This is a genomic window from Nocardia grenadensis (genome assembly GCF_050942415.1).
GTDB lineage: Bacteria > Actinomycetota > Actinomycetes > Mycobacteriales > Mycobacteriaceae > Nocardia > Nocardia grenadensis.
In genome coordinates, this window is the sequence record NZ_CP192054.1 from 5840133 (window position 1) to 6295352 (window position 455220).

At 68.0% G+C, this 455220-nt stretch carries 429 protein-coding genes, 1 tRNA gene, 12 pseudogenes and 1 riboswitch (2 of these 443 running past the window's edge); of the genes and pseudogenes, 193 read left to right on the top strand and 249 right to left on the bottom strand.

The genetic code is table 11. The features are described from left to right. Both ACQPYS_RS26570 and ACQPYS_RS26575 read left to right on the top strand, forming a co-directional pair. A protein-coding gene (locus ACQPYS_RS26570; protein ID WP_433491141.1) for a demethylmenaquinone methyltransferase crosses the window boundary here: on the top strand, nt 1-355 show its 3' portion. It extends 353 nt beyond the left edge of the window; the window shows 355 of its 708 coding nt (coding positions 354-708); its start codon lies beyond the left edge, outside the window; its stop codon occupies nt 353-355. 123 nt (nt 356-478) lie between these two features. Next, complete coding sequence (locus tag ACQPYS_RS26575) at nt 479-4753, top strand: molybdopterin-dependent oxidoreductase (RefSeq protein WP_433491142.1); 4275 nt, start codon at nt 479-481, stop codon at nt 4751-4753. Between the two features lie 9 nt (nt 4754-4762). Here the strand turns inward: ACQPYS_RS26575 and ACQPYS_RS26580 are convergent, their stop codons facing one another. Then, nucleotides 4763-4978, bottom strand: coding sequence for an aldo/keto reductase (locus tag ACQPYS_RS26580; RefSeq protein ID WP_433491143.1), 216 nt, complete (start codon nt 4976-4978; stop codon nt 4763-4765). A 21-nt stretch (nt 4979-4999) separates the two neighbouring features. On the opposite strand from ACQPYS_RS26580, the pseudogene ACQPYS_RS26585 reads away from it, so the two are divergent. Beyond that, nucleotides 5000-5323, top strand: a pseudogene (locus ACQPYS_RS26585) (TetR/AcrR family transcriptional regulator C-terminal ligand-binding domain-containing protein); the annotation flags it as partial. Then, the gene (locus ACQPYS_RS26590; protein ID WP_433491144.1) at nt 5320-5526 is read left to right on the top strand and encodes a hypothetical protein; all 207 of its coding nucleotides are present in this window, start codon (nt 5320-5322) and stop codon (nt 5524-5526) included. The pseudogene ACQPYS_RS26585 and the gene ACQPYS_RS26590, both read left to right, overlap by 4 nt. Nucleotides 5527-5551: 25 nt before the next feature. Here ACQPYS_RS26590 and ACQPYS_RS26595 read toward each other — a convergent pair whose 3' ends face one another. From ACQPYS_RS26595 to ACQPYS_RS26610, 4 genes are all read right to left on the bottom strand, one after another. After that, entirely contained in the window at nt 5552-6136 is a 585-nt protein-coding gene (locus ACQPYS_RS26595) for a TIGR03086 family metal-binding protein (protein WP_063038133.1), read from the bottom strand. A gap of 98 nt (nt 6137-6234) precedes the next feature. Continuing rightward, nucleotides 6235-7872: a 2-succinyl-5-enolpyruvyl-6-hydroxy-3-cyclohexene-1-carboxylic-acid synthase gene (gene menD / locus ACQPYS_RS26600; RefSeq protein WP_433491145.1), complete on the bottom strand. Its 1638-nt coding sequence runs from the start codon at nt 7870-7872 to the stop codon at nt 6235-6237. A 206-nt stretch (nt 7873-8078) separates the two neighbouring features. Continuing rightward, a complete protein-coding gene (locus tag ACQPYS_RS26605) occupies nt 8079-8525 on the bottom strand; it encodes a DUF6918 family protein (protein ID WP_039826921.1) in 447 nt (148 codons plus the stop codon). Nucleotides 8526-8800: 275 nt separating this feature from the next. Beyond that, nucleotides 8801-9457 (bottom strand): PaaI family thioesterase, encoded by a 657-nt coding sequence (locus tag ACQPYS_RS26610; protein WP_063038137.1) that lies wholly within the window; start codon nt 9455-9457, stop codon nt 8801-8803. A 105-nt stretch (nt 9458-9562) separates the two neighbouring features. Here ACQPYS_RS26610 and ACQPYS_RS26615 point away from each other — a divergent pair, with 105 nt between their 5' ends. The 3 genes from ACQPYS_RS26615 to menE all read left to right on the top strand — a co-directional run bounded on the left by ACQPYS_RS26615 (nt 9563) and on the right by menE (nt 12959). Beyond that, a complete protein-coding gene (locus tag ACQPYS_RS26615; protein ID WP_433491146.1) occupies nt 9563-10456 on the top strand; it encodes a 1,4-dihydroxy-2-naphthoyl-CoA synthase in 894 nt (297 codons plus the stop codon). Nucleotides 10457-11115: 659 nt separating this feature from the next. Further along, nucleotides 11116-11499 (top strand): VOC family protein, encoded by a 384-nt coding sequence (locus ACQPYS_RS26620; RefSeq protein WP_433491147.1) that lies wholly within the window; start codon nt 11116-11118, stop codon nt 11497-11499. Between the two features lie 296 nt (nt 11500-11795). Next, the gene (gene menE / locus ACQPYS_RS26625; protein WP_433491148.1) at nt 11796-12959 is read left to right on the top strand and encodes an o-succinylbenzoate--CoA ligase; all 1164 of its coding nucleotides are present in this window, start codon (nt 11796-11798) and stop codon (nt 12957-12959) included. A gap of 43 nt (nt 12960-13002) precedes the next feature. Here menE and ACQPYS_RS26630 read toward each other — a convergent pair whose 3' ends face one another. Next, entirely contained in the window at nt 13003-13290 is a 288-nt protein-coding gene (locus ACQPYS_RS26630; protein ID WP_433491149.1) for a hypothetical protein, read from the bottom strand. 300 nt (nt 13291-13590) lie between these two features. On the opposite strand from ACQPYS_RS26630, the gene ACQPYS_RS26635 reads away from it, so the two are divergent. After that, the gene (locus ACQPYS_RS26635) at nt 13591-14463 is read left to right on the top strand and encodes a 1,4-dihydroxy-2-naphthoate polyprenyltransferase (protein ID WP_063038148.1); all 873 of its coding nucleotides are present in this window, start codon (nt 13591-13593) and stop codon (nt 14461-14463) included. A 4-nt stretch (nt 14464-14467) separates the two neighbouring features. On the opposite strand, the gene ACQPYS_RS26640 is transcribed toward ACQPYS_RS26635, so the two are convergent. The 3 genes from ACQPYS_RS26640 to ACQPYS_RS26650 all read right to left on the bottom strand — a co-directional run bounded on the left by ACQPYS_RS26640 (nt 14468) and on the right by ACQPYS_RS26650 (nt 15762). Beyond that, nucleotides 14468-14851: a phage holin family protein gene (locus tag ACQPYS_RS26640; protein WP_063038150.1), complete on the bottom strand. Its 384-nt coding sequence runs from the start codon at nt 14849-14851 to the stop codon at nt 14468-14470. A gap of 113 nt (nt 14852-14964) precedes the next feature. After that, the gene (locus tag ACQPYS_RS26645) at nt 14965-15540 is read right to left on the bottom strand and encodes a Clp protease N-terminal domain-containing protein (RefSeq protein ID WP_431941737.1); all 576 of its coding nucleotides are present in this window, start codon (nt 15538-15540) and stop codon (nt 14965-14967) included. Next, nucleotides 15541-15762: a hypothetical protein gene (locus ACQPYS_RS26650; protein ID WP_039826929.1), complete on the bottom strand. Its 222-nt coding sequence runs from the start codon at nt 15760-15762 to the stop codon at nt 15541-15543. 84 nt (nt 15763-15846) lie between these two features. Here ACQPYS_RS26650 and ACQPYS_RS26655 point away from each other — a divergent pair. Next, nucleotides 15847-16035 (top strand): annotated as a pseudogene (locus tag ACQPYS_RS26655) (daunorubicin/doxorubicin resistance ABC transporter ATP-binding protein DrrA); the annotation flags it as partial. A 19-nt stretch (nt 16036-16054) separates the two neighbouring features. On the opposite strand, the gene ACQPYS_RS26660 reads toward ACQPYS_RS26655, so the two are convergent. The 3 genes from ACQPYS_RS26660 to ACQPYS_RS26670 form a co-directional block, all read right to left on the bottom strand. After that, nucleotides 16055-16591: a hypothetical protein gene (locus ACQPYS_RS26660; RefSeq protein ID WP_433491150.1), complete on the bottom strand. Its 537-nt coding sequence runs from the start codon at nt 16589-16591 to the stop codon at nt 16055-16057. A gap of 335 nt (nt 16592-16926) precedes the next feature. Further along, nucleotides 16927-18012 (bottom strand): PLP-dependent cysteine synthase family protein, encoded by a 1086-nt coding sequence (locus tag ACQPYS_RS26665; protein WP_063038162.1) that lies wholly within the window; start codon nt 18010-18012, stop codon nt 16927-16929. Then, nucleotides 18009-18452, bottom strand: a complete 444-nt coding sequence (locus ACQPYS_RS26670) for a DUF4229 domain-containing protein (RefSeq protein ID WP_307718774.1) — start codon at nt 18450-18452, stop codon at nt 18009-18011. Before ACQPYS_RS26670 ends, ACQPYS_RS26665 begins: the two co-directional genes overlap by 4 nt. A 159-nt stretch (nt 18453-18611) precedes the next feature. On the opposite strand from ACQPYS_RS26670, the gene ACQPYS_RS26675 reads away from it, so the two are divergent. Both ACQPYS_RS26675 and ACQPYS_RS26680 read left to right on the top strand, forming a co-directional pair. After that, nucleotides 18612-18824, top strand: a complete 213-nt coding sequence (locus ACQPYS_RS26675; protein WP_063038164.1) for a BldC family transcriptional regulator — start codon at nt 18612-18614, stop codon at nt 18822-18824. Between the two features lie 235 nt (nt 18825-19059). Next, nucleotides 19060-19260, top strand: a complete 201-nt coding sequence (locus ACQPYS_RS26680) for a hypothetical protein (protein WP_063038514.1) — start codon at nt 19060-19062, stop codon at nt 19258-19260. Between the two features lie 57 nt (nt 19261-19317). Here the strand turns inward: ACQPYS_RS26680 and ACQPYS_RS26685 are convergent, their stop codons facing one another. The 7 genes from ACQPYS_RS26685 to hemL all read right to left on the bottom strand — a co-directional run bounded on the left by ACQPYS_RS26685 (nt 19318) and on the right by hemL (nt 26338). Next, nucleotides 19318-19542, bottom strand: a complete 225-nt coding sequence (locus ACQPYS_RS26685) for a hypothetical protein (protein WP_157107305.1) — start codon at nt 19540-19542, stop codon at nt 19318-19320. Between the two features lie 167 nt (nt 19543-19709). Further along, nucleotides 19710-20678: a c-type cytochrome biogenesis protein CcsB gene (gene ccsB / locus ACQPYS_RS26690; RefSeq protein ID WP_063038166.1), complete on the bottom strand. Its 969-nt coding sequence runs from the start codon at nt 20676-20678 to the stop codon at nt 19710-19712. Nucleotides 20679-20769: 91 nt separating this feature from the next. Further along, the gene (gene resB, locus ACQPYS_RS26695) at nt 20770-22389 is read right to left on the bottom strand and encodes a cytochrome c biogenesis protein ResB (protein WP_433491151.1); all 1620 of its coding nucleotides are present in this window, start codon (nt 22387-22389) and stop codon (nt 20770-20772) included. Then, on the bottom strand, nt 22386-23270 hold the full coding sequence (locus tag ACQPYS_RS26700; RefSeq protein WP_433491152.1) for a cytochrome c biogenesis CcdA family protein: 885 nt from the start codon (nt 23268-23270) through the stop codon (nt 22386-22388). Before ACQPYS_RS26700 ends, resB begins: the two co-directional genes overlap by 4 nt. Nucleotides 23271-23517: 247 nt before the next feature. Then, nucleotides 23518-24138, bottom strand: coding sequence for a TlpA disulfide reductase family protein (locus ACQPYS_RS26705; protein WP_433491153.1), 621 nt, complete (start codon nt 24136-24138; stop codon nt 23518-23520). 74 nt (nt 24139-24212) lie between these two features. Then, nucleotides 24213-24884: a histidine phosphatase family protein gene (locus tag ACQPYS_RS26710; protein ID WP_433493139.1), complete on the bottom strand. Its 672-nt coding sequence runs from the start codon at nt 24882-24884 to the stop codon at nt 24213-24215. 119 nt (nt 24885-25003) lie between these two features. Further along, the gene (gene hemL, locus ACQPYS_RS26715; protein ID WP_063038518.1) at nt 25004-26338 is read right to left on the bottom strand and encodes a glutamate-1-semialdehyde 2,1-aminomutase; all 1335 of its coding nucleotides are present in this window, start codon (nt 26336-26338) and stop codon (nt 25004-25006) included. Nucleotides 26339-26508: 170 nt separating this feature from the next. On the opposite strand from hemL, the gene ACQPYS_RS26720 reads away from it, so the two are divergent. Then, a complete protein-coding gene (locus ACQPYS_RS26720; RefSeq protein WP_433491154.1) occupies nt 26509-26904 on the top strand; it encodes a hypothetical protein in 396 nt (131 codons plus the stop codon). A 9-nt stretch (nt 26905-26913) separates the two neighbouring features. Here the strand turns inward: ACQPYS_RS26720 and ACQPYS_RS26725 are convergent, their stop codons facing one another. The 9 genes from ACQPYS_RS26725 to ACQPYS_RS26765 form a co-directional block, all read right to left on the bottom strand. Continuing rightward, the gene (locus ACQPYS_RS26725) at nt 26914-27162 is read right to left on the bottom strand and encodes a hypothetical protein (protein WP_063038174.1); all 249 of its coding nucleotides are present in this window, start codon (nt 27160-27162) and stop codon (nt 26914-26916) included. A 63-nt stretch (nt 27163-27225) separates the two neighbouring features. Then, complete coding sequence (locus ACQPYS_RS26730) at nt 27226-27741, bottom strand: hypothetical protein (RefSeq protein WP_063038176.1); 516 nt, start codon at nt 27739-27741, stop codon at nt 27226-27228. A gap of 350 nt (nt 27742-28091) precedes the next feature. Continuing rightward, complete coding sequence (locus ACQPYS_RS26735; protein ID WP_433491155.1) at nt 28092-28583, bottom strand: hypothetical protein; 492 nt, start codon at nt 28581-28583, stop codon at nt 28092-28094. Nucleotides 28584-28591: 8 nt separating this feature from the next. Then, nucleotides 28592-29569 carry a porphobilinogen synthase gene (gene hemB, locus ACQPYS_RS26740; RefSeq protein WP_063038184.1) on the bottom strand — a complete coding sequence of 326 codons (978 nt, stop codon included), beginning with the start codon at nt 29567-29569 and terminating at the stop codon, nt 28592-28594. 530 nt (nt 29570-30099) lie between these two features. Continuing rightward, nucleotides 30100-31662 (bottom strand): uroporphyrinogen-III synthase, encoded by a 1563-nt coding sequence (locus ACQPYS_RS26745; RefSeq protein WP_039826942.1) that lies wholly within the window; start codon nt 31660-31662, stop codon nt 30100-30102. After that, on the bottom strand, nt 31659-32825 hold the full coding sequence (gene hemC, locus ACQPYS_RS26750; RefSeq protein ID WP_433491156.1) for a hydroxymethylbilane synthase: 1167 nt from the start codon (nt 32823-32825) through the stop codon (nt 31659-31661). The genes ACQPYS_RS26745 and hemC overlap by 4 nt, the downstream gene beginning before the upstream one ends. After that, a complete protein-coding gene (locus tag ACQPYS_RS26755) occupies nt 32822-34249 on the bottom strand; it encodes a glutamyl-tRNA reductase (protein ID WP_433491157.1) in 1428 nt (475 codons plus the stop codon). Before ACQPYS_RS26755 ends, hemC begins: the two co-directional genes overlap by 4 nt. Then, nucleotides 34246-35217: a redox-sensing transcriptional repressor Rex gene (locus ACQPYS_RS26760; protein ID WP_063038188.1), complete on the bottom strand. Its 972-nt coding sequence runs from the start codon at nt 35215-35217 to the stop codon at nt 34246-34248. Before ACQPYS_RS26760 ends, ACQPYS_RS26755 begins: the two co-directional genes overlap by 4 nt. 248 nt (nt 35218-35465) lie before the next feature. Continuing rightward, nucleotides 35466-35729, bottom strand: a complete 264-nt coding sequence (locus tag ACQPYS_RS26765; protein WP_063038190.1) for a glutaredoxin family protein — start codon at nt 35727-35729, stop codon at nt 35466-35468. 107 nt (nt 35730-35836) lie between these two features. On the opposite strand from ACQPYS_RS26765, the gene ACQPYS_RS26770 reads away from it, so the two are divergent. Then, nucleotides 35837-36859, top strand: a complete 1023-nt coding sequence (locus ACQPYS_RS26770; protein ID WP_373861433.1) for an HAD family hydrolase — start codon at nt 35837-35839, stop codon at nt 36857-36859. 34 nt (nt 36860-36893) lie between these two features. Here the strand turns inward: ACQPYS_RS26770 and ACQPYS_RS26775 are convergent, their stop codons facing one another. The 9 genes from ACQPYS_RS26775 to ACQPYS_RS26815 form a co-directional block, all read right to left on the bottom strand. Beyond that, the gene (locus ACQPYS_RS26775) at nt 36894-37907 is read right to left on the bottom strand and encodes a lysophospholipid acyltransferase family protein (RefSeq protein ID WP_063038192.1); all 1014 of its coding nucleotides are present in this window, start codon (nt 37905-37907) and stop codon (nt 36894-36896) included. After that, nucleotides 37904-38977: an NAD-dependent epimerase/dehydratase family protein gene (locus ACQPYS_RS26780; RefSeq protein ID WP_063038524.1), complete on the bottom strand. Its 1074-nt coding sequence runs from the start codon at nt 38975-38977 to the stop codon at nt 37904-37906. Before ACQPYS_RS26780 ends, ACQPYS_RS26775 begins: the two co-directional genes overlap by 4 nt. Nucleotides 38978-39163: 186 nt before the next feature. Next, on the bottom strand, nt 39164-39265 hold the full coding sequence (locus ACQPYS_RS26785; protein WP_003402602.1) for a 30S ribosomal protein bS22: 102 nt from the start codon (nt 39263-39265) through the stop codon (nt 39164-39166). 201 nt (nt 39266-39466) lie between these two features. Then, a complete protein-coding gene (locus ACQPYS_RS26790) occupies nt 39467-39715 on the bottom strand; it encodes a helix-turn-helix domain-containing protein (RefSeq protein ID WP_030525584.1) in 249 nt (82 codons plus the stop codon). A 145-nt stretch (nt 39716-39860) separates the two neighbouring features. After that, nucleotides 39861-40679: a pyrroline-5-carboxylate reductase gene (gene proC / locus ACQPYS_RS26795; protein ID WP_431941751.1), complete on the bottom strand. Its 819-nt coding sequence runs from the start codon at nt 40677-40679 to the stop codon at nt 39861-39863. Between the two features lie 120 nt (nt 40680-40799). Then, entirely contained in the window at nt 40800-41702 is a 903-nt protein-coding gene (locus ACQPYS_RS26800; protein ID WP_431941752.1) for a thioesterase family protein, read from the bottom strand. A gap of 463 nt (nt 41703-42165) precedes the next feature. Next, a complete protein-coding gene (locus tag ACQPYS_RS26805; RefSeq protein WP_433491158.1) occupies nt 42166-43092 on the bottom strand; it encodes a sugar phosphate isomerase/epimerase family protein in 927 nt (308 codons plus the stop codon). 11 nt (nt 43093-43103) lie between these two features. Continuing rightward, nucleotides 43104-44828: a hypothetical protein gene (locus tag ACQPYS_RS26810; RefSeq protein ID WP_433491159.1), complete on the bottom strand. Its 1725-nt coding sequence runs from the start codon at nt 44826-44828 to the stop codon at nt 43104-43106. Further along, on the bottom strand, nt 44825-45853 hold the full coding sequence (locus ACQPYS_RS26815; protein ID WP_063038204.1) for a Ppx/GppA phosphatase family protein: 1029 nt from the start codon (nt 45851-45853) through the stop codon (nt 44825-44827). Before ACQPYS_RS26815 ends, ACQPYS_RS26810 begins: the two co-directional genes overlap by 4 nt. Nucleotides 45854-45981: 128 nt before the next feature. On the opposite strand from ACQPYS_RS26815, the gene ACQPYS_RS26820 reads away from it, so the two are divergent. Together ACQPYS_RS26820 and ACQPYS_RS26825 are read left to right on the top strand one after the other, a co-directional pair. Then, nucleotides 45982-46848: a hypothetical protein gene (locus tag ACQPYS_RS26820; RefSeq protein WP_431941764.1), complete on the top strand. Its 867-nt coding sequence runs from the start codon at nt 45982-45984 to the stop codon at nt 46846-46848. A gap of 12 nt (nt 46849-46860) precedes the next feature. Beyond that, nucleotides 46861-47214: a hypothetical protein gene (locus ACQPYS_RS26825; protein WP_063038206.1), complete on the top strand. Its 354-nt coding sequence runs from the start codon at nt 46861-46863 to the stop codon at nt 47212-47214. 9 nt (nt 47215-47223) lie between these two features. Here ACQPYS_RS26825 and ACQPYS_RS26830 read toward each other — a convergent pair whose 3' ends face one another. The 8 genes from ACQPYS_RS26830 to ACQPYS_RS26865 all read right to left on the bottom strand — a co-directional run bounded on the left by ACQPYS_RS26830 (nt 47224) and on the right by ACQPYS_RS26865 (nt 56541). Continuing rightward, nucleotides 47224-47913, bottom strand: coding sequence for a response regulator transcription factor (locus tag ACQPYS_RS26830; RefSeq protein WP_039826973.1), 690 nt, complete (start codon nt 47911-47913; stop codon nt 47224-47226). Then, on the bottom strand, nt 47910-49145 hold the full coding sequence (locus ACQPYS_RS26835; protein ID WP_063038207.1) for a sensor histidine kinase: 1236 nt from the start codon (nt 49143-49145) through the stop codon (nt 47910-47912). Before ACQPYS_RS26835 ends, ACQPYS_RS26830 begins: the two co-directional genes overlap by 4 nt. A gap of 222 nt (nt 49146-49367) precedes the next feature. After that, nucleotides 49368-51419: a CocE/NonD family hydrolase gene (locus tag ACQPYS_RS26840; protein ID WP_433491160.1), complete on the bottom strand. Its 2052-nt coding sequence runs from the start codon at nt 51417-51419 to the stop codon at nt 49368-49370. Nucleotides 51420-51665: 246 nt separating this feature from the next. Beyond that, a complete protein-coding gene (locus tag ACQPYS_RS26845) occupies nt 51666-52403 on the bottom strand; it encodes a phosphoglyceromutase (protein WP_063038528.1) in 738 nt (245 codons plus the stop codon). A gap of 70 nt (nt 52404-52473) precedes the next feature. Next, nucleotides 52474-53370 carry an ROK family protein gene (locus tag ACQPYS_RS26850; protein WP_433493140.1) on the bottom strand — a complete coding sequence of 299 codons (897 nt, stop codon included), beginning with the start codon at nt 53368-53370 and terminating at the stop codon, nt 52474-52476. 341 nt (nt 53371-53711) lie between these two features. Continuing rightward, nucleotides 53712-54215, bottom strand: a complete 504-nt coding sequence (locus ACQPYS_RS26855) for a YbjN domain-containing protein (RefSeq protein ID WP_433491161.1) — start codon at nt 54213-54215, stop codon at nt 53712-53714. Next, a complete protein-coding gene (gene mshA / locus ACQPYS_RS26860; protein ID WP_063038212.1) occupies nt 54212-55552 on the bottom strand; it encodes a D-inositol-3-phosphate glycosyltransferase in 1341 nt (446 codons plus the stop codon). Before mshA ends, ACQPYS_RS26855 begins: the two co-directional genes overlap by 4 nt. A 155-nt stretch (nt 55553-55707) precedes the next feature. Continuing rightward, nucleotides 55708-56541, bottom strand: coding sequence for an alpha/beta fold hydrolase (locus ACQPYS_RS26865; protein ID WP_063038214.1), 834 nt, complete (start codon nt 56539-56541; stop codon nt 55708-55710). Between the two features lie 23 nt (nt 56542-56564). Here ACQPYS_RS26865 and ACQPYS_RS26870 point away from each other — a divergent pair, with 23 nt between their 5' ends. After that, complete coding sequence (locus tag ACQPYS_RS26870; protein ID WP_433491162.1) at nt 56565-57299, top strand: SDR family NAD(P)-dependent oxidoreductase; 735 nt, start codon at nt 56565-56567, stop codon at nt 57297-57299. Between the two features lie 22 nt (nt 57300-57321). On the opposite strand, the gene ACQPYS_RS26875 is transcribed toward ACQPYS_RS26870, so the two are convergent. After that, nucleotides 57322-58386, bottom strand: a complete 1065-nt coding sequence (locus tag ACQPYS_RS26875; protein ID WP_433493141.1) for a UDP-N-acetylmuramate dehydrogenase — start codon at nt 58384-58386, stop codon at nt 57322-57324. Nucleotides 58387-58452: 66 nt separating this feature from the next. Between ACQPYS_RS26875 and ACQPYS_RS26880 the strand changes: the two genes are divergently transcribed. The 4 genes from ACQPYS_RS26880 to ACQPYS_RS26895 all read left to right on the top strand — a co-directional run bounded on the left by ACQPYS_RS26880 (nt 58453) and on the right by ACQPYS_RS26895 (nt 61166). Then, on the top strand, nt 58453-58941 hold the full coding sequence (locus tag ACQPYS_RS26880) for a DUF2505 domain-containing protein (RefSeq protein ID WP_063038220.1): 489 nt from the start codon (nt 58453-58455) through the stop codon (nt 58939-58941). A gap of 90 nt (nt 58942-59031) precedes the next feature. Next, entirely contained in the window at nt 59032-59547 is a 516-nt protein-coding gene (locus ACQPYS_RS26885) for a DUF2505 domain-containing protein (protein ID WP_063038222.1), read from the top strand. After that, nucleotides 59517-60335 (top strand): hypothetical protein, encoded by an 819-nt coding sequence (locus ACQPYS_RS26890; protein WP_063038224.1) that lies wholly within the window; start codon nt 59517-59519, stop codon nt 60333-60335. Before ACQPYS_RS26885 ends, ACQPYS_RS26890 begins: the two co-directional genes overlap by 31 nt. A 108-nt stretch (nt 60336-60443) precedes the next feature. Next, complete coding sequence (locus ACQPYS_RS26895; RefSeq protein ID WP_431941759.1) at nt 60444-61166, top strand: LmeA family phospholipid-binding protein; 723 nt, start codon at nt 60444-60446, stop codon at nt 61164-61166. 13 nt (nt 61167-61179) lie between these two features. Here the strand turns inward: ACQPYS_RS26895 and deoC are convergent, their stop codons facing one another. Further along, complete coding sequence (deoC, locus tag ACQPYS_RS26900; RefSeq protein WP_063038228.1) at nt 61180-61848, bottom strand: deoxyribose-phosphate aldolase; 669 nt, start codon at nt 61846-61848, stop codon at nt 61180-61182. A gap of 92 nt (nt 61849-61940) precedes the next feature. Here deoC and ACQPYS_RS26905 point away from each other — a divergent pair, with 92 nt between their 5' ends. Then, nucleotides 61941-62486, top strand: a complete 546-nt coding sequence (locus tag ACQPYS_RS26905; protein ID WP_063038535.1) for a GNAT family N-acetyltransferase — start codon at nt 61941-61943, stop codon at nt 62484-62486. A gap of 102 nt (nt 62487-62588) precedes the next feature. Next, the gene (gene purU / locus ACQPYS_RS26910) at nt 62589-63479 is read left to right on the top strand and encodes a formyltetrahydrofolate deformylase (RefSeq protein ID WP_063038231.1); all 891 of its coding nucleotides are present in this window, start codon (nt 62589-62591) and stop codon (nt 63477-63479) included. Nucleotides 63480-63485: 6 nt separating this feature from the next. On the opposite strand, the gene ACQPYS_RS26915 is transcribed toward purU, so the two are convergent. From ACQPYS_RS26915 to ACQPYS_RS26935, 5 genes are all read right to left on the bottom strand, one after another. Further along, the gene (locus tag ACQPYS_RS26915; RefSeq protein WP_431941761.1) at nt 63486-64529 is read right to left on the bottom strand and encodes an alpha/beta fold hydrolase; all 1044 of its coding nucleotides are present in this window, start codon (nt 64527-64529) and stop codon (nt 63486-63488) included. 61 nt (nt 64530-64590) lie between these two features. Then, on the bottom strand, nt 64591-64887 hold the full coding sequence (locus ACQPYS_RS26920; protein WP_039826991.1) for a DUF2516 family protein: 297 nt from the start codon (nt 64885-64887) through the stop codon (nt 64591-64593). A 69-nt stretch (nt 64888-64956) separates the two neighbouring features. Continuing rightward, on the bottom strand, nt 64957-65688 hold the full coding sequence (locus ACQPYS_RS26925; protein WP_433491163.1) for a heparin-binding hemagglutinin: 732 nt from the start codon (nt 65686-65688) through the stop codon (nt 64957-64959). Then, the gene (locus ACQPYS_RS26930) at nt 65685-66176 is read right to left on the bottom strand and encodes a helix-turn-helix domain-containing protein (protein ID WP_063038239.1); all 492 of its coding nucleotides are present in this window, start codon (nt 66174-66176) and stop codon (nt 65685-65687) included. Before ACQPYS_RS26930 ends, ACQPYS_RS26925 begins: the two co-directional genes overlap by 4 nt. A 499-nt stretch (nt 66177-66675) precedes the next feature. Then, the gene (locus ACQPYS_RS26935; protein ID WP_245664664.1) at nt 66676-67893 is read right to left on the bottom strand and encodes a DUF445 domain-containing protein; all 1218 of its coding nucleotides are present in this window, start codon (nt 67891-67893) and stop codon (nt 66676-66678) included. Between the two features lie 792 nt (nt 67894-68685). Between ACQPYS_RS26935 and ACQPYS_RS26940 the strand changes: the two genes are divergently transcribed. The 10 genes from ACQPYS_RS26940 to ACQPYS_RS26985 all read left to right on the top strand — a co-directional run bounded on the left by ACQPYS_RS26940 (nt 68686) and on the right by ACQPYS_RS26985 (nt 77068). Further along, entirely contained in the window at nt 68686-69372 is a 687-nt protein-coding gene (locus ACQPYS_RS26940; protein WP_084481297.1) for a TetR/AcrR family transcriptional regulator, read from the top strand. A 127-nt stretch (nt 69373-69499) separates the two neighbouring features. After that, complete coding sequence (locus tag ACQPYS_RS26945) at nt 69500-70903, top strand: ABC1 kinase family protein (protein WP_063038243.1); 1404 nt, start codon at nt 69500-69502, stop codon at nt 70901-70903. Nucleotides 70904-70937: 34 nt separating this feature from the next. Further along, a complete protein-coding gene (locus ACQPYS_RS26950; protein ID WP_433491164.1) occupies nt 70938-72179 on the top strand; it encodes a saccharopine dehydrogenase family protein in 1242 nt (413 codons plus the stop codon). Beyond that, a complete protein-coding gene (locus ACQPYS_RS26955; protein ID WP_433491165.1) occupies nt 72176-72853 on the top strand; it encodes a class I SAM-dependent methyltransferase in 678 nt (225 codons plus the stop codon). The genes ACQPYS_RS26950 and ACQPYS_RS26955 overlap by 4 nt, the downstream gene beginning before the upstream one ends. Before the next feature lie 181 nt (nt 72854-73034). Next, nucleotides 73035-73454 carry a hypothetical protein gene (locus ACQPYS_RS26960; protein WP_063038247.1) on the top strand — a complete coding sequence of 140 codons (420 nt, stop codon included), beginning with the start codon at nt 73035-73037 and terminating at the stop codon, nt 73452-73454. Continuing rightward, nucleotides 73447-74022 carry a hypothetical protein gene (locus ACQPYS_RS26965; protein ID WP_433491166.1) on the top strand — a complete coding sequence of 192 codons (576 nt, stop codon included), beginning with the start codon at nt 73447-73449 and terminating at the stop codon, nt 74020-74022. The genes ACQPYS_RS26960 and ACQPYS_RS26965 overlap by 8 nt, the downstream gene beginning before the upstream one ends. Beyond that, on the top strand, nt 74019-74759 hold the full coding sequence (locus tag ACQPYS_RS26970; protein WP_063038251.1) for an ESX secretion-associated protein EspG: 741 nt from the start codon (nt 74019-74021) through the stop codon (nt 74757-74759). The genes ACQPYS_RS26965 and ACQPYS_RS26970 overlap by 4 nt, the downstream gene beginning before the upstream one ends. Nucleotides 74760-74771: 12 nt before the next feature. Further along, nucleotides 74772-75617, top strand: coding sequence for a polyphosphate kinase 2 family protein (locus ACQPYS_RS26975; RefSeq protein ID WP_433491167.1), 846 nt, complete (start codon nt 74772-74774; stop codon nt 75615-75617). A gap of 141 nt (nt 75618-75758) precedes the next feature. Beyond that, on the top strand, nt 75759-76505 hold the full coding sequence (locus tag ACQPYS_RS26980) for a DsbA family protein (protein WP_433491168.1): 747 nt from the start codon (nt 75759-75761) through the stop codon (nt 76503-76505). A 29-nt stretch (nt 76506-76534) separates the two neighbouring features. Continuing rightward, a complete protein-coding gene (locus tag ACQPYS_RS26985; protein ID WP_157107327.1) occupies nt 76535-77068 on the top strand; it encodes a vitamin K epoxide reductase family protein in 534 nt (177 codons plus the stop codon). 18 nt (nt 77069-77086) lie between these two features. Here ACQPYS_RS26985 and ACQPYS_RS26990 read toward each other — a convergent pair whose 3' ends face one another. From ACQPYS_RS26990 to aceA, 5 genes are all read right to left on the bottom strand, one after another. Next, nucleotides 77087-78211 carry a S1C family serine protease gene (locus ACQPYS_RS26990; protein WP_063038257.1) on the bottom strand — a complete coding sequence of 375 codons (1125 nt, stop codon included), beginning with the start codon at nt 78209-78211 and terminating at the stop codon, nt 77087-77089. Between the two features lie 545 nt (nt 78212-78756). Continuing rightward, the gene (locus ACQPYS_RS26995; protein ID WP_433491169.1) at nt 78757-79809 is read right to left on the bottom strand and encodes an NAD(P)-dependent alcohol dehydrogenase; all 1053 of its coding nucleotides are present in this window, start codon (nt 79807-79809) and stop codon (nt 78757-78759) included. Between the two features lie 532 nt (nt 79810-80341). After that, on the bottom strand, nt 80342-82669 hold the full coding sequence (metE, locus tag ACQPYS_RS27000) for a 5-methyltetrahydropteroyltriglutamate--homocysteine S-methyltransferase (protein WP_433491170.1): 2328 nt from the start codon (nt 82667-82669) through the stop codon (nt 80342-80344). A 103-nt stretch (nt 82670-82772) separates the two neighbouring features. After that, nucleotides 82773-83642, bottom strand: coding sequence for a 3-hydroxybutyryl-CoA dehydrogenase (locus ACQPYS_RS27005; protein ID WP_433491171.1), 870 nt, complete (start codon nt 83640-83642; stop codon nt 82773-82775). Nucleotides 83643-84249: 607 nt separating this feature from the next. Then, nucleotides 84250-85539 (bottom strand): isocitrate lyase, encoded by a 1290-nt coding sequence (gene aceA / locus ACQPYS_RS27010; RefSeq protein ID WP_063038263.1) that lies wholly within the window; start codon nt 85537-85539, stop codon nt 84250-84252. 660 nt (nt 85540-86199) lie between these two features. On the opposite strand from aceA, the gene ACQPYS_RS27015 reads away from it, so the two are divergent. After that, on the top strand, nt 86200-87189 hold the full coding sequence (locus ACQPYS_RS27015) for an XdhC family protein (protein ID WP_433491172.1): 990 nt from the start codon (nt 86200-86202) through the stop codon (nt 87187-87189). Nucleotides 87190-87286: 97 nt separating this feature from the next. Then, on the top strand, nt 87287-88243 hold the full coding sequence (locus tag ACQPYS_RS27020) for a hexose kinase (RefSeq protein ID WP_433491173.1): 957 nt from the start codon (nt 87287-87289) through the stop codon (nt 88241-88243). Between the two features lie 22 nt (nt 88244-88265). Here ACQPYS_RS27020 and ramB read toward each other — a convergent pair whose 3' ends face one another. From ramB to ACQPYS_RS27045, 5 genes are all read right to left on the bottom strand, one after another. Then, nucleotides 88266-89672 (bottom strand): acetate metabolism transcriptional regulator RamB, encoded by a 1407-nt coding sequence (ramB, locus tag ACQPYS_RS27025; RefSeq protein WP_063038265.1) that lies wholly within the window; start codon nt 89670-89672, stop codon nt 88266-88268. Between the two features lie 136 nt (nt 89673-89808). After that, a complete protein-coding gene (locus tag ACQPYS_RS27030; RefSeq protein WP_063038267.1) occupies nt 89809-90162 on the bottom strand; it encodes a DUF3349 domain-containing protein in 354 nt (117 codons plus the stop codon). After that, nucleotides 90162-90434, bottom strand: a complete 273-nt coding sequence (locus tag ACQPYS_RS27035) for a hypothetical protein (RefSeq protein WP_431939141.1) — start codon at nt 90432-90434, stop codon at nt 90162-90164. The genes ACQPYS_RS27030 and ACQPYS_RS27035 overlap by 1 nt, the downstream gene beginning before the upstream one ends. Continuing rightward, nucleotides 90434-91639, bottom strand: a complete 1206-nt coding sequence (locus ACQPYS_RS27040; RefSeq protein WP_063038547.1) for an inorganic phosphate transporter — start codon at nt 91637-91639, stop codon at nt 90434-90436. The genes ACQPYS_RS27035 and ACQPYS_RS27040 overlap by 1 nt, the downstream gene beginning before the upstream one ends. A 100-nt stretch (nt 91640-91739) precedes the next feature. Further along, entirely contained in the window at nt 91740-92966 is a 1227-nt protein-coding gene (locus ACQPYS_RS27045; RefSeq protein WP_433491174.1) for a multidrug effflux MFS transporter, read from the bottom strand. A 51-nt stretch (nt 92967-93017) separates the two neighbouring features. On the opposite strand from ACQPYS_RS27045, the gene ACQPYS_RS27050 reads away from it, so the two are divergent. Beyond that, nucleotides 93018-93500, top strand: coding sequence for a MarR family winged helix-turn-helix transcriptional regulator (locus ACQPYS_RS27050; protein WP_063038271.1), 483 nt, complete (start codon nt 93018-93020; stop codon nt 93498-93500). Nucleotides 93501-93561: 61 nt separating this feature from the next. Here the strand turns inward: ACQPYS_RS27050 and ACQPYS_RS27055 are convergent, their stop codons facing one another. The 3 genes from ACQPYS_RS27055 to ACQPYS_RS27065 form a co-directional block, all read right to left on the bottom strand. Continuing rightward, nucleotides 93562-95385 (bottom strand): acyl-CoA dehydrogenase, encoded by a 1824-nt coding sequence (locus ACQPYS_RS27055; RefSeq protein WP_433491175.1) that lies wholly within the window; start codon nt 95383-95385, stop codon nt 93562-93564. Between the two features lie 169 nt (nt 95386-95554). Continuing rightward, entirely contained in the window at nt 95555-96424 is an 870-nt protein-coding gene (locus ACQPYS_RS27060; RefSeq protein WP_433491176.1) for a nuclease-related domain-containing protein, read from the bottom strand. A 173-nt stretch (nt 96425-96597) separates the two neighbouring features. Beyond that, entirely contained in the window at nt 96598-96975 is a 378-nt protein-coding gene (locus tag ACQPYS_RS27065) for a VOC family protein (protein ID WP_063038277.1), read from the bottom strand. Nucleotides 96976-97151: 176 nt separating this feature from the next. On the opposite strand from ACQPYS_RS27065, the gene ACQPYS_RS27070 reads away from it, so the two are divergent. Continuing rightward, complete coding sequence (locus ACQPYS_RS27070) at nt 97152-98033, top strand: patatin-like phospholipase family protein (RefSeq protein WP_063038279.1); 882 nt, start codon at nt 97152-97154, stop codon at nt 98031-98033. Here the strand turns inward: ACQPYS_RS27070 and ACQPYS_RS27075 are convergent. Together ACQPYS_RS27075 and ACQPYS_RS27080 are read right to left on the bottom strand one after the other, a co-directional pair. After that, nucleotides 98001-99272: a helix-turn-helix domain-containing protein gene (locus ACQPYS_RS27075; protein WP_084481305.1), complete on the bottom strand. Its 1272-nt coding sequence runs from the start codon at nt 99270-99272 to the stop codon at nt 98001-98003. The two genes, ACQPYS_RS27070 and ACQPYS_RS27075, sit on opposite strands and share 33 nt — an antisense overlap. Further along, entirely contained in the window at nt 99269-99415 is a 147-nt protein-coding gene (locus ACQPYS_RS27080; protein WP_431939147.1) for a hypothetical protein, read from the bottom strand. The genes ACQPYS_RS27075 and ACQPYS_RS27080 overlap by 4 nt, the downstream gene beginning before the upstream one ends. Nucleotides 99416-99801: 386 nt before the next feature. On the opposite strand from ACQPYS_RS27080, the gene ACQPYS_RS27085 reads away from it, so the two are divergent. The 4 genes from ACQPYS_RS27085 (at nt 99802) to ACQPYS_RS27100 (ending at nt 102287) form a co-directional block, all read left to right on the top strand. Beyond that, complete coding sequence (locus tag ACQPYS_RS27085; protein ID WP_063038281.1) at nt 99802-100458, top strand: SRPBCC family protein; 657 nt, start codon at nt 99802-99804, stop codon at nt 100456-100458. Beyond that, entirely contained in the window at nt 100458-100856 is a 399-nt protein-coding gene (locus ACQPYS_RS27090; protein WP_433491177.1) for an ArsR/SmtB family transcription factor, read from the top strand. The genes ACQPYS_RS27085 and ACQPYS_RS27090 overlap by 1 nt, the downstream gene beginning before the upstream one ends. Nucleotides 100857-100905: 49 nt before the next feature. Beyond that, nucleotides 100906-101622 carry a polysaccharide deacetylase family protein gene (locus ACQPYS_RS27095; RefSeq protein WP_433491178.1) on the top strand — a complete coding sequence of 239 codons (717 nt, stop codon included), beginning with the start codon at nt 100906-100908 and terminating at the stop codon, nt 101620-101622. A 119-nt stretch (nt 101623-101741) separates the two neighbouring features. Further along, entirely contained in the window at nt 101742-102287 is a 546-nt protein-coding gene (locus ACQPYS_RS27100; protein ID WP_431939369.1) for a carboxymuconolactone decarboxylase family protein, read from the top strand. 12 nt (nt 102288-102299) lie between these two features. Here the strand turns inward: ACQPYS_RS27100 and ACQPYS_RS27105 are convergent, their stop codons facing one another. The 5 genes and pseudogenes from ACQPYS_RS27105 to ACQPYS_RS27125 all read right to left on the bottom strand — a co-directional run bounded on the left by ACQPYS_RS27105 (nt 102300) and on the right by ACQPYS_RS27125 (nt 105859). Then, nucleotides 102300-102725, bottom strand: a complete 426-nt coding sequence (locus ACQPYS_RS27105; protein WP_433491179.1) for a hypothetical protein — start codon at nt 102723-102725, stop codon at nt 102300-102302. 63 nt (nt 102726-102788) lie between these two features. After that, nucleotides 102789-103595: an ADP-ribosyltransferase gene (locus ACQPYS_RS27110; protein WP_433491180.1), complete on the bottom strand. Its 807-nt coding sequence runs from the start codon at nt 103593-103595 to the stop codon at nt 102789-102791. A gap of 169 nt (nt 103596-103764) precedes the next feature. Next, nucleotides 103765-105168 (bottom strand): dihydrolipoyl dehydrogenase, encoded by a 1404-nt coding sequence (lpdA, locus tag ACQPYS_RS27115; RefSeq protein WP_063038290.1) that lies wholly within the window; start codon nt 105166-105168, stop codon nt 103765-103767. A 114-nt stretch (nt 105169-105282) separates the two neighbouring features. Next, nucleotides 105283-105480, bottom strand: a complete 198-nt coding sequence (locus ACQPYS_RS27120; RefSeq protein WP_433491181.1) for a hypothetical protein — start codon at nt 105478-105480, stop codon at nt 105283-105285. Continuing rightward, nucleotides 105477-105859, bottom strand: a pseudogene (locus ACQPYS_RS27125) (hypothetical protein). Before ACQPYS_RS27125 ends, ACQPYS_RS27120 begins: the two are co-directional and overlap by 4 nt. 245 nt (nt 105860-106104) lie before the next feature. Here ACQPYS_RS27125 and ACQPYS_RS27130 point away from each other — a divergent pair. Further along, entirely contained in the window at nt 106105-106737 is a 633-nt protein-coding gene (locus ACQPYS_RS27130; protein WP_063038296.1) for a TetR/AcrR family transcriptional regulator, read from the top strand. A gap of 43 nt (nt 106738-106780) precedes the next feature. Next, entirely contained in the window at nt 106781-107641 is an 861-nt protein-coding gene (locus tag ACQPYS_RS27135) for an alpha/beta hydrolase family protein (protein ID WP_063038298.1), read from the top strand. A gap of 11 nt (nt 107642-107652) precedes the next feature. Here ACQPYS_RS27135 and ACQPYS_RS27140 read toward each other — a convergent pair whose 3' ends face one another. Further along, complete coding sequence (locus tag ACQPYS_RS27140; protein ID WP_431939155.1) at nt 107653-109725, bottom strand: prolyl oligopeptidase family serine peptidase; 2073 nt, start codon at nt 109723-109725, stop codon at nt 107653-107655. A 79-nt stretch (nt 109726-109804) separates the two neighbouring features. Here ACQPYS_RS27140 and ACQPYS_RS27145 point away from each other — a divergent pair, with 79 nt between their 5' ends. Next, nucleotides 109805-110638, top strand: a complete 834-nt coding sequence (locus ACQPYS_RS27145) for a siderophore-interacting protein (RefSeq protein WP_063038300.1) — start codon at nt 109805-109807, stop codon at nt 110636-110638. A 141-nt stretch (nt 110639-110779) separates the two neighbouring features. On the opposite strand, the gene ACQPYS_RS27150 is transcribed toward ACQPYS_RS27145, so the two are convergent. After that, nucleotides 110780-111796, bottom strand: coding sequence for an ABC transporter substrate-binding protein (locus tag ACQPYS_RS27150; RefSeq protein ID WP_433491182.1), 1017 nt, complete (start codon nt 111794-111796; stop codon nt 110780-110782). Between the two features lie 122 nt (nt 111797-111918). On the opposite strand from ACQPYS_RS27150, the gene ACQPYS_RS27155 reads away from it, so the two are divergent. From ACQPYS_RS27155 to ACQPYS_RS27165, 3 genes are read left to right on the top strand one after another with little or no spacing between them, the layout of a single operon-like run. Next, entirely contained in the window at nt 111919-112992 is a 1074-nt protein-coding gene (locus ACQPYS_RS27155; RefSeq protein ID WP_218020788.1) for a FecCD family ABC transporter permease, read from the top strand. Beyond that, nucleotides 112989-114071: a FecCD family ABC transporter permease gene (locus tag ACQPYS_RS27160; protein ID WP_433491183.1), complete on the top strand. Its 1083-nt coding sequence runs from the start codon at nt 112989-112991 to the stop codon at nt 114069-114071. Before ACQPYS_RS27155 ends, ACQPYS_RS27160 begins: the two co-directional genes overlap by 4 nt. Then, nucleotides 114068-114859: an ABC transporter ATP-binding protein gene (locus ACQPYS_RS27165; protein ID WP_431939160.1), complete on the top strand. Its 792-nt coding sequence runs from the start codon at nt 114068-114070 to the stop codon at nt 114857-114859. The genes ACQPYS_RS27160 and ACQPYS_RS27165 overlap by 4 nt, the downstream gene beginning before the upstream one ends. Before the next feature lie 27 nt (nt 114860-114886). On the opposite strand, the gene ACQPYS_RS27170 is transcribed toward ACQPYS_RS27165, so the two are convergent. The 7 genes from ACQPYS_RS27170 to ACQPYS_RS27200 form a co-directional block, all read right to left on the bottom strand. After that, nucleotides 114887-115759 carry a hypothetical protein gene (locus ACQPYS_RS27170; protein ID WP_433491184.1) on the bottom strand — a complete coding sequence of 291 codons (873 nt, stop codon included), beginning with the start codon at nt 115757-115759 and terminating at the stop codon, nt 114887-114889. A gap of 187 nt (nt 115760-115946) precedes the next feature. Continuing rightward, nucleotides 115947-117572, bottom strand: a complete 1626-nt coding sequence (gene groL, locus ACQPYS_RS27175; protein ID WP_063038309.1) for a chaperonin GroEL — start codon at nt 117570-117572, stop codon at nt 115947-115949. A 412-nt stretch (nt 117573-117984) separates the two neighbouring features. Next, nucleotides 117985-118278 carry a DUF222 domain-containing protein gene (locus tag ACQPYS_RS27180; RefSeq protein WP_063038311.1) on the bottom strand — a complete coding sequence of 98 codons (294 nt, stop codon included), beginning with the start codon at nt 118276-118278 and terminating at the stop codon, nt 117985-117987. A gap of 171 nt (nt 118279-118449) precedes the next feature. Next, nucleotides 118450-119208, bottom strand: a complete 759-nt coding sequence (locus ACQPYS_RS27185) for a Clp protease N-terminal domain-containing protein (protein ID WP_063038313.1) — start codon at nt 119206-119208, stop codon at nt 118450-118452. Between the two features lie 59 nt (nt 119209-119267). Next, nucleotides 119268-120191 (bottom strand): CDP-alcohol phosphatidyltransferase family protein, encoded by a 924-nt coding sequence (locus ACQPYS_RS27190; RefSeq protein WP_063038315.1) that lies wholly within the window; start codon nt 120189-120191, stop codon nt 119268-119270. Next, nucleotides 120191-120916: a phosphatidylserine decarboxylase gene (locus ACQPYS_RS27195; protein WP_433493142.1), complete on the bottom strand. Its 726-nt coding sequence runs from the start codon at nt 120914-120916 to the stop codon at nt 120191-120193. Before ACQPYS_RS27195 ends, ACQPYS_RS27190 begins: the two co-directional genes overlap by 1 nt. A 143-nt stretch (nt 120917-121059) precedes the next feature. Further along, nucleotides 121060-121320, bottom strand: coding sequence for a GlsB/YeaQ/YmgE family stress response membrane protein (locus ACQPYS_RS27200; protein ID WP_063038317.1), 261 nt, complete (start codon nt 121318-121320; stop codon nt 121060-121062). A 259-nt stretch (nt 121321-121579) separates the two neighbouring features. Here ACQPYS_RS27200 and ACQPYS_RS27205 point away from each other — a divergent pair, with 259 nt between their 5' ends. Further along, nucleotides 121580-122626: a beta-ketoacyl-ACP synthase III gene (locus ACQPYS_RS27205; protein ID WP_433491185.1), complete on the top strand. Its 1047-nt coding sequence runs from the start codon at nt 121580-121582 to the stop codon at nt 122624-122626. On the opposite strand, the gene ACQPYS_RS27210 is transcribed toward ACQPYS_RS27205, so the two are convergent. Continuing rightward, a complete protein-coding gene (locus tag ACQPYS_RS27210; protein WP_157107328.1) occupies nt 122601-123053 on the bottom strand; it encodes an SRPBCC family protein in 453 nt (150 codons plus the stop codon). The two genes, ACQPYS_RS27205 and ACQPYS_RS27210, sit on opposite strands and share 26 nt — an antisense overlap. A gap of 190 nt (nt 123054-123243) precedes the next feature. Here ACQPYS_RS27210 and ACQPYS_RS27215 point away from each other — a divergent pair, with 190 nt between their 5' ends. The 9 genes from ACQPYS_RS27215 (at nt 123244) to mnhG (ending at nt 132619) form a co-directional block, all read left to right on the top strand. After that, a complete protein-coding gene (locus tag ACQPYS_RS27215) occupies nt 123244-123405 on the top strand; it encodes a hypothetical protein (RefSeq protein WP_157107309.1) in 162 nt (53 codons plus the stop codon). Between the two features lie 108 nt (nt 123406-123513). Then, nucleotides 123514-123978 (top strand): hypothetical protein, encoded by a 465-nt coding sequence (locus tag ACQPYS_RS27220; protein ID WP_433491186.1) that lies wholly within the window; start codon nt 123514-123516, stop codon nt 123976-123978. 313 nt (nt 123979-124291) lie between these two features. Further along, on the top strand, nt 124292-126544 hold the full coding sequence (locus ACQPYS_RS27225) for an AAA family ATPase (RefSeq protein ID WP_433491187.1): 2253 nt from the start codon (nt 124292-124294) through the stop codon (nt 126542-126544). A 161-nt stretch (nt 126545-126705) separates the two neighbouring features. Then, the gene (locus ACQPYS_RS27230; protein WP_433491188.1) at nt 126706-129498 is read left to right on the top strand and encodes a Na+/H+ antiporter subunit A; all 2793 of its coding nucleotides are present in this window, start codon (nt 126706-126708) and stop codon (nt 129496-129498) included. After that, nucleotides 129495-129875: a Na(+)/H(+) antiporter subunit C gene (locus ACQPYS_RS27235; protein ID WP_063038329.1), complete on the top strand. Its 381-nt coding sequence runs from the start codon at nt 129495-129497 to the stop codon at nt 129873-129875. The genes ACQPYS_RS27230 and ACQPYS_RS27235 overlap by 4 nt, the downstream gene beginning before the upstream one ends. Further along, nucleotides 129872-131467, top strand: a complete 1596-nt coding sequence (locus ACQPYS_RS27240; RefSeq protein ID WP_063038331.1) for a Na+/H+ antiporter subunit D — start codon at nt 129872-129874, stop codon at nt 131465-131467. The genes ACQPYS_RS27235 and ACQPYS_RS27240 overlap by 4 nt, the downstream gene beginning before the upstream one ends. Before the next feature lie 8 nt (nt 131468-131475). Next, the gene (locus ACQPYS_RS27245) at nt 131476-132018 is read left to right on the top strand and encodes a Na+/H+ antiporter subunit E (protein WP_063038561.1); all 543 of its coding nucleotides are present in this window, start codon (nt 131476-131478) and stop codon (nt 132016-132018) included. After that, the gene (locus ACQPYS_RS27250) at nt 132015-132275 is read left to right on the top strand and encodes a monovalent cation/H+ antiporter complex subunit F (RefSeq protein ID WP_063038333.1); all 261 of its coding nucleotides are present in this window, start codon (nt 132015-132017) and stop codon (nt 132273-132275) included. The genes ACQPYS_RS27245 and ACQPYS_RS27250 overlap by 4 nt, the downstream gene beginning before the upstream one ends. Beyond that, nucleotides 132272-132619, top strand: a complete 348-nt coding sequence (gene mnhG / locus ACQPYS_RS27255; RefSeq protein WP_063038335.1) for a monovalent cation/H(+) antiporter subunit G — start codon at nt 132272-132274, stop codon at nt 132617-132619. The genes ACQPYS_RS27250 and mnhG overlap by 4 nt, the downstream gene beginning before the upstream one ends. On the opposite strand, the gene ACQPYS_RS27260 is transcribed toward mnhG, so the two are convergent. From ACQPYS_RS27260 to ACQPYS_RS27280, 5 genes are all read right to left on the bottom strand, one after another. Then, entirely contained in the window at nt 132579-134024 is a 1446-nt protein-coding gene (locus ACQPYS_RS27260) for a DUF5933 domain-containing protein (protein ID WP_433491189.1), read from the bottom strand. The genes mnhG and ACQPYS_RS27260 overlap by 41 nt on opposite strands. A gap of 88 nt (nt 134025-134112) precedes the next feature. Next, the gene (locus tag ACQPYS_RS27265) at nt 134113-135258 is read right to left on the bottom strand and encodes a glutamate--cysteine ligase (RefSeq protein WP_433491190.1); all 1146 of its coding nucleotides are present in this window, start codon (nt 135256-135258) and stop codon (nt 134113-134115) included. Between the two features lie 21 nt (nt 135259-135279). After that, entirely contained in the window at nt 135280-135972 is a 693-nt protein-coding gene (sodC, locus tag ACQPYS_RS27270) for a superoxide dismutase[Cu-Zn] (RefSeq protein ID WP_063038340.1), read from the bottom strand. Between the two features lie 125 nt (nt 135973-136097). Beyond that, entirely contained in the window at nt 136098-136658 is a 561-nt protein-coding gene (locus ACQPYS_RS27275; RefSeq protein WP_433491191.1) for a LytR C-terminal domain-containing protein, read from the bottom strand. Between the two features lie 438 nt (nt 136659-137096). Further along, on the bottom strand, nt 137097-137444 hold the full coding sequence (locus ACQPYS_RS27280) for a DUF3263 domain-containing protein (RefSeq protein ID WP_063038344.1): 348 nt from the start codon (nt 137442-137444) through the stop codon (nt 137097-137099). Nucleotides 137445-137690: 246 nt separating this feature from the next. Between ACQPYS_RS27280 and ACQPYS_RS27285 the strand changes: the two genes are divergently transcribed. The 3 genes from ACQPYS_RS27285 to ACQPYS_RS27295 are packed head-to-tail and all read left to right on the top strand — an operon-like array spanning nt 137691 to nt 140148. Next, complete coding sequence (locus ACQPYS_RS27285) at nt 137691-138281, top strand: peptide deformylase (protein ID WP_433491192.1); 591 nt, start codon at nt 137691-137693, stop codon at nt 138279-138281. Then, nucleotides 138271-139281: an N-acetylglutamate synthase, CG3035 family gene (locus tag ACQPYS_RS27290; RefSeq protein WP_433491193.1), complete on the top strand. Its 1011-nt coding sequence runs from the start codon at nt 138271-138273 to the stop codon at nt 139279-139281. Before ACQPYS_RS27285 ends, ACQPYS_RS27290 begins: the two co-directional genes overlap by 11 nt. Before the next feature lie 51 nt (nt 139282-139332). After that, complete coding sequence (locus tag ACQPYS_RS27295) at nt 139333-140148, top strand: exodeoxyribonuclease III (RefSeq protein ID WP_063038350.1); 816 nt, start codon at nt 139333-139335, stop codon at nt 140146-140148. 5 nt (nt 140149-140153) lie between these two features. On the opposite strand, the gene ACQPYS_RS27300 is transcribed toward ACQPYS_RS27295, so the two are convergent. Continuing rightward, nucleotides 140154-140732, bottom strand: a complete 579-nt coding sequence (locus ACQPYS_RS27300) for a Uma2 family endonuclease (RefSeq protein WP_245664652.1) — start codon at nt 140730-140732, stop codon at nt 140154-140156. A 282-nt stretch (nt 140733-141014) separates the two neighbouring features. Between ACQPYS_RS27300 and thiC the strand changes: the two genes are divergently transcribed. Next, the gene (gene thiC / locus ACQPYS_RS27305) at nt 141015-142643 is read left to right on the top strand and encodes a phosphomethylpyrimidine synthase ThiC (protein ID WP_433491194.1); all 1629 of its coding nucleotides are present in this window, start codon (nt 141015-141017) and stop codon (nt 142641-142643) included. A 223-nt stretch (nt 142644-142866) separates the two neighbouring features. Here the strand turns inward: thiC and ACQPYS_RS27310 are convergent, their stop codons facing one another. Beyond that, complete coding sequence (locus tag ACQPYS_RS27310) at nt 142867-143490, bottom strand: NAD(P)-dependent oxidoreductase (protein ID WP_433491195.1); 624 nt, start codon at nt 143488-143490, stop codon at nt 142867-142869. A 115-nt stretch (nt 143491-143605) separates the two neighbouring features. Beyond that, nucleotides 143606-144373, bottom strand: coding sequence for a helix-turn-helix domain-containing protein (locus ACQPYS_RS27315; RefSeq protein WP_433493143.1), 768 nt, complete (start codon nt 144371-144373; stop codon nt 143606-143608). Between the two features lie 126 nt (nt 144374-144499). Between ACQPYS_RS27315 and ACQPYS_RS27320 the strand changes: the two genes are divergently transcribed. Beyond that, the gene (locus tag ACQPYS_RS27320) at nt 144500-144853 is read left to right on the top strand and encodes a nuclear transport factor 2 family protein (protein WP_063038358.1); all 354 of its coding nucleotides are present in this window, start codon (nt 144500-144502) and stop codon (nt 144851-144853) included. A gap of 166 nt (nt 144854-145019) precedes the next feature. On the opposite strand, the gene ACQPYS_RS27325 is transcribed toward ACQPYS_RS27320, so the two are convergent. Continuing rightward, the gene (locus ACQPYS_RS27325; RefSeq protein ID WP_063038360.1) at nt 145020-146264 is read right to left on the bottom strand and encodes a KasA/KasB family beta-ketoacyl-ACP synthase; all 1245 of its coding nucleotides are present in this window, start codon (nt 146262-146264) and stop codon (nt 145020-145022) included. Nucleotides 146265-146303: 39 nt separating this feature from the next. Here ACQPYS_RS27325 and ACQPYS_RS27330 point away from each other — a divergent pair, with 39 nt between their 5' ends. The 4 genes and pseudogenes from ACQPYS_RS27330 (at nt 146304) to ACQPYS_RS27345 (ending at nt 150230) form a co-directional block, all read left to right on the top strand. Beyond that, nucleotides 146304-146861, top strand: coding sequence for a TetR/AcrR family transcriptional regulator (locus tag ACQPYS_RS27330; RefSeq protein ID WP_063038362.1), 558 nt, complete (start codon nt 146304-146306; stop codon nt 146859-146861). A gap of 93 nt (nt 146862-146954) precedes the next feature. Further along, a complete protein-coding gene (gene thiD / locus ACQPYS_RS27335; protein ID WP_431939175.1) occupies nt 146955-147794 on the top strand; it encodes a bifunctional hydroxymethylpyrimidine kinase/phosphomethylpyrimidine kinase in 840 nt (279 codons plus the stop codon). Nucleotides 147795-147978: 184 nt separating this feature from the next. Further along, nucleotides 147979-148152: pseudogene (locus ACQPYS_RS27340) on the top strand (glycosyltransferase family 2 protein); the annotation flags it as partial. Between the two features lie 641 nt (nt 148153-148793). Then, on the top strand, nt 148794-150230 hold the full coding sequence (locus ACQPYS_RS27345; protein WP_433491196.1) for a wax ester/triacylglycerol synthase family O-acyltransferase: 1437 nt from the start codon (nt 148794-148796) through the stop codon (nt 150228-150230). A gap of 55 nt (nt 150231-150285) precedes the next feature. Here ACQPYS_RS27345 and ACQPYS_RS27350 read toward each other — a convergent pair whose 3' ends face one another. The 4 genes from ACQPYS_RS27350 to ACQPYS_RS27365 all read right to left on the bottom strand — a co-directional run bounded on the left by ACQPYS_RS27350 (nt 150286) and on the right by ACQPYS_RS27365 (nt 154474). Next, complete coding sequence (locus ACQPYS_RS27350; protein ID WP_433493144.1) at nt 150286-151305, bottom strand: alpha/beta hydrolase; 1020 nt, start codon at nt 151303-151305, stop codon at nt 150286-150288. Between the two features lie 1039 nt (nt 151306-152344). After that, complete coding sequence (locus ACQPYS_RS27355; RefSeq protein WP_084481322.1) at nt 152345-152728, bottom strand: nuclear transport factor 2 family protein; 384 nt, start codon at nt 152726-152728, stop codon at nt 152345-152347. Between the two features lie 162 nt (nt 152729-152890). Beyond that, nucleotides 152891-154012: a class II histone deacetylase gene (locus tag ACQPYS_RS27360; protein WP_433491197.1), complete on the bottom strand. Its 1122-nt coding sequence runs from the start codon at nt 154010-154012 to the stop codon at nt 152891-152893. 273 nt (nt 154013-154285) lie between these two features. After that, complete coding sequence (locus tag ACQPYS_RS27365; protein WP_433491198.1) at nt 154286-154474, bottom strand: hypothetical protein; 189 nt, start codon at nt 154472-154474, stop codon at nt 154286-154288. 286 nt (nt 154475-154760) lie between these two features. On the opposite strand from ACQPYS_RS27365, the gene ACQPYS_RS27370 reads away from it, so the two are divergent. Further along, nucleotides 154761-155264: a hypothetical protein gene (locus ACQPYS_RS27370; RefSeq protein WP_433491199.1), complete on the top strand. Its 504-nt coding sequence runs from the start codon at nt 154761-154763 to the stop codon at nt 155262-155264. A gap of 262 nt (nt 155265-155526) precedes the next feature. Here ACQPYS_RS27370 and ACQPYS_RS27375 read toward each other — a convergent pair whose 3' ends face one another. Together ACQPYS_RS27375 and ACQPYS_RS27380 are read right to left on the bottom strand one after the other, a co-directional pair. Beyond that, nucleotides 155527-155931, bottom strand: coding sequence for a VOC family protein (locus tag ACQPYS_RS27375; protein WP_157107312.1), 405 nt, complete (start codon nt 155929-155931; stop codon nt 155527-155529). 972 nt (nt 155932-156903) lie between these two features. Continuing rightward, nucleotides 156904-157884, bottom strand: coding sequence for a GlxA family transcriptional regulator (locus ACQPYS_RS27380; protein WP_433491200.1), 981 nt, complete (start codon nt 157882-157884; stop codon nt 156904-156906). Between the two features lie 160 nt (nt 157885-158044). On the opposite strand from ACQPYS_RS27380, the gene ACQPYS_RS27385 reads away from it, so the two are divergent. Then, on the top strand, nt 158045-158635 hold the full coding sequence (locus ACQPYS_RS27385) for an HD domain-containing protein (protein WP_433491201.1): 591 nt from the start codon (nt 158045-158047) through the stop codon (nt 158633-158635). Here ACQPYS_RS27385 and ACQPYS_RS27390 read toward each other — a convergent pair. The 3 genes from ACQPYS_RS27390 to ACQPYS_RS27400 all read right to left on the bottom strand — a co-directional run bounded on the left by ACQPYS_RS27390 (nt 158619) and on the right by ACQPYS_RS27400 (nt 161129). Then, nucleotides 158619-159416, bottom strand: a complete 798-nt coding sequence (locus ACQPYS_RS27390; RefSeq protein WP_433491202.1) for a hypothetical protein — start codon at nt 159414-159416, stop codon at nt 158619-158621. The genes ACQPYS_RS27385 and ACQPYS_RS27390 overlap by 17 nt on opposite strands. Before the next feature lie 477 nt (nt 159417-159893). Beyond that, nucleotides 159894-160091, bottom strand: coding sequence for a hypothetical protein (locus tag ACQPYS_RS27395; protein WP_433491203.1), 198 nt, complete (start codon nt 160089-160091; stop codon nt 159894-159896). A gap of 3 nt (nt 160092-160094) precedes the next feature. Beyond that, a complete protein-coding gene (locus tag ACQPYS_RS27400) occupies nt 160095-161129 on the bottom strand; it encodes a hypothetical protein (RefSeq protein ID WP_433491204.1) in 1035 nt (344 codons plus the stop codon). Between the two features lie 336 nt (nt 161130-161465). On the opposite strand from ACQPYS_RS27400, the gene ACQPYS_RS27405 reads away from it, so the two are divergent. After that, nucleotides 161466-162509, top strand: a complete 1044-nt coding sequence (locus ACQPYS_RS27405; RefSeq protein ID WP_433491205.1) for a fused (3R)-hydroxyacyl-ACP dehydratase subunits HadA/HadB — start codon at nt 161466-161468, stop codon at nt 162507-162509. A gap of 531 nt (nt 162510-163040) precedes the next feature. On the opposite strand, the gene ACQPYS_RS27410 is transcribed toward ACQPYS_RS27405, so the two are convergent. Then, a complete protein-coding gene (locus tag ACQPYS_RS27410; protein ID WP_433491206.1) occupies nt 163041-163685 on the bottom strand; it encodes a class I SAM-dependent methyltransferase in 645 nt (214 codons plus the stop codon). A 230-nt stretch (nt 163686-163915) separates the two neighbouring features. On the opposite strand from ACQPYS_RS27410, the pseudogene ACQPYS_RS27415 reads away from it, so the two are divergent. Beyond that, nucleotides 163916-164203: pseudogene (locus ACQPYS_RS27415) on the top strand (FAD-binding protein); the annotation flags it as partial. A gap of 165 nt (nt 164204-164368) precedes the next feature. Here ACQPYS_RS27415 and ACQPYS_RS27420 read toward each other — a convergent pair. The 3 genes from ACQPYS_RS27420 to ACQPYS_RS27430 all read right to left on the bottom strand — a co-directional run bounded on the left by ACQPYS_RS27420 (nt 164369) and on the right by ACQPYS_RS27430 (nt 166582). Further along, nucleotides 164369-164635, bottom strand: a complete 267-nt coding sequence (locus ACQPYS_RS27420) for a DUF1214 domain-containing protein (RefSeq protein ID WP_433491207.1) — start codon at nt 164633-164635, stop codon at nt 164369-164371. Between the two features lie 38 nt (nt 164636-164673). Further along, nucleotides 164674-165024, bottom strand: a complete 351-nt coding sequence (locus ACQPYS_RS27425; protein ID WP_433491208.1) for a hypothetical protein — start codon at nt 165022-165024, stop codon at nt 164674-164676. An 835-nt stretch (nt 165025-165859) separates the two neighbouring features. Continuing rightward, nucleotides 165860-166582 carry a GNAT family N-acetyltransferase gene (locus ACQPYS_RS27430; protein ID WP_433491209.1) on the bottom strand — a complete coding sequence of 241 codons (723 nt, stop codon included), beginning with the start codon at nt 166580-166582 and terminating at the stop codon, nt 165860-165862. Nucleotides 166583-166656: 74 nt separating this feature from the next. On the opposite strand from ACQPYS_RS27430, the pseudogene ACQPYS_RS27435 reads away from it, so the two are divergent. Continuing rightward, nucleotides 166657-167748 (top strand): annotated as a pseudogene (locus tag ACQPYS_RS27435) (IS630 family transposase). Between the two features lie 195 nt (nt 167749-167943). On the opposite strand, the gene ACQPYS_RS27440 reads toward ACQPYS_RS27435, so the two are convergent. Next, the gene (locus ACQPYS_RS27440; protein ID WP_433491210.1) at nt 167944-168381 is read right to left on the bottom strand and encodes a MarR family winged helix-turn-helix transcriptional regulator; all 438 of its coding nucleotides are present in this window, start codon (nt 168379-168381) and stop codon (nt 167944-167946) included. A gap of 25 nt (nt 168382-168406) precedes the next feature. Further along, on the bottom strand, nt 168407-168691 hold the full coding sequence (locus ACQPYS_RS27445) for a hypothetical protein (RefSeq protein WP_433491211.1): 285 nt from the start codon (nt 168689-168691) through the stop codon (nt 168407-168409). 99 nt (nt 168692-168790) lie between these two features. On the opposite strand from ACQPYS_RS27445, the gene ACQPYS_RS27450 reads away from it, so the two are divergent. After that, nucleotides 168791-169207 (top strand): RidA family protein, encoded by a 417-nt coding sequence (locus tag ACQPYS_RS27450; protein ID WP_433493145.1) that lies wholly within the window; start codon nt 168791-168793, stop codon nt 169205-169207. A gap of 60 nt (nt 169208-169267) precedes the next feature. Here ACQPYS_RS27450 and ACQPYS_RS27455 read toward each other — a convergent pair. Beyond that, nucleotides 169268-169636, bottom strand: a pseudogene (locus ACQPYS_RS27455) (PhnD/SsuA/transferrin family substrate-binding protein); the annotation flags it as partial. Nucleotides 169637-169844: 208 nt separating this feature from the next. Between ACQPYS_RS27455 and ACQPYS_RS27460 the strand changes: the two are divergent. Further along, a complete protein-coding gene (locus tag ACQPYS_RS27460; protein WP_433491212.1) occupies nt 169845-170492 on the top strand; it encodes a hypothetical protein in 648 nt (215 codons plus the stop codon). Between the two features lies 1 nt (nt 170493). Here ACQPYS_RS27460 and ACQPYS_RS27465 read toward each other — a convergent pair whose 3' ends face one another. After that, nucleotides 170494-171132 (bottom strand): TetR/AcrR family transcriptional regulator, encoded by a 639-nt coding sequence (locus ACQPYS_RS27465; protein ID WP_433491213.1) that lies wholly within the window; start codon nt 171130-171132, stop codon nt 170494-170496. A gap of 76 nt (nt 171133-171208) precedes the next feature. On the opposite strand from ACQPYS_RS27465, the gene ACQPYS_RS27470 reads away from it, so the two are divergent. Then, nucleotides 171209-172108 carry an alpha/beta hydrolase gene (locus ACQPYS_RS27470; RefSeq protein WP_433491214.1) on the top strand — a complete coding sequence of 300 codons (900 nt, stop codon included), beginning with the start codon at nt 171209-171211 and terminating at the stop codon, nt 172106-172108. Between the two features lie 78 nt (nt 172109-172186). Here the strand turns inward: ACQPYS_RS27470 and ACQPYS_RS27475 are convergent, their stop codons facing one another. From ACQPYS_RS27475 to ACQPYS_RS27485, 3 genes are all read right to left on the bottom strand, one after another. Then, complete coding sequence (locus tag ACQPYS_RS27475; protein WP_433491215.1) at nt 172187-173230, bottom strand: endonuclease/exonuclease/phosphatase family protein; 1044 nt, start codon at nt 173228-173230, stop codon at nt 172187-172189. A gap of 96 nt (nt 173231-173326) precedes the next feature. Then, a complete protein-coding gene (locus ACQPYS_RS27480) occupies nt 173327-173650 on the bottom strand; it encodes a hypothetical protein (protein WP_157107314.1) in 324 nt (107 codons plus the stop codon). A 105-nt stretch (nt 173651-173755) separates the two neighbouring features. Beyond that, nucleotides 173756-174163, bottom strand: coding sequence for a hypothetical protein (locus tag ACQPYS_RS27485; protein WP_157107315.1), 408 nt, complete (start codon nt 174161-174163; stop codon nt 173756-173758). Between the two features lie 272 nt (nt 174164-174435). Here ACQPYS_RS27485 and ACQPYS_RS27490 point away from each other — a divergent pair, with 272 nt between their 5' ends. Then, a complete protein-coding gene (locus tag ACQPYS_RS27490; protein WP_433493146.1) occupies nt 174436-175329 on the top strand; it encodes an oxidoreductase in 894 nt (297 codons plus the stop codon). Nucleotides 175330-175415: 86 nt separating this feature from the next. Here the strand turns inward: ACQPYS_RS27490 and ACQPYS_RS27495 are convergent, their stop codons facing one another. From ACQPYS_RS27495 to ACQPYS_RS27505, 3 genes are all read right to left on the bottom strand, one after another. Further along, nucleotides 175416-175943: a DUF1990 family protein gene (locus ACQPYS_RS27495; protein ID WP_433491216.1), complete on the bottom strand. Its 528-nt coding sequence runs from the start codon at nt 175941-175943 to the stop codon at nt 175416-175418. Between the two features lie 262 nt (nt 175944-176205). Then, the gene (locus ACQPYS_RS27500; protein ID WP_433491217.1) at nt 176206-176505 is read right to left on the bottom strand and encodes a VOC family protein; all 300 of its coding nucleotides are present in this window, start codon (nt 176503-176505) and stop codon (nt 176206-176208) included. A 56-nt stretch (nt 176506-176561) separates the two neighbouring features. Beyond that, nucleotides 176562-177485 carry an alpha/beta hydrolase gene (locus tag ACQPYS_RS27505; protein WP_433491218.1) on the bottom strand — a complete coding sequence of 308 codons (924 nt, stop codon included), beginning with the start codon at nt 177483-177485 and terminating at the stop codon, nt 176562-176564. A 52-nt stretch (nt 177486-177537) separates the two neighbouring features. On the opposite strand from ACQPYS_RS27505, the gene ACQPYS_RS27510 reads away from it, so the two are divergent. Further along, nucleotides 177538-178323, top strand: coding sequence for a TetR/AcrR family transcriptional regulator (locus ACQPYS_RS27510; RefSeq protein WP_433491219.1), 786 nt, complete (start codon nt 177538-177540; stop codon nt 178321-178323). On the opposite strand, the gene ACQPYS_RS27515 is transcribed toward ACQPYS_RS27510, so the two are convergent. The 6 genes from ACQPYS_RS27515 to ACQPYS_RS27540 form a co-directional block, all read right to left on the bottom strand. Further along, nucleotides 178308-179117 carry an ESX secretion-associated protein EspG gene (locus ACQPYS_RS27515; protein ID WP_433491220.1) on the bottom strand — a complete coding sequence of 270 codons (810 nt, stop codon included), beginning with the start codon at nt 179115-179117 and terminating at the stop codon, nt 178308-178310. The two genes, ACQPYS_RS27510 and ACQPYS_RS27515, sit on opposite strands and share 16 nt — an antisense overlap. A 3-nt stretch (nt 179118-179120) precedes the next feature. Then, complete coding sequence (locus tag ACQPYS_RS27520; protein ID WP_433491221.1) at nt 179121-180482, bottom strand: hypothetical protein; 1362 nt, start codon at nt 180480-180482, stop codon at nt 179121-179123. Between the two features lie 11 nt (nt 180483-180493). Further along, nucleotides 180494-180829 carry a hypothetical protein gene (locus ACQPYS_RS27525; protein WP_431939207.1) on the bottom strand — a complete coding sequence of 112 codons (336 nt, stop codon included), beginning with the start codon at nt 180827-180829 and terminating at the stop codon, nt 180494-180496. A 60-nt stretch (nt 180830-180889) separates the two neighbouring features. Next, nucleotides 180890-181411, bottom strand: coding sequence for a DUF3558 domain-containing protein (locus ACQPYS_RS27530; protein WP_433491222.1), 522 nt, complete (start codon nt 181409-181411; stop codon nt 180890-180892). A 236-nt stretch (nt 181412-181647) separates the two neighbouring features. Next, complete coding sequence (locus tag ACQPYS_RS27535) at nt 181648-181857, bottom strand: DUF397 domain-containing protein (protein ID WP_431939209.1); 210 nt, start codon at nt 181855-181857, stop codon at nt 181648-181650. Further along, nucleotides 181854-182750, bottom strand: a complete 897-nt coding sequence (locus tag ACQPYS_RS27540) for a helix-turn-helix domain-containing protein (RefSeq protein WP_433491223.1) — start codon at nt 182748-182750, stop codon at nt 181854-181856. The genes ACQPYS_RS27535 and ACQPYS_RS27540 overlap by 4 nt, the downstream gene beginning before the upstream one ends. A gap of 317 nt (nt 182751-183067) precedes the next feature. Here ACQPYS_RS27540 and ACQPYS_RS27545 point away from each other — a divergent pair, with 317 nt between their 5' ends. The 3 genes from ACQPYS_RS27545 to ACQPYS_RS27555 are packed head-to-tail and all read left to right on the top strand — an operon-like array spanning nt 183068 to nt 184691. Beyond that, complete coding sequence (locus ACQPYS_RS27545) at nt 183068-183433, top strand: hypothetical protein (protein WP_431939211.1); 366 nt, start codon at nt 183068-183070, stop codon at nt 183431-183433. After that, complete coding sequence (locus tag ACQPYS_RS27550) at nt 183430-183771, top strand: hypothetical protein (protein ID WP_433491224.1); 342 nt, start codon at nt 183430-183432, stop codon at nt 183769-183771. The genes ACQPYS_RS27545 and ACQPYS_RS27550 overlap by 4 nt, the downstream gene beginning before the upstream one ends. Further along, nucleotides 183768-184691, top strand: a complete 924-nt coding sequence (locus ACQPYS_RS27555; protein ID WP_433491225.1) for an NAD-dependent epimerase/dehydratase family protein — start codon at nt 183768-183770, stop codon at nt 184689-184691. Before ACQPYS_RS27550 ends, ACQPYS_RS27555 begins: the two co-directional genes overlap by 4 nt. 672 nt (nt 184692-185363) lie before the next feature. Here ACQPYS_RS27555 and ACQPYS_RS27560 read toward each other — a convergent pair. From ACQPYS_RS27560 to ACQPYS_RS27595, 8 genes are all read right to left on the bottom strand, one after another. Then, on the bottom strand, nt 185364-186179 hold the full coding sequence (locus tag ACQPYS_RS27560; RefSeq protein ID WP_433491226.1) for a tryptophan-rich sensory protein: 816 nt from the start codon (nt 186177-186179) through the stop codon (nt 185364-185366). 117 nt (nt 186180-186296) lie between these two features. Continuing rightward, nucleotides 186297-186917: a TetR/AcrR family transcriptional regulator gene (locus tag ACQPYS_RS27565; RefSeq protein ID WP_431939215.1), complete on the bottom strand. Its 621-nt coding sequence runs from the start codon at nt 186915-186917 to the stop codon at nt 186297-186299. Between the two features lie 6 nt (nt 186918-186923). Beyond that, a complete protein-coding gene (locus tag ACQPYS_RS27570; protein ID WP_431939216.1) occupies nt 186924-187730 on the bottom strand; it encodes an enoyl-CoA hydratase family protein in 807 nt (268 codons plus the stop codon). 52 nt (nt 187731-187782) lie between these two features. Further along, nucleotides 187783-188943: an acyl-CoA dehydrogenase family protein gene (locus ACQPYS_RS27575; protein WP_433491227.1), complete on the bottom strand. Its 1161-nt coding sequence runs from the start codon at nt 188941-188943 to the stop codon at nt 187783-187785. A 3-nt stretch (nt 188944-188946) separates the two neighbouring features. Continuing rightward, nucleotides 188947-190983 (bottom strand): acetyl/propionyl/methylcrotonyl-CoA carboxylase subunit alpha, encoded by a 2037-nt coding sequence (locus ACQPYS_RS27580; RefSeq protein WP_433491228.1) that lies wholly within the window; start codon nt 190981-190983, stop codon nt 188947-188949. Between the two features lie 8 nt (nt 190984-190991). Beyond that, on the bottom strand, nt 190992-192590 hold the full coding sequence (locus ACQPYS_RS27585; protein ID WP_063038450.1) for an acyl-CoA carboxylase subunit beta: 1599 nt from the start codon (nt 192588-192590) through the stop codon (nt 190992-190994). Continuing rightward, on the bottom strand, nt 192587-193729 hold the full coding sequence (locus tag ACQPYS_RS27590; protein ID WP_373861437.1) for an acyl-CoA dehydrogenase family protein: 1143 nt from the start codon (nt 193727-193729) through the stop codon (nt 192587-192589). Before ACQPYS_RS27590 ends, ACQPYS_RS27585 begins: the two co-directional genes overlap by 4 nt. A gap of 5 nt (nt 193730-193734) precedes the next feature. Continuing rightward, the gene (locus ACQPYS_RS27595; protein ID WP_431939219.1) at nt 193735-195450 is read right to left on the bottom strand and encodes an acyclic terpene utilization AtuA family protein; all 1716 of its coding nucleotides are present in this window, start codon (nt 195448-195450) and stop codon (nt 193735-193737) included. Between the two features lie 178 nt (nt 195451-195628). Between ACQPYS_RS27595 and ACQPYS_RS27600 the strand changes: the two genes are divergently transcribed. Beyond that, nucleotides 195629-195784 (top strand): hypothetical protein, encoded by a 156-nt coding sequence (locus tag ACQPYS_RS27600; RefSeq protein ID WP_431939220.1) that lies wholly within the window; start codon nt 195629-195631, stop codon nt 195782-195784. A 332-nt stretch (nt 195785-196116) separates the two neighbouring features. Here the strand turns inward: ACQPYS_RS27600 and ACQPYS_RS27605 are convergent, their stop codons facing one another. From ACQPYS_RS27605 to thiE, 6 genes are all read right to left on the bottom strand, one after another. Continuing rightward, nucleotides 196117-196842 carry an ADP-ribosyltransferase gene (locus ACQPYS_RS27605; RefSeq protein WP_433491229.1) on the bottom strand — a complete coding sequence of 242 codons (726 nt, stop codon included), beginning with the start codon at nt 196840-196842 and terminating at the stop codon, nt 196117-196119. 509 nt (nt 196843-197351) lie between these two features. After that, complete coding sequence (locus ACQPYS_RS27610; protein ID WP_431939222.1) at nt 197352-198020, bottom strand: HEAT repeat domain-containing protein; 669 nt, start codon at nt 198018-198020, stop codon at nt 197352-197354. Continuing rightward, a complete protein-coding gene (locus ACQPYS_RS27615) occupies nt 198017-198379 on the bottom strand; it encodes a hypothetical protein (RefSeq protein WP_433491230.1) in 363 nt (120 codons plus the stop codon). Before ACQPYS_RS27615 ends, ACQPYS_RS27610 begins: the two co-directional genes overlap by 4 nt. A 382-nt stretch (nt 198380-198761) precedes the next feature. Continuing rightward, nucleotides 198762-199100, bottom strand: coding sequence for a hypothetical protein (locus tag ACQPYS_RS27620; RefSeq protein ID WP_433491231.1), 339 nt, complete (start codon nt 199098-199100; stop codon nt 198762-198764). Continuing rightward, nucleotides 199064-199375: a helix-turn-helix domain-containing protein gene (locus ACQPYS_RS27625; RefSeq protein WP_433491232.1), complete on the bottom strand. Its 312-nt coding sequence runs from the start codon at nt 199373-199375 to the stop codon at nt 199064-199066. Before ACQPYS_RS27625 ends, ACQPYS_RS27620 begins: the two co-directional genes overlap by 37 nt. Before the next feature lie 115 nt (nt 199376-199490). Further along, nucleotides 199491-200189 (bottom strand): thiamine phosphate synthase, encoded by a 699-nt coding sequence (gene thiE / locus ACQPYS_RS27630; RefSeq protein ID WP_433493147.1) that lies wholly within the window; start codon nt 200187-200189, stop codon nt 199491-199493. Nucleotides 200190-200375: 186 nt separating this feature from the next. Between thiE and thiO the strand changes: the two genes are divergently transcribed. From thiO to ACQPYS_RS27665, 7 genes are all read left to right on the top strand, one after another. Beyond that, nucleotides 200376-201473, top strand: a complete 1098-nt coding sequence (gene thiO, locus ACQPYS_RS27635; RefSeq protein WP_433491233.1) for a glycine oxidase ThiO — start codon at nt 200376-200378, stop codon at nt 201471-201473. Then, nucleotides 201470-201718, top strand: a complete 249-nt coding sequence (thiS, locus tag ACQPYS_RS27640; RefSeq protein ID WP_063038459.1) for a sulfur carrier protein ThiS — start codon at nt 201470-201472, stop codon at nt 201716-201718. Before thiO ends, thiS begins: the two co-directional genes overlap by 4 nt. Further along, complete coding sequence (locus tag ACQPYS_RS27645) at nt 201690-202469, top strand: thiazole synthase (RefSeq protein ID WP_433491234.1); 780 nt, start codon at nt 201690-201692, stop codon at nt 202467-202469. The genes thiS and ACQPYS_RS27645 overlap by 29 nt, the downstream gene beginning before the upstream one ends. A 460-nt stretch (nt 202470-202929) precedes the next feature. Then, a complete protein-coding gene (locus ACQPYS_RS27650; RefSeq protein WP_433491235.1) occupies nt 202930-203931 on the top strand; it encodes an ABC transporter ATP-binding protein in 1002 nt (333 codons plus the stop codon). After that, nucleotides 203931-204698, top strand: a complete 768-nt coding sequence (locus ACQPYS_RS27655; protein ID WP_063038465.1) for an ABC transporter permease — start codon at nt 203931-203933, stop codon at nt 204696-204698. The genes ACQPYS_RS27650 and ACQPYS_RS27655 overlap by 1 nt, the downstream gene beginning before the upstream one ends. Nucleotides 204699-205262: 564 nt before the next feature. After that, nucleotides 205263-206027 carry an adenylate/guanylate cyclase domain-containing protein gene (locus tag ACQPYS_RS27660; protein WP_063038577.1) on the top strand — a complete coding sequence of 255 codons (765 nt, stop codon included), beginning with the start codon at nt 205263-205265 and terminating at the stop codon, nt 206025-206027. A gap of 192 nt (nt 206028-206219) precedes the next feature. Continuing rightward, nucleotides 206220-207077: a hypothetical protein gene (locus ACQPYS_RS27665; RefSeq protein WP_433491236.1), complete on the top strand. Its 858-nt coding sequence runs from the start codon at nt 206220-206222 to the stop codon at nt 207075-207077. 60 nt (nt 207078-207137) lie between these two features. On the opposite strand, the gene ACQPYS_RS27670 is transcribed toward ACQPYS_RS27665, so the two are convergent. Next, nucleotides 207138-207398, bottom strand: coding sequence for a hypothetical protein (locus ACQPYS_RS27670; RefSeq protein ID WP_433491237.1), 261 nt, complete (start codon nt 207396-207398; stop codon nt 207138-207140). A gap of 16 nt (nt 207399-207414) precedes the next feature. Between ACQPYS_RS27670 and dnaE the strand changes: the two are divergent. Beyond that, a pseudogene (dnaE, locus tag ACQPYS_RS27675) lies at nt 207415-209844 on the top strand (DNA polymerase III subunit alpha); the annotation flags it as partial. Between the two features lie 7 nt (nt 209845-209851). Here dnaE and ACQPYS_RS27680 read toward each other — a convergent pair. Genes ACQPYS_RS27680 through ACQPYS_RS27690 form a run of 3 tightly spaced genes read right to left on the bottom strand, consistent with a single transcriptional unit; the run spans nt 209852 to nt 211769 of the window. Then, the gene (locus ACQPYS_RS27680; RefSeq protein WP_433491238.1) at nt 209852-210307 is read right to left on the bottom strand and encodes a deaminase; all 456 of its coding nucleotides are present in this window, start codon (nt 210305-210307) and stop codon (nt 209852-209854) included. Between the two features lie 9 nt (nt 210308-210316). Then, on the bottom strand, nt 210317-211000 hold the full coding sequence (locus ACQPYS_RS27685) for a RibD family protein (protein ID WP_281179769.1): 684 nt from the start codon (nt 210998-211000) through the stop codon (nt 210317-210319). Nucleotides 211001-211013: 13 nt separating this feature from the next. Next, entirely contained in the window at nt 211014-211769 is a 756-nt protein-coding gene (locus tag ACQPYS_RS27690; RefSeq protein ID WP_084481348.1) for an NUDIX hydrolase, read from the bottom strand. A 185-nt stretch (nt 211770-211954) separates the two neighbouring features. Here ACQPYS_RS27690 and ACQPYS_RS27695 point away from each other — a divergent pair, with 185 nt between their 5' ends. From ACQPYS_RS27695 to ACQPYS_RS27705, 3 genes are all read left to right on the top strand, one after another. Next, a complete protein-coding gene (locus ACQPYS_RS27695) occupies nt 211955-213313 on the top strand; it encodes a hypothetical protein (protein WP_433491239.1) in 1359 nt (452 codons plus the stop codon). Further along, nucleotides 213310-214332, top strand: a complete 1023-nt coding sequence (locus tag ACQPYS_RS27700; protein WP_433491240.1) for a transporter substrate-binding domain-containing protein — start codon at nt 213310-213312, stop codon at nt 214330-214332. Before ACQPYS_RS27695 ends, ACQPYS_RS27700 begins: the two co-directional genes overlap by 4 nt. 290 nt (nt 214333-214622) lie before the next feature. Next, entirely contained in the window at nt 214623-217286 is a 2664-nt protein-coding gene (locus ACQPYS_RS27705; RefSeq protein ID WP_433491241.1) for a tetratricopeptide repeat protein, read from the top strand. Between the two features lie 144 nt (nt 217287-217430). On the opposite strand, the gene ACQPYS_RS27710 is transcribed toward ACQPYS_RS27705, so the two are convergent. Beyond that, nucleotides 217431-218531 carry a CaiB/BaiF CoA transferase family protein gene (locus ACQPYS_RS27710; RefSeq protein WP_063038476.1) on the bottom strand — a complete coding sequence of 367 codons (1101 nt, stop codon included), beginning with the start codon at nt 218529-218531 and terminating at the stop codon, nt 217431-217433. Between the two features lie 142 nt (nt 218532-218673). On the opposite strand from ACQPYS_RS27710, the gene ACQPYS_RS27715 reads away from it, so the two are divergent. Beyond that, entirely contained in the window at nt 218674-219222 is a 549-nt protein-coding gene (locus tag ACQPYS_RS27715; protein ID WP_433491242.1) for a methylated-DNA--[protein]-cysteine S-methyltransferase, read from the top strand. A gap of 31 nt (nt 219223-219253) precedes the next feature. Here the strand turns inward: ACQPYS_RS27715 and ACQPYS_RS27720 are convergent, their stop codons facing one another. After that, on the bottom strand, nt 219254-219646 hold the full coding sequence (locus tag ACQPYS_RS27720) for a VOC family protein (protein ID WP_063038480.1): 393 nt from the start codon (nt 219644-219646) through the stop codon (nt 219254-219256). A 94-nt stretch (nt 219647-219740) separates the two neighbouring features. Between ACQPYS_RS27720 and ACQPYS_RS27725 the strand changes: the two genes are divergently transcribed. After that, complete coding sequence (locus tag ACQPYS_RS27725) at nt 219741-220694, top strand: helix-turn-helix transcriptional regulator (RefSeq protein ID WP_431939234.1); 954 nt, start codon at nt 219741-219743, stop codon at nt 220692-220694. Between the two features lie 74 nt (nt 220695-220768). Continuing rightward, nucleotides 220769-221143 carry a YdeI/OmpD-associated family protein gene (locus ACQPYS_RS27730; protein ID WP_063038484.1) on the top strand — a complete coding sequence of 125 codons (375 nt, stop codon included), beginning with the start codon at nt 220769-220771 and terminating at the stop codon, nt 221141-221143. On the opposite strand, the gene ACQPYS_RS27735 is transcribed toward ACQPYS_RS27730, so the two are convergent. Beyond that, nucleotides 221140-222990 (bottom strand): cutinase family protein, encoded by a 1851-nt coding sequence (locus tag ACQPYS_RS27735; RefSeq protein WP_433491243.1) that lies wholly within the window; start codon nt 222988-222990, stop codon nt 221140-221142. The two genes, ACQPYS_RS27730 and ACQPYS_RS27735, sit on opposite strands and share 4 nt — an antisense overlap. Nucleotides 222991-223993: 1003 nt before the next feature. Then, nucleotides 223994-224359 (bottom strand): DUF4345 family protein, encoded by a 366-nt coding sequence (locus tag ACQPYS_RS27740; protein ID WP_063038490.1) that lies wholly within the window; start codon nt 224357-224359, stop codon nt 223994-223996. 293 nt (nt 224360-224652) lie between these two features. Between ACQPYS_RS27740 and ACQPYS_RS27745 the strand changes: the two genes are divergently transcribed. The 3 genes from ACQPYS_RS27745 to ACQPYS_RS27755 all read left to right on the top strand — a co-directional run bounded on the left by ACQPYS_RS27745 (nt 224653) and on the right by ACQPYS_RS27755 (nt 225670). Then, nucleotides 224653-224793 carry a hypothetical protein gene (locus ACQPYS_RS27745; protein WP_157107320.1) on the top strand — a complete coding sequence of 47 codons (141 nt, stop codon included), beginning with the start codon at nt 224653-224655 and terminating at the stop codon, nt 224791-224793. Between the two features lie 69 nt (nt 224794-224862). Further along, nucleotides 224863-225063 carry a hypothetical protein gene (locus ACQPYS_RS27750; RefSeq protein ID WP_433491244.1) on the top strand — a complete coding sequence of 67 codons (201 nt, stop codon included), beginning with the start codon at nt 224863-224865 and terminating at the stop codon, nt 225061-225063. A gap of 124 nt (nt 225064-225187) precedes the next feature. Beyond that, nucleotides 225188-225670, top strand: coding sequence for a DUF456 domain-containing protein (locus tag ACQPYS_RS27755; protein WP_433491245.1), 483 nt, complete (start codon nt 225188-225190; stop codon nt 225668-225670). Between the two features lie 292 nt (nt 225671-225962). Here the strand turns inward: ACQPYS_RS27755 and ACQPYS_RS27760 are convergent, their stop codons facing one another. Further along, on the bottom strand, nt 225963-226829 hold the full coding sequence (locus ACQPYS_RS27760) for an amidohydrolase family protein (RefSeq protein WP_063038498.1): 867 nt from the start codon (nt 226827-226829) through the stop codon (nt 225963-225965). A gap of 72 nt (nt 226830-226901) precedes the next feature. Beyond that, entirely contained in the window at nt 226902-228290 is a 1389-nt protein-coding gene (locus tag ACQPYS_RS27765) for an FAD-dependent oxidoreductase (RefSeq protein ID WP_433491246.1), read from the bottom strand. 228 nt (nt 228291-228518) lie between these two features. Here ACQPYS_RS27765 and ACQPYS_RS27770 point away from each other — a divergent pair, with 228 nt between their 5' ends. From ACQPYS_RS27770 to ACQPYS_RS27780, 3 genes are all read left to right on the top strand, one after another. Next, entirely contained in the window at nt 228519-228989 is a 471-nt protein-coding gene (locus ACQPYS_RS27770; protein WP_431939239.1) for an Rv0361 family membrane protein, read from the top strand. A 64-nt stretch (nt 228990-229053) separates the two neighbouring features. Further along, nucleotides 229054-229166: riboswitch (SAM riboswitch) on the top strand. A gap of 17 nt (nt 229167-229183) precedes the next feature. After that, nucleotides 229184-229600, top strand: coding sequence for a rhodanese-like domain-containing protein (locus ACQPYS_RS27775; RefSeq protein ID WP_433491247.1), 417 nt, complete (start codon nt 229184-229186; stop codon nt 229598-229600). Beyond that, nucleotides 229597-230811 carry an O-succinylhomoserine sulfhydrylase gene (locus ACQPYS_RS27780; RefSeq protein WP_433491248.1) on the top strand — a complete coding sequence of 405 codons (1215 nt, stop codon included), beginning with the start codon at nt 229597-229599 and terminating at the stop codon, nt 230809-230811. Before ACQPYS_RS27775 ends, ACQPYS_RS27780 begins: the two co-directional genes overlap by 4 nt. A 344-nt stretch (nt 230812-231155) precedes the next feature. On the opposite strand, the gene ACQPYS_RS27785 is transcribed toward ACQPYS_RS27780, so the two are convergent. Continuing rightward, nucleotides 231156-231935, bottom strand: a complete 780-nt coding sequence (locus tag ACQPYS_RS27785) for an HAD-IIA family hydrolase (protein WP_084481379.1) — start codon at nt 231933-231935, stop codon at nt 231156-231158. 292 nt (nt 231936-232227) lie between these two features. Here ACQPYS_RS27785 and fgd point away from each other — a divergent pair, with 292 nt between their 5' ends. The 3 genes from fgd (at nt 232228) to ACQPYS_RS27800 (ending at nt 236868) form a co-directional block, all read left to right on the top strand. Continuing rightward, complete coding sequence (gene fgd / locus ACQPYS_RS27790) at nt 232228-233238, top strand: glucose-6-phosphate dehydrogenase (coenzyme-F420) (protein ID WP_431939242.1); 1011 nt, start codon at nt 232228-232230, stop codon at nt 233236-233238. A 322-nt stretch (nt 233239-233560) separates the two neighbouring features. Beyond that, nucleotides 233561-235633, top strand: a complete 2073-nt coding sequence (gene pta, locus ACQPYS_RS27795) for a phosphate acetyltransferase (protein WP_431939243.1) — start codon at nt 233561-233563, stop codon at nt 235631-235633. Nucleotides 235634-235647: 14 nt separating this feature from the next. After that, complete coding sequence (locus tag ACQPYS_RS27800) at nt 235648-236868, top strand: acetate kinase (protein ID WP_433491249.1); 1221 nt, start codon at nt 235648-235650, stop codon at nt 236866-236868. Between the two features lie 12 nt (nt 236869-236880). On the opposite strand, the gene ACQPYS_RS27805 is transcribed toward ACQPYS_RS27800, so the two are convergent. Beyond that, complete coding sequence (locus tag ACQPYS_RS27805; RefSeq protein ID WP_433491250.1) at nt 236881-238383, bottom strand: PLP-dependent aminotransferase family protein; 1503 nt, start codon at nt 238381-238383, stop codon at nt 236881-236883. Between the two features lie 61 nt (nt 238384-238444). Here ACQPYS_RS27805 and ACQPYS_RS27810 point away from each other — a divergent pair, with 61 nt between their 5' ends. Further along, nucleotides 238445-238654 carry a hypothetical protein gene (locus ACQPYS_RS27810; protein ID WP_063040739.1) on the top strand — a complete coding sequence of 70 codons (210 nt, stop codon included), beginning with the start codon at nt 238445-238447 and terminating at the stop codon, nt 238652-238654. Nucleotides 238655-238721: 67 nt separating this feature from the next. On the opposite strand, the gene ACQPYS_RS27815 is transcribed toward ACQPYS_RS27810, so the two are convergent. From ACQPYS_RS27815 to ACQPYS_RS27825, 3 genes are all read right to left on the bottom strand, one after another. Beyond that, nucleotides 238722-239006 (bottom strand): hypothetical protein, encoded by a 285-nt coding sequence (locus ACQPYS_RS27815; RefSeq protein ID WP_433491251.1) that lies wholly within the window; start codon nt 239004-239006, stop codon nt 238722-238724. A gap of 454 nt (nt 239007-239460) precedes the next feature. Then, the gene (locus ACQPYS_RS27820; RefSeq protein ID WP_433491252.1) at nt 239461-239757 is read right to left on the bottom strand and encodes an excalibur calcium-binding domain-containing protein; all 297 of its coding nucleotides are present in this window, start codon (nt 239755-239757) and stop codon (nt 239461-239463) included. Nucleotides 239758-239948: 191 nt separating this feature from the next. Beyond that, entirely contained in the window at nt 239949-242309 is a 2361-nt protein-coding gene (locus tag ACQPYS_RS27825; RefSeq protein WP_433491253.1) for an Rv0361 family membrane protein, read from the bottom strand. Nucleotides 242310-242395: 86 nt separating this feature from the next. On the opposite strand from ACQPYS_RS27825, the gene ACQPYS_RS27830 reads away from it, so the two are divergent. Beyond that, nucleotides 242396-242839 carry a DUF3151 domain-containing protein gene (locus ACQPYS_RS27830; protein WP_063040747.1) on the top strand — a complete coding sequence of 148 codons (444 nt, stop codon included), beginning with the start codon at nt 242396-242398 and terminating at the stop codon, nt 242837-242839. 68 nt (nt 242840-242907) lie between these two features. Continuing rightward, a complete protein-coding gene (locus ACQPYS_RS27835; protein ID WP_431939375.1) occupies nt 242908-244023 on the top strand; it encodes an FUSC family protein in 1116 nt (371 codons plus the stop codon). A 315-nt stretch (nt 244024-244338) separates the two neighbouring features. Here the strand turns inward: ACQPYS_RS27835 and ACQPYS_RS27840 are convergent, their stop codons facing one another. Beyond that, nucleotides 244339-245118: a site-2 protease family protein gene (locus tag ACQPYS_RS27840; protein WP_063040749.1), complete on the bottom strand. Its 780-nt coding sequence runs from the start codon at nt 245116-245118 to the stop codon at nt 244339-244341. A gap of 124 nt (nt 245119-245242) precedes the next feature. Continuing rightward, the gene (locus tag ACQPYS_RS27845) at nt 245243-245902 is read right to left on the bottom strand and encodes a hypothetical protein (protein WP_431939249.1); all 660 of its coding nucleotides are present in this window, start codon (nt 245900-245902) and stop codon (nt 245243-245245) included. 199 nt (nt 245903-246101) lie between these two features. Here ACQPYS_RS27845 and ACQPYS_RS27850 point away from each other — a divergent pair, with 199 nt between their 5' ends. After that, the gene (locus ACQPYS_RS27850) at nt 246102-247391 is read left to right on the top strand and encodes an adenylosuccinate synthase (RefSeq protein ID WP_063040753.1); all 1290 of its coding nucleotides are present in this window, start codon (nt 246102-246104) and stop codon (nt 247389-247391) included. A gap of 4 nt (nt 247392-247395) precedes the next feature. On the opposite strand, the gene ACQPYS_RS27855 is transcribed toward ACQPYS_RS27850, so the two are convergent. Both ACQPYS_RS27855 and fbaA read right to left on the bottom strand, forming a co-directional pair. After that, nucleotides 247396-248511 carry a BTAD domain-containing putative transcriptional regulator gene (locus tag ACQPYS_RS27855; RefSeq protein WP_433491254.1) on the bottom strand — a complete coding sequence of 372 codons (1116 nt, stop codon included), beginning with the start codon at nt 248509-248511 and terminating at the stop codon, nt 247396-247398. A gap of 24 nt (nt 248512-248535) precedes the next feature. After that, on the bottom strand, nt 248536-249570 hold the full coding sequence (fbaA, locus tag ACQPYS_RS27860; protein ID WP_063041011.1) for a class II fructose-bisphosphate aldolase: 1035 nt from the start codon (nt 249568-249570) through the stop codon (nt 248536-248538). A 210-nt stretch (nt 249571-249780) separates the two neighbouring features. On the opposite strand from fbaA, the pseudogene ACQPYS_RS27865 reads away from it, so the two are divergent. After that, nucleotides 249781-250374, top strand: a pseudogene (locus ACQPYS_RS27865) (VTT domain-containing protein); the annotation flags it as partial. Nucleotides 250375-250551: 177 nt separating this feature from the next. Next, nucleotides 250552-251187, top strand: a pseudogene (locus tag ACQPYS_RS27870) (DedA family protein); the annotation flags it as partial. 87 nt (nt 251188-251274) lie between these two features. Here the strand turns inward: ACQPYS_RS27870 and ACQPYS_RS27875 are convergent. Continuing rightward, entirely contained in the window at nt 251275-252465 is a 1191-nt protein-coding gene (locus ACQPYS_RS27875; RefSeq protein ID WP_433491255.1) for a glycoside hydrolase family 76 protein, read from the bottom strand. A gap of 302 nt (nt 252466-252767) precedes the next feature. On the opposite strand from ACQPYS_RS27875, the gene ACQPYS_RS27880 reads away from it, so the two are divergent. Then, nucleotides 252768-253529: a TrmH family RNA methyltransferase gene (locus ACQPYS_RS27880; RefSeq protein ID WP_063040757.1), complete on the top strand. Its 762-nt coding sequence runs from the start codon at nt 252768-252770 to the stop codon at nt 253527-253529. Between the two features lie 27 nt (nt 253530-253556). On the opposite strand, the gene ACQPYS_RS27885 is transcribed toward ACQPYS_RS27880, so the two are convergent. The 7 genes from ACQPYS_RS27885 to clpB form a co-directional block, all read right to left on the bottom strand. Beyond that, nucleotides 253557-253874: a hypothetical protein gene (locus tag ACQPYS_RS27885; RefSeq protein ID WP_063040759.1), complete on the bottom strand. Its 318-nt coding sequence runs from the start codon at nt 253872-253874 to the stop codon at nt 253557-253559. 54 nt (nt 253875-253928) lie between these two features. Next, on the bottom strand, nt 253929-254633 hold the full coding sequence (locus ACQPYS_RS27890) for a lysoplasmalogenase (RefSeq protein WP_431939252.1): 705 nt from the start codon (nt 254631-254633) through the stop codon (nt 253929-253931). A 1-nt stretch (nt 254634) separates the two neighbouring features. Next, the gene (locus ACQPYS_RS27895; protein WP_431939376.1) at nt 254635-255693 is read right to left on the bottom strand and encodes a beta-ketoacyl-ACP synthase 3; all 1059 of its coding nucleotides are present in this window, start codon (nt 255691-255693) and stop codon (nt 254635-254637) included. Between the two features lie 94 nt (nt 255694-255787). Next, entirely contained in the window at nt 255788-256336 is a 549-nt protein-coding gene (pyrE, locus tag ACQPYS_RS27900; RefSeq protein ID WP_063040765.1) for an orotate phosphoribosyltransferase, read from the bottom strand. A 135-nt stretch (nt 256337-256471) separates the two neighbouring features. After that, nucleotides 256472-257488, bottom strand: coding sequence for a hypothetical protein (locus tag ACQPYS_RS27905; RefSeq protein WP_245664753.1), 1017 nt, complete (start codon nt 257486-257488; stop codon nt 256472-256474). Between the two features lie 65 nt (nt 257489-257553). After that, nucleotides 257554-258327, bottom strand: coding sequence for a DUF5666 domain-containing protein (locus tag ACQPYS_RS27910; RefSeq protein ID WP_063040769.1), 774 nt, complete (start codon nt 258325-258327; stop codon nt 257554-257556). A 334-nt stretch (nt 258328-258661) separates the two neighbouring features. After that, nucleotides 258662-261253: an ATP-dependent chaperone ClpB gene (clpB, locus tag ACQPYS_RS27915; RefSeq protein WP_433491256.1), complete on the bottom strand. Its 2592-nt coding sequence runs from the start codon at nt 261251-261253 to the stop codon at nt 258662-258664. A 334-nt stretch (nt 261254-261587) separates the two neighbouring features. Here clpB and ACQPYS_RS27920 point away from each other — a divergent pair, with 334 nt between their 5' ends. Both ACQPYS_RS27920 and ACQPYS_RS27925 read left to right on the top strand, forming a co-directional pair. Next, a complete protein-coding gene (locus ACQPYS_RS27920; protein WP_063040773.1) occupies nt 261588-262745 on the top strand; it encodes a globin domain-containing protein in 1158 nt (385 codons plus the stop codon). A gap of 65 nt (nt 262746-262810) precedes the next feature. Further along, the gene (locus tag ACQPYS_RS27925; protein WP_063040775.1) at nt 262811-263593 is read left to right on the top strand and encodes an FAD-binding oxidoreductase; all 783 of its coding nucleotides are present in this window, start codon (nt 262811-262813) and stop codon (nt 263591-263593) included. A 430-nt stretch (nt 263594-264023) separates the two neighbouring features. Here the strand turns inward: ACQPYS_RS27925 and ACQPYS_RS27930 are convergent, their stop codons facing one another. From ACQPYS_RS27930 to dnaK, 4 genes are all read right to left on the bottom strand, one after another. Continuing rightward, nucleotides 264024-264458 carry a heat shock protein transcriptional repressor HspR gene (locus ACQPYS_RS27930; RefSeq protein ID WP_174551748.1) on the bottom strand — a complete coding sequence of 145 codons (435 nt, stop codon included), beginning with the start codon at nt 264456-264458 and terminating at the stop codon, nt 264024-264026. A gap of 53 nt (nt 264459-264511) precedes the next feature. Next, nucleotides 264512-265681, bottom strand: a complete 1170-nt coding sequence (dnaJ, locus tag ACQPYS_RS27935) for a molecular chaperone DnaJ (RefSeq protein WP_063040779.1) — start codon at nt 265679-265681, stop codon at nt 264512-264514. Between the two features lie 171 nt (nt 265682-265852). After that, entirely contained in the window at nt 265853-266563 is a 711-nt protein-coding gene (grpE, locus tag ACQPYS_RS27940; protein WP_063040781.1) for a nucleotide exchange factor GrpE, read from the bottom strand. Then, nucleotides 266560-268410: a molecular chaperone DnaK gene (gene dnaK, locus ACQPYS_RS27945; RefSeq protein ID WP_063040783.1), complete on the bottom strand. Its 1851-nt coding sequence runs from the start codon at nt 268408-268410 to the stop codon at nt 266560-266562. The genes grpE and dnaK overlap by 4 nt, the downstream gene beginning before the upstream one ends. Nucleotides 268411-268906: 496 nt before the next feature. Between dnaK and ACQPYS_RS27950 the strand changes: the two genes are divergently transcribed. The 3 genes from ACQPYS_RS27950 (at nt 268907) to ACQPYS_RS27960 (ending at nt 273083) form a co-directional block, all read left to right on the top strand. Continuing rightward, complete coding sequence (locus ACQPYS_RS27950) at nt 268907-270247, top strand: hypothetical protein (protein ID WP_433491257.1); 1341 nt, start codon at nt 268907-268909, stop codon at nt 270245-270247. A 145-nt stretch (nt 270248-270392) separates the two neighbouring features. Beyond that, nucleotides 270393-271748: a S1 family peptidase gene (locus tag ACQPYS_RS27955; RefSeq protein ID WP_063040787.1), complete on the top strand. Its 1356-nt coding sequence runs from the start codon at nt 270393-270395 to the stop codon at nt 271746-271748. 69 nt (nt 271749-271817) lie between these two features. Further along, nucleotides 271818-273083 (top strand): S1 family peptidase, encoded by a 1266-nt coding sequence (locus tag ACQPYS_RS27960; protein WP_084481675.1) that lies wholly within the window; start codon nt 271818-271820, stop codon nt 273081-273083. 477 nt (nt 273084-273560) lie between these two features. Here the strand turns inward: ACQPYS_RS27960 and ACQPYS_RS27965 are convergent, their stop codons facing one another. Continuing rightward, entirely contained in the window at nt 273561-274319 is a 759-nt protein-coding gene (locus tag ACQPYS_RS27965; protein ID WP_063040789.1) for a hypothetical protein, read from the bottom strand. Between the two features lie 452 nt (nt 274320-274771). Here ACQPYS_RS27965 and ACQPYS_RS27970 point away from each other — a divergent pair, with 452 nt between their 5' ends. Then, the gene (locus ACQPYS_RS27970) at nt 274772-278077 is read left to right on the top strand and encodes a (Fe-S)-binding protein (RefSeq protein ID WP_433491258.1); all 3306 of its coding nucleotides are present in this window, start codon (nt 274772-274774) and stop codon (nt 278075-278077) included. A 132-nt stretch (nt 278078-278209) separates the two neighbouring features. Here ACQPYS_RS27970 and ACQPYS_RS27975 read toward each other — a convergent pair whose 3' ends face one another. Continuing rightward, nucleotides 278210-278641 (bottom strand): PPOX class F420-dependent oxidoreductase, encoded by a 432-nt coding sequence (locus tag ACQPYS_RS27975; RefSeq protein ID WP_433491259.1) that lies wholly within the window; start codon nt 278639-278641, stop codon nt 278210-278212. Nucleotides 278642-278812: 171 nt separating this feature from the next. Between ACQPYS_RS27975 and ACQPYS_RS27980 the strand changes: the two genes are divergently transcribed. Together ACQPYS_RS27980 and ACQPYS_RS27985 are read left to right on the top strand one after the other, a co-directional pair. Then, nucleotides 278813-279589: a phytanoyl-CoA dioxygenase family protein gene (locus tag ACQPYS_RS27980; protein ID WP_433491260.1), complete on the top strand. Its 777-nt coding sequence runs from the start codon at nt 278813-278815 to the stop codon at nt 279587-279589. Nucleotides 279590-279642: 53 nt separating this feature from the next. Beyond that, a complete protein-coding gene (locus tag ACQPYS_RS27985; RefSeq protein WP_431939264.1) occupies nt 279643-280296 on the top strand; it encodes a Uma2 family endonuclease in 654 nt (217 codons plus the stop codon). Nucleotides 280297-280397: 101 nt separating this feature from the next. Here ACQPYS_RS27985 and ACQPYS_RS27990 read toward each other — a convergent pair whose 3' ends face one another. The 3 genes from ACQPYS_RS27990 to ACQPYS_RS28000 form a co-directional block, all read right to left on the bottom strand. After that, on the bottom strand, nt 280398-281543 hold the full coding sequence (locus ACQPYS_RS27990; protein ID WP_433491261.1) for an acyl-CoA dehydrogenase family protein: 1146 nt from the start codon (nt 281541-281543) through the stop codon (nt 280398-280400). Then, nucleotides 281543-282775, bottom strand: coding sequence for an acyl-CoA dehydrogenase family protein (locus tag ACQPYS_RS27995; protein ID WP_433491262.1), 1233 nt, complete (start codon nt 282773-282775; stop codon nt 281543-281545). Before ACQPYS_RS27995 ends, ACQPYS_RS27990 begins: the two co-directional genes overlap by 1 nt. A 133-nt stretch (nt 282776-282908) precedes the next feature. Next, a complete protein-coding gene (locus ACQPYS_RS28000) occupies nt 282909-283463 on the bottom strand; it encodes a YdcF family protein (RefSeq protein ID WP_433491263.1) in 555 nt (184 codons plus the stop codon). 344 nt (nt 283464-283807) lie between these two features. Here ACQPYS_RS28000 and ACQPYS_RS28005 point away from each other — a divergent pair, with 344 nt between their 5' ends. Further along, nucleotides 283808-285130, top strand: a complete 1323-nt coding sequence (locus ACQPYS_RS28005; protein ID WP_431939268.1) for a UDP-glucose dehydrogenase family protein — start codon at nt 283808-283810, stop codon at nt 285128-285130. A gap of 156 nt (nt 285131-285286) precedes the next feature. Continuing rightward, nucleotides 285287-286978: an Hsp70 family protein gene (locus ACQPYS_RS28010; protein ID WP_433491264.1), complete on the top strand. Its 1692-nt coding sequence runs from the start codon at nt 285287-285289 to the stop codon at nt 286976-286978. A 402-nt stretch (nt 286979-287380) separates the two neighbouring features. Here the strand turns inward: ACQPYS_RS28010 and ACQPYS_RS28015 are convergent. The 3 genes and pseudogenes from ACQPYS_RS28015 to ACQPYS_RS28025 form a co-directional block, all read right to left on the bottom strand. Further along, nucleotides 287381-288649, bottom strand: a pseudogene (locus tag ACQPYS_RS28015) (YibE/F family protein); the annotation flags it as partial. A 323-nt stretch (nt 288650-288972) separates the two neighbouring features. Continuing rightward, nucleotides 288973-290226, bottom strand: a complete 1254-nt coding sequence (locus ACQPYS_RS28020) for a pyridoxal phosphate-dependent aminotransferase (RefSeq protein WP_063040806.1) — start codon at nt 290224-290226, stop codon at nt 288973-288975. A 163-nt stretch (nt 290227-290389) separates the two neighbouring features. Then, on the bottom strand, nt 290390-291712 hold the full coding sequence (locus tag ACQPYS_RS28025; protein ID WP_433491265.1) for a helix-turn-helix domain-containing protein: 1323 nt from the start codon (nt 291710-291712) through the stop codon (nt 290390-290392). Between the two features lie 290 nt (nt 291713-292002). Here ACQPYS_RS28025 and ACQPYS_RS28030 point away from each other — a divergent pair, with 290 nt between their 5' ends. After that, a complete protein-coding gene (locus ACQPYS_RS28030) occupies nt 292003-292449 on the top strand; it encodes a hypothetical protein (RefSeq protein ID WP_063040815.1) in 447 nt (148 codons plus the stop codon). Nucleotides 292450-292557: 108 nt separating this feature from the next. Here ACQPYS_RS28030 and ACQPYS_RS28035 read toward each other — a convergent pair whose 3' ends face one another. After that, nucleotides 292558-293058: a hypothetical protein gene (locus ACQPYS_RS28035; protein ID WP_433491266.1), complete on the bottom strand. Its 501-nt coding sequence runs from the start codon at nt 293056-293058 to the stop codon at nt 292558-292560. Nucleotides 293059-293151: 93 nt separating this feature from the next. Here ACQPYS_RS28035 and ACQPYS_RS28040 point away from each other — a divergent pair, with 93 nt between their 5' ends. Beyond that, nucleotides 293152-293721: a TetR/AcrR family transcriptional regulator gene (locus ACQPYS_RS28040; protein WP_433491267.1), complete on the top strand. Its 570-nt coding sequence runs from the start codon at nt 293152-293154 to the stop codon at nt 293719-293721. Nucleotides 293722-293731: 10 nt separating this feature from the next. On the opposite strand, the gene ACQPYS_RS28045 is transcribed toward ACQPYS_RS28040, so the two are convergent. Both ACQPYS_RS28045 and dcd read right to left on the bottom strand, forming a co-directional pair. After that, nucleotides 293732-294025, bottom strand: a complete 294-nt coding sequence (locus tag ACQPYS_RS28045; RefSeq protein ID WP_433491268.1) for a hypothetical protein — start codon at nt 294023-294025, stop codon at nt 293732-293734. A 10-nt stretch (nt 294026-294035) separates the two neighbouring features. Then, on the bottom strand, nt 294036-294611 hold the full coding sequence (dcd, locus tag ACQPYS_RS28050; protein WP_063040823.1) for a dCTP deaminase: 576 nt from the start codon (nt 294609-294611) through the stop codon (nt 294036-294038). 142 nt (nt 294612-294753) lie between these two features. Here dcd and ACQPYS_RS28055 point away from each other — a divergent pair, with 142 nt between their 5' ends. Continuing rightward, a complete protein-coding gene (locus ACQPYS_RS28055; RefSeq protein WP_431939274.1) occupies nt 294754-295128 on the top strand; it encodes a VOC family protein in 375 nt (124 codons plus the stop codon). A gap of 89 nt (nt 295129-295217) precedes the next feature. Next, nucleotides 295218-295291: transfer RNA gene (locus ACQPYS_RS28060), tRNA-Gly, on the top strand. Between the two features lie 328 nt (nt 295292-295619). On the opposite strand, the gene ACQPYS_RS28065 is transcribed toward ACQPYS_RS28060, so the two are convergent. After that, nucleotides 295620-296102 (bottom strand): GbsR/MarR family transcriptional regulator, encoded by a 483-nt coding sequence (locus tag ACQPYS_RS28065; RefSeq protein WP_431939275.1) that lies wholly within the window; start codon nt 296100-296102, stop codon nt 295620-295622. Nucleotides 296103-296187: 85 nt separating this feature from the next. Between ACQPYS_RS28065 and ACQPYS_RS28070 the strand changes: the two genes are divergently transcribed. Next, nucleotides 296188-297003 carry a class I SAM-dependent methyltransferase gene (locus ACQPYS_RS28070; protein WP_433491269.1) on the top strand — a complete coding sequence of 272 codons (816 nt, stop codon included), beginning with the start codon at nt 296188-296190 and terminating at the stop codon, nt 297001-297003. 65 nt (nt 297004-297068) lie between these two features. Here the strand turns inward: ACQPYS_RS28070 and ACQPYS_RS28075 are convergent, their stop codons facing one another. The 5 genes from ACQPYS_RS28075 to ACQPYS_RS28095 all read right to left on the bottom strand — a co-directional run bounded on the left by ACQPYS_RS28075 (nt 297069) and on the right by ACQPYS_RS28095 (nt 300146). After that, nucleotides 297069-297872, bottom strand: coding sequence for an alpha/beta fold hydrolase (locus ACQPYS_RS28075; RefSeq protein WP_433491270.1), 804 nt, complete (start codon nt 297870-297872; stop codon nt 297069-297071). 221 nt (nt 297873-298093) lie between these two features. Beyond that, complete coding sequence (locus ACQPYS_RS28080; RefSeq protein WP_063040833.1) at nt 298094-298591, bottom strand: flavin reductase family protein; 498 nt, start codon at nt 298589-298591, stop codon at nt 298094-298096. A 10-nt stretch (nt 298592-298601) separates the two neighbouring features. After that, nucleotides 298602-299111: an NADPH-dependent FMN reductase gene (locus ACQPYS_RS28085; RefSeq protein ID WP_433491271.1), complete on the bottom strand. Its 510-nt coding sequence runs from the start codon at nt 299109-299111 to the stop codon at nt 298602-298604. Nucleotides 299112-299163: 52 nt separating this feature from the next. Then, a complete protein-coding gene (locus ACQPYS_RS28090; RefSeq protein ID WP_433491272.1) occupies nt 299164-299739 on the bottom strand; it encodes a hypothetical protein in 576 nt (191 codons plus the stop codon). A 71-nt stretch (nt 299740-299810) separates the two neighbouring features. Further along, on the bottom strand, nt 299811-300146 hold the full coding sequence (locus ACQPYS_RS28095; RefSeq protein WP_063040839.1) for a hypothetical protein: 336 nt from the start codon (nt 300144-300146) through the stop codon (nt 299811-299813). 278 nt (nt 300147-300424) lie between these two features. On the opposite strand from ACQPYS_RS28095, the gene ACQPYS_RS28100 reads away from it, so the two are divergent. Further along, nucleotides 300425-301222, top strand: a complete 798-nt coding sequence (locus ACQPYS_RS28100) for an alpha/beta fold hydrolase (RefSeq protein WP_063040841.1) — start codon at nt 300425-300427, stop codon at nt 301220-301222. A 78-nt stretch (nt 301223-301300) separates the two neighbouring features. Here ACQPYS_RS28100 and ACQPYS_RS28105 read toward each other — a convergent pair whose 3' ends face one another. The 3 genes from ACQPYS_RS28105 to ACQPYS_RS28115 all read right to left on the bottom strand — a co-directional run bounded on the left by ACQPYS_RS28105 (nt 301301) and on the right by ACQPYS_RS28115 (nt 304013). Continuing rightward, the gene (locus tag ACQPYS_RS28105) at nt 301301-302065 is read right to left on the bottom strand and encodes a crotonase/enoyl-CoA hydratase family protein (protein ID WP_030524845.1); all 765 of its coding nucleotides are present in this window, start codon (nt 302063-302065) and stop codon (nt 301301-301303) included. After that, a complete protein-coding gene (locus ACQPYS_RS28110; RefSeq protein ID WP_433491273.1) occupies nt 302065-303585 on the bottom strand; it encodes a thiolase C-terminal domain-containing protein in 1521 nt (506 codons plus the stop codon). The genes ACQPYS_RS28105 and ACQPYS_RS28110 overlap by 1 nt, the downstream gene beginning before the upstream one ends. A 188-nt stretch (nt 303586-303773) precedes the next feature. After that, the gene (locus tag ACQPYS_RS28115) at nt 303774-304013 is read right to left on the bottom strand and encodes a hypothetical protein (RefSeq protein ID WP_245664756.1); all 240 of its coding nucleotides are present in this window, start codon (nt 304011-304013) and stop codon (nt 303774-303776) included. 55 nt (nt 304014-304068) lie between these two features. Between ACQPYS_RS28115 and ACQPYS_RS28120 the strand changes: the two genes are divergently transcribed. Genes ACQPYS_RS28120 through ACQPYS_RS28130 form a run of 3 tightly spaced genes read left to right on the top strand, consistent with a single transcriptional unit; the run spans nt 304069 to nt 305964 of the window. Then, a complete protein-coding gene (locus tag ACQPYS_RS28120; RefSeq protein WP_433491274.1) occupies nt 304069-304992 on the top strand; it encodes a DUF4185 domain-containing protein in 924 nt (307 codons plus the stop codon). Then, nucleotides 304989-305258: a hypothetical protein gene (locus ACQPYS_RS28125; RefSeq protein WP_433491275.1), complete on the top strand. Its 270-nt coding sequence runs from the start codon at nt 304989-304991 to the stop codon at nt 305256-305258. Before ACQPYS_RS28120 ends, ACQPYS_RS28125 begins: the two co-directional genes overlap by 4 nt. A gap of 40 nt (nt 305259-305298) precedes the next feature. After that, the gene (locus ACQPYS_RS28130; protein WP_063040855.1) at nt 305299-305964 is read left to right on the top strand and encodes a class I SAM-dependent methyltransferase; all 666 of its coding nucleotides are present in this window, start codon (nt 305299-305301) and stop codon (nt 305962-305964) included. Between the two features lie 12 nt (nt 305965-305976). Here the strand turns inward: ACQPYS_RS28130 and ACQPYS_RS28135 are convergent, their stop codons facing one another. Continuing rightward, entirely contained in the window at nt 305977-306576 is a 600-nt protein-coding gene (locus ACQPYS_RS28135; RefSeq protein ID WP_063040857.1) for an alpha/beta hydrolase family protein, read from the bottom strand. A 318-nt stretch (nt 306577-306894) separates the two neighbouring features. Between ACQPYS_RS28135 and ACQPYS_RS28140 the strand changes: the two genes are divergently transcribed. The 3 genes from ACQPYS_RS28140 to ACQPYS_RS28150 all read left to right on the top strand — a co-directional run bounded on the left by ACQPYS_RS28140 (nt 306895) and on the right by ACQPYS_RS28150 (nt 310350). Continuing rightward, on the top strand, nt 306895-308730 hold the full coding sequence (locus tag ACQPYS_RS28140) for an acyl-CoA dehydrogenase (RefSeq protein WP_063040859.1): 1836 nt from the start codon (nt 306895-306897) through the stop codon (nt 308728-308730). Between the two features lie 482 nt (nt 308731-309212). Continuing rightward, the gene (locus ACQPYS_RS28145; protein ID WP_433491276.1) at nt 309213-309740 is read left to right on the top strand and encodes a CAP family protein; all 528 of its coding nucleotides are present in this window, start codon (nt 309213-309215) and stop codon (nt 309738-309740) included. A gap of 247 nt (nt 309741-309987) precedes the next feature. Then, the gene (locus tag ACQPYS_RS28150) at nt 309988-310350 is read left to right on the top strand and encodes a nuclear transport factor 2 family protein (protein WP_063041019.1); all 363 of its coding nucleotides are present in this window, start codon (nt 309988-309990) and stop codon (nt 310348-310350) included. Between the two features lie 335 nt (nt 310351-310685). Here ACQPYS_RS28150 and ACQPYS_RS28155 read toward each other — a convergent pair whose 3' ends face one another. Beyond that, nucleotides 310686-311474 (bottom strand): glucose 1-dehydrogenase, encoded by a 789-nt coding sequence (locus ACQPYS_RS28155; RefSeq protein ID WP_063040863.1) that lies wholly within the window; start codon nt 311472-311474, stop codon nt 310686-310688. A gap of 110 nt (nt 311475-311584) precedes the next feature. On the opposite strand from ACQPYS_RS28155, the gene ACQPYS_RS28160 reads away from it, so the two are divergent. Continuing rightward, nucleotides 311585-312223: a TetR/AcrR family transcriptional regulator gene (locus tag ACQPYS_RS28160; RefSeq protein WP_431939287.1), complete on the top strand. Its 639-nt coding sequence runs from the start codon at nt 311585-311587 to the stop codon at nt 312221-312223. 193 nt (nt 312224-312416) lie between these two features. Further along, nucleotides 312417-313508: a DUF4185 domain-containing protein gene (locus tag ACQPYS_RS28165; RefSeq protein ID WP_063040865.1), complete on the top strand. Its 1092-nt coding sequence runs from the start codon at nt 312417-312419 to the stop codon at nt 313506-313508. A 55-nt stretch (nt 313509-313563) separates the two neighbouring features. Here the strand turns inward: ACQPYS_RS28165 and ACQPYS_RS28170 are convergent, their stop codons facing one another. After that, nucleotides 313564-316269, bottom strand: coding sequence for a VanW family protein (locus ACQPYS_RS28170; protein ID WP_433491277.1), 2706 nt, complete (start codon nt 316267-316269; stop codon nt 313564-313566). 339 nt (nt 316270-316608) lie between these two features. Here ACQPYS_RS28170 and gnd point away from each other — a divergent pair, with 339 nt between their 5' ends. Next, the gene (gene gnd, locus ACQPYS_RS28175) at nt 316609-317640 is read left to right on the top strand and encodes a phosphogluconate dehydrogenase (NAD(+)-dependent, decarboxylating) (protein WP_431939290.1); all 1032 of its coding nucleotides are present in this window, start codon (nt 316609-316611) and stop codon (nt 317638-317640) included. Here the strand turns inward: gnd and ACQPYS_RS28180 are convergent. Then, nucleotides 317616-318677 (bottom strand): LysR family transcriptional regulator, encoded by a 1062-nt coding sequence (locus ACQPYS_RS28180; RefSeq protein ID WP_084481680.1) that lies wholly within the window; start codon nt 318675-318677, stop codon nt 317616-317618. The two genes, gnd and ACQPYS_RS28180, sit on opposite strands and share 25 nt — an antisense overlap. A gap of 113 nt (nt 318678-318790) precedes the next feature. Here ACQPYS_RS28180 and ACQPYS_RS28185 point away from each other — a divergent pair, with 113 nt between their 5' ends. Together ACQPYS_RS28185 and ACQPYS_RS28190 are read left to right on the top strand one after the other, a co-directional pair. Then, nucleotides 318791-319543, top strand: coding sequence for an SDR family oxidoreductase (locus tag ACQPYS_RS28185; RefSeq protein WP_063040871.1), 753 nt, complete (start codon nt 318791-318793; stop codon nt 319541-319543). 153 nt (nt 319544-319696) lie between these two features. After that, the gene (locus tag ACQPYS_RS28190) at nt 319697-320044 is read left to right on the top strand and encodes a nuclear transport factor 2 family protein (RefSeq protein WP_063040873.1); all 348 of its coding nucleotides are present in this window, start codon (nt 319697-319699) and stop codon (nt 320042-320044) included. Between the two features lie 200 nt (nt 320045-320244). Here ACQPYS_RS28190 and ACQPYS_RS28195 read toward each other — a convergent pair whose 3' ends face one another. Next, the gene (locus ACQPYS_RS28195) at nt 320245-321537 is read right to left on the bottom strand and encodes an acetyl-CoA C-acetyltransferase (RefSeq protein WP_063040875.1); all 1293 of its coding nucleotides are present in this window, start codon (nt 321535-321537) and stop codon (nt 320245-320247) included. A 276-nt stretch (nt 321538-321813) separates the two neighbouring features. On the opposite strand from ACQPYS_RS28195, the gene ACQPYS_RS28200 reads away from it, so the two are divergent. Both ACQPYS_RS28200 and ACQPYS_RS28205 read left to right on the top strand, forming a co-directional pair. Beyond that, the gene (locus tag ACQPYS_RS28200) at nt 321814-323172 is read left to right on the top strand and encodes a 3-oxoacyl-ACP reductase (protein ID WP_433491278.1); all 1359 of its coding nucleotides are present in this window, start codon (nt 321814-321816) and stop codon (nt 323170-323172) included. After that, complete coding sequence (locus ACQPYS_RS28205; RefSeq protein ID WP_433491279.1) at nt 323169-324032, top strand: MaoC family dehydratase; 864 nt, start codon at nt 323169-323171, stop codon at nt 324030-324032. The genes ACQPYS_RS28200 and ACQPYS_RS28205 overlap by 4 nt, the downstream gene beginning before the upstream one ends. Before the next feature lie 59 nt (nt 324033-324091). On the opposite strand, the gene ACQPYS_RS28210 is transcribed toward ACQPYS_RS28205, so the two are convergent. The 3 genes from ACQPYS_RS28210 to ACQPYS_RS28220 form a co-directional block, all read right to left on the bottom strand. Continuing rightward, entirely contained in the window at nt 324092-325513 is a 1422-nt protein-coding gene (locus ACQPYS_RS28210) for an ATP-binding protein (RefSeq protein WP_433491280.1), read from the bottom strand. A gap of 253 nt (nt 325514-325766) precedes the next feature. Then, nucleotides 325767-326009 carry a hypothetical protein gene (locus ACQPYS_RS28215; RefSeq protein WP_433491281.1) on the bottom strand — a complete coding sequence of 81 codons (243 nt, stop codon included), beginning with the start codon at nt 326007-326009 and terminating at the stop codon, nt 325767-325769. Between the two features lie 929 nt (nt 326010-326938). Next, complete coding sequence (locus ACQPYS_RS28220) at nt 326939-328111, bottom strand: DUF3068 domain-containing protein (RefSeq protein WP_063040891.1); 1173 nt, start codon at nt 328109-328111, stop codon at nt 326939-326941. A 352-nt stretch (nt 328112-328463) separates the two neighbouring features. On the opposite strand from ACQPYS_RS28220, the gene ACQPYS_RS28225 reads away from it, so the two are divergent. Beyond that, the gene (locus ACQPYS_RS28225; RefSeq protein ID WP_433493148.1) at nt 328464-329549 is read left to right on the top strand and encodes an acyltransferase family protein; all 1086 of its coding nucleotides are present in this window, start codon (nt 328464-328466) and stop codon (nt 329547-329549) included. Between the two features lie 57 nt (nt 329550-329606). On the opposite strand, the gene ACQPYS_RS28230 is transcribed toward ACQPYS_RS28225, so the two are convergent. Further along, nucleotides 329607-330239 (bottom strand): TetR/AcrR family transcriptional regulator, encoded by a 633-nt coding sequence (locus ACQPYS_RS28230; RefSeq protein WP_431939300.1) that lies wholly within the window; start codon nt 330237-330239, stop codon nt 329607-329609. 161 nt (nt 330240-330400) lie between these two features. Then, entirely contained in the window at nt 330401-331579 is a 1179-nt protein-coding gene (locus ACQPYS_RS28235; protein ID WP_433491282.1) for a glycoside hydrolase family 3 N-terminal domain-containing protein, read from the bottom strand. Between the two features lie 106 nt (nt 331580-331685). On the opposite strand from ACQPYS_RS28235, the gene ACQPYS_RS28240 reads away from it, so the two are divergent. The 4 genes from ACQPYS_RS28240 (at nt 331686) to ACQPYS_RS28255 (ending at nt 337990) form a co-directional block, all read left to right on the top strand. Then, nucleotides 331686-332198: a universal stress protein gene (locus ACQPYS_RS28240; protein WP_063040897.1), complete on the top strand. Its 513-nt coding sequence runs from the start codon at nt 331686-331688 to the stop codon at nt 332196-332198. A gap of 30 nt (nt 332199-332228) precedes the next feature. Continuing rightward, nucleotides 332229-333329, top strand: coding sequence for an isochorismate synthase (locus ACQPYS_RS28245; protein WP_063040899.1), 1101 nt, complete (start codon nt 332229-332231; stop codon nt 333327-333329). Nucleotides 333330-333473: 144 nt separating this feature from the next. Further along, nucleotides 333474-333644, top strand: a complete 171-nt coding sequence (locus ACQPYS_RS28250; RefSeq protein WP_084481682.1) for a DUF2613 domain-containing protein — start codon at nt 333474-333476, stop codon at nt 333642-333644. Nucleotides 333645-333712: 68 nt separating this feature from the next. Beyond that, the gene (locus tag ACQPYS_RS28255) at nt 333713-337990 is read left to right on the top strand and encodes an alpha-(1->3)-arabinofuranosyltransferase (RefSeq protein ID WP_433491283.1); all 4278 of its coding nucleotides are present in this window, start codon (nt 333713-333715) and stop codon (nt 337988-337990) included. Here the strand turns inward: ACQPYS_RS28255 and ACQPYS_RS28260 are convergent. Next, a complete protein-coding gene (locus ACQPYS_RS28260; RefSeq protein ID WP_433493149.1) occupies nt 337947-339137 on the bottom strand; it encodes a polysaccharide biosynthesis protein in 1191 nt (396 codons plus the stop codon). The two genes, ACQPYS_RS28255 and ACQPYS_RS28260, sit on opposite strands and share 44 nt — an antisense overlap. 137 nt (nt 339138-339274) lie before the next feature. Between ACQPYS_RS28260 and ACQPYS_RS28265 the strand changes: the two genes are divergently transcribed. Next, nucleotides 339275-341068, top strand: coding sequence for a hypothetical protein (locus ACQPYS_RS28265; protein ID WP_433491284.1), 1794 nt, complete (start codon nt 339275-339277; stop codon nt 341066-341068). A 352-nt stretch (nt 341069-341420) separates the two neighbouring features. Here the strand turns inward: ACQPYS_RS28265 and ACQPYS_RS28270 are convergent, their stop codons facing one another. Further along, on the bottom strand, nt 341421-342629 hold the full coding sequence (locus ACQPYS_RS28270) for a glycosyltransferase family 4 protein (RefSeq protein WP_431939381.1): 1209 nt from the start codon (nt 342627-342629) through the stop codon (nt 341421-341423). A 247-nt stretch (nt 342630-342876) separates the two neighbouring features. Between ACQPYS_RS28270 and ACQPYS_RS28275 the strand changes: the two genes are divergently transcribed. Next, nucleotides 342877-343677, top strand: coding sequence for a class I SAM-dependent methyltransferase (locus tag ACQPYS_RS28275; RefSeq protein WP_433493150.1), 801 nt, complete (start codon nt 342877-342879; stop codon nt 343675-343677). 3 nt (nt 343678-343680) lie between these two features. On the opposite strand, the gene ACQPYS_RS28280 is transcribed toward ACQPYS_RS28275, so the two are convergent. The 5 genes from ACQPYS_RS28280 to ACQPYS_RS28300 form a co-directional block, all read right to left on the bottom strand. Next, on the bottom strand, nt 343681-343995 hold the full coding sequence (locus tag ACQPYS_RS28280; RefSeq protein WP_063040905.1) for a hypothetical protein: 315 nt from the start codon (nt 343993-343995) through the stop codon (nt 343681-343683). Between the two features lie 340 nt (nt 343996-344335). Further along, the gene (locus tag ACQPYS_RS28285; protein WP_063040907.1) at nt 344336-344518 is read right to left on the bottom strand and encodes a hypothetical protein; all 183 of its coding nucleotides are present in this window, start codon (nt 344516-344518) and stop codon (nt 344336-344338) included. 272 nt (nt 344519-344790) lie between these two features. Beyond that, the gene (locus tag ACQPYS_RS28290) at nt 344791-346623 is read right to left on the bottom strand and encodes a phosphoenolpyruvate carboxykinase (GTP) (RefSeq protein ID WP_431939304.1); all 1833 of its coding nucleotides are present in this window, start codon (nt 346621-346623) and stop codon (nt 344791-344793) included. 225 nt (nt 346624-346848) lie between these two features. Next, the gene (locus ACQPYS_RS28295; protein ID WP_433491285.1) at nt 346849-348441 is read right to left on the bottom strand and encodes a hypothetical protein; all 1593 of its coding nucleotides are present in this window, start codon (nt 348439-348441) and stop codon (nt 346849-346851) included. Next, entirely contained in the window at nt 348428-349546 is a 1119-nt protein-coding gene (locus ACQPYS_RS28300) for a hypothetical protein (protein ID WP_245664759.1), read from the bottom strand. The genes ACQPYS_RS28295 and ACQPYS_RS28300 overlap by 14 nt, the downstream gene beginning before the upstream one ends. A gap of 126 nt (nt 349547-349672) precedes the next feature. Between ACQPYS_RS28300 and trmB the strand changes: the two genes are divergently transcribed. The 3 genes from trmB to ACQPYS_RS28315 are packed head-to-tail and all read left to right on the top strand — an operon-like array spanning nt 349673 to nt 354864. Beyond that, on the top strand, nt 349673-350491 hold the full coding sequence (trmB, locus tag ACQPYS_RS28305) for a tRNA (guanosine(46)-N7)-methyltransferase TrmB (RefSeq protein WP_063040913.1): 819 nt from the start codon (nt 349673-349675) through the stop codon (nt 350489-350491). Beyond that, nucleotides 350491-351219: an NYN domain-containing protein gene (locus ACQPYS_RS28310; protein WP_063040915.1), complete on the top strand. Its 729-nt coding sequence runs from the start codon at nt 350491-350493 to the stop codon at nt 351217-351219. The genes trmB and ACQPYS_RS28310 overlap by 1 nt, the downstream gene beginning before the upstream one ends. Next, entirely contained in the window at nt 351220-354864 is a 3645-nt protein-coding gene (locus ACQPYS_RS28315; protein WP_433491286.1) for an MMPL family transporter, read from the top strand. It abuts the gene before it with no gap. An 18-nt stretch (nt 354865-354882) separates the two neighbouring features. Here the strand turns inward: ACQPYS_RS28315 and ACQPYS_RS28320 are convergent, their stop codons facing one another. Together ACQPYS_RS28320 and ACQPYS_RS28325 are read right to left on the bottom strand one after the other, a co-directional pair. Continuing rightward, the gene (locus ACQPYS_RS28320) at nt 354883-355533 is read right to left on the bottom strand and encodes a DUF1707 SHOCT-like domain-containing protein (RefSeq protein WP_431939383.1); all 651 of its coding nucleotides are present in this window, start codon (nt 355531-355533) and stop codon (nt 354883-354885) included. 122 nt (nt 355534-355655) lie between these two features. Beyond that, nucleotides 355656-356972, bottom strand: coding sequence for an AI-2E family transporter (locus ACQPYS_RS28325; RefSeq protein WP_433491287.1), 1317 nt, complete (start codon nt 356970-356972; stop codon nt 355656-355658). Nucleotides 356973-357307: 335 nt separating this feature from the next. Between ACQPYS_RS28325 and ACQPYS_RS28330 the strand changes: the two genes are divergently transcribed. The 3 genes from ACQPYS_RS28330 to ACQPYS_RS28340 all read left to right on the top strand — a co-directional run bounded on the left by ACQPYS_RS28330 (nt 357308) and on the right by ACQPYS_RS28340 (nt 360456). Continuing rightward, nucleotides 357308-358786: an adenylate/guanylate cyclase domain-containing protein gene (locus tag ACQPYS_RS28330; protein ID WP_063041033.1), complete on the top strand. Its 1479-nt coding sequence runs from the start codon at nt 357308-357310 to the stop codon at nt 358784-358786. A gap of 143 nt (nt 358787-358929) precedes the next feature. Next, on the top strand, nt 358930-360033 hold the full coding sequence (locus ACQPYS_RS28335; protein WP_433491288.1) for a lysylphosphatidylglycerol synthase transmembrane domain-containing protein: 1104 nt from the start codon (nt 358930-358932) through the stop codon (nt 360031-360033). 54 nt (nt 360034-360087) lie between these two features. Beyond that, nucleotides 360088-360456, top strand: a complete 369-nt coding sequence (locus ACQPYS_RS28340) for a DUF3054 domain-containing protein (RefSeq protein WP_433491289.1) — start codon at nt 360088-360090, stop codon at nt 360454-360456. A gap of 15 nt (nt 360457-360471) precedes the next feature. On the opposite strand, the gene ACQPYS_RS28345 is transcribed toward ACQPYS_RS28340, so the two are convergent. Next, a complete protein-coding gene (locus ACQPYS_RS28345; protein ID WP_433491290.1) occupies nt 360472-362067 on the bottom strand; it encodes an NTF2-like N-terminal transpeptidase domain-containing protein in 1596 nt (531 codons plus the stop codon). 388 nt (nt 362068-362455) lie between these two features. On the opposite strand from ACQPYS_RS28345, the gene aroQ reads away from it, so the two are divergent. Continuing rightward, a complete protein-coding gene (gene aroQ, locus ACQPYS_RS28350; RefSeq protein ID WP_433491291.1) occupies nt 362456-362920 on the top strand; it encodes a type II 3-dehydroquinate dehydratase in 465 nt (154 codons plus the stop codon). Nucleotides 362921-362942: 22 nt separating this feature from the next. Here aroQ and ACQPYS_RS28355 read toward each other — a convergent pair whose 3' ends face one another. After that, on the bottom strand, nt 362943-363398 hold the full coding sequence (locus ACQPYS_RS28355) for a nitroreductase/quinone reductase family protein (protein WP_431939313.1): 456 nt from the start codon (nt 363396-363398) through the stop codon (nt 362943-362945). A gap of 264 nt (nt 363399-363662) precedes the next feature. Between ACQPYS_RS28355 and ACQPYS_RS28360 the strand changes: the two genes are divergently transcribed. Continuing rightward, the gene (locus tag ACQPYS_RS28360; RefSeq protein WP_433491292.1) at nt 363663-364760 is read left to right on the top strand and encodes a zinc-binding dehydrogenase; all 1098 of its coding nucleotides are present in this window, start codon (nt 363663-363665) and stop codon (nt 364758-364760) included. Between the two features lie 53 nt (nt 364761-364813). Continuing rightward, complete coding sequence (locus tag ACQPYS_RS28365; RefSeq protein WP_433491293.1) at nt 364814-365125, top strand: GNAT family N-acetyltransferase; 312 nt, start codon at nt 364814-364816, stop codon at nt 365123-365125. Nucleotides 365126-366030: 905 nt separating this feature from the next. On the opposite strand, the gene ACQPYS_RS28370 is transcribed toward ACQPYS_RS28365, so the two are convergent. Further along, nucleotides 366031-366810, bottom strand: a complete 780-nt coding sequence (locus ACQPYS_RS28370) for a lysophospholipid acyltransferase family protein (RefSeq protein ID WP_433491294.1) — start codon at nt 366808-366810, stop codon at nt 366031-366033. A 127-nt stretch (nt 366811-366937) separates the two neighbouring features. On the opposite strand from ACQPYS_RS28370, the gene ACQPYS_RS28375 reads away from it, so the two are divergent. Continuing rightward, nucleotides 366938-367597 (top strand): YqgE/AlgH family protein, encoded by a 660-nt coding sequence (locus ACQPYS_RS28375; protein WP_431939317.1) that lies wholly within the window; start codon nt 366938-366940, stop codon nt 367595-367597. A 35-nt stretch (nt 367598-367632) separates the two neighbouring features. On the opposite strand, the gene ACQPYS_RS28380 is transcribed toward ACQPYS_RS28375, so the two are convergent. From ACQPYS_RS28380 to ACQPYS_RS28390, 3 genes are all read right to left on the bottom strand, one after another. Then, a complete protein-coding gene (locus ACQPYS_RS28380; RefSeq protein ID WP_433491295.1) occupies nt 367633-368094 on the bottom strand; it encodes a nuclear transport factor 2 family protein in 462 nt (153 codons plus the stop codon). A gap of 103 nt (nt 368095-368197) precedes the next feature. Then, a complete protein-coding gene (locus ACQPYS_RS28385) occupies nt 368198-368806 on the bottom strand; it encodes a pyridoxamine 5'-phosphate oxidase family protein (RefSeq protein WP_431939319.1) in 609 nt (202 codons plus the stop codon). A 2-nt stretch (nt 368807-368808) separates the two neighbouring features. Continuing rightward, complete coding sequence (locus ACQPYS_RS28390; protein ID WP_433491296.1) at nt 368809-369198, bottom strand: hypothetical protein; 390 nt, start codon at nt 369196-369198, stop codon at nt 368809-368811. Between the two features lie 176 nt (nt 369199-369374). On the opposite strand from ACQPYS_RS28390, the gene ACQPYS_RS28395 reads away from it, so the two are divergent. Beyond that, a complete protein-coding gene (locus tag ACQPYS_RS28395) occupies nt 369375-369944 on the top strand; it encodes a TetR/AcrR family transcriptional regulator (protein ID WP_433491297.1) in 570 nt (189 codons plus the stop codon). 241 nt (nt 369945-370185) lie between these two features. On the opposite strand, the gene ACQPYS_RS28400 is transcribed toward ACQPYS_RS28395, so the two are convergent. Both ACQPYS_RS28400 and ACQPYS_RS28405 read right to left on the bottom strand, forming a co-directional pair. After that, entirely contained in the window at nt 370186-370347 is a 162-nt protein-coding gene (locus ACQPYS_RS28400) for a hypothetical protein (protein WP_431939322.1), read from the bottom strand. Further along, a complete protein-coding gene (locus tag ACQPYS_RS28405) occupies nt 370280-370483 on the bottom strand; it encodes a hypothetical protein (RefSeq protein ID WP_431939387.1) in 204 nt (67 codons plus the stop codon). The genes ACQPYS_RS28400 and ACQPYS_RS28405 overlap by 68 nt, the downstream gene beginning before the upstream one ends. A gap of 150 nt (nt 370484-370633) precedes the next feature. On the opposite strand from ACQPYS_RS28405, the gene ACQPYS_RS28410 reads away from it, so the two are divergent. Both ACQPYS_RS28410 and ACQPYS_RS28415 read left to right on the top strand, forming a co-directional pair. Continuing rightward, a complete protein-coding gene (locus ACQPYS_RS28410) occupies nt 370634-371131 on the top strand; it encodes a hypothetical protein (RefSeq protein WP_063040941.1) in 498 nt (165 codons plus the stop codon). A 596-nt stretch (nt 371132-371727) separates the two neighbouring features. Continuing rightward, entirely contained in the window at nt 371728-372573 is an 846-nt protein-coding gene (locus tag ACQPYS_RS28415; protein WP_433491298.1) for a DMT family transporter, read from the top strand. Nucleotides 372574-373171: 598 nt separating this feature from the next. Here the strand turns inward: ACQPYS_RS28415 and ACQPYS_RS28420 are convergent. The 6 genes from ACQPYS_RS28420 to ACQPYS_RS28445 form a co-directional block, all read right to left on the bottom strand. Continuing rightward, the gene (locus ACQPYS_RS28420; RefSeq protein WP_431939324.1) at nt 373172-373531 is read right to left on the bottom strand and encodes a hypothetical protein; all 360 of its coding nucleotides are present in this window, start codon (nt 373529-373531) and stop codon (nt 373172-373174) included. 19 nt (nt 373532-373550) lie between these two features. After that, nucleotides 373551-373916: a hypothetical protein gene (locus ACQPYS_RS28425; protein WP_433491299.1), complete on the bottom strand. Its 366-nt coding sequence runs from the start codon at nt 373914-373916 to the stop codon at nt 373551-373553. Between the two features lie 179 nt (nt 373917-374095). Next, complete coding sequence (locus tag ACQPYS_RS28430) at nt 374096-374776, bottom strand: recombinase family protein (RefSeq protein WP_433491300.1); 681 nt, start codon at nt 374774-374776, stop codon at nt 374096-374098. A gap of 257 nt (nt 374777-375033) precedes the next feature. Beyond that, entirely contained in the window at nt 375034-376068 is a 1035-nt protein-coding gene (locus ACQPYS_RS28435) for a hypothetical protein (RefSeq protein ID WP_433491301.1), read from the bottom strand. A 497-nt stretch (nt 376069-376565) separates the two neighbouring features. After that, the gene (locus tag ACQPYS_RS28440; RefSeq protein ID WP_433491302.1) at nt 376566-377117 is read right to left on the bottom strand and encodes a hypothetical protein; all 552 of its coding nucleotides are present in this window, start codon (nt 377115-377117) and stop codon (nt 376566-376568) included. Further along, entirely contained in the window at nt 377114-377683 is a 570-nt protein-coding gene (locus tag ACQPYS_RS28445; RefSeq protein ID WP_433491303.1) for a TetR/AcrR family transcriptional regulator, read from the bottom strand. The genes ACQPYS_RS28440 and ACQPYS_RS28445 overlap by 4 nt, the downstream gene beginning before the upstream one ends. Before the next feature lie 607 nt (nt 377684-378290). Between ACQPYS_RS28445 and ACQPYS_RS28450 the strand changes: the two genes are divergently transcribed. Next, nucleotides 378291-379334, top strand: a complete 1044-nt coding sequence (locus ACQPYS_RS28450) for a fused (3R)-hydroxyacyl-ACP dehydratase subunits HadA/HadB (RefSeq protein ID WP_433491304.1) — start codon at nt 378291-378293, stop codon at nt 379332-379334. A gap of 164 nt (nt 379335-379498) precedes the next feature. Beyond that, complete coding sequence (locus ACQPYS_RS28455) at nt 379499-379957, top strand: GNAT family N-acetyltransferase (protein WP_433491305.1); 459 nt, start codon at nt 379499-379501, stop codon at nt 379955-379957. Between the two features lie 422 nt (nt 379958-380379). On the opposite strand, the gene ACQPYS_RS28460 is transcribed toward ACQPYS_RS28455, so the two are convergent. After that, nucleotides 380380-380733, bottom strand: a complete 354-nt coding sequence (locus ACQPYS_RS28460; protein WP_433491306.1) for a winged helix-turn-helix transcriptional regulator — start codon at nt 380731-380733, stop codon at nt 380380-380382. Between the two features lie 59 nt (nt 380734-380792). Here ACQPYS_RS28460 and ACQPYS_RS28465 point away from each other — a divergent pair, with 59 nt between their 5' ends. Next, nucleotides 380793-381557 carry an SDR family oxidoreductase gene (locus tag ACQPYS_RS28465; RefSeq protein ID WP_433491307.1) on the top strand — a complete coding sequence of 255 codons (765 nt, stop codon included), beginning with the start codon at nt 380793-380795 and terminating at the stop codon, nt 381555-381557. 156 nt (nt 381558-381713) lie between these two features. On the opposite strand, the gene ACQPYS_RS28470 is transcribed toward ACQPYS_RS28465, so the two are convergent. Genes ACQPYS_RS28470 through ACQPYS_RS28480 form a run of 3 tightly spaced genes read right to left on the bottom strand, consistent with a single transcriptional unit; the run spans nt 381714 to nt 383836 of the window. Beyond that, nucleotides 381714-382061: a hypothetical protein gene (locus ACQPYS_RS28470; protein ID WP_433491308.1), complete on the bottom strand. Its 348-nt coding sequence runs from the start codon at nt 382059-382061 to the stop codon at nt 381714-381716. Next, complete coding sequence (locus tag ACQPYS_RS28475) at nt 382058-382918, bottom strand: DUF692 domain-containing protein (RefSeq protein WP_431939327.1); 861 nt, start codon at nt 382916-382918, stop codon at nt 382058-382060. The genes ACQPYS_RS28470 and ACQPYS_RS28475 overlap by 4 nt, the downstream gene beginning before the upstream one ends. 3 nt (nt 382919-382921) lie before the next feature. Continuing rightward, nucleotides 382922-383836 (bottom strand): TIGR04222 domain-containing membrane protein, encoded by a 915-nt coding sequence (locus tag ACQPYS_RS28480; RefSeq protein WP_433491309.1) that lies wholly within the window; start codon nt 383834-383836, stop codon nt 382922-382924. 400 nt (nt 383837-384236) lie between these two features. Between ACQPYS_RS28480 and ACQPYS_RS28485 the strand changes: the two genes are divergently transcribed. Then, on the top strand, nt 384237-384941 hold the full coding sequence (locus ACQPYS_RS28485) for a glycoside hydrolase family 25 protein (RefSeq protein ID WP_063041041.1): 705 nt from the start codon (nt 384237-384239) through the stop codon (nt 384939-384941). Between the two features lie 20 nt (nt 384942-384961). On the opposite strand, the gene ACQPYS_RS28490 is transcribed toward ACQPYS_RS28485, so the two are convergent. Both ACQPYS_RS28490 and leuS read right to left on the bottom strand, forming a co-directional pair. Further along, on the bottom strand, nt 384962-387001 hold the full coding sequence (locus tag ACQPYS_RS28490) for a PhoX family protein (protein WP_433491310.1): 2040 nt from the start codon (nt 386999-387001) through the stop codon (nt 384962-384964). 130 nt (nt 387002-387131) lie between these two features. After that, the gene (gene leuS / locus ACQPYS_RS28495) at nt 387132-390026 is read right to left on the bottom strand and encodes a leucine--tRNA ligase (protein ID WP_433491311.1); all 2895 of its coding nucleotides are present in this window, start codon (nt 390024-390026) and stop codon (nt 387132-387134) included. A gap of 375 nt (nt 390027-390401) precedes the next feature. Here leuS and ACQPYS_RS28500 point away from each other — a divergent pair, with 375 nt between their 5' ends. Beyond that, complete coding sequence (locus ACQPYS_RS28500) at nt 390402-390827, top strand: SdpI family protein (RefSeq protein WP_364585944.1); 426 nt, start codon at nt 390402-390404, stop codon at nt 390825-390827. A 5-nt stretch (nt 390828-390832) separates the two neighbouring features. On the opposite strand, the gene ggh is transcribed toward ACQPYS_RS28500, so the two are convergent. Continuing rightward, nucleotides 390833-392170 (bottom strand): glucosylglycerate hydrolase, encoded by a 1338-nt coding sequence (ggh, locus tag ACQPYS_RS28505; RefSeq protein ID WP_063040953.1) that lies wholly within the window; start codon nt 392168-392170, stop codon nt 390833-390835. A 231-nt stretch (nt 392171-392401) separates the two neighbouring features. Here ggh and ACQPYS_RS28510 point away from each other — a divergent pair, with 231 nt between their 5' ends. After that, on the top strand, nt 392402-393103 hold the full coding sequence (locus tag ACQPYS_RS28510; RefSeq protein WP_433491312.1) for an SDR family oxidoreductase: 702 nt from the start codon (nt 392402-392404) through the stop codon (nt 393101-393103). A gap of 203 nt (nt 393104-393306) precedes the next feature. Here the strand turns inward: ACQPYS_RS28510 and ACQPYS_RS28515 are convergent, their stop codons facing one another. After that, nucleotides 393307-393603 (bottom strand): hypothetical protein, encoded by a 297-nt coding sequence (locus ACQPYS_RS28515; RefSeq protein ID WP_063040957.1) that lies wholly within the window; start codon nt 393601-393603, stop codon nt 393307-393309. A gap of 378 nt (nt 393604-393981) precedes the next feature. Here ACQPYS_RS28515 and ACQPYS_RS28520 point away from each other — a divergent pair, with 378 nt between their 5' ends. Further along, complete coding sequence (locus ACQPYS_RS28520) at nt 393982-394632, top strand: ammonium transporter (RefSeq protein ID WP_433491313.1); 651 nt, start codon at nt 393982-393984, stop codon at nt 394630-394632. Nucleotides 394633-394748: 116 nt separating this feature from the next. Here the strand turns inward: ACQPYS_RS28520 and ACQPYS_RS28525 are convergent, their stop codons facing one another. Beyond that, a complete protein-coding gene (locus ACQPYS_RS28525; RefSeq protein ID WP_431939334.1) occupies nt 394749-395543 on the bottom strand; it encodes an LLM class F420-dependent oxidoreductase in 795 nt (264 codons plus the stop codon). Nucleotides 395544-395805: 262 nt separating this feature from the next. On the opposite strand from ACQPYS_RS28525, the gene ACQPYS_RS28530 reads away from it, so the two are divergent. Continuing rightward, the gene (locus tag ACQPYS_RS28530) at nt 395806-396633 is read left to right on the top strand and encodes an alpha/beta fold hydrolase (RefSeq protein ID WP_433491314.1); all 828 of its coding nucleotides are present in this window, start codon (nt 395806-395808) and stop codon (nt 396631-396633) included. 71 nt (nt 396634-396704) lie between these two features. Next, nucleotides 396705-397679 (top strand): hypothetical protein, encoded by a 975-nt coding sequence (locus ACQPYS_RS28535; RefSeq protein WP_433491315.1) that lies wholly within the window; start codon nt 396705-396707, stop codon nt 397677-397679. Nucleotides 397680-397911: 232 nt separating this feature from the next. Here ACQPYS_RS28535 and ACQPYS_RS28540 read toward each other — a convergent pair whose 3' ends face one another. The 4 genes from ACQPYS_RS28540 to ACQPYS_RS28555 are packed head-to-tail and all read right to left on the bottom strand — an operon-like array spanning nt 397912 to nt 401814. Beyond that, complete coding sequence (locus ACQPYS_RS28540; protein WP_063040968.1) at nt 397912-399348, bottom strand: MmgE/PrpD family protein; 1437 nt, start codon at nt 399346-399348, stop codon at nt 397912-397914. Beyond that, the gene (locus tag ACQPYS_RS28545) at nt 399345-400184 is read right to left on the bottom strand and encodes a cyclase family protein (RefSeq protein ID WP_433491316.1); all 840 of its coding nucleotides are present in this window, start codon (nt 400182-400184) and stop codon (nt 399345-399347) included. The genes ACQPYS_RS28540 and ACQPYS_RS28545 overlap by 4 nt, the downstream gene beginning before the upstream one ends. Next, nucleotides 400181-401023, bottom strand: a complete 843-nt coding sequence (locus ACQPYS_RS28550; RefSeq protein WP_063040972.1) for an HpcH/HpaI aldolase/citrate lyase family protein — start codon at nt 401021-401023, stop codon at nt 400181-400183. Before ACQPYS_RS28550 ends, ACQPYS_RS28545 begins: the two co-directional genes overlap by 4 nt. Further along, the gene (locus ACQPYS_RS28555) at nt 401020-401814 is read right to left on the bottom strand and encodes an IclR family transcriptional regulator (protein ID WP_433491317.1); all 795 of its coding nucleotides are present in this window, start codon (nt 401812-401814) and stop codon (nt 401020-401022) included. Before ACQPYS_RS28555 ends, ACQPYS_RS28550 begins: the two co-directional genes overlap by 4 nt. Before the next feature lie 243 nt (nt 401815-402057). Here ACQPYS_RS28555 and ACQPYS_RS28560 point away from each other — a divergent pair, with 243 nt between their 5' ends. Genes ACQPYS_RS28560 through ACQPYS_RS28575 form a run of 4 tightly spaced genes read left to right on the top strand, consistent with a single transcriptional unit; the run spans nt 402058 to nt 407480 of the window. Beyond that, nucleotides 402058-403425 (top strand): FAD-dependent oxidoreductase, encoded by a 1368-nt coding sequence (locus ACQPYS_RS28560; RefSeq protein WP_433491318.1) that lies wholly within the window; start codon nt 402058-402060, stop codon nt 403423-403425. Between the two features lie 38 nt (nt 403426-403463). Beyond that, the gene (locus ACQPYS_RS28565) at nt 403464-404924 is read left to right on the top strand and encodes a dihydroorotase (protein ID WP_433491319.1); all 1461 of its coding nucleotides are present in this window, start codon (nt 403464-403466) and stop codon (nt 404922-404924) included. 11 nt (nt 404925-404935) lie between these two features. Beyond that, on the top strand, nt 404936-406144 hold the full coding sequence (locus tag ACQPYS_RS28570) for a CaiB/BaiF CoA transferase family protein (protein ID WP_063040979.1): 1209 nt from the start codon (nt 404936-404938) through the stop codon (nt 406142-406144). A 31-nt stretch (nt 406145-406175) separates the two neighbouring features. Further along, the gene (locus ACQPYS_RS28575) at nt 406176-407480 is read left to right on the top strand and encodes an MFS transporter (protein ID WP_433491320.1); all 1305 of its coding nucleotides are present in this window, start codon (nt 406176-406178) and stop codon (nt 407478-407480) included. A gap of 117 nt (nt 407481-407597) precedes the next feature. On the opposite strand, the gene ACQPYS_RS28580 is transcribed toward ACQPYS_RS28575, so the two are convergent. Next, the gene (locus ACQPYS_RS28580) at nt 407598-408449 is read right to left on the bottom strand and encodes a hypothetical protein (RefSeq protein WP_433491321.1); all 852 of its coding nucleotides are present in this window, start codon (nt 408447-408449) and stop codon (nt 407598-407600) included. Nucleotides 408450-408943: 494 nt separating this feature from the next. After that, entirely contained in the window at nt 408944-409687 is a 744-nt protein-coding gene (locus ACQPYS_RS28585; protein ID WP_063040985.1) for a MerR family transcriptional regulator, read from the bottom strand. 564 nt (nt 409688-410251) lie between these two features. On the opposite strand from ACQPYS_RS28585, the gene ACQPYS_RS28590 reads away from it, so the two are divergent. From ACQPYS_RS28590 to ACQPYS_RS28610, 5 genes and pseudogenes are all read left to right on the top strand, one after another. Beyond that, nucleotides 410252-411325: an ABC transporter ATP-binding protein gene (locus tag ACQPYS_RS28590; protein WP_063040986.1), complete on the top strand. Its 1074-nt coding sequence runs from the start codon at nt 410252-410254 to the stop codon at nt 411323-411325. A gap of 147 nt (nt 411326-411472) precedes the next feature. Further along, nucleotides 411473-411529, top strand: a pseudogene (locus ACQPYS_RS28595) (hypothetical protein); the annotation flags it as partial. Between the two features lie 198 nt (nt 411530-411727). Continuing rightward, nucleotides 411728-412705: an o-succinylbenzoate synthase gene (locus ACQPYS_RS28600; RefSeq protein WP_373861462.1), complete on the top strand. Its 978-nt coding sequence runs from the start codon at nt 411728-411730 to the stop codon at nt 412703-412705. 204 nt (nt 412706-412909) lie between these two features. Then, the gene (locus ACQPYS_RS28605) at nt 412910-413149 is read left to right on the top strand and encodes a hypothetical protein (protein WP_433491322.1); all 240 of its coding nucleotides are present in this window, start codon (nt 412910-412912) and stop codon (nt 413147-413149) included. Nucleotides 413150-413495: 346 nt separating this feature from the next. After that, a complete protein-coding gene (locus ACQPYS_RS28610; RefSeq protein WP_433491323.1) occupies nt 413496-414731 on the top strand; it encodes an epoxide hydrolase family protein in 1236 nt (411 codons plus the stop codon). A 112-nt stretch (nt 414732-414843) separates the two neighbouring features. Here the strand turns inward: ACQPYS_RS28610 and ACQPYS_RS28615 are convergent, their stop codons facing one another. Both ACQPYS_RS28615 and ACQPYS_RS28620 read right to left on the bottom strand, forming a co-directional pair. Next, nucleotides 414844-415365, bottom strand: a complete 522-nt coding sequence (locus ACQPYS_RS28615; RefSeq protein WP_063040990.1) for a TIGR04338 family metallohydrolase — start codon at nt 415363-415365, stop codon at nt 414844-414846. A gap of 6 nt (nt 415366-415371) precedes the next feature. Then, nucleotides 415372-416232: a DUF2786 domain-containing protein gene (locus ACQPYS_RS28620; protein WP_063040992.1), complete on the bottom strand. Its 861-nt coding sequence runs from the start codon at nt 416230-416232 to the stop codon at nt 415372-415374. A 264-nt stretch (nt 416233-416496) separates the two neighbouring features. Between ACQPYS_RS28620 and ACQPYS_RS28625 the strand changes: the two genes are divergently transcribed. The 6 genes from ACQPYS_RS28625 to ACQPYS_RS28650 all read left to right on the top strand — a co-directional run bounded on the left by ACQPYS_RS28625 (nt 416497) and on the right by ACQPYS_RS28650 (nt 423243). Continuing rightward, nucleotides 416497-417780, top strand: coding sequence for an ABC transporter substrate-binding protein (locus tag ACQPYS_RS28625; RefSeq protein WP_063040994.1), 1284 nt, complete (start codon nt 416497-416499; stop codon nt 417778-417780). A gap of 44 nt (nt 417781-417824) precedes the next feature. Next, nucleotides 417825-418859, top strand: a complete 1035-nt coding sequence (locus ACQPYS_RS28630) for a carbohydrate ABC transporter permease (protein WP_373861463.1) — start codon at nt 417825-417827, stop codon at nt 418857-418859. After that, nucleotides 418859-419743, top strand: a complete 885-nt coding sequence (locus ACQPYS_RS28635) for a carbohydrate ABC transporter permease (protein WP_084481689.1) — start codon at nt 418859-418861, stop codon at nt 419741-419743. Before ACQPYS_RS28630 ends, ACQPYS_RS28635 begins: the two co-directional genes overlap by 1 nt. A gap of 62 nt (nt 419744-419805) precedes the next feature. Beyond that, nucleotides 419806-422169 carry a transglycosylase domain-containing protein gene (locus ACQPYS_RS28640; protein WP_433491324.1) on the top strand — a complete coding sequence of 788 codons (2364 nt, stop codon included), beginning with the start codon at nt 419806-419808 and terminating at the stop codon, nt 422167-422169. A 177-nt stretch (nt 422170-422346) separates the two neighbouring features. Next, nucleotides 422347-422808: a GyrI-like domain-containing protein gene (locus ACQPYS_RS28645; RefSeq protein ID WP_063040998.1), complete on the top strand. Its 462-nt coding sequence runs from the start codon at nt 422347-422349 to the stop codon at nt 422806-422808. A 9-nt stretch (nt 422809-422817) separates the two neighbouring features. Then, nucleotides 422818-423243, top strand: a complete 426-nt coding sequence (locus ACQPYS_RS28650) for a GyrI-like domain-containing protein (protein WP_433491325.1) — start codon at nt 422818-422820, stop codon at nt 423241-423243. 566 nt (nt 423244-423809) lie between these two features. Here the strand turns inward: ACQPYS_RS28650 and ACQPYS_RS28655 are convergent. Further along, nucleotides 423810-424904: an inositol-3-phosphate synthase gene (locus ACQPYS_RS28655; protein ID WP_063041003.1), complete on the bottom strand. Its 1095-nt coding sequence runs from the start codon at nt 424902-424904 to the stop codon at nt 423810-423812. Then, nucleotides 424897-425457 carry a PadR family transcriptional regulator gene (locus ACQPYS_RS28660; RefSeq protein ID WP_063041005.1) on the bottom strand — a complete coding sequence of 187 codons (561 nt, stop codon included), beginning with the start codon at nt 425455-425457 and terminating at the stop codon, nt 424897-424899. Before ACQPYS_RS28660 ends, ACQPYS_RS28655 begins: the two co-directional genes overlap by 8 nt. A gap of 699 nt (nt 425458-426156) precedes the next feature. Between ACQPYS_RS28660 and ACQPYS_RS28665 the strand changes: the two genes are divergently transcribed. The 4 genes from ACQPYS_RS28665 (at nt 426157) to ACQPYS_RS28680 (ending at nt 432308) form a co-directional block, all read left to right on the top strand. After that, nucleotides 426157-426570 carry a DUF5318 domain-containing protein gene (locus ACQPYS_RS28665; RefSeq protein ID WP_174372459.1) on the top strand — a complete coding sequence of 138 codons (414 nt, stop codon included), beginning with the start codon at nt 426157-426159 and terminating at the stop codon, nt 426568-426570. 445 nt (nt 426571-427015) lie between these two features. Next, a complete protein-coding gene (locus ACQPYS_RS28670; protein ID WP_431939350.1) occupies nt 427016-429637 on the top strand; it encodes a transglycosylase domain-containing protein in 2622 nt (873 codons plus the stop codon). A 185-nt stretch (nt 429638-429822) separates the two neighbouring features. Then, nucleotides 429823-431550 (top strand): glycosyltransferase family 87 protein, encoded by a 1728-nt coding sequence (locus ACQPYS_RS28675; RefSeq protein WP_431939384.1) that lies wholly within the window; start codon nt 429823-429825, stop codon nt 431548-431550. Between the two features lie 119 nt (nt 431551-431669). After that, nucleotides 431670-432308, top strand: coding sequence for a DUF2510 domain-containing protein (locus tag ACQPYS_RS28680; protein WP_433491326.1), 639 nt, complete (start codon nt 431670-431672; stop codon nt 432306-432308). A gap of 74 nt (nt 432309-432382) precedes the next feature. Here ACQPYS_RS28680 and ACQPYS_RS28685 read toward each other — a convergent pair whose 3' ends face one another. Together ACQPYS_RS28685 and ACQPYS_RS28690 are read right to left on the bottom strand one after the other, a co-directional pair. Beyond that, nucleotides 432383-433945 (bottom strand): TerD family protein, encoded by a 1563-nt coding sequence (locus ACQPYS_RS28685; RefSeq protein WP_433491327.1) that lies wholly within the window; start codon nt 433943-433945, stop codon nt 432383-432385. 20 nt (nt 433946-433965) lie between these two features. Further along, nucleotides 433966-435315: a TerD family protein gene (locus tag ACQPYS_RS28690; RefSeq protein WP_063042580.1), complete on the bottom strand. Its 1350-nt coding sequence runs from the start codon at nt 435313-435315 to the stop codon at nt 433966-433968. A 492-nt stretch (nt 435316-435807) separates the two neighbouring features. Here ACQPYS_RS28690 and ACQPYS_RS28695 point away from each other — a divergent pair, with 492 nt between their 5' ends. The 4 genes from ACQPYS_RS28695 to ACQPYS_RS28710 all read left to right on the top strand — a co-directional run bounded on the left by ACQPYS_RS28695 (nt 435808) and on the right by ACQPYS_RS28710 (nt 438928). Continuing rightward, on the top strand, nt 435808-436431 hold the full coding sequence (locus tag ACQPYS_RS28695; RefSeq protein ID WP_063042578.1) for an AIM24 family protein: 624 nt from the start codon (nt 435808-435810) through the stop codon (nt 436429-436431). Nucleotides 436432-436434: 3 nt separating this feature from the next. Beyond that, entirely contained in the window at nt 436435-437127 is a 693-nt protein-coding gene (locus tag ACQPYS_RS28700) for an AIM24 family protein (RefSeq protein ID WP_063042576.1), read from the top strand. Continuing rightward, complete coding sequence (locus tag ACQPYS_RS28705) at nt 437124-437888, top strand: AIM24 family protein (RefSeq protein ID WP_431939354.1); 765 nt, start codon at nt 437124-437126, stop codon at nt 437886-437888. Before ACQPYS_RS28700 ends, ACQPYS_RS28705 begins: the two co-directional genes overlap by 4 nt. A 74-nt stretch (nt 437889-437962) precedes the next feature. After that, nucleotides 437963-438928: a DUF389 domain-containing protein gene (locus ACQPYS_RS28710; protein WP_433491328.1), complete on the top strand. Its 966-nt coding sequence runs from the start codon at nt 437963-437965 to the stop codon at nt 438926-438928. Here the strand turns inward: ACQPYS_RS28710 and ACQPYS_RS28715 are convergent. From ACQPYS_RS28715 to ACQPYS_RS28730, 4 genes are read right to left on the bottom strand one after another with little or no spacing between them, the layout of a single operon-like run. After that, nucleotides 438925-439773, bottom strand: coding sequence for an HAD family hydrolase (locus ACQPYS_RS28715; protein WP_433491329.1), 849 nt, complete (start codon nt 439771-439773; stop codon nt 438925-438927). The two genes, ACQPYS_RS28710 and ACQPYS_RS28715, sit on opposite strands and share 4 nt — an antisense overlap. Beyond that, complete coding sequence (locus ACQPYS_RS28720) at nt 439774-442218, bottom strand: phosphoribosyltransferase (protein ID WP_433491330.1); 2445 nt, start codon at nt 442216-442218, stop codon at nt 439774-439776. It lies immediately after the preceding gene. Further along, nucleotides 442215-443426, bottom strand: a complete 1212-nt coding sequence (locus ACQPYS_RS28725; RefSeq protein WP_431939358.1) for an HpcH/HpaI aldolase/citrate lyase family protein — start codon at nt 443424-443426, stop codon at nt 442215-442217. Before ACQPYS_RS28725 ends, ACQPYS_RS28720 begins: the two co-directional genes overlap by 4 nt. 12 nt (nt 443427-443438) lie before the next feature. Then, a complete protein-coding gene (locus ACQPYS_RS28730) occupies nt 443439-444656 on the bottom strand; it encodes a hypothetical protein (protein ID WP_433491331.1) in 1218 nt (405 codons plus the stop codon). A gap of 282 nt (nt 444657-444938) precedes the next feature. On the opposite strand from ACQPYS_RS28730, the gene ACQPYS_RS28735 reads away from it, so the two are divergent. Then, the gene (locus tag ACQPYS_RS28735; protein ID WP_063042584.1) at nt 444939-445514 is read left to right on the top strand and encodes a TerD family protein; all 576 of its coding nucleotides are present in this window, start codon (nt 444939-444941) and stop codon (nt 445512-445514) included. A gap of 201 nt (nt 445515-445715) precedes the next feature. Then, the gene (locus ACQPYS_RS28740; protein WP_063042560.1) at nt 445716-446828 is read left to right on the top strand and encodes a DUF475 domain-containing protein; all 1113 of its coding nucleotides are present in this window, start codon (nt 445716-445718) and stop codon (nt 446826-446828) included. A gap of 132 nt (nt 446829-446960) precedes the next feature. Here the strand turns inward: ACQPYS_RS28740 and ACQPYS_RS28745 are convergent, their stop codons facing one another. Continuing rightward, nucleotides 446961-447683 (bottom strand): hypothetical protein, encoded by a 723-nt coding sequence (locus ACQPYS_RS28745; RefSeq protein ID WP_063042558.1) that lies wholly within the window; start codon nt 447681-447683, stop codon nt 446961-446963. 251 nt (nt 447684-447934) lie between these two features. Here ACQPYS_RS28745 and ACQPYS_RS28750 point away from each other — a divergent pair, with 251 nt between their 5' ends. Next, nucleotides 447935-448492, top strand: coding sequence for a sugar O-acetyltransferase (locus tag ACQPYS_RS28750; RefSeq protein ID WP_433491332.1), 558 nt, complete (start codon nt 447935-447937; stop codon nt 448490-448492). A 180-nt stretch (nt 448493-448672) separates the two neighbouring features. Here ACQPYS_RS28750 and ACQPYS_RS28755 read toward each other — a convergent pair whose 3' ends face one another. The 5 genes from ACQPYS_RS28755 to ACQPYS_RS28775 form a co-directional block, all read right to left on the bottom strand. Beyond that, nucleotides 448673-449584 carry a nucleoside hydrolase gene (locus ACQPYS_RS28755; RefSeq protein WP_433491333.1) on the bottom strand — a complete coding sequence of 304 codons (912 nt, stop codon included), beginning with the start codon at nt 449582-449584 and terminating at the stop codon, nt 448673-448675. A 103-nt stretch (nt 449585-449687) separates the two neighbouring features. Beyond that, on the bottom strand, nt 449688-453596 hold the full coding sequence (locus ACQPYS_RS28760) for a replicative DNA helicase (RefSeq protein ID WP_433491334.1): 3909 nt from the start codon (nt 453594-453596) through the stop codon (nt 449688-449690). A 675-nt stretch (nt 453597-454271) separates the two neighbouring features. Further along, a complete protein-coding gene (gene rplI / locus ACQPYS_RS28765; RefSeq protein ID WP_357977320.1) occupies nt 454272-454727 on the bottom strand; it encodes a 50S ribosomal protein L9 in 456 nt (151 codons plus the stop codon). An 18-nt stretch (nt 454728-454745) separates the two neighbouring features. After that, nucleotides 454746-454997 (bottom strand): 30S ribosomal protein S18, encoded by a 252-nt coding sequence (gene rpsR / locus ACQPYS_RS28770; RefSeq protein WP_030524534.1) that lies wholly within the window; start codon nt 454995-454997, stop codon nt 454746-454748. Between the two features lie 55 nt (nt 454998-455052). Then, nucleotides 455053-455220, bottom strand: the 3' end of a protein-coding gene (locus tag ACQPYS_RS28775; protein ID WP_431939365.1) for a single-stranded DNA-binding protein. 372 nt of this gene lie beyond the right edge of the window; the window shows 168 of its 540 coding nt (coding positions 373-540); its start codon lies off the right edge, out of view; the stop codon is at nt 455053-455055.

The window sequence follows — 455220 nt, forward strand, 5'->3', positions numbered from 1 at the left end:
GGTGACCATCTCGTTCGGGCTGCGCAATGTGGCCGATACCGATCTGGCGCTGCGGGAGATGCTGCGGGTGACCAAACCCGGCGGCCGGTTGGTCATCTGTGAGTTCTCCACGCCGATCATCCCGGGGTTCAAAACCCTCTACATGGAATACCTGATGAAGGCGCTACCGAAGGTGGCCAGGGCGGTGAGCAGTAACCCGGACGCCTACGTCTACCTGGCCGAATCCATCCGGGCCTGGCCGAACCAGCGACAGCTGGGCCGCCGGATCGCCGACGCCGGGTGGTCCGGGGTGAAATGGCGGAACCTGACCGGCGGCGTGGTCGCACTGCACCGGGGATACAAGCTCGGCGGCTGAAACCGTCCGGTATAGCCGGCTTCATCTACCTCACAGATGTGATTTCCGCCGATGAAGTGGAATGTCATCCGGCGATAACATCGGGCAAACCCGAGGAAATCGGCCGCGGGGACGATCGGATGCATGTCCGAGGTGAGCGGCAGGAGCGAGTCAGGCCCGAAGGCGGCAGCGCAGCGTGACCACGCAGGGCCCTCGCTCCTGCCCGACCGGCACAGCGATCGGCGGCCGGGCACGACCAGGACCGCGTGCTCCTACTGCGGGGTCGGGTGCGGTATCGAGATCACCACCACGGCCGACGACACCGGCGCACCGGTGATCGCCAAGGTGAGCGGAGACAAACTGCATCCGTCGAATACCGGGCGGTTGTGCACCAAGGGGGCCACCCACCTCGAGTTGATGCGGGCACCGGGCCGGATGTCGACCGCTTTTCTGCGACCCGAACGTGGCATCCGGCCACAGTCGGTCGGCGTCGACGAGGCGGTACGCGAGGCCGCTGCGCGGTTGCGGCGGATCCTGGCCGAGCACGGCCCCGACGCCATAGCGCTCTATGTTTCCGGGCAGATGTCCCTGGAGGCCCAATATTTGGCCACGAAGCTCGCCAAAGGTCACCTGCGCACTATTCATATGGAGGCGAATTCCCGGCTGTGCATGGCCGGTGCGGGTACCGGTTACAAACAGTCGCTGGGCGCGGACGGACCGCCGGGTTCCTATGACGATTTCGAGCACGCCGATCTGTTCTTCGTGATCGGCGCGAATATGGCCGACTGCCATCCCATCCTGTTCCTGCGCATGGCGGACCGGCTCAAAGCGGGCGCGAAACTGATCGTGGTGGATCCGCGGCGCACCGATACCGCCGCCCGCGCGGATCTGTTCCTGCAGATCGCCCCCGGCACAGATCTGGCCCTGCTCAACGGTCTGCTGTACCTGCTCGTCGAAGCCGGCGATATCGATACCGAATTCATCGCCGAGCACACCGAGGGCTGGGATGCCATGCCGGAGTTCCTCGCCGGCTATCCACCGGAGAGAGTGGCGGAGCTGACCGGTCTGGCCGAATCGGATATCCGTACCGCCGCGCGTTGGATCGGGACGGCCGGGGAATGGATGAGCCTGTGGACCATGGGACTCAACCAGTCGACCCACGGGACCTGGAACACGAACGCGCTGTGCAATCTGCATCTGGCCACCGGCGCCATCTGCCGTCCCGGCAGCGGACCGTTCTCGCTCACCGGGCAGCCGAACGCCATGGGCGGACGCGAGATGGGCTATATGGGTCCTGGTCTGCCCGGCCAGCGGAGTCTGCTGAACCCCGCCGACCGCGCGTTCGTCGAGGACGCCTGGGGGCTGCCGCCGGGAACACTGCGCGCCGAGGCGGGCCCCGGCACCATCGAGATGTTCCGCGAACTCGCCGCGGGCACGATCAAGGCAGCCTGGATCATCTGCACCAATCCGGTGGCGACCGTCGCGAATCGGAAGACGGTGATCGCCGGCCTGGAAGCGGCGGAACTGGTGATCACACAGGACGCCTACACCGAGACCGCTACCAACACCTACGCCGATATCCTGCTGCCGGCCACCCTGTGGGCCGAATCGGACGCGGTGATGGTGAACTCCGAACGCAGTGTCACGCTGCTGCGGGGAGCGGTCGAACCGGCCGGTGACGCCCGGCCGGACTGGCAGTTGATCGCCCAGGTGGCCACCGCCATGGGGTTCCCTGGCTTCGAGTACGCCTCGAGTGCCGAGGTGTTCGACGAACTGCGCCGCTTCGCCAACCCCGCCACCGGCTACGACCTGAGCGGGATGAGTTACGAGACGCTGAGCGAGGGTCCGATGCAGTGGCCGTGCCCCGACCCCGCACAACGCCGCAACCCGATTCGCTATCTGAACGACGGCGTGAGCGGTCCACGCTACCGCGATCCCGAAGGCAACGAGCCCCGGCCGGCGTTCGCCACCCCGAGCCGCCGCGCCGTCTTCTGGCCGCGGCCGCATATGCTGCCCGACGAAATGCCCGACGACGACTACCCGTTCCTGCTCAATACGGGCCGGCTGCCGCATCAGTGGCATTCGATGACCAAGACCGGCCGCGTCGGCAAACTCACCAGGCTGAACGGCGAACCGTTCGTGGAAGTCCATCCCGAAGATGCCCGCACTCTCGGGCTGGAGCCGGGGGACGAACTGGAGATCGCCTCGCGGCGCGGGCGCGCGGTGCTGCCCGCCCGGATCAGTGACCGGGTGCGGCCCGGTGGCTGTTTCGCGCCCTTCCACTGGAACGACGAACAGGGCGAATACCTGACCATCAACGCGGTGACCCACGACGCGGTCGATTCCGATTCACTACAGCCGGAATTCAAGGCCTGTGCGGTCGCCCTGCGCCGGGTCGCGCCGATGCGGCGGGCGGATAGGCCGGAAACAGTGGGCAGCGCACCGGAATCCGCCGCGGCCGGTCCGCACCCCCTCGCCACGCTACTCGGCCTGAATACCGCGGCCACACCGACGCTGAGCGAAACCGAGCGGATCTATCTGGGTGGCTATCTCGCCGCGCTGCAGTCGTTGCCGGTCTCCGGGCAGCCGGTCCTGCCCACGTCGGCACCGCTGTCGGATCGGAGCCGGCTGTGGGTGGACGGGTTGCTCGCCGGTATGTATTCGCGCGAAGTGCCCGCGGACCCGGAGGCCGGCGACCCGACCGCGGCCCCGGCCCGGACCGTGACCGTGCTGTGGGCCTCCCAGACCGGCAATGCCGAGGATTTCGCCGCGACCGCCGCCGCGCGGCTCACCGAGTCCGGACTCCGGCCGCGGCTACTCGATATGGACTCTTGCGAACTCGAGGGGCTGACCGGCGACGTCCTGGTCGTCACCAGTACTTTCGGTGACGGCGGCCCACCGGACAACGGGGCCGATTTCTGGACCCGGCTCACGGCGAGCGCGGTCCGGCTCACCGGTATGCGGTATGCGGTGTTCGCGCTCGGCGACTCCTCCTACGACGATTTCTGCGGCCACGGTCGCAAACTCGACACCCTGTTCGCCGACCGCGGCGCGATCCGGCTGCTACCACGCCAGGACTGTGAGCCCGATTTCGACGAACCGGGGGCGCACTGGCTGGACGCGGTGATCACCGCACTGTCCGAAGCGGGTGGACCCGAGCCGTCCGCCGGCCCCGGCGGTGGAACTCCGCGCCGAACCGCCGACGCGCCGGCCGGTGGTGCTACCGCGGTCGGTGTCCTGGAACGGACCGCGCCCGCCCCGCTCTCGATGCGGGCAGCGGCAGCCACCGCGTTCGCCCGCACCGCACCGGTCGCCGCGCCTCTCCTCGACAACGAGGTGCTGACCGCCCCGGACGCGGCGAAGGAGGTCCGGCGGATCAGTTTCGACCTGACCGGGCTCGACGCTCGGTACGAGGTAGGCGATTCGCTCGGGGTCTGGCCGGCCAACTGTCCGTCGCTGGTCGGGGAATGGCTGGCGGTGACCGGCCTGGACGGTCGTCGCTCCGTCGCCGCCGGCCAGCGCGAGATACCGCTGGAGCAGGCCCTGCGCACCAGCTACGACATCACCCGGGTCTCGCGCGATCTGCTGGAATTCGTCGCCGGGCACAACCCGAGCAACCGGCTCGCCAAATTGCTGCGCCGCGACAACCGCAACGAACTCGCCTCCTATCTGTGGGACCGCCAGCTGGTGGATGTGCTGCGGGACTTCCCGGTCCGCGCCGACCTGGTGGAATGGCTCGATGTGCTGAAGAAACTGCAGCCGCGCCGGTATTCGATCTCGTCGAGCCCGCTGACGAGCCCCGACCGGGTGGAGCTGACCGTGGGCATCGTGCGCTACGGCGACCCGGCGGCCGCGGGCTCGGCGGCCCGGCGCGGCGGCGTCTGCTCCACTTTCCTGGCCGACCGGGCCACCAACGCCCCGGTGCCGATATTCCTGCAGCGCGCACCGCATTTCCGGCCACCGCTGGACCCCGGCGTGCCGATGATCATGGTCGGCCCGGGCACCGGTATCGCGCCATTCCGCGGTTTCCTGCACGAACGGCGCGCGCTCGGGGCGACGGGACGCAACTGGTTGTTCTTCGGCGATCAGCACGCCGCGCAGAACTTCTACTATCGGGCCGAGCTGGAGGACATGTTCCGCACCGGCCACCTGGCGCGACTGGATCTGGCCTTCTCCCGGGATCAGCGGGAGCGGATATACGTGCAGCACCGCATGATCGAGCACGGTGCCGAACTGTGGTCGTGGCTGCGCGACGGCGCCCATTTCTATGTGTGTGGTGATGCCGCGCGGATGGCCGCGGATGTGGACGACGCGCTGCTGCGGATCGCCCGCGTCCACGGCAAACTCGACGAGGACGGCGCCCTGGCCTTCAGAAAGCAGCTCACCGCCGAGAAACGCTATGTCCGAGATGTGTACTGACGACCCGGCTCAGGCAGCGGGGGCATTGAGCCGGGCGAAGTCGGCCAGGCGGTAGTACGGGTAATAGGGGGAGGGCGGGGTGAGCGCGCTCGCCTTGTCCAGCCGGGCCAGCTGGTCGGCGGTGAGTGCCCAGCCGACGGCCCCGAGGTTCTGGCGCAACTGTTCCTCGTTACGCGCACCGACGATGACGGTGCCGACGGTGGGCCGGGTGAGCAGCCAGTTCAATGCGATTGCGCCGGCGACCTACTGGCCGAACACGGTTTCGCCCGGCTCGACCTCACCGAGGTCGCCGCACGCGCCGAGGTCGGCAAAACGACCGTCTACCGTCGCTGGCGCACCCCGACCGGACTCATCGCCGACCTCCTGGTGGATATGGCCGAACAGTCACTACCGCGCGCCGATACCGGCTCCCTGCTCGGCGATCTCACCGCCAATGCCCGGCTGGTCGCGGAAACCCTCGCCGACCCCCGGCAGGGCCGCCTGTTCCGCGCCGTGATCGCCGCCGCGACCTGTGACGAGAGCACCGCTACGGCGCTGCGCCGGTTCTACGACGTCCGGCTCACCGAATGGTCGCGGTGTATCACCGACGCCGTCGCCCGCGGGGAGGTGCCGGCCGGAACCGACCCCGCGCGGTCCTCACCGCGGTCTCCGGCCCGCTCTATTACCGGCTGCTGGCCAGCGGTGACCTCATCGACGACGCGGCCGCCCGGACGGCGGCCGAAACCGCGGCACACGCGGCCGCGGCCGGGATACTCGGCCGTACCGGCCCATGACCCCATCGGATCACCGGGTGGCCGTTCACCGAGCCTTGGGAATCCAGAACGGATCACGCCCGGTGAGCCCCAGCACCCGGTGCAGGGCCGGAGCTCCGGGGCCGACCGGCACCACGGGGCCGAAGAGGCCGGGTGTGCCCTCCGGCGGTGTGTCCTTCAGGAACCGCAACAACACCGCGAGATCGGTTTCGGCCACCTCGACGTCGCGGCCGGTGGCCCGCGCCAGATCCCAGGAGTGGATGATCAACTCGTCCAGCGCGACGCGCGCCGTGACCGCCGCGGGCATGGTCACACCGCCGGCCTCCGTCTCGCCCTCCCATGCCTCCGGTTCCTGCCACGCTGCGGCGAGAGCCTTCAACTGCGCGGGAATCCGGGCCCGCCAATCCGGCGCCAGGGCCGCGCCGCTGTCGAATTGCGGCGCCGCCGACGCCCCGACCGCCTCCTTGGTGGCGGCCGCGCGAAACGCCTCGGCCAGTCCGCCGACATGTTCCAGAATCGCGCGGACCGGAAGATCGGCGGGAGTGCGGGCATCGAGCTGCTCGTCGCCGATCGCGGCGACGATATCGGCGAGTGCGGCGGCCGCCTGCGACATATCGAATTCGGGTTGCATCGGGGCTCCTCGGGGTCGGTGGATCCACCTGTACCGACGAACCCGGCCGATGGAATTCACCGGCCGTTCGGCAAAAGGTACCGAGCGACCGCCGGAGGTTACGCCGGGGCCCCCACACTCGAGCGGACCGCCGCGTGCAGATCACGCAACCCGGCCCGGCTGGTGACCACCTCCAGCACCCGGAACCCGCTCGTGGTCCCGGTAAGCTCGGTCGCCAGCTCCTCCAGTCCGACCTGCCGGTGCGGAATCCGGTAGGCCGCGCACAGCGCCGACAGGTCCATCCCGTGCGGGGTGCCGAACACCCGCTCGAAAACACCGGCGTACTGCGGGTCGCCCTGTTCGAGGAGTTCGAAGATCCCGCCCCCGTCGTCATTGGCGACCACGATGGTCAGATCCTCCGGGCGTGGTTCACCGCGCCCGATCAGCAGGCCGGAGGCATCGTGCAGGAAGGTGAGATCCCCGATCAACGCGACAGTGCGACCCGGATGGTGCAGGGCCGCGCCCACCGCCGCGGACACCGTGCCGTCGATACCGGCCACGCCCCGGTTCGACAGCACCCGGACGCCGGGGCGCGGCGTCGACACCAGCGCGGCGTCGCGTACCGGATTCGACGCCCCCAACAGCAATTGATCACCCTCGCGCAGCGCGTCCATCACCACCGCGGCCACGTGCAGGCCGGTGGGCTTCATATTCCTGGACAGTTCCTCGCGGACCACCGAGTGGGCCCGTTGGTCCAGCTCGCTACAGCGGGTCAGCCACGCCGGATCGGGCGTGCCGGTCGTCGTCGCCCGGGTCCCCGTGCCGACGACATTGCCCGAGACATCGGGCCAACGCGGGCCGGTGGTGAGCGCGTACACCCTGACCTCGGGGTCGGCCAGTACCCGGGAAACCTGCCGGTGCAGTGTCGGCCGCCCGGTGATGATCGCCTGGCGGGGCTTCAGCAACGGCAGTGCCAGCGGATGCAGGGCCGGACCGTGCACCGATGCGGTGGGTTCGGCGACCGTCGGCAATGCCGCCAGTTCGGTGTGCAGACCGGCGCCGTGACCGGATATCACCACGGTATCGGGAGTGAGGTCGATATTCAGCGGGACATCGAGAGTGGCGTACTGGGTGGCCGTCCAGGGCTGTCCGATGCCACGCCCGGCCGGGATGTTCTCGTCCTCCAGTGAATCCGGCACCAGCGGTTCGCGTAGCGGAATATCGAAGTGCACCGGACCGGCGTTGCCCGAGCGGATCCCGCGGGCGGCCGCCAGTACTCGGCACACCGCGGAACGCCAGACGCTGTTCTGCTTCGGATAATCGGCGGCCGGCTCGGCCTCGGCGAGTCCCAGATTGATGGTCGTACGCACCTGGCTGCCGAACAGACCGAGCTGTTCGACGGTCTGGTTGGCGCCGGTGCCCAGCATCTCGTACGGACGATTGGCGCTGAGTACGATCAGCGGGACCCGCGCGTAATTGGCCTCCAATACCGCGGGCCCCAGATTGGCCACCGCGGTGCCCGAGGTCATCACCACCGGAACCGGGGCGCCCGAGGCTATGGCCAGGCCGATCGCCAGGAATCCGGCGGTCCGCTCGTCGACTCGCATATGCAAGCGGAGTCGTCCGGCGGCATCGGCGGCCTGGAGGGCGAACGCCAGTGGAGCGTTACGCGAGCCGGGACACAGCACGACTTCCCGAACCCCACCGCGTGCGAGTTCGTCGACGACTACCCGCGCCTGCGCTGTTGACGGATTCACGCCTCTAGATTGTCAGACCACGGGCGCCGTGTCGGCGTCGCCCTGCTCACACAACTCGGCCGTGACCGTTCCGCGTCGGAACCCGGCGGCTCCGCGCCGCTCGGGGCAGGCCGGATATCGATACCCCCGAGAATTCCCCCCGTTGGGGACCTCGCCGTCGAGGCCCCCCAGGTGCCGCGCGCACGCGCGGTCTTGTCACACGTCGCTCAGCCGGCGTGCTTCTGCACCAGGTCGCCGACCCGGGGCAGCGCCTCGATAACGTTCTTCTTCGCCGAGGAACGCATCGAGTTGTACACCTTCTGCAGGGCCGGGCGGCTGGAGCTCGCGGCACGTGCGTCGGTGACGGTCAGCAGGGACTCGGCGACCTCGTCACCCTTGGCGCTCAGCAGCTCACCGAAGGTGCCGGTGCCACCGGCCTGGAACTCGCTCCAGTACGGCTGGAGCTGCTCGAGCAGCTTGGGCGCCAGCGATTCCAGGGCGTCGGGCACGATGGACGGGCTGATCTTCTTCACCGCCGCGTACCCACCCTTCACGGCCAGACCCGACGCACCACCCTTATCGGAGACCTCGGCGTCCAGAACCTGGACGGCGTCGGCGAGAAAGGCCGGGCGCGTGGCCTCGTCAAGCAGTGATTCAGACAGTGCTGCAACCAATTTAAGGATCCTCCGGATCAGTACTCGTATGGACGGGCAACGCAACTATACGCACCACCCGCAGGAGTACTTTCCGCCCCGCATGGGTAAGCAACAGACGGAGATGACGCCTCCGCAACCACGGAAGCGTTACGGCGCCACGTGATTCGGCCCGGCCCGCCCCGCCGCACCGGGCCCGACCAGCAAGATCGGCCGGGCGACCCGTCACACGCGGGAACCGGGAGCCCCTGCCCCGACCCGGATACCGTCGTGGCGATACCGCCGGGACGCCCCGATCACGGCTGCCAGGGCAGAAGTTGAACCATCAGTCCTTCACTGTCGGCCAGCACGGTGCCCTCTTCGTCGACGAGTTCGGCGCTGATGAAGGTTTTGCGGCCCTCGATGCGCTCGACCCGGCCGCGCACCGTCAGTGGCGTATCGAGCGGCGTCACCTTGCGGTAGTTCACGTGCAGGAAGGCGGTGCGGCTGATCGGACGCCCGGCGTAGTGCACGGTCATCCCGAACAGGTCGTCGAACAGCAGCGGGAGGACACCGCCGTGCGCGGCGGCGTTCCCGCCGAGATGGAATCGCCGGAACACACCCTGCATCACGATGCCGTCTGGTCCGGCCGAGACCGTCCGCCAGGGCAGCAGCAGCAGACTGCCGCGCCCGGGCAGTTCGACGGCCCGGCCGGCCGGGCCCTGCTGCTCCGGAGCCCGGTAGGGTCCGAGCAGATCGATGAGCGCGTTCACCTGATCGCGGGCCGCCCCGTACACCTCGGCGGGGGCGTCCGCGGAGACGGCGAGATCCTGGAGCGTGCGCATGGCCTCGACGAATTCACCGAATTCCGGGCCCACCCGGGCCGGGGTGACCTTGGGGAACCCGCCGTGCCGCTCGTACCGATCCTCGTCGACGGCGCTGTCGTCGATCGTCGGTTGGGTCTGCTCGCTCATATACGCACCGTAACTCCGGGTTATACAGCGTCCAAACATTTCGGCTCAGATGTGGTGAACTCAACGGCCCGCCGACGGCCCCGCCGAGCCTGGTGTAATCACCCCATGACGTTCAATCCGACGCTGTGGCGCGAAGTGGCCGGGTTCGAGAACCTGACCGACATCACCTACCACCGCCACATCGAACAGGGCACGGTCCGGATCGCATTCGACCGCCCCGAAGTGCGCAACGCCTTCCGCCCGCACACGGTCGACGAACTCTTCGGCGTCCTCGAACACGCCCGGACGACCGCCGATGTCGGCGCCGTCCTGCTCACCGGCAACGGACCCAGCCCCAAGGACGGCGGCTGGGCGTTCTGCTCCGGCGGCGACCAGCGCATCCGCGGCCGCAGCGGCTACCAGTACGCCAGCGGTGACACCTCCGACACCGTGGACAAGGCACGTGCGGGCCGGCTGCACATCCTGGAGGTCCAGCGCCTCATCCGGTTCATGCCCAAGATCGTGATCGCCCTGGTCAACGGCTGGGCCGCCGGCGGCGGCCACAGCCTGCACGTCGTCTGCGACCTCACCCTCGCCAGCCGCGAGCACGCGCGCTTCAAACAGACCGACGCCGACGTCGGCAGCTTCGACGGCGGCTACGGCAGCGCCTACCTCGCCAAGCTGGTCGGCCAGAAATTCGCCCGCGAGATCTTCTTCCTCGGCCGCACATACACCGCCGAGGACATGCATGCCATGGGCGCGGTCAACGAAGTGGTCGACCACGCCGAACTGGAGAACGTCGCCCTGGAATGGGCGGAAGCCATCAACGGCAAGTCACCCCAGGCCCAGCGCATGCTCAAATACGCCTTCAACCTGGCCGACGACGGCCTGGTCGGACAGCAGTTGTTCGCCGGGGAGGCCACGCGGCTGGCGTACATGACCGACGAGGCCGTCGAGGGCCGCGACTCCTTCCTGGAAAAGCGCGCCCCCGACTGGACCCCCTACCCCTGGTACTTCTGAGTTTTTTGGCGCGCCTTCGGCGCGCAGGGTCGAGGCCCCCGAAGGTCCCGTCGTTCAGGCCTCGAGACTCGCGCCTGCGGCGCATGCACTTCGAGGCCTGAACGACGGGACGGGCCTCGACCCTTTCAGGGCCTCGTAAAACTCGGCACCGCGCGGGCGCTGATGTTCGTGAAAGCGATCAGATGCGAGGCCGGCGGGGTGGTCGAGTCGGCATCCGATTCGAACGAGTCGGCATCCGATCCGACCATCGAATGCCGACGCAACCCGCATGTGTCGAGTCTTGCGAGACACCACAAAGGGTTGAGGCCCGTCTCGCCGTTTCGGCCTCGAAGCGCATGCGGCGAAGCCGCGAGTCTCGAGGCCGAAACGGCGAGACCAAGGGGGCCTCAACCCCGCGCCGCCGAAGGCGGCGCAAATAAACACAGCACCTTCGCGAGCAGGCCCGCATCCCCCACCTTCACGCGCAAGCCCACCTTCACGCGCAAGCCCCAGTCCCACTTCCACGAGCAAGCCCCACCCCCACCTCCACTGCCCGCCCCTCGCTCACCACATCCCAACTGCGCAGTCGGGCCCACACCGTCTACGAGCACCACGCCCCGCAATCCCACGCGCCGCAAATCGGACACAACATCACCGTCACACCCCTAGACTTTTCGACGATGGACATCCTCAGCAGCCGCATCATCCTGCGCCCGCGGGACTACGCGACCACACTGGCCTTCTATCGGGACTCCCTCGGCCTGGCGATCTACCGCGAATACCCGGGGGGAACGGTTTTCTTCGCCGGGCAGTCGCTCATCGAGGTGGCGGGGCACGGCGGTTCCGACGCCGCTCCGCGTGGCTTCGCGGGCGCGATCTGGCTGCAGGTGCGCGATGTCGGCGCGGTGGCGGTCGAACTGACGCTGAGCGGGGTGGCGATCGACCGGGCGCCGGTGACCGAGCCGTGGGGCCTGGTGGAGATGTGGGTGACCGATCCGGACGGGGTACCGATCGTGCTGGTCGAGGTGCCGGAGGAGCACCCGCTCCGACGGGACACCCGCTGACCCGGTACGGGTCGGAGTTTTCTGCCGGGTTGCCAACCCCCGGTCTCCCGGGCGACGATACGATCGGATGGCCGCCCGATCACCGATGCCCGGTGCGACCGCTTTCGTACCGTCCGACGAGTGAATCGCAGTCCCATGCCTGGCCCAGCCCAATCCGATCAGCCGGCTCCGGCACCCTGTCCCGGCAGCATCGAACCCTGCTGTCCGCTTTCCGGCGGACAGGAAACCATCGCTGCCGTGCGCGAGCGCAGCGCGCGAGTCACGGCCTACCGACAAGCCGGAGACAGGGCGCGGCCGTGACGAAAACCTTGCGTACTCTGCCCATACCTACCGGCAGCGGCGTCAGCGATGTGCTGCCGCATCTGCGGCAGGTGCTGGACGATAGCGGTTCGGCGGCCTGGCTACCGGTACCCGCCAGCGACCGGCGCGAAGCCCGCCGGCTGGGTGACGCGCTCGCCCCGGGCGAGCCGATCGCCGAGGATATCGCGCTGGTGGTCACCACCTCCGGTACGACGGGGGTCCCGAAGGGTGCCATGCTCACCGCGGCGGCGTTGCGAGCCAGCGGTGATGCCACCCACGAACGGCTCGGCGGCCCCGGTAGCTGGCTGCTCGCCCTGCCCACTCATCACATCGCCGGACTGCAGGTGCTGCTGCGGTCGTTGCTGGCCGGGACCGAGCCGACGGTGGTGGATGTCTCGGGCGGTTTCCTGCCCGAGGCGCTGGCCGGCGCGATCGCGGGTATGCGCGGGGAACGCCGGTACACCTCGCTGGTGCCCACCCAGTTGATCAAGGTCCTGGAGACACCCGCCGCGACCGCCGCGCTGGCCGAGTTGGACGCGGTGCTGATCGGCGGCGCCGCGACCCCGTCGCCGGTGTACGAGCGGGCTCGGGACGCCGGGATCAATGTCGTGCGCACCTATGGCATGAGTGAGACCTGCGGCGGCTGCGTCTACGACGGTGTCCCGCTGACCGGGGCCCGGGTGCGGATCGAGAACGACCGCATCCTGCTCGGCGGCGAAATGCTCGCCGCCGGCTACCGCAATATGCCCGACCATCCGGCGTTCGCCGAAACGGGCTGGTTCCGCACCGACGACGCGGGCGCTCTCCAGGACGGCGTACTGCGCGTCCTGGGCCGGTTGGACGAAGCGATCAGCACGGGCGGCCTGCTGGTGATCCCGCAGGTGGTGGAGGCGGTACTCGCCACTCATCCGGCCGTATCGGAATGTGTGGTGCTCGGCCTACCCGACGACAGGCTGGGTCAGCGGGTGGCGCTCGCGGTGGTGCCGGCGCCCGGATCCACGCCCACTCTCGACCAGCTGCGTGACCATGTGCTGGCCGAACTGGATGCCGTGGCCGCCCCGCGCGAACTCACCCTCGTCGACGAGATTCCGTTGCTGGGACCGGGCAAACCCGATCGCGGCGCGCTGCGCAAGCATCTGCTGGCCGGGTCGGCGTCCTGAGCGAGCGGTCCGTGGCGGTTCCCGCCGCGGACCGCTCGACGGTTCAGGACTCGTCGTCGCCGTACTCGCCTTCGTAATCGTCCCCCAGCGGGACCGCGATGGACTGTTCGGCGATATCGACCGGGTTCGCCTGCCACTCGTCGGGACGCCCGCCGACCAGCGCGGGCTCGTCGGGTACCGGCATATCCTCGGGCACCGACCGGGGATCGATATCGCTGTCGGGGACATCGTCGGGGTAGGCCGGTACGTCCTGTTCGGCGCGGTCGGCCTCGGGCACTGCTTCGAAGGTGCCCGGATCGATCGTCCGGGGCAGCTTGTCGCGCTGGGCCATGATGGGCTCCTCTCCTCCGTATACGCCTCGCCGGGCGACTACCCGCCGAGAGGAAGATCAGTCCAACTTTGTCGAGAATGCCCCGAATGATCCGATCGGGCAAGTAACCGGTATCCCGCGTCACAGTTCCTGTGCACAGCCGCCGCGGCATACCCGGGCCCGGTTCCACCAGGCCACACTCCTGGACCGCGGCGGTCCGGGGAGAGGTACCGTCGACTACCCCGGCGGCCCGGCGCCTCGCTGCCGCCGTACGCGGTCCGTGGCCGAGCCGCGCTCCACCCCGCGCATTAGGCTGCGGAGATGGCTACCGCAGCACAATGGATCGAGGGCGCCCGGCCCAGAACTCTGCCGAACGCGATCGCCCCCGTCGTGGCCGGTACCGGCGCCGCGGCCGCCATCGATGGTGCGGTGTGGTGGAAAGCGCTGCTGGCCTTGGGTGTTTCGCTGGCGCTGATCATCGGGGTCAACTATGCCAACGACTATTCCGACGGGATCCGCGGCACCGACGACGAACGCGTCGGCCCGCTGCGGCTGGTCGGCTCCGGGCTGGCCTCTCCCGCAGCGGTCCGGGGCGCGGCCCTCGCGTGCCTCGCGACCGCCGCGGTACTCGGGCTGATCCTGGCGGTGCTGTCGGCCCCCTGGCTGCTGTTGGTCGGCGCGGTATGCCTGGCGGGTGCCTGGTTCTACACCGGCGGAAGCAAGCCCTATGGCTATAGCGGTTTCGGCGAGATCGCCGTTTTCGTATTCTTCGGCCTGGTGGCCGTGCTGGGGACGCAGTACGTCCAAGCGCTCCGGATCGACTGGGCCGGAGCGGCGCTGGCGGTCGGGGTCGGGGCGTTCTCCAGCGCGGTTCTGGTGGCCAACAACCTGCGCGATATCCCGACCGACAGCGAAACCGGTAAGACGACGCTGGCGGTGAAGATGGGTGACACCCGCACCCGCACCGTGCATCTGGTTCTGCTGGTGGTCCCGTTCGTACTGACCCTGGCGCTGGTGGCCCGCACCCCCTGGGCCCTGGCGGGTATGCTGGCCCTCCCCCTGGCCGTCCGCGCGAACGCGCCCGTCCGGGCGAACCGCGCCGGCCTGGAGCTGATCCCCGCCCTGCGCGATTCCGGCCTCGCCCTCCTCGCCTGGTCCGTACTGTCCGCCGTCGCCCTCTGGCTCGGCACCTGAACTCTCAGTCGTTGTCCGGGATCAGGATGCCGATGGCCCAGTTGACGATCGTGACGATGATGGCACCCAGGAACGCCGCCCAGAATCCGTCGATCCGCAGGCCGTAGTCGGTGACTTCGGTGATCCAGGCCGTGAGCCACAGCATCAGGGCGTTGATCACCAGCAGGAACAGGCCGAGGGTCAGGATGACCAGTGGTAGCGACAGTAGTTTCACCAGCGGTTTGACGAAGGCGTTCACCACGGTGAACACCGCCGCTACCGCGAGCAGGACCACGATCTTCGCGCCGTTGCCCTGGTCGGGCGGGGAGACGATTTCGATATTGCCGACCCATAGCGCGGCCAGCCAGATGGCGAAGGCGGTGCCGATCAACCGGAGCACAAGCTGCATATCTCATGCTAAGCACACCGGAGCGTCGCGCGCCGGATACGGCGGGATTCCGGCCCGGCCGCAGGCGTGATCCGAGGAGTCGGGGACGCCGAGCGCGGCCGGGCCGGGTGCGCTCATGCCGCCTTGTCGAGAAGGGTGTTGATCTCGCCACGCAGGCGGGCGATCCCGTCGGGGCCGCCGAGCAGTTCGGTGGCGACCGGACCGGGTGTGCGCAGGATGCCGAGCAGGACATGGCCGGATTCGATGGATTTGTCCTTGCGCGCCAAGGCTTCGCGCAGCGACAGTTCCAGGGCTTTCTTTGCGTCGCGCGTGAACGGGATATGCCCGAACCGCCCGCCGCGGCGACGGCCGCGGGATTCCGCCGCGGGAATCGCCCGGTCCAGCGCGTCGGCACCGAACCCGGCTTCCAGGCTTTCGCGTACCGCGTCCAGGTCGATGCCGATGGAGCGCAGCGCCTCGGCGTCGCCGGACCCGAGTGGATCGTCGGTGGTCGTGGCGCTCAGCGATTGCTGTGCGCCGTGCAGCGTGCATCCGCTCTGTTCCAGTAGCGAGCGCAATTGCGGTTCCCCCACTTCCAGCACTCCGAGCAGGAGGTGTTCGACCCGGATCTCCGGGGATCCCAGTTCGCGCGCCTGTTCTTGGGCCGCGACAACCGCGCTTCTGGCGTTCCTGCTGAATCGTTCGAACATCTATCGACCCCTGTCTCTCCGGTTGTGTTTCTGGTGGACCGCCTGTTTGCTGACCTCGAGCGCGTCGGCGATGGCCTGCCAGGACCAGCCCTGGTCGCGGGCATTGCCCACTTGGATCGCTTCGAGCCGTTCGAGGAGTCTGCGCAGCGCCAGCACGGCCCGTAGACCCACCGCGGGGTCCGGGCTGCCCGCCGCCGCGGCCAGTGTGGTTGCTTCCGTCATACGTCAATTTTTATTGACACCCGCGTCCGATGTCAACAAAAATTGACGACAGGTGCGCGCAATCGCGACGCAAGAGCCGTGCAAGACCGGAATCTGACCGCCACCGAGAACCTGATGGTCTTCTCCCGGCTGCTCGGACTGAGCCGAGCGGCGGCCAGACGCCGGACCGCCGGACTACTGGAAGAATTCGAGCTCACCGACGCGGCGAACAAATCACTGAAGAACTTCTCCGGCGGTATGCGCCGCCTCCGCTACGGCATCGCGTCGGCGCTGACCGTGGTGACGGGGTTCCTCATGGGCTACCGGCGGCCATATTCCTGCGCAACCGGCGCGCGGCCGCCAGCGCCGCATCCAGCCGCGGCGCACCGATCCGGTCCCGCCACAGCGCGCAGTGCCGCTCCCACCGGATCACCGGGTAGTCCTGCCGACCCGACACCACCTGCGCCAGCGCGAGCAGTTCGACCGCGGCCTCGGTCCGCTCGTCCAGAGCCAGCAATCCCGATCCCAGCGCACAGGCCACCGCCCCGATCTGCGGCAGATCCGGGACACTGTCGAGTCGGTCCAGTGCCATACCCGCGAGTTCGGGTACCAGCACCGCGACCGTCTCGGCCCGCCCGGCGAGCACATGCGCGGCGACCGTTGTCGCACACATCAGCAGCGCCCCGGGGCCCGGCGTGAATTCACCCTCCTGCCAGGCCAGCAGATCCAGCGCGCGCCGGAAATGGGCCAGTCCGGCCTCGATATGGCCTTCGGCGAGTTCGACCTCGGCCAGACCCGCCGCGATCGTGGACAGCCGATGGTTACGGCGGATAGTCGGGTCGTCGACCACTTCCAGTCCGGCCGGACCGGAATCGGACAGACCCGCCCCCCGGGTCGGTACCGAGTTCGGTGGCCAGAATCGTCCGCAGCGCGGCGAAGACGTCCAGCGCCTCGTTATCGCGGCGCGGCGGCGAGCAAACGCATCAGGGTCCGGGCGCGGGCCTCGTCCGCGGGCCGCTGTCGTGCTTGCGCACGGGCGATTTCGACAGCGCCGTCCAGATCGCCGCATGCCTCGGGCCGCCCGCTCGATATCGTCGAGTTCTCCGGCGTATTCCGCGGCCAGGCCGGCGAGTTCGGTGGCCGGTTCGCTCGGCGGCAGCTCGGCGTCACCACCGGGTTGTGCCGTCAGGCCCGCCACCGTCCGGTGGCCAGGAACTCATCCAGGACCGCTGTGGGCTCGGTCAGGTCCCAGCCCTGGCCCGCGACCCATTCGTCGCTGTAATAGGTGCCTGCGTAGCGTTCACCGCCGTCGCACAGCAGGGTGACCACGCTGCCGCTGCGCCCGGCCGCCAGCATCTGCGCGATCAGCGCGCACGCGCCCCAGAAGTTGGTTCCGGTGGAACCGCCCACCATCCGGCCGAGCCCTTGGCTCGCGAACCGGGCCGCGGCGATCGAGGCCGCGTCGGGGACGTGGATCATCCGGTCCACCACCTCCGGGACGAACGAGGGTTCCATCCGGGGTCGTCCGATCCCCTCGATCCGCGACGGCATCCCGGTCGCGTAGTCGCGCAGGCCGGTCTCGTAGGCGCCGTAGAACGCGGAGTTGTCCGGATCCACTACGGCCAGCCGGGTCGAATACCGGCGGTAGCGAATATACCGGCCGATGGTCGCGCTGGTACCGCCGGTGCCGGCGCCGACCACGATCCACTCGGGCACCGGGTGGGTCTCCAGGGCCAGCTGGTTGAAGACGGACTCGGCGATATTGTTGTTCCCGCGCCAGTCCGTCGCGCGTTCGGCATTGGTGAACTGGTCCAGGTAGTGCCCGCCGCATTCGGCGGCCAGCCGGGCCGCCTCGGTGTACATATCGGGTGCGCGCTGGACGTAGTGGCAACGCCCGCCCTGGGCTTCGATGAGCGCGATCTTCTGCGGTGAAGTATTGGCCGGGACCACCGCCACGAAATCCAGGTCGAGCAGTTGGGCGAAATACGCCTCGCTTACCGCGGTCGAGCCCGACGATGCCTCGACGATCGTGGTGCCCTCGGTGATCCAGCCGTTGCACAGGGCGTAGAGGAACAGGGACCGGGCCAGCCGGTGCTTCAGGCTGCCGGTGATATGGGTGGATTCGTCCTTGAGGTAGAGCTGCACATTCCAGCCGGCCGGCAGCGGATACCGCAGCAGATGGGTGTCGGCACTGCGCTGGGCGTCGGCGTCGATGAGCCGGATCGCCTCATCGGCCCAGTCGCGCGGGTTGCCGCGCGCGCAGGACTTCACGCCGGGCCGCCGGAGCTACCCTTTTCCCCGCGTTCCGGATCCGTCTCCGGCGTGCTCTCGGCCGTGCTGCCGGACCCCGGCGCGGCGGGCTTCTCCGGTACCGCGGTCCCGGGCTCCCCGCGCAGCCGGGCCCGCAGCTGTGCCTTGTCCCGGCGGCGGCGTTCGTCGACCGCCGCGATATCGGAGTTCACCTTGGTGCGCAGGCCCTTGAACAGGGTCAGCGAGAGCGGGAGCGCGATGACGATCGCGAAGAGAATCGCCACGACCAGCGGAATCTGCACCCCGATCACCGCGGTCACGGCCATGATGACAGCGGTGAGTACCGCGACCAGTACCAATCGGGCCAGGGTGTAGAGCGCCAGGTTGCGTGCCAGCCGCCGGCCCGGCGACGTACCGGGCCGGGGGGCGTTCGGTTCCTCGGATAGGTTCACGTCACTCACCTGACCAGCGTAAGCGACGCACCGAACGCCCTCGTACCGCGTATCCGTTTTGTCCATTACCTCCGCTTTACCAACAGTAGGTGGTTCGAACACCCGGGGGTCGCGGTGCCACTATGTCGGAATCCGATGAGAAAACGTGACGAAACAGAAAGGTTTGCCATGACCGCGATCGCCATGGGGGCACAGGAGAACCTGTTGACCCCGGGCCAGGTTGCCGCCCTGTTCCACGTAGACCCCAAGACCGTCACCCGCTGGGCACATGCGGGACGGCTCGGTTCGCTGCGCACCCCGGGTGGCCATCGCCGGTTCCGTGAATCGGAGGTGATGCGATTGCTCGAATCGCTCACCACCGAGGCGACCGTACGCGGCTGAGGCCGCGTACGCACGGACGGCACCACTATGCGGACAGCTCGGCCGCTCCCTCGACGCGGCTGAGCTGGCCCCCGCCCGGCGGGCGGCCCGGCAGGCACCGTGGGGCGGACCCGTCCGCGGCTCGCGGGCGGCGCGCACGAAAGCGTAGGTACCGACGTAGAGCTACCCCGGCCCCACGACCGCACTTACCCCGTAGCGGCTCGTGGAGTTAACCTCGTTGGAGGAGGTGAGCCACGTGATGTACCTGTTGGCACTCATCGCGATCGTTGCGATCGTGGTGCTGTGCTGGAAGGCATTCGGCCCCGGACACAGCACGTCCGCGCCGGGACCGACCCGAAAGCGTGTTCTCGGCCCGGATGACGATCCCGAATTCCTCTGGCGTATCTCGCGTCAGCAGAAACATCGGGACGGCGATCCGGGGCCCGCCGAACACTGACGCCCGCGTCCCGACAAAGCCCGGCCGCGGGTATTACCCGCGGCCCGGAGGGCAAGTTCAATCGCTGGTGCTGTCCACTTGGGGCAACCCTTCGACCGCCCGCAATTTATCCGCGACCACGGCCAGGCGGTCGAGCGCGTCGGCCGGCAGGCCGACCGCGGTGCGCACCAATCTGACCAGGGAGTCCGGCTCGAGACCACAGATGAGCGCGTTGTTCGCGGCCACCGACGCGCAACAATCGGCATCGCCGCTGTTATCCGAACTGAAATTCTCCGAATCCACTGCCGCTCTCCTCATTGCTCGCCGCGCTATGGAGGGGAAATGACCGGTCACGCCCGATAAATCGCAGGCCGGGCCTCGTACAGTTCAGCAAATAACTCGCCCGAACAATAGCAACCGTGCATTGCGGCGGAGTAACGATCATTACGGCCGGAGAAATAGCCGTCCGATCAGGTCAGGCCGGAGTAACTGTGCAGACCGGAAACGACCAGGTTGATGATGAAAAGGTTGAACAGCATCGCCACGAAGCCCGCCACATTGATCCACGCGGCTTTCGTGTCCCGCCACCCGGAGGTGGCCCGCGCGTGCAGGTACGCGGCGTAGAGCACCCAGGCGATGAACGAGCAGGTCTCCTTCGGGTCCCAGCCCCAGAACCGTCCCCAGGCCGCCTCGGCCCAGATCGCCCCGAGGATGACCCCGGCGCCGAAGAGCGGGAACCCGATGATGGTGGTGCGGTAGGCCAGCCGGTCGAGCGTACGGGCATCGGGCAGGCGACGCGCGATCATACCCAGCACATTCGAGGATTCCGCGCCCTCGGGCTGACGCATCCGGTACAGGAACAGCAGACTCGCCACACCCGACACCAGGAACACGCCACTGCCCACACTCACGATCGTGACGTGCAGCGGCAGCCAGAACGAGCGCAGCGCGGGTACCACCGGCGCCGCGTCCGAGTAGAGCACCGTCCCGGCGAGGAACATCAGGATCAGCATCGGTACGAGCAGGAACACCCACATCGCGCGGAAGCGGGCGTCCCGCATGAGCACCAGGCCGACCACCGCCGCGGCCGCGGTCGCCATGGATACGAACTCGTACATATTGCCGAGCGGGAACCGCCCGGTGGAGAATCCGCGCAACACGATCGAGCCCACATGCAGGGCCACCGCCACGAACAGCACCGAGAAGGCCATATTGCCCAGTCGCTCGGACAGCGGCCGGGTCGGCGTCTCGGCGATCCGGCCCGGGGTCGCACTGCCCGCGGCGACGCCGCCGGCGGGAACCATCTCCCGCTCGCTCACCTGCCGGACCCGCGCCGAGGCGTACTGCACGATCAATAGCAGCAGCACCAGCGCGTACACGACGATCGACGTCTTGTAGGCGAGGTCGCTGTAGCCGGCGAGCGTATCGTCGATCGGCATCGTTATATCTCCCGTGTTCGTACCGCGGTGCTCGGTGGACAGCACTGCTGCCCGTGCGTGGTCGCCCACGCGGGTGCTCAGGGGCCGGCGATCAATCGCCGGACGCGTCCAGCAGCCGGTGCCGCAGGCGATCGAACTCCCCGCCCCAGCCGGCCTGATCGGTACGGGCCAGTCCGCCCATCTCTACTACGACGCGTCGTTGCTCTACGGTACCCTCCGGGGTCACCCGCAACCAGACCCGCCTCCGCGAAACCAGCAGCGAGACCAGCAGCCCGCCCATCATCACCAGCGCACTCACCAGCACCCACTCCTGGGCCGGATCGTGCGACACCTGGAGATTCACGAACTCCTCGGCCCCGTCGAAGCGCACCTCCGTACCACCCGGCAGCTTCGTGGTCTCGCCCGGCCGCAGGTTCACCCGGGCTTCCTTGGTGAGCCGGCCCTGCGCGACCATCTCCTGATCGAGCGCGAAGATCGACTGCGGGCGGCCGGTGTCCAGGCCGGTATCACCGCGGTAGACATCCACCGCCACCGCCGGATCGGTCATCTCCGGATACACCGAGGTGAGCAGCGACCCGTGGAAACTGGCGGTCGGCGCGAAGAGCCCCTCGATCGCGATCTGATTCTGCCGCCGCTCGGCCTCGGTGGCGAACATCCCACCCGGCGGATCGATCCGCAGCACCCCGCTGGAGAGGAAGGTCTGCAGATCGGAGGGCTGCCACTGTATGGTCTCGGTGCGCTTCTGGCCGTTCGGGAAGGTTACGGTGAACGTCGGCGCGTAACCGTGCCCCTGCAGGTAGACCCGGTCCCCGCCGACCCGCAGCGGATGGTTCACCCGGATGGTCGTATCCCGCCAGGTACCGGCAGCCAGATCCGCACCCTCCTGATACGAGATATCGGAGGTGAACATCTCGGCCTGACCGTTGTCGAGATAGTCGGCCCGGAAGTTCTTCACCTTCACACACATCGGGGTCATGCCGGTGCCGTCGTTCACATTCCCGGCCCGGAACGAGTCGAAAACCGCCGGCGAGGTGGTGCAGAAACCGGGTCCGTTGTTCGCGACGACGATGACGTTGCCCTCGTAACCGAACAGCTTCCCGGCCGCGATGGCCACCAGCAGACCCACCAGGGCCAGGTGGAACACGAGATTGCCCAGTTCGCGGGTGTAGCCCTTCTCCGCCGACAGCGTGACCTCGCCGTCGCGCTCCCCCGGCCGGGTCTCGATACGCCAGCCCCGCAGCCGCGTCCGGGCCCGCTCGGCGATCTCGTCCGCGCTGCCGTCGAGCACCACTCGATGGTGGTGCGGCAGCCGGGCCAGATTACGCGGTACCCGCACCGGCGGGGTCCGCAGCGCGCGATAGTGGTCCACCGTACGCGGCAGGATGCAACCCACGAGGGAGATGAACAGCAGCACATAGACCGCGGTGAACCAAAAGCTGGAGAACACGTCGAACAGTTCGAACCGGTCCATCCACGCACCGAGCACCGGCCGGTTGGCGATATAGGTCGCCACCTTCTGTTCGTTCAGGCTGCGCTGCGGCAGCAGCGCACCCGGAATCGCGGCCAAAGCCAGCAGGAACAGCAGCACCAGCGCGGTCCGCATACTGGTGAGCCCACGCCAGGCGTTACGCACCAGCGCGCGGGCACGGCCCAGCGGGGATTGCCGGGGCGGTTGGACCGGGGGGGCCTCGGGGCGTTCTGTCACGGTCATATCGGCAGCGTCACCTCGGCGACGAAGCCGTCGCGGACCCAGCCGACGAACTGATCCCAGGCTCCGGTGACCAACGCCGCCCCCACCGCGACCAGCAGGATTCCGCCGACGATCTGAATCCGGCGGGAATTACGCCGCAACCACCCCACACCGCGCAACGCGCTCGCCGACCCGAAGGCCAGAATCACGAACGGCAGGCCGAGGCCCAGGCAGTAGGCGACGATGAGGGCCACGCCACGCACCGCGGTGGCGCCCTCGGTACCGGCGGCCACCGCCATCACGCCCGACAGCGTGGGACCCAAACACGGGGTCCAGCCGAGCGCGAACACGGCGCCGAGTAGCGGGGCCCCGGCGATCCCGCCGAACCGCCGAGGTTCCATCCGGGTATCGCGCTGCAATGCCGGGATGAGACCCAGAAACGCCAGACCCATCACGATGGTGACCACGCCGCCCAGGCGCTGCAGCAGTTCCCGGTTCACATTGAGTGTCTGGATGAGACCGAAGACGGTGGCGGTGGCCAGCACGAACACCACTGTGAAACCGGCGACGAACAGTCCCGCCGCGCCCGCGACCCGCAGCCGCCCCGAACCAGGGGCGGGCGCGGTCTTCGCCCCGGCGGGGGTTTCGGTGAGCACCGCCGTGGCGGTACCACCGGCGGGCGCCGCGCTCCGGTTGCGCCGGGCCTGGTCCACAGTCGCCGGCGGCGCCTGCGCGCCGACCAAACCGGCCAGGTAGGACAGATACCCCGGCACCAGCGGCACCACGCACGGCGAAGCGAACGACACCAGACCGGCCAGCAGGCAGGCTCCGAGGGCGAGCAGCAACGGCCCGGTGGCCGCTGTCTGCTGAAACGATTCCCCCACTCCTGCCAACACCGTCAACGCGAACTACGCTCCGATTCGCCTTCGGCGGTATTCACACGCCGCTCGTCACCGCGCCCACCCGGCGCGGTCGAACCCCGGCCACCCGACGGGCGTGAACTCGACACCCGCCGATCACTGCCTGGCTGCTGGGTCGCGGGCTGTAGCTCCCACGAACCGAGCGAGGACTTCACCAGTACTTCGGCCCGGACTCCGCGCGGTGGCCGGGTGGCCCCGTAGCGGCGTACGCCTCGGGATCGAAGACTTCTCATGATGCTCCCTCCGCGGCGATGTTCTGCACCACCGGTAAAAGATCTTCTGTGAGTAGGGCGCGCAGGAAAACCGCCGCTACCCGGTGGTCCCGATCCAGTACCAGAGTTGTGGGAATAACACTGGTCGGGAAATTTCCACCGAGCGCCAGCAGCGTGCGCATCGACGGGTCATAGATCGACGGATAACCGACGTGGTTATCGATGACGAAATCTCGTGCTTTGTCCCGCTGGAAATCACGGACATTGATCCCGAGGAAAGCGACCCCGAGATCTTTGGTCTGTTCGTAGACCTGTTCGAGCGCGGGGGCTTCACCGCGGCAGGGCCCACACCACTGCCCCCACAGATTGATGACCACCACCTGGCCGGGGAAATCCTCCACCGAGACGTTCTCCCCGGTATCGGACATCAGCTCCGGCCCCGCCAGCTTGCCGATCGTGCCACGCGCGGACGGCGGATCGTAGAAGATATCGGTCTGCCCGCCCGGCGAGACGAATTCGAAGGTGCCGCCCGTGGCCACCGCATCGGTGCCGGTCGAACATGCCGACGCGGTCAAGCACAGCAGTGCGGCGAGCGCCGGCAGCAGCCGGAAACGGAAAGCCGCGGCGCCCTTTCTCATGCGCTCTGCCTTCTCGCGCACGACCGGGCGCCCTGCGTGGTCACGCTGCGCTACCGCCTCCGGGCGCTGACCGTTCATGCGCCGTGCACCGTCGGGTCCGAACCGCCCGCGGGCTCCGAGTAGACGATATCGACGAGGGTGTCGCCCCGATACACCAGCGAGGTGAGCGAGGCCAGGCCGCACTGCCGGGCGCGCGGATCGTGCCAGAGGCGCTGGCCCTGCAGGAACCGGCGCAGCGTCCACACCGGCAACTGATGGGAGACCAGCACCGCCTCGCGACCCGCCGACTCCACCCGGGCCTTGTTCACCGCGGCCAGCATGCGGTGCGCGATCTGCAGGTAGGGCTCGCCCCAGGAGGGGGTGAACGGGTCGCGCAGTTTCCACCAGTGCCGGGGCTTGCGCAGGGCACCGTCGCCGACCGACACCCGCAGCCCCTCGAAGGTGTTACCGGCCTCGATGAGGTTCTCGTCGGTGCGCACGATCAGCTCGTGCCGACCCGCGATGGGTTCGGCGGTCTCCTGCGCGCGCTGCAGCGGTGACGCGATGACCAGGGCGATATCGTGATCGGCCAGCGCCCGTGCGACCGCGCCGGCCTGCGCCCGCCCGGTCACCGACAGACCGAAACCGGGCAGCCTGCCGTAGAGGATCCCGCGCGGATTGTGCACTTCGCCGTGCCGCAGCACGTGGACGATGGTTTCGACCGATTCGGCATCGGCGGCACCGGTCGACGGCGCGGCGGCGGCCACCTCACCCGGCGGGCCGGCATCGGTGCCGGTCTCCGCTGGGGGGACGGTCGCGCCGGCGCTGGAGATCGGGTCGTCCCGGTCTGCCGGGGCGGCGGATACGCGCTCGGGGTCGGGCTTGCTCACGCGCGCTTTCCTTCGGGTGTGGCGCTCGCGGCCGCTTCGGCGGCGGCAGGCAGGGCTGCGGCGATTCGATCGAACGCGGCGTCGTCGAGCGCGGCCGAGACGAACCAGGCCTCGAACGCGCTGGGCGGCGCGTACACCCCGCCGTCGAGCAATGCGTGGAAGAAGCCCGGATAACGCCAGGTCGCGCTCGCCTTGGCGGCGGCGTAGTCGAGTACCGGTTCATCGGCGAAGAACACGCTGACCATATTGCCCGCGAACTGCACCCGGTGCGGGACCCCCGCGCCGGTGAGGGCATCGGTGAGCAGAATCCCGAGCCGTTCGCTGTTGCGGTCCAGCGTGGCGTACACCGCGTCGTCGGCGGCGCGCAGGGTCGCGAGCCCGGCCGCCACGGCCACCGGGTTCCCCGACAGGGTGCCCGCCTGATAAACGGGGCCCAGCGGGGCCAGCCGGTCCATCACCTCGGCCCGGCCGCCGAACGCGGCCGCGGGCAGCCCGCCGCTCATCACCTTGCCGAAGGTGTAGAGGTCGGCGGCCACCGGATCGAGTCCGTACCAGCCGGCCGCGCTCACCCGGAAACCGGTCATCACCTCGTCCATGATGAGCAGCGCCCCGTGATCGGAGGTGATCCGGCGCAGCCCGGCATTGAAATCGGGCAGCGGCGCCACCGCGCCCATGTTCCCGGCGGCGGCCTCGGTGATCACCGCGGCGATCTCGCCCGCGTTCGCCTCGAAGGCGGCGCGCACGGCGTCCAGATCGTTGTACGGCACCACGATGGTGTCGGCGGCCTGCGCCCCGGTGACACCGGGCGAGGTCGGCAAGGCGAATGTCGCGACGCCGGAACCGGCTTCGGCCAGCAGCGCATCGACGTGACCGTGATAACAACCGGCGAATTTGATGATCTTGGTGCGCCCGGTGTACCCACGCGCCAGCCGGACCGCGCTCATGGTCGCCTCGGTCCCGGAATTCACCAGCCGCACCTTCTGCACCGGAGCGACCCGCTCGACGATGAGTTCGGCCAGTTCCACCTCGCCCGGTGTCGGCGCCCCGAAGGACAACCCCGAGCCGGCGACCTCACGGACCGCCTCGACCACCGCCGGATGAGCGTGCCCGAGGATCATCGGCCCCCACGAGCACACCAGGTCGACGTAATCGTTACCGTCGGCGTCGGTCAGCCGGCAGCCCCGGGCGGATGTGATGAACCTCGGCGTGCCGCCCACCGAGCCGAAGGCACGCACCGGGGAATTGACACCACCGGGAACAACCGCTTCGGCTCGCTGGAAAAGCTGACTGGAGGTCGGCACCGCCGTACCGGCCACGCGCAGAGAACTCACGGCCTCCAGTTTGGCAGCCGCCTCCGGCGGCGTCGACGACAGGGTGCGCATACGTGACATACACCGCCACGGCGACACCGGCAAAGCCAAATACAGCCGGGTCCGGATTCGAGTGCGTAGTCTCTGTCTGCATCGGAACTAACAGTGGATCACCGGCCGGGGAGGTCGTTTTGCGAATTGCCAGGAGTACTGCGGCTCTTTCTCTGGTCTCGGTCGCCCTCGGAGCCCTGGCCACCGGACTCGGCGCGGGTGCGGCGGCGGCCGCCGAACCGGTCGTGGACCCCGACAACGCGCGTGCCGGATTCCGGCTGAACCAGCCCGAAACCGCGGCGCTGGCCGCAGGCCCGATCCCGGCCCTGGTCGACCACGTGGTCCCGCCCTCCCAGATCGGTGCCGGTCTCGACAGCGACACCCGCCTCTACCGCGACGAGAACGGTGGCGTCCACGCCTCACTGCGCCAGGTGATCCTGGAATCGGCCGACAACGGTGGTTCGGTACTGGTGTTCTTCCACGTCCCCGGCGCACCGCACGGCCGAGTGTTCGATATCTACCAGCAGTGGCGCTGACCGGCCGGTTCAGGCCCGCCGCGGCGCCCGGACCAGCCGGGCGACGGCATCGATGACGGCGCTACCGGCACCCGCCACCAGCAGCATCGCCAGAAACAACCACGGCCCCGCGTACCGGGTCGCGGTGTAGGCCGGCACGTCTCCGGTCGCCGGGAAATCGGTGTTCTGGACGCCCAGGTTCCAGCAGAGCGCGGCCGCCGCCAGCGCGAGAACCGCCAGCAGGATATCGGCAGCCGGTAGGACGAGCGAACGGTTCACAGGTCTCCTCGGGTCGGCGGCTGGGACGCGATCACCCGATCGTGCCCGCGCGCGACCCGATAATCAATCGTCGCGACCGGGATCCGGCGCGCGATTCTCCTCGACGGAAGGCGCGCCCACCACCCGGGTCAGCGCCGACCGCAGCGCGCGATGATCCTTGGCCCAGGTGCGCACCAGTTCGCCGTCGGTGCGGCGCAACCCGATCGCGGTACGCCGCCGCGGGATCCCGGTCAATTCGCCGAGCGCCCGGCCGCTCTCCCAGGGCTCGTCGGCATCCACCGGCAGCACCGCGGCGATGGACCGGACCGGTGTCGTCTCGGCGCCGTTGCGCAGAAACCCGTCGGTGAGTTCGACGCCGACATGGGTGCGTGCGGCATACACCTGCAATACCGCGAACCCACCGATCAGCACGGCGCAGAAGATGAGGGCGAACCAGTGCGGTGTGACACCCACCGCGATCTCCACGGCCAGCAGTAGCGCACACACCAGCGGGCCGTACGCGACCGCCCGCCAGCGGGCTCCGGGCTCGGAGAAAAGAACCGCCCCGGCCTCCGGGGCGGTATCCACTCGATCAGGCATGGGTGAATCGGCCGGAAACCAGGGCCACCCGTATCAGCCGATAACGCCGGGGATCAGCAGAACCGCGACGGTGAGAACCCCGAACAGGACCAGGAGAGTCAGTACGAGCATATCCCGCCGAATACTCTGTGGCTGTTGGATCACCACTCGCATCATTGCCTCCGATCCCCGGACGGTCAGGTCTCCGTCCTACTGACCGGGTACCCGAGGCCGCCGGTTGGCATGTCCTCTGTGACAGCCCTCACCATACATGGCGGAATACCGGGAACAAACTCCACGTTCGTTATCTGAATCGGCCACCGACTCGGCGTAGACAACGATGCCCAGGTCAGCGATCCGGGTTTCGGTTATCAGCGATTTCCGGGCGCGCCGGGTCCACGCGGCGGCAGGAACCATTTCGCCGCTTCCGGGCGCTGGCAGAGGAAGATCGCCCCGCCGGCCAGTACCGCCTGCACGATGGACGCCGCCCCGGACAGCACCGGCCAGATACCCTCCACCACGCCGATGGAGAACAGCGCGATCACCCCGGAGACCACCAACCAGACCCCGGCGAAGGTGAGCAGGGTCCGCGCCCACACCTTCCCTCTGCCGAGCTGATGCACGACCAGCACACCCAGCGCGGCGACCGCCAGGCCCAGGATCACGCCCAGCACCGCCCCCACCGTGACCAGCAGGTCGACCATGGCCGGTGTGATCTGCGGGTCCGCCGCTTGTATACGTTCCCGGAAATCCGCGCTGAACCGCTCGCGGTTCGTCAGGGTGTCGGCCAGGGATACGAACAGCCGGCCCACACCCAGACCGATTACGCCCCACCACAGTTGCCGCGCGGTGACAATATCCACCGGCGGAGTCATGACAGCCAGAGCGCCGCCTCCGTCGCCCAATAGGTGAGCACGATATCCGCGCCCGCGCGCCGGATACCGGTCAGCGATTCCAGCACGGCGCCGCGGCGATCGATCCACCCGCGTTCGGCCGCCGCCGTGATCATCGAATACTCCCCGGAGATCTGATACGCCGCGACGGGAACCGGGGAGCGGTCGGCCACCTCGCGCAGAATATCCAGGTACGACATGGCCGGTTTCACCATGACGATATCGGCGCCCTGCTCCAGATCCAGCTCCAGCTCCCGGATCGACTCCCGGCGGTTGGCCGCGTCCTGCTGATAGGTCCGGCGATCGCCCTGCAGCGACGACGCCACCGCCTCCCGGAAGGGGCCGTAGAACGCCGACGCGTACTTGGCCGCATAGGCGAGGATCGCGGTATCGGTCCGGCCCGCCTCGTCCAGCCCGTCGCGGATCGCGCCGACCTGACCGTCCATCATCCCGCTCGTACCGAGCAGATCAGCACCCGCCTCGGCCTGCGCCAGCGCCATCTCCACGTACCGCCGCACCGTGGCATCGTTGTCGACCGCGCCCGAGCCGTCCAGCACCCCGCAATGGCCGTGATCGGTGAACTCGTCGAGACAGGTATCGGCCATGACCACGGTGGCATCCCCCACCTCGGCGGCCAGCGCCCGCAACCCCCGGTTCAAGATGCCCTCCGGATCGGTCGCGCCGCTCCCCACCGGATCCTTGTCCTCCGGCTTCGGCACCCCGAACAACATCAAACCACCCACCCCGGCGGCGACGGCCTCGGCGGCGGCCGCGCGCAGGGAATCCAGCGAATGCTGGAACACCCCGGGCATCGAACCGATCTCCCGGGGCTCGGACAACCCATCCGCCACGAACATCGGCAACACCAGATGCCGCGGCTCCAGACTGGTCTCGGCCACCAGCCGCCGCAACGCCGGCGTACGCCGCAGGCGCCGCGGACGCTCGATACCGCTCATGGGAGGAAGTCTAGGGGTGCCGGTTGCAGCGGGTTCGACGCCCCTGACCGGGGAGCCGGAGACGAGGTCCGGCGCGAACCCCTCGCGAAGGTGAGATGTGGGCTTACTCACGAAGGTGCTGTGTTTTGGCGGCGCCTGCGGCGCCACGGGGTCGAGGCCCCCTTGGTCTCGCCGTTTCGGCCTCGGGACTCGCGCTTCGCGCATGCGATGTGCGGTGGGCCGTCCATAGAGTGCGACCGTTGAGCACCTTCGGCCAAGGGGCGAGACGGGCCCCAACCCTTCGAGGTGTCTCGTAAAACGACTGAGGATGGTGGCGGCCCCGCAGTTGGCTTGTCCTGACCCATCGCAAAACTCGACGCATGCGGGCTGCGTCGGCATTCGATGTTCGGGTCGGATGCCGACTCGACCGCTCAATCGGCCTGGCGTCTGATGCCTTTCACAAGCAGCAGAGCCCTTTCGGCGCCGAGTTCAGCGAGGCCCTGAAAATGTCGAGGCCCCGCAGGCGCCGCAAATGAACCCGGCGCCGGCAATTACCTGCTGCGGCGGCTCTTCTTACGCGGGGGCGGCAGTAGCCCCTCCGCCCGCAGCCGGGCTGCGTGTTCGGCGAGGGCTTCCACCAGCGGGCCCACCTGCGCGACCTCCGGCTGCACATCGACGCGCAGGCCGAATTCCACCGCGGTTTCAGCGGTTTTCGGGCCGATGCAGGCCACGATGGTTCGAGCGTGCGGCTTTCCGGCGATACCGACCAGGTTGCGGACCGTGGAGCTCGAGGTGAACAGCACAGCGTCGAAGCCGCCGGTCTTGATCATCTCGCGGGTTTCCGCGGGCGGCGGGGAGGCCCGGACGGTCCGGTAGGCGGTGACATCGTCGATCTCCCAGCCGCGTTCGCGCAGTCCTTCGGCCAGGGTCTCGGTGGCGATATCCGCCCGCGGCAACAGGACCCGGTTCACCGGATCGAATACGTCGTCGTAGGGCGGGAAGTCGGCGAGCAGGCCGAGCGAGGACTGTTCCCCGCTGGGCAGCAGTTCCGGATTGATACCGAAGGAGCGCACCTTCTCGGCGGTGGCCTCGCCGACGCAGGCGATCTTCACGCCCGAGAACGCGCGAGCGTCCAGGCCGAATTCGGCGAATTTCTCCCAGACCGCGCGGACGGCGTTGGTGGAGGTGAAGACCACCCACTGGTAGCGACCGTCCACCAGCCCCTTGACGGCACGTTCCATCTGGGCGGGACTACGCGGCGGTTCCACCGCGATGGTCGGCACTTCCTTGGGGATGGCGCCGTGGGTGACCAGCCGTTCGCTCATCTCGCCGGCCTGGTCCTTGGTCCGCGGTACGAGCACGGTCCAGCCGTACAGCGCGCGTGACTCCCACCACGACATCTTCGACCGTTGCGCGACCGCCTTGCCGATGGTGACCACCAGCGGGCCGACCAGTTCGGAGGCGGCGCTGTTCAGGGTGGCCAGGGTGGCCTCGATGGTGCGCTGCTGGCGGGTGGTACCGCGGACGGTGACCGCGACCGGGGTCTGCGGGGCCATACCGTGTTCCACCAGGGCGCTCGCGGTTTCGGCCAGATGCCCGGAGGTGGCGTGCAGGACCAGCGGCCCGGGTGCGGCGGCCAGAGCGGGCCAATCCACTTCGCCGCGCACATCGGCCTCGGTATGACCGGAGCCCAGCGCGATACCGGCGTAGCTGGGCACCGCCGAGCCCGACGGCAGCCCGGGCAGCACCTCGAACACGATATGCGAGCGGGTGACCGTGGTGACCTCGGCGATCACCGCGTCGGTGGTGAGCGGGTCACCGGAGACCACCCGTACCACGTCGTGGCCGGCTTTGGCCTCGGCGATCAGCGTTTTGGCGACCTCGGCGGGTTCACCGAGGGCGGGCCGGACATCGACCGAGCGCTCCCCGTCGGGTTCCGGTTCGACCTCGGTGCCGATCAGGGCGAGTACCCCGGCATCCACATCGGGGTCGGTGAACGCGAGGGTGGCCCGGCACAGCACTTCGCGCGATCGGGTGGTCAGCAATGCCGGGTCCCCCGGGCCCGATCCGACGAACAGGATCCGCCCCGGATGCTTCTTGCTGGCTCGACTCATCGGTTGTTCTCCATTGGACTGGGTTCGGTGAAGTCCGTGGCGGTGCTCGTTCCCGCTGCGGCGGCGCTCGGTTCCACGGCGGCGGTGCCGCCTGATTGCGCTGCGGCGGTGCTCGTTCCCACCGGGGTGGTGTTGTCTCCGGCTCTCGCGAGATCCGGTTCCGCGGTGCCGGGTTCGGCGGCGAGTAGCTCGCGGGCACCCAGCTCCAGCAGTTCGCGGGCCAGGGCACGGCCGAGTTCGGCGGCCTCGGCCGGTGCACCCACCGTCGAGGCCCGTATCACATCGGAACCGTCGAGCGCGGCGGCGCAGCCACGCAGCGAGAGTTCCTCGACGATGCGCCCGTCGTCGTCCAGAGATTCGACGATTTCGGCGATCGCTCCGACGGGCGCGGTGCAGCCCGCCTCGAGTTCAGCGAGCAATGCCCGTTCCGCGGTGACGGCCGTTCTGGTGGCGGCGTCGTCGAGGACGGTGAGCAGCTCGATCAGGTCTGTGTCGGCGGCGCGGCATTCCACCGCCAGCGCGCCCTGCGCGGGCGCCGACACCATCTGCACGGGCTCCAGCGCCTCGGTGACGGCGTCCAGCCGGCCGATCCGGGCCAGCCCGGCGCGGGCGACCACGACGGCGTCGAATTCGCCTTCGGCGACCTGACGCAGGCGGGTGTCGAGATTGCCGCGCAGTGGACGGATCTCCAGGCCCAGCCCCAGTGCCAGCAGTTGCGCCACCCGGCGCGGCGCGGAGGTGCCGACCACCGCGCCCGGCGGTAGCTCGCCCAGCACCAGGCCGTCGCGGGCCACGACCGCGTCGCGCGGGTCCTGGCGCGGCGGCACCGCGGCGAGCACGAAACGGTCGTCCCCGGCGGTGGGTAGGTCCTTGTACGAGTGCACCGCGATATCGATGTTCGCAGCGGCGAGTTCGGCGCGCAGCGCGCTGGTGAACACGCCCACGCCGATCTCCTGGACCGGGTCGGCGGACAGATCGCCCGGTGTTTCCACGATCACCAGCTCCGCCGGCTGCCCGGCCGCGATCAGCGCGTCCCGCACGTCACCGGCCTGGGTCCGCGCGAGCAGACTGCCGCGGGTGCCGATCCGCCACGGGCGCCGGCCCGCTCCGGGCCCCCCGGCGCCCGCGACCGCTGCCGCGTCCGAGCCCTGCAGGATTGTCATGTCGACTGCTCCTGTTCCTCGTCGTGGCCGGCGGGTGTGAAATCGTCGGCCAGGGCTACTTCGCCGTCCAGGCCCATCCAGCCTGCACCGTTGTGTTCGGCCCGGCTGATCTCCATGGGCGCAGCGACCGCCTGGGCCGATCCGGGTGTCAGTTCGAACAGTTCGCGCAGCGCCTCGGCGTAGCTGTCGCCGCCGGGGGTGCTGGCCAGTTGTTTGACCCGCACCGTCGGCGCGTGCAGCAGTTTGTCCACCACCCGCCGCACCGTGCGTGCCACCTCGTCACGTTCGGGGTCGGCCAGTCGCGGCAGCCGCGAATCCAGCCGCAGCAGTTCGGCCTCCACCACCTCGGCGGCGCGCTGGCGCAGCGCGGCGACGGTCGGCGTGACCTCGGCCATCCGCTGTCCGGCCAGATACCTGGCCAGTTCCTCTGCGACGATGGCCCGGGCGGCGGCGGTATCGCCGGCCGCGGCACCGGCGGCCGGGTCGTGCTGCAGGGTCTCGATATCGATCACCGTGACACCGGGCAGTCCCGCCACCGCGTGGTCCACGTCCCGGGGTAGGCCCAGATCGCAGAACACCATGGGGCGGCCGTGCCCGCGGCCGGGATCCGACAGCGCGTTGTGCGCATCGGCCAGGGTGACCACCGAACCCACCGCGCCGGTGCAGGTGACCACCACGTCGGCCACCGACAGCGCGTCGGCGAGCCGGGACAGTTCATATGCCTGCGCCGCCACCCCGTGCGACTCCGCGGTCGCGGCGAGCCGCTGCGCACGTTCGATGGTGCGGTTGACCACCAGGATCCGCCCGATCCCGGCGCGGGCCAGATGCGCGACCGACAGGCCGCCCATGGCACCGGCCCCGATCACCGCGGCCGTCCGACCGGCCAGCGGACCGAGCACCGTGGTGGCCCGGTCCAGGGCCACCGACACCACCGACGCACCGGCCCGGTCGATACCGGTTTCCGAATGCACCCGCTTACCGACGCGTAGCGCCTGCTGGGAGAGTTCGTGCAGGGTGCGGCCGACGGCCTGCTGAGCGTCGGCGGTGGTGTAGGCGCTGCGGATCTGGCTGAGCACCTGCTGTTCGCCGACCACCATCGAATCCAGCCCGCTGGCCACCGCGAACAGATGCTCGGCGGCGGCCTCGCTGTAGCGCACATAGGCGTGGCGGGTCAGTTCCGGCATCGGCAGCCCGGAATGGGCGGTCAGTAGCTCTCCGACATCGGCCAGGCCGCCGTGGAACGCGTCGACCACCGCGTAGATCTCCACCCGGTTGCAGGTGGAGACGATCATGGCTTCGGAGATATGGGTGGAGGCCAGCATACGGTCGATCAGCTTGGGCCGATCGGCATCGGTGATCGCCACCTTCTCCAACATCGCGACCGGCGCGCTGCGATGTGAGATCCCGACGAGAAGAACGCTCATGGTGTGACCACCGATCCCTTGCTGGTTGGCTCCGTTGCCGTATGCGAGGTCGTCTGGGCGGTCTGGGCCGCACAATGGGACAGTCCGGCGGAGCCCGGCGGCGAATGCGCGGGCATCCGGCGGGCGATCCGGCCGGAGCCGTTCAGTGGATGGGCGGACGGCACGGCACTACCCGTTGCAACGCCGCCCACGATGGGATCGTTTGCCGCTTCGGGCGCGTTCTCCGCCACATCCGCGGTGTTCACGACGTCGTCCCGGTCGGTGGCGAGTTCCTCCGGGTCGGCGTTGCGGACCCGCTCGAACGAGAGCATCTGCATCTCCACCGCCAGATCCACCCGGCGTAACTCCACACCCGGCGGTGCGGTCAGCGGGCACAGGGCGAAACTCAGGATGGACTGCACCCCGGCGGCGACCAGTTCGTCGCACACCCGCTGGGCGGCGTCGTCGGGCACCGCGATCACCGCGATGGTCGGCCGCAGGATCGCGATACCGTCGGTGAGTCCGGCCGCGTCGCGTACCCGCAGGCCCTCGACATCGCGGCCGATCACCTCGGGGTCGTTGTCGAAGACCCCGACCACCGCGAAGCCGCGGCGCCGGAACCCGCGATAGCCGACCAGCGCGCGCCCGAGATTGCCGGCGCCGACCAGGACCACCCGGTGCCCACCGGACAGCCCGAGCACATCCTCGATCCGGGCCCGCAGCCGCGCCACGTCGTAGCCCACACCGCGAACTCCGTTGGGGCCCAGGAACGACAGGTCCTTACGCAATTTGGCGGAATTGACACCCGCCGCGACAGCCAGTTCCTCACTGGATACGATGGCCACACCGTCATCGGTCAGCAGGGCGAGCACCCGGAGATAGGTGGCCAGCCGCGCCACCGTAGCCTGGGGAATACCCTTCTGCAGAGTGCGGGTGGTGACGTTGGGAGCATCGCCGGAGACGTCGCGCGTCTCATGCTGCTCTGTCACGTCCTGGCTCCTCGTCCGGGCCGAAGCGGCCCGGGTGCTCGGCGACCTCCGTTGCGGTCCATGCGCCGATTACGGGGTCGGATATGGGTTGATTCACCTGCTACCGGCGGCCGGATACTCGCCCCGGCCTGCGGCTCGCGTGCCACCACCGTAACCGCTTGTGAACCCATGCACAAAGTCGGTGAAATTCGCCTCATTTTGTGTCGCGACGCGACCTTGTACGATCCCCGGCCGTAATTCGGACACCCTCAACGATTCAGATCGGTCCGCAACCGGGTCTCGTCCACATCGAAATAACTGTGTTCCCGGCCGTCGAGCAGCACCACCGGCAGCCGGTCACCGTATTCGGCACGCAGTCCGGGGTCGGTACCGGCGACCGCGTCCACATCCACACTGCCGACCTCGATACCGAATTCCGCGCAGATCACCCGCAGCTGTTCCAGGGCCCGCTCGCACATACCGCAGCCGGCGCGGGTCAGCAGGGTCACCTCATGCGTTGTCGAGTTCGTCATGACCGCTATTCAACCCGCCGCGGACCGGACGCGGCGGGCTGTAGTGCGTCTCGGGGCAGCCGTCCGGTTACTGTGGACGTGATTCGCGCGAACAGGCGGAGGTACTGGTGCCGGAACGATCGAAGGTGGGGAAATCCGGGTTCATCGCGGGCCGGTTCGGGGAACTTCCGGTCCGATGGAATCTGGGCCCGCTCGGACAGGGCCTGTCCGAACAGTTGGCGCGTATATCGCGCAGCCCGTTCGGGCCCAGCGAAGAGGAGGTCCGCGCCAATGTCGCCGGTGAGGCCAGCGCGGATGCCGCACTGGCCTTACAGGACGCTGAGCGGGCGGCCGTCGGCGCCCCGCCGGAGGTCCCGCGCGACCTCACCGCGGCGGCTTTTTTCGACGTCGACAACACCATGGTGCAGGGTGCCTCGATCGTGCATTTCGCCCGAGGCCTGGCCGCGCGCAAATACTTTCGCAGCGCCGACCTGGTGGATATCGCTTGGAAGCAGGTGAAGTTCCGGATCACCGGCAAAGAAAGCAGCACCGATATGGCCACCGGTAAAGAGAAGGCGCTGGAATTCATCGCCGGGAGGTCCACCGCCGAACTCGCCGCGCTCGGCGAGGAAATCTACGACGAGATCATCGCCGACAAGATCTGGCCCGGCACGCGCGCGCTGGCCCAGATGCACCTCGACGCCGGTCAGCAGGTGTGGCTGGTGACCGCCACTCCCGTCGAACTCGCGCAGGTGATCGCCAAACGTCTCGGCCTGACCGGAGCCCTGGGCACCGTGGCCGAGAGTGTCGACGGAAAATTCACCGGCCGCCTGGTCGGCGATATCCTGCACGGGCTCGGTAAGGCACACGCCGTCCGGGCCCTGGCCATCCGCGAAGGCCTCAACCTCAAACGCTGCACCGCCTACTCCGACAGCCATAACGATGTGCCGATGCTGTCGCTGACCGGCACCGCGGTGGCGATCAACCCGGATTCCGATCTCCGCGAGGTCGCCAAGGCCCGTGGCTGGGAGATCCGCGATTTCCGGACCGGCCGCAAAGCCGCCAAGATCGGGGTGCCCACCGCCCTCGCGCTGGGCGCGGCGGGCGGGGCGGTCGCCGCCGCGGTCACCCGCCGCAAGAGCGCGCAGTGAACGGCGGGTGGGCGGCGCCACCCGCGGCTGCCGCTCAGCCCATGAAGGCGTTGCGGCGCCGGACCAGCAGTTTGTAGAGGGTCTGCTGGATCGTTTCGCGGACCTGGTCGGTGACCTCGAACATGAGCATGGGGTCGTCGGCGTCCTCGGCCTGGTACTCGGTGGTGCTGATCGGGGTGCCGAACTCGATGTACCACTTCGAGGGCAGCGGGACCGCGCCCAGCGGCCCCAGATGCGGGAACGTGGGGGTCACCGGGAAGTAGGGCAGGCCGAGCAGCCGGGCCAGTGGCTTGATGTCGGCGATCTTCGGATAGATCTCCTCGGACCCCACGATCGAGCACGGGATGATCGGCACTCCGGCGCGCACCGCCGCGGCGACGAATCCGCCGCGGCCGAAGCGCTGCAATTTGTACCGGTCGGCGTACTTCTTGCCGACACCCTTGAAGCCCTCGGGGAACACACCGGTGAGTTCGCCGGCGCTCAGCAGCCGCTCGGCGTCCGGGCGGCAGGCCAGGGTGTGGCCGGCTTTACGGGCCAGGGTGCCCAGCATCGGCATCTCGAAGACCAGATCGGCGGCCAGCAGGCGCAGGGCACGCTGTTTGGCGTGATGATCGTGTACCGCGAGTTGCAGCATGAGCCCGTCGATCGGCACGGTGCCGGCGTGGTTGGCCACGATCAGGGCTCCACCGACCTCGGGCACGTTCTCCATGCCACTGGTCTGGACCCGGAACCAGTTGTCGGCCAGCGGACGCAGAGCCGGTAGCAGTACCGATTCCAGTAGATGCTCGTCGAACCCGAATTCGTCGATCTGGTAGTCGCCGGTGAGCCGGCGCCGGGCGAATTCGGCGGTACGTCCGATCTGCCTACCGATAGCGTCGCGCATCAGATCGGTGACCGAGCGCGGTGCGGCGGGCGTGGGCGGGGTGAGACGGTCGGTCAGCGAAGTCACCGACCGGTCGGCAGGACCGGTCCAGGTACGTGTCGCGGGCCGTGGCCGCGGCACGGTAGCGAGGTCCTGCAGTCTGATGACTTTGGCGACGTCGTTCATGTATGTGCTCCCGTACCGGCCTTGATGAGGCCGAGCAGTTTGTTTTCTGCGGCGTCGATCCACGCTGGATCGACCACGGGCCGCGACACTGCGCCCCCGGTGAAGTCGTCGAACGCCTGTACCGTCGTCCAGCGCGGCTCGAACCCGAGTTCGCCGCGCATACGCGTCGTGTCCAGACCACAACCGAAAAGAAAGTAATCGAGCTGTTCGGAACTGAAATCACGCATCACCGGACTCATCAGCGTCCGGCCGACGGTGCGGAACACCGACCAGGGTACCGGCATGGCGACCCGTCCGGAACGACGCACAGCCTGAGAAAGTGCGAGGGCGCCGTCACCGGCCACATTGAAGGTGCCGCCCGGGCCGTGCCGGACGGCGTGAATCAAGGCGGCGACCGCGTCCTCTTCGTGGAGGAACTGCATACGCGCGTCCCGGCCGAGCACGGTCGGAGTGATCGGAGAGCGCAACAGCTGCCCCGCCCGGGCGCCGAGACCCGGGCCGACCATCGGCGCCAAGCGCAGCGTGAGCACGGTGATATCGGGGCGGCGACGGGCCAGACCGCGGGCGAAGCCCTCGATCTCGATCATGTCCCGGGCGAACCAGCCCGACGGTGGCCGGCGGGCGCTCATCTCCTCCGTGAACTGCGCGGGATCCTTGGCACTTCCCCCGTATACCCCGGAACTGGAACGTGACACCACCCGGCGCACGGTCGGCGATTTCTGGCAGACGGCGAACAGCTGCATCGCCCCGAGGACGTTCATATCCTTCATGGCGGCCCGCCCGCCGCCCGAGGGCGGCTGGGACAGCACCGCGGTGTGTACCACGGTATCGACCTGATAACGTTCGATGACTTTGCGGATCAAGGGGTTCCGGATATCGGCACGCACGAATTCGGCGCGCCCCATCCGGCGGCGCAGCGGTGGCGCGGGGGTGAGTACGTCGACCGCGACGACCCGCTCGATCTCGGGGTCGGAGACGAGCCTGCACACGACGTTGCCGCCGAAGAATCGACTGGCGCCCGTCACCAGTACGACCTTGGGCTTGTAGCTGCCGTTCGCTTCAGTGTCCACCTGCACCGGACCGTTCCACCTCGAGCATCGACCCCCGCTCAATAGTTCCGACTACCAGCCTAACGACCGGCGCAGTCACCACCGGATTCTTAACGGGGACCTAACCCCGATTTCAGTTGATGGAAACGCGACGAAACCCGCTACCGAATGGTAGCGGGTTCCGCCGAAGACGTTGCGCGGTTGCGCTTACTTGCCGAGTTTGCGCCGCTGCACGCGGGTACGACGAAGCAGCTTGCGGTGCTTCTTCTTCGACATGCGCTTGCGGCGCTTCTTGATCACAGAACCCATAGGGTGTCCTCGCGTTCTCTCCTCGGCGCGTCTCGCGCTCGCTTACGTCAACTGTCCGGTCGTATGCCCGGTTGCTCGCGGCTGAATCTCAGCCCTGGAGGCGGCGGCCCCGCGCGGCCACGAAAGGGAGGCAGCGCGCCGCCGATCCAACACAGCGAGCGTTGATGTTACCGGCCCGCTGGCGTGGGCCGGTAACCGCCTTCACCCGGCATCGAAATAGGACGTCTCCAGATAATCGTGCACCGCCTTGGCGTGCACCCGGAAAGATCTCCCGACACGAACCGCCGGTAGCTCTCCCGAGTGCACCAGCCGGTACACCGTCATCTTGGAAACTCTCATCAAATTCGCTACCTCGGCGACGGTGAGAAATTGCGTACCACCACCGAGTATTGATTGTCCTGGCGACGAACCACCGCCGCTGTTAGCGGACATCTTGTTCGAAGACATCATCGCACCACTGACCTCCGGCACGTCCGCGCCGCCGGCTTCCCCACCAGCGGAACAGACACGCACGTGCTCCTTGAAGCTTAGCGGGACCAGTGGGATTACTGCGACGGGAGTGAGAAATCAGGTTCATACGCTGGGGGTCGGGAGGTCATTCCGCGGTCGCGCCCTGTTCCGCGGAACGCTGTTTGGCCGCGTGCAGCGCCTCCAGGAACGCCGACCGCAGACCCGCGCGCTCGAGTTCGCGCACCGCCGCCGCGGTGGTCCCGGCCGGAGAGGTGACCGCCGCGCGCAGATCCACCGCGCTCTGCCCGGATTCCGCGAGCATGGCCGCCGAACCGAGCATTGTCTGCGTGACCAGCTGGGCCGAGACATCGCGGGTCAGACCGAGCCCGACCCCCGCCTCGACCATCGCCTCGACCACCAGGAAGAAATACGCCGGTCCGGAACCCGATACGGCGGTCACCGCGTCCATCTGCGATTCGGCTACCACGCACACCTGCCCCACCGTACTCAGCAGTTCGGTGACCAGCTCCAACTGCTCGGCCTTGGCGTAGCGACCGCCGGCCAGCACACTCATCCCCTCGCCGACCAGCATGGGCGTGTTCGGCATGACCCGCACCACGGGGAATCCCGCGGGTAGTTTGGCCTCCAGCCGCGCCGTCGGCACGCCCGCCGCCAGCGAGACCAGGATCTGATCACGGTCGCCGCCCAGGTCGGCCTTGCCGAGTTCGGTGAGCACGGCATCCACATCGCCCGGTTTCACCGCGACCACCAGCAGATCGGCACCCACCGCGGCATCGTCGACCGCGTCGGTCACCCGCACCCCGAACCGGTCCGCGAGCAGTTCGGCCCGGTCGGTGTGCGTTTCGACCACCACCAAGTCCTTGACGGCCCGTCCGGCCTCCAGCAGGCCGGCAATGAGGGCCTCCCCGATCCGGCCGCCACCGATCACCGCAATTCGTGTCATGGGCGCCATTGTTCTTGGCGCACTCTCGGTGGCGGGGTCCGGGGGCCCCATTGTCCGGTCACCGGATCACCCGGGCCCGGGACCTGCCACGAGAGTCCGGGACCCCGCGGCACCGGCGCGTCAGCGCTTCGGCGAGGGGAGCAGGGCCAACTGGCGGCTCTGGGCGACCAGCGCGCCCGTGGAGTCGACCACGATCTGGTCGGAATCGAATATCCCGCCGCCGACCTCATGGGTGGTGGCGATGATCCGCAACCAGCCCGGCGCGGGCCGACGCCGGAGGTAGGTCGTCATCTGGACGGTCGGGGACCAACCGAAATAACCGAGGTTGGTGGGGACCGGCGGGCACATATCGGCCGCCATCATCGCGATATAGGACGCGATCTCCGGATCGGCCTGATCGGCCGGGCGCGGGCGCAGCCACATCCGCAACCGCGGTTCGCCGTGGGCGTTGTCGATGAACCGCGCCCACTCCCGGTCCAGGAAGGCGTCCATACCCCGGGCCACGTGCACGATCCGGCCCATCGACGACCCCGGCTCGTAACCGATGGCGTCCGCGGTCGGTTTCGCCGGCAGATCGGTGTGCTCCGGGGTGTAGAGGGGCGGATGCTCCGGACCGTCCAGGTGGCCGAAGGTGAACGCGGTACGGACCAGCGGCCGGCCGCGCTGCACCAGCGTCACATCGACCAGGCAGATCTGACGGCCCACCTTGCGAACCGTCACGTCGTAGATCACCTCGCCCGGCTCCGGAGCGCCGAGGAAATCGGTACTCCCCGACAGCGGGGCCATGGTCGCGCGCTCCGGCTCCACCGTCCGCAGCCAGCGACTCGCGGCCGCCGCCGAACCGGCGACCATGGTTCCGCCGTGCACCTTCGGGCCGATCGTCCAGATATCGTCGATGATGCCGCGATAGCGCCCGTCTCCCGGTTCGTCGGCGGCGAGCTCGGTCAGGGAACACACCCGGCGGAACGGGGCGTCGGTGGCCGCCGCACCCGGCTCGGCGTGCAGTTCCGTCTCCGTCGTCATCGGTACTCCTTATCCTCGGCCCGGTAACCGTTCCGCGGGTGCATACTGCCGGTCGATCTCGGTACAGCAAACTCACCCGGGTACAGCCGGACCGATAGGGGCGCGTGTGCAGTCGGCATCCATGGATCGGTGACCATCGAGCACTGACAGTGATGTGAACCTCCCCGAGCCGGTCGAGGCGCACGACAGCATGCGTCTGTTGTCTCCTCCAGATGGTCCACCTCCATGGTCGGGGCCCGCCCCCGATTCTGGACCGACGGAGCGACGGAGCGCAGCGACCGAGCGTGTGCAGTCGACAGTCCAGAGGATGGCGACCATTGAGCACTGACAGTGATGTGAGCCTCCTCGGGCCGGTCCAGGCGCACGACAGCATGCGCCTTCTGTCTCCTCGGTATGGTCGACCTCCACGGTCGGGGTCACAGGGCCCCGACCCGCGCGCCGGAGGCGCGCAAACAAATACAGCTCAACGGGTCTCGATCGGGCTTGGGCCGGGGTGGGCGGTGATCGCCGGGTTCAGGTGGGTCCGCGCGAACGCGAGGGTGCGGTCCAGCATGTCCGCGCGGGCCGCGGTGGTGCGGGCGTCCTGGGTGTTGATCTCGGCCACGGCGTGCCCGGTGAACCCGTTGCGGACCAGCATGGCGCACACCGCCGCGCACGGCTGGGTTCCCGCGCCGGGGACCAGATGTTCGTCGTGGGCGGCGCCGCGACCGTCGGCAAGGTGCAGATGGCTCAGGCCCCGGCCCATCCGCGCGACCAGTGCCAGCGGGTCGGCGCCGGCGGTGGCGGTATGCGACAGGTCGAGGGTGTAGTGCCGGAACCCGATATCGGTGGGGTCGTAGCTGGGGCTGAACGCGGTGAGCGATAGACCGGGGCCGCCGCGACGTTCCAGGCGCTGGATATCGCGGGCGCGCCGGGCGAAGAGCCGGTCGGCTCGCATAGGAAACATGTTCTCGACCGCGACGGCCACCGAACTGCCCTCTTCGAGGTCGCGCACCTGGTCGGCGAAGCCTTCGGAATAGCGGCGTTGCCAGCGGAACGGGGGATGCACCACCACGGTGTCGGCGCCCAGCGCCTCGGCCGTGCGCACACTGCGTTCCAGTTTCGCCACCGGGTCGGCGCCCCAGACACGCTGGGAGATGAGTAGGCAGGGCGCGTGGACCGCCAGGACCGGTACCGAGTACTTGCGGGCGTAACCGCGCACGGTGGTAATGCTCTGGCTGGCCGGTTCGGCCCAGACCATCAATTCGACACCGTCGTAACACAGTTCGGCCGCGTAACGGAAGGCCGCCTCGGTGTTCTGCGGATAGACCGAAGCCGTCGACAGTCCCACCTTGATACCGCGACGCTGCCCGTCGTCCCGCAGGCCGGCCGCGGGAGAATTGCTTCCCATCGCTGCCTCGCTCAGCCCGTACTGAGTAGGAATGCCAGCGGACCCAGGGTGACGAATACGCCGACAACCACAGCGATCACGGTACTGAACATATCGTCGCCGCGTCGCAGGATCCGCACCAGCGCGACGAGCCCCAGAATCACCACGACCGCCAGTGCGAGCGCGGCCAGTGGCTGCCCCTCCCACAGCATCTCGAAACCCTTGAACGCCAGCATTCCGGCGATCGCCGCGCCCACACTCTGCGCGCCGAGCACGATCCATTGTTTGCGTGGATCCTCGGTGGTCTCGCGATCGGTGGTGCGCGCCCCGGCCTCGAATCTCGCCTTGGTGGCAGCGAATTTGTCCCCGGCCGCACCGAATCTCCCGCCCAGCGCCGAACGGGCGCGGCCCAGCCGGTTCGCATCGACGGTGTCCTCGGGATCGTCGTAGTCGTCGGCGTCCGAATCGAATTCCGGCTCGAATTCGCCGGTTTCGTATCGCTCGCCCGAGGCGGCGGGAAGGGGCCGCATGGGGCCGTACACATCGGTGGCGAAGATATCGTTCTTCGCGAAGCCCGGGTCGGGGTCGTGCCCCCGATCGTGCCCGTAACCCGCATCGGGGCCGAAACCCTGATCCGCGCCGAAGTCCGGACCGGGGCCGAAACCCTGATCCGCGCCGAAGTCCGGGGCGGGCGGCGGTGGCATCGGCCCGCCCGGCCGGCCGTTGCGGGCACCCGGACCACCGAAGTCGGAAGCGTCACGCGGCGGCGTCTCCAGCCCCTGCAGTCCGGCGCGCAACCGCACACCCTGATCGGTCGGCGACCATACGACGGTGCTCTGGTCCCCGTTCGGCCGGTCGGGCGATTCCGGGAACGACGCGGGCTCCGGCAGCGGCCGCGCACCACGACGGCGGCGCTCGAGCTTGGGCCGCGGGTCGTCCGCCGATGTCTCGGGCGCCTGCCACGCTTCGGTCGGTGGGGCGGCGCCGGGCGGACCCAGCCGGGGCGGGCCGTCGAAACCCTGCCCCGGCCACGACGGGCCGGCATCCGGTCCGCCGAAGTCCGGAGCGGGCGCCCGACCGACATCACCGGGTCCGGGCGGAAGGCCGTAATCCGCGGGCGCCTCCGGTTCGGCGGGCGCGGACTCCGCCGCGGCCGCGGCTTCGGCGGCTTCCGCGGCCCGGCGGCGCGCGGCCCGTCCGCTGCCCGGCGCCTGCGGACCGGTCTCCCAGGACTGATTCGGCTCGCCTCCGGTGCCCGGGTCGTCCGCGAAAGCGGCGAAATCGTCGTCCGGTTCCGCACGGCGCCGGCGACCACCGCGGCGCGGTGCCTCCTCCGCGGGCGGGAACTGCTCCCGGTCGCCGGCATAGGGGTCCGGATCACCCAGCCGCGCGGGGGCACCGTCACCGGCGGGGCCCGGCGCATACGGCTCCAACGGGTTGTAGACGGTGATCGGGCCGGACATCGGCGAGTTGTTCGGATCCGGGGCGGCATACGAAACCCGCTCGCCCCCATGATCCTGCGCACCGACGCCGCTATCGCCCGCCGTAGCGGCGGAATACTCCTCGTCGGCCTCGTCGGCCTCGTCGGGAGCCGCATGGGCCGAACCGTTGCGTTCGACGGCCGGTATATCACCGGACAGGTCGTCGACCGAGAGCCCGCGCCCGCCGCGCCGTCGCCGACCGCCGCCGGTGGCCGGCTGCGCGCCGTTGCGAGCCAGCAGTTCGGCTACCGACAGTTGATTGGAGTTCCTACTCATGAAGGCACCGTTTCGATCGGGCCCGCCGACGTCGCGCCACCGGGCGTCGAACCGTTCCCGGCGGCCGCGTTCGGCGTGTTCGTTGTCAGTGGTCCACCATCCATATCGGTATCCAGTTTGCGCAGGATCAGCCCTTCGCGCAGCGCCCACGGACAAATTTCCAGCGTATCCAGGGAGAGAGCGCGCATGGCGGCCTCGGCCACGAGCGCTCCCGCCACCAATTGCTGGGATCGGTCGGCGCTCACGCCCTCCAGTTCGGCGCGATCGGACGCGGTCATCCGGGAAATGAACGCGATCAGCTGGCGCAGGCCGGAACCGGTCAGTGTCCGGCGAACCCGGGGACCGGCGCCCGAGGGCGCCGCGCCGGTGAGCCGGGCCAGCGAACGGAAGGTTTTGGAGGTGCCCACCGCCAGATCGGGCTTACCCGCTTCGGCGAGCTGTTTGGCCGGATCCACCATCTCGGCGGCGAGCCAATCGCGCAGGATGCCGATGCGCCGTTTACTCGGCGGATCCTCCGGTAACCATTTGCGGGTCAGCCGACCGGCCCCCAGCTGCAGCGACAGCGCCACCTCCGGTTCCTCGTCCACGCCGCTGCTCACCTCGAGCGAGCCGCCACCGATATCGAGGTTGACGATCCGGCCCGCGCTCCAGCCGTACCAGCGGCGCACCGCCAGGAAGGTCAGCCGGGCCTCGTCCGCCCCCGCCAGCACCCGCAGGTCCACCCCGGTCTCCGCGCGCACCCGGCCCAGCACCTCGTCGGAGTTGGTCGCCTCGCGTACCGCGGAGGTCGCGAAGGCCATCAGTTCCACGCATCCCGACGCGGCGGCGAGATTCGCCAGATCGGCCACCGTATCGACCAGTTTCTGGGCACCGGCCGCGGTGATCCGGCCCCTGTCGTCCATATTCTCCGACAGCCGCAGCGACTCCTTCGTGGAGCTCATCGGCATGGGATGGCCACCCCGATGCGCGTCCACCACCAGCAGGTGAACGGTGTTGCTTCCGACATCGAGGACACCTAGACGCACACGGACACGTTACTTGGTGTACCTGAACACCAGGCGACCCGGTTGTGGTGTTAGCGTTAGGGGTTGTGACGTCAGGCGCTGCCGCGAACGACTCCGTCCCCGGTCCGACCGACCTTCCGATGCCGAAGATGCGGCCGAGCCGGGAAGTACCACTCGATTTCCCGCGCGAGTGGCTCGAGTTCGTCGACCCCGCCGACGACCAACATCTGATCGCGGCCGACCTCACCTGGCTGACCTCGCATTGGACCTGCGTGTTCGGGACCCCCGCCTGCCAGGGCATCCTGGGCGATATGCCGGACGCGGGGTGCTGCACACACGGCGCGTTCCTGTCGGATGACGATGACCGCAAACGGCTGCGCCGGGCGGTGAAGATGTTGACCGCCGAGGACTGGCAGCTGATGGATCGGGCGCGTGATGAGCACGGCAAGATCAGCCGCAAGACCTATCTGGAAGCCGACGAGCTCGACGGTGGGCCGGCCGAGCGCACCCGCCGGATCGACGGGGCGTGCATCTTCCAGAACCGGCCGGATTTCGCCGGCGGCCCGGGGTGCGCCCTACATGTCATGGCGGCACGCCGGGGCCTGGAACCCCATACCGTGAAACCCGATGTGTGCTGGCAGCTACCCATCCGCCGCACCCAGGAATGGGTGGACCGGCCCGACGGTGTGCAGATCCTGCGGACCGTCATCACCGAGTACGATCGGCGCGGCTGGGGCCCGGGCGGAGTGGATCTGGATTGGTATTGCTCCGGTTCGCCCGATGCCCATATCGGGGAACGGCCGGTCTGGCAGACCTATCGCGCCGAATTGATCGAACTGATCGGTGAACCCGCCTACCGGGAACTCGAACGGCAGTTGCGGAGCCGGCCGGGGCCCGGGGTCGGCGCGGAGCATCCGGCGACCACCCGGGCCCGGCGCAAGGCTCGGACCAAGGCGGCCGAGGAGAACGGGCAGGCGGTACGCCCCACCCGGATACTCGGACTGGACCTGCGATAACGGGAGCACAGCATGGCGCGGAGCCCCTGGACGCGATGGCCGGCCGGTACGGCGGCGCTGATGATCATCGGCCTCGCCTGCGCGGCGACGGCCGGCGGCGCGGGCGCCCGGCCCGCGGCCGACCCGCAGCAGTTCACCGATCGGACCGCCGAGTTCGTCCCACTCGGTGACCCGGACGCGCTGGCGGCCCGGGACGCGGGCAGGCATCTCGTACTCAGCCCGCACGGCACTCGGCACAGCATCGTCTGCCGAGGCGACGGGGCAGCGGTGCCGTTCTCCGAGTGCGCCCAGGAGGACGGCCTGGGCTGGGCACCGCTGCACCGCAGTGATACGCCGGTGGGCGAGGTCTGGCTCTATTTCCCCTGAACCACGCGGTCAGGCCTCGAGTTTGTAGCCCAGCCCACGCACGGTGACCAGGTGTTCGGGCCGGGCCGGATCGGCCTCGATCTTCGACCGCAACCGTTTCACGTGCACGTCGAGGGTTTTGGTGTCGCCGACGTAATCCGCGCCCCACACCCGGTCGATGAGCTGGCCGCGCGTCAGCACCCGGCCCGAATTGCGCAGCAGGTATTCGAGCAGGTCGAATTCCTTCAACGGCAGGGTCACCGGTTTGCCGTTCACCAGCACCGTGTGCCGGTCCACATCCATTCGCACCGGACCCGCCTCCAGGACACCGTTCTCACTGCCCGAGTCCAGTTCGTCACCGGCGCCGCGGCGCAGCACGGCCCGGATACGGGCGATCAGCTCCCGCGCCGAGTAGGGCTTGGTGACGTAGTCGTCGGCGCCGAGTTCGAGCCCCACCACCTTGTCGATCTCACTGTCGCGCGCGGTCACCATGATGACCGGCACCCCGCTGCGGGTGCGCAGCTGTTTGCAGACGTCGGTGCCGCTCATACCGGGCAGCATCAGGTCGAGCAGGACGATATCGGCGCCGGAGCGATCGAATTCGGCGAGCGCCGAGGGACCGTCTCCCACGACCGTGACCTCGAAACCTTCCTTGCGCAGCAGGAAGGCGAGTGGATCGGCCAGCGACTCCTCGTCCTCGACGATCAACACACTGGTCATCTGCGTGCCTCCACACCGTTCGTTCGGCCCGGGCCCGACGGGCGCGGGCTGGTTTCTCTTTTGGTCAGCACGGGCGGACCGGCGGCGGCGGTGCCGTCGGCCTCCTGATGCGCGGGTATGCGCAGCGTGAATGTCGAGCCGGTGCCGAGTTTGCTCCACAGGGTGATCTCACCGTTGTGGTTGGCGGCCACGTGTTTCACGATAGCCAGACCGAGTCCGGTACCGCCGGTGGCGCGGGAGCGCGCCTTGTCGGACCGGAAGAAGCGTTCGAAGACCCGTTCCTGATCGTCCTTGGCGATACCGATGCCGCGGTCGGTCACGGCCATCGCCACGTAGGAGCCACGGACGGACCGGCTCACCGAAACATGGGAGCCGCGCAGCGAATAGGCGATGGCGTTCTCGACCAGATTCGAGAGCGCGGTGATGAGGAGCGTTTCGTCGCCGAGCACTTCGAGCCCGCTGGGCCGGTCGGTGCTGACCGTGATCCCGGCGGCCTCGGCCGCGGTCCGCGACCGGTCCACCGCCTGATTGACCACCGTGTCGACATCGACGACCTCGAGTTCGGGGAGTTTCTCGGCCCCCTGGAGCCGGGACAGCGCGATCAGTTCGGTGACCATCTTCCCGAGGCGGCTGGATTCGGCCAGTACGCGCTGGCCGAAGTGGCGGACCGCCTCGGGATCATCCGCGGTCTCCAGCAGCGCCTCGGCCAGCAGACTCATCGCGCCCACAGGGGTCTTGAGCTCATGGCTCACATTGGCGACGAAATCGCGGCGAGTCGCTTCCATCCGGGCCTGTTCGGAATCGTCGTCGGCGAAGAGCACCGTGAAGTTGGTCTCCTCCGGGGACAGCGGCCGGGCGAGGCCGCGGACCGCGATCCGGCCCCGGCCGGGTGTCGGTTTATCGGCGGTGAGGTCGAACTCCGCCGTTTCGCCGGTCATCAGGACCTTCTCCACCGCCGTCCACGCCCGCTCGTCGAGCAGCCGGTTGCGGACCAGGCCGAGTTCTTCGGCGCGCGGATTGACCAGTACTACGTCGCGGTACTCGTCCACCACGGCGATACCGCTTTCCGAGGCCAGCACGATCAGGTCGAGAACCTGCGACATCGTGAGCCCGGAGTCGGCTTGGCGGCGCTGCGCCTGCCGAGCGTTCATATAGGGGATGACGAGTCCACCGACGGCCAGTCCGACAACAGCCGCCAGGACTGCCAGTAGTACGGCCTGGGGAACGCTCACATCAAGAATCGTACGGTCGACGACGCGTAAACAAACCCGGGGTCGGTGAAGTTTCGTGCAGGTCACGGGCGATTACTTCGTCGTTCGCCGGGCGTTTACGCGTTGTTCGGCGAGGGAGGGGTTTCGATCTTCCCGGGCGTGTTCCCCGCCCGGAGACGCCGACGAACCCCATTGTGTCTGGGACACAACGGGGTTCGTATCGAGCGCGCTACCGGCGGCCGTTCACCAACCGGGGTCACCACGCACCGGCAGGTTCACGAAGCTCGGCCGGTTCGGGTCGAGTTGCACGTGTTGCGGCTTCAGCCCGGTATCGAGAAGCATCGGCAGCGGCGGCACCCCCTTCGGGGCATTGCCCGCGTAGACGTCCACCCGCAGCCGATGCCCGGGTTCCAGCTTCGCCTCGATCGCGGGCACCGCGATATCGAGTGTGGTCACCTCCCCCGGCACCGTGAGCCGCCGGTTCTCCAGCGTGGTGTACGGCCGGGGTGCGGTGTAGTCACCGTTGGCCGACCGGTCGCTCAAGGAATCGTCGATCTCCCGCAGGGAAGCCGTCAGCTGACCCGAGGACAGCACCCGGGACTGCCCGTCGGGCGCCACATCGTTGACCGTCACCGACCAGTAGCCGTCGGCCGCGTCCTGCACCGTCTGCAGGTGCACGGCGATCGGCCCGGAGATCTCGACCGCTTCGGGCACCGGCGCACTGGTGAAGGTCAGCCCGTTCGACTCCTGGATCCGGGAATCCGCACCACAGGCGTTGATCACCGCGACCACCCCCGCGGTCGCCTGGCCGGCGTCATTGGAGCACAGTCCGGTGAGTCCCGGCGCGACGGTCAACCGGGCAGCACTGTCGGCGACCGCCGCCAGTGAACCGTCGTGCACGCTGTGCCCGCCGGTGCCGCTGGGCGCCGCCGACAGATACATCCGCCGGTATTCGGCCGCCTGATCCGCGGGCGCGCTCGCGCCGAAGCCGTCCCGGGTCACCCAGCCGCCGCCCTGCTGCCGCAGGGTGACCGGCCCGTACCGATCGATCCCGTTGTCGACGCCCTTCAGCCATTTGTCGAACCAGGCGCGCTGCAGGACGTCCAGCCGCGGCGGCAGCCCGGGTCTGCCCGATTCGCTTCCCGAGTTGATGTGATAAGTGTCGCCCATGAGCAGCTGCTTCTGTCCGGGCGGCACCGGCATGGCGTTGTAGATCTGGGACTCGGAATAGGTGAACAGGTCGTGCCAGCCCCCGGTCACGAAGGTGGGCACGTCGATCTGCGCCGGATCACCGAGCCAGGCCTGCCGGTCGGGGCTGTCGCCCCGGATCATCTCCTGCAGGCGCGGATCGAGATCCTCCACCCGCGGAGTGGTGTAGGCATTGAGGAATACGTCCAAGTAGGTGAACGGCGAGGACAGCCGGTCGTTCAGCCATTTCTGGTCGAAGGTGCCGTTCACCATCGACCCGATATCCGGTACCCATTTGGTCGAGTTGATCAGCGACATCCACAGCGGAATGAAGGCGAAGCCGAAGCCGCCGCCGGGCATGAGCACATCCTGCGTCAGATCGCTGCCGGGCACGACGGGGAACAGGGCCTTCAGCGCGGCCGGGTGTTTCTCGGCGGCCTGCAACTGGTTGATCCCGGAATAGGACATGCCGGTCATGCCGACCTGTCCGTCCGACCACTGTTGCCGCGCGGCCCAGTCGATGACCTCCACCGTGTCGGCCTGCTCGCGCTGCCGCAACATATCCCAGACGCCCTGGGAGAACCCGGTTCCGCGGACGTCCACCACCACCTGGACGTAGCCGCTCTTCACCAACTGGCGGTCCACGGCGAAATTGCGCATGGCCCCACCGCCGAGCGCCTTGGTCAGATCGGTCAGCCCGGACAACGGGGTGCCGGTCATATCGATATCGCGGGCCAACCGGTCCAGCGCGTCGGACAGACCGGGTACCGAGCCCATATGGTCGACCAGGTTGGACACCAGTTTCGTATAGGGCGTCATATTCACGAGTACCGGCAGCCGGGTGTCGATCGGCCGGGCGGCCCCGTCGGCGGGGCGGTACACATTCGCCTTCAAAACCGTGCCGTCGCTCATGGTGATCGGCACATCCCAGGTGATATTGATACCGGGATACTGCTGCGGTCCGTCGTGGGTGGCGGCCCACTGCGCCCCCGCCGCTCCCCCGTCGGGACCGGAGACCGCCGGCTCGGCACCGGCACCGCCGCCGAGCAGCGGTGCCAGCAACATCGTGGCGGCCAATACCACAGTGGCTCGTATCACAAACTTCATCGGTCGTGATCCATCTCTCGGACTGATCGGATGGCCGAGAGCTTACACAGCATTACCGGCGGGTAATGAGAATCGATCGGGCCGCTAACAGGCCTTACCCGGCAATTTCGCACCAGGATCGTGGTACGACACAATAGCGATCGGTGTTTTCGGGTTCCCGTCACAGATATCGGCGTTCCCCGCAGCGCCGGTATCCCTACGAAAAAGCGCCGCAACCCGTTTCGGGTCGCGGCGCTGTGGAACGAACTACTTGCCGCCCTGGCTCGCGACGGCGGCCGCACCGGCGGCGGCGGCCTCCGGATCCAGATATGCCCGGGGTCGCACCGGCCGCAGATCGTCGTCCAGTTCGTAGCGCAGCGGAATACCGGTGGGAATGTTCAGTCCGGCGATATCCTCGTCGGAGATTCCATCGAGATGTTTCACCAGGGCACGCAACGAATTACCGTGCGCCGCGACCAGCACGGTCTTTCCACCGCGCAGTTCTCGCGAAATGGTCGACTCCCAGTACGGGACCATCCGGTTCACCACATCGAGCAGGCATTCGGTGCGCGGGACCTCGATACCCGCGTAGCGCGGATCGCTCGCCTGGCTGTACTCGTCGTCGGGTTCGATCGGCGGCGGCGGCGTGTCGTAGCTGCGCCGCCACAGCATGAACTGGTCCTCGCCGTACTCGTCGCGGATCTGGGCCTTGTTCTTTCCCTGGAGCGCGCCGTAGTGACGTTCGTTGAGGCGCCAGTCCCGCACCACCGGAATCCAGTGCCGGTCGGCGGCGTCCAGGGCGATGTTCGCGGTCGAGATCGCACGGCGCAGCAGCGAGGTGTAGACGATATCGGGCAGGATGCCGTGCTCGGCCAGCAGTTCCCCGGCCCGTTTACCCTCGGCGACGCCCTTGTCGGTGAGATGCACGTCCACCCAGCCGGTGAACAGGTTCAGGGCATTCCATTCGCTCTCGCCGTGGCGCAGCAAAACGAGGGTGTTCGTCATGCGGGCCATCCTGCCATGGCCCGATACCGGCCGTGCGTACCCCTCGGGGCCGTCATCGGCCCACCACCTGCTAGGCGGACCCGGACAAACCGGCCGCGAGTACGGCCGCGCCGTGCAGCGTCGCCCCCTCCGGAAGGCGGGACGCTTCCACCCGCAGCCCCCGGATGAAATCCAGCCCCGAGTGCCGGGCGACCGCGGCGCGCAGCGGTGCCCACAGGAGTTCACCCGAGTCCGCGAAACCGCCACCGACCACGACCGTATCCACATCGAGCAGCGCGGCCGCGGAACCGATCGCCGTACCCAGCGCGGTACCGGCCCGCGCCAAAGCGGCCCGCGCGACCGGGTCCCCGGCCCGGGCGTCACGCGCGAGTTCCGCGCCGGTCTCGCCGGTCCAGCCCTGTTCCCGCGCCCAGCGCGCCGACGACATCCCACTCGCCACGGCTTCCAGACACCCGAAACCGCCGCACGCACACGGCACATCCCATCCGGGCACCACCAGATGACCGATATGCCCGGCATTGCCGGTACGCCCGACCGATACGCGGCCGTCGATCAAGATGCCGCCGCCGATACCCGACGAGACGGTCAGCGCCAGCCCGTTCCGCAGACCGCGCAGGGCCCCCGAATGCTGTTCGGCCAACGCCAGACACGCCCCGTCGAGGGCGAAACGCACCGTGGCGCCGGGAAACAGCTCGGCCACCGCCGCCACCACCGCGAATCCGTCGCGCCACTCGGGAATATTGAGTGCACGGGTGATACCGGCCGGAACGTCCACCGGGCCCGCCGAGCCGATCCCGACCGCCGTCACCACGGCATCGGCCGCGACGTCACGGAGCAGAGAGGCGCACGCCTCCCATACCCGCTCGGCCGGAACCGGCACCCGCCGCACCGCGCCGAGCCGACCCGCCTCGTCCACCGGCCCGGCGGCGAATTTCGTCGCGCCGATATCCAGTGCCACAACCGCCACCGCGCCCTCCCGAAGATCCGATTCGCAGATGGTGATTGTCACTCATCCTCGAACGTGGTCGCTGAGTCCGCAGCCCGGGTGCGGGCGCGGTCGGCGATCAGGAGGCGCCGGGGACGATACCGCTCACCTTGTCGATCCGGATCCGGGTGCGGAAGCCGGGTGGGGCGTCCGGTGGCGGGAAGGCCGCACCGGGCTCGCCCGAGTTGCCTGCACACAATGCCGGTCGTGGTGCCGAGCAGCATCTCCGCCGCGGGCCAGACCGCCGAATCACCGTCCCAGAACGCCGGATTCCAGATCGTCGCCTCACCGAACCGGCCCGCGCTGTCGACGAACGCCGCGAATCAGTTCGGATCGGCCGAATCGACCAGATGCTCGAAGGCACGCAGATTCTTCAGTGATTCACCGCGGGACACCCGCCACTTCCATTCCTTGCGGATGGATTCGGCGAAACCGAGTTCGAGCAGTGTATTGAAATCCCCGTCCACCGCCTCCAGGATCTGCCCGAAGATCCGGTCCAGTTCCTCGGCGGTGATCGCATGCGTGGCCGCCCGGCCCACCAGGTAGATATCGCCCAGTTTGTCGATGGTGTACGCGACACCGTAGAGCCGCCGGTTGCGCCGCAGCAGGTACTTGTAGACGCCTTCGAAATTCTCGTCCGGTTTGCGGCATACGAACGATTCGAAACGCACCCCGTGCGCCCCGACCGTCAGCATCACATTGGTCTTCAGTTTCCGCTCACCCGGCAGTACGGCGACGAAGACATCGTCATCAGGGTGGGTGTATTCGATCTCGCGGTCCCGCAGTGTTTCCTCGATGGCCCGCGCGGTGGCCGACCTCTCGCTCATCTGCGCACTCCCGTCCGGCGCCGCCACAGCGCCCGCGATCTGGCCTGACCCTCGCCGAGGATAGTGGGTCCGTGGCCCGGACCGGTCAGCGCGGCGGTATAGCTGTCCAGCAGCTTCTCGGCCGTATGCGCCCAGGAGAAAGCCGCCGCGTGCGATATGGCCTGCGCGCCCAGCGTCCGTAACCGCCGCGGGTCGTCGAGCAGATACTCCAGCGCACCGGCCCAATCGGGGGTGCGGTGCCCGGTCACCAGCAACCCGCTGTACTCGTGCCGGACCGCGGTGCCGAGCCCGCCGACCGCGGCCGCCAGCACCGGGGTCCCGCTCGCCTGCGCCTCCAGCGCGACGAGCCCGAAAGATTCGTTGTAGCTCGGCACCGCGACCAGGTCGGCGGCCCGATACACCTGCACCAGCCGGTCGGGCGGCTGCGGCGGCAGGAAGGTGACATGGTCGGCGATCCCGAGGTCGGCAGCCAGTTCGATCAGCGCGTCGGGACGCTCCAGACCGGTCCCCGAGGGGCCCCCGACGATCAGGGCGCGCAGCGGCCGCCCCGGCCGCCGTCGCAGAGCCTCGGCGACCGCCCGCACCAGCACATCGGGTGCCTTCAACGGCTGGATCCGGCCCACGAACGCGACGATCTCCTCGTGCCCCGCCAGGCCGAGCTCGGCGCGGGCCGCGGCCCGGTCGCCCGGACGGTACCGAGTCAGATCCGCCCCTGGCGGCACGATATCGATCCGGTCGGGCAGCGCCCCGTACAGCTCGACCAGGTCCCGCGCTTCCCGCCCGGTGTTGGCGGTGAGCCGGTCCGCCTCGGCGATGACCTGCTTCTCCCCGATCTCCCGGGTGGCCGGTTCCGGGCAATCGCCCTCGGCGAGAGCGGCGTTCTTCACCGCCGCCAGCGTATGCGCGGTGTGCACGAGCGGCACCCGCCACCGGTCCCGGGCGAGCCAGCCCACCTGCCCGGACAACCAGTAATGCGAATGCACCAGGTCGTAGTAACCGGGTAGATGCCGTGCCTCCTGACGCAGCACCTCGGCGGTGAACGGGCACAGCTGGGTCGGCAGATCGTGTTTGTCCAGGCCCTCGAACGGCCCGGCGACCACATTGCGTACCAGCACTCCCGGCGCGGCTTCCTGCACCGGCGGCAGATCGGAGGAGGTGGCCCGGGTGAAGATCTCGACCTCGGTCCCCCGCCGGGCCAGCTGGAGAGCGGTCTGGAGGACGTAGACGTTCATTCCGCCCGCATCACCCGTACCGGGCTGTGCCAGTGGTGAGGTGTGCACCGTCAGCACGGCGATACGGTTCGGCCGTCGGTCCGGGCGTTGACTCACGATATCCATACTGCAGGGTGCAACGCGGCAGCCCGGCCCGTCCTTCCCCGGTCGTGAAAGTGATCACACCTGACGGATTCGGCGCACTTCGCGCGCCTCCGCGTGCCGTCGCCGAAACCGGGAACCGAGCCGGACAGACCAATAAAAGCGCTTGTCACGGACAATCAGGATTTCTCGGCGCAGTCGGCGGCGAACTTCCGGATCTCGGCCGCGAAACGCGCCGGATCCTCGAGGAACAACCCGTGCTGAGCGCCCTCCCAGATCGAGGCCCGGCCCCGCGGCGCGGTCTCGGCGATATAGCGGCCGTCGGCCACCGGCACCACCGGATCCGCCGAACCGTGCAGCACCAGGACGGGAACGTCGAGTGCGCGCAGGGTCTCCGTATTGTCCACCGAGCGGTAGAACAGGGCTTTGCGCACGAACGGCGGTGTCGCCAGGCTCGCGCCGAACAACCGCTGCGCGTCCGGACCCTTGTCCGTGCCCGGTCCGGTGCTGGCGTTCCCGAAGGCGGAGAAACCGCGCATCGCCCGGCCCGGGCTCTCCTCGAACACCGCGGGGATCGCCTGCTGCATCGACTCGCCGACCTCCGCGCCCGGCACCCCGCGGCCGATATTGGCCATCGCCCCGGTATAGACGACGCCGGCGACCGCACCGGTGCCGTACTCGGCGAGATAGTCGCTGATCACGATTCCGCCGTAGGACCACCCCAGCAGCAGCGCGTCGGATTCGATCGATTCGGCGGCCAGCACCGCGGCGATATCGGCGGCCCAGTTCTTCGAATCGTCGTAACCGGTGGCCGGGGCCTCCGAATAACCGTGGCCCCGCAGATCGACGGCCACCACCCGGAAATCGGCGGCGAGATCGTCGAACATCCGCCCCCAGCAACGCAGATCCGCCGACCAGCCGTGCGCCAGCACCAGCGGCCGTGCGTCCGCGGGCCCGCCCGTCCGATAGACGATGCCGGTCCCGTCCGCACTGTGCGCTTCCCGTATAGCCATGAGCGCATCATAGGATCGCGTTCATGAGCACTCGCACCGCTGTTGTCACCGGGGCCAGCTCGGGTATCGGCGAAGCCACCGCCCGGGAACTCGCGAAACAGGGGTACCACGTGTATGTGGGTGCCCGCCGGGTCGACCGGCTGCGGGCGCTGGCCGACGAGATCGGCGGTACCGCGCTGGCACTCGATGTCACCTCCGACGAATCGGTTCGCGCCTTCGCCGACGCGATCGAGACCGCGAACGTACTGGTCAACAATGCCGGCGGCGCCAAGGGCCTGGCTACGGTCGCCGAGGCCGACCTCGACGACTGGCGCTGGATGTGGGAAACCAACGTCCTCGGCACCCTCCGGATGACCAAGGCGCTGCTGCCGAAACTGATCGCCTCCGGCGACGGCCTGATCGTCACCATCACCTCGGTCGCGGCCTTCCACGCCTACGACAACGGTTCCGGCTACACCTCGGCCAAACACGCCCAGGCCGTCCTGCACCGGACCCTGCGCGGCGAACTCCTCGGGCAGCCGGTCCGGCTCACCGAGATCGCGCCCGGCGCGGTGGAGACCGAATTCTCCCTGGTCCGCTTCGCCGGCGACACCGACCGCGCGGCCGCGGTCTACCAGGGCATAGATCCGCTGGTCGCCCAGGACATCGCCGAGATCGTGGCCTTCGCCGCGAGCCGCCCCCCACACGTCAACCTGGACCAGATCATCGTCAAACCCCGCGACCAGGCCGACCCGGGCCGCTTCGCCCGCCGTACCTGACGCTCGGCAACCCGCGGCGCCGCTACAGCTCCGCCCCCACTGTGACCGGTTCCGGTACCAGCACGACCCCGAACCGCTCCGCCACCCCGTCGCGGACCGTCCGGGCGAGGGCGACGATATCGGCGGCCGTGGCGTCACCGCGGTTGGTCAAGGCAAGGGTGTGTTTGGTGGACAGGCGCGCAGGCGCGGCCGGACCCGGGAAGCCCTTGGCGAAGCCGGCGCGTTCGATCAGCCAGCCCGCGGAGAGCTTCACTCCGCCGATCCCCGGATAGGTGGGCACCGGCACATCGCCGAGCCGATCGCGGACGGCGGCCAGGACCCGGTCCACCTCGGCGTCGGGCACGACCGGGTTGGTGAAGAACGATCCGGCGCTCCAGGTGTCGTGGTCGGCGGGATCGAGGACCATTCCTTTGCCCGCCCGCAGCCCGAGCACGGTTTCGCGGACGGCGGCGGCGGGCCGGGTCTCCCCTTCCGCGGCGCCCAGTCGCTGTGCGAGTTCCTTGTAGCGCAGGGGCGCGCTCGTACCGTCGGGGCGCAGCGCGAACTCCACCGCCAGCACCACTGCCGCGTCGCTGTGTTTCAACCGGCTGGTCCGGTAGCCGAAGTCGAGCGCGTCGGGAGTCACCCAGTCGATCTCCCCGGTGGCCCGGTCCAGTAACCGCACCCGGCGTAGCAGCCGGTCGACCTCGACGCCGTAGGCGCCCACATTCTGTACGGGAGTGGCCCCGGCCGAGCCCGGAATCCCGGACAGGCACTCCAGCCCGCCGAACCCGGCCCGCACACTCGCGGCCACCACACCGTCCCAGTTCGCGCCCGCCTCCACCGTAACGCTGCCGGCCCCGAATTCGACCCCTTGAGTGGCGACACGGACCACCACCGACGCCACATCCTCGTCGGAGACCAGCAGGTTCGAACCGCCGGCGACCAGTAGCACCGGTACCTCGGCGGCGTCCAGCGCGCGCACGGTCGCCACCAGCGACTCGGTGGTGGCACAGTCGGCAACCGTGGCCGGGCCACCGACGCGCAACGTGGTCAGCTCCGCCAGCGGTACCGCGGACCGCACGAGCGCGCCCGTTCCGGCCAGCATCTGCCGCAGTTCGTCCGCAGGGACAGCCCGAGAAGTTCGCACGACCAGACGGTAGCGTGTTCGGTCATGGCTACAGCGCTGGCGTATACGGCTCGCTACTCTCATCCGGTCGCGACGGTGCGCGAGGCATTCCGCACCGAGCAGTACTGGAAGGACCGGATCGCCGCCGTGGGCGGGCCCAGTGCCCAGTTCGTCTCGCTGTCGGTCGAGGGTGAGCGGGTGCGGGTCGAGGTCGTGCAGTCCATCCCCGCCGACCTGCTGCCGCCCGCCATCACCGCCGTACGCCCCGGCGACCTGATCATCCCCCGCACCGAGCTGTGGACCGGTACCACCGGGAGTTTCGAGGCGCGGGTCGAGGGCGCTCCGGCCGAGGTCCGCGGTGCCATCACCGCCACCGACGAGCCCACCGGCGCGGTCGCCGAGATCTCCGGCACGATCGAGGTGAAGGTTCCACTGTTCGGTCGCAAGATCGAGGAGGCCATCGGGGAACGGCTCACCGAGCTGCTCGCCGAAGAGGCCGAGTTCACCAACACCTGGATCGCCGGACAACCGTAGCGGCCCACAGTCCGCTTCCGTCGTTCCGTGCGAGCGGAAGCGACCCGGCCTCCCACGGAACCGGAGAATCCGGACGGTAACCTACCGCGCATGGCTCGCCGACTGGACTACTCCGCCCGCTACCCGCTGCACACCACCGAAGAGCTGTACGCGGCGCTGACCGACCGGGACTACTGGGAGGCCCGGATGGTCGAGATGCGGAAGTACTCACCGAACGAGGTCATCAGTCTCGAGGTGGGCGAGGACGGTGTCGAAGTGGTGCTGCACCACATCCTGCCGCGCGAGACGCTGCCGGAGATCGCGCAGTCGGTGATGCGCAAGGATATGGTCATCACCCGCAAGGAGAGCTTCGGACCGCTCGGTCCGGAGGTCGAGGGCAAGTATTCGGCGTCCATCCCGGCCGGGCCCGGCAGCTTGACCGGCACCACCCGTCTGTTCCCCACCGACACCGGGTGCACCATGCGGATGTCCTCGGAGGCGAAGGTGTTCATCCCGATGGTCGGGCCGCGGCTCGAACAGCTCATGCTGGTGAACCTGGTGGATCTGTTCCGCGCCGAGGCCGAAGTGACCCAGAAATGGCTGGACGAGCAAAAAACGGCCGGCTGAGCGTTCCACTCGGCACCGTCACCCGGGGCACGACCGGGACCAATCGGCTCCGCCGCAGTGACCGTCAGCTGATCGGCGACCCCCGGATCTCCGAGGTATTGCGCGGTGCCGCCGATCCGCTGGTGGTGGATCTCGGTTATGGGGCCCAACCGTGGACGACGCTGGAACTGGCCGCGCGGTTGCGTACGGTGCGTCCCGATGTGCGGGTGGTCGGACTGGAGATTGATCCCGCCCGGGTCGTCCCCGCCCGCGACGGCGTCGTTTTCGCCCGGGGCGGGTTCGAATTGGCCGGACTGCGGCCGGTGCTGGTGCGTGCCTTCAATGTCCTGCGCCAGTATCCGGAGTCTGCGGTCACGCACGCGTGGGAGACCGTGCTGGCCGGTCTGGCGCCGGGTGGTCTCCTGGTCGAGGGGACCTGTGACGAACTCGGCCGCCGCTGCGCCTGGGTGGTGCTGGACCGATCGGGCCCGCGCACCCTGACTCTCGCGTGGGATCCGTTCACCGTCGAACGACCCTCCGACCTCGCCGAACGCCTCCCGAAAGCGCTGATCCACCGTAATGTGCCCGGTGAACGGGTGCACACCCTGCTCGGCGCGGCCGACCGGGCGTGGGCGCACACCGCACCGCTGGCCGTCTTCGGACCACGGGTGCGCTGGCGCGCGGCGGCGGACCGGTTGCGGGCACAGGGTTTCCCGGTGCACGATTTCCGCCGTCGGCTACGCGACAGTGTGCTGAGCGTCCCGTGGCCGGTGGTCGCACCCGCCGGACAGGCGGAACCATTAGTGTGACTCATATCACAAAAATGAGCCGCAACCCACGCTGACGTCGCAACCTTCACCAGCGGCCCATAACCGGTCCACAGAGCCGGCACAGAATCATCGTGAAGAATCTCAGGCATGTCCACCAAGCCCCTGCCTGCACCGAAGGTCGGCCGCCGGACCGTCGTGATCGCCGTACTCACCGTGATCGTGCTCGTGGTGGCGGCGCTCATCGGCGGCGAGGCCTATGCGCGACACCGAATCGCGGGCTGTATCAGTTCGCAGTTCGAAAAAGAGATGGGCTCGCAGATCGATGTCGGCTTCGGCGCGAAACCCCTACTGATCACCTGGCTGGACGGGAAGGTCTCGCGGATGGACGTCGACAGTAAGGGCGACGCATTCGGCCCGGCCGTCGATATGCAGGTCCACGCCCAATTCCACGATATCGAGATGGCCAAGGGGAGCAATAGCGGCAGCTCGGTCGGGAGTTCGGACGCCGATGTCACCTGGAGCAACTCCGGGATCTCCCAGACGCTCGAGGGCCTGGTCAGCGATGTGCAGTCCGACCCCGACACCGGGCAACTGACCATGAAGGTGCTCGGCGGTATCGGGGCCATGCAGCTCACCCCGCGGATCCAGGACGGCAAAGTCGATATCGACGTCTCCCAGGCGCAGTTCCTCGGTATCGGAGTACCCAACGACCTGGCCCAGGGTGTGGTGAACCTGATGACCGAGAGCCTGCAGACCTACCCGATGGGCCTGCAGCCGACCGATCTGCGGGTCACTGCCGACGGTATCCAGGTGGATCTGCAGGGCGGCCCGACCGAACTGCCCGCCGCCGAAGGCAATGCGAGTTGCTGAGTGCCGCGGACCGTCACGCGGGAAACCCGTCGAGTACGGCCCGGGACCGGGAGAGCCCCAGCCGGGTGGCGCCCGCGGCGATCATCGCGGCGGCCGCTTCGGCGGTGCGGATACCCCCGCTCGCCTTGATGCCCAGCCGCCCACCGACGGTCTCGGCCATCAACCGGACCGCCCGGACATCGGCGCCGCCGGCGGGATGGAACCCGGTGGAAGTCTTCACGAAATCGGCACCCGCCCGTTCGGCCGTCCGGCACACCTCGACGATCGCCTCGTCCGACAGCGCTGCGGACTCGATGATCACCTTCAGTACCGCGCGCTCCGAAATCGCCTCGCGCACCACGATGATATCGGCGAGTACCGCGTCGAAATCGCCCGCGACCGCCGCGCCGATATCGATGACCATATCGACCTCGCCCGCCCCCTGATCCACCGCGAGCCGGGCCTCCGCCCCCTTCACCAGCGAATGGTGTTTTCCGGAGGGGAATCCCGCGACGGTCGCCACCACCAGCCCCGCGGCCGGTATCGGCAGCACGGACGGCGAAACGCATACCGCGTATACGCCGAGTTCCCGGGCCTCGGCCACCGCGGCGGTAACATCCGCGCTTGTCGCCTCCGGGGCGAGCAGCGTGTGGTCGATCATTGCGGCCACCTCGGACCTGGTCAGCGACTGGGAATCGGCCATGGGACGAAAGTCTGGCACATCACGGTCGAATTCCGTTGCGCGCCTCGGGCTCCTCGCGCACACTCGTATCGCCTTCTGACGAGAGGACGATGTTGCTGATCCGCCGCGAACGAGCCGTCGACGCCGACGCTGTCGCCGCCGTGCACCGTAGCGCCTTCGCCCCGCACTATGCGGCGGGTGATCCAGCGGCCGGCACCGCCCTGGTCGAGGCGCCGCCGGAGGTCGCGCTACTCGCTCGGCTGCGCACCGATCCGGGGTGGATCCCCACCCTGTCCATGGTCGCTGTCGATCGCGAGACCGTGGTCGGGCACGTCTGCGTCACCCGGGCCACCGTGGGGCCGTTTCCCGTCCTCGCACTGGGCCCCATCGGAGTCCTTCCCGACCTGCAGAGCCGCGGTGTGGGTTCGGCGCTGATGCATGCCGTACTCGGTGCCGCGGACGCCCTGGACGAACCGCTCGTCGGCCTGCTCGGCAGCCTCGACTACTACCCGCGGTTCGGCTTCCAACCGGCCGAACGGCTGGGCCTGGCTCCGGACCGGCCGGAATGGGCGAGTCACTTCCAGATCCGGTCGTTGAGCGCCTATGACTCGCAGATAATCGGCGAATTCCATTACGCCGAACCCTTCTACGAGCTGTGAGCACGCTCGTCCGCCCCGGCCGATCGGGCCGCGCGCACACCGGCGGGCCGCAACCGCGGAGTCGCGCGGTCCGGGCGGCGGGCCTCCTGTCAGGATGACCTCATGGTTTCCGCAGCTGCCACCCCCAACGGCCGGCAATACGTACTCACCCTGGGCTGTCCCGACCGCCCCGGCATCATTGCCACCATCACCTCGTTCATCGCCGAATTCGGGGGCTCCATCGTGGAGGCCGGCTACCACTCCGACCCGGAGACGGGCTGGTTCTTCACCAGACAGTCCATCAGGGCCTCGACCGTGCCGTTCGGGGTGGACGAGCTGCGCGGCCGCTTCGAACGGGTCGCCGCCGATCTCGACCCGGAGACCGAATGGCAGGTCCACGATTCGGGGGTGCGCCGCCGCGCGGTGCTGTTGGTGAGCAAGGAGGGGCACTGCCTGCACGACCTGCTCGGCCGCGCGACCTCCGGCGAACTCCCGGCCACCATCGAGGCCGTTATCGGCAATCACCTCGATCTCGCGGCGATCACCGAGGCGCACGGCATCCCGTTCCACCATGTGCCGTTCCCCAAGGACCCGGCCGAACGCGGGCCGGCGTTCGAGCAGGTCCGTGAACTGGTGGACGCCCATTCCCCCGACGCGGTCGTGCTGGCGCGGTTCATGCAGGTCCTACCCGAGCGGTTGTGCGAACACTGGGCGGGCCGGGCCATCAATATCCATCACAGTTTCCTGCCCTCGTTCGTCGGCGCCCGCCCGTATCACCAGGCCTTCGTCCGCGGCGTGAAACTCATCGGCGCGACCTGCCACTACGTGACCCCCGAGCTGGACGCGGGCCCGATCATCGAACAGGACGTCATTCGCGTCGACCATGCCGACAGCGTGACCGATATGGTGCGCGAGGGCCGCGATATCGAACGGGTCGTGCTGGCCCGCGGCCTACGCTGGCATCTGGAGAGCCGGGTGCTGGTCCATGGACGCCGCACCGTCGTGTTCTCTTGAGACGGCTCAGCCGGCAGCTTCGGCCGGTTCGCGTACCGAGGTCAGTACCTGATCGAGGATCGCGTTGAACCGGTCGATCTCTTCCACATTGCCCAGGTGTCCGGTGGGTAGCAGGACGAACTGTCCGAGACTGCCGGTCTCCCGGAGCCAGGCGGCGATCTGTTCGGCGTGCACCGCCGGGGTCATATCGTCTGCCGTGCCCGCCACCACCGTGGTCGGCACCACCAGGTGGCGTGCCGCGTCCCCGAGGTCCATCTCCGCGAGCAGCAGCCCGAACTCCGAACGAATCCGGGACCGGCACGAGCGCACGATATTCATCCCGAACTCGATCGCTTCCGGGTCCGCGGCCGGGCTCATGATCTGCCGGGTGAAGAGCCACCGCACCACGGCCACCGGCGGGAAGACGATGCGGGCGCCGAGCCCGCGACGGCCGAGCCGGGGCGGCAGCGGCACCACCCGGCGCAGCAGCGGCAGCGGCCGGTTGAAGAACGGCACCACGGTCGTCTCGGCGACCAGCGAATGCGGTCCGGTATTGGCCAGTAGGACCGCCGCGGCCTGGTCGACCACCCGCTGCGGATACTTCCCGGCCCAGGCCTGCACGGTCATCGCGCCGAGGCTGTGCCCGACGAGCACCGCCCGCTGACCCGGCCGCAGCACCGCGTCGAGTACCGCGCAGAGATCGTCGGCGAGCAGATGACAGTCCAGCTGGTCAGGTTCGCCGAATTCACTCTCGCCGTGGCCACGCAGGTCGAAGGCGATCACCCGGTACCGCTCGGCGAACGTGTTGATCTGCGGATTCCAGTACTCGAGACAGCAGGTCCAGCCGTGGATCAGTACCACCGGCTGGGCATCGTCGGGCCCGTACGCGTGCACCCGCAGCCGGGCGCCGTCCTCGGTACGCACATCGATCACCCGGTGCTCGGCGCCGGGCGGATTCAACGCGGGATTGCGGTATCCACCGCGGGTGCGCAGCCCCGCACGGTGCACCTCGAACAGACCCTCGACCTGGTGGGCGAGAGCAGTGAGGGCCTTCGGCATCGTCGCACGCATCAAGACACTCCTTTGTGTTACCGAGTGACACAGTAACGCGTGGAGGGAGCGCGCGCCAGCATTACCAGCGCGGGCCGCGCTGGACCTCATCCACCTTCGGCCGCACATCGGCCAGGTAGATCCCCGTGGCGATGATGGCGATGAATGCCAGCAGTCCCAGGCCGGGCCAGCTCACCAGCATCAGCAGGATCGCCACACCGAGGATGCCCAGCCAGATGGGCTTGGTCAGTTTGTCGACCGCGGTGAACGCGTCGGAGCGCTGGCGCACGGCGTGCACGAGCGCGAAAACAGTCGCGCTTGTCGCCAGCAGCCACAGTGCGACCATGATCAACCCGGTCAAGCCATACACCTTGTCCACCCCACCATGATAAGAGCAGCGCCCCCGCGCACTGCATGTGCACGGGGGCGCTTCATTGGAATTACCAGGTCAGAGCTTCTTCGGCGCGGCCTTCTTGGCGGGGGCGGCCTTCTTCGCGGCCGGACCCTTCTTCGCGGCGGGCGGCGCCTTCTTCACCGGCGGGGCGGGCGTGGGCTCGGGGGCCACCTCGGACACGGGCTCGGGCGCGATTTCCGGCGCGACCTCGAACACCTCGGCGTCGAGCACCTCCGGCGCGACCGGGGCAGCGGACTCGGCAGTCGGCGTGGCGGTCGGCGTGACGGTCGGCCCCGTCTCGGTCTTGGCGCGGCCGATCAGATCGTTCACCCGGCCGAACACCTCCTCGGCCCGGCTGCTGGCGTCCTTGTACAGGGTCTCCACCCGGCCGACCTGCTCCTCGACCAAATGGTTGGCGCGCAGCCGCTCGACGGTCTCCTCACCGCGCACCGCCAGATCCGCGTAGAGGTCGACCACCTGGCGGTAGTACTGGTCGGCGAGCTTGCGCAGCTCCTCGGCGGTGAACTTCTCGCGCAGCTCGGCCAGGTCCTCCGGCAGTTCCGAAGGCAGTTCGGACAACCGGGCACGGATCTGCTCGAACTGGGTCTGCATATCGGCAGGCAACCCGGCGAAGCGCTCACGGGCCTCTTCGACCCGGACCCGGCCGCTGGCATCGGTCGCACGCTCACGCACCTGGGTCACCGCGTCCACGACCGCGGCGTAAACCGCGTCCGTGGCGCCGACGGTGGCGAACAGTGGCTTGGCAGTGGTGTACTTCTCGGTCATTTATCGTTCTCCTGGCGTGGAGCATCGGTTGTCGGTTGTGGAACAACACTGTCCCGGGGAATCGCTTCCTCCGGCCCGTTCTCCCGGCGGAACGATTCGTATATATCCAGGATCACCTGTTTCTGCCGCTCGCTGATCGCGGAATCGGCGAGCACGGCGTCCCGGACGGGACTGTGCGGCCGCTGCTCGAGGTAGCCGGCGCGCACATACAACACCTCCGAAGAAACCCGCAGAGCCTTGGCGATCTGCGTCAGCACTTCGGCGGAGGGGTTACGCAATCCGCGCTCGATCTGGCTGAGATACGGGTTGCTCACCCCCGCCAGCTGGGCGAGCTGACGCAGCGAAACCTGCGCGGCTTCCCGCTGCGCCCTGATGAATCCTCCGATGTCCTGCGCCGCGTTGACCACGCGAGTTGCCTTGTCGCCGGCGCCGGCAGCCGCTGCCGGATCGTCGGTGCGCTGGGCGGAAACCTCGAGACGGTCGGCCATCACTCACCTTCTGGCGTTGTAGTTACAACGATAGATCGGGGTGCTAGCAATTGCAAGCACCATGTTAGCAGTGTTTATTTGCGCGCCTCCGGCGCGCGGGGTCGAGGCCCCCTCGGTCGGCGCCGAGAGGGTGCGCCAGTTCGCGAAGGCGATCGGGGGCCAGGCCGACCAGTGGTCGAGTCGGCATCCGATCTCCGATCATCGACTGCCGACGCAACCCGCATGCGTCGAGTTTTGCGAGACACCTCGAAGGGTTGCGGCCCGTCTCGCCCCTGGCCGAAGGTGCTCAACGGTCGCCCTCTATGGACGGCCCACCGCACATCGCATGCGCGAAGCGCGAGTCCCGAGGCCGAAACGGCGAGACCAAGGGGGCCTCGACCCCGTGGCGCCGCAGGCGCCGCCAAAAACACAGCACCTTCGCAAGTAAGCCCACATCCCTACCTTCACGAGTAAGCCCACGCCAGTCCTCGCCCAAACTCGCCATCCCCGGTACGCACTCTCACCCCCCGAACATCAGCTGCGAGACCGCATAGATCGCCAACCCCGCCAAACTGCCGACGACCGTGCCGTTGATCCGGATGAACTGCAGGTCACGCCCCACCTGGACTTCGATCTTCTTGCTGGCTTCCTCCGCGTCCCAGCGGGCGACCGTATCGCTGACGATGGTGGCGATCTCGTCGGCGTAGTTGGCCGCCAGGTAGCGGGCGCCGCGCTCGATCCAGCCGTCTACCTTGGCCCGGGTCTCGGTGTCGTCACGCAGGCGTTCGCCGAGTTGCTGCACGTTTTCGGCGACCTTGCGGCGTAGCGTGCTGTTCGGGTCGTCGGCGGATTCGAGGATCAGGCGTTTGGCAGCCCGCCAGGTGGCCTCGGCGAGGCCGGTGATCTCCTCCCGGCCCATGATCTCGGTTTTGATCCGCTCGGCCTTGGCGATCATCATCTCGTCGTGCTGCAGGTCGCGGGCGAAATCCTCCAGGAAACGGTTGGCGGCCAACCGGACCTCGTGATCGGGGGTGGAGCGCACCTTCCAGGTGAATTCGACCAGCTCCCGGTACACCTTCTCCGACAGCAGGACGTTCACGAATTTCGGCGCCCACTGCGGCGCCTCACCGTTGACGATCCGGTCGATCGTCTCCTGGCTGCCGAGCGCCCACTGGTGGGCGCGTTCGGCGAGCAGATCGAGCAGCGGCAGTTGCCGGTTGTCGGCCAGCAGTTCGGCGAGGACACGACCGATCGGCGGACCCCACAGGGGTTCGGCGATCCGTTTGACGATGGTGTTGTCGATGACCTGTTCGACATCCTCATCGCGCAGCACCCCCACGACCGCGCGCAGAATCGTCGAACTCTCGTCGGCCACCCGGGCCGCGTTACCGGGCGCGGCCATCCAGCGCCCGATCCGCCACGGGATCTGCGCGGTGTTCACCTTGGTGGTGACCACCTCCGGGGACAGGAAGTTGGTGCCCACGAAATTGCCGAGGCTGGCCCCGAGCTGATCCTTCTTCCGGCGGATGATCGCGGTGTGCGGAATCGGCAATCCCAGCGGATGCCGGAACAGCGCCGTCACCGCGAACCAGTCGGCCAGCGCTCCGACCATCCCCGCCTCGGAGGCCGCCCGCACGTAACCGACCCAGTCGCCGGCGCCGCCGCGCGACTCCAGCCACCGGCACACCAGGTAGATCGCCGTGGCCACGGCCAGCAAGCCGGTGGCGACGGCTTTCATCCGCCACAGGTCACGTCGTTTGGCCGCGTCATCGGTGAGGGTCGCGAACACACCCGGCGGTTCCGCCTGCCCGCCGGGGGCGGTCGTCCCGGGAGCGGAATCGAGCACCGCACTACTACCGGTCGGTTTCTGCATACTCCCCATTCTGCTGTGTTTATCGGCGGCGCCTTCGGCGCCGCGGGGTCGAGGCCCCCTTGGTCCCGCCGTTCAGGCCTCGAGACTCGCGGCTTCGCCGCATGCGATGTGCGGTGGGCCGTCCATAGAGGGCGACCGTTGAGCACCTCCCGCCAAGGGCGGGACGGGCCTCGACCCTTTCAGGGCCTCGTAAGACTCGGCACCGATGGGGTCGGTCGGATAGCCGAGGTCCGGCCGGCCCGGCACGGTAGCCGATACGGCCGCGCCCGAGACCTGGGCCGCGCGATATCCGGCGGGAGTGGAAGTGCGTTCGGGGGGAGCGTGGACAGATGTGGGGCCGTCGGTTCTCGCGGGGAGCCGGCCTCCGGGTGGCTGCCGCGCGCGACCGGTCGATGGGGTGGGAGGTTCTCCGGTCGGGCTGGTTGCGCCGACGGCACTGCGCACACCGCAATGATTCCGTCCGCGAGCGGCCGCCCGCACACGCCCACTGGACGCGCACGGGGAGAGTGTGGGATCTGCCGCACAGGAGCCAAACGAACCACCCAGGTTGGGATGGGGCCTAGAGTGGAACGCACGTGAACCGTCCGGACCGAGGAGCCCACGCTGTCCACCGAAGACCTGCTCGATATCGGGACATCCGCCGATCGATCGGCGCCGGTGCGTACCCCACGGACCGACGGGCGCAAGCGGCGCTGGCGCCAGCACAAGATCGACCGTCGTGAGGAACTCGTCGACGGCACGCTCGCCGCGGTGCGCACCCGCGGCGGGAATGCCGGTATGGACGAGATCGCTGCCGAGATCGGTGTGTCCAAAACCGTCCTCTACCGCTACTTCTCCGATAAGAACGACCTGGTCAACGCCGCGATGCAGCGGTTCATCGAGATCACCCTGATGCCGCGCGTCTACGGCGCGATCAGCCTCGACGCCGACGAGTACCAGCTGGTGCGGTCGGCGCTGGCCGAATACGTGGGTGCGGTCGACGAGGATCCCGAGGTGTACCGGTTCATCATGGGCACCGGTTCGGGCGATCCGTCGTCACTGGCCGATTTCGAGAGGCTGTTCGCGGAGGTCGTCGCGGCCGCCATCACCGAACGCGGCAGCGCCCGCGGTATCGAGACCGAGGGGGTGATGCTGTGGTCCTATGTGCTGGTCGGCGGTATCCAGCTCGCGACCCACTGGTGGACCACCCATAAGACGCTGCCCCGCGAAGAGGTCATCGACTACCTCACGATGATGGTGTGGAGTGCCATCGAGGGCATGGCGCGGGCCGGTGGCTCGCGGATCAAGTTCGCCGAGCAGGAGCATGTGCTGCCCCCGGTGTCCCCCGACGACCAGGCCGTCTGAGCCGGTGGGCTCGCCTGGCTCGACAACCCGGCCGGGTTGGCTAGTCTGATTGCCGTGCGGTGACGAAGAACCGGCTGTGTTCTTCTGTCCTCGTAGGCGCGGCGTCGGCACCAACGGAGGTTCCTCGATGGCGAAACAAGTGCCGACATCCCGGCTGGCCCGCGGTACCAAGCTGGGTGCGGTGGCGGCCGGCTCGATGATGCGCAAACAACGCGCCCGGCTCTCGATGCGCGGCCGGTCCGAGGCCGTACGGGCCCGGATGGCCGAGGAGTCGATCCTCCGCAGTACCGAACAGCTGGTCATGGTGCTGGGCACCATGAAGGGCGTGGCCATGAAACTGGGCCAGATGATGTCGGTACTCGATCTGGACCTGGTGCCACCGGAGCACCGGGAACGGTTCCAGAAACGACTCGCGGTACTGCGCAATGCCGCGCCCTCGGTGTCCTTCGAGGCCATGCGCGCGGTGATCGAAGAGGACTACGGGCAGCAGCTGGACGCGGTGTTCGCCGAATTCGAGCCCGAGGCCATCGCGGCGGCCTCCATCGGGCAGGTTTATCTCGCCCGGTTGCACGACGGCCGCCAGGTCGCGGTGAAGGTGCAGTATCCGGGCATCGATACGGCGGTCCGGGCGGATCTGAAGAACCTGAACATGTTCCGGCGGGTCCTGCAGTCGGCGATGCCGTGGGTCACTCCGGCAGTCCTCGACGAACTGCGACTGAACATGGAGGCCGAGCTCGATTATCACATCGAGGCCGAAACCCAGCGTGATATCGCGGCGCTCTACGCCGACCACCCGTTCGTCGTGATCCCGCGGCCGGTCCTCGAACACAGCACCAGACGGGTCCTGGTCACCGAATATCTGGCAGGTACCGCGTTCGAGGACATCCGCCGGATGCCGCAACCCGAACGCGACCGGGTCGGCGAGATCATCTACCGCTTCTATGTGGGGTCGCTGTTCGATTTCAACGAGTTCTGCGGCGACCCGCACCCGGGTAATGTGCTGCTCGCCGCGGACGGCCGGGTCGGATTCCTCGATTTCGGGCTGTTCAACCGGATGGATCCCGAACATGTCCGCTTCGAGGCCATCTGTCTGTGCGCGGCCGCCGAGGACCGCGGCGCGGATCTGCGTGAACTGATGATCCAGCGCGGGGTCATCGATTCGGCAGACGAGATCGGGGTCGAGGAATGCCTGGAGTATGTGCTCTCGGCGTCGGAATGGTGCCTGGTGGACCAGGAACTCACCATTACCCCGGAACTGGCCAGTGGCGCGTTCCTGCTGGCGGTGGACCCGCGGTCCAGTGAGTTCTCCGGGATGAAACAACAGAATCTGCCGCCGGAGCATCTGTTCTCGCGGCGGGCCGATTTCCTGACCTTCGGCATGCTGGGTCAGCTCGAGGCGACCGCCAATTGGCATCGCATCGCCCGGGAATGGTTGTACGGCGAGGAGCCGGTCACCGAACTCGGGCGCCTCCATCGACAGTGGCTGGCGGGACGCCGGCCGGCCAAACGCGGTAAGCGGCGCACGGGTTAGCCGCGGTACCGGACATATCCAAGGGGTTCTATCCATGACCGACACTCGCGAATTCGACCTGATCGTCTTCGGCGCCACCGGATTCGTCGGCAAGCTCACCGCCGGGTACCTGCTGGGCGCGGCGCCGGCCGGGGCGCGGATCGCGCTGGCCGGACGTTCGGCGGACAAACTCGCCGCGGTCCGCGACGAGATCGGGGCCGCGGACTGGGGTCTGGTGGTGGCCGATACCACCGATCAGGAGTCGATGGATGCCCTCGCCGCCCGCACCACCGCGGTCATCACTACGGTCGGCCCGTATCTGCGCTACGGGATGCCGATGGTCGCGGCCTGCGCGAAGGCCGGAACCCACTACGCGGATCTCACCGGTGAACCGCTGTTCATCCGCGACGCCATCGACACATACCACGACGAGGCCGCGCGCACGGGCGCCAAGATAGTGAACTCGTGCGGCTACGACTCCGTCCCTTCGGATCTGAGCGTCTACCAGCTCTATCGGCGAACGATCGCGGACAACACAGGTGAGCTCGGTGACACCACCCTGGTCGCGACCCTGCGCGGCGGGGTCAGCGGCGGCACCATCGACTCCGGCCGGGCGATGATGGAGGCCGTCGCGGCGGACAGATCCAAGGGCGCGGTGCTCAGCCACCCCTATTCGCTGAGTCCCGACAGATCTATGGACCCCGAGGTGGGCCGCCAGTCCGACCTCACCCTGCAGCGGGGACGCGAGATCGATCCGAGTCTGGACGGCTGGGTCGGCACCTTTGTCATGGCCTCGCACAACACCAAGATCGTGCGCCGGAGCAACGGCCTGCTCGGCTGGGTGTACGGCAAGAATTTCCGCTACCGCGAGACCATGGGCGCCGGGAATTCGGCGCTGGCTCCGGTGATCGCGGCCGGTATCTCCGGCGGTGTGGTCGCCGGGATGGCCGTCGGCGGGCTGCTGTCCCGGTTCGGCGCCGGTCGCGCGGTGCTCGACCGGGTGCTGCCCGCACCGGGCACCGGTCCCAGCGAGGCCACCCGGGAAAGCGGCTGGTTCCGCATGCGCACCTACACCCGCACTTCCTCCGGCGCCCGGTATCGCGCCGATTTCGCCGGTCTCGGCGACCCCGGGTACAAGGCGACCGCGGTCATGCTCGGCGAGAGCGGTCTCGCACTGGCCTTCGACGACAAGCCCGAACTCGCCGGTGTACTGACGCCCGCCGCGGCCATGGGCGACGCGCTGACCGCACGGCTGCGCGCGGCCGGGATGACGATCGATGTCGAGCCGCTGGGATGAACCTCGCCCGGCGCACCATGAACGCCCCGGCGCTGGCGGCGGTCTACGAAAAGATCTGGCGGCCCACGGTGTTCTATCTGGCCACCGGCCGCACCACCGCCGCCGATCGCCGGTTCGCGGTGGAGTCGCTGCACCTCGACAGTTCACGGTGGGTCCTGGACATCGCCTGCGGGCCGGGTAATTTCACCCGTTTCCTGAGCGAGCACGTACCGGCGGACGGGTACGTCACGGGGATCGACTATTCGCCGCCCATGCTGGCGCGCGCCCGCGCCGACAATGCCGGGCGGCGCGCCGGATACGTACGCGGCGATGCGCGCTATCTGCCGTTCGCCGACGAGACCTTCGACGCGGTCTGCTGTTTCGGCGCGCTATACCTCATTCCCGATCCGCTGGTCGCGGCCAGGGAGATGGTCCGGGTACTGGCGCCCGGCGGCCGGATCGCCGTCACCACCAGCCATCGTCGCGATAACGCGGTCGGCGAATTGACCCGGCTCACGGCGGGAGTGAGCGGACTGCGCATGTTCGGCGGCCGGACCTTCCCGGAGCTGTTCGCGACGGCCGGACTGGTCGATATCGAGCAGTCCGTACACCGCTTCTTCCAGTACGTGACCGCCACCCGGCCGGCCGCGGGTGCGGCGGGGCGCGCGGCCGACCGGTCGGCGACGTCGGTCTGACGGATTCCACGCGAGAAGTGCCCGACCCGTTGCCACCCCGCGATACACTGCTGCCCGCGACCCGCCGCGCGTGCGCCAATTCACAGTCGAATCCCTATGACCGGCGGGTTTTCCACCGCGTACACGGCTACTCGTCGGTAGAGTCGGCTGGCGTACCCACGGGCCGGAAGGGGGATTCCAGATGTCGGTACCGGAGGTGGGGCAGCACACTGCTCGGCAGCTCTACGTCGCGGCCACGGCCGGCGGCGAAGACTCCTTCACCCTCGCCGAAGACGTGGCGCTGCGCCTTGCCCAGGCCTGCGACGCTCTCGTCGCGGATCTCGAAGCGGCGCGGGCCGGCGGCCACCGCATCGCCGAAGCCGGCGGCACCGCCGGTTTCCCCGATCTGCCCACCGGGCACGCCCTCGCCACGGGTTTCCGCGGTAAGGCAGTGCAGTACCTGGACACTCTCACCGCGCTCCAGGAGACGGCGCTCTACTTCAAAGCCGCATACCTTGCCGCCGGCGGCCGGCTCGCCGAGGCCGATCTCGCCAATCGCGCCGCTCTCGCTGTGGTGGCGGCGTATCCCGGCCTCGACCACGACGGGACCGGCCATGGCTGACCCCGCCGGCACCGATCCGCCCTATGCGCCCGAACGCGAATGTTTCGGCAGTTTCACCCATCAGGAGATCTGGGACCGGGTGCACGAGATACTCGATCCCGGTGCGCTCGCCGCCGCCGCGGCGGCGTGGCAGTCGAACGCGGACGCCGTCGCGGATGCCTTCGCCGCATTCACCGACGCCACCCGTCGCGAATTCGAGCGCTGGTCGGGACATTCGGCGCATGCGGCCCGGCGGGCGACACAGGAATTCGTCGCAAGCGGTGACGAAACCCACGAGGTGTGCCGCGTCCTGCAACACCTCATGGAAGGCAATACCGAAGCGGCACAGACATTGCGGTCGGCGCTGGCCCCGCCGCAACCGTATCGGCCGCTCGCCGATCCGGCCGCCGAGGCCGTACACGGCGGCCGCCGCCGGATGGACCACGATATCGCCGCCGCCGCGGCCACCGCCGATGCGCAGGACGCGATGACCACCATCTACAACCCCACCCTCCCGGCTTCCGGTGACCGGATACCTCGGTTCCCCGATACGTCCACCGGTATCGGCGGCGGGAGCCCGGGCCGGTGAAGTGGATCCTGACCCCGGACGAGTTCAGCTACGTCTGGGCCAATGAGACAAGCCTGGACCGCCGGCCCTATCCGGTGAATCTGGCCCCGGCCAGCGTGGTGCGCACCGAATCCGAACTGGACGCGCTGCGATTACCACAGCGGTTCGCCAGACAGGCCGACCCGGATCTGGCAGCCGCGCTCATGCTCTGCGCCCGCCCGGACGCCACCGCAGTCACGATTTCCGGGGAGCGCCCGGCGCTCACCCGCAACGGCGACCAGCCGCATACCGAACAGATCCTCGGCTTCGCCGCCGTTATCGATCATCACGCCGCCGTCCTACACGCCACACCCACCAAGGTCACCGTTCACATGTGCCATGCCCGGGACCTCGGGGGCCGGCTTGTGCAGCTCATCGGTTCGGCCCGTCCCGGTACCCACGGCCCGTTCCACCAGCCCCAGGACGCGGTACTCACCGACGCCCCCCTGTCCACCCGCGACGGAGACGGAGACGCCGCCCGCTTCCGCGCGGCGCTACGCGAACCCGTCGACGCCCGCGGATTCATCACCGTCACGGTGGCCCCGGACGAGCCCATGTCACCGCCCACCCTGCACCGCAGCTGGCTCGATATCCGTGACGACGGCCGCTATCTGCTCACCACCGCCGACGTGCTGACCCTCGCACCGGTCAGCGATGCCGAGTTCGCCGACAACCTACAGAGCCTGGCCCGCATCCGCGGCAGCACTCCCGGACTGTGATACGTCTGTCCGATGTCCGAGCAATGGAAAACCCCCGCGAGCCGTGCGCTACGCGCAGACGGGCTGAGCATCACCGATATCGATACCTCCGCCCGGCCCGGGTTCGACGGTCGCAAGAAGGACGGCGAAGCACTGCTGGTCGAACGCGGCAAGGTACTGGCCGGCCTGCAGGAGAAGCTCTACGCCAATGGCCGCTCCGGGGACAACCGCAGTGTGCTGCTGGTCCTACAGGGCATGGATACCGCCGGCAAGGGCGGGATCGTGCGGCACGTCATCGGCTCGGTGGACCCACAGGGTGTCGATCACACCGCCTTCGGCGTCCCGACCGAGGAGGAGAAACGGCACCACTTCCTGTGGCGGATCCGCAAAGCTCTGCCGCGCGGTGGGCAGCTGGGCGTGTTCGATCGCTCACACTACGAGGACGTGCTGGTCGCCCGAGTCCACGAACTCGTGCCGGAAGCGGTCTGGCAGCAGCGCTACACCGAGATCAACGATTTCGAACAGGAACTGGCCGAGGCGGGAACGACACTGGTCAAGGTCGCGATGTTCATTTCGCTCGACGAACAGAAGAAAAGGCTGCGGCAGCGGCTGGAACGGCCGGACAAGTACTGGAAGTTCAGCCCCGGCGATATCGACGAGCGCGCCTATTGGCCCGCCTACCAGCAGGCCTATCAGGACGTTCTGGACCGCACCTCCACCGGCTACGCGCCCTGGTATGTGCTGCCCGCCGACGCGAAATGGTATTCGCGCCTGGCCGTCACCGAACTGCTGATCGAAGCATTGGAGAAACTGGACCTGAGCTGGCCCCCGGCGAATTTCGATCCCGCCGCCGAACTGCGTCGGCTCGACACAGCCTGACCGGCGCGGATCGGCCGGTTATGGAAACTCTCAGCAAGCCGGACAATGATGGGCGGTGCGCGCCGGGCAGCCCGGCGCCCCCCGGCGAACCTCTGCGTGGCCGGGGCAGGTGAGGCGAGGGAAAGGCGTGGTGAACCCACGGTGAGCAAAAATCCCGGGCGGCCGAATCCGCTGGCGGCGGGCGCACGCGCGGACCGCAACCGCAAGATCGCGATTCAGGTCGGTGTGGCCGCCGTACTGGTCGCGCTGGTCGCGGCGATCGGTATCGGCCTGGCCGTGCGCAACTCCGGTTCCGACGATGTGGGCGCCGTCCCGGCGGTGGCCACCGAGAACGGCGCCATCCGAGTGGGACAACCCGACGCGAAGGCGACGGTGCGGATCGTCGCGGATATGCAGTGCCCGGTCTGCAAGCAGTTCGAGGCCGACCACGCCGAACTGCTGAACAAATCGGTGGCCGACGGCACCGCCGCGATCGAGTACAACATCGTGGGTTACCTGGACAAGATGTCCAGCACCGAATACTCCACCCGGGCCGCGAACGCCTCCTACTGTGTGGCCGATACCGGTACCGACAAATACCAGGATTGGCTGAAGCTGATGTTCCGGCAGCAGCCGCCCGAAGGCGGTGCCGGCCTGACCGACGAGCAACTCGTCACCATCGCGCAGCAGGCCGGCTATTCCGACCCAGGCGTAGCCGATTGCATCACCGACCGGAAATACGACGGCTTCGTCGGCGCGAAATCTCAGGAATCGCTGGCCGAGGGCATCGACGGCACCCCGACCGTGTTCGTCGACGGTGAAAAGGTCGATCTCGCGCTGAACCAGGATCGGACGGGCTTCGACACCGCGCCGCTGACCGCCGCGATCCAGGCGGCTGCGGGCCGGTGATCCGGACTTCACCGCCTGCCGCCTGGACGATGCTGCTGTGCGGCCTGGCCGGCTGGATCGCCGCGTTCGTGCTGCTGGTCGAGGACTTCAAACTGCTCAGCGAGCCCGGCTACATCCCCTCGTGCAGCCTGAACCCAGTGCTGTCCTGCGGGTCGGTGATGGCCACCGATCAGGCGGCGGTACTGGGCTTCCCGAATCCGATCATCGGACTGGCCGGGTTCTCGGTGGTGGTGACGCTCGGTGTGCTCTCGGTCGCGGGGGTGGTGCTGCCCCGCTGGATCTGGACCGGGCTGTGGCTGGGGACGGTCGCGGGCACACTGTTCATCTGCTGGCTGATCTTCCAGAGCCTCTACCGCATCAATGCGCTGTGCCCCTATTGCATGGTGGTGTGGGCCATCATCACACCGCTGCTCGCCGTCCTCACCGAACAGCTGTGGGGTAGCGACCGGGGCGCGCTGCGGGTGGTCGCGGAATGGCGCTGGACCTTCGTCGCGGTGTTCTACGCCGTGGTGCTGGTACTGGTGTTCCTCCGCTTCCAGGACTACTGGCTGTCGCTGTTCTGAAGGCGTCGCCGGCCCGTCCTAACCCGGCGTGCCGGCGACCAGCCGCACCGCCACCAACCGTTCCTTGCCGTCGGGGGCCCGCACACCGAGGCGCACCGTTTCGGCCGGTTTGCGGGTGTCGATCGCCGCGCGCAGCGCACCCGCACTCGTAATGGCGCGACCATCCACCGAGGTGACGATCTCTCCGGCTGTCAGGCCCGCCACCTGCGCGGGTAGCCCGCTGATCGCCATATCGATGCGGGCGCCGCGCGGTCGCGCGTCGGAGATCAGAACGCCCAGGGTGGCGGTGGGGCCGATGTGCACGGAATCGGTGGGTGTACCGGAGCGGATCTGCCGCACGATCCGCATGGCGGCGTCGATGGGCACCGCGTAACCGTTGGGTGGGTCCTCGGCCGCGCCCGGCGGTGGATCCCGGTTGCCGGAGGCCGCAGCGATCACCCCGATGACCGCACCGGTGGAATCGGTCACCGCCCCACCGGACTGACCCGCGCTGACCGCCGCCTCGATCTCCAGCATCCCGGTCAGGGGCTGCCGGGACAGATCCTGCTGGTTCAGGGCCATGATCGTGCTGTCCAGATCGCTGATCTCCCCGGTGACCGCGGTGGCCGTGCCGCTGCCCCCGGCGTTGCCGATGGCCAGGACCTCGTCCCGTACGCGCAGCCCGGCCGAACTACCGATCCGCGCGGTGGCCAGCCCGCGCGCGCCCGCCAGGGACAGCAGGGCGATATCGGCATGGGCGTCGTAGCCGAGCACCTCGGCGGTGTACACGGCACCGTCGGAGACGCGGCTGACCCGGACCGTTTTCGCGCCCTTCACGACATGGTGGCTGGTGAGTACCTGTCCTTCTCCGGTGAGGACTATGCCGGAGCCGGCCGCCGCGGCGCCGAACGGACGGGCGGCGGCGGTGATGTTCACCAGTACCGGGGAGATACCCCTGGTCACCTCGCTCGCGTTCAGCGGCGGCCGCGGTGCGGGCCGGACGGGTGCGGCGACGGCACTGCGGCTCGGCTGCGCCAGGCCGGGTAGTTCGCCCCGGTAGCCGAACAGGGCGCCGAGTGCCAGCACCGCGGCGAAGACGGTTACGAGCACGCGGCCCCCGCCGGTGGGCCTACGGGAGCCGGTGCCCTGCCACTGGTTGTCCAAGGAGCCTCCCGCTGCCGCAGCCGATCACGACCATTGTCGCCCGGATCAACGCGCGGCAGTCGAGTTTCTTCCCCATGCCGCAAGTTATCCACAGGTATCCCTAGTTATCCACAGGGCGGCGCGTGCCTGGGGAAACTCCGACCGGATACCTGTGGATTCGTTACCACCGGGCCGCCACGGTCACATCCGTGTCACGTCCCCCCGGAGGTCCTTTACACCGTCCGGTCGAAAACCGGCCCCGATGTCGGCGTCTGTCCGCACCGACCGGCCGCCCGGTGCGATCCGAACAACGGCCCGCTCGTTATCCGGCGGAAACCGAATCAATAGAATTCCGTATCCTGGGCCCGGCCACCCGGAAATCCATCCACAGCCGTTCGGTCTTCATCCACACCGCGTAGCCGGTTTTCCACAGCCTTCTCCACAGTGTGGATAATCGACGCCGCCGAGTCGGAATCCTTTTGTTCGACGGCCACCGATTGTTCGACGCCGACCGATCGAATCGACTTTCAGGGTCCGGAATCCCCCGGGGCACACCGGCGGAAAACTCAGATGGTCGCGGTATCGATGACGAACCGGTACCGCACATCACTGGCCACCACCCGCTCGTACGCGCCGTCGATCTCATCCGCGGAAATCAACTCGATTTCCGCCCCGACTCCGTGCTCGGCACAGAAATTCAACATTTCCTGTGTTTGCTCGATACCGCCGATCATCGAACCCGACAGCGAACGCCGGCGGCCGGCCAGTACCCGGGCCTGGACCTGGAGCGGGGCCTCCGGCAACCCCAGCACGACCAGCGTCCCGTCCAGCCGCAGCAGCTTCATGTAGTCGTTGATCGGCAGATCCGCGGATACGGTGTTGATGACGAGATCGAAGCTACTGCGCAACTCCCGGAAAACCTGGGCATCGCTGGTGGCGTAGTAGTGGTGCGCGCCGAATCGCTTTCCGTCGTCCTGTTTGCTCAGCGAATGGCTGAGCACCGTCACCTCGGCACCCAGCGCGGCGGCGATTTTCACACCGATATGGCCGAGGCCGCCCATTCCTATGATCGCGACCTTTTTCCCGGGCCCCGTACCCCATTGCCGTAAAGGCGAATACAGGGTGATTCCGGCGCACAACAGGGGCGCGGCCACCGATAGATCGATTCCCTCCGGGATGGCGACCACGAAGTTCTCGGTCACCACGATCCGGGTGGCATATCCCCCCATGGTGTGCCCGCCCGGCTGCACTTCCTCGGGTACTCGGGAGTTGTAGGTCATCACCGCGCCACGAGTACAGAACTGTTCCTCACCCGCCAGACACGGCTCACACACTCCGCAGGAGTCCACCATGCAGCCGACACCCACCCGGTCACCCACCTGGTGGCGGGTCACCGCCGAACCCACGGCGGCGACGGTCCCCGCGATCTCGTGCCCCGGCACACACGGATACGCCGCGCCGCCCCACTCGTCACGGGCGGTGTGGATATCGGAATGGCAGATCCCGGCATACGCGATATCGATCAGGACATCGTGGGGTCCGAGTTCCCGGCGCTCGATGGTGACCTTCTCGAATGCGGCGTCGGGCCCGGCCATCGCGTACGCGGCTACAGCAGTCATGCGTCCATGCCTACCGGTGCATACCGGATTTGCCAAGGCAGTGTGCTGTATTTTCGGCGCGCTGGCGCGCGCGGGGTCGAGGCCCCCTTGGTCTCGCCGTCTCGGCCTCGAGCCTTGGCCGAAGGTGCTCAATGGTCGCACTCTATGGGCGGCTCACCGCACATCGCATGCACTTCGAGGCCGAAACGGCGAGACGGGCCTCAACCCTTTGAGGTGTCTCGTAACACTCGACGCAGGGGGTGCGTCAGGATTCTATGGTCGGCCCACATGCGGAGTTCGGTCCGCGGGTGGGCGCGCACGGAGGTCGGCGAGTTCGCCCGTTATCCGCTGCCGGTCGTTTCGAAGACCTGCGCGGATCACCTTCGGTGGCGTCATCACCAGGCCGTGATGGCCCACGCCGCCTGGATCGTCGACCTCGGATTCGGCGCCGGACACAACGGCTGCCGCATCGTCTTCCAGGGCACCCCCGCCGACCTGGTCGCCGCCCACTCGCCCCTTTGCGCAACACCGTTTCCAGGAGTCGCGCAGAGCTTCACTCTCGGGCGGGATCGAGGTCCTGCTCGGCTTCCAGGCGGCGGCGGACGCGGCGGGCGGCGGCGACCATATTGCGGAGAGCGGGGTCGAGCTGCCAGTGGTGGCGGGTTTTGAGGCCGCCGTCCGGGTTGGCCCAGAGCCGGTCCGGGCCGACCGCCGCGGCGGCCGCGGTGAGCAGTTCGTCCAGTTCGTCGATATCCGGGATCCGGGCCGACCGGCTCTCGTACACGCCCGGTCCGACGCCGTGGCTGAGCCCGTGACCGGAGGCGTAGTCCTCCTCCAGCGCTTTCAGCACCCACTCGATGGACCGGGTGGCGACGATCGCGGTGACGTCGGCGTCGAGCTGTTCGATGGCCTGGACGATCTCGGTGCGGCCCGAGTACGGGATATGGGTGTGGATCTGGGTACTGGGCGCCACACCGGAGGTCGCGAGCCGGAATGCCCCGATCGCCCAGCGCAGGTATTCGGCGCGGCCTTCGGGCCGGGCCGGCCACAGCTCGCGCAGCGCGGGCTCGTCGACCTGGATGATGCCGATACCGGCGCGTTCCAGATCCACGACTTCGTCGCGGATCGCCAGCGCCACCTGGTCGGCCGTCTCGTAGAGCGGCTGGTCCTGCCGGACGAACGAACGCGCCACCATGGTGACGGGCCCGGTGACCATTCCCTTGACCGGTTTGTCGGTCAGCGATTGGGCGTAGGTGATCCACTCCACCGACATCGGGGCCGGGCGCGACACGTCGCCGTAGATGATCGGTGGACGCACACAGCGCGACCCGTACACCTGCACCCAGCCGAAATACGTGGTGGCGAAACCATCCAATAGTTCGGCGAAATACTGGATCATGTCATTGCGCTCGTGCTCGCCGTGCACCAGCACATCGAGGCCGATATCTTCCTGCAACGCGATGGTGGCGGCGATCTCCGCCTCGATCTTCTTGCGGTATTCGTCGTAGGACAACCGCCCCTCGCCCAGCTGGTGTCGGGCCTGCCGGGCTTCCACGCTCTGCGGATACGACCCCAGTGTGGTGGCGGGCACCGGCGGCAACTGCAATTTCTCGTGTTGCGCGGCCCGGCGCTCGGCATAGGGTGCGCGTTCCCGCATCTGCGGAGTGATCGCGTAGACGCGCTGGCGCACCGCGTGTTTCTGTTTGAAATGCACTTCGCCGGGGCGTTTACGCCATTTGTCCGAGGGCCCCTCGGTGAGCGCTTTGGCCAGTGAGACGACCTCGCCGACTTTCTGCTTCGCGAAAGCGAGCCGATCGGCCACATTTCCGTCGATATCGTATTCGGCGAGCACGTCGTAGGGCACGTGCAGCAGCGTGGTCCCGGTGGAGACCACCAGGTCCGGGCACACCTTGGCGAGTTCGTTCAGGTATTCCAACGTCACGTAGCGATCGGCCCGCCACACATTCGTACCGCTGATGACCCCCGCGTAGAGCCGTTTGCGGCGGATCCCCGGGATCTGCGCCAGATCTTCGGGCCGGACCCGGTAGGACGCCAGATCGAGGCCGATGGCCTCCACCCCGGTACCGGCGAGAATACGCAGCGCCTCCCCGAAATCGCCGTACTGTCCGGTGACCAGGATGCGCGGCCGCAGCGGTGCCTTGGACAGCCGGTCGTAGACACGTGCGAAGGCGGCCAGTTCGGCGGCCGAGCGTTCGGCGGTGAAACAGGGTTCGTCCAGCTGCACACAGGTGGCGCCGCGGCGTGCCAGGATCTCGAACAACTGCTCGTAGACCGGGAGCAGCCGGTCCAGGAGATCGATGGTGTCGAACCCGGCCGATTCACCGGGCACACTGCCCGCCTTGGACAGCAGCAACAGCGATACCGGCCCCAGCACCACCGGGCGCTGTTCGATGCCCACGGCCATCGCCCGGTCCCATTCGTCCAGCAGCGCCTCGGGATGCAGCGAGAATTCCGTGTCGGCATCGAGTTCCGGCTGCCGATAGTGGTAGTTCGTACCGAAGAAACGCACCAGTTCCAGCGGCGGTAGATCGGGCCGGCCGCGTGCCATCAGGAAATAGAAATCCAGCGGGTCCAGCTCGTCGCGGTATTCGGCGAAACGGGACGGGGACGCGCCGAAGAGTAGCGCGTTGTCCAGCACATGGTCGTAGAAGGAGAAGGTGTTCCCGGGGACCTGGGTGAGCCCGGTCGCGGCGAGCTCGTTGAACTGTTGCTCCTGGATATCGCGTCCGACCGCGCGCAGCTCTTCCCGGGTGATCGCCTGCCGCCAGTACGCCTCGAGCGCGCGCTTGAGTTCCCGGTGCGGACCGATCCGCGGATACCCGAGCACACTCGAGCCGAACCCTTCACCGACGTTGACCATTGCCGACCTCCGTGTCTGTTTGCCCCGCCTTCGGCAGGGCGGGTCGGGGTCCTACTGACCCCGGGTCTTCACTCCGCCGCTCATCTCGGTGACCACCGACTGCCTACGCCTTGTTGTATTGGTAGAAGCCCGCTCCGGACTTCTTGCCCAGCAGCCCCGCCTCGACCATGCGCATGAGCAGCGGAGGTGCCGAGTACAGCGGCTCCTTGAATTCGCCGTACATCGAGTCGGCGATGGAGTTCACCGTGTCGAGGCCGACCAGGTCGGTGAGTGCGAGTGGGCCCATGGGGTGGGCACAACCGAGCACCATCGCCTTGTCGACATCCTCCTTGGTGGCGAAACCGGATTCGACCATGCGGATGGCGGAGAGCAGGTACGGCACCAGCAGTGCGTTGACCACGAAGCCGGAGCGGTCCGAGGAACGCACGATCTCCTTGCCGAGGACCTCGGCCGCGAACTTCTCGGCCCGCTCGGTCACGGCGCCACTGGTTTTGAGCGTCGTCACCAGTTCGACCAGCGGCAGTACCGGCACCGGGTTGAAGAAGTGCATCCCCACGACCCGCTCGGGGTTGTTGGTGGCCACCGCGATCTTCATGATCGGAATGGAGGAGGTATTGGAGGCCAATACCGCACCGGGGTCGGTGACCACTTTGTCGAGTTCGGCGAAGATGGAGGTCTTGACCTTCTCGTCCTCCAGGACGGCCTCCACCACGAGCTGGCGGTCGGCGAAATCGCCGAGATCGGAGGTGAACCGCAGCCGCCAGGCCGCCTGTTCCCGCTCACGCTCGGTGATCTTGCCGCTGCTCACGCCCCGGTCCAGGGACCGCAGGATCCGCGACCGGCCGGCTGCGGCGAGATCCCGGGTCTGCTCGTACACGAGTACATCGACATGCGCACGCGCGCACACCTCCGCGATACCCGCGCCCATCTGGCCGGCACCGATAACACCGACACGCTGAATCTTCTCGTTCACGTCCCACTCCTGTGTTCGTGGCGCCGCCTCGGCGGCGCGGGGCTGTGTTCATCGACGCCGCCTCCGGCAGCGCGGGCTCGGAACCCTCGTGACCCCGTCCACAATGCTGACCGCTCGGCAAGAGGGTGAGCGCGTGCGGCGGTCGGATTCGGCGCTTCCGTCTCGCCGGAGAGACCGAAGCCCCCTCGCCGGGCTGTTGCGAGGGGGCGGTACACCCCTACCGAGGTAGTGGGTCCGGGATACCCGCCGGAACACGGGATACCACGATCGGTCCCGGAGGACTCGGCCCCGTGGGCCCGAGTCAGGCTCGGCGCAGATGCCCCGAGCCGGGGCCGTACTTCCGGCACCATGTCGCGGACGGCAGACAGATCCATTTCCCACGCTGGTTCCGATACCAACCGGAACCGGAATCCGGGCCGCAGAACACCGATCCTCACGCAACCACCACCTGGTGCCGAGTCTTACGAGGCCTACAAGGGGTTGAGGCCCGTCTCGCCGTTTCGGCCTCGAAGTGCATGCGCGAAGCGCGAGTCTCGAGGCCGAAACGGCGAGACCAAGGGGGCCTCAACCCCGCGGCGCCGGAGGCGCCGCCAGAAAACACAGCGGCCTAATGAAACTGTCCCTCTTCGGTGGAGCCCTTCAGCGCCGCCGTCGAGGTGTTGGGGTCGACGGTGGTGGCGATGGTGTCGAAGTAGCCGGCACCGACCTCGCGCTGGTGCTTGATGGCAGTGAAGCCTCGCTCGGCGGCGGCCTTGAACTCGCGCTCCTGCAGGTCGACGAAGGCGGTCATACCCTCGCGGGCGTAGCCGTAGGCCAGGTCGAACATGCCGTAGTTGAGCGAGTGGAAGCCGGCCAGGGTGATGAACTGGAACTTGAAGCCCATGGCGCCGAGTTCACGCTGGAACTTGGCGATGGTGGCGTCGTCCAGGTGGGCCTTCCAGTTGAAGGACGGCGAGCAGTTGTAGGCCAGCAGCTGGTCCGGGAATTCGCTGCGGACGGCCTCGGCGAACTTGCGCGCGACCTCGAGGTCCGGCACGCCTGTCTCCATCCAGATGAGGTCGGCGTAGGGAGCGTAGGCCTTGGCCCGCGCGATGCAGGGCTCGATACCGTTCTTCACTCCGAAGAAGCCTTCGGCGGTGCGGGTGCCGTCGAGGAATTCACGGTCGCGCTCGTCCACATCGGAGGTGATGAGGGTGGCGGCTTCGGCGTCGGTGCGGGCGATGATCACCGAGGGCACCTCGGCGACGTCGGCGGCCAGGCGCGCGGAGGTCAGGGTGCGGATGTGCTGCTGGGTGGGGATGAGCACCTTGCCCCCGAGGTGGCCGCACTTCTTCTCCGAGGCCAGCTGGTCTTCCCAGTGCACACCGGCGGCACCGGCGGCGATCATGGCCTTCTGCAGTTCGTAGGCGTTGAGCGCGCCACCGAAGCCGGCTTCGGCGTCGGCGACGATCGGGGCCAGCCAGTTCTCGACGGAGGTATCGCCTTCGACCTTGGCGATCTCGTCGGCGCGCAGCAGCGCGTTGTTGATGCGGCGGACCACGGCGGGCACCGAGTTGGCCGGGTAGAGGCTCTGGTCGGGGTAGGTGTGACCGGACAGGTTCGCGTCACCGGCGACCTGCCAGCCCGACAGGTAGATGGCCTTGAGCCCGGCGCGGACCTGCTGGACCGCCATATTGCCGGTGAGGGCGCCCAGCGAGTTGATGTAGTCCTCGTTGTTCACCAGATCCCAGAGGATCTCCGAGCCACGCCGTGCGAGGGTGTGCTCCTCGACAACGGTGCCCTGCAGCTTGGAGACCTGCTCGGCGGTGTAGTTGCGGGTGACGCCCTTCCAGCGCGGGTTGGTGTCCCAATCCTTCTGGATTTCCTCGGCGGTCTTCGGGGTGCCGGTGGTCGACATCGTGCGACTCCACTTCCTTGTTCGGTCGGTCGCCGGTCCGCGTCGACGAAGCGTTTCCGCGTCGCACTGCTGGATCGGCGATTTGCAGGCTTGCAATGCCCGGTGGGTGTACTTCCACACCATGGCACACCATCAAAATGCCGTCTACCTGTTGCTTCTGTGAATCCGAGCTAGGATCGGCCACGACTTTGCTAACCCTGTGAAAGTTGCCAGCACGTAACCACCGTCAAGTCTACTCACCAGTAGCTCTGACGTGGGGTTTCAGCGTAACGCTCGTACTGTTAGCGGAGGCAGGTATCGGAGTCGAGCCCGGCGACGCGGCTCGGCCCTGTGAGGACGTTCATAACTGATGGCACGCGCCTTCAAATATGGCGTGCGCCCGATGGTGGGTTGTTCGCGAAAGCGGACACTGTTCTCTTCCCGCCGCCGGGGAGTACTTCGCCGGGGTGAACCCGCAAGATTTCACAACATGCCCAGAAAGGGACAGTGTTGGCACACAACACTTGGCCAACCATTCATGTTCTCGCCCGACGAGATTTTCGCAGGCGTGCCAAATTCACAGCGAACAACGCTAGGGTGTCCGTCACGTGCGCGGTCATCGGTGACGGGTGCCGATGGTGAGCGCCTGCCCTCCGTCGCACGGTGGGATCGGAGCTGTTGATGCGCGACATCGTCGACAACCTGCTGCAGGTGTGGCGTTCGGGCCGGACGGGCGGGCTGGCCACCATCGTGCGCACGGGTGGTCAGGTGGACATTCCGGTGGGTACGGCGATTCTGGTGGACCCCGACGGCATGATCTACGGATCCATGGCGGCGACCGGGATCGAGGACACCGTCTACGAATCCACCCTGCAGTCGGCTCGGACCGGGCAGCGCGCCCTGCACCGGCTCCCGGTACCCGGCGGCGAGGGTGCGGTGATAGATGTTTTCACCGAACCGTTCTCCCGCGGACATTTTCCGGAATTCCCGACCATCGCCGCCGAAATCGCCGAGCATCGGCGGGTCACGCTTTTCACCGTGGTGTGGAATCCGGAGCCGGGAATGATCGGGCAGCACCTGATCACCGATAAAAGACACGCCACAGAACTGGTCTCGCTACCGCAGTCCGATATTTTCGTCGCCTCGTTCGCCCCGCCACCACTGCTGGTGGTGTTCGGGGCGAATGCCGTCGCCGCGGCGCTTTCGGCGCAGGCCCGGCTGCTCGGCTACCGGGTCGCCATCTGCGATCCGCGGCCCACGTTCGCAGTGCCGGAGTCCTTCCCCGGGGCCGAGGTGGTCTGCGATTGGCCGCACCGCTATCTGAACATGTTGGTTTCCGAAGGCGAGATCGATTCCTCCACCGGTATCGTGCTGGCCTCCCACGATCCGCAGTTCGAGATCCCACTGCTGACGGTCGCGCTCCGGCTACCCGAGATCGGTTATATCGGCGCGGTCGGCTCGCTGGTCGCCAGCGCTCGCCGCCTCGACGACCTGCGCGCGAGCGGATTCGACGAAACACAACTGGCCCGGCTGCATTCCCCCGCCGGAATGGATATCGGCGCGGCCACCGCCACCGAGACAGCTTTGGCGGTGACCGCGGAGATGGTGGCGGCACGGAACGGACGGCAGGGGCGGATCACCGTGCCGTTCCCGGCGGAGGCGGCGATCTGAGTGCGGCGCGCCCTCGCCCCCGGCCGCGCCGAGGGCGACCGAAATCACCCGCGCAATCCCGCCCCTCGATCTTGTGCTGCGCCGACTCTCGTGGACAGTGGTTCTCGTGATCCTCACCGTGACAATGAATCCCGCCTACGATGTGACCTACCGCGTCGAGAATTTCACCCGCGGACAGGCCCATCGAGTTCGCTCGGTGGAGCAGCGCCTCGGCGGTAAGGGCATCAACGTCACCAGAGTGCTCAACCAATTGGGCCGCTATGCCCGCGCCACCGGGTTCGCCGACCACGCCTTCGCCGCGGCCGCCGAGGCCGAGATGCCAGTGGATTTCGTGCACGCGCTGCCGTGGGTCCGGCGCACGGTGGTGATCAGCGAATCCGATACCGGCACCGCGACCGCGTTGCGCGAGCCGGGGGCGCGGATTTCGAATCCGCACGCCTCCGAACAACTCGAGGTCCGCGTAGCCGGCATGCTGACGCATATCTCGGGCCTGGTGATCGCCGGGTCCCTACCCGACGGCATCGATCCCGGCCTACCCGCCCGCATCGCCCGAACCGCCCTGGACGCCGGGGTACCCACGGTCTGCGACCTGCACGGACCGGCATTGCGGATGGTCGCACGGGTGCCCGGGGTGGTCCTGCTGCCGAGCCTCGACGAGTTCGAATCGCTCACCCACTGCCGCCCCGAAACCCCGAAAGCGCTGGTCACCGCGACCCGGCCGCTGGTGGATCGCGGCGTGGGCGCGATGATCATCACCCGGGGACCGCAGGGCATGGTCGCGGTGACCCCGGACGGGTCCTGGGAGGCCCGGCTGCCGGAGCCGCTGACCGGTAATCCGACCGGCGCGGGCGATACGGTGACCGCCACCGTGATCGCGGCCCTGGCCACCACGCCGACTCCGGATTGGCCGGCGATTCTGGTCGACGCGGTCGCCACCTCGGCGGCCTCGGTGGTCATCCCGGTGGCCGGTGAGATCGACCGGCGCCTGCGCGGGCATCTGGCCCCGACCGTGCTGATCTCCGAACTGGAGACGCCGGACCGCGAATCGGCCTGACCGCGAGTCCCCGCGGCATCGCCTATTTCAGGACATACGGGGAAACCGAACTCCGGTGTTCGCTGATATCGAGAGTTTTACCGAGCGGCGGGAAGGCGCGCTGGGGGCAGTTGGCGCGATCGCAGACCCGGCAGCCCGCGCCGATGGGAGTGGCGTTGGCCTCCCGCAGATCGATACCGTCGGCGTATACCACCCGCGCCGCGTGCCGGATCTCGCAACCCAGCCCGATCGCGAAGGTTTTACTCGGCTGTCCGTACCGGGTCGCGCGACGTTCCACGGTGCGCGCCACCCACAGGTATTTCCGGCCGTCGGGCATCTGCGCGATCTGCGTCATTATCTTGCCCGGATAGGCGAAGGTCTCGTACACATTCCACAGCGGACAGGTACCGCCGCTGGAGGAGAAGTGGAAACCGGTGGCGGACTGTCGTTTCGACATGTTCCCGGCCCGATCCACCCGGACGAACGAGAAGGGGACTCCGCGCAGTTCCGGCCGCTGCAGGGTGGACAGGCGGTGGCAGATGGTCTCGTAGCTCTGCGCGAAGAACGCCGATAATCGTTCGATGTCGTAGCGGAAACCTTCGGCGACCTCGTGGAAGTAGGTGTAAGGCAGCACGGTTGCGGCGGCGAAATAGTTCGCCAGACCGAGCATGGCGAGTCGGCGGGCGTCCGGGCCGGAGAAGTTCCCCTCCGCCACCAGCTTCTCCAGCAGTTGCCCGCATTCGAAATAGGCCAGTTCGGCGGCCAGTTTGAAAAGGCGCTGGCCACCGGACAGATGCGGCGCGATCTCGAGCAGCTGGTTGTCCGGGTCGTACCGGTGCAGTACGCCCTCACCGAGGTCGATACGTTCCATGATCCGCACGCCGTAGCTGCGCAGCACCTTGGGGATCTCGCTGTGCGCGTCGCCGTTGTGGAAGCGGATTCGGTTGGCCAGCTCCTCGGCGGCGGTATCGAGCTCGTGGATGTAGTTCTGCCGCTGATAGAAGTAGTCGCGTACTTCCTCGTGCGGTTTGCTTATGGTGGCGCTGCCCGAGCCGTCGGCGAATCTGTCCTCGGTGGCCGCGGCCAGCTGAGCACTGGTGTTGCGGTAGCGGTTGTGCATACTGACCAGGGCCCGGGCCATGCTCGGGTGGGCCGACACCATTTCCGCGATCTCCCGGGCGTCGGCTTCGATACCGAGCTCCTGGTCCATCACCACTTCCTGCAGTTCGGCGATGAGCCGGGTGTCGTCCTGCGGTGAGAAGAAGGTGGCCTCGACGCCGAAGACCTCACTGATGCGCAGCAGCACCGGCACGGTGAGCGGCCGGACATCGTGCTCGATCTGATTGAGATAGCTGGCCGATATCTCCAGCTGCTGGGCCAGCGCCACCTGGCTGAGCCCGCGTTCGGTTCGTAGTTGCCGCAACCGGGCGCCGACATAAGTCTTGGCCATATGTCCAGCTTAGGGGTCGTTCGCACGATGCGATAAGTGGGTTAGCAGGAATTTCGCTTCCGGTACCCGACTCCGGCACAACCCGGACAACCGCGCCACGGCCCGGGCACCGAAGAACCCGGCATGTCCGGGATCCTCACCCGTCCCCGTCCGGCTGCGCGATCTCGGCCAGCGGCGAGGCCAGCGGCCAGCCGCCGGCGGCCAGATGTGAGGCCACCCGCGCGATATCCTCCGGACCCGCCTGCTCCCGGGCGTGCCGGCTGACCGCGTCCTCGATCTCGGCGTGGGTGATCTCCCGGTCTCCCCGGTCGCGCACCAACTCCTCGGCGACCAGCGCCACCTCGTACTCGGTCAGGTCCCGGTGCAGTACCGCGAACAGCGCCACATAATCCGATCGGGGCACCCCCTGCGGGTACCCGGCGCGCAGCCACGCGAGCACCCGCGCCAGCAGTCCCGACCGTTCCGGTGGCAAGTCGTTCCCGGTGGTCATCACGCCTGCCCGAACACATGGATACCGAGCCGGTCGGCCAGGAACGCCTTCGCGACGAACAGCACCGCGGCGACCACCACCGCCAGGACGGTGATCAGGCAGAGGTACGCACCGGCCAGGGCGACCGGGTTACGCCGCACCGTTCCGCCCGGTCCCGCCGCCGACCACAGCCGCACCCCGAGCGCGAACACCATGGGCAGGCCGGCGCCCAGCACGAGCGCCGCCAGGGTCACCTCCCCCAGCGAACGCAGGTTCGTCAACACGGTTTCCATTACGCCTCCTCGGATGTCGACCCGGCGACCCGCGGCTGCTGCGCGGGCGAGGTGTGCTCCGACCCGAGGTCGGCGTCGGGGGGAGCATTGACATTGCCGCTGGACACCTTGTCCCGCAGCGAGCGCCGATAGATCACGGTAGCCAGCGCGATGAGGAGCGCGAACACCGCGAGTACACCGGCCAGGCCGCCGATATAGTAGGCGAGCGCCCAGCAGATCGCGCCGACGATACCCGCGGCGGGCAGGGTCAGCAGCCAGGCCACGACCATGCGCCCCATCACGCCCCAGCGCACCTCCGCCCCCTTGCCGAGGCCGGTGCCGAGGATCGCGCCGGTGACGGTCTGGGTCGTCGAGAGCGGCAGCCCGAAATGCGCGGAGGTCAGGATGATCGCCGCCGACGACGATTCGGCCGCCAGCCCCTGCGGTGAATCGATATCCACGAGCTTCTTACCGAGGGTGCGAATGATCCGCCAGCCGCCGAGGTAGGTGCCGGCCGCGATCGCGAACGCGCAGGCGGCCATCACCCACAGCGGCATGGCCGAGTCCGGGGAGAGCTCACCGTAGGCGATCAGGGCCAGGAAGATGACGCCCATCGTCTTCTGCGCGTCGTTGGTGCCGTGTGCCAACGACACCAGCGACGCCGAGCCGACCTGACCCCACCGGAATCCGGTGGTCACCTTGTCCGGGTCGGCGCCGCGGGTGATCCGGTACACCGACCAGGTCCCGATGGTGGAGACCAGACCGGCGACGACGGGCGCGAGCAGCGCCGGGATCACGATCTTGTTGATCACCCCGCCCTCCGCGGAGATCCACACCACTCCGCTCCAGCCCAGTGCCGCCATGGTCGCGCCGATCAATCCGCCGAACAGGGCGTGCGAAGAACTCGACGGCAGCCCGAACAACCAGGTGAGCAGGTTCCAGAGAATGCCGCCGACCAATCCGGCATAGACGATGAGCAGCAGGTCGTGCCCGGATACCTCGCCGAGCCGCACGATCCCCTCGGCCACCGTCGCCGCCACCGCCACCGACAGGAACGCGCCCACCAGGTTCAGAACCGCGGACAAGGTGACCGCGACCCGCGGGCGGAGCGCCCCGGTAGCTATCGAGGTCGCCATGGCGTTGGCGGTGTCGTGGAAACCGTTGGTGAAGTCGAAAGCCAGCGCCGTGACAATGACGACCAAGAGAATGAGCAGCTCAACTGTCACGCCCTGCATTGTGCGTCATGCCCCGGCCGCCATCTTCCGGCGGGATCCGCCGGTCGCCGAAAGATAGCGGCCACCTGCGGGTATCCCACGGCACACCGGATCACGCGTGGGCGGGCTCCGGTTCCGGCCGCACAGGCGCACCCGCCGTATCCCCCACCCGCCGCGCGACGATGCCCAGGCCGGCGCAGACCACGATCGCCACACCCATCGGCACGCCGGCGGCGGGCCCGCCGAGACCGACCAGCGGGGAGACCACCGCACCCAGCGCGAACTGCAGCGCGCCCATGAGCGCGGCGGCGGAACCGGCGGCATGCCGCGCCCGGCCGATCGCCAATGCGCTGGCGGTACCCATGACCGTCGGGGTGGCGGCCACCATCACGAAGAGGACGGGCAGCACCAGTGCCGCGGACGCACCGGTGGCCAGCAGTACGAGCAATACCATCGCCGCGGTCAGGATCACCAACTGCCCGAGCCGCAGGATCGGTGCCGGGCCGAACCGGCCGACGAGCCGGGAGATCGCCACTCCGGCCGCCACCATGCCGGCGGCATTGGTGGCGAACACGATCGTGTAGGCCCGGTTGGACAGACCGAGCACGTTCTCGATCACGAAAGGCGATGCCGATATGTAGGACATCATCCCGGCGAACCCGAGCGCGAAGGCGAAGATGTAGCCGAGATAGCCGCGATCGGATCCGATACCGCGCAGCGTACGGAGGGTTCCGCCGACACCGGCGCGGTGGCGCCGCTCCGGGGGTAGCGATTCCGGCACCACGATCAGCGCACCCAGGAACATCAGCACGAAGATGCCGCTCAGCACCCAGAATTCCGCCCGCCAACCGGCGGACACCAGCGCGCCGCCGAGTAGCGGCGCCACCACCGGTGCGATACCGCCGATGGCGGAGAAGAGGGTGAAGATCCGGGCGGTGGCCGCTCCTTCGGTTCGGTCGGCACCGACCGCGCGGCCGATCACCAGGCCGGCAGAGGCGGTCAGCCCCTGCACGAAACGCATGGCGACGAGCAGCCAGATGGTGGGCGCCAGCGCACAGATCACGGTGACGGCGACGGTGACCGCGGTGGCCACGACCAGTGGCCGGCGCCGGCCGTATCGATCGGAGAGCGGACCGATGAGCAACTGACCCGCGGCGAGCCCGACGAGAAACGCCGTCAGCGTGAGCTGCACACTCGCCGCGCTGGTGTCCAGGTCGGCGGCGAGGTCGGTGAACGCCGGCAGATACATATCCACCGCGAACGGCGCCGCCGCCGAGAGCATTGCCAGCACCACCAGCAGCAGCCCGGACACCCCGGGGCGCGTTCGGATCGGTAGCACGGTACCTCCTGCCAAATGCTTATTTATACATACATAAGCTAACATGGTCGAGTGAGCAACAACCCCTCCGATCTTCGTGCGCTGGACCACGCGCTGCGCGAGGTCGCGCGGGCGGTTCGTAAGGCCACCCCGCGTCTCACCGGCGCCGAACCGCTCACCGACACCCAGTTCGAGGCGCTGCGCATAATCGTGCACAATCCCGGCGCCGCGGCGGGCGAACTGGCCGCGCTGACCGGTACCCGGCCGAGCAATATGAGTGTGACTCTGCGCCAACTGGGCGAGTACGGCCTCATCGACCGCGAGCCCGACCCGGCGGACCGCCGCTGCAGCCGGATCATGCCCACCGAAAAGGCCATCGCGCACGCCCGCGAGATGGAAGCGGTGCGTACCCGGCTCGTCCTCGACGCCCTCGGCGACCTCGCTCCGGAGGATCTGCAGAGTCTGACCGCGGCCATCGGCGGCCTCCGCGCCCTCGCCGACGCGCTCACCGGCGCAGCCCCGGCGCCGACGACCCGCTTGCGTACCGGGGGCTGACGCCGCTACCGGCCGCCCCCGGTACGACCCACCTGGAACCGGATGGGTCGTACCGGCCGGATCAGAACGCTTCTTCGGGCAGGCTCATGATGTCGGTGTCGATCGCCGCGATGATCTCCTTGGTCGCGGCGAGGGTGGGCAATACGTTCTTCGCGAAGAAACTCGCCACCCCGACCTTGCCCGTGTAGAACGGCCGATCGCGCTCGTCCGCCGCGGCCAGTGCCGCGGTGGCGACCTCCGCCTGCACCAGTAGCCGCCAGCCGATCAGCAGATCGCCCACCGCCAGCAGGAACCGCACCGAGCCGAGCCCCACTTTGTACAGCTCCGTGGGATCGGACTGGGCGGCCACGGCATAGCCGGTCAACGCCCCTGCCATAGCCTGGACATCCGCCAGCGCGGTGCGCAACAGTGCCCGCTCGGTGTCCAGTCGGCCGGTGGGCGCATCGAGGAAAGCGGTGATCTGACCGAAGATCTGCCCCGCCGCGGCGCCCTTGTCCCGAATGATCTTGCGGAAGAAGAAGTCCTGCGCCTGGATGGCGGTGGTGCCCTCGTACAGCGAGTCGATCTTCGCGTCCCGGATGTACTGCTCGATCGGATAGTCCTGGAGGTAGCCGGAACCGCCCAGGGTCTGCAGGGATTCGGTCAGGTACTGATAGGCCCGCTCGGAACCGACGCCCTTGACGATGGGCAGCAGGAAATCGTCGATCCGATGTGCCGTTTCGGCATCCACCCCGGAAACCAGTTGCGCCACATCGGCATCCTGGTGGATCGCGGTGTAGAGGTAGACCGCGCGCATCCCCTCGGCATACGCCTTCTGCATGGCCAGACTGCGCCGCACATCAGGATGCCGGATGATCGGGACCCGGGGCGCGGTCTTGTCGGTCATCCGGGTGAGGTCGGCGCCCTGTACCCGCTCCTTCGCGTAGGCGAGCGCGTTCAGGTACCCGGTGGACAGGGTCCCACTGGATTTGACGCCGACCGTCATACGCGCGTTCTCGATGACCTTGAACATCTGGGCGATTCCGTCGTGACTGTCGCCGACCAGCCAGCCCACGGCGGGTTTCTCGCCGCCGAAGGTGAGTTCACAGGTGGGCGAGGATTTCAGGCCCATCTTGTGTTCGACATTGGTCACGTACACGCCGTTGCGCTCGCCCAGTTCCAGGGTCTGCGGATCGAACAGGAATTTCGGTACGTAGAACAGGGACAGACCCTTGGTGCCCGGTCCCGCGCCCTCGGGCCGCGCCAGCACGAGGTGGAAGACGTTCTCCGCGGTCTCGCCGACGTCGGCGCCGGAGATAAAACGTTTGACGCCCTCGATATGCCAGGTGCCGTCGGGCTGTTCGATCGCTTTGGCCCGGCCCGCACCCACATCCGAACCCGCGTCGGGTTCGGTGAGCACCATGGTGCCCTGCCAGTGCCGCTCGAAACCGGCTGCCGCCCAGTGCTTCTGCTGCTCGGTACCGATACCGAACAGGACCTGCGCCATCACCGAGCCCATATCGAAGAACACCGCGGCCGGGTTGGCGCAGGTGATCATCTCGCTCACCGCCCAGCACAGCGCGGCAGGCGCGGGCATCCCGCCCATCGCCTCGGGTTTGCCGAGACGGTTCCACCCGGCTTTTCGGACGGCGTACACGGTCTCGGCCAACGGTTCCGGGACGGTGATCGAATGGGTGTCCGGGACGAACTCCACCGGATCTCGGTCGGCGGCCGCGAAGGATTCCGCCACCGGCCCTTCGGCCAGGCGCTTCACCTCCGCCAGGATCTCCCGCGCGGTATCGGTGTCGAGATCCCCGTACGCACCGGTGTCGAGGATTTTGCCCAGTTCGAACACCTCGAAGAGGTTGAACTCGATATCACGCAGATTCGCCCGGTAGTGACCCACGGCTGTCCTCCTGGTCGGTACGGTCGGCGGCCGGCCGACCGCATGGTTACAGGCTTTTTGACATCGTACGAACTGAAGGGTGCCGGACCCGGCGTCGGGTACGCAACCGTAGCCTCGCGCACCTGGGCCCGCGTCCGCCGGCAGTGTCCGGGACGGGTGCGTTACCGCCTCAGCAACCCGGCTGCAACGGCCAGCACTCCACCGGTCCCCCGGGCGCGGGTACGGCCGGCGCGATGGTGGTGCTGGGTGCCGCCGGTTCGGCGGTGGGGCCGTCGGCGAGCAGGGAACCGGCGATCGCGCCCAGCACTATCAACACGCCCAGCACCGCGACCCCCAGCACCGCCCAGCCGATGAGGTCCTGGGTGCGACCGGAATCCGGCCGGCGCCAGCCGGGACGCTCCCGTGGTTTCCGCGGCGGCTCCGGCAGTTTGTCCTCGAAGCCGGCGGCGATCAGTTCGGCGCGATCCGGCGCCCAGCCGGTGAGCGCCCGGGTGGCCGCGCAGACCCGGCCCAGTGTCCAGCGGGGCGGTCCGGGGGCGAAATTCTCCAGGAAGATCCGCAGTTCGGTGTATTCGACCGCGTTCCCGACCACCACATCCAGTCCCGGGCGCAGGGTTTCCCGGCCCGGCCGCAGTGTCACGCCCCGCATGGGCACCAGTGCCACCGCACCGCACAGCTGTCCGGGATCGTAGGTGGCGCGTTCGAAGGTCAGCTCGACCTCCCGCACCGCACTCTCCAGCTGCCGTATCGGATTGACCCCGAATGCCAATTCCAGATCCGCGGCGACCGTGCCGACCTGCCACGGCCGGTCCCGCGAAACCGTCAGCACCCCGCTCTGCCGGCTCCGGAACCCGACCACCTCGATCACGAGAACTCCCTGGGGCGTCCAGATCACCGCCCCGACCTGCCGGGTTCCGCGCTGGGTGCCGATCCGCAGGTCGACGATGGCCAAGCCGGTCGTCGGCAACTGCCGCAGGCATTGCACGAATTCCATTTCGGCCGCGGATAGTTCCGCCCGATCGTCGACCTTCACCAGCATCGTGCTCTACCTCTGCCGCGTGTCGTTGCCCCTCATGCCACCACCGACCCCCATGTCGATCATGGCCCGCCAGCCACTTTCGTACCACTCATATGACCTGCGGTTCAGGCGAATCGGGAATCAGCGCCCCGGACCTCGGGGCACTGATTCCCGGTACGGCGCCCGTGCGGGCGTCAGACCCATTGCACGAGCTGATAGATGATCCCGTTCCGATCGGTCGTCTGGAAGTAGCGCTCCCCCCATTCCTCGGTCTCGACGGGGGTGACGATCGGGGCCCCGTTCTTCTGCAACCGCGCGTATTCGGTGTCGATATCGGCCACCACGAACACCACGAGCAGCCCGTCCCCGGCGGGGCCGGCGGCACGTTCGGGTTTGAAGGTGGACAGTCCGGTGCGCAGATAGATGAGGTTCGGTCCGGCTTCGGGATGGGCGAGCGAGACGAAACCGTCGGCCGTCATCTGCTCGGTGAACCCGAAGTGGGTGGTGACGAACTCCGCCGACGCGGCCGGGTCGGCGACGTTCAGCGAGATGGCGGATCCGGTGATGCGCATATGACCTCCATATTCCAAAAACACCGTATGGTGTACGTAGTATTTGTACCGGACGGAATAGTGCGCCGCATCGTGATCCGCCGCACGCCGGAGACCTGCCGGAACCGACCGCTCGCCTTCTCGGCACCGACCGCCCGCGCCGGGCCGAACCCGGCCCGGGCAGCTAATCTCGTGTCATGCCTGACGCTCGGCCCACCGAAACGCCCACGATCGCGCTGGTACTGGGAGGCGGTGGCCCGGTCGGCATCGCCTGGCTGAGCGGGCTGGCGACAGGTCTGCGCGACGCCGGAATCGACCTGGCCCGGGCCGACCGCATCATCGGCACCTCCGCCGGAGCGGTCGTCGGCTCGGCCCTCGCCGCCGGGATCGATATCGCCACGATCCTGACCCCGCGACCGCAGCCCGCCGAGCCGGTCCGGCACGATTACGCCCCGCTGCTGGAGATAGCCGCACTGCTGCGCGCCGTCGATCAGGATCGCGAACTGGTCCTCCAGCGGGTCGGCGAACTCGCCCTGGGCGCCGACACCGGCGACCCGGCGGTCCACATCGACCGCATCGGCTCACTCGTCGGTTTCGCCGACTGGCCCGAACACGATCTGCGGATCGCCGCCATCGATATCGGGTCGGGGACGCTCACCGCCTGGACCCGGGGCGGCGCCGCGACTCTTGTCGAAGCGCTCGCCTCGAGTACCGCGGTGCCCGGCGTCTTCCCCCCGATCGAGATCGCCGGCCGGCACTACATCGACGGCGGGGTCCGCTCCACCGTCAACGCCGACCTCGCCGTGGGTCACGATGTGATCGTGATCCTGGAACCGCTGGCGCATGTGTATCCGCGCACCCGCGCCGACCGGGAACTCGGATCGGTCCGGGAGATCTCGATACGCCCGGACGATATCGCCGTCGCCGCATTCGGCACCGATCTCTTCGCCGATACCGCCCTCTACCCGGCCTACGAATCCGGCGTCCGGCAGGCGGCGGCAGCGGCGGCCGAGCTGAAGGAATTCTGGCCCGCCGGCCGGGCCGCGTCAGATCACGCGCGGACCGCGGGCGGCGCGTAGTCCGCTGCGCGCCGGCCCGGCCCGGCCCGTCACCGGCTGGATGAGTGCCGCGTCCACTCCGATCCGCTGCGCGAAGGCGCCGAGACCGGGGGTGCCCCGATCCATACTGAGCAGGTCCGTGGTCGTCGAACGCACCGACCTGTGCCGGTAGAGCTGTTCCGGGGCGAGTAGTTCGGCCTCCAGCAGAAGGGCCAGTGCGCGTTCGGGACTGCGCCGCTGGGCCCACGCGCGGGCGGTATCGACGAGCAATCGACCCTGATGCCCGGGCGAGAGCCGCCCCCGGTCGATCTTCCCCGCGAGCCTGATCGCGGTGCCGGCGTCGCCCAGTTCCACCGCGACCGCGACCTCGTGCAGGTCCACGGCGGTGGGACCGAAATCCGTATGGTGATCGTCGCGGTCCCCGCCGAGGCCGGCCGCCGCGGCCCGGGCGGCGGCGATCATCTCGTAGGCCTGCTCGGCCTCCTCGGTGCGCGCCGCGATCAGGGCGAGCTGCAGGGTCAACGCGCCGTACACACTCGCGGCACGAGGCCCGCCCCGGCCCATGAGCTCCCCGAGGGCCGCGCGCGCGGTTTCCGCGGTTCGCTTCGCCTGGTCGAGTCGGTGCGCACACTGGAAGACGAGCGCGAGACGAAAAGCGCCCGCCGCCATCAGGATCGGGTCCTCCGCATACCGAGCCGCGGTGATCGCGCGCTCGGCGGCGACCCAGGCGGCATCGAACTGCTGTAGATCGGCGAGCGCGACAGCGTAGGCCTGACAGGTGTGGGCGAGCAGGCCCTCGGCCCGGCGGGAGTCGGCGTGCGCGACCGCGACGGCCAGGTCGGGAAGCAATGATTCGAGCAGCTCCCGCAACTCCGTGTAGTGGCCCAGCCGGGTGAACGTCCACGCGGCGTCGGCCCTCTCGGCGAGGCGGTCGATATCCGGGGCCACGGCCGCGCCGGTCGTCATCGCTCGCAGCGCGTGATTATCGGTGAGCAGTAGCCGCAGCCCCGCCGCGTCGGCCGGGATCTGTTCGGCCTGCGCGGTGGGGGCCGACGGCGCCAGCTCGGCGACGGGCATATCGAGGACATCGGCGATACGTTCGAGTACATCCAGCGCCTTGACCGGGCGCACGCCGCGTTCCACCTGGGAGACCCATGCCTCCGACCGTTTGATCAATGGCGCGAAATCGCGCTGCGACAGACCTTTCCGCGCCCGGTAGTAGGCGATCTTGCGGCCGATCCCGGAATCGTGATCGGTCATCGGCCGAGCGCACCTTCGGCCGCGGCCGGGCCCGGCCGGGTGATGCCCCGGCGGAACGCGCGCCGCCGGTTTCCCGTCGCCGGGTCGAATACTGCCGCGCCCGTCGGGTCGTGCATATCGAAGCGGGGCACCAGTTCTTGCATATCTGGCTCCTTCGTTGCGACTCCGGCCTGTGACCGATCGTAGGACGACAAGCTCTCCACAAAATGCTAACCAGTATTTCGATACCACTGGAATAGCGAATTGATCTATTACTGCCCGAGCCGGGCGCAGTCGCCTCGGGTAGGACCGCGCGGGCCCGGCCGATACCGAATTCCGCTGCGGAATCCCACCCCGCGGTCCGCCCGTCACCTTAACCCGCCGAGCGTCCGGATAAACACGGTCGATCTCTCACCCCGGGTCCGTGTGTTCGTCCCGAACCCACTGCCGCGACAAACTTTCCGGACCCATCCCCAGCGCCGCGCCATCGGCCTGGTGTAACCGACAGCACTGGGCTATTATAAGTTAAAACTTATAAAGGGAGGAAGACATGGGTTTGCTCACCGATCCCACCGCCATCGCCGGACTGGTCACCCGAGAGGTCCGCACCGCCGAACGACAGGGCGCGGTCACTCGGATCGCCGTAGCGCGGCGCACCTACGCCACCGATCCGGACGATCTGTGGGAGGCACTCACCGATATCCAGCGGATTCCGCGCTGGTTCCTGCCGGTCACCGGCGAGCTGACCGTCGGCGGCAGGTATCAGCTCGAAGGAAATGCCGGGGGCGTGGTCGAAGAATGCGAACGACCGAAACGATTCGCGGTGACCTGGGAGATGGGACCCATGGTTTCGTGGCTCGAAATCCGGCTCGAACCCGACGCCGGTGGGACCACACTCGAATTGATGCACGAAGCACCGGTCGATCCGGATATGTGGAAACAATTCGGCCCCGGCGCGGTGGGTGTCGGCTGGGATCTGGCGCTCATGGGACTCGGCCTGCATCTGGAAACTCGCGCCGACGTCGACCCGGCGGTGGCGCTGGAGTTCCCGGCCACCACCGAGGGCCTGGAATTCGTCCGGGCCGCGGCGTCCGGTTGGGCGGCGGCGGCGATCACCGACGGTGACGATCCGGCACAGGCCCACGCGGGCGCCGAGGCGACCACCGGCTTCTACACCGTCGGTCCCGAGGAGGAGGAGCGATCCTGATGGACCGGTCCGCCCCGGCGAACGTGTTCGAGGCACTCGGCGATCCGGTGCGCCGCACGATACTGCAAGTGGTGGCCGGCGGTGAACGATCCGCGGGCGCCCTGGTCGAGGAGATCCGCGGGCACAGTGCGATCTCGCAACCCGCGGTATCCCAGCACCTCAAGGTATTACGGGAAGCCGGGCTGGTTCGCGTGCGGTCGGAGGCCAACCGCAGGTACTACACCCTGGAACCGGAGGGTTTCGCCGACGCCCGGGAATGGCTCGCCGCGCTGGTCGATCCGCTGGCCCGGTTCGCCCAACCCCTCGACGCCCTCGCGACCGAGGTCGCCCGCGGCAAACGCGAACGGCGTGGGAAGACTCCCGGGACAGAAGCGGACCGTACAGACAAGTCCGCCTGACGTTTTCGTTGCGGTCGCCGCCCGGCCCCGCGCCTGCTATACACCTGGGATGCGTAGGTGGATGGCAGGGGCGGCGATCGCTCTGGCGGCGGTACTGGTCTTCGGGGCCGGCGGCTATTTCCTGATGAACTCACGGACCTACCAACTGGCCGGGCGGCTGGTGGACCGCGTGGAGACCAGCGAGAAGGTGGTGGCCCTGACGCTGGACGACGGGCCGTCCGAGCGCGCTCCCGAGGTGCTCGATCTGCTCGCCACCGCCGGTATCCCCGCCACCTTCTATCTCAACGGCCGCGATCTCGCCGCCCGCCCGGAGCTGGGCCGGGCGATCGTGGCGGCCGGTCACGAACTGGGCAACCACACCTACAACCACCGGCGGATGGTGCTGGTCTCGTCCGATACGGTCGCCGACGAGGTGGAAAGTACAGATACCGAGATCCGCGCCGCCGGTTACCGGGGCGACATCACCTTCCGCCCGCCCTACGGCAAGAAATTGTGGAATCTGCCGAACTATCTCGCCGACCACGACCGCACCACGATCACCTGGGACGTCGAACCCGAGAACGGCAACACCGCCACCGAGGACATCGTCGACGCCACCGTCGACCAGGTGCGCCCGGGGTCGATCATCCTGCTGCACACTATGTACGCCACCGGCGCGGCCTCCCGGGCCGCCATCGTCCCGATCGCCGCGAAACTGCACGCGCAGGGCTACCGGTTCGTCACGGTTTCCGAACTGCTCGACCTCGGTGACTCCGCACGCTCGTGATATACCGAAGCCGCCTGTTCGAGCGGCACGGCGGCGGGTAGGTTCGGGAGCGGTGCATGCCACAGGAGACCGGCGGGCGCCGTGGGTCGTACGACAATTCCACCGGAGAGGACGATGCCATGGTGTCGCAGGAGCGACCACGGATCACCCCCGGCCGCCTCCGCGAGCTGGGTCCCGTCAACTGGGCGGCCTGGCAGGTGCTCTCGCGGGCCTCGGGTACGGCCGACGCGCAGCTGTTCAGCACGCTGGGCCGGGCCGGTCGGCTGTTCCGCGGCTGGCTGCACTTCTCCGGCACGCTGATGCCGGGTGGGCGGCTGCGCCGGCACGACACCGAACTGGTCATCCTGCGGGTGGCCCATCTGCGTGACTGCGCCTACGAGACCGACCACCACATCCGCCTGGGCCGGCGGGCCGGGGTGACACCGGAGATCCTGGAGCGGATCCGGGCCGGAGCGGACGCGGCGGGCTGGACCGACAAACACCGGGCGCTGCTCACCGCGGTCGATCAGCTGGTCCGCACCCGCGATATCGACGATGCCGCCTGGACACACCTGTCCACCTACTACGACGATCGCCGCCTCATCGAAATCGTGCTGCTGGTCAACCAATACGAGGGCCTCGCTGCCACCATCACCACCCTCCGCATCCGCCGCGACGAATTCTGACCGCCCGCGTGGCTAGCGGCCCCCGGTGAAAGCCGCTGCGGGAACGAGTATCTCGTGCCCGGAATCGAGGCGGACCACGACTCCCGCCGGGCTCCACCGCGCCGACTCGAGGACGGGGTCGCGGTTGCCCAGGATCTCGAAGTACACCGGGTGGCCGTACCCCATATCCGGATAGCGGCCGACCATGATCACATCCGGCAGCCGCCGGTGCAGCAGCCGGCTCTCCTGCCGTAGGAGACCGACATGGTAGGTCGCACCGTCGTATTCGACGGTCGGCGGCTGGATTTCGGTGCGCAACACCTCCGTACGCACCGTCCGAGTATCGACAACGACCGCCCCCGCCACGAGCACGAATACGAGAAACGCCACTGCCACGCCGAGGATCGGTCGCAACCCGGATATCCCGGAGCGAGCGGAGGGCGACGGTTCCACGGTCACCCCGGGAATGTATCCCGGATGCCCGGACCGGGGAACCCGCCGGGCGCCGGACCGGCCGGTCCCTCAGACTGCGGCCCCGGGCGGCAGGATCCGGATCGAGCCCTGCCATCGATCCCCTGCTCTCCCCCATTCCGTGACCTCGAAATCCAGGTCCCGTCCAAGGAGCAACTCGACCTCCCGCGGAAAAGCCGATTTGTCGCCGATGAAGATGCCGGGTGTCCCGGGCGGGACCTCCACGCGGAGATCCGTATCCCGGTTACGAGTTTTCTTGAGCGTGTCGAGGCCCTCCGGGGCCAGCGCGGTACTGAAAAAATCGGAGACGTGCCCGCGATCGCCGGGACGGATATCGGCCGGATTCCGGCCGGGAAACAGACGGCCCGCCGATATGGATTTCCATGCCTGGATCCAGTCCGGCACCGGCTTGCGCCGCAGAATATCGTCCAGCCGTTCGACCCGTTCCATATCCGGCGGGTACCTGGCGTCGCCCCGCAGGGGCGCGTTGATGCCTTCGGAGCCCATAGTGAAATCGCGCAGCGCTTGTATACGGTTCTTGCCCAGCCGACTGTACGTCGCGCCCCACACAGATCGACCGTACCGCCGCGCACTGTCCGCGGAGTCGAAGATCCGTAGCGCCCCCGGGGCCGGCGTCCGATCGGGTATCCGGGCGGGCGAGGGGCTTTCCGCAGGACGATCACCTGCCCCAACGGCAGCACCCCGGCCGTCGGCACCCGGAACCTTCCGTAGCACCTCGCCGATCGGCACCGTGGTGATATCGCGATATTGCCGGCTCCCACCGGCGCCGATCAATGCGATGTTCTGCTCGACCTTCTTCGCCAGCTCCCGCATCGCCGCCACGGCCTGGTTGTACACCGGTACCTCTTCGCTTATCCGGCACCGGCAACTCGGCCGTCGGCCCCGATCGAGCAGGCGACGTTACGCAAGGACAGCCGAGAGTTGTCCGATACGTCGGGCTGCGGAAACAGGAAGCCGCCCCGGAGGCCCGCGCACGGGCTCCGGGGCGGTCGAGTCCGCGAACGGGTCAGAAGTTGATCATGTGCCCGGCCAGGCCGTGGATGGCCTCCTGCAGCGCCTCGCTCAGCGTCGGGTGCGTGTGCACATTACGGGCCAGTTCGTTGACCGTGAGATCCCACTTCTGGGCCAGGGTCAGTTCGGGCAGCAGTTCGGAGACATCGGGGCCGATCAGGTGGCCGCCGATCAGTTCACCGTACTTGTTGTCCGAAATCAGCTTGACGAAACCGGTGGCATCGCCGAGTCCGTGCGCCTTGCCGTTGGCGGTGAACGGGAAGGTCGCGACCTTCACGTCGTAGCCCTCGTCGCGCGCCTGCTGCTCGGTGAGACCGAAGCTGGCGACCTGCGGCTGACAGAAGGTGGCGCGCGGCATCATCCGGTAATCACCCAGCGTCAGCGTCTCCGCGCCGCCGATGGTCTCGGCCGCGACCACGCCCTGAGCCTCCGCGACATGCGCGAGCTGCAGTTTCGCGGTGACATCGCCGATAGCGTAGATATGCGGCACATTGGTGCGCATATTGTCGTCGATGGCGATCGCGCCGCGCTCGGTGAGCGCCACGCCGGTGTTCTCCAGGCCGTAGCCCTCGACCCGGGGCGCGAAGCCGACGGCCTGCAGCACCTTGTCGACGGTGACGGTCTCGACCGAACCCGACTTGTTGTCCTTGATCGCGACGGTGACCTTGGACCCGTCGTCGTCGATGGACTGCACGGCCGCACCGGTGGTGATGGTGATACCGAGCTTCTTGTACGCCTTGGTGATCTCCTTGGAGACATCGGCGTCCTCGTTGGGCAGCGCGCGGTCCAGGAATTCCACGATGCGTACGTCCACGCCGTAGTTGCGCAGGACGTAGCCGAACTCCATACCGATGGCGCCGGCGCCGACGATCAGGATCGAACCCGGCAGGTCGCGGGTGAGGATCTGCTCCTCGTAGGTGACGACGTTCTTGCTCAGGGAGGTGCCCGGCAGCAGTTTGGTGTTGGTGCCGGTGGCGATGATGACGTTGTCGAAGGTGATCGACTCCGTGCCGCCCTTGCCGAGCTCGACCGAGAGAGCGTTGGGGCCGGTGAACGAGCCCTTGCCGTCGTACTCGGTGATCTTGTTCTTCTTCATCAGGAAGTGGACGCCCTTGACCCGGCCGTCCGCGACCTTACGGCTGCGATCGAAGGCCGCCCCGAAATCGAAGGTCGCCTCCCCGCTGATACCGAAGGTTTTCGCTTCTTTGGTGAAGATATGAGCCAGCTCCGCATTGCGCAGCAGCGCCTTGGACGGGATGCAGCCCACGTTCAGGCATACGCCACCCCAGTATTTCTGCTCGACGATCGCTGTTCGCAGGCCGAGTTGAGCGGCGCGGATCGCGGCGACGTAACCGCCGGGACCAGCACCGAGAACGACGACATCGTAGTGGGAAGTCACAGTGTCGAGCCTAACTCTCCCGGCTACGGCCGGGGCCACCCGCCCGCCTCCCGCCGCTGAGCACACCGGTGCCGCCCCGGCGGGGCCACCGGGCCCTGACGGGCCGCGACGGCGCTACGACGCCTCGATCGGGTCGACCGCGGGCCCCGGCCGGGCGGGTGCGGGTGTGCGCATGGTCACCCGGACGGCGACGGCACAGCCGAGCAGCACCACCGCGACCTCTATCGCCACATATTCGACGCCGGTGAGCGCCCACCCGCCCTCGATCATCCCCGCCGGGATACCCGCGGCACCCGGGCAGCCTTCCGTCATCCCAGCAGGCAGGCGCCCAGGAAACCGATCGATGTCGCCATGCCGACCCACCAGCCGCCCTGCCGGTATGCCTCCGCCATGAGCGAATCGGCGAGGACCGCGATGGTAGCGCCGCCCGCGAAGGCCTGGATCGCGCTGATATGCGTCGGCTCGAGGTGGTCGGAGAGCAGGTTTTCCGGCGAGGGTGACCACGACGAGTACCTGCTCGCAGGAAGGCGGGTTCGAACGGTTTGTTGGTCACGAGGGCGATCATGGTGCCCGCGCCGAACGCCATCAGCGAGGCGAGCAATGACTCGGGCAATGTGGTTCGCAAACCGACGGCCGCGCCTATCAGCAATGGAATTGCCGTACCCAGCCCATACAGCAGCGCGGTTCCCATAAGGTGAACACTATGTGTTGCCAGGTAATTGCAATGGTCATGCCGAGCCCAAGGAAATAATTCTAGAATTTCCCTCTAAAATCCGCTGTACCAGCGAGATCCGGGCATTGTCCGGTTTGGCAGTTTTACCGGCGACCCGAGTTGCGGGCAGCCAACTTTCGGCAAACCCTTACTGTGCTGGCGGCATGCTACGAAAGACCCGATCGATGACGAGAGGATCGGGCTTTTCGGTATTGTTCTGCGCGATGTCACAGGAAGCGAATTCGGGACGACGGTATGCCGGGCAGCCCGTAGAAGATCGGCAACGCGAGCGACGCGCTCGTTTTCTCGAATCCGGCCTGACGGTTTTTGCGAGAGACGGGTATGCCAATAGCTCGGTAGGGGCCATTTGCAAAGACGCGGGGTTGTCCTCGCGCCAGTTCTACGAAGAGTTCACCGGCCGCGAATCGCTCCTTGTGGAACTCTTCGCTCTCATCGACCGGGAATCGCGGACCGCGGTGCTCGCCTCCCTCGACCAGAGCACCGACCAGAGCGCGCTGGAGCGGATAGACGGCGCCATCCGCGCCTATGTGCAGTCCATCGGCACCGATACGCGACGAGCTCGGGTCGTGCTCGTCGAAGTGGTCGGCGCCGGGGCCAAAGTCGAGAAGATGCGCGGGGAATCACGCCGGGCCTGGAGTTCGGTGCTCGCCAAGGCCGCCGAGGACGCCGCGCTGCACGGTGAGATCCCGACCGGCGACTACGACCTGCGCATGCTCGCCATCATCGGTGCGGTCAACTACGTGGTGGACGAATGGAGCGGGGCCGAACCGCGGCAGCCGCTCGACGAGGTGATCCGAGTGCTGAGCCGGATCATCGTAGGCGCGATCCGGGCCTGACCACACCGCCGGGCGAGCGCCTCCGGCGGCTAGCCTTGACCCGGTGGAGACCGTTGCGATCCAGATGCCCGACGGCAGCACCGTCCCGGTGCGGCTGGTCCCGGCCGCGGGATCGGACGGCCGTCCGGTCACTCCGGATACACCCCGGCCGGTGGTGGTACTGATACCCGGGCTCGGCGTTCCCGGCGAGTACTACCTCTATTTCGCTCGTGCGCTCGCCCGGCGCGGCATCGATGTCGCGGTGGGCGAACTGCGCGGCAATGGCGCCGGCTCACCGAAACCGAGCGCGGCCAGCACCTACGGGTACCACGAGCTCGCCGCGGTGGATTTTCCGGCGATCTTCGAGGTGGTACGCACCCGCTTCCCCGACCGCACCCCGTACGTGCTGGGTCACAGCATGGGTGGGCAACTGTCGGCGCTGTACGCGGCGCGGGTCCGCGGGCGCCTCGCGGGACTGATCCTCGTCGCCTCCGGTACCCCCTACTACCGAAGTTTTCGCGGCCTGCTCGGGCCGGGGATGCTGGTCGGCACCGCCGCGGTCTCGCTGACCGCCACGCTGGCCGGAGTGTGGCCGGGCGACAAACTGGGCCCCAACGGTTTCGGCCGCCAGTCGAAAGTACTCGTCTCCGACTGGGCCCGGCTGGCCCGCACCGGCCGGTTCGACCCGGCCGGTGCCGATATCGACTACGAGGAACGTCTCTCCCGGCTGAGACTGCCCGTCCTCTCGATCACCCTGACCGGCGACGAACTGACCCCGCGGGCATCGGCCGGGCATCTACTGGACAAACTGCCGAACGCCGACAAGACGACTTGGCACGCACCTCGGCCGCTGGGCCACAACGGCTGGATCTCCGAACCCGCCGAGGTGGTCGACCGTATCGAGAAGTGGTTACACGATCGGTGACCGGCGCCGGATCACTTCGCGGTCCGGCCCTCGATGAGCATCTGGGTGAAGAACTCGTAGATCAGGGCCGCCTGGAACGCCGACTGTTTGTTGTCGGCGGCGCCGCCGTGCCCGCCCTCGATGTTCTCGTGGTACCAGACCCGGTGTCCCTGCTCCTCCAGCAACGCCGCCATCTTGCGGGCATGCCCCGGATGCACGCGATCGTCACGGGTGGAAGTGGTCAGCAGGATCGGTGGATACGTAGCGCCCGCACCGGTTTCCGCGGCCCGCTGGTAGGGGGAGTACCGGCTGATGTAGGCCCATTCCTCCGGCACATCCGGATCACCGTATTCCGCCATCCAGGACGCACCCGCCAGCAACCGGTGGTACCGGCGCATATCCAGTAGCGGCACCTGGCAGACGATCGCTCCGAACAATTCCGGATAGCGGGTGAGCATCACACCCATCAGCAGACCACCGTTGCTGCCGCCGACGGCGCCGAGCCGCTCGGCGGTGGTTATCCCCCGAGCCACCAGATCACGGGCGATCGAGGAGAAATCCTCGTACACCTTGTACCGGTTCTCCTTCTGCACCGAGGTATGCCACTGCGGCCCGTATTCCCCACCGCCGCGAATATTGGTCATCACATAGGTGCCGCCCTGTTCCAGCCATCCGATACCGGACGAACCGCCGTAGCCGGGGGTACGGGACACCTCGAACCCGCCGTAGCCCGACATCACCGTGGGCGCCGGCGCGTCCCGGGTATCGCGGTGCCGGATCACGAAGTACGGGATCGGCGTTCCGTCATCCGAGCGCGCGAAGAACTGTTCGGTCTCGATACCCGTCGCGTCGAAGAACGCGGGCTCCTGTTTCCATTCGGTCACCGGCGCGCCGACCGATCCCGCGAGCAGTGTGGTGGGTGTGGTGAACCCACTGGTCATGAGCATGTAGTCGTCCCCGCCCTCGAGCGGGTCGAGATTCATGATGCCGGTGGTGGCCATCGTGGGGGTATCGGCGAGCGGTTCCGTGCGCCAACCTTCGGCGCCCGGGGTGAGGACGTACAGCTTGGTCTGCACGTCCTGCAGGGTCACCAGTAGCAGATGGTTCTCGGTCCAGCCGTAACCGTGCAGCGAGGTGTGCGCGTCCGGTTCGAAAAGCACCTCGAAATCTCGCCCGCCGGAAAGGAACTCGGCGAAATTCGTCGCGATCAGGGCTCCGGCGGAATAGGTGCGGCCCCCGATCTCCCACGGCGATTTCAACCGGACCAACAGCCATTCCTTGTACCACGACTCGTCGGCGTCCGAAGGTGTCTCCAGCGGGGTCCGGGAGCCGTCGTCCTCGAGCAGAAAGACATCTTCGTGGAAGAAATCGGTGGCTTGTGCGATGTAGTGCCGCTCGTAGCCGGGAGTCCGGTCGTAACCCGCCGAGACGGAGACGTCGGTTACCGCGCCCTCGAAAACCGTTTCGGCGGTATCGAGCGCGGTGCCCCGGCGCCAGCGTTTCGCGATCCGCGGATATCCGGATCCGGTGAGCGAGCCGGGACCGAAATCCGTTCCCACGTATACGGAATCGATATCGATCCAACTGATCCGCGACTTCGCTTCCGGCAGGAAGTAGCCGCCGTCCTCCGGGGCGATGAATTCGCGTGTTTCCATATCGAATTCACGAACGACCTTGGCGTCCGCGCCACCGCGCGACAGGCTGATCAGCGCCCGGTTCTGGGCCGGGCGCAACACTCCGGCACCGCCCCAGACCCAGTTCTCGTCCTCTGCGGCGGCGACCGCGTCGAGATCGATCAGGACATCCCATTCGGGGTCCGCTTTCACGTATTCGGCGAAAGTGGTGCGCCGCCACAGGCCGCGCGGATGCGCCGCGTCGCGCCAGAAGTTGTACAGCCACTGTCCGCGCCGCCCCGGGAAGGCGATCTTGGCGTCGGTATCCAGCATGTCCAGGATCCGGCGCTGTAATACATCGAACCGGTCCCCGACGGCGAACCGCTCCATGACGACCTCGTTGCGCGCCCGGGCGAAATCGAGTGCCCGCTCGCCGGTGACCTCTTCGAGCCAGAGGTAGGGATCGGTTCCACTGTCCTGTACGCCACTCATCCGACCATTGTCACCCAAACCGGACGCGCGGGAATCGGCCGCCAGCGACATTAGGTAAGGCATTGCTAACCTGATACACATGGCGACGCGCACCAAATACGTCAAACCGGTACAGCGGCGGATCTGCACCGCCGAAACCCTGGCCGCCGAACGGATCGGCCACAGCTTCATCCGGGTCACGGTGGGCGGACCCGACCTCGCCGATTTCGCGCCGATGGGTTACGACCAGTGGCTGCGCCTCTTCCTGCCGCGGGCCCGGCAAACCGGCCTGCGCCTGCCCACCGCGACGGAGAACACCCTCTGGTATGCGCAATGTCTGGCGATGAGCAGCGATACCCGGCCCCTGATCCGCAACTACACCGTGCGCGGGTTCCGCCCCGCCGGCGCCGGATTCTTCGGTGAGCACGCCGAGATCGATGTGGACTTCGTCGCCCACGGGGATACCGGCCCGGCGTCCGCGTGGGCCGGCCGGGTGCGCCCGGGTATGCCCGTCGGGCTGCTCGACGAAGGCATCATGTATCAGGCACCGCCGCATACCAACTGGTCATTGCTGGTCGGTGACGAAAGCGCGCTGCCCGCGATCGCGGGTGTACTGCGGTCGGCGCCCCGGGATCTGTGCGGCGCGGCGTACCTCGAAATCCCCGACCGCACCGATATCCAGGATCTGGGCGAGCCGGCGGGGGTGCGGGTGCACTGGCTGCCCCGCGCCGACCCCCGCGTCCGGATCGGCGCGCAGGCCACCGAAGCCGTGCGCGGGGCAGGCCTCCCGCCCGGACCCGGCTACGCATTCGTCGCGGGCGAGCAGCAACTCGTGTCCGGAGTGCGCCGCCATCTGGTACGCGACCGGGGAATGGCCAAATCCGACATCATGTTCAGCGGCTTCTGGCGCCTCGGCAAGGCCGCCGCGAGTTGATCCACCGGTGAGCTCGAATCCGCCGGTGGGAGCGGATCGCCTACCGCGGTCCTTCGCCGATCCGAGCCCCGGCCCGCCGGCGGAGTCGTAGAGCCGGGGCTACCTACGACTCCCCGCGGCCGAAGATCGGCGCTCGATCGGTCAGGGGATCAGATCCGTGCGCGGATCGACGCCGAAATGTTCAGCGAGCGTGGTGATCGAGGCGTGCGCACCCTGCACGCTCACCGAGAGGACGAACGGCTCATCGTCGACCCGGACGATATCGCCGGTGAGTCGCCGCCAGAGCGGATTGGCTTCGAAGGCGGCCTGTTGATCCCGGCTGGAGTCCCCTTCGGCTCCCGGTGGGGTGTAGGCCGAAACCATGACGATTCCCGCGTCGGCCGCGAGGATCTGTTCCACCGACAGCGGGGTGAAGATGCTGTCCTCGGAATCGGGTGCGCCGGCGGGACGGGGGATGCCCATATCCGTCATGATCTCCCCGATGAACGAACTGCCGGAGTAGAGCCGGGCGGTGTTCTCACCGGCGAACCGGATCAGCGAATAGGTGACGCCGGGACGCGCGGCCCGGATCTCTTCTCCCACCGCGGCGGCACGCTCCGCGTAGCCGGTCACCAACTCTTCGGCTCGGTCCTTTCTGCCCAGCGCCTCGCCGAGAAGGACGATGTTCTGCTTCCATGTGGGGCCGGTGGTCTCGGAGAACACCGTCGGCGCGATCTTGGACAGCTGATCGTAGAGCGGCTCGTGGCGCACTTTCGCCGAGATGATCAGATCGGGTTCGAGCTCCAGGATCTTCTCCAGGTCCGGCTCGGCGATCGTCCCGACGTTCACCGAATCGGCCACCACATCGTCGATATCGCCCAGGTAGTCCGGGAAGGGGTTGTCCCGGTCCTCGCGATACTGGACGTACCCGACGAGCGGGGCGTCGAGCAGCAGCGCGGCGTCGGAGAAGCTGGGATCCAGGGCGACAACACGTTCCGGTGGCGCGTCGATGGTCGTGGTACCCATGGCGTGCTCGACCGAGATCGGGGCCCCCGCGCCCGCCGGAGCGCCCGAACTCGAATCGCTCGAACCACCACACGCTCCGACGAACAGCAGTCCGCCCACCAACAGGGGAGCCAGTGATCGCTGGGCTATCGACCGGGGGGACATCACTCGCATGAGGTCACCTTTCCTTCGGGTGGGCTACCACGCGGCATCCGAATAAGGATAGGCTGCCCAATGCATTGCTGAACCTTAGCAAGGAGAACCGAGATGGCGACAGTGCCGGTGCGAGTGAACCGGTGACCGGCGAACCCACCTCGGATGTATCGGAATCGTCGGTCGGGTCCGCGGTCCCGCCGCGCGGCGGTGCCATGCCTCGTCCCGGCCGCTCACCGCTGGTCATGGTGGGCGTGCCGGCCGCCGCGGTGGTGGCGGCCGTGCTGGTGAGCGTCTGCGTCGGGAGCAGCCCGTCGACCTTGCCGGAGGTATGGCATGCGATCTTCACTCCCACCGGTACCGATATGGATGTGACGATCCGCGAACTCCGCTGGCCACGAACCCTCGTCGGCATCGCCGCGGGCGCATGTCTGGGTGTCGCCGGAATCCTGACCCAGGGGCATACCCGCAACGCCGTCGCCGAGCCGGGCCTGCTCGGTATCAACCAGGGCGCGGCGCTCGCGATCGTCTCCGCCACATTCCTGTTCGGCTCCCTGCCGGTGCCCGCCCAGGCCGGTCTGGCCTTCGTGGGTGCCCTGCTCGCCGGCGTGGTGGTGTTCGCGGTGGGTACCGCCGCCCGTAACGGGGCGACGCCGATCACGCTGGTGTTGTCCGGCGCGGCGGTCACCGCGCTGTGCGGCGGCCTGGTCACCGGACTGGTACTGCTCGACAGCGCGTCCTTGGACACGCTGCGGTTCTGGCAGGTGGGCTCCTTGGCGGCGCGTCCGGACTCGCTCGAAGCGATCTGGCCCTTCGCGATCGCGGGGCTGCTGCTCGCCGTGCTCAATATCGGCGCGCTCAACACACTGGCTCTCGGCGAGGACGCGGCACGGTCGCTCGGAACCTCCGTCCCCGTCGCGCGGTCCGCCGGCATCGTGGCGATCACACTGCTGGCCGGGTCCGCGGTAACCATGGCCGGGCCGATCGCCTTCGCGGGGTTGCTGGTGCCGCATATCGCGCGGGCACTCGTCGGTGCCGACTACCGTCGTTCGGTGCCCGCGGCGGCCGCGTTCGGCATATTCCTGGTCCTCGTCGCCGATACCGCCGGCCGGGTGATCGCCCGGCCGGGTGAGTTGTCGGTCGGGGTCGTGCTCGCAGTCCTCGGGGCACCGTTCTTCGTATTTCTCGCTCGTCGCCGCCGGCTGGTGACCGTATGAGCGGCCCGGCCCCGAACCTGCTCGCGCCCACCCGCGTCGTGCGGTGGGGTCCGGTCTCGGTGCGCCTCACACCCCGAGCGCTGTGGGTCGGTGTGGTGTTGTCCCTGCTGGCCTTGGCGGCCACCGCGTTCCATATCGCCAACGGCGGTTCCGCGCTACCACTCGACGCCGTCGTCCGGGCAATCCTGGGCGACGATTCGAACTCCCGGCTCCACCTCGCCGTGACGGAATTCCGGGCGCCGCGTGCCGTAGGGGCCGTCATCGCGGGCGCCTGTCTGGCCATGGCGGGGGCGATCACCCAGACCGTGGCACGCAACCCGCTCGCCAGCCCCGACGTCCTGGGCGTGACGGCCGGCGCTTCGCTCGGCGCGGTCTCCGTGCTGGTGCTGGCCGGCGGTGGTGCCGCCGGGCTCAGCGGATTCGCCGCCGGGGTCGGTCTGCCGGCCGCCGCGTTCGGCGGCGGAATTCTGGCCGGAGTCCTGCTCTTCCTGCTGGCCTTCTCCGCGACCCTGGACAGTTATCGCCTGGTGCTCGTCGGGCTCGGTATCAACGGGCTCGCGGTGAGCCTGACGACCTGGATGCTGACCCTCGGTGATGTCGGCAATGCCGCCCAGGCGCTGACCTGGATGTCCGGTTCACTCAATGGCAGGGACTGGCCGCTGATCCGGCCGATGGGATTACTGGCCCTTGCCCTGCTGGTGGCGGCGCTGCTGCTGGGACGGCGGCTGATGCTGCTCACCATGGACGACGATATCGCGCTCGGACTGGGCATCCGGATCGGCCGCCTTCGCCTGTACGCGCTGGTCCTCGCGACACTGCTGGCCTCCACCGGTGTCGTGGTCGCGGGTCCGCTGGTCTTCGTCGCGCTGGCGAGCCCCCAGATCGCGCGGCTGCTCACCCGGTCGACCGTGCCCCCGATTCTGACTTCCGGATTGGTGGGCATCGTTTTCGTCTCGGTCGCCGACACCCTCGCCGCGCGCACACTGTCGGTATCGCTGCCTGTCGGTGTGGCCACCGCGGTGCTGGGCGGGCCCTATCTCCTCTTTCTGGTCCTGCGGAACCAAAGGAAGCTCACGTGAGTCACCGGGAAACGACTTCCGTACTACGCGCCGAGAATCTCGCCCTCGGCTACGACGGCGCCGCTGTCGTCACCGATCTGACCTTCGATGTTCCGACCGGATCGGTCACGTCGATCATCGGCCCCAACGGCTGCGGCAAGTCGACCTTGTTGCGCGGTCTCGGCCGGCTGATAGCTCCCCGGGCCGGTCGAGTCCTACTCGACGGCAAACCGATCGACACCCTGCCCACCCGGCAGGTCGCCCGCCGCGTCGGTATCCTGCCCCAGTCCCCCGCCGCGCCACCCGGTCTCACGGTCGCCGATCTCGTCTCGCGCGGGCGCCACCCCAGGCAGCGCTGGTACGAACAGTTCTCGGTTCTCGACGAGAAAACGCTGCGGGAGGTCTTGAACAGCACCGGCATGCTCGACCTCGCCGGCGCCCGACTCGAAGAACTCTCCGGCGGCCAACGGCAACGGGCATGGATCTCCATGACACTCGCGCAGGAAACCGGCATCATGCTGCTGGACGAGCCGACAACGTATCTCGACCTGGCACATCAGGTGGAACTACTGGAATTGATCGTGCGGATGAACCGCGAGCACAACCGGACCGTTCTCATGGTCCTGCACGACATCTCGCTGGCCGCTCGCTACAGCGACCATCTCGTCGCGATGAAGAACGGCGCCATCGTCACGCAGGGCACTCCCGAGCAGGTCGTCCGCCCGGACGTGCTGCGGGATGTCTTCGGTCTCGCCGCGCAGGTGGTCACCGAGCCGACCGCGGGCCGTCCGCACGTGATCCCCCTCTGATCAATGCGCCGCCGCCGCCACCTCGTATCACCGCTCGACCACCAACGCCGTGCGATTGAGAATTACCCAGGCAGGCGTGCCATTGATCCAGTACCCGTCGTAACCGCGAGCGGCCGCGAATCGTCCCACATCCGACAGGACATATGCGCGCGCTTCCAGTTCCGTTCGTCTTGCCGACTCTGCGGGTTCCTTGCGCAGCGCTGCGTCGATCGACGACAGTTCGTCGCGTTGTTTCACCGTCAGAGAAGACAAATCGGTCGTCAGCGCATCGGGATGCATCGCCATATGGATTACACTGCCCGGGGTGGAGCCACCGGTTGTGTAGTCCTCGGCCCACTCCCGGAGTTCCCCCGGACTCTCCTGGAACTCGGATGATCCGTACTCGCTCGAGCTGGGTGCGCGCCCCCAGGCCCAGATACCGTTGCCTCTTCCTGTCTCATCCTTTCCTGGGTGAAGTCCGCCGGTCTTGAACTCCTGTGCGTATCGCGTTTCTTTCACACCCCGGAACATTTCCGTCCAGCCCGCGTCGATGGCCCTACGCATACCCTCTGAACTCACCAGAAGGGGCGCGCCGTCGAATCCTTGGCGAGCGAGTATCTGCCGCAGCGCCGGGTCGCCCTCGGTGACCGATCCACCGCGCTCGACTTCCTCCGCCGCCGTGGGATCACTGCGGTCGTGGCGCCGAGTCTCCAGAGAGAGTGCACGGTAGTCGAAGTCGTCGATCCGGTTACGCTCTATTTCCCGGACATCGATGCCCTGCAGCCACTGTGCGATCTCTCCATCGGTTTGCCCTACGCCGGAGGCGCGGCGAAGTCCATGACCGAATTGCCGCAGCGGCTCACCGACCTTGGCTATGCCCTCGGTCGCACCGAGAAGTCTTTCGACGAGCTCGGGAATCACTCTTTCCCGCAGTGCGATCCTCCGCTTCCGACAGACCGGCCACCACCGCAGCGCAGGTGCGGCAAAGATTCCACGAGCATAGCGCGCGACCCGCAGCCGATCGGCAGGGAACGGAAAAGACCGAGGGCCGGTCCACCGTGATGGTGGACCGGCCCTCGGTTCGAAAAAGGTTGCCGGGTAGCAGGACTCAGAAGTCCATGCCGCCCATGCCACCGGTCGGATCGGCCGGCGCGGCGGCCGCCTTCTCCGGCTTGTCGGCGACAACGGCCTCGGTGGTCAGGAACAGGGCCGCGATGGAGGCCGCGTTCTGCAGGGCCGAGCGGGTGACCTTGACCGGGTCGGCGACACCGGCGGCGAGCAGGTCCTCGTACTCGTTGGTCGCGGCGTTGAGGCCCTGGCCGGCGGGCAGGTTGGAAACCTTCTCCGCGACCACGCCGGGCTCGAGGCCGGCGTTGAAGGCGATCTGCTTCAGCGGCGCCGACAGCGCCACCTTCACGATGTTCGCGCCGGTGGCCTCGTCACCTTCGAGCTTCAGGTCCTCCAGAGCCGGAGCCGACTGCAGCAGGGCCACGCCACCACCGGCGACGATGCCCTCTTCGACGGCGGCCTTGGCGTTGCGCACGGCATCTTCGATGCGGTGCTTGCGCTCTTTGAGCTCGACCTCGGTCGCGGCACCGGCCTTGATGACCGCAACACCGCCGGCCAGCTTGGCCAGGCGCTCCTGCAGCTTCTCGCGGTCGTAGTCCGAATCCGAGTTCTCGATCTCGGTGCGGATCTGCGCCACGCGGCCCTGGATGGCCTCCGCGTCGCCCGCGCCCTCGACGATGGTGGTCTCGTCCTTGGTGACGACGACCTTGCGCGCCTGGCCGAGCAGCTCGATGCCGGCGGTCTCCAGGGAGAGGCCGACCTCTTCGCTGATGACCTCGCCACCGGTGAGGATGGCGATATCGGCGAGCTGGGCCTTGCGGCGGTCACCGAAGCCCGGGGCCTTGACGGCGACGGACTTGAAGGTGCCGCGGATCTTGTTCACGACCAGGGTCGACAGGGCCTCGCCCTCGACGTCCTCGGCGATGATCAGCAGCGGCTTGCCGGCCTGGATGACCTTCTCCAGCAGCGGCAGCAGGTCCTTGACGGTGGAGACCTTCGAGCCGACCAGCAGCAGGTAGGGGTCCTCGAGGACCGCTTCCTGACGCTCGGGATCGGTGACGAAGTAGCCCGAGATGTAGCCCTTGTCGAAGCGCATACCCTCGGTGAGCTCCAGCGACAGACCGAAGGTCTGCGCCTCTTCGACGGTGATGACGCCTTCTTTGCCGACCTTGTCCATGGCCTCGGCGATCAGCTCACCGATGGACGGGTCGCCCGCGGAGATACCGGCGGTGGCGGCGATCTGCTCCTTGGTCTCGACCTCCTTGGCGGAGTCGAGCAGCTTGGCGGTGACGGCCTCGACGGCCTTCTCGATGCCACGCTTCAGGCCCAGCGGGTTCGCGCCGGCCGCGACATTGCGCAGACCCTCGCGCACCAGCGCCTGGGCGAGCACGGTGGCGGTGGTGGTGCCGTCGCCCGCGACATCGTCGGTCTTCTTGGCGACTTCCTTGACCAGCTCGGCGCCGATCTTCTCGTACGGGTCCTCCAGCTCGATCTCCTTGGCGATGGACACACCATCGTTGGTGATCGTGGGGGCGCCCCACTTCTTCTCGAGCACGACGTTGCGGCCCTTCGGCCCCAGCGTCACCTTGACCGCGTCGGCGAGGCTGTTGAGGCCCCGCTCGAGGCCGCGACGGGCCTCTTCGTCGTACGCAATTGTCTTGGCCATTGCGGTGAGATCCTCCAAGTAATGAGGCTGACACACAGGATGACCGCATTGTCGGGCCACCCTTTAGCTACGCTTGTGGCCAGGTTCGGTGCCCGCGACGGACGACCAGGGGTGTCGTGGTACCCGATCTCACCGTCCCGACCTTGGCACTCTCCGATGGGGAGTGCCAAAGCCATTTTTAGCACTCGCGGGTGCCGAGTGCAAGGTCGCGCTCATTTGCCCTGCCCGCGGCGGGGCGGGTCGAGGCCCTCGCGACCCCGGTTCTTCCCTCCGCCGCTCAGTCGCTGCGCTCCTTCGCTCCGCAGCTCCAGAACCGGGGCGGACCTCGACCATTGCGAGAGGACGATCCAGCGAGGTGGGTGTGAGAATCACGCGACTTCTCCGCCACGTCGAAATGTAACCCCGCCTACAGTCAAAGACTGTCGGTGACCCGCAGGGCAAGGGCGAGAAATGCGTCCGCGCGCCGTTCCTCCGGGGTGCGCGGTTCACCCTCATCGATGGTGACGAATTCGGCATCGTGCAGTAGCAGTTCGGCCTCGACCCGCATTATGGCGCGAATGAACGGCGGCGCGACCTCCGGCGGTAGATCGCCGTTGACCACATAGCTCCCATCCGACAACGATTCGGTGGAGACATAGGTCAAAGCGCGCAGCAGCTCGTCCCGGTGCTCACCTGCCACCAGGTCGGAGTCCGTTTCATCCGCCATTGCTATAGATTACCGGGACACCGCCCCGGATCGGGCGCATCAGAGCCCCCGCCTGCGGTAACACCGGCACGGGGGCGGCCGTCCCCCGCACACCACTCACTACGGACCGGTCCGAATCGCGATGATCGCCGGGCGCGCGGAGCCCCGGGCGCCGGTGCGGCCGGGCGTTCGCTATTGCTTCTCGGTCACGATCTGGCGGAGCAGTTCGAGCAACCGGGTCTCGATCGGCTCCTTGCGCAATCCGGTGTCGCTCAGGATTCCCGAGCCGTTCTCCAGTTCGAGGACGGCGAGCAGGATGTGCTCGGTGCCGATGTAGTTGTGCCCGAGCCGCAGGGCCTCGCGGAAGGTCAGTTCCAGCGCTTTCTTCGCGTCCGCGCCGAAGGGGATGAGGCCGCTCATCTTGCCGGCGGTGGTCGCGGCCTTGAGCGCCTCCGGCCCGGCGGTCGCATCGCCGCCCACCGCGGCCAGTGCCGCGGTCGTGACATCCGCGAGGGCGACCCCCTGCTCCACGATCAACTGGCCGGCCAGGCCGTCCGCCTCACTGAGCAGGCCCAGTACCAGGTGGCCGAGGGAGATCTCGGCACTGCCGGTGATACTCGCGGCCTCCTGGGCCGCGACCACGACCGTGCGGGCGCGCGGGGTGAATTTCCCGAATCCGGCATTGGGATCCATCTCGGCGGAGGGATCTCCCGGCGGTTTGGGCACGAAGCGCTTCTGGGCAGCCTGTTTGCTCACACCCATACTCGCGCCGATCTCGGTCCACGAGGCGCCCGACCGACGGGCCTGATCGACGAAATGACCGATCAGATGATCGGCCAACTCACCGAGATGGCCGGCGGTGACCACCGCGTCGGCGAGTTGTTCCAGGGCGTTGTCGGGCCGGGCCTTTTTGATGACCTCGATGAGATCGTCCAGACGTACTGTTGTCATGCGTCAACTATAGGTTGACGCATGACAATCGTCAACCATGGGTTGACGGCGAATATCCCTCAGTTCCGCCCGCCGGGACGGCGCAACCGCAACCGCGAATCGCCGCGCAGTGCCGGCCGCCGGATATCGGGACGGCGCAGCACCGGCCGCCGGATCTCCGGACGGCGCAGGACGGTCAACCGGCGGTCCGCCCGGCGCTGCGCGCGGCGTTCGGCCGGTTTGTACTGCCAGGTCTCGGGCCGGGCCGCCACCCAGCGCCGCGAGTACCAGGCAAACGGGATATGACCGAGGTACAGCACGATCAGGACCAGCAACAGCACGATGGGATAGGTGATCAGCGCCGCACCGGCCAGCGCGACGAGCACCAGTAGACCGGCGGCGGCCTGCGGGGCGACCGATACCGATTTGAGGGCCAGCGTGGGGATGGTGCTCACGCATAGCGCCGCGGTGAAGACCGTCCAGGCCGCGACCAACGGGAAACTCGTCCACCAGCCGTCGCCGAACTGCACGTACACCGCGATCGGAGCCATCGCGATGAGCGCACCGGCCGGAGCCGGGACCCCGACGAAGTACTCCCGCGCCCAATCGGGCCGGGTGTCGTCGTCGAGCAGGGTGTTGAACCGGGCCAGCCGCAGCACGATACTCACCGCGAACAGCAGCGCGATGATCCAGCCCGAACCGCTGCTCGCACCGTCGAACAGCACCACATAGAGCACCAGCGCCGGCGCCACCCCGAAGGAGATGGCATCGGAGAGCGAGTCCAGTTCGGCGCCGATCTTGGTGGTCGCCGACAGCAACCGCGCCAGCCGGCCGTCGAGGGTGTCCAGGACCGCGGCCGCGCCGATCATGGCCAGCGCGATCTTCAGTTCCCCCTCCAGACCGAACCGCACCGCGGACAGTCCCGAGCACAGCGCCAGGATGGTGACGATACTGGGCAGCAGCCGGACCGATCGGCGCCGCCTGCCTTCGATGACCTGCTCCATCACGCGCCCGCCGACGGCAGGACCGCCAGCACCGTCTCCCCTCCGATCGTCCGCTGGCCGACGTTCACCAGCAGTTCCGTCCCGGCCGGGAAGTAGGTGTCCACGCGGGAACCGAACCGGATCAGGCCGTAGGTGTCGCCGATGGTGATCCGGTCACCGGCGGCGGCGTCGCAGACGATGCGCCGGGCCAGCAGCCCGGCGATCTGGACCACCACCACCTGCTGCCCGTCGGCGGTATCGATCAGCATGCTGCTGCGTTCATTGACCTCGCTGGCGTCGGCGAGGTCGGCGGATTTGAACTGCCCGCGCCGGTAGCGCACATCGCGCACCACACCCGAGACCGGCGTGCGCTGGACGTGCACGTCCAGGACCGACAGGAAGATGCTCACCCGGGGCAGCGGCTGGTCGCCGAGACCCAGCTCGGGCGGCGGCGCGGCCGTATCGACCAGGGCGACCTCACCGTCGGCGGGGGCGACCACCACTCCCGGCCGATTCGGCGGGACGCGGTGCGGATGCCGGAAGAAGGCGGCGCTCGCCGCGGCCGCCACGAGCGCGGTCCGGCGGAGCCGGCGTCGCCTACGGCCCAGGACCGCGACCCCCAGCGGAACGGCCACGAAGGGCAATCCGGCCGGATGCATCGGCGGGATCGCACTGCGCACCAGATCGGCCAGATGGGCCGGACCGGTGGTTTCCGGAGTGCCGGGCGGCGTGGGACGGCGTGCCACTGATTCCTCTTTCATACTCGGTTCGATCGGCGCGGACTCTCAGGTGGCGACCGGTCACCGCGCACGGGCCGGCCGACCCTGTCGGCGCAAGCGTTCACACCTTACGCCGAACAGGCCGGTGGCACCGGGTGTCGAACCGAGGTCTACCTCCGTACGACCAACTTCACCAGGAACAAGAGAATGACGGCGCCGGCCAGGCAGGTGAAGAAACTGAACCACCAGCCGCCACTGTTCACATCGACACCGAATGCCGCGAGCAGGAAGCCACCGATCAGGCCGCCCACGACACCCACCACGATATTGAGAAGAATGCCCTGCTGGGCGTCGGTTTTCATGATCTTACTGGCGATCCAGCCGGCGATACCGCCGATGATGATCCAGCCGATGATGCCGAGTCCGAGCATGAGTTGTTCCTCGCTTGTTCTCCGGGTACACGGCCGCGGCCGCGGGCGTGTACCGCCGCAATACCCGGAGTCGATCTCGCTAACCCCGGCGAATATCGAATTAGCGATGCCATCACCCGAACTTGGAGATAATATGAGGGTGCCTCATGTCTCCGGATTGCCCGGTGACCGCGACCACGCGGCCGGCGGGTGAGGAATCCACATCGAAATCGGGTCCACCCTCGCGGCGACCCAGCCGCAGGTACATAGGAGAAGCACCATGGCTACTCAGATCGCCCAGACGACCGGGGCCCAGCACACCGCGATCCTGGGGCTGGGCGTGTACCGCCCGGCGCGAGTCGTGACCAACGACGAGGTAGCCGGACCGATCGATTCCAGCGACGAGTGGATCCGGACCCGTTCGGGAATCCGCACCCGCCGCTTCGCCGACGACACCGAGACGATTCACTCGATGAGCGTGGCCGCCTGTCGCGGCGCCCTGGACTCGGCCGGTATCGCCGGCGACCAGGTCGACTGCGTTATCGTCGCCACCTCGACCCATCTGCTGCTGACGCCCGCCGCCGCGCCCCGGATCGCCACCGAACTCGGCACCGGCGGCGCCGCCGCCTTCGATATCTCGGCCGGCTGCGCCGGGTTCTGCCACGGCCTGGCCATGGCCTCGGATCTGGTCCGCGCGGGTACCGCCTCGCGCGTACTCGTCATCGGGGTGGAGAAGCTCAGCGACACCGTCAACCCGGCCGACCGCGGTACCGCGTTCCTGTTCGCCGACGGCGCGGGCGCGGTGGTGGTGGGCCCGGCCGAGGAACAGGGCATCGGGCCGACCGTCTGGGGTTCCGACGGCACCCAGCACCGGGTCATCCGCCAGGACAAGGACTGGGTCGAGTTCTTCGCCGAGATCGAGGAGAAGGGCACCGACGCCGTCCGTCCCTACCTGGCCATGGAGGGCACCGCGGTGTTCCGGTGGGCGGCGCACTCCCTGGAAAAGGTCTGCCGCGACGCCATCGACCGCGCCGGCCTGTCCACCGACGACCTGGACGCCATGATCCCGCACCAGGCCAACGGCCGGATCATCGAGATCATGGCGCGGGTGCTGAAACTGCCGGAGGACTGCGCGCTGGCCAACGATATCGAGGAGACCGGCAACACTTCGGCAGCCTCGATTCCGCTGGCGATGGAGACCCTGCTGCGCACCGGGCAGTCCCGGCCCGGCGATACCGCGCTGCTCATCGCCTTCGGCGCCGGACTCTCCTACGCGGCCCAGGTCGTGAACCTGCCGAAGTTCAGTTCGCCTCGACCGCTGACCTGATCTTCGCCAGCGATTCGTTCATCCCGGCCACCAGGCTCTCCTCGAACGCCGCCTCTCCACCGAGCACCGCGTCGATCAGGGTCCGCGATACCCAGGTGGTGCCGTTGGGGACGTCCCGGCGTTCGACGAGGCGGGTGCCGTCCTCGGTGGGCTCGAGCGTGTAGGTCCACACGGTCCGGTTCTGGCTCACCCGAAAGGCCAGTGCGCTGTTCTTTTCGTAGCGCAGGATGCGCGAGGTGGTCGGCCAGAACTTCCAACCGTCCCGGTTGAGATTGATCGTCAGCGTGCCGGCCCTCGGCTTGCCGATCGGGACCATCCGGACACATTGGGGGCTGAATTCCGGCATCCGGCTCGGGTCGGCGAGCACCGCCCAGACCCGCTCCGGTGGTGCGGCGATATCGATGCTGGCTTCCAGGTTTTTCGGCAACATTGCCTCCGGGTAGATGAAACTCCAAGTATCAGAAAGGGTAGCGATCGGCGACGGCTCGGTCACGTTTTCCGCTGCCGAGTATCGATATCGCCGATCCGGAAGCAGAATCGATTGCGGGACTCCATGCCATAGCGCCACCGCCAGCAAGCACGTCAGCAAACACACAGCTACCGTGAGGTGATGGGCCGTGAACCTTCGCTCGCTACTGCGCCGCCAGACCACCGAGGGACTGCCGCAACTCCCGGCACCAGATCCCGATGACCCCTCCGGAAACGCCAGGATCGACGAACGGCTGGAACGCCTGCTCACCCCCACCGAACTGGATATGGTTCGGCACCACCGGGTCTGAACCCCGGCAGCCGGGGCCCCGGCTGCGGCCGGGGCCACCGCACAACCACCCGGTACGCTGCTGGTCGCGCCGGAGGCTCCGGCGTGGCTGACCACCGGGGAATGCGTTATGAAGCGAATCTCAACTGTTGTGCTCGCCGCCGCCGCGGCGCTGGCGCTTTCGGGTTGCTCCTCCGATGAAGAGCCGGGCGAAGCATCGGGCCTGCGTAAGAACACCGCGACCACGCAGACGGCACCACAGCCGGAAGCCGGCGACGGCACCACCGCCGGAACCACCACCCCCGACGCGGAACCGATCCCCGCCGAGCCGCCGGAAGCCACCGCAACCGAGGACGATCCCGCCGGGGACGCCCCGGCCTCGGTGCGTCCCTCCGATACCACCTGCGGCCGGTTCGCCGAGCTCGACGAACCGGAGCAGCAGCAACTCATCGGCCAGATCCTCGCCGAGAACCCCGACAGCGCGTTCGTGGGCAACCCCAATGCCGCGCTCGGTACCGCCAAACTGGTCTGCAACTCCCAGAAACTGGCCGATCAGAAGGTCGCCGTGGTCGCGGGGATCGTCGCCAACGGGTGACAGCGGGTGCGGCCGGCGACGGGCCGCACACTTTCAGCTACCCGTCACCGGGAACTCGGCGCTGCCGTGGGCGAGAGCCGTATCTCCGCCGGTAACGATCGTGATATCTCCCGGGATGTCGGCGGAACCGAGGTCGACGGCGGCGACCTCGCGTCGACGCCGATAAACGATCGAGAAGACCGAACCGCCGGGCCGGTGCGGGCACCCGGATCCCGCAGGCGGCAGGCGACTTCGGCACGCACACCGCGTCCTACCCGACACCGGCCACCATGCCCGCGTCACCTGATCCGCCGAAGCAGCGCAGAATGGCACGGTGGCTGAGTTGGCGTTGACCGTCCGTCTGAATCCCTCCGCTGCCGACGCCCGCCGCGGGGTGGTCCGGCTGCATCCCGAGGCACTCACCGCCCTCGGGTTACGCGAATGGGACGGTGTCTCGCTCATCGGCGCACGCCGTACCGCGGCCGTGGTGGGCCGGGCGCCCGCGGGGACTCCGGCCGGTACCGCGCTCCTCGACGATGTGACCCTGTCCAATGCCGGCCTGCGGGAGAACTCGGGCGTGGTGGTGTCGCCGGCCGTGGTGTACGGCGCCCGCCGCATCACGGTGAGCGGGTCGCGGCAGGCCACGCAGTCGATTCCGGCGGCCACACTGCGCCAGGCGCTGCTCGGCAAGGTGGTGACCGTGGGCGATACGGTGTCCCTGCTGCCCAGGGAGCTGGGACCCGATATTCCGTCGTCGGTGGCGAGTCAGGCGTTGTCGCGGGCGTTCGGAATCGCCTGGACCTCCGAATTGCTCACCGTGGTCACCACCGATCCACCTGGTGCGCCGGTGAGCGTGCAACCGAATACCGCGGTCGAGTGGACGGCGGGAGTAGCCATCGGTGACGAGCCGGCACCCCTGCGGGTGAACGAGCATCCCGGTCCGGACCAGCCGCTGGCGCCGAGTCACCTCGATACGGTGACAGGCCGCGAACTGCCCGGATCCGTTCCGGTCGCGACAGCGCCGCCTCCCGAACTGCAGGTTGAGGACCTGGCCGGGGTGCAACCGCAGGCGGCGAAGCTGACGGAATGGCTGAGCCTGGCCCTGGACGAACCCGCATTGCTGAAGGCGCTGGGCGCGACCCCGCGGTTGGGGGTGCTCGTCACCGGCCCGGCAGGGGTGGGTAAGACCACACTGGCCAGAGCCGTCGTCGCGCCACGCCGGATCGTGGAACTGGACGGGCCGACGGTGGGCGCGGCGGAGAGCGGGGCCCGGTTGCGCGCGGTCGCCGCCGCCGCCGCGGCGGTGGGTTCGGGCCGGGGCGGCATTCTGCTGATCACCGATATCGACGCGCTGCTACCGGAACCACCCGAACCGGTCGCGACGCTGATCCTGGATCAATTACGGGCGGCGCTGGCCGAACCGTCCGTGGCGCTCCTGGCCACCACCGCGCATCCGGCGGCGATCGACCGGCGGTTACGGGCGCCCGATCTGTGCGACCGGGAACTCGCGCTGACGCTGCCCACTGCCGGGATGCGCCGGGCGCTGCTGGAACAGTTGCTGCGCAAGGTGCCCACCGGTGAGCTGCGACTGGACGAGATCGCCTCGTCGGCGCCCGGGTTCGTGGTCGCCGATCTCGCCGCGCTGTGCCGGGAGGCGGCTCTGCGGGCGGCCGCACGGTCGAGCCGGGACGGCACCGAGCCACTGCTCCGGCAGGAGGACCTCAGCGGGGCCCTGGAGGTCATCCGGCCACTGTCGCTGTCGGGTACCGAGGAATTGGCGATCGGCAGTCTCGGTCTGGACGATGTGGGCGATATGGCCGAGACCAAACAGGCATTGACCGAGTCGGTCCTCTGGCCGCTGCGGCATCCCGATTCGTTCGCGCGGCTCGGTATCGAGCCGCCCCGCGGGGTACTGCTGTACGGCCCGCCGGGATGCGGGAAGACCTTCCTGGTGCGGGCGTTGGCGGGCAGCGGCCAGTTGAGCGTCCACACCGTCAAGGGCGCGGAGCTGATGGACAAATGGGTGGGCTCCTCCGAACGCGCGGTACGCGAGCTGTTCCAGCGGGCCCGGGACTCGGCGCCCTCGCTGATCTTTCTCGACGAGGTGGACGCGCTGGCGCCCCGCCGCGGCCAGAGCTCCGATTCCGGAGTCGCCGACCGGGTGGTGGCGGCGCTGCTCACCGAATTGGACGGTGTGGAACCGCTGCGCGATGTCGTGGTTCTGGGCGCCACCAACCGGCCGGAACTGATAGATCCGGCTCTGCTGCGTCCCGGCCGGCTCGAACGGCTGGTGTTCGTGCCGCCACCGGACGCCGAGGCCCGAGCCGCCATTCTGCGGACGACCGGGCGCGCGGTGCCACTGGCGGCGTCGGTGGACCTGGACCGGCTCGCGGCCGAGTTGGACGGTTTCTCCGCCGCGGACTGCGCGGCGCTGCTGCGCGAGGCGGCATTGGCGGCCATGCGCCGCGATGTGGACACCGCGGATGTGACCGCCGCGGATATCGATGCCGCCCGCCGGGCGGTGCGGCCCTCACTGAACGCCGATCAGGTGGAGTCGCTGCGCCGGTACGCGGAGTCGCGCCGCTGACCCGTTCCCGTTCTGTCCGGTATGCCTGACCTGGCGAAACCATTGCCCGAGGGTAGCCGGATGCGGGTGCGCATCTCTTAATCTGTACGATTGTCCCAGTTCGTGCTCGCATATGATGAGCGCGCAATACCCCGCCGCCCCTATCTCGACGGAGGTAACGCTTGCTCGCCATTCTGCTCGCACACACCTTGGCCGCGCTGATCGCGCCCTCCGCCGTGCGAGTACTGGGCCGCAACGCGTTCTATCCGCTGGCACTGGTACCGCTCGGTTGCCTCGGCTGGGTGATCGCCCACTGGAACGACGAGATCGAAGTCCGGATGCAGTGGGCTCCGACCGTCGATCTAAGCCTGGACCTGCGCTTCGGCTCCCTGGCCACCGTGATGAGCGCGCTCGTCCTGGGGATCGGCGCCCTGGTCCTGGCCTACTGCGCCCGCTACTTCACCGACGACGAACCGAAGCTCGGCTCCTTCGCCGCCTGGCTGGTCGCCTTCTCCGGCGCCATGTTCGGCCTGGTCACCAGCGACAACATGCTGTTGCTGTTCACCTTCTGGGAGATCACCACCGTCCTGTCGTTCCTGCTGGTCGGCCACAACTCCGATAGCGTGCCGGGCCGGCGCGCCGCCCTGCAGGCCCTGCTGGTAACCGGTGCGGGCGGCCTGGCAATGCTCGCCGGCATCATCATCCTCGGTGAGGCATACGGCAGCTACCTGCTGTCGGATCTACTCGCCGCTACCGACCGTCCCGGCGGGATAGCCGTACAGATCGCGGTGGTGCTCGTCCTGGTGGGCGCACTGAGCAAATCCGCCATCGTACCGCTGCACTTCTGGTTGCCCGGCGCCATGGCCGCACCCACCCCGGTCAGCGCCTACCTGCACGCCGCCGCCATGGTGAAAGCCGGTGTCTACCTGATCGCGCGTCTGGCACCCGCGTTCGCCGACGCCCCGGTCTGGCGCCCGCTCGTCCTCACCCTCGGCCTGGCATCCATGCTGCTGGCCGGCCTACGCGCCATGCAGGTCACCGACCTGAAACTGGTGTTGGCCTTCGGGACGGTGAGTCAGCTGGGCTTCCTGGTGACGATGGTGGGTCTGGGCACGCCGGATGCGGCGCTCGCCGGGATCGCCCTGGTGGTGGCGCACGCGCTGTTCAAGGCCGCGCTCTTCCTGGTAGTGGGCATCATCGACCACGGGACAGGCACCCGTGACCTGCGCGAACTCTCCGGGTTGGGCCGGCGCTCACCGGTACTCTTCGGCGCCGCGTCGCTGGCCGCGCTGAGTATGGCGGGTATCCCGCCGCTCTGGGGATTCGTGGCGAAGGAATCGGCGCTGGCCGCCGCACTCGACGCCGCGCCGCTCTCGGACACCGTGCGACTGCTGCTGGCCGCCGGCTTGGTGCTGGGGTCCATGCTCACCGTCGCCTACAGCGCGCGCTTCATCTGGGGCGCCTTCGCCGACAAACCCGGGGTGCCGGTCCCCCGGTGGCACGCGCCGGGCATCGCGCTGAGCGCGGCGCCGGTGCTGCTCGCGGTGGGCTCGCTGGGCGCCGGACTCGCCGCCCCCTGGATGGACGGTCTGCTGGCGCCCTACGCCGAAACCCTGCCGGGCACGCTGACCGGTCATCTCCAGCTCTGGCACGGCCTCACCCTGCCGTTGCTGCTCACCGTCGTGATCATCGCCGGAGGCTTCGCGCTGTTCGCGGCGCGGGACCGGTTCGGTGAGTCGGCGACGCTGCTGGGTAACGCCGACCGCGGCTACGATGCCGCGCTGCGGGCGGCCGACCGGCTCTCACTGCGCATGACCGGTGCCGTCCAGCGCGGTTCGCTGCCGCTCACCCAGGCGGTCATCCTCGGCACCCTGGTGATCGTGCCCTCGGTGGTATTGGCGGTCGGCACCCGGGCCGGGGTCGAACTGCGTCTGTGGGACTCCCCGCTGCAAATGGTGATCGGCGCCATCATGATCGCCATGGCGCTGAGTGCGACCGTGCTACGCAACCGGCTGGCCAGCGTGCTGGTGGTCGGGCTCACCGGCTACGGCTGCGGTGTCGTCTTCGCCCTGCACGGCGCGCCCGACCTGGCATTGACACAGTTTCTGGTGGAAACGCTGACGCTGGTGGTATTCGTCCTGGTCCTGCGGGCCTTCCCGGCCGAGATCGGACCGGAACAGCAGGCCGGTTTCCAGGTCGGCCGGGCGGCGATCGCCATCGCGGCCGGTATCGCGGTGCCCGTGCTGGCGGCGTTCGCCGCGACCGCACGCAATGCCCGGCCCATCTGGGAGCGCATCCCGGACGCGGCCTACGAATTCGGCGGCGGCAAGAACGCGGTCAATGTGCTACTGGTCGATATCCGTGCCTGGGATACCCTCGGCGAGATATCGGTGCTGGTGGTGGCCGCCACGGGCGTAGCCTCGCTGGTGTTCCGCAGTCGGCGGTTCGGTCTGCCGCCGCGTGCCGCCGACGCACCCAACTACCGGCCCGGCGGCAAGGTGGGCTGGCTACCCGCGGGCAGGCTGGTCGACCGCCGTAACCGCTCGATGGTTCTGCAGATCACGACCCGCCTGGTGTTCCCCACCATCATGGTGCTGTCGGTCTACTTCTTCTTCTCCGGCCACAATGCGCCCGGTGGCGGATTCGCCGGTGGTCTCATCGCGGGGCTGGCACTGGTACTGCGCTATCTCGCGGGCGGCCAGTACGAACTGGGTGAGGCACTACCGGTGGAGGCCGGCCATCTACTCGGCGCCGGACTGATCCTCGCCGCCGGTACCGCCAGCGCCTCGCTGCTGCTGGGAGCGCCGCCACTGAGTTCGGCCATCCTGGAGATGACGGTTCCACTGCTCGGCCATGTCAAACTGGTGACCTCGCTGTTCTTCGACCTCGGTGTCTACCTGATCGTGGTGGGTCTCGTACTGGACGTATTGCGCAGCCTCGGCGCGCGCCTCGACGACGAGTTGGTGCAGTCATGAGCGCGAATCTGACCCTGCTGATCGTGGTCGGTGTCCTGGTGGCCTGCGGGGTGTACCTGCTGCTCGAACGCACCGTGACGAAGATGCTGCTCGGCATCCTGCTGTTCAGCAATGCGGTCAACCTGCTCATTCTCACCATGGGCGGACCCGACGGGGCAGCGCCGATCCGGGGCACGGACGATATCGAACACAGCATCATGGCCGATCCGCTGGCCCAGGCGCTGGTGCTGACCGCCATCGTCATCACCATGGGTGTTTCGGCGTTCGTGCTGGCGCTGGCCTATCGCTCCTACATCCTGACCACGAGCGAAAAAGTCGAGAACGATCCGGAGGATGTCGGGATCGCCGCGCGCCAGCCGGAGGAACCCGAAGAATGAGCTTATCGCCCGATCTGGTCCCCGCCTTCGCTCCGCTGCCGGTGCTCATCCCGCTGCTGGCCGCCGCCGCGACACTGGTGGCCGGGCGTCGCGCCCGGGTCCAGCGAGTCCTGGCCACGGTCGCGCTGAGCGCCGCGGTCGCCGTCTGCGCGGTGCTGCTGTATCTCGCCGACCGCGACGGGACGGTGGCCGTGCAGGTCGGCGGCTGGGAGACCCCGATAGGTATCACCATCGTCGTGGACCGGCTCTCCGCGTCCATGCTGCTGGTCTCGGCGATCGTGCTGCTCGCGGTCGCCCTGTACGGCGCCGGCCAGAACATCAACGACGCCCAGGTCCGTCAGCCGACCTCCATCTTCTGGCCCACCTACCTGGTGCTCAGCGCCGGCGTGGCGATGGCGTTCCTGGCCGGCGACCTGTTCAACCTGTTCGTCGGCTTCGAGATCCTGCTGGTCGCCTCGTTCGTCCTGCTCACCCTGGGCGCGACGGCGGAACGCATCCGCGCCGGGGTGTCGTATGTGATGGTCTCCATGGTGTCGTCGCTGATCTTCTTGATCGGCACCGCCGTCACCTACGGCGCCACCGGGACCCTCAACTTCGCGCACCTGGCCCAGCGGATGGACGCCATCCCGGACGGTATCCGGCAGGCGGTGTACGCCGTACTGCTGGTCGCCTTCGGCATCAAAGCCGCGGTGTTCCCCCTGTCGAACTGGCTGCCCGACTCCTACCCCACCGCGCCGGCGCCGGTCACCGCGGTGTTCGCCGGTCTGCTCACCAAAGTCGGTGTGTACGCGATCGTGCGCACCCAGACCCTGCTGTTCCCGGACGGCGGCTTCGACAACCTGCTGATGATCAGCGGCCTGCTCACCATGCTGATCGGCATATTCGGTGCCATCGCGCAGAGCGATATCCGGCGACTGCTCTCGTTCACGCTGGTCAGCCATATCGGCTACATGATGTTCGGGGTGGGTATCGCCAGCTCCATCGGGCTGGCGGGCACGGTGTACTACATCGCGCACCACATTCTGGTGCAGACGGCGCTGTTCCTGGTGGCCGGACTGATCGAACGCCAGGCGGGCTCGACCTCGCTGCGGCGGGTGGGTGGGCTGGCCGCGGCCAGCCCACTGCTCGCGGGACTGTTCCTGATACCGGCGCTGAACCTCGGCGGGATACCGCCCTTCTCCGGTTTCATCGGCAAAGTGGCGCTGCTCCAGGCCGGCGCGCAGGACGGCAGCGTGCTCGCCTGGGTGCTGGTCGCCGGATCGATCGTGACCAGCCTGCTGACCTTGTACGTCATGGCTCGGACCTGGAGCAAGGCGTTCTGGCGGCCTCGCGAACAGGCCCCCGAGGGCCATCTGGTGGCCGCCACCCTGCCGTCGCTGGTGGAGGACAACACCGACATGCTCTACGACGAACGCACCGACCCGGGCCGGCTGCCGGCAATGATGGTGCTGCCGACCGCGGCGCTGGTCGCGGTCGGATTGGCGCTGACGGTGTGGGCGGGCCCGGTCCTGGGCATCGCCGACCGGGCCGCGACCGAACTGCAGGACCGCGGCGTCTATATCGGCGCGGTCCTGGGCGGGGGGCCGCGATGAGCAGACTGCTGAACCGCGACAATGTGCTCCGCATCGGTGTTCTGCTCTGGCTGACCGCGGTATGGGTGGCACTCTGGGGCCAGGTCAGCGTCGCCAATGTGCTGGCGGGACTCGCGGTCGGCGTGGTGATCATGGTGGCCCTCCCGCTGCCCCGGATTCCGCTGCGCGGGCAGTTGCGACTGCTACCACTGATGAAATTGGCCGCGGTCAGCGTGTACTACGGGCTGGAGTCCAGTTTCCAGCTGGCCTGGTTCGCCGTACGGCCCGGGCCGCCGCCGCCCTCCGGTGTGCTCGAGGTGCAATTCGCGTTCCGCTCGGATCTGGTCATGGTGCTGTGCGTCAACCTGATCAATCTGATCCCGGGCACCATGGTGCTGGAGATCGACCGCGAACAATGTAAGGCCTATGTACATGTCATCGATGTGAGCAGTGCGGAGGCGGTGGATAAGTTCTATCGCACCATCCGGGTGCTGGAACGGTTGCTGATCGATGGGCTGGAACGTCGCGCCACCCCGCTCCCGCCACCGACCGGTCAGGAGGTGACCAAGTGATCGTCGTGGCCGTGGTGGCCGCGGTCCTGCTCAGTGCGGCCGCGTTGATCACCGCATACCGCATACTCGCGGGCCCGGATACCCTCGACCGGGTGATCGGGATCGACTCGATCATCGCGATGGCGATCTGCGGCCTCGCGGTGTGGGCGGCCTACAGCCGCGACACCAGCGTGGTGCCCGCCATCGTCGCGCTGTCGTTGGTGGGTTTCCTCGGTTCGGCCGCCGTCACCCGCTTCCGGGTCCGGGACGACCGATGAACACCGTATTCGACTGGATCTCCGGCATCCTGATCATTTTCGGCGCGGTACTGGCGCTGACCGCCGCCATCGGTATCGTCCGGTTCCCGGACACCCTGCTGCGTATGCACGCGGCGACGAAACCTCAGGTGATCGGTCTTATCTCGGTCCTGGCGGGCACCTGCATCCGGGTGTACGACGACCCCAATGTCTGGATGCTGGTGCTGGTCGGGTTGTTCACATTGCTCACCGCACCGGTGATCGCCCACCTGATCGGCCGCACCGCCTACCGGGAGCAACTGCACCGCAAGGATCTGCTGGTGGTCAACGAACTCGAGGACAAATTGGATCGGCCGCAGCCGTGATCCCGGCGGCCTCGTCGGCCGCGGCCGCTGCCGTATCGAGTGGATCGGCTGTGGCGACGACCGCTTCCGCGGCGCGGTCCGGCAGTGTCGCGACCTCGGCCGTCACCGGCCGCTCGCGGCGGCGCCGGGCGAACCAGGTGGCGTGGAAGCCCGCCGCCATCGCCGCGAGCAGTGCCGAGACGATCGAACCAGCGACCACCGGGTAGTCGGCCATCTGCACCGCCAGATACCGGTAGCCGACGAGCAGCGTCACCAGTATCACCGCACCACCGGCGACCAGCCGGATCCGGAACCAGCCCCAGCCGCGTTCGGGTTCCCGCAGCGCCGATTCCACGGTGAGGCACAGCACCGCCCCGGCGACCAGGTCCACGCCGTAGTGGTAGCCGAACCCGAGTGTCGCGGCCAGCGTGCACAGCAGCCAGAACATACCGCCCCAGCGCAGCCAGGTCGGCGCGAGTGACCCGTCGGGGTTGCGCCGGGTGTGCAGGAAGAGCGCCAGCGCCCACGCGGTGTGCATCGAGGGCATGCAGTTGCGTGGGGAGAACGAGTCGAAGGCCATCGCATCCGGCGCGCGATCGAGCGGCGGCAACACATCGGGCCAGAAATTGCCGAGCTGGAAGCCGTTCCCGTCGACCCCGTAGGCGAACATCGGCCCGACCACCGGGAACAGTATGTACACGAGGGGCCCCACCAGGCCCAGCACCAGGAATGTGCGTACCAGATAGTGATTCGGCCACCGGCCGCCCGCCGCCACCGCCCGCAACTGCCATACCGCCACCACGATGGCCGCCGCCGGCAGTTCGATGTACACCCAGTGCAGGACCGCGTCGGGTACCGGTCCCAGAGTTTCCAGTACCCGGCCCACCACCCAGGCCGGGTCTCCGAGCGCGTGATCGGCCAGCATCACGTACTGGTCCAGCACTCGCGGCCGCAGTTCCACGGTGATGTGCAGCCAGACGTCACCGACCTTGGTCGCCAGGATCAGCAGCGCACCCAGCGCGGCGGCGTGCAACGCGTTGCGTCGTTCGACGCCCGTCCAGTGCAACCAGGCCACCAGCGCCACCGCGGTGAGCACGAGGACAGGACCGTTGCCGACGGTGAACGGTCCCCCCAGCAGCAGCCGCACCCCCGCGTATCCCAGATCGATCAGCACCGCCGCCCCCGCGGCGATCCACCGGCGCCGGCCCGGGATACCGACCAGTGCGAGAACCAGACCCGCCCAGGGCACCGTCATGGATTTGGGCGTACCGATGTAGTCCCGGGCCAGGCTCGTCAGCGGGCCCTCGAAATCCCGCCACAGCGCCACGCCCTGCAGCACCAGCAGCAGTACCGGAACGGCGGCGACGGCGGCGACCCGAACCTCCCGGCGCGGCACGGTACTGCGCGCCGCTGCTCCAGTTCCCATATTCGGGTTTTCGACTAGCACCCGACCATCGTAAACGGCACGTGAACGGCAGGTCATCGGGCTGCTGAACAGCAGCGTACCGGCCGGGTCAGCTATCGAGTTCGCGGACCAGCGCGTCCACCACCGCGACCAGATCCCCCTGCGCGGCCGCCGCCACCTGCCGCTGCCGCTGATAGTTGGCCCCGCGCCGCGGAATATCGGCCACCGCCGCGAGTTCGGCCACGCAGTCCAGGCGCCGCGCGGTGGGCTCCAACCGGGTCAGCAGCTCATCGAGATCCTCGGTGACCAGACGTTCGCGGTTGTCGTCGCTCACGATCACGATGGCGTCCAACCCGTAACGCGCGGCCCGCCATTTGTTCTCCTGCACATGCCAGGGTGGCAGGGTGGGCAGCGATTCACCGCGTTCCACCCGCTCGTCCAGATGCACGATCAAACAGTGGATGAACGCCGCCAGCGCGGCCAGTTCCGCCCGGTTGGAGATACCGTCGCAGATACGTACCTCGATGGTTCCCCATTTCGGGGCGGGCCGGATATCCCAGTGCATACCGCCGAGCTGTTCGAACACACCGGTTTTCATCTGGTCGTGCACATAGCGTTCGAACTCACTCCAGTTCTCGAACTGGAACGGCAGCCCCGCCGTCGGCAACTGCTGGAACATCAGCGCGCGATTGCTCGCGTAACCGGTATCCGAACCCGACCACATCGGCGAGGAGGCCGACAGCGCCAGCAGATGCGGGTAGGACAGCAACAGCGAGTTCAGGATGGGAAAGACCTTGTCCCGGTGCGACACCCCGACGTGTACGTGCACCCCCCAGATCAGCATCTGCCGACCCCACCACTGGGTGCGTTCGATCAGTTCGTCGTAGTGCTCGGACCGGGTGAGCTGCTGGGTGGACCACTGCGCGAACGGATGTGTCCCCGCGCAGAACAGGTCCACCCCGAGCTCGTCGGCGGCGCGGCGCACCGTGTGCATGGTGCCGGACAGATCCGCTACGGCGGCCCCGACGGTTTCGTGCACACCGGTGACCAGTTCCACGGTGTTGCGGAGCAGCTCCTTGGTCACCTGCGGGGTGCCGTCGTGCGCCCGCAGCTCACCCACCGCGTCGAAAACGGCTGCGGCCGTATTGGACAGATCGCGGCTCGTCTTGTCGACGAGCGCGATCTCCCATTCGATCCCCACGGTCGGCCGAGGCGATCCGCGGAACGGTACCGGCTCGATCCGCGCCCCACCCATATCGGCCCCTCTGTCTTGCGTCTAACCGATGACGCCGCAGGCGACTCGGCCGCCCGCGTCACCGGTGCTCATCGTCTGCTGATCCGGGCCGGCGCCACCCTCGCGGTTGTAACGGTCCGGGATATTGGCGAAGTTGTCCGAATTGGCGTGCACGATGATCGCCTTACCCCGGATATCGCTCAAACTGACGGTATCCGTGGTGGTCACCAGATAGCCGTGGCCGTCCTTGCGGACCTGCAGCGAGGTCAGGTCGCCGCTGGCGGGATGTCCGGTGGCACCGCCGACCTGCAGATGCCCACCCGCGGACAGGAAGTCACCGGGCGCCCCGCCGGCCGGCGGGGCCGAATTCGCCTCGCATTTGCCTTCCTGGTGGATGTGCAGGCCGTGGAAACCGGGGGTCAAACCGGTTGTGTCCACGGTGATCCGCAGATGGTTCCCCTCGTCGGCGATATTCGCCGTCCCGATCTTCGCGCCGCTCGGCGACTTCAGTTCGACTTCGGTCCCCGATCCGGCCGGGGACCCCGGCTGTTCTCCGTGCTCACCGGACTCGCCCGCGCCCGCCGGGGCCGGGGACGAGGTCCACACCGGCGGAGTCGTCCCCGTCACGTCGCTGGATTCCTGACTGTTCGTGCAGGCAACGAGGCCGAAAGCCGCGACAGCCAGCACCGGGGTCACGCTCCGCCAAGACCGGCGACGAGAAGTGGACTGTGCCATCAGGGAACTCCTTTACGAGTACCGAGTTTAGGGGTAGAGCGTTTCGACAACGATCTTTCGACGCACACGATGATGCCACGCCGTCCCGGCCCGGCCGGGACAGCCCCGACCTCCGGAGACACGTGTCACCGCCCGGTCACCACCACGACGACTCCCGAACCCTCGCCCAGGCCCGGGATCATCGGCGCGGTGGTGGCATTGATATCCGCGGCGACCGCGGCGGCGGTGGCCTCGTCGGCCGGCGCCGGACCGTAGTACACGGTCGTGTTCTCGAGTGTGGTGGCGGCGTAGTTGCCCGTGGAGGTGTTGGTCCAGCCACGCGCCGTGAGTTCGTTCGCGGTCGTGGACGCCAGACCCGCGACCATGCTGTTGTTGAGCACCCGGACCGGAGCCGATCGATCGACCCCACCGGCTGCCGCCGTGGTGGTCGGTGTGGCGGCCGCGGTGGTGGTACCGGTTTCGGTGGCCGTGGTGGTGGGCGCGGCCGCGGTGGTGGTGCCGGCGCGCGGCGCGGCCAGTGCGGTCGTCGACGAGGCCACCGTGCTCTCGGCGTTGTCCGAACTCGCCGAGTCCGCACTCGACAGCGACATCGCGCCCAGACCGGCGAAAACGATCGACAGGGCGATCAGAACCATTGCCGTCGCACGCAGCGGCGGTCCACCGGAGCCAGGGTTCGAATTGCTCACCCGCCCGAGCCTAGCGCCTGCTGTGTTGATTTGCCCCGCCTCCGGCGGGGCGGGTCGGGGCTGTGGCTATCGGCGCGCCTTCGGCGCGCGGGTCGGGGCCCTGTGACCCCGATTCTTCCCTCCTCCGCTCAGTCGCTGCGCTCCCTCGCTCCGTCGGTCCAGAATCGGGGGCGGGCCCCGACCACTGAGGTAGACCATCCGGAGGAGACAGAAGGTGCATGCTGTCGTGCGCCTCGACCGGCCTGGGGAGGCTCACATCACTGTAAGTGCTCGATGGCCACCGGTCTCTGGATGGCCAACCGCACACGCTCGGTCGCTGCGCTCCTTCGCTCCAGAATCGGGGCGGCCCCTACCACTCGACCGTCCGAGGAGCCGTGAAAATGCGAACGGGAGCGATGTGGAACCGGCTCCACCGCGGCAACCGTCCGGAGCTCGGCGTCAGACCTGGAAACCGAGCTTTCGCGCCGCTCGCGACTTCTGCCGGCTCGCGCGTAGCCTGCGCAGGCGCTTCACCAGCATCGGATCGGCGGCCAACGCTTCGGGCCGGTCGACGAGGGTGTTGAGCACCTGGTAGTAACGGGTCGGTGACAGCGCGAACAGTTCGCGGATCGCCTCTTCTTTGGCGCCCGCGTACTTCCACCACTGTCGTTCGAAGGCCAGGATCTCGTGTTCGCGGCGACTCAGGCCGCTCTCGGGATCGTGGGGCCCTTCGGGATTCGTATTCGCTGTGTTGTTCGGAGGACCGCCCTGGATTGCGGAAAGATCCCGCGCTGCTGCGCCGTCCATCTTGCTCCTCGCCGAGTTACCACCGGACGCGATCGCCGTATCAGGGCACGATCGGGTCACCGTGTTACTGCCCTGCGATATTCAACCACGCCGCCGGGGCGCGCGCTGCCGTCGACGTCCGGCGTGTCCGGTACGGCGGTACCACATATTTCGCGAGAACCCGTTCCACCTGCCCGGACCGGCCACGGCGGCCACGCAGAGCAGGCCCTTTTCACCGGCCGCCGGCGCCCACAATAAGCTCGTGTCATGTCAATCCTGCCCATCGTGATCGTCGGCGATCCTGTGCTGCACGGCCCTACCGCGCCGGTGACCGAATCGCCGGCGGAACTGGCCGGGCTGATCACGGATATGTACGAGACCCTGGACGCCGCCAACGGCGTCGGCCTGGCTGCCAACCAGGTCGGAGTATCCAAGCGCCTCTTCGTCTACGACTGCCCCGACCCGGCGGAGGACGGCACGGTGGTGCGGCGCCGGGGAGCCGTGATCAACCCCGTACTGGAGACCTCGGCGATCCCGGAGACAATGCCGGATCCCGATGACGACGAAGAGGGCTGTCTGTCGGTGCCCGGCGAGCAGTACCCCACCGGCCGGGCCGACTGGGCCAGGGTCACCGGAATCGACGAGCACGGCGAGCCCGTGACCGTCGAGGGCACCGGCTTCTTCGCCCGCATGCTGCAGCACGAGGTCGGCCATCTCGACGGCTATCTCTACATCGATGTCCTGATCGGACGCCACGCGCGAGCGGCGAAGAAGGCCGTCAAACGCAACGGCTGGGGCGCCCCCGGCCGTACCTGGCTACCCGGCAGCGACCCGGACCCCTTCGGACATGACGACTGATCCGCACGACCACGACGGCGATATCCCGATCTCGCGGATTCCGCTCGGCGAACGGGTCGTGGTGCGCTACCGGCGCCCCGAGGGCAGCAGCCCGCCGCTCACCGATGTGATCGGCGAGGTGGTGGAGACGAATCCGCTGACCGTCCTGGCCGCCGACGGCCATCCGGTGATGATCCCGGCGGCCAGCGTGGTGGCGTTGAAATCACTGGCGGCCCGGCCGATTCGCACCTCGGAGATCCGCGCGCTGGAGACCGCGGCGGCGTTCGGCTGGCCCGGCACCGAATCCGCCTGGATGGACGGCTGGCTGCTGCGCGCCGGACACGGTTACACCCGGCGCGCCAATTCCGCGGTGCCCATCGGTGATTCGAACGGTCCCGCCCGGGTCACGCCGGACAGCCTGCACCGGATCGGCGCCTGGTACGCCGCCCAGGGACTGCCGCTGCAACTGGCACTTCCCGACCGGCTGGCGACCGTGCCGCCGGGCTGGAACAGCTGGGGTGAAACCCGCGTCCTCGGTATCGATCTGGAGAACTTCGTCCTTCCGCAGGGCCCGTCCATGGTGCGTATCGCGCCCGAACCCGATATCGCGTGGCTGGAGATCCACCGCTACCGCGGTGACGAACCGACCGGGCACTCCGCGACGGTCCCGCTGCCCGAAGTACTCTCCGCCGTGCACGACGGGCAACTGGGTTTCGCCTCGCTGGGCCTGCCCAATCCCATCGCCATCGCCCGCGGCGCACTCACCTCCGCCTCCGACGGCCGCCGCTGGGTCGGCCTGACCTGTGTGGCGGTGGTGGCCGCCCATCGCCGGCACGGCCTGGCCGCACTCGTCTGCGGCGAACTGCTGCGCTGGGGTCGCGATCGGGGCGCGACACACGCGTACGTCCAGGTCGAGGCCGGTAATGTGGACGCCCTGGAGTTGTTCGGCGAACTCGGGTTCGTCGATCATCACAGCTACCGCTACGCCGTCCCCGGCAGTTCCGGGGTGATCGGACAGTGACGCCGGTACACCCCGAACTACGGTTCGCCCGATTCGCGAAAAGGTAATTCGTTGCGCCTGGCCACCTGGAATGTCAATTCGATCCGCTCCCGGCAGGACCGGGTGCTGGCCTGGCTGGATCGCCAGGATATCGATGTGCTGGCGATCCAGGAGACCAAATGCCGCGACGATCAGTTCCCCTTCGAGCGTTTCGCCGAGGCCGGGTACGAGGTCGCGCATGTGGGGTTGAACCAGTGGAACGGCGTGGCGATCGCATCGCGGGTGGGACTCGACGACGTGGAGATCGGGTTCCCGGGCCAGCCCGGATTCGATCGCGACGCCGCCGATACGCTCATCCCCTCACCGACCGTCGAGGCGCGGGCGCTGGGCGCGACCTGCGACGGAGTCCGGGTGTGGAGTCTCTACGTACCCAACGGGCGCGCACTGGCCGACCCGCACTACGAGTACAAACTGGCCTGGTTGGCCGCGCTCCGCGACAACGCCGCCCGCTGGCTGGCCACCGACCCGCAGGCTAAGACGGCCCTGGTCGGGGACTGGAATATCGCGCCCACCGACGACGATGTCTGGTCACCGGAACTGTTCGCCGGCAGAACCCATGTCTCCCAACCGGAACGGGACGCCTTCACCGCGATCACCGAGACAGGTTTCACCGATGTGATGCGGCCCTTCGCTCCCGGTCCCGGTGTGTACACCTACTGGGACTACACCCAGCTGCGCTTTCCGCGCAAGGAAGGAATGCGTATCGACTTCGTGCTGGCCTCGCCGGCCCTGGCCGCGACGGTGGTCGATGCCGGGGTGGACCGGGAGGAACGCAAGGGCAAGGGTGCCAGCGACCACGCTCCGGTGATCGCCGAATTCACCGCCTGACGCCGCTACAACCAGTCCGGGAGCGGATCGGTGGCGAGGAAGACACCGAGCGGTTCGGGAAATTCGATATCGGTACCGAACGGCACGGTCACCTTGGTGCTGTAGCGGCCGTCCTCGGGCTCGCTGTACACGCTCACCTCCGCGGCACCGCGGTCGATCAGGAAGTAGAGCGGGATACCCGTGGCCGCGTACAGGAACGGCTTGTCGAGCCGATCCCGCAGTTCGGTGTGCTGGGCCCGAGAACTGATCTCGATGGTCATGATCACCGGTTGCGGGTCCGACCATTCACCTTCACCGGCGAAGGCGGACGCGGGCGCAAGGATGGCGTCGGGACGCACACGACTGCCTCCGGTGCGCCCGGCCCGCAGGCCACGATCGGCGAAAAGCCACAGTTCGGACCGGCGCGGCACCAGGAAGCGCGCCAGCCACTGCACGACCCGGGTGTGGTTGGAATCCGGTCGCGCCTTCGCGGCCAGCAGGCCGTTCAGATATTCGAGCCGCAGCCCTTCGGAAATCCGCTGAGCCGCCGCGTCGAGTTCCTCGAACTCGTCGACGGTCATCAGCGATCCATGCGAGAGGGTCACAGATAGACCCTATCTCTCGCAGTCCACGACAGCCGCACCGAACACTCTGCGCCTCTCCGTCCCGCCGCCGGCGGGACGCGGTCGGGCCCGGCTCGGTGAGCAGGCGGAGTTCGCCGTCCGAGGCCTGGACGGCCCGTGAGCGAGTATGGTCGGCGGCGGAAAACTTCACACATGCCAACGGGGGCTCGCACCAGCGGGCTGAGAGGACGGCTAGCTCTCCGGAGCGCTCAGGGCTGTCGACCGTATGAACCTGACCGGGTAATGCCGGCGTAGGGAGGAAATATGACGAGTACACCTGTCGATTCGGTAACCACCGGTCCGATCGAGGGCAGCGTCAAGCACTATCGGCAAGCCGACGGTCTACGCATTCCGGTACGCCGGATCGAGCTGACCAACGGCGACCGTTTCGACGTCTACGACACGTCCGGCCCGTACACCGACACCACCGCGACCATCGATCTGGAGGCGGGCCTGCCCGCGCTCCGGAACGAGTGGGAAAAGCCGGATGTGCCCGGCCCGCGCACCCAGCTCGCCTGGGCCCGGGCCGGGATCGTGACCCCGGAGATGCGCTTCGTCGCCGCCCGGGAGAGCGTGCCGGCGGAGCTGGTGCGCGCGGAGGTCGCCGCCGGCCGCGCGGTGATCCCGGCCAACCATCGGCACCCGGAGCTGGAGCCGACCGTCATCGGCAAGAAGTTCCTGGTGAAGATCAACGCCAATATCGGCAATTCGGCCGTCTCGTCCTCGATCGCCGAGGAGGTCGAGAAGATGGTGTGGGCCACCCGCTGGGGCGCGGACACCATCATGGATCTGTCCACCGGTAAGAACATCCACGAGACGCGCGAGTGGATTTTGCGCAACTCGCCGGTCCCGGTGGGCACGGTGCCGATCTATCAGGCCCTGGAGAAGGTCGGCGGTGATCCGACCGCGCTCACCTGGGAGATCTACCGCGACACGGTGGTCGAGCAGTGCGAGCAGGGTGTGGACTATATGACCGTGCACGCCGGTGTGCTGCTGCGCTACGTACCGCTGACCGCGAAGCGGGTCACCGGAATCGTCTCGCGCGGCGGTTCGATCATGGCCGCGTGGTGTCTGGCCCACCATCGGGAATCATTCCTGTACACCCATTTCGAGGAGTTGTGCGAGATCCTGGCGCACTACGATGTCACCTTCTCTCTGGGTGACGGGCTGCGGCCCGGTTCGATCGCAGACGCGAACGACGAGGCCCAGTTCGCCGAACTCCGTACGCTCGGCGAATTGACCAAGATCGCGAAATCGCACGGTGTCCAGGTGATGATCGAGGGCCCCGGCCACGTGCCGATGCACAAGATCGTGGAGAACGTACGGCTCGAAGAAGAACTGTGCGAAGAAGCCCCCTTCTACACGCTCGGTCCGCTGGCCACCGATATCGCGCCCGCCTACGACCACATCACCTCGGCCATCGGCGCCGCGATCATCGCGCAGGCCGGGACCGCGATGCTGTGCTACGTCACGCCGAAGGAACATCTCGGCCTGCCCGACCGTGACGATGTGAAGACCGGGGTGATCACCTACAAGATCGCCGCGCACGCTGCCGATCTGGCCAAGGGCCATCCACACGCCCGGCTCCGGGACGACGAGTTGTCCAAGGCCCGGTTCGAATTCCGCTGGCGCGACCAGTTCGCGCTGTCACTGGACCCCGATACCGCGCGCGAATATCACGACGAGACGATGCCGGCGGAACCGGCGAAGACGGCGCATTTCTGTTCGATGTGTGGTCCGAAATTCTGCTCCATGCGCATCTCCGCGGATGTACGCGAATACGCGGAGCAGCATAATCTGACCGATATCGCCGCGATCGAGGCCGGGATGGCGGAGAAGTCGGCGGAGTTCACCGAGGCCGGTAAACGGGTGTACCTGCCGGTGGTGCCCTGACCGAAGCGGGCGCACCCCCGGTGTCGGTGCGCCCGCACTCGGTATATAAGCAGGTCGACAACCACTTTCAGCGAGACGGCGACCGCTGCGCATAATGCGCGGAAGGCGGCTCGAGTACTGGGCCGCATAGGCCCGGGGCGCCCTGTGCTGTCTCGCTCGTCGCGAGATTCCCCGCCAGGCACCAGAGGCATCCCCGCCGGCCCCGCGGACACCCCGCAGCTGTTCAGTCGGAGATCCCGGCCGCCCGGTGCAGATAGGTGCGGTCGGTGATTTGGTCGAGCAGGAACTCCGCGATATCGGCGCGGGCGATCTTCAGGCTCAGACCTTTCTCTCCGGTACCGAAACCACGCCGGTAGGTGCCGGTGCGGGGGCCGTCGGTGAAAGCGCTGGGCCGCACGATGGTCCACTCCAGGTCGCCGGCCCGGACATAGGACTCCTGCTGCTGGTGGTCGGCGTAGGCCGGGCGCAGCAGCAGGCCGAACATAATGTATTTCCAGAGGAAGTTCAGATTGGCGCGACTGTCACCGGCTCCCAGCGTGGACTGGCAGATGAGCCGTTTCACGCCGGTGCGGTTCATCGCCTCGATGATCGTGCGGGTGCCCTCCGCCCGCACCACGCCCTTGCGGCCGTTGCCCAGTGCCACCAGTACCGCGTCCTGGCCGTAGACGGTCCGTTCGACCGCACCCGGGTCGAGTACATCACCTTCCACGATGCGCAGGTTCTCGTGGGTGCGGGTGATCCGGCCGGCGTCGCGGGTGAGCGCGGTGACCTCGTACCCGCGCGCCAGCGCCTGCTCGACGATGTGCTGTCCGACCGTACCGGTCGCTCCGAAAACCGCGATTCGCATGATTGCTCCTGACTCGAAACCATTGCCTGGATCCAGTACAGCAATCAGGGGCGAGACGAACCATGGCTCTGAAGCTCGTTCGCATAAGCGAGCGTCTACAGCTCCGGGTGACGGCTTATCCGCGGAACAGTCGGGCCGTCGCTTCGTCGGCCGGGTAGAAGGCTTCGATATGGAGTTCGTCGATGGTGACGTCGGTGGCCGAGAGGGCCGAGGCGGTGATGCTGAAGAAGGAGAGCTCCGTGTCGCCCACCCGCAACTGCAGCGGCACCACCACATCGGTGCGGGCCCGGGTGCCGCCGTCGGGGCACGGGTAGGCGGATACCTCGTCGAGCAGTGCTTTCAGCCGGCTGTCGCCGGTGGCTTCCAATCGCCCGCGCACCTGGCCGAGCAGATGGTTGCGCCACTGTCCGAGATTGCGGATCCGGGGCGCCAGGCCGCCGGGGTGCAGGGAGATACGGATGGCATTGACGGGCGGTTCCAGTAGTTCGGGAGCACAACCGTCGAGTAGCGCGTCGGTGGCGGTATTGCGGTCGACCACATCCCAGCACCGGTCCAGTACCAGAGCCGGATGCGGGAGATGCGCGTCGAGCAGGACCCGGAAGGCGTCCATCACCGACCGCAGTTCCGGTGCGTCCACCTCGCGCTGGACGTAGCTCGGCGCGTACCCGGCCGCGAGGAGCAGTTCGTTGCGCTCGCGCAGTGGGACGTCCAGGTGCCCGGCCAGCCGTTCGACCATTTCGCGCGTGGGCCGGGAACGGCCGGTCTCGACAAAACTGAGGTGCCGGGTGGACACCTCCGCCTGCGACGCGAGCTGCAACTGACTCAACCGGCGCCGCTCCCGCCAGGACCGCAGCAGGCCGCCGACCGAGGGGTCGGTATCCATGATCACCACATCCGGAATCGTAGCCGGATCAGTAAGCGATCCCATTACCTCCGACGTAATCGCCGGGGCGGCCGGTCCCCGCGATGCTGATGGCACCTGGTTCACACAATCCCGGAAGGAACTCCGATGAAAGACACCGTCACCGCCTACCTGCAGACCTGGAACACCACCGACGCGGCCGCCCGGAAAGAACTGCTGAACACGCACTGGGCCCCGGAAGCCTCCTACATCGATCCGCTGGCCGAGGCGGCCGGCCTCGACGCGATCGGCGCGACCATCGGCGCGGTGCACGAGCAGTTCCCCGGGTTCGTCTTCACCCCGGTCGGGGAACCGGATGCCCACCACCGTCAGGTCCGGTTCCAGTGGGGCCTGGGCCCCGCGGGCGCCGAGCCCGTGATCATCGGTTTCGACGTCCTGGTCACCGATGAGCAGGGCCGGATCCACACGGTGCTGGGCTTCCTGGACAAGGTTCCGGGCTGATCCCAGGACGGCCGTCCCCGCATCCGGTGGCGGCCGGTGCCGGTTCGGCCGCCACCCGCCTCCGGGCCGGCCTGCCGCGGTGACGAGTCCGGGCCGGACGCAGCGGAACGCGTCCGGCCCCGGACGCTGTGGCGCTCGGACTGTTCCGCGCTTCCGCGGTCGTCACTCAGGCGCGTCCCAGTGCCAGCGTCACATTGTGGCCGCCGAAGCCGAACGAATTCGTCAGCGCGTACTCGATCCGCTGCGGCCGGGCGCGGCCGTGCACGATATCCAGGTCCGCATCCGGATTCTCCAGGTTGAGGGTGGGTGGTACGACCTGTTCCCGCAGGGTGAGCGTGGTGAGGACGGTTTCCAGGGCGCCGACCGCGCCGATGGAATGCCCGAGCGCGGATTTGGGCGCATACACCGAGGCGTCGGGGGTGACCGCCTCGATCGCGGCCGCCTCCGAGGCGTCACCGATGGAGGTCGAAGTGGCGTGGGCGTTGACATGCCCGATATCGGCGGGCGCCAGTCCCGCGGCGGCGATCGCCTTGCGCATGGCACGGGCCGCGCCCTCACCCGCCGGATCCGAAGCGACGATGTGATAGGCGTCGGAGGTTATTCCGGCGCCGAGCACCCGGGCGTGGATGCGGGCACCGCGGGCGCGGGCGTGCCGCTCCGATTCCAGGACCAGTAGCGCACCCGCTTCGCCGAAGACGAACCCGTCCCGATCCCGGTCGAACGGCCGTGAGGCGGCGGCGGGATCGTCGTTGCGGGTGCTCATCGCCCGCATCATGGCGAAACTCGCGATCGGCACAGCGTGGATATGCCCCTCCACGCCACCGGCCACCACCACATCCGCTTCGCCGGTGGCGATCAGCCGCCAGGCCTGCGCGACGGCCTCGGTGCCGGACGAGCACGCCGAAACCGGCGCGAAAACCCCTGCTTTCGCGCCGATTTCCAGGCTGACGGCCGCCGCCGGGCCATTGGGCATGACCATGGGCACCGACATGGGTGAGACCTTGCGGTAGCCGCCGGCGCGCATCGCGTCGACCGCGTCGATGAGCGCGTCGCCGCCGCCCAGGCCGGTGCCGATACTCACCGCGAGCCGCTCTCCCTCCACCTCCGGACGGCCCGCCGCGCCCCAGACCTGCCGTCCGAGGACCAGGGCGAGCTGTTCGACGTAGGAGTGCCTGCGCTGTTCGACCCGGGTGAGCTGCGCACCCGGATGCGTGGCGAGCTTGCCGCCGATGCGTACGGGCAGGTCGTATTCGGCGACGAAGTCGTCGTCGAGGGTGGTGATACCGGTCCGGCCGCCCAGCAGCCCCGACCAGGTCTCGTCCATATCGCCGGCGATAGAGGTGGCGCCCGCGTACCCGGTGACGACCACCTGCGCCGCCGCCGAAGTTTCTGAAGCGATCGGTACAGTCACGGGGTCATGAATACCTGTAGCGTTCGCTACAGTCAACCCATGGCCCGCCCACTCGACCATGCCAAACGCGCCGAGATGCTCGACTCCGTGGTGCACTACATCGCCGAACGCGGCCTCGCGGACCTCTCGCTGCGCCCCCTGGCCGCCGCCCTGGGCACCAGTTCCCGGATGCTGATCTACTACTTCGGCACCAAAGAAGAACTGCTGGTCCAGGCCCTGGCGACCCATCGCCCGGATCTCACCGCGGTCTTCGCCGAAGTACACGACGCCGCCGCGCTGCGAGAACGGCTGTGGGATTTCTGGCGTTCGAACACCACCGGCTCGGGATCGATCAGCGTGCGGGTGATGCTCCAGGTCCTCGGCGCGGCCTGCGCACCCCACGGCCCCTACGCGGGCTACGCGGACCAGGCCACCGCGGCGTTCGTCACCGCCCTCACCGCGAGCCTGCGCGCACTGAACCCGGACGACGAACCCGAAGTAGTGGCCACCGTACTGGTCTCCGGGTTGCGCGGCATCCTGCAGGACCGGCTCATCACCGGCGATATCGAACGCACCGACCGGGCGGCCCGCCGGCTCATCGATCACACCATCCGCTGACCCCGGGCACCGAAGCGATCGAAGCCTGGGTCTGACAACCACCGACTCGAGACACCCACTCGGCCGCGAACCCCGCCCACGTAGGGTGACCGGGTGAGATTGTTGCCGTTGACGCCCCCGGGACAGACCCCGGTCCGGGTGCTCACCATCGCCGGTACCGATTCGGGTGGCGGGGCCGGAATCCAGGCCGATACCAGGACCATGGCCCTGTGCGGGGTGCACGCACTGGTGGCGGTGGCCGCGGTGACCGTGCAGAACACGGTGGGCGTGAGCGGATTCCACGAAATTCCCCCGCAGGTGGTCGCGGACCAGGTGCGCTCGGTGGCCGGCGATATCGGTATCGGCGCCGCGAAGACCGGCATGCTCGCCTCCGGCGACATCATCGAGGCCGTGGCCGCCGTCTGCCGGGAGGTCGGCATCGGGCACGATGCCGCGGTGCCGCTGGTGGTCGACCCCGTCGCGGCCTCTATGCACGGCGACCCGCTGCTGCACACCGAAGCACTCGACGCTGTGCGGTACACGCTGTTCCCGCTGGCCACCATTGTCACCCCGAACCTGGACGAGGTGCGGTTGCTGACCGGGGTCGAGGTCACCGACGCGGCGTCCGCCCGCACCGCGGCCGAGGCACTGCACGGACTCGGACCACGCTGGGTCGTGGTGAAGGGCGGCCACCTGCGGACCTCGGCGCTGAGCACCGATCTGCTGTTCGACGGCAACCGGTTCCTGGAGTTCTCCGCCCCGCGTATCGAGACCGGCAACGATCACGGCGGCGGCGACACCCTGGCCGCGGCCCTGGCCTGCGCGCTGGCCCACGGCTATTCGGTTCCCGATGCCTTCGAATTCGCCAAGGAATGGACTAGGCGCAGTCTGGAAGCCGCCTACGACCTGGGCAAAGGCCACGGCCCGGTCTCCCCGCTGTGGCGGCTGAGCTGACTTCGGCCGGGTCGGCGACCTGTCGGTGGGCGGGTCCATACTCGGAGCGTCACGAACATTTCCACAACGGAGTGGAGACCGGAACAACGACGTTCCAGCAGTGGCACCGGACTGGTGGGCCCGGCGGGGCAAGGTACACAGCTACCTCCCAGGTCGGCTGGAGCCACGCCCCGGCCCGCCCACGCATATGGATGTCGACCTCTCCACCGCCCTGAACGCGCTGCTGCCGCTGGTCGCACCGCTGGTCTCCGGTCATCCGGATCTGGCGATCGGCACCCGGCCGGGCTCCGGGGCCCGGGTGGTGCGCGGACCCAAGCGCGAATTCATCTCCCGCTCCTACAACCTGCTGCTGAAAGCAATGCCCTTGCTCTCCCTGCTGCTGCGCCCGATACCGGTGCGCAGGTCGCCGATTTCGCGGGCCTGTTCCGGGCCATCGGCATTCCGACCCGCCGTGCCACTGGGGCCGGGACGGACCACTCGGCGCACGCGCGGTAACGCCCCGGCCCGGTTGTCCGAGTCGGCCCCCGCTCGCCCGGCCGGACAGGGCACATTCGGTACCTCCGGCCGGAACCGGACTGCGACGCAGCGGCTTCCCCGCCCCCACGCCAAGTCGGGCGAACATCCAGCGACCCGATCGAATTGATTCTTTTCCGCTATTATGCGAGGTTCACCGTCCGCCATCGGAGCGTCAACCCAACGCGCGGCGCCGACCGGCCTCGCACCGGCGGCGCACGAGACCATGCCGCCGGGACCGAAAAGAAGGACCGCATTTCGAAAACCGACCGGAATGCACTATCCGGTAGGCCGTCCGAGACAGCGAAGAATTCCGGGTGCGGCACGCGCCCGCGCATCGACACCAATTCACCGAGTTCTGAAATTTCGACGTTCCTGACAGCCCGATTCCCCTGGATGCCGCGCGCCGGAACGTTAGGATCGACCGAGCGCCTGGCACGACCAGGCAATTCTTCATATCGGTACCGCTCGGCAGGGAACATGGTGATGTACGGGAACAGTGGAGTTCTCGCCACGAGAAAGGTCAAAGGCATTGTGGCGAAAGAGCAGTTGGCGGCCCGTGACGCGGTGTTCGTCTACGACGAAAGCGAGCGGCATCCGTCCAATATCGTCGCGGTCTATATTTTCGACGCCACCGGAACCGAACCGATAGATGCGGCCGCGCTGCGGGATTGGGCACGGGCGCGGCTGGGTTTCGCACCTCTGTTCCAACGGCGATTGCAGCGTGTCCCGATGGACCTGGACCTGCCGTACTGGGTGCCCGAGCCGGCGCTCGATATCGACGAACACGTGGGGGTCGGACCGTCAGGCGCCGACTGGGACACCGTGCGGGCCCGGCTCGCGGAAATGACCACGGCGCGTTTGGATCTCACGCGGCCGCCGTGGCAGATCCAGGTGTTCGACCGAGTCCGCGCCGTACCGGAGATCCCGGGGGAGGCCACGGTCGTCGTACTGAAATTTCACCACAGCGCCTGCGACGGTGTGGCGACCAGGGAACTCGAACTGGAACTCTTCGGCGGTCGGGAGGCACCGGCCGCACCTACGACGAACCGGTGGTCGAAACCGGCGGCGACCTTACGTGCCGCCGCGCTGTTTCCCTACCGTATGGGCCGTTTCGCGATGGGACTGTCGCGTACCCGGGCGGCGAATACCGCGGCGCGGGCCCGGATCGAGGCCGGGTTGCTGCACGAACCGGCGCCCGTACGCCCCGCGACCCGCTTCAACCGCGCGATCGGCCCGACCGTACTCATCGAGCAGGTGTTCCTGCCGTTGACCGAGGTGACGGCATTGCGCGACCGGTCCGCCGAACGCGTCACGGTCAACGATGTCATGCTGACCGTGGTGTCCGGTGCGCTCGCCGCCTACCTCGACGAGAAGGGTGAGACGCCGCCGGAGGGACTCGCCGCGATGGTTCCGATGTCTATGCGCGGTATCGCGCACTGGGATTCGGCAAACCAGCTGTGCCAGATGACGGTCGATCTACACACCGGCCGACGCGAGCCACGTGCACGTTTGGCGGCGATCCGGGAGTCGGTACGCCGGGAACGGCGCCGGCACAGCGATCCGGCGGTACTCCGGCACGCGGCGCGGGTCGAGACCGCCCCGGCGTGGTTGTTGCGGGCGGCGGGCCGGGCCCGGGCACATCGCTCGTTCGCCGATCTGTCCTCGGTTCCGCTGCACAACACCACGATCAGCAATGTTCCGCCGCCGGGTGCCGGGCTGACCTTCCGCGGCGCGCCGATGCTGCGGGCGTTCGGTGTCCTGCCACCGATGGACGGTGACGGTCTGCGGCACCTGATCTCGGCCCAGGGCGAGGAGATCGTGCTCACCATCAGCGTCGACAAGGCGATGATGCCGGACCCCGGCCGCTACCGGGAGCTGCTGCGGGAATCGTTCCGCGAGCTGGTGGAAGCCCTCGGCTGACGCGCCGCGGGCCCCCGCCGGATACGGCGGGGGCCCGGTGCGACCGCGGGTGGGTTCAGGAGGTCAGCGCACCGGCCAGTAGTGGCCAGGAGCGGTGCAGATCGTCCTGCCAGTACCCCCACGAATGGGTGCCGGAAGGACGGAGGTCGTAGACGATATCGGTTCGGCCGAGCTCCTGGGTGCGACGCTGGAGCGCCCGGGTGCAGTAGTCGGCCGCGGCCTCGATGCCGCCGCCGACGAGCAGCTGGTTCCACAGCATCCGCTGATTACCGTCGAGCCGTGGATCATCGGCGCTGTCGTATCGTCCGGCCAGCCCGGTACCGCTGGTGATGTACATCGGGATATCGGGAAGCCGGTGGGCCTGCAGGTAGGGGTCGTGTTCCCGCCACCCCGGACCGTCGGTCGGGCCCCACATGTTCTCGGCATCGCCGCCGCCCAGGCTCACCACGAGTGTGACGAACGCCTGCCCCAGAAGATCGCTGGTCATCGCACATCCGCTGTACGCCGCCGCCGCACTGTAGAGGTGGGGCGCGCGGATGGTGAGGTCGAGTACCGAGGTCGCGGCCATCGAGATCCCCGCGATCGCGTTGCGGCCCGTGGCGCCGAAGGCGGAATCGAGTACGGGCGGTAGTTCTTCGGTGAGGAAGGTCGCCCACATGTTCCGGCCGTTGTTGCCCAGTTTCGCGGCCAGGCCGGAGTCCGCCTGCTGCCAGTCGGTGTAGTAACTGAAGGCCCCCTCCTTGGGGATCACCACATTGACGTGTTCGCCGGCGAAGAATTCGGACACGTCGGTCTGCGCGGACCAGGTCGCGGCGTCTTCGCCGCCGCCCGCACCGTTGAGCAGGTAAAGGGTCGGCGCGGGGGTTCCGGTATCGGCCGGGCGCAGGACCTGCAGCGGGATATCGCGCTGCATGGCCGGTGAGTACACCGTGACCTCGACCCATCGTCCGGCGCCGGGCGCGAGCGAGACGATATCCGCTCCCGGGGCGGCGGCGGCGCGCGGTGCCACGCCGAGGGCGAGAACGAACAGTATCGCCAGCAGATATACCGGCGACGTCCTGCTTCGTGGAATCATCAATTCGTATACATGGCTTTCGAGCACGGGGTCCACCCGTGGTGACCGGGTGGACCCCCTATTCCGACCGGCGATCTATTTGCCGGGGGCGGGCGTGCCCCCGCTCAGGGTGATCAGCGCGTTGACGATACTCGTGCCGATACCTCCGGCGCTGGCAGTGCCCATGCCCAGAATTTCGAAGAGAGACCCCATGTCGTGCTCCTTGCAGTGCTGAATTAACGGAATTCCGATCGGAATTTCGGTGAAATTGGGTGTATCGTTCGCCGAATCAGGCGGCGACACTTCCCTGTAGGGAACCGATGAAAACATCGAGGAGGCCGTCACCTGCGACAGCCGAACCGAGTGCCGGAATCAACGCCATGAGCAGATCGCTCAACGAACCCATAGTGAACTCCTCGAGAGGGTGAGACGTCCTCGCGGATACGGGCTTGCAGCCCGGAAGGACGATCACGGCCGCGGTGTCCGGCAGTGACCCAGGCAACATAGCAAGCGACCAGTTTTCCCGCAACGAATTCCTCTAAATTTGAGTTACAGAAAGCCCGCAATCCTTCGGCAACCGATAGCGACATGCTGCGACCGCCACCGGGCACACGACGAGTGATCCGCGACGGGGCCTGCCACCCGGTGCCGAGATCGCCGAACGCACGGGACCGACGCGAGAAGCCGGCATCGCCGGGCTCAGGAAGCCGTGGTGTCTGGGTCGGATTCCACGCCGGAACCCGCACCGGGAGATATCGGCGCCACCCACCGCGACTACCCGACCCGGCTCACCCAGCGGCCGCGCACTCCTCTTGCGGCACGCGGCCCGGGCCGATCACGAGCCCCGGCCGTGGTCTCGACGGCGACCACCCGGGTCGGGCGGACGCCCCGGCGCACCGGCGGGCAATGGGCTTGCCCGGCGCGAGGGGGCCCATCCACCACGTGGCAGCCCACCGAGCCGGAAAGACAGAGTCCGGAAACGAATCTGCGCTGATATGGCGATGGCTCGGACCCGGCCGGTCCGAGCCATCGACGTATCAGCGCACCGTATGCGGCGGGCTCAGACGAACACCTGGGTGAGGTCGCCGTAGAGCCGCTGCTCGGTGCACTGGGTGTCCGCGTCGAAACTCGCGTACACCGCACCGGGGATATCGAGCTCCGTACCGTTCTTCAGCCAGTAGTGGATCCGGATCTCGAAGGTGACCTCGGCCGTACCGTCCGCCGCGGTCTGCGGCTCCATCCAGTGGAAAATGGTATGCCTGATCTTGGTGGTCTGGTCGAGTACGTATTGGACGGAGGCGGCTGCCGCCTCCCGGCCGGTCACGGGTTCGGCATTGGCGAAGGTCAGTTTCACATCGTCGGTCATCAACGCCACGGCGTCGGCCAACCGACCGGCATCGATGTGCTCGTAGTAGTCCTCCATAGCCTTCCGGACGGACGTCATCAACCCACTCCTTGCTGAGTTTCCCGAAAAGGGAACGGTTTTCGATTGCTGCGAGCACACAGTAGTGGAAGTTCACATCACCCGCCGAGGATCGCGAGGCACGGTAGTTCACGGTCCGGCAACGGTTTTCGGGCCGGCGGCACGAAGTCCGCCGGCCCCCGATCACCGGGCCTCGGCCGGGGGTCGGAACGAGCCGGGTACGGCCGCCCGGATCGCCGCGGCCTCGTGCTCCAGCAGCACGTCTCCACCCTGGGTGGAGACGATCGGGCTGTACGGGTCCGGCTCGTAGGGGTCGCCGAGCAGTTCGCGCAGCACCGCCAGCCCGCAGAACGGCACATAGTGTGGGCTGTAACCACCCTCCTGGACGAATGCGATCCGGCCCTCGCAGAGTTCGGCCGCCACATCGAGCACACGCCGGGTGAGCCGGGCGAATCCGGCACTGGTGACCATCTGGCGGGCCAGCGGATCCATGATGCTCGCGTCGAAACCGGAGGCCACCAGGATCAGCTCGGGACGGAACTCGCGGAGCGCCGGCAGCACGACCTCGTCCATGGCGTGCACATAGGCGGCGTCACCACTGGCCGGCGGCAGCGGGATATTGATCGAGAAGCCCTCGCCCGCCCCCGTGCCCCGCTCCTCCAGATAGCCGGAGTTCGGCGGGAAACACAGATGCTGGTGCAGCGAAACGGTGAGCACCGACGGGTCGCTGTACCAGATCTCCTGGGTGCCGTTGCCGTGGTGGACATCCCAGTCAACCACCGCCACCCGCGCCAACCCGAGGACATCCTGGGCGTAAGCGGCGGCTATCGAAACATTGTTGAAAATGCAGAACCCCATCCCACCGGCCCGGTACGCGTGATGTCCCGGCGGATTGACCAGCGCGTAACCGGTATCGATGGTCCGGGAGACCACCTGATCCACGAGCTGGATCGCACCGCCGGCGGACAGCGCCGCGATCTCGTAACCCCCGCGCCCGAACGGCGAGCAACCGTCACCGGCGTCACCGCCCTTCGGCTGGAGACTCTCCTCTTTGATCCGGGCCAGATGCTCGGCGGTATGGACGCGGAGGATATCCGCCTCGGTGGCCGGGACCGCCCGCACCGGTCGCAGCCGGTCGAGCACCCCGGAAACCGCGACCAGTTCGTGGAACCGGCGTTTGGTATCGGGGTGGGCGACATGGTGACCTATCGGCTGGAGCCCGGTGGTCGCATCGGCGGGAAACAGACTCCCCGAACCGGTGTCGGCCCATCCGTAGACCGTGTTCCAGACATATCCGATTGTCATGGTCGAACTCCTTGGTGTCCGGCTACCCGCTCGAACGGGCGCCGGACGGCAAACCGCGCGCAATCGATCGACAGCGCCAGCTCATCGAGCCACAACCGCTCCGGCCGCGCAACCGGAACGCGGCTGCGGAGGAGTGCGTGCCGGCGGTCGGGACCACCGATCTCGAAGCCTTGGAAATCCACCGGCGCGAGGAATTACCGGTAAGGCGACCGGGCAAACGTATCGAGCGCCGTTGAGAAATGGCATACGCGCCGTTCGCGAACGGGCAATCCACTACTGCTCGCGCGACCTCCGGTACGTATGCAGGATATGCCGGGACAACTCCGTGACCAGGGCGATCACGGCCGCGACCGCGAGCAGTATCACGAATGTGTTCTTCGTGCTCCGCGATACCTCGACGATGCCGATGGTCAGAGCGATGATGCCCACCAAGGGAGGTAGCGCTCGCCAATGCTCGGTCATACCACTTCCAACTTGCTGTCCACTGCGCCCGGGTCACAGTCTATCCGGCACCCGTACCGGTCTGCGGCGATCTCGTGCGGGCCGGGCCCGGCATGTGGTGGTCGTCCGGCACCGCAGCGGACGTATCGGGGGGTTACGCAGTACCGGCCGATCAGCTGCCTGCCGAACGCACTCGCCGACCCGACCGGCCTGCTTGGACCCCTTCGCGGCTGCCCGTAGGGTCCGGAGTGCTCGATCCGCACGCGTACCACTTCCCACCCGTTCACCGAGAGAGAAGGGGTTACACATGTCGATCCGCACCACCACCGCCGCCACGCTGGCCGCATTGGCTGTTCCCGCCGCGGTCGCACTCGCGGCTCCGGCGGCCATCGCTCAACCGGCCGAGGGCGCCGTGGACCAGCAGGACACCAGAGGCGACATACTGGGCATTCCGGGTCTCGTCGACCTCCTGGCCGGCCTCGGCCTGCAACTCCCGGAAGGCGAGGAGGGCGAGCAGCAACCCGGCGACGATCAACAGCAGCCGGGCACCACCGACCAGCAGGCACCCGGCGAGACCGACCAGCAGTTCCCGGGCGAGACGGACCAAGAGGCACCCGGCGGCGTCGATCAACAGGCACCCGGCGGCGTCGACCAGCAGGCACCCGGCGGCGTCGACCAGCAGGCACCCGGCGGCGTCGATCAACAGGCACCCGGCGGCGTCGATCAACAGGCACCCAGTGGCGTCGACCAGCAGGCACCCAGTGGCGTCGACCAGCAGGGCGCCGCGCAGTCCTACGGCCACACGGCGTAGAGCCGAAATCTCGATCGGTCCAGCCACTGCCGCCGGGTAGGGTCGCGGCCGCCCGGCGGCAGTACCCGCCGCGACAGTGGGTGACGAAACAGAACCCCCGGCCGAGCCCGGACGATCGACGGGAAAGGCTCCCGCGGCGTGCGTCCCTCCCCCCCTGCGTACCGAATCGGCCGGGCTGTCCGTGCGGCCGCCGCATCGGCTACTCGACTGTGACCACCGACGGGCCGCGCCGGATCAGCTCACCAGCGCCGCCCTGCCGCGATCACGTCGGTGAACCCGCCGCCGCGCCGGTTGCCAGGTCCGCGCCCCAGCGTTCGACCGCGCCGTCGAGATCCAGCGGGTGGGGCCGCAGATCCTCGGTATCGGGCCAGTCGGCGCGGGGTACCCGCCACATCACCTCGAACTCGTTTCCGTCCGGGTCCTTCGCGTAGAAGGATTTGGACATCAGATGGTCGGTCGCGCCGACCAGCGCATCCCGGGATCGCAGCCGGCGCCCGACTTCGGCGAGTTCACCGAGCGTGCCGACCTCCCAGGCGAGGTGGTAGAGGCCGACACTGCCGCGATGCGGGCCCGGGGCGCGGTCACCGAGCGCGAACAGCCCCAGATCGTGGTCGTTCTCGGTATCCGGCGCCCCCTGTCTCTTGCCACGGCCGCCGAGGCACTTCATCGGCTGCTTCACCCGATGAGATGCGCTTCGAACCTGACGAGATCGAATCCGCCAAGACAGCGGTCTCCGCGACCGAGATGCCATCCCGCATCAGAGACTCGCTCATCTCTGCCCTTGACACCTACTGGGCGGAGAAGTCCTACCCCCAGAGGATCCAGCAACTCGCCGAGCCGGTGGCAGAGGCGGTGCCTGCGTGCATAGGCAAGCTGAACAGATGGAAATCGGCGATAGTCGACCAGCGAGTCTCTCTTGCCCACGGAATTTCAGGGGACGAGCCACGCACGCCTGACGATCTTGTGAAGATGTCCAGCTTGACGACGTCTCTGCGCTGGATGCTGACCCTGCGACTTTTCCTGGCTGCGGGCGTAGGCGCCGACCAGTTACATTCCGCTGTTCAGGGCTCTGAGCGGTTCGCAAGCGACGCGAGGCGGTGGAAGCGTGACTGGCCGAGAATCTACTCAGCCGAGCAGACTGGCTAGGCCCGACCGAGCTTCCTTCAGGTGCGGAGTGACTCGAGCGGGATGTGGGTGCGGTCCTTACCGGCGCCGAAGAACCAACGGATATGGCGTAGATGCTGGTCAGCGCCGATTGGTGTCCGGGCCGAGTAGTGCGGTGAGGTCACGCATCGCCTGCGGGGACGGTTTGAAGTAGCGGCGCAGGTTCTCAGCTTTGCGGTGTCGGGAGTTGGCCATCAGGTCCCAGCCGGTTCCGGGCCCACCGACGGCGGTGGCGGCTTAGAGCAGGTCGCGGGCCTGGTCGTAGGACAGCCGGGCAAGGCCGGCGTCGGGGCAGACGTCGCGGTCGGCGACGTACTTGCCGGGCCCCGGTCGGCGGTGGGTCACGAACACGGGACCGCGGGTGAGCCGGGGATATCCGCCCGAAATTCGGCCGATACTACGGCGATCCCCTGTACCAGAGTTCCACAATGTGGGAGGCATGGCCGATATTTCGGGAAACCGGTTCAGACGGCTGTCAGGTCGTGGTGAACCGGTGCCGGTAGGCGGCGGGAGAGGTGCTGAAATGCTGTTTGAACACGCGGTGCAGGGTCGATACCGAGCCGAGACCGACACTGCGGGCGATAGATCCGAGGCCGTCGTTCGTGTGTACCAGCAGCCGTGCCGCGGCATCGGCCCGCGCTGATTCCACATATCGTGCGGGCGGTATCCCTACCTGTCGGCGGAAGACTCGGGAGAAGTGGCGCGGGCTCAATCCCGCCCGGGCCGCAAGCGCCTCGTTGGCGAGGTTCTCCGATAGATTGGCTGCGATCCATTCCTGGAGGCGTGCGATATGCGCGTCGGTACTCGTCGGTCGCGCCAGCAGTTCGCTGAACTGGTGCTGGCCCCCCGGTCTACGCAGATACATGACCAGCCATCGGGCCGTGCGACGCGCCAGTTCCGCAGTGTGATCCGCGGCGATCAGAGCCAATGCGAGATCTATTCCGGCCGAAACCCCCGCCGACGTCCAGATATGTGCGTCCTGGATGAAAATCGCCTCGGGCTCGACCCGCAGATCGGGAAATGCACCCGCCAACTGCGCGGCGGTCGCCCAGTGTGTCGTCGCGCGCCGGCCGGTGAGCAATCCGGCCGCGGCGAGGGAATGGGCGCCGGTACAGACCGACGCGATCCGCGAGGGCCGATCGGCGAGAGTGGAAATCCAGTCGACCAGCGCGGGGTCGACCAAGGCCGCGGGGCCGGTGTCGCCCATAAGGAGCCCACCGGGCACGACAACCGTATCGATCTGCCCATCCAACTCGTCCCAGGACACCTCGGCGACCAGAGACGTGCCGCCAGCGCAGCGGATCGGGCCCCGGCGCGCGCCCGCTATCACGGTCCGATAGCCGCGAGACGATGGGCCGAGGAGGCGATCGGCCGTCGCGAAGACTTCGACGGGGCCGGCGATGTCAAGTAACTCGACACCGTCGAAAGCGGTGATCACAACACTATGCCGGGACATATCGGTAATCGTGCCCGCCCAGGGTGTGTGTCCGCAATGACGTGACCATCGCAGATCAGGACATGGCCGAAATCCGGACAACCCTGTCCTTGTTGCCGCTCGCCTATCGCACCGAGGATCGAGATCGACAGCCGACCACCTACCGCCGAAGGACCTCTCGATGCTCACCGCACTTCCTGATTCGCCCACCGCCCGAGCCGCGGCCGACCTCGCCGCCGAAGCCGCGCCGGCCGATCTGCTCAACCACAGTTATCGCACCTACCTGTTCGGCCGCTGCCTGGTCACCTCGAACGATATCGACCACGAGGCCGCCTTCGTCGCGGCGATGATCCACGACCTCGGTCTGACCGAGCGCCACCGTGGACCGGCCCAGTTCGCCGAGGTGGGCGCCGAACTGGCCTGTCGCTTCCTGGTGGGCAGAGGGTGGGATCTGAACCGGATACATCTCGTGGAACAGGCGATTCTCCGGCACACGAACCTGCCCGCCGAACACGAACCCGTCTACCGGCTGATCCAGGCCGGTGCCGCTGTCGATGTCGCGGGCCTGGGCCACGGCGAAATCGAAGCCGAGGATCTATCCGAGATCCTCACCGCGTTCCCGCGCCTCGATTTCGCCGCTCGCATGCGCCACCGATTCCTGCACGAAGTCGACTCCCACCCCGGGGGTGCTTTCGCCGATCTCGAACGCACCGTCGCCCTCTCCGAACGCTTCGCCACCAACCCGATCGATCGCCTCACCGGAGCGGCATGATCGCGGTTGGCTCCGCGCACTTCACCCTACGCAGGGCAGACCCGATAACCTGGCACGTCAACGAACCCTTTGCCCCTCTCTTGTCTGTGGGAGTGGCAATGGGTTCGGGGACGGCGCCTGTGACGCCTTTGAGTTGTCTTGGGGTTCCCAAGGGAGCCTTGGCTGGAGGGTTCGACCATGGTGTGCGCCGCCGTGGCTGCGGGGGCTCCGGCGGTTGTTGCGGAGGTACGGTCGCTGCCACGTGTTTGCCGCGGTGGTGACGCTGCCGCGATTCGATCTTTGCCATTTGGGATCGGAGGATCTGGTTTTGGATCGCTTTCGATTCGGCGTGCGCCAGTTCCTCGACCGTTTCTTCCAGGATTTCGGCCAGCCATACGGTCCTGGGTGAGAGCTTCGCGTTGGGGTTTATCCGGCGGCGGTAGCTCTTCTGTCGACATGCAGACCCGCAGTGTTCGGGAGGCCGGCCCCGCTTGGCCGGTTTGAGTTCTCTGCCGCATGCGCGGCAGTGTCCGGAGAGCGATGAGGGGTCTTCTGCGAGAAGAGAGAGCAGCTCACTGTCGTGCAGTTCGTAGAGGAATCGCCTGAGGACGGTGCGGACGGTTCTGTCGATGGACTCTCCGTCGGGGTCGTCGTCGATCCGTTCCAGTAACCAGAGCAGGTTTTTCCTCACCGCTTCCCTGCGGGTTGTCGTGGTGAGCCGCTCGTCGACGCGACGGCGCGAATCGCGATTGACGACGTCTCGGGCAACGCGGTCGTCGTTGATCAGTGGACGGCGGGTCACGCGGACTCCTTGGTGTGGCTGGAAGGGCTGGCGGGAACAGTGTTGGAGCGTCGGTGTCGTGGCAGGAGCCGACGAGGCTTCGACGTTGGTCGCTTTCCGAACGCGGTGGCAAATGCTTGGAAGACGGCGGGCACATCCTCGGGCCGGGCCCTCAGTATCGCTGCCAGCCCTACGACTACCGCCGCGATCACCACGATGGTTGCGGGCAGCTGGAGCCAGAAAGCTGCCCAGCCACCAGCGGTAGCGGCGGACCCGAAATCGAATGGCACTCTAGAACCTCCTGAAACGACAAAGGCCTCCGGCGGGGAACGTCGGAGGCCGTGGATACGAAAAAAGCCCCAACCTGCTGGTTTGGGGCTGAGCTGAGGGCACACGTGTGCGACTCGTGCCTGAAGGCTAACTGGACGGGGAGGCTCGCGTCAACCGATCATATCCTGAGGGAGACAACGGTTTCGGTTAACCCGGAGGTAGAGCACCTCACCTGGAATTTCGTAACGACACGTCGAAACCCGAGGCCCGGCACAGCGCCAGATACCCGACTACACCGAACTCATCGTCATCGACGAATCCGAACGACTGTCCGCCACCGCGATCGAGCACCTGCGCGACCAATACGACCGCGGCGACCACGGCCTGCTGTTCATCGGCATGCCCGGCACCTCGGACCCGACCCAACGGCTAGGCCATCAGCTCGGTGTGGGCGTGCTCCGGCGCCGTCTTGCAGACGTAGAGATGCTGGTCGTAGCCGCTACCTATTTCGACTGCAGTGGGCCTGAAGCCGATGGATGGTTCATGCGCCGATTCCTCGCGTGGGAGCCAGCTGCTGTCTCTGCTGCCGGCTTCGGACGTGGCGATGGTCAGCAGGGCATGCATGTCGCTGTTGCAGGTACGGCAGAGCTGGGGGCTGGGGTCGGTGGCTCCCCAGCCAGGCCAGCCGCCGACTCTCCAGCCGGGTGCGACGGACAACTCATCGGCGTAGAACTCCGGCGGGTACGACGCGTAGGCGCTGTCCACGCCCGTCTCGGCTGCCTGCCACACGCTCCAGTCTCCGATCTGCTCCCGGAGTTCCTTGCTCAGCTCCCTGTGGTCGGGGTATTCGGTGACCTGCTCCGGGTTGAGCAGGCACGGCTCGGGCAGGTAGCCGTCGAACTGCACCGCGGGCGGTTCGGGGGGCGTGGTGAGGATGTCGGTGACGGTGGCGGCCGACCGCCAGAACAGCGCGGTCTTGGGCATGCCCGTCGAGTGGTCGAAGGGGCACCACAAGACCTGGAGCAGGTCTGCGCCTTCAGGCGTGTGCAGATCGGGCACGTCGCGCGCGTAGAGCTGCGCGACCGGCAGCATCGCTATGGAACCCTCATAGGGGGCGACCGCCAACGTGACCGGATACTCCTGCGGCGGGCGGATTCGCTCGAGGGTCTCTCGTTCCTGCGGGGTCAGGCTCCTGCCGCGCGAGGCGGCACGGATCCGTCGTTCCAGCCTCACCTCCGCTGGGGTCAGGGTCGGGTTGATTCCGTCCACTACATGAGGTTCGTCGCAGTGCGGCCATGGCTCGTCGGCGGGCCAGAGCAACGGTCCGCCGATGGAACTGTCCTGCGGTGACGGCGCCCCGGGGCGCGGGTGCAACCGGGTCGCCGTGCGTGCCAGCGGAGCCAGCAGAGGAAAGACGGTGGTGACGTCGAACGGCCGCGGCGGAGTGGTCGGAGTGCTGGTCATGGCCGCGATCGTGCCAAATGACTCTGACAACGGCGGGTAGCCGTGGGATCAGCCGAATTTCGGGCGCGGACGCTCTGCACGCACTGGACAATCGGCCTAACGCTCGGTGTCCACTGAAAGGTGCTTGTTGGACAAATTTCCTGCGTAAATCATCGCTGACCAGCGATGATTTCCCAATCATCTGTCCAGAAATGCATTAATTATTGAACACTCTGCGTAACTGTCAGGGTGGCGAGGTTACGGGGCCGTCTTGTGAGAAGGTGAGGTTTCTCTCGCGCATTCGGTACTGCCGGTGTCGGTTCCGAGTGTCGAAGGAATTTGGATGAAGGAGGGGCCTTGGTGGAAGCGTCGTTGGATGTGGCTGGGCTGGTAGGGCATCGCTATCGCGCGGATGACTACTACGAGGTGGGGCGGGAGAAGATCCGCGAGTACGCGCGAGCGGTGCAGGACTTCCATCCGGCGCACTGGAGCGAAGACGCTGCCGGTGAGTTCGGATACGCCGGTCTGATCGCGCCGACCACGTTCATCTCCACTGCCGCGATGTTGGCCAACCGCAGGCTGTTGGAAACCGTCCTCACCGGCTACGACGTAGTCGTACAGACCGATCAGGTCTTCGAGATGTACAAGCCGGTGCTCACCGGCGACCGGCTTGTCAGCGACGTCGAACTGTCCGCGGTGCGCCGTATCGCGGGCAGGGACCTGCTCACCATCACCAACACGTTCACCGACCGGACCGGCGACATCGTGCAGATCATGCACACCACCGTCGTCGGCCTTACCAGCGAGGACGTCAACGCCGACATTAGCGACACGATCGAACGCGTCATCATGAGCGGACTCCGCGCGACCTCCCGGGCCGCGGCGGCATCCGCCGGCGTGGACGGGCTGATGGTGCCGGATCCGGACGCCGAGACCGTCGCACGTCTTTCGCCGATCTCCCGGACGCGTGTCCCGCGCACCATGCCGCGATTCGAGGACATCGCCGTCGGTGACGAGCTTCCCGCGCGGTCTGTGACCCTGACGCGCGGTGATCTGGTGAATTACGCCGGGGTCTCGGGGGACGTGAACCCCATCCATTGGCACGAAGGGGTCGCCGCGCTCGCGGGTCTTCCGGATGTGATCGCCCACGGCATGCTCACCATGGGTCTGGGGGCGGGATTCGTCACCGGATGGCTCGGTGACCCCGGTGCGCTGATCAGGTACGGGGTCCGGCTGTCGAATTACACGGTCATCGAAGCCGCCTCCGCGGGAACCGTGGAGTTCACCGGTCGCATCAAGTCGGTCGATCCCGACACCAGGACAGCTGTCGTCGTCATCGTCGCGAAGTCGGCCGGCCGCAAAGTTTTCGGGCTCGCCACCGCAGATGTCCGTCTCGCATAGCCTCTGCCGCGAGAGCCGCAGCCGTTGCCGGCGGTAATGGACGGCGGCCTCGGCAGCACCGGTTGCGCCGCGATCGAGTGTCCATAATTAGGCCGTTTGTGAACGATTTTCCGTAGATAACCATCGTTGAACATCGAGGATGCCACGAGGACTGTTCAGAAAAACATCAATTTATGAACATCCACTGTGGAGTGTCCGGTGGCTACACCGGGTTCGGCGAGCGCTGAAACCCGGCTCCGGATGTACTGCGTCTTCGCTCCCGCCGTACCGCCCGGCAGCGACTGATCAGCCCGGGGGTCAGTAGTCGAGTTCGGCGGTGTACCCCCGCCACGCCTCGGCCAGCTGCCCGATACCGGACACCGGCCCCGTCTCCCCCCTCGCGGGCGGCGGCGCGAGCGTGTTCGGCGGCGGTGGGCTGCTTCTTCGGTGACATGCATACTTCCCGGTCTCGGCGACACCCACGCTTCCCGACAGGCCGTGTACGCCGGGGACCCCGCGGTTCCGAATGGCGAGCCCGCCATATGCAGCAAGTTAGGACTGACTGCGCGCGAAAAGAATCGCTTGCTGAGCTTTCGCATCCGGGTCGAGCAGCATCTGGGCCTCGACCACGAATCCGGCATCGTGCAGCCAGGATGCCACCTGGTTCGGCTGACGGTGGCGGACATGGACCTTCATCGGGTGACCGCCATAGCCCTCCGTCATCAACCGCGACTCGTCGCCGACGTGGAACAAGAGTTGCAACGGTCCGCCGGGACGCAATGCTCGGTGGAAGCGCCCGAATACAGTCGGCACCTCGTCGTCTGGGATGTGGATCAACGACTGCCAGACGAGCAGGCCGGCCACCGAAGCGACGGGCAGGTTCAGCTCCGTCATCGAGCCCACCTCGAACCGCAGGCCGGGGTGGTCGCGCCGAGCCACGTCGATCATCGCCGGGGAGAGGTCGATACCGAAGGCGTCGACACCGAGCTCATGCAGGTGGGCGGTGACTTCACCGGGGCCGCAGCCGACGTCCGCGACCGGTCCGCCGCCAGCGGTCCGCACGCTGTCGGCGAACAACTCCAGAGCCGCGCGAAGGTACTGGTGTCCGGCGAGGGCGCCGCGCACTTGGTTGGCATAGCTGACCGCGACCGCGTCATAAGAGGTTCGGGTGTCGGCCAACCAGTCATCCGTGGTCATGACCGGCACGATATTCCATGATCGCGGCGGACTCGACGCTACTCCGGAACGACAAAGGTGCCCCCACCCGGCCGGGGTGGATTAAGGCAGCGGACATACCGCGCGAGAGTACGGATCCCTGCCGTAGCCCGTTCAGTGGAGCCCTGCTTGATGGCGATCGCGTTCGAGACCGTTTCACCGACATTCTCGGTCCGGTGAGAGTGGCGGGCATGCACCTTCTTCGGCACCCGCACTACGGCGATCCCTGCCAACACCCGAACCCCAACCTCGGCGTCCTGGAAACCCCGCCCTTCTACGCCGCGCAACTCGTCCCCGGAGACCTCGGCACCAAAAGGCGGCCTGATCATCGACATCCACGGCCGCGTCCAACGCGACAACGGAACCACCATCACCGGCCTCTACGCCGCCGGAAACACCGGCGCACCCGTCATGGGCCACACCTACGCCGGCCCCGGCGTCACGACGGCCCCGCCATCGTTTTCGGCTACCTCGCCGCCCTCCACACCCCAACGGCCTGAACATCGCCACCTGTTCATAAACCGGTCCCAGTTGGGCGGATCTCGGCAGTTCATCATCGTTGACCTGCGATGAATTGCGACATCGATGTCCAAGAAAGCATCATTTGATGAACATACGATGTAGGAGAACAGGATGCGGGCCTTACCGAGCTCGGGCGGCCCGTTCTATTGCCGAGTGATGACCGGTGGGATCCAGCTGCCATCGGTGATGGGGGTTTTGCCGCCGTAGGCGCGCAGGTAGAGGGAGAAGGTGCGTTCGGGGGCGGGGAGCCAGTTGTCATTGTGGTCGCCGCCGGGTGGGGTGTGGCCGGCATACAGGGTCAGTGAGCCGTCGTGGCCGTAGTGCAGGGAGGTGTTCTTCGTGCCCAGTGAGTAGCGGCGTAGTTCGTTGGGGTGGATGGCTAGGGCGGTGAATATCGGGATCTGGCTCACTTTTCGTGACGGAGTCGGCGCCCGTCGGGTGCGTGAATTCAGGACTGGTCTTGGCCGTGTGCGAGCGGTTTCGTCTCGGATTCGTCCACCGTGATCCCGCGGCCTGCTTCCGGGGCAACGCACAGGACGAGAATCAGCAGACTCGCCATGATCGGAATGAACAAGTACGCGAATCCGCTGTTGAACAGTTTCGCCATGCTCGCGACCAGCCCCCCGCTGGACGCGAGGCTCAACAGGACTCGGCCCGCCATCTTTTCCGCCAGTAGCAGGAACCCGCCAACGCACCAGAGCAGGCCGATGGCCGTGGCGACGATCCCCATGATGATCAGGTTGGTGTACTGGCCGATCTCGACTGACGATTCGCGGGCGCGATCTTCGATGCCGACCACGACATAGAGGATCCACAGGATTCCGGCGGTCCCGGTCAGGAGACCTGAGGATCAGCGCGATGAAGGCTGCAGTGACCGCGGTTGCGCCCGACAGGTCGGGCTTCGGCAGTTCCGGTTGATCATGCCGGTCGTTCATAGCCCAATCCTTGTCTTGTTTCGCGCGAATCTACCGTGCGGTCACGTGTGGGTGGCGACTGGGCGATGTGTCGGCAACTCCTCAGCACGAGAAATGCAGTGCGCTGGCTACGGTGAATTTCGGGATCCGGCCGATTTCGGTGACGAAGACCGCGCCAAAGGCCACGGCGTCATCGCTGTGCGGCTGTGAGGCGCACGCGTTTGCGTAGCAGGGGAAGGCCGGCCCTGCCGAACATCTGCCTCTTGATCATTTGATGTGATTGACGCGCCCCTCGGCAGGACCGGAATTCCAGCGGACCGTCAGACCGGCGCGTCGGACAGGCGGCGTTAATACCGGCTATGCACCCTGGTCGCGTCGTATCCGCAAAACATGCAGGTCACAGTCGCTGCCAGTGCATATGCCCGGATACACACCACGTCCCCGACCTCGAAAACTTCCTCGATAGCCACCCCTGCAAGGTGCGGCAACAGCAACCGCACACCACGATCAACACACAGCTGGACATGATCGCAAAACCCCAGCCACCCGCCGCTCTCAGGCCACAGCCGTCACGGAAAGTGGGCCAGATCCGAATGTCGACGTCGTTTGTCGGTGAATTCTGTTGTCATTGAGCGGCTTCGGGCTCGCGTTGTATCGGCAGAAAGTGACGTCACCTGCACGGCGTGTCGCAGAACGAGTCCTGGTGGCGTCACCTGCCATTCAGGCTTTGAACGAGTGCAGGCTGGCCAGGCACAAGGTCTGCCCGGCGTCGAACCATTCGAAGGTGCTGACCGGCTGGAATCCCAGGCGGGCTGCGAGTCTGAGCGAGCGTTTGTTGGCCGTCTGGGTCGCGATGAGGACCGGCTGGTCTGGGAGCTGGTCTGCGGCTGCGCGTAACGCGGCGCTCGCGGCCTCGAACGCCAGTCCTGCGCCCCAGGCGTCGCGCCGCATCAGGTAACCCAGTTCCAGTTCCTCGCCGTCGTCGGTGACGTGGCCGGGCTCGTCAGCGGCACGACGTTTGAGCTCGAATGTTCCGATCAGGTTGTCGGTGGCCTTGTCGGCGATGATGAAGTGGCCGGCAGTGGCGGTTGCGTTGGCTGCGCCGCCGATCGCGTCGAGGCGCTGCTCGGCGTCCTCCCGCAGCCGCGGGACTCCGATGTAGGCCCAGACATCCGGGTCAGTCTGTAGCTCGATGAGCCCTTCCCGATCAGCGTCGCGCGCCTTGCGCAGCAGGACCCGTTCCCCGGCGATCTGGACAGCGGACAGCATCGGCAACTGGTTCATGTGGCCCTCCCCTTGCTTCGACGTTGATCGGTAAAGATCATGCCACCGCCCCGTGGTCATCTCTGCGAAGCACGAGAATCCCTCCACCGCAAGCAAGATCACGCCGTCGTTGTTCACCGATATGAACATCCGGCCAGCAGAGGCGACTTCAAGATCCACCGACAAACGACGTCGCAGATGACCGATCTAGTGTTCCGCGCCTGAAATACGTTGGCTATTTGTAGGATTCGGCGGTGGCGAGGACGGGGCGGCCGAGATCGGGTCCGGAGTTGGTGGTGACCGAGGCGCAGCGGCAGGAGTTGGTGCGGGGTGCGCGGGCGGCGACATCGACGCAAGCGTATGCGCTGCGGTGCCGGATCGTGCTGGCGTGCGCGGAGCCGGGAGCAGCGAACGCGCATGTGGCGGCAGCGGTCGGTGTCACGCCGATGACCGTGGCGAAGTGGCGCAAACGCTTCATCGAACACGGTCTGCCCGGGCTGGCCGACGAGCCGCGGCCGGGCCGGCCGCCGTCGATCCTGCTGGACCGGGTGGAACAGGTGCTGGCGTTGACCCTGGAACAGACACCGCGTGATGCCACGCATTGGTCCCGGTCATCGATGGCCGAGCGGACCGGGCTGTCGAAATCGACGATCGGGCGGATCTGGCGGCGGTTCGAGCTGAAACCGCACCTGGTCGACGGGTTCAAACTGTCGACGGACCCTCTGTGTGTGGAGAAAGTGGTCGATGTCGTCGGGCTTTACCACAATCCGCCCGAGCGGGCCGTCGTGTTGTGTGTGGACGAGAAGTCGCAGATGCAGGCCCTGGACCGTTCACAGCCGGTGCTGCCGATGATGCCGGGCATGCCCGAGCGCCGCACCCATGACTACGCCCGCCACGGGACTACGAGCCTGTTCGCGGCGTTCAATATCGCCGACGGCACCGTGATCGGCGAGCTGCACCGCCGCCACCGGGCGACCGAGTTCCGCAAGTTCCTGGTCACGATCGACAAGACCGTGCCCGCCGAACTCGATGTCCACCTGGTTTGCGACAACCTCGCCACCCACAAGACCCCGATCGTCAACGAATGGCTCGCCCGGCACCCTCGCTTCCACGTCCATTTCACCCCGACCGGGTCGTCCTGACTCAACCAGGTGGAGCGCTGGTTCGGATACCTCACCGACCAGCTCACCCGCCGCGGTGTCCACAAAAGCGTCGCGGCACCGGAGAAAGACGTCACGACCTGGATCGAGCACTGGAACGAGAATCCCCGGCCGTTCGTCTGGAAGAAAACCGCCGAGGAGATCCTCGACTCCCTCGCCCAACGTATTTCAGGCGCGGAACACTAGCCCCCGGGTTACTCCACGTAGCCCTCACGCAGGTATCTCGACAACGGGTCCGCAGCCGGCGACTTACGACCACTTCACTGTCCGCAAAAGGACGGTTAATGAGCAATGACTCGGTTGACTAGATCGTTGACCAGCGATGATTACTGACTCATGTGTTCGATAATGCATCGATCAATGCACATCGACCTGGCCGCGTCAGCGGCCCGGATCTTTGGAACGTGACATGAGAGAGCGTTCCAGTAGATCGCCCGCCCCGCGGATCTCGGCATCGGAAGATCCGAGAAAGAATCGCGCGGCGACCGCTGCGAAGGTAGGCGCGAGCACGGGAGCGAGCCGGCGACCGGACTCGGTGAGTTCGAGACCCACCGCCCGCCGGTCCTCGGTCCCACGACGGCGATGCAGCAGACCCTTGCGCTCGAGCCGGTCTACGAGCCGGGTCGTCCCGGCAGTGTCGATACCGAGCGCAGCGGCCAGACGTTTCGGACTGCTCTCACCGCCGGCGAGATTGATCAGCAGTGCAGCTTGCTGGGCGGTCACTCCATGTGTAGCGAGCTCCCGGTCCAGCGATCTCGACAACTCTCGGGCGGAATCGTGCACTAGCGAGGCGGTCCGCATGGCGGCAGCGTTCTCCATCCCGCCACAATAACTGTCTAGACATTTATTGTCTAAGCATGCAGATGGCTCGAGGGTCGCAATTGCGTAGGCGGCCGGAGTCGGTGACGGTGAGCGCGGTCGGCACGACGGGCACTGCGGCAACGGTCACATGCTGGCGCCAAAGTACGGTGCCCGTATCGATATCGAGTGCGACGAGCTCGCCATTGTTGTAGGTGACGTACACAGTCTCCGCACCGAGGCTGTCCAAGAATGCATCAGTTGATGGACAGTGTCGATGATCTGCACCGAGTGCCGAGGGGCGCATTCGAGGAGGGCCCGACTCGCGCATAGCCCGGTAAGGCGGAGCTCGGTTTTCGGCGGGGTGGCGCAAGATGCCTATACCGTGGTCAGGAATCGCCGATTACCTCATGAAAGGTCGTGTGCCGCCATGCCACGGGCAGTAACCCTGATCCGATCGAATGCTTTATCCGATGTGGCCGAGTACGCCTATGCCGCCACGGCCCCTGCCGATTCACGCTTGATCTTCCTCGCCGGCGCCTGCCCGCTGAACGCCGACGGCACAACCGCCGCGATCGGCGATTACGCAGGCCAAGCCGCCAAAGCCGTCGAAAACATGCGGATCGCCCTCGACGAGGCAGGTGCCTCGCTCGAGGATGTGATCAGCACCCGCGTCCTCGTGGCGTCGGCGTCGCAGGCAGATCTTGTCTCCGCCTGGGAGGTCGTGCGAGATACTTTCGGAGACCACGATGTTCCGAGCACACTGCTCGGTGTGACCGTCCTCGGCTACGACGACCAACTCGTTGAGATCGAGGCCGTCGCTGCGGTTCGCGACACCCGGGACTGACCAACCCACCGCGCCCCCGAGGGTGTTCACCAATGGAGCATCTCTTGGACGAAACCCTCGGGTCTTCAGCTTGTCCACGACCTCGGTGCCCAATTCGTTGTTCACGGCGAAGAGCGACCCGGCGATGATCTCCGACTTCCACACCGCCTTCAGCTGGCCGGGTTTCAGATCGCCCTTCTCCACCAGGGTCTTGTCGACCATCGTGTCGAAGGCGAATCCGGCGTCGCAGTCACCGGCGGCGATCGCCAGCACCGACGCGTCGTGCCCGCCCGCGTAGACCGGCTGCACACCGGCGGACAGATCGGCCTCCGAACCCGAGGCGATCACCTTCGATTCGATCAGCCCGGCGGTGGGGTACAGGAATCCGGAGGTCGAGCCGGGATCGACGAAGCACACCTTCCTGCCCTTGAAGTCGGCCAGCGTGGACACGGCCGCGTTCCCATCGAACACCGCCGCTCGCTCTACCGCGGCGACCGGATGACCTTCACGGCGATTCAGACCCCCTGATATTTCGTACGGAGAACCCGGGCGTTCACAGGCGAAGACAGCCGGCCGGCGCCCGGAGATCCCCCATCCCCTGCCGACAGGTTCCGCGCGCCATCGATACATACCGATGAAGCATTGATAGCTTGCGCGCATGAAACCGAGAGGAGTACGCGGCGGCCCACTGTCACTCGTCGCCCTGATCGCCGGCCTGCTCGTCGCGATCCATCCCGCGGCACCGTACGATATCGAGCTGATCGGCAACGAGCCACCGAAACGAAGCCCACCGGCGATCGCCAACGGCTTTCCGGGTGGCACTTTCGCGCTCCGAAACGAAGAAGCCCGGCTGTGCCTGGCCAGCGAGCCCGGTCGGTACTACGAAATCGACGGTACCCGGCAGCAGTGGAAGTACTCCCCGCACAGCAGCCGAGCCGGCGTCACCACCGACCCCACCCTGAAAGTAATCGGCTGCGACGGATCGCCCCGCCAGCTCTGGTTTTTCGACTCGAGCGGCGCGGGCAGCCTTTTCGGTGTGCACAATCAACTCGTCAACGCCGTCCCGGAGGACTCGCGCGGATATTTCGCGCTCGCCTATGCCGGCGCCCCCTCCGCCGGCGGGGCCGATGCGCTACTGGTCGGCACCGCATCCACCCGCGCGGTGAAGTGGAAGTTCCAGGACGGCTACCTGTTCGAGGAGGGCTATCCGAAATCGGTGCTCACCTATGTGCCCGGCAGCGCGATATCGAAGATGGCCCCGCGTGGCGGCCCCTACCAGCGCTGGCGACTGCAGGCGACGCCGTAGCTCAGGCCGCCCGGGCCCCCAATCCGGCCAGAACGAGTTCCAGCCCACCCCGGAATTCCGTTTCCGGGTCGGTGGTGGCCGCCGCTTCCGCGATCTCGATCAGCTTCGGGAACCGGTCGGCCGGTAGCGCCGCGACCCGGCCGGCGGCCACCGCCCGGTCCTCGCCCGCCCGGGCCGCGAGCGGGCTCGTGAGTTCGGCCTGCGCGAACCCGGTGACGTATCCGGAAACCACCCGGAAAGCCACCAGCAGTCCGGCTCCCGATCTACCGGAGCGGGCCAGCGCCCGCAGCAGGGCCTCGGCGGGCGCGAGCGTGGGGAGATCGGAGCTGCGCCGGGTCAGGATCAGCGGAATGGCATGCGGATGCGCCCGGACGGCCCGCCACATCCCCTCCGCGACCGAGACCACCTGCGCCGGCCAGTCGTCCGGCGTCTCGACCCAGCACGTTTCGCCCATCACGGCTTCGGTCACCAACTCCTCGAGCCCTTCGCGGCCGTCGACATAGTTGTAAATCGTCATCGCGCCGGTACCGAGTTCGGCGGCGAGAGTGCGCATGGTGAGGGCGGCGAGCCCCTGCTCGTCGACCAGCGCCAGTGCGGCCGTGCGCAGTTGTTCCCGAGTGAATTTCCGGGGCGCGGGCATAACCCTCCCTTGTTCAAGTACGGAGTACGTGATTAACTTCTTTTGTTCACGTACAACGTACCTAAATCGAGGTCCCATGACGATACGCACTACCTTCCCGTCCAGCCGCGACCACTGCGCGGCCTGGCTGACGCTCCCCGACGGCCCCGGCCCACACCCCGCCATCGTCCTGGTCCACGGCGGCGGCGCCACCCACGAGATGATGCTCGGGCAATACGAACAATGGTTCGCGCAGGCCGGACTGGCCGTGGTGGCGTTCGACTTCCGTCATCTGGGCGCCTCCGGCGGCGAGCCGCGGCAACTGGTATCCCAGCGTCGTTACGCCGAGGATGTCGACGCGGCATTGGCCTTCGCCCGCTCCCACCCCGAACTGGACGCCGACCGGATCGGGCTGTGGGGCACCTCCTTCGGCGCCAGCCATGTCCTGGCCGCCGCCGCCCGCCACGACCTGCGCGCGGCGGTCGTCCAGTGCCCCGTCTTCAGCGGTCGAGCCGTCGTCTCCCGGGCGGGAGTACGGCATCTGCTCCGGTTCACCTTCCCGATAGTCTCGGATATGGCTCGGGCCGCGCTGCGGTTGCCCCGGCGATATGTGCCGCTGGTGGGAGAGCCCGGCGAGCGGGCATTCGTCACTGCGCCAGGAGCACTGGCGGGATGGGAATCGGTGACGCCACCCGGTTACCGCTTCGACAACCGGATCACCGCCGCCTCCGGGCTCGGCATGCTGTTCTACAACGCCGCCTCGGCGGCGCCGCGAGTGCGGTGCCCACTACTGGTATGCGTCTGCGAGCGGGAAAATCTCATCGACCCCGCGATCACGGCCCGGGTGGCCGCCCGCATTCCCCGGGCGGTGCTGAAGCACTACGACGCGGACCATTTCACGGTCTACCATCCGCCGGCGGTGGATCGGATCATCGCCGACCAGATCGACTTCCTGACCGAGCACCTCGCGCCGCGGCCGGCCGCGCGTAGCAGGTAGCGCGGAGGCTCCCGCAACTCACTGTCCCCTTCGGCTCCTGCATGAACCCTTCACAGCGGACCCCCGGAGACGATCCGGCTAACCGCCGGACTCACGCGCCGCCGCCAGGGCGTCGAGGGTGCGCGCGTCGGTGACCTCGAGATCGGCCCACACCAGGTGGTGGTCGCTATCGGTGGCCACCACACCACGGTCCACCGTCCGGAAGTCCGCGGAGGAGTAGATCTGGTCCGGTGCGCCGTCCCAGCCCGGGACGGTCCTGGCATCGGTGTCCAGTGCCGAGCTCATACCCATTTCGTCGAAGATCTCCCCATACACTGCGGCCGGGCGATCGGTGTTGAGGTCCGCGGCGACCACCGTCGGTCCGTCGACCAGTCCGCGCACCGCGGAACCGATCTCGCCCGCGTGGGCGGCGCCGGCGCCTTCCTCGTAACTGTGCCCGAAGAAACCCAACGGAGTCGGATGCAGATTCACCACATTGATACCGCCCACGGTGACCCGCTGTGCATACCGGTCGTAGGGTGGCACGGACCGGCCACCCACGCGCAGATCGAGCCTGGTGATCGGCAACTGTTGTGCCCGTTCGTCTCCGATCGGCAGCCGGCTGATCACCGCCAGGCTCAAGGTCTTGCCCTCGCTGATATGAGACGGGCACATCGGAGTTTCGAAGACATGGGGAATGCCCAGCAGTTCGGCCAGCTTGCCGGCGATCGATTCACCGCCGCCGATCTCGGATTCCTGCACATTGATCACATCCGGCCGCAGGCGTCGCAACTGCTCGGCGAAATACGGCAGATCGACGTCGTCGTAGTCGAACGCATCCGACGACAGCGAGCGTCGGCCGCCCGCGATATTCCAGGTCACCATTCGGAAGGGGCGGCGCGGATCGGTTCCGGGTGGTGGCGTACCGAGGCGTTGATCCGGCAGCGGTGCCGCTGAATCATCCGCATCGAAGACGGGCAGCTTCCCCCGGTCCGCCTTCCGTAATTCGCCGAGTCCGTCCCCGGTGTGCCGACCGAACAACCGCACACCGCTTTCGGCTGCTCCGGCGAATCCTTTGACGGCGCGACTCACCTCGCGGGCGAGCCTGAGCCTCAGCTGCGCCATATCCGGCCGGATCGACAAAAGCGCTCCTCGAACCGATCACCGCCGACGCCCAACAGTATTCCGTACGGAAGGGATTCACGGCAGTTCGGATCCCCCGGGCAGATCCGATGCCGCTCACAGGCTGCCGGACATCCTCCCGTACACCACCAGCAGGATCACATTGAGCACCGACAGGCACAGCAATGCCAGCCACTGACGCATCCGGACCTTGCGCACCACCACGAACGACGCCGTGACCCCCAGAGCCCCGGCCACGCAGTACCCGGCTTTCCAGCCGAAACCGTCCGAGGTCAACCCGAGCACACCGGTGAACGACGACAGGACCAGAGCCGCGACCATCAATTCGTTGCGCAGCGTTCCCTCGTCGAGGAGCGCACCGAGCCGCTCGATGGCGGCACCCGCGCCACCGGAACGTCTCGCGCGACGTGTATCCCCCATGAGCACCCCTTTCGCCTGCTGCCGCGCCTCACGCGACAGGTCTGTGTCTGCCTTTCGGTCCGGAATACGAGGTATCGCCGCGCACCGCGGCGCCCACACCGCCGGTCACAACACCGGGCAGGCGGAGCCGAGGTTCAGGCCGGAGCCGACCTCCACCCGGAGAGACTGTTCGCCACCGAGGTTCACGGCGTGCAGTTCGTGCGTACCGGAGACCTCCGGCGTCCATTTCGCGGTGACAGTGCCGGAGGCGCCGACGCGGATGGCGCCGGGCGGATCGAACGAACCCTTCTGGCTGTCATAGAAACTGACGAACTCACCGGGTTCGGCCGTGGCCTTCGCGGTATAGGTGCAGTGGGTGCCGTAGGGCGCGGGCGAGCTACCCGTGCCGCTGCCCGGCGCCAATTCGAATTCGGTGATCGCGGCGGGTGCCGCGGGTGCGGTGACCACGAACGCCACCGTCAGTGCGCCCATGGTCGACGCGGCGATTGTCGCGGTCCTACGAAAACGATGCATCAACGACCCTTTCCAGTGCCAACGGATCGAACGAACTGCTGGTACCACCTGGCCGAGAGTGCTCGACCGGAAACGAGCGGAATGCCGAGCCGGATACGCCGCGCGTACGCGACCCCGGAAACGCGACCCTCACGCTACCCGCCCGCCCCCGCGGAATCCGGCGCTTCCGAAGATTTCGTCCCCACTGGATCGGCGAGCGCCGTCGGCGTAACCGCAGGCACCGCACTATTTCCCCGGTGTCCGCGGCCCCGTGCGGGCACCCGCGCTACCGTCTGGACATGAGTTCTTCGCACTGGACCGCGGCCGACCTGCCCGCCTTCGACGGCCGCACCGTGGTCGTCACCGGCGCCAACAGCGGCGTCGGCTTCGGCACCGCCACCCTGCTGTCCCGGGCCGGCGCGCATGTAGTCCTCGCGGTCCGCGATATCCGCCGCGGTAACGAGGCGGCACGCCGGATCGGCGGCAGCAACGAGGTGCGGCGGCTCGATCTCGCCGACCAGGAATCGATTCGCGAGTTCGCCGACGAGTGGGCGGGTGAGATCGCGATTCTGGTGAACAACGCCGGGGTCGCGATGGTGCCCGAGGGCCGGACCGCGGACGGCTTCGAAATGCAGTTCGGCACCAACCATCTCGGTCATTTCGCGCTCACCAATCGACTCCTGCCCCACATCACCGACCGCGTCGTCAACCTGGCCTCCGGTGCGCACAGAGTGGGATCCCTCGACTTCGACGACCTGGACTTCGCCAAAAGTGGCTACGGTCCCGTGAAGGCCTATGGCCGTTCCAAACTCGCGAACCTGCTGTTCACTCTCGAACTCGAACGCCGGCTCCGGCAGGCCGGGTCGACGGTGCGCGCAATGGCGTCGCATCCCGGATACGCGGCCACCGAACTCGGTACCGCGAACCGCAATAAATTCCTGGTCGCCGTTGTGCACCTGGCCGGCCGCTATCTCGCCCAGACTCCGGAGCAGGCAGCCCTGCCCACGCTCTTCGCCGCGACGCAGGACCTGCCGGGCGCGAGCTACGTCGGGCCGGACGGTCGCGGGGAGATGCACGGGTACCCGACACTCGTCGGCCGGTCGGCGCAGGCCAGCGATGTGCGCGCGGCACAGCGGCTCTGGGAGGTCTCCGAGGAACTCACCGGCGTCCGGTTCGGATTGTCCTGATCCGCACGCGACTCTTCCACGGTGCCCGGTGCGTGGCGGCCGGACCGTAGCGGCCACCCGTCGGTGGCCGGAGGCACGGCGCGGCATCATCGATCCCGTGGTGTCCGGCGCAGCACCTCGAGGTAGGCCACTGCGGCTGCTCGCTGCACCGGCACCGCCAGCGGGCCGACCAGGCGCATGTACCGGGTCGCGGGGCGGGAGAACGCGGTGACCACGCCGTACACGGTGCCGGTGGCGCGGTCGTACTCGACGGCGAACAGCTCTTCCCCGCTCACCGGGTGTCCCGGCAGAGTGCCGTAGGCGAACCCGATCCGGTCCGGTTCGTCCAGGACGTACACCACCCGGCACGGCGCGCGCAGCCCGAACCGGCCGATACCGAGCCGGACGGTGACCACGGTGCCCGGCTCGGCCACCGGTGTTCCGGCTTCCCGGAGAATTCCCAGCCCGCGCTGTATCCGATAGCGCAGGACCGCCGCGCCGAACCGCCGGAATTCGGCTTCCCCGGAAGCCAGCGGACGACGAACCCGTAGGTGCCGGTATCCCGGCGGCAGCTCACCGCGGGTCGCGCCGATCTCGGAGTAGGTGAACGCGGGACCGTCCGGCGATTCGCTCATACTCTGATCCTCGTCGTCGCGGGGCGTCGACGCGAGACCGGCACTCCGGAGCGACCGGCCGCACCGGAGCCGCGCAACCCTCCCGGTCGGCCTGCTACCGGAGCGATCTGCCGCCCGGGCCGCGCACGGTCGCGACCGCCCGACCGCGGAAACGACCTACCGAGCGGGGAGCGTGACCGGTTGTGCTCGGCCGACCGCAGGAACGAGATACCGGGCGAGCAGCGACCGGATTCGATCGGACGGGCAGCGCGACCGGCTCTGGTCAGCCGACCGCGGGAGCGATCGGCGCGCTGCTGCGCCCATGCCCCCGACCGCTGAGTTCGGCATCGAGAGTCTCCTGGGCCACCCGCATGACTTCGGCATACACCGGTTCCCGCAACCGCCGCCACATCTCGTCCTCGGGGACCTCCTCGACGGGAGCGATCACCCACCAGATATTGCCGAAGGGATCAGCGACCCGCCCACCGCGCTGCCCGAACGCGTCGTTCGCGGGCGGGGTGACGATCCGCCCGCCGGCCGCCGTGGCCTTCGTGATCGCCTCGTCCGCGTCGGGCACAAACACGCGCAGCAGACTCGGCAGCACCGGGACTCCGGGGACCGACTCGCGGTACCTCGACCCTATGAGCTCGAGCCCGCACCTCGAGAAGTGATTTCGGCACGAAGCTCGGCCAGGGCGCGGGTCAGTTGGTGGATACCGGGAGATTCGATCGGGTAGTGACCGGCGCCGGCGAGCACAGTGAGTTTCTTCGGGGCGGCGATACGTTCGAAGAACAGCTCGCTCAACGACAGTGGCGTCCAGGTGTCGGCGCCGGGATGAACCAGCCACACCGGGCAGGTGGTGAAGTCCTCCGGTTCGACGTGCGGCACCGAGGTGAGATAGGTCCGTAGGAAGCCCAACGGTATACGAACTCCACCGCCGAGGGGATCGGTGGAGACCAGACGGGTAAGCGCCCAGTTGCCGGACATGGCCGGAATATTCGCCATCCACCGGATCGGGACCCGGAGGTCGTCGACGGCGGGGAAGAGCAGCCGTGTGCCGTAGCGGCCGAGCCATGGGTGGCGGGCGATCGCACTACGCACCTGCGGCGATCGCGGATCGATCAGGCAGGTCGCCACAACCGCGGCGGCGAGACCGGTCCGTGCCGCGGCTTCGTAGGCCAGCATGCCGCCCATGCTGGCGCCCAGGAGCACCAGCGGCCGGGGGTCTGCGGCGTGCTCGGTCCGGACCAGGCCGGTGAGGCAGTCCACCCAATCCGGGTAACGGATACCCCGGCGCGTGGGAACCCGCGTACGGCCGTAGCCGGGAAGGTCGGGCACCACCACCTCGAAGCCTTGCCCGGCCGCCAACGCCGCGAACGGCCACACCGCCCCGGCGTGCCCGCCGGCTCCGTGCACCAGCAATATCCGGACCGGGGCGTCGGCCCGGACGATACGTTCGATGTGCACACGATGGCCACCCCACTCCCACCACGTCCGATCCGGCCGCAGCGCGGGGTCGGGCTGGAGGTCTGCGGGTAGAAATGCTTGGTAGGAGCTGTGCATGTGATAATAATTCGAGCAATCCTCGGTTTTGACAACTCGACTTCGGGACCCCATGTCCACTCCACGAAAAACCCCGCGCCAGCAGCGCTCGGAGTTCACCTTCGACGCGATCCTGGACGCGGCTGCTCGACTTTTCCAACAGCTCGGCTACGCGGCGACCACCACCAACAAGGTCGCCGAACTCGCGGGCGTCTCGATCGGCACGCTCTACCACTACGTCCCCAACAAAGACGCCCTGCTCTACGCACTCGCCGACCGCCACCTGCGCCAGGCCACGGCCGCCCTGCTCACCGAAACCGCATCCCTGCGTTGCGCGGGGCCACCGCTCGAGGAAACCGTGCACCGGCTGATCACCTCGGTCGCCGACCTACACCGTACCCAGCCGCAGATGCACCGGTTGTTGTTCGACCGATCACCGCGCACCCCCGAAGGTCTCGCCCGGCTGCGCGAACTCGAAGAGCGTCTCGCCGCCGAAGTCGCCTACCACCTGCGCCGCCTCGAGGTCGGCGGCCCCGACCCCGACCTGAACGCCCTACTGTTCGTGCAGGCCGTCGAAGCCCAGGTCCACGGGGCGGTCCTCGACCCGCCGGAGGGCAGAACCACAGACGAGTGCCTGGCGGCCGTGATCGCCTTCTGGACCCGGTCGCTGCGTGATTGGCGACGGCCGACCGGATCAGCCGATTTCCGCGGCGGTGCGGGTCGTCGCGATCCGCCGCCGGCCAACGCCCGGCGCCTCGGCCAGGCCGGAGGCGGTCGGGCCGAAAGCGCTCGGAACACCGCTTCCGCCGAATCGGAATCCGAAAGGGCGAACGTTTCGCGTCGTCAGAAGCGTTCGTGATCTTCGCGGTAGTCGCTGAGGGTGCGTTCGAGCAGGCTGTTCAGGTGGGCGGACAGTTCAGCGGTATCAGTGGGGATGGCGTGGACCGTGGCAGTGGCACGGACGCGGTAGCGGCCATCGGGGTAGTCCATGATGTGGAAGTCCCGGGCCGCCGCCGGTCGGTGATCGTAGGCACCACCCGGGTAGACGGCGATATGGGCGACGGTTGAGCGGGGGCGTTCGAAGAAGCGGTGGGCGGCATCGCGTGCAGGCGGGGCCGTGTCGTCGAAGAATGCCGTGAACGGCCGGTCGGCCGGTGCGTCGATTTCCGCTCGATCCATTCGAATCTCCGGGCCGCTGCCCCGGGGCACATCGGGGAAGGCGGCGAGGACACGGCGGGTGAGGGTGTGCGCGGAGACGAACGCTATCCGGACGTGGCCGCCGCGGTCGGTTTCGGCGGTCGAGTCCTGGGTGACCAGTACAGCACCTCGGCCGGCGACGGCCGCGTGCATGCGCACCTGAGCGGCAGCATCGGCTTCTGCGCGGGGCAATACGGAGCGGGCCGCGCCCGCGAATCCGGCAACCTCAATCCGCGCCTCCGGTTGCACCAGTATCCGGAGCGGGCCGTAGAGGTCTTCGTCGAACACAGTGCGCAGCCGAGCAGCTGCGGTCTTATAGGCGTGCTCGTAGGCAGCGGCGGTTTCCTCGACCGATCGGTAGCGCAGTGGATAGGGCAGCACGTCACGGCCGATGGCATGCCAGAGCACCGTGAATTCGAGCGCCGACAGGTTCCAGGCGGTGCGGGTGGAATCCACTCGCTACTCCCCCAGGACGGGCGGCACGGTTTTCCGGCGGTGTTCCGGGTCGAGGCCGGTCAGCTCGTCACCGTGCTGCTGAGTGACCAGCGCTTCGGCTATCGCGGACTTCTGCTTCTCCTTGTCGTCTTCGCCTTTACCGCGGGAGCCGGGCGGCATCATCGCACCAGACGTCGCACTGCGACCCGATGCGGTGCCGGCACCGGTACTCGTGACCGCCGCGCCGGGCCGGCCCCCTCCGGGACCGTCGACCGTACGTCCCGGTATCGGTGCGGCGGGGACGCCGGGACCGCCCGGGAAGGTACCGACCGGACTGCCTGGACCGCCGGGAGTGGCGGCCGGGCTACCGAGCGGGCTGGCCGGTCCGGTGGGCACGCTGACACCAGGTCCGGTGGTGGACGCGGTAGTCGTGTCGAGTCCTGCCGGACTCTCGGTCGTGGCGCCCGGGTCCGCCTGTATCGGGGACGGGATCTGGGTTTCGTCCGAGTCCTGTTCGCTGGTTCCGGGCGTGGTCGCGGACGGTTGGGCGCCGTCGTCGGAGGTCGTCGAAGGCTGCGTCTCGGTCGAGGTGGAGCCGGGTGGCACCGAACTCGGCGGAACCGGGCCGGGAGCGTCGGGTTCGTGAACAGGGTTGTATGCCAACGGGATACGAGGCTGTCCCGTATCCCCCTCCCGGATCCCGGGCTGATAGACGCGTTCGAGCACGGAATAGGTGGCGAGTTCGGCGGCGCTGGTGCGGTCGCTGTCCATTTTCCAGCTGGGCCCCGGAACCCAGCCGGCGACGGTGCTGGCCCAGCCGGTATCGGGTGCGGGCTGCACATTCTGTTTGGTCACCTCGACCGCGGATTTCACGACGCCGACCTTATCGGCCACGATTTTGGTCCCGGACACGAGATTCTGTGCCTTCGTCACATAATCGGCGATTCCGCCGGCCGCCGCCGCGGCCGAAGCCCCGCTCCACGACTCGGCGATGGCTTTGCCGATAGCGGGCCCGAACTCGTTCAGCCCGGTCTCGAGTTTCCCGGCCCGCGCGATCCACATCTGATGCAAGGTGTCCATGGCAGAGACGTCGATAGACTGAGCTTTCCGATACAGATCGTCCAGATCCTCGCTGCGCACATTGCCGAACATCTGTTCCGGGATTCGAGGGTTATGGAATTCGCCGTCGAAACCATTGTCGGTGAGGTCCTGAATACGATTCCGCGCGGCGATCGCCTCGGGACTCTGGTCCCCATACGCGGCGGCCAGCGCCTGCGCGGCGGCATCCATATCCGCGGACCCGGCGACCACGGCGCCCAGCGGTCCCCGCATCGCCAAGGCCCCCAGATTCACGATCACTTCACCGAACGACGGCAAACCGAACATCTCGCTCCCCCTCAGCCGACCTGGTTGTAATCCTGCGAGTTGCTGGAGTCCTGCTCCTGCACACGATCCAGCGAGTACTGGATCGTGGTACCCATGAGTTCCAGTACCCGGATATGGTCCCGCAGAGCGGTACTCAGGTCGCCATCGCCCGCTGAGTCGACGGCCTTCAGTCCGAGCAGCTTCGCCAGCTCTTGGCCGCATTCGAACTCGCCGATTCCACTGACATTCGCCATAGCGCTGATTCCGTCGAGACACGATCGGTAGACATCTATCTGCGCATCAATCGCTGTGCGGCAACTTTTCGCCACCGAAGGATCGAGAAACAGTTTGCCGTCATTCGCTTCCATAGAGAGATTTTGCCAAAACGTTGCGTCCTCACGAACAGACATCGCAATAAACCCTTTCGATCACTCCGGAATAGTAGGCGCCAGCATTTCTGCAGCATCGGATGCGATCACACAAGGGGTTCTATTTTCAGAAGTGCTCATAGTTGTGAAAGTCTTATATGCTGATATCTCAACCGTTTGACCGGCAGCAGGGAACGCAAGGTAACATTCTTCATCGTTGGTATCGTGCACTTTTCCGAACCGAATGCCAAGTCGGCCGGATATATTTACATCTACGAACTCGACGTTATTTCTATCAGCTTTTATTTCGTCGATGCTGTGAGTGGTGGACCACACACCTAGCGTGTAGTTCCATCGAGAGGCCTTGTCGTGCCATGAACACAACTTCCACCCTTCGACATCGGCTACCCCCGAGATCGTGTTGTCTCGCGTGGAAGGGTCGACCCCCGCCTGCCGCAGCACGTCGTCACTGATCTGCGTGCAAGGGTCCCACAACACTTCGGTTGCTGCCGAGGCGGCTGTCGTCGTCCCCGGCGCCGCCGATCCACCGGTGGTTGCGGCACAACCGCTCACGGCAAGCACAGCCCCTACCAGTACCACTACGGGCGCCACCACCGTCCGTCGTCCCACCACTGCTCCCATCGGCCGTCAGCACTTCGCTCGTAGTGTATGACGTGCCACGGAGGCTGGTGGTTCCAATGATTGCTGCCGAGAACGAGTAGGTTGCGCACACGATGAGGAAAGTGCGCGCATTACCGACCGCGAGTCACTGTCGGCGGCCACTTCGAAAGCAGCACGAACGTCTCAGCAGCGACATGTCAACGCCAAGAGCCAAACCCACCAGCCCGGACACTCTTCGCGAAGACGTCCCACGCCGCTGGCTCAAATGCCAAGGCGGGACCGGATGTGTCCTTTGAATCCCGGACGCCGACTCCTCCGGTAAGCAGCCACGCCACCTCGACGCACTCGGTCTGACCACTGCTGTAGCTGCTCTTGAACCACTTCGCTTCGGATAGATCCGACTTCATGCCTCGTACTCCCTTGCAATGTGCCTCAGCAGTTCTCGCGAGCGCACCTCGTCGTGTGCTGCGCTTCGGATAACCGAAGCAAGCTCATCGTAGCGTCGTATGTCATCGGCGCTCTCGAGATACAGATCGGGCTTTCCAACTCCCTCGAAGTACACCAGCGGCGGCTCTACCGTTCTCCCTTTCTCATCCAGCCCGAAATCGAGCAGCATGAACGGACCGTGCAACAGACCGTTGGCACATCCGCTAGTGAAGGGGTGGATTCGGATGGTGATATTCGGGCGTTTGCCAACCTCTGCAAGGTGACGTAGTTGCGCCCCCATGACTTGCGGGGTGCCCACCACACGCCGGAGCGCCGATTCGTGAAGCAGCACGTCCAGATGAATCGGAGCAGCCCGTCGAGTAACGACGGCTTGACGTCTCATGCGAAGTTCTACGCGGCGATCGATGCCTTCCGCACCACTGTCCGAATAGAAACTACCGATCAGCTCGCGTGCATACTCTGGTGTCTGCAAGAGACCGGGAACAATTTCGTTGTAAATGGTCAGTTTCCGCGCAGACGCCTCGAGTCCTACGTACATGTTGAATGTCGGATCGCTGTAAAGCCCCGCGAACGCCGTGTACCACGATGTCACCTTCGCCTGTTCCGCCAGGTCCAGCGCCCGCACCACCTCCTCGCGCGGTACTTCGTACAGCTCGCACAGCGCCCGCACGTCTACCGCGCGAACCTTTTTCGTCTTGGCGGCCTCGATGCGCTGTAGCGCCGCCTGGCTCAACTCCACCAGAGCGGCGGCCTTCGCCAGGCTCAATCCGATGGCTTCCCGGTGTTCCCGTAGGAACCGACCCAGCTGCCGGCGCGGCAGGGTCGATGGTTCCGCCCCCTCGTCACTGGTCATGCTGCTACCTCCGTTCGCGAAAACGAATCATTGGGCACCCCGAAATCGAATCATCACCGGAGGCGGATTCGAATCACGTCCTGGCACTGCGCATCGATTGGTTCCGTACCGGCCGATTCGGCTTGGACCAGCGTATATCCCGTGGTGTGCTGGGGTCCGGAGAACGGTGACACCGCGGACGGGCCCACTGTCACCCGATCCTCGCGAGCTTCACCGAGTTCGGTCGCGACCACCTTCGCGCGCCGCGCGTTCCGTCCGGATGGTCGCGTACGGACACGTACCCATTCGCCCCCTTCTCGAGATACCCGGGAGGACCCGTGCCGTACCCGCATGTCCCAGGCTCATCAGAGCGCCGCCCCACCGCCATCGGATTCGTCCGCATCGATATCTCCGCCCACCACGCCCCGCGCCACGCCGACGAAATCCGGCGGCACGCCCGGGAATCCGGCTATCGGTACCTGTACACCGTGCGCCCGCCCATCGATGAACCGAACCCGCTCACCTATGTTCGCGCGCTCGCCACCGAACTCGGGGCCGAGGTGATCATCGCCTTCGACCTCGGCCAGGTGGACGACCGGCCCGCCCTGATCTGCGATCTCGGATACCGGCTGGAAACCGTATGCCCGCCCACCGTGTGGGCGGCCGGTACGCCTGTCGCCAGGGCGAAAGGTGGGCTGAGATGAGTGTCTGGAATGCGTTGATCACCACCGTATCCGTCGCGGTCGTGTGCTTTGCCGTGGCGTCCGCGCTGGGTTGCGTATGGCCCGCCGAACCGCCGCGCCCCGCCGTCCGTCCCGCGCGTCGTGTGCGGCACCGGACCTCGATCACTCCGGCGACGGTGGCGTGGACGTGCGCCCTGCCCGGAGCACCGCTGAGCGTCGACGACGCCCACAACGCCATGCGCCACCACCGTGAACACGACTGCCTGCGGAAACGCGCCGCGTTCGCGACCCTGATCGTGCACGGCTGCATCACCCCCGACCCCACCCGCCGGCCGTTCCGGCAGAAAGCGCTGTCGTGAACCACGTAATCGTCACCGGAGGAGCCGGTTTCCTCGGCTCACATCTGTGCCGCCGTCTCCTCCGCCGCGGCGACCGCGTCACCGCAATCGACAACTTCAGCACCGGGCATGCCGCGAACATCGCCGACATAGCCGGCCACCCGCGCTTCGCCCTGCGGCCCACTGACACCACCGCCTTCAGCGCATTCACCGGCCTCGACGAGGCCACCCATATCGTGCACCTCGCCTATCCCGGCAGCCCCGGCTCCGGCGCCCGGGACTCCGCGGCAGTCCTGCGCGCGGCCTGCACCGGAACTCTCGCCGCACTCGACCTTGCCGCGGCCCACGACGCCCGCATAGTTCTCGCTTCCGGTCCCGATCCCGAAAGCGAACCGGTGCGCAGGCGCCGAGCCGCGGCATTCGAAGCCCACCGAACCGGCCACCACCTGATCGAAACGGCCGCGCGCCACGACCGACGAACCGATAGCGGCATCGTCCGGTTGTTCGAGGTCTACGGGCCGGGCCTGCCGCCGGGCGACGGGCGCGCCACCGCGACGATCTGCGCCGCCGCGCTACGTGCCCAGACCCTGTACCTCCCCGATAATTCGATACGGTCGTTCGTCTACATCACCGATGCGGTCGATGCTCTCGTCTCGATGCTCGAGACCGATATTCGGGGCCCGATCGATATCGCCGGCCCCATGCTGGAAGTTCGCGAATTCGCCCGCACCGTCATCACGCTCGCGGGCACCGGTTGGCTGGAATGCACCTCGTCTGTCGCCGAACCCGGCACCGCCGTACCGAATCTCGGCCGCACCCGGGACAGCATCGGCTGGCGACCGACCACCGATCTGGCCACCGGCATACACCACACACTCGACTGGATGCGCACCTTCGTAGGGGAAGCCCGGCTGCCTCGATCGGGCGCACAGGTAGATTGAAGCCATCCGATGCTCGACGAGGCACGATCGACATCACCGCCGCGAACGAACAGCGCCGGCCGATGGCGATCGCGCCCAGGATGAGGAAGTGGGGGACGATGGCGGAAGATCTATCCGTGCGGCCGGAAGATCTCGACGGACTCGCGACGACGTTGAACCAACTCGCCGACGAGAACACCCGGGCCGAGTCATATATCCGGGATCATATCGATCTATCCAGAACGTCTCGCCGAGCAGAGCAGAACTGACCTCGAACAGTACCGCCGACAGTCGACCGAGGCACCGACTCCTGCGCCGGGCGTCTCATCGGACGCCGGAGCCACGCAACCGTCGTACGCGATGCCCGCCGCGGAACCGGAGACCGGAACGACCGCCGTATCGCCTCACCCGGGCCGTGAAGCCCGGCGCCACAGACGAGACGTGGTCGTGACCCCGGACGAGCCCGACGAAGACGATCTCTATTTCGAAGACCGGCGGCGCCGCGGATGGCTCGAGTAGAACAAGGCGGCAAAGTGTGGAGAAGAATGGCATTTCGCCCGGTGAGCGATGTGGCCATTGCCCTGCGGCCGTATCGCGGTCCGCTGAGCGCGGGCGAGTATCGGCGGGTCACACACCCGGCTCCAGCGTTCGATACCGGATTCGCTCCAGTATCCGCATAAGCCATACGCGGGGTCAGGAGGTGGTCGCCGCTCGCGCGGAGCGAGCCGAGGCAACCCACCGGAGGCGCGCCGCGCCGGTGGCGAGCGCCACCACCACCGCGGCGGCCACCGCGACACCACCCACCAGCACCGACTCCGGCGAGCCGGCGAGCCGGCCGACCCCGATCCACCCGAGCCCCCAGATCATGGCGAGGGCGAACGCCGGCCGCCCGCCGCTGACGAAGGCCAAGCCGGCCCCGACAGCGGCCGCGAGCACCAGCACCACCACCGCCCACGGCTCCGCGCCGAGGCCGAGGCCACCGACGTCCCCGGCTTTCAGCGCCGCGGCGATATTTGCCACCGTCGCGACAACAACCCATCCGAGGTACAGGCCCATCACGCCGTCGAGCAGCACGGCTTCGACCGGGCTCGCCGGACGCGTTCGCAGGCAGCGGGCGAAGACCACCGCCAATGTCACGAGCAATACGAGGATCACCACGGCACTCGCGTACACCCAGCCGAACTGCACGGTGGCGATCCACAGCGCGTTCAGCAGCAGCGACAGGGCGATGAGCCACCACAGGTCCCGTACCCGCGGATTCCCACGCTGCGCCGGTAAGGCCTGCCATACCGCGAGCGCGAGAAACCCGATGTACAACAGCGACCAGATGGCGAAGGCCGGCCCGGCGGGAGCGACGAAGGTGGCGTCGGCCGCGAGCGCACCGCCCGCGGCCTCCGCGATCGGTGTACCGCCCAGCGCGCCCGAACCGATCACTGCGGCGACCGCCGCGACGACGGCAGCCGCCGCGAGCAGTAGCTGCCTGGAAGTATCGGATGTCCGGTCGGTCATGGGGCCCGAATGCCCGCTCGCCGCGTATCCAATCACCGCGGTCGGATATCTGGCGGCTGCTGCGAGGACATCCGTCGCCGACAGGTGCCGCACGAGAGCAACGCGGAATAAGCCGGCTCAGCCCCGACCGTCTCGTCCCGGTCCGGCTTCCAGCGCCTCGTGCAATGTGACCGCCCACTGGTGGACGATCTGTTTGCGGCGGGCCGAATCGTCGGTGAGAACATCGGCCAGACCGAGTCCGCGCGCCAGATCGAGGGTGGCCTGGACCAGGTGGTGGGCGACCGGGTCGGAGTCGTCGACCCCCAGCGCCCGGACGGCGCGACGGTGGGCGCCGCGGCCGAAGCGGGCTTCCAGCGGGACGATACGTTCGCGGAGCGCCGGGTCGGCGGCGGCGTGGGTCCAGACCTGGAGGGCGGCTTTGAACAGCGTGCTGGTGTAGGACTCGACCAGCCCGGCCACCACGGCTTCGGTGCGGGCCAGGCCGGGTTCGGTGACCACCGCGGATACCGCCTGGTCGGTGCGGGTGTCGAACATGTAGGTGAGGGCGGCGGTGATGAGGTCTTCGCGGGTCGGGAAATGGTGCTGGGCCGCGCCTCGGGACACCCCGGCCCGTTCGGCGACCACCGCCACCGTCGCCGCTGCCCAGCCCTTCTCGGCCAGGCAGTCGATGGTCGCCTCGAGGAGCCGCTGCCGGGTGGCCCGGCTGCGGTCCTGTTTGGGTTCGTGGGGTGTCGCCATAGCGGCCTATTCTGCCGAGGGCGTTTCGAGGGCCGGGACGGCCCAGCGGGGCGGGCGGCGTTGCAGGAACGCGGTCATGCCCTCGATCACTTCCTCGGTGCCGAAGAAACTGCCCGAGCGGGCCGCCAATTCGTCGGCGGACTGATCGAATCCGGCCAGGATCGGCGCGGTGGTGAGACGTTTGCTCTCCGCGAGGCCCTGGGGGGAGGCTTCGCGCAGTTCGTCCAGTAGTTCGGCGGTCCGGGCGGCCGGATCGTTCGTCGCCAGGGTGATCAGGCCGATCCGCTCGGCGGTATCGGCGTCGAACTTCTCACCGGTCAGGAAATACCGGTCCGCGGCACGGGGGGTCAGCCTCGGCAGCAGGGTTAGCGAGATGACGAAGGGGGCCAGACCGAGCCGCGCCTCGGTGAGCGCGAAACTGCTGGACAGCCCGGCGACGACGATATCGCAGGCCGCGAGTAGACCCATACCGCCGGCCCGCACATTGCCGTCCACCCGGGCGATCACGGGTTTCGGGAGTTCCAGGATTGTGCGCAGCAGCCGCACCATCCATTGCGTACGGATATCGGAGGCGGCGGCAGGGTCGGCGTCCACCGCTTCCTTCAGATCCGCTCCCGCGCAGAAGGTATTGCCGGTATGGGTGAGGACCACGGCGCGCACCTGCGGGTCGGCGGCGGCGCGTTCCAGGCCCGCCAGGAGTTCGGTAACCAGGCGCGAGGAGATGGCGTTGCGGTTGTGCGGGGAGTCGAGGGTGAGGGTGGCGAACCCGTCCTCGACGGTGTAGCCGACGACCCGGGTCTCGGTTCCGGTCACGGTGGCCCTGCCTTTCTGGGTGAGCCGGGGACGACGCCCGGCCCACCGGTGGTCAGTAGGACTTCGGCAGGCCCAGCGAATGCTGGGCGACGAAGTTGAGGATCATTTCCCGGCTCACCGGGGCCACCCGCGCGATCCGGGCCGCGCCGAGCATTGCGGCCAGGCCGTATTCCGAGGTGAGACCGGAACCGCCGTGGGTCTGGATAGCCTGGTCGAGCGCCTTGATACTGGCCTCGGCGGCCGCGTATTTGGCCATGTTGGCGGCCTCGGCGGCGCCCATCTCGTCACCGGCGTCGTAGAGGGTGGCGGCCTTGAGCATCATCAGCCGGGCCAGTTCCAGTTCGATCTTCACTTGGGCCAGCGGATGCGCGATGCCCTGGTGCGCGCCGATCGGGGTCTTCCAGACGGCGCGCTCGCGCGCGTATTCGACCGCGCGGTCGAGGGCGTAGCGGCCGACGCCGACCGCCATGGCGGCGCCCATGATCCGCTCCGGGTTCAGGCCCGCGAACAGCTGCATGAGGGCGGCGTCCTCTTTACCTACCAGGGCAGTGGACGGCAGCCGGACATCGTCGAGGAACAGCGTGAACTGGTGGTCCGGCTCGATGATGCCCATCTCCTGCGGGGTCTTCTCGAACCCGGGCGCGTCGGTGGGGACGATGAACAGGGCGGGCTTGAGCTTGCCGGTCTTGTGGTCCTCGGTGCGCGCGACGATCAGCACCGCCTCGGCCTGGTCGACACCGGAGATGAAGATCTTACGGCCGGTGAGCAGCCAGTCGTCGCCGTCGCGGCGGGCGGTGGTGGTGATCTGGTGCGAATTGGAACCGGCGTCGGGTTCGGTGATACCGAAGACCATCTTGGCCGAACCGTCGGAGAGCTTGGGCAGCCATTCGGACTTCTGCTCGTCGGTCCCGTACTTGGTGATGATGGTGCCGCAGATGGCAGGCGAGACCACCATGAGCAGCAGGCCGGCGCCCTGCGCGGACAGCTCCTCCATCACCAGCGCCAGTTCGTACATCCCGGCGCCGCCGCCCCCGTACTCCTCCGGCAGGTTCACGCCGAGGAAACCCAGCTTCCCGGCCTCGGACCACAGTTCGTCCAGCGGTTCGTTCTTCCGCGCCCGGGGCAGCACGTAATCGCGGTAGTTGTACTTGGCGGCCAGCGCGGCCACGGCGGCGCGCAGTTCTTTGCGTTCGTCGGATTCGATGAAGCTCATTGCCTACTCCTGGTCTTCGGTGGCGGGATCCACCACGGCGAGAACGGCACCCACGTCGACCTGTTGGCCGACTTCGACATTCACGGCACTGAGCACACCGTCGGCGGGCGCGGCAATGGTGTGCTCCATTTTCATGGCCTCCAGCCACAGGATCGGCTGGCCGGCGGTCACCGCACTGCCGACCTCGGCGCCCAGCCGGATCACGCTGCCCGGCATGGGCGCCAGCAGCGACCCGGTGGCCACCTGGTCGGCGGGGTCGGTGAACCGCGGCAGGCGGCGCGCCGACACCGGACCGAGCGCGGAATCCACGCAGACCAGATCGTCGTAGCGGGCGACGGCGAACTGCCGCCGGACCGAGCCGTGCGCGCCGGGTACCGCCAGTACGACCTGATCGGGCGTGGCGGAGATCAATTCCAGACCGTCGTGCCCGGCGACCTCCACCCCGCCCCGGGTGAACCGGTAGTCGATATCGTGCGTACCGGTGGCGCGGCTCTCGTAGGACTTACGTTGCGCCTGCGACGGCAGATTGCGCCAGCCGCTCGGCGCACCCGCGACCACACCGGCCCGTGCCCGGTTGGCGGCCGCTTCGGCGAACGCGGCCGCGACGATCGACAGTTCCTCGTCGTCCGCACCGGCCAGGGGTGTGGCCAAGGCGTCCAGGCCGTGCGTGGCGAAGAACGCGGTATCGGTATCACCGGCCAGGAAGGCGGGATGGCGCAGGACCCGGACGAGCAGGTCGCGGTTGGTGACCAGGCCGTGGATCCGGGCCCGGTGCAGGGCGCCGGCCAGCAGCCGGGCCGCCTCCGCCCGGGTGCGGCCGTAGGAGATGACCTTGGCGAGCATGGGGTCGTAGTGCACCCCGACCACCGAACCGTCGACCACGCCGGAATCCAGCCGGACCCCGGGGCGGCCGAGGAGGTCGAATTCCGCCGCGACCTGCGGGATCTCGATGCGGTGCATGGTTCCGCTCTGCGGCTGCCAGTCCTGCGCGGGATCCTCGGCGTAGAGCCGGACCTCGATCGAATGACCGTGCGGGGCAGGAGGTTCCGAGGCCAGCGAAGCACCCTGGGCCACCTCCAGCTGCAACTGGACCAGGTCGAGCCCGGTGGTGCATTCGGTGACCGGGTGCTCCACCTGGAGGCGGGTGTTCATCTCCAGGAAGAAGAACTCACCGGACTCGTCGGCCAGGAATTCGACCGTACCTGCACCGGTGTAGCCGATGGCGGCGGCGGCTTGGCGGGCCGCCTCGAACAGCCGGTCCCGCATACCCGGCCCCGAATCCGGTACCCGACCGGCATCGATACGTTCCACCAGCGGAGACGGCGCCTCTTCGACGACCTTCTGGTGCCGGCGCTGGATCGAGCACTCGCGTTCGCCGACAGCCCAGATGGTGCCGTGCGTATCCGCCAGCACCTGGACCTCGATATGACGGCCGGTCTCCAGATAGCGCTCACAGAAGACAGTGGGGTCGCCGAACGCCGATTCGGCCTCCCGGCGAGCGCCTTCCAATTGCCCGGGGAGTTCGGCCAGGTCACGCACCACTCGCATACCGCGGCCGCCGCCCCCGGCGGAAGCCTTGATGAGCACCGGGAGCTGGGCCGCGGTGACCTCCGCCGGATCGAGTTCGGCCAGCACCGGCACCCCGGCGGCATCCATCATCTTCTTGGACGCGACCTTGGACCCCATCTCCTCGATGGCGGCGGCGGGCGGCCCGATCCAGACCAGTCCGGCCGCTTCCACCGCGCGCGCGAATTCCGCGTTCTCGGAGAGGAACCCGTAGCCGGGGTGGACGGCGTCGGCACCGGTGGCCTGGGCGGCCGCGATGATGAGATCGGCGCGCAGGTAGGTCTGCGCGGGCGTGTTCCCGGGCAGCCGGACCGCGGCGTCGGCCTCGGCGATATGCGGAGATCCGGCGTCGGCGTCGGAATAGACCGCCACCGTGCCCACGCCCATCCGGCGGCAGGAGGCGAAGATCCGGCGGGCGATCTCACCGCGATTGGCGACCAGGACGCTGGTGATCAGCTGCTGCGAATTCGACACGACCGGCCTCACATTCGGAAAACGCCGAAGGATTCGGCGCCCTGGACAGGGGCAGTGTGGATGGCCGAGAGGGCCATACCCAGCACTGTGCGGGTATCGCGCGGGTCGATGACCCCGTCGTCGTAGAGCCGCCCGGACATGAACATGGCCAGCGATTCGGCCTCGATCTGCGCCTCCACCATGGCACGCATGCCGGCATCGGCCTCCTCGTCGAACGCCTGCCCGCGGGCCTCGGCGGCGGCCCGGCCGACGATGGAGATCACCCCGGCCAGTTGCGCCCCGCCCATGACCGCGGATTTGGCACTGGGCCAGGCGAAGACGAACCGGGGGTCGTAGGCGCGGCCGCACATACCGTAGTGACCGGCGCCGTAGGAGGCACCCATGAGCACGGAGATGTGCGGGACCTTGGAATTGGAGACCGCGTTGATCATCTGGGCACCGTGTTTGATGATGCCCTTCTGCTCGTATTCCTTCCCGACCATGTAGCCGGTGGTGTTGTGCAGGAACAGCAGCGGGGTGTTGGTCTTGTTGGCCAGCTGGATGAACTGGGTGGCCTTCTGCGATTCCTCGGAGAACAGCACCCCGCGGGCATTGGCGAGGATACCGAGCGGATACCCGTGCAGTTCGGCCCAGCCGGTGACCAGGCTGGAGCCGTAGCGCGGCTTGAACTCGTCGAAATCGGAGCCGTCGACGATCCGGGCGATCACCTCGCGCGGATCGAACGGGATCTTCAGGTCGGGCGGGACGATCCCCAATAGTTCGTCCGGGTCGTACCGCGGTTCGAGCACCGAGGTGCGCGCCGCCGGTCCCTGTTTCTTCCAGTTCAGCCGTTTGACGATGCGCCGGCCGATGCGGATGGCGTCCTGTTCGTCGAGCGCGTAGTAGTCGGCCAGGCCCGAGACCCGGGCGTGCATATCAGCGCCGCCCAGGGATTCGTCGTCGGATTCCTCACCGGTGGCCATCTTCACCAGCGGCGGGCCGCCCAGGAACACTTTGGAGCGTTCCTTGATCATGACCACGTGATCGGACATGCCCGGGATGTAGGCGCCGCCCGCGGTGGAGTTGCCGAAGACCAGGGCGATGGTGGGGATACCGGCCGCCGACGCCTGGGTGAGGTCACGGAACATCCGCCCCCCGGGGACGAAGACCTCTTTCTGCGTGGGCAGATCGGCGCCGCCGGATTCCACCAGCGAGATCACCGGGAGTCTGTTCTCCCGGATGATGTCGTTGACCCGCAATGTCTTGCGCAGCGTCCAGGGGTTGGAGGTGCCGCCGCGCACGGTGGGATCGGGGGCGACGATCATGCATTCCACGCCCTCCACCACGCCGATACCGGCGACGGTGCTGGCACCCACCTGGAATTCACTGCCCCAGGCCGCGAGTGGGCACAGTTCGAGAAACGGCGAGTCCTCGTCGATGAGCAGTTCGATACGTTCGCGGGCGGTCAGTTTCCCGCGTTTGCGGTGGCGGGCGAGTTTCTCGGGGCCGCCGCCGGCGATGACCTTCTCGAATTCCGCCTCGACCTCGGCGAGTTTGGCGGTCATGGCCGCGGCCGCCGCGGTGTAGTCGGCACTCGTGGTGTCGAGGGTGCTGCGCAGTGTCGTCATGCCTGGTATCCCAATCTTTTCGCGGCCAGGCCGGTGAGGATTTCGGTGGTTCCGCCGCCGATACCCAGGATGCGCATATCGCGGTACTGGCGTTCCACCTCGGATTCGCGCATATAGCCGAGCCCGCCGAACAGTTGCACGGCCTGATTCGCCACCCATTCACCGGATTCGACCGCGGTGTTCTTGGCGAAGCAGACCTCGGCGATCAGATCGGTCTCCCCGGCCGCGGCGCGGGCGGCCACGTCCCGGGTGTAAACGCGGGCGATATCGACCCGGCGGGCCATCTCGGTGACGGTGTTCTGCACGGCCTGCCTGCTGATCAGCGGGCGGCCGAAGGTCTCCCGGTTACGCACCCAGTCCAGGGTGAGGTCCAGGCAGCGTTGCGCGCTCGAATACGCCTGCACGGCAAGCCCGACCCGCTCGCTGACGAATGCCGCGGCGATCTGCAGGAAACCGGAATTCTCCGGCCCTACCAGGTTCGACACCGGCACCCGGACATCCTGGTAGAACAGCTCCGCGGTATCGGAAGCGCGCCAGCCCATCTTGTCCAGTTTGCGGCCCACCGTGAAACCGGGGGTGTTCTTTTCGACCACCAGCAGCGAAACCCCCGACGCGCCCGGACCGCCGGTACGGACGGCGGTCACCACGAAATCGGCGCGGCAGCCGGAGGTGATGTAGGTCTTGGCGCCGTTGACGATGTAGTGGTCGCCGTCGCGGCGGGCCGAGGTGGTCAGATGTCCCACATCGGAGCCGCCACCGGGTTCGGTGATCGCCAGCGAACCGATCTTGTCACCGGACAGTGTCGGCCGCACCCAGCGGTCGAGCTGGGCGGGATCGCCCGCGGCGATGAGGTGCGGTAACGCGATACCGCAGGTGAACAGGGAGGCGAATACGCCACCGGAGACTCCGGCGTAATGCAGTTCCTCGCAGACGACGGCGCCGTCGATACCGCTTCCGCCCGACCCACCCGCGGATTCCGGGAACTGGATGCCGAGCAGGCCGAGCTCCCCGGCCTTCTTGTGCAGTTCTCGCGGAATCTCCCCGTCGCGTTCCCAGTCGTCCTGATAGGGCAGGATCTCGCGTTCGGCGAAAGCGCGCACGGTGGCGCGTAGTTCGCGGCGCTCGGCGGTGTTCCACACAGTACTCACGGCAGCAGCTCCAACGGTATGTCGAGATGACGGGACCGCAGCCATTCGCCGAGTCCCTTGGCCTGCGGATCGAATCGGGCCTGGTAGGCCACACCTTCGCCGAGCAGACCGGAGATGAGGAAGTTGAGCGCCCGCAGGTTCGGCAACACATGCCGGGTGATCTCGAGCGGAGCGGTTTCGGGCAATAGTTCGCGTAGCCGCTCGACGGTGAGGGTGTGCGCCAGCCAGCGCCACTGGTCCTCGGTGCGCACCCAGACGCCGATATTCGCGTCACCGCCCTTGTCGCCGCTGCGGGCAAGCGCGATCTCGCCCAGCGGTACCCGTTTCGTGGGGGTGTTCGGAAGCGGGGCGGGGAGTTCGGGTTCGGGGACCTCGGTCAGTTCGCGGGTCGCCGACGCGGCCCCCACCAGGACCTGGCATCCGGCCGGCCGGTGGGCGGTATGCGGGACCTCGGCGGCGTCGACGAATCCGGGGCGGTAGACGCCGTAGGGCGATCCGTTGCCGGGCGGGGCGGTGAAACTACAGCCCGGATAGCTGGCCAGCGCGAGTTCGACGGCGACGCCGGAGAACGCGCGACCCACCTTGTTCGGATCGGGGTCGCGGACCACACAGCGCAGCAGAGCGCTGGCCTGCTCCTCGGTCTCGGCGTCGGGACGGTCCAGCCGGGCCAGGGTCCAATCCAGTTCGGCCGGGCGTTCCGGCAGCCAGGACTCCAGCTGCCGCCGTGCCAGCTCCGCTTTCGCTTCGATATCGAGACCGGTGAGGATGAACTCCATCTCATTGCGGAAGCCACCGAGGGTGTTCAGCGAAACCTTCAGCGTCGGCGGCGGCGGTTCCCCCACGACGCCGCGGATCGACACCCGGTCCGGACCGTCGGCGGCGAGTTGGACCGTATCGAGCCGGGTGGTGACATCGGGACCGGCGTAGCGCGCGCCCTGGATCTCGTACATGAGCTGGGCCGCGACGGTGTCCACGGTGACCGCGCCGCCGGTGCCCGCGTGTTTGGTGATGATGCTGCTACCGTCCGCGCGGATCTCCGCGAGCGGGAACCCCGGGCGGCCGAGATCGGGGAGTTCGCGGAAGAACGCGAAGTTGCCGCCGGTGGCCTGGGTGCCGCATTCGATCACATGACCGGCCACCACCGCACCGGCCAGCCGATCGTAATCGGTGCGCTGCCAACCGAAATGGGCGGCGGCCGGACCCACCACCACCGACGCGTCGGTGACCCGGCCGGTGACCACCACATCCGATCCCGCGGCCAGGCATTCGGCGATACCCCAGGCCCCGAGGTAGGCGTTGGCGGTGAGCGGTGCGCCGAGGCCGAGTTCGGCGGCGCGGCCGGTGAGATCGTCGCCGTCCACATATCCGATCCGGACCTCGAGGCCGAGCCGGTCCGCCAGTTCCCCCACCCGCGCCGCCAGCGCGGCCGGATTCAGGCCCCCGGCATTGGTCACGATCTGCACATTGCGTTCCAGCGCGAGGCCGAGGCATTCCTCGAGCTGACGCAGGAACGTCTTGGCATAGCCGAGCCCGGCGTCCTTCATTCGGTCGCGACCCAGGATCAACATGGTGAGTTCGGCGAGATAGTCACCGGTCAGCACATCGAGTTGCCCGCCCTCGAGCATTTCGCGCATCGCGCCGAACCGGTCGCCGTAGAACCCCGAACAGTTGCCGATCCGGATCAGGTCGGGATCGGCCGCCAGATCGCTCATCAGCGGTTTCGCCTCCTACCGCGGCACCGGGCGGGGTCGCTGCTATGCGCCCGTGGCTGTCCGCGTACCGACCCAGCATCACAGGCGGCCGGTAAAAAATCAAGCACGCGTGCTTGTTAATCTCCGGATCTCGGGGCGCGGGCCGAAGCAACGCCCAGACCAGGCACAATAGGACTCTGTGTCCACCGATGTCGCCGTAGTTCTGCTGTTCACCCTCGCCGGATTCCTCATCGGCGGCGCCTACACCACCTGGAAGACCGCCCGGCCACTATCGATCAGCCTGGGGGTCTGCGCCGTACTCGCGGCACTGGGCGCCGTGCTCTGGCTGCTCTGACGCCGATACCCGGCACCGAACACGGAACCGCACCACCCCTGACCACCCGCTACGGGAACCTGCGCCCGGGCATGTTTCCGAAGCCCCGCCGGGGTCAACACTCAGGGCACGGCGCGTTGCGCGACAGGCGGGACGTCGCGGTGGACCAGAGCCCGGGGATGCGACCGGGTCCTACCGGGCACCTCCCCCTGGCACCGCCGGAACACGCGCCGGCCCTGCCCCTCTGCGCCGGGCACGGCCGGCGCGCGCCGGGATCTGCGCACGCCGGTGCGGCGATACCGGCAGCGTGACCCATGCGTAGGAGATCCGAAACCCCTTGCCAGACCCCTATATCAAGGAATCCCCGCTATCTGCAATGCGCTTATATCGCTGTGCAGGCGCCCCTGCTCGATGCGATCGTTGCGGGTGTGAAGTTGATATGATGTGCCGTCGAGAAACAGAAATTCTTCTTCGTCCGGATCGGCCGAATAATTCTTTACGGACTTACCGTTGAACGACGCCATGACCATGTGCACATTACCCTTTTTGAGTGCGTATGGCCTGGTGGAGGTGCTCATGAAGCCCAATTCTTTGATTACTGCACCCTTTTGATACTCGACCAGAATTTCTTCTGGAAGGTCGATGTGCCGATATACTATGCCTCGGCAATCCGGTAGTTTCCGAAGGGCGGACCGGAGATCGTCGATATCGTGCCGAAAATCCATGCCACGCCCTTCCCGAAGAGCTGCGTTGATCTCCGGGGAGCCGGTTCCGGTGTATGTCTCGAGCGCCATTATCTCCCGTCTGGTCAGCTCCGGGTCCGGCAGTATCAATCGCCCACCGGATTCGCTGGGAAGCCGAGGGGTGCCGGTTATCTCGAGGTCGAACCCGGGGTTGCTTCGCTCGCCCGCGGCGGCCACCGTATTCGCTCCCGCGGCGCTCCCCTGACCCATGGTCCTCATCCTCGCAGACCCGGTGGCGGCCAAGGTGTCGAGTGTCTGCTGGATCTGCCCGGTCAGGTATTTCATGAGGTCGGCCGGCAACCGGGAGGGCACAGGCGTCGGATCGAAATCGGCCATTCCCCATCCACTCTCCAGCAGAACATTCGGTTGATTTCCCACTTTGTATGTCGGAGCTTCGGCAAGCACCCGCTCAGCAATTTTCCCGGTGATCCGAGCCGTGGCCCGATATCCCGAAGAGATAAAGCCAGCGTATTGAATGCCCGGATTCCTTCGCAGCCGTATGGCCTTCGGACGCCGAAGCGCCCCGGCTCCAGCCCCAACAAGCTGGCCAGTCGGCTGCCGGTAGGGCGGCCTTCAGCTCACGCGCCGCAGCCTACCGCCGCTACATCCATCAGCACTCGAGTCAGTTCTCCCGTATAGTGGCGTCCTCGCACCGCCTGTCCATCGACTTGCGAGCCGTTGATCGAAATCTGTTCTGTTACAAGCTTCGACACAGCAAGTTGTCGTTCGGTTCCATCATTTTGAGATTCTCCGTCCGGAGCTTATCCACCCTCCTGGGCGCAGAGATTCTCCGGTTCAGTGACCAGGGCAGAGCCTGAATGCCGATGATGTCCGGATGCGGCCCTTCAGCCGGTAGAGCCAGCACGCCCGCGCAGATTGTCCACGGCAGTCCGCGCGGCCTGGCGAACATCCTCGTGAGGGTCTTCCAGCAGCGGCTCGATCGCGGGGATCGCTTCCGTCGAGTCGAGGTCGTCGAGCGCATCGACGGCGGTCTCACGCACGACGTAGTCGCTGTCGCGAAGGCCCTGCACCAGCGCCGGATACGCCAACTCCGGCTCGGCCCGAGCCAGATAGTCCAGCACGCTGGCCCGCACGAACGGCGACGGATGATCCCCCAAACCGCGGATGCGTTCTCCCAGTTCTGTGACACCGAGTGAGCCGAGAAGCCTGATCGCGTCCCCGGCTATCACCGGTTCGGAATCACCTGCCAGCAGCTTGACCTTCTCGACGAACGCCGGTTCGCTGCCCTGGTGCATTGCCAAGACGGTGAGCGCTGCGCGCAGCTGCGGCACTCGATGACCGGCCAGCTCCTGTGTGAGCACCTCGACGCCCGGTTCACCCTGTGCGTACAGCTCTCGGGCGACTGCCTCGTAGTAGTCGTCGTACTCGTCACCAACCGACCACCGGGCAGCGAGCTCAATCGTCGACAGACCCACGAGACTTTCGCGCATCTCCTCGGCCGTCAACTCCTCCGACCCTGGACTTTCACCCTCCGGCCGCTCCTCTGTGGTCACTTGATCCCACACTCCTTCTTGATGTCGTTGAGCGTCTTACCTTTGAACTCGCCCGGGAACTCCGACTGGATCTTTCCCGGGAGGTCGTTTGAGGTGATGGTGCCGTTGTTGATCTTTGCCTGCAGCTCGCTCTTCCGCTTCGGCGACAGTTTGATCTTGTACTTTTCGGTCAAGCGCACAACCTGGGTCAGCAGCTTGACAGCCTTGTCGCACGTCGCCTTCGACGGCGCAGCGAGCACCTGCGTGTCGACCGTCGTATAGCCCGGCGCCGCCGCGGCGACAGCACTCGACCCCACCGATACCCCCATCAGCGCCATTCCGACCACGACAGCTGCGCTAACCAGTCCCTTACCGAACATTTCGCTTCTCCCGTTCTACAGCTCCGGACGAGCATCGAAACTCGATGCAGCTTTTCGGGCCATATCCCCTTGGATTCAGCCCAGGCTCGAAAGGACCGGAGCTCTTCCCTTCACCAGTATTCGATGCACCAGCCACGGATTCGGTTCCCCCCAAACATGTTCCAGATATGGTGACGCTTGTCGCACTTCAGGCGCCATCGGTGCCTGGCCGCGTTTCCGACAGCTACCCGGCAACGAAAGGTTCGACACCCTGCAGGTGGACAGCACAAGCCAGGACTGCGCACTCGCCGAGCTTCTTGCGTGGCCCATCCCCTTTCGTCTACGGCATGTCGACCGTGATATCGAGCTGGGTATACCACCCACCGAGCCCCCTCCGGTGCGGTCACAGGCCCACGTAGTCGGCAGCCGACTCTTCCCGCCGTGGTGGGAGGTCCTCGGCGACGAGCCAGCCGCGCAGCAGTTCGACTGCTCTTGCCGCTGCCATCCGGTCGGCCCCGCCGCCCCCGAGCGGCAGCGAGCACGTGTACAGGCCGAATATCTCGGCGGCGCCGGCAAGCTCGTACAGGGGAGCAGAACCTATACCGAGGCGTTCGCGCACCTCGCCGGCGATGTGTTCGCAGTCGGCGTACGACCGTGGGGCCGGCCAGGCCGGGCGGTCGGCAACGGCCTTGATCACCCCCGTGGTCAGCAATGACGCGACGTCACCGGCGAACACTTCCAACCCACGGTCCAGCCGCTCGGTGGACTCGTGCGTCGGCCCCGCTTCGGAGCGGCGGCCGACCACTGCAGGCAGCGGGTCTCGCACAACCACGCCAGTGGGATTTCGAGGACTGCCGCCAGGTCCACGAGTTCGACTGCGGACACCTTGCGCTCGCCCTTCTCGATCCTTCCGAGTGCAGTGCGCTCGATACCGACGCGGCTCGCGAGATGATCCTGCGTGAGGTTGCGGTCCTTCCGTGCGGCTGCAATCCGCTCGCCAAGCACCTTGCCCTCCATATGTGGAATTTTCACAGATCGAAACCCGAGCCGCTAAAGCTGACATCGTTCCGGAAGGACCGTGCCCTGGCCTACGACGGTGGAGCCCGGCGGTAGTTCCGGATGGGCAAGCTGGTCAGACGGCGTCCAATAGCGCGGCCTTCAGTGCACGCGCCGCGGACTCCGGGTCCGGGGCCGCGGTGATCGCGCGCACCACGACCACCCGTTCGGCGCCCACCGCCAGCACTTCGGGAAGGGTCGCGGCGTCGATACCGCCGATGGCGAACCACGGCCGGGTCGGCGCCGCGGCCGCGGTCTCCCGTACCAGCTCGAGCCCGGCGGGTGTACGCCCCGGTTTGGTCGGGGTCGCCCACACCGGGCCCGTGCAGAAATAGTCGAGGTTCTCGTCACTCGCGGCCAGGCGGGCCTGATCCCGGTCGTGGGTGGACCGCCCGAGCACCACATCCGGGCCGAGGATCTTGCGGGCGTACCACGGCGGCAGATCCTGCTGACCGAGATGCAGCACATCGGCACCCGCCGCCAGCGCGATATCGGCACGATCGTTGACCGCGAGCAGCGCACCGTGACGGCGGGTCGCGGCCTTCAGCTCGGCGAGCGCCGCGAGTTCGCCCTTGGCCTCGAGTGGACCGAACTGCCGCTCGCCCGGCGAACCCTTGTCCCGCAGCTGGATGATGTCCACACCACCGGCGAGGGCCGCTTCCGCAAACTCGGCGAGGTCCCCCTTCTCCCGGCGGGCGTCGGTGCACAGATAAAGCCGCGCGGTCGTGAGGCGGTCTCGCGGGGGCAGCGGTCGGCGAGCGGAGGACGGTTGCACAACTGCCACCGTAACCGCGCTAACGTGGAGAAGTTGCAGGAGGTGGAACGTAGTGCGAACATCCGCGCGCGCGGCGCGGGCGGCGAGTCGGCCCCGACCGGCGCGATGTGGCCCGGCGCCGATCCATCGATCCGGCCGTACCGACGCCGACGCCGTCCACCGTGGTCCCCGGAGGAGGTGGCGCGGGTGAGCGGGCAGGCCACCGATTCGACGCTCGCCGTTGTCGGAGGTGGGGTGATCGGGTTGGCGGTGGCCTGGCGGGCCGCCGAGGCCGGCTGGACGGTGACCCTGTTCGATCCGGCGGTGGGCAGCGGCGCTTCCTGGGTGGCCGGGGGGATGCTCGCCCCGCTATCGGAAGGCTGGCCCGGCGAGGACGCCGTACTGGAGTTCGGTGCCGCGGCCCTGGCCCACTGGCCGGATTTCGCGGCGCGACTCGAGGCCGTCACCGGCGTGGATGTCTTCGTCGCCGCCGAGACCCTGACGATCGCCCAGGATGCCGCCGATGCCGCCGACCTGCGCACAGTCGCCGAATGGGTCGGTGAGCGCGGACACGAACTCCGGGTACTGGACCGGGCCGGGGTCCGGGAGCTCGAACCGGCGCTGGCCCGCACGGTGCGGGCCGGGCTGCTGGCGCCCACCGAACCGGCCATCGACAACCGCCGGCTGCTGACCGCACTGCGCAAGGCGGCGGCCGGAGCAGGGGTGACCGTGCGGCCGGACCGGATCCACGACCTCACCGGACTCGATCAGCGGCAGGTGGTGCTGGCCGCGGGCGCAGCTTCGGCCGAACTGTGGCCCGGACTGCCGGTCCGCCCGGTGAAGGGCGAGATCCTGCGCCTACGCCACCGCCCCGGCGCCCAACCGCCGCCCAGCCGGGTCGTGCGGGCGCGCGTGCACGGGCGGCCCGTGTACTTCGTGCCCCGCGCCGACGGCCTGGTGCTCGGCGCCACCCAGTACGAGGCCGGTTTCGATACCGCGGTAACGGTCGCCGGCGTCCGCGACCTCATCGTGGACGCCGAGACCGTACTGCCCGGGATCGGCGAATACGAACTGCTCGAAGCCGCCGCCGGCGCGCGGCCCGGCAGCCCCGACAACCTCCCCCTCGTCGGGCGGTTGTCCGACCGCGTGATCGCGGCCACCGGGCACGGCCGCAACGGCATGCTGACCAGCGCGCTCACCGCCGAGGCGGTAGTGGCCGAGCTGAACGGGCAGCCACTGGCCGAGGTCGCGGCGGCCGACCCGAACCGGTTCACGGCATCCACACCCTCAGGAGGTAGTCGATGACACAGTCGTCCATACCGAGCTCACCGGCGCACGGATCGTCCGTGCCGATCGGGGTCACGGTGAACGGCATCGACCACGAGTTCACCGAACAGCTCACGGTCCGCCAACTGCTGGAGCGCCTCGAACTGCCGTGCCAGGGCGTGGCGCTGGCGGTCGACGGCGCCGTGTTCCCGCGCTCCCGCTGGGACGAGCCGGTGGGTCGCGGCTGGGAGATCGATGTGCTCACGGCGGTCCAGGGTGGCTGACGAAACGCTGCGCATCGCCGACCGCACCTTCGGCTCCCGGCTCATCATGGGCACCGGCGGCGCGGAGAACCTGACCGTACTGGAGGAGGCCCTGCTGGCCTCGGGTACTGAGCTGACCACGGTGGCCATGCGGCGGGTCGACGCCGCCGGCGGTACCGGTGTGCTGGACCTGCTGAAACGGCTCGATATCGCGCCGCTGCCCAATACCGCGGGCTGCCGCACGGCCGCCGAGGCGGTGCTCACCGCCCGATTGGCGGCCGAGGCGCTGGATACGAACTGGGTCAAACTCGAGGTGATCGCCGACGACCGGACCCTGCTGCCCGACCCCATCGAATTGATCGATGCCGCCGAACAGTTGGTGGACGCCGGTTTCACCGTGCTGCCCTACACCAATGACGATCCGGCGCTGGCGCGGCGGCTCGAAGACGCGGGGTGCGCGGCGGTGATGCCGCTGGGCGCCCCGATCGGAACCGGCCTGGGGATCGGCAATCCGCACAATATCGAGATGATCGTGAGCCGCGCCCAGGTGCCAGTGATCCTGGACGCCGGTATCGGGACCGCCAGCGATGCCGCGCTCGCCATGGAACTCGGCTGCTCCGCGGTACTGCTGGCCACCGCGGTGACCCGGGCCAAACATCCGGCCCTGATGGCGGCCGCCATGGCCGACGCGGTGCGGGCCGGTCACCGGGCGCGGGAGGCGGGGCGGATCCCCAAGCGATTCTGGGCCCAGGCGTCTTCACCCGGACGGTAGATGCCCGAGAACCGGCCCCACCGCGAGTGGGCGCCGGCCGGGGCTTTACCTACCCATCGGGGGCCCTATCGACACCGCGCTCCGCCTCCACGACAGCGTGACCCTCGACGTCTTCGAACTCAACACCGCAGCTCGCGCCTTTTACGCCCGCCTGGGTTTCCGCGAAATCGGCCGTCACCCGAAGCCGATACGGGTTTCACCGCCATCACGCTCGAGCTCACCGCCTGATTTCGCTCACCGCCGTGCCGAGAGGCCCAGGCGGCGCCGGTAGCCGTCGCTCCCTCTCCCCGGCCGGTTCGGAGCGGGTCGACACAGCTCACCAACGGACGTCTATCCAGCTCATGGACCTACCCGTACGGACTTTTACCCACAGGACAGGGCGGTGGTCATCCTCCAGGATGAGAGCGGATGGCGACCATCGGGCGACGCGAGCGCCCCGTGTTTAGGGCATGCTGGTCGCATGATCGAAGTCCGGGGCTTGACCAAGCACTACGGGCAGACCGTCGCGGTCCAGGACCTGACCTTCACCGTGCAACCCGGTCAGGTCACCGGGTTCCTGGGACCGAACGGCGCCGGTAAATCCACCACTATGCGCATGATCCTCGGCCTGGATCGCCCCACCGCGGGTATCGCGCTCATCGACGGCAGACCGTACGGGCAGCTGAAGCATCCATTACGTGAAGTCGGCGCGCTGCTGGACGCGAAATGGGTGCATCCCAACCGGTCGGCCCGAGCCCATCTGGAATGGATGGCAGCCTCCAACGGGTTGCCGAAATCCCGGGTGGAGGAGGTACTGCGGCTGGTGGGCCTGTCCGAGGTGGCCGGGAAATCGGCCGGCGGGTTCTCCCTGGGTATGTCGCAGCGACTCGGCCTGGCGGGCGCCCTGCTGGGTGATCCGAAGGTCCTGCTCTTCGACGAGCCGGTCAACGGCCTGGACCCGGAGGGCATCCTCTGGATCCGGCGGTTCATGCAGCGTCTGGCCGCGGAGGGCCGCACGGTCCTGGTGTCGAGTCATCTGCTCTCGGAGATGTCGCAGACCGCCGACCATCTGGTGGTCATCGGCCGCGGCCGGCTCATCTCCGATTCCACCACCGCGGAGTTCATCGAACGCGCGTCGGAGTCGTCGGTGCGGGTACGGAGCCCGCAGCTGGACGAGCTGCGCAGCCTGCTCACCTCCAAGGGGATGACAGTGAAACAGAACGAGGGCAACGCCGACGGCGCGGCACTCGTGGTCAACGGGGTCACCAGCGACGCGGTCGGCGCACTGGCCGGTGAGCACGACATCACCCTCTACGAGCTCGCCCCGCAGCGGGGCTCGCTGGAGGAGGCGTTCATGCGGATGACCGGCGGGGATGTCCAGTATCACGGTGAGGTCGGCCCGCAGGGCGATGTCGCGGCGGCCCCACCGGCGGCCGTCCCGGCCCAGCCGGTCGAGACCAAGGTTCTCGGAGGTACCAAGTAATGGGTGTGATCGCCGCGGAACGCATCAAACTCACCTCGACCCGCTCGCCGTGGTGGTGCTCGCTGATCGTGGTGGCCCTCGCGGTCGGTTTCGCCGCACTGTTCGGGCTGATCGGGCGGATCGCCGCCGACGACCCGCAGGCCTCGGGCGCCCCCACACTCACCGTGGACACCGCCTTCCTCGGGATCAGCGGGTTCGGGGTGATGGTGCTGGCCATCATGGCCACACTCACCGTGACCAGCGAGTACCGGTTCGGCATCATCCGGACCACCTTCCAGGCCGTGCCCAACCGCAGCCTGGTGATCGGTACCAAAGCGGGCCTGGTCGGCCTCTACGCGGCCGCGTTGACCACGGTGCTGGCCTTCGCCGCGTACGCGGTGGCCAAGGCGGTCGCCGGGGACGCCGGCTCCACCCTGATCCTGGAGGGCAACTGGCGTGCCCTGTACTCGATACCGGTCCTGGCCTTCCTCAACGTGGTGCTGGCCATCGCCATCGGTGTGCTGGTCCGGCAGTCGGCGGCGGCGATCTCGTTGATCGTGCTCTGGCAGCTGATCATCGAACCGCTGGTCGGCGCACTGGGTAAAGTGGGACGTGAGATCAGCGCGTTCCTGCCGTTCCAGAATGCGAGCCGCTTCGCGCTGATGGACGAGTCGATGGCGTCGGGCAACTGGCACTGGGGCGTATGGGGCAGTCTCGTCTACTTCATCGCCTTCGTCGCACTCGTCACCGGTGTCGCCCTGGTGGTTGTCAACCAGCGCGACGCCTGACCGAATCGCCCGAGCCGCTTCCCTCGCCGCTCGGGTATGGGGTAGCGCGGCCTTGTCGGGAGGATCGCGCGCCCCGCACGCCGGCGGCCACTGCCCGGTCGTCGGAGTGCACTTACCACCGGCCCGGTGCGCATTGCACCGGGCCGGTGGTCGTCATCACACAGTGCGGTTGTCCCGCGTGGTCACCGGCGGTGGCCGGGCGGACTCTTCGCGACTTGCCAAATATCTGTAACCAAGCGTTCACCGGCAGCCCGCCGGTCGTCGCTACGATCGGGGGCAGGCACCGAACGTTTTCCATCGGCGGACCCAACGGCGTGCCGCATTCCTCCGATAGAGAGGCGACAGGTGACTATCCTCAGCGTTCCCCTCACGTCCGATTCCCTGAGCTACTCTCGGGGCGTGAACCAAAAGCCCTCCGGCCGTGCCGTACCGGAGCCGGAGGTCGACAGCGCCACCGCGCCGGGCGCCGCTCGCGCGACCAGCGACGAGCCGACGGTCGGCCCGGCGCCCGAGAACGGCGCCGCGGTCGGCTCGGTACGCCGTGTCCATCCGCTGTCGACCCTGATGAACGCCGCCAACCAGCGACCGGATGTGATCGAGGTCCTGCGGCGGGCCCGGCACCAATTGCCCGGCGATCCCGCCTTCGGGGACCCACTCTCGGTCACCGGTCCCGGCGGCGCCCGCGCCGTGGCACGAGCCGCGGACCGGCTGGTCGGCGACAACCCCAGCGCCGCCCGCGAGATCGGGTTCGGTGCGCTGCAGGTCTGGCAGGCGATGCTCGAACGCCTCGGCCGCGGTAAGGGCACCGAGGAGATGACGGTGATGTTCACCGATCTGGTGTCCTTCTCCTCGTGGTCGCTCACCGCGGGCGACGAAGCCACCCTGGACCTGCTGCGCAAGGTGGCCAAGGCCATCGAACCCCCCATCGCCGAACGCGGCGGTCAGGTGGTGAAACGGATGGGTGACGGCGTCATGGCGGTGTTCCCCTCCGCCGATCGGGCCGTACAGGCCGCGATCGCCGCGAAACGCAATCTGGCCGAGGTGACCCGGGGCGACTACCGGCCCCGGATGCGGATCGGCCTGCACACCGGTTCACCGCGGGAGATCGGCGGCGACTGGCTGGGAGTGGACGTCACCATCGCCGCGCGGGTGATGGAGGCCGGCGGCAACGGCAAGATGATGGTCTCCCACACCACGCTGACCGCGCTGCAGCCCGAGACCCTGGCCGAGTTGGGGCAGATCGCCCGCCCCTACCGCCGCAGTTTCTTCGCCGCGCCCCTGAGCGGGGTTCCCGAGGATCTGCGCATCTATCGGATCAGCTCGGCCTGACCGCTCGCGTCCCCGCGGCGCCACCGACAGGCGACGGCCGGGAGGGTCGCCCATGGTGGTGCACCCGGGTAGGGTCGCCCGGCCAGATGGGGATGACGTGGGCGATCAGCAGGGCAGCCGAGCGCGTCTCCGGAAGCCGGACCGACCGACTGTGCGGTGCACGGCGAGTGCCCGGTAGGGCACAGTGACATTGTGGACCGGGGTCTGGATGAAGTGTGGCGAAGTGTGCGCGAGATGCTCCGTACGACCGCCAGGGACAGCGGCCCGGCGATCGCCGCGTTCCCGGAGCGAGCCAGCGGTCACCTCACCGAGGCCGCCGACAGGTTCGAGAAGGCATCTGCCGCACATATACCGGATCCGACTGTCACACCCGCTGGCGAGTTCATCCCCGTCGCGCGGCCTTCGACCTACGTACCGGGCCGCGACCTGATCGACGAAGTGGACTACACAGCACTGCGGCAGCCGAAAGGAACCGGGGCCTTGGGATCTTCTCCGGTGTTCGAGGAGATCCAGCGACTACAAGGATTCAACGGCCGTTACACTTTCGCCGCCCGGGAAGAGATCGACGCGGTGGTCACCAAGGACAGGCCGAGACTCTTCCGAGGTTTCGAGGAGGACAGCTACCTGGAAGCCTTCCTCTCCGGATCGCTGCGATCCGGCGGCGGCACCACCGGAAACGGACTCTATGTCACGTCGCTGGAAGAAGTCGCGCTGTCGTACACGCACCCCGACCGCATAACTGTAGAGCCCACCCGTCTGATGCGGATGGCTCTCCACCCCGAGGCCAGAGTAGTCAAGTACCGCGAAATCAGATCCGAGATCACCCGCGTCCTGGGGCAGGTCGAGCGTGAAACACGGGCCGCGAGCGAGATCACGAACTCCACGGACGAGGGCCGGGCTCGCCACTTCGCATTGCTGGACAAGGCGCTGACATTCGGTGATATCGGCCAATACGGCGCCCTGCGCGGCTATGACGCGATCGAATCCGATGTCATGTCGAACGGCGAGTGGAACATACTCAACCCGACCGCCCTCCTGATCCAGCGCTGAACGCCGCCGAGCTGCCGCCCGAGGCTTCGAGCGGCGCGGAAAACGCGGTGTGCCCGTCCACTACGCGGATACGAACAGGGGCCGGTCGATCTCCGGGATCCAGCAGTCGCACGCGATATCGCAGTTGTAGTTGGCGCGGAAATAGGCGACCAGATCCGCGATACCGGGATGCGGGTCGGTCCGGTCCCACAACAGCGCGTGTGGATAGGCGGGAGTCGGGTCGACGATGGGCACCCGGCGGATATGCGGATGCCACGGGGATTCGAAACCCTCGGCGCTGAAGGTCGCGAGGGTGTCCGAATCGGCGATATGCTCGATCACCATCTTGATCGGCGCCGGCCCGCGGCCGGGCGCGACCCGTGGTTCGGCGGCAGGGTCGCTGGTGGCCTACGCGCTGGCGATCACCAATATCGACCCCATCGAGCACGGACTGCTGTTCGAACGGTTCCTCAACCCCGAACGCCCGTCGGCGCCCGATATCGATATCGATTTCGACGACCGCCGCCGCGGCGAGATGATCCGCTACGCCACCGAACGCTGGGGCGCGGACAAGGTCGCCCAGGTGATCACCTTCGGCACCATCAAGACCAAAGCGGCCATCAAGGACGCCGCCCGCGTCCAGTTCGGCCAGCCCGGGTTCGCGCTCGCCGACCGGCTCACCAAGGCGCTGCCGCCCGCGGTGGCGGCCAAGGACATCCCGGTGGCCGGGATCACCGATCCCGGCCACGAACGCTACGGGGAGGCCGCGGAGGTGCGGGCACTCATCGAGGCCGAACCGGATATGCGCCGCATCTACGACACCGCGGTCGGACTCGAGGGAATGGTCCGCGGCGCCGGGGTCCACGCCTGCGCGGTGATCCTGTCCAGTGAACCGCTGCTCGATATCGTGCCGCTGTGGAAGCGCCCGCAGGACGGGGCGATCATCACCGGCTGGGACTACCCGTCGTGTGAGGCCGTCGGCCTGCTGAAAATGGATTTCCTGGGCCTGCGCACCCTCACCGTGATCGGCGACTGCCTCGACAATATCCGCGGTAACCGCGGGATCGAGATCGACCTGGACACCCTCGCCCTCGACGACGAACCCACCTACGCCATGCTGGCGCGCGGCGACAACCTCGGGGTGTTCCAGATGGACTCGGCCGGTATGCGGGAGCTGCTGCTGCGGATGGCTCCCACCGAGTTCAACGATCTGGTGGCCTCCAACGCCCTCTACCGGCCGGGGCCGATGGGTGTGGGGGCGCACTGGTCCTACGCCGATCGTAAGAACGGGCGGGAAGCGGTGACTCCGATCCATCCCGAACTCGACGAAGCCCTGCGTGCCGTCCTCGCCGAAACCTACGCGCTGATCGTCTATCAGGAGCAGATCATGCAGATAGCGCAGCAGGTCGCCGGATACTCCCTGGGCCAGGCCGATCTGCTGCGCCGGGCGATGGGCAAGAAGAAACCCGAAGTGCTGGCCATGGGATTCGAGAACTTCCGGGACGGTATGCGCGGCAACGGCTACAGCGACGCGGCGGTGACGGCACTGTGGGAAGCGGTGCTGCCGTTCGCCGGCTACGCCTACAACAAATCGCACGCCGCCGGTTACAGCCTGGTGATGTACTGGACCGCCTATCTGAAGGCCAACTATCCGGCGGAGTTCATGGCCGCGCTGCTCACCTCGGTCGGTGACGACAAGGACAAATCGGCGATCTACCTGGCCGACTGCCGCAAACGTGGGATTCGAGTGCTACCACCGGATGTGAACCAGTCGGCGGCCACGTTCACCAGCGTCGGGCCCGATATCCGGTTCGGCCTGGGCGCGGTCCGCAATGTCGGTGAACCAGTGGTGCGGGCGGTGATCCGGGCACGGGAGTCGGCCGGTGCGTTCAACTGCTTCTCCGACTACCTGACGAAAACCGACAGTGTGGCCTGCGCCAAGAAGGTGGTCGAATCACTGGTCAAAGCGGGCGCCTTCGAATCCCTCGGTCATCCCCGCAAAGGTCTGTACACGATCCACAGCGAAGCGATCGACGCGGTGACGGTCACCAAGAAAGCCGCGGCACGCGGACAATTCGACCTCTTCTCCGGCGATACCGCCGACTCCGCGGCGAACACCTCCGTTTTCGAGGTACCCGTCCCCGACGAGGAATGGGAAACCCGCGAGCGATTGAGTTACGAACGGGAGATGCTCGGGCTCTATGTCTCCGGGCATCCGCTCGACGATATCGCCGCCGCGCTGAGCGCCGCCGGTGACACCCCGCTCGCCGCCCTGCACGACTGTCGCGTCCCACACGGCCGCCGGGTGCGGCTGGCCGGCATCATCGCCGCCGTCGACCGGCGCGTCACCAGGAAGGGCGAGCCCTGGGCGGTCGTACGCCTGGAGGATCTGGAGGCCGGCGCCGAGATCCTGTTCTTCCCCGCCGCCCATGCCACCGCCGCCGGCCATCTCACCGAGGACGCGATCGTGGTCATCACCGCGACGGTCAGCGTCCGCGACGGGCGCCGGTCGCTGCAGGGTGATCAGGTGACGGCACCGGACCTCACCGCCGGTACCGCCGGACGGCCGCTCACCCTCACCCTGCCGGTGGCGGCCTGTACCCCGCACTCGGTCCGGTCCCTGCGCGAGACCCTGCAGCGCCATCCCGGCCCCACCGACCTGCGCGTCGACCTCATCGGCGCGCGCGGTCCCCGGCTGCTGGCGCTGGACCCCCGCTTCCGGATCACCCCCTCGCCCGCGCTGATGGGTGAGCTGAAAGCGCTGTTCGGACCGGGTTGTCTGCGCTGAACGGACGTCAGGACAGATCGAGATGGCGGTTCACCGCCATGGCGGCCTCGGCCAGTTCGGGTAGTTCGAGTACCCGCACCCCGTGCTCGCGCAACTTCTCCACTCCCACACAGTTCTCGACGAATGTGGACGGTTCGCGCCACGCGATCACCACCACCGGGATACCGGCGGCGAGCACGCGATCGGTACAGGGCAGCCGCGTTCTGGTCGCCCGCTCCGAACAGGGCTCCAGGGTGCTGTAGAGGGTGGCGTGCCGCAGCCGCGGATCGTGCGGATTCAGTTTGTCCAGCGCGGATTCCTCGGCGTGCGCTTTCGGATCGGTTTCCCGCGAATAGCCGGTGGCTATCTCGGTGCCGTCGGCGACGAGCACGGCGCCCACCGAGAAAGCGCCGGGTGCCTGCGGACTCCGCCGCGAGAGATCGATCGCCCGGTTCATCCAATAGTGGTGGTCGGGTTCGGGCACCGAAGCCTCCTAAGGTCGATATCGCAACACTGCCACATCGCCGAGACGCTCGACCTCCACCAGGCGCATCCGATGGGTGGAACCGCCCGGAAACCGCGCGGTATGCAGGAAACGCGGCGCGGCGGGATCGCCGACGAGCGTGGGCCCGATCGCGAGCAGCAGTTCGTCGGCCAATCCGGCGGCCAGGAAAGCGGTGTGGATCCGGCCGCCGCCCTCCACCATCAATCGCCCGACCCCGCGGGCACCGAGATCGTCCAGCAACGGCCGGAATTCGATTTCCGAGCCCAGGGCCACGATCTCGGCCGGGGTGGTCAACCGGTCGCGCAGCCGCCGGGCGCCCGCGTCGGTGGTGTAGACGAGCGGGGGGTGCTCGGCGGTACCGCAGTGCCAGAAGCGTGCCGCCGGATCCAGTTCACCGCGCGCGGTCACCGTCACCTTGCGGGGATACTCCGGCCGGCCCGCGGCGATCCGTTGCGCGCGCCGCGATTCATCGCGTACGAGCAGCCGCGGATTATCGCGCCGCAGTGTCTCGGCACCTACGAGAATCGCGTCCGACCACGCACGGATACCGTCCACCCGGTCGAAATCGGCATCATTGGACAGCAGCAGGCGTTCGGGCTCCGTATCGTCGATATAGCCGTCGATACTCATCGCGACCGATAGCAGCACATACGGCCGCGCGGCTGCGTCCACGCCGTTTCCCAACTCAGCGCTCCCATCCCAGCACCGCGCTGCGCGGAATCCCCAGCACCCGGGCCTCCGGGTGCGCGACCCCACCGAGCCCCGCGCCCGGATCGTCCGCCTCGCCGGCCGGATTCGGGGACCCGCTCGGTTCCGGACTCTCCGGCGGATACGGGGGGTTCAGCAGGACCGCACGGTCGCCGGGCCCCTCGGGTTCGGCGTGCAACCAGACGAACTCCGCACCCAGGTCGACCGTGCGCGGCAGGGTCGCGGCCAGCTCCACCGCATCCGCCGCCGGGCACTCACCCGGGTCCATCCAGGCGAACGTGGCCCGCAACCCGGGCCACGCGTGCGCGAACCCGGCGTGCAGCGGACGCCGATCGACCTCGTCCTCCGGTACCCAGGCCAGCTCCACACTCTCCATGTTCGGGCGCACCGGTAGCGGTTTGCCGGCATCGGCGATCACCGTCGTATAGGTCCAGCCGCTCGGGGCGGTGGCGGTGACCCGTTCGGCGCGCACCCGGATATCCGCGGCCTTGATCCCGGCCTCCTCGTCCGCTTCGCGGACCGCCGCGTGCACCGCCGACTCGTCGCTGTCGCGGGCCCCGCCGGGCAGCGCCCAGGTCCCGCCCTCGTGACTCCACAGCGCGCGATGCTGCAGCAGCACCGCCGAACCACCGCCGCCGAGCGGGGCGCGCAGCAGCAAACCGGCCGCCCCGAACAGCCCCCAGTGCCGCACACCACCGGGGCTTATGGACCACCCGTCACCGTCACCACGCATCTCGCACCGCCCTCGTCGACCGTTGCCTCCATCCTGCCCCACCCGTGGTGGTGGGTGGCATGTTGTGGAGGTCGGGGCGCGCGCGTAGACAATACCGAATACGCTCATGGCAGCGGTGTGAGCGATCTCGCGCGGCACCGGCGGAGCGATACAGCGCACACGGCGCCCAGAGTTGGAGGGTGGACATGACGCGGTTGGCGGTGGATCGGGTGGTATCCGAACCCGACCCGGCCCACCCGGAACCGGCGCCCGCCCCCGGGCGGGCGGGGCTCGTCCGTCCCGGGCTCGCACAGGCCTGGAAGTGGTTGGATCCTGCACGTTTACGCCTGTTCGCCCAGTCCTCGCCCGGGCGGCTGGTCGGGGTAGGACTCCTGCTGATCGTGCTGGCCCTGGGGTCGGGGGTGATCACCGCCGGCGCAGTGCACGATCGCCAACGCGACCTCGACGTGCTGCTCGCCCACACCGAACCCGATGCGAACGCGGCACATCGGCTCTACACCGCGCTCTCGGTGGCCGACGCCGCCGCGGCCACGGCGTTCATCTCCGGCGGGCTGGAACCCGAACAGGTGCGTGATCGCTACAGCCAGGCGCTGGGGGAGGCGGGCGCCGATCTGGTGACACTGTCCGGTGACGACCCCCAGGACGTGCTGCAGCGGATGGGTATCGGGTCGGGGCTGCCCGTGTACTCGGGACTGATGGAGACCGCGCGGGCGAACAACCGGGTGGGCCATCCGGTCGGCGCGGCCTATCTGAGCGAGGCGTCGTCGGAGATGCAGACGGTGCTGCTGCCGACCGCCGAACAGCTGTACGTGCGGCGCGCGGCCGCGGTCGATACCGCCCAGGACCGGCACGTCCGGCCGCCGTGGTCGGCGATCGTGCTGCTCGTCGTCGCCGTGATCGCGCTGGTGTGGGCGCAACGCCTGCTGGCCCGGCAGTGGCACCGAACCTTCAACCCGGGCCTGCTGCTTGCCTCCGGCGCGTTGCTGACGCTGATGTTGTGGACGGTGATCGCCGGATCTGTTTCATCGGTGGCGATGTCCAGCGGCCGGTCCGACGGAACGGTGCCCGCCGCCCGGCTCACCGAGAGCCGGATCCTCGCGCAGCAGGCGCGTTCGGCGGAAACACTCAAACTGGTGCGCCGCGACACCACCGGCGACTACGATCACGCGTTCGATGCCAACATCACCCGGCTCAACGAACTTCTCGCCGGGCACACCGACCGGGCGACGGTCGACGCGCGCGCCGCGCTGCTGCACTGGCTGGCGGCGCACCAGCGGATGAACGAGGCACTCAATCGCGGCGAGTTCGCCCGCGCGGCCACTATCGCCACCGCACCGGGCACCGAGAACGCTACCGTTCATGTGGAAGCCCTGGACAATGCGCTGGGCAGCGGAATCACCGAAACCCGGGACACGCTACGCAGCAATATTTTCCACAGTGCCCGGGTACTCGACTATCTGGCACCAGGTGCGTTGATCCTCGGCTTCGCCGCCGCGGCGTACATCGCCTTCGGCATCTGGCCAAGACTGCGGGAGTATCGATGAGGTTTGCGCGAAACCCGGTCCGACCGACGGCCCCCCGGCCGTCGCGCCGACCGTGGCCGCTGCGGCTCGGGGTGGCGTGCACCGCGCTGCTGGTGGCCGGGTGCGCCACCGGCCCGGGCCCGCACCACGAGGTGGCGCACAGCGACTACTCCGAGCCGCCCCTGCCCGCGCAGGCGACGGTGATGAAGGCCGACGGCCCGCTACCCCTGCCCGACGCCCCCACCAACTGCGGTGATCCCACCGCCGGCCTGCGCCCCACCGGTCCCGGGGCGACCGGCCCGGTACTGGACCGGATCCGGGCCCGCGGCCGGCTGGTCGTCGGATTGGACACCGGCAGCAACCTGTTCAGCTTCCGCGATCCCGAAAGCGGGGTGATCGTCGGCTTCGACGCCGATATCGCCCGTGAGGTGGCCCGGGACCTGTTCGGCGATCCCGACAAGATCGAGTACCGCAGCCTCGGGTCCGAGGAGCGGGAAGCGGCGCTGATCGAGCACCGGGTGGATATGGTGGTCAAGACCATGACCATCACCTGCGCGCGTCTGGCCAGGGTCTCCTTCTCCACCGTGTACCTGAAGGCGCACCAGCGGGTGCTGGCCGTGCAGAATTCCGGGATCCAGAGCCTGAAAGATCTGGCGAACAAGCGGGTGTGCACGATCCGCGGCACCACCTCGCTGGAACATATCAGCCAGATCCAGCCGAAGGCGTCCATTCTCACCGTCCCCACCTGGGCGGATTGTCTGGTGGTATTGCAGCAGCGGCAGGTGGACGCGGTGAGTACCGACGACGCGATCCTGGCCGGATTGGCCGAACAGGACCCGTACACCGAATTGGTCGGTCCGAGTATCAGTGAAGAGCCGTACGGAATCGGCATCCCCAAAGGTGACGACGACCTGGTGCGTTTCGTCAACGGCACCCTCGACCGGATCCGCACGGACGGTACCTGGAACCGCCTCTACAACCAGTGGCTCTCGGCCCTCGGCCCCTCCCCCGGACCCCCGCCGCCGACCTATCGGGACTGATCACCGTGACGACGGACGAGTCGGTCGACCGGTCCGGCTCCGGGACATCCCCGGAGCCGCCACCGACCCGCGCCGTCGACGCCGACCGCCGCCGGCCACTGGACGGGCAGCCCACTGCGGCCACCCGGCTCGGGGCGGGCCGGGTACGTAACGATCACAGTATTTCCGGGCCCGTCGCGGGCTCGGGAACCACCGCAGCGAGTACTACCGCTTCCCCGGAAAACGCCGCTGGAACGGGTACGGCCGGGCACTCGGCACCCGACGCAGGTGAAGCCGAATATTCGAGAACCGTGGCCGATGCGGGCACCGGCGGCCACCCGGAAACCGCCGCCGGCGCGGATCCCGCTGCGCAATCGGATACCGCCGGCGTCGCCGGTGCGGCCGCACCCCCGGAAACCGCACTCGCCGACCCCGGCGCGAACCCGGGAACCGCCGCCGTCGCCGGGACCGCCGCATACGCGGAAACCGCCGCCGGCGCGGATACGGCCGGTCTCCCGGGCACCGCCGCCATTGCGGGCACGGCCGCATACGCGGGATCTGTTGCCGACGCCGATCCGGTCGGCGGCCCGGGCAGCGCCGGCATCGCCGGTGCCGACGCGGACCACGAAACCGTTACCGCCGACCCCGCCGCCGCTCCGGAAACCGCCGCCGGTGCGGGGACCTCCACCTCCCCGGAGACCGGTGCGGTCGCCGGTACCGCCGCATACCCGGGCACCGCGGCGGCCGCGGCATCCACCGGCACCGGCACTCGGACGGGTTCGGGGTCCACCGGAAGTTCCGGGCGCGGCAGCGGTTCCCAGCTGCGTACCGGCCGCAGCACCCGCACCGTGCGTTCCCGGCCCACGGTGCGCACCCTGGTCGCCGGCCTGGTCGAGATACCGCCCGTCGAAGCCGCCGACCCGGTCGCCGCGGTCCGCGCCGATCCGGTGGTCGCGGAGGGCAAACGGTTCTGCTGGCGCTGCGGCAAACCGGTGGGCCGGGCGAGCACGAGCGGGCCGGCCACCACACGCGGTATCTGCTCGAATTGCGGCGCCGCCTTCGATTTCCGCCCGACTCTGAGTCCCGGGGATATGGTGGCCGGCCAGTACGAGGTCCAGGGCTGCCTCGCGCACGGCGGGCTGGGCTGGATCTATCTCGCCGTGGACCGCAATGTCAGCGACCGCTGGGTGGTGTTGAAGGGACTGCTGCACGCGGACGATATCGAGGCGCAGGCGGTGGCCGTGGCGGAGCGGGAGTTCCTGGCCGAGGTCGCCCATCCGGGCATCGTGAAGATCCACAATTTCGTCGAACACCTACCGCCCGGTGGTGAGCCGATCGGATTCATCGTGATGGAGTACGTGGGCGGCCGTTCACTGCGCAGCATGCTCGACGACCACAAGCGGCCCGAACGGATCCCGGTGGCGCAGGCCATCGCCTACATCCTGGAGGTGCTGCCCGCGCTGGACTATCTGCACGCGACCGGGCTCACCTACAACGACCTCAAACCCGACAACATCATGGTTACCGAGGACCAGGTCAAACTGCTCGATCTGGGGGCGGTCGCACCGATCGAGGCCTACGGGAACCTGTACGGTACCCGCGGTTTCCAGGCACCCGAGATCGCGCGCACCGGTCCGACGGTGGCTTCCGATATCTACACGGTGGGTCGCACGCTGGCCGTGCTGACCCTGAACATGCCGACCGAACACGGCGCCTACCGCGACGGTCTGCCCGCCCCGGAGGACGAACCGATCCTGGCCCGGTACGAGTCGTTCCACCGACTGCTGCTGTGCGCCACCGATACCGACCCGGACCGGCGATTCCCGTCCGCCGGGGCCATGGCCGACCAGCTGTCCGGGGTGTTGCGGGAGATCCTGGCCTCCGACACCGGCGTGGAGCGGCCACACCGGTCCACGGTTTTCGGTAAACAGCGCAGCGCGTTCGGCGCCGAGCAACTGATCGGCCAGACCGACGCCTACGCCGACGGGGTCGCCCGCGACACCCTGCTCTCGGCCACCGATATCGCCGCCGCGCTGCCGATCCCGCTGCTGCCCCGCACCGAACCGGCCGCCGCCCGGCTGACCGACACACTGCAATCCGATCCGGACCAGGCATTGGCCGCACTGTACGAGATACGCGAGCGATTGGCCGAGGACCCGGCCGCGGCCCCGGAGAACCTGGAACGCGAACTGCGCCTGGCCGAGGCCCGCATCCTGCTGGATCTGGACCGCGCCGCCGAGGCCACCGATCTGCTCGACGCCATACCGAACACGGGCCGCCGGGATTGGCGGATCGACTGGTACACGGGTATTGCCGGTTTGCGCGAGAACGATTACGAGAAGGCGTATTCCGCGTTCGACGCGGTCTTGCGGGTCCTTCCGGGTGAGCTGGCGCCGAAACTGGCCCTGGCCGCCACCGCCGAACTCGTGCTCCAGCACTGGGCACCGGACGAGACCCGCGCCTGGCGCGATTACGCCGAGAATTTCTATGCCACCACCTGGCGCACCGATCACGGGTTGGTGAGCGCGGCTTTCGGTTCGGCCCGTCTGCTCACCGCGGCCGGCCGCCACCGGGAGGCCGTCACCGCGCTGGACGAGGTGCCGGGTTCCTCCCGCTATTTCACCATCGCCCGGATGACCGTGGTCCTGCTGCTGCTCACCAGCGCGCCGGTGGCGGAACTGCCGGAGGCCACCCTGCGTGAGGCGGCGGCCCGCGTGGAGGCTCTGCCGCCGGACGAACGCCGGGCCGTCCAACTGCGGGTGATGGTGCTGGGCTGCGCACTGGCGTGGTTGCAGGCCGGGAATACGCCGCGGCGGCCCCGGCCACCGCTCATGGGGGTCGCGTTCACCGAGCACGCGTTACGCGACGGCACCGAATCCGGGCTGCGCACCCTGGCCCGCTTCGCGCCCGGCCGCCGCCACCGCTACGCGCTGGTGGATCTGGCCAATTACATCCGGCCCAACACCTGGTTCTGAACCGCCGGCCGACGTTTCCCGGACCACGAGTCCGACCGGGCCGGTGAGGCGTCGACCCGGTCGCCGAGCCGACAGCCGCACCGGTCGGACGATCCGCGCGACCGTGGTGGCGGGCGGGCGCGCGAACCGGCCCGCCCGCGGAATTCAGTCCGCCCAGACGGTTTCGATCGGGGTCGCCTCGGTGGGCGGCGGGGTGGGCACACCGTTGGGCGTGCGGGAGAATCGGGGCGCCGGGGCGTGCTGGGTGACATCATCCAGTTCGATGAGCGAACCGCGCGCGGCGATATGTTCGTTCGCGCCCGCCTCGTCGAAGGTGAGTACCGGGCTCACACAGGCGTCGGTGCCGGTGAAGATCGCGGCCCATTCGTCGCGGGTCCTGCTGCGGAACTTCTCGGTGAACAGCTTCTTCAGCGTGTCCTGCCCGGCCGGATCCATCTGGAACGGCAGGCCCTCGGGATCGATTTCCAGGCCGGCCAGCAGCTGTGCGTAGAACTGGGGCTCGATCGCGCCGACGGCCATGTACTTGCCGTCGGAGGTCTCGTAGGTGTCGTAGAACGCCATACCGGTGTCGAGCAGGTTCGTACCGCGTTCGGAGGACCAGGCACCGGTACCGCGGAAGGCCCAGATCATATTCGACAGCGCCAGCGTCCCGTCGACCATGGCGGCATCGATGACCTGGCCTTTACCGGAATTCTGGCGTTCCACCAGGGCCGCCAGGATACCGAACACCAGGAACATGGAGCCGCCGCCGAAATCGCCGACCATGTTCAGCGGGGGTACCGGCCGCTCCCCTTTGCGGCCGATGGCGTGCAGGACGCCGGTGAGGCTGATGTAGTTGATATCGTGCCCGGCCCGGTTCGACAGCGGGCCCTCCTGGCCCCACCCGGTCATCCGGCCGTAGACCAGCCGCGGGTTGCGTTCGAGCAGTTCGTCGGGTCCCAGTCCCATCCGTTCGGTGACGCCGGGCCGGAAGCCTTCGATGAAGACGTCGGCTTTGTCCACCAGCCCGAGGACCTTCTCGATATCGGCCGGGTCCTTGAGGTCGGCCTCCACGACCGTGCGGCCGCGCAGCTGCGGCCGGTCGGCGCCGCCGGGCAGCTGACCGGCGCGCTGGATCCGCACCACATCGGCGCCGAGATCGGCCAGCAGCAACGCGGCATGCGGCCCGGGCCCGATCCCGGCCAGTTCGATCACGCGAATGCCCGCGAGCGGGCCCTGCTTGGTGGCGGTGGATGGTGTACTCACGCCCTACCTCGGTTCGTCGTCGATCCAGTGTCAGCCCCGCGGGGCATATTGACAGTATGACAACAGCGGCTCCGAGTCACGGGGTCGGTGCGGTCCGCCCCCGGGACCGGTGGTTGTCGGTGGGTACGCGCAAACTGTCGGTATGCCGCACAGTGCGGTCGCGCCGCTGGACGCGACGAATTTCGACACCGCGATGGGCCGCTGTGCCATCGCCTGGCGAGCGGACGCCGTGGTCGGCTTCTCCCTCCCCGTCTACGACCCCGGCGCCGGGTTCCGCGTCGCGGGCGACGCCCGCCCGGTCCCCGAACCGAGCACGGGCCCGCGCGCCGAGGCACTCGCCCGCATCCGCGCCCACCTCGACGGCGATCTCGACGACCTACGCTGGATACCGCTCGATCTCACCGGGCCACCGGAGTTCCACCGTGCGGTGTACGCGGTCACCCGCGCCATCGACCCCGGACATACGCTCAGCTACGGGGAGGTCGCGCGCAGCTGCGGCGCGGCCGGGGCGGCGCAGGCCGTCGGCCGGGCGCTCGGCAGCAATCCGATCCCCCTCATCGTGCCCTGCCACCGCGTTCTGGCCGCCGACCATTCGCTGCACGGGTTCTCGGCGCCGGGCGGTATCGATACGAAATCGAAGCTGCTGGCGATCGAACGCACCCCCGGTTTCGGCGAACCGACCCTGTTCTGATCGGAGACGGGCCGCGAGCACGCCGGATACGTCATTTCCCGCCGAGCACCTCCACGTAGTGGGCATTGCTCATGAGACCGAGCACGTTACCGAACGGGTCCACCACCGAGCCGGTGACGAAACCCGGTCCGCGGGTGGTGATCGGCTCGTATGCGGTGGCACCGAGTTCCAGCAGCCGCTCGTAGGTGGCCGCCAAATCGTCCACGTGCCAGTACAGGATCGCGCCGCCCGGCCCGGGCTCGGCGCGATCCGGCCGGTACGCGCCGTCGATGAGGCCGAATTCGTGCTCGTAATCGCCGACACGGAACTCGTAATACCCCGGCACCGCGAAATAGGGCGGCGCCCCGAGAAATTCCGTGTACCAGTCCCGGGCGGCCGCCAGATCGTCGGCGTAGAAGTTCACGGTGGTCATTCCTCGCAGCATGGTCGTTCTCCTCGGTAGTGGTTCGAGCCGGTGAATCCATCGTGGCAAGCAAAGTGCTCAACTTCTGAACACTTCTCCGGGCAGAATCGGCACCATGCGAGCTGATCGTCTGGTGGCCACCCTGCTGCTCATGCAGACGCGGGGCCGGGTCACCGCCGCCGAGGTCGCGGCCGAACTGGAGGTTTCGGTGGCGACCGCGCGCCGTGATCTGGAAGCGCTCTCGACCGCCGGTGTCCCGGTGTATCCACAGCCGGGACGCGGCGGCGGCTGGCAGCTGGTCGGCGGGGCACGCACCGATCTGAGCGGTTTGACCGCAGGTGAGGCGCGGGCGTTGTTCCTGCTCACCGGCCCGTCTGCGGGTGCGGTACCCGAGGCGCGCTCGGCCCTGCGCAAACTGTTGCGCGCCCTCCCCGCGACCTTCCGCGGCGACGCCGAGGCCGCTGCCGACGCGGTGGTGATCGATCCGGCCGGCTGGGGCCGCACCGAACGCGAACTCCCCGAGACGGTGCGACTGTTACAGCAGGCTGTGGTGCAACGCCGCCGGGTCACGTTGCGGTACCGGGGCCGCGCCGGTACCCACACCGATCGGGTGGTCGATCCGTGGGGCCTGGTGGACAAGGACACCGTCTGGTACCTGCTGGCCGGGACCGAGCACGGTCGCCGGACCTTCCGGGTGGACCGGATCTCGAACGCCGAACCCACCGATCAGGAAGCACACCGGCCCGCCGACCTCGATCTGCCGGCACTGTGGGCCGAGGTCGTCGAACAGATGGAACAGCGCCGCGCGTCCACCTCCGCCACCGTTCTCGTCGGCGAACAGCTGCTGCCGGTGCTGCGCGATCGGCACGGCAGGCACTGCGAGGTCGCCGGGCCCGCGGCCGGCGGCCGGGTCCGGGTCCGGTTCACCGCGCACACGCCACGGGCGATCGCCGAACAACTCGCGGGCTGGGGCGCGACCGTCGAAGTCGTGGAACCGGACTCGGTCCGCCGCGAGCTCGCGGCGCTGGGCGCGGAATTGGTAGAACGCTACGGCGGCGGCCGGAAATAACTGCTCATTCGGTGCGCACTTATCGCTGGATGATCGAAGCAGACCACCACACTCCAGCGAGAAGAGGCCCACCTGTGCCCACTACCGACCACACCCGAGCCGCCACCTTCGATGCCGCCGCGGACTACGAGAGGTGGCTTTCGGCGAACCACGCCTCCGCCACCGAGATCTGGTTGAAGATCGCCAAGAAGAACGCGCCCGTCCCCACTGTCACCATCACCGAAGCCCTCGACGTCGCCCTCTGCTACGGCTGGATCGACAGCCACCGCCGCGCCTTCGACGCCGAGTACTACCTCCAGCGTTATTCACCGCGCACCCCCAGGAGCCCGTGGTCGGCGATCAACCGGGGCAAGGCGGAGAGTTTGGCGGCCGCGGGCCGGATGCGGCAGCCGGGATACGCGGCCATCGAATCGGCGAAGGCAGACGGGCGCTGGCCGGAGGACCGTTAGGGGCGGCCGCTCGTGGGCGGATGTCCTGGCCCGCGCTGGCGGGACCTGTCCCGCGCCCGGTCCCGCCGGACGAATCCGGCCGACCGCCGATGGCCGTCGCATCGGGTACCGCGGGCCGCGATCGCCACCCACCGCAGACCGCGCGCCCGATACGCGACGCCGATCGCGCCGCACGCACCCGCCGAGACCGCCACCAACAGCACCAGCCCGAGCAGATACGGAGCGAGGCCGTGCAGGGGTCGTCGGGAGGCGGCGTCGGCCGCCCCTCGCGTACCGGGTGATACGGTGCCGACCGCGACATTGCGGATATCGGGCTCGGGAACGGGCGGGGCCGGTATCGGCTGTTGCGGCGCGGGCGCGGGACCGGGCGCAGCGGGGGCGGGGACGGCCGGCGCCGGTTGCGCTGGGGACGGTTCGGGGATGCGATTGGTGGCGAGGTCTTCGGCGACCGCGGTGAACCATTTCAGTACCAGGTCGGCGGCGGGACGGCCGTCCGCCGTGTAGCCGGCGTGGAAGTAGTCGCCGTGTTTGCGGACCGTATCCGCATAGCGCAGCCACAGCCCGGGGTCGAGGAGTTCGGCGTTCTCGGCGCTCAGTTGGCCGAGCGCGTTGAAGATCTTGCTGACCAGGTTGAACATGGTGCGCCGCGGTAGCGGGCGGCGCACGGCGGCGATGAGCGCGTCGGTGGCCCGTTCGACACCGGTCAGCGGGTCGGGCGCAGTGGCGATACCGGCGACCTCGGCGGGTTCGAGGGCGACTCCGATGATCGCCAGCAGGGTGTTGAGCGCGCTGGTACCCAGTTTCAGCAGCGCTTCGCGGGTCTGCGGTTCGCTGTCCGAGCGCGGGTCGGCGGCTTCGGCCAGTCGGACGCCGAGCGGTTTCTCAGGTGTCAGCGAGAGGGTGCCCAGGGAGTATCCGCGCAGATCGTGGGTGACGACCGCGGTCGCGGTACGCGAAAGTGTCGAGGAGAAACCGTCGCCGATCGATGCCAGTGCCGCCGCCGGGTCCGACGGGAGCAGTTCGGCCTGGCCGAGGATGTTGACCACCATGTGCAGCAGCGGGGCGTCGGCGGGGGCGTCGCAGGCGAGGTCACCGGGCAGGCACAGCGAGGCGACCCGTCCGGTGAGTTCCCCGAAGTCCGGCGCGATATCACGCAGTGGCCCGATACCGCCGCCCGGCGCGGGATGCTGCGGAAACTCCGGCAGGGCGCCCAGTTCCGCACCCGTGGTACCGGGTGCCGCTTCCGGACGCCCGGCCTCCGGCAGTCCGGGGAACACCGCCGCCCCGGGGGCACGGGTGGGGTCGGCCAGCAGTGCCACGGCGGCGACCCGACCGGCCGACACCGCGCCTCGGCCGGTCCCTACCTCGCGCGCGAACATCGAAACGACGTGCGCGCCCTGCGAGTAACCGATCAGTCCCAGCTGGGAACCCGGACAGCGCTGGGCGACGTCGGCCGCCATATCGCGCAACCGTCTCAGCCCCTCACTCGCCGAGACGGAATACGGCGCCGTGGTGGCACCGGGTAGCGCGCCGCCGAAACCGGCCAGATAGGGAACATAGGCCCGGCCGACGGCGGGTCCGCTCAATATTTCGGTCAACGGACCCAGCACCTGCGACAGCAGTCCGGCATCCGCGGCCACCGGGGAGTTCGGCGTGGATTCGCCGGTCCCCTGCACGCCGAGCACGAAGAAACCGGGACAGCCCCCGGCTTCGGCCAGCGCCACTTCGACGCCGTCCTGGGCTCCGGCGACCGCGGGTGGTCCGATCGAGAGCGCGGCAACCGCCACCGTCACCGCACCGGCGAGAGCGCGGGACACTCGTTCGGATACCGTGCGGGCGCGGCTCATCCAGACCTCCGAATTGATCAGAACGGCACGACCCCGGACAGCGCCGCGCGACAATCGACCTCGCGCGGGCCGGTCAGGGAACGAGTAGCGCGATAACGAGATCCAGCACTGTGCCGACGAGCTGTCCCACAACACTCAGAAGCAACTGAACTCCTCACAGCGAATGCGAACGCACCGGGACGCTTCCGGTGTCCCGGCACGGAAAGAGTTGCTACACCGGAATACCCGCCCCGGCAGTCACCGCGCAGTGACGGACCGGAACGGGCACCCCACAACGAATTCGCCCGCGCGGAAATACTCGTCAGGTGCAGTGTTCACGAGCACATCCGGCGACAGGGCGACCGGTTCAGAAGAGGGCGGCGCCGAGGGCGCCGACAACACCGGCGAGGCCCGTGACGACGCCACCGACGAGACCGAGCAGACCACCGAGCAGACCCATGTCAATCCTCTTTTCTCTGATTTCGTTGTCCATCCGAGCGGCCGCTCGGACTCTTGCGGTTGCGCTCTCCCCCAAGCCCCCGACAGCCGATGGGCGAGACCTCATATAGCACCCCAACAGCAGTTATGGCTTGAAGCTATGACACATCCATCTTGTATTCGCCGCTGATTGGCAAATGGATGGGCGCAATGTGTAACGAATTCGGCACTCGGAACGATGGCTCCCGCCACTCTCGCGCGCATCGGTGCCGCGCAGGTGGCCGATCACCTGATTTCCCCGGTGTATTCGGAGGTAAACCGCCGGCGCGTCCGGTCCTATCGGACCTTTCCGCCACGCGCCGGCACCCTCGACATACTCGCCTCCACCGATGCCGACCGGCCGGCACGACCACCGATCACGAGGCCCGGGCGGGCGACCACTACGGCGTACCGGCCGATGCACCCATCACCGAACTCCTGCCACGCCAGAATTGAGATCGCCACCCGGGCAGGGGGCGTCGGCGCCGAGTGGTAATCGCCGCCCGGCCGGTCGACGGCCCGCGGCCCGGCATATACCGCGCAACCGTCAAGCGACCGCGATCAGTGCGGCGGCCGCGACCGCCTCCACCCAGAAGTAGAACCAGATGGGATAGAACGCGACCGAACTGTCCAGTATCCGGGAGACGACCCGGCCGGCGGCCATCCCGGCGAGCGCGACGGCCACCGCCAGCACTACGCCCCGGCCGAGTTCCCCGGTGGCCAGAGCCGCCCAGCCGAGCGCACCGGCGACCGCGAGCCCGAACCCGCCGTACACCGCGCGGACCTCGGAGCGCCCGGTCGCAGTGGTCACGGCGATATCGAAGGGCGCGGTCAGCCTTGCCGGTACGGCGAGCGCGTACAGACCCATTCCCGCGAAAAGAATTGCTGCCCCCAGCAGTACCACCGGCCGCATCACTACCTCCACATTTCGTTTACTGGCCGGCCCATCATCCGCCCGCCCCTCCCGTCCCGGCTTCCGGAAACGTGCTCCCGTGGCACCGAGGGACGGCCACGGCCCCGAACACGCCTCGCGCGACCACCGGACGGCCGGAACTCGGCGGCTCCGAGCACGACGGTCGATGATCTCGGCCGGTCGAGACGCGGGAGAGCGGACCGGCGGTGTCGGTTACGGTGCGCTCGGGACGGCAACCCGCCACCCGTGGCGAGTCCCCGAGCACCGGTTCCCGGCGCCGAGAGGAGCCGCCCGTGAACCGTTCCGGCCTTGTGACGGAGACGACCGGCGAACTCATCCGCACTCTCGGTCGCGAGGTCGGGAAGGGGCCGCGTGCACTATCCATGGTGCGTCAGTCGGGCGCCAGTCCGCACTGGGTGGACAATGAGGTCTAGCAGTGGAGACCTATCAGCTCAGAGGGTGAGGATGGTTTTGCCGAGCGCGGTACGGGCCTCGAATGCGCGGTGGGCCGCCGCGGCTTCGGGCGTACCCTGCGGGCCGACCTGATCGCGCAGATCATCCCCGAAACCGACACCGAATTCCTGGCGCCGGCGATCTTCGCGGGCATGCGCCCCGAGATCACCGATATGCTCGGCGCCCCTCGCCACCGCGCCGGTGTACTGGCCCTGACCGCCCGCATCCTGGCCACCGGCGATCCGTCCTGATCGGCATTCGGCCTCCGGCATGCGCGAACTCGTCGCGGCCGGCGGTATTCTCGCCCGGTCCGCAACAGGCGGTGCCCCGTCCGCCGGACCGGCGACCGCCTCCGATCCGGGCTACTTTGGTGCTGTGAGCGCTTGGGGAGAAATTGTTGTCGGCCTGGTGATCCTGGTCGGCCTCACCGGCATCGTGGTGCCGATTCTGCCGGGGGTGATCCTGATCTTCGGGGCGATCGCCGTCTGGGCCTTCGTCACCGGCGGGACGACAGCGTGGGCGGTACTGGCGGTGAGCACCGTCCTGCTGGTCGTCTCCGGGGTCGTGAAGTACACCTGGCCGGGCCGGAAACTGAAAGAAGCGGGAGTGCCGAACCGGACGCTGCTGCTGGGCGGCCTCGCCGGCATAGTCGGGTTCTTCGTGATCCCGGTGCTCGGACTCTTCGTGGGTTCCGTGGTCGGCGTGTACGTCTCGGAACTACAGCGGCTCCCCGACAAGCGGCAGGCGTGGGTGTCGAGCAAACACGCCATCAAGGGTGTCGGCCTCTCGATCCTGGTGGAGTTGCTGGGCGCGTTGCTGGCGAGCGGGGTGTGGGTGGGCGGCGCGATCGCGGCCTGAGCCGCGTCCGCCGCCGCGCGATCGGTGTTCCCCGCGCAGCCCCCCGCGAAGTAGCGCGGCGGCCCGAAGCTGCTGCTCGGACAGAAGATCGGCCGCGGTCTTCGACGGGTGGGCCGCGCAGTGGGAGATATCTCGGTGCAACAGCCGAGCCGTGCGGTCGACCGCCGCATTCAGCCGGGAGACCAGCCGGCCGTACGCCGCACTCCAGGCCTTGCTCACCGTGACGAGAATACTTCGGCACCTTGGTAACTCGTGATCCGCAACCGGGCACGCGGCTATCGGCGGCGACGAGTCAGCGCGGACCGGGGCGCTTCTGGATGATGGGCAGTGGCCGCGTCGTCCCGTCGTGCGCCGAGAGCCGATCGTCGCGCGGCGGCACGAACAGCGGCAGGGTGGGAGTGGGGTCCTCGGTGGTGCGGTCGATCGCGGGCAGTCCGTAGAACGCGCGGGCATTGTCCTCCAGCACCGCGTTCATATCGGTACCGACCACATCGCAGATCAGCTCCACATCCGATTCCCGGAACGGCCGGCCCGCGCGGGTGCCGGGCAGATCGCTGCCGAACATCAGCGCCGCCGGATCGACCGCGTGGATCCGGCGCAGCGCCGTCGCGACATCCATATCGACCCGCCCGAAACCGGTCGCCTTCACTCGCGCACCCCGGTCGACCAGGTCCAGCAGATAGGACAGACCCTCCTCGGACATTCCGAGATGGTCGATGGACACCTTCGGCAGTTTCAGGATCACCGGTTGTAGCGAGGCCAGCATCTGGCCGTCGACATAGATCTCCACATGCCAGCCCGCCAACTCGTAGGCGCGTAGGGCCTGCCGGGTCATACTGGCGATATCCGCGGCCGCGCGTTTGAGGTTGAACCGGACCGCGCGCACGCCGGCCTCGTGCAGGTCGAGGATCTCGGCGTCGGAGGCGTCGGGGTCCAGCCGGGTCACCCCGACCCAGCCGGGACCGAGTTCGGACAGAGCAGCGCGCAGATAGCTCTGATCGTTGCTCTGGAACGAAGCGCTCACCACCGCGCCGCCGGAAGGCCGGAACCGGGACATCCGCCGTCGATAGTCGGCGACGGTGTAGGGCTCCGGTAGGTAGCCTTCGTTCTCGATCAGCGGAAAACGCGGATCGATGATGTGCACATGGGCGTCGAACACTGCTACAGCATGCCTGATAGATCGGGGCGTCCGCTGCTCTCGACCACGGATCGCCGAGCAGCGGACGATAGGTCAGACCTTGTGGGGTTCGCTCGCGCGCAACATATCTTCACGCTCCACGACCTTGACCCGCTCACGGCCCTCGGGCTCACCGAGGGACCGCTCGTGCGCGTCGAGCCGGTACCAGCCGGCCCAAGTGGTGAACGGGATGCCCCGGCCCTCCAGGAATTCCAGCACGGCCTCGGGCTCCGGGCTCTCGGCCGGCACGAAATCCGTGCTGTCGTCCACCAGGCAGGCGACGGTCTCATTGGCGTCACCCTTGGTGTGGCCGATGAGCCCGACCGGACCGCGCTTGATCCAGCCGGTCACATAGGTGCCGGGCAGGTAGCGGGTGGCGCCGTCGGCGTTCTCGTCGACCAGGACCCGGCCGGCCTCGTTCGGGATCACCCCGGCCTGATCGTCGAAGGGCAGCTCGGAGATGTTCTGCGACAGGTAACCGACAGCCCGGTAGACGGCCTGTACATCCCATTGCTTGAAGGTGCCGGTGCCCTTCACATTGCCGGTGCCGTCGAGCTGGGTGCGTTCGGTACGCAGACCCACGACCTTGCCGTCCTCACCCAGGATCTCCGAAGGCGATTCGAAGAAGTGCAGGAACAGCTTGTGCGGGCGATCGCCCTGGTCGCGGATGGCCCACTGCTCGAGGGTGTTGGCCACCATATCGACCTGCTTCGAATGCCGCCGCGCGGCTTCCGAACCCTCGTCGTAGTCGATGTCCTCCGGATCGACGATCACCTCGATCGTCGGGGAATGGTCGAGCTCGCGCAGCTCCAGCGGAGTGAACTTGGCCTGCGCCGGACCGCGACGGCCGAATACGTGCACCTCGACGGCCTTGTTGTTCTTCAGGCCCGTGTACACGTTCGGCGGGATCTCGGTCGGCAGCAGTTCGTCACCGGTCTTGGCCAGCACCCGCGCCACATCCAGGGCGACATTGCCGACACCGAGTACCGCGACCTTCTCCGCTTCCAGCGGCCAGGTGCGCGGCACGTCCGGATGCCCGTCGTACCAGGACACGAAATCGGCCGCGCCGTAGGAGCCGTCCAGGTCGATACCCGGAATCGGCAGCGCCCGGTCGGCGTTGGCGCCGGTGGAGAAGATCACCGCGTCGTAGAAACGACGCAGATCCGACAGCGTGATATCGGTGCCGTAATCGATATTGCCGAGCAGGCGTACCTGCTCCTTGTCCAGCACCTTGTGCAGGGCGGTGACGATGCCCTTGATCCGCGGGTGGTCCGGGGCCACGCCGTAGCGGATCAGTCCGAACGGGGCGGGCATCCGCTCGAACAGATCGATCGAGACGTCCGCATCGGATTTCATCAACGCGTCGGCGGCATAGATACCGGCCGGCCCGGCTCCGACGATCGCGATCCGAAGCGGGCGGTTCGCTTCCTTCTGCTCGGTCATCTGTTACGCGCACCCTTATCGGTCGAAAGAATCACTGGCGTTGTTGTTAGCTTAGGCTAACTTGACGCGCGGCTCGTATGCACCTACTTCGCGTCGTCCGTGGGTGGCTGTTCACCGTTGGTCGTCCCACGTCTTCGCGGGTAGCGCTGTGCTGCGGTACCCGCCGCACCCGCGATTCTATCGGGGTGCGGGCACGGTGCGATCCGGGGACCAGGGATGATCGTCGGTATGAGCGATCCCGGAGCGGCCGACGAGCAGCCGGCCACCGAATCGGGCGACGACGAGCGACCGCGCTCGATCACCCCGTTCGTCGTGGCCGCGGCGGTCGCGGCCCTGGTCCTGGTCGGTGTACTCATCGCCGGCCTGGTGGCGCCCGCTGAGAAAAATGTCACAGATTCCGACCGGATAGCGGGAGCGGTCCGGGAGTTCGCCGATGTGAGCAACCGCTACGGGCCCGAACCGCCCCGCCAAGCGGTGTGTCCCGGGTTCGTGCCCGCCCGCTCCCCGCTGGCCGGACAGCTGAAACCCGGCGAAACCGGGAAAGATATCGAGATCACGAGATTCGGCCCCGTCCATATCACCGGCGACACCGCGAATATCGAAGTGACCAGCCGTGTGGAAGGCGAGGAACGGACCGCGACCTGGTGGCTGTTCCAGTCCGACGGCGACTGGAAGGTGTGCAACCAACCGGCCGGCTGAGCTCGCCGAAGGCGTCAACCGACGTTTGACACGGCCCGACTGCGCCGGGCAATCTTTTCGATTGGGTCATGAGTACCAGTGCCAAGCCCCGGCTCGCTGGTCGGCAACCCTCCTCCGCGGTGGGGTGCTCCGGGTGACGACCTGGCGCGCATCGATCGGATGCGGCAAGTGCGGTTTCGCAGGAGGTGCCACGTATGAATTACGCAGGGGATATCGGCCCGCAGCAGGCATGGGACCTGCTGACCGGGAATCCGGACGCAGTCCTGGTGGATGTGCGGACCGAAGCCGAATGGAAATTCGTCGGAGTACCCGACACCAGCTCTATCGCCAAGCCGACACTGCTGGTCGAGTGGGTCGACGGCACCGGCACCCGCAATACCGAATTCCTGGACCAGCTGCGCGGCGCCCTGTCCGACCGCCCCGCGGACGCGCCCGTGCTCTTCCTGTGTCGCTCCGGGCAGCGTTCGGCGCACGCGGCCGACGCCGCGACCGCCGCGGGTATCGCACCCTCCTACAACATCAGCGACGGTTTCGAGGGTCCGCTGGACGAACTCGGGCATCGCGGCGGCGCCGGCTGGCGGGCCCACGGACTGCCCTGGCGGCAGTCGTGATCGGCGGCGGTTCGTTCGAACGGCCGTTACCCGAAGGCGTCGGTCCGGCGACACTGGGTGTGCGCGGCGGTCTGAGCCGTTCGGGATTCGACGAGACCTCCGAGGCCCTGTACCTGAACTCGGGGTTCGTCTACGCCAGTGCCGAAGCGGCCGAGGCCGCGTTCACCGGGGACAACCCGCACTACGTGTACTCCCGCTACGGCAACCCGACGGTGACCACCTTTCAGGAACGGATGCGCCTGCTCGACGGCGCCGAAGCCTGTTTCGCCACCGCCAGCGGTATGGCCGCCGTTTTCGTCGCCCTCGGTGCGCTGTTGAAGGCGGGCGACCGGCTGGTGGCCGCGCGCAGCCTGTTCGGCTCCTGCTTCGTGGTGTGCAACGAGATCCTGCCCCGCTGGGGTGTCGAAACGGTATTCGTCGACGGCGAAGACCTCGACCAGTGGGAAGCGGCGCTGTCCGAACCCACCGCCGCGGTGTTCTTCGAGACTCCGGCCAACCCGATGCAGACCCTGGTCGACGTGCGCAAGGTCTGCGAGCTCGCGCATGCCGCGGGCGCGCAGGTGGTCCTGGACAATGTGTTCGCCACCCCGCTGCTACAGCGCGGCTTCGGACTCGGCGCCGACGTGGTGGTCTACTCGGGCACCAAACACATCGACGGACAGGGCCGGGTACTCGGCGGCGCGATCCTCGGCACCGCCGAGTACATCGAAGGCCCGGTCAAGACGCTCATGCGCCACACCGGACCCGCCCTGAGCCCGTTCAACGCCTGGACGCTGCTCAAGGGTCTGGAAACCATGCCGCTGCGGGTCCGTCGGTCCACCGATTCGGCGCTGCGGATCGCGCGCTACCTCGAGGAGCATCCCGCCGTGAGCTGGGTCCGGTATCCGTTCCTGGAATCGCATCCGCAGTACGAGCTGGCGGCCGCGCAGATGAGCGGCGGCGGCACCGTGGTGACCTTCGAACTCGCGGCCACCGCGGATCTCGCGAAGAAGCGGGCCTTCGAGGTGCTGAACAAGCTGCGGATCATCGATATCTCCAACAACCTGGGCGACGCGAAAAGCTTGATCACCCATCCGGCGACCACCACCCACCGGGCCATGGGTTCCGAAGGCCGCGCGAGCATCGGCCTCTCGGACGGGGTCGTCCGGGTCTCGATCGGCCTGGAGGACATCGAAGATCTCCTGGGCGACCTGGACCAGGCACTGAGCTGATCGCTTCGAGGTAGTGGATCGCCGGTAGGTGCACCCTGACCGGCGGTCAGGGCTCCAGCCCCACCCACCTCGTGCCCGACCGCCTTTGCGATCGGCCGCACCCGCTCGGCGCCGAGTTCAGCGAGGCTCATAAAGGGTCGAGGCCCGTCCCACCGTTCAGGCCTCGAAGCGCATGCGCGAAGCGCGAGTCCCGAGGCCTGAACGGTGGGACCAAGGGGGCCTCGACCCCGCGCCGCCGGAGGCGGCGCCAAAGACACAGCACCTTCACGAACAAGCCCGCATCTCGACCTTCAGGGCTCACCCTCGACCAGGCCCCGTCCACGGACGCCGCCCCGCCCGCCCGCTCAGGTCCGCGGATTCGCCGCCGCCTCGGTGAACGGGGTGCGCACCCGGCCGACCAGGTCGGCGACCGAGCTCAGCACGGTGGTCGGCCGGTAGGGGTATTGCTCGACCGACACCTTCGTCGAGATACCGGAGGTCACCAGGATGGTGCGCATACCGGCTTCCATCCCGGAGATCACATCGGTGTCCATCCGGTCGCCGATCATCACACTGGTCTGGGAGTGGGCGCCGATGCGGCGCAACGCCGAACGCATCATCAGCGGATTAGGTTTGCCGATGTAGTAGGGGTCGCGGCCGGTGGCCCGGGTGATCAGGGCCGCCACCGAACCGGTCGCGGGCAGTACGCCGTCCCGGGACGGGCCGGTCGGGTCGGGGTTGGTGGCGATGAACCGCGCACCCCGCTCGACAAGCCGGATGGCCGTGGTGATCGCCTCGAACGAATAGGTGCGGGTCTCACCCAGCACCACATAATCGGGGTCCACCTCGGTCAGCACATAACCGATCTCGTGCAGTGCGGTCGTGAGTCCGGACTCGCCCACCACGTAGGCGGTGCCGCCGGGCCGCTGCTCGTCGAGGAAACTGGCGGTGGCCAGCGCCGAGGTCCAGATCGAATGCTCCGGGATCTCGAGTCCGGTCTGGCGCAGCCGGGCCTGGAGATCGCGCGGCGTGCGGATCGAATTGTTCGTCAGTACCAGGAACGGAATCTCCTCGGCCCGTAATTCGGCGAGGAACTCGTCGGCGCCGGGCACCATATGGTCTTCGTGCACCAGCACCCCGTCCATATCGGTCAGGTAGGACAGAATCTGGTCATCTGGGCTCACACCATCGATTCTGCGCTCCAGCGGCGCGCGGACCGAACGCGCCGCGCCCGGGGTGAGGAACGTGACACGAGACGACACCGCCGCGGACCTGTGCGCGTCCACCTACGATCCGCGGTCACCGCATCGGCCGAGGCGGACCCTGGCGCACCTCCGGCCCCGCATGGGCTGCGGGTGGGCTCGGCTCGATGGCGCCTATTAGTGTCGAATCCGGGCCGGAGACGGCCAGACCACAACGCGACAGGAGTGGGCGCACATGGGTGAACTGAAGCTCGGATACAAAGCATCGGCGGAACAATTCGGCCCCCGTGAACTGGTAGAGCTGGCGGTACTGGTCGAGGAACACGGCCTCGACAGCGCCACGGTCAGCGATCATTTCCAGCCGTGGCGGCACAAGGGTGGCCACGCGCCGTTCTCCCTGGCCTGGCTGGCCGCGGCGGGTGAGCGTACCGAGCGGATCCTGCTCGGTACCTCGGTACTCACCCCTACCTTCCGGTACAACCCCGCCGTGATCGCGCAGGCGTTCGCGACCCTGGGCTGCCTGTATCCGGGACGGGTGATGTTGGGGGTGGGCACCGGTGAGGCACTCAACGAGATCGCCACCGGTTACTCCGGGGAATGGCCGGAGTTCAAGGAGCGCTTCGCACGGCTGCGCGAATCGGTCGACCTGATGCGTGCCCTGTGGACCGGCGCGCGCACCGATTTCGACGGCACCTACTACAAGACGGTCGGCGCCTCCATCTATGACGTCCCCGAAGGCGGGATCCCGGTCTACATCGCCGCCGGCGGCCCGGTGGTGGCCCGGTACGCGGGCCGCGCCGGCGACGGGTTCATCTGTACCTCCGGTAAAGGCATGGAGCTGTACACGGAGAAACTGATGCCGGCGGTGGCCGAAGGCGCGGCGAAGGTGGACCGCGAGGTCGGCACGATCGACCGGATGATCGAGATCAAGATCTCCTACGACACCGACCCCGAACTCGCGCTGGAGAACACCCGCTTCTGGGCCCCGCTGTCGCTGACCCCCGAGCAGAAGCACAGCATCCACGACCCGATCGAGATGGAGGAAGCGGCCGACGCGCTGCCGATCGAGCAGATCGCCAAACGCTGGATCGTCGCCAGCGATCCCGACCAGGCGGTCGAACTGATCCAGCCGTACGTCGACGCGGGCCTGAACCACCTGGTCTTCCACGCTCCGGGTCACGACCAGAAACGCTTCCTGGACCTGTTCCAGCGTGACCTGGCGCCCCGGTTGCGGAAACTGGGGTAGCGGACAGCGGACGCGGGGGGGTCGTCCCGGTCAGCACGTCGCGCCACCCGAGCAGGTGTCCGCTCCCGGTCGGCGCACCACCCGGGACCGACCTTCGCGAACAGCCGCACACCCCCTGTGCCGAGTTCAGCGAGGCCCTGAAAGGGTCGAGGCCCGCGTCCCGCCCCTTGGCCGAAGCTGTCGACGGCTCCCACTCCGCGAACGGCGGACCGTACATCGCAGGAGCCGAAAGCTCGAGTCCCGAGGCCTGAACGGCGGGACCAGGGGGCCTCGGCCCCGCGACGCCGCAGACGTCGCAATGAACACAGCTAGGCTCTCAAGCATGGCCGAGGTAGCTGCGTCCAGTGTGTACATCGCGTCGCCGGAGGGCGATACCGGTAAGTCGACCGTGGCGCTCGGCGCGCTGCAGATGCTGTGCGCGACCGCCGCGCGGGTAGGGGTCTTCCGGCCGATCACCCGTTCGGCCACCGAACCGGATTACATTCTCGAGCTGCTGCTCGAGCACAGCACCGCCGATATCGAGTACCGGCAGGCGGTGGGGGTCGGCTACGAACAGGTGCACGCCGACCCGGATGCCGCGATCTCCGAGATCGTCATGCGGTATCACGAGGTGGCCGCGGTATGTGACGCCGTGGTGATCGTGGGCAGCGACTACACCGATGTGGCGAGTCCCAGCGAGCTGCGGTTCAACGCCCGGATCGCGGTGAATCTGGGAGCGCCGGTGCTGCTGGTGGTGCGCGGGGCGGGCCGGTCGGCCGTGGAGGTCGAGCAGCTCGTGGAACTGTGCACCACCGAGCTGAAGTCCGAGCACGCGCAGCTGGTGGCCGTGGTCGCGAACCGCTGCGCGCCCGGCGAACTCGAGGTGGTCCGGGAGGCGCTGGCGCCCTTCGGGGTGCCGTCGTGGAGTCTGCCGGAGGTGCCGCTGTTGATCGCGCCCACCATGGCGGAGTTGCGCGAGGCGCTGGACGGCGAGATGTACAGCGGCGACCCCGAACTGCTGGACCGGGAGGCACTGGGGGTGATGGTCGGCGGGATGACCGCGGAACATATCCTGGAGCGGCTCTTCGACGGTGTGGTGGTGATCGCTCCCGGCGATCGCTCCGATGTGCTGCTCAGTGTGGTCAACGCCCATGAGGCGGAGAGTTTCCCGTCGCTGGCCGGGATCATCATGAACGGCGGGCTGCTCCCGCATCCGGCGGTCGCCCGGCTCATCACCGGGCTCAAACCGCGATTACCCATCCTGACCACGGATCTGGGCACCTACGAGACCGCCGGGGTGGCGCATCGCACCCGCGGCCGGATGTCGGCGCACAATCCGCGCAAGGTGGATACGGCGCTGGCGCTGATGGAAACCCATGTGGACGCCCCGGATTTCCTGCGCCGGCTGGAGGTCCCGCGGTCCAGTGTGGTGACCCCGCAGATGTTCGAATACCAGCTCATCGAACGTGCCCGTGCGGACCGTAAGACGATCGTGCTGCCCGAGGGCGATGACGACCGGGTGCTGCGGGCGGCGGGCCGGGTGCTGCAACGCAAGATCGCGGATCTGATCATCCTCGGTGACGAGACGGCGATCCGGGCCCGGGCCGCGGAGCTGGGCGTGGATATCGCCGGCGCGCGGGTGCTCGACCCGCGAACCTCGGAACATCTCGCTGATTTCGCCCGCGAGTACACGGAATTGCGCAAACACAAGGGGATGACCCTGGAACGGGCCCGGGAGACCGTCGCCGATATCTCCTATTTCGGCACCATGATGGTGCATCGGGGGATCGCCGACGGCATGGTGTCCGGGGCGGCGCACACCACCGCGCATACGATCCGGCCCTCGTTCGAGATCATCAGAACGGTACCCGGGGTCTCGACGGTGTCGAGTGTGTTCCTCATGTGCCTGTCCGACCGCGTATTGGCCTACGGCGACTGCGCGGTGGTGCCGGATCCGAGTTCCGAACAGCTCGCCGATATCGCCGTGTCCTCGGCCGCCACCGCGACCAGGTTCGGGATCGACGCCCGGGTGGCCATGCTCTCCTATTCGACCGGTGAATCCGGTAGCGGCGCGGATGTGGACAAAGTGCGGGTGGCGACGGGGCTGGTCCGGGAGCGGGCGCCCGAACTGCTGGTCGAGGGGCCCATCCAGTACGACGCGGCTGTCGAACCCACCGTCGCCGATGCCAAACTTCCCGGCTCCGAAGTGGCCGGCCGCGCTACGGTTTTCATCTTTCCCGACCTCAATACCGGCAACAACACCTATAAAGCGGTGCAGCGCAGCGCGGGTGCGGTCGCGATCGGGCCGGTGCTGCAGGGGTTACGTAAACCGGTGAACGACCTGTCCCGCGGCGCACTGGTCACCGATATCGTGAACACGGTGGCCATCACCGCTATCCAGGCACAGCACCAGTGATCGCGCCGCGGTCCGTGGAGGAGCAGACAGCGGTGGACGGCGACCTGGTGCTGGTGGTCAATTCCGGTTCGTCCTCGATCAAATATCAACTCGTCGCGCCGGAATCGGGCACCGTGGTGGCGGCCGGACTGATGGAGCGGATCGGTGAGAGCGGCGGCGGCGCGCTCGAACACACCGCCGACGGACGGACCCTTTCCGACCACGTCACCATTCCCGATCATACGGCCGGGTTGCGCCTGGCGTTCGAGAAGTTCGCCGAGACCGGGCACGATCTGGCGAGCGCGGGCGTCACCGCGGTCGGGCACCGGGTCGTCCACGGCGGTGAGGTGTTCTACCGGCCCACGCTCGTCGACGACCGGGTACTGGCCACCATCGACGAGTTGTCGGCGCTGGCACCGCTGCACAATCCGGCGAACGTGCGCGGGATCGAGGCGGTGCGCACCCTGCTGCCCGGCGTCCCGCAGGTCGCGGTGTTCGATACCGCGTTCTTCCACGGGTTGCCCGACGCCGCCAAGACCTACGCGATCGACGCGCAGGTCGCGGCCGCGCACGGTATCCGCCGGTACGGTTTCCACGGCACCTCGCACGAATATGTCTCGGGCCGTGTCGCCGAATTCCTGGGCCGGCCGGCCGAGTCACTGAAACAGATCGTGTTCCATCTCGGCAACGGCGCGTCCGTCTCGGCGCTGCGGGGCGGGCGGCCGGTGGACACCAGCATGGGGTTGACGCCGCTGGAGGGCCTGGTGATGGGGACGCGACCCGGGGATCTGGACCCCGGGATCATTCTGCATCTCATGCGCACCGCGCAGCTGGACGTCGACGGCGTCGACCGCCTGCTCAACCGTCGTTCGGGCCTGCGCGGGATGGCGGGGGTCAACGACTTCCGGGAATTGCGGCGGCTCATCGGCGAAGGCCACGAGCCGGCCCGGCTGGCCTACGACGTCTACGTGCACCGTCTCCGCCACTACCTCGGTGCGTATCTGATCGAACTCGGTGGGGTCGACGCGATCACGTTCACGGCCGGGGTCGGCGAGAACAATCCGGACGTGCGCGCCGACGCGCTGGCCGGCCTGTCCGGGTTCGGGATCGCGGTGGACCGCGATCGCAATACGGCGCCGGAGCGGACCGCGCGGCGGATCTCCCCGCCGGACGCGAAGGTGGATGTCCTGGTGGTGCCGACGAACGAGGAACTCGCCATCGCCCGCGCGGCCGCCGCCCTCACCGAAAAGGCCTGATCCCACCGCGTTTCAGTAGCAGGTGAGCGGCTGTAGCGAATCACCGGCCTGCGGTCCCAGCGTCGCGTAGGCCGTCGCGATGGCGGTCACCGCGCGCCGCAGTTCGGGTTCGGGGCTGGTGTAGGGCAGCCGCAGGAAACGTTCGAACGCCCCCTGGACCCCGAATCGGGGGCCCGCCGCCAGCAGCACTCCATGATTCGGCGCGGTGGCGGCCAGTGCCGTGGACACCGGTGTGGGAAGCTGCGCCCACACCGACATCCCGCCGACCCCGGGCAGCGCGTACCAGCCGGGCAATTCCTCGGCCATGGCCGCCAGCAATGCCTCCCGCTGGCTACGCAACTGCGCGCGGCGGCGCTCGAGAATCGGGTCGGCGTGCTCGAGCAGGTGGACCGCGGCCAGCTGATCCATCACCGGGGTGCCCAGGTCGACGGTCGCGCGGATACCGAGCAGCCGGGTGATCAGCGATTCCGAGGTGCGGATCCAGCCCACGCGCAGTCCGCCCCAGAAGGATTTCGAGGCCGAGCCGATGGTGACCACCTCCGACCCCTTCGCGAACGCGGCGACCGGCGAGACCGGCGCCTGCGCGCCCAACGACAGATCGGCCATGGACTCGTCGATGATCAGGGTCATCCGGGTGTCCCGGGCGATGGCGGCCAGTTCGGCGCGGGCCGTGTCGTCCATCAGGAAACCGGTGGGATTGTTGTGGTCGGGGACGAGATAGGCCAGCGAGGCGGCGGTCTGCCGGGCGGCGCTGCGCAGCCCGTCGAGGTCCCAGGCGGCCGCCGGATCCTCCAGGCGCAGCGGAACCGGAACCGGGCGCGCGCCCACATCCCGGATGGCTTCGATGGCGTTGGGGTAGGTGGGGTGATCGATGAGGACCCGGCCCGCGGTCGGAGCCAGCACATTCAGCAGCAGCCGGAGTCCGTGCTGGGCACCGAGGGTCACCAGGATCTGGTCGGCGCCGGTGGGCAGACCGCGTTCGGTGTAACGGCGGGCCAGGGCCTCCCGCAACGGCAGGATGCCCACCGGGTCCATGCCGTGGGTACCCAGATACGACGGGATACCCTGCAACGCTACGGAGTACGCCTCCTCCATCTCCGGGGGTGCCGTCATCGCCGCATAGGTCAGGTCCACGGCCGGCGCGGCGCCGGTGGACATGGTGGCGATGATGCCGCGGGCGGCCCGGGTGCCGTCGTGCGCGATGGCCGGCGGCAGCGCGACGGTGCTGCGCGAGCCCTGGCGGGTGATGAGATAGCCGTGTTCGCGCAGGAGCGCGTAGGTGGAGGTGACGGTGGTCCGGCTGACCCCGAGGGTGGCGGCCAGATCGCGTTCACTGGGCAGAGCGATGCCGAGTGGGGCGCGCCCGTCGTGGATCAGCAGCCGGATCCCCTCGGCCAGCGCGAGGTAGGCGGGCCGGGACGATTTGCGGGCGCCACCGTCGGCCGTCGCATCGGCACTGCGCCAGTGCCCCAGATCGCGAGCCAGTCCTGTCGCGCCGATCACCCGTGTCGCCATAGGGTCCAGTATTAAGCGATTGGCTCTTTCGCGGCAAGTCCAGTTACTGGATGCTGAACATATGACACTCTTTGTGGCACTCGTGGGAGTGGGAACTTTCGGCTTCATCGCATACGACTACGTCGTGCACGAATCCCGGATCGCCGAACTACTGGGCCGGTACCGACCACTCGGTTCCGCCACCGAGGAGGCGACGAACAGTTACGAACTCGAGCGGATATATCGCGATCTGGACGCCGCCCGTTCCTACCGGGAACGGGACGCGGCCTGACGCCGGGCCGAGCGCGGCGACCGTCGCAAATCGACCAGTCCAGTTACGTAACTGGACTGGTCGATTGTCAATTCAGCGGATGCGTGCGATAGAACTCGCACGCCTGCCCGGAGAGCAGACCGTCCTCGCAGGCGAAATACGTCTGGATACAGGAGTTGGTATCGCAACCCAGCCGGACCAGTTCGTCGCGTACCCGCAGGTTGCGCTCCTGTGGGCTCTCCGGCTGCGACGACGCGGCGACCGGCGCCACCGGGACAGCGGTGCTCTGGTTGTCCGCACACGCCCCGAGCAGGAGCGTTCCGGTGCACAGCGCCGCCACGGCGGCGAATCGACCAGCGAATTTCGTAACCATGCGCACCTCCACATCCCCCGGAGTGTTCGAGCGGCCAGCGTAACCGATACCCGGACCGATGGGTACCGGGCGGTCGGGCCACCCCGGTTCCGTGACGACCCGGCGGGTACCGGAAAACCGCAGGCGACAGGCCGCGGGACGCGGTCGGGAAGCGGTTTTCCGCCCGCGGATTCTCGATCGGTCATCTCCGGTTTCGCGGCCGCTTCCGCTCATGGCCCGGGAACGCGAGATCACGAATCCGGCCGAGCCGGGCAGCATGCCTGGCCGCGCCCGCGTTGCACACCGACACACGCGCCGGGCCGGACACCGTGGCACCGCGATCGGCGGGTCCGGCCGAGCGCGCCCGCCCCGTCGATCGTCGGCCGGTTCCGAGGCGTAGTCCTACCGTAAAACCCGCACTACCTGCCGACTCCGCGAAAACCATACGCTCACACCGGTTCCACGGCGTGTGAGATCAGTACTCGCCCACCTCGCAGGCCACGCCGTCACCGTCGGCGTCGAGTTGCCACGAGTACCCGGGCCGACCGCTCCACAACGGGGTATCGGATTCGCGGCGGGCATGCGCGCAATCGATGTAATAGGGCTGCCCGTCCTTTTCGGGTTCGGCTTCGGCCCGATCGGCGGGCAGCGGATGGGAATCCTGGCTTCGATTCGACGACTGCGGGGTATCGGCGGCGGACGGGGCGGCGGCGAGCACCGACAGCGCGCCTCCGGCGATCACGAGACGGGCCAGTGTTCTTCGAGCTCTCATGGCGAAATCCTTGCGACGAGGTGATACCACCATCCTCACGCGGACCCGCCGGTTGCGAAAGGCCCTTGTTTCGCCCACCACTCGTGCGCACGGCGATCCGGGACGGCCGCACGCACGAGTGCCGGTCGATCGCGACGATGACCGCCCCGGACGGAACCACCGGTACGCCGGTCACCGTGCGGTACAGCGGATTACGGAGTGCCCGACGGCGGATCGCAGACCTTCCAGCCCTCGTCGGTCTCCTGCAGATCGAAGGTCCGGGTGGTCTGCGCCGAATCCGCTTCGGTCTGCACGGTCACCTGGGCCAGCGCGGTCCGATCGGTGATCTGTACGGCGTCGATGCCGGTCACATCGGGGATATCGCCGCCGTCGACGGCCTGCTGGTGCACCGCGGCGAACTGCTCCTCCGACAAGCCCTGGTAGTAGTCGTGCAGCCCGCCGCAGGTGATATCGCGCAGGCCGGCCAGATCACCGTTCTCCAGCGCGCCGGTGTAATCGCCGATGGCTGTACGGATCCGGGCCTGCGGGGAATCGTCACCGGAACCGATGCCGGCCACGATCGCGATCAGTGCGATCACGACCACCACGGCCGCTCCCGCGGCGATCAGCCACTTCCGGTTACCCGCGGACCCCGCCGGCGCGGCCGCCGGTTCCACCCGCTGTGGTTTCGCGATCTGTCCGGGCGCACCGTACTGCGGCGACTGCGCGACCCGGTGTTCGGCCACAGTCGGTTTGATATCGGCCGGTGACGGCGCACCGGCCGGACGCGGTGCCGCGGCCTGCGGGCGCGCGGGCCCACCGGCCGGACGCGATGCGCCCTGCGGCCCGCCGGTGCCCTGCGGTGCGGGCGCCGGCCCGCCCGGTCGCTGCGGTGCGGCCTGGTCCGGGCGGCTCGGCGCCTGCGGACCGGGCCCCTTCGGCCCCGACTGCGCCCGGGGTGTGCTCGGCGGTTTCGACAGCGGCGCCGCCATACCCGGCCCTACCCGGTCGGTACGCGCCGGCCCCTGCGGACCGCCCGGTTGTTTCGTTCCCGGGCGGCCGGGACTGCGCACCTGGCTCATATCGATGCGCTCGGTGGCGTTCGGGTCGGGTTTGCGCACCGAGATGGATTCGGTCGGTGCCTCCTCCGGCCGTTGCGGCCGGGGGATCACCACTGTCTTCGCCTCGGGACCCGCCGGCGCCGCCAGTTCGACCGTGGGGTCGGTGGCCGCGGCGCCGGTATCCGCGGTTTCGGCCGAGCCCTTTCCCGCGGCGGCGGCATCCGCGCCCGGCCCGGCTTCGGTCACCTCGTCGGCCGTCTCTCCCGCCGTATCGGGGTCCGGCACGGTTCCGCTTGCGGTGATCTCGGCGGTGGCGGCGTCTCCGGGCCCGGCCTCGCCGCCGGCCGCGGCGGCCGTCTCCGGGCCGCCGGCCGGTGCGGCAGTCCCCACCGCGCCACCGGCCGAGGCGGCAGGTCCGGCGGTGGCTGCTGCCGTTTCGCCTACCGGGCCGGCAGTCCCGGCGGTAGCCGTCTCGTCTGCTGCCGAGGCGGCAGACCCGGCGGTTACCGTCTCGGCATCACCGGCCGATGCGGCAGCTTCGGTGGTAGCCGTCTCCGCGTCACTGGCCGAACCGGCAGTTCCCGCGGTAGCCGCCTCCGCATCACCGGCCGAACCGGCAGTCTCCTCCACGCCTGATTCGGCGGCACCGGTGTCGGCTTCCGCGGACGTACCGGCTGCCGAATCCGCGCTTCGGGCATCGTTTTCCGTGGCAGCGGCGTCCATGGTCCCGGCGCCGGCGGCTGTCGCTCCGGCGGTCTGCTCGGCCGCGGCGGCGGATCCGCCCTCCTGGGATACCGGTGCCGCAGCGCCGGACGCCTCTCCCGCATCCGCCCCGGCCGACGCCGATGGAACCTCGGCGGTCACGTCATCGGGAGAGCCGGCGCCGGGCTGCCCGGAATCGCCGCCTGGCCCGCTGTCGGCAATCGACTGCTCCGATTCTCCGCCGACCGCGAGTGTCTCCGCGCCGGTTTTCCCGGCGGGCGCCGCTCCGGCGGACGGACTGTCCGCGGCGGGTTCCGGCTCGTCCGATCCGGTACCTACGCTCCGCGCGGTCTCATCGCCTGTCCCGGCCCCGCCTTTCACGACCGGCGCCGCGGCGGCGGTATCCGCGTCCGAACCCCGTATCGTCGCGTCCGCGGGTTCACCGTCCGCGCTGTCCTGGGCATCCGCCTGCTCCGCCGCCGGACCGCCCGACTCCGTAGCCGCCCCCGCTGGAACGTCCTCGGCCGTACCGTCACCATCTGCCGACTCCGACTCCCGCACGGAACGTTCGAGTGCCTCGGTCGGCGCACCGGCCGCCGCGGCAGGGCCCTTTTCGCCGGCCGCCCCCGTTTTTCCGGTCGTCTCCCCGCCGGTCGCCGAGGTCGCCGCATCCGCTGCCCGCGACGGCTGCGATCCGGATTCGGACGGCTGCGACTGCTCCGCGGCGGAGGAATCCGCGCGGGATCCGCCGCCGGTGCCGGAGTCGGATTCGGAGCGGATCGGTTCCTTGTCGTCGGTCGGGTGCGACACCTGTACCCCTCGTTGCTGGCTTATCAGAATGTGACGTAGATGGCCAGCCTATCGAGCATTCCCGCCACCCGTGCACAATGAAGCCCATGACCTCGTTCGGTGATCTGCTCGGCCCGCAACCGGTACTCCTTCCTGAACTACACGACGCGGAGGACGCGCTCGCCGCCGGCACCGATCCGGTGCGCGTCGCGGCCGATAATCCCGCCGCCTCGATCGCCTGGGCGACCCTGGCCGAAGCCGCGCTGGAGCGCGCGGCCGAGGCCGCGGAGCCGGTGAACCACGATGTCGTCGCCGCCTACGCGTTCGCCCGTACCGGCTACCACCGCGGATTGGACCTGCTGCGCCGCAACGGCTGGAAGGGCTTCGGCCCGGTTCCGTGGGAGCACGAACCGAACCGCGGCTTCCTGCGCAGTGTCGCGGCCCTGGCCAAGGCGGCCAAGGCCGTCGGAGAGTCCGACGAATACGCCCGCTGCCTGGACCTGCTCGAGGATTGCGATCCGCGGGCGGCCGGCGAACTGGGTCTGGGCTGAGCGAACCCGGAGCGTTGATCGACCCGAAATCCCCGGTGGGCCGGGCCCGGACCAGGGGTGCCGACCGGATGCGGCGGTCCTGGAAGCGGCTCCGTCTCTCGGCGATCCCGATTCTGCAGTGTTCGCTGGCGGCGGCGCTGGCCTGGTTCCTGGCCAAGGACGTCGTCGGCCACGCCCTGCCCTTCTTCGCGCCGACCGCCGCGGTGGTGTCCATCGGCACCGCCTTCGGCGCGCGGCTGCGCCGCTCGCTGGAACTGGTGGTCGGTGTCGCGGTCGGTATCGGCGTCGGCGATCTCTTCATCTCGCGGGTGGGCACCGGGGTCTGGCAGATCGCCCTGGTGGTGGCGGTGGCCATGGCCTTGGCGGTATTCCTCGACGGCGGGGCCATCATCGGTATCCAGGCCTCGGGTTCGGCCGTACTGGTGGCCACCCTGATGCCGCCGGATACCGGCGCCGGTCTGTCGCGCATGGTGGACGCGCTGATCGGCGGGCTGGTCGGGGTGGTGGTCGTCGCCGCGCTACCGTTGCATCCGGTGCGCCGGGCCCGGGAACAGGCGGCAGCGATTCTGGGGGTGATGGCCAAATCGCTCACCGAGGGCGCCCACGGACTTCTCGAACAGGATCCCGGCAAGGTGCATAACGCGCTCACCGCGGTACGGGCCACCCAGGCGCAGCTGGATTCACTGCGCAAATCGCTCGAGGGCGGCCGCGAGGTGAGCCGCATATCTCCGCTGTACTGGAATTCGCGCGGACGGTTGGAGCGTTTGCGCGCCGCGGCCGATCCACTGGACAACGCGGTCCGCAACATCCGAGTACTGCTGCGCCGCTCGCTGACCTTGGTACGCGACGACGAGATCCTCAAACCGGGCCTGATCGAGGAAGTGGAGCAGTTGGCGGCCGCCGTCGATGTGGTCCGGCGCATGATCCTCACCGATCCGGGCGAACAACCCGACCGCGCGGAGGCCGCCCGCGTGCTGCGCTCGGTGGCCAAACAGGCGCGTCCGGAACTGGTTGCGGGGGCCGGGCTGTCGGCGCATGTGGTTTTCGCCCAGATCCGGTCCACGCTGGTAGACCTGCTACAGGTATGCGGGGTCCAGCGCGTTTCCGCCCTGGCGTTGCTACCGCCCACCGTGCCCAATCCCTATGTGACACCGACGAATCGGTCCGCCGATACGGTCGGTTAGGTCCCGAGGGGCGATATCGTTCGCTACCGGGTTGCCGGAACCGGCCGGGCCTCCGATCGCGCACCGCGCGCACCTCATCGCCCGGCCACAGCCGGTATTCGAGTAGTCGACCATCTGTGCCGCGGCGGGCGGTCTCCACTAATGTGAAACGTGACCGCACCGGTGCACAGCCGGTTCGGTCGGACCCTTCCCGTGCGCCGCGTCGCCGACAGATGGCGCCCCGGCGCCGAATGTTTCGGATACCCGGACGCCGGCCCGGGCGGGAATCCGGGCCCGTCCGGCCGGCGCCGCGCCGGGCGGGCCCTCTCGGATGAGTTACGCCCAGAACCTGGTCAGATACCCGCCGTACCGGGACCACTGCTCCGATACCCCGGACAGGTCGTAGAGCGCGTACACGGCGTCGAAGAAGACCTGATTGATCGCCGGGGTGAACAGCAGGGCGAACAAGATGAGCATGCCGAAAGGTTTGAACTGCTCCAGACCGCGCCGGGTCTGGTAGCTCAGGGACGGCTCCACCACACCGTAGCCGTCCAGGCCCGGTATGGGCAGCAGATTCAGCAGGGTCGCGGTCACCTGCAGGAAGGCCAAAAAGCTGAGCCCGAACCAGAACGCCTGATGCTCCTGCGCGCTGCCGAAGAAACGCACGACCAGCAGCAACACCACCGCGCACACCGCGTTCACCCCCGGGCCCGCCACACTGATCAACCGCTGGGTGCGGGGTGGCACCTGATGGGTGTGCACATAGACCGCGCCGCCGGGCAGCCCGATACCGCCGAGTGCGATGAAAACCATCGGCAGCACGATCGACAGCAGCGGATGACTGTATTTGAGCGGGTTCAACGTCAGGTAGCCGCGCAGTTCCACCTCACGGTCCCCGGCCCGCCAGGCCATATAGGCGTGTGCGAACTCATGCAGGCACAGGCTCACCACCCAGCCGAACACCACCAGTACGAAAACACCTGCCTTGGCCCGGACCGAATCCAGGTCCGCGTCCCAGGCGAGCACACCGCCGGCCACCGCGAGAGCCACGACCAGCAGGAACACCGGGCTGGGACGGATCGCACCACGCCGCAGGGCCGGGACGCCGGGGGTCACGGCCGCCTGCCGACAAACACTCCGGCACCGATCCGCCGCCGGCGAAGGCACCCACCCACCGCAACCGGCCCGGACCGGCCGTCTCCTGGACGGTGACGGCCGAGACGCCGGCGGGGGTACGACATCAGCGGACCAGCAGCCAGGGTTCGTGATGCCGGTAGAACGTCGACCGCGGCACCACCCGGTCGCTCTGGATACCGTCGCGGTTGATCACCGCGCCCGGCGTGCCGAGCTGCGCGGCGCGCCCGGAGGTCCAGCGCCGGCGTCGGAACCGGCGCGGATAACTCGCCCGCACGCCGGGCAACTCCAGCGTGGGGGTGACGAACATGGCCCGGATCGTGCCGGAGAACAGGCGGATGTCGTCGACATAGGCCTCACCGGTCAACTGGCCGCCCTCCGGCCCGGTGATCTTGGCGCGGCCCACCAGTACGGTGCCGGTGTCGTCGCGGACCAGCGGGGTCCGGTTGGCCGAACCCTCGAGCGCCCGTTTCGCCGCGGCGTTTCCGGTGTCGAGGTCATAGGCCTGCGCGGCGTAGGTCCGCTCCAGGGGCACATAGCCGACCTCCACGTGCAACCGCTCGGTGCGCATCAGGTGGGTGAGCACAGCGGCAAGCGCCGCGTCGCCGCCCAGCACGATCAGACGCGGCAGACTGTCGGCCGCCAGCACCGGCAGCAGCTCGTCGATCAGCCCGGTGTCCGGTATTGCCCCGGTCTGCGCGGTGGGCTGCGCGGCGAGGGCGATGGGTACCGGTGCGTCGGCACAGCGGAGAACCTGGGTACTCAAACGCCCAACACCCTCCCTCGGACCGGTCACCCATGAGTGTAAAGGGTGCCCGGTGGCGACCCGCGCAACGGCCCGGCCCCGGCGACCGTTCCCCGGCGCCCCCACGGTCTCGGCTAGACTGTGCTCCCGGCTTCCTCCGCATTACGGCAGGTAGCTGCAGCACTGAAGTGTTGCGCGTCGAATCGTAGGAGACACGACCATGCCGGCAATCGTCCTCATCGGAGCCCAGTGGGGTGACGAGGGCAAGGGCAAAGCCACCGATCTACTCGGGGGCCGCGTGCAGTGGGTAGTGCGGTACCAGGGCGGTAACAATGCCGGCCATACCGTGGTGCTACCCAACGGCGACAACTTCGCGTTACACCTCATTCCGTCCGGCATCCTGACCCCCGGGGTCAAGAACGTCATCGGCAACGGTGTGGTCGTCGACCCCGGCGTATTGCTCGACGAACTGGCCGGGCTGGAGGATCGCGATGTCGACACCTCGGGTCTGTTGCTCTCCGCCGACGCGCATCTGATCATGCCGTACCACGTGGCCATCGATAAGGTCACCGAACGGTTCCTCGGCAACAACAAGATCGGCACCACCGGTCGCGGTATCGGCCCCTGCTACCAGGACAAGGTCGCACGAGTCGGGGTCCGGGTCGCCGACGTACTGGACGAGAAGATCCTCACCCAGAAGGTCGAGGCCGCGCTCGAGTTCAAGAACCAGGTGCTGGTCAAGATCTACAACCGGCGCGCCCTGGATCCCCAGCAGGTGGTCGAGGAGGTGCTCGGCCAGGCCGAGCGCTTCGCGCATCGCATCAGCGATACCCGGCTGGAACTGAACCTGGCCCTCGAACGCGGCGAAACCGTGCTGCTGGAGGGGTCGCAGGGCACCCTGCTGGACGTGGACCACGGCACGTATCCCTACGTCACCTCGTCCAACCCGACCGCCGGCGGTGCCGCGGTGGGCGCGGGCATCGGACCCAACCAGATCGGTACGGTGCTGGGCATCCTGAAGTGCTACACCACCCGGGTCGGCTCCGGCCCGTTCCCGACCGAACTGTTCGACGAATCGGGCACATACCTGGCCAAGACCGGCGGCGAGGTCGGCGTCACCACCGGCCGGGCGCGCCGCTGCGGCTGGTTCGACGCGGTTATCGCCCGCTACGCGACCCGGGTCAACGGCATCACCGACTACTTCCTCACCAAACTCGACGTGCTGTCGAGCCTGGAGCGGGTGCCGATCTGTGTGGCCTACGAGGTGGACGGCGAACGGGTCGAGCAGATGCCGACCACCCAGACCGGCTTCCATCACGCCAAGCCGATCCTCGAGGAGATGCCCGGGTGGTGGGAGGACATCTCCGGCGCGCGGACCTTCGAGGAGCTGCCCGCCAACGCGCAGGCCTATGTGCGGCGGCTGGAGGAGCTCTCGGGCGCCCGGATCTCCTGTATCGGGGTCGGACCGGGCCGCGAGCAGACCATCGTCCGCCACGACGTCCTGGGCTGAGGTTTCAGCGGACGGCCTGGAAGGCCAGCACGGTATTGCCGATCCGGATCGCGTCGCCGTCGACCAGCAGCGCGGAATCGATCGGCTGCTCGTTGACGAACACCCCGTTGGCCGAGCCGAGGTCCTCGATCAGCAGGCCGGCCCGGCCCAGTTTGATCTGGGCGTGGTACCGGCTGGCCTTCGGATCGTCGAGAATCAGATCGTTGTCGGTCATCCGGCCGATCCGGAAACCGCCGTGGACGACCGGCACCGTCCGCCCGTCGGGTAACCGCAGCCGACCGCTGCGCACGGTGCGCGGCACCTCGGTGACCGTATCGGTCATCGCCGCGGCCATCCGCTCGACGCTCTTCATCTCGATGGTGCTCAGCGGTTCCTGTCGCAGTACTCGCCGTTCCAGCTCCATCAGCGCGGGCCCGGGGTCGATACCGAGTTCTTCGGCCAGCACCGCCCGCACCCGCCGGCACGCCTCCAGCGCGTCGGCATGGCGCTCGGACAGGTAGAGCGCGGTGATGAGCTGGCCCCACAGCGGTTCCCGCAGCGGGTGCTCGTTGGTGAGTGCGACCAGTTCGCCTATCACGGCGGTCGCCCGGCCGCAGGTGATCTCCGCGTCGAACCGTGCCGATACCGCCAGCAGCCGCTCCTCCTCCATGGCGGTGGCGAAACTGTCGGCGAAACCGAGACCGGCGAGGTCGGACAACGCCCGGCCGTTCCATTCGCGCAGGGCGGTGGCGAACAGCCGGGACGCCGAGTCGTGATCGCCGACCCCCGATGCCCGGATGCCCGCGTCCCGGGCGGCTTCGAACCGGCCCAGGTCGCAGGCATCGTCGGCGATCTCGAGCCGATAACCCGAGGACTCCGTGCGCAGGACGCCCGCCGGGTCGACACCGGAATTGCGCAGCGCCTTGCGGATATTCGAGACGAACACCTGCAGGCTGGCCGCGTAGGCATCCGGCGGCTCCTCGTTCCAGACCATATCGGCCAGGGTGGAGGAGGACACGGCCCGGCGCCGGTTCACCGCGAGTGCGGCCAGCAGCGCCCGGGGTTTCGGCCCGCCGACCGGCACCGGCTCACCGCCGACCAGTAGACGCACGGGCCCCAGCACGCGGAGGTCGAGTGTCATCCGGCTACGGTCGGTGCGCAGAGATCAGGCACTGATGGAACGCCCGGCGGACCGCAGATCGTTGCACGCCTGCACCACCCGCTGGGCCATCGACAGCTCCGCCTTCTTCAGGTAGCTGCGCGGGTCGTAGGTCTTCTTGTTGCCGACCTCGCCGTCGATCTTCAGCACACCGTCGTAGTTGCTGAACATATGCGCGGCCACCGGCCGGGTGAACGCGTACTGGGTGTCGGTGTCGACGTTCATCTTCACGACGCCGTAGCGCAGCGAATCGTCGATCTCCGACTTCAGCGATCCCGAACCGCCGTGGAACACGAAATCGAACGGCTGGGCGTCATTGGCCAGACCCAGCTTGGCCGCGGCCACCCGCTGCCCCTCGGCCAGCACCTCGGGCTTGAGCACCACATTGCCCGGCTTGTACACGCCGTGCACATTGCCGAAGGTGGCGGCGAGCAGGTACTTGCCCTTCTCACCGGCGCCGAGCGCGTCGATGGTCTTCTCGAAATCGGCGGGCGAGGTGTAGAGCTTCTCGTTGATCTCGGCCTCGACACCGTCCTCTTCACCGCCGACGACACCGATCTCGACCTCGAGGATGATCTTCGCGGCGGCCGCTGCGGACAGCAGCTCCTGCGCGATGGACAGATTCTCGTCGATCGGCACGGCCGAACCGTCCCACATATGCGACTGGAACAGCGGGTTCTGCCCGGCGTCCACCCGCTCCTGCGAGATGGCCAGCAGCGGCCGGACGAACCCGTCCAGCTTGTCCTTGGGGCAGTGGTCGGTGTGCAGCGCGATGGTGACGTCGTATTTCGCGGCCACCACATGGGCGAATTCGGCCAACGCGACCGCACCGGTGACCATATCCTTCACCCCTTGGCCGGAACCGAATTCCGCGCCACCGGTGGAGAACTGGATGATCCCGTCACTACCCGCCTCGGCGAAGCCCTTGATCGCCGCATTGATCGTCTCCGACGATGTGCAGTTGATGGCCGGGAAGGCAAAAGAGTTCGCCTTGGCCTGACCGAGCATCTCGGCGTAGACCTCCGGAGTCGCGATCGGCACTGTGAAGACCTCCGTGTTGTGCGGCAGACGTGGGATTGTCTGTTTCTGCACATACCCTAAGGCAGGCAGGTTTCATCCGGTATAAGGGGATTGATTGCGCTGCCGCACCCTACAGCCGTCGATGTAACCGGTACTGTGGGCCGGGTGATTGCGCTGGCAGCTACCGACGCGGTGACGAGCAATCTGGCTCTGACCGAACTGCTCGACCCGATGCACCTGTTGACCGAGACCTGGCTGAAGAACGCGGTGCTACCGGCCATTCTGGTGATCGTCTTCATCGAGACCGGCCTGCTGTTCCCACTGCTCCCCGGTGATTCGCTGCTGTTCACGGGTGGTCTGCTGGCCGCGCAACCCAATCCGCCGGTATCCATCTGGGTATTGGTTCCGGCCGTCGTCTTCATCGCTTTCGCCGGTGATCAGTGCGGGTATTGGATCGGCCGGGCCATCGGTCCCGCGCTGTTCAACAAAGAGGACACCCGCTTCTTCAAGAAGAGCTATGTCACCGAAACGCACGAATTCTTCGAGAAGCACGGCCCCAAAACGATCATCTTGGCCCGTTTCGTCCCGATCGTTCGGACTTTTATGCCGGTGCTGGCCGGGGTCTCCAAGATGAGCTACCAGCGCTATGTCGCCTTCGATATCGTCGGCGCCGTCGCCTGGGGCGGTGGGGTGACCGTGCTCGGGTACTTCCTCGGCAATGTCGCCTTCATCCGCGACCATGTCGAGGCCATTTTCCTGCTCATCGTGTTCATCTCGATCCTGCCGGGCATCAGCGCGGTCGCCAAGAAGCTGGCCGGCCGCAAAGCGGACAAAACCATCGCGAACGGCACCCTGGTCTCGACCGCGGAGCTTCCGGCCATGGATATGCCCGACCAGTTCGACAACACCATGCCCCTGCCGGTGGTGCAGCACGCCGGACCGGTCGGCGCGAACGATTCTCCCGTTCGGTAAGTGGTGAGCGTCCAGGCCGTGCCCCATGCGATGGGCAGCTTCGAACCCCTGATCTCCGCAGGACCGGCACTCGTCTGGACCGTGGTCCTGACCTTCGTCTTCCTGGAATGCGCGTTTATTCTCGGACTGTTCCTGCCCGGCGATTCGATGCTGCTGACCGCGGGCATCGTGATGGCCTCACACGCCACCGGCGAAACCCAGGTCTGGCTGCTCGCGATAGGCGCGATGGTCGCCGCGATCGCCGGCAACCAGGTCGGCTACATGGTCGGGCGAAGAACCGGCCACCGGCTCGTCGCCCGCAAGAACGGGCGCTACATCAACACCCGCAACCTGTCCCGGGTCGCCGAACTATTACAGCGGCACGGTTTCGTAGCGGTCCTGATCGCGCGGTGGATCCCCTGGGTGCGCACCCTGTGCCCGATGGTGGCCGGCGCGGCCGGCATGGACCATCGCCGCTACACGGTGGCCAGTACCATCGGCGCCATCATCTGGGCCCCGGTCCTGCTGCTCATGGGGTACTACGCCGGTGGTTTCATCCAGCGGATCTCCTGGCTCATGCCCATCGTGATCGGTTCGCTGGTGGTGTGCCTGATCGTCGGCACCGTCATCGGTATCAGGCAGTACCGGCAGGAGATGTCCCAGCCGATCGAGGACTTCGAACTGGATCCCGCGTCCGCCGACGCCGACACGATGCCGCTGCCCGGCATCGGAGGGGCGGGCCACCACCCGGGCCGCGGTCACGACCGGCGCGAACTACAGACCGGCCGCGGTGACCATATGGGCGGCTTCCATGAGCATCCATCCCGACAGCTGTACCGATAGATCCCGTTCGGGGACCCGGGAGGAGCTGACCGCCCCGTTGGCGGTGAGCCCGCCGGCGCCGCGGCCACCGCTGGGCAGCTGAGCGGATACCGTCCAGTCGTGGCCGAAGAGGGGTTCGCCCTCCACGTCGAGCCGGTTCTCCCACGCCGCGGCCGCCGATTCCTTCACGATGCGCGCGGCCACCCGCCGATCGGCGAGTTGTTCGTGTTCGTTGCCGGGCAGCATCAGCGCAACCTGGGCGAGATAGCGCACGAGAATGCCGTTGAACAGCCCGCCGTCGCCACCGGTGCCGCCGCGCACCACACAGTCGACGGTGAGATGCTCTTCCACGGCGTCCAGGAGGCGGTGCACCCGGTCGAGATGCGCGGGATCCCCCGTGTGTACCGCGAGCTCGGTTTCCAGGCCGAGCACGACGCCCTGGCAGTAGGTGTAGACCGGGCGTTCCAGCTCCCGAGCGGGCAGGTGGATACCGTCGAAGATCAGGCCGGTCTCCGGATCACGCAGCGTCGCATCGATCCAGCCCGCTATTTCCGCTGCCCGCTCGTAGCGGCCGAGCCGGGCCAGCGCGATACCGGCGGGACCATTGGCCGGGGCGTTGTAGAAATCCGCCCCCACCCGCCAGGGGATACCGCCGCCCACCGCGGGGTTCCACGCCGTGTACAACTTCTGTTCCAGCGGGCCGAGGGCGCCGACGGCCTCCGCGTTGTCGTGGATTCGGGCCGCGCGTTCCAGGGCGATGGCCAGCCAGGCCATATCGTCGTAGTAGCGGTTGGTCCACCCGGAGATATTGCGCAACCGGTGCGACCGGACCAGGGTCGCCACCCGTTTGCGGCGTTCGATGGTCGGCGCCCGGTTGGCGGCGTCGACGGCGCAGTCGATGAGATGGGCCTGCCACCAGTAGTGCCAGGTGAGAAGGAATCGCTCACAGCGGATCGACGGCCAGCCCACCACCCCGAGCGCGGTGCCCGGCAGCAGCCATACCGGCCGCAGATGACGGGAGAGGATCGCGGCCTCGGCGCGGTCGGCCCGCTCGGACCAGTGTGTCGCGGAGTCGCCCGGCGGCCTGCGCTGTTGCCCGGCCGAGCGCCGGGGAACGTCGAGATCGTCGCTGGGCGGGGTCATGAAACCCATATTGCCAGGCGAATCGGCTTTTCCGCCGCTCAATTGTTACCGACTCGACGCGCAACTGTTCGACTCCGCCCGGATTCGGTCCGGACCTCGTGGAATTACTGCCGAACAACGCGCGGAACGGGTCACCGGATGCCGTAAACCCGGGTTTACGCCCGGGCGTGTCGCGCGGGCCGCGGCGGGCCGCGGCGCGGCGAGTGGACGAGCCGCTCGCAGAACCAACGGGCGCGCAACGGGTTTCGGCCGGGCCGGACCGAACCGGACGATGCCGTTCCGCCCGCACTACGATTCATGCCGTGACCAACCCAGCGCTAGGGGCCGATCCGGGCCTCGCCACAGCGCGTACCCCGGACCCGGAGCCGGCGGCGCGACAGGAATCCGACGATCCCGACCCGGATCCCGAACCCGGGCCCGGTCCGACCGAATGGGGTGAGAACCCGAACGGGGTCGGGCCGTGGACGGCCGAGCACGACGGTCCACCGCCGGATGACGACCGGCTCGACCCGGTCCTGCTCGCCGAAGGCGACCGCCGCAATGTCGTCGACGCGTACCGCTACTGGACCCGGGAAGCGATCGTGGCCGATATCGATCGCCGCCGCCACCCGTTCCATATCGCCATCGAGAACTTCGGACACGACGCGAACATCGGCACGGTCGTGCGCACCGCCAACGCCTTCGCCGCCGGCGCGGTGCATATCGTCGGCCGCCGCCGCTGGAACCGGCGCGGCGCCATGGTCACCGACCGCTACCAGCACATAACCCATCACGCGGATATCGAGGCCCTGCTCCAATTCGCCCGGTCCGAAGATCTGAGCGTGGTCGCGGTGGACAATGTCCCGGGCTCGGTACCGCTGGAGACCGTCCGGCTGCCGCGGCGCTGCCTGCTGCTGTTCGGGCAGGAGGGACCGGGAGTCACCGAAAGCGCCCGGGACGCCGCGGTGCTCACGGTATCCATCGCCCAGTTCGGTTCCACCCGCAGTATCAACGCGGGAGTGGCGGCGGGTATCGCCATGCACGCCTGGATCCGCCAGCACGCCGACCTCACCGCCGCCTGGTAACCGCGCGTGCGGTCGGCCGTCCGGGCGCTAGCCCGAACTCGACCCGATCAGCACGACCATCAAGACGATGTAGGCGATGACCGCGAGCACTCCCAGGATCAGCAGCACCGAGCCGATGATGCCCAGGATGTAACCCACCATCACATTGCTGCGGCCGCCCACGGTGCCGCCGGAGGCGTCGATCTCGTTGAGCGTCCGGCGTCCCATCACCCACGCGAACGGGGCGCAGACCTGGCAGAACATCATCCCGACGATGCCGAGGATCAGCACGGTGGTCGCCTGCGGGTGATCGGGTGGTGGCGGACCGTACGCCGGATAACCGTACGCGGGCGGCGGATAGCTCATGTGTGGATGGTATCGGCGGCGCCTGCGCGCTACCCAGCGGAAATCCCTTCCGGCTCAGCGGGTGGCGAGTGGTGTGCGCTCGTGTGCGGCCGGATCGGCGAGTAGGAACTGGGCGGCGCCGTAAGTCGCCAGGATGACCGCTTCGATCACCCGCCGCGACCGTTCACCGCGCGCGAAGAGCCGCCGCAGCACGATGAGACCGTCCGATACCGTGAACAGCAACGCCCCCGCGCCGAGCCTGCTGCGGGGATCGGCGTTCGGAATGTTCAGGCCCGCCACGTTGTCCGCGTCCGGGGCCAGGGCCGGATCGGAGGCGAGTACGGCCGCGGTACCCAACGTCACGCCGTACGCGCTCAGCGGCGCGGCGAGTGCGGGCGCCTTCGCGCGGAGCAGTGCGGCGGCACCGGCCCAGGCCAGCACCCTCGGTATCGCGACAGCGGCGGACGGCCGTGCACCGTAACGCCACCACAGCGCGGCATACCCGGTCTGCATCACGGCGAAGGAGGACGCGCCGGCGATGAGCCGGCGATCGTCGTCGGGATCGATGAGCAGTACGTCTCCGACGGTCGCGGCACCCAGCGAACTCAGCAGCAGGGTCCGGTCGGCCGGCGCGATATCGGCGCGGCTGGTGGCGATATCGGCCGCGAGCAGCGGCATCATCAGCGGTTTGGCCGCCCACTGCCATCGCGGCCGGCCGGTGAGCGCACCCGCCACGGTCACCGCGGTGGCGGCGAGGAATCCGACCCGCAGCGGGCGCATCTCAGAGACTCGACTCGGCGGGCGCCGGCGGCAGGATGACGACCTGACCCGCGTAGCTGAGCCCGGCGCCGAAACCCAGCAGCAGCGCCAGCTGACCGCCCTTGGCCTTACCGGTGGCCAGCATCTCCTCCATGGCCAGCGGAATCGAGGCCGCGGAGGTATTACCGGTGTTCTCGATATCGCCCGCCATGGGGATATCGTCGGCCAGGCCGAGGTTCTTCTTCATCAACTCGTTGATCCGGGCATTGGCCTGGTGCGGGATGAAAACCTCGATATCGTCCTTGGACACCCCGGCCACATCGAGCGCGGTGGACAGTGCCCGCGGCAGCGTGACGGCGGCCCACCGGAACACCCGCGGCCCCTCCATTCGCAGTGCCATCCGGCCCACCGGCTCCACCTTGGGATCGGTGCCCTGTAGGTCCTCGGCACGCTGCATGTAATCGATGAAATCGACGTCCTGTTTGATCGCTTCGGCGTTCTCGCCGTCGCTGCCCCAGACCGTCGGGGAGATCCCGTTCTCCTCGCTCGGGCCGATCACCACGGCGCCGGCGCCGTCACCGAAGATGAATGCCGTACCGCGGTCGGTCGGGTCGATGCCGATGGTCATGGTCTCGGCCCCGATGAGCAGCACGTATTCGGCCGAACCGGCGCGGATCATATCGCCGGCGACCCCGAGCCCGTACCCGAAGCCACCGCATCCGGAAGTCAGGTCGAAGGCGGCGATACCGTTCATGCCCAGGTCGCTGGCGACGATCGGGGCACCGTGCGGGGTGAGCATCGGCCAACTGGAGGTGGCCAGAATGAGCGCGCCGATCCGCGAGGGGTCGACACCGCTGTTGCGCAGCGCACGCCGGCCCGCGGCCACCGAGATGGACCGCAGCGACTCGTCGCCGCTGATCCAGCGCCGGTTACGGATACCGCTGCGTTCGAAGATCCATTCGTCCGTGGAATCCAGGACCTGGCACACCTCGTCATTGCTGACCACGCGCGTCGGCCGGTAGGCACCGATGCCGAGCATTGCTACGTTGTCGTGCCCCTTCTTGCCGGCAATGCTCACCACGACTCCACGACCCTTCACTTGCGATACTGTCGGATTCTCAGGCTAACCGAGCGGGACGGACCGGTGCACAGCCGCCGTGATTCGGCAGCGGTGTTCAGTTGAGCTCGAGGTCCCCGAGACTCAGGATGGAGCGGTACTCGAGACCCTCGTCGGCGATGACCCGGTCGGCGCCGGTCTCCCGGTCCACCACGGTGGCCACCCCGACCACTGTCGCGCCCGCGTCGCGCAGCGCGCGCACCGCGGTCAGCGGAGAATTACCGGTGGTCGTCGTGTCCTCGACCACCAGGACCCGCCTACCCACCACATCGGGGCCCTCGATCTGACGTTGCATCCCGTGGGTTTTCGCCGCCTTGCGCACCACGAACGCGTCGATCGGCCGGCCCGGGGCGTGCATCACCGCGAGCGCGACCGGGTCGGCGCCCATGGTGAGGCCGCCGACGGCATCGAAGTCCCAGTCGGCGACGAGGTCGCGCAGCAGTTTGCCGATCAGCGGACCGGCCCGGTGGTGCAGGGTCGCCCGGCGCAGGTCGACGTAGTAGTCGGCCTCCTTACCCGAGGACAGCGTCACCTTGCCGTGCACGACGGCTAAATCGCGCACCAGTCCGGCCAAAACGTCCCGGTCGGTCGTTGCCTGGTCGATCATCGGTGTCCTTCCGCCCACGTAGGCGAGTCACGGCAGTACATGTCCCGGCGCCCGCTGCGGCGCCCTGCGAAGCAGGATACGGGGACGCTCCGCGCGGAGTTGTCGCAGGTCGCGCGGAGTGCGTATCGGGGAAATCTACTGCGGGACCGGACCCTGGTAGGGGCGGAATCCCGGGTGGAACGGACCCCCGGGCCGGGACTGCTCCTGATCGTCGCCGCGGGCCGGTTCCCGGTGCTCCCGCGGGTCGGAGTCGCGGTCGGATTCCGCACGGGCGGGCCGGTCCGCCGGGCGGGAATCGGGGACCACGGCCAGGCTCGGTCGCCGCGGCGGGGCATCGCCGGTATCGGCGTCGCGCCGGTCCGGTTCGTCGATATCCTCGGGATCGTCCTGGCGGTACCGGACATTGGGGGCCGGCCGCCCGTACCGACCGCCTTCGCGGTCGTCGAAATCGTCGTAGTCCTCGTCCCGGTCGTCGTATTCCGCCGAGCGGATCCGGGCACGCGGGCGCCCGCCCCCGGGTTCGGGATCGTCGGAGCGGGGTTCGGTGACCGGCGGCAGCACGTGCAACAGGCCCGACAGCCGCAGGACGGCGTCGATACCGGTCTCCCAGTCCTTGGCCGCGGTGCCGACCGGAAGCATGCCGAGGGTCCAGTTGCCCTCACTCCACAGCATCTGCACCGTATCGGCCAGCGATTCGATGAACGCGACCATCCGCTGGTCGACCGCATGCCGCGCGATCTCGGGATTGGTCGCGAAAACGACGCGGTCGCCGATGGCGCCGAGTAGTTCGAGGTCGGCGTCCTTGGGCGGATTCATCGTCTTGAGCCGCATATCGACATCGATATCCGAGCCGATCTGCCGACGGACCGCGACCAGGGTCGCGGAATCCTCCAGATCCAGCAGCACGAATTTCTCGCCCTTGCGGATACCGGTCACCACGTCCACCGCGGTCAGATACCCGAGCTTGGCCAGCGCACCGCGCCGCCACGTCGAAGCGAGCGCCGGTTCCACCGACACATAGGTGTATCCCTGGGCTTTCGCCCACACCTGCCGCGCGTGACCGGTCCGCTGCCGCTGGCGCCGGTCGAAGTAGAGCAGCACTATCGCACCCGCGAGGGTGATTGCCGCCAGCCCGAACCACATTGCCGTCATCGTCGCCTAGCCTATCGACCCGCCCGGCGTAATGCCGGGCACCCACACTGCGCGCCGCGGATTTCTCATCGCCCGCCTCCTTCGAGGGCGGTGCTGATGATGACATCGGCCTGAATGGATCCGTCCGGACTCTTCTGACCCTGCACGATCACCAGGTCGCCGGTCGGCAGCGCGTCCACGGTGGCCCCGGCCAGCGATATCACCTGAGTGGACGGGCTGGTGTGCACCGTCACCTCGGCTCCGGTGAGTGTACTGATCGTGAGCGTCCCTCCGGAATTCGCGCTGATGGTGCCCATAGTGGTACCACCGGCTTCGGGATCGCCGGTCTCCGGCATATCCGGCAGGCCGGGCAGGCTGGGAAGCGCGGGACCCGAATCGCCCGGATCGGCCGGTAGTCCACGGCTCGTCGGACGACTACTGGTCGTGGTGTCGCTCGCCGTGGTGCCGGAGTCACCGCCGAAGAGCATCCCGGCGGCGATACCGGCGAGCCCGATCAACGCGATGACCGCGAGCGCGATACCGACCCACATCCCGGTCCGCTTCGGCGGCGGCGGTTCGGGCGGCATCTGTCCCGGCGGTACCTGGCCCGGCGGACCGTACCCACCCCACTGGTTCTGGTAGGGCTCGCCCGGATAGAGCGGCATCTCCCGGGTCGGATTCGGACCCGCCCCCCAGCCACCGTAGGGATCGTTGCCCGGATAGGCCGTGGTCGGCTCCCCGTAACCCACCGGGCCGTAGCCCGCGGATAGCTTCTCGGTGGCCGATTCCCCCGGCTGACCCAGGTGCTGGGTCGGATCGTCGTCCGGCCGCCTCGCCCAGGGATCGTTCGGGTTGGTCATGTCACCCAGACTAGGCGTACCCCCGCCTCCGCTCCGGCCGTGCACGCCGACAAGCCGACTGTCCGCCCACAGCACCCACCGGAGCCGAAACCGGCGTACCTCCGCATCCGCTCCGGCCGAGCACGTCCATATGCCGACGGTCGGTTCACACTCCCCGCAATCAACCTCGGCGTACCTCCGCGTCCGCTCCGGCCGAGCGTGTCGACATGCCCACGGCACCGGCCCCGAACCTCGACCGAACGGTCCCGGGCGAGCGCGGTCGTCCGGGACCGGTGCCGAGATGCGGCGCCGACGACGAGGTCGGCGCCGCATTCGCGGTGAACGTGGCGCGGGGTTATGGACCCGCGGTGACCGCGGCGGGGTCGCGATCGCGCGGCCCGACGACGAGCCCGTCCCCGTCCGGGGTGACGCCCACATCGACCGTGTCACCGTCGGTGACCTTCCCGGCCAGCAGTTCCTTGGCCAGAGTGTCGCCGATGGACTGCTGGATGAGGCGCCGCAGCGGGCGGGCACCGTAGACCGGGTCGTATCCGCGCACCGCCAGCCAGAACCGCGCCGAATCGCTCACCTCGAGGGTCAGCCGCCGTTGCGCGAGCCGCCGCTGCAGCTGATCGAGCTGAATGTCCACGACATGAGCGAGCTGGTCCTCGTCGAGGGCCTGGAACATGACCACATCATCGAGCCGGTTCAGGAACTCCGGTTTGAACGCGGCGCGCACCGCGTTCATCACGAATTCGGCGTCGGCTCCGGCGCCGAGATTGGAGGTGAGGATCAGGATGGTGTTGCGGAAATCCACCGTCCGGCCCTGTCCGTCGGTGAGCCGGCCCTCGTCGAGTACGGCGAGCAGGATGTCGAAGACATCCGGATGCGCCTTCTCGATCTCGTCGAACAGCACCACCGTGTACGGCCGCCGCCGTACCGCCTCGGTGAGCTGCCCGCCCTGGTCGTAGCCGACGTATCCGGGCGGGGCGCCCACCAGGCGGGCGACCGCGTGCTTCTCGCTGTACTCGCTCATATCGATGCGGACCATCGCGCGTTCGTCGTCGAACAGGAAGTCCGCGAGCGCCTTGGCCAGCTCGGTTTTACCGACACCGGTAGGCCCGACGAACAGGAACGAGCCGGTCGGCCGGTTGGGGTCGGCGACTCCGGCCCGCGCCCGCCGCACCGCGTCGGACACCGCGCGCACCGCGTCGTGCTGCCCGACGACGCGACGGCCGAGTTCGGCTTCCATCCGCAGCAGTTTCTCGGTCTCACCCTCCAGCAACCGGCCCACCGGAATACCGGTCCACGCAGAGATCACCTCGGCGATATCGTCCGGCCCGACCTCTTCCTTGAGCATGACCTCGCCGTCGGCCGCCGCGCCGGAGGTCTTCTCGGCCTCGGCGAGTTCCTTCTCCAGCGTCGGGATCCGGCCGTACCGCAGTTCGGCGGCCTTGCCGAGGTCACCGTCGCGTTCGGCGCGCTCGGATTCGCCGCGCAGGTTTTCGAGCTGCTCTTTGAGTACCCGGACCTGGTCGATGGCGGTTTTCTCGTTCTGCCAGCGGGTGGTGAGCTGGTTGAGCTTCTCGCGATCGTCGGCGAGTTCGGCGCGCAGCCGCTCCAGCCGCTGCTTGGACGCCTCGTCGGTCTCCTTCGTCAGCGCCACCTCTTCGATCTCGAGCCGCCGCACCGCGCGTTCGACCTCGTCGATCTCCACCGGCCGGGAATCGATCTCCATCCGCAGCCGCGATGCCGCCTCGTCCACCAGGTCGATCGCCTTGTCGGGCAGGAAGCGGGAGGTGATGTAGCGGTCCGACAGCGCGGCCGCGGACACCAGGGCGGAGTCGGTGATCCGCACACCGTGGTGCACCTCGTAACGCTCCTTGATACCGCGCAGGATGCCGACGGTGTCCTCCACCGAGGGTTCGCCGACCATCACCTGCTGGAAGCGGCGCTCGAGCGCGGCGTCCTTCTCGATGTGCTGCCGGTACTCGTCGAGGGTCGTCGCGCCGACGAGCCGCAGTTCGCCGCGGGCGAGCATCGGCTTGATCATGTTTCCGGCGTCCATCGCGGATTCGCCGGTCGCGCCGGCACCCACGATGGTGTGCAGTTCGTCGATGAAGGTGATGATCTGCCCGGCACTGGATTTGATCTCCTCGAGCACGGCCTTGAGCCGTTCCTCGAATTCGCCGCGGTACTTCGCGCCCGCGACCATCGCGCCCAGGTCGAGCGAGATAACGGTCTTTCCGCGTAGCGATTCCGGGACGTCACCGGCCACGATGCGCTGGGCCAGGCCCTCCACGATCGCGGTTTTGCCGACGCCCGGCTCACCGATGAGCACCGGGTTGTTCTTGGTGCGTCTGGACAGCACCTGCACCACCCGGCGGATCTCGGTATCGCGACCGATCACCGGGTCCAGTTTTCCGGCGCGCGCGGCGTCGGTGAGGTCGGTGGAGTACTTTTCCAGCGCCTGATAGCTGCCTTCCGGGTCCGGGCTGCTCACGCGGGTATTGCCGCGCACCGTGGTGAACGCCTCGCGCAGAGCGGTGGCCGTGGCGCCGTATTTGTCCAGCAGCATGGTCACATCGGAGTCGCCGGAGGCCAGGCCGACCATCACATGTTCGGTGGAGACGTACTCGTCGCCGAGTTCGGTGGCCAGATGCTGGGCCGCGGTGATCGCGGCCAGCGCTTCGCGACCCAGCTGCGGAGTCGCGGTGGCGCCGGTGGCGCGCGGGAGCCGGTCGACGATGTCCTGGGCCTCGCGTCGCACTGTCGCGGGGTCGGTGCCCACCGCTTTCAGCAGGGGCGCGGCGATACCGTCGGTCTGGTCCAGCAGTGCCACCAGCAGATGAGCCGGCCGGATCTCCGGGTTGCCGGCGGAGGAGGCCGCCTGCAATGCGGCGGTCAGCGCGGCCTGGGTCTTGGTGGTGGGATTGAACGAGTCCACGAAGCACCTTCCTGCTAGTCGATATCTCATCCGGCATCCGCACCGATCCCGGTGTCTCGTGCCGTCCTGCCCGATTCAACGTTCGAAAGGTTGAGTCTGTTCCGCTCAACTTTAGTTTTTTCTACGGCTGTACCCGGCCGCCGGGTTGCCAGAAAAGTGCTGGGTCACGGCTCATAACGACGCGTCGTTACCCGCCAACAAGATCGATCAAACCCGGTAACCGTATTTCACACCCACCATCATCTCTTTTTTCGGGGATACTGGTCGGGTGAAGGACCGCCGGTAACGGCTACGTCCCTCCGGGTCGGAATCCAGGGAAAGGAAGCTCCACGCCGTGGATGCGCGTTCGGCAGCGCTGGTCCGCGCCAACTTCCAGTCGGTGCTCGATGCGCCGAGTGGTCCCGAGCGGTTGGTCAGCGCGTTTTACGGTCACCTGTTCGCGGAGAACCCGCGGCTGCGGGAACTGTTCCCGCCCGCCATGGATATGCAGGCGAAGCGGATCGTCACCGCGGTCCAGTACATGCTCGATCACCTCGAGGACTGGGATCGCGCCCAGAAGTTCCTCGAACAGCTGGCTCGCGATCATCGCAAGTACGGCGTCGAGGCCGCACACTACGACCAGGCCGGCCCCGCCCTCTACGCCGCCTTCCAGACCTACAACGGCCCGTACTGGACCAGAGAACTCGCCGAGGGCTGGCGCGATGTGTGCCTGCTCATCTCCGCCGCCATGGCCATCGGGGCCAACTCCGACGATTCACCGCCTTACTGGGAGGCCACCGTCGTCGGGCACCGGCACGTCCTCGAGGACCTCGCCATCGTCCGGTTGCAGTCCGACGACCCGATCCCTTACCTGGCCGGGCAGTACGTCCCCGTCTCCGTTCCGCAGCGGCCACGGATGTGGCGCTACCTCTCCCCCGCCATCCCGTCGAACCCCTACGGCGAGATCGAATTCCATGTCCGCAAGGTCCGCGGCGGCTGGGTGAGCCCCTCCATCGTCAACGAGACCAAGGTCGGCGACCGCTGGCTCATCGGCGGACCGCTCGGCGGCCTGCAGGTCGACCAGGACAGCGGCCGCGATGTACTGATGATCGGTTCGGGCACCGGTGTCGCGCCGCTACGCGCCCAGCTGATCGAGATGGGCCGGCGCGGAATCAACCCTCGCGTGCACTTCTTCATCGGCGGGGTCTACCCCTGCGACCTGTACGACGTGGAGAACATGTGGCAGCTCTCGCAGAGCAACCCGTGGCTCACCATCGTCCCGGTCTGCGAGCACAAGACCAACCCGTGGTGGTACCCGCATCCCACCGAGGACGCGCCCTACGGAATGCACCGGCGCCTGGTCGGCAACCTCGGCGCCGTGGTGGCCAGCTTCGGCGCATGGGAGGATCGGCAGATTCAGATCGCCGGTTCGGCGAAGATGATCGCCGACACCCGGCGCGCGCTGCTCGCGGTCGGCACCCCGGAGGAGATCATCAGTACCGATCCGGTCTGATCGGTATCGACACATCGAGCACCGGGCGGTCTACCGCTCGGCCCGGCCTGTCAGCGGAGTGAGGTATGACGAACGACCCGAGCGCGTCCCCCGCCCATTCGTCCCAGCGGTCGTACTGGCTGGCCGATGTCGTCGAACATCACCGGCTGCGCCACGATATGGCGGTTGTCCGCTTGATCGGCGAGTACATACCATTCCATGCGGGCCAGTCGGTGCAGGTGGAGGTCCCGCAGTTCCCGGGAATGCGCCGCCGGTTCTCCCCCGCGCTGCCGCCGTCGCTGGACGGAAAGCTCGAATTCCACGTGAGAACCGTCGCGGGCGGCTGGTGCAGCGCCGGTATCGTCGCCGACACCGCGGTCGGGGACCGGTGGAAACTGTCCGCGCCCGAGGGACTGTTCACCGTCGACCCCGACGGCGACGAGGTGGTGATGATCGCCGGCGGCACCGGTTTGGCTCCGCTGCGGGCCCAGATCCTGGAACTGGCCCGGCACGAGAACCCGCCCACCACCTATCTGTTCTTCGGCGGCTCCGCCCCGCGCGACCTGTACGCCGCCGATATGCTCGTCCTGCTCGCCGCCGACCTGCCCTGGCTCACCGTGGTGCCGGTGGTGGAACGGCTCGATGATCCGTCCTGGCCCGACAAGTGGTACGAAAGTCACCGAGTGGACATCGGTTTCGACGAGGACGACCTGCTACAGGGCACCCTCGCCGAAGTGGTCGGCTCCTACGGTTCGTTCAACCGGCACCAAGTGCTGGTCTGCGGTTCGCCCGCGATGACCAGGTCCACTGTGGAACGGCTGCTCGACGCCGGTACCCCGGCCGAACGAATCCAGTTCGAAGGAGCCTGACCCGGCGCCGGTCGATCGAGTCGGAGTCGACAATCCAGAGACCGGTGAATTGAGCACTTACCCAGGCCGGTCCAAGCGCACGACAGCATCCACCTCCGGTCTATCCCGGATGGTCTACCTCAATGGTCGGGCCTCCGATTCTGGACCGACGGAGCGAAGGAGCGTAGCGACCGAGCGTGTGCAGTCAACAGTCCAGAGACCGGTGACCATTGAGCACTTACAGTGGCGTGCGCCTCCCCAGGCCGGTCCAAGCGCACGACAGCATCCACCTCCGGTCTATTCCGGATGGTCTATCTCAATGGTCGGGGCCCGCCCCCGATTCTGGACTGACGGAGCGAGGGAGCGCAGCGACTGAGCGGAGGAGGGAAGAATCGGGGTCACAGGGCCCCGACCCGCGCGCCGGAGGCGCGCAAATAAACACAGCCGCAAATCAATACTGCCGCCGGTGACGCGGCTGCCACACCACCAGGGCGGTATTGCGCTGCGGCGGAATCAGTTCCGGCCGATAATCCGGCCGGGTCCGCTCCCGTTCCAGTTCCGCGGTCAGCTCGACCACCCGCTGCTGGAGTTCGGTCACCTGATTGGTGAGCTCGATGATCCGTTTGATGCCGGCGAGATTGACGCCCTCGTCCTGGGAAAGCCGCTGCACCTCGCGCAGCAGCTCCACATCCCGTTCCGAGTAGCGTCGGCCGCCACCCGATGTGCGCTGCGGTGTCACCAGACCCAGCCGGTCGTAGGTACGCAGGGTCTGCGCGTGCATACCGGCCAGCTGGGCGGCCACCGAGATCACGAAATATTCGGTACTCGATTGCCGCCCCTCCCGGGGGCCTACGTGGTTACGCTGCGCTGCCGCCTCCGGGCCCATCGCTCGGGCCGCCGCGCGAGCCGATTCTGCCTCGGGTCCTCGTTTCGGCTCCATCACGCACCTGCCCATCCCGCTCTCGGATCGAAGCCGCTGGCCTTCTCCGCCTCCTGCAACGCGCGCAGCGCGGCAACGGCATCGTCATCCAGCTTCGGCGGCACGGCGACCTTCACGGTGACCAGCAGATCACCGGCTCCGCCACCACGTTTGGGCACTCCGCGGCCCCGCACCCGCAGGATGCGTCCGTCCGCGGTACCCGGTGGCACCTTCACGCCGACCCGGCCCTCCAGAGTGGGCACCGATACGGTCGTACCGAGCACCAATTCACTGTAGCTGACCGGCAGTGCCAGGGTCAGGTCGTCGCCGGCCCGGCCGAAGACCTTGTCCTGGCCGACGTGCACCGTGACGAACAGGTCGCCCGAGGGCGCGCCCCGCAGGCCCGCCTCACCCTGCCCGGCGAGCCGGATCCGTTGCCCGTCCGCGATACCCGGGGGGATGCGGACATTGATGGTGCGGGTGCGGTTCTGGATACCGCTGCCGTGGCAGTCCACGCACGGGTCGTCGATGATCGACCCGGTGCCGCGGCACTCGTCGCACGGTTCACTGAATCCGAACGCGCCCTGATTGCGGCTCACCACACCGCTGCCGTTGCAGATCGGGCACACTCGGGGGCTGGTACCCGGTTTGGCGCCACTGCCATGACAGGTGGTGCACGGCGACGGGCTGGTCAGGTGCAACGGCACCGTCACGCCCTTGGCCGCCTCCCGGAACCCGAGGGTCGTCTCGGCCTCCACATCGGCGCCCCGGCGGGGCCGGCCGCCGCCGCGTGTGGGACCGCCGCCCCGGTTGAACAGGCCGCCGAACAGATCACCGAGCCCACCGTCGGCGCCACCGCCGGCCTGGCCGAAGATATCGCCCAGATCGAAACTCTGGGAGAACCCGCCACCGGCACCCGGGGTGAAACCGCCGCCCCGCCCGTACCCGCCGCCGGAGAACAGCCGCCGGGTTTCGTCGTACTCCGCGCGCTTGGCGGGATCCGACAGGACGGTGTGCGCCTCGCTGACCGCCTTGAACCGTTCCTCGGCCAAGGCATCGCCGGGATTGGCGTCCGGATGCAGATCACGGGCCAGTTTGCGGTAGGCCTTCTTGATCTCTTCGGTGGAGGCGCCGGCGGAGACACCCAGCTCCTTGTAGAAGTCCTTCTCGATCCACTCCCGCTGGCTCACCGGGCATCTCCTCCTCTCGATACTGTTCCGCGGCCCGCGCGGGGCCCTGCGTGGTCGTACTTTCCTACCGCCTCCGGGCCCGTCGCGCGCCGCGTGACGGGAGCGCGGCGCGCGCGGATCACTCCGTGCGCGCGCCGCACCACCCGGTCCGTGGCTTTCGCCGCGGAGTCGTTACTTGTCCGAGCCGGCATCAGCATCCGATGCCTCCGCCCGAGCGGGTTCCGCGCTGTCCGCGGCACCCTGGCCCGCTCCGAGGTCGCCGACACCGTCGGTGACGCCGACCAGCGCGTGCCGCAGCACCCGCTCACCGAAGCGATACCCCTTCCGCATCACCACGCCGATCACCGGATCGTGTCCGGAGCCCTCGTGCTGGACCGCCTCGTGCAGGTTCGGATCGAAAGGCTCGCCCTCGAACCCGAACTCCTCGAGCCCCTGTTTGCGCAGAGCCTCGATCAACTTGTCGGCCACCGAGCGCAGCGGCCCGGATTCCAGGTCGCCGTGCGCCTTGGCCCGGTCCAGGTCGTCGAGGACACCGAGCAGTTCGGTGACCACGGCGGCCTTGGCGGAATCGATCGCGGTCTTGCGATCGCGTTCGACCCGGCGCCGGTAGTTGGTGTACTCGGCCGTCAGCCGCTGCAGATCGGCGGTGCGCTCGGCGAGTTCGTCCGATGCCGGGGCCGCGGCGGGCGCCGCGTCGACGCCGTCACCTTCGAGGCCGGCCTGGGGCGCCTGGGGGGCTACGCCCTCCTCGGTCCCGGCCGAGGAGGCGCCGTCGGCCGCCCCGGCCTGTTCACGGACCTCACCGGTCTCCGGATCGATCTTGCGCTTATCGACGAAGCTGACCGGCTCTTCGGAGTTTCCCTTGTTTCCCGAATTCGTCACTTCTTCTCCGTGTCGACCGGCTCGTCCACGACCTCGGCGTCGACCACCTGGTCGTCGCCGGCGTCCGCACCCGCGGCGCCGTTACCGGAGGCCGCGCTCTCGGAGGCCTGCGCCTCGTAGATCGCCTGACCCAGTGCCTGCGATTCGGTGGCCAGCTTCTCCACCGCGGCCTTCACCGCGGCGGTGTCGGTGCCCTCGAGCGCCTTCTTGGCGTCGTCGATCGCCGCCTCGACCTTGGACTTCACATCCGCCGGAACCTTGTCCTCGTTGTCGGAGATGAACTTCTCGGTCTGGTGTACCAGCGATTCGGCCTGGTTGCGGGTCTCCGCTTCCTCGCGGCGCGCCTTGTCCTCGGCGGCGTGCGCCTCGGCGTCCTTGACCATCCGGTCGATCTCTTCCTTGGACAGGCCGGAGCCGTCCTGGATCTTGATCGTGTTCTCTTTACCGGTGCCCTTGTCCTTCGCGGTCACGTGCACGATGCCGTTGGCGTCGATATCGAAGGTGACCTCGATCTGCGGCACCCCGCGCGGGGCCGGCGGGATACCGGTCAGCTCGAAGGAGCCGAGCAGCTTGTTGTGCGCGGCGATCTCGCGCTCACCCTGGAACACCTGGATCTGCACCGACGGCTGGTTGTCGTTGGCCGTGGTGAAGGTTTCCGAACGCTTGGTCGGGATGGTGGTGTTGCGCTCGATGAGGTTGGTCATCACGCCGCCCTTGGTCTCGATACCCAGCGACAGCGGGGTCACGTCGAGCAGCAGGACATCCTTGACCTCACCCTTGAGCACACCGGCCTGCAGTGCGGCGCCGACTGCGACGACCTCGTCCGGGTTCACGCCCTTGTTGGGTTCTTTGCCACCGGTCAGTTCCTTGACCAGTTCGGAGACCGCGGGCATCCGGGTGGAGCCACCGACGAGCACGACATGGTCGATATCGGAGACCTTGATCCCAGCGTCCTTGACCACGGACTGGAACGGCGCGCGGGTGCGGTCCAGCAGGTCCGAGGTGATCTTCTGGAACTCGGCGCGGGTCAGCTGCTCGTCGAGGAACAGCGGGTTCTTGTCCGCGTCGACGGTGATGTAGGGCAGGTTGATCGAAGTGCTCTGCGAGGAGCTCAGCTCGATCTTGGCCTTCTCGGCGGCCTCGCGCAGCCGCTGCATGGCCATCTTGTCCTTGGTCAGGTCGATGCCCGAGCTGGACTTGAACTTGTCGACCAGCCACTTCACGACCCGCTCGTCCCAGTCGTCACCACCGAGATGGTTGTCACCGGAGGTGGCACGGACCTCGACGACACCTTCGCCGATCTCCAGCAGCGAGACGTCGAAGGTACCGCCACCGAGGTCGAAGACCAGGATGGTCTGTTCCTTGTCGCCCTTGTCCAGGCCGTAGGCCAGGGCGGCGGCGGTGGGTTCGTTGACGATGCGCAGCACATTGAGGCCGGCGATCTGGCCGGCTTCCTTGGTGGCCTGGCGCTGGGCGTCCTCGAAGTAGGCGGGCACGGTGATCACCGCGTCGGTGATCTCCTCGCCCAGGTAGGACTCGGCGTCGCGCTTCAGCTTCATCAGCGTGCGCGCGCTGATCTCCTGCGAGGTGTATTTCTTACCGTCGATCTCCACGGTCCAGTCGGTGCCGATATGCCGTTTCACCGAGCGGATCGTGCGGTCGACGTTGGTCACGGCCTGGTTCTTGGCCGGCTGACCGACCAGCACTTCACCGTTCTTGGCGAACGCGACGACAGAGGGCGTGGTGCGCGAACCCTCGGAGTTGGCGACGACGACCGGCTCACCACCTTCGAGAACGGCGACGACCGAGTTCGTGGTCCCGAGGTCGATTCCGACCGCACGAGCCATTTGTTTCCTCCTCATTTTCGACTGCTTGTGTCTGTCCGGGCACTGTGCCCATTGCGCCGCGGGTCGAGGGACCCACCGCGCGGACCAGCTCCAGGCAGAACATAGAGCACGGCCCCAGCAATACTGAGCGTGGTCGGCTCAATCCTGCCCGGCTTCCGAGAGGCCGTCAAGTCAAACTTGAGCCTATGTCACTCAACATTGTCGATCAGCTCAACCCCCGGCCCCGGCGATCTATTCCCGCCCCCGCAGCACACCGGTGCCCGCCCCATTCTTCCCCGACCCGACACCCTCAACCGGCTCGGCGCGGTATCGTGACCCAGCTGTATCGCGCCGGCACCCCACCGGGCCCCGCGCCCCGATCCCCACGACCCGATCGTCGGCGCTATTGTCGAAGCTCCGCCCATGGTGACCGCACCGTCCCGCGTCGCGGTACGGCGACGTGCGGGTGAACCGTACCGTGGTTTTTGGATGAGGAAGTCGAAGCGAGGATCCGAGAATGGCCACTGGGGTGGGCCTGCACATCGCCGAGTACGCGTGCACCGCGGCGGTCGTCGACGACGACGGGGATCCGCACTTCATCCTCCGTGAGCCGGTGCTGTACATGTCCGAGGACGGCGACGCGGCCCTCGGCGGCGCCGTCGCCCCGCCCGGGCACAGCCATCCGATCACCGGTTTCGTGGCGGCCGTGGGCGATCCGGCGGGCGTCGTCGTGGACGACGGCGAGGCCTATCGCGGCGAAGACCTGCTCGCTACCGCCCTGTTCTGCCTGATCAACCTCACTGCCGAACACCTCAACGGTCCCGCCGAGTTCTATGCCGCCCATCCCGCCGGATGGGAAGCCGGACAGGTGATGGCCCTACGCGGCGCGCTCGACTATCTGGGCCTGAAATCGGTGGCCCTGGTCGGCGAGGACGAACTCCCCGCGGGCCCCGCCCATCTCACCCCCGCGGATACGGGCCGGTACTTCGCCGAGAGCGCGGGCCGGGCGGCACTCGCGGTCGTCCTGGAGACCCCGGCCGGCGTCACTCCGCCCGATCCCTCCACCGCCCAGAACTCCGCGCTGGACACCGTCGTCATGCCGAAATTGCGCGACGGCGATACCCCGGCCAAGGCGTACTCCGCGCTGGTTCCCGCCCTGGATCCCGAAGCCACCTACGGTGGCCCGAGCCTGGCGGCCATAGCCGCCGGGTCGGACCCCGCCACTGGATCGCGGCCGGCCACCGGGTCGGGGCCGGCGGCCGGCCCCCGGCCCGCGACCGGTACCGCGGCAGCGGTTTCCGCCTCGACCCCGGCGAAGCCCGCGACCGCGGTGGCGGCCACCGACCGGAATCGCGGCCACCGACGTACCGCCGCGCTGGTGGCGGCCGCGGCGTTCGGCGGCCTGCTGATCGGCGCCCTCGGCGTCACCGCGATCCTGCGGCCCGGCGCGGCGGAGCCGGGCGAACCGGCCACCACCTCGGTGGCCGATACCCCGCCGGCTCCGCCGCCGGTCCAGCCGCCGGTTCAGCCGCAGCCGGTCGCCCCGGCCCCCGAGATCCCGTCCTATACATCCGAGCCGACCTACGAGCCGGAACCCACCTACACCGAGGAACCGCTCCCCGCCCCGCCTCCGGTCACCGTCACCGAAACGACCCCGGCGCCCACCACGGCCCCCTCGACGACCATCCCGGAGCCCAGCGGCCCGACCCTCACCGAGCCGACCACCGAGACCGAGACCACAACCACCCGGACCCGGCCGCGGATCTTCCCCTTCCCCGTTCCGTTCCGCACCGAGGACCCGGAAATGGACCTTCCCGACACCGGATCCAAGGAAGGTCGTCAAGAAGAGGCCAGATAACGATTTGTGCCTTAGAGTGATCCGCTGACCGGTGTTATTCCGGCCACCCCGGCAACTCGGTCGAAGCTCGAGCAAACCTGTGCGCCAACGGATTCGCTCTCGTGGCCACGGATTATCTGGCACACAGTGCCGACGAAGGGACTCCATGCGCAAGTCGGTGGCGCGTCGCGCCGCGGTCAAGGCTGCCGTTATCGGCTCGACCGTTCTCCTGGCTCCCCTGTTCGGTGCGACCGCGGCGATCGCCGCCCCCGAACCCGGGCAACTCAGCGCCGAGGACCTACCGGCCGAACTGGTCGAAGCGCTGTCCCGCGATCTGAACATGACCCCGACCGAATATCTGGACCGTGCCGCGCGCGCCCAGCAGCTGCAGACCTACGCCGCCGAGTTCCGCGCCGAGCGCCCGGAGGTCTTCGCCGGCGCGTGGATAACCCCGGAGGGTAAGCCCACCGTCGCGGTGACCTCGCCGGACGCCGCCAAGGTGGCCAGCGACGACGGGTATTCCACTCGCCTGGCCCCGGTCTCGGCAGCCGCGCTGGAAACCTCGCTCACCCAGATGAACCAATGGGTCGCCGCGCAGCCCCGGGATATCTCGCAGCTGATCAATTCCATCGCCATCGACTTCCTCAACAGTCAACTGGTCGTCAATGTCGCGAATACGCCACTGGCACATATGCTCAACCTGCCGACCCTAATCGCCAACATCAAGGTGGTCCTTTCCCCGGACGGCGGCGGCCCGGTGGAGCATCATCCGATGGGTGGGGACACCTATATCAGCGCCCCCGGCGCGCTCGACGACGCGGAGTTGAAGAGCGTGGATGTCTGCTCGTTCGGCTTCAACAGTGTCGATTCCGCCGGTAACGCACTGAATATCAGTGCCGGACATTGCAATCCGAATATCGACAAAGGCGACGGGCGGGCCGCGGTATACGGTCCGAATATCCGCAATATTCCGGCGAGTCCGCAGCTGGGCACCTTCGTACGGTCGGAACTCGGTGGTCCCAGCACGCTGGACTATTCGGTTATCCAGCTGAACGAGCGCGCGGTGGGCGCGGGCATGGATCAGCCGTCGGTGCGCGGCGCCAACGGCACCACCCTGACCATCACCGGTACGGCCGATCCGGTGGTCGGCGCCCCGGTGTGCAAATCAGGACAGTCGTCCACCTTCACCTGTGGGTTCGTGGTCGCCGACCGGGTCGAGACCCAGCTGTTCACCACCGAAGGCGACTCGAAGATCATCCGCGGTTTCGCCAGCTCGGCCTGCACCCTGGGCGGCGACAGCGGCGGCGCCATCGTCACCGGCACCCTGGCACTGGGTATCACCAGTGGTTCCAATGCCGCCGACGCGCCCGATTGCGAAAAGGCCAATATCGCGCTCGCCCAATACGGCGGCACCGCTACGCTGGGCATTCCCATTCGCGGCATCCTCTCGCACGCCGACGCGACGGCCGGTGGGGGCATCGGCAGCGGTATCGCCGTACGAACCAGGCCGAATGCCGGGTGAGCCCGATATAGTCTTCGCATGCTCATGCCACGCATAGGTAAACGAAGGTCGGCGCCGACCAGAAAACGCATGCAACGTGCCGCGGTCGCCGCCTCGGCGGCAGTCCTGCTGTTCGGCCCGACCGCGGCGCTCTCTTCGGCCGCCCCCGACCCGGGTGTCGGCCTGCCGGCCGACCTGGTGGCGGCGCTGAACCGAGATCTGCACATCTCCCCCGAGGAGTACCTGGCGCGCGCCGATACCGCGCAGCAGGTGGCGGCCTTCGCCACCACCGCCCAGCGTCAGTTCCCCCAGGTGTTCGGCGGCGCCTGGCTCGACGAGCAGGGCCGCGGAGTGGTGGCCCTGGCCAACGGCCCGGGCGGCGACGAAGCCCGCGGCGCGGCCGAATCGAGCGGATTCGTGGTCCGCAATGTCGCCAAGAGCGAAACGACGCTCCGCGGCGAGAAGAGCGCCTTCGAACGCTGGCTCGACGGCCAGCCCGAAGCGGTGTCTTCCCTGGTGCGCGGTGTCGTCATCGATACCGTGAACAACAGCATCGCGGTGCGCGTCGACAAGGTCGGCCTGCCCATGCCGAACTTCATCGATCCGGCCCGTGTCATCGTCATGGCCCCGCCGGTCGCGGCCGAAACGCTGCCTCAGGCGTCCGCGGTCGCCGAGGCGGGCGACGCCGCGATCGGCGGCGGTGACGGCTTCGCCGCCATCGCCGGCGACAGTTCGCTGCGCTGCTCCTTCGGCTTCAACGCAATCGGTCCGGCGGGCAACACCGTCAACATCACCGCCGGGCACTGCAACCCCGATCTGAACAATGTCGGCGCCGCCGGCGTGCACGAGTCCCTCGGCGGCAACAAGGTCGGCCCACAGATCGCCACCTACCAGAAGTCGGTGCTCGGTGCCCAGGACTACTCGATCATGAGTATCGCCGACGGCGCCGCGGGCCGCTTCCAGAACAATCAGGTCAAGGTGCCCGGCGCGGCCCCGATCGCGGTCGACGGCGTGGCCACCCCGGTGGTCGGCGCTCCGGTCTGCAAATCGGGTTCCCGTACCGGGTTCAGCTGCGGTGTGGTGAACGCCGTGGATCAGACCGTCCAGGTCGGTGACCGCCAGCTCACCCAGAGCTTCTCCGCCAATATCTGCGCCCTCCCCGGCGACAGCGGCGGGCCGATTGTGACCGGACGCCAAGCCCTGGGCATCTCGAGTGCCTCCTCGGTTGCCGATTACCCCATCTGCGAGATCCCCAACATCCTGGGCGTGCTCACCGGTAACGCCCCGCAGCTGTTCGCGCAGCCGGTGAGCGTCGTGCTCTCCGACAACCCGGGCCTGCGCATCCGCACGAGCTAGAGGTCGTTCCGCTCTCCGCGCCGGCCGCACCCGGCTCGGCGCGGAGAGCGGAATATCGGCACCGCACCCGTGGGTGCGACTCGCATCGAGCATCGAGCAACGAGAGGGCCGGCAGCGCTGCGCTGCCGGCCCTCTCGCCTGTCCGGGACTCCCTGCTACCGATCTGCCGCCGTCGACCGGCCCACGAGGTCGAGCCCGACGGCCGCGGGGTTGGGGTGCGGAGACTCCGGCCGTCGCGCTGTTACCGCGCCCGAGGCAGGGCAAGCTGTGCTTCTTCATTCACTTGCGCACACAGCCGGAGTCCGATCGCCCGGTCAGCGGGTGACGGCCCGGACGGACACACCCCGTCCGGGGCTCCCGTCGCGCGATGACAGCAGTAGGCCACCCCCCGTTACGCATCTTTCTGTACGCGAACAGACAAAAGGGCCGACAGCGGCAAGCTGTCGACCCTTTTGGTTACTTCGGTGACCGGGGGCCCTACTTCTCCGCGGGGGCGGGCTCCTCCTGGATGACGGGCTTGCCGTCGTTGGCCCACTTGGTCGTACCCGCCGGCGCCTGCAGCGTGTTGATCAGCTCGATACCCGCAGCGACCAGCGTCGGACCACCGACAGCGATGGTGCCCAGAATCCCGCCTACACCCGCACCGGTGAGCAGTCCGGGAACACAGCCGGCCACGATCGTCACGGCGCAGCCGATAACGGCACCGATCGCGGTGCCCACAAACCCGCCGATGGCCGTCGCAACGCCGAAGTTGCTCGAAAACTCGTTCTGGGCCTGCTGGTTTTCCGACGGCGAGGCGATGGCCTTCACGGCCAAGGGCTGGTCCGTGGCCAGTCCGGCAGGCTTCTCCGGAATGATCTCGAGGACGGTGCCGTCCTTCTTGACCTCTGATTTCACCGGAATTGCAGTTCCGTTGGCGGTGAACTCGAGCGGCATCGAGACGACGACGTCGCCGGCCTTGTCCTTGATCTCGAGTACCTGGGTCTTGTCTACTTCCGCGACCGGCTCGGCCTCCGAGACGGCGCCGTCCTGTGCCAGGGGCTCCTGCTCCTTCTCGACGATGGAGAAGGTGCCGCCACCCAGGGTGGCGACAACCGTCTTCTCGACGAGTTGCACGGCGTAGTTGACCGGCTCTTTCGGTGCGGGAGCCGCCGGCTGGGCGTGCGCGGTGCCCCAGCCCAGGGTGAGCGAACCAATGACCGTTGCTGCAATCGCAGTAGGTCTCGCGAGTTTCATCCAGTTCCAATCGGGGTATGGACGTCACATCCCGCACGCGAGGGGCCCGCGAGGGGACGCGACCCGAAATCCTCACCCGAGCGTTATGAGATGTCACGGTTCCTGATAGATCGGGCTGAGCGTAGTCGAATCCACTGCCAAATGGCGAGATTCGTTTCCCAAACGTAAGAAGCAACAGGGTAAGTGTGGCCTTATCACGCCCCGCGTGAGCGCGCCCTTTACGGTGTTAATCAGCCCTTTTGCGATTCGGGCGACGAACTGAAAAGAGTGATATTGATCACGACGCGATCTATGCATATAAGCCCAGGCAGATGCCATCGCGGGCCGACGCGGATCGTACAGTGGACACCATTAGTTACTGGTGGGTAACTTACTGGCGGTTACGATACGAGCCGGACGGGGTACTGCTCAATTCCTCGTACCTCGTGTGGCTTCGAAAGAAAGGTCGCGACATGAATGCCCTGACAGTGACGCTGGGCACCCTGGGAGCGGCGCTCAGCCTGCTGTGTTGGGCGTCGTTCTTCGGCGGCGTCCGGGATATCGTCCGCGCCATCATGCTGGGCCAGCCCGCCCCGGACCGCTGGCGGCCGTTCTTCCCGCGTTTCAAACAGATGCTGGTGGAGTTCCTGGCGCACACTCGGATGAACAAGTTCCGGACGGTGGGCTGGGCGCACTGGCTCGTGATGATCGGCTTCCTGGGCGGCGCGATCCTCTGGTTCGAAGCCTACGGTCAGACCTTCGACCCGTCCTTCCACTGGCCGCTGATCGGTAATACGGCGATCTATCACCTGTGGGACGAGATCCTCGGTATCGGAACCGTCGTCGGCATCGTGACGCTGATCGTCATCCGCCAGCTGAACCATCCGCGGGTGCCCGAGCGGCTCTCCCGCTTCAGCGGCTCCGCGTTCGGCCCCGCCTATGTGATCGAGGCCATCGTCCTGCTCGAGGGCCTGGGCATGATCTTCGTGAAGGCGGGCAAGCTCGCCACCTACGGGCACGCCCACGCCGGTACCGATTTCTTCACCATGCAGGTGGCCAAGCTGCTGCCGGCGAGCCCGACCCTGGTGTCGATCTTCGCCTTCATCAAGCTGATGTCCGGTATGGCCTTCCTCTATTTCGTCGGCCGCAATATCACCTGGGGTGTGGCCTGGCACCGGTTCTCGGCCTTCTTCAACATCTATTTCAAGCGTGAGGACGACGGTGATGTCGCCCTCGGCGCGGCCAAGCCGATGATGTCCAAGGGCCGTGCCCTGGATATGGAGAACGTCGACCCGGACGCCGACACCCTCGGTGCCGGCCGGGTGGAGGATTTCTCGTGGAAGGGCTGGCTGGATTTCACCACCTGCACCGAATGTGGCCGCTGCCAGTCGCAGTGCCCCGCGTGGAACACCGGTAAGCCGCTGTCACCCAAACTGCTCATCATGTCGCTGCGTGACCACGGCCGCGCCAAGGCGCCGTATCTGCTGGCCGGCGGCAGCAAGGATATGGGTGGCGACGAGGTCGGCCTGGTCGACGGCGAGGGCAACCCGGACGAGAAGAAGCTGGCCCGGATCTCCGAGGCCGCCCGCGCCGAGGCCGAGCGCCCGCTCGTCGGCGACCACGAGGTGAACGGGATCATCGACCCGGAGGTGCTGTGGAGCTGCACCACCTGCGGCGCCTGCGTGGAGCAGTGCCCGGTCGATATCGAACACGTCGACCACATCATCGATATGCGCCGCTACCAGGTGCTCATCGAATCGGATTTCCCGTCCGAACTCGCGGGCCTGTTCAAGAACCTGGAGAACAAGGGCAACCCCTGGGGCCAGAACGCCAAGGACCGGCTCAACTGGATCAACGAGCTGGACTTCGATATCCCGGTCTTCGGCCAGGACGCCGACAGCTTCGACGGCTACGAGTACCTGTTCTGGGTCGGCTGTGCCGGCGCCTACGAGGACCGCGCCAAGAAGACCACCAAGGCCGTCGCCGAACTGCTGGCGACCGCTGGGGTGAAATTCATGGTCCTCGGCCAGGAGGAGACCTGCACCGGCGATTCCGCCCGGCGCGCGGGTAACGAATTCCTTTTCCAGCAGCTGGCGATGCAGAACATCGAACTGCTGAACTCGGTATTCGAGGGTGTCGAGCAGAAAAAGAAGAAGATCGTCGTCACCTGCGCGCACTGCTTCAACGCGCTCAACAACGAATACCCGCAGGTGGGTGGCACCTACGAGGTGGTGCACCACACCCAGCTGCTGAACCGGCTGGTGCGCGGTAAGCAATTGGTCCCGGTGGCCCCGGTCTCGCAGAACGTCACCTACCACGATCCCTGCTACCTCGGCCGGCACAACAAGGTCTACAACGCACCGCGTGAGCTGATGGCCGCCTCCGGGTCCACCCTGGTGGAAATGCCCCGGCACGGTGAACGGTCCATGTGCTGTGGTGCCGGTGGCGCCCGCATGTGGATGGAAGAGCAGCTGGGTAAGCGGATCAATATCGACCGCGTGGACGAGGCGCTGACCACCTCGCCGGCCAAGATCGCCACCGGTTGCCCGTTCTGCCGGGTCATGCTCACCGACGGCGTGACCGCCCGTCAGGAGTCCGGTCAGGGCGAGGGCGTGGAGGTCGTGGATGTCGCGCAGCTGATGCTCGAGTCGATCGAGCGGCAGCAGCCGGACCGGCTGACCGCCAACCTCACGGTGATTCAGGAGCCCAAGGCCGAACCCGAGCCGGAATCCGAACCCGAACCCGAGCCCGTCCCCGCCGAAACCGAAGCCGCCCCGGCGGCCGAGAAAGCGGCGCCCAAGGGCGGCGGACTCGCCATGAAGGGCCCGGCCAAGGCACCCGGTAAGGGTTTGGGTATGAAGGGCGCCGCAAAGGCCCCTGGCGCCAAAGCTGCCGCCCCCGCGGCCGAGACCGAGGAGAAGGAGGCGGCTCCGGCCGCGAAGGGTCTCGGTATGAAGGGCGGCGCGAAAGCGCCCGGTGGTAAGGGTTTGTCGATGAAGGGTGCGGCCAAAGCACCCGGAGCCAAGGCCGAAACCGCCCCGGAGGCGGAGGAGGCGGCCACCGGGGCGCCCGAGGCTCCGCCGGTGAAGGGTTTGGGGATGAAGGGTGCCGCCAAGGCGCCCGGCGGTAAGGGCCTGGCCATGAAGGGTGCGGCAAAAGCGCCCGGAGCCAAGGCCCCCGCCGCCGAGAAGCCCGCTTCGGCCGCCGAACCGGCGATCGAAGCCCCTGCGGAGGCCGATGCGAGTACTACGCCGACCGAAACCAAGCCCACGGTCGCGGCCAAGGGATTGGCGATGAAGTCCGGATTCAAACGCCCCGGCGCCAAGGCCCCGGCCGCCGCGCCGAAGCCCGACACCGCTCCGACCGAATCCGCGGCCCCGGCCGAACCGGATGCGGCCGGACCGGACACGGTGGCGGCCGAGCAGGCCGCCGCGGCGGCACCCGCCGAGAGCAAGCCGTCGAAACCGGCCAAGGGGCTGGCGATGAAGTCCGGGTTCAAACGCCCGGGTGCCAAGGCGCCCGGCGCCAAGGCCCCCGCCTCGCCGGAACCGGAATCCACCCCGGCTCCCGCGGAGGCCGAACCGGCTCCGGCCACGACCGGCACGGAACCGGCCACGGAAGAGACGGCCGAATCCGCGCCCGAGGCCACTGCGGAGAAAGCCCCCGAAGCCTCCGGTAACGGCAGCGCGGGCAATGGTTCGGGCGCGGCCCCGCCGCAGGCCAAGCCGGGTGCGCTCGGCTTCAAGTCCGGTGCGAAGGCACCGGGGCGCAAGGGCTGACCGGAACAGGGAACGCCTAGCAGGGCCCGGCGGAGTTCCGCCGGGCCCTGCTATATGTAATGGCCTGCCCGCGGAATCGCCACTGGGCGAAGGAGAGACGCACAGCCGCCGGTATGACCGCGGTGTGCGGGCTCAGCGCAAAGCCGCGCCGTACACGTTCTCCACCGCGAGTTTCATGAGAACCCGGCGGTCGGAGACCATGACCGTCCGGTACTCGTCCCAGTCCGGGTGTTCGCCGGCCGCATTCCGATAGTAGTCCACCAGCGCCTCCACTTCCGGGCCGTGCGGATCGGTACCCGGACCGGTGAGGGTGACCGTGCCCTCCGCGGTCGCCCAGGCCCAGCCGTCGGCCCGGGTGACCTCCAGCGCGGCCCGCGGATCACGGCGCAGGTTCACGGTTTTGGCGCGGCCCTCGGTCATCGAGACATAGATGATCTCGGCCGTGCGGTCGTAGTAGGGGGTCACCGGGGACAGCTGCGGCAGGCCGTTCGCTTTGATGGTGGCCAGGACGCCGAGCCGGCTCTCGCTGAGCAGGGTGCGCGGATCGTACTGCGAACTCGTCATATCCGGGTCCAAGTCGGCGGGACGAAACGGTATTCCGGCACCGATGGAAACAAAGGCCACCAGCACAGATCGGTTCGGGCGGGTACGGCGGGCGCTGTCGCACGGGGATACGCACCCCGGCATACCGGAAAATCAGTGGCGCGGCACTTCGGCACCGACTGCAATGGGCCCGTGCTCGACGACGTACAGGTGGCCTCCTTCATCGACAACGGATACATCCACGTCCCCGACGCGTTTCCGCGCGCAGTCGCCGAGGAGTGCCGCGAGATCATCTGGCGGGACCTGGATGCTTCTCCCGACGATCCCGGCAGCTGGCCCACCCCGGCCGCCTTCCGGCCGGATTATCCGAACACACCCTTCGTCACCGCCGCGGCCACCCCGCGACTCTGCTCGGCCTATGACGCGCTCGTGGGCCCCGGGCGCTGGACGCCGCGCCGTAGTCTCGGCGGTTTCGTGATCCGCTTCCCTGGTCAGGAGACGGCCGTCCTCGACGGCTGGCATATCGACGCCAGTTTCCCCGGCCCCGATTCATCGCCCACCGATTATCTGAGCTGGCGGATCAATATCCATTCGAAGGGCCGGGCGCTGCTCATGCTGTTCCTGTTCTCCGATACCGGCGAGCTGGAGGCGCCCACCCGGCTGCGGGTGGGCTCGCACAAAGTGGTGGCCCGTATTCTCGAACCGGAAGGCGACGCCGGTCTCGACGCCCGCGAGCTCGCCGCCCGCGCCGACCCGGCTACCGCCGACCTCCCGACCGCCTACGCCACCGGCCGGGCCGGCGACGTCTACCTCTGCCACCCGTTCCTGGTCCACGCGGGACAGCCGAACCGCGGATCCCACCCCCGGTTCCTGGCCCAGCCCAACCTCGAGCCGGCGCAACCGTTGCGTATCACCGAGCCCGGGCCGTTCTCGGCGGTCGAGACGGCGATCCGGGCCGCGATAGGGTGACGGGGCCCGATCGATGCGGCGAATACGGTCCTGACCAGGCATACGATAGTGCCATGTCCCTGCCGCACACCGAACGGCCCGAGCTTCCCGAGTACATGACCTGGGAGGAACTCGAGCAGCTACCCGAAGAGATCGCCGAGCGGATCGAACTGTGGGACGGGCGCGTGGTATGGCTCCGCCGGGGGCCCAGCGAGCATCAGCGTTTCACCGTGCGCATGCGGAACGCGATAGAGCGATGCGCTCGCAAGAGCATGTCCGAACAGCCCGAATCATGCTGGCAGGTGGATGTGGAAACCAATGTCTTCCTCGACACCAGCGGTAAGTCCAACTTCTTGACTCCGGACTTCCTTGTCTTCCGCTGTCTTCCTTCTCCATTCCAGGATGTCCGGGCGCCGGACACACTGCTGGTCGGCGAGGTTCTGTCATCAACCAACACCCGAACCGATATCGAGGCCAAGAAAGCCCGTTACGCCGACGCCGGAATTCCTTGGTACTGGGAGGTCACATTGGCGCAGGCAAAAAGCGCGATCGCGACCGTCCGGGCATACGTGCTGGAAACCGAACACGGGCGACTGCCCCACGGCGTCCGTCCCCTGCGGTCAGCAAACTACCTGGTCGCCGGCGAGTGGGCCCCCGAGGACGAGGACGGCGTCCGGATCGATTTCCCCTTCCCGGTCCATATTCCCTGGACCGAACTGGAGTACTGAGCCCATCGGGCCGTGCGGTGATCCCCTCTTGCAGATCGCCGCACGGCTCTGTGGCATTCCGCACCGCGCCCGGGCGCACGGGTGAGCGCGGCGCGGTCCGATCAAGGTTTCGACGCCGCGATATAGCGCGCGAGATGATCGGAGCTGGAACCGAATTCGTATTCGATGGCGGTGAGGCGCTTGAAATAGTGACCGATGGCCAATTCCTCGGTCATCCCCATCGCGCCGTGCAGCTGGACCGAATTCTGGCCGATGAAACGGGTCGCCCGGCCGATCGTCACCTTGGCGGCCGAAACCGCGCGGCCCCGTTCGGTGGGTTCGGCTTCCACGGCGTAGGCGGCCAGATAGGCGGCGGCGATACTCTGTTCGAGTTCGATCAGCATATCGACCATCCGGTGCTGTAGCGCCTGAAAACTGCTGATCGGAACCCCGAACTGCTGCCGCTGCTTTGTGTATTCGACGGTATCGTCCAAGACCTTGCGCATCAGTCCGACGGCCTCGGAGGCGACCGCGGCGATCGCCTCGTCGATGGTGGCGTCGATGGCGGGCCACGCCTGTCCCTCGTCGCCCAGCAACGCGCTCGCGGGCACCCGGAACCCGCTGAAGGTGAGGTCGGCGGCGACGCGGTCGTCGATGGTGCGGTACTGGTGCGCCTCGACCCCGGCCGGCGTGGCGGCGGGATCGAATTCGACCAGGAACAGCGAGATCCCATCCTGATCACGACGTTCGCCGGAGGTACGCGCGGAGATGATCAGATGCGTTGCGACGGGCACGCCGGTGACCACGATCTTCGACCCCTCGATCACCCAGTCGTCGCCGTCCCGGCGGGCGGCCGTCGAAACATCGTGTCGCACTTCGCCGGATTGTGGTTCGAGCGCGGCGAAGGCCAGCCGGACGTCACCGGTCGCGATGCCCCGCAGCAGTTCACCGGCCCGCTCACCCCCCGCGCGGCGCAGCAGACCCCCGCCGACCACCACGGTGTCCACATAGGGTTCGACGACCAGGGCGCGGCCCAGTTCCTCGGCGATGATCATGCTTTCGACAGGACCGCCACCCGACCCCCCGGATTCCTCCGGCAGGGTCAGGCCCAGCACATCCAGTTCGGCCAGCCCGCGCCAGATCTCGGGCTGCCAGCCGGGACCGGATTTAACCGCGGTACGACTTTTCACCAGGTCGTATCGGGCGGCGAGAAAACCGGAGACCACGTCGCGCAGCATCTGCTGTTCGTCGGTGAAGGTGAAGTCCATCAGAGCCCCAGTGCTGCCTTGGCGAGGATATTTCGCTGGATTTCATTACTGCCCGCGTAGATCGAACCGGCGCGATCGTTGAAATAGCGCAGCGGCGCGACGGCCTGCCAGTCGGCGCCGCTGAGGTAGCCGTCGGCGGGCGGAGTGTATTCGGCGATCGGGCCGCCGGGCGCGGTGGCGTGCGGCTGATAGACCCGGCCGCGGGGGCCGGCCGCGGTGAGCGCGAGTTCGGTGAGCTGCTGGCTGAGCTCGGTGGACAGGATCTTCAGCATGGACGAGGACGTGCCCAGATCCTTGCCCTGGGCCATGGCGGCCAGGGTCCGGAATTCCAGTACCTCCAGGACCTCGGTGCGGATGCGCGCGTCGGCCAGCTGCGCCGCGAAATGCGGGTCGTCGCTGAGCGGGTTACCGTCCCGGCCGGGCTGCCCGGCCGCGGCGGTGGCGATGTTCTGGGCCATGGCCTGCAGTGCCGGCGCCATGGCGCCGCCGCCACGTTCATGGACCAGCAGGTACTTGGCGACGGTCCAGCCGTCGTCGATCTGCCCGAGCACATTGCTCTTGGGCACCCGCACACTGTCGAAGAAGATCTGGTTCTGGACCTGCTCGCCCGAGCTCATCACCAGCGGCCGGATCTCGATACCGGGCGCGGTCATATCCATCAGCAGGAAGGTGATGCCCTGCTGTTTCTTGCCCCCGCGCGAGGTACGGACCAGTGCGAAGATCCAGTTCGCCTCGGTGGCGTGGGTGGTCCAGATCTTGCTGCCGGAGACGAGGAAGTCGTCGCCGTCGGGGACGGCGGACATGTTCAGCGCGGCGAGATCGGACCCGGCCTCGGGTTCGGAGTAGCCCTGGCAGAAGAAGACTTCGCCGGTGAGGATGCGGGGCAGAAAGTAGTTCTTCTGCTCGTCCGTGCCGAACGCGATCAGAGCCGGGGCGACCATCCGGATACCCATCGGCGACAGCGCGGGGGCACCGGCCAGGGTGAGTTCCCGGCTGAATATGTAGTGCTGGGTGAGCGACCAGTCGCAGCCGCCGTACTCGACCGGCCAGTGCGGTGCCGCCCAACCCCGCTCGTGCAGGATGCGCTGCCATTCCAGGCTCGCCTCGTGATCCGAGTAGACACTGGTCATCAGCCGGCCCGCGGTACTCACCTCCGGTGTCAGCTTCTCGGCCAGGAACGCTCGTACCTCGTCTCGGAAGGCCCGCTCGGCCTCCGACCAGTCGTAATCCATACCCGCTCCCGAAGGCTTCATGCGTCGTCGCAGCAGATCCGGCGACTACCGGTGCCAGTGCGAATGTAGCCAGGTCACCGCCACCGCGTCAAACTGAAGGCATGTGCCCTCACAGCTTCGGAAATTCTCCGGACTACTCCCGGCAATCCTCGAAAATCGCCTTCCCGTACCCCACCGACTGATAGGCATAGTCATAGGCCCAGCGCGGCACCGACAGCCGCGGACGGGTGTCCACGAACAGCAGCCGGCCATCCCAGCACTTGCCCAACACGAACCTGGCCCGGGATATATGCGGGGTGAAGGTGACCACGATGACCCGATCCCAACCGTGCTTGCGCGCCTGATCGGCGAGATAGCGTCCCTCCCCCCGCGTCGTACGTGGCGACGGATCGAAGCAGATGACCTCGAAGCTGTACCCACCGTGACAGATCCGGTTCACCAGCGGACTGTGCTCGTACGGGTTGGAGATCAGTACCCGCGGCGCGTATCCCGCGCGGGCCAGCCGCAGCCCCAGTTCTTCCCGCCCGTCATGGGCGCCGCCGAGCACCAGGATCGCATCGGCGGGCGCGGGCTCCTCACGCTGCGGACTCACATAGACCGGCCACAGTCCTAGCACCAGCACGACGACAGAGACCACCGCCGCGGCGAGGACGAGTCGGCGGCGCACGGCCGCGATCCTAACGGGCACGGTCCATCCACAGAGATCCACAGGACGCGTATGCCCGGACGAAAGTGTGGCACGCGGGCCGGACACGGCCGCAACGAACACACAGGCGAGCACAGAGCTCCCGGCCGAAGCGCGCGCCGAGGTACGCACAGAACGCGGGGACCGGACGAACCCACCGGAGCGCGCCGAACGCACAGCCGAAGCGAACAGGCAGGCACCCGCGGCGTCCCCTGCCGAAGCGAATGTGGAGATACGCACTGATCAGCACAGTTCGGCGCACAACGTCGCCCGGTGTACATCTGCTGTTGCCCGGCACCTCGCCTCGGTTTTCTGGTGTGTGCACCGGCGGGGATTACCAATCGATCATGCGATGCACAGTCTTCGGAACCGGGTACCTGGGGGCCACGCACGCAGCGTGTATGGCCGAGCTCGGGCACGATGTGATCGGGGTCGATATCGACCCGGGCAAAGTCGCGAAACTCTCCGACGGTGTCACTCCTTTCTACGAACCCGGCCTCGAGAAAGTGCTCCGCCGCAACCTCGACGCGGGCCGGCTCAGGTTCACCACCTCCTATGCCGAAGCGGCCGACCATGCCGACGTACATTTCCTCGGGGTCGGCACTCCCCAGAAGAAGGGCGAGTACGCCGCCGACCTGAAATATGTGCACGCGGTCGTGGATACGCTCGCACCGCTGATCACCCGCCCGTCGGTGATCATCGGCAAGTCCACCGTCCCGGTGGGAACCGCCGCCGAGCTCGGTCGCCGCGCCCGCGCCCTCACCGCGGTGGAAGTGGAGGTCGCGTGGAATCCCGAATTCCTTCGCGAGGGCTTCGCGGTCGAGGACACCCTGCGCCCGGACCGGTTGGTGCTCGGCGTGGACGAGCAGCGCGAGCGGTCGGCCTGGGTACGCGAGGTGGTCGAGGAGCTGTACGCGGAGCTACTGGCCGCGGAGGTCCCCTTCCTGCGCACCGATCTGGCCACCGCGGAGCTGGTCAAGGTGTCCGCCAACGCGTTCTTGGCGACCAAGATCTCCTTCATCAACGCGGTCTCCGAGGTGTGTGAGGCCACCGGTGCCGATGTCACGGTGCTGGCCGACGCCCTCGGTTACGACGCCCGGATCGGCCGCCGCTTCCTCGATGCCGGAGTCGGTTTCGGCGGCGGCTGCCTGCCCAAGGATATTCGCGCCTTCATGGCCCGGGCCGGGGAACTCGGCGCCGATCACGCGCTGGCCTTCCTGCGCGAGGTCGACAACATCAATATGCGACGCCGCACCAAGATGGTGGATATGGCGGCCCGGGCCTGCGGCGGGTCACTGCTCGGTGCGAACGTGGCGGTACTCGGCGCGGCCTTCAAACCCGAATCCGACGATGTGCGCGACTCTCCCGCGCTGAATGTGGCCGGCATGATCCAGCTGCACGGTGCGGTCGTCACCGTCTACGACCCGAAGGCCCTGGAGAACTCCCGTCGCGTATTCCCCACACTCAACTACGCCACCTCGGTGGCGGAAGCCTGCGAACGCGCCGATGTGGTGCTGGTACTCACCGAATGGAACGAGTTCGTGCGGCTGCGCCCACAGGATCTGGACGGCGTGGTGCGGGCACGCTCGCTCATCGACGGTCGCAATTGTCTCGATCGGGCCGCCTGGCGTTCGGGCGGATGGGTGTACGCCGGGCTGGGCACCCCGTAGCATCGTGGGGCCGGTTCGGCAACGCCGGTGGCTGCCGCCTCCCGTGGTGACGGGGCGGGGCGGTACTGTCGACAAGAGTGGTTCGGGGGATGAGCCGTCACCATCGACCGGGCGACGCTCGCAGATCGTGAAGCGGGAAGTACGGATGGGCTGCCGATGAGTTCAGCACTGGGAGTGTCGGTGGGAACCGGCGCGATCCGCCTGGCGCGCCCACCTGCGGGTGCCGCGACGTCCGATCCACAGTCGTTCGAGCTGCGGACCTTCGTCGTCCCGCCCGAGACCCCGAGCGCCGAGCGGGCCGCGCTCTCGGTGGCCGCCGCATTGAATTCCGACCCCGGAATCGCCCGGACCGTTCTGGCTTGCCGCGACGAGTCGCAGGCCGAGGCCATGCACGTGGCAATGGCCGAACACGGGCTCGACGACTACGACATCGTGCCCGATTTCGAGGCCACGCTCGAATTCGCCAACGCCTCCGGCGCACTGGCCGGAGTCGGCACACTCGGTGTCTACGATCTGGGCGCATCCGGTCTGTCGGTCACCGTCGTGGAGGTCGCCGACGGGCAGATCGTGCATACCGAACGCACCGGCGATATCAGCGGCGAATATTTCGATTCGCTGATCCGGGAGCAGCAGATCAACTCCGGCCGGATCGCCCATCCGCCCGCCCCGGACGGTCTGGCGCGGCTGGATGCGCTGTGCCGCTCGGCGAAGGAAAAGCTTTCGGGCACCTCCGCGGTGGCGCTACCCAGCGATTACGGTCCGGTGCTGCTCACCCAGGAGAATTTCACCGCTCTCATCGCCCGGGCCGTCGAGGCCTCGGTTCACTCCACCCGGGAGATCATCGGCCGTTCGGGCCGCCCGGTGCAGGCTGTGCTCGCGGTGGGCGGCGGTGTCCGTATCCCACTGGTGAGCCGCACGCTCCGGGAAATCCTGGAGATGCCGGTGCTGGTGCCGCCGGAGCCGGAGGCGGCGATGGCGCGCGGTGCCGCCCTGCTGGCGCAGCGGACGCCGGAATCGCGTCCGGCCGTTACCCCGCCGCGCTCGGACAGTTCGACGCCACCACTCGCGACCGTCGCGGCGCAGGCCACCGATACCCCGCCCGCACCACAGGTCGGCATCTTCGGCGCCGGACTAGAAAGCCCTCCGGCGGCACCGGAGCACACGGTCACGAAAGCGACCGTTGTCGCCCCGGCCGTTTCGCGCCCGAATATGCCCATGCCACAACCCGGAATCTTCGGCCCGCCCGCCGGTACCGCGGTCGACCTGCCGGCCGATTCCGTCGTGCATACCATTGCCGCCGCCGAGCGCCCCGACGCCGAGAAGTACGCGAGCGGGACCGCGGCCGCACCGCAGACCGTGGTGGCCCGCCCGGTCGCGTCCCCGGGTCCGCAACTGACACCCGAGGAGGATCCGCCGACCATCGCGCTGCGGATTCCGCAGAAACTACTGCCCCGGCGGTCGTTCCGGGAACCTCCGCAGCGCCGGCGCCGTGAACTCGGCGTCGCCGCGGTGGCCGTGAGCGCGCTGGTGGTGGTGGCCGCGATCGGTATCGGCCTCGGTTACGGCCAGCACATGTTCCGCCAGGAATCGACCACCGTCGAAGGTACGACCCCGCCACCGGCGACCTCGGCGACCTCACCCACGGCTCGCCCTGGTATGGCGGGAGCATCGCTGACCACCGCGCCGGAGCACGCATCGCTGGCCGAGCCACCTCCGGTGGTGGTGCCCCGGGAGACCGAGACGCCCACGACCACCAACGGCCCGAACACCTTCCAGGTGCCGGGTCTGCCGCCGATCGTCGTCCCGACCATTCCGCCGCTGTTCCCACCGCCGCCGCCGAACCGCTGACCGCCCGAGCCGGCGTATCCGCGCGGCCGCGCCGACAGGTCAGCCCTCGCCGTAGCCCGGTCCGGGCCGGCCCGGACGCCAGCGGCGAATCTCGCGTTGCTCACCGCTGTTCGGCCACTGATTGTCCGAACGCGGAGGTCCGGATTGCCGGTTCCGCGGTTCCGGCCGGGCGGGATACCGCTGCGCGGACTGCGGCGGCCCGTACTGCCCGCCCCGCACGACCGGTGTCTCACCGGTTCGCGGACCGGGACGCTGGTCACCGGAACCGCGCGGTGCCCGAGGCTGTTCCCCGGTCGTCGGCCACGGCTGATAACCACGGCCGGACCGCTTGCGCGGCGCGCCGCCCTCGGTATCACCCGGGCGGGCGACCTTACGGTGCGTTCCGGTATCCGAGCGCCGGGCCCCCGCGGTCCGCCGGGCCGGGGCGACCGGGCCGCCGGAGGATTTGTTGCCGAACGGCTTGGCCAGCATGACCGCGATACCGGTCGTCAGGGGGACCGACAGCGCCAGGCAGATACCGCCGACCGCCGATCGCGCGATCTCGATGGCCACCGCGTCGCCCACCAGCACATCCCGGATCGGCCGCCCCGCCACGCTGAACAGCAGCAGCAGCGGCAGGGCCCCACCGGCATAGGCCAGTACCAGGGTGTACACGGTACTGGCGATATGGTCACGGCCCACCCGCATGGCCGCGGCGAACACTTCGCGGCGGCTGGCCTTCTTGTCCAGTTCCGCGAGTTCGAACGCCGCGGACGCCTGGGTGATGGTCACATCGTTGAGCACACCGAGCGAACCGATGATGAATCCGGCCAGCAGCAGGCCGGTGATGCTGACATGCTCGATATAGGTCGCGACATTGGTGTTCTGCTCCTCGGACAGGCCGGTGAGCGTGGTCGCCTCGATGGTCAGCCAGGACAGCACCGCCGCCACCACCATGGAGGTGAGGGTGCCCAGCAGCGCGGAACTGGTGCGCAGATTCACGCCGTGCGCCAGATACAGGACCGCGTACAGGATCAGGGATCCGGCGACCAGCGCCACCGGTATCGCGGGCTTTCCGTCCAGCAGCGCGGGCAGCAGGAAGAACACCAGCACCGCGAACGCGAATATCAGGCCGAGCAGCGCCCGGACCCCACGCCAGCGGGCGACCACCACGATCACCACGACGAAGGCCAGCACGATCAAGCTCAGTGGCATACCGCGCGCGTAATCGTCGAACGAATACAGCGGTGTCCCGTCCGGCCCGGTCTGCCGCACGATCCGCAGGTCGTCCCCGGCGGCGAGATCGGGTTGTCCGGGGCCGGGCGCGATTTCGAGCAGAGTGTGCTTACCCTCGTGCGGACCGGATTCGATGGCGATCAGACTGCGCTGGCAGTCGTAGACCCGCATGGTGGGCGGCTGGGGTTCACCCTCGAAGACCCGGCCGATGGACGGACTGCCACAGGCGCCGATATCCTGCCGGATCACCTTCCCGGCCTCGGTGACCACCGCGGTTCCGTCGGCGTTCTGCAAGGGCAGCGGGATCTCGACCTGTTGGCGGTCGGGCCACAGGGCGATCGTGGCGACGACGACAACGATTCCGACGGCGACCAGCAAACCGATCACGACGCGGGCAGCGGTCGCGCCGATGGCGATCGGCCGGGAGTGGTCGTGATGGTGATGGTGGTCGCTCACCCCGGTCAGCCTAGAGGATTCACCGAGGGCTCTCGTGACCGGCAGATGCGGCTTACGCTGCGATTTCGCTATATTTCCGAGGACCTCGGGAAGGGGCGGCGGAGAGCAGGGGGATGTCTCCGCCGCCCGCGGGCAGGCGGCCCAGGGGGGTAGGCGGCCTAACCCGAGGACCAGGTTGCCCAGGGGGGGTAGACAACCTGGCCGGGCACTTTGAGGTGCCGAGGACCACTGTACACACAGAATCCTCTTTTGTGCCAGTAGGTTCGGAAAATTGGGTTTAATCCGGATGGAAGGTCGGTTTTACCCCGAAGTTACCCGCCGCGCTACTGTCGATAGTTCGCGAGGAAATTGCCGAAACGCTCTATGGCAACGGCCAGATCGCGAGCCCACGGCAAGGTCACGATCCGCAGATGATCATGATGCGGCCAGTTGAAACCGGTGCCCTGAACCATCAGGATCTTCTCCTGCAGCAGCAGATCCTGCACCAGCTTCTCGTCGTCGTGGATCTCGTGTACCTCGGGGTCCAGCCTAGGGAACGCATACAGCGCGCCTTTGGGTTTCACGCACGACACGCCGGGAATCGCGTTCAACCGCTCCCAGGCCACATCACGCTGCTCCAGCAACCGCCCGCCCGGCAGGATCAGATCCTCGATGCTCTGATACCCCCCGAGCGCGACCTGAATGGCATGCTGCGCGGGCACATTCGGGCACAGCCGCGACGACGCGAGCAGATCCACCCCCTCCAGGAACCCGGCGGCGTGCTCCTTGGGCCCGGTGATGGCCAGCCAGCCGGATCGATAACCGGCTACCCGGTAGGCCTTGGACAGACCGTTGAAGGTGAGGCACAGCAGATCGGGCGCCAGCGTCGCGAGCGAGATGTGCTTGGCATCGTCGTAGAGGATCTTGTCGTAGATCTCGTCCGCCAGCAGCAGCAGCCGATGCTTGCGCGCCAGATCGACGAGCTGCTGCAACACCTCCGCCGAGTACACCGCACCGGTCGGATTGTTGGGGTTGATCACCAGCAGCGCCTTGGTACGTTCGGTGATCTTCGATTCGATATCGGCGATATCGGGCTGCCAGCCACTGGCCTCGTCACAGAGATAGTGCACCGGGGTGCCGCCGGCCAGGCTGGTCATCGCCGTCCAGAGCGGATAGTCGGGGGCCGGGATCAGCACCTCGTCCCCGTTGTCCAGCAGTGCCTGCATGGTGATGGTGATCAGCTCGGAGACCCCGTTGCCGAGATAGACATCGTCGACATCGAGTTCCGGGAAACCGGGGACCAGCTCGTAGCGGGTCACGATCGCCCGGCGAGCGGGCAGTATGCCCTTGGACTCCGAGTAGCCCTGCGCGGTCGGCAGGGCGGCGATCATATCCCGCATGATCACATCGGGGGCTTCGAAGCCGAAGGGCGCAGGATTGCCGATATTGAGTTTCAGGATCCGGTGGCCCTCGGATTCCAGCCGTGCCGCGTGCGCGTGTACCGGTCCCCGGATCTCGTATACGACATTCTGCAGCTTCTTGGACTGCTCCAGAATCCGGGGCGCGGGGTGCGAATGGCCAGTACTCACCCGGTCCATGGTGCCACCAGGGGCAAGCGGATATCCGGCCCGCCCCGCCCCGGCGCCGGCCTGTTACCGCCGCACGGACCATCCGCTCCGGACCGCCGGCCTGCGCCGGGGCGGAAAACTGGCGGTGATTCCGCCGCTCCCGCGCCCGCTCGAGCACACCCGGTCGCCGCGGCTATCCGCCGCCCGGAGGCAGGCTGCGCGCCGCGGTCGAGTCGCAGAATTCTTCGATCCGCTCATCGAGCGCCCGCGCCTCGGCGACCCCACGGAAAGCCGGAGCGCAGATCCGCCGCCGCAGGCCCGTCAGGCGTTCCTCCAACTGGGCGATCCGCTTGTCCTCGTCGAGGGCCAGGACCGGCAGCAGGGCCGCCGTGGCGCCGTCGAGGCTGCCGTTGATCAGATGGGCGGCGGCCGAATCGACGCGGGCCAGGGATTCGGCACCGTAGGAACGCTGCCGCGCCGGGCCGGTCCGGTAGAGCTCGATCGTGCGTTCGGTGGCCGCCAGCGCGGGTTCGGCCAGGCCGAGATGGATATAGGTCGCGCCCGCGTAATAGCCGGCTTTGGCGTCGGAGAAACCGAACACCCCACCCACTTCGTCGTGCAGGCTGTCGGCCCCGGGCCCGGCACTCGCGTCGGCGGCGGCACGGATGCACCGCTCGGTATCGGCGGTACTTCCGATCTTCGACCAGATCCGCGCCTCGATATTGTGCAGGCGCACCGCGGCGGTGGCCGAATCCGCGAACTCCTGGCCGTGCTGTGCCAGCTGTAGCGCCCGGTGCGGCCGTTCGGACCAGTATTCGATCAGCGCGTGCATCCCCCGCGACCAGGCCCGTAACCCGTTGTGGCCGCACAGCTCCGCGTACGCCCAGGCGGCCCGGATCTGTTCCCCGGCGGCATCGAGATAGCCGAGATCGGTACTCGCGTTGGCGAGCAACCCCGACAGCGAGCCCGCCAACAGATATAGGTGGCCGGTATCCGAGGGCCGCTGATGGCCCTCCAGCAGCCGGTACACCCGGCGTCGCACCCGCAACATCTCGACCATCATCGGCATCGGCGGGGTGTGCACGTAGTCGTTCGCGATCCGCGTCACATCGGCGTCGAGCTGGTCCAGCGTGCTCGGACCGATATTCGTACTCTCGGCCCGGCCCGCGTGTTCGCTCGCCTCGTGCGCTGCCGCCATGATCAGATCCCTCTCCGAAATCGCCGCCAGTCCTTCCCCGCGGGCCGCACCGGTATCGATGAGGGCCAGGAGTTCGGCGTCATTGGAATATCCGCTGGACGCGGCGCACCGGCCGGCGTCCGGGAGCGAACCGGGAACGGGTTCGGGGACGGTCAACGCCGCGAACCGGGTCCGTTCGACGTCGTCGGAACGGGCGAGACAGGTATCGAGGGCAGCCTGGTTCACCGGACGCGGATGCACCCGGTCGCCCCCGGCCTCCCATTTGGACACCAGTCGTTCGTGCACACCCAGATGTGCCGCGAACTCCCGGATACTCATCCGCTTGGCCTCGCGAAGCGCCCGGGCCTCCCTTCCAGACCACTGGCCGACCACGTTGTCACCCTTTCCGAACGATTGCCTTCTCCAGGGTACGAGCCGAATGTGACTGCAACCACAAGGAATTTCGCCATTACCGGCAATGGCAGCGCAAGGGCAGTGGAACGGGAGCGTGTAGGCGGTTCCGACGCGCCGGTGCGGGCGCGATCCTGGAAGGACAGGTCGGCGAGACCGGCTCAGGCCGTGGCTCGGCACGCCAGGGAGGCTCGGCAGCAGGAGGCAAGGGGTTCACCGTGAACGTGGAAAAGCTCAGAACAGTCGACGACTGGGCCGCTTACTATCGCCACGAATTCGGGTTACCGGCCACCGAACGCGGCGGTTTCGTGATGTTGCCGATCACCAGCCGGGCCTGCGTCGTCCACCTACCGACCGAACGCGCGAAAGCCGTACGCGACCTGCTGGATTCGCGGGAGATCCGAGTTCCGATGCTCGCCCGCCAGATTCGCTGGACCTTCCTGGCCTACCCGGATCGCCGGACGGATCCGGAAGTGGTCGAGATGTTGCAGCGCATCGATATCGATATCCCGGGGGTGGGTAGCGCCGTCATGCTGCCCACCGGGCTGGGCCGGTGGAACCGCGAGGGGTGCAACTGGGTCGTGGCGCCGGAACGCGACGGCCTGCTGCCCCCGCTGTCCACGGTGATCAACGCCGCGTTGCTCGCCGGTGGCGCCGCGGAATGACCGGGGATGGGGCTACGTCCGGCGGCCGGGTCCGCCGGACGTAGCCCGCCCGGACGCCATGCTGTGTCCGTTCGATACGCCACCCGGGGTGATCTGCAGCGCCGCTTCCTACCAGGCGGACAGGATCCGTGACGCTTCGGTCAGCAATAACGGCACGAAACGCCGATGCCCCGGGGAGACGGAGGCCCAGACCCGCTCCCCCATCCGGCATTCGTAGTGGACGAAGGTGGCCACCGCAGCGGTGCCGTCGGTGAGCTCGACCACCAGACGGCCGTTGATCAGCCACGACCGGGCTCCCAGTGTGATCCAGGTGGCACCGCGTTCGACGATCGGCCAGCCGGCCACCTGTCCGGCCGCCGACCGGCGCCGCAGCCGCAGACCCAGTACGACCCGCCAGACGAACTGGCCGCGCGCACCGGCCACTTCGCCGAGCACCGTGCGCGCCCATTCCTCCGGTGCCGCGACCGTGCCGGGCAATGTGTCGATCGTGAACTGGTCGGCGTAGTCGTAGTCCGCCATACCGCTGTGTGCCCGGATCGATGTGCTGATCCGGTGCTGCCGGCGGGCGACCGGCCCGGTGGCCGGGCGGAGCTCGGAATTCTCGGTCATCTTCGATACCCACTTCCTGTTATACGCTGGCGTATATAACACGGTAGCGCGAATATACGGTGGCGTATAGATCTCGGATGGCGAGGGAGACATATGGGCGCGGTACGGACGACCAGTATCGGCTGGATCGACGAGGGGCTTCGCGCTCTGGCGCGCGGCGGCCCCGACGCCGTCCGCGTCGAAGCGCTCGCGAAATCACTCGGCGTGACCAAGGGCGGCTTCTACGGCTACTTCGCCGACCGCAACGCACTACTCGAGGCGATGCTGGACACCTGGGAGCGACGCAGCATCGACGACGTCCTGGAAAGTGTCACGCGCGAAGGCGGCGATGCCCGGGCCAAGATCCAGCGGGCCGGGGCACTGACCCTCTCCCCCGAACTGCTGCCCATCGACCTCGCCGTGCGCGACTGGGCCCGGCGCGACGACGAGGTCGCGACCCGCCTGCGCCGGGTGGACAACCAGCGCATGGCGTTACTGCGCGAAATGATCGGCACCTACTTCACCGATCCCGTGGAAGTCGAGGCCCGCAGCCTGCTCGCCTTCTGCGCGCGGATCGGTATGCACTTCCTGGCCGCCGACCCGCTCGATGGCACCGACCGCGCGGCAGTGCTGGCCCGGACCGCCGATCTGGTGCTCGGTCCGCGTGCCACGGACGACCCGTAGCGGCCTCCGCTCAGCGATCAGCCACCCAGCGCGCACCCGCCGGCCACGACCCCGTGGCGACAATGTGCCGCACGACCTCGACCACATCGGCGATCGGCACCGTATCCGAGCCCGGGTACTCGTCGTACCGAACGTTGGCGAGCAGGAACCCCTCGCTACGGCCCGCGACTCGCGGGTCCACCGCGTGCTCGCCGGGATCGCCGGCGCCGTCCGGCAGCACCACCATCGCGCGCTCGGCATTCGTGACGAAGGCCGGCGACCAGGCCGGGTTGCACCAGCCGGTCGGCCACACCGAGTTCACCACCGGAGCGCGGTCACCGGCTCGGCGCCGGGAAATTCAGGTACGCCCGCGACGGAGTCGGCCCGCGCTGCCCCTGGTACTTCGATCCGGCGCCCGCGCTGCCGTACGGGTTCTCGGCCGGACTGGTCAACCGGAACAGGCACAGCTGCCCGATCTTCATACCCGGCCACAAGGTGATCGGCAGATTCGCCACATTCGACAGTTCCAGGGTGATGTGCCCGCTGAAGCCGGGGTCGATGAACCCGGCGGTCGAATGCGTGAGCAGCCCCAGCCGCCCCAGACTCGACTTACCCTCCAACCGCCCGGCCAGATCGTCGGGCAGGGTGCACACCTCCAGGGTGGACCCGAGCACGAACTCACCCGGATGCAACACGAACGGCTCGCCCTCGGCGGGCTCCACCAGGCTCGTCAGCTCGTCCTGGCGCTGGGCCGGGTCGATATGGGTGTAGCGAGTGTTGTTGAAGACCCGGAACATCCGGTCCAGCCGCACATCAATACTCGACGGCTGGACGAGGGTGTCCTCGAACGGTTCGAGCCCAAGCCGTCCGGCGGCGAACTCCGCCCGGATGTCACGATCGGAAAGCAGCACGCCACGAGCGTAGCGACCGCCCCGCGAGGCGAGGCCCCCGGTCCGCGCGGTCCCGTTTCCTGTCAGCACCCTCGGGCATACTCCACCCGATGGGCGAGACCCATCCGCACGCACAGACAGCCGCCGATCAGGAGGTACTCCCATGGCCGAGACGAGCCCCCACACCCATCACGGCATCGACTACATCGAACTCGCCGTCACCGACCTCGACGCCGCCAAAACCTTCTACCGATCGGCCTTCGGCTGGGAGTTCAACGACTACGGTCCCGCCTACGCCGGTATCCGCCGCTTCGACGGCTCCGAAGGGGAAGCGGGCGGGCTGGCCTCCACCGACGAGGCCCCCACCGGCGGCGGCCCCCTGGTCCTGCTGTACTCCGGCGACCTCGACACCACCCTCCGGAATGTCGGAGCGTCCGGCGGCACGGTCACCGAAGGCCCCTTCGACTTCCCCGGCGGCCGCCGCTTCCACTTCACCGACCCCAGCGGCAACCAACTCGGCGTCTGGTCCGAACGTTGACCCGGGCGTGGGCGGCCGGAGCGTGAACCGAAAGATTTAGAGCTCCGGCCTGCCCTCTGCTAAGCTGCCCTTCGCGCCTATGGGCGCATGCCGGTGTAGTTCAATGGCAGAATCTCTGCTTCCCAAGCAGATGGCGCGGGTTCGATTCCCGTCACCGGCTCCATCCTCATTGCGGTTGATCACCGCGCGTACGGACTTTCCTTTGCGCTGCCGGTCCCGAACCTTCGCGTGCCACTTTGCGAAGACATCGGCCGAGTGGACGCGGCAATCGCTGCAACCCGCCCGGCGCGCTGCCGAAAGTCGTGCCTACCAGATCTATTGCGGGTTCGGCGCTCGGTTACGCCCCGGGAGCGGGTGGGCGTGGTGTCGCCGGCACCACCGGCTTGGCGCGCGGACTGCCCACCCCGAGTTCGCGCGGCACTGCGGAGCACCGGCGGGGCCCGGCTCCGGAAGCCGCCGCATGATCTCGCCGACGGCCGCGGCCACCTATGTCAGCCGGGCTCCCGTTCGTCGGCCTGAAGCCGCCGCCACTTGGCCATCGACTGTTCGATCTCCGCGCGCAGGAATTCGAAGAACCGGCGGGTCTCGGCCAGTCGCTGCCCGGCGGGGGAAGCGGGATCCAGGAGCTCGGCGCCCTCGGCGGCGCCGAGCTGCACCTGAGCCAGGACCGGGTCGGATCGGCTGATGTAGTGGCTCCAGGTGTGCTCGTGGATTCGGCAGAAGTCACGCCGGCTACCGGGTTCGCGGCCGCGTTCGACGAGCCGCACCTGGACCAGGTATTTGACCGCCCCCGAGATGGCCGGCGCGCCGACGCCCAGCCGCCCGGCGAGTTCGGCGGCCGACAGCTTGCCGGAGTCGGTGACCAGCAGTGCGGCGAATACGCGCGCGGCCATCCGCGGCATACCGGATTCGACCATGATCTGCGCGAACCGTTCCTGGAAGCCGGCGATAGCGATCTCGTCCGCTCGCGTCACTGAAGCAGTCTCCTCGTCGTGGCTTTCGCAGCCCTCTTGTCTGATGTTTCATGAAATTCGTGAAACATGAGTATTGTAGACGAGCGTGGAAGACAGCGGACTCGTCGGAGTGCAGCAGACCGCGCGCCCCGTGCTCGCGGCCAAAGCGCTGGACAACCGGCTGCCGAACCCGATTTTCGGTGACGAGTACGCCGAGCGGGTGATGCGCCGCCTCGACCCCGCCTACGACAGCGGCAGATTCGGCACCAGCCAACTGGGCCTCGTGGCCGTGGTACGCGCCACGATCCACGACGACTGGGCCAGAGGCTTTCTCGCCGATCACCCCGACGCGGTGGTGCTCCACCTGGGCTGCGGCCTCGACGCCCGGGTGTACCGGATCGACCCGCCCGCCACCGTCGATTGGTACGACCTGGATTACCCGGCCATGATCGAGGTGCGGAAACAGTTCTTGCCGCCGCGCGACCACTACACCCTGATCGAATCCGACGTCACCGACTCGACCTGGCTGGACCGCATCCCCCGCGGCCGACCGGTGCTGGTGATAGCGGAGGGACTGGTGCCCTACCTGACCGAAACCGACGCCCGGCGCCTGCTGACCGGCGTAGTCGACGCTTTCCCCACCGGGCAGATCCAGGTCGACACGGTGGCGGCTTGGGCGCGGCGCATCTCGCGGTGGGACCCCACGCTGCGCAAATACGACACCCGGTTCCGCTGCGGCTTCGACGATCCCGCCGCCCTGGCCGAGTGGCACCCACGGCTCGAATACATCGATGAGGCGCCGATGAACGACTCACCGGTGCTGATGGTGAAGGCGCTCGCGAACGCGCGCCGCATATTCCGCCTCCTGGCCCTGCTGCCGGGTATAAAACGGTCCACCCGCATCGTGCGGTTCCGATTCTGAACAGCGCACTCGTTCTCGGAGTCGTGCCTTATTCCGCCAAGGCTTCGACACCCGCGAGGGCCGGGCTAGTACAGGAACTCCGCGAGCGCCCTCGCCACGGTTTCGGGGCTCGTCGACGGCGCGAAATGGGTCTGCCCGGGAAACGTCTCGAGCCGCGCGTGCGGCATTCCGGTCGCCAGCCGCTCGACGGTCTCCGGCATCGGCTGCCAGGTATCGGCACCGCGCATCAGCAGCGTCGGGGTGGTCACGCTCGACCAGCGTTCGAGATAGGTCGTATCGGCGATCATCGACTCGAGATCACGGCTCCAGCCGTAGGAGTCGTCGGGTTCGTTCTCGTCCGGTTCGATATCTCCGGCCGCTGCCAGCAGCGCCGCCGGAACGCGGGACACCTTCTCCGCCAGCAGCCGGACCGCCCGGCCCCGTTCGCCCTGCGCGGTGAGTTCTTCGAACCGGGTCAGCACCGGCGCCAGCTCCGCGCCCGCCGCGTACAGCGGTGGCTCCCACAGCGCCAGCGAACGGATCGGGAGTCCGGCCGCCGCGGCGTGCAGGGCGACCGTGGCGCCGTAGGACATACCCACCAGATGCGCGGGCCGGCCGATCATATCGATGATCACCCCGAGATCACTCAGCTCGTCGGCGTAGTGTTTGGGGGCATGGCCGGGCCCGCTGGGCGCATAGCCGCGGCGGGCCGGCAGCCACAGCTCGAACCGGTCCGCCAGATACTCGGCCACCGGCTGCCACGAGTGCAGTCCCCCGCCGGACCCGTGGATCATGATCACCGGGGAGCCGGCGCCCATCCGCCGGTAATAGATGCGTGTTCCGTCGAAGGAATCGAAAGACGCCGGCGGCGCGCTGGTGAACTGTGCCATGCCGCTACTCTCGCAAAGCCGGGCGCACTCCTCCAGTGAATTGCCGCCGGTTTCGCCGACTTCTCCCCGGTTGTCCGGCATGCCGTCCGTGGCGGCCCGCACCGGCGCAGTAGCACTCCACGGCGCACCCGCGTGACTCGACGGCGTCGGCAGGTGATCGACTCCCACACCGCACGAACCCGACCGGCGCCATCCTGGGCGATGCCCCGCGGCCGTGCCGGTCAGCTGGCGTGCAGGAGGCGGAACCGCGAACCGTGGAATACGAGGGGCTCCCGGTCGGGGTGGATGGCCAGCCGGTTGATCCGCAGGATCACCACGGTGTGGTCACCGGCCGGGACGTGCGCTTCGGGCGACCCCTCGATCCATACCGAAGCGCCCTGGATGAACACCGCTTCGCCGGTGCCCTCGTGCAGCTCCAGATCGCGGAAACGGTCGCCGGTCCGCGAGCTGAGCGAGCGCGCGGCCTCCTGTTGATCGGTGCCGAGCAGACTCAGGCCGAGATAGCCGGCATCGACCAGCTTGGGCCAGGTCGACGAACTGTTCTGGATACAGAACGACACCAGCGGCGGATCCAGGGAGACCGGGACGAAAGTGCTCACCGCCAGGCCGACCGGTTTCCCGTCGACCTCGGCGCAGACCGCGACGACCCCGCTCGGGAAGTTGGCGAAGGCACGCCGCAGGCCGGTGCCGTCGGCGGGGGTTTCGAAGACATCGTTCATGATCAGCCCTTTACTTCGAATGGGTCACCGTGGCCGACAGCGCCTGCGCCGCCGGGCGCCACCGCTCGGCATAGGCGTCCAGTACGCCGTCCTCGGCGAAAGTCCGGTCGGCGAGATACAACCCGGGCAGGGCGGTGGTGGCGCCCAGTTCCACCAGGACCGGTTTGAGCAGCAGATCGGGAGCGAGCGCGTGCGCGGGACCGGCACCCAGCATCAGGGGGACGGCCAGTACTCCGGCCAGGCCGGTACCGCCGTCGAACTGTTCCAGGAAGAGCTTCAGCAGGCCGGTATAGGTGGCCTTGAACGTGGGGCTGGCGAAGACGACCAGTTCGGCGGCGGCGACGGTGCGGGCAGCCGCCGCGACCGCGGGGTCTCCCCAGCTCAGCAGACCGGGCCCGAACTCGACCAGATCGATGACCGCAGGCTCGGTATCCGGCCGCAGCGCCGTGGCGAGGCCGACGGCCGCGGAGAGAGTTCGGGATGCCGGTTTCGGGTTACCGACCACAACTGCCACGGACACGCCGGAGCCTCCTGTCTCCGGCGCGGGCCGGACTCGACTGGTGCTGCACTTCTCAGTGCACCATCCGTGGGCCCGCGGCGGGAGGGTTCGGCTCGATGCGATCGGAACCGGGGGTCCGGGTGAGCACATACAACCCGCGCAGCGACCGGGGCGAGCCGCGGTGAACGGGCCGGACCCCGGCGGCCGGGAAGTATCCGGCCAGGCGGCCGCGACCGGCGGCGACCAGGGTGAGATCGGTGGACGCGGCGATCGCGCCCAGTGATTCCGGCGTCACCGATTCCACCAGGAAGGCGCCGCCACGCTCGACGAAGGAGGCGATCCGGCCCGAGGTCTCGAGCGAACTGTCGACCATGACGCCGACATACCCGTCGAAGGCGATACGCCCGGTCGGCCGCGGGCGGTCCGGGCGCCGACCGCTCCCGGCCGGCCCCGTAGGCGGCGGGGCCACCGCGACAGCCCGAACGCCCGGCCGGGTTCGACTGCGCAACGCGTTCTGGTCACGATCGCTGTAGAGGGCGACGTCGAATCCCGCGTCGAGCAACCCCAGCGCGACGGTCACGCCCACCGGGTCGGCGCCTATCACCGCGGCCGTACTGGCCGCGGCGAAGGGCGGATTCTGTGGTGTCATGCAGGCATGCTGCTGGGAGGTGATTCCCGAGAGCAGTATTGCGCTCAGCGAGAATCATTTCCGCACGACTACTACTGCGTCTTACCGAGGCATTCGGTGACGATCTTGTTGGTCGCCGCCCGGGCCTTGTCGGCGTCTTCCTCGCTCATGCCCAGGGTCTCCGGGTCCGCCATCCGGGTATCGAATTCGTCGCCGACCATGGTCCGCAGGCCGTCCTGCGAAATGCCTTCGCCGATGTAGAGTTTCGCGGCGCAGTCGGCGAAGGCGGGATCCTGGAGTCCCTTTTCCTGCAGGGATTTGGACAGGTCCGCTTCGGTCAGCGCCGGCGCGGAGTCGGTATCGCTACCGCAGGCCGCCGCGAACAGCGGCAGAATGACGAACGTCGCGGCAATCAGGGTCTTCCGCACCGGGTTCCTCTCTCAGATGTATCGCACGGACGCCGTGTCGGCCGGGGAACAGCACCCGCGGCCACCCACCGACGTCCACGCATGTGTGTAGTCGCACCTACATACGGCGTGCAACCCGGGGCCGGAATTCGGCTGTGATTCACAGCCGCCGACCCTCTTCGCGGCCTGAACCGGGCCGGGTCCCCCGGCTCTCACGCGCCCGCGCGGAGCCAACTGAGGGCTGGCGCCTGCTGTTAGTCTGGGACCCGGAATCGCGTCCCGACCGGAGAGCGGCGAATATGACGATCCTCGAGCACCATCGCGAAGGCCGCGGTGAACCGCTGGTGCTGGTCCACGGCGTCGGCAGCAGATGGCAGGTCTGGGAACCGGTCATCGGCGCCCTGGCCGCCCACTACGAGGTGATCGCGGTGGACCTCCCCGGTTTCGGCGGTTCCGCCCCGCTCCCGCGTACCACCGTGGACACACTCACCGACGCCCTCGCCGAATTCCTGGCCGAACAGGGCATCGAGCGACCTCATCTGGCGGGTAACTCGATGGGTGGCGGCATCGCGCTGAACCTGGGCGCCCGCGGTCTGGCCCGCTCGGTCACCGCCTTCTCCCCGATCTTCTTCTGGGACACCGCCGGCCGGGTCTGGTGCCAGCAGGCGCTGGGCCGGTCGAAGAAACTCGGCCGCGTTCTCGGCCCGGCCGTGCCCAAGGTACTCGGTACCGCGGCCGGCCGGACCGCCTTCCTCGGCCTGGTCTTCGGTAAACCGTGGGCCGTCAGCGCCCGGGTCGCGCTGGACACCGCACGCGGCGCGATCGACTCCCTGGGTTTCTCCCCGGCGCTGGACTCGTTCACCGACGCCCGGCTGCACGACCCCGCCGCGCTCGCCGAGGTGCCGGTGACGATCGCCTGGGGCAATCGCGACATCCTGCTCACCTACGCCACGCAGAGTAAGCGGGCTCGCGAAGTACTGCCCGGAGCCCGGCACATCACACTCGCGGGCAGTGGCCACACCCCCTTCTACGACGACCCCGAAGGCTGCGCCCGGGTCCTGTTGGACTGGCTGCCCACCCTGCACGGCGCCGCCTAGCTGTACCCGGTCGGATCCTCGGCACCCGAATAGCCGACCGGGCCGGGGCCGAACGGCGCCGCGGCCCGGCGCCGAACCTCAGCGTCCCTGCCAGACCGGATCGCGTTTCTCCGCGAAAGCCAGCGCGCCTTCGGCCGCGTCCTTGGAAACCAGCGCGGGCAGCGCGATCTCACCCTGTTTGGCGAAGCCCTCCGCCGCGGTCCAGTCCGGGGTCTCGTCGATGATCCGCTTACTGGCGGCCACCGCCAGCGGGGCGGCGGCGGCGATCTCACCGGCCAGTTCCAGCGCGACCTCCAGCGCCTCACCCGGTTCGGTCACCCGGTTGACCAGGCCCAGCTGGTAGAGGCGTTCGGCGCTGATCCGCCCGCCGGTGAGCGCCAGTTCGGCGGCGATACTGCGCGGCAACCGCTGGGTCAGCCGCATGACGCCGCCGGCCGCCGCCACCAGACCGCGTTTCACCTCGGGCAGACCGAATTTCGCGTCCCGGGCGGCGACGATCAGGTCGCCGGAGAGGGCCAGTTCGAAACCGCCGGCCAGTGCGAAACCCTCGACCGCGGCGATCATCGGTTTCGCCGGTGGCTTGGAGGCGATCCCGAGCGGGCCGCGGCGCTCGGTCACCGGCACCTCACCGCGGGTCATGGCGATGAGATCCATTCCGGCGCTGAAGGTCCCTTCGGCGCCGGTCAATACGAGGACCCGGGCCGAATCGTCGGCCTCGAACTCGTCGAGTGCCGCCTCGATCGCCTTCGCGGTGGCCAGATCGATGGCGTTACGCGCCGCGGGCCGGTTCACCGTGAGCACGGTTATCGCATCGCACCGGTCCAGGAGCACGGTCTCGGTCATCAGGCGGTCCTCTCGCTACGCAGAATGAAACGGTCGGCGGCGGTGATCTCGATGGCGGCGCCCAAGCGGTCGCCCGCGGTGACCGCCGCGATGGTCTCGCTGTCCGTCGCCCGGACAAGTATGCGGGCACCGGCGGGGTTCAGCGCACTCACCACAGCGGCTTCGGGTTCGTCGCCCGCGCTGCCCTTGCGGTACGGAACCGTGTATGCCTCGATCACCGCCGGACCGGTGTAGCCGGGTGCGGTCTCCCGCCGGGCGACCGGCACCTCGGCCTCCACCGGGCGGAACAGTTCGGCGGGGGGTTTCGCCGAGTAGACCCCCACTCCGTGTTTGGTGATGTACCAGCCGAGCGCGGTGGTCAGTCCGTAGTCGCCGGGGTTGCGCCGCAGGATCTCGGCCATGGTGGCGATGCCGTGGGTGCTGTAGTTGTTGCCGGGGCCGCCGCCGAAGGTCAGGCCGCCGGTCACGGTCAGGGGTCGCGCCGGATCATCGATGCACAGACCCAGCGCCGCCGCGCCGACCTGTACGGCCACCGGGAAGCATGAGTACAGGTCGATATGGGCGATATCGTCGATGCCGATCCCCGCCCCGCCCAGCGCGGCCCGGCCGGCCGCGGCGATGGCCGGGGACGCGGCCATATCCGTGCGTTCGGAAAGGAACCAGGTATCGGTAGCGATGGCGCCACCATGCGGGAAGACCCACAGGTCCCGCGGCACCCCGGCAGCGTCCGCCGCCGCGGCGCTGCACAGGATCAGCGCCGCACCCTGGTCGACTGTCAGGTTCGCCATCAGCAGCTTCGGGTACGGGGTGGAGACCATCCGGTTGTCGGGTCCGGGGGTGACCAGTTCGCTCACACTACGTTCGTGGGGCAGCCACGCGTAGGGGTTGCGCGCCGCCACGGCGGAGAACCGCGACCACAGCCCGCCGATCCGGGCCAGATGGGCCTGTTCGTCGAGGCCGAGCCGATTGCGCATGGCGGATTCCATCAGCGCGTACACATAGATCGGACCCCACAATCCGGCCGCGAGCTCCATCTCGGTGTTGGGGGCGTCGTCGGAGCCGACGATCTGGTCGGGCCGGGCGTTCTCGTCCTGCTCCGGCCAGCCCGGATCGGTCCCGGACCGCTTCGCCACATTCCACGAGGCGACCGATTCCGCCCCGCAGAGCAACGCGATATCGGACCGGCCCTCGGCGATCTCGCGGGCCAGCAGGTTGAGCAGCCGTTGCGGGGCGTCTCCGCCGTAGGGGGCCGATTGCACTGTCCGTTTCGGCGCGGCGCCCAGGTCGGCGGCGACGAGCACGCCCAGGTCGGCGTACTGGCGGCTCACCGGGGCCACCGAGGCGATCACATCCGCCGAACGCAGCAGCGCGTCCCCGGTCCCACTGTCCGCACCGGCCCGGCGCAGCGATTCGGCCGCCAGCTCGACTGGTCCGGGTAGGCCCGGTTCACCGGATCGGTGCACAACCTGTCCGACGCCGACGAGCACCGGTGTGCGCGGGTCCATTCCGGCCGGCAGCATATGTCCTCCGCTTCCTCGCTGAAGTCTCCCGCTGAAATCGGCGGTTAACTTCCGATTAGACCATGGAGTGATCTATGTCGCCCGGGGGCCGTAGTCCCTGGACCCTCTGGGCGAAGACCGGACAACGCCATCGCCGTGGCCCGGAATGACACCGGCACTGAACCACCGACAATGCGTCTGATCAGGTGCTATGCACTGATAGCATGACCGGGTTCTGCCAGCCAGTCGAAATGTTCCGTGTATCCATCGAGGCGCCGCACATATGCGGCGGCGTCTTTGACATGACCCGGAGGTCCGACGGACTTGAAGAGAACCCGCTCGATACTCATTTCTGTGCTGGCGGGCGCATCGGCTGCACTGATCGCAGTCACCGCACCGGCCACGGCGAATCCCAACGCCATCAATCCGATCCCCGTCTTGAACGGCACCAACGGGCTTCCGCAGTTGCACGGAGCCACTCGGGCCGTTTTCCAGGTGACCGGTATGGCGAGCCCGAACGGAACCCACAGCTACAACATGCTCGGTACCGACCTGGGCATTATGTGGGATAACGGACAGGGCGAAATGCTGACCGCTTTCGGCGATACCGCCGGGGTCGGTTTCCCCAATCTTCTCGCGGGCAGTATGTGGGCTTGGCGCAGTAATGTTCTCGTGCGCAGTCATACCCAGGATCCACGGCAGGGGATCTACTTCGACAGCGTGGTCAAGGATGTGTTCGGCCAGGCCAGGGACCTGATTCCCAGCCCGAAGATCCCACTTCTGGAGATCAGCCGCATTCCGACCGCCGGTATCTCGATCGGCGGCGTGCAATACATGAGCCTGATGTCGGTGAAAACATGGGACACCCCTGGTGAATGGACCACCAATTACTCCGGGCTGGCCGCTTCGGCGGACAACGGGGAAACCTGGGCCGATCTCGCCTTCACCCGCCGCCCCAGCGAGGGCGCGAACCGCAATTTCCAGATGAACGCCTTCGTGAAGGAGGGCGGTTTCGTCTACGTCTACGGCACCCCGTCGGGTCGCGACAATGCCGCCTATATCTCCCGGGTCCGGGAACCGGATTTCCAAGACCTGGCCGCCTACGAATACTGGGACGGCCGCACCTGGAAACGCGATGTGAATGCGGCACAACCCATCATGCACGGCGTGGGGGAACTGTCGGTGATGTGGAACGACTACCTCGGGCAATTCGTCTCCCTCACCACCGATCCCTTCAACTCAGTGGTGATGCGAACCGCGTCGTCACCGGCCGGCCCCTGGAGCGAACCGCGGGTATTGATCGATACTCGTGAATTGCCGACGGCCTATGCGCCGTCGATTTTCCCGTACCAGACCGGAGACGATCTCTACTTTCTCACCACTGTGCACAATCAGTACAACGTGGTTCTGATGCGCACACAGCTGTGAGAGTCCCGGTTCGATTCCGGCGAAGAGCTCGACGGACACTGGCCGTCCAGGACACCGCGCGGTCCGGTGCGCGGCTCGACGCCTACCTCCGCCCAGGGGCGGGCGATCCCCACCGGGCGCTCGCCGGCGATCAGCGGCGTTACGACCCGGCTCGCGACGAGGAAGCCCGCTTCCGGGTGGAAACGCTGCGCGCCGCCTTCGACGCGCTGATCCCTATCCGCGAAACCACCCCGGTGCGGTGGCTGCCCGAAACCGGTACGGCCTGAGCGATCGGCGATTCCCGGCCACCTCCATACACTTGACGGTATGAAGGCGGCCGAATGGGATGCGCGCTATGTACAGAGCGACCTGGTGTGGGGCGCACCCCCGAACAACACGGTGGTGGAGTTCGTGCACGGTCTGGACCGGCGCGTCCCCCGCCTGCCCGGCCCCGACGGGGAGATACCGGATCTGCCCCGCGCACTCGACCTGGCCTGCGGCGAGGGCCGGAACGCACTGTGGCTGGCCACGCACGGCTGGCGGGTGCACGGCATCGACTTCTCCCAGGTCGGCATCGACAAGGGCCGAACCGTGGCGACCCGGCTCACCCGGTCGATCCGGGAACGGATCACCTGGCAGTGCACCGACCTCACCGATCCCGCGCTCGACCTCGGCGGCCCGTGGGAGTTGATCCTGCTGGTGTTCCTGCACCTCCCGGCTCCCGAACGGCGGCGGCTGCTCCGGCAGGCCGCCGCCGCGCTCGCCCCCGGGGGAATGCTGCTGGTGCTCGGTCACCACAGCGAGAATCCGGCACGGGGGTACGGCGGCCCCCAGGATCCGGCGATCCTGTTCACGCCGGAGGACGTCGTGGCGGATCTGGGTGCCGATTCCGGACTGGATATCGATACGGCCCGGGAGGTGCTGCGCCCGACCGAGGGCGGAGACGCGATCGATGCCCTGGTCGTGGCGCGCAAACCCATGCCGGAGCAGTAGCAGTGGCCCTGGTCAGGAACTCCACTGCCGGAACCAAGGCACGAGGGTTTCGGCGATGGTGTCGAAACCCTTCCGGAAGGAATGCGGCTGGCCCGGGATCACCCGCACCTCGGCGGCATCGGCGGCATCGGGGATGCCGAACGGGTCGCTCCCGCCGTTGATCACCACCACCTCCGCGGCGCCGGCGGCCAGTAGTTCGTCGCGGCGGGATTTCTCCGGCTTTCCGGGCGGATGCAGCGGAAACGAGAGGGCGACCACCCCGCGCGCGCCGACCTCGACCGCGGTCCGGCACGCCACTCGGGCTCCATTGCTGCGCCCGCCCTGTACCAGCGGCAGATCCGGGCCGAGCTGTGCGCGCAGAGCGGTGATCAGTTCCACCCAGGCCCGGTCCTGGGGCTCGGGTTTGCCGGGTGCGCGGCGTCCGGCCACCCGGTACGGCTGGAGCACCCGGGCCACCACTCCACCCGCGGCCAGCGCGGTATCGCGCACTGTGGTGATATCCGCGGAGTCCACCCCGCCGCCCGCCCCGTGGGTGAAGACCAGCAGAAACGCGGGAGCGTCCGGATAATCGATCTCCGCCTCCGCGGGCCCTGAATCCGTTTCGATCCGCACGCCCAACCCTAACGGGCCGGCCCGCCGCGAGCCGCACACCGCACGCGGGTGGAGGTACGCCGACCAGGAGGTTATGCTCGCGAGCCCAGCGCGACGGCGCCCGATATCGGACCGAAACCGCTGGTGAGGGGGTTGCGCCTGTTCCGCGCATCACAATGCGGCGCGACTCCGTTGCCGACAGCCTTACTCGCCGGTAATATAATCAATAAGTTACCCGCGAGTAGCCTGCCGTTATACGTCAGCTACCCGGCGGCAACCGACGGGCGGGAACGGTATGAATACCGACCGCACCCGACTCAACGGAGAGTGAGCATCACAATGGGTCATTACAAGAGCAACGTCCGCGACCTGGAGTTCAACCTCTTCGAGGTACTCGGCCTGGGCAGCATCCTGGAGTCCGGAGCCTACGGCGATCTCGACACCGACACCGTCAAGGAGATGCTGAACGAGGTCCGTCGCCTGGCCGAGGGACCGCTGGGCGAATCCTTCGCAGACGCCGACCGTAACCCGCCGGTCTTCGACCCGGAAACCCACACCGTCTCCCTCCCCGAATCCTTCAAGAAGAGCTACCGCACCCTGCAGGAAGGCGGCTGGGACTCCTACTCCGTCGACCCCGAGCTCGGCGGTATCGACTTCCCCCGCGCCGCCTACTGGGCCATCGCCGAACTGGTGCTCGGCGCCCAGCCCGCGGCCTTCATGTATGCCGCCGGCCCCGGCTTCGCCAATATCTTCTACAACAACGCCACCGAAGAGCAGAAGAAATGGGCCAAGATCGCCGTCGAGCAGGGCTGGGGCGCCACCATGGTGCTCACCGAGCCCGACGCCGGCTCCGATGTGGGCGCCGGCCGCACCAAGGCGGTCCAGCAGGAAGACGGCTCCTGGCATATCGAGGGCGTGAAGCGCTTCATCACCTCGGCCGATTCCGACGACCTGTTCCCGAACATCATGCACCTGGTGCTCGCCCGCCCAGAGGGCGCCGGCCCGGGCACCAAGGGTCTGTCGCTGTTCTTCGTACCGAAGTTCCACTTCGACCACGAGACCGGTGAACTGGGCGAGCGCAACGGTGTCTTCGTCACCAATGTCGAGCACAAGATGGGCCTGAAGGTCTCGGCCACCTGCGAGGTCACCTTCGGCGGCCACGGCGTCCCGGCCCAGGGCTGGCTCGTCGGCGAGGTCCACCAGGGCATCGCGCAGATGTTCGAGGTCATCGAGCATGCGCGAATGATGGTCGGCACCAAGGCGATCGCGACCCTGTCGACCGGTTACCTGAACGCACTGGAATACGCCAAGGAGCGGGTCCAGGGCGCCGACCTGACCCGGATGAGTGATAAGACCGCGCCGCGGGTCAGCATCACCCACCACCCGGATGTGCGCCGCAGCCTGGCCACCCAGAAGGCCTACGCGGAGGGCCTGCGTGCGGTGTATCTCTACACCGCCGCCCACCAGGACGCCGATATCGCGGCCGTTGTCTCCGGCGCGGACGCCGACACCGCCGCCCGCGTCAACGACCTGCTGCTGCCGATCGTCAAGGGCGTCGGCTCCGAGCGCGCCTACCAGTACCTGACCGAATCCCTGCAGACCCTGGGCGGTTCCGGGTTCCTGCAGGACTATCCGATCGAGCAGTACATCCGCGACGCCAAGATCGACTCGCTGTACGAGGGCACCACCGCCATCCAGGCCCAGGACTTCTTCTTCCGCAAGATCGCCCGCGATCGCGGTGTGGCCCTGGCGCACGTCGCCGGCCAGATCCAGAAGTTCATCGACGCCGAGGCGGGCAACGGCCGCCTCAAGGGTGAGCGGAAACTGCTCGCGACCGCGCTCGAGGATGTGCAGGCCATGGCCGCCACCCTCACCGGACACCTGATGGGTGCCCAGGAGCAGCCCGAAGAGCTGTACAAGGTGGGCCTCGGCTCGGTCCGCTTCCTGCTCTCGGTGGGCGACCTGCTCATCGGCTGGCAGTTGCTGCGCCACGCCGAGGTCGCGGGCGCGGCTCTCGACGCGGGCGCCGAAGGCGCGGACAAGAACTTCTACCAGGGAAAGGTCGCCGTGGCACAGTTCTTCGCCCGCAACATCCTGCCCGAACTGACCGCCACCCGCACTGTCCTGTCGAACCTCGACAACGACATCATGGAGCTCGACGAAGCCGCGTTCTGAGTTCTCTGGCGGCGGCGCGGGGGCGAGACCCCGTGGTCTCGCCGTTTCGGCCTCGAGCCGCGAGCGGTCGGCCTTCCCCGGAAGGCCGACCGTTGAGCATCTCCGGCCAAGGGACAGACCGGCCTCAACCCTTCGAGGTGTCTCGTAGAACCCGACGCATATGGTTACGTCGGGATTCGATGTCCAGATTCGATGCCGACCCGGCCGCACTGCCGGCCTCGTATCCGGTCCATTCATGGAGGCGGCGCCCGCTCTCACGGTCCTGGCGCGTCAAGGCGTCGGCGGGACACCGCTGCCCAGTCTTTGCTGTACCGCCTTCGCGGGTTGGCTGCTGCCGAGGTCGAGTGTTCGTCGGAGATTCGCGGAACAGCACGGCGAGTACGAGTATGCTCACCTGAGCCCGGAACCCACACAGCCTGTGGATGTTCCGAGGTTCGTGTGGTTCGTTTCTGTTGTGTCCGGCTCTGTTTCGGGAGGTTGTCGTGCGTGTCGGTCGATTGGGATCGGTTGTTGCCGCGGTGATGCTCGCCGCGCTCGTCACCGGCGGGGGCCCTGCCGCCGGACAGAGCGACTACGCGCAGACCGGGCTCACCCTGCACAACCAGTACCGGGCCAAGCATGGTTCTCCGGCCATGACCTCGACCCAGAGCCTGAATGACTCGGCCCGGAAATGCGCGCAGTACTACACCCAAAAGCGCACGATCGATCACAGCTGCCCCTACAAGAACGGGGCCGGGGAAAACCTCGTGGGGGGAGAGGGCAGCTGGGACGGTGTCTCCTTTGTTCAGATGGGCACGCAGATGTGGTACGACGAGGTCGAGGGCTACGACTTCAACAACCCCGGGTTCAGCATGGCGACGGGCCATTTCACGCAGTTGGTGTGGAAGGCCAGCACCCGACTCGGTGTCGGGTACGCCTCGGAGGGCGGCTACACCGCCGCCGTCGCTCTCTACAGCCCGGCCGGCAACGTTGAGGGGCAGTTCCCCGAGAACGTGGCACGCCCGCGCTGAGCCGGCCCTGCCCCCGGCATCCTCCCGGCCGTAGCGGCCGGGCAGGTGAACTGCAGCGTCGTTCTCCAGGTGAATTCGAACGTCAGGAGGACGTTGCAAGAGCCGGGAAACCAGACGGAAAGTAGAGTCACTCCGGGCGGCCAGAGCATCGACGGTGAGTGGTACCCGGTGCGGAATCCGCGGGCGTCGGTCTGCTGTGAGCGAAACGGGAGGGCTCGACCGACAGCGCGCTGGCAGGATGGGGGTCATGGAGAACGACTTGCGAGAAGCCGAGCGGCGACTTCAGGCCGCGCAGCTGGCTGGGGATGTCCAGATGCTGGATGAGTTACTCGATGATCGGTTGATCTTCACGCTCGGCGCCGACACGGTCACCAAGGCCGATGATCTCGAGCTGCACCGCACCAGGGCTCAGATCGTGAGCAAGCTCGAGGAAGAACAGCTGACGGTGCTGGTGGAAGGGACAACCGGGGTCACGTGGTTCCTCGGCCTCGTCGAAGGAAGCATTCACGGGTCACCATTCGCGGCCAGGATGCGTTACACCCGCACCTGGGCGCACGACGACTCCCGTGGCTGGCGGGTCGTCGCCGCTCACGCCTCGGCGGCCGAGTAATCCAACCTCGCTGTGGTGTACCCCGCTTGATTCGACATTCTGGGATCAGCTGGAACGCGTCCGGATTCAACGCCCGCGGCGGGTACTTCTCGCGCCGTCGCCGGCCGGCCACGCCGAACTCGCAACGTGGTCTTCACCCTTTGATATCCGACGATGCGCTTGTACTGCAGTTTCCGCCTGCCCGGGAGTCTCACCGGATCGCGGCATACAGCTGCATCTCGGTCTGACACGGCGGCAACGCCGATTCCTGGATTCGGGTTCTGGCGGGTGGATGCGGCAGGTGTTATCCGGAGCAACTGCTGCATCCATCATGGTTTTCTTCACGTGTCCGGCGATCAGGCTGCGGTGCCCGAGTCGTATTTCAGTGCGGGGCCGAGCAGCAGGCCGCCGTCGAGCACGAATTCCGAGCCGGTCGCGAAGCTCGCCTCCGGTGATGTGATGAACAGCAACAATCGCGAGATCTCCTCAGGATCGGCAAGTCTGGGGACGGCGAACGGGTCGGGTGTGTAGAAGTCGGAGATCGGACGCTCGCCGGGGGCCGCTGGTTCGTTGATCAGCGGCGTGGAGACGACACCGGGCGCGATGGAATTGACTCGGATGTTGTCGCGTCCGAGTTCGAGTGCTGCGGTCCGGGTGAGTCCGCGCAGGGCCCATTTGCTGGCGGTGTAGGGGGCGTAGAACGCGGTGCCGACGTGGGCCATCGTGGAAGCGATGTTCACGATGGAGCCACCGCCGGCAGCGCGCATGGACGGTGTCACGGCGCGGATGCCGAGAAACGCTCCGGTGAGGTTGACGTCCAGCACTGTCCGCCAGTCGCCGAGGTCGGTGTGCTCGATTTCGGCGGCCCGGTTCTGGATTCCGGCGTTGTTCACGAGGATGGTGATCGGTCCGAAATGCCGTTGTACCTGCTCGACCGCTGCGGTCCAGTCCTCTTCGCGGCTGACATCCAGGTGCACGAAGTGCGCCCGGTGGCCGAGTTCCGCGGCCGACGCCCGTCCGGCTTCGTCTTCGCGGCCGGTGAGCACGACCTGGGCGCCCTCGGAGTGAAAGGCGTGCGCATGGCGGGCACCTTGACCGCTGGTGGCCCCGGTGATGAGGACGGTGTGATTGTCGAAGCGCCCCATGAGGCTCTCCTTCCCGGAAAATGGTGAGTCGATCAACTCACCATTGCCAAGGTACGGATTCTTCCGTGGTGAGTCAAGTGACTCGCCTCAGGGTGTGGCATGCTGGTTCCATGACCACTGGGGCTCGGACGTATCACCAGCGCGTCGCCGCTGAGAAGCGTTCCGCCATCATCGAGGCAGCGGCCCGGCTGTTTCTGGACTCCGGTTACGACGGCACCTCACTGTCACGGGTCGCCGAAGAGGCCGGGGTGTCCAAAGCCACCTTGTTCAAGCAGTTTCCGACCAAGGCGGCACTATTCGAGGCGATAGTCACCGAATCGTGGAGCCCTGATTCGGGCGAGGAGACAGCCCCGCAGGCCGGTGATCTGCGCGCCGGTCTCACCGCTGTCGGGGGTCGCTATGCCACTCTTTTGAGCAGGCCCGGCATGGCGTCGCTGTTCCGCATCGTCATTGCCGAGCTGCCACGGTTTCCCGAGCTCGGCCAGACTCTTTTCCAGAAGGGCAAGATGCCCTACTTCACCTCGGTGCGCCGCTATCTGGAAGCCGAGCAGGACGCCGGCACAGCACTACCCCACGACAGCGTGACCGGCGCCACCCAGTTCCTGGGAATGATCTCCGATTACGTTTTCTGGCCGCGGATGCTGCTGGTGGATTGGAATCCCGGGCCTGCCGATATCGACAGGGCGGTGAGCCAGGCGGTGCAGACCATGGTGGCGCGTTACGGCACCCCCGACGACAGTATGCGCTGAGGCCGAGCCCACATAGTCGACACACCCATTCATCCCTGACTGTCTGCTGCGCACGCTCTTCTTCGTCGCGCCGGATCAGCGCGTTCGGGGCCTCGACCCCGCGACGCCGAAACCACAGCACCCCGCGGGGCGGCTGTGATCATGGCAAGATGACCCCCTGAGTCGCCGCGCCGCCCAGCAGGAGGACATCGAGATGACCCCCCGCCCGCTGTCCCTTCTAGTCCGTACCGGAGTCGCCGGTGCTGTCGCGGCCCTGGTGCTGGCCGGTCCGGCGGTAGCGGATCCGAACAATGTGAACCCGATTCCCGGTATCAACGGCGAACCCCGTGGTCTGCCGACGCTACCTGGGGACACCCAGGCCATCTACCAGGTGACGGGTATGGACAGCCCCAACCGGACGCAGCAGGTGAATGTGCTGGGCACCGATCTGGGGGTGATGTGGGACGACGGGGCGGGCACGCTGTTGACCGCGTTCGGCGATTCCGCGGGACTCGGAGTGCCGAACCTGCTGGCCGGCAGTGTGTGGGCGTGGACCAGCAATGCCCTGTTCTTCAGTCACACCAAGGATCCGGCCCAGGGCATCGTTTTCGACGGCGCGGTCCCGAATCCGCTGCCCAGCCCGAAGATCCCGGGTGTCGAGATCAGTTTGATCCCGACCGCCGGTATCTCGGTGGGCGGTGTGCAGTACCTGAGCATGATGTCGGTGCGGGAGTGGGGCGATCACGGTCTGTGGACCACCAACTTCGCCACCCTCGCCGCGTCCGGCGATGGCGGACGGACCTGGGCCCAGCTGCCGACCACGCGCCGGGCGAATGTGGACGGACATGAGCGGTTCCAGCAGAACGCGTTCGTGAAGGACGACGGATTCGTGTACCGGTACGGCACTCCGGCGGGCCGTAACCATCCCGGGTACGTGTCCCGGGTACAGGAGGCCGATATCACGAATATCGACGCCTACGAGTACTGGGACGGGCACGGCTGGAAGCCCGGCGACGCCAAGGCGGCCGCACCGGTCGTCGACGGGGTGGCCGAGCTGTCGGTGCAGTGGAACGACCATCTGCGCAAGTTCGTGATGCTGACGACGGATCCGTACAACTCGGTGGTGCTGCGCACCGCGGACGCGCCGGAGGGTCCGTGGAGCACACCCCGGGTGCTGCTGGAAGCGGCCGCGCTGCCGACGGCCTACGCGCCGATGATCTTCCCGTACCAGACCGGCAGCGACCTGTACTTCCTGCTCACCGTGCACCGCCAATACAACGTGCTCTTGATGCGCACGCCGCTGTAGCTCCTTCGGATACGACAGTGCCCGCCCCGGCTTCCGGGGCGGGCACTGTCGTATCTCAGCGAGATCCGGGGCGGCTGCTCGGCCGGCTGCTCGGAGCGGTGCTGCCGGGCTGGCTGCCGCCGCTCGGCTCGTCGGTGGATTCTTCCGCCTTCTCCTTGTCCGGCGATTCGCATTTGACCTCCGGCACCGGGTCGTATTTCACGGTCCGGGTGTGGCGGGAGATCTCGGCGCCGGTGTTGATATCGGTGATCACCCGGGTGTCGGAGGTGGTGAACCCGGGAGCGCCCGTGGAGGCGATGCAGTCGTCGCCCTCGGGCAGGGTGATGGTTTCCGGTTCGGTCGGCTTGGTCCGGTCGCCGGTGAACGATTCCACGTTCACCGTTTTGGTACCCCAGATGCGAACGGTCACCTGGGAGCTGTCGGCGACGGCCTGGATGTAGATGCCGTGCGGAGTGTTGTTCCGGAACTGCAGGTCGATGGCGCCGTCGAACACGGTCGCTTCCCGGGCTGCCGGATAGCGCGAGATGTAGTAGCTGTGTTCGGTGTGGCCGGCGTCCTCCAGGCCCGCGAAGTAGGCCGCGTTGTAGAGCGTGGTGGCGAACTGGCTGATCCCACCGCCCACGGCCTTGCTGGGCCGGCCGTGGTCGATGATGCCCGATTCCACATAGCCTTCGGCGGCGGTGCGCGGTCCGGTGTGGGTGTTGAGCGAGAAGGTGTCGCCCGGTTTGACGACTGCGCCGTCGACCTCCTGGGCGACCGTGCGGATATTCACGCCGGACGGGCCGGTGAAACCGCTGGTGGTGAACTCGCCCATTGTCTCGTTGATACCGAGTGCCTCGGCGGCCTGCGTGGTGAGTTTGGGTTCGATTCGCTCGTAGATCGCCGGTGTGGTGCGCGGGGCGCCGGTCGCGGCGAGCATCGCCGGCAGCTGATCCAGGGTTTTGGCCCAGTTGACCTTGTCGCCGACCACGGCGGGCACCACGGTGGGCGCACCGGAGAAGGTGAAGGTCGCGTCCTCGGGTTCTACCTCGGTATCGGCCAGCTGGGGGGCGAGCAGATCGGTGGCCACCTTGTGGTCGAACTCGACCCGCAGCCCGCCGTGCCCGTCCGGTACGAATCCGATGATGGTGGCGATCTGCTCCGGGCTCAGAGCGGCGGTGGCCCCCTCTTTACCGGTGTAGGACACCGGAGCGCTCACCGCGGGTTCGGCGATCTGGTGCATGGCCGCATCGATCGCGTCCTGGCGGACGGCGGGCGGTGCCACGGCGACCGGCAGATCCAGGGTGCTCGCGGTCGCCCACTGCTCGGTGATGACCGTACGTGCGGCGGCGACGTCCAGGACCCGGCCGGAGACGGGGTTCACCTCGATCGGCCGCGTGCCCTCGAAATGGATACCGCCTTCGACGGGCGGCTGGTCGTGCACCTTCAGTTCGTCGAAGGTCCGGCTCATTGCCGTCTCGTCGACCGAGCTGGCCACCGTGACCTCGCGGGTGGCCACGAAGGACAGCAGCCGCGACGCCGGATTGAGCGGCTGACCGCCCACTCGCTCCCAGGTCGCCTCCCAGTCCACGCCGAGACCGGCCGCGGCCGGAACCAGCTCGGTCTGCACATCGCCGATCTTCACCGGGACGACTTCGCCCGAACGTGGATCGAGTGTTGCCTGCAGCTTCGCGCGGGCATCGTCCTTGTCCATCCCACCGATGGCGATGTCGGCGACCTCGACACCGCGCGGAATCTTGCCCGAGGTCAGCACCAGGTCGGCGATATAGCCAACGAGCGCGACACCGAACACGATCGCGGCGACCAGCAGGACGCGCCGGGCGTTCGCGGAGTCGCGGAGCCAGGTACGAGCGGCGGAGAAACGGCCGTTGTCGTCGCCGGACCCACCGGTACCGCGGCCCCCACCCGGGCCGCGCGGCGGTGTGGGCGGCCCGGATTTGTCACCGTGGGCGAGGATATCGGCGCTGGTCGGATTGTTCGGATGGCCCGGCCAGGAGGACGGGCCCCCGGAGAGCCGCTTGTTCAGCGCGCCCGAATCGAAAACCTCGGTCGGCGCATCGTCCGGGTCCGCGTCGGCGAACGCGGCGGGCGGGGGCGCGGCGGTGGGCAGCGAGAACTGCTGAGTGGTGTACTCGGGCCCGGTGGGGTCGGCCGGGGCGGGGCCGGAGGGAGCGGACGGTCCGTTGTCGGGGCGCCGAGCGGGGCCGGGAACGCCGCCGGGACCCGAGGGGGCACCCGGGGCGGGGGACGGGCCGGGACCGGAGGCCGCCGGACCGCCGGAGCCGCGTGGGGTCCTGGCGTCGGAGGGCACTACTGGCCCGGCACCGTTGGCAGGCCGGGCGTCGGGCGGGCCGGCCGGTCCAGGACCGTTGGCAGGCCGGGCGCCGGAAGGACCGGGACCGGAAGGGCCCGGGGCGCCCGGCCCGGGTGGCCCCGCCCGGCCGGCCGGCCGGGGGGCATCCGCGGCGTGCGGCAGGGTATGGGGAGAAGCGGCGCCGGACACCGAACCCGCCGACGAGGGGTCTTGGTCCGCCGCGGACCGCTGCGCCGCGGAGCCGGCGCTGGGATTCAGCCAGGAGCTGCCCCCGCGCCAGCCGGACGCGACATTGCCGGCCTGTTCGACCGGTTCGGTCGGTGCGGGCGACTGCTGCCCCTGCTGGGCGCGGCCGCTGTCGAGCAGCTGACGTAGGCCGCCGTCGACCGGCTGCGGGCGGCCGTGGTCGCGTCTGTCACCTCGGTCGGTGCTCGATTCGCTGCTCACGAACCGTCCTCCCCAATCGATACTTCGGGGACTCGCGGGGTGCGAGCCTTCGCCAACGATAGTTGTCCGAACTGTAATCTTCAGTGCCGGATCCATCACAGCTGCGCCATCTGGATAGCCACTGACGTCACAGATGGGACATATCGCCCGAACAAAGCCCTGGACAGCAAAGTGGCCCCGTGCAGTCGCCGGGTCGGGGGTCAGGCGATTGCACGGAGCCGACCTGTATATCGGTGCCACGCGCGGGTCGTTACACACGCACTCGGCGAAAGTTCTCGAGGGGGCGGGCACAATCGGGGGCGGCATGCGATCCGACCTCTATGAGTAAGGGGACGCGAGATGCAGTTGGGCATGATCGGGCTCGGCCGGATGGGGGCGAATATCGTGCGGCGGATCGTCGCGGCCGGTCATACGGCGGTCGGCTGCGAACGCCACGCCGAGGTGATCGACAACCTCGCCGCCGAACTCGGTGACAGCTTCCGGGGCAGCACCGACCTGGCGGAGTTCGTCGCCGATCTCGACGCACCTCGCGTGGTGTGGGTGATGATCCCGGCCGGTCTCACCGGCCGCACGGTGGACCAGCTGGCGGAACTGCTGGAACCCGGCGATATCGTCATCGATGGCGGCAACAGCCGGTATCACGACGATATAGCCCGCGCCGCGCAGCTGACCCCGCTCGGTATCCACTACCTCGATATCGGGACCTCGGGCGGGGTGTTCGGCCGCGACCGCGGATTCTGCCTGATGATCGGCGGCGAGGCGGCGCCGGTGCGGTACGTGGAACCACTGCTGCGGGCCATAGCGCCCGGCGTGGCGGCCGCGCCACGGACCCCGGGACGTGCCGGAGAGCCCGGACCGGCCGAAGAGGGTTACCTGCACTGCGGTCCCGCGGGGGCGGGCCATTTCGTGAAAATGGTGCACAACGGGATCGAGTACGGCCTCATGGCGGCCTACGCCGAGGGGTTCAACATCATGCACAAGGCCGACTACGGCAACCGCGCCGGCGGCGAGTACTCCGCGGAGGAGACCCCGCTCGAACATCCGGAATACTACCGGTACGACATCGATATCGCGGAGGTCGCCGAGGTCTGGCGGCGCGGGTCGGTGGTGGCGTCCTGGTTGCTCGACCTCACCGCGACCCAACTGCACGCCGACCCGAATCTGGATTCCTTCGGCGGCCGGGTCTCCGATTCCGGCGAGGGACGCTGGACCCTCGACGCCGCGGTGGATATCGGAGTACCGGCTCCGGTGCTCTCGGCGGCACTGTTCCAGCGTTTCGCTTCACGCGGTGAATCGACGTACGCGGACCAGACGCTGTCCGCGATGCGCGAAGCCTTCGGCGGGCATCACGAAATACCCGGGTCGGGCTGACACTGCCGAAGTGGTCGGGAATGGTCGTCGGCGGTGACGTCATTGTCGGGGCCGACCGCCCGGTCCGGATGGTGAGCATTGCCCGGAAGCGGCGGTCGGGCAGGGATCGGGGCGTCCGAATGCATTTCGAGAAGTCGCGTTCGGACCGGATCTATGGTGTGCGGTGTCCAGAGCGCCTGGGTGGGTGCCAAGATCGGTGGGCTCATCGGGATGACGCGCACCTGCCCGTTGTGAATCGGGCCAGGGTCGGAGGTGACGAAGGCATAGCCGTCGGGATACACCGCCGGCGCGGTGGTCGGCGGGGTGCCCTGGATCCTGTTGACGACCACGGTGGGGTCGAACCCGGCTCGGCGACAGTGTGAGACCAGGTAGTCGGTGTAGAAGGAATGGTGTTCGGGCGCCCACACGATCAGGGGATAGGGCTCGAGATCCCGCATTTCCAGAAGCGAGGCGCTCGCCAGCGGATGGGAAGTCGCCACCGCGATATGCAACGGACGGTAGGTCACGATACTGGTGGCGAGGTCGCGAGGGGTTTCGATACCTCGACGAAGGACGATGTCGAGGCGCCCCTCGGTGAGTTCTCGGGCGATCGCGTCCGGATAGATCGCCACTGCCGTAGCCGCCAGATCCGGCTGTTCGACGATCAGTGGCCGGAGTAGTTCGAACACTTCGCCACTGCTGATCGCCGGCGTGTGGCCGATCAGGAACGGTCGGCGGCGTGGCGCGCCGGCTTCGCGGGCGCGGCGACCGATATGGGTTGCCGCGGCCAGCAGCGACGGTGCCGCGGCATACAACTCACGGCCGGCTTCGGTGAGTCGGAGACTTCGCTGCGAGCGGTCGAACAGAGCGACACCCAGTTCTCGTTCCAGGTTGCGCAAGGCCGAGGAGAGTGCCTGCTGGGTGATGTACAGGCCGCCGGCCGCCGCAGTGATGCTGGGAGCCTCGACTGTCGCGACGAACTGACGCAGCCGCCGTAGATCCACCAGCTGACTGTCTCTGCCGTCTTCCTGCTCCGCGGACGTGTTCTCTGCCGACATCGGCACAACCTTTGCTTGTCGACTCACACCTATTTGGTGATTGCCACTTGTGGATGTCGATCCTAGCGTGGCAATGGTCAGAGACAAGAAGAGACGAGGCCGGAGGAGCGCGCATGATCGAAGATCTGAGTGGCAAGAAGGCCGTGGTGGCCGGCGGCGCGAAAAATCTCGGCGGTCTGATCAGCCGGCAGCTCGCGCAGGCGGGCGCGGACGTCGCCGTCCACTACAACAGCGACTCGAGCGAGTCCGATGCCGACAAGACAGTCGCGTCCGTCCGCGAAGCGGGCCGGCGAGCGGTCAAGATCCAGGGCGACCTCACCGTCCCCGCCAATGTCACCGCGCTGTTCGACCAGGCCGCACAGGAACTGGGTGGGCTCGATATCGCAGTGAACACAGTCGGCAAAGTGCTACGCAAACCGATCGTGGAGACCACCGAGGACGACTACGACTCGATGTTCGCCATCAACGCCAAGTCCGCCTACTTTTTCATCAAGGAGGCCGGCCTGCATCTGGGTGACAATGGCAAGATCATCACCATCGTCACCGCACTGCTGGGAGCGTTCACCGACGGATACTCCACCTACGCCGGGGGCAAAAGTCCGGTGGAGCACTTCACCCGGGCCGCGGCCAAGGAGTTCGCCGATCGACTGATCTCGGTGAACAGTATTGCCCCGGGACCGATGGACACACCGTTCTTCTATCCGCAGGAGACAGACGAGCGGGTGGAGTTCCACAAGAGCCAGGCGATGGGCGACCAACTCACCCAGATCGAAGATATCGCCCCGATCGTGCACTTCCTGTGCACACAGGGCCGGTGGATCACCGGCCAGACCCTGTTCGCCAACGGCGGCTACACCACCCGATGAGCGCGGCGCGGTAAGGAGTGGCGGCGGACACCGGCGCCGAGGTGCGGTGCGTCGCCCACGTCCGGGGCGCACCGCAACCGCATCCACACCCCGCCACCTTGCTCGTGTTTCGATGACAGCAAGGCACCTACGTCACGGAAGGACGCCATACCCATGGCCGATGAGCTGACGATCCCGAGCCCGGTCGACACCTTGATCGATGTGGTCAATCGCCACGAGGCCGATCGCTTCCTCGATTTGTTCACCGAAGACGGCTTTGTCGACGACTGGGGCCGCACCTTCACCGGGCGAGACGCGATCGCCGCCTGGAGCGAGCGGGAATTCATCGGATCCGACGGCACCCTCACGCCGCGACAGGTGACCGTCGATGACGGCAACGGCGAGGTCACCGTGATCGGCGACTGGCGCAGCAACCACGCCAACGGTCTTTCCCGATTCACCTTCGGTACTCGTGGCGACCACATCGCGTCGATGACGATCCGGGAAGGCCGAAATCCGTAGTGACCCGGGCACCGCACGCCGCCGGGCCTGCGTGCGCGGCCGGAGCCGGGACCGCGTGCGCACGGACGAATCGCGGGAACGGAAAGGAGGTGCCCCGACCTTTCGGATCGGGGCACCTCCGGTCCCCCTGCGCCGGTCCGGGTTCCATCACGGCTGTGGGCGCTTCCCTCACCCGCCGGACGGTCCCGTACCGGGCCGGTTCAGCGCTCCAGAATGGCGACCACGCCCTGGCCGCCCGCGGCGCAGATCGAGATGAGCGCCCGGCCCGACCCCTTCTCCGCCAGCTGCTTGGCGGCCTGGGCGACGATCCGGCCGCCGGTGGCGGCGAACGGGTGCCCGGCGGCCAGCGAGGAACCGTTGACGTTCAGCTTGGTGCGGTCGATCGAACCGAGCGCCCCGTCGAGGCCGAGCCGCTCCTTGCAGTACTGATCCGATTCCCAGGCCTGCAGGGTGGCCAGCACCACCGAGGCGAAGGCCTCGTGGATCTCGTAGAAATCGAAATCCTGCAGCGTCAGGCCGTTGCGGGCGAGCAGCCGCGGCACCGCGTAGGTGGGGGCCATGAGCAGGCCGTCGGGGCCGTGGATGTAGTCGACCGCGGCGACTTCGCTGTCCACCAGATGCGCGAGCACCGGCAGATTGCGCTCGGCCGCCCATTCGTCGCTGGACAGCAGCACCGCCGACGCGCCGTCGGTGAGCGGAGTGGAGTTGCCCGCCGTCATGGTGGCATCGCCCAGCTTCACCCCGAAGACCGGCTTCAGTGTGCCCAGCTTCTCCAGCGAGGAGTTCGGGCGCAGGTTGTCGTCGCGGGTGAGGCCGAGGAACGGGGTCACCAGATCGTCGAAGAAGCCGCGCTCGTAGGCGGCGGCCATATTCTTGTGCGAGAGATAGGCCAGTTCGTCCTGGGCGTCCCGGGAGACCCCGAACTCCTTGGCGGTGATGGCCGCGTGCTCGCCCATCGACAGACCGGTGCGGGGTTCGGCATTGCGCGGGATCTCGATACCGACCATGCCCGGACGCAGCTGTCCGACCAGTTTCAGCCGCTCGGCATTGGTGCGGGCGCGGTTGATGTTCAGCATCCACTCGCGCATTCGTTCACTGACCCCGATGGGCGCGTCGGAGGTGGTGTCGGTGCCGCCACCGATACCCACTTCGATCCGGCCGGCCGCGATCGCGTCGCCGACGGTGACGACCGCCTGCAGGCCGGTACCGCAGGCCAGCTGCAGATCGTGGGCGGGGGTGTAGGGGCTGAGCCGGCTACCCAGCACGCTCTCCCGGATCAGGCCGTGCTCGCCGACCCGTTTGAGCACCGCGCCGCCGGCGACCATGCCCAGCCGTTCCGATCGCAGACCGAAGCGGCTCACCAGCCCGTCCAGCGTGGCGGTGAACATGTCCTGGTTGGAGGCGTGGGCGTAGGCCTTGTCGGAACGCGCGAACGGGATGCGGTTACCGCCGAGGATCGCTACCGGACGGGTCGAACGGGATGTGGTGGTCACTCGGGTCTCCCAGGTTGTCGAGTTGGCGAGAGGGTCGGGTGCTCCGGGCCCGGGCCGCGGCTGCGCGTCGCGGCTTCCGACGCCCGCCCGCGCTCGGTTTACGATAAACTTACTCCGGAGTAAGTTCAATGTCGACACCGCCTCCGGCGCCCGCGGGCCGGCCGCCCGCCGAGCCCCGCACTCGATGCAGGCCGGCGGCGTGATGGCACCGGACGAGCGGGTATCGGGGAACTACCGGTACCTACACCACATCGAGCAACAGAAAAGGTGGGAACTGTGGCAGCCAAGAGCAAGGGTGCACCCAACCTCTACGGATCGTTCGTCAACTCCGCGCCGGGCGGGTTCCTCGCGAACAAGCTGGGCCTGCCGAAACCGGAGAAATTGCGGCGCTATGTGGCCGGTGAGCCGCCGCTGCCGGGGCCGGTACTGCTCGGCGGTAAGGGCCGGGTCGCCGAACCCCTGCGGGCGCTGCTGGCCGAGGACTACACCTTCGCCGATTCCCACACCACCGGAACCAAGTACGGCGCACTGGTCTTCGACGCCACCGGGATCGGCAGCATCGAGGATCTGTCGCAGCTGTTCGAGTTCTTCCAGCCGGCGATGCGCAGTATCGCCCCGTCGGGCCGGGTCCTGGTCATCGGCACCACCCCCGAACTCGCCGGCAACGTGGACGGCCAGATCGCCCAGCGCGCGCTCGAGGGGTTCACCCGGTCGGTGGGCAAGGAACTGCTGCGCGGTGCCACCGCGCAGCTGGTGTACCTGCACCCCGACGCCTCCCCCGCAGCCACCGGTCTCGCCTCGACCCTGCGGTTCGTGCTCTCCGCCAAATCGGCGTTCGTGGACGGTCAGGTGATCCGCGCCGGTAAGGACGACGCGGTCGCGCCCGCGAACTGGGACAAGCCGCTCGACGGCAAGGTCGCCGTGGTCACCGGCGCCGCCCGCGGTATCGGCGCCACCATCGCCGAGGTCTTCGCCCGCGACGGCGCGAAGGTCATCGTCGCCGATATCCCGGCCGCCGGAGAGGCCTTGGCCGAGACCGCGAACAAGGTGGGCGCCACCGCACTGGCACTCGACGTCACCGCACCCGATGCCGCGCAGCGGCTCGCCGAATTCGCCACCGAACGTTTCGGCGGGATCGACATCATCGTGCACAACGCCGGGATCACTCGCGACAAACTGCTCGCGAATATGGACGAGGGCCGCTGGAACGCCGTCCTGAACGTGAACCTGGCCGCGCCACACCGCATCACCCAAGGCCTGGTGGCCGCGGGCGCGCTGAAGGAGGGCGGCCGGGTGGTGGACGTCTCCTCCATCGCCGGTATCGCCGGTAACCGCGGGCAGACCAACTACGGCGCCTCCAAGGCCGGCGTCATCGGCATGGTGAACGCCGAGGCCCCCGAACTGGCCGAGAAGGGCATCACCATCAACGCCGTGGCACCCGGTTTCATCGAGACCGCCATGACCGCCGCGATCCCGCTGGCGACCCGGGAGGGCGGCCGGCTGATGGCCTCCCTGAACCAGGGCGGCCAGACCATCGACGTCGCCGAAACCATCGCCTACTTCGCCAGCCCGGCCTCGAACGCGGTGAACGGCAATATCGTCCGGGTCTGCGGCCAGAGCATGATCGGCGCATGATGACCGAGACCATCTCCCTCGACGCACCGCCGAAGAACGGCGGCCTGTATGTCCAGGCCGTGCTCGGCGCGATACCGCTGGTCTCGGCGCGGAATTCCGAGATCCCGGACCGCGCCGTCCGGCTCGACGGCTACCGGGTCGACCCGGAACACCTGGCGGCCTACTGCGCGGCCACCGAGTTGCGCTTCGGCGACACCCTCCCGCTGACCTACCCGTTCATCATCACCTTCCCGCTGGTGATGAAACTCGTGGTGCAGCGCGACTTCCCGTTCGTGGCGGTCGGCGCGGTGCACGCGGAGAACCTCATCGAGCGCACCCGGGAGATCTCGGTGAGCGAACCGCTCGATATCACCGCGCATATCGAGAACCTGCGGGAACACCCCAAGGGCCTGCTGGTCGACGCGATCAGCGAGATCCGGGTGGGCCGGGAACTGGTGTGGCGGCAGGTCACCACCTTCCTGCACCAGCAGAAGACCTCGCTGTCGGGCGGTCCCAAACCCGAACCGAAACCCGAAGAGGTGCCGCCACCCCCGCTACGGACGTGGAAAGTGGACCAGAAGACGATCACCCGCTACGCGAACGCCTCCGGTGATCAGAACCCAATCCACACTTCGGCATTGGGTGCCAAAGCTTTCGGCTTCCCCCGGGCGATCGCACACGGGATGTGGTCGGCGGCAACGATCCTCGCCACGGTCGAGGGCCGGGTCCCGGACAAGGTCTCCTACGCGGTGAAATTCGGCAAACCGATCCTGCTGCCGTCCACCGTGAACGTGTACGCGGATCAGGTCGAGCAGGGTTGGGATCTGGCGCTGAAGCATCCGAAGAAGGGCTACCCACACCTCACCGCCACCCTGCGCTGACGGACCCCACGCGAACCCCGCTCCGGAAGCTTCGGGGCGGGGTTCGTATCTCTATATCCTCACGGCCATGCCTCGAGCAGTTCGTCCGGCGTCAGCACCCGCACACCCGTGGTCGAGCCTCCCGCGCGCGCGACGGCCAGCATCGGAGTATCGACATCGGCGCCCGGTAGTTGTGACCGGTGGGTGATGAGAGCCGCGAGGTCACGCTGATCGAACGGTTTCTTCTCCAGCCACTTCACCGATCCCACACACGTGATCCGCTGGGCGATCGGCCCCCGGTCTGCAGCGACGATATCTATCTCCGGGTTGTTCGTCCGAGTCCAGTAACCGCCGATCGCTCCCGTCCCCTCGGGCAGGTACCTGTCCACACCCCGCCACAGCGCTTCCCGGATCACCGGCTCCACGGCCCGGCCCCGCCAGGAAGTCCAGCCCGCCCGGATGGTCTCGAGTACCCGATCCCCCCGTCCACGTTCGATTGCGGGCATACCGGGTCCGAGGAAGTACAGCCAGAACCGCAGATAGGGATCTTCGACGCGATAGCGGGTTTCCTTGCTCGGCCGCACCGAGAGCGGACGTTCGGCGGCCACCACCCGTCGGTCGGTGAGCAGCCCGAGCGATCGAGTGAGCGAGGTCGGGGCCAAATCGCCGGCTGCCCGGCCGATGAGACTAAAAGTTCGCTCGCCGTGACCGATCGCGCCGAGAACCGTGCGCGCCTGCGCCTCGGTCGGAAATTCGGCAGCCAGTGCCCGTTCGGCACTGACCAGCAGGGCCGAGGTGGGGTGGCGGAGCGCGTAGTCGAGGTATTCCCACAGACCCGCCCCCCGCGGCCACTCCTCGAGAATCAGCGGCAGACCGCCACTGATCAGGTACGCGTCGAACGCATCGGCCGGCCGGAGATCGAGCACAGCCGCGACATCGCGCGGATTCATCGGGGGCACGATCATTTCGGTACCGCGCTGATAGAACGGCCGACCGTAGGTGTTGAGTTTCTCCATCATCGCGATATCGGAACCGATGAGCACCAGCAGCACCGGCAACTTCGACAGGGTCCGATCGAAAACCTTCTGTAGCGTGCCCTCGAACGCCCGATCTTCCCGCACCAGATAAGGCATCTCGTCCAGGACGACCACGCTCGGACGATCCCGAGGAAGCACGGTGGCGAGTAGGTCGAACGCGGCCCGCCACGTCTTCGGCGCCGCGAACTCCGAGACCCGTTCGGCGCCAGGTAGGTCCGAGTCGGCGATATCGGAAACAAACCCCGCCAAGTCCTCGTCCCGCGATCCCCCCACCGCCGTGAAGAACACGTGCGGCACCCGAGCCCGATCCAGAAACTCTTCAACGAGCCGCGACTTCCCCACCCGCCTGCGGCCCCGGATCAATACCGCTCGCCCCGGCCGCCCCGACCTACCGCCCCCGCGCACCGGCTCGAGCAGTTCGTCGAGAAGGGCGAGCTCGGTGCGCCGCCCAATAAATCCGTCCACAGTACCTCCTGAGATACTATCATCAACGATAGTATCATCCATGGCAGTCTCTGGCGGTACTGACTCCTGCCTGTCGCCACGCCGAAGCCGGGCTCGGCGCCACGGGCCGAGGCTATCGGCCGGCGACGGCAGGTCGAAGACCTCGGCACCCGCTGAGGGACGGGCTACCGAGCCCGTCACCGTCACCGTCACCGTCACCGTCACCGTCACCGAAGCCAACCACCATCGGCGGCGAGGATATCGGCCAATCCGCTTACTGCCAGCCAACACCGCTCGGCTCTGATCTCGGCCGCGCTGAGATGCGGACAACCACCACCTCGGCGTCGTGCTCGAAGAGGTGCTGAACGGCGATCAGCGTGGCCAGTCTCGGCGCCGAAGGTGCGGTGATCGTGAATACCACCTCCAAGTGGTGACGAGCGACGAGGCCGTCCATGTCGGGTGTGTCGGTGTTGTACCTGCCCACGACGATCGCGCGTCGTCGATTCTCGGTGGTCACGGTCGGCTCTCCCTACCGACAGGGCATTCACGGACCGCCGCGACCAGCGCCATCCCCGACGGCGGCTGCGTCACGGTGACGCGGGGTTGCGCTATCCAGGTACGAAACGCCGCGCTACGTCGGGTCGGTACGGGCAACACGATGGCGCCGCTCCGTACCACCGATACGTTGCGCCGGAACATCTCGGCGAAAAGCGGGGTCTCGTAGGGGATGTCGGGAGTGATCAGAAATGTCCACCGGCCCGAACGGGGATGCGAGATCACCGGCCCTGAAGTCAGGCCACGCCCGAACAGTAATCGACGTGCCGCCGTACCCAACTCGGCGGGCATCGTGACTGCACCGACGTGAGGCCCGGCCGCGATGACGATCCTTTGTGGTTCTGACTGCACCACTGCCGCCAGTCCGCACGAGCGGTAGAAGGCGCACCGAGTCGTGGGCGTATCTCCGGTGTTGAACCCTGCTTTCTCATCCATAATGAAGCGCCATTCGGTTCGGCGGCAAGGGCGTGACAGGTGCGGAGAGCAGCGAGACTTCGATCGATGTGTGGTTCGCGATCCCGGTACGCCCGGCACCGGACTGCCGAGACGGTGCCTGTTCCAGCAGATACGGATCTGCCGGTCTCGATCTTCCGGATCGCTGCCCGGGGGACCGAACCGAATTTGGCATCGAGGAGGTCGATCAGAGTTTCGGTTCGGGCGCGGGCCTCACCACGAGCCTCACCAATGGCCTCACCTTCGGCGCGGAGCCGTTCGGCGGTTGTCATCAATGCCTCCTTGGCTCGGGGACCCAACTGCTCGATCACGGGGTCGAGACCGTCTTCGGTTGTGTCGCCGACTTGCAGGATACGGCCGCGAAACTACCCGCAAGAGCCGACAAACAAAGGCGCCCCGGACCTTTCGGTCCGGGGCGTCTTCGCTGTGCTCGTACGCTCAGAGGTTCTTCGGGAGTTTGATGGTCTCCGTCGGAGCGTCCGCGTTACCCGTGCGGGGCAGCGTGGTGGTCGGGGCGTCGTCCGCTGCGACCGTGGAACCGCCGGTGGGGCGCCGGGCCGGGCCGGTGGGGCGGGCCGGCTGACCGCCGCGGCCGCCGGTGACGCCGAGCACGATTCCGGCGATCAGCGCGATCACGCCGAGGATGCCGAAGACGATCGGCAGGACGCGGCCGAACAGCGACAGCTTGTCGATATTGTCCTTGGCCACGGCGAGCTGGGATTCCACGGTGTCGGTGTCGAAGACCATATTGGCCTTGAGGGCGGGCACCTCCACCTTGTCGGCGGTGCGGCTGTAGAAGATATTGAGCTGTTCGCCGCCCTTGACGATGGTGCCGGTCTCCGGCTCGACCCAGACGTCGCGGGTGTTGCCGTAGAAGCGGTACATGGTGACCGGTTCTTCGCCGCCTTCGACGCCCCACTTGGCGGCGGGCAGTTCCAGTTTGTTGGTCGGCGCCTTGGAGACGTCGGCCAGCTTGGTCACCGGGACCTCCTGCCGGAAGTGGTAGACCTTGGTGCCGTTGATCTCGGTCTCTTCCTGGAACACCATGTCGGTGGTGGTCCGGGCGAGCACGTCGAAGTAGGGGTAGGTCTTCTGCTCGGTGCCGATCGGGAACCGGTACTGCAGCCCCGTGTGCTGTACCGGATCGGCGATGCTCTCACCCTTGGAGTTCGTGGTGATCGCGATCGACCCGTTGGGATCGGTGGCCACCGGCTCACCGGTCGTGCGGTCGATGGTGACCCGGTCGACGTAGGCGGTCAGCACGCCGGTATCGCCGGATTTGTCGATCCGGCGCAGGGTGTTACCGGCCTGGATGGTCATCTCGTCGGCGTTGGAGGGGTCCTCGACGGTGAGGAACCGCTGCGAGACCAGCGGTACATTCTTGTTGACCTCGGCCGAGCGCCCCTCGGCCGTCAGCGATGAGGAATCCAGGACCAGGCTCTCCTGGTCTTTCTGGTTGACCGCGACGGTGGTGATCTCGAGGTCGAGAGGAGTCTTGGCCATCTTGCTGACGGTGTAGGTGGGGATCATCAGCGCGGCGACGATAAGCAGCGCGCCGAGACCCACGAGCACGCAGGCAACCGTCCTTCTGGTTCCGGCACTCAGTGCCATGCAAACTCTCCTCGTCGTAGAACACAGGTCGTTCCGCGGGTACAGCGGGGCGCCGCGGCACTCGTGAGCCCTGACACTAACAGCCTGGACGTTCCCCAGGGGTTGGCGAGGCCGGAATCCGACCGAAATCGGGGGGAGTTTGACCCGCATTGTGAAATACCGGCTTCCTACGAGCACAGACGGCCCGGCAGACTGGGACCCGATGGCGACCACTCCGACCACCGATACCGGCCCCTGGCACCCCGCCGACCAGGCCGAACACCAGGCCGCAGCCGGTCATGGCCCGGCGCCGGCGGGGACGGCGCCGGTACCGGCCGGGCGTCAGCGGGGCTTTCTTCCCGCGCTCGAGGGTATGCGCGGTCTGGCCGCCCTCGGTGTGCTGCTCACCCATGTGGCCTTCCAGACGGGTGCCACCGGGATTCCCGCGCTCGGCCGCCTGCTGGAACGCTTCGATATGGCGGTCGCGGTGTTCTTCGCGCTGTCCGGCTTCCTGCTGTGGCGTCCGCACGCACTCACCGCCCGCGGCCTCGGCGAGGCCCCCGGTCTCGGCTACTACCTGCGCCACCGGGTGGCGCGGATCGTGCCCGCCTACTGGGTCGTGGTGTGCGCGGTACTGATCCTGGTCCCGGCCGCCGCCGGTACCGCCGGGCTGCAGGTGTGGATCTCCAACCTGCTGCTCCTCCAGGTCTTCGTACCGCTCACACTGACCGACGGGCTCACCCAGATGTGGAGTCTGTCGGTCGAGGTGGCCTTCTATATAGCGCTGCCGCTGCTGGCCTGGCTGCTGCACAGGTTGCGAGGCCGCGCGGCCACAGCACGGGTGCCGGCCGTCCTGCTACTCGGGCTGGTCTTCCTCTGCTGGAACTTCATCCCGGTACCGACCCCGGATGCCATCCACGCCGACAACTGGCTGCCCGCCTATATCCCCTGGTTCGCGGGTGGCATGCTGCTGGCCGAGCTGACCTGTGACGACCGGTGCCGGGCACACCTGCGGCTGCTGGGCAACCAGCGGCTGATGTGGGCGATCGCGGCCGTGGCGTTCGTGGCGTCGGCGACCCGCCTGGGCGGAGTCGCCGGGCTGACCCGGGCCGAGCCCTGGCAGTACGCCGTGAAGATGGGCCTCGGCGCGGTGATCGGGTTCGCCCTGCTGGCGCCGCTGGTACTGGGACCGCCGGACAAACCGCATCGCTGGCTGACCGCGACGCCGGTCGCGACGGCGGGACGCTGGTCCTACGGGATCTTCATCTGGCATCTGGCCGTGCTGTCGGTGATCTTCCCGGTATTCGGCATCCTGCCGTTCAACGGCAATTTCGGGGTGGTGCTGGTACTGACGGTGGCGTTCACGCTGCCGATCGCCGCGGCGAGCCACGCCCTGGTGGAGGAGCCGTGCCGGCAGTGGGCGCGGCGGCGGGACCGGCCGCGGCCCGCGAAAACCTGACCCGGCGGCTCAACAGTCGCATCCGCAGCCGTCGCAGCAGCAACCGGCACCGCAGCACTATTCGGGCGACTCGCCCGTTTCCGTGCTGTCCGGCGCGCCGGGTTTGCGGCCGGACAGACCGCGCCAGGCCAATGCGTCGAGCAGATCCACGGCTTCGGCCACATCGATGCGGCCGTCGGCGACGGAATCGGCGATGGCCTCACCCGCGCCGATCACCGCGACCGCGACGATATCGAAGTTGGTCCCGGGTTCGGCGTGTTTGGCGCTGGACTCCAGCAGTTTGGCGGTCAGCTCGATAACCCGCTCCCGGGCGTTCTCGATCTCCGAGGCGAAGGCCTGCTGGCCGAGCGCCTGACGGTAGAGGACCTGCCAGGAGTTGCGGTGGGTATCGACGAAGCCGAGAAAACCCTCCAGGGCGGTGCGCAATTGTTCGTGCGGGCTGAGCAGCGGGTTGCCGGCAGGTGCGACCGATTCGAGGAAGCGCAGCCCCTCCCGCTGGATACAGGCGCGGAACAGTTCGTCCTTGGAGCCGTAGTAGAGGTACAGCATCGGTTTGGAGATCTCGGCTTCGGCGGCGATGGCGTCCATGGAGGTCTCGTGGAAGCCCTTGCGCGAGAAGACCTCGACCGCGGCATCGAGCATCTGCTGCTCGCGCACCGCTCTCGGAAGCCTTTTCGTACCGCCCGCCATCACGTTCTCCTACCGCAGTGAGCTCATTATATTACTCCAAAGTAAGTTCCCCAGGACCGAAACCACCGGCCGCGATGCCCGCGCGCCGGTGTTATTCCGGTAGGAGGCCGGAAACCCCGGCCCGTCATCCCGGGGCCGGGCCCGTGGCCCGGCCCGGACCGTCAGCAGGTGCGGGGGATCCGCTTGTAGTCGGCCATCCGCAGTACCGAGGCGTCCACCCGCTCCATCGGCAACCGACCGGCCGCCACCGCCTGCTCCAGCTGATCGAGCACCTGCCCCACGGCGTCGGTACTGATCCAGAGCGCGTTGTCCGCGCCGGCGACGAGCGCGGCCTCCACCGCCTGCTCGATGGACAGCCGTTCGGTGATCGCGGCCATACCGCTGAGGTCGTCGGTGAAGATCACGCCGTCGAAAGGCGCCGCCCCGTACCCCGAACCCTCGCGCAGCAGCTTCATCACCTCGGGGCTGATACTGGCCGGCACGCCCGGGGTAGTCAGCCCGGGGACGTCGAGATGACCGACCATCACCGCCGAACCCGTATCGATCAGCTCACGGAACGGCACCAGATCGCTGGTGCTCAGTTCCGGCAGCGGCGGCACCTGCACGGCGCCGAGATGGGAATCGCCGGTGCTGGAACCGTGGCCCGGGAAATGCTTGAGCACCGTCCCGAGGCCGACCTCGTGCATGGCCCGGATATAGGCGTCGGCGTATTCGGTGACCACGGCCGGGTCGTCGGAGAACGAGCGGTCACCGATCACCGAATCGTCGGGCTGGGAGCTCACATCGATATCGGGGGCGAAATCCACCGTGATCCCCAGGTTCTGCATCGCCCGCGCCCGGTCCAGGGTCGCGGTATAGAACTCGTCGGGCGTCATGGTCTGTGCGGTGCCCCGGGCCGAGGGCGCGGTCCCGATGAGATTCCCGAGGCGCGACACCCGGCCGCCCTCTTCGTCGGTGGTCACCATGAGTGGCACCTTCGCCGCGGCCGTCACCTGCGCGAGTCCGCCGTCGGTGAGCATCGACTGATCGGTCCAGCTGCCGACGAAGATCCCGCCGACCTGATGGTCGCGCACCACGGCGAGCGCGTCGTCGGTGCCGGTCACCCCGACGGTGAGCAGCTGCGCGAGCTTCTCCCGGGTGCTGAACTGCGCCAGGTACCGGGCGGCGCAGTCACCTCCGGTCGTGGTGGGACCGGCCGCGTCACCGGTCGCGGCCTCGGGGCTGGTGCCGGCGCCCGGGGTCGCGGTGGTGCCGGGACCGGAGCGGCCGCCCTCGGAGCCGGAACAGCCGGTGAGGAGCGCGGCGAGCACCGCGAGCAGGACCAACGGTATCTTCCGCATCGTTCGACGGTAGCCCGCGCGCCGCACCCGCGACACTTCGGACCGGCATCCGGACAGAGGTAATCTGATAACACCGGTCAGGAGTCCGCCCTGGGAGGTCGCCGTTATGCCCTGCGATCTGATGCTCATCGCCTACGACGGTTCCGAACACGCCAAACGCGCGATCGAATACGCCGGACGTTTCCTCGCCGCCGACCGCGCGGTGGTCCTCACCGCCTGGGAGCCGATGGTCCGCCAAGCCGCGCGCATCTCTGGCATCTCCGGGATGGTCCAACCGGAATGGGTGCCCGACGAGGAACTCGAGGACATCGCCTATACCACCGCCCGTGAGATCAATGCCGAAGGCGTGCACCTGGCCGCGCTCGCGGGACTGAACGCCGAGGCGCGCACCCAGGAATACGCCGCCGGCGCCTGGCAGGCGGTCGTGGAGGTCGCCGACGAACTCGATGTCGACATCATCGTCGCGGGCACCCGGGGGGCGACCGGGCTGCGCGCACTGGTGCACAGCAGCGTGGCCGACGCCGTGCTCAAACATTGCCACCGCCCCGTTTTCCTGGTTCCCCCGGTGCAACCGGCCGGCGCGCGGAAATCCGGGCACGACGATCACGCCGCGCAGTAGGGGCGCCGCGCGCGTGGTTACGGTCGGCTCATGACCGGGTTCCTATTGGCACGACCCGACGGCGTGGTGCGTGGCACCGGCGTCCGCACGGTGCACCGCGATCCGTGGCAGGCCGCGGCCGCCCTGCGGGAAGGCGCCGCCGCGGCGATCGCCGGGGCGCTACCGTTCGATCCACGCCACCCGGCCGCGCTGATCGAACCCGGCGAATTGCTGCACACCGCGGGGCCGTGGCGCCCGTCCGCGCTCCCGGAGCTGCCGCGGGTACAGGTGGTGGAGCAGACGCCGAGCCCGGCCGAACACCGTGCGCGAGTCGCGCGCTTGGTGGAACTGCTGAACGAACCCGCTCCTCGCCTGCGCAAAGTGGTGGCGGCCCGCTCCGTGCGCGCCACCGCGGCGGCCGCACTGGAACCCGAGGTGCTCGCCGCGTATCTGCTGGCCCGGAACCCACGGGCGAATGTCTTCGCGGTCGATCTCACCCCCGCCGGGCGTACCGGCGCGACGCTGGTCGGCGCGAGCCCGGAGCTGCTGATCCATCGCCGCGACACGGCCGTCGAACTGTATCCGCTGGCCGGCACACTGCCCCGGTTCCCGCACCGGGTGGCCGATTCCGCGCAGGCCGACCGGTTGCGGGCGAGCGCCAAGAACCACGCCGAACACGCGTTCGTGGTCGACTGGATCACCGAACGGCTGTCCCCGGTCTGTATCGGTCTATCGGTGCCCGCGCGGCCGCAACTGGTCGCCACCCACGATGTGTGGCATCTGGGGACGCCGATCCACGGCGTGCTGCGGGCGCCGGCGCCCAGCGCGCTCGAACTGGCGCTGCTGCTGCACCCGACCCCGGCGGTCTGCGGTACCCCGACCGCCGACGCGCTCGAATACCTCACCACCCATGAGGAGGACCGCGGGTTCTACGGCGGCGCGGTCGGCTGGTGCACCGCCGACGGCGACGGGACCTGGGTGGTCGCCATCCGCAGCGCGGAACTGGCCGCGGGCGGCCACGAGTTGCGCGCCTACGCCGGCGGCGGGATCGTCGCGGCCTCCGAACCCACCGCCGAACTGGCCGAAACCACTGCCAAACTGCGCACCCTACTGGGCGCCCTCGATTGCGCCGTACCACCCGACGACGAATGAGTCGGGGATCGCGTCGGCGCGGACCGCGATAGGGGCGGCCGGAGGCAACCGTTAGGGTGAAACGCTGGACGGTCCTACCCGGACCCGGCCGGTCCTGCTAGGTTGGCCCAGATATCTGCCTGCTTCGGAGTTTGGAGTGCTGCGATGAAGTTTGCTGTCCCCGGTGTTGCGAGTGCAGTCGGCGGCGCCCTGCTGGGCGCGATCGCGGTCTTCGCCATCACCGCCGCGCTGCAGCAGAACAGCCGGCCGGAAGTCGACCGCAGCGGTAACGCGGACAGCTCGCTGCTGAACAACGTCGAATACGGCAAGCGCTGAGACCCGGCCCGATCTCGTCCCGTCCCCGCCGGAGCCTGTCGGCGGGGACGGCAAACGCCTGACCCACGGTGCCCGTCCAGTCCGATCCCGTCGAATCTGCCGACGCGGCCACCCGATTCATCCCTGACTCGGAGCCCACCGGCGAACTGGGCCGCCGCTGGTTGCTCGGCACCGCGTTCGCCGCTTTCCTGCTGACCTTTCTGCAGGCGCCGGCCCTCACCGCCGCCGACACCAAATACGATCTCGCCGAGAATCCGCTCGGTTTCCTCGCCCGTGCCGCCCATCTGTGGAGCAGCCAGGCGCCGATGGGCCAGGTCCAGAACCAGGCCTACGGTTACTTCTTCCCGCACGGCGCGTTCTTCGCGCTCGGTGATGTACTGCATCTGCCCGCCTGGGTCACTCAGCGGATCTGGTGGGCTCTGCTGCTGCTCGCGGGTTTCTGGGGTGTGGTCAAACTCTGCGAAACCCTCGGGATCGGCAGCCGCGGCTCCCGCGTCATCGCGGCCGCCGCCTACGCACTGTCGCCGCGGGTGCTGACCACCGTCGGCTCGATCTCCTCGGAAACCCTGCCCATGATGCTGGCGCCGTGGGTCCTGCTCGCGCCCGCCGCGCTGGGCACCGCCTATCGCAGGCATCGGCGCGGCGGGGCGCGGTCCCCGGCGGGCAGCGCGATGGCGCTGGCGCTGATGGGAGCGGTGAACGCGGTCGCCACCGTGGCCGCCTTCCTACCCGCGCTGCTGTGGTGGGCGAGTTTCCGCCCCGACCGCGTCTGGTGGCGGTTCACCGCGAGGTGGGTACCACTACTCGTCCTCGCGGTGGCCTGGTGGGCGGTACCGCTGCTGCTGCTGGGCCGGGTGAGCCCGCCGTTCCTCGACTACATCGAATCCTCCGGGGTCACCACCCAGTGGGCGTCACTGGGTGAGGTCCTGCGCGGCACCGACAGCTGGACGCCGTTCGTCTCCCCGGAACGGATCGCGGGCGCGGTGCTGGTCACCCAGCCCGCCGCGGTGCTGGCCACCGGGCTGATCGCCGCGGCCGGAATGGCCGGGCTGGCGCTGCGGTCCATGCCGTCCCGCGGGCGGCTGGTGCTGATTCTGTGCGTCGGGCTGACCGGTATCTGCGCGGGTTATGTGGGGCAGCTGGGCGGACCGTTCGCCGAACCGATCCGAATCTTCCTCGACTCCGGCGGCGCACCGCTGCGCAATGTGCACAAACTCGAACCGCTCATCCGGCTGCCGCTGGTGCTGGGCATCGCCCAACTGCTGGCCCGGATCCCACTCCCGGCCTCGGTCCGGCCGGAGGTGTGGCGGGCGTCGTTCGCCAATCCGCACCGCGATCGCCGGGTCGCGGTCGCCATGCTGGTACTCGCGGCACTCGCGCTGTCCAGTTCCCTGGCCTGGACCGGGAAACTCGCGCCCCGCGGCGCCTACGACGCGGTTCCCGCCTACTGGCAGCAGACCGCGGACTGGTTGCGGGACAATGCCGCCGATACCCGGGCACTGGTGGTCCCCGGCGCCCCCTTCGGCAGCCAGGTGTGGGGCCTGACCCGGGACGAACCCCTCCAGGCACTGGCGCAGACCCCATGGGCGGTACGGGACGCCGTCCCGTTGAATCCGCCCGGCACCATCCGGGCGATGGATTCGGTACAGCGGCTGATCGCCGACGGCCGGCCCTCCGACGGGCTGGCAGCCACACTGCGCGGGCAGGGCATCGGGGTACTGGTCCTGCGCAACGATCTCGATCCGGACACCTCCCGCTCCACCCGCCCGCTGCTGGCGCACAGTGCGGTGGAGGGTTCACCGGGACTGCACAAGGTGGCCGAATTCGGGAAACCGGTGCAGAACGACTCCGGCCGGGACGATTTCGTGGCCGACGCGGATCTGCGGCCCGACTATCCCGCGGTGGAGATCTACCGGGTCGACACCCCCGCCCCCGGCACCCCCGCCGAGGTACGCGGCGGGACCGGGGCACCCGAGCGCTTCCCCGGCGCGTACACCGTGCCGCTCGATTCGGTACCGGTGGTCCAGGGCGGGCCGGAGGTACTGGAAAGACTGCATCGCGACCCCGCGACCTCACACGAACCCACCCTGCTGGCCGCCGATGCCGCGGCCGCGGGTCTACCGGTGGGCCCGGTGACGGTGACCGATACCCCGATGAACCGGGAAACCGATTTCGGCAAGGTCGACAATCACAACTCCGCGCTGCGCGCCCCCGGCGACGCGCGCCGCACCCACAACCTGGTCCCCGACTACGCCGTGCCGGGCGCCGAACCGGTGCAGGGCGGCTGGACCGGGGCCACTATCACCGCGTCGAGTTCGGCGGCCGACGCGACACAGATCGGCGGCGTCGCCCCCGGCAACTCGACCGCCGCCGCCGTGGACGGCGATCCGGCGACAGCTTGGATCAGCAATGCGGGCGAATACGCCCTGGGCCAATGGATCCGGCTCGATCTCGACAAACCGTTCACCTCAGGTCTGCTGCGGTTCACCACCACCCCCGCCGCGATCGGCGATCCGGTGAAATGGGTGGAGGTGCGCACCAACAACGGCAGTGTCTCGGCCCGGATCAGCGAAGCGGGCGAACCCGTTTCGGTCGCGCTGCCGGTGGGTTCCACCGAATGGGTGAAGATCACCGCCATCCGCACCGAACGCGGTACCACCGGTGGCCAGTTCGGGATCAGCGAACTGGGGCTGGAGGACTACACCGTGCGCGACGCCGGCGTCCCGGTCGAGATCCGGCACCGGACCGTCCTGCCACCGCCGCCTCCGGGTGCCACGGTCACCGAATGGGATCTGGGACAGGAATTCCCCGGGCGCGGCGCATGTTTCGACAGTCCCGATCGCGTCCGCTGCGGTAAGGGCCTGGCGCTGGCGCCCGAAGAGCTGGGCCCGTTCGGCCGGACGCTCTCCGTGCCGGCACCCGCCACCGTCGAACCACGACTCATGGTCCGCCCGCGGCAGGGTCCCGGGCTGGAGGCATTACTGACCGATCCGGCACGCCCCGTGGCGCGCGGCGCCTCCGATGTCGGTGATCTGCGTGGTTCCGCGTTCGCCGCCACCGACGGCGATCCCCGCACCAGCTGGACCGCGCCGGAGGACACGGTCCGCGACACCCTGGGGCCCAAACCCGCGCTGACCATCGAACTTCCGGAGCCCACCCTGGTGACCGGCCTGGAACTGACGCCTTCGCTGGGCGGCCTGCCCGCCGCGCCCACCTCGGTCACGGTGAACCTGGGCAACGGCCCGCAGGTCCGGGGGATCGAGGAACCCGACAAGGTCTCCCGGATCGACCTGCATCCCACGGTCACCGACCGGATCGAGTTGAGCATCCGCAGCTGGGAAGCGGTATTGGACCGGACGGCGCTCGGCTACAGCCAGCCCCAGCCGCCCGGCCTCGCCGAAATCGGTGTGCTGGGTCCGCAGTATCCGCCGCCCGCCCCGGCGGACCGGCCGGTGACCGTCGGGTGTGACGCCGGCCCGACCATCGCGGTCGGTGGCCGCCTCGTCCACACCAGCGTCACGGCCACCGTGGGCGAACTGCGTGCCGGTGACCCGGTGCCCGCTCAGGTGTGCCCCGACGCGCCGCAGGACGCGGGGGCCTTCCCGGCCACCGCACCCGGTGTCGTACAACCGGTCTCGCTGCCCGCCGGAGAGGTCGACGTACTGGTCGCGCCGACGGAACTGTTCTTCGTCGACCGGCTGCGCCTGGTGGACACCCGGCCCGCAGCTCCCGCCCCGAGCACCGGCACCCGCCTGCTGACCCTGCCGCTGAGTACCAATACCGGCTGGTCGGCCCATACCGCCGACGGCCGCGAACTGCGGCCGGTCGTGGTCGACGGCTGGCAGCAGGGCTGGGTGCTGCCCGCCGATACCACCGGCCCGGTGACCGTCTCCTTCCCGATCGACAGCTGGTACCGGCTCGCGCTGCTCCTCGGCCTCCTGCTCCTGATCCCGCTCATCGCCCTCGCCGTGCCGCGCGGCCCCCGCACCGAGGCGGCGGCGGCCCCGGGCGTGTGGTCACCGCGGATACCCGCCGCCCTCGCCCTGATCGCCGCCGCGACCCTGATCGCCGGGGTGACGGGCACCGTTCTCACCGTCGCCGGCCTGGCGGCCGTCCGATTCGTACCGCGGCTGCCGCGCCGCGCCCTCGCCGCGGTCGCCGGAGCGGGCACGGTGATCTCGGCCGCCGCACTGTCCACCGGACCGTGGCGGATGCCCGGCGGTTATATGGGAGATTCGCTGTGGGTCCAGTTCCCGGCCCTGGTCGCGGTGATCGCGGTCGGGCTGGCGGCGCTGCCCCGGATCAGGCGGGCGCCGGAACCCGGCGACCCGCCGCCGTCCGGATGACCAGTACCGCGACGAGAGTCGTGGTCACGGTAGCCACGGACGCGACCGTGACGATCAGTCCGGTGACACTGTTCGCCAGGGTGAGCACGAGCACCACCTCGAGAACCAGGCCCGCCCACGCGATCCCCGCCAGCGCCGTCCGCTGCACCGCGATGGCCGACAGCAGCGCTCCCTGGAGTACCGCGAGAATCGCCCCGTGCAGCGCGAACAACCACAGCAGACCCTCGATCGGCGCGTAATCCCGGCCCGCGAAAACCGGTGCCAGCGGGGCCGCCAGCGCCGCGCCCAGCACGGCGACCACCCCGATACCGGCGAGAACTGCCAGCGCCGATCGCACGGCCGACCGGGACGAGGCCGGCTGCGCCATCCGTGGATACAGCACCACCCCCACCGCCTGCGGTAACCAGAACGCGACCTTGGTAGCGATCGTGCCCAGCGCGTAGCGGCTGGCATCGGGTTCGTCCAGCACGATGCGGACCACGATGAGATCCGCGGAGGACAGCGCCATCAGGGCCGCCTGCACCTGCGCGGCCTGCAGCACCGCGAACACCCCGTCGAATCCACCCGCGACACCGGCGACCGGAACCGGGGCGGGACCGTCCACGGTTTCACCCGCCGCAACCACCGGCCGGCCGCTGCCCGCCACCACGCGGGCGTAACCCGCGGCGGCGGTGATACCGCCGGCCGCCGCCCACAGGGCCGGGGTCGCGCCACCGCCGCAGGCGAGCACCACCAGCGCCGGGAGTACCTTGGCGATACCGGTGACACCGAGCACCACCGCCAGCCCACGGAACCGGCGCGACCCCTGCAACACACCCTGGTCGCCGGCCAGCACCACCAGCGCGGGCGCCGATCCCAGAGCCGCCGCCGAGGCCGCGATACCGACCTCGAGCAGCGCACTCACCACCGGTACCAGCACCACGACGGCCACGGCCACCAGCAGCGCGCACCGCCGGCGCAGCGCCCGCAGCGCGGCGATATCGGCACCGTGCACGAGTTCGCGGGCCACCACGTTCTGCAGGGCCAGCGCCGGTACCGCGCACAGCAGCTGCACGGCCAGCAGGCTGGCGAACTCGCTGTACCCGGCCACGCCGAGCCAGCGCCCGGCCAGCAGCTGCAGCAGATAGCTCGCGATATTCGCGATCATCGCCCCCGCGGTCACCAGGGTCATGTCCGCCACGGCGGGGAGACGGCGAACGGACTGCACGTGCGCAAGTGTCCCACCCGGGCCGGCGTACATACCGGTCCGCCCCGCCGCGGCCGGCGAACGTAGGGTGACTGGCCGTGAGTGCGCAACGAACAGGCCGGTGGACGCGTCTGCTCCCGGCCGGTTACAGCCTGCTGCTCACCCTGCTCATCACCGCGCCCCTACTGCGGCCCGGATATCTGCTGCTCCGCGATGCCGTGAGCACGCCGCGCTCCTATCCCACCGACGCCGCGCTGGGGTTGGGCGACGCGGCCCCGCGCGCCGTACCCCAGGACGCCCTGCTCGCCGCGTTGTCCCCGCTGATCGACGGCGGGTTGCTGGTGAAAGTCGTCCTGCTGGCCGCGCTCTGGGCCGCCGGGTACGGCGCCGCGGAGCTCGTCCGGGAATTGCTCGGCGCCCCGCTCGCCGCGCAGCTGGTGGCGACCACCCTCGTCGTCTGGAACCCCTATATCGCCGAGCGGCTCCTCCAAGGGCACTGGAGCCTGCTCACGGGCTACGCCGCGCTGCCCTGGACGACCTTGGCCGCACTACGGCTGCGCACCGCCGGCCGGCCCCGGTTCGATCGGTTCCGGGACCGGTCGGTACTGGCCGGCTGCCTCGCGGCCGCGGGCCTGACCCCCACCGGCGCCCTGCTCGCCACGGTGGTCGCCGTGATCGTGGCCGGATGGCGTCGCGCGCCCGGAGTGATAGCGCTCGCGGTCCTGGCCTGCGCCCCCTGGCTGGTGGCCACCGCCGTCTCCGGGGTCGCGGCCGAACCCTCCGACCCCGCGGGCGTCACCGCGTTCGCCGCCCGCGCGGAACCCTGGCTCGCCACGGTGGGCAGCCTCGCCGGACTGGGCGGTATCTGGAACGCCGAGGCGGTACCGGTCTCGCGGACCACTCCGCTGGCCGCCGTCGCGACGATCCTGCTCCTCGCGGTGGTCCTGCTCGGCTTCCGACGGGTCGCGGCGGCCGACGCGGACCCCGAACACACCCGGGCCCGCCGGATCCTGCTGGTCCTGGCCGTCGCGGCCGTACTGGTCCCGGCGCTCGCGGCCACTCCCGCCGGACTCACGGTGATGGAATGGCTGGTAGTCGAGATTCCCGGCGCCGGACTGCTGCGCGATACCCAGAAATACGTGGCGCTGGCCGCTCCCGGCTATGCGCTCTGCGTGGCCGCCGCATGTCTCGGTTTCCCCGGTCGGCGCACCGGCGATGACACGGACACCCACGGCGACGAGCGCCCCGGTCTCGCCGACGACCACGGTGCCCCGGACCGCTGGTCGCCGGTCCTGGCCGCACTGTTCATCGGCGTGCTGACCCTGCCGCTGCTCGACCTGGGCTGGGGCGTCGGCGGGCAAATGCGGGCCATCGCATACCCGGCCTCCTGGCACGAGATCGCCGAGCGCGTCGACGGACCGGGCGATATCGCCGTACTGCCGGGCGGTATGTTCCGCCGCTTCCCCTACACCGGATCGGCACCGGTCCTGGACCCGGCGCCGCGACTGCTGCCCCGCGACGTCCTGCAGACCGGGGCGCTGCCTGTCCAAGGCGCGACGGTGACCGGCGAGGGAGCCCGGGCGCGGACCGTGGAGAACCTACTCCTCGACGGTGGCCCGGCGGCTGACCTGGCACGGCTCGGCGTCGGCTGGGTGCTGGTCGAACGGGACTCCCCCGGCCCGCTAGGGAACTCCGCGGCGACGCTGGCGTGGTTGACGCCGGTCCACGATACCGGCGACCTGGCCCTGTACCGGGTCCCGGACGTCCGACCCCGGCCCGTGCCCGAACACCGATCGTCGGTGGTGGCCGCGCATATCCTGTGGGCGCTGCTGCTGGTAGCACCGCTCGCCGTCCGGGCCGCCGAGTTCGTAGTGCGCCGAGTCAGAAGCTGAGACCCGGTTGCCGGTGCGATGGCGCCGGCCGGTACACCCTTGCGAGTGCCGAATTACGGAAACCCGCACGGACTGGTACACCGAGGCCGGAATGCGGCCGGCCGGGGGCCGCGCCGCGACGCAGGTGCAGTCCGGCAGGCCGGCAACAGTGGTCGGACCGCTATCGCCTGTGACCATCGGAAGCGGCGCAGCTCGAGGAGCCCGCACAAGGGCGCCTCGCCGGGTTCGAAGACGCCCTTCGCCGGTTGCGCCGACGTATGAACGGCACCCGGCCCGGCGCTCGGCCGATCTGGGCCGCCGCCGTGGTACCGGTGGCGATCGATGTGATCGAAGGCGCCAGGGCGGCGTACCCTCAGGCGCCGGCCGGGAGTTCGGCGCGCGTCTCGGCACGCACGTCCTCGCGCGGTGAGATCAGCCCGCTGATCCGCCGACCCGCCGCGGCGGCCGCCAATACCCGGTGTACCCCCGAGGCCGTGTGCTCCCAGGAGAACTCGCGCGCCCGGGCCCGGGCCTTCTCACCCATGATCGTGCGCGCGGCCGCGTCGTCCAGCAGTTCACCGACCGTGGCAGCCAGCTGATCGACGTCGTCGGCCAGCACCCCGGTCACGCCGTCGACGATGGAATCGGTGAGACCGCGCGACGAGCGGTAGCCGACGGTCGGCACACCGTGCTGGGCTGCCTCGATGACCGCCAGACCCCAGCCCTCCTTACGGGAGGGCAGTACGTGCACCCAGGCGCGGGAGAGCAGCTCGTGTTTACGGCCCTCGTCGACGTGGCCGTGGAAGGTCACCGCGTCGGCGATACCGAGGGCGGCGGCCTCGTCCCGAAGTTTGTCCGCCCACCAGCCGCCGCCGATCACATCCAGCCGCACCTCGGGGATCCGGACCCGCAACCGGGCGACAGCGGTGAGCGCGTCCTCGATCTGCTTGTGCGGGACGAGCCGCGACAGCACCACCACCCGGGGTTCGGCCGAGCGAACGACCGCACTGCCCGTCGGGACATGCGCGGGGACCGGTTCCGCCCCGTTGCGGACCACCGCGATCCGGGATCGGTCGACGCCGAGCGTCGCCAGTTCCTCGGCCGAGGGCAGGGAGACGGTGAGATACTGGTCGGCGCGATGTACCCGGGGCGAGAGCACCGATTCGATCCACCAGCCGATCCGGCCGACCAGCGCACCGGCCACCGGCCACTGCTCTCGGTGCCCGTGATGGACGAGCACCACCGAGGGCACACCCGAGACCAGCCGGGCGAAGAAAGGAATGCCGTTCTGGGTGTCGATCACGGCCTCGGGGCGGATGCCGCGCAGCGGGCCGATACCGCACCGGCCCAGCGCGATGGCGGCCAGCGCGCGCGGATACACCGAGAACCGGCCGCCGCCCCGGCTGATCTCGATACCGTCGATCCGCTCTCGTTTCGGCGCACCCCGATAACGGGCGGTACGCAGCGTCACCTGCACACCGCGGGCGGCGAGATGCGCGCCGACCTGTTCCAGGTACCGCTCGCTACCGCCGCCCTGTGGATGACCGGTATCACGCCAGCAGAGCAGAAGTACTTCGCGCACGTGGGTGTTCTCCGGTGGGCTCGGGTCCCGCGTATGGGACATGGGCATCGCGGTACACCTTAACGCCGAAGTCCGTCCGGCAAGTCGCCCACCTGCGTGTCCATTCGGTATCGAAGATCGCACGAGGGGATTTACCGGCGGCGAGATCTGTCATATTTCACAATGTGCGAAACTCGGCATCGTGCTCGACGCCGAGGAATCAGTTGTGGACCGGATATCGCCCGAGCCGGGCAGCGACGCCGATACCATGCTCCGGCCCGGCTCCGCCGGCTCCCCGGCCCGGTCTGCGCCGAAGCGCTTCCGCTTCGCGCGCCGCGCCTCGGTGCGCAGGTCATTGCGCCTGCTGCACAGTTTTCGTTTCGAACAGACCGATCCCGCGCGCTTCTACGGCGGTATCGCCACCGACAGCGCCCATCTGCTCGCCGATTTCTATGCCGATCTCACCGGCCGCGATCTCGCCGGCGCCACCGTCCTCGATGTCGGCGGGGGGCCCGGATACTTCGCCGACGAGTTCGCCCGAGCCGGTGCCCGCTATATACCGGTGGAGCCCGATCCCTCGGAGATGCACGCCGCCGGTATTTCGGTACCGGCCGCGGTCCGCGGGTCCGGGATGGCACTGCCGTTTCGCGACGACGCGGTCGACATCTGTTTCTCGTCCAATGTCGCCGAGCACGTACCGGATCCGTGGCGGATGGCCGACGAAATGGTCCGGGTCACCCGGCCCGGGGGCATGATCGTGCTGTCCTACACGGTGTGGCTCGGCCCCTTCGGCGGCCACGAGACCGGCCCCTGGCACTACCTCGGCGGAGAGTACGCTGCCCGCCGGTATCGGCGCCGACACGGAAAGGAACCGAAGAACCGTTTCGGCACCTCGCTGTTCGCGGTCCGGGCGGCGGACGGGGTGCGCTGGTCACAGCGCACATCGGCGCACACCTTCGCGTTGTTCCCCCGTTATCACCCGCGCTGGGCCTGGTGGCTGGTGCGGATACCCGGCATCCGCGAGCTACTGGTCAGCAATCTCGTGGTCGTCGCGAGCAAACCCGGCTGAGGATTACATCGCCACCTGCGCCCGGCTCCGGCCGATCCGGCCGCGCCAACCGTTGCGCACCACCGGTTCGGTTCTGGCCCAGGGTGATTCCTGAATGGCCAGGCCCACGGTTTCGAGAGTGGTGAGCCCCACGAGATCGGCCAGTCCACCGACCACCGCCACGGCTTCAGCGGCCTGCATGGCCGCTATCGCCTGTTCGGTGGTCAGGGTCCGTCCCGGTAGGAAGGAGACGACCCAGCCGCCGCTGCCAACGCTTTTCGCTTGATGGTCGGTCTGGTCGCTTGTCATCAACGCCCGGCCGATCACTTGCACCGCCATGAACGCCTCTCCCAATCGCGGGTATTCGGTTCGATCAATGGAGCGAGCTGATATCTGGCTAACATCATGCGCCCTCCAGCAACAAAACGCAATAGTGCGTTCGATGAAACACGAACCGGGAGGTCGGATTTCGCGGCGACGGCCACCTGCAACAAACATCAACCGACGGGCTACTCGCATTACGGAGTTCACGAGTTCTCCTCGCGCACAGCGCAACACCCGTGGGACTCGAAAGTCTGCCACAGTGACCGCTTTCCGCCGCGCCGAAACACCGGGCAGGCGAAAGAACACCGATATCAACCGATCCCGGTGACACGGCGCGGAAAATTCGTGTAGCGAACTAATCGGTAGCCGGCAATGCCCGGACGACCGGCTCGTCGCCGTCGGCCGGACCGCCGGGCGCGACCACATCGACCCGCCAGCCGGCCGGAAGAACCGCGCGCAACCGTCCCGCCTCCCGGCGCAGCGGTGTACTGACCGATACACCGTCGGAGAATTTCGGGGTGATGAACTCATCGGCCATGTTCCAACCACCTCTCAGGGGTGATCGGCTCGGCCACGGATAACGACGGCGGGAGCCGATCGGGCGATACCGGGACGTCCAATCGGGGAGTGCGTGGTCTGAGATCCAGGACACAACCAGAATAAGGCACCCGGCCTCCGCGAAGCCGCCTCCACCCCGCCGCGTGGCGGGCACCGCTCGCGATACAGCGCGACCCGTGGCGAACAGATGTTCGCCACGGGTCGCGGCGCGAAAATCGGGTCACCCGGGCCGGGCCCGAACGACCGCCGTGCCTACTGCACGCGCTGCTTGAGCGCCTCGAACTCGTCGCGCACGCCGGAGGGCAGCTTATCGCCGACGAACTCGAACCATTCCTCGATGAGCGGGATCTCGGCCCGCCATTCGTCCACGTTCACCGCGAGCGCCGCGTCGACATCGGCGGCGTCCACATCCAGGCCATCCAGGTCCATCTGCGCGGCGGTCGGCACCTGACCGATCGCGGTGCTCTCGGCCTCCGCCGAACCCTCGATACGGCCGACGATCCACTCCAGCACCCGGGAGTTCTCGCCGAAGCCCGGCCACAGGAAGCGGCCGTCGTCACCGCGCCGGAACCAGTTCACGTAGAAGATCTTGGGCAGCTTCGCCGCGTCGGCGTTCTTGCCGAGGTTGATCCAGTGGCCCAGGTAGTCGCCCACGTGGTAGCCGAGGAACGGCAGCATGGCCATCGGGTCACGACGGACGGTACCGACCTTGCCCTCGGCGGCCGCGGTCTGCTCCGAGGACAGCGTGGCGCCCATGAACACGCCGTGCTGCCAGTCGAAGGATTCGGTCACCAGCGGCACCGTGGTCTTGCGCCGGCCGCCGAACAGGATCGCCGAGATCGGCACGCCCTGCGGATCGTCCCATTCGGGCGCCAGGGTCGGGCACTGCGACATCGGGGTGCAGTACCGGGAGTTGGGATGCGCGGCCAGCGTCTCGGTATCCCGCAGGTACCAGTCGTTGCCCTTCCAGTCGATCAGATGATCGGGCTCACCCTCGAGGCCTTCCCACCACACATCGTTGTCGTCGGTCCGGGCGACATTGGTGTAGACGGTGTTGCCCGCCTCCAGCGTCTCCATGGCATTGGGGTTGGACGAACGGTTGGTGCCGGGCGCGACACCGAAGAAACCGAACTCGGGGTTCACCGCGTAAAGGCGGCCGTCCTTGCCGAAACGCATCCAGGCGATATCGTCGCCCAGAGTCTCCGCGCGCCAACCCGGCACGGTCGGCTGGATCATGGCGAGGTTGGTCTTACCGCAAGCGCTCGGGAACGCCGCCGCGATGTAGTAGGCCTTGTTCTCCGGGGAGATCAGCTTGAGGATGAGCATGTGCTCGGCCAGCCAGCCCTCGTCGTGGGCCATGGCGGAGGCGATCCGCAGCGAATAGCACTTCTTGCCCAGCAGCGCGTTGCCGCCGTAGCCGGAGCCGTAGCTCCAGATCTCCCGGTCCTCGGGAAAGTGGGTGATGTACTTGGTGTCGTTGCACGGCCACGGGACGTCGGCCTGGCCCTCGGCCAGCGGGGCGCCCACCGAGTGCAGCGCCTTCACGAAGGGTCGATCCGTGCCCAGCGAGTCCAGCGCGGCCCGGCCCATCCGGGTCATCACCCGCATGGACACCACGACATATTCCGAATCGGTGATCTCGACACCCAGCTTGGGGTCGTCGGCACCGAGCGGGCCCATGCAGAACGGCACCACGTACATGGTGCGACCCTTCATCGAGCCCCGGTACAGCTCGGTCATGGTGGCCCGCATCTCCGCGGGATCGACCCAGTTGTTCGTGGGGCCGGCGTCGGCCTCGGACTTCGAACAGATGAAGGTGCGCGATTCGACCCGGGCCACGTCGGAAGGATCGGATAAAGCCAGGAACGAGTTCGGCTTCTTCTTCTCGTCGAGCTTGCGGAAAGTGCCTGCCTCGACGAGCTGGGTGGTGAGCCGGTCCCATTCGGCGTCGGAACCGTCCGCCCACACGACTCGATCCGGCTGAGTCAGTTCGGCGACCTCCTGAACCCAGGCGAGCAGTTCGCTGTGTTCGGTCGGCGCGGTGCCGTCGGATCCACGAAGACCGGGAATGGTCGCTGAGGTCATTGAAAATTCTCCTGAAATGGGCGGCGAAGAATGCTTCCGCCCTGGCCCTTGGGCCCGTGACCAGCGCGAAAACACCTAGCGCCACCATTGGCGGGTGAGGCTTCCGCAACGGTCCATCCTGTGCACCGCCGGATCGAGGCAGTGTACTAAGGCGCGAAGCGGACGCCCAGGTTCCTGTCTAGAGGTTAACGCGGTATTGCGCCCCCGATGGAAGCGGGTTGCCGATCAACGGGGGTGAACGAACTGATTTCCGGCGGTCGGGGCCCACTGCTCCAGTATCTGCCGGTCACGGGCACATGCGGCGAGTCGGCCGGGCTGCCCGGTGGTGGCGCGGCGCAATGCCGCCTCCAGTTCGGCGACCCGCCGGTCCACCGCCACCATGCCGGCCGCCGCGGCCCGCACCATTTCGTCGGAAAGGTCGGATTCGGTCGCCACCAGCGCGGTCACCGCTCGCTGCTCGAGCTGGGCTTTCACATTCGCCACCGCGTCGGCGACCCAGTGCCGCAGATGATCTCGGTCGGCGAGCTGGCGGCGCGCCCGCACCACCCAGGCGGCCGCGCCCGCGCCGAGCAACAGAGTCACCGGCACGCTCGCCGCGTCCAATGCCGGCACCAACGCGAGCGGCGACACCATCAGCCGTCCCAGACCGACCCCCGCCGAGGCGCCCAGCACGATCATCAGGTGATCTTCGACACCCCCGGGCCGGGGTTGTGGATCCGGACCGAGCGTGGGCGCCGGCTCGTACCGCAGTGTCGGAGTTCCCTCCGCAGGTGGGACGCTCGCCGGGTGCGCGGCCGCCGCCCGCGCCCGCAGTTCGGTCAGCCGAGCGGCGATATCCAGATCCACCGTCCCGGTCAGCTGCCCGACCGCCTGCCGCAGCCGCTCCGGGAAATCACGCCGGCCGGCGCGAGCCATGTTGTCCAGTTCGGCCCGGGCCTCGGCGTGCAGTGCCCGCACGCGGGAGCCGACCTGGGTGAGCAGGTCCACCCGGGCCAGATTGATCTGGGCCCGCAGGGTGGATACCGCCACCGCGCGCCCACCGTCCCGATCGGCGAGCAGCCGGGCCCGCTCCGCCCGCAGCAGCTCGACCTCGGTACCGGACCGGAGCTGCGCCTCCTCCTGCACGATGCGCTCCCGGGTTCCCGCGACCACCTGGGCGAGGGCCGCTGTCCGGCGGGCGCCCGCCGTCGCGGTATCGGTGGTGAGCGCGACGAGCCGGGTGTGCAGCGCGGCCAGCCCGGAACGGTCCGACAGGGCCGAATCGGCCCCGGTCCGGGCGGCCAGAGCCAACCGGGCCGATACCGGCACGATCTCGCAGTCCAGTTCGGCGGCGGCGAGCAGTTCGGCGCTGCGGTCGCGGACCAGCTGCCAGTCCTTGTGCGCATGGGTGCCGTTCAACACCAGCAGTACCCGGGCTCCCTCGGCGCACAACCGGCGCACGGTATCCAGTTCGGCCGCGCCGATCACCACGCCGGCATCGAGGACGAGCAGCACCACACTGCCCGGTGCCGCGCGCGCCCACGGATCGGCCGTGGGCGCGCCGAGCTCGATCCGGGGTTCGATGCGGGTCAGTTCGGTACGTAGCAGGGCGGTGTTGGCGTCGTCGGCGCCGATGAGCCGGACCGCGGTCGCGCCACCGGAGACCGGCATCGTCCGCAACAAGGCCATACCCTGCGGATTCCAGCGCGCCACCACCTCGGCCACGGCGTCGGGCAGCGTATGCGCCGCCACGCTGCCGGTGGCCGCGGCGATACCGGAAGGACCCGGGAGACCCGGCGGTCCCGCCCCCGGACCTGGACCCGGGTCAGAGCCCGACACTGCTCATCCGCTCCCACATCCGGAGGTATCCGTTGTGGACCCGGATGGCGGCGCGGCGCGCACTCGGCGCCATATCCCCGGCCACCACCGCCCGCCACCGGATGGCGCGGGCCAGCGCGTCGTCGGCGTCCTCGGGCTCGGGCCGGGGATAGCCCGCGGCCAGATGGGCGACCTCCGGATCGACCAGACCGCCGCACAGCGCCAGCCACCGGGCCTCGTCACTGTCCAGATATTCGGTGATCAGTGCGCGCGCCCGGCTGCGCCCGTGCGGCACGGCACGCGCGGCCAGCCGGGTCAGTTCGTCTATCAGCGCACCCGCTCGCCGCGATACCGCCTGCTGGTAGCGCTGACCGAGCAGGCGCGCCACCGGCTCGACCCCGCTGACGGTGTGCAGGATCTGCAGCACCGTCTGCGGGGCGAGATCCGGGTCGCGTTCCAGTGCGGCCAGTACACAGGACAGCCCGTACAGATCCCAGCGTTCGAGCAGTTCCGCGCGTTCCGCGGTATCGGGGCCCGGCGAGACGAACGCCTCGGCGGACAACGCCGCCGCGATACCGGACTGCGCCAGCCGGCGCAACAGCGCCAGATCGGTTTCCTGAAAGGCACCGGAAACGGTCCGCGCCGCCAGCGAACCCACCATCGGGAACGCGGGCAGCCCGAATTCCCGGCCGAACTGCCGGGCCGCGGCCACCGCGTCCGCCCAGCCGGTGCCGATCGCGTCGGCCTTGTTCAACACCAGAATCGTGCGTTCCGGGCGCAGTGACCCGAGTAACCGCCGGTCGCCCGGGGAGGGGGTACTGGCCAGGACGTAGACGACGATATCGGCGTCGAGTACCGGATCGGGGAAGCCCGGTTCGTCGACGGGCGCGGTCTCCACCGCCTGATGCAATCCCAACGCGCGGGCCACGGTGGTGCGGCCGGCACGGGCGCGCCCGGCGACCTGGGCGCGCGGCAGGGTCCGCCAGCGCTGCACCGCCATCTCGATACCGTTCGCGATACCCGCGTCGGCACCGTCACCCATCCGGAGCGTGGAGATCAGCCGGTCCAGCGGATCCCCGGCCCCGGCCTCCCGCATATACCTGTCCGATCCCTCGACTGCCGGCACGCGCCACACCCCCTTCTTCCGGTGCGCATTCTGTCAGAACGGGGGCCGCCCCGCGCCGGGTGCGGACCGCGACCGCCCTACCAACGGGTAGCCCCCTGACCGGTCCGTTGCGGCCCGGAACCGGCCATGCTGGACAATAGGGCTGTGAACGACGCTGCGCACCCCGGCTCCGAGTCCGTTCCGGTCGCTCTCTCGGAAACCTCCGGCGATACCGGAGAGCGGCGGCGACGCCATGCCGGTTCCCGGCTCTACCCCCGGGTCACCAGTTTCCGGTCCCGGCGCGGCGCACTCACCCCCAACCAGCAGAAATCCTGGGATCGCAGCTGGCCGGTGCTCGGCCGGGAGGTCGCCGACGAACCGCTCGACGCCGCGGCGTGGTTCGGCCGCTCGGCACCGCTGGTCATCGAGATCGGATGCGGTACCGGAACGGCGACCGCCGCCATGGCACTGGCCGAGCCGCATCTGAACCTGATCGGTATCGAGGTCTACCAGCCCGGCCTGGCCCAGCTCGTCCAGCGGATCGAACGCGAGGAGATCGGCAATATCCGGCTGCTGCGCGGTGACGCCGTGGACGTACTGGAGAATATGATTGCTCCAGGATCGCTGACCGGTGTGCGCGTATTCTTTCCGGACCCGTGGCCCAAGGCGCGCCACCACAAGCGCCGGCTGCTGCAAGCGGCCACCTTCGCCCTGATCGCCGATCGGTTACGGCCCGGCGGGATTCTGCACGTGGCGACCGACCACGCCGGGTACGCCGAGCACATCGCCGAGGTCGGCGCGGCCGAGCACCTGCTCATCGGACTGAACGGGACCGTCGGGGGAGCCGGTACCACACAACGGGCCGCCGCGCCGATCGGTTTCGAGCGGCCGGTCACCAAATTCGAGAGCAAGGCACACACCGCCGGTAGTGCGATCAACGAGTTCATATGGGGCAAGATCGAATGATGAGCGTCAGTGAGATGGCCCCGGCCGGCGACGAGGTTGCCGGAAGTCTGCACGAATCCGGTGATGAGTCGGTAGGGCCGGATACGGACGGTCTGCGGCGGGTCCTGCTGGTCTGGGATGCGCCGAACCTGGATATGGGACTGGGCGCCATCCTGGGTGGGCGGCCCACCGCCGCCTACCGGCCCCGCTTCGACGCACTCGGCCGGTGGCTGCTGGCCCGCACCGCCGAACTCTCGGCCGGCGAGAAGAACCGGCTGGAGCCCGAGGCGACCGTATTCACCAATATCGCCCCCGGCACCGCGGATGTGGTCCGGCCGTGGGTCGAAGCGCTACGTAATGTCGGTTACGCCGTTTTCGCCAAGCCGAAGATCGACGAGGATTCCGATGTCGATTCGGACATGCTCGGCCATATCGCCCAGCGCACCCGGGGCGCCGGCCTGGCCGGGATCATCGTGGCCTCGGCCGACGGCCAGGCCTTCCGCGAGCCGTTGGAGCAGCTCGCCGCCGACGGCATCCCGGTTCAAGTGCTCGGCTTCCGCGAGCACGCGAGTTGGGCAGTAACATCCGATACTCTCGAATTCGTCGACCTCGAGGACATCCCGGGAGTTTTCCGTGAACCGCTGCCGCGGGTGAGCCTCGACTCGCTGCCCGACGAGGGTGCCTGGCTGCAGCCGTTCCGGCCGCTGTCGGCGCTACTCACCTCTCGCCCCGCACAAGGAGTCGCTTAAGTGTTCACCCGCTGGGGCGATCTGGTCTATCGGTTGCGATTCGCCGTCATCGGAGTTGTCGTCGCCGGGATGCTGGGCCTGGGGGCCTACGGTCTCGGCCTGGCCGACCATCTGAGCTCCAGCGGTCTGTTCGATCCGAACTCCGAATCGGTGAAGGCCGCCGAACTGTCCGATGAGGCGTTCGGCCGCGACCACAATGCCGATGTGCTGGTGCTCTACACCGCACCCGAGGGCCAGACCGTCGACAGCGATCCGGCCTTCCGGGACAAGATCGTCGACAGCCTGAACCGGCTGCCCAAGGAACATCCGGACCATATCGCCAAGGTGAACGGCGCCTACTGGAAGACCGAGACCGGCGAAGCCCAGCCCGCGGTGTTCGGTTCGCAGGACAAGACCAAGACCTTCGCCTCCATCGCGATCGTCGGCGACAACGACACCGATATGGTCCGCAACTATCGCGCGGTCAAGGACGTCTTCGATATCGAGGGCGTGAATGTGCAGGTCGCGGGCCTGCAACCGGTGGCGGGCACCCTCAACGACACCATGGCCCACGACCAGCACCGGATGGAGATCCTGGCCATCCCCGCCGTGGGCATCCTGCTGTTCTTCATCTTCGGCGGCGTGGTCGCGGCGGCGCTGCCGCTGATCATCGGCGGCCTGACCATCATCAGCGCCAACGGCATCATCATGATGCTGACGAAGGTCACCGAGGTGAACACGTTCGTCGGCGCGGTGGTCTCCATGATCGGCCTGGGCCTGGCCATCGACTACGGCCTGTTCATCGTCAGCCGGTTCCGCGAGGAATTGGCCGAGGGTTACGACACCCGCGCCGCGGTCCGCCGCTCGGTGGTCACCGCCGGACGCACGGTCGTCTTCTCCGCGACCATGATCATCGCGAGCCTCGGCGGCCTGCTGCTGTTCCCCCAGGGCTTCCTGAAATCCATGGCCTACGGCACCATCGCGACCGTCGCGCTGGCCGCACTTGCGTCGATCACCCTGCTGCCCGCCATGCTGAGTGTGCTGGGCAAACGGGTGGACATGCTCAGCTTCAAGCAGATCCGCAAAACCAAATCCGCCGAGGAGGTGGAGGCCAGTTTCTGGGGCCGGGCCACCACCTGGGTCATGCAGCATCCGCTCAAGATCGCCATTCCGATCTGTGTGCTGCTCCTGCTGCTGATCATCCCGGTGAAGAACCTGGCCTTCGGCGGTATGAGCGAACGCTATCTGCCGCCGGACAATGCCACCCGCGTCGCGCAGGAGGAATTCGACAAAACTTTCCCGCTGCGCCAGTCCGACCCCATCCAGCTGGTGTTCGTCAGCGAGGACACCCGGGCCATCGCGAAGGTGGTGCGCGAGGCCGACAAGGCGCCGGGCCTGGCCGATGCGTCCGGTTTCTCGGTGCCCTCGGAATCCACGACCCATTCCGGGGTCTTCCGCAGCAGCGCGACACTCCTCGATTCCGAGGACTACCGGCCGACCGTGGAGTATCTGCGGGCGATCGACGTACCCGACGGCGTGACCATGTATGTCGGCGGGCAGCCGACCCTGCAGGGCGACAGTATCGACGCGCTGCTGGACCGGATGCCGCTGATGATCGCCCTGGTGCTGCTGGTCACCACGGTGCTGATGTTCCTCACCTTCGGCTCCCTGGTGTTGCCCATCAAGGCGGCGCTGATGAGCGCGCTCGGCCTCGGCTCCACCCTCGGCATCCTGACCTGGATCTTCGTCGACGGTCACGGTGCCGGCCTGCTGAACTTCACGCCCCAGCCGATCATGTCGCCGGTGCTGGTGCTGATCATCGCGATCATTTATGGCCTGTCGACCGACTACGAGGTGTTCCTGCTCTCGCGAATGGTCGAGGCCCGCGCCATGGGCGCCTCGACCACCGAGGCGGTGCGGATCGGCACCGCGCACACCGGACGCATCATCACCGCCGCGGCATTGATCCTGCTGGTGGTGACCGGCGCGTTCGCGTTCTCCGATCTGGTGATGATGCAGTACATCGCCTACGGCATGATCGCGGCGCTCATCATCGACGCCACCATCCTGCGCATGCTGCTCGTGCCGGCGACCATGAAGCTGCTCGGTGACGACTGCTGGTGGGCCCCGGCCTGGATGAAGCGGATCCAGCAGAAGATCGGCCTGGGCGAGCCGATCCTGGCCGATGAGCGTCCCGGCGGCGGTGATGTGGTCGACCTGGTCAAGACCACCCCGGTCACCGATCCGGTCACCATGCAGATGCCGGCGCTCGGCGCCGAGAAGCAGCGCAAGACGCCGGTGCTCAAACGCACCCGCGAGGAGATCGAGGCCGCAGCGCCCACCGCGCATATGCAAACGGTCTCGAAGGGCCCGCGCAAAGCCGCGGGCAAACAGTCATCCGCCGCACCGTCGGCACCCAAACAGCAGATGCCCACCCCGCCGGACCCGACCCGTCCGCGCGCCAACCCGCCCGCCGACGGCCCGGGCGAACCCGGCCGTGGAGCCGAGGAAACGCGCGGTCCGCGGCCCGCCGCGGCGCAACCGCCCACGGAGAGCCCGGCGTCGCCGAACCGGAACCCGCAACAGCCCGGCGCGGAATCCGGCCCGGCGCCGAGCCGTCTCCCGGGCCGGGCCCCCGAACTCGGTCGTGGTCCAGGCGGCCCCGCCCCCGATCCGGGCCGTGCTCCCGGCCCGCGCAACGACTTCCGGCCGCTGCCCGGCCGTACCCCCGGTAATCAGCCCGGACCCGGCCGCCCGCAACCGAGTCAACCGGGTCCGGAGCAGCCCACTCCGCCGCCGCCGGAGGCGCAGCGCGCCCCGGGTGGCCCGGCCGGTTCGTCCCGGCCCGGTTTCGCCACCCCGAACCTACGTGGTCTGTTCGCCTCCGAACCGACCGAGGACGGCGAGCCGCAGAACGTCGGCGGCCGCACCGTCTACCCGAGCCCCGCCGACGCTCCCCCGGTACCGCCCACCTCGCAGCCGCCCCGGCCCACCGGTGGCGCGGCCCGCCCCCGGCCGGACAGTTCGACGCGGATCCCCGGCCAGCCCGGTGGCGCGGCCCGCCCGCCCGTACCGCCGCGTCCCGCGGCGCCCGAGGGCCGCCCGCCCGGCCGTCCCGGTCCCGGTCAGCCGGGCGGATGGGCAGGCGACGGTAACCGCCCGGCACCCGGCCAGGGCGCGGCGCGTCCGCCGGCCCCGCCGCGCCGCCCCGGACCGGACGGACAGCCGGGCCCGGCGGACCCACGTCTCCGCCAGGACCAGGGTTCGCAGCCGCGACCGATTCCCCGGACTCCCGAACCCGGTAACCCGGGCCCGGCCGGACGCGCCCAGGGCCTGCCCGAACTCCCGCGCCGGGTACCGGGCGCCCAGCCCCCGGCGGTGCCCGGCCTCTACCCCACGCCGGAACCGCCGACCCGGCCCGCCGAGCGTCCGGGCCCCACCGCAGCGCGACCCGACAGCTTGGCCCAGCAGTCCGCCGGTGGGGTCGGCCCGCAGCAGAACGCGGACCCGCGCGAACGCAACAGCATCGAATCGTGGATGGCGGGACTGCGGTCCGCGCGGCGTCAGCAGGCCGGGACACCGGTCGACGACTCCGGCCGTCACCAGCAGAGCGAGGGCCGTTCGGTCAGCGTGAACGAGCTGCTGCGCCGCCGCGAACAGGATTGACGCCGCCGGGAGGACCGCTCAATGCCCGAGCAACCGGCGCCAATGGGCGGCGAAGGGTTGTTTCGCGGTGACCGAGCCGAACCGGACCCGGCCGTGTACCAGCAGATGCAGCGGTCCGATCGGCGGGCCGCTGCGCACCTTGTTGTTCACGCTTGACCCGACCAGTTCGAGGCCGTCCAGGTCGACCGTGGCCTCCTGCGGCACCACCAGGGTCAGGGAACTCGCGTAGTCGTCGACCTGGATCTCCACCACCTGGGTGGTCATGGTCGCCTGGGTGAAATCCAGCGTCACCCCGGACAACCAGCTGTTGATCCGCAACATCGGGGCGACCTGCCAGTTGCCCCGGCGGTTCACACCCGACATCCGCGGCCGGATGACCCCGCCCTGCACCACCCCGGACAGTCCTGTGCGGGCGGCGTCCCCGGGTTGCGGTAGCGGTACCGGCTTACCGTGACCGGTCCGCTCGGTGGTGGGTTCGCCGATCAGCCGGACGCCGGGCAGGTCGACGAGCACCGAGTTCAGTTCGCCGCGGGTCCTGGCGGCCAGCGCGGTATCCATCCGCTCGGTGAACTCGCCCAGGGAGAGCATGCCCAGACCCACCGCGCGCTGCAGGAGTTGCCCGACATGTTCCCGTTCGGCGTCGGATACACGCAGGTTCCGGTCGCCCACTTGGCCACCGGAACCCGCACCGTCGAATACCGGATCGGGGCCGTTCATAGGACCGAGGTTACCCAGCACCGCCTGGATCCCGCATCAGGGCATTCCCCGATGCGGGGGTGGCAGGCGCCACGTCAGACCTGCTCATCTCCGGTTTCCCGCCGGGTGGCGGAGACGCTCGGACCGGGGTCCGTACCGTCGCGGCGCGGCTGCGGATCGGCGGGCCGGGCCAGCGGTAGCCGGCGCTGCGCCTCGGCGAGCAGGGCCCCGATATCGAAACGGCCCAGGATCTGGGGCCCGCCCAAGGTAGGTTCACCGTCCTCCGGCGCATCCGGTTCGGCGACATAGATTCCTTTACGGTCCGGTGCCGATTCGCCGAGCAGCTCCTCGGGATCCGCGGCGAGCAGCGAGCGAATGGCGGTGTTCAGCACCGCGACCAGCGGTACTGCCAGCAGACCGCCCGCGATCCCGCCCAGCACCACACCCGCGGCGATCGCGAGTACCACCGCCAGCGGATGGATCCGGACGGCCCGGCCGAGCAGCAACGGTTGCAGCACATGCCCCTCCAGCTGCATCACCGCGACGATGATGCCGAGCACGATGAGCGCGGTCACGAAACCCTTGGTCACCAGCGCGATGAACACCGCCACGAAACCGGCCAGGAACGCACCGATGATCGGGATGAACGCGCTGATGAACACGAGCGAGCCCAGCGGCAGCGCGAGCGGCACACCGAGCAGAGCCAGCCCGGCCCCGATCCCGATCGCGTCCACGGCGGCGACCACGACGGTGGCCCGGACGAAGCCCACCAGCGAACCGAATCCGAGTTCCCCGGCGGTGCGCACCCGTTCGCGATGCTCGGTCGGCACGACACGGGTGACGAAACGCCAGATCTGGTCACCGCTGTAGAGCAGGAAGATGAGGATGAACAGGGTGAGGAAGGTGCCGGTCAGGATATGGCCGATCATGGTCGCGGTGGTCAGCGCACCGCTGGTGAGCGTGTCCTGATTGGACTGGATGGCGCGGACGGTGGCATCGCCGGCATTGCGGATCTGGTCGTCACTCAGGTGCATCGGACCGTTGATGGCCCAGTCCTGGACCTTGTGGATGCTGTTGGTGAACTCGTCGGACAGCTGCGGCACACCCACCACGAACTGCTCCACCACGAAGGTCACCACACCGGCGACCAGCCCGAGCGAACCGACCAGCGCGACGAAAACCCCGAGCCCGCGCGGCACCCCGCGACGCTGCATCCAGTCCACCAGCGGTGCGAGCAGCGCGGCCGCCAACATGGCGATGGCCAGCGGGATCACCACGGTATCGAGTCGCCGCACCGCCGCCGCCAGCACCGCGACCAGGGCGAAGATCACCAGTAGCCGCCAGGCCCATTCGGCGGTCTGCCGGACGATGGGGTGAACGGCGTCTGCGGCAGTTGGTTTCGGCTCGGTCACCCGGCCGAGCCTAGTGAGCGCGGCCGGGCCGAGCCCACCAACAGGCCGCGTACGTCCGGAGCAAAGGCAGCGGCACACACAAACATGCACATCCGAACCGGCTGCGGAGGTGAGCAGTACATGCACGTCCGCAGCGAACGCGGAGGTCCGTAGTACGCGCCGCGGCCGGAGCGGAGTCCAGCCGACGCGCCACGGCCGGAGACACGCCCAACACGCCACGCTCGCAGTGGACCTGGAGCGACGTCTATCACGCACAACCCGGGAACATGGGGCAGTCGGCACCGGGCGCTAGATTGGTACGCGTGTCAGCGCCATTGGAAGCGGTCAAACAGACCATGCATACGCGCTGGCCCCTGTATCTCACCTCGATGCTGCTCGCGAATGCTTTCGGTGCGGTATTGGTGTGGGCGTTCATCCAGTACGGACTGCCGGTGCCCGAAGGTGAGGAGCCCGGTACCCGGGAGATCGGACTGCTGGTCCCGGCCGTCGTCTTCCTCACCGGTGGTTTCCTCAGTGTGGCGGCCTCGGCCCTGATGCTCCGGCCGGTGATGCGCTGGCAGGTGCGCGGTGGCCCGCCCAGCCGGCAGGAACAGATGGCCGCCCTGCACGCGCCGCTGCGCCAGGCGATTCTGCATCTGGCCCTGTGGATCCTCGGCGGCGGGGTGCTGGGCGCGGCGATCATCTCCGAGACCCCGGCGCTGGCCGGCACTGTGATCATCACCGAATGTATGGCCGCGACCATTGTGTTCGGTTTCACCTACATGCTCGGTGAACGTATCCTACGACCGGTAGCGGCCGAGGCCCTGACCGCCGGGCGTTTCGACCACACCCTGACTCCCGGTGTCGGTACCCGCATGGCGATGACCTGGGGGATGGGCACGTTCGCCCCGACCATTGCCATCGTGCTGCTGTGTGTCACCCAGATCTCGTCGGATGTGAAGTTCTCCGCGCAGTCGCTGGCGGTATCGATCCTGCTGCTGTGCGGGGTGGTGATCATGCAGGCGCTGGCCCTGTCCATGCTCACGGCGAGCAGTATCTCCGACCCGGTCCGCCAGCTCAGCCAGGCCATCGACCAGGTGCAGAACGGTGCCCGGGATGTGCAGGTGGAGGTTTTCGACGGGAGCGAGATCGGGCTGCTGCAGGTCGGTTTCAATCGCATGATGGAGGAAGCGGCCACCCGGCAGCGGCTGCAGGAGTTGTTCGGCCAGCATGTGGGCGCCGAGGTGGCCCAGCGCGCCCTGGACTACGGCACCGAACTCGGCGGGGAAACACGATTCGTGGCAGTCCTGTTCGTGGATATGGTCGGCTCCACCGCGACCGCCGCCGAACACCCACCCACCGAAGTGGTGAGCCTGCTCAACGAATTCTTCCGGGTCGTGGTGGATGTGATCGACCGCCACCACGGGTTCGTCAACAAATTCGTCGGCGACGCCGCGCTCGCGATATTCGGCGCGCCGCTGGACCGTCCGGACGCACCGACGGCCGCGCTGGCCGCCGCCCGCGATCTGCGCGAGGCATTGCGCGCGGTCGCCGGACTGGATATCGGTATCGGAGTTTCGGCGGGATTGGCGGTCGCGGGGAATATCGGTGCCGCCAACCGCTTCGAATACACCGTTATCGGCGATCCGGTGAACGAGGCTTCCCGGCTCACCGAACTCGCCAAGGACCATCCGGGCCGGGTGCTGGCCTCCGGTTCGGCACTGTATTTCGCCGAGGACAGCGAGCAGCGGCACTGGACGGCCGGCGAAGAGGTGCAATTGCGCGGCCGGCGCCGCAAGACGCGGCTGTCCTGGCCCAGCGAAACCGTGGACTAGGCGTACCTCCGCATCCGCTCCGGCCGTGCGCGTCACCATGCCGACCCACCGCCCATCACACCGACCCGAGCCGACCTCGTCGGCCGCGGCGGTATCGGGCCAGGCAGCGGACTTCGGCGGAAGGTGTCCATTAGGCTGGGCCCGTGACGGCCAACGGTGAAGCAGCGGGCACCGCTGCTGTGCCCGGGGCCGGAGCGCCGGAACCCGCCGAGAATCGCCGCCACAAATTCCGCTGCCTCAAATGGCTGGCCGTTTCGATCGTGCTTCTCCTGCTGATAGGCGAAGCGATTTATCTGTGGCCGCGATTACACGAGTCATGGCACAAACTCACCGAAATCCATTGGGGCTGGGTCGCGCTGTGTATCGCGGCGCAAATGCTTTCCATGACCGGGTTCGGCCACATCCAGAAACAGCTGCTGCGGGCCGGCGGTGTCGAGGTGAGCCAGTATCGCTCGGTAGCGGTCGTTTACGGCGCCACCGCCATGTCGGTGACCCTGCCCGCCGGTCAGGTGTTCTCCACGGCGTTCACCTACCGGCAAACCCGGCGCTGGGGCGCCAGCCCGGTGGTCGCGTCCTGGCAGCTGGTCTTCTCCGGGGTGGTCTCCGCGGCGGGTCTGGCCCTGATCGGCGTGCTCGGCACCGTGCTCGCGGGTGGCCGGGTGGGTCCGGTGAACCTGATCGTCTCGGTGGCGGCGGTGATGGCGCTGGTCTGGGCGGGGAACTACGCCTCACGGCATCCGGGCACGCTCGAGAAGGTGCTGCATCGCGCGCTGCTCACGGTGAACCGGGTGCGCAAACGGTCCCCGGATACCGGTATCGACAAGATCCGGGAAATGCTCGACCAGGTCGAATCGGTGAAACTGGGCACCCGGGACGGCGCGTGGGTCACCTGGTGGGCGGTGATCCACCGGCTCGCCGATATCGTCTGCCTGGGCGCCGCCTGCTATGCCATCGGCGGCGACCCCCGGTGGGCGGGACTGCTGATCGCGTTCGCGGCGGGTAAGGCCGTCGGTTCGATCCCGTTCGCGCCGGGTGGGATCGTGTACGTGGACGCGACCCTGATCTACGGTCTCACCGCGGCTGCCGGACTGCCCGCGGCGCAGGCGGTCGCCGCCGCGTTCGTGTACCGGCTGGTTAGTTTCGTGCTGATCGCGATCATCGGCTGGATCGTCTTCGCGTTCCTGTTCCGTACCCGTAATGCCGAGGACGACGAGTACGAGAAGGAATTCTCCCAGCGCAACGCCTGAGCCGGCAGCGCACACCGTGGCCACGGCGTCGCGGCCGCGACTAGGCTGCTCGGAGTGAAATGGATCGTTGCGATCGGTGTCGACTTCCTCCTGGTGGTGTTGTTCTGCGCCATCGGCCGCCGCAGTCACGACGAGGCCGTGCTCACCGGTCTGCTGCATACGGCCTGGCCGTTCGTGGCCGGACTGGCCGCGGGCTGGGTCGTGGCGGTGCTGGTGGTGCGCGGCCGGACCGGCACCGAACCGCTCGACGGCTCGCGCCTGTGGCCCGCCGGTGTGGTGATCTGGTTGTGCACCCTGGTGATCGGCATGCTGTTGCGAATGGTCGCCGGTCAGGGCACCGCCTTCAGTTTCATCGTGGTCGCGGCGCTGGTGCTGGCGTTCTTCCTGCTGGGCTGGCGGGGGGCCGTCGCGGCGATCAGGTGACCACCCGGCCGCCGCTCATTCGTCCGGCTTGGCCAGCGCCTGCAACATCCGCTCGCCCATTCGGACGACCATATCGCCGCTGTCGACATCGGCGATATGGATGGCGAACGACAGATCACCCATACTCGCGATCAGCCAGCCGTCCTCACCGGCTTTCGCCGAGAACCCGGTGACGTCACGGAATCCGCGCAGCCGAGCCATCTGCGGCGCGTTCATCCCCTCGCGCATCGCCGCGCGCAGCGCCGCGTCGACGGGCCCGGGCAGTGGACCCATGGGCGCGTCGGTTTCGCTGGGCCGACCCCGTTCGAGCATCGGCGGGCGGGTAGTGCCGTTGGTGATGGCCGCCGCCGCGATCGCCATGCCGAACGGGCTGACCAGCAGCGCATCCGTACCACCGCCCTGGCGAACCGGTTCCGCGCCGCCCGCCCCGGCCGGGCGCCCGGTCACCTCCTCCAGCCCGGGGACCCGGAAGTCCACGCCGACGCCGAGCATGGCGGCCGCCTCGATCACCTCCTGGTCGGTGACGTCTTCGGGTGCTTTGCCCTTGGCCGCCCCGGCCGCCTTCTTGAACAGTTCGATGGCACCGCCCACCGGGTACAGCCCGGTGAACGCGACCGGCCCCTGCGCGCTCGAGTAGTTGTTCTGCGCCGCTGCCACCACGGCTCCGGTGGAGGGCTGGGTGACCACGATGGAGGCGGGTGAACCCACGCTGACCACCGCGTCCTCGGCGGCACGCTGCAACCGCTGGTCCATGGTGCCCGCGATATCGGGACCGGCCGGGCCCTGGTTGCCCGCCAGCTGTTTGACGAAGCGGCCGTTCTCGAACAGCTGCACCGCCCAGCCGGAATGCTGGTCCTGGCTCTGTTCCCAGACCTTCTTCATGGCGTCGAGCATCGGCGAGAAGATCCGGCGATCGGCGACGATGAGCCGCGGTTCCTGTTTCATCACCACGCCCGGGATCGGCGCCATCCGCGGTTCCAGGATCGCGAAATCGCCCTCGCGCAGGCTGACCGCCGTGATCGGCTTCCCGCCGGCGGCGGCCAGATCGTCGCGAAGCGAGGCGCCGGTGATGAGGGGCGCCACCGGTTCGATGGCACGGGCCAGCGCGTCGGTGGAGGCCACCGGGTCCGGCATCCGCGTCGGATCGAGTTCGACGACATTGATGATCTGCTGGGTCATCAGCGGTTTACCGATATTGTCGACGACCTTCGGCGGCGGATCCGGGGTGGTGCGCACCAGCTGCACGGTGCGGTTCTGGCTGAGTTCGGGCATGACCACGGCCGGGTCCCAGGAGATCCGCCAGCCGTTCGCGAGTTTGCGGACGGTGCCCTCCAGCCCGTAGGACCAGTTCTTCTGCTCGCCGAAGCTCCATTGCACATCGAGACTGAAGATGCCGGATTCGGCATCGAGTCCGATGAATTGCGCCTTCTCGTAGTCGACGGTGCCCGATTCGAGGCCCTCGAACATTTGCTGAAGGGTTGCCGAAGCCGCGGAGGGATAGGAGGTCAACTCCGCCGCGGCGGCGTAGTCGTGCTCGTCGAGTCGCTCGGTGAATCGGTCGACGACCGCTTCGGGTCCGGTTACCTCGGTCCCGGACCCACACGATCCCATCGCAATTGCCAGAGCCGCCACCCCCGTAAGGGCGATTGCGCCCCGGAAGCGAAAGCGGCGGGATCCCCTCACGTCCATGTCGCCCACTCTTCACTCTTGTCACACCGGTAACAAGACCACCGTACCTGAAAAATGCCTGCTTGCGAGTGATCGCAAACCCGAAACCATACCCTGCCCCACCGTGTGCGGTTGCGGCCGAGCCCAACTCGTCGCACAGCGGACCATGATCAATTATCGGGGCGCCCGAGAACACCCGGCGACGCTACGCTACCGATCGATCAGAAGCGGTGCGCCGTTACCCCGCAAGTCCGCATTCATCGAAGAGATACCCCGTCACGGTAGCTCAGAATCATCCGCCCGCGCGGGAGGTGTCGGTAGGGTTGCTGTCATGTCCGATGCCGCCGTCCCGCAAACCTCGAGCAGCCCGATTCTGGTCCTCAACGGGCCCAACCTGAACATGCTCGGCACTCGGCAACCCGAGATATACGGGTCGGAGACCCTCGATGATGTAATCGAATTGTGTCGTCGGGCCGCGGCGGCGCACGGGTGGGAGATAGCCCATTTCCAGACGAATTCCGAGGGCGCGCTGATCGACCGGATCCACGAGGCGCGCGGCACCGTGTCGGCGCTCGTGATAAATCCCGGCGGCCTGACCCACACCTCGGTGGCGCTGCGCGATGCGCTGGTCATCCCGGAGGTGCCGATCGTCGAGGTGCACATCAGCAATGTGCACGCCCGCGAGGAGTTCCGCCGGCACTCCTACGTCTCCCCCATCGCGGACGCGGTCGTCGCCGGAATGGGTATCCAGGGCTATGCCGCCGCGATCGAATACCTGCTGACCCGGCGGTCCTGACACCGCCGCACCGGCCCCTGCCTCAACTCGCCTTCTCGATCCGGAAAACCGGGAAGCCCGGGGCGATCTCGGCGAGTTCGGCATCGGTCGAGTCCTTGGTGATGCCTTCGAAGAAGCGGCCGACCTCCCAGCCCCAGCGCTCGAGGTAGAGCCGCAGCAGCGGCACCTTGTCCGCGTCGGCGATCTCGACCGCGGTGAACACCTCGGTCCGCCGACCCAGCCGCAGCTCGCCGGTACCGGCGACCCGCAGATTGCGCACCCACTGCGTGTGCCCACGCGGAGCCACGAGATAACGCTGCCCGTCGGCGGCCGTCATCAGGTTGACCATGGTGGTCCGCCATTCCCCGGACTTGCGCCCGCGCACCGCCAGCAACCGGGAACCGGCGACGCTGATCCCGAGCTTGGGCAGCAGGTTGGCGAGCCGGTTGAAGATCGGGTCGAAACCGGTGGGGGCGAGGTAGCGGGTCGCGGCGGTCATCATCTTCTCCTTTGTGAGCGATGCTCTCTGTTGTGAACAACAATCGCACTCTTCGGAGCCCACGTCAAGAGCAGCGCTCTCTCTTGTTCGAATATCCAGGTAGCTCTCGGTAACAGAGCACGCGAGTGCCCCAGGTCGGGCGGCAATTACCGGCCGGACGGCCGAACCCGCTCCCGACAGCACCTTTTTCTGAGACGGTGGTCGGGGCCCGGCTGCTCCGGACATCGGGCGCGAGTGCTGGAACGAATGACGGAGGAGAGTGGCGTGCGGGCCGCAGTTTTCCACGGAACCGAACCCCGACTGGTCATCGAGGACATCCCGGTGCCGGTCCCTCGGCGCGGTGAAGTCCTGTTACGCGTCACCGCCTGCGGGGTTTGCCACACCGATCTGCACGTCCTGCGGTCCGAGGTGAGATTCCCCGCACCCGCGGTACTCGGTCACGAGGTATCCGGCGTGGTCGAACAACTCGGCGAAGGCGTGGAAGCCATCGCCGTCGGCGACAAGGTGGTCTGCAGCTTCATCATGCCCTGCGGCGACTGTCGCCACTGTGTCCGCGGCGCCGAGGACCTGTGCGAGAAATTCTTCGCGCACAACCGGCTGAACGGCACCCTCTACGACGGCACGACCCGTCTCGCCCGGGCCGACGGCACCCCGCTGGCCATGTACTCGATGGGCGGACTCGCCGAATACTGCGTGGTACCCGCCTCCGATGTCTTTCCGGTACCCGCCGATGTCGGGCTCGAGGCCGTATCGATCCTCGGTTGTAGTTCCTTCACCGCCCTCGGCGCCGTGCACACCGCCGAACTCGGACTCGGCGACCGGATCGCGGTGGTCGCGGCCGGCGGCGTCGGGTCGTCGATCGTGCAGTTCGCGGCCGCGGCCGGGGTCGCCCGGATCATCGCCATCGACATCAGCGACGACAAACTCGCCGCGGTCGCGAAACTCGGTGCCACCCATACCATCAACTCCCGCACCGAAGACGTCGCGGCCCGGGTCCGGGAACTCACCGGCGGACACGGCGTGGACGTGGCGTTCGAAGCTCTGGGCAGCGCCGACACATTCGCGACGGCCTTGAACGTGCTGGACGACGGCGGTCGGGCGGTGGTGGTGGGCATCGCGCCGGCCGGCGCCACCGGCGCGGTGGACCTGGCCCGGCTGGTGCGCCGCAAACTGCAGATCCGCGGCTCCTACGGCGCCAAAGCGCGCACCGATATGCCCGCCCTGCTGCGGATGGTCGCGGCGGATACGGTCCGGCCACAGGAAGTCATCACCCGCCGGTACCCGCTGGACCGGGCCGACGAGGCATACAGCGCACTGGCCCGCGGCGAGATCGTCGGACGGGCGATCATCGAAATGTACTGACCCGCCGCGCGTACCGATGCGAAAATTCACCGCCGAACGAGTAACGTCGAGCCATGCCGACGGAGGTCCGCAACAACACCGCACTGGAACGCTTCGAGATCACGGTCGGGGGCGAGGTCGCGGGATACACCGAATATCAGGACACCGTCGGCGAGCGCGCATTCGTGCACACCGAGGTCGACCCGCGATTCGACGGCCGGGGTTGTGCCCGGGCCCTCGTAGCGGCCGCCCTGGACGCTACCCGCGCCGAAGGGCTGGGTGTGCTGCCGATGTGCCGGGTGGTACAGCACTTCATCGAGAGCAGCCCGCAGTATCTGTCGCTGGTGCCGCACTGGGCCCGGGATCGGCTGGGGTTGCCACAATAGGCCGCGCGGCTACCTATTCGGGGTTGTGACAGTCCAGCGCCTGAAAAAGCGGACTCCTCCGCGAAACACCCCCGCACAGGGCCGCGCAGCTACCTATACGGGGTTGCGACAGTCCAGCGCCCGAGAAAGCGGACTCCTCCGCGAAACACCCCCGCACAGGGCCGCGCAGCTACCTATACGGGGTTGCGACAGTCCAGCGCCCGAGAAAGCGGACTCCTCCGCGAAACACCCCCGCACAGGGCCGCGCAGCTACCTATACGGGGTTGCGACAGTCCAGCGCCCGAGAAAGCGGACTCCTCCGCGAAACACCCCCGCACAGGGCCGCGCAGCTACCTATACGGGGTTGCGACAGTCCAGCGCCCGAGAAAGCGGACTCCTCCGCGAAACACCCCCGCACAGGGCCGCGCAGCTACCTATACGGGGTTGCGACAGTCCAGCGCCCGAGAAAGCGGACTCCTCCGCGAAACACCCCCGCACAGGGCCGCGCAGCTACCTATACGGGATTGCGACAATCCAGCGCCCGAGAAAGCGGACTCCTCCGCGAAACACGCTACGCGGGTCCGGGACTACTTTTCGGAGAGGCGGCGCACAGGCCGCACGCACCTTCGCCGCGTACACATCCGCGCGGAAGAGGGACCATTCAGCGCGTGTGAGGTGGATCTTCCTCGGGAACGCCCTTCCCCAGATCCCGCGGGGGCCGAGTGCGCCGCGCGCACACTTGCTCGGGAAAGCCGGCCGTCCAGCGTCACCGAGGTGAATCCCCTCCGGAACGGCCTCCACCACTGGCTCTGTAGGGGGCGCGCTGTTGCCTGTGCAAGAGGTCGATGGACCGGCGCCGCGGGAAGGGGGACTTTTCGCGGAGGAACACCGCCCACAGCACGCCCCACAGCGCCGCGGACGTGATCTCAGTAGGCGGCTACAGCGGCGTCGAGGGCCTGCTGTAGGTCGGTGCGGACCAGGCGGGCGATCTCCGCCGGTCGGGTCGGGAGTTCGGTTCGCGGCATTCCGAAGTGGAAGCTCGCGGCTTTCGCCTGTTCCTTGGTCGGCTCGACCGCGGGGTCGGCGCGCGGGCCGTAACTCAGGCCGAGACAGACCAGGGCGGGCCGGGCGCCGAGTTTGCCGGTCCGGAACGCGATATGTCCGATGCCCGTACCGATCGCCTGCACCTGTGCCGGGTCGACGTCGTTGCAGGTGCCCTCCGGGAAGATCGCCAGGCTGTCACCGCCGGACAGGCGTTCGGCGCAGATATCCATCATCTGCTGCCCGGCCGCGTTCACCGCCCGCGGCCCGTGGTCGCTGCCGCGGAACACGGGGATACCGCCCATCATGTCGATTCGGCGGCGCAATTTGGCCTCCTCGAACAGTTCATCCTTGGCCAGGACCCGGGTGCGGCCGATGATGGGCCGTAGTTCGCTGCGCCAGGCGGCGGCCGCGAGGGTATAGGGGTCCAGCCGGGACAGGTGGTTCACCGCGATCAGCAGCGGGGTACGGGAGCGGATGAGGGCACCGATCGCCTCACGCGCCCCGATCGCCTCACGCGCCCCGGTCGCGTAGCCGACCCGCGGCCGGTAGCGCCGCCCCAGCAGAGCGTAGGCGCCCATCGCCTGCAGGCGGTTCTGCCGGTGTGCGCGATAGAAAGCGTACACATCGTCGCTGTTGTCCAGGAGCACCTCGGGGGGACGCATACGGCTGACTTTACGAGGCTGTCGCGGTATGTCCAGATGGCGCGAAAACGGCGGCCGGGCGAACTTCGCGCGAAGTGAACAGTTGATCAGAGCGGCACAGTCGGGCAATAACTGCGATGATGGCCAGGTGGCGCAGGCAGATGACCCCGATGATCGCAAGACCCGGGGCGGCCGCGGTGACGGGCACGAGCCCGAACCTGGTCGTCGCGGTAACCGGCAGGGTGAGCAGACGGTGCGTGCCGGGACACTACTGGTTTCCTCGACCGACCTGGCCGAGCCCACGTTCCGCCGCACGGTGGTCTACATCATCGAGCACAACGACGCGGGAACGCTCGGCGTGGTGCTGAACCGGCCCAGCGATACCCCGGTGCACGATGTGTTACCGCAGTGGGCGGAGCTGTCGGCACGGCCACACACCCTGTTCGTGGGCGGGCCCGTCAAACGGGACGCCGCGCTGTGCCTGGGCACTTTGCGGGTGGGCGCGTCGATCGACGGGGCGCCGGGGCTGCGCCGGGTGGACGGCCGGGTGATGCTGGTCGATCTGGACGCCGAACCGGACCGGATAGGCCCACTGGTCGAGGGTGTCCGGATCTTCGCCGGGTACGCGGGCTGGACATTCGGCCAATTGGACAGCGAACTGGCCAACGACGACTGGATCGTCGTATCGGCCCTGCCCAGTGACCCGATCGCCGGGCGACGCACCGATATGTGGGCGGAGGTGCTGCGCCGGCAGCCACTGCCGCTGTCGCTGCTGGCCACCCATCCGATCGAGGTCGAACGCAACTAGGCCTGGGGCCCGCCCTCACCACTCCGAGACACCGACTAGTGGAGCGGAATGCCCAATCCGTGTTCCTGCTCGGTCCTCGGCCCACGGATTCTGCGTTCGGAGTCGCGGATCGCGACGTCGTTGATGCTCGCTTCCCGGCGTCGCATCAGGCCACGATCGTCGAACTCCCACAGCTCGTTGCCATAGCTGCGCCAACACTGTCCGCTGGTGTCATGCCATTCGTACTGGAAACGGACCGCGATACGGTTGTCGTGGAAACTCCACAGGCTCTTGCGGAGTGCGTAGTCCAGCTCGCGCTCCCACTTGGCGGTCAGGAACGCGACGATCTCGTCGCGCCCGGTGACGAATTGATCGCGATTCCGCCACTCCGAGTCCGGTGTGTAGGCGAGGGCCACGCGCTGTGGGTCACGGGTGTTCCACGCGTCCTCGGCGGCCTGGACCTTACGGAGCGCGGTGTCTGCGGTGAAGGGCGGATACGGTGGTCGGGCGTCGGTCATGGCAACCTCTCATAGGGGTGGGGCGTTCTCGGCGGACGCTTCTCGATGACCCTCGATCGTTGTCGCGAGAGCAGGGCGCGAGGTATTCGTCCGGTCGACTCGGTCACGGGGAGAGCGGGACGGGAATTCCGTTGTCCGCCAGCGCAGTCTCGAGGTGGCGGATACGTTCCCTCAGTGGTTCGGTGGCAGCCCGCAATTCTTCTGCGGTGAAGCGTGGAGTGATGAACTTGGGACAGTTCCAGTCGAACGCGACGACCTCGACCGTCAGTAGGCCTTCGAGGCGGCCGCTTATTCCGAGCTGTTCGAGCGTTTCGGGAGCGGGCTCCGGATCGAACCGCGCATGACCGAGAAGCTTGAGCCGTTTCCGGTTCGGGTAGTCCACGGCGATGATCGCGACCCGGTCGTCATGGTCGAGGTGACCTGCGGTGATGTACTGACGGTTGCCGGTGCTCTCGGCCCACACCAACTGCGTCGGGCCGGTCACTTTCACAAATCCCGCCGGCCCGCCGCGGTGTTGCACGTAGGGCCAGCCGTTGCTGCCGGTGGAGGCGAGATAGAAACTGTCGCGGCGCTGGAGGAACTCGGCTTCCGCCGCGCCCATGCCGGTCGGCACGGGCGCGGCGGAAAGCGCATCGTAACGGTCGAACGAACCTCGCCGGCGCTGATGCGCCTGCTCGTCCGCGCCGAATGTGAGCGCGAAGAAATGTTCCATGGTCAGAAGGACAGGATGGAGTACCCATTATCGACGAGGGTGCGTATGCTTGCCACCCCCGAGGTACCCGGCAGCGGGTTGTCCTTGATCAACTCCAGGCCGGAGGCCTGGGCGCCCTCCTTGCCGCCGAACAGATCGCCGCATCCACACGAGATCCCGGCGACCGTGTGCCGCACTGCCTGGTAGACGTCGTAGGCGGGGTGTTCGGGTGAGTTCAGGAGTTCGGGCCAGCGGGTTCCCGCGCCCTGGAATTGCAGCCGGACCTCGTCACCGGCCTGATCGAAGTCGTAGGCGGCGGCGAGAGCGTTGAATACGCGGCCGAGTGCTTCGTCGCCGCCGTTGGGGTCGCTCAGCACGAGAACGGCGGTCTTGCTCGCGGTGTTTCCACTCATTTTCTGCTCCTCGAGAGGGGCCACCCCGGCCTGCGGTCGGGGGCACCCGGGCGCGACTCCTGGAACTGGGCGGGTCTGCTCAGACCGATGTCGTGCCGGTCGAACCGAGAGAACGGACGTTCTCACCGGTACCGGTAGTCTAGGAGAACGGAGGTTCTCAACGCAAGGAGGTCGCGGTGCCGGATGGACCCGAGGCGCTACAGGTGGTCGCCGCGGCCGATCGGCTGTTCAACGACCGAGGTGTACAAGCGGTCGGGATGGACGACATCCGCGATGCCGCGAACGTGTCGCTTAAGCGGCTCTACCGCCATTTCCCTTCCAAAGCCGATCTGGTGTGCGCGGTGTTGGAGCAGCGCGACCGCGATGTGCGCGGTGCGATCGCCGAATACGTGGACGCACGGGCCGGGACGCCACAAGAACGGATCCTCGCCGTATTCGACTACTTGCTCGACTGGTTCGCTCAACCCGATTTCCGGGGCTGCCTGTTCATCAATACGATCGGGGAATTGGGCGGCACCTCCGACGACGTCGCTCGTATCGCGCGGCGCCACAAACTCGCCGTGCGCGACTATCTGGCCGAACTCGTCACCGCAGGCTCGTTTCCCGCCGGCGTGGCCGATCAGCTCATGATTCTCGCCAATGGCGCCATGGTCACCGCGGCCATCCACGAGGACCCCCGGGCGGCACGCCACGCGCGCGACGCCGCCGAAACCTTGCTTTCGGCCACCGAGCGCAGCGCCGGGTAGAGCTCCCCTTCCACTTGCCCGGACCCACCCCGACGGGGGCACCGCCCGCCCTGTGCGCGCCCGGCTCGCATCCCCCGTCGGCATGGTGCCGGTGGAGGCCGGGCCGCAGCCGACAGTTCGCCGGCGCTCTCCGGTTCGCCGCGATCAGCCCGCACACGACCGACAACCAGGTCTCGACACCCGCCCCCTTGTCGCGGTGCGGCGCTTCGGTATTGGTCAGGGCCGTTTCGGTTGCGACGGTTCAGATGTCGAGTTCTTCCACGGGCGAACAATCGGCGGTCCCGGCGACCCGCCGGTAAAGCCGGTCCCGAATCCGGCCCCGCAATTCTTCGAGGTTATCGACCACCGTGAAGACCGACACCGTTGTGGCCGACTCGGAGCACGATTTCCTCGTACCCCTCAACCTTGCCCTCCTCCAATTCGATGAAGTGCTCGAGCGCGGTGACCACCGCGCCGGACAGATTGCCGCCGACCAACTCCTGCGCGCGCTGGAACAGTGGCAGGTCGTCGGCGGCGACGTAGATGGTCTTGTTCGGCACCCGAAGTGGGGGCGATCACTCCCCTTGACGATTGCCTATTGAACGTGCCGTTACATAGCGGTACGGTAAGTGTTGTTCCGATAAAGCACTCCAGCGAGTGCGACCGCCCCGGATTCCACGCGAGGGGCGCGACCGAGTGAGGACCCGCCGATGAACCCGAACCCCGCACAGCGCACCCGCCGCCTCGCCGCGCGAATCGCCGCGATCGCGGTCATCGCCCTCGCACCACTGGCCGGCACCGCCGCTGCCCTCGCCGACCCCGGTCAGGCGTCCCAGATCAGCGATTCCCACGATTCCGGCAACAGCTTCGGCGATAGCGACAGCTGGAACGGCAACGGCGATTTCGGCTGGGACGACAACGGTCAGTACGGCTATGTCGATCACAACCGGCAGAACTACGACGGCTACGAAGACCACCTCAACAGTGGCGGGAACCAGTACCCCGGCCGCGACTCACACAACGACAACAGCTACGACCAGCCCGCGGATTGGGACCGGGCGGACCACGGCGGCGGCACCCAGAGCCCGGCCGTCTGGAACACGCCCAACCCCTACATCCCGGCGCCGGCCCCGAGCCTGCTGCCGGCGGTCCACCTGCCGCTGCCGCAACTGCCGTTCGCGCTGCCCGGCCTGCCGCCCCTCCCCTGAGCGGACAGCGCCGACATACACGTCAGTATGTTGCCGTTGGATAGCGGTTCATTGTCCGGTGAATCGTTGAGTCGAGACGTTGACAGGTTTCCGCACCAATGTGTCCGGCTCTGACACCCGACCACGGACCGCGCGAACGGACCGGCCCGCCACACCGGACCACGCGCGTGGCGGGGACGATGACTTCGGATCACCGCGAGCGAAGTCGCCGTAACAGCCCGGACATCGAGGCGCGGAGACCTGGGCGCGACGGCGGCCAAGGGATACCGCACTCGCGAGCGAAACGCAGCGCGTCGGTGGCGGTTCCGTCCTTCGGGCGGTTCCGCGCCCATGCGACGAATCGCTCGGTGAAATCCGGGCCGGTGGCGTACACCAATAAGTGTGGTCCATTGGTAGATAACTAGTTTCGCGCTCAGGATGCGGATATGTGCCGATAATGCTTGGCTACAGCACCCGCGCGCAATTCCGGCACGGCAGCCGAGTTCTCCGGAGGCGCGCGGCTCCCACGTCCGGCGCCACGCCCGGACGGACGCGACGACACGCCGTGCGGGCGCAGCAGTCGCCCGGATACGGCACTCGCGGCAGCAGACTGATCGGTGTCAAACCATACGGCTGCCGCAGTCCTGTGCGCACTGCTCGCCGCGCTGCTTTTCGCGGTCGCCGCGGTCGCGCAGCAGCGGGCGGCCGCCGCGGTGCCGGAAAAAGCGGCGCTGATCGGATCCCTGGTGCGCAACCCGCGCTGGTGGGCGGGCCTCATCGGAGACACCGGCGGATATGCCCTGCAGGTCACCGCGCTGGCGCTGGGCGCCGTGCTGCTGGTGCAGCCGATCCTGGCGAGCTCGTTGGTGTTCGCGCTGCCGCTATCCGCGCGGCTCAACAACCGCCGAGTCCCGCCGGGCACCTGGGCGACTGCGCTCGCGCTGCCTGCGGCCCTGGCCTGCTTTCTGATCGTCGGCGACCCGACCAAGGGCAATACCGATGCGCCGCTGCGTAATTGGCTCGTGCCACTGACGGTGCTGCTCGGGCTGATCGCGGCGGCGACCACGGGTGGGATCATAGCGGCGGATCCGGCACGGCGCGCGCTGTCGCTCGGCGCGGCGAGCGGTTCGCTGTACGGCCTGGCCGCCGCGCTCACCTCCTACGTCACCGGCCTGTTCGAGCACGGACTCGGCCACGTGCTCGGCGCCTGGCAGACCTGGGCGCTGGTCGCGTCCGGTGTCACCGGCATCTACCTACAGCAACGCGCGTATCAGGCCGGGCCGCTGGCCGCGTCGCTGCCGGCCGTCACGATCGCCGAGCCTCTGGCGGCCGCCTTCCTCGGTCTCACCGTGCTGGACGAGCGGTTCCGCACCGGCACCGTGGGCTTGGTCATCACCTCGCTCGCGGTCGTCGTCATGTGCGCCACCACGATCGCGCTGTCCCGCTCCCAGGCCGCCGGCTGACGAGTACCTGGCGGCTGCGTACTGGCCGAATAACCACAGCGCGCTGCTCGACGACGCGGATAGCGGCGCAGCTTCTCCTCCTTGAATTCCCGTCGGTCTTGGACAACAACTCCGTGTGGTTATGGCCTGTGGGGTCCAGACTCCCCAGCTCTGGCGCTTGCGCGATGTGCAGCGCCTCGATCTGCCGGTTTCCCGAGCAGCAGTCCATTTCTGCGAAACTGGCGGTAGCGGGTTACCGCGCATAGCGGCCCACTATCTGCGGTAGACGACAACCGGTCCTGGTGTGACAACGCCACCGTGACCAGGCGGCTCGGAAAACTATCTGCCGTAACGCGGGAGGCAGCCGGGATGGGTGCGGCGAGGGCGCTGCCTATCACTCCTCAGCCGTAGCCGCCTCACCGATCACCGCCACATCAATCACCTACAGTCCGACACCGCTCACCGAATCGGGCTTACCGCCGGATTTCCGCCAGATGCGCCTCTATCCCCTCTCCCCACTCCAGCCCGGCCGGCCGGTTCCAGGGCAAGGCCGCTGCTGGAAAGAGCAGGGGCGGCACCCGTCCGGGTGCCGCCCCTGCCACTACTGCCTCGACTCAGGTCAAGCCTGCAGCGTCGTTCCAGCGTGACTCGCCCACGGGACCTCCACGGCCTCACCATCGTTGTAGGTCGAGCCGATCCAGTCGATGATGTTGTCTTCGGCTTTCCGCAAGAGTGACTCCGGTATATCGACCGGTGAGGTCATTTTCAGCAGGTAGTAGGCGCGGTCACCTGGCTCCTGGCCAGGGTGCTCCCGGGCCCAGTCCAGATGCATCTCGTAGTCGGTCTCGGCCTCCTGCTTCAGACCGACCTGGGCTTGACCGAGCTCCGCGTATTCGGCGATCTCGGCTGTGGCGGCTGCTCGAACGGAGTCCGCCTGCATCGGCGTGCAGTACAGCTGGACAACCAGGTAGCTACTCACGCTACTGGGTCACTTCCTCTCACTTGATCACATGGCAGTGCCGCTTGTGGCGGCCCGGCGGCATCTTGTTGTCGACATCCTTCTCGGCTGCTTTCAGAGCCTGGTTGTAGTTGTAGGCGCGCCCTACTCCCTCGACCTGCTTCTCGGACTTTCCGCCGGCGGGCGTGCCGTTGACGACCTGGTCGCAGCGGACTTTGACCGTGATCTTCTTCGGCTTGTTCGTCAGTACCGGTGCACTCACCTGCACGGCAGCATATCCGGGAGAAACTGCTCCCACTGGCCCTGCCTGGTCTGCCACCGCGCCCGCAGGCGCCGCGCCCACCAAGCCCATGAACAGTGGGAAGGCCACCCCAAAGGCAGCAATAAAACCGGTCCCAATCTTCATAACAATCCCCTTTGGTCTCGTCCCACGTCGGCGGACGTACGGACTCGCACAAAACAGACGTCACCGAAGCCAAGCCCCCGCGGTAGGACCTGAATTACTGGCCGTCAGAAGAGTTGGACGGGGGCAACATCGAAACGGTTCCCCGACAACGCCAAATCGATAATGATCTGGGTCACTGATCAGGGTCGTAGTTCGTCTCCGATGCGGACTGGCGCAGCGCCGCCTCGATCGCCAGCGCTGAGCTCGGGCAGATACTTGTAGAGCGTGGTCCGCGAGACACCCAGCAGTCGCGCGATCGAGGACACCGACTCATCGGGCCGGCTGAGCAGCGCGCGAGCCTGGCGGACTTGTTCGTCGGTAACCGCCGGTGGACGGCCCAAGCGCTGCCCGCGGGCCCGGGCCGCGGCCAGGCCTTCGTGAGTGCCGTCGACGATGAGTTCGCGGATGAACTCGGCCAGCGCGGCGAACACATGGAATACCAGACGGCCGCCGGGGGTGGTGGTGTCGAGGGCTTCGTGCAGGGAGCGGAACCCGATTCCGCGGCGCCGCAGGTCGGCCACGATCGTGATCAAGTCCTGCAGGGAGCGGCCGAGCCGGTCGAGGGAAGCGACCACGAGGGTGTCGCCAGCGCGCATGTAGTCCAGGCACGCTGCCAGCTGTTCGCGCTCGGCGTCCTTCCCGGACTTCTTGTCGGCGAAGGTCTTCTTGCATCCCGCAGCTTTCAGCGCGCGGGTCTGCCGATCCAGATTCTGGTCGCGGGTCGAGACGCGGGCGTACCCGATCAGCGCTCCTCCCCCGCCGATCGGGTCCAGGGCATCGCCGTCGAGCGAGAGCGGTTCGAGCGCATCGGTGTCCGTCACCTGATAATCGTACATAAAAGGGCGATCGGACGTTCTTGAACAGCTGGATTTCACGACACGTTCTTCTAAAGTCACCGGTTGTGGTCGACTTGGGCGTTCGTCCACCGGGAGCGGTTTCGGCCTGAGTGTTCATAAAATGATGGATTAATGGACAGCCAGGCAATATCCGCCGGAGGATGCCAACGCTCGCCTCAACCTGCATTGATGAACACGCATGTGTCCGTTGTTCACTCCTCAGACCCGACCCGACCCAACGGCTAGGCCATCAGCTCGGCGTGGGCGTGCTCCGGCGCCGTCTGGCAGACGTAGAGATGCTGGTCGTAGCCGCTACCTATTTCGACTGCAGTGGGCTTGAAGCCGATGGATGGTTCATGCGCCGATTCCTCGCGCGGGAGCCAGCTGCTGTCTCTGCTGCCGGCTTCGGACGTGGCGATGGTCAGCAGGGCATGCATGTCGCTGTTGCAGGTAGGGCAGAGCAGGGGGCTGGGGTCGGCGGCTCCCCAGCCAGGCCAGCCGCCGACTCTCCAGCCGGGTGCGATGGACAACTCATTGGCGTAGAACTCCAGCGGGTACGATGCATAGACGCTGTCCACGCCCGTCTCGGCTGCCTGCCACACGCTCCAGTCTCCGATCTGCTCCCGGAGTTCCTTGCTCAGCTCCCTGTGGTCGGGGTATTCGGTGACCTGCTCCGGGTTGAGCAGGCACGGCTCGGGCAGGTAGCCGTCGAACTGCACCGCGGGTGGTTCGGGAGGCGTGGCGAGGATGGCGGTGACGGTAGCGGCCGACCGCCAGAACAGCGCGGTCTTGGGCATGCCCGCCCGATGGTTGAAGGGGCACCACAAGACCTGGAGCAGGTCTGCGCCTTCAGGCGTGTGCAGATCGGGCACGTCGCGCGCGTAGAGCTGCGCGACCGGCAGCATCGCTACGGAACCCTCATAGGGGGCGATCGCCAACGTGACCGGATACTCCTGCGGCGGGCGGATTCGCTCAAGGGTCTCTCGTTCCTGCGGGGTCAGTGCCCTGCCGCGCGAGGCGGCCCGGATCCGTCGTTCCAGCCTCACCTCCGCTGGGGTCAGGGTCGGGTTGATTCCGTCCACAGCATGAGGTCCGTCGCAGTGCGGCCATGGCTCGTCGGCGGGCCAGAGCAACGGTCCGCCGATGGAACTGTCCTGCGGTGAGGGCGCCCCGGGGCGCGGGTGCAACCGTGTCGCCGTGCGTGCCAGCGGAGCCAGTAGGGAGAAGACGGTGGTGACGTCGAACGGCCGCGGCGGAGTGGCCGGAGTGCTGGTCATAGCCGCGATCGTGCCAAATGACTCTGACAACGGCGGGCGCCGTGGGATCGGCCGAATTCGGGCACAGACGCTCTGCACACACTGGACAAATCGGCCTAACGCTCGGCGTCCACTAAAAGGTGCTTGTTGGACAAGTTTGCTGCGTAAATCATCGCTGACCAGCGATGATCTCCCAACCATCTGTCCAGGAATGCATCGGCTTACGACCCCCCGCTCCTACTGCCGCGGGGCCAATGCCGGCGGCCATTCCTACGGTTCGATACGCCGAACCGTCTTCGCTTCCGGCGTCCGCGGTAACTGCCGTCAACCACCTGCCGCCCGCCCGAATTGAGACAGGATTACGCGACCCCTTCATCGGAGGCGAGGAGCGCCGGCGCTTCGGCGACCTGTTCTCGCCAGGTGCCGTTGTCTGCGGCTTTCGAGGGGTGCACCGCACGCGAAGGGGCAGGTAACACGCTGAGCGTGACCTTATTCTACGGTGTTCCCGGTCTTGGATGTTACCGATTTCGGCAGTCGTCGTCCCGCGGTTCCGGGCCCGGTAGGAGATGGGCGAGCAGAAGTTTGATCAACAGCACAGGTGCGAACCACAGCAGGAATGCGGGCACCGTGAACACGCTCGGGATGATCACGACACCGAAGACCGCACCGGCGAACGCCACCGGCGTGCGTATTCCTCGCGGCGAAAACGCGACTGCGACAGCCGCCAGAAATACGATGGCGTAGATCGCTGCTGCTGTCCACCAGCCGAATCCGGGCACGATCAGTGCCAGGATGAACGGCTGGACATGAGCGGCCACGAAGCCGAGGTGGTGACGTGAACTCCGGCCCGGCCGGTGGTACCACCGTTTCGCCGAGGCGGTCGCGTTCACTACGGCACCGCCGAACATGTCGAAACCCACCAGCGCGATCACACCCACCACCACCACCGACCCGCCCGCGTGCCAGGCCACCGAACCAACCGTCATCGCGCCCAGGGCCGCAGCCGTATAGCCGAGGACGATCTCCGCTCTCGTCGCGGCCGGAGCGATCAGCCGCTCTGTGATCGTCATCGCCGGATGCCCCCCACGCAGACCTGCACAATGGGTTCGGCCAGCTCGACGAGCCGTACCCGATCGTCGGCCAGCCACTGCACCAGGCAGCCCTCGATCGCCCCCACGATCACGGCTGCGTGCCCCTCGCCGATACCCGCCCTCAGCCGTCCTTCGTTCCCGGCTTCCCGCAACAGGTCCGCGATCGCCGTGCGGTACTTCTCGTACACGGCTCCGATATCCATCGGCGTACGTGCCGACCACACGTCGAGCAGCACCCGCGCGTGATCCGGGTGCGCCGCCAGCACGGCTACCGTCGCCCGGATCAGGGTTGCGAGTCGATCCAGGGCCGGCCCGGTTCGCGGCATCTCGAGCTCCCGGTCCACCCGGACGCGATATTGGTCGAATGCTGCCGTCAGCAGCTCTTCTCTGCTGCGGACCGCGAGGTAGACGCTGCCTTTGGCCACCCCGGCTTCGGCAGCGATATCTTCGATCCGCGAAGCGGCGAAACCCTTCCTGGCGAAGACCCGCACCGCTGCCTCGACTATCTCGGCGCGGCGGTCATCCAGGTTCACTCTCTTCGGCATGCGATAATTATGACTGACCAGTCAGTCATAATTCAAATGAATGTGTTTCGGTGATTGTCGGCACCGAACCACCCCACGCCGACGAGCCGATATCGAACCCCCTGCCGCACCAAGACGGCCATCGTGAAGCAGACGTCGACAAGGTGGGGTCGTCGTAGCTTTCGCCGAGAATCGGGAGGATATGGCATAGCACTTCCCATGCCGTTCATGCTGGCCAGCGCTCACTCCTGAGCTACCTCGCGGCTGCGAGCATGTTCGTCGCGATCGTTTCCGAGAGCGAGAGGTACAGCGGCGCTGAGATGTCCGTGAGTGCGCCCGTCGAATGCAACGAGGATCCCGTAGGGCGGTAAATCCCTGCCAGCTTCCGGCCTGGCCGAGTGTTCAGAAAAGGATGGTTATCGTACAGATCTACTGAGCAATCATCGCTGATTAGCGATGATTGCGTTTCCAACCTGTTCAGGAATGCATCAATTATTGAACACTCTGCGTAGCTGTCAGGGTGGTGAGGCTATCGGGCCGTCTTGTGAGAAGGTGAGGTTTCTCTCGCGCATTCGGTACTGCCGGTGTCGGTTCCGAGTGTCGAAGGAATTTGGATGAAGGAGGGGCCTTGGTGGAAGCGTCGTTGGATGTGGCTGGGCTGGTAGGGCATCGCTATCGCGCGGATGACTACTACGAGGTGGGGCGGGAGAAGATCCGCGAGTACGCGCGAGCGGTGCAGGACTTCCATCCGGCGCACTGGAGCGAAGACGCTGCCGGTGAGTTCGGATACGCCGGTCTGATCGCGCCGACCACGTTCATCTCCACTGCCGCGATGTTGGCCAACCGCAGGCTGTTGGAAACCGTCCTCACCGGCTACGACGTAGTCGTACAGACCGATCAGGTCTTCGAGATGTACAAGCCGGTGCTCACCGGCGACCGGCTTGTCAGCGACGTCGAGCTCTCCTCGGTGCGCCGTATCGCGGGCAGGGACCTGCTCACCATCACCAACACGTTCACCGACCGGACCGGCGACATCGTGCAGATCATGCACACCACCGTCGTCGGCCTTACCAGCGAGGACGTCAACGCCGACATCAGTGCCACGATCGAACGCGTCATCATGAGCGGACTCCGCGCGACCTCCCGGGCCGCGGCGGCATCCGCCGGCGTGGACGGGCTGATGGTGCCGGATCCGGACGCCGAGACCGTCGCACGTCTTTCGCCGATCTCCCGGACGCGTGTCCCGCGCACCATGCCGCGATTCGAGGACATCGCCGTCGGTGACGAGCTTCCCGTGCGGTCTGTGACCCTGACGCGCGGTGATCTGGTGAATTACGCCGGGGTCTCGGGGGACGTGAACCCCATCCATTGGCACGAAGGGGTCGCTGCGCTCGCGGGTCTTCCGGATGTGATCGCCCACGGCATGCTCACCATGGGTCTGGGGGCGGGATTCGTCACCGGATGGCTCGGTGACCCCGGTGCGCTGATCAGGTACGGGGTCCGGCTGTCGAATTACACAGTTATCGAAGCCGCTTCCGCGGGAACTGTGGAGTTCACCGGTCGCATCAAGTCGGTCGATCCCGACACCAGGACAGCTGTCGTCGTCATCGTCGCAAAGTCGGCCGGCCGCAAGATTTTCGGCCTCGCCACCGCGGATGTCCGTCTGGCATAGCCTGTGAACGAAAACGAAGCGACAGTCTCACGGATCGTCTCGTAGTTTTCGTCCATGCCCGGGTTGCACTTCCCCGATCCTGAACTCACCGACGGAGTCGTGACCCTGCGCGCTTGGCGCCCGAACGACTACGCGCAGAGATTCGCTGGTTTCTCCGACCCCCTGTGTCAGCGGTTCTCCTGGGGATCGAGCGAGCCCTTCACCGAGCAGCACCAGTTGATCTGGGCAGGAGAAGGGGAGGAAGCGGCGCGAACGCGCGGCGAGGCCATCGGGTTCGCGATCGTCGACGCCGCGACCCCACCCGGCTGTGGGGTGGGGCATCGATCTACGACATCACTATCGCCGAAGGCCGAGCCGCGGTCGGATACTGGCTCGCCGGCCACGCGCGCGGCCGTGGCAGTGCCACACGAACTGTGCGGTTGTTGGCCCGCTGGGCCTTCGACGACCTCTCCGTAGCCCGACTGGAGCTGACCTGTGGGCCGGACAACCTGGCCTCTCAACAGGTCGCTGAGCGAAGTGGTTTCACACGCGAAGGGCTCCTGAGATCCCATCTCCCGTTCAAGGGAGGCCGCCGCGACTCAGTGCTCTTCAGCCTCTTACCTACCGATCCGGGGAGTCGATGAATTCCTCTACCGCATCACTAGGTCGGTGTCCTCGGGCTGCTGTGACGAGTGATCAGCCGCGCTGCGCAACTCCCTGTTGATGACAAGGCGACTTTGAACGAGATTGACAAATTAATCATCGCTGACCAGCGATGATTAATCGTTTCGGCGTCCAGGAATGCATCAGTTCGTCGCCATCCTCGGCAGTCACGGCACGTTCATCGCGCGAGCGCTGATCGGGCTCGGATGCTCTGACGTCAGCTGGGATTTCCAGCAGGCGATGCCGATGCCTGCGGTCTACCGGCTCGAGTTCGGTGGCCCAACCGTTTACGCGCGTTTACGCGGTCGGGCCCGGCATCTAACCCATAACAACGAAGCCGGAGACGGGCTGCAGCGCGCGCCTCGGGCTGGCAGACCGCGACGACCGACCTCGCAGAGGTGGTTCAGGGCCAGCGGAAGTCGTGAGGCCGATCGGTCCAGATTTCCGACCAGTCCCACAGCGGTTGCAGGGCTTCCCCGAGGCGGATCCCGGCGATGGTCAGTTCGTAAGAACCTTTCGGGCCGTGCTTCTCCAACAGCCCGGCCGCCTGAAGCTGCTGGAGCCGGTTCGACAACATGCTCGACGAGCAGTTGCCCATCCGCCGGCGGAGTTCCAGGAACCCCAGTGGCCCGGGTTCGAGCTCCCACACCACCCGCAGCATCCACCGCTGCCCCAGCAGGTCGATCGCCGCCAGAACCGGTGCGTTGCTGGACTCATCGGCCGACCCGGCAGGCTCCCGATCATTTGCGCTTCTCATTTCGAAGCACCATAGTTGCTTCTCAATCAGAAGCACCGGCCGAGCAAGGAGAGCACCCGATGGACCGAGCGGAACCGTCCCCGCGACGAATCGTGCTGGTGACAGGCGCCTCACGCGGTATCGGTGCCACCACCGCCCAGCAGCTGACCGGCCCGGGCACCCACGTCCTGGTCAACTACCGCGAGAAGATCAAGCGAGCGCAGACGGTGGTTGACACGATCGACGGCGCCGGCGGCAGCGCTTCGGCGGTCGGGGCGGACCTGTCCGACGACACCGCGGTCACCGAGATGATCGACCACATCCGCGACCAGTACGGCCGGCTCGATGCGCTCGTGCTGAATGCCTCGGGCGGGCTCGAGCGCGGCGCCGACCCGGGCTACGCCCTGCGCCTCAACCGCGACGCCCAGGTCCGGCTCGCCACCCTCGCCCTGCCCCTCATGCCGCCCGGCGGGCGGATTGTGTTCGTCACCAGCCACCAGGCACACTTCCACGCCATCGGCGGCGGTCGGCTGCCCGACGGGTACGAGCCGATCGCCGCGAGCAAACGCGCCGGCGAGGACGCCCTACGCGCCCTCATCCCCGAATTCACCGACCACGGTGTCGGGTTCGTCGTGGTCTCCGGCGACATGATCGACGGGACAATCATCATCCGACTGCTGGAACGCCGGGACCCCGACGCGGTGGCCGCCCGCCGCACTCACGGGCCCCTGCCCACTGTCGACGATTTCGCCGCGGCCATCGTCACCGCGATCGACGCTCCCGCGGCCAGCGGGCACACCTTCCTCGTCGGCGGGCACGACTACCTCAGCACCACGATGCGATGATCAGAGACCCCGCCAGCCGATCCGGTGAATCGTTGAGTCGAGATGTTGATATGTTTCGGCACCGGTGTGTCCGGCTCTGACACCCGACCACGGACCGCGCGAACGGACCGGCCCGCCACACCGGACCACGCGCGTGGCGGGGACGATGACTTCGGATCACCGCGAGCGAAGTCGCCGTAACAGCCCGGACATCGAGGCGCGGAGACCTGGGCGCGACGGCGGCCAAGGGATACCGCACTCGCGAGCGAAACGCAGCGCGTCGGTGGCGGTTCCGTCCTTCGGCCGGTTCCGCGCCCATGCGACGAATCGCTCGGTGAAATCCGGGCCGGTGGCGTACACCAATTCGGGGTGCCGGGCGGCGACTTCCCGGGCCCGCTTGTGCCGCAGTGCGTGTGCCGCCGCGCCCACGGCAGCCGGATCGAAACCCGCCGGGACCGCTTTTCCCGTCACCAGGGCACGCACCAGAGCCGCCTGCCGATCCGCCAATCCGGGCGCGTCCGTCACCGCAATACCGCCCGGGCAGCCGCCGTGACCGGTGCCCGGGCCGCGGCATTGGCTATCGCGTCCAGCTCGTCGAGCAGCTCGTGCCCAGGCGGGTAATTACCGTCCCGCTCGAGCATGAGCGGGACCGGGTGATCGTGTACGAACTCGGTGACCAGCGTGAGCACCTCCGCGGGTATCGGATGCAGATGGGTGTCGTGGTAGCGACCGCCGGATTCGTGGCCGCCGGCGATATGGCAGTAGGCGATCCGCTCGGTGGGCAGGCGCCGCAGCTCGGTACGCGGGTCACGGCCGCGGTTGCGCGCGTTCGCGTACACATTGGCGATATCCAGCAGCAGATACACCCCGGTGCGTTCGACGATCTCGGTCAGGAACTCCGCTTCGCTGAATTCGTCATCGGGCCAGTCGAACAGCGCCGCGATGTTCTCCACCGCGAGCGGGACATCCAAGCCGGCGCGGGTCCGGGTGATATTCGCGGACAGTACGTCGAGTGCTTCCCGGCTACGCGGTACCGGCAGCAGATGGCCGGCCTCGAGACCTCCGGCCCGCACGAAGGCGATGTGCTCGCTCACCAGCGGCGCCGACACCGCCCGCGCGCAGGCGGCCAGATGTTCGACGCGGCGCCCGTCCACCGGTTCGGCACCGCCCAGCGACAGCGAGATCCCGTGCGGTACCACCGCGGTACCCCGGTCGCGCAGTGCCGCCAGCTCCACCGGCACCTCGACGCCACCATATGCGCCCGGACGTAGCGATTCCGCGACGACCTCACAGAAATCGAGCCGGTCCAGCCGGTCGATCACACCGCAGATCTCCGGTCGCCAGCCGATCCCGAGCGCGGTTTCCGGTAGCGGGCCGGTCACCGGTCAACCACCGCAGCCGCCCCCGCCACAACCCCCACCGCAGCCGCTACCACCACCGCAACCGCTGCCACCACCCGCGTCGCCCGCACCGGAATCTCCGCCGGACACACTTTCCGCGCTGTACCCGGACATGGCGGAGTTCAGCGCGGGATCGAGCAGCACCAGCGCCTGCACCCCGAACAGGGCCACCGCCAGGCCGGCGGCCCCGGGCCCATAGGTCCGATACGACGGCGAGTTCTCCGGGCGCAGATAGCGGTTGCCGACGGTGGCCTCGGCCAATGCCGCCCGGCCCGCGGGCGTAACCCGCACCGGTGCCGCCACCCGCCATCCGGCGATACCCAGCGCGACCAGCACGAGCAGGAGGAAGAGCACCGGCTTGCCGTCGACCAGACCGGTGACCAGCCGGGCCACCCCGAACAGGACGACGACCAGAATCGGCAGCCCGGCCCCCCGCAACTGCCGGGTGTATCGGCCGTCGGCCAGGTAGCCGCGATCGACGAGCGTCTTACGCATCCGGCCCAGTTCGGTCCGGAGCCGATGGGTCAGCAGGGTGATGCCCGCCGCCGACTCGCCGAGCCGGTCGCGCACCGCAACGGTGAACGGATCCAGCGCGACCGTCGGGGCGGCGGATCCGACCGGGCCACCACCGGCATCGATGAGATCGTGCCCGCGCAACAGCGCGACCGAAGCCATCACCGCCCGCCGGTCGCTGGTCAGCAGACCGAGTTCGGGTGCGGTCAGTTCACCGGGCGGCGCCGACGCGGGCGTGTGCACGATCCGGTGCCGTAGCCGCCATCCGATCACCACGGCGGCGACCGCGATCGGTATGTAGAGCAGCAGGAACGCGGGACCGGAGACACCCCAGGTCTCGTCCGCGAGAAGCTGTGATCCCGCGGCCGACCATCCGACAGTGCGCATACCCACCTCCGGCTCCGCACAGTATTGAAACCAGTATCCGGACCGGATCCCGGCCGCGCCAGGACGATTCGAGGCCGGATCGTCGCGCCTACGCCGGGCGGGACCGGGACCACGGTGGCCCGGGTCTTGCACGCCGGGCGGATATGAGGGGCCCCGGCCGTCAATGCCGACCACCCGGAGTAGCCGGAAGGTGTACACGGATGTACACCTGAACCAACCTCGGTAGGGCCGCGGCGCATCACCTCCGGACACGGCGGCGCAATACCGGGTAGTGCCGGTCCGCGTGCCTAGGGTCGGGTCCATGAAAACTGCCCGATTGAGATCGACCGTGCGAAAGTCCGGCTCGCGCTTGGGGCCGGGCAGCTTCATTTCGACCCGCCGCCGGTCCACCGGCCTCACCATGCTGACGTTCGCGCTGGTGGCAGGCCTCGCGTTTGTTTCCGCACCCGCGCATGCCGAACCCACCGGCCCGGATGTCTCGTCCTGGCAACACGGCGGCGGACGACTCATCGACTGGTTCGCCGTCCGCGCGGCGGGTCACCGTTTCGCCATGGTCAAGGCCACCGAAGGCCTGGACTACATCAACCCGTACTTCGTTCCGGACAGTCTGCAGATGCGGTTGGCCGGGATGGCGCGCGGTACCTATCACTACGCCCGCCCCGAACTCCCGCCGGAACCGCAGGCGGCCCTCTACGCGACGATCGTCCTCGGCCAGAACGGGCCCCTGGACCTGCCGCCGGTACTGGATATCGAGCATTCCGGCGGTCTGGCGCCGGGCGCGTTGATCGACTGGACCCACCGTTACCTCAACACTGTGCAGGCCCTCACCGGACGCGTGCCGATCGTCTACACCTATCCGCGGTTCTGGCAGACCGCGATGGCCGACAGCGACCAGTTCCACCGCTACCCGCTGTGGATCGCCGACTATCGTGACCGCGCCGAACCGGAGGTACCCGGACGCTGGCCCGCGTGGACCTTCTGGCAGCAGACCGACTCCGGCTCGATCCCGGGTATCCACGGCAACACCGATATCAATGTGTACAGCGGCGCACAGGGCGATTTCGCTCGCTTCGCCCGGATGGGCGGGCTCACCGGCAGCGGATAGCCCAGTACGCCGCCCACCTGCTACACGCCGATCCGGCCGCCCCCGGACTTCCAGACCGCCACCACGGCCGGGCGCGGCTGGGCCGTTCCGCCGTCCGGCCAGTGCGAGGCCGGATTCTCCACCGAGGCATCGTCGGTTTCACCCGGATGCTGGACACACACCATGACCCGCTCCTCGGTGATCACCGGGCCGCAGGTCTCGGCGCCGATGGGCACCGACAGGAACTGTTTGGTCTCACCGCGCCGGTCACCGTCGAGTACCACCGCGAACAGGCCGTCGTTGGCGTCGAGCGCATTGCCGTCGGTGCTGATCCACAGGTTGCCGTACGGATCGAAAGCGAGGTTGTCGGGGCAGGAGATGGGGCTGACCTCGGTTTTGTCATAGCCCGCGAAATAGGTGTCGGCGGCGACCGGGTCACCGCAGACGAGCAGCAGGGTCCAGGTGAACGAGGTGCCCGCGTGATCGTCGGTGAGCTCGAGCACCTGGCCGTTCTTGTTCTCGTTACGCGGGTTGGCCTCGTCGACCCCGGGTTTGCCGTCGGTGCCGCGCTTGCTGTTGTTGGTCAGCGCGACATAGACCTTGCCGGTTTTCGGGTTGGCCTCGAAATCCTCGGGGCGGTCCATCTTGGTGGCACCCACCTTGTCGCCGGCGAGGCGGGTGAACACCGCGACCTCCTCGGCGGTCATCCCGTCCACCAGCGATTCGCCGCGGCCGTCCTCGGCCGTGCGCAGGATCGGGATCCACTGCCCGGTGCCGGTGAAACCCTGATCGGAGGGGACGGTGCCCGAGCCGTCGATCCGGTCCGGGTGATCGCCGGTGAGTTTCGCGACGTAGAGGGTGCCGGCGTCCAGGATGGTCATATTGTGCCGGCGGCTCGCGGCCCCGGTACCGGGCTCGATCTTGCGCGCGGAGACGAACTTGTACATGTAGTCGAACCGCTCGTCGTCACCGGTGTAGGAGACGACAGTGCCGTCGGCGGCGACGTGGATAGTGGCCGCCTCGTGCTTGAACCGGCCCAGCGCGGTGTGTTTGACCGGGGTGGACGTGGGATCCCACGGGTCTACCTCGACCACCCAGCCGAAGCGGTGCGATTCGTTGGGTTCGGCGGCGATATCGAAACGCTTGTCGAACTTCTCCCAGTAGTGCGGGGCGTCGGATTCGCCGATGCCGTACCGCTTCAGCCGCGCCGCCGCCACCGGATCGGCGGATTCGCCCACGAAGTAGGCGTTGAAGTTCTCCTCGCCGGACAGCACCGTGCCCCACGGGGTCACCCCGCCGGAGCAGTTGTTGACCGTACCCAGGACCTTCGTGCCGGTGGGGTCGGCGGAGGTCTTCAGCAGCGGGCTGCCGGCCGCGGGCCCGGTCAGCCGGAACTCGGTGGTCGCGGTGATGCGCCGGTTGTACTTCCCGAACGCGGGTTTCAACCGGCCGGTCCCGGGGTCGCCGTGCACCTCGACGACGGACAGGCCGTGGGCGGCCATCGCGATCTCGACCTGCTCCCGGGTGATCGCCTCGGGCTGGTATCCGGGGTACATGAACTGTTCGGTCGTGTACTCGTGGTTCACCACGAGCAGGTACTTGCCCGGCTGGCCCTCGATCGGCAGCAGGCCGGCGAAATCGTTGTTGTATCCGAACTGCCTGGCCTGCGCGGCCGGGGTCTGGCCGAAGAAATCGAACTCCGGCGCGTCCTCGAACAGCGGATCACCCCAGCGGATGACGACGCCCTGCTCGTACCCCTCCGGGATGACGAGCGCGTCCTCGCTGTTCGGCGCGACCGGCGCGAACCCGGTCCCCGTGCCCTCGGAGTTCGCGGCCGGGCCGACCTCGGTCCCGTCGCCGCAGGCGGCGAGCGCGCTCGCCGCGCCGATCGCGACCACCGCGGCCGCACTGCCCTGCAGCAGGCGCCGCCGGGAGATCCCCGCGACGATATCCCCGAAGTAGGTGTTCGACGAGGTGTTGGGTACGTCGTGGAAGCAGGCATTTCCGCATTTGTACTGACAGGTGACGCGAGCCCGCGACCCCGCGGGTTCGTGGGCGACAAAGAGCGCTAGAGGTTTCACAGTGGACTCCTGTTCCGGGCTGAACGCACGCACGCTAGCCCACCCAGGCAAGTCTCAGGAGACCGACGGATTAACGACCGGCCAACACGGAGACCCGGGAAAACGCAGGCCACCGTGTCGACCGTCACCGCTACGCCACTATGTTGACCAAGCGTCCCGGGACCACGATCAGTTTGCGCGGGGCCTTGCCGTCGAGCAGGGCGGCGATCTTCTCGTCGGCCAGTGCGGCCGCCTCGATCGCGGCCCGGTCGGCCTCCGGGTCGACCTGGATCCGGCTGCGGACCTTCCCGTTGACCTGGATCGGGTACTCCACCGTCTCCGCGGTGAGCAGCGCCGGGTCGGCCACCGGGAACGGCCCGTGGGCCAGCGAGTGGGTGTGCCCCAGCCGCTCCCACAGTTCCTCGGTCATATGCGGGGCCAGCGGTGCCAGCATGAGCACCACCGGTTCCACCGCCGAACGCGGTGCGCCACCGGGGTAGGCCTTGGTCAGGTGGTTGGTCAGTTCGATCAGTTTGGCGCCCGCGGTGTTGTCGCGCATCGCCGCCAGGTCCTCGTCGACGCCGGCGATGGTCCGGTGCAGCAGGCGCAGCGTCTCATCGGCGGGATTGTCCTCGGTGACCCGGGTCGCGCCTGTTTCCTCGTCCACCACCAGCCGCCACACCCGCTGCAGGAACCGGTGCGCGCCGATGACGTCCTTGGTCGCCCACGGCCGGGAGGTGTCCAGCGGGCCCATCGCCATCTCGTAGAAGCGGAAGGTGTCGGCACCGTACAGATCGCAGATCTCGTCGGGGGCGATCGCGTTCTTCAGCGATTTTCCGATCTTGCCGTACTCCTGGTTCACCTCGACCTCGGTGCCCGTGGCGTCGCTCCAGTAGAACCGGCCGTCGCGTTCGGTCACCTCGGCGGCGGGCACGTAGGCGCCACGCGCGTCGGTATAGGCGAATGCCTGGATGTAGCCCTGGTTGAACAGCCGGCGATACGGTTCGCTACCGCTCACCTCCCCCAGATCGAACAGGACCTTCTGCCAGAACCGCGCGTACAGCAGATGCAGTACCGCGTGCTCCACCCCACCGACGTACAGGTCGACACCGCCCGGATCGTCGGCGCCGTGCTCGGCGGGCCGCGGGCCCAGCCAGTACGTCTCGTTCTCCTTCGCGCAGAACTCCGCGGAATTGGTCGGGTCGGCGTAGCGCAGCTGATACCACGAGCTACCCGCCCAGTTGGGCATCACATTGGTGTCCCGGCGGTACCTGCGCGGACCGTCGCCCAGATCCAGCTCGACCTCCACCCAGTCGGTGGCCTTGGCCAGCGGCGGGGACGGTTCGGAGTTCGCGTCGTCGGGATCGAAGGTGACCGGCGCGAAATCGTCCAGTTCGGGCAACCGCACCGGCAGCATGGACTCCGGCAGCGCGTGCGGCGCGCCGTCCTCGTCGTAGACGATCGGGAACGGTTCACCCCAGTACCGCTGCCGCGCGAACAGCCAGTCCCGCAGCTTGTACTGGACGGTGCCCGCGCCGTGGCCGTCGGCTTCCAGCCGGGCGATCACGGTGGCCTTGGCGTCGGCGATGTTCAGCCCGTCCAGGTACTCGGAGTTGATCGCCGGCCCGTCACCCGCGTAGGCCTCGCCGTCGAAATCCGCGGGCGGTTGCACGGTCCGGATGATCGGCAGGCCGAAGGCGGTCGCGAAATCCCAGTCGCGCTGATCCTGGCCGGGCACCGCCATGATCGCGCCGGTGCCGTAGCCGCTCAGCACGTAGTCGGCGATGAAGATCGGGATCTGCGCGCCGTTGACCGGGTTGGTGGCGTAGGCCCCCAGGAAGACGCCGGTCTTCTCCTTGTTCTCCTGGCGTTCCAGATCCGATTTCGCGGCAATGGATTTGCGGTAGGCCGCCACCGCCTCGGCCGGTGTGGCACTACCGGCGGTCCAGCGCGGATCGGTGCCCTCCGGCCAAGCGGCGGCGATCAACCGGTCCACCGTCCCGTGTTCGGGGGCCAGCACCATATAGGTCGCGCCGAACAGGGTGTCGGGGCGCGTGGTGAAGACCTCCACATCACCGGTCGCGGTCGCGAACTCGACCCGCGCGCCGCGCGAGCGGCCGATCCAGTTGCGCTGCATGGCCTTGACGTTCTCCGGCCAGTCCACCCGGTCCAGATCGTCGATCAACCGATCGGAGTAGGCGGTGATCCGCATCATCCACTGCCACAGGCGTTTACGGAACACCGGGAAGTTGCCGCGTTCGCTGCGGCCGTCGGCGGTGACCTCCTCGTTGGACAGCACCGTGCCCAGCCCCGGGCACCAGTTCACCACCGAATCGGTCTGGTAGACCAGCCGGTACGAGTCGAGCACGGCATTGCGTTCGGCGGCGGGCATACTCGCCCAGTCCTTACCGTCCGGCGCCGGCCGGGCCCCCGTCGCGAACTGCTGTTCCAGCTCCGCGATCGGACGGGCGCGGCCGGCCTCCTGGTCGTACCAGGCGTTGTAGATGCGCAGGAAGATCCACTGGGTCCACCGGTAGTACTCGGGGTCGGTGGTCGCGAACGAACGCCGCCGGTCGTGCCCCAGGCCCAGCCGGTCCAGCTGCCGCTGCATGGTGGCGATATTGGATTCGGTGGTGTCGCGCGGATGCGCCCCCGTCTGCACCGCGTACTGCTCGGCGGGCAGACCGAACGCGTCGTACCCCAGCGCGTGCAGCACATTGCGGCCGTGCATCCGGTGATAGCGGGCGAACACATCGGTGGCGATATAGCCGAGCGGATGGCCCACGTGCAGCCCCGCCCCCGACGGGTACGGGAACATGTCCTGGACGAACAGCTTGTCGGCCGGGACCTCGCCGGACAGCGGACCGACCGGGTTCGGGGCGAAGAAGGTGCCGCGCTCGTTCCACCGCTGCTGCCACCGGCGCTCGATCTCCCGGGCGAGCTCGGCGGTGTACCGATGGGCGGGCGTATCACCGGAGCGACCCTGGGGTGCGCCGTGGTCTACCGAGCTCTGCCCGGCCGTCTCGGTTGCGCGGGAGTCCTGCACGGTCCTGCCTTCTCTAGCTGCTGGTGGGAGAAATCCGTCTCGACAGCCTAAGACTTACGCCCTGACAAGCCCAAAAAGGTCGGGTGCGGACTCGGCGCGTCCGATGGGGAGTACGGCCACCCATATGAGCAGAACCACACGCGGGTCCGCCCGATGGCCCGGACCCGCTGCGGACCCGGATATCGGATGCCAGGTGACACCCGTAAGCGTCGAGTTCTGCGAGACACCTCTAAGGGTTGAGGCCCGTCTCGCCGTTCAGGCCTCGAAGCGCATGCGCCGGAGGCGCGAGTCTCGAGGCCTGAACGGCGAGACACAAGGGGGCCTCAACCCCGCCCCGCCGCAGGCGGGGCCAATTAACACAGCTAGGCTCAGCGGGTGTTCGTTGTCGCAATTCTCCTGTTCGTCCTGGCCGTGGTGGCCCTGACGACGGGTGTGCTCGGCCTCATCGGCCGTCTGCCCGGCAACCGCTATATCGGTGTCCACACCGAGGCCGCGCTGCGGGACGAGACCGCGTTCCGGGCCGCCAACCGGGTGGCCGCGCCCACCCTGATCATCTCTGCCGCGTTGCTGTCCGCGGGCGGCCTGGTGGTCATGGCCGCCGGCGGCTTCACCGGCGTCTTGGTGGCGGTGGGTGTGCTGGTCATCGCACTGTTCACCCTCGGTGCGGGGGCGAACGCCGGTGCCCGGGCGGCCGAGGCGATCGCACCGCCGCCGGAACCGGCCGGAGGTTGCGGAGGGTCCTGTGGCGGCTGCTCGCTCAAGGAGATGTGCGAACCGGCGGCCGGTTCCCAACCGGTCTGATCCGGTCAGCCCAGCCAATCCAGTACCGACGCGGCCGTCCACGACTGCTGCATACTGCCCAGCGGTTCCCCGGTGAACGGTTCGTAGTATTCGGCGAAACTGCCGTCGCTGGCCTGGCGCAGCGCTTCGGCCCGCAGCATGAACGAGCGTTCCGCCCAGCCGCGGTGGGCGAACACCCAGGAGAACAGCCAGCTCATCACCGGCCACACCGGGCCGCGCCAGTATTCGCGCGGCCGGAAATCCTTGGACACCGGCGAGGTGGAGGGCGGTAGCGCGTATCGCAGGTCCGGGTGGCCGCAGAAGCGGGGGCCCTCGAACAGGCGCAGTAGGTTGCGTTCGGTGGCCCGCGGCAGGCCGCCGCTGATCAGCGGCGCGAACATGGCCAGGGTCTCGGTGGTGATCCAGCGCTCCAGGCGGGTGTCGTAGTCGCGCGCCGCACCGGTGCGGGCATCGGTGGTGGCGATCACCCCGGCGCGGAACCGGTCGGCCCAGCCGAAGAGTTCGCGGATATCGGATTTGGCCTGGTGGTATTCCTCACCTATCTGTCCGAGGACCTCACAGGCCAGGGCGAAGATCGCGGTGACGAACACGTCCTCGACCGCGAAGTCCATCGTCGAACTGAGGGCGTCGTCGTCGTAGCGGGCGCGGCGCATCTGCTCCACCAGCCACAGATACCTGTCGTATTCGCGGTCGGTGGGCCGCTGGGTGGGGTCGGCGACGACGAGGACGTCCTCGCGCCGGTAGGGCGGCAGATCCCCGGGCACCACGTGCTCGTAGGCCCGGTCCCAGCGCGGAGAGTTGTCCATCCCCGATTCCCAGCCGTGGTAGAGCGTGATGCGCCCGCTGCCCAGGGGGTCGCGGGCGTGCGCCAGCCAGCGATGCCAGCGCACCAGATCGGCCCAGCGCCGATTCAGGAATTCTTCGGCGACCGCGCGGGTGCTGCGACCGTGCCGGCGCGAGTGGTCCAGGATCCGCTGGACGGCGATGGCGTGGACCGGCGGCTGGGTGATCCCGGAGGTATCCGGACCGTCGGGCGCGTTGGCGGCCAGCAGCCGGCATTCCCAGCGGGCCGGGCCGGGGAAGTAACCGTCCACTCCGTTGGCGAAGACGATATGGGGGATCATGCCGTTCTTCCACTGCGCAGAGAGCAGGGTGTCGAGCTCGATCACCGCGCGTTCCACGCTCAGCGGCGCCAGCCCCACCGCGACGAACGCCGCGTCCCAGCTCCACATATGCGGATAAAGGCGGGGCGCGGCGCTGGTCATGGTTCCCAAATCGTTGCCGCGCAGCAGATAGGCCGCGCGGGCGGCGAGCTGCGTGGGAGTGAAACCTGGGTGTGCCATCTCTATATCTTGCTGGTTCGGGCCGGGTGCACGCTTCCTCGGTGCGTGTGATCGCAATATCTACCGAGCTACGGTTTCGCTCCGGTGTGCGGCATATTTCGTATGCGCTACACGAACTCGCCCTCGCGCCGCGCCCGCGGCCGTGGTGCGGTGTGGCACGCTGTCCGGCGGGCCGCCCGGCCACGCAGTGGACCGGTGGCGCGGCGGGGTGACGATACGAGGAGTGGCGATATGCAGCAGGAAGCCGACCGGGCACCCGGCGAGCGGCGGGTAGCGCTGGTCACCGGCGCCGGACGTGGGCTGGGCGCGGCGGTCGCCCGGGAGCTGGCGGCGGACCACCGGCTGCTGCTCGGCGCGCGCACCCCGGCCGGTCTGGAATCGATCCTGGCCGAGCTGCCCCGGGCCACCGGGTGGCCGGTGGAGCTCACCGATTACCCGGCGGTAGCGGCCGCGACGGAGTCGATCGACCGGCTGGACGTACTGGTCCACAACGCGGGTATCGCCGAGTTGGGCACCATCGCGGAATCCTCGGTGCGGCAGTGGCGCGAAACGCTCGAGGCCAACCTGATCGCCGTCGCGGAACTGACCCGCCTGCTGCTGCCCGCCCTGCGGGCGGCGGGCGGCCATGTGGTGCTCGTCAATTCGGGGGCAGGTCTGCGTGCCAATGCCGGCTGGGCCTCGTACGCGGCCAGCAAGTTCGGTCTGCGGGCGTTCGGCGACGCCCTGCGGCTGGAGGAGCCGACGCTGCGGGTGACCTCGATTCATCCGGGCCGTATCGATACCGATATGCAGCGCGCGATCATCGCCGGAGAGGGCCGGGCCTACGAACCGGACCAATTCCTGCGTCCGGAGACGGTCGCTCGCGCCATCCGGACCGCGATCGATACCCCGCGCGACGCCCATCCCACCGAGATCGTGCTGCGCCCCTGGTGAACGCGGCCGCTCACCGGCCCGATCGCCAGGTCCTGTGCCCCTGGCCCCCGGTTCCACGCGGCGTATCGGCGAGTGGCGTTACGGCCGGCCGTGGCGGCTCGGTCGCGATCCGCGAGTTGCGGGACGAAGTCGTCCGGCGGCTCCGACCCCCGGGATCGGCGGGCGCGCACCCGCGCCCGCCGATCCCGGCCGCGAACGCGTGGTCAGTGCTCGTCGTAGTGTCCGTCGTGGGCGGCGTGCCGGTGCCCGTCGTGGATGTAGTCGACGTGATCACCGTGCGGCACCGCGACATGACCGCAGCCCTCACCGTGGACATGGTTGTGCGCGGTGACCTCGGTGTGCCCGTGGGTTTCACACTCGTCGAAGTGCCCCTCATGCGCTCGGTGCAGGTGTCCGTCGTGGACATAGTCGACGTGATCACCGTGCGGGACCGCGACATGACCGCAGTCCGGCCCGTGTACATGCGTGTGGTCGGTATGCTGATCGTGTGCCGTTGTCATCGGTGTTCCCTCTTTTCTCGGAGCGGTTGCTCGGCTCGAAACGGTCACCTGGAACTACGCACTGAAATACATTACCAAGTGCGCATCAATGCAGGTAGCCACTGATGTGCCGAGCCCCGACGAGACGGCGATTCGCGGGAGCTTTTCCGCTTTCCCCGCTATAGCAAAACTTTATAAATACCCGAATCGTCCTATCTTCAAACAGATTTGGGGAATTTCTGGCACGGTTTTCATGTCTTTCGGATACCAACCGCGTAACGTCGATGTGGTTCGAAACCGCCGGGCGGCAGCGTTTATGCCCGGCGGCCGATAGCTGCGCGAAGTTCTGGCTGGTTAATCCACTGGCAATACCGTGATGAAGATCGGACACGAGACCTCATGATGATCCGCAAGATCGTTGCGGCGGTAGTGCCGCTGCTCGCCACCACCACTGTGGGCGCGGCAGTCGTGCACGCGGAACCCGCGACCCCCGAGATCGGCTACCACGCCGAGCTCATCGGTAACAGGGTGGTCACCACTCTCACCAACGGGACATTCGAGATCGACGGCGAAACAGTCGAGATCCTGGACAAGTCGGGCGCCACCGTGATGGCATTGCCGCTCGCGGTCCGCGAGGGTGCCACCGAGTACCCGCTCCCGCACGCGGTGCGCGACGAGGGCCGGGTGCTCGAGCTGACGGCGGTCAAGGATGTCGCCGCGGCCCGGCCCGCCGCACAGCCGGTGGCCTCACCGCGAGAGAATCTCGCGGCCCAGGACAACTTCACCTCCCAGCTCGGTCTCGCCACCGCCATCGGCGGCTTCGTCGGTACCGCACTCGGCGCGGTCGTCGGACTGGCCGCGTGGGCCGGTGGGCCGGTGACCGGCATACCTGGAATCGTCACCGCGGCCGCTCTCGGCGGCATCATCGGGACCCTCGTCGTCGGCGGACCGACGCTGATCATCGCGGGCATCGACCTGATCAACACCCTGGTCGCTGCCCCCGGCACCACGCAGTGGGCGCCGCGTCAGCAGGTTCAGTCGGCGAACTGAACTCCCTCCCCTCGACGGATCGGTGAACACGGGTCGGTGACCCGATCCGCTCGGCATACGAAACCCCACGGGTCCGGTCTGCGACGGCAGACCGGACCCGTTTTCCGTGCCGGTGGTCAGGCGATACCGCTGACCGGTTCCGGGTTGATCTCGTCGCGCCAGGCAAGGGCCTCGCGGACCTGGGACAGCTCATAGTCCGGGCCGGTGATGCCGACCGTGAACAGGGTGGCCCCGGCCTTCAGGTAGTCCGGCGCCTGCGCCGTGCCCGGCCAGGACACCGAGCGCTCGATCCGATCGGTATCGGTACCCACCCGCGCACAATGCTCGTCGAGAACCTGACTCTTGTGGGTGAACACGTCCAGCTCGCCGAAGCTATGCCAGATATGGGCGTACTCGGCCACCAGGCGCAGCGTTTTCTTCTCCCCGCCGCCGCCGATGAGCACCGGGATCTCACGTACCGGCTGCGGGTTCAGTTTCGCCAGCCGGCCGGTGATGCGGGGCAGGTATTCCTTGAGCAGGTTCAGGCGGCTGCCAGCGGTACCGAAGTCGTACCCGTACTCGTCGTAGTCGCGCTCGAACCACCCCGATCCGATGCCGAGGATGAGCCGGCCGCCACTGATCCGGTCCACGGTGCGGGCCATATCGGCGAGTAGATCCGGATTGCGGTAGCCGCCGCCGGTGACCAGCGCGCCGATCTCCACCCGTTCGGTCTGTTCGGCGAAGGCGCCGAGCATGGTCCAGCATTCGTAGTGCGCGCCGTCGGGGTCCCCGAACAGCGGAAAGAAGTGGTCCCAGTTGAAGACGATGTCCACACCCGCGTCCTCGGCCCGCAATACGGCGTCGCGGATGAGTCCGTAATCGGGCGCGTGCTGGGGCTGGAGTTGGACTCCGATCCGAACTGGTCGGCTCATCTTGTTTGACTCCTCGTCGTCGGGTTGTCTCCCGACCCCGAGGCTACCGGGGCCGGGTAGGCCGGGCCGTACGGAAACAGCGGCCGCGAACCGATCGGCTACGTGGGTCTCGGTATCGGTGCCGATTCCGGACGCGCATGGATTTCGTAACGGAGTGATACAGCCCCTTTTCCACACCGCTTCGTCGGTAGCATTTCGGACGGCGTCTCGTTGTCACGGCCCGCTCCCGGTCGGCGAATCACGCACAGAAGGAGGCTCCGCCATGCCTGTGTGCACGACACGCGACAAAGTGAACATCTTCTACAAGGATTGGGGTAGTGGCCGCCCGGTCGTATTCATCCACGGCTGGCCGTTGAACGCCGACGCCTGGGAAGACCAGATGAAATTCGTCGCCGACAACGGGTACCGCGGTATCGCCCACGACCGGCGCGGGCACGGCCGCTCGGATCAGCCGTGGGACGGTTACGATTTCGATACCTTCGCCGACGACCTGAACGATCTGCTGACGAGCCTCGATGTCCAGGACGCGACGCTGGTGGCACACAGTATGGGTGGCGGTGAGCTCGCCCGCTATATCGGCCGGCACGGCACCGGGCGAGTACATTCCGCGGTACTGCTCTCGGCCATCCCGCCGCTGATGAGCAGGACCGAGAGCAACCCCGAAGGTGTGCCGGACGAGGTTTTCGACCAGATCAAATCCGGGATCCTCGCCGAGCGTTCGCAATTCTGGAAGGACACATCGGAAGGTTTCTTCAGCGCGAATCGCCCGGGCAACAAAGTGACCCAGGGAAATCGCGACGCGTTCTGGTTCATGGGTATGCAGGAGAGCATCCAGGCCGGAGTGAAATGCGTGGACGCGTTCGCGTACACCGATTTCACCGAGGATCTGAAGAAGTTCGATATCCCCACGCTGATCGTGCACGGGGACGACGACCAAGTGGTGCCGATCGATGCGACCGGGCGTAAATCCGCCGAGATCATTCCGGATTCGACCTTGAAGGTGTATGAGGGCGGCTCGCACGGCATCGCCCTCGTCCCGGGAGACAAGGAGAAGTTCAACGCCGACCTGCTGGAGTTCCTCGACCGCTGATACGCGGACCTGCCGGGCACCGGGCAGTCGAAGCGGTCCCGGCCCCGGGCGGGGATTGCCATAATGAGCGTGTGTACCGCAGAATCGCCGACACATTCGTGGACATCGGGCACCGGATCATGTACTCGGGCAAGATGGTCGGCGACTGTCTCGATCGCGATATCAGGAATATCAGCAGCGGTCTGCCAGGGCACGGCGGCACCCTGCCCCGGGCAGACGAGCAGGGCTCGGACCTCATCGGTGGGATCGCCGCCGATACCGATTTCTACTCCGGCCTGCGCGCATGGAACGAAAGCAGCGACCCCTACACGCTGCGTTCGGGGCTGGACAGTGGCCGGATCAAGTTCCACGACTTCTACAAGTACGTGGAGCACAACGAGTTGCCGGAACATATCGGCCCACTGACATCGGAAGGGTCTGATTGGACCATCAATCGCGCGTGGGGGCGCGCGATAGCCGCCAAGCGAGACCATCTCCACGAACAGGGGATAGCGGGGCGGGACTTCTCCCAGGCCATGTGGAAGTGGCAGGACAATATGGAACGCCAGGCCCGCGAGCTGGACGGCGAGCTCGATTTCCCGGCCGAGACAAGAAGTCGCGAGCCGCACCTCGGGAGGCTCTACCGGGGCGACTCCCGGCCCAAGGAAACGATCTTCGAGGAAGGCTTCCGACCACGCAGCACGATCGACGAACCGACGTGGTCGTGGACCGGTCACGACGGTCCGGGCGCGGATGACCGGGTATGTACTTCGCGAGCCCCGGCTCAGGCCGCCCGCTTCCCACTCGGTGACGACGGCGAAACGTTCGTGGTCCGAGATACGCGGAACGCTCACGATCGAGGAGAGGACGGCAAGGGAGCCCGAGAGCAGCTCGTGGTGGTCGATGGTGGGATACCGGCGGACAAGGTCGAGGGCGTGCTGATCGATCGGCACGACCCCGACAAGGGCTTCATCCCCAACCCGAACTTCCGGCCAGAGGAACCGACACCGGTCAGGCCTCCGCGCGAGGACAGCGGCTGGGACAACATGGTCGTCGAACCATTGTGATCGACGTTCTGATGCCGCAGGCGGGCCCGGCCGGTACTCGGCGACGATCTCGCCCCGGCGCGCGCACCCGTCGACATCTCCCGGAAACGGCGCGGTCGTCGTAATCCTCTCGTATCGATGATTACGACGACCGCGCGAACACACGTTCGAGGGCTCTTCCGTTTTCCTGCGACGAAGACCGGCGGCCCGGTTCACGACGCGACCCGATCGCGCGTCGCCGGATCGGGAAGGATCAGCCCCGGACGAGTGACATGAGACCGTCCAGCGATCCGGCCGACGGCAGGGCGAGCGCGCGCTCGGCGACCGTCCCCGCCTGCACCGCGGAGAGGTGGCCTTCCACGTTCAGATCGAACTTCAGTGTGAGTTCGTCGTCGGAGAGCGGGTTCGCCGGGCCGCCGCGGTTGTGGTCGATACGCGCCTCGTGCCACTGCCCGTCACGAGTGCGCACCCGCAGCACGGCCGGGAACTGATGCGGGTAGATCTCGTCGCAGCGGGCGTCGGCGTGGGCGACCACGAGCGCGGCCAACTCCAGCGTGCGCGGATCGCGCGCCGCTTCGTCGGTGAAGTCGGCATGGCCCACACCCAGGCCGGAACCGCCCAGCAGCGACCGGGCCACCGTGAACGGCCCGGAGAAGGCCGCGTGATAGCCCGACTCCGGGGCAGCCTTGGCGGCGGGCGGTTCGGCGATGGTGCGCAGCACCGGTGTCGGCACGCCGAGGTCGATCTCCACGATCGCGTCCGGATCGACGCCGTCCGCTCGCAGCGCGCGGGCGGCATCGATACCGGCGTGGGTGAAGTGGTTGCACGGGTACGGCTTGAAGAAGATCCCGGGTAGTTCCCAGTGCTCGCCCAGCCGGTCCACGACCTTGGCCGTATCCGCGCGGTCCCCGCAGAAGGCGTGCAGGAATCCGAACCGGCCCTCGATCACGGTGGGCGGTCCGGTGAGCCCGTGCCGGGCGAATTCCGCCGCGGTGACCCCCGAATGCGCGGCCCACCCGCAGTGCGCGCGCTTCACCGTGCCGCCGGTCCGGTTGGCCTCCAGCAGTCCGGCACCGAAGCTGGCGGCGATACCCATCGCGTCCGCGATACCTTCGGTGTCGAGGTCGTAGAGCATGGCCGCCGCGGCGGCGGAGCCGACGGCGCCGCAGATGGACGTCGCGTGCTGGCCGCGTTCGAAGAATTCGGAATTACCCAGCTCTTCGTCGTAGCCGCCCATGCCCAGGCGCACCGCGATCTCGATACCCACGCCCGCCGCGTCCAGGACCGCGGCGCCGGATGCGCCGGTGGCCTCACCGACCGCGAGAGCGGCCGGGACCACGGATGCCGACGGATGCAGTACCGACGGCAGATGGGTGTCGTCGGAGTCCATCGAATGCGCGAGAGTGCCATTCACCAGCGCGGCGGTGGCGGCGGGGAACCGTTCCCCGGTGCCGATACCGGTGGCCGCGGCGGCGCCGGCCCAGCCGCGTGCCACGGCCGTGACGGCCCGGGCCGACGGCTGTCCCTGGGCGGCGAGGGAGTTGCCGAATACATCGAGGACGCGGCGCGCAACGTCCTTGCGGAGTTCGGCGGTGAGCCCGGTGGCGCGGGTATCCGCGGCGAGCGCGGCGAGCCGACCGACCACGGTACCGGTGAGGTCGTGGCGGGCGGCGGGGGCGGCGGCGGTCACTTGGCCACCACCGCGACCGGGCGCACCGGCGAACCGGTACCGCCGGTGATACGTAGCGGCGCCATCACGAAGGTGAACTCGGTCAGGCCGCGGGCGCTCGCGTCCTCCAGGTTCAGGTGCTCGATGATGTGGATGCCGTTCTCCACCAGCAACACCCGGTGCACCGGCAGCACACTGTGCCCCTTACCGGGCGGAATGTGTTCGAAGGCGGTGGTATCCGCGCCCGCGGCCACGATCCCGGCGGCGGCCAGCCACTGCGCCGCGCCCACATCGGCGCCCGGCACCCCGTCCTGCTGGCCGAGGTAGCGCTGGGCGTCGTCGAAATGCCGGGCCCAGCCGGTACGGATGAGAACGACATCTCCGCGCCGCGGCGTCACCCCGGCCGCGTCGGCGGCGTCGCGCAGATCCTGTTCGGTGACGGCCTGGCCGGCCTCGAGGGCTGCCACGCCGCGCACCCGCGGCACGTCCAGCAGCAGTCCGCGCCGGAGCATGAAGGGGATCGTTTCCGCGCCCAACTGCGAGAACCGCCCACCGCGCTGTGCTTCCTCGGCATCGATATCGCCGTGCAGTTTGCCGCAGTGGCTGACATGGGACAGGGCGTCGACATGGGTGCCGACGTGCCCGCCGGTCACGATGATCTCGTTGGACGCCGATCCGCCGTCCGGGCGGACCATATCCCCGTGCCGGCGGATCAGGGTCATCCGGAACCCGGGGTGGTTGGGCGAGCAGGGCATTCCCGTCGTATACGGATGCCCGAGCTCGACGACGTCGACATCGCTGCTCACCACGGCGTGCAACAGCGCGTCCGGCACGGCGGAAACGGTCTGTTCGGTCATGCTTTCACTCCTCGTACTGCGGTGGCCTCTGCCCGGTCGAGCACCACGCGGGCGTTCGCGACGACGGCGGGGTCGATGAATCTGCCGTTCTCGTCGAGAACCGCGGATTCCCCCGCCGCCTGGGATGCGGCCGCGCACTCCACGATTCGCCGGGCTCGGCTCTGTTCCTCCGGCGACGGTGTAAAGGCCTGGTTGACGATGCCGATCTGATTGGGATGGATGACCGAACGCCCGAAGAAGCCCTGGGCCCGGCCGGTGCGTGAGGTCTCCGCCAGTCCCGCCGAATCCTCGACCGCGGTCCAGACGCTTTGGACCGGTGAGGACAGTCCGGCGGCCCGCGCCGCGGTGACGATCCAGCCGCGCGCCCACGCCAGGCCGTCGGCTTCGGTGCGCAGGTCGGCGGCCAGATCCGCTTCGCCCAGCGCGATCCCGGTGACCCGCGGATGACATTTCGCGATTGCGGGCGCCGCGAGCAGGCCCGCGGCGGATTCGATGATGGCGTGCACCTGGCAGGTGAGCCGGTCGGTCGTGGCCGCCACCGATTCGGGCGTTTCGGCCTTGGGCAGCCGTACCCCCGAGGGCGGGGTCTGCGCGGTGGCCAGTCCGGCGAGCTCGTTGTCCAGCCAGGACGACCCGATGGCATTGAGCCGCAACCAGATCCGACGCTCCGGTGGCGCCGTGCGCAGGGCGGCGAGGGCATTGGCCAGTGCGCGTTCCTTCGCGTGGACCGGTACGGCGTCCTCCAGGTCGATCACCACGGCGTCGGCGGCGCTGCCGATCGCCTTGCCGATCCGGTCGTCGCGGTGTCCGGGCACGTAGAGCCAGCTGCGCGGGGTCATTTCGCCTCCACCGCGACGGGAGCCGGCGCCCGATGGCCCAGTGCTCGCGAAACCCGCTGCGCCGCCTCGACCAGTGCGCTCTCGTGGCGATCGCACGCTTCCTCGGTCATCCGGTAGCTCGGTCCGCAGACCGAGACCGAGCCGATCACCGCTCCGTCGGCCCCGAACACCGGGGCGGCGATCGAACCCGCGCCCTCCTGGCGTTCGCCGGTCGACCGGCACACTCCCCGTTCCCTCGCCTTCCGCAACGCCGCGCGCAGCGACGCGGGGTCGACGATCGTGGTGGCGGTCAGCCGGGGCAGCGGTCGCGACAGCACATCGTCCTGTTCCTCCTCGGAGAGGTAGGCCAGGATGATCCGGCCCGACGAGCCGCTGTGCAGGTCGAACCGGCGACCCAGCTCAACGGTCATCTTGATTTCCTGAGTACTCTCGACCTGATCGAGGTAGACGCGACCTCCTGGTAACCGGCCGGTGACGGTCGCCGTCTCGCCGGTGGCGCGCTGCAGGTCCACCAGGGCCTCGCGGGCCATCCGCCGCAGCGGGGATACGTCCAGTGCGCGGGCGCCGAGCGTCGCCGCCGCCGGGCCGAGCAGGTACCGGCGGGTCGTGGGCTCGTAGAGCAGCAGACCGCATTCGACGAAGGTCGTCAGGATGCGGTGGGCGACCGCCTTCGACATACCGGTCGAGCGGGCGATCTCCGAGACGCCGAGCGCGCTCGACCGGCGGCCGAACTCGAGCAGCACATCGGCTGCCCGGGCGGCAGACGTGGTGCCTCCACTGGAGGACTCCATCGTGGCTCCGTTTCTGCGGGGTTTCCGTTGTTCCGACGGCGACGCTACCGGCGCGACCGACGTACATCTGAACAAATTTGTACCGCTTAGCGAAACGATTGTCCAGGCCGCTCGACCGGCTCATGCATGGGTTTCGTCCGCGTTAATCGTTTATACAGGCACTTGTGTCCAGATTGTCGAACGTGCATAGTGCAGGGGACCACATTCTTGCGTTCCGCTAAGCGGAACAGACTAGGAGGAAGCGTGGACGGTCCGGATTTCGATCTCGTCGTCGCCGGTGCGGGCGGCGGCCTGGTCGCTGCGCTGCGCGCCGCCGAACTCGGCGCGAATGTGCTCCTGATCGACGCCGACGAGTACTTCCAGCGCGGGAACAACACCTCGATGTGCACCGCGATGATCCCGGCCGCCGGCACCCGCTGGCAGCAGGCCGCGGGCGTCGTGGACAGCCCGGACCGGTTCCTCGCCGATATCGACCGCAAAACCGGCGGCACGGCCGATCACCGCCTGGCCCGGGCACTGGCCGAGTCGAGCGCGCGGCTGGTCACCTGGCTGGCCGACGCCCAGGAACTCGACCTCGAACTGGTCACCGACTTCCGCTACCCCGGCCACAGTGTCGACCGCTGCCACACCATCCCCGGCCGCCACGGCTCCAAGCTGCTCCGCCACCTGGTCGAACGCGCCCGGGCCCACCCGCGGATCGAACTCATCGCCCCGATGATCCTGCGGGAGGTGCACACCACCGGCGGCCGGGTCACCGGGGTCGAGATCGCCACCCCGGACGGGAACGCCGAACAGCTGACCACACCCGCCGTCCTGCTCGCGACCAACGGCTTCGGCGCCGACAGCGACCTGGTGCGCCGCTGGATCCCCGAGATCGCCGACGCCCACTATCACGGCGGCCAGTTCAGCCGGGGCGACGCGTTGCGGATCGGGCAGGGTCTGGGGGCCGACACCGGTTTCCTCGACGCCTACCAGGGGCACGCGGCGCTCTCCTCGCGCAGCAAGACCCTCATCGGCTGGGCCACCGTCGTCCACGGCGGCGTCATCGTGAACAGCGAGGGCCGCCGGTTCGCACCCGAGACCACGGGTTATTCGGAATTCGCCGCCATCCTCGCGGCCCAGCCCGGCAGTGCCGGATGGATCGTCATCGACGAGCACATCGAAGCACTGTGCTCGGTGTTCGATGATTTCCGCGCGGTCGCCGAGAGCGGTTCGCTGATCCGCGCCGCCTCGGCGGCCGAACTGGCCGAACGGATCGGTGTACCGCCCGCGGCGCTGGAGGACGAACTCGGTGCCGCCCACCGGGCCGCGGCGGGCACGGAACCGGATCGGCAGGGTCGCACCGACGACCGCCACCCCCTCACCGCGCCCTATGTCGCCATCGCCGTGACCCCCGCCCTGTTCCACACCCAGGGCGGTCTCGTCGTGGACGAACACGCGCGGGTACTGGCCGGCGGCGCACCGGTCCCCGGCCTCTACGCCTCGGGCGGCGCGGCCATCGGCATCTCTGGTCACGGCGCGGGGGGCTATCTCGCCGGTAACGGCCTCATCACCGCGCTCGGGCTGGCGTTCCTCGCCGCCGAGCACGTACACGGCCCGGTCGACGCGTGACCCAGATTTCACCTATCGGATATTCGCCAGGAGAAGAAATGACCTCGTACCTGATCAAGAACGGCACCGTGGTGCGCACCGACAACTCGGCTCCCGAGGAGGGCGAGGCCGCGGACATCCTGATCGTCGACGGCAAAATCGCCGCCATCGGCGCGAACCTGGAGTCCGCGGATGCCGAGATCGTCGACGCGTCCGGCAAGCTGATCTTCCCCGGCGTGGTGGACGCCCACCAGCACTGGGGTATCTACAACCCGCTGGCCGAGGACACGCAGACCGAATCCCGCGCGAGCGCCCAGGGCGGTGTCACCACCGCGCTGACCTATATGCGGACCGGGCAGTACTACCTGAACAAGGGCGGCGCCTACGCCGACTTCTTCCCGGAGGTGCTGGACGCCGCGGCCGGTCGCAGCTATATCGACTACGCGTTCCACCTGGCGCCCATGTCCAAGGAGCATATCGGCGAGATCCCGGATCTGGCCTCCGACCAGGGCGTGACCTCGTTCAAGATCTTCATGTTCTACGGCAGCCACGGCCTGCACGGACGGTCCACCTCGCAGAGCGATTTCCTCATGATCCCCGAGGACGAGCGCTATGACATCGCGCATTTCGAGTTCGTGATGCGCGGGGTGCAGAAGGCGCGCGAACAGTTCCCCGAACTCGCCGAGCACATCTCGCTGTCCCTGCACTGTGAGACCGCCGAGATCATGAGCGCCTACACCAAGATCGTCGAGCAGGAGGGCGAGCTCAGCGGTCTCGCCGCCTACAGCGCGTCCCGCCCGCAGCACTCCGAGGGCCTGGCCGTGACCATCGCGTCCTTCCTGGCCGACGAGACCGGCCTGCCGAATATCAACCTGCTGCACCTGAGCTCGGCCAAGGCGCTGAAGGCCGCCATGAAGATGGCCGAGGCGTTCCCGCACGTGAACTTCCGCCGCGAGGTCACCATCGGTCATCTGCTCACCGATATCGACAACGCGAACGGCTTGGGCGCCAAGGTGAATCCGCCGATCCGCCCGCGCGAGGACGTCGAGGCGCTGTGGGACCACCTGCTCGCCGGCAATATCGACTGGGTCGTCTCCGACCACGCCTGCTGCAAGGACGAGGTGAAGTTCGGCGAGGACCGCGACGATGTGTTCGCCGCCAAGTCCGGTTTCGGCGGCACCGAGTACCTGCTACCCGGGCTGGTCACCGAGGGCCGCAAGCGCGGTCTGTCGCTGCGCCGGATCGCTCAGCTCACCGCGTCCAACCCGGCCGACCGCTACGGCCTGCCCGGCAAGGGCCGCCTGACCGAGGGCGTCGACGCCGATATCGCGATCGTCGACCCGAACCGCACCTGGACCGTACGCGCCGCGAACTCCGAATCCACTCAGGAGTACACGCCGTTCGAGGGCTTCGAGCTGACTGCCGCGGTCACCGACACCTTCGTGCGCGGTAACCGGGTGCTGGCCGACGGCGTGGTCACCGGCGAGCCCGCGGGCCGCTACATCTCGCGCCCGTACTGAGGAGTTCGTAGGTGAACGACGAGTTGCAGCCGACCGGCCCGCTGCGCGGAATCAAGGTCCTGGATGCCTCCACCATCCTGGCCGGACCGCTGACCGCCCAGATCCTGGGTGATTTCGGCGCCGAGGTCATCAAGATCGAGCATCCGCAGAAGCCGGATGGGATGCGGGGCCACGGCCTCGAGAAGGACGGAATCCCGCTGTGGTGGAAGATGGTCGCCCGCAACAAGCAGACGATCACGCTGAACCTCGGCACCCCCGACGGTCAGCAGATCTTCCGGGATCTGGCCGCCGAAGCGGATGTGGTGATCGAGAACTTCCGGCCCGGCACCTTCGAGCGCTGGGGCCTGTCCTACGCGGAGCTGTCGTCACATAACCCCGGGCTGATCATGCTGCGCGTCACCGGTTTCGGACAGCACGGCCCCTACGCCAAACGTCCCGCGTTCGGGACGCTGGTCGAATCGATGAGCGGGTTCGCCCACCTCACCGGGCAGCCCGACGGGCCGCCCACCCTGCCGGCCTTCGGGCTCGCCGATTCCATCGCCGGTGTCGCCGGCTCGTCGGCGATCTCGATGGCGCTGTTCGAACGCGAACGCAACGACGGCACCGGCCAGGAGGTCGACCTCGACCTACTCACCCCCATCATGACCGCGGTCGGCCCCGGGGTGATCTACGCCGATCAGCTCGGGATCGACCAGCAGCGGACCGGTAACCGGTCGCAGAACAACGCGCCCCGGAACCTCTACCGCACCAAGGACGACCACTGGGTCGCGATCTCCACCAGCGCCCAGGCCATCGCCGAACGGGTGATGCGGCTGGTGGGGCATCCCGAGGTGATCGACGAGGAATGGTTCGCGACCGGGCGCACCCGCGCCCAGCACGCGGATCTGCTCGACACATACGTCGGCGGCTGGATCGCCGAACGAACCCGTGACGAGGTCACGAGTGTTTTCGAAGAAGCCGGCGCGGCCGTCGCGCCGGTCTACCGTCCGAGCGACCTGCTCACCGATCCGCAGGTCGTCGCCACCGACATGGTCACCACCGTGGAGGACAGCGAGCTCGGCCCCATGCGCATGCAGAACGTGATGTGGCGCATGACCCGATCGCCCGGGGCGATCCGGCACACCGGACGACCCGCCGGTGCCGACACCGACAAGGTCCTCACTCAGCTCGGGCGCAGTCCCGAGGACATCGACGACCTGCGGGCACGCGGCGTCATCTGACCCCGCGGCAGCTTTATCTCAGGAGTTCGCTATGAAATCGCGTTGGTGGACAATCGCCATCATCTTGGGCCTGGTGGTGGTGAATTATGTCGATCGCAGCGCCATCTCGTTCGCAGCCAGCCATCTGCGGGACGAGTTCGGAATCACGACCGGCCAGTACGGCGTCATCAGTTCCGCATTCTCGATCGGCTATATGCTTTTCGCCCTGCTGTCGGGGCCGCTGGTCGACCGGTACGGTTCGCGCCGCGTCCTCATCGTGGGGATGTTCATCTGGGCCGCGGCCACCGCGCTGACCCCGTTCGCGGGCGGGTTCATCGGCCTGATCCTGCTGCGTATCCTCCTCGGAGCCGGTGAAGCGCCCTGCTTCCCGGCGGCGACGCGGATCGCCAGCCGGTGGCTGCCGGCGCACGAACGCGGGAAGGCACTTGCCCTCATCGGCGGCGTCGCCGTCTCCGGCAGCCTGCTGATCGGCGGACCGATCCTCACTCAGCTCATCGCACTGGTCAGCTGGAAGGGCATGTTCTTCGTGCTCGCGGTCGCCGGACTGGTCTGGGTGGTCGTGGCCTACCCGTTCCTGAAGAACTCGCCGAGCGAAGCGTCCTTCGTCTCGGACAAGGAACTGCGCTACATCCGGTCCGGCCAGACCGACGGCGAGGACAGCGGGCACGAGGAGAAGGTCGACTGGGGCGAGATCCTGCGCAACCGGAACCTGTGGCTGGTCGGACTCGGCTACTTCGCCTGGGGATTCATGTTCTGGGCCTTCATGTACTGGCTCCCCCAGTACCTGGAACACGAATTCGGTCTTTCCATCAAGGAGGTCGGCGGCTTCTCGGTGGCGCCGTGGGCGGCCGGTGTGGTCGGCGCACTCGCCGGCGGCATCCTGGTGGACCGCGTGTACAAACGCACCGAGAGCATCCGGTCGCGATTCCTCATCATCGGCGTGGCGCTCCTGCTCGCCGGTGCCTCGATCGCCCCGATCCTGTTCTTCCCCGGCAACCTCACCGTCGCCCTGATCTGCATCTCCGCGGGTGTCGGTTTCGGCTTCATCACCGGCGGCATCTGGTGGGTGGCCTCGATCGACGCCGCCCCGACCCAGCCCGGTACCGCGGCCGGTTTCGCCGACGCGTGCTTCGCCCTCTCCGGGATCGTGGCCCCGTCGGTAATGGGCTTCATCGTCTCCGAAACCGGCACCTACGACGGCGGCTTCATCGTCATGACGGTCCTGTGCCTCATCGGTTCGGCGGCGATGCTGTTCTTCACGAAGGAACCGGAGCGGCCGACGCGCCCGCCGGTCCACCCGGGAGGACCGGAGGGCGAACTCACCGCCACGAGTTAGCCTCCGCCGGATTCGTCCGGGGTGTGCCCGCGACGCACCGCGTAACCCGATGAGGGGGTTACGCGGTGCGTCATGTGGTGGCGCGCATGGCCTCCGACAGTGAGTGACTGCCGCGGACTATTTCGACGGCGCTCCATCCGGGTCCGCTTTGATGGCGACCATTTCATACCAGTCGCTGAAACGTTCATCGGCATCCATCATGTCGTCCCGGGCCGCGACGACATCGATATCACGAAACCCCGCAGCCTCCAGTGCACGGACATTGGCAGCTCGTTCTGTGGCAGGCGCGATGTTCGCCAACCCTGTGCCGATGACCAGTCGACCGTCGTTCTTCAGAACTCTATGGATCTCGGCCGCGCCGCCCTCCTCCAGCGTGTTCAGCAATGGCACACGCTCGAGGTTGACCTCGTCGAAAACCGAGTCGGGAAAGACCGAAAGATCACGGAAGTCCGCGAGCACGTCCGGGTTGGCATCTGGATTGACATTCGCGAAGATTTCGCCCGGCTCGGCGGGACGGTATCTATGACCACCGCCTATCACGAGCCGGGCACCACCGTCGGCCGTACGAGCCTGATCCAGCAGGGCCTTCAGATCAGTCGCCGGTTTGCCGCGAAGCGGGCGCCCGGTGAAGTCGGCACGCTCGGTACCCAAGGGCCGGTTGCCCAGACCATAGCGGTTCTCATGGATATCGTCGATTTGACGCCTATCTCTGGAACGCACCTCCCGAATATCGGCGCCCTGGTATTCAGGTGGCAGTCCCGCGCGTGTCCTGACCTCCCGAACCAGAACGTCATCGACCGTGGCCGCACCCCCCGAGTCCGTGGCAGCCTGATGCTTCGCGCCCGACGTAGTTGGATGGACGGCACCACCCCGATAAAACTTGTTCGCGATCAACTCAGCGGCTTTGTTGAAGCTTCGAGTCAAGGCTTCGACTGCCTCGAGGGCCGCCTTGCCGATACCGTTGCTCATACGGGCCTCACGACAGTAGAAGGCAGAAGCCACGAATCGCAACGAACGGCGTCCTGCCACCGCCGCGTCTCCTGATCATCGCACCGTACCCACCCTTGTTTACCAGGTACAACACCTCGGCCCAATGGCGCGACAGCTGCCCGTGCCCGTCCGGACGGCTCCGGCACCGGTCTCTGGACGGCGTTTGTATTCATTCTGCTCAGCCCTCGGTGCAAGTCCGACGACCCGGGCGAACGTGAGATGCGGGGATGGATCTCCCGACTGACCGGCGAACTGAGGGATCCGGCCGGATTCCCGGCCGGATCCCTTCGCTCACGCTGCGTCGAGAGCTGCCGGGGGACGAATGTCCGTACGTGTCCGGGGCGGTATCCGGGCGTCCGAACGTCCAGAGCAGGCCACGGTAGGGCGTGTGCGTCCGCAACAAGACCGGAGCCGCCGCCGTGGCTCAGCGACCCGGGGTCGCCGGGCCGAGCGGCGCCTTCGGAGGCATCGGATCAATTCTCGCCGCGGCGCTGCCCGTCCGGCTTGTAGAGCAGGCGGTTCACCTTCACCAGGACGTCGATCTGGGCCGGGTTGTACAGATCCCGCAGGGCCTTGCCGACCGTCTCCGCCGCCCGCTTCGCGCCCACCGGTGAATCGGTGGCCGGGCCATTGATCTCGGGATACTCGGAGGTCACCGCGTGCACGTAGGGAGCCAGCCGTTCGGCCAGCTCGGCTCGGGTGGATTCATCGGCGTCGGCGGACAGGTTGTCGAACTCCGCCGTGGCGGGGTCGTCGCGCTGGTCGTTCAGCATCCCCCGCAGCGCGTCCATACCGGACGGTCCCAGGACGCGGGTGAGGATGACGGTGAAGGCACGGTCGGCGTCGGTGAGTACATGGGCGGCCGAACCGATATCGGGTGGGAGATCGGTGGATGTGCCCTGTCGCAGGATGAGGGCCAGTTCCACCCGAATGCGCTGCAACCGTTCGATGGTGGAGGCCAGTTCGGCATCCAGGGTCTGGAGCGCGTCGCGGGGGAAATCGTCCCCGTCGCCCATTTCGGCGATCTGCGACAGCGGTATGCCGAGGTCGGCGAGTCGTTTGATGCGCAGCACCCGCAGCAGATGCGCGACGCCGTACCGCTTATAGCCGTTGGAGGCGCGTTCGGGCTCGGCGAGCAGTCCGATGTCGTGGTAGTGGCGTACCGCCCGCACGCTCGTGCCGGCGAGTTCCGCCAGCTGACGGGTACTCCACGTCATATCCGACTCCTCCGCTACGGTTCGGCCGCCGCGAACGCGCCGACCCTATAAACCAGCCTGAACCGTGCCGCAGCGGCACAGTCAAGTGTCCCCGCAGTCCCGGTCCATATCCCCTACCCGGATGTGATGCCGGCAGGGTGTTGACCGTGCCGTCGCGGCCGGTCGTGTCCTGACATCGAGAATGGGCCCGGCGCCGGCACGAGAGCCGTGACCGAGCGCCCGGCGCCCGCCGGACGGAAGGATCGACATGGCCTGCCCGACGCGGCACCGGAGGCGACGGCGGCATTCGTATCCTCGGGCCGCCGGTCGAGCGGCGGCGCACCGGTCGGGCGCAGGACACCGCGGCTCGGTCGGGGCTGCCTCGCGGGCAGCCGACGCCGGATGTCTCGGGGGCGTCGACGGGGTGGACAGTCGATGCGTTCACTGGCACGATACGCACCGAAAACGTATAGACCATGCGGAACTCGAGAACACCAGCGGTAGCCTCTGACGCCATGACCACGCACATGTTGCGAATTCGCTCCACTTCGCGTGTTCCAACCGGTGAAGGGAAGTGAACAAGCCGTGGCCACGGTGACCTTCGATCGCGCCACCCGGCAGTATCCGGGGGCCAAGACGCCCGCTGTAGATCAGTTGCAACTCGAGATCGCCGATGGTGAGTTCCTGGTGCTGGTCGGCCCCTCCGGATGCGGGAAATCGACTTCGCTGCGCATGCTCGCCGGACTCGAGGAAGTATCGGACGGCCGCATCCTGATCGGTGACCGCGATGTCACCCATTCCGACCCCAAGGATCGCGATATCGCGATGGTCTTCCAGAACTATGCGCTGTACCCGCATATGACGGTGGCCGAGAACATGGGTTTCGCACTCAAACTGGCCAAGGTCGGCAAGGACGAGCAGCAGCGCCGGGTGCGCGAGGCGGCCCGTCTGCTCGATCTGGAACCGCTGCTGGACCGCCTGCCCAAGGCGCTGTCGGGTGGTCAGCGGCAGCGGGTGGCCATGGGCCGGGCCATCGTGCGCGACCCGCAGGTCTTCCTGATGGACGAACCGCTGTCCAATCTGGACGCGAAACTGCGGGTGCAGACCCGCACCCAGATCGCGCAGTTGCAGCGCCGGCTGGCGACGACGACCGTCTACGTGACCCACGACCAGGTCGAGGCCATGACCATGGGCGACCGGGTCGCGGTGATGCGCGACGGGCTGCTGCAGCAGTGCGCCGCGCCGCGCGACCTCTACCGGAATCCGGCGAATGTGTTCGTCGCCGGGTTCATGGGGTCACCGGCGATGAATCTGTTCACGCTCCCGGTCACCGACGGTGCGGTGCGCATCGGCGGGTTCTCGCTGCCGCTGCCGCGATCGGTGGCCGATGCCGCGGGCGCGACGGTGACGGTAGGGATCCGCCCCGAGCATCTGGAAGCCGGTGATTCCGGGATCGAGATCGAGGTGGACGTGGTCGAGGAACTCGGTTCCGACGCCTTCATCTACGGCCGCCCCACCGAGGACACCCAGGGCGCGGACACGATCGTGGCACGTACCGATTGGCGTAACCCGCCGGCGAAGGGCGGCCGGGTGCGGCTGGCCACGGCCCCCGAGCACGTCTACTTCTTCGCCCCCGACGACGGCCGCCGCCTGAGCTGACCCGGATCCCCCGCATCCTTGGGTCACGCCGTACCGGCGGGAAGGTCCGGTGTCGCCACTACGGCCGATCGGGCGCCGCGCTCCCGGCCGTCCGCCGGGTCGCGCGCCATTGTTCGTTGAGCCCCGCGCACTCGGCCTGCGCAGCGGGTCGATGCCCACGGCGGCGTGATCGCCCTCGGCCACCCGCTCGGCGCCTCCGGGGCCCGGCTGATGCCCCCTCGTGCACGCCATGCACGACCGCGGCGCCCGCTACGGCCTATAGACCATGTTCGAGGCGGGCGGCCTGGCCAACGCCACGATTCTCGAACGGCTCTGATCGGCGGTGTACGACCCGGTGGCGGCCGCGCGCCGCCATTGGATCGGCTCGGGCCGGGCGCGCGAACCTGGCCTAGTGTGGTTCGGGTGAGCGAACTGCCCCGGATCGACGAGGTGCACGTCTACGCGATCCCACTGCGATCGAAGTTCCGCGGCATCACCGTGCGCGAAGGGGTGCTGCTGCGCGGACCCCGCGGCTGGGGCGAATTCTGCCCGTTCGCCGAATACGCCGACCACGAGGCCGCGCACTGGCTGGACACCACCCTCGAGCAGATAACCGTCGGCTGGCCGGAACCGGTGCGGGACCGGATACCGGTCAACTGCACGGTTCCCGCCGTCGGCCCGGACCGGGCACACGATCTCGTCGCCGGATCCGGTTGCCGCACGGCCAAGGTGAAGATCGCCGACCATCCCGGTTCACTGCCGGAGGACCTGGCCAGGGTGGAGGCCGTACGGTCGGCGCTGGGCCCGGGCGGCGCGATCCGCGTCGATGCCAACGCCGTCTGGGATGTTCCCACCGCGGTCCGGCACATCCGCGAGATCGACCGCGCCGCGGGCGGGCTGGAATACGTCGAGCAACCGTGCCGCACGGTCGACGAGCTCGCCGACGTACGCCGCCGGGTCGAAGTCCCCATCGCCGCCGACGAATCCATTCGCCGCGCCGAGGACCCGCTACGGGTCGCGGTGGCCGGGGCCGCGGATATCGCCGTCCTCAAATGCACCCCGCTCGGCGGCGTGCGGCGGGCCCTGCGGGTCGCCGCGGCCGCCGGACTACCGTGCGTGATCTCCTCGGCTCTGGAGACCAGCGTCGGACTGGCCGCCCAGCTGGCCCTGGCCGGCGCCCTCCCGGAACTCGGGCACGCGTGCGGTCTCGGCACGGTGAACCTGTTCGAAGGCGATATCGTCACCGAATCCCTGCGCCCGGTGGACGGTTTCCTTCCGGTCCCGCGTAGCGCCCCCGAGCCGGATCCCGAACTGCTGGAGAAGTACCGCCACCCGGACCCGGAGCGCACCGCATGGTGGATCGCCCGCATGCGACGGTTGCTGGAGTCGCGGTCCACATAAGCCTGAGGTCCGCCGAGCGCCGCCACACGGACCCGCTGTTCGCGCCGGTCGGTTACGGCCGAGCCGGTCGGCCTCGGAGAGCGACCTCCGGCGGCATCCCGCGCAGCCCGGTACGCGAACGATGCGTCTCCGCCTGGCGCCCTGCCGACCGAACACGGACAAATCACCGACGCCCGTTCCGGTGGTCTGCTTATCGTGGCGTTCATGGCAGAGCAAGCGTTTGTATATCTCACCGGAGAGGCACTCCGGCACCTCCCGGACCGCTTCCCTTTCGCCGCCGGTGGCGAGATATCTCGTCATATCGAGGCCGGGCACGTCACCATCCTCGAGAACGGCTGGGTAAGCCTGGAGGCGGTCCCGCACGACGGGAGCCTCGAAAACCAGGGCAGTTGGGTCACGGTCACCTTGCCACCCACGTCCGTGGCCGCGATCGTTCGTCCCTAGCCACCGGACCCGAGACAGCGCGCAGCCCCTGACGCGTGATGGCGTCGTCAGGGGCTGCGCGCTGTCCGAGTTCTCGACCACATACCGGTCCATTCGGTGTGCGCTTCCCGGCGGGCGGCCGCGCGGACCCGGCTCGGCTGCCGGTGCCGCGGTACGGCGTGGGGGACCGGTTCCCGCGGTAGACGCCGACTATCTCGGAGCTACATACGCGGCCCGCTCATCCGCGACTGCCCGGACCGAGGCGTCGACGGGTGCCGGCGGTCCACCCGCCGACCACGAAATCTTCTCCATCTTGTTGGTTACACCAACGTTTGATATCGTTGGTTACACCAACAAAAGGAGCCATATGGACGGTCCCGTTCGATACGCCGCCCTCGCCGCGATCGCCCTCACCCTCGCCGTCACGGGGTGTACGGCCCCCTCGCCGGCTGCCGACCGTCAGCCCACTGCCGCCCAGGAGACCACCGTGAACCCCACCGCCATCACTCCCTTCAAGATCGATATCCCGCAGGCCGACCTCGACGATCTGACCGATCGCCTCGCCCGCACCCGCTGGCCCAACGAAATCGCCGACGCCGGAACGGATTACGGTTTCCCGCTGGCCCGGCTGCGGGAACTCGCCGAATACTGGCGCACCGTCTACGACTGGCGCGCACACGAAGCCGAACTCAACGAACTCCCGCACTTCACCACCGAGATCGACGGGCAGAACATCCACTTCGTCCATATCCGGTCGGCGAAACCGGATGCGCTGCCACTGATACTGACCCACGGCTGGCCCGGTTCGTTCCTGGAGTTCCTCGACGTGATCGAACCGCTCTCCCGCGATTTCCATCTGGTGATCCCCTCCATCCCGGGCTTCGGTTTCTCCGGCCCCACCCATGAGCGCGGCTGGGACATCACCCGGGTCGCGGGGGCCTGGGCCGAACTGATGCACCGTCTCGGGTACGAACGCTACGGCGCGCAGGGCGGCGATTTCGGTTCCGGTATCTCCCAGGCGCTCGGCGCGCTGGCACCCGGACACGTGGTCGGCGTGCACGTCAACTACCTGCCGACCCGGCCCGACCCCGCCGCCGGCCTCGAACTGTCCGAAACCGATCGCGCCCGGCTCGACAAGGTGCAGTACCTGATGGCCAACCGGCCCCCGTACCAGGCGTTGCAGGCCACCGCCCCGCAAACCCTCGGCTACGCGCTGACCGACTCGCCGGTCGGCCAGCTGGCCTGGATCGCGGAGCGCTTCGCCCAGTGGACCGACCCCCGCACACCCGTCGGCGACGAGCAAATACTCACCGATGTCTCGCTGTACTGGCTGACCGCCACCGCGGCCTCCTCGGCACGATTGACCCGCGAGTCCACCCGGGGGTCGAACCCATGCCCGGTGCCGCTCGGGGTGGCGGTGTTCGCGCACGACATCACCCAGTCGGTACGGCCGCTGGCGGAACGGCTCTACGACATCCGGCACTGGTCGGAGTTCGACCGCGGCGGTCACTTCGCCGCCATGGAGGTCCCCGAGCTGCTCGCCGCGGACATCCGGACCTTCTTCCTCACCGCTCTCCGGGCCGGACCGGACGCAGCGCGCTGAAATCACCGCCCGCGAACACCCGGGCCACACCAGGACTCGGACCGAGAGCGCGTTCGGCTTCACCGTCCGCTGCCGTGTGGCCGGGGCCGACCGCGAACGAATGGGGTCGCTGTCAGCCCATCCGCACACCCATATCGTGGAAGGTCAGGCGCAACAGTAGCCCCGCTTCCGGCCCGATCACCCCGTCGGCCAATTCCACATACGTCGAACAGAATTCGGGCCCGTGCGCGGCCACCGTATGCGGCCGCGGTTCGAGGTGATGTGCCAGTTCGTGCAGCACGACCAGTTCCCGCAGCGCCCATGCGGCCCGCCCGCGCGCCGATGCCTCCGCGTGCAGAGGTACCGCCAGAACCGCGCTTCCGGATTCGTAATGAGCGGCAATATTTCCGGCGCGGGCACGCACCCGGATCGGCACACCCGCCCGCTCCCAGGTAGCCGCGACCCAGCCGAGCGCGAGTACCCGGTCGCAGTACCGCTGCACCGAATCCACCGAGGCGAATTTCCGCTCCACCGGCAAGGTCAGCCGCGACCCGTGCACTTCGACCGTATGCTGCCCGGCTTGCGCCACCCGGTCGAAGATCGAGCGCACCAGTTGCTCGGCGTCGTACACCCGGGCACGCTGCGTATCCCGCACGGCCGGCTACCCGGGTAGCTGCCCGCGCGCCCCGTCCAGCTCCCGTGCCGGGCCGAGCCGGGCCACCCGCCCGGCCCGGTCCCCCGCGCGCCGGGCGTCCGGGGCGTAGCCGGTGGAGGTGCGCGGTCCGCGCCAGGTGCCGCGGGCCTCCGAGTTACGGGTGTAGAAATCGGAGAGTTCGATCTCCTTGCCGCGCAATGCCAGCGCGGTCTCCGCGGCTCGGTCCGCAGCGCCCGGCGCGGCGGTCCGGTGGTCGTGGCCGGTCGCGGACCGTTCCACCTCCGCGCTGGCCGCGGCGAGCCGGATTCCGATGCGTTCGGCGAACGCCAGCTGGAAATTCAGCCTGGCCGTCACCCCGGCCACCGGCACCCGCATCACCCGGCGCACCCGCCGCCCCGCCCGGCGCTCGATGACGACCTTCTCCATGGTCGCGGCCCGGTGCTCGCCGGATTTGATGTACCGATCCGACGCCCGCACCATCTGCACCAGCAGGCTGGAGTAGAGCGCCTCGCAGACGGCGATATCCGCCGCGAACCCGTAGGCGTAGACCTGGGTCGAGGTGCGGGCCACGTCACAGCGCACATCGTTGGCGGCGGCGATGGCCACGAACAGCTGCACATAGGTGCGCAGCCCCTTACGGCCGGGTTCACCGATCGGGACCATCCGCTGGATCGGCGCGGTGGACTGTTCCCGGCCCCGGGTGTGCGCCCGCGCCACCGCCAGATCGATCGAAGACCGGGTCGCCAGCCGCTGCGCGGCGGCCAGGAACGCCTCTGCCTCGTGCTCGTTGTCGGTGGATTCCGCTTTGCGCAGCAGTCCACCGATCCTGGTGAGCAGGCGATCGGAGACCGAGTTGGCGGAGGACATCGGGCATCAGCCTAACCGGCGCGGCCGGGCCGGGCCCGCCCCGGCCCGCCTCGACCACAGCGCAGGCGGAGGTACGCCTACCAGTCGTTATATCTGTAACGACGCCGACCGGCCGACCCTCCGGCCCGTCCCCGGCGGACTCATGGACGACCCCGGGCCCGCGAGCTTCCGCTCACTTCGATACGGGAGTATCCGACACCGAGCGTGCACACCATGTATGTTGCGTTGTGCTGCCGCTCACTGTGTCGACCCTGGAGTTCCGCGATGGCTTTCAAGAAGGCGCCGTCTCTACGTGCCGCGCTCGTCCTATGGCCGATCGCGCTGCTGACCGTGACCTTTGCCACCGCCTGCAACACGAGCGACACCGATGAACAGCTCGGCATGAACCAGGACGGCCGCGGCCCGATCACCTACGTCGAAGGCAAGGACACCACCGAGACCGGTGCGGTCAAGCAGGTCATCGACCGCTGGAACGCCACCCACCCCGACGAGCAGGTCACCTACAAGGAACAGTCCAACGACGCCTCGGCCCAGTACGACGATCTGGTCGAGCACATGCGCGCGAAATCGACCGACTACGACGTGGTCGCTCTGGACGTGCCGTGGACCGCGGAATTCGCGGCCAAGGGCTGGATCCAGCCGCTGGAGGACCAGTTCGCCATCGACACCTCGCCGCTGCTGTCGCCGCCGGTGGCCAGCGCCACCTACAACGGCACCCTGTACGCAGCGCCCCGCAACACCAACGGTGGCCTGCTGTTCTACCGTAAGGACCTGGTGCCCGACGCCCCGCTCACCTGGGCCGAGATGCGCGCCAGCTGCCCGCTGGCGCGGGACAACCAGATCGGCTGCTACGCGGGCCAGTTCGCGCCCTACGAGGGCCTGACGGTGAACACCGCCGAGGTGATCAACGCGTTCGGCGGGACCTTCGTCGGCACCGACGGCCGCACCCCGACGGTCAACAGCCCGCAGTCGCGGGCCGGGCTCGAGCAGCTGGTGGACGCCTACCGGGTCGGCGATATCCCCCGCGAAGCCGTCACCTTCCAGGAACCGACGAGCGGCGCCGCGTTCACCCAGGGCAAACTCATGTTCCTGCGCAGCTGGCCCTCCACCTACGGTGACGCCTCCTCGGAGGCCTCGGCGGTCAAGGACAAGTTCGGGGTCGCGCCGCTGCCCGGAGACACCGGGATCGGTGCCTCGACCCTCGGCGGCTACAACGCCGCGATCAGCGCCTATTCCGAGAACAAAGCCACGGCACTGGATTTCCTGAAGTTCCTGATCAGCGAGGAAGCCCAGCACATAATCGCCTCCGGGGCGCTGCCGTCGGTACGGGCCTCGATCTACGACGATCCGGCGCTCATCGCCAAGATGCCGTACCTGCCCGCCTTGAAGGATTCCATCGCCAGCGCGGTGCCCCGACCGGTCACCCCGTTCTATCCGGCGGTGTCCAAAGCCATTCAGGACAACGCATATGCTGCCCTGACCGGAACCAAGTCCGTGAACGACGCGATCATCGGCATGCAGAAGGGCATCGAGACGGCCGGATCGTAGAAATTGTTCAACCGGACCCGGCGAGCCCGTAGGAGAGAGTAACGGTGTCGGATCCTTCCGGAACGGACGCGCAGGCGTCGGTCCGTACAGAAAAGCCCGCGAACGCGACCAACGATCGTGGGACGTCCAGCAGGCTTCGCGACGAAGTCCGTATGTCGGGCCGGGCGTGGCTGTTCGTCGCGCCGGTGCTGATAGCGCTCACCGTGGTGATCGGCTATCCGGTGCTGCGGGCGCTGTGGATGTCGTTCACCTACGACGATCGGCTCGACGAGACAACCGGTCGCTTCGTCGACAGCGGCGAGAGCACTTTCTACAACTATCTGCACTGGATCCTCGGCCAATGCCAGGTCATCACCGGCGGCGTCACCGAATGCCCCACCGGTAACCTGGGCGCCGAGTTCTGGGGGGCCGTCGGCGTCACACTGTTCTTCGCGGTCGTCACGGTGACGCTCGAGGTGGCGATCGGGCTCGGTATGGCCATCGTCATGGGCAAAACCTTCAAGGGCCGGGCGCTGCTGCGCGCGGCGGTGCTGATCCCATGGGCGATCCCGACCGCGGTGACGGCCCGGCTCTGGGAGTTCATGTTCCAGTACGACGGTGTGGTCAACACCGTGTTCGGCACCGAGATCCTGTGGACCTCCGACGCGTGGCCGGCCCGTTTCGCGGTCATCGCCGCCGATGTGTGGAAGACGGCCCCGTTCGTGGCGCTGCTGCTGCTGGCCGGTCTGCAGATCATCCCCGACGACGTCTACGAGGCGGCCCGGGTGGACGGCGCCTCGGCCTGGCAGCGGTTCACCCAGATCACCATGCCGCTGCTCAAACCGGCGCTGCTGGTCGCGGTGTTGTTCCGCACCATGGACGCGCTGCGTATGTACGACCTCCCCGCCATCATGACCAATAATCTCCCGGCCACCCGGACACTGTCGATCCTGGTCGTCGAGCAGACACGACAGGGACCCAACAGTGCGGCCGCACTGTCGACGATCACTTTCCTGTTGATCTTCGCGGCGGCGTTCGTACTGGTGAAGATATTGGGCGCGAACGCGGTGCGGACGCAGGAAGAACAGCGGAAGGCGTGATGGCCGCGGTGGCAACTCAGCAAATCGGTACCGTCGGACCGGCGTCGGAGTGGCGGCGCAGGCTCGGCTCGGCCCGCATCTACGTGGGCGCCCTGATCGTGCTCGTCTGGGGACTGGGCCCGTTCTATTGGATGGCGGTGACCGCCTTCCGCGATCCCGACCACACCTTCGATTCCACTCCGTGGCCCACGCACATCACCCTGGACAACTTCCGGGACGCGTTCGACACCAGCCGCGGTAACAATTTCGCCCACGCCCTGCTCAACAGCGTGATCATCGGCGCGGCCAGTACCGCTATCGCGCTGGTCATCGGGATCATGGCGGCCTACGCCCTGGCCCGGCTCACCTTCAAGGGCCGCTACCTGGTGTCCGGCGTGATCCTGAGCGCGTCGATGTTCCCGGTGGTCGTCCTGGTGACCCCGCTGTTCCAGCTGTTCACCGAAATCGGCTGGATCGGCAAATACCAGGCGCTGATCCTGCCGAACATCTCCTTCGTGCTGCCGCTGACGGTGTACATCCTGGCCTCGTTCTTCGCCGAACTGCCGTGGGAACTCGAGGAGGCGGCCCGGATCGACGGCGCCACCAAGGTGCAGGCGTTCCGGCTGGTGATGCTGCCGCTGGCCGCGCCGGCCGTGTTCACTACCGCGATCCTGGCGTTCATCGCCGCGGTCAACGAGTACCTGCTCGCCCGGGTGCTCTCCGGAAGCCGAACAGAACCGGTGACGGTGGCCATCGCCCGGTTCTCCGGGAACAATCCGCTGGTCCCCCCGTACGGTGCGATCATGGCGGCCGGCACGCTGGTGACCGTGCCGCTGGTGATCCTGGTGCTGGTGTTCCAACGTCGGATCATCTCCGGACTCACGGCGGGCGGAGTCAAAAGCTGATCTCTGGGTATCCTGAGATCTGGCGGTGGTGCGCCTGAGTTTTTCCGACGCTCCGAGAGGAGATGATCGTGAGCTCGTTCCGTTCCCGACGTGGCCGCAGTACTCCCCAGCCACCGCAGTACCCCTCGATAGCAGGTTGGAAAGAGCTCGACGATTCCGGGCCGCGTCCCCGTCCGCCCCGGCCACCCGCCCATATCCGCCCCCACCGGACCCGCGGCCAGCGCATCCGGCAATTGATGCTGTGGCTGTTCACCATCCTGATCGCCATTCCGACGCTGCTGATCGCCCTGGTGTACTGGAGTGCGGAGATACCGGCCGCCGGGACGGTACCGGTCAACCAGACCGCCACCATCACGGCCTCCGACGGTTCCACCGTGCTGGCGAAGGTGGTGCCGCCCGAGGGCAACCGCACCCCCGTACCGCTGTCGGATGTGCCCGAGCACGTCCGTGAGGCGGTCCTCTCCGCGGAGGACCGCAACTTCTACAGCAACCCGGGTTTCTCGGCATCGGGTCTGCTGCGCGCGGTCCGCGACAATGTGCTGGGCCGGGCGAACGCCGGTGGCGGTTCCACCATCACCCAGCAGTACGTGAAGAACGCATTCCTGGGCTCCGAACGCACGGTCAGCCGCAAAACACACGAACTGATCATCTCCTCGAAGATGGCCAAGGAATGGAGCAAGGACGATATTCTCGGCGCCTATCTGAACACCATCTATTTCGGTCGCGGCGCCTACGGTATCGCCGCCGCCGCCCAGGCCTACTTCGGTAAACCGGTGACCGAGCTGACCGTCGCCGAGGGCGCGGTCCTGGCCGCGCTCATCCGCTCACCCTCCGCGCTGGATCCGCAGACCCGGCTCCCCCAGCTGCTGCAACGCTGGAACTATGTGCTCAACGGAATGGTCGAGATGGACGCGCTCGCCCCGGGGGAGCGCGACGCGATCGTCTTCCCACCGACGATCCCGCCGCCCGCCCCCGAGGACGCCAACACCACCCGCGGCCCGGAAGGGCATATCAAGACCCAGGTGCTGCGTGAACTGGCCGACGCGGGTATCTCCGACGAGGAGCTGAACACCGGAGCACTGCAGATCACCACCACCATCGACGCGAAGGCCCAGCAGGCCGCGACCGCCGCCGCGACCGGCGCCCTCGACGGGCAGCCGCCGGAGCTGCGGACCGCGGTGACCTCCATCGATCCGCGATCCGGCGCGGTCCGCGCCTACTACGGCGGCGCCGACGGGATCGGCTACGACTTCGCCCAGGCCCCGCTGCAGACCGGATCGGCGTTCAAGACCTTCGCGGTACTCGCGGCGCTACAGCAGGGCATCCCGCTGTCGCGGGCTTTCGACAGCTCCCCCGTGGACGTCAACGGGGTACTGGTGCGCAATGTCGAGAACGAATCCTGCGGTGTCTGCAGTGTGAGCGAGGCCTTCAAACGCTCGCTCAACACCAGCTTCTACCGGCTCACCCTCGATATGAACAACGGCCCCCAGGCGATCGCCGATGCCGCCCACCAGGCCGGGATCCCGCAGGACATCCCGGGCGTCCCGGGACAGTCGCTCACCGAGCTCGGCGCGCCGCCCATGCCCTCCATCGTGCTCGGCACCTATCTGGTGCGGCCCTTCGATATGGCCTCGGCCTACGCCACCATCGCCGGTGAGGGCCGCTACCACCAGCCGTACTTCGTACAGCGTGTGGTCCGCGGGGACGGCCGGGTCCTACTGGACCGCGGCGGCGATCCGGGGCAGCGCACCGGCGCCCAGCCGCCACCGTCGGAGCAGCGGATACCCCAGACCATCGCCGCGCAGACCGCCACGGCCATGCTGCCCATCGCCTCGTATTCCAACGGTCATGCGCTGAGCGGGCGCCCCTCCTCCGCCAAGACGGGTACCACCCAGCTGGGCGATACCGGTCAGAACAAGGACGCCTGGATGGTCGGTTTCACACCGTCGCTGTCCACCGCGGTCTGGGTCGGCACCGACGCCAACCTCCCGATCGTCACCGCCGGCGGCGGCCGCATATACGGTTCCGGACTGCCCGCCGATATCTGGAAACAGACCATGGACGGGGCCCTGGTCGACACTCCGGCCGAACAGATCGGGGCACCGGCCCCGAACCCTTCCTCGGTTGCCCCGGTCGCCCCGGCTGTCCCGGCCGCGCCCCAGCAGCCCGCACGCAACCCCTACGACATCCTCGGCCCGCCGTCTGCGCAACAGCCGGAACCGCAGCAGCAGCCGACGCGGCAGCAGCAACCCTTCATCATCATCCCCCCGGCCTCCGAACCTTATGCCCCAGAGCCCGAATACGGCCCGGAATCGCGGGCGCCCGTATCGCCGCCGGCCGAAGCACCCGCACCACCGGCGGCACCTCCGCCACCGGCCCCGCGCGTCGTCGAAATCCTGCCCGGCGTAACGATACCCGTACCGTGACCGACGGATTCCGGTCGTGATCCCACGGAAGGAACGGTCGGCATGGCAGCATCGTTGGCCAGAGTGAGATGTCGCCCATCCGACCGACCGGCACGGGCCGACGCCCGGGCCGGGACGGGCGTGCGGGAGGATATGCGCTGGAGCGACGACGTATGACGAGACATAGGGGCTACGCCGGTGGAATTCAATGTCGTTGACCGCCCGGAAACGCTGGTGGCGGGAATGGTGCTACGCAGCCCGGCACTGGCCGTGGAAGGACCGCGCCGCACCAGAGTCGAAGAAGCCTGGAAACGCACGCTGACCCGATCCTTACCCGGTCACCCCGCCAGCGCCTTCGTCGATCACGCCCCGGAGATCAATTCCTATCTCACCCACATCATCGGCTATCGCTGTCACAGCCTCGACGATCTACTACCCGGCGATGTCCTCGCCCGTATCCCCGCCGGCCGCTACGCCCACTTCACCCTCAGCGGCGACGACCTCGGCGAGACGATCGTGACCTTGTGGCGGGCGATCTGGGACGCGGAGGCCGCCGGCCGGCTGGTCCGCTCCTATACCGGTGACTACGAGCGCTACCCCGACGAGCACACGGTGGAAGTGTTCGTGGCAATGGCGGCAGACGATGCGGCGAGCAGGTAGGAAGCGACTGTGGATTTCGAAATTGTCGAACTCGACGAAAGCCTGGTGGCCGGGCTCACCATCCCGCTGGCCGGCCGGGAGGTGACCGCCCGCGACCTCGATCTGGTGAACTTCACCTGGGACCGTTATCTCAGCCGTGAGAAGAACGTCCCCCGGGTCGCCGCCTACATCGCCCAAGAGGATCACGCGGTAGCGGTACTCGGCTACGAGATCAAGAAGATGACCGACCTGGATCCGGGCGATGTCCTCACCCGGGTCCCCACCGGCCGCTACGCGAAATTCGTGGTCACCGAGAAGCCCTACGACCTCCTCCGCACGGCATGGGCGAGAGTCCGCGAGGCGGAGAAGGCGGGCACGATAACCCGCTCCCACACCGCCGAACTGGAACGCTACACCGGCCCGACCTCGGTAGAGGTCTACGTCTCCCTGGACTGAATCCCCGCGGGCTGCCCCACCCCCGCCGGTAAGGTCAACCCGCGGCCGGCGCCATCCAGCGCGGTCGGCCCAACCGACGGCGAGCACGTCCCCCTGTGGACCTGAACGTCGGATGCCGACGCAACCCGCGTGCGTCTTACGAGACACCTCGAAGGGGTGGGGCCCGTCCCGCCCCTTGGCCGAAGGTGCTCAACGGTTGCACCCTGTGGACGGCCCACCGCACATCGCATGAGCCGAAGGCTCGAGTCCCGAGGCCGAAACGGCGAGACCAAGGGGGCCTCGACCCCGCGCGCCGAAGGCGCGCCAAAACACAGCACCTTCACGAGCAAGCCCACATCCCCACCTTCACGAGCAGGCTCACCCCACACCTCAGGGTCGAACCCACTTCCCACCTTCGCGATTGGTCTCGCCCCACACCTCACGAACGAGCCACACCTCCACGCCCGTCGAACCCCGCGGCAAAGCTCCGGGAGCGACAACGGAGGCGGCGTACCAAGCCTTCGAAAAGACTCGGCCACCGCGAACAGTCGATCGTTCACGGCGGCCGCGTCGAATGCCCGAACCGTCTACGCGTCGATGATGAACGCTTCCAGCTGGGCCCGGGCGATATCGTCGGGCAGCTGTTTGGGCGGGGACTTCATCAGGTACGCCGACGCCGGGATCACCGGGCCGCCGATACCGCGGTCCTTGGCGATCTTCGCGGCGCGGACCGCGTCGATGATGATGCCGGCCGAGTTGGGCGAATCCCACACCTCGAGCTTGTACTCCAGGTTCAGCGGCACATCCCCGAAGGCGCGGCCTTCGAGGCGGACATAGGCCCATTTGCGGTCGTCGAGCCAGCCGACATGGTCGGAAGGGCCGATGTGCACATCGCCTGCGCCCATTTCCTTCTTCAGGTTGCTGGTGACGGCCTGGGTCTTGGAGATCTTCTTCGATTCCAGGCGTTCACGCTCGAGCATGTTCTTGAAATCCATATTGCCGCCGACGTTCAGCTGCATGGTGCGGTCGAGCTGGACACCGCGGTCCTCGAACAGCTTCGCCATCACGCGGTGGGTGATGGTGGCGCCGACCTGGCTCTTGATGTCGTCACCGACGATCGGCACGCCCGCGGCGCGGAACTTCTCGGCCCATTCCGGATCGGAGGCGATGAACACCGGCAGCGCGTTGACGAACGCCACGCCGGCGTCGATCGCGCACTGGGCGTAGAACTTATCGGCCTCCTCGGACCCGACCGGCAGGTACGAGACCAGAACATCCACCTCGGCGTCTTTCAACGCCTTGACCACGTCGACCGGCTCGGCCTCGGCGAGTTCGATGGTTTCGGCGTAATACTTGCCGATGCCGTCGAGGGTGGGGCCGCGCTGGACCGGGACACCCAGCGGGGGCACGTCGGAGATCTTGATGGTGTTGTTCTCGCTGGCGAAGATCGCCTCGGACAGGTCGAAGCCGACCTTCTTGGCGTCCACGTCGAAGGCGGCCACGAACTGCACGTCCCGCACGTGGTATTCGCCGAACCGCACATGCATCAGTCCGGGCACCGTCGTGGAATCGTCGGCATCCCGGTAGTACTGAACGCCCTGGACGAGCGAAGAGGCGCAGTTGCCCACACCTACGATGGCGACGCGAACACTGGGCTTGTTGGTGTCTCCACTACTACTCATGGCCGGTATTTCCCTCTTTCTGTGGTGCCGCCTTCGTCGATTGCTCCGCCGCAATCAACTCGTTGAGCCAGCGCACTTCGCGCTCGCTTGATTCGAGTCCGAGTTGATGGAGTTGGCGGGTGTAGCGATCCAGCGATCCGCTCGCCCGCTTGATCGCTTCCCGCAGCCCCTCTCGGCGCTCCTCGACCTGGCGCCGCCTGCCCTCCAGGATCCGCATCCGCGCTTCGGCGGGAGTGCGGCTGAAGAAGGCGAGGTGAACGCCGAAGCCGTCATCGGTGTAGTTCTGCGGACCCGTATCGGCCAGGAGGTCTTTGAAACGCTCCCGTCCCGACGCGGTCAGCTGGTAGACCCGCCGGGCCCGGCGGGTCGTGGACAGTCCCTCGGGTACTTCCTCCGCGATCAGTCCATCCGCCCGCATGCGCTTCAAGGTCGGATACAGCGACCCGTAGGAAAAAGCCCGAAACGCCCCGAGCAGACCGGTGAGCCGCTTCTTCAGCTCGTAGCCGTGCATGGGCGATTCCAGGAGCAGCCCGAGGATTGCCAGTTCGAGCAACGGGCTTCACCCCCTGACTTCCGTACAGACCTAACCAATGGATGCGATTACCCACTATATCGGAGCGATATAACTACGCATAGTTCCACCCAGGACTGAACGCATACGCGCAGGTGATGCGGCCGCGCCGGTGCCGGGGCGAACACGGCCGGTCAGTCGACCGGGTGGATCTCCTGTGGCGTCCCGTCGAGTGCGCGTTGCACCGTTCCGGTGCGATCGCCGCCGTGCCGACGTAGACCTCGACTACCGGCGCGGCGGCCTCGGGCGCGATGAGTTCGTAGCCGATACCGATATGACCCATCCGCCCGCCGGCCGGCTTCACCGTGGCCGGCGCCGGCAGCCGCACCGCCGAGCCCGGTCGCGGTTTCGGCACGGTCGATATCGCGCGCGGAGACGACCGGGAAACACCGTGGACACCCCGAATCGGACGGTGCGGGCAGCTCTCCGTGGGGTTTCCACGGTCACCCTCCATACGGCGGTAACCGGACGGACAATCACGGGACAGATGGCACACATGCGCCAACCGGCCGCGCCCGGAGTGACGCGGTCCGACACCGGAACTCCGCCGCATCCACGCACGCGGGGGAATCCGCGCGGGGCCGGACCTGCCCGCCGGCGCCGGAACCGGACCACCCCGGCAGAGGTACGAATCCAATGCGGCCGTGGGCGGCGCCATTACATCACCGCTACTCTGGGAGCGTGCGAATACAGCGGCAAGTGGTCGACTATGCGCTCCGGCGCAAGTCGCTGCTGGCTGACGTCTATGCGGGCCGTGTCGATGTCGCCGAGGTATGTGACGCCAATCCCTACCTGCTGCGTGCGGCCAAATTTCACGGTCGGGGGAGCGAGGTCACATGCCCTATCTGCCGGAAGGAACAACTCACCCTCGTATCCTGGGTCTACGGCGACGGCCTGGGGCCGGTCGCGGGTTCCGCGCGCAGCCCGGAAGAGCTGGTACGCCTGGCCGAGACCCGAGAGGAATTCTCGGTTCACGTGGTCGAGGTGTGCCGGACATGCAGCTGGAATCATCTGGTGCAGTCCTATGTGCTCGGGAAGACGCCGCAGGGTCGGCGTTCCGGTTCCCGGGTGAACCGGCGCACCGCCGCGGAATGAGGCCGCCCGGCCCGACGATGGTGCCCGTGCCGTGCCCCCAGGGGCGCCGCGGAGCGAGCCCATCCGACCGATACGAGCTTTGGAGACCTTGTCAGTGACTTCGCCCTACGACCCCCCCTCCGGCGATGACCCGCGCGGTGGTCGCACCCAGCGCGGACCGCTTCCGGGTCGGGAGCCGCAGCAGCGACCGGGTGCGCCCAACCGTGGTCCCGCACCGAACGCGAACGCACCACGCCCCGGTCCGGGCGGGCGACCGTCGGCGCCGGGCGGACCGCGTCCCGGTCCGGGCGGACCGCGCCCGGGCCCGGTGGCGGGTCCGGGACCCGCCGCGGGCGGACCGCGTCCGGGGCCCGGCGGGCCGCGCCCCGGACCGGGTGGCACGGGACGGCCGCCGGGTCCCCGGCCCGGACCCGAGGGTCGCCGGCCGGGACCGAACACCGGTGGGATGCCCGGCGCCGCGCGAGGCCCGCAACCGCCGCAGCGTCCCGGCCCGCCGCCCGGACGCCCGCCGCAGGGTCAGCCGCCGAACCAGCCCACCCAGCGTATGGGCCGCCCCGGGGAACCGGGCGCGCCGCGCGGTGAGCAGGGCACCGCGAAGATGGCGCAGCCGGGTGCGCCCACCGAAACCACCCGCCGCGAACGCACCACAACCGGCCCGCGCCCCGTCACAGGTCGTCCGGGCCCGAACACCGGCGAGCGCCGGGCGGACGGGCCGGAGGGCCGGCCGTCCCGCTCCGGAGCCGCGGGCGGTCCGCCGCCGCGCCGGCCCGGCGGCCGTTCGGGCGGTCCCGGCGGCCCCGACGGCCGCGGACCCGCCCAGAAACGCAAGAACCGGTGGAAGATCGCCCGCCGGATCGCCTACGTTCTGGTCGCACTGGCCATCGTGGTGCCGAGCACGGTCTTCCTGGTCGCCTATTCCACGGTGTCGGTGCCCGAACCCGGTGACCTCAAGACCAACCAGGTCGCAACGATTCTCGCGTCGGACGGCGAAACCGAGATCACCCGCGTGGTGCCGCCGGAGGGCAACCGCACCGATGTGACGATCGATCAGATTCCGCCGCATGTCCGCAACGCGGTGATCGCCGCCGAGGACCGGGATTTCTACAGCAACCCCGGTTTCTCCATCTCCGGTTTCGCCCGCGCCGCCCGCGACAATGTGCTCGGACGCGAAAGCGCCGGTGGTGGTTCGACAATCACCCAGCAGTACGTGAAGAACGCGCTGGTCGGCGACGAACACAGCCTCACCCGTAAGCTGCACGAGCTGGTGATCTCGGCGAAGATGGCCCGGCAGTGGAGCAAGGACGAGATCCTCACCGCCTACCTGAACACCATCTACTTCGGACGCGGCGCCTACGGCATCAATGCCGCGGCCAAGGCGTATTTCGACAAGCCGGTGCAGGAACTCAGCCTGGCCGAGGGTGCGGTACTGGCCGCGACCATTCAGCTGCCCTCGCTGCTGGATCCCGAGTCGAATCCGGACGGCGCCAAGACCCGCTGGAACTACGTCCTCGACGGTATGGTCGCCGGCGGCAATCTCGACCGCGGCGAACGTACCGGGCTGGCCTACCCGGAGGTGGTGTCGTCGGCGAAGGCCGGGGAGACGACCGAGGCCGCGGGGCCGGAGGGCCATGTCAAAGCGCAGGTGCTGCGGGAACTCTCGGAAGCGGGGATCAGCGAACAACAGCTGAACACCTCCGGACTGGAGATCACCACGACCATCGATGCCAGGGCGCAGCGGGCCGCCGTCGACGCCGCCCGCAAGAACCTCGAGGGCGAACCGGACAAGTTGCGCACCGCGGTGGCCTCGATCGATCCGAAAACCGGTGCGGTACGCGCCTACTACGGCGGTGAGGACGGCTACGGCTACGACTTCGCCAACGCCGCCCTGCAGACCGGTTCCTCGTTCAAGGTGGTCGGCCTGGCGCAGAACCTGGAGAGCGGTATTCCGCTGTCCCAGATGTACGACAGCTCGCCGATTACGGTGAACGGTATCGAGATCACCAACGTCGAAGGCGAGCAGTGCGGGGTCTGCACGATCGCCGAGGCCCTCAAACGGTCGCTGAACACAAGCTTCTACCGGATGCAGCTGGAAATGCAGAACGGTCCGCAGAAGATCGCCGATATGGGTCACAAACTGGGGATTCCGAAGGAGCTCCCGGGAGTCGGCCCCACATTGACAGAACCCGGCGGCGCCGGCCCGAACAACGGCATCGTGCTGGGCCAGTACCAGGCCAGGCCGCTGGACATGGCGTCGGCCTACGCGACGCTGGCGGCATCGGGTATGTACCACAAACCGCATTTCGTGAGCAAGGTCGTATCCGCGGACGGTACCGTGCTGCTCGACCGCGGCGATGTGGCCGGCGAGCGGCGGGTCTCCGAGGCCGTCGCCGACAATGTCACGGCGGCCATGGAACCGATCGCCGCGTACTCCCGCAATCACGGGCTCGCCGGAGGTCGCCCGTCGGCAGCCAAGACCGGTACCGCCCAGCTGGGCGACACCGGCGAGAACAAGGACGTGTGGATGGTGGGTTACACGCCGTCTCTGTCCACCGCGGTGTGGGTCGGCACCACCGACAACTCGCCACTGCGCAACTACGGTGGCGCGATGATCTACGGGTCCGGCCTGGCGTCCGATATCTGGAAAAGCACGATGGACGGTGCCCTCGAAGGCACCCCCATCGAGAAGTTCCCCAAACCCGCGCCGATCAAGGGCCAGGCCGGTGTGCCGAAGTGGACGGCCCCGTACACCGCGCCGTCCACCACCAACCCGACCTTCGAGCCCCCGGTGGTGATCCAGCCGAGCCAGGTCGAGATCCTGCCCGGGATCACCATCCCGGTGCCCGGGGTGGCACCCAACCCGCGTAGCCAGCAGCAACCGCAGAACCAGCCGCAGGGCAACGGGCCGGGTCCGCTACCCGGGCAGCCCACCGCCGGACAGACCAGTACGGCCCCCACGGTCACCCAGGCGCCCGACGCCGGCGGCGGCACCGACACCGGCGGGGACAGCGGAGACAGCGGAGACAGCGGGGATCCCGGCGGCGACAGCCGTCCGGACTCGGGCGGATAAACCCGCAACACTGTCCGGGAGTCCCGGCTCGGTCCGGGCCGGGACCCCGGTAACAGGTAACCTCGGGTGCCGTGAGCGAGCAGCGACTGGTGGGTGGGCCGGACGACGGTGTAGGCCCCGGAAACGGGCGAACCGGTCGGGCCGCCACAGCCGGTTACGATTCGCCCGCTCCGCTCGCCCGAGATCTGCGTTCGGCGGACACGCGCGACAAACCGAGCCACAACGATTCCATGACCGCCCAGCTGTGCACGGTCGTGGGCGGTCCGGTCGGCGATCACGCGCTGATCGGGCGCGCACGGTTCTGGACCCCGATGCGGGTGCTACTGGCATTCACCGTGATCTTCCTGGCGTTCGGCTGGTTCGCCAAGGCCGGATGTATCCAGCAGACCACCACCACCGACGGACTGCTCACCCTCGACTGGAACAACGGCCGTCAGTACACGGCCATGTGCTATTCGGACACGGTGCCGCTGTACGGCGCCGAGCGCCTCAACGAGGGCGCGTTCCCGTACAAGAAGTCCTGGGTGGAGGAAACACCCGGCGGCGGCACCGAGGTCCGGCATATGGAGTATCCAGTGCTGTCGGGCATGTACCAGTACGTTTCCATGCTGGTGGCCAAGAGCTGGGACGCCAGTCCGCTGCCGGGGGCACTGCAGGTGGTGCTGTACTTCAATGTGGTGGCCCTGGGTCTCTCGGTCGCCTGGCTCGTCACCATCTGGGCGACCGCGCTGCTGTCCGGCCGCCGGGTATGGGACGCGGCGCTGGTGGCGTGCTCACCGTTGGTGATCGTGCACGCCTTCACCAACTTCGATTTCCTCGCGACCGCCTTCGCCGCACTGGGGCTGCTGGCATGGGCCCGCCGCCGGCCGCTGCTGGCCGGTGTACTGCTGGGGCTGGGTGGTGCGGCCAAGCTGTACCCCCTGCTGCTGCTGGGCCCGATCGTGGTGCTGTGCCTGCGCGCCGATCCGATGCAGCGCACACCCCGCTCGCATCAGGCGACACGGTTGCGCGATATCGACAGTGCCGCGGGGCTGCGCAGTTGGCTGGAAGAAGTGCCGGCACGGATCCGGTTGCTGGGTACCCGCCCGCTCGGCGCGGCCGCGCTGACCGGCGTCGGCGCCGCCAGCACCTGGCTCCTGGTGAATCTGCCGATCGCGCTGCTGTACCCGGACGGCTGGCGGGAATTCTTCCGGCTCAACACCACCCGGCACGCCGATCCCGATTCGCTCTACAACGTGGTGATGTCGTTCACCGACTGGTCGGGTTTCGACGGTGTGCTGCGGCACGGCGAACCGCCCACATTCCTCAATCTGATCTCGCTGCTGCTGTTCGTCGCGGCCTGTCTCGGTATCGCCTATATCGGCCTGACCGCGCCGCGCCGGCCCCGGCTGGCCCAGCTGTGCTTCCTGGTCATCGCCGCGTTCCTGTTGACGAACAAGGTGTGGAGCCCGCAGTACTCGCTGTGGCTGGTGCCGATCGCGGTCCTGGCTCTGCCGCACCGGCGGCTCCTGCTGGCGTGGATGACGATCGACGCACTGGTCTGGGTGCCACGCATGTTCTACTACCTCGGCGAGGATCGTAAGGGTCTGCCGGAACAGTGGTTCACCGCGACGGTGCTGCTGCGCGACCTCGCGGTGATCGGACTGTGTGTGCTGATCGTCCGGCAGATCTACCGGCCCGAACACGATCTGGTGCGCCACGAATATCTGGACGATCCGGTCGGCGGGGTGGTCGACCGCGCCCCGGACCCACTGCTGCCGTGGCTCCCGGAGGTGCTGCGCCCCCGGATCTCCCTGGGCACTCATTGGACCGGTGCGATGGCCGCGAAGCGGAACGGTAAGCGCGACACCGCGACCACCGCGACACCGGTGGAGGCGGCCCGGGAGTTCCGACCGCCCGCGCGCCTGGGTTGAGCCGGGCCCGTCGAGCCCGCGGTGCGGTCCGATGAAACACGCGACGCTCGCGCGGCGATGCACGTTCGGGATCACTGGCGGCGTCTCTTCGCGCCACCGCAACCAGTCAGGGGATATCGGTGGATGATCGACAGCAGCACGACAATTTCGCCCGGCGCGGACGAGCGAACCGGAACATACTGCTCGTGGCCGGGATCGGTCTCGGCGCGTTCGTGCTACTCGGCATCATCGGTTACCTGATCGGCGGTGACGACAAGGCAACCGATGAAGCGGCACCTGTCCGAACCACCACCGAGGTGGTAACGCCGCCGGCGCCGTTGGCTCCGGCGCCCGCCGAGCAGGACAGCAGCCCGGCAGCGCCCTCGGAAATCCCCACGGTCGCGACCTCGGCACCCACAACCGCGTCGCCGTCACCCGCGGCCACGCCGGCCTACTCCGACCCGCGGTGCGCCCCGGCGAGCGACGAACTCGTCGCCCTGGTCGCCGCCGGTCTCACGACCGACGGGCACAAGCTGGCCAACGGCACAGTGATCGACGAGAACGGCACGACATATTTCGGTGCGACCACGCTCGATGCCTTCGGCGATATGGACGCCCGCTCGGATGTCTGGATCGTGCGGGACGGCGCCGTGTACTCCTCGTCGGGAGGCGCCCGCAATCAAACGGACTTCCCGCGCGCGAGTGACGAACTCGGGATATCCCCGGGCGATCCGATCGTCATCGCCGTGGACAGCTGTGTGATCGACCTGACCGACTGATCACCGAACCGAGAACATCATCGGGAAACGACATGGTCTTCGCCCGATCGGCCGGCGCGTCGGCCGGCTCCGACTCAACCCGCCCGCAGGATTCGCGCCCGCTGTTCGGGTTCGTGCGGTAGCAGATCCAGGTCCAGCTGCCAGGCGTTACCGGTCCACGGATCGAAGAGCGGGGTGCCGGTGACGGTCGGCAGATGGCGGCAGGCACGGGACAGCGCGGCCACCGCGCTGTCCCCCGACTCGGACTCGTTCGCGCCGACGATGATGGTCGACAGTCCGATCAGATCCCCGCGGGCCAGCAACGCCACCAGCCGCTGTGCGTCCGCGGCCTGGTATCCGTGCGGGAAATCCGCCGCGAGCAGGATGCGGTGCTCGGCCGGCGGCGTCGCCTGCCCGGAGTTGTAGGCCATCTCCGCCAGTTCGGCGGCGTCCACGAGTTGCTGTAAGCGCGGTGAGATATCGGAGTGATCGGTGATCGGCGGTCCGGCCGCCACCGGCGCCAGCATCCCGGTGAAACCGGTGAATGCGCCGGTGAGATCGATGATGTCGACCAGGGTCCGGCGGCCCGGCGCGGCCCGCATCAACCGGGCGAGCAGGGCGCCGACCACCGGTGCGACGGCCGCCGAGGATTCGGCGTCCACCCACAGTGGACGATTCAGTGGGACGGGCACACAGTAGGGAACGCGCAGCGCGCCCCGGTCCAGCGCGTAGAGCTCACCGAGCCGGATACCGTCCGCCGGAGCGGCCGGACGGTCCCAGGCCGGGGATTCCCACGAGGCCAGCGCCGCGGGCAGCACCGCATCCGCCTCGTGCAGTTCGCGCAGCAGCTGGGTGCTGTCGCGCCGGTGATTGTGCTCGGCGGTCGCCGTGAGCTCGTCGTGCCGCCGCTGGGCGGCCGCCCGCGCGGCGTCGGCGGCCGGAGTGTTGCGGGTGGCCGGATCGGAGACCGCGGCCGACAGTTCCTGGTCGAGCCGTTCGGCCGCGTAACCGCGCGCCGATTCCAGGGCGGCGGCCGAACGGGCGGCGTCCTCGAAGATCATCCACAGGCGTTCCAGCCCGTGCCCGACCTCCAGGGGCGGAATTTCGGCCGGCGTACCCGGCACAGCGGTCGCTGCGACGGAAGCGGCGACCGCCGCGTCGAGCACGGTGGCCGCGGCCGCCGCGGCCGGCGTGGCGGCGAAACCGTCGGCGCCGTGTGCGCGAAGCAGTTCACCGATCCCGCCCGCGTACCCCTGACCTACCGCGCGCAGCTTCCAGCTCGCACCGCGACGGTAGAGTTCGAAACAGATCAGGGCGGTTTCGCCGGCCTGCGGGGCGATCACGAACTCGGCCACCGCGGCATCGTTCTCCGTCAGCGACGCGGTCACCACGCCGAGCCCGCTCTGCGCGGCGGCCACCAGCAGCACCGCCTGGGCATCCGCGCGTACCTCGGCCGGCGTGACGACGACAGCCGCGTCCTCGACCCGGACCCCCGGGCCGGCCGGACGTTCGGACACCAGCACATCGGCCGCCGAACCGACCCGCAGGTCCGCGGCCACCACCAGCGCCGAAACCGTCAGCGGCACGGCGGCATTCACCCGGAAGCGGATGAACCCGCCGCCCAGTGGGATGTTCTGCCCCGCCTGCAACTGCTTCATCGCCTGTCCCCCGACACCACTCATACCGCCAGGAACCGGCCCAGCTGGGGAATCGCCTCACCGGGATGTTTGGCGTTGAAACCCTCACCGATGGCCTGCATCTTCCAGTCGTTGCCGACCCGGAAGAGCTTCACCATCGCCATGGCGGTGGTCGGCGTGCCGCCGGTGAGCGAGTAGCGGGCCAGCTCAGCGTTGTTGGCGCCGTCGACCAACCGGCAGAAGGCGTTCTGCACCTGGCCGAACGTATGCCCCTTGTACGAGGTCACGACGAAGATCAGGTTGTTGACATGGGCCGGGATCCGGGTGAGGTCGACCAGAATCACCTCGTCGTCGCCCGCGCCCTCACCGGTGAGGTTGTCGCCCTGATGCCGGATCGAACCGTCCTTGGAGGTCAGCTGCCCGTAGTAGGCGACATCCACCGGGTTCATATCGGCGAACATCACCACCGAGGCGTCGAGGTCGATATCCACCGTCCGGCTGCCGAACAGGCCGCGCTGCTGGACCGGATCCCAGCCCAGGCCCATCTTGACGAAGGTGAGCGCCGCGCCGTCCTCCTTGCGGAGGCTGACGCGCTGTCCCTTCTGCAGGCTCACCGGACCGGTCTTGCTCAGACTGATCTCGCCGGGATGCTGCTGGGTGGACGCCGCCGGAGCGGGCTGCTGCGGGTAACCGGGCCCGGGCGGCGGCGGGTAGCCGCCCCCCTGCGGCGGATAGCCGCCCCCCTGCGGCGGATAGGGCGGAGCAGGCGGTGGCTGCTGGGTCGGGTAGGCCTGCTGGGTGGGCGGTGGCACCGGCGCGGTCTGCTGCACCGGCGGCGGAGGCGGCGGCGCGGCGGCCGGGGCCGCGGTCTGCGGTTCGGCCGGGGAATCGTCCACCGTGACACCGTGGTCGGTGACCAGCGCGGCGAAACCGCCCGCGTAGCCCTGCCCGACCGCCCGCACCTTCCACGCGCCCTGGCGCCGGTAGAGCTCGAGCGCGATCACGATGGATTCGGTGGCCAGTCCGTCGATCCGGTACTCGAACAGCTGCGCGCCGGACTGATCCGAGACATAGGCGACCGGGGCCGCGAACTGCCCGAAGTTGGCGTTCGCGTCGTCGAGGGTGATGACCGCGCGGACCTGCGCGATATCGGCGGGGACCGCGCCGAGGTTCACCGCGAGCGACGCGGGCTGCCCGGCCGGACCCGGGCGCAGGTTCACACCCGGACCGCTGGGCTGATTGTAGAAGACGAAATCCGCGTCGGACCTGACTTTGCCCTGCTCGGTGACCAATAGGGCGGACAGATCGGCCGGAGCCGCCAACTGGATGGAGACCACCACGTCGTTCGTGGCCAGTGGACCGTTCTGGCCTTTGGCGAGTGTTGCGGACAAGTCAGACCCTTCGCTTGTCGGTGCGTATGGATGCCACTGTACGAGATGCTCGCATTCATGGCGCCGCCTCCGGCGTCGCAGGGCCGGGGCCCTGTGACCCCGATTCTTCCCTCCTGCGCTCAGTCGCTGCGCTCCTTCGCTCCGTCGGTCCAGATTCGGGAGCGGGCCCCGACCACTGAGATAGACCATCCGGAATAGACAGAAGGTGCAGGCTTTCGTGAACCTCGACCGGCCTGGGAGGCTCACATCACTGTAGGTGCTCAATGGTCACCGGTCTCTGGACTGTCTGCTCCACACGCTCAGTCGCTGCGCTCCTTCACTCTGTCGCTCCAGAACCGGGGGCGGGCCCCGACCACGGACGTCGACCATCCGGAGTAGACGAATGGTATGGCCGGGCATGGACTGGGTCGACCTGCGACGATTAAGGTGACGGCGACGGATGAGCACCGGCAGTGGGCCGGGCTCCGGGGCGGCGAGAACAGGCGACTCTCCATGGCACAACTCTTCGAACAGTCGAAGAAGGTGATCGAGGTACACCTGGCGAATACCAGTATCCGCGCCATCTCCGGCTCGATGGTCGCCTACGAGGGCGCCGTGCAGTTCAAATCGGCCGGGTTCGGCGGCGGGGACGGGGTGCTGGCCGGGATGAAACGCCGCGCCACCGGCGAGAAGCTCTCGCTGATGGAATGCAGTGGCCAGGGCCGGGTGTTCCTGGCGGTCAACGGCCAGTACGTCTCGGTGGTGAACCTGAACAACGAGACCCTGCAGGTCGAATCGCAGCAGTTACTGGCCTTCGCCGGGAATCTGCGCACCGATGTGCGATTCGCCGGTGTACGTGGGGCCTCCAGCGGTCAGGGGCTGTTCACCACCACGGTCGGCGGCCAGGGGCAGGTCGCCCTGCTGTCGGCGGGCGGGCCGCTCATCCATTTGGAGGTATCACCACAGTTCCCCCTGGTGGTGGACCCCGACGCGTTCGTCGCCGCCCGCGGCGATCTCAACCAGTCCTTCGTCACCGATGTCTCCTGGCGTGCGGCGCTGGGGCAGGGTGGTGGCGAGGCGTTCTCGCTGCGCTGGGACGGGCAGGGCGTGGTCTCGATCCAACCGGCGGAACGGTAGGTCATGTTCGAGCAGATCAATTCCAAGGTCGTCGCCGTCGATATCGCCACGGCGGGCGGCGTGGTCGCCCGGGCCGGCGGCATGCTCTTCTACACCGGCGATGTGTCCTTCGCGCCCCACGAGATACCGGGCGGCGCCGGGATGGGTGGCGGCGGACTGCTCCGGATGGCCGGGCAGATGATGGCCGGCGAACACCAGCGCACCATGCTCGCGCAGGGTAGCGGCAGCGTCCATTACGGTTTCGCCGGTTTGGAAGTGCAGGTGGTCCACGTACAGCCGGGTGCGGTACTGCAGGTGGAGGCGTCCCGGCTGCTCGCCTACACCGCCGGCCTGCAGACCTCGGTGGTGTCGGTGGCGAGTTCCGGCGGCGGAGGCGGCGGCGGCCTGATGGGTGCCCTGCGCGGTGCCGCGTCCGGTGCGCTCACCGGTCAGGGCATGTTCACCACCCAGCTGTCCGGGCAGGGCAGCGCCGTGCTGCTGGCCCATGGTGGTTTCCTCGAACTGCAGGTGGGCGGGCCGAATCCGGTGGTGGTCGATCCGCAGGCGTTCATCGCCTCCTACGGGAACGTGCACACCGATCTGAAGGCCGCGGTGAGCTGGCGTGACGCGGTGGGGCGCGGATCCGGCGAGGCCATGCAACTGCAGTGCGCGGGCCAAGGTCTGGTGTACGTACAGGCATCGGAGGAGAAACTGTGAGCGAGATCCTCAACCCGATGAACCTCGGGGAAAGCGACAATATCCCCGGCAACAGCTACGCGTACTGCATCGATCTGAACAAGCCGTGGTTCATGCGCAAGGGCGCGATGATCGCCTACTACGGGCAGATGCGGTTCCAGGCCCTCACCCACGGCCTGCAGGGCCAGCTCCTGCACATGGTGGCGAACCAGTTCTCGGCCCCGCTGTTCACCGGCGACTACGTGGTGGCCGAAGGGCAGGGCAAACTGCTGATCGGCGACCGCGGCTACGACATCAACTCCTACGATCTCGACGACGGCAACCTCACCATCCGCGCGGCGAACCTGCTGGCCTTCGAGCCCGGGCTGTCGCTGAACCAATCGATCGTGCCCGGTTTCCTGACGCTGATCGGCACCGGGAAGTTCCTGGCGTCCTCGAACGGCCCGGTGATCTTCGCCGAACCGCCGCTGCGGGTGGACCCGGAATCGCTGGTGGGCTGGGCGGATTGCCCGTCGCCCAGCCATCACTACGATCAGCGGTGGGTGTCGGGGTATCTGGCCGCCGGGGCGTCCGCGCTCGGTGTGACCTCCGGTGAGGAACGCCAGTTCGATTTCACCGGCGCCGGAACCGTTCTCATCCAGTCGAGCGAGAAGGTCCTCAGCGACGCCACCCTCATCCGCACCATCGAGGGGCAACTACAGAGCGGGATCACCGTGCCGGGCCTGCAACGGCTGCAGGGTGTCATCGCCCAGCAGCTCGACGGCCGGCAGCAGGGGTACTGAGCACCGGGCCCGCGCGACACGGCGCGGTCCCCGGCGGACCGGCAACCGCGCCGCCGACCAAGCACACTTGGCCCATGCTGCATCTGCGGATAATGTCGCCCGCCGCGCTGACCGACGAGGTGGTGCGCATTCTGGAATCCGATACGGCCGTCAGCGGGCTGGCGGTTCTGCGCGGCGGCGCGATACGGCCCGAGGGCGATGTGGTGCTGGCCGATCTGGCCCGGGAGGCCGCCAACGAGGTCCTCGAACGGTTGCGGGCCACCGGGCTGCACCACCGCGGGAGTATCGAACTGCAACCGGTGCCGACGTGGATGTCGCTGTCGGGGTACCTCACCGAGATACGCACCCCGGGATACAGTGCGGATGCGGTGATCTGGGCGGATGTGACCCAGCGGTCCTATGAGGACACCGAGTTCAACTGGACCTACCTCAGTTTCATGACGCTGGCGACGGTGCTGGCCGGTATCGCGATCGTGGTCGATTCGCAGATCCTCATCATCGGGGCGATGGTGCTGGGTCCGGAGTTCGGCGCGATCGCCGCGCTGGGGGTCGCCCTGGTGCGACGGCGGTTCGCGCTGTTCGGGCGTGCGCTGGCCACCCTGGCACTGGGTTTCGCGATCGCTATCGCGGTCACTTTCGCGCTGGTCGTGGTCGGACGGCTGCTGGGCTGGGTCACCGTCGACGCCGTGACCGGGGACCGGCCGGAAACCGCCTTCGTCTATACGCCGGACAAGTGGTCGTTCATCGTGGCCTTGATCGCGGCGGCCGCCGGCGTGCTGTCGCTGACCTCGGCCAAATCGGGTGCGCTGGTGGGGGTGTTCATCTCCGTGACCACGGTGCCCGCCGCCGGCAATATCGCGCTGGGACTCGCCTTCGGCGTGGGTTCGGCCATCTGGGGCAGCACCCTGCAACTGGTGGTGAACCTCGCCGGGATGGCGATAGCGGGCTGGGCGACACTGGCGCTCCAGGACCTCGTATGGTCGCGGGTCTCACCCCGCCGGCCGCGCGCCGAGGCGCGGGCCCGGCGGCGCATGCTCTAACCCGCCGTCCCGGCGACCACCGGACCGGCGAGCGCGGCAGCGAACCAGCCGAGCATTTCTTCGCCTGCCTCGATTCCGGTGGCGGCGGTGACGGTCAGGCCCGGGCGGGTCCAGCCGAGTTCTTCGAGTTCACCGTGCCGCGGCCGGACGGCGTGATCGGCCGCGGCGAGCATTTCGGCATCCAGGGCGCCGTCCCCGGCGGCCAGCGTCGGCGCCGCCGCGTCCAGCACACCGGACTCGACCAGCCGAGCCCGCACCTCGGCCACCGCCCGGCTCTTGCACACCGCCGCCGGCATCGTGTAGATCTTGCGACCCTGCCGCGACGCCGTCCAGCCGCGTTCCCGGCACCAGGCATCCCAGGTGGTCAGGAAATCCGGGGGAGTCGCGGCGAGGTCCACCACCAGATAGCAGAACAGGCCGTCGGCCTCGCGGAATTTCAACACCCACGAATCGTCGACCCGGGCCCGCAGCGCCGTCTCCACCTCGGCGAGACCGGCCCCGCCGGCCCGCACCGCCGCCTCGATCCCCCGGCGCCACCGCGTATCCGGGACCCCGTCGACCAGGATGTTCCCCCCGTTGCTGGTGACGGCGTAGGGCCACGGCGCCCCGGGCAGCCGTATCCGGCCGAATTGTTCGATGGTCCGGGTGGTGGTGGGTAGCACCACCGCCGCGACGGCCAGTTCCCGCAGCCGGTCGGCGGCGGCCGCGGTCATATACGACAGCGGAGAGCCGTCGAGATGCTCCACACATACTGTCGCCGCGGCGGCGGTGCCGGCGGCCGCGGCGGAGTAGATCATGGTGCGATCCAGATCCGTGGCGACCAGTAGTGGTTTCGGAGAAGACATCTACCGCTGCACATCCTTGATCAGACCCATACACGAGTACGCCAGGTCCGGTACGACCTCCACCGGTACCGCCCGGGCCTGTGCCAGCAGCCGGATATGCGCGTGCTCGGTTGCGTCCGGTTCCCGGACCAGCACCCGCCACGGCACCCGGCGCAGCAGGACCCGGGTGGTCTCTCCCACGCCCGGTTTCACGAAGTTCACGCTGTCGATCCCGTATTCGGCACGCACCCGTTCCACCGACGCCCAGCCCGCCCAGGTGGGTGCGCGGTCCCCGGCACGCACCGCCGCGACCTGTGCACTCACGCGCGGCCGGACCGTCTCGAACGCCCCGGCGACGGTATCGAGCAGTCGCGCGGAGACGTCCTCGCCGGTGAGCTCGGCATAGAACTTGGCGCCGTGGAAATCCCCCGGGCCGATGAGGTCCCGGTTGAGCACCGTCCGCGAGACCAGACCGGAAACGGTGGAATTCAGGCAGGCCGACGCGATCAGGAAATCGTCGCGGGTGCCGTAGGTGCGCACGCAGTGCCCGGGGTCGGCGAGTACGGCGAGGTCGTCGTCGAAGCGGGCGCCGCCCGCCGCGTGGTACGCGTCGAGTGCCGCGGTCAGTTCCCGGGTGATGGCGCCCTTGCCGGTCCAGCCGTCCACGAAAACCACGGAAGCGGGATCGTGACGATGGGCCAGATAGTCCAGGGCCACGGTGTCGATCCCGCGATCGCGCACGATCGACACCGCGTAGTGCGGGATATCCAGCGCGGGGCGCTGTCCGTGCCCGGTGGCCAGCCAGCGGCGGATCAGGATGCCGACGGGGGTGCCCGCCCGGGCCAGCGAGGCCAGCACGATATCGGTGCCGCGTTCGGCGGCCACCAGTTCGGCCACCGTCCCCACCGCCAGGGCCAGCCGCTCGGCACTGTCGGCCAGCACCCGGTCGAACAGTTCCCGGTAGGCGGCGTCGGGCTGGTACTCGATGGGCAGCGATTCGGCGTAGTGCGCGATTCCGGCCTGGATCCGCTGTTCCCGGGAGGCGGTATCGGCCTCCAGGTCGGCGCCGGACAGATCCTTCAGCAGCCACGCCACATCGGCCCGGTCGTAGGAACCGAATTCGGGGCCGAACAACGGTGCGGGCCCGGCGAAATCACCCGAGCGCACGGCGACCAGCGTGCGCGGATCGGCCTCCCGGATGATCGCCACCAGCACATCGGAACCGGCGGCGGTCAGGACATCGACCAACCCGCCGGGGGTGTAGAGCCGCTCACCGTCGGCGGGTGAATCGGCCACGAACACCAGCACCGGGTCCGCGTCCGGGTCGTCGGGCCAACACGCGTTGTAGAGGTAGCGCGGCTTCTCCTCGTTCGCTTCGGGAGCCGGGAACCGGAACCCCCGGCGCAGCGGATAACCGGGCTCGTCCAGGACATACGCCGGGGAACGCGTGGTGGTCTGGTACCGCACCGGCACTCCGGACTCGGCGATCTCCACGGCCAGGCACAGCGGCAGATACATCAGCTCTTCATGGGCGAGCACGATCACCGGGCGCCCGGGGTACTCGGTGACCAGCTGGTCGCGCAGCATTTTTCCCGCGACGGCGGTGGCCTGTTCGAACCCGGCCCGATCGGCGCGCAGGAACCCGTGCCGGCCGCCCTCGGGCACCTCCCGCGGCCAGGGCAGTTCCAGCCGCGCCGGTACCCCGCGGCGGCCCGCCACCGGATTGAGTTCGGCTGCGGGCAGTTCCGAGACGGTGGCCACCAATCCCTCGGGCAGCACCGTGGCGCCCGACGCCAGACAGACCGTATCGATCCGCGCACCCAGTGCGGCGGCGGCCGCGGCGAACCGCTCGCGGTCGGCATCGGTACGCATATCGACCAGCGTGGCCAGCACATAGTGTGTCCGCGGCGTGAACTCGTGCAATGCCTCGATGGCATCCAGCGCGGTAGCGCCCGTGGAGATCTCGTCGTCCACCAGTACCAGCGGCAGGCCCGGCGTGAACACGTCCCCCGGCATCGGCTGCAACAGATGCGAGGTCGCGTGCGAGTGCCCCTCCTCGAACCCGGTGAGGGTCACCGCACCCGGCACCACCCGGCGGGTCGAATGCAGATAGCACGCGGCATCGACCCGGGTGGCCACACAGTGCCCCAGCCCCGTCGCGGTCTCGGCGAAGCCGAGCACCACGGCATCCTGTTCGCCGAGTACCGCGCGCACCAGATCACCGAGACGGTCACCCGCGTCCCGGACCCGGACGGGGTCGGTCGGCAGGTGTTTGCCCAGCACCGTGGAGACCAGCAGATGTGCGCGCCGCGGATTCTTGCGCAATCCCGGCTGCACCAGATCGGCGATCTCCGGTTCGGGCGCGAGACTGTCGGGGGTGTCGCCGTACCGGAACGCTTCCCGATGCCGCAGTTCGATACCGAGCGCGCGGGCCGCCCAGTACGACTCGCCGGACCCGTCGCTCATATCGTGACCAGCGCTGACAGCAGATCCACGAAGGACACCCCTTTCTCGGCCACCCCGAAGACCCGGGCCCGGGTCAGGGTGTTGCGCGCCCAATTGCGATGCGGCCGCATCTCGTTCATCTTGTTGCGGTAGCCGGATGCGGCGACCCCGCCGACCTCGACCTGCAGAATGTCGAGGGCATCGGAGTACTCCTCGTGCGTGACCACCGACAGCGCGTGCACGGCCGCCACATGCGAGGGATGGATAACCGTTTTGCCCTGGATGCCGTTGGCGCGGTCCAGCGTGATCTCGCGCAGCAGACCGTCCAGATCCCGGCTCACCAGATAGCTGCGGAACGGTACCGCGTCGGATTCCTCGAACGGCGCGGTGCGCAGCAGCGGCCGGAACATCCGTTCGTGATCGGCGAAGTACTCCCAGACCGGCCCGGTGATCACGAAACCCGTATCGTCGGCCCGGCCCAGGTAGTTCACGATATCGGCGATCACATCGGCGATGACCCGCACATCGTAGATGGTCAGGTCACGGTCGCGACGGATACCGAAGGTCGCGCACATATCGGTGGCGCCGATCCGCACGGCCAGGATTTGTTCCCGGACCTCGGCCAGGCAGGCCGCGATCTGGGTGAGTTCGGAATCCCTGGTCTGCCGGTGTACCAGCGCCGCGGATTCGAGTACCGGCATCCCGTAGAGCGGCCGTTCCGTACGAGCGGCGGCGGCCGTCAGCGCCGCGAGGTACTTCGGTGCCGAGGAGCTGTCGAACTTGGGGAACACGAAACCCGTCAGTACCTGCGTGCCCACGCCCAACCGGTCGAGCAGTTCGGGCACGGTATCGGCGTCCCGGACGCGGACGAACAGCATCGGGCTCGGATCCGGCCGTGCGGCGAGTTCGTCGAGGGTGCGCACGGTCTGCTGTTTCGCGAACTCGACCTCGTGGTCGGCGACAGCGTCCTCGAGATCGATCACCATCGAGCACACCCCGCGCTCGGCCCGGCGCACGATCGTCGCCGTCAGATCCGCTCGGGTGGCCGGTACGTACAGGGTGGCACCGAGCGCCATCGCCAGTATCTCCCGCTCGGCACAGTCGTCGAACGGCTCCGGTTGCCGGTGGAACAGCGTTCTGGCGTCCGGCCCCTGCAAATGCCTGAAGTGTCGGCGCGGTACCTGCTTGTACAGGGAAATTTCCTGCCGGACGGCCGTGCCTGCGGTCATCGAGCCCCCGTCTCATCCTCGTCGTTGTCCCGGTGGTAATTGCTTCCGCATTCGCTCGACAACCCCGGCAATGAATTCGGTGATGGTGTCGAGTTCGTTTACATACGCCCAATAGTCGGGGTGCCGCCCGGTGAGCGACGCGGCGACCCGGTCGAGGCGTTCGACCTGAGCGTCCAGTACCGAGCCCCATTCGGCGACCAGTCCCCGTGACACCGCCAGCATCTGGGCGTCCCGGAGGCGGAACCGTACGGCCTCGGCGCGTTGGCGCGGGTCCTCGCGGACCGCCCGTAACTCGGCCAGCCGCTTGGTCACGGCGTCGACGAGTTGTTCGGCGTCGGCGAGATGGCCGCGCGCGGTGGTGGTCAGTTCAAGGGCCTGCTCCGGGGTGTTCTCGGCCGCGGCGGCGCGGGCCCCGGCGAGGGCTCGAGCCGCGGCGGCGATATGACGCTCGCTGGTCCGCTCATTGTCGGCCAGATCCGCCGAACTTGCAGCATTGAACTCCCGCAGCAGCGCCGAATGCGCGGGTCCGATCCGCTCGGCCCGGGTGCGGACCGCGGCGAGCCGGGTGGTGACCGAGGCGATGGCGTTGCGCGCGGCCGGGACGCGAGAAGGAGCCTGAGCCAAGGATTCCGACAAATCGGCCGTAACGGAAGCCAGTCGGTTCGCTGCCGTCCGTGCCCGGCCGCGTTCGTCCGGCGGCACCGCGGCCAGTGTGAGCATTGCCTCATCCACCGCCGCGGCCCCCGCGACCACCGAGGGATACTCGGCGTACTCCGATTCGGCCGCCTGCCTGCGCACCCGAGCCGCATCGGCGATGACCCGCCCGACCAGTTCCGGCACCGCCCGATGCACCGCGACCGCTTCCTCCAACGCGGCCCGGTCGCCGTGATAGAAGCGGTCGACCCGCTGTGCGACAGATCCCAGCTGCCGGATCACCGCGTCCACCCGACGTTGCCGGTCCGGACGCCGCGTCCCGGACTGCTCGTCCCGGTCCAGCTCACCGGTGAGCTCCAGATATGCCGCGGCGGCGGTATAGCAGTCCGCCCGCACCGAGGCCCAGCGGCGGCCCAGCCCTCGATCCGGAAAAATCTCCTCGGCGGCCGCCGAGGCCGCCTCGGCAGCCGACTGCCGCCGATCCATATCCAGGAACGCCGTCGTCAGCGCCGACCGTGCCTGTTCGAACCACGGATCCTCCCCCGACCGGAACCATCCACGCCTGCGGCCTGCCACAGACCCGATGGTATGAGATCCCACCACCGGCGCGCCGCCGCATCGCGTCCGGCCCGGCTCCGCGCGCACCCCGTCGAACATCGCGACGGCCGTGTAGTGCTGCGGAGCGGCGCTCCGAAAGCCTTCGATCCCAAACCATCCGGACCTGCCGTCCCGCGCGTGCCGGTGACCGGCTTGCCCGAGTTTGTACGCAAGTTCACCGAAACCCACTACTGTCGTATTCCGTACCCGGCGGTTACCGACATGCTGGGAATCACAGACGACTACGAAAGGGAATCCCGCATGGGTGTCAGTTTGTCCAAGGGCGGCAACGTCTCGCTGAGCAAGGCGGCTCCGGGCCTCACTGCGGTCGCCGTCGGCCTGGGCTGGGATGTGCGCACCACCACGGGCACCGATTTCGATCTGGACGCCAGCGCGATCGCCACCGGAGCCGATAAGAAGGTCGTCTCCGACCAGCACTTCGTGTTCTTCAACAACCTCAAATCCCCCGACGGTGCCATCGAGCACGCCGGTGACAACACCACCGGTGAGGGCGAAGGCGACGACGAGGTCATCAACGTCGACCTCGCCAACACGCCGGCGAATATCGAGAGCATCTTCTTCCCCGTCTCGATCTACGAGGCGGACGGCCGTTCGCAGTCGTTCGGTCAGGTACGCAACGCCTACATCCGCGTCGTGAACCGGGCGAACGGCGAAGAGCTGGCCCGCTACGACCTGTCCGAGGACGCCTCCACCGAGACCGCCATGGTCTTCGGTGAGCTGTACCGCAACGGCGCCGAGTGGAAGTTCCGCGCCATCGGCCAGGGTTACGCGTCCGGCCTGGCCGGTATCGCGCGCGACTACGGTGTGAACGTCTGACGATCCACACCTCCGGGTAGCGTGAGGGGGTCCGGTGCACGGGCCCCCTCGTTCTCTGTCCCAGAGGCGTCAGGGGACAAATTGGACAAATAGGCGGTCGACGGCAACGCTGGTGACTGGTCGTCGATATCGCCGACCAGGTTTCTCGTACAGGCCGGGATACCGACCGCAGTCCGGCCACCGCACACGAAAGGTCCCAGCGTGGTCCTGCGCATATTCGGTTTATCCTTGGTCGTCACGGTGCTGTCGCTGGGGGTGGCATTCCTCTACGGCGGCCCAACCGCCTTGGCGCTCTGCCTCATCCTCGGCATCCTCGAGGTGTCACTGTCGTTCGACAATGCCGTGATCAATGCCACCATCTTGGAAAAGATGAGTGAGTTCTGGCAGAAGATCTTCCTCACCATCGGCATCCTGATCGCCGTCTTCGGTATGCGGCTGGTCTTCCCGCTGGCGATCGTGTGGGTCACCGCGGGCCTGAATCCCGTCGAAGCCTTCGATCTGGCGTTGAACCCGCCCGCCGGCGACGCCGCGTACTTCCCCGACGGCTCCCCCAGCTACGAGACCCTGCTCACCGGTGCGCACCCGCAGATCGCGGCATTCGGCGGCATGTTCCTGGCGATGCTGTTCCTCAACTTCATCCTCGAAGACCGCGAGATCACCTGGCTGTCCTGGATCGAACGCCCCCTCGCCAAGGCCGGCAAGCTGGACATGATGTCGGTGGTCATCGCCGGTATCGGCCTGGTGCTGGCCGCGGAATTCCTCGCCCACGACGACGACCGCTCCACCGTGCTGCTGGCCGGCCTGCTCGGCATGATCATCTACATCGCCGTCGACGGTCTGGGTTCGATGTTCAACGCCGAAGAACACGCCGAGGAAGCTGCCGGCGGCCCGTCCGGGCTGGCCAAGGCCACCGGTAAGGCCGGATTCTTCCTGTTCCTGTACCTCGAGGTCCTCGACGCATCGTTCTCCTTCGACGGCGTGATCGGCGCGTTCGCCATCACCGCCGACCCGATCATCATCGCCCTGGGCCTCGGCCTGATCGGTGCCATGTTCGTCCGGTCGATCACCGTCTACCTGGTGCGCCGGGGCACACTGAACGAATACGTGTACCTCGAACACGGCGCCCACTGGGCCATCGGCGCACTGGCCCTGATCCTGCTGGTCACCGTCGGTGATATCCACATCCACGAGCTCGTCACCGGCCTCATCGGTATCGCCTTCATCGGTGCCGCGGTCCTGTCCAGCGTCCGCCGCAACCGCAAGGAAGACGATCCGAAACCCACCGAGGCTTCGGAGCCGACCCCCGTCGGCTGACACGGCACGTCCCGAACGGCAGTGGGAGCGGACCCGAGGGTCGGCTCCCACTGCCGTTTCATCGGGGGGACCAGCAACGCGTTCCCACCCGCGGCCGGGCCCGGCCTCGCCGCGCGCGCACGGGCCGGGCCGTCAAGTCCTCGGTGTTCCCGCCTCGTGCCGCGCGGCGTCGTACCGCTCGAAATACGCCTGACCCACCGCGAACATGCCACGTTGCGGTAACCGGAAGTCACCGAGCGCCGTCTGCTCGGCCAACGGTCCGGGCGGGCCGATATCGACGCCGCCGATCCGGGCCACCGTGTGCTCGACCGTCCACAGCATCCGCGGATTCAGCCGGAACCATTGCCCGTTCGGGGTGGTGCCACGCAACCGCACCTGCCCCACGCCGAGCGCCGGGCCCGCCACCCGCGACATGACCGACAGCATCGTGGGGTCGCGCCACAGCGCCGCGGGCAGCACGCTGCCCAGCGCCGTCATCGCCGTCGTCGCCGGCGACCGCCCCAACTCGATATCCCAGACCAGCGTGCCGGGCACCGTCACCGTCAACGCGAAGGGTCCCGTCCAGGTCACCGAGATATCCGCGACCCGCGCGTCCACGAGCGCGGCACCGTAGTACCGCACACAACTGGTCTCCGGTGCGACACTGCTGTAGATGACCCATTCCCGGTCCGGGTTCCGGTGCCAGACCGATTCGTATCCGGGCCCCACCGAGCTGGCGGCGAAATGCCGGAACGCCAGGTAATGGCCACTGGCGAACGGCTGCCCCATCACTCCGTGCCCGGCGAATCGCTCCGCGCCCGCGCCCGCCGGCAGCACCGGCTCGGTGCCGGCGATCGTTCGCGGACTCTCGAACATTGCCGTCCTCCTGGACGAGCGGACGCTACACCTCAAGCCTACGTCCGTGAACTGAGAAAGCATCTACCCCGACCGCGACCGGCCCCCGCTGCGACGTACGCCACACGTGACCGTGCGGCGTCACGCACAGCACAGCGCGCCGGTACTTCGCCGAGACCCGGACCGCGCAGCCGCACGGCCCCGCCGACCCGTCGGCACCCGGCCGGCAGGTTCGCCACCCGGCACCGCGCCGATTCGGCAGTATCGAGTCCATGGCGACCGATAAGGAACGTATGCTGCGCGGCGACCTCTATCGCGGCAACGACCCGGAACTCGTCGCGGAACGCCGCGCCTGTCACGCACTGACCGCCCGCTACAACGACACCGCCCCCGATGCCGAGACCGAACGGCAGGAAATCCTCGGCAAGCTGCTGGGCGAGTGCGGTGCGGGCACCGTGATCATGCCGCCCTTCCGCTGCGACTACGGCTACCTGACCAGAATCGGCAGCAACACCTTCCTCAACTACGACACCGTGATCCTCGACTGCGCCCCCGTCACCATCGGAAACGATGTCGCGATCGGCCCCGGCGCCCAGATCCTCACCCCGCTGCACCCTATGGAGGACCACGAACTCCGGCGGGCCGGCTGGGAATCCGCCGCACCCATCACCATCGGCGACAACACCTGGCTGGGCGGCGGCGTCATCGTCTGCCCCGGAGTCACCATCGGCGCGGACTCGGTGATCGGCGCGGGCAGCGTGGTCACCCGCGATATCCCGCCCCGCGTCTTCGCCGCCGGCAATCCCTGCCGCGTCATCCGGGATCTCTAGCAGAACATTCAACGGCCGAGCGCCCGCATTATCGCACGGGTGACGCGGCGACGAAGCGCGGCACGGTGGTGTCGACCGGCTCCGTGCCGCCGTCCGATGAGGACTTCGCCCTCCTCGGCGACGACCAGGATCGGCAGCCCCTCGTCGTCGGCGCGGACTGCGCAGGCTGATGGATCGGGTTCACCAATCGGGAGTCCGTTGGTATCTGACCACGCCGTATCTTTCTATCTCTGCGAGTTGGTAGGTGAACCAGTGTCCGAGTGCCACGTAGTTGACGTGGTGGGCCCGGGTGACCGGGTGTCGGCCTATCTGCATGCGACCGGAACTGTCCAGCTCGATGTTCGCCGGCTCTGTTTCGATGAAGTCGGCGCCCAACGCCAGTGCCAGCGTCAAGGGGCCGTATTGGTCGTTGTAGGGGCTGAACCGGGCGAACCATTGGTCCATCTGGCTGCGCAGAAGTACCGATATGGGATTGGTTGTCCGCGCCAGGATCCGGTAGCCGGTGGTGTCCACGGTCTCGGTGTTGAAGATGAATACAGCCACGGCGGACGAAACGATTGTCGGTTGAATACCCGCGGAGAGAACAGTGTGGGCAGCGGGTATGTCGAGTGCGATATTGCGTTCGGCCGGAGTCGGGGAAAAGCGGCTGCCACCGCCGGCCTGTGTGACGGCCAGGCGGTGACCGACCTCGGGGTTCGTCGAGAGCAGGTCGGCGAGATTGGACATCGGTCCCAACCCGACCCAGGACACCTCGCCATTGTGACGAGACAGCACAGCCTCGACGGCAGCGCCGACTCCAGTCTCCTCGATGACAGATTCCGCGGGTGTCGAGTCGCCGGCTGTCCAGATAGTTTCGCCATCGAGTTCGCGCCCGGCGACGACCGGAACATCGGTGCGGCCCAGGAGATCGAGCAGGTGCCGCGCCAGCCGTGCCCGCCGGCCGGCACGTTCGTCACTGGTAAGGACCAGAGAAAGGTTGGGTTGAGCGGCCGCGATCGCGACGGTGATCGCGCTATCGGGTGCGCTCCCGATATCCGCATCGAGGATCAACGGTGTAGACGCCCATAGAGTTTCGCTATCCGAACTGCGCATGCGGCCGGCCATTGCTCACACCACAGGCCTTGGGGACCACGGTCGTCTCCGCGGTCCAGAATTTTCGTCGTCGGCACCCATTTCGCGTTCGTCGTAGCGAGGCTCAGCCGCGGGCCATATCGACGAACCGCGACAGATGCAGCTGGTGGGCGACGGTAATGGTCGCCGTGGGCCCGTTACGGTGCTTGCCGACGATGAGGTCCGCTTCGCCGCCGCGCGGATCGTCGCGCTCGAAGGCGTCCGGCCGGTGCAGCAGGATGACCATATCCGCGTCTTGCTCGAGACTGTTGTGCAGCGATACCCCATTCGCGACGAAGTTGTGGGTACCGGGGACTGTGCCGTCGAAGACCTCCTGTTCACCGAGGCTGGTGATCTCCACGATTCTGTCCCAGAAAACGTCGTTCGTCGCCAGCATCTCGATATCGGCGTCTTCCAGCACGTCCGCGACGCGGGCGAGTCGAGAGCGGCTGGGCGAGCGTTTCCACATCGTGGACCCGCAGAATCTGGAGTTCTTCGCAGCCGCAAATTCACGGTGTGTCATCTCTTTGGTCGCGAGTAACGTGCGGACCTTCGACCAGACTTCCTTGGGCACCGTATCCACGTTGACATTCCCCGCCACGGCCGCCAGGTGACGGAGAGCGATACTGCCGGTCACCCCACGAGCTCCGTGCACGCCGATATCCCGGAGGAAAACGGTCTGGTTTTCGGCACCGTCCACTGTCAGGTGCCAGCACACGCGGTAGCCCGGCTTCCGAGTCGCTTTTATCCGGCCGTGCACTCCGAAGCGCAAGAGGAGCCGATCGAGGTCGTCGATAAGCCGACGGCTGGTGGAGGCGTAATAGATGCGCGCCTGGCGTCCCGAAGAATCCCAGCGGACCGAACCGTCGGTTGCCCACAGATGCCGGATGAACAACGCGACCTGGTCTGTCGGCAATGCAAATACTTGTCGTGGGATGAACTTCTCATAGCTGCGCAGTCCGAAGAGCCCGAGGTCTTCTAACCAGACGGCGATAGGATTCCGCTTGCCTCGGGCGAGGCGGTACGGCGCAGGCAGCCGCAGTGTCGTCACCCGAGCTGCCGGGTACTCATCTCGGACTGCAGTGATACCGAAATGCCGTGCTGCCTCGGTTACGGCTGCGAGATTTTCTTCGTCGATACTCGCGTACCGGATCGGCTGCCGACGGATACAGGAACCATCGCCGATCATATGAGCCAGCAGCACGACCTCCGCGTCCGGCATTCGCTCGGTGCAGACCGGCTCCGGCATGCTACGCGGGGTCGCGACACGGTCGTCAATGGACAGTCGCTCCAACGGTATCCAACCGTCGACAGTGAGGAAGGGGTGATTTCCGGTTGCTTCGACCTGACGTCCAGAGGCCAAGCGAACAAGGAAAACCTCTTTGCGGCCGCTGGGGAACACTTTGACCATCGGCCGCGCGACCAGCCTCATACGTTCATCGAGCGACCAGACCAAGGGCTGTTCTCCACTGGCCAGCAACTCACCGAGAGTTTCCTCTGCGCCATCGTCCGCCCGAAGTATCCGGGCAGAAGCCGGCAGACATCCCGATTCGCGTAGATCGGAGACCTGCGGGCGCTTGTCGGTGCGCTGTTCCGGACCACGGTTCAGCTGACTGATCGCGATAACGGGAACTTCCAGCTCCTTGGCCAGCAGTTTCAGATTTCGCGAGAAATCCGAGACCTCCTGCTGCCGGGATTCGACCTTCTTGCCCGAGGTCATCAGCTGCAGGTAGTCCACCACAACAAGTTTCAGGTCGTGGCGCTGTTTCAGCCGCCGTGCTTTGGCCCGGATCTCCATCATGGTGAGGTTCGGTGAATCGTCCACGAACAGCGGTGCTTCGCTGATCTCGCTCATCCGCCGCGCCAATTTGGTCCAGTCGTCGTCGCTCATCCGGCCGGCCCGCATATCCCCGAGCTTGATCTTCGCCTCGGCCGACAGCAAGCGCATGACGATCTCGGTCCGGCTCATCTCCAGCGAGAAGATCACACTCGCCAGCCCGTGCCGAATCGAGGCACTGCGCATGAAATCCATGCCGAGCGTCGAGTTGTGGGTCGGCACCATCGAACGCCCGGCCAAATACATATGGGCATTGTTGTCGACCTCGACGCACCGGACGGGGACGGAGTCGATCCGGCGGGCATCGACAATGAATCGTGAACAGGGCCCGCTGGTGCCGGAGACCGCCCGGCGCTCCTTGTGCAGAAGCGCCTTCCGGTACAGGCCGAACACCTCATCGTCCGTGGCGAAGGTGAGCGTGTAGGCAATCGACCGTTCACGTGTACGTCCACGTACCGCTTTGGTCGAGACGCCACAGCGGTATCCCAGGCCGACGACGAGTTCGCGAACATCTGCGAAGAGGCGCTCGTCGGTAACCGAGAACTGGACAGACCCGCCCCCGGTGACGGTGCCGTCGGTATCGAGCAATCCGGCGAGCAGTGCGCGGCGTTGCGCTTCCGAGGCGCGCAGATACTCGGCAGGAATGTGCTTGTTTCCGAGCACGCCGATCGTGCGTAGCCGCGCCTGTACGCTCCCGAACCTGTTACGGCACACCTGACACATCCGCAGCCCGATCGAGCGCTCGCCACATCGCGGGCAGGCCGGGGCGGAAACGGGTGAGGATACGAACCGAGCCCGCCCGCCGCAGGATCGGCCACAGGTCCGCACTTCGGTGGTGAACGGCGTGAACGGCGTGCCGCATACCACGCACAGCCGTTGGACCACCGGCTCGTCGTCCGGCAACCGCAGTTGATAGCGGAGCTTCGCCGAAGCGGAAGGAACAGCGACGATGCCCTCCCCTTCGATACAGGCGATGATTTCGGGATCAGCCGAGGTTATCTGAGCGGCTGCGGCAGTTCCGTCGCCCAGCCAGGCACCGAGCGTGTAGGGCGGGACGAGCAGATCACGTGCGGGCAGTTGCAGCGGCCGGGCATTCGTGACCGAGTGGTTGATCCGGCGGTCGGCGGTGGCACAGCGCAGGGTGGCCGCGATCTCCCCGGTGGTGCGTACGGCGGCGAAAGTCTTCTGGCTGCGGTAGCGGTTGTACCCGGTGTCGGCCTGTTGCGCGGATCGCCGCGAAGCCCTGGTCTCGGTCAACCACTGATGCTGTTCGTCGGCGACGATGACAGTGCCGTCGGAAAACTCGACCTCGTAACACGGGCGGCCCGCCAGCACGTCGGTCGCTGCCACGACCCGGGTGGGCTTGCCATCGGCACCGATGAGCCGGTCCCCTACCCGCACCTCGCCCATGGTGGTCCAGCCGTCCGGCGTGGGGAGCGGGGTATCCAAAGCCAGCGCCTTACCGACACCCGGCCGGGCGGCGACGATGATCATCTGACCGGGGTGCAGGCCGTTGGTGAGTTCGTCGAGTTCGGAGAATCCGGTCGGTACACCGAGGGAGATACCGCCGCGGGAGGCGATGGAGTCGATCTCGTCCATGGTGGGCTGGAGGAGATCTTCCAGCGGGAGGAAATCTTCGGAGGTCCGGCGTTCGGTGACCTCGTAGACCTCGGCCTGGGCGCGGTCGACCACCTCGGCGACGTCCTGGCCGTCGGCGCCCGCGTAGCCGTACTGCACGATGCGGGTGCCCGCTTCCACCAGTCGGCGCAGGATGGCCTTCTCGGCGACGATCTCGGCGTAGAAACCAGCGTTCGCCGCGGTAGGGACGGTCTGGGTGAGGGTGACCAGGTACGGGGCGCCGCCGATGCGCTTCAGTTCCCCGCTGCGGTCCAGACCGGCGGCCACAGTGACCGGGTCGGCGGGTTCGCCGCGCCCGTAGAGATCGAGAATGGCGTCGTACACGGCCTGATGGGCGGGCCGGTAGAAATCTCCGGAGCGCAGTACTTCGACCACATCGGCGATGGCATCCTTGCTGAGCAGCATGCCGCCGAGCACCGACTGTTCGGCCGCCATATCGTGTGGCGGCTGGCGCCCGAAATCCTCGCCGGGGGGCTCCGGCGGGAAGTCCGTGTGCCCGCGGTCATCGACGACTGCCATCCGACTCGACCGTCCTCTCCTTCTGACCGGACGCACCCTTCGACGACCGGTTCTACCCCACGGGTCCGACAGGTTCGCCGGGACGCCGAGGCACCGGTGACCAGTGGTCAGGCGTACCAGCTATCACCCAGAGAGAACCGCACCCCCGCGTCGTGCGGGGTGTCGCACATGGTGCTGCGATGAACCTAAGCGAGGTTCTATCCACATGCCAACCACGCCTGTGCACATACCTGTGGATAACCTGGGGATAGTTCACCTCAGGTTGTGCACAACATGTGGATAACTTGAGGGAAACGCAGGTCAGCCCCGGAAAATACCCAGCTAGACCCAGATTTTCCGCGACCGCGCAGTGTGGATAAACAAAGCCTCGGCGTGTCGGCGATGTTGAACATCCGGGCGTGTTGAGTTGACAGACAGACGAACAGATATGAGCTGGGTCACATTACGTCCGGTTGGTTTCGTGATCGATCCACAGGACTCACATCTTGTGGATAAGACACCCCCACTCGAAGCGGTGCCGCCTACGAATATGCAGGCACCGCCGTCACAAGAATTGCGGCAATCATCGGGCTAACCAAGGATTGCTGTCGTACAGCACAACCGACCGGGGATCACGTCTACCCATGGCCGAGCAGACGTGATCCCCGGTTTCCGGGTATGTTTGCGTGGGCCGGCTCAGCCGGCGGCCACGACCTCCAGCGCGAACTTCGCGGCTACGTCCGGGTGCAGATGGACGGTCACCTGGTGCTTACCGGTGGCCTTGATATGCGACTTCGGCAGTTCGATGCTGCGCTTGTCCAGCACCGGGCCCCCGGCCGACTTGATGGCGGCGGCGACATCGGACTGGGTGACCGAACCGAAGAGTTTGCCGGTGCCGGCGGTCTTGACCGACAGCGAGACCCCTTCGAGGCCCTCGATCGCCTGCTTCAGTTCGTTGGCATGGCCGAGGTCGCGCACCCGGCGGGCCTCCTGGGCCCGGCGGATTCCCTCGACCTGCTTCTGCGCACCGCGGCTGGCGGCGATGGCCAGCCCACGGGGCAGCAGGTAGTTACGGCCGTAGCCGTCCTTGACCTCGACGGTGTCGCCGGGAGCGCCGAGGTTGTCCACATCGGCAGTCAGAATGAGCTTCATATGCTTGACCGACCTTTCTCAGCGAGCCGTCGAAACGTAGGGCAGCAGCGCCATCTCACGCGAGTTCTTCACCGCGATGGCGATATCGCGCTGGTGCTGTACGCAGTTGCCGGTGACCCGGCGAGCGCGGATCTTGCCACGCTCACTGACGTACTTGCGCAGCAGCGGCACATCTTTGTAGTTGATGTCGACGATGCCGGACTTGCTCTCCTTGCAGAAAGCGCAAGCCTTCTTCTTGAGCACCTTTTCGCGCGCCGGTGCCTTGGCCATTTTCGTTCACTCCGTATTCTTGGTGGCCCGCTGTCGCGGGCCGATGCGGGCCGTCTCAGAACGGCGGTTCATCGTCCATCCGCCCGCCCCCGAAGGAGCCGGCCGCGGGCGCGCTACCCCACGGGTCGTCCGCAGCGCCCTGCTCGGACCGTCCACCGCCACCGTTTCCGGCGTTGTGGTTACCACCACCGCCGCTATTGGAACCGAATCCACCACCGCCGCC

Excerpts from the sequence above, each read along its gene's own strand:
- ACQPYS_RS26575 (WP_433491142.1), top strand. The coding sequence starts at position 479 with ATGTCCGAGGTGAGCGGCAGGAGCGAGTCAGGCCCGAAGGCGGCAGCG.
- ACQPYS_RS26590 (WP_433491144.1), top strand. The coding sequence starts at position 5,320 with ATGGTCGCGGTGTATCACCGACGCCGTCGCCCGCGGGGAGGTGCCGGC.
- ACQPYS_RS26595 (WP_063038133.1), bottom strand. The coding sequence starts at position 6,136 with ATGCAACCCGAATTCGATATGTCGCAGGCGGCCGCCGCACTCGCCGAT.
- ACQPYS_RS26610 (WP_063038137.1), bottom strand. The coding sequence starts at position 9,457 with ATGAGCGAGCAGACCCAACCGACGATCGACGACAGCGCCGTCGACGAG.
- ACQPYS_RS26615 (WP_433491146.1), top strand. The coding sequence starts at position 9,563 with ATGACGTTCAATCCGACGCTGTGGCGCGAAGTGGCCGGGTTCGAGAAC.
- ACQPYS_RS26620 (WP_433491147.1), top strand. The coding sequence starts at position 11,116 with ATGGACATCCTCAGCAGCCGCATCATCCTGCGCCCGCGGGACTACGCG.
- ACQPYS_RS26630 (WP_433491149.1), bottom strand. The coding sequence starts at position 13,290 with ATGGCCCAGCGCGACAAGCTGCCCCGGACGATCGATCCGGGCACCTTC.
- ACQPYS_RS26635 (WP_063038148.1), top strand. The coding sequence starts at position 13,591 with ATGGCTACCGCAGCACAATGGATCGAGGGCGCCCGGCCCAGAACTCTG.
- ACQPYS_RS26640 (WP_063038150.1), bottom strand. The coding sequence starts at position 14,851 with ATGCAGCTTGTGCTCCGGTTGATCGGCACCGCCTTCGCCATCTGGCTG.
- ACQPYS_RS26645 (WP_431941737.1), bottom strand. The coding sequence starts at position 15,540 with ATGTTCGAACGATTCAGCAGGAACGCCAGAAGCGCGGTTGTCGCGGCC.
- ACQPYS_RS26650 (WP_039826929.1), bottom strand. The coding sequence starts at position 15,762 with ATGACGGAAGCAACCACACTGGCCGCGGCGGCGGGCAGCCCGGACCCC.
- ACQPYS_RS26675 (WP_063038164.1), top strand. The coding sequence starts at position 18,612 with ATGACCGCGATCGCCATGGGGGCACAGGAGAACCTGTTGACCCCGGGC.
- ccsB (WP_063038166.1), bottom strand. The coding sequence starts at position 20,678 with ATGCCGATCGACGATACGCTCGCCGGCTACAGCGACCTCGCCTACAAG.
- resB (WP_433491151.1), bottom strand. The coding sequence starts at position 22,389 with ATGACCGTGACAGAACGCCCCGAGGCCCCCCCGGTCCAACCGCCCCGG.
- ACQPYS_RS26705 (WP_433491153.1), bottom strand. The coding sequence starts at position 24,138 with ATGAGAAAGGGCGCCGCGGCTTTCCGTTTCCGGCTGCTGCCGGCGCTC.
- ACQPYS_RS26730 (WP_063038176.1), bottom strand. The coding sequence starts at position 27,741 with ATGCCTGATCGAGTGGATACCGCCCCGGAGGCCGGGGCGGTTCTTTTC.
- hemB (WP_063038184.1), bottom strand. The coding sequence starts at position 29,569 with ATGAGCGGTATCGAGCGTCCGCGGCGCCTGCGGCGTACGCCGGCGTTG.
- ACQPYS_RS26745 (WP_039826942.1), bottom strand. The coding sequence starts at position 31,662 with ATGAGTCGAGCCAGCAAGAAGCATCCGGGGCGGATCCTGTTCGTCGGA.
- hemC (WP_433491156.1), bottom strand. The coding sequence starts at position 32,825 with ATGACAATCCTGCAGGGCTCGGACGCGGCAGCGGTCGCGGGCGCCGGG.
- ACQPYS_RS26755 (WP_433491157.1), bottom strand. The coding sequence starts at position 34,249 with ATGAGCGTTCTTCTCGTCGGGATCTCACATCGCAGCGCGCCGGTCGCG.
- ACQPYS_RS26765 (WP_063038190.1), bottom strand. The coding sequence starts at position 35,729 with ATGACGAACTCGACAACGCATGAGGTGACCCTGCTGACCCGCGCCGGC.
- ACQPYS_RS26775 (WP_063038192.1), bottom strand. The coding sequence starts at position 37,907 with ATGAACGACGTCGCCAAAGTCATCAGACTGCAGGACCTCGCTACCGTG.
- ACQPYS_RS26785 (WP_003402602.1), bottom strand. The coding sequence starts at position 39,265 with ATGGGTTCTGTGATCAAGAAGCGCCGCAAGCGCATGTCGAAGAAGAAG.
- ACQPYS_RS26790 (WP_030525584.1), bottom strand. The coding sequence starts at position 39,715 with ATGATGTCTTCGAACAAGATGTCCGCTAACAGCGGCGGTGGTTCGTCG.
- proC (WP_431941751.1), bottom strand. The coding sequence starts at position 40,679 with ATGACACGAATTGCGGTGATCGGTGGCGGCCGGATCGGGGAGGCCCTC.
- ACQPYS_RS26800 (WP_431941752.1), bottom strand. The coding sequence starts at position 41,702 with ATGACGACGGAGACGGAACTGCACGCCGAGCCGGGTGCGGCGGCCACC.
- ACQPYS_RS26805 (WP_433491158.1), bottom strand. The coding sequence starts at position 43,092 with ATGGGAAGCAATTCTCCCGCGGCCGGCCTGCGGGACGACGGGCAGCGT.
- ACQPYS_RS26810 (WP_433491159.1), bottom strand. The coding sequence starts at position 44,828 with ATGAGTAGGAACTCCAATCAACTGTCGGTAGCCGAACTGCTGGCTCGC.
- ACQPYS_RS26820 (WP_431941764.1), top strand. The coding sequence starts at position 45,982 with ATGCGGCCGAGCCGGGAAGTACCACTCGATTTCCCGCGCGAGTGGCTC.
- ACQPYS_RS26825 (WP_063038206.1), top strand. The coding sequence starts at position 46,861 with ATGGCGCGGAGCCCCTGGACGCGATGGCCGGCCGGTACGGCGGCGCTG.
- ACQPYS_RS26830 (WP_039826973.1), bottom strand. The coding sequence starts at position 47,913 with ATGACCAGTGTGTTGATCGTCGAGGACGAGGAGTCGCTGGCCGATCCA.
- ACQPYS_RS26840 (WP_433491160.1), bottom strand. The coding sequence starts at position 51,419 with ATGAAGTTTGTGATACGAGCCACTGTGGTATTGGCCGCCACGATGTTG.
- ACQPYS_RS26845 (WP_063038528.1), bottom strand. The coding sequence starts at position 52,403 with ATGACGAACACCCTCGTTTTGCTGCGCCACGGCGAGAGCGAATGGAAT.
- ACQPYS_RS26855 (WP_433491161.1), bottom strand. The coding sequence starts at position 54,215 with ATGAGCGAGAGGTCGGCCACCGCGCGGGCCATCGAGGAAACACTGCGG.
- mshA (WP_063038212.1), bottom strand. The coding sequence starts at position 55,552 with ATGGATATCGTGAGTCAACGCCCGGACCGACGGCCGAACCGTATCGCC.
- ACQPYS_RS26865 (WP_063038214.1), bottom strand. The coding sequence starts at position 56,541 with ATGGCTATACGGGAAGCGCACAGTGCGGACGGGACCGGCATCGTCTAT.
- ACQPYS_RS26870 (WP_433491162.1), top strand. The coding sequence starts at position 56,565 with ATGAGCACTCGCACCGCTGTTGTCACCGGGGCCAGCTCGGGTATCGGC.
- ACQPYS_RS26875 (WP_433493141.1), bottom strand. The coding sequence starts at position 58,386 with ATGCTGGCCGGAACGGGCGCGCTCGTGCGGTCCGCGGTACCGCTGGCG.
- ACQPYS_RS26880 (WP_063038220.1), top strand. The coding sequence starts at position 58,453 with ATGGCTACAGCGCTGGCGTATACGGCTCGCTACTCTCATCCGGTCGCG.
- ACQPYS_RS26885 (WP_063038222.1), top strand. The coding sequence starts at position 59,032 with ATGGCTCGCCGACTGGACTACTCCGCCCGCTACCCGCTGCACACCACC.
- ACQPYS_RS26890 (WP_063038224.1), top strand. The coding sequence starts at position 59,517 with ATGGCTGGACGAGCAAAAAACGGCCGGCTGAGCGTTCCACTCGGCACC.
- ACQPYS_RS26895 (WP_431941759.1), top strand. The coding sequence starts at position 60,444 with ATGTCCACCAAGCCCCTGCCTGCACCGAAGGTCGGCCGCCGGACCGTC.
- deoC (WP_063038228.1), bottom strand. The coding sequence starts at position 61,848 with ATGGCCGATTCCCAGTCGCTGACCAGGTCCGAGGTGGCCGCAATGATC.
- purU (WP_063038231.1), top strand. The coding sequence starts at position 62,589 with ATGGTTTCCGCAGCTGCCACCCCCAACGGCCGGCAATACGTACTCACC.
- ACQPYS_RS26915 (WP_431941761.1), bottom strand. The coding sequence starts at position 64,529 with ATGCGTGCGACGATGCCGAAGGCCCTCACTGCTCTCGCCCACCAGGTC.
- ACQPYS_RS26925 (WP_433491163.1), bottom strand. The coding sequence starts at position 65,688 with ATGACCGAGAAGTACACCACTGCCAAGCCACTGTTCGCCACCGTCGGC.
- ACQPYS_RS26930 (WP_063038239.1), bottom strand. The coding sequence starts at position 66,176 with ATGGCCGACCGTCTCGAGGTTTCCGCCCAGCGCACCGACGATCCGGCA.
- ACQPYS_RS26935 (WP_245664664.1), bottom strand. The coding sequence starts at position 67,893 with ATGAAAGCCGTCGCCACCGGCTTGCTGGCCGTGGCCACGGCGATCTAC.
- ACQPYS_RS26945 (WP_063038243.1), top strand. The coding sequence starts at position 69,500 with ATGGCGAAACAAGTGCCGACATCCCGGCTGGCCCGCGGTACCAAGCTG.
- ACQPYS_RS26950 (WP_433491164.1), top strand. The coding sequence starts at position 70,938 with ATGACCGACACTCGCGAATTCGACCTGATCGTCTTCGGCGCCACCGGA.
- ACQPYS_RS26955 (WP_433491165.1), top strand. The coding sequence starts at position 72,176 with ATGAACCTCGCCCGGCGCACCATGAACGCCCCGGCGCTGGCGGCGGTC.
- ACQPYS_RS26960 (WP_063038247.1), top strand. The coding sequence starts at position 73,035 with ATGTCGGTACCGGAGGTGGGGCAGCACACTGCTCGGCAGCTCTACGTC.
- ACQPYS_RS26965 (WP_433491166.1), top strand. The coding sequence starts at position 73,447 with ATGGCTGACCCCGCCGGCACCGATCCGCCCTATGCGCCCGAACGCGAA.
- ACQPYS_RS26975 (WP_433491167.1), top strand. The coding sequence starts at position 74,772 with ATGTCCGAGCAATGGAAAACCCCCGCGAGCCGTGCGCTACGCGCAGAC.
- ACQPYS_RS26985 (WP_157107327.1), top strand. The coding sequence starts at position 76,535 with ATGCTGCTGTGCGGCCTGGCCGGCTGGATCGCCGCGTTCGTGCTGCTG.
- ACQPYS_RS26995 (WP_433491169.1), bottom strand. The coding sequence starts at position 79,809 with ATGACTGCTGTAGCCGCGTACGCGATGGCCGGGCCCGACGCCGCATTC.
- metE (WP_433491170.1), bottom strand. The coding sequence starts at position 82,669 with ATGGTCAACGTCGGTGAAGGGTTCGGCTCGAGTGTGCTCGGGTATCCG.
- aceA (WP_063038263.1), bottom strand. The coding sequence starts at position 85,539 with ATGTCGACCACCGGCACCCCGAAGACCGCCGAGGAAATCCAGAAGGAT.
- ACQPYS_RS27015 (WP_433491172.1), top strand. The coding sequence starts at position 86,200 with ATGCGCGACATCGTCGACAACCTGCTGCAGGTGTGGCGTTCGGGCCGG.
- ramB (WP_063038265.1), bottom strand. The coding sequence starts at position 89,672 with ATGGCCAAGACTTATGTCGGCGCCCGGTTGCGGCAACTACGAACCGAA.
- ACQPYS_RS27030 (WP_063038267.1), bottom strand. The coding sequence starts at position 90,162 with ATGACCACCGGGAACGACTTGCCACCGGAACGGTCGGGACTGCTGGCG.
- ACQPYS_RS27035 (WP_431939141.1), bottom strand. The coding sequence starts at position 90,434 with ATGGAAACCGTGTTGACGAACCTGCGTTCGCTGGGGGAGGTGACCCTG.
- ACQPYS_RS27060 (WP_433491176.1), bottom strand. The coding sequence starts at position 96,424 with ATGCTGGTGAAGGTCGACGATCGGGCGGAACTATCCGCGGCCGAAATG.
- ACQPYS_RS27065 (WP_063038277.1), bottom strand. The coding sequence starts at position 96,975 with ATGCGCATCACCGGATCCGCCATCTCGCTGAACGTCGCCGACCCGGCC.
- ACQPYS_RS27070 (WP_063038279.1), top strand. The coding sequence starts at position 97,152 with ATGCCTGACGCTCGGCCCACCGAAACGCCCACGATCGCGCTGGTACTG.
- ACQPYS_RS27075 (WP_084481305.1), bottom strand. The coding sequence starts at position 99,272 with ATGACCGATCACGATTCCGGGATCGGCCGCAAGATCGCCTACTACCGG.
- ACQPYS_RS27080 (WP_431939147.1), bottom strand. The coding sequence starts at position 99,415 with ATGCAAGAACTGGTGCCCCGCTTCGATATGCACGACCCGACGGGCGCG.
- ACQPYS_RS27085 (WP_063038281.1), top strand. The coding sequence starts at position 99,802 with ATGGGTTTGCTCACCGATCCCACCGCCATCGCCGGACTGGTCACCCGA.
- ACQPYS_RS27090 (WP_433491177.1), top strand. The coding sequence starts at position 100,458 with ATGGACCGGTCCGCCCCGGCGAACGTGTTCGAGGCACTCGGCGATCCG.
- ACQPYS_RS27095 (WP_433491178.1), top strand. The coding sequence starts at position 100,906 with ATGCGTAGGTGGATGGCAGGGGCGGCGATCGCTCTGGCGGCGGTACTG.
- ACQPYS_RS27100 (WP_431939369.1), top strand. The coding sequence starts at position 101,742 with ATGGTGTCGCAGGAGCGACCACGGATCACCCCCGGCCGCCTCCGCGAG.
- ACQPYS_RS27120 (WP_433491181.1), bottom strand. The coding sequence starts at position 105,480 with ATGACGGAAGGCTGCCCGGGTGCCGCGGGTATCCCGGCGGGGATGATC.
- ACQPYS_RS27130 (WP_063038296.1), top strand. The coding sequence starts at position 106,105 with ATGTCACAGGAAGCGAATTCGGGACGACGGTATGCCGGGCAGCCCGTA.
- ACQPYS_RS27140 (WP_431939155.1), bottom strand. The coding sequence starts at position 109,725 with ATGAGTGGCGTACAGGACAGTGGAACCGATCCCTACCTCTGGCTCGAA.
- ACQPYS_RS27145 (WP_063038300.1), top strand. The coding sequence starts at position 109,805 with ATGGCGACGCGCACCAAATACGTCAAACCGGTACAGCGGCGGATCTGC.
- ACQPYS_RS27150 (WP_433491182.1), bottom strand. The coding sequence starts at position 111,796 with ATGCGAGTGATGTCCCCCCGGTCGATAGCCCAGCGATCACTGGCTCCC.
- ACQPYS_RS27160 (WP_433491183.1), top strand. The coding sequence starts at position 112,989 with ATGAGCGGCCCGGCCCCGAACCTGCTCGCGCCCACCCGCGTCGTGCGG.
- groL (WP_063038309.1), bottom strand. The coding sequence starts at position 117,572 with ATGGCCAAGACAATTGCGTACGACGAAGAGGCCCGTCGCGGCCTCGAG.
- ACQPYS_RS27180 (WP_063038311.1), bottom strand. The coding sequence starts at position 118,278 with ATGGCGGATGAAACGGACTCCGACCTGGTGGCAGGTGAGCACCGGGAC.
- ACQPYS_RS27185 (WP_063038313.1), bottom strand. The coding sequence starts at position 119,208 with ATGACAACAGTACGTCTGGACGATCTCATCGAGGTCATCAAAAAGGCC.
- ACQPYS_RS27190 (WP_063038315.1), bottom strand. The coding sequence starts at position 120,191 with ATGGAGCAGGTCATCGAAGGCAGGCGGCGCCGATCGGTCCGGCTGCTG.
- ACQPYS_RS27200 (WP_063038317.1), bottom strand. The coding sequence starts at position 121,320 with ATGCTCGGACTCGGCATCATCGGCTGGATCATCATCGGCGGTATCGCC.
- ACQPYS_RS27205 (WP_433491185.1), top strand. The coding sequence starts at position 121,580 with ATGGCTACTCAGATCGCCCAGACGACCGGGGCCCAGCACACCGCGATC.
- ACQPYS_RS27220 (WP_433491186.1), top strand. The coding sequence starts at position 123,514 with ATGAAGCGAATCTCAACTGTTGTGCTCGCCGCCGCCGCGGCGCTGGCG.
- ACQPYS_RS27235 (WP_063038329.1), top strand. The coding sequence starts at position 129,495 with ATGAGCGCGAATCTGACCCTGCTGATCGTGGTCGGTGTCCTGGTGGCC.
- ACQPYS_RS27240 (WP_063038331.1), top strand. The coding sequence starts at position 129,872 with ATGAGCTTATCGCCCGATCTGGTCCCCGCCTTCGCTCCGCTGCCGGTG.
- mnhG (WP_063038335.1), top strand. The coding sequence starts at position 132,272 with ATGAACACCGTATTCGACTGGATCTCCGGCATCCTGATCATTTTCGGC.
- ACQPYS_RS27260 (WP_433491189.1), bottom strand. The coding sequence starts at position 134,024 with ATGGGAACTGGAGCAGCGGCGCGCAGTACCGTGCCGCGCCGGGAGGTT.
- ACQPYS_RS27265 (WP_433491190.1), bottom strand. The coding sequence starts at position 135,258 with ATGGGTGGGGCGCGGATCGAGCCGGTACCGTTCCGCGGATCGCCTCGG.
- sodC (WP_063038340.1), bottom strand. The coding sequence starts at position 135,972 with ATGGCACAGTCCACTTCTCGTCGCCGGTCTTGGCGGAGCGTGACCCCG.
- ACQPYS_RS27280 (WP_063038344.1), bottom strand. The coding sequence starts at position 137,444 with ATGGACGGCGCAGCAGCGCGGGATCTTTCCGCAATCCAGGGCGGTCCT.
- ACQPYS_RS27285 (WP_433491192.1), top strand. The coding sequence starts at position 137,691 with ATGTCAATCCTGCCCATCGTGATCGTCGGCGATCCTGTGCTGCACGGC.
- ACQPYS_RS27290 (WP_433491193.1), top strand. The coding sequence starts at position 138,271 with ATGACGACTGATCCGCACGACCACGACGGCGATATCCCGATCTCGCGG.
- thiC (WP_433491194.1), top strand. The coding sequence starts at position 141,015 with ATGACGAGTACACCTGTCGATTCGGTAACCACCGGTCCGATCGAGGGC.
- ACQPYS_RS27310 (WP_433491195.1), bottom strand. The coding sequence starts at position 143,490 with ATGCGAATCGCGGTTTTCGGAGCGACCGGTACGGTCGGACAGCACATC.
- ACQPYS_RS27315 (WP_433493143.1), bottom strand. The coding sequence starts at position 144,373 with ATGGATACCGACCCCTCGGTCGGCGGCCTGCTGCGGTCCTGGCGGGAG.
- ACQPYS_RS27320 (WP_063038358.1), top strand. The coding sequence starts at position 144,500 with ATGAAAGACACCGTCACCGCCTACCTGCAGACCTGGAACACCACCGAC.
- ACQPYS_RS27330 (WP_063038362.1), top strand. The coding sequence starts at position 146,304 with ATGGCCCGCCCACTCGACCATGCCAAACGCGCCGAGATGCTCGACTCC.
- ACQPYS_RS27345 (WP_433491196.1), top strand. The coding sequence starts at position 148,794 with ATGTACGGGAACAGTGGAGTTCTCGCCACGAGAAAGGTCAAAGGCATT.
- ACQPYS_RS27350 (WP_433493144.1), bottom strand. The coding sequence starts at position 151,305 with ATGATTCCACGAAGCAGGACGTCGCCGGTATATCTGCTGGCGATACTG.
- ACQPYS_RS27355 (WP_084481322.1), bottom strand. The coding sequence starts at position 152,728 with ATGACGTCCGTCCGGAAGGCTATGGAGGACTACTACGAGCACATCGAT.
- ACQPYS_RS27360 (WP_433491197.1), bottom strand. The coding sequence starts at position 154,012 with ATGACAATCGGATATGTCTGGAACACGGTCTACGGATGGGCCGACACC.
- ACQPYS_RS27365 (WP_433491198.1), bottom strand. The coding sequence starts at position 154,474 with ATGACCGAGCATTGGCGAGCGCTACCTCCCTTGGTGGGCATCATCGCT.
- ACQPYS_RS27370 (WP_433491199.1), top strand. The coding sequence starts at position 154,761 with ATGTCGATCCGCACCACCACCGCCGCCACGCTGGCCGCATTGGCTGTT.
- ACQPYS_RS27375 (WP_157107312.1), bottom strand. The coding sequence starts at position 155,931 with ATGAAGTGCCTCGGCGGCCGTGGCAAGAGACAGGGGGCGCCGGATACC.
- ACQPYS_RS27380 (WP_433491200.1), bottom strand. The coding sequence starts at position 157,884 with ATGTCCCGGCATAGTGTTGTGATCACCGCTTTCGACGGTGTCGAGTTA.
- ACQPYS_RS27385 (WP_433491201.1), top strand. The coding sequence starts at position 158,045 with ATGCTCACCGCACTTCCTGATTCGCCCACCGCCCGAGCCGCGGCCGAC.
- ACQPYS_RS27400 (WP_433491204.1), bottom strand. The coding sequence starts at position 161,129 with ATGACCAGCACTCCGACCACTCCGCCGCGGCCGTTCGACGTCACCACC.
- ACQPYS_RS27410 (WP_433491206.1), bottom strand. The coding sequence starts at position 163,685 with ATGACCACGGATGACTGGTTGGCCGACACCCGAACCTCTTATGACGCG.
- ACQPYS_RS27440 (WP_433491210.1), bottom strand. The coding sequence starts at position 168,381 with ATGGAGAACGCTGCCGCCATGCGGACCGCCTCGCTAGTGCACGATTCC.
- ACQPYS_RS27445 (WP_433491211.1), bottom strand. The coding sequence starts at position 168,691 with ATGCGCGAGTCGGGCCCTCCTCGAATGCGCCCCTCGGCACTCGGTGCA.
- ACQPYS_RS27450 (WP_433493145.1), top strand. The coding sequence starts at position 168,791 with ATGCCACGGGCAGTAACCCTGATCCGATCGAATGCTTTATCCGATGTG.
- ACQPYS_RS27460 (WP_433491212.1), top strand. The coding sequence starts at position 169,845 with ATGAAACCGAGAGGAGTACGCGGCGGCCCACTGTCACTCGTCGCCCTG.
- ACQPYS_RS27465 (WP_433491213.1), bottom strand. The coding sequence starts at position 171,132 with ATGCCCGCGCCCCGGAAATTCACTCGGGAACAACTGCGCACGGCCGCA.
- ACQPYS_RS27470 (WP_433491214.1), top strand. The coding sequence starts at position 171,209 with ATGACGATACGCACTACCTTCCCGTCCAGCCGCGACCACTGCGCGGCC.
- ACQPYS_RS27480 (WP_157107314.1), bottom strand. The coding sequence starts at position 173,650 with ATGGGGGATACACGTCGCGCGAGACGTTCCGGTGGCGCGGGTGCCGCC.
- ACQPYS_RS27485 (WP_157107315.1), bottom strand. The coding sequence starts at position 174,163 with ATGCATCGTTTTCGTAGGACCGCGACAATCGCCGCGTCGACCATGGGC.
- ACQPYS_RS27495 (WP_433491216.1), bottom strand. The coding sequence starts at position 175,943 with ATGAGCGAATCGCCGGACGGTCCCGCGTTCACCTACTCCGAGATCGGC.
- ACQPYS_RS27505 (WP_433491218.1), bottom strand. The coding sequence starts at position 177,485 with ATGCACAGCTCCTACCAAGCATTTCTACCCGCAGACCTCCAGCCCGAC.
- ACQPYS_RS27510 (WP_433491219.1), top strand. The coding sequence starts at position 177,538 with ATGTCCACTCCACGAAAAACCCCGCGCCAGCAGCGCTCGGAGTTCACC.
- ACQPYS_RS27520 (WP_433491221.1), bottom strand. The coding sequence starts at position 180,482 with ATGTTCGGTTTGCCGTCGTTCGGTGAAGTGATCGTGAATCTGGGGGCC.
- ACQPYS_RS27525 (WP_431939207.1), bottom strand. The coding sequence starts at position 180,829 with ATGGAAGCGAATGACGGCAAACTGTTTCTCGATCCTTCGGTGGCGAAA.
- ACQPYS_RS27535 (WP_431939209.1), bottom strand. The coding sequence starts at position 181,857 with ATGAAGTCGGATCTATCCGAAGCGAAGTGGTTCAAGAGCAGCTACAGC.
- ACQPYS_RS27540 (WP_433491223.1), bottom strand. The coding sequence starts at position 182,750 with ATGACCAGTGACGAGGGGGCGGAACCATCGACCCTGCCGCGCCGGCAG.
- ACQPYS_RS27550 (WP_433491224.1), top strand. The coding sequence starts at position 183,430 with ATGAGTGTCTGGAATGCGTTGATCACCACCGTATCCGTCGCGGTCGTG.
- ACQPYS_RS27560 (WP_433491226.1), bottom strand. The coding sequence starts at position 186,179 with ATGACCGACCGGACATCCGATACTTCCAGGCAGCTACTGCTCGCGGCG.
- ACQPYS_RS27565 (WP_431939215.1), bottom strand. The coding sequence starts at position 186,917 with ATGGCGACACCCCACGAACCCAAACAGGACCGCAGCCGGGCCACCCGG.
- ACQPYS_RS27575 (WP_433491227.1), bottom strand. The coding sequence starts at position 188,943 with ATGAGCTTCATCGAATCCGACGAACGCAAAGAACTGCGCGCCGCCGTG.
- ACQPYS_RS27585 (WP_063038450.1), bottom strand. The coding sequence starts at position 192,590 with ATGACGACACTGCGCAGCACCCTCGACACCACGAGTGCCGACTACACC.
- ACQPYS_RS27595 (WP_431939219.1), bottom strand. The coding sequence starts at position 195,450 with ATGAGCGATCTGGCGGCCGATCCCGACCTGATCCGGATCGGCAACTGT.
- ACQPYS_RS27605 (WP_433491229.1), bottom strand. The coding sequence starts at position 196,842 with ATGGCCGATTTCGATCCGACGCCTGTGCCCTCCCGGTTGCCGGCCGAC.
- ACQPYS_RS27615 (WP_433491230.1), bottom strand. The coding sequence starts at position 198,379 with ATGTTCGGTAAGGGACTGGTTAGCGCAGCTGTCGTGGTCGGAATGGCG.
- ACQPYS_RS27625 (WP_433491232.1), bottom strand. The coding sequence starts at position 199,375 with ATGGAGGGCAAGGTGCTTGGCGAGCGGATTGCAGCCGCACGGAAGGAC.
- thiS (WP_063038459.1), top strand. The coding sequence starts at position 201,470 with ATGACACAGTCGTCCATACCGAGCTCACCGGCGCACGGATCGTCCGTG.
- ACQPYS_RS27645 (WP_433491234.1), top strand. The coding sequence starts at position 201,690 with ATGTGCTCACGGCGGTCCAGGGTGGCTGACGAAACGCTGCGCATCGCC.
- ACQPYS_RS27650 (WP_433491235.1), top strand. The coding sequence starts at position 202,930 with ATGATCGAAGTCCGGGGCTTGACCAAGCACTACGGGCAGACCGTCGCG.
- ACQPYS_RS27655 (WP_063038465.1), top strand. The coding sequence starts at position 203,931 with ATGGGTGTGATCGCCGCGGAACGCATCAAACTCACCTCGACCCGCTCG.
- ACQPYS_RS27660 (WP_063038577.1), top strand. The coding sequence starts at position 205,263 with ATGAACGCCGCCAACCAGCGACCGGATGTGATCGAGGTCCTGCGGCGG.
- ACQPYS_RS27690 (WP_084481348.1), bottom strand. The coding sequence starts at position 211,769 with ATGCGTGGTGACGGTGACGGGTGGTCCATAAGCCCCGGTGGTGTGCGG.
- ACQPYS_RS27695 (WP_433491239.1), top strand. The coding sequence starts at position 211,955 with ATGACGCGGTTGGCGGTGGATCGGGTGGTATCCGAACCCGACCCGGCC.
- ACQPYS_RS27700 (WP_433491240.1), top strand. The coding sequence starts at position 213,310 with ATGAGGTTTGCGCGAAACCCGGTCCGACCGACGGCCCCCCGGCCGTCG.
- ACQPYS_RS27715 (WP_433491242.1), top strand. The coding sequence starts at position 218,674 with ATGCCGCACAGTGCGGTCGCGCCGCTGGACGCGACGAATTTCGACACC.
- ACQPYS_RS27720 (WP_063038480.1), bottom strand. The coding sequence starts at position 219,646 with ATGCTGCGAGGAATGACCACCGTGAACTTCTACGCCGACGATCTGGCG.
- ACQPYS_RS27725 (WP_431939234.1), top strand. The coding sequence starts at position 219,741 with ATGCGAGCTGATCGTCTGGTGGCCACCCTGCTGCTCATGCAGACGCGG.
- ACQPYS_RS27735 (WP_433491243.1), bottom strand. The coding sequence starts at position 222,990 with ATGAGCCGCGCCCGCACGGTATCCGAACGAGTGTCCCGCGCTCTCGCC.
- ACQPYS_RS27740 (WP_063038490.1), bottom strand. The coding sequence starts at position 224,359 with ATGCGGCCGGTGGTACTGCTGGGGGCAGCAATTCTTTTCGCGGGAATG.
- ACQPYS_RS27765 (WP_433491246.1), bottom strand. The coding sequence starts at position 228,290 with ATGACCGAGCAGAAGGAAGCGAACCGCCCGCTTCGGATCGCGATCGTC.
- ACQPYS_RS27770 (WP_431939239.1), top strand. The coding sequence starts at position 228,519 with ATGAGCGATCCCGGAGCGGCCGACGAGCAGCCGGCCACCGAATCGGGC.
- ACQPYS_RS27775 (WP_433491247.1), top strand. The coding sequence starts at position 229,184 with ATGAATTACGCAGGGGATATCGGCCCGCAGCAGGCATGGGACCTGCTG.
- ACQPYS_RS27785 (WP_084481379.1), bottom strand. The coding sequence starts at position 231,935 with ATGGACGGGGTGCTGGTGCACGAAGACCATATGGTGCCCGGCGCCGAC.
- fgd (WP_431939242.1), top strand. The coding sequence starts at position 232,228 with ATGGGTGAACTGAAGCTCGGATACAAAGCATCGGCGGAACAATTCGGC.
- pta (WP_431939243.1), top strand. The coding sequence starts at position 233,561 with ATGGCCGAGGTAGCTGCGTCCAGTGTGTACATCGCGTCGCCGGAGGGC.
- ACQPYS_RS27805 (WP_433491250.1), bottom strand. The coding sequence starts at position 238,383 with ATGGCGACACGGGTGATCGGCGCGACAGGACTGGCTCGCGATCTGGGG.
- ACQPYS_RS27810 (WP_063040739.1), top strand. The coding sequence starts at position 238,445 with ATGACACTCTTTGTGGCACTCGTGGGAGTGGGAACTTTCGGCTTCATC.
- ACQPYS_RS27815 (WP_433491251.1), bottom strand. The coding sequence starts at position 239,006 with ATGGTTACGAAATTCGCTGGTCGATTCGCCGCCGTGGCGGCGCTGTGC.
- ACQPYS_RS27820 (WP_433491252.1), bottom strand. The coding sequence starts at position 239,757 with ATGAGAGCTCGAAGAACACTGGCCCGTCTCGTGATCGCCGGAGGCGCG.
- ACQPYS_RS27830 (WP_063040747.1), top strand. The coding sequence starts at position 242,396 with ATGACCTCGTTCGGTGATCTGCTCGGCCCGCAACCGGTACTCCTTCCT.
- ACQPYS_RS27835 (WP_431939375.1), top strand. The coding sequence starts at position 242,908 with ATGCGGCGGTCCTGGAAGCGGCTCCGTCTCTCGGCGATCCCGATTCTG.
- ACQPYS_RS27850 (WP_063040753.1), top strand. The coding sequence starts at position 246,102 with ATGCCGGCAATCGTCCTCATCGGAGCCCAGTGGGGTGACGAGGGCAAG.
- ACQPYS_RS27855 (WP_433491254.1), bottom strand. The coding sequence starts at position 248,511 with ATGACACTCGACCTCCGCGTGCTGGGGCCCGTGCGTCTACTGGTCGGC.
- ACQPYS_RS27875 (WP_433491255.1), bottom strand. The coding sequence starts at position 252,465 with ATGACCCCGCCCAGCGACGATCTCGACGTTCCCCGGCGCTCGGCCGGG.
- ACQPYS_RS27885 (WP_063040759.1), bottom strand. The coding sequence starts at position 253,874 with ATGAGCTATCCGCCGCCCGCGTACGGTTATCCGGCGTACGGTCCGCCA.
- ACQPYS_RS27890 (WP_431939252.1), bottom strand. The coding sequence starts at position 254,633 with ATGCGCCCGCTGCGGGTCGGATTCCTCGCCGCCACCGCGGTGACCGTG.
- pyrE (WP_063040765.1), bottom strand. The coding sequence starts at position 256,336 with ATGATCGACCAGGCAACGACCGACCGGGACGTTTTGGCCGGACTGGTG.
- ACQPYS_RS27905 (WP_245664753.1), bottom strand. The coding sequence starts at position 257,488 with ATGACGGCAATGTGGTTCGGGCTGGCGGCAATCACCCTCGCGGGTGCG.
- ACQPYS_RS27910 (WP_063040769.1), bottom strand. The coding sequence starts at position 258,327 with ATGACCAACCCGAACGATCCCTGGGCGAGGCGGCCGGACGACGATCCG.
- ACQPYS_RS27925 (WP_063040775.1), top strand. The coding sequence starts at position 262,811 with ATGACGAACGACCCGAGCGCGTCCCCCGCCCATTCGTCCCAGCGGTCG.
- ACQPYS_RS27930 (WP_174551748.1), bottom strand. The coding sequence starts at position 264,458 with ATGGGCCCGGAGGCGGCAGCGCAGCGTAACCACGTAGGCCCCCGGGAG.
- dnaK (WP_063040783.1), bottom strand. The coding sequence starts at position 268,410 with ATGGCTCGTGCGGTCGGAATCGACCTCGGGACCACGAACTCGGTCGTC.
- ACQPYS_RS27950 (WP_433491257.1), top strand. The coding sequence starts at position 268,907 with ATGGCCACTGGGGTGGGCCTGCACATCGCCGAGTACGCGTGCACCGCG.
- ACQPYS_RS27955 (WP_063040787.1), top strand. The coding sequence starts at position 270,393 with ATGCGCAAGTCGGTGGCGCGTCGCGCCGCGGTCAAGGCTGCCGTTATC.
- ACQPYS_RS27960 (WP_084481675.1), top strand. The coding sequence starts at position 271,818 with ATGCAACGTGCCGCGGTCGCCGCCTCGGCGGCAGTCCTGCTGTTCGGC.
- ACQPYS_RS27965 (WP_063040789.1), bottom strand. The coding sequence starts at position 274,319 with ATGAAACTCGCGAGACCTACTGCGATTGCAGCAACGGTCATTGGTTCG.
- ACQPYS_RS27970 (WP_433491258.1), top strand. The coding sequence starts at position 274,772 with ATGAATGCCCTGACAGTGACGCTGGGCACCCTGGGAGCGGCGCTCAGC.
- ACQPYS_RS27975 (WP_433491259.1), bottom strand. The coding sequence starts at position 278,641 with ATGACGAGTTCGCAGTACGATCCGCGCACCCTGCTCAGCGAGAGCCGG.
- ACQPYS_RS27985 (WP_431939264.1), top strand. The coding sequence starts at position 279,643 with ATGTCCCTGCCGCACACCGAACGGCCCGAGCTTCCCGAGTACATGACC.
- ACQPYS_RS27990 (WP_433491261.1), bottom strand. The coding sequence starts at position 281,543 with ATGGACTTCACCTTCACCGACGAACAGCAGATGCTGCGCGACGTGGTC.
- ACQPYS_RS27995 (WP_433491262.1), bottom strand. The coding sequence starts at position 282,775 with ATGGATTACGACTGGTCGGAGGCCGAGCGGGCCTTCCGAGACGAGGTA.
- ACQPYS_RS28005 (WP_431939268.1), top strand. The coding sequence starts at position 283,808 with ATGCGATGCACAGTCTTCGGAACCGGGTACCTGGGGGCCACGCACGCA.
- ACQPYS_RS28010 (WP_433491264.1), top strand. The coding sequence starts at position 285,287 with ATGAGTTCAGCACTGGGAGTGTCGGTGGGAACCGGCGCGATCCGCCTG.
- ACQPYS_RS28020 (WP_063040806.1), bottom strand. The coding sequence starts at position 290,226 with ATGGACCGGGTGAGTACTGGCCATTCGCACCCCGCGCCCCGGATTCTG.
- ACQPYS_RS28025 (WP_433491265.1), bottom strand. The coding sequence starts at position 291,712 with ATGAGTATCCGGGAGTTCGCGGCACATCTGGGTGTGCACGAACGACTG.
- ACQPYS_RS28035 (WP_433491266.1), bottom strand. The coding sequence starts at position 293,058 with ATGACCGAGAATTCCGAGCTCCGCCCGGCCACCGGGCCGGTCGCCCGC.
- ACQPYS_RS28040 (WP_433491267.1), top strand. The coding sequence starts at position 293,152 with ATGGGCGCGGTACGGACGACCAGTATCGGCTGGATCGACGAGGGGCTT.
- ACQPYS_RS28055 (WP_431939274.1), top strand. The coding sequence starts at position 294,754 with ATGGCCGAGACGAGCCCCCACACCCATCACGGCATCGACTACATCGAA.
- ACQPYS_RS28075 (WP_433491270.1), bottom strand. The coding sequence starts at position 297,872 with ATGGCACAGTTCACCAGCGCGCCGCCGGCGTCTTTCGATTCCTTCGAC.
- ACQPYS_RS28080 (WP_063040833.1), bottom strand. The coding sequence starts at position 298,591 with ATGAACGATGTCTTCGAAACCCCCGCCGACGGCACCGGCCTGCGGCGT.
- ACQPYS_RS28090 (WP_433491272.1), bottom strand. The coding sequence starts at position 299,739 with ATGACACCACAGAATCCGCCCTTCGCCGCGGCCAGTACGGCCGCGGTG.
- ACQPYS_RS28100 (WP_063040841.1), top strand. The coding sequence starts at position 300,425 with ATGACGATCCTCGAGCACCATCGCGAAGGCCGCGGTGAACCGCTGGTG.
- ACQPYS_RS28105 (WP_030524845.1), bottom strand. The coding sequence starts at position 302,065 with ATGACCGAGACCGTGCTCCTGGACCGGTGCGATGCGATAACCGTGCTC.
- ACQPYS_RS28110 (WP_433491273.1), bottom strand. The coding sequence starts at position 303,585 with ATGCTGCCGGCCGGAATGGACCCGCGCACACCGGTGCTCGTCGGCGTC.
- ACQPYS_RS28120 (WP_433491274.1), top strand. The coding sequence starts at position 304,069 with ATGGCGAGCCCGAACGGAACCCACAGCTACAACATGCTCGGTACCGAC.
- ACQPYS_RS28130 (WP_063040855.1), top strand. The coding sequence starts at position 305,299 with ATGAAGGCGGCCGAATGGGATGCGCGCTATGTACAGAGCGACCTGGTG.
- ACQPYS_RS28140 (WP_063040859.1), top strand. The coding sequence starts at position 306,895 with ATGGGTCATTACAAGAGCAACGTCCGCGACCTGGAGTTCAACCTCTTC.
- ACQPYS_RS28150 (WP_063041019.1), top strand. The coding sequence starts at position 309,988 with ATGGAGAACGACTTGCGAGAAGCCGAGCGGCGACTTCAGGCCGCGCAG.
- ACQPYS_RS28155 (WP_063040863.1), bottom strand. The coding sequence starts at position 311,474 with ATGGGGCGCTTCGACAATCACACCGTCCTCATCACCGGGGCCACCAGC.
- ACQPYS_RS28160 (WP_431939287.1), top strand. The coding sequence starts at position 311,585 with ATGACCACTGGGGCTCGGACGTATCACCAGCGCGTCGCCGCTGAGAAG.
- ACQPYS_RS28165 (WP_063040865.1), top strand. The coding sequence starts at position 312,417 with ATGACCCCCCGCCCGCTGTCCCTTCTAGTCCGTACCGGAGTCGCCGGT.
- gnd (WP_431939290.1), top strand. The coding sequence starts at position 316,609 with ATGCAGTTGGGCATGATCGGGCTCGGCCGGATGGGGGCGAATATCGTG.
- ACQPYS_RS28180 (WP_084481680.1), bottom strand. The coding sequence starts at position 318,677 with ATGTCGGCAGAGAACACGTCCGCGGAGCAGGAAGACGGCAGAGACAGT.
- ACQPYS_RS28185 (WP_063040871.1), top strand. The coding sequence starts at position 318,791 with ATGATCGAAGATCTGAGTGGCAAGAAGGCCGTGGTGGCCGGCGGCGCG.
- ACQPYS_RS28190 (WP_063040873.1), top strand. The coding sequence starts at position 319,697 with ATGGCCGATGAGCTGACGATCCCGAGCCCGGTCGACACCTTGATCGAT.
- ACQPYS_RS28205 (WP_433491279.1), top strand. The coding sequence starts at position 323,169 with ATGATGACCGAGACCATCTCCCTCGACGCACCGCCGAAGAACGGCGGC.
- ACQPYS_RS28220 (WP_063040891.1), bottom strand. The coding sequence starts at position 328,111 with ATGGCACTGAGTGCCGGAACCAGAAGGACGGTTGCCTGCGTGCTCGTG.
- ACQPYS_RS28225 (WP_433493148.1), top strand. The coding sequence starts at position 328,464 with ATGCGCGGTCTGGCCGCCCTCGGTGTGCTGCTCACCCATGTGGCCTTC.
- ACQPYS_RS28230 (WP_431939300.1), bottom strand. The coding sequence starts at position 330,239 with ATGGCGGGCGGTACGAAAAGGCTTCCGAGAGCGGTGCGCGAGCAGCAG.
- ACQPYS_RS28235 (WP_433491282.1), bottom strand. The coding sequence starts at position 331,579 with ATGCGGAAGATACCGTTGGTCCTGCTCGCGGTGCTCGCCGCGCTCCTC.
- ACQPYS_RS28240 (WP_063040897.1), top strand. The coding sequence starts at position 331,686 with ATGCCCTGCGATCTGATGCTCATCGCCTACGACGGTTCCGAACACGCC.
- ACQPYS_RS28245 (WP_063040899.1), top strand. The coding sequence starts at position 332,229 with ATGACCGGGTTCCTATTGGCACGACCCGACGGCGTGGTGCGTGGCACC.
- ACQPYS_RS28250 (WP_084481682.1), top strand. The coding sequence starts at position 333,474 with ATGAAGTTTGCTGTCCCCGGTGTTGCGAGTGCAGTCGGCGGCGCCCTG.
- ACQPYS_RS28260 (WP_433493149.1), bottom strand. The coding sequence starts at position 339,137 with ATGATCGCGAATATCGCGAGCTATCTGCTGCAGCTGCTGGCCGGGCGC.
- ACQPYS_RS28275 (WP_433493150.1), top strand. The coding sequence starts at position 342,877 with ATGCTCCGGCCCGGCTCCGCCGGCTCCCCGGCCCGGTCTGCGCCGAAG.
- ACQPYS_RS28280 (WP_063040905.1), bottom strand. The coding sequence starts at position 343,995 with ATGGCGGTGCAAGTGATCGGCCGGGCGTTGATGACAAGCGACCAGACC.
- ACQPYS_RS28285 (WP_063040907.1), bottom strand. The coding sequence starts at position 344,518 with ATGGCCGATGAGTTCATCACCCCGAAATTCTCCGACGGTGTATCGGTC.
- ACQPYS_RS28290 (WP_431939304.1), bottom strand. The coding sequence starts at position 346,623 with ATGACCTCAGCGACCATTCCCGGTCTTCGTGGATCCGACGGCACCGCG.
- trmB (WP_063040913.1), top strand. The coding sequence starts at position 349,673 with ATGCTGGACAATAGGGCTGTGAACGACGCTGCGCACCCCGGCTCCGAG.
- ACQPYS_RS28310 (WP_063040915.1), top strand. The coding sequence starts at position 350,491 with ATGAGCGTCAGTGAGATGGCCCCGGCCGGCGACGAGGTTGCCGGAAGT.
- ACQPYS_RS28330 (WP_063041033.1), top strand. The coding sequence starts at position 357,308 with ATGCATACGCGCTGGCCCCTGTATCTCACCTCGATGCTGCTCGCGAAT.
- ACQPYS_RS28345 (WP_433491290.1), bottom strand. The coding sequence starts at position 362,067 with ATGGGATCGTGTGGGTCCGGGACCGAGGTAACCGGACCCGAAGCGGTC.
- aroQ (WP_433491291.1), top strand. The coding sequence starts at position 362,456 with ATGTCCGATGCCGCCGTCCCGCAAACCTCGAGCAGCCCGATTCTGGTC.
- ACQPYS_RS28355 (WP_431939313.1), bottom strand. The coding sequence starts at position 363,398 with ATGACCGCCGCGACCCGCTACCTCGCCCCCACCGGTTTCGACCCGATC.
- ACQPYS_RS28365 (WP_433491293.1), top strand. The coding sequence starts at position 364,814 with ATGCCGACGGAGGTCCGCAACAACACCGCACTGGAACGCTTCGAGATC.
- ACQPYS_RS28370 (WP_433491294.1), bottom strand. The coding sequence starts at position 366,810 with ATGCGTCCCCCCGAGGTGCTCCTGGACAACAGCGACGATGTGTACGCT.
- ACQPYS_RS28380 (WP_433491295.1), bottom strand. The coding sequence starts at position 368,094 with ATGACCGACGCCCGACCACCGTATCCGCCCTTCACCGCAGACACCGCG.
- ACQPYS_RS28385 (WP_431939319.1), bottom strand. The coding sequence starts at position 368,806 with ATGGAACATTTCTTCGCGCTCACATTCGGCGCGGACGAGCAGGCGCAT.
- ACQPYS_RS28390 (WP_433491296.1), bottom strand. The coding sequence starts at position 369,198 with ATGAGTGGAAACACCGCGAGCAAGACCGCCGTTCTCGTGCTGAGCGAC.
- ACQPYS_RS28410 (WP_063040941.1), top strand. The coding sequence starts at position 370,634 with ATGAACCCGAACCCCGCACAGCGCACCCGCCGCCTCGCCGCGCGAATC.
- ACQPYS_RS28425 (WP_433491299.1), bottom strand. The coding sequence starts at position 373,916 with ATGAAGATTGGGACCGGTTTTATTGCTGCCTTTGGGGTGGCCTTCCCA.
- ACQPYS_RS28435 (WP_433491301.1), bottom strand. The coding sequence starts at position 376,068 with ATGACCAGCACTCCGGCCACTCCGCCGCGGCCGTTCGACGTCACCACC.
- ACQPYS_RS28440 (WP_433491302.1), bottom strand. The coding sequence starts at position 377,117 with ATGACGATCACAGAGCGGCTGATCGCTCCGGCCGCGACGAGAGCGGAG.
- ACQPYS_RS28445 (WP_433491303.1), bottom strand. The coding sequence starts at position 377,683 with ATGCCGAAGAGAGTGAACCTGGATGACCGCCGCGCCGAGATAGTCGAG.
- ACQPYS_RS28460 (WP_433491306.1), bottom strand. The coding sequence starts at position 380,733 with ATGAGAAGCGCAAATGATCGGGAGCCTGCCGGGTCGGCCGATGAGTCC.
- ACQPYS_RS28465 (WP_433491307.1), top strand. The coding sequence starts at position 380,793 with ATGGACCGAGCGGAACCGTCCCCGCGACGAATCGTGCTGGTGACAGGC.
- ACQPYS_RS28480 (WP_433491309.1), bottom strand. The coding sequence starts at position 383,836 with ATGCGCACTGTCGGATGGTCGGCCGCGGGATCACAGCTTCTCGCGGAC.
- ACQPYS_RS28485 (WP_063041041.1), top strand. The coding sequence starts at position 384,237 with ATGCTGACGTTCGCGCTGGTGGCAGGCCTCGCGTTTGTTTCCGCACCC.
- ggh (WP_063040953.1), bottom strand. The coding sequence starts at position 392,170 with ATGGCACACCCAGGTTTCACTCCCACGCAGCTCGCCGCCCGCGCGGCC.
- ACQPYS_RS28510 (WP_433491312.1), top strand. The coding sequence starts at position 392,402 with ATGCAGCAGGAAGCCGACCGGGCACCCGGCGAGCGGCGGGTAGCGCTG.
- ACQPYS_RS28515 (WP_063040957.1), bottom strand. The coding sequence starts at position 393,603 with ATGACAACGGCACACGATCAGCATACCGACCACACGCATGTACACGGG.
- ACQPYS_RS28520 (WP_433491313.1), top strand. The coding sequence starts at position 393,982 with ATGATGATCCGCAAGATCGTTGCGGCGGTAGTGCCGCTGCTCGCCACC.
- ACQPYS_RS28525 (WP_431939334.1), bottom strand. The coding sequence starts at position 395,543 with ATGAGCCGACCAGTTCGGATCGGAGTCCAACTCCAGCCCCAGCACGCG.
- ACQPYS_RS28530 (WP_433491314.1), top strand. The coding sequence starts at position 395,806 with ATGCCTGTGTGCACGACACGCGACAAAGTGAACATCTTCTACAAGGAT.
- ACQPYS_RS28545 (WP_433491316.1), bottom strand. The coding sequence starts at position 400,184 with ATGACCGAACAGACCGTTTCCGCCGTGCCGGACGCGCTGTTGCACGCC.
- ACQPYS_RS28550 (WP_063040972.1), bottom strand. The coding sequence starts at position 401,023 with ATGACCCCGCGCAGCTGGCTCTACGTGCCCGGACACCGCGACGACCGG.
- ACQPYS_RS28555 (WP_433491317.1), bottom strand. The coding sequence starts at position 401,814 with ATGGAGTCCTCCAGTGGAGGCACCACGTCTGCCGCCCGGGCAGCCGAT.
- ACQPYS_RS28565 (WP_433491319.1), top strand. The coding sequence starts at position 403,464 with ATGACCTCGTACCTGATCAAGAACGGCACCGTGGTGCGCACCGACAAC.
- ACQPYS_RS28575 (WP_433491320.1), top strand. The coding sequence starts at position 406,176 with ATGAAATCGCGTTGGTGGACAATCGCCATCATCTTGGGCCTGGTGGTG.
- ACQPYS_RS28580 (WP_433491321.1), bottom strand. The coding sequence starts at position 408,449 with ATGAGCAACGGTATCGGCAAGGCGGCCCTCGAGGCAGTCGAAGCCTTG.
- ACQPYS_RS28585 (WP_063040985.1), bottom strand. The coding sequence starts at position 409,687 with ATGACGTGGAGTACCCGTCAGCTGGCGGAACTCGCCGGCACGAGCGTG.
- ACQPYS_RS28605 (WP_433491322.1), top strand. The coding sequence starts at position 412,910 with ATGGCAGAGCAAGCGTTTGTATATCTCACCGGAGAGGCACTCCGGCAC.
- ACQPYS_RS28610 (WP_433491323.1), top strand. The coding sequence starts at position 413,496 with ATGGACGGTCCCGTTCGATACGCCGCCCTCGCCGCGATCGCCCTCACC.
- ACQPYS_RS28620 (WP_063040992.1), bottom strand. The coding sequence starts at position 416,232 with ATGTCCTCCGCCAACTCGGTCTCCGATCGCCTGCTCACCAGGATCGGT.
- ACQPYS_RS28625 (WP_063040994.1), top strand. The coding sequence starts at position 416,497 with ATGGCTTTCAAGAAGGCGCCGTCTCTACGTGCCGCGCTCGTCCTATGG.
- ACQPYS_RS28635 (WP_084481689.1), top strand. The coding sequence starts at position 418,859 with ATGGCCGCGGTGGCAACTCAGCAAATCGGTACCGTCGGACCGGCGTCG.
- ACQPYS_RS28640 (WP_433491324.1), top strand. The coding sequence starts at position 419,806 with ATGATCGTGAGCTCGTTCCGTTCCCGACGTGGCCGCAGTACTCCCCAG.
- ACQPYS_RS28655 (WP_063041003.1), bottom strand. The coding sequence starts at position 424,904 with ATGAGTAGTAGTGGAGACACCAACAAGCCCAGTGTTCGCGTCGCCATC.
- ACQPYS_RS28670 (WP_431939350.1), top strand. The coding sequence starts at position 427,016 with ATGCCCGGCGCCGCGCGAGGCCCGCAACCGCCGCAGCGTCCCGGCCCG.
- ACQPYS_RS28685 (WP_433491327.1), bottom strand. The coding sequence starts at position 433,945 with ATGAAGCAGTTGCAGGCGGGGCAGAACATCCCACTGGGCGGCGGGTTC.
- ACQPYS_RS28695 (WP_063042578.1), top strand. The coding sequence starts at position 435,808 with ATGGCACAACTCTTCGAACAGTCGAAGAAGGTGATCGAGGTACACCTG.
- ACQPYS_RS28700 (WP_063042576.1), top strand. The coding sequence starts at position 436,435 with ATGTTCGAGCAGATCAATTCCAAGGTCGTCGCCGTCGATATCGCCACG.
- ACQPYS_RS28710 (WP_433491328.1), top strand. The coding sequence starts at position 437,963 with ATGCTGCATCTGCGGATAATGTCGCCCGCCGCGCTGACCGACGAGGTG.
- ACQPYS_RS28715 (WP_433491329.1), bottom strand. The coding sequence starts at position 439,773 with ATGTCTTCTCCGAAACCACTACTGGTCGCCACGGATCTGGATCGCACC.
- ACQPYS_RS28720 (WP_433491330.1), bottom strand. The coding sequence starts at position 442,218 with ATGAGCGACGGGTCCGGCGAGTCGTACTGGGCGGCCCGCGCGCTCGGT.
- ACQPYS_RS28725 (WP_431939358.1), bottom strand. The coding sequence starts at position 443,426 with ATGACCGCAGGCACGGCCGTCCGGCAGGAAATTTCCCTGTACAAGCAG.
- ACQPYS_RS28735 (WP_063042584.1), top strand. The coding sequence starts at position 444,939 with ATGGGTGTCAGTTTGTCCAAGGGCGGCAACGTCTCGCTGAGCAAGGCG.
- ACQPYS_RS28745 (WP_063042558.1), bottom strand. The coding sequence starts at position 447,683 with ATGTTCGAGAGTCCGCGAACGATCGCCGGCACCGAGCCGGTGCTGCCG.
- ACQPYS_RS28750 (WP_433491332.1), top strand. The coding sequence starts at position 447,935 with ATGGCGACCGATAAGGAACGTATGCTGCGCGGCGACCTCTATCGCGGC.
- ACQPYS_RS28755 (WP_433491333.1), bottom strand. The coding sequence starts at position 449,584 with ATGCGCAGTTCGGATAGCGAAACTCTATGGGCGTCTACACCGTTGATC.
- ACQPYS_RS28760 (WP_433491334.1), bottom strand. The coding sequence starts at position 453,596 with ATGGCAGTCGTCGATGACCGCGGGCACACGGACTTCCCGCCGGAGCCC.
- rplI (WP_357977320.1), bottom strand. The coding sequence starts at position 454,727 with ATGAAGCTCATTCTGACTGCCGATGTGGACAACCTCGGCGCTCCCGGC.
- rpsR (WP_030524534.1), bottom strand. The coding sequence starts at position 454,997 with ATGGCCAAGGCACCGGCGCGCGAAAAGGTGCTCAAGAAGAAGGCTTGC.